This is a genomic window from Streptococcus ruminicola, from assembly GCF_011387195.1.
Classification (GTDB): domain Bacteria; phylum Bacillota; class Bacilli; order Lactobacillales; family Streptococcaceae; genus Streptococcus; species Streptococcus ruminicola.
The window spans coordinates 115,343-576,715 of sequence record NZ_CP046919.1; the positions used below are offsets into that span (position 1 = coordinate 115,343).

Annotated in this window: 482 protein-coding genes, 1 tRNA gene, 2 pseudogenes, 1 CRISPR repeat array and 2 riboswitches (1 of these 488 running past the window's edge); of the genes and pseudogenes, 91 read left to right on the forward strand and 394 right to left on the reverse strand. The window is 37.9% G+C overall.

Translation table 11 applies throughout. The features are described from left to right. The 15 genes from lepA to cdaA all read right to left on the reverse strand — a co-directional run. Positions 1–462, reverse strand: partial view of a translation elongation factor 4 gene (lepA, locus tag GPZ88_RS00575; RefSeq protein WP_024343822.1) — the beginning only. It extends 1,374 nt beyond the left edge of the window; the window shows 462 of its 1,836 coding nt (coding positions 1–462); its start codon is at positions 460–462; its stop codon lies beyond the left edge, outside the window. A gap of 293 nt (positions 463–755) precedes the next feature. Beyond that, a CRISPR array of direct repeats spans positions 756–1,451; the repeat unit is 36 nt; unit sequence GTTTTACGGTTACTTAAATCTTGAGAGTACAAAAAC. A 62-nt stretch (positions 1,452–1,513) separates the two neighbouring features. Continuing rightward, positions 1,514–2,563 carry a CRISPR-associated protein Csn2-St gene (gene csn2-St, locus GPZ88_RS00580; RefSeq protein ID WP_166042914.1) on the reverse strand — a complete coding sequence of 350 codons (1,050 nt, stop codon included), beginning with the start codon at positions 2,561–2,563 and terminating at the stop codon, positions 1,514–1,516. Next, positions 2,560–2,883, reverse strand: coding sequence for a CRISPR-associated endonuclease Cas2 (gene cas2, locus GPZ88_RS00585; RefSeq protein WP_045797755.1), 324 nt, complete (start codon positions 2,881–2,883; stop codon positions 2,560–2,562). Before cas2 ends, csn2-St begins: the two co-directional genes overlap by 4 nt. A gap of 1 nt (position 2,884) precedes the next feature. Next, the gene (gene cas1 / locus GPZ88_RS00590; protein ID WP_166042916.1) at positions 2,885–3,796 is read right to left on the reverse strand and encodes a type II CRISPR-associated endonuclease Cas1; all 912 of its coding nucleotides are present in this window, start codon (positions 3,794–3,796) and stop codon (positions 2,885–2,887) included. 171 nt (positions 3,797–3,967) lie between these two features. Next, complete coding sequence (gene cas9, locus GPZ88_RS00595; protein ID WP_166042918.1) at positions 3,968–7,360, reverse strand: type II CRISPR RNA-guided endonuclease Cas9; 3,393 nt, start codon at positions 7,358–7,360, stop codon at positions 3,968–3,970. Between the two features lie 105 nt (positions 7,361–7,465). Then, a complete protein-coding gene (ndk, locus tag GPZ88_RS00600) occupies positions 7,466–7,882 on the reverse strand; it encodes a nucleoside-diphosphate kinase (protein WP_004232469.1) in 417 nt (138 codons plus the stop codon). Positions 7,883–7,999: 117 nt separating this feature from the next. Continuing rightward, positions 8,000–8,239, reverse strand: a complete 240-nt coding sequence (locus GPZ88_RS00605; protein ID WP_166042920.1) for a type II toxin-antitoxin system HicB family antitoxin — start codon at positions 8,237–8,239, stop codon at positions 8,000–8,002. Between the two features lie 20 nt (positions 8,240–8,259). Next, a complete protein-coding gene (locus GPZ88_RS00610) occupies positions 8,260–8,430 on the reverse strand; it encodes an NADH-quinone oxidoreductase subunit L (protein WP_134775434.1) in 171 nt (56 codons plus the stop codon). Next, a complete protein-coding gene (locus GPZ88_RS00615; RefSeq protein WP_166042922.1) occupies positions 8,427–9,086 on the reverse strand; it encodes a TIGR01906 family membrane protein in 660 nt (219 codons plus the stop codon). The genes GPZ88_RS00610 and GPZ88_RS00615 overlap by 4 nt, the downstream gene beginning before the upstream one ends. Next, entirely contained in the window at positions 9,076–9,849 is a 774-nt protein-coding gene (locus tag GPZ88_RS00620; protein ID WP_074481524.1) for a TIGR01457 family HAD-type hydrolase, read from the reverse strand. Before GPZ88_RS00620 ends, GPZ88_RS00615 begins: the two co-directional genes overlap by 11 nt. A 94-nt stretch (positions 9,850–9,943) precedes the next feature. Then, on the reverse strand, positions 9,944–10,672 hold the full coding sequence (locus GPZ88_RS00625; protein ID WP_157629189.1) for an acyl-ACP thioesterase domain-containing protein: 729 nt from the start codon (positions 10,670–10,672) through the stop codon (positions 9,944–9,946). Positions 10,673–10,677: 5 nt separating this feature from the next. Continuing rightward, positions 10,678–11,808: a radical SAM family heme chaperone HemW gene (gene hemW / locus GPZ88_RS00630; protein ID WP_074602390.1), complete on the reverse strand. Its 1,131-nt coding sequence runs from the start codon at positions 11,806–11,808 to the stop codon at positions 10,678–10,680. A 93-nt stretch (positions 11,809–11,901) separates the two neighbouring features. Beyond that, the gene (glmM, locus tag GPZ88_RS00635; protein WP_157629191.1) at positions 11,902–13,254 is read right to left on the reverse strand and encodes a phosphoglucosamine mutase; all 1,353 of its coding nucleotides are present in this window, start codon (positions 13,252–13,254) and stop codon (positions 11,902–11,904) included. Between the two features lie 108 nt (positions 13,255–13,362). After that, a complete protein-coding gene (locus GPZ88_RS00640; RefSeq protein ID WP_074965186.1) occupies positions 13,363–14,319 on the reverse strand; it encodes a CdaR family protein in 957 nt (318 codons plus the stop codon). Further along, on the reverse strand, positions 14,316–15,164 hold the full coding sequence (gene cdaA / locus GPZ88_RS00645; protein WP_039696623.1) for a diadenylate cyclase CdaA: 849 nt from the start codon (positions 15,162–15,164) through the stop codon (positions 14,316–14,318). The genes GPZ88_RS00640 and cdaA overlap by 4 nt, the downstream gene beginning before the upstream one ends. A gap of 105 nt (positions 15,165–15,269) precedes the next feature. Between cdaA and murT the strand changes: the two genes are divergently transcribed. Next, the gene (gene murT / locus GPZ88_RS00650; RefSeq protein ID WP_157629193.1) at positions 15,270–16,613 is read left to right on the forward strand and encodes a lipid II isoglutaminyl synthase subunit MurT; all 1,344 of its coding nucleotides are present in this window, start codon (positions 15,270–15,272) and stop codon (positions 16,611–16,613) included. A gap of 1 nt (position 16,614) precedes the next feature. Then, positions 16,615–17,403 carry a lipid II isoglutaminyl synthase subunit GatD gene (gatD, locus tag GPZ88_RS00655; RefSeq protein WP_006532638.1) on the forward strand — a complete coding sequence of 263 codons (789 nt, stop codon included), beginning with the start codon at positions 16,615–16,617 and terminating at the stop codon, positions 17,401–17,403. A 433-nt stretch (positions 17,404–17,836) separates the two neighbouring features. Here the strand turns inward: gatD and GPZ88_RS00660 are convergent, their stop codons facing one another. The 51 genes from GPZ88_RS00660 to GPZ88_RS00910 form a co-directional block, all read right to left on the reverse strand. Continuing rightward, entirely contained in the window at positions 17,837–19,117 is a 1,281-nt protein-coding gene (locus tag GPZ88_RS00660; RefSeq protein WP_420825315.1) for a LysM peptidoglycan-binding domain-containing protein, read from the reverse strand. Beyond that, positions 19,101–19,298: a holin gene (locus GPZ88_RS00665; protein ID WP_107374513.1), complete on the reverse strand. Its 198-nt coding sequence runs from the start codon at positions 19,296–19,298 to the stop codon at positions 19,101–19,103. Before GPZ88_RS00665 ends, GPZ88_RS00660 begins: the two co-directional genes overlap by 17 nt. After that, entirely contained in the window at positions 19,295–19,519 is a 225-nt protein-coding gene (locus GPZ88_RS00670; RefSeq protein ID WP_206282131.1) for a hypothetical protein, read from the reverse strand. The genes GPZ88_RS00665 and GPZ88_RS00670 overlap by 4 nt, the downstream gene beginning before the upstream one ends. A gap of 24 nt (positions 19,520–19,543) precedes the next feature. Continuing rightward, on the reverse strand, positions 19,544–19,876 hold the full coding sequence (locus GPZ88_RS00675) for a hypothetical protein (RefSeq protein ID WP_166042926.1): 333 nt from the start codon (positions 19,874–19,876) through the stop codon (positions 19,544–19,546). A 22-nt stretch (positions 19,877–19,898) separates the two neighbouring features. Continuing rightward, on the reverse strand, positions 19,899–22,577 hold the full coding sequence (locus GPZ88_RS00680; RefSeq protein WP_166042928.1) for a hypothetical protein: 2,679 nt from the start codon (positions 22,575–22,577) through the stop codon (positions 19,899–19,901). A gap of 73 nt (positions 22,578–22,650) precedes the next feature. Further along, complete coding sequence (locus GPZ88_RS00685) at positions 22,651–22,890, reverse strand: hypothetical protein (RefSeq protein WP_166042929.1); 240 nt, start codon at positions 22,888–22,890, stop codon at positions 22,651–22,653. An 11-nt stretch (positions 22,891–22,901) separates the two neighbouring features. Next, positions 22,902–24,029 carry a hypothetical protein gene (locus tag GPZ88_RS00690; protein ID WP_166042930.1) on the reverse strand — a complete coding sequence of 376 codons (1,128 nt, stop codon included), beginning with the start codon at positions 24,027–24,029 and terminating at the stop codon, positions 22,902–22,904. Positions 24,030–24,043: 14 nt separating this feature from the next. After that, a complete protein-coding gene (locus GPZ88_RS00695) occupies positions 24,044–25,732 on the reverse strand; it encodes a phage tail spike protein (RefSeq protein ID WP_166042932.1) in 1,689 nt (562 codons plus the stop codon). A gap of 2 nt (positions 25,733–25,734) precedes the next feature. Beyond that, on the reverse strand, positions 25,735–27,222 hold the full coding sequence (locus GPZ88_RS00700; RefSeq protein ID WP_240915113.1) for a distal tail protein Dit: 1,488 nt from the start codon (positions 27,220–27,222) through the stop codon (positions 25,735–25,737). 12 nt (positions 27,223–27,234) lie between these two features. Further along, positions 27,235–29,607, reverse strand: a complete 2,373-nt coding sequence (locus GPZ88_RS00705; protein ID WP_166042935.1) for a phage tail protein — start codon at positions 29,605–29,607, stop codon at positions 27,235–27,237. Beyond that, entirely contained in the window at positions 29,597–29,977 is a 381-nt protein-coding gene (locus GPZ88_RS00710; protein ID WP_166042937.1) for a DUF5361 domain-containing protein, read from the reverse strand. Before GPZ88_RS00710 ends, GPZ88_RS00705 begins: the two co-directional genes overlap by 11 nt. A 14-nt stretch (positions 29,978–29,991) precedes the next feature. Further along, on the reverse strand, positions 29,992–30,246 hold the full coding sequence (locus tag GPZ88_RS00715) for a hypothetical protein (RefSeq protein WP_166042938.1): 255 nt from the start codon (positions 30,244–30,246) through the stop codon (positions 29,992–29,994). A gap of 3 nt (positions 30,247–30,249) precedes the next feature. Beyond that, positions 30,250–30,828, reverse strand: coding sequence for a phage tail tube protein (locus GPZ88_RS00720; protein WP_166042940.1), 579 nt, complete (start codon positions 30,826–30,828; stop codon positions 30,250–30,252). A gap of 11 nt (positions 30,829–30,839) precedes the next feature. Beyond that, the gene (locus tag GPZ88_RS00725) at positions 30,840–31,175 is read right to left on the reverse strand and encodes a hypothetical protein (RefSeq protein ID WP_166042942.1); all 336 of its coding nucleotides are present in this window, start codon (positions 31,173–31,175) and stop codon (positions 30,840–30,842) included. Further along, positions 31,172–31,411, reverse strand: coding sequence for a hypothetical protein (locus GPZ88_RS00730; RefSeq protein ID WP_166042944.1), 240 nt, complete (start codon positions 31,409–31,411; stop codon positions 31,172–31,174). Before GPZ88_RS00730 ends, GPZ88_RS00725 begins: the two co-directional genes overlap by 4 nt. Next, a complete protein-coding gene (locus GPZ88_RS00735) occupies positions 31,404–31,742 on the reverse strand; it encodes a hypothetical protein (RefSeq protein WP_166042946.1) in 339 nt (112 codons plus the stop codon). The genes GPZ88_RS00730 and GPZ88_RS00735 overlap by 8 nt, the downstream gene beginning before the upstream one ends. Beyond that, positions 31,735–32,124 (reverse strand): phage Gp19/Gp15/Gp42 family protein, encoded by a 390-nt coding sequence (locus GPZ88_RS00740; RefSeq protein WP_166042948.1) that lies wholly within the window; start codon positions 32,122–32,124, stop codon positions 31,735–31,737. Before GPZ88_RS00740 ends, GPZ88_RS00735 begins: the two co-directional genes overlap by 8 nt. A 21-nt stretch (positions 32,125–32,145) precedes the next feature. Then, on the reverse strand, positions 32,146–32,286 hold the full coding sequence (locus GPZ88_RS00745) for a hypothetical protein (protein ID WP_166042949.1): 141 nt from the start codon (positions 32,284–32,286) through the stop codon (positions 32,146–32,148). After that, a complete protein-coding gene (locus GPZ88_RS00750; RefSeq protein ID WP_166042951.1) occupies positions 32,286–33,206 on the reverse strand; it encodes a phage major capsid family protein in 921 nt (306 codons plus the stop codon). The genes GPZ88_RS00745 and GPZ88_RS00750 overlap by 1 nt, the downstream gene beginning before the upstream one ends. A gap of 4 nt (positions 33,207–33,210) precedes the next feature. After that, positions 33,211–33,666 carry a capsid assembly scaffolding protein Gp46 family protein gene (locus tag GPZ88_RS00755; RefSeq protein ID WP_166042953.1) on the reverse strand — a complete coding sequence of 152 codons (456 nt, stop codon included), beginning with the start codon at positions 33,664–33,666 and terminating at the stop codon, positions 33,211–33,213. Between the two features lie 75 nt (positions 33,667–33,741). Next, the gene (locus tag GPZ88_RS00760) at positions 33,742–35,154 is read right to left on the reverse strand and encodes a terminase (RefSeq protein WP_166042955.1); all 1,413 of its coding nucleotides are present in this window, start codon (positions 35,152–35,154) and stop codon (positions 33,742–33,744) included. A 52-nt stretch (positions 35,155–35,206) separates the two neighbouring features. Then, on the reverse strand, positions 35,207–35,347 hold the full coding sequence (locus GPZ88_RS00765) for a hypothetical protein (RefSeq protein WP_166042958.1): 141 nt from the start codon (positions 35,345–35,347) through the stop codon (positions 35,207–35,209). Between the two features lie 59 nt (positions 35,348–35,406). Further along, positions 35,407–35,586, reverse strand: coding sequence for a CPCC family cysteine-rich protein (locus GPZ88_RS00770; RefSeq protein ID WP_235686242.1), 180 nt, complete (start codon positions 35,584–35,586; stop codon positions 35,407–35,409). Beyond that, positions 35,579–36,790 (reverse strand): hypothetical protein, encoded by a 1,212-nt coding sequence (locus tag GPZ88_RS10320; RefSeq protein WP_240915096.1) that lies wholly within the window; start codon positions 36,788–36,790, stop codon positions 35,579–35,581. The genes GPZ88_RS00770 and GPZ88_RS10320 overlap by 8 nt, the downstream gene beginning before the upstream one ends. Continuing rightward, complete coding sequence (locus GPZ88_RS00780) at positions 36,783–38,045, reverse strand: phage portal protein (RefSeq protein ID WP_166042962.1); 1,263 nt, start codon at positions 38,043–38,045, stop codon at positions 36,783–36,785. Before GPZ88_RS00780 ends, GPZ88_RS10320 begins: the two co-directional genes overlap by 8 nt. A 121-nt stretch (positions 38,046–38,166) precedes the next feature. After that, positions 38,167–38,517, reverse strand: coding sequence for an HNH endonuclease (locus GPZ88_RS00785; protein ID WP_166042964.1), 351 nt, complete (start codon positions 38,515–38,517; stop codon positions 38,167–38,169). A 110-nt stretch (positions 38,518–38,627) separates the two neighbouring features. Further along, the gene (locus GPZ88_RS00790) at positions 38,628–39,053 is read right to left on the reverse strand and encodes a DUF1492 domain-containing protein (protein WP_107374543.1); all 426 of its coding nucleotides are present in this window, start codon (positions 39,051–39,053) and stop codon (positions 38,628–38,630) included. A gap of 642 nt (positions 39,054–39,695) precedes the next feature. Beyond that, the gene (locus GPZ88_RS00795) at positions 39,696–39,908 is read right to left on the reverse strand and encodes a crAss001_48 related protein (protein WP_166042966.1); all 213 of its coding nucleotides are present in this window, start codon (positions 39,906–39,908) and stop codon (positions 39,696–39,698) included. 12 nt (positions 39,909–39,920) lie between these two features. After that, on the reverse strand, positions 39,921–40,085 hold the full coding sequence (locus GPZ88_RS00800) for a hypothetical protein (RefSeq protein WP_166042968.1): 165 nt from the start codon (positions 40,083–40,085) through the stop codon (positions 39,921–39,923). Positions 40,086–40,102: 17 nt separating this feature from the next. After that, the gene (locus GPZ88_RS00805) at positions 40,103–40,267 is read right to left on the reverse strand and encodes a hypothetical protein (protein WP_166042970.1); all 165 of its coding nucleotides are present in this window, start codon (positions 40,265–40,267) and stop codon (positions 40,103–40,105) included. 1 nt (position 40,268) lies between these two features. Then, positions 40,269–40,661 (reverse strand): YopX family protein, encoded by a 393-nt coding sequence (locus tag GPZ88_RS10325; RefSeq protein ID WP_166042972.1) that lies wholly within the window; start codon positions 40,659–40,661, stop codon positions 40,269–40,271. 211 nt (positions 40,662–40,872) lie between these two features. Continuing rightward, positions 40,873–41,397 carry a DUF1642 domain-containing protein gene (locus GPZ88_RS00815; RefSeq protein ID WP_166042974.1) on the reverse strand — a complete coding sequence of 175 codons (525 nt, stop codon included), beginning with the start codon at positions 41,395–41,397 and terminating at the stop codon, positions 40,873–40,875. 23 nt (positions 41,398–41,420) lie between these two features. Next, positions 41,421–41,561, reverse strand: coding sequence for a hypothetical protein (locus GPZ88_RS00820; RefSeq protein WP_166042976.1), 141 nt, complete (start codon positions 41,559–41,561; stop codon positions 41,421–41,423). Continuing rightward, entirely contained in the window at positions 41,554–41,874 is a 321-nt protein-coding gene (locus GPZ88_RS00825) for a hypothetical protein (RefSeq protein WP_166042978.1), read from the reverse strand. Before GPZ88_RS00825 ends, GPZ88_RS00820 begins: the two co-directional genes overlap by 8 nt. Continuing rightward, the gene (locus GPZ88_RS00830) at positions 41,855–42,034 is read right to left on the reverse strand and encodes a hypothetical protein (protein WP_166042980.1); all 180 of its coding nucleotides are present in this window, start codon (positions 42,032–42,034) and stop codon (positions 41,855–41,857) included. Before GPZ88_RS00830 ends, GPZ88_RS00825 begins: the two co-directional genes overlap by 20 nt. After that, entirely contained in the window at positions 42,024–42,272 is a 249-nt protein-coding gene (locus GPZ88_RS00835) for a hypothetical protein (protein WP_166042982.1), read from the reverse strand. The genes GPZ88_RS00830 and GPZ88_RS00835 overlap by 11 nt, the downstream gene beginning before the upstream one ends. Next, a complete protein-coding gene (locus GPZ88_RS00840) occupies positions 42,257–42,733 on the reverse strand; it encodes a RusA family crossover junction endodeoxyribonuclease (RefSeq protein WP_166042985.1) in 477 nt (158 codons plus the stop codon). The genes GPZ88_RS00835 and GPZ88_RS00840 overlap by 16 nt, the downstream gene beginning before the upstream one ends. Further along, a complete protein-coding gene (locus tag GPZ88_RS00845; protein ID WP_166042987.1) occupies positions 42,730–43,056 on the reverse strand; it encodes a hypothetical protein in 327 nt (108 codons plus the stop codon). The genes GPZ88_RS00840 and GPZ88_RS00845 overlap by 4 nt, the downstream gene beginning before the upstream one ends. 11 nt (positions 43,057–43,067) lie before the next feature. After that, positions 43,068–43,511, reverse strand: a complete 444-nt coding sequence (gene ssb / locus GPZ88_RS00850; RefSeq protein WP_166042989.1) for a single-stranded DNA-binding protein — start codon at positions 43,509–43,511, stop codon at positions 43,068–43,070. Positions 43,512–43,519: 8 nt separating this feature from the next. Then, positions 43,520–44,518 carry a DUF1351 domain-containing protein gene (locus tag GPZ88_RS00855; RefSeq protein ID WP_166042990.1) on the reverse strand — a complete coding sequence of 333 codons (999 nt, stop codon included), beginning with the start codon at positions 44,516–44,518 and terminating at the stop codon, positions 43,520–43,522. Between the two features lie 14 nt (positions 44,519–44,532). Beyond that, positions 44,533–45,288, reverse strand: coding sequence for a phage recombination protein Bet (gene bet / locus GPZ88_RS00860; RefSeq protein ID WP_166042992.1), 756 nt, complete (start codon positions 45,286–45,288; stop codon positions 44,533–44,535). Beyond that, a complete protein-coding gene (locus tag GPZ88_RS00865; protein WP_094141147.1) occupies positions 45,288–45,476 on the reverse strand; it encodes a hypothetical protein in 189 nt (62 codons plus the stop codon). The genes bet and GPZ88_RS00865 overlap by 1 nt, the downstream gene beginning before the upstream one ends. Further along, on the reverse strand, positions 45,473–45,697 hold the full coding sequence (locus GPZ88_RS00870) for a hypothetical protein (protein ID WP_166042993.1): 225 nt from the start codon (positions 45,695–45,697) through the stop codon (positions 45,473–45,475). Before GPZ88_RS00870 ends, GPZ88_RS00865 begins: the two co-directional genes overlap by 4 nt. Further along, a complete protein-coding gene (locus tag GPZ88_RS00875; protein WP_166042994.1) occupies positions 45,698–45,916 on the reverse strand; it encodes a hypothetical protein in 219 nt (72 codons plus the stop codon). It lies immediately after the preceding gene. Positions 45,917–45,918: 2 nt separating this feature from the next. Further along, the gene (locus GPZ88_RS00880) at positions 45,919–46,101 is read right to left on the reverse strand and encodes a hypothetical protein (protein WP_166042995.1); all 183 of its coding nucleotides are present in this window, start codon (positions 46,099–46,101) and stop codon (positions 45,919–45,921) included. Positions 46,102–46,103: 2 nt separating this feature from the next. Continuing rightward, positions 46,104–46,991 (reverse strand): phage replisome organizer N-terminal domain-containing protein, encoded by an 888-nt coding sequence (locus tag GPZ88_RS00885; protein ID WP_166042996.1) that lies wholly within the window; start codon positions 46,989–46,991, stop codon positions 46,104–46,106. Between the two features lie 31 nt (positions 46,992–47,022). Further along, a complete protein-coding gene (locus tag GPZ88_RS00890; protein ID WP_240915097.1) occupies positions 47,023–47,826 on the reverse strand; it encodes a class I SAM-dependent methyltransferase in 804 nt (267 codons plus the stop codon). Next, positions 47,819–47,995 carry a hypothetical protein gene (locus tag GPZ88_RS00895; RefSeq protein WP_166042997.1) on the reverse strand — a complete coding sequence of 59 codons (177 nt, stop codon included), beginning with the start codon at positions 47,993–47,995 and terminating at the stop codon, positions 47,819–47,821. Before GPZ88_RS00895 ends, GPZ88_RS00890 begins: the two co-directional genes overlap by 8 nt. Position 47,996: 1 nt before the next feature. Continuing rightward, the gene (locus tag GPZ88_RS00900) at positions 47,997–48,308 is read right to left on the reverse strand and encodes an excisionase (RefSeq protein ID WP_166042998.1); all 312 of its coding nucleotides are present in this window, start codon (positions 48,306–48,308) and stop codon (positions 47,997–47,999) included. Between the two features lie 84 nt (positions 48,309–48,392). Beyond that, positions 48,393–48,731 carry a hypothetical protein gene (locus tag GPZ88_RS00905; RefSeq protein WP_166042999.1) on the reverse strand — a complete coding sequence of 113 codons (339 nt, stop codon included), beginning with the start codon at positions 48,729–48,731 and terminating at the stop codon, positions 48,393–48,395. Positions 48,732–48,921: 190 nt separating this feature from the next. After that, the gene (locus tag GPZ88_RS00910) at positions 48,922–49,137 is read right to left on the reverse strand and encodes a transcriptional regulator (RefSeq protein ID WP_166044326.1); all 216 of its coding nucleotides are present in this window, start codon (positions 49,135–49,137) and stop codon (positions 48,922–48,924) included. Positions 49,138–49,441: 304 nt separating this feature from the next. Here GPZ88_RS00910 and GPZ88_RS00915 point away from each other — a divergent pair, with 304 nt between their 5' ends. The 4 genes from GPZ88_RS00915 (at position 49,442) to GPZ88_RS00930 (ending at position 52,327) form a co-directional block, all read left to right on the forward strand. After that, the gene (locus tag GPZ88_RS00915; protein WP_074629780.1) at positions 49,442–49,819 is read left to right on the forward strand and encodes a helix-turn-helix domain-containing protein; all 378 of its coding nucleotides are present in this window, start codon (positions 49,442–49,444) and stop codon (positions 49,817–49,819) included. Positions 49,820–49,847: 28 nt separating this feature from the next. Beyond that, positions 49,848–50,228, forward strand: coding sequence for an ImmA/IrrE family metallo-endopeptidase (locus tag GPZ88_RS00920; protein WP_166043000.1), 381 nt, complete (start codon positions 49,848–49,850; stop codon positions 50,226–50,228). A 53-nt stretch (positions 50,229–50,281) separates the two neighbouring features. Next, positions 50,282–51,034: a hypothetical protein gene (locus tag GPZ88_RS00925; RefSeq protein ID WP_166043002.1), complete on the forward strand. Its 753-nt coding sequence runs from the start codon at positions 50,282–50,284 to the stop codon at positions 51,032–51,034. 141 nt (positions 51,035–51,175) lie between these two features. Then, positions 51,176–52,327 carry a tyrosine-type recombinase/integrase gene (locus GPZ88_RS00930; RefSeq protein ID WP_166043003.1) on the forward strand — a complete coding sequence of 384 codons (1,152 nt, stop codon included), beginning with the start codon at positions 51,176–51,178 and terminating at the stop codon, positions 52,325–52,327. A gap of 87 nt (positions 52,328–52,414) precedes the next feature. Here the strand turns inward: GPZ88_RS00930 and eno are convergent, their stop codons facing one another. Further along, on the reverse strand, positions 52,415–53,713 hold the full coding sequence (gene eno, locus GPZ88_RS00935) for a surface-displayed alpha-enolase (RefSeq protein WP_004232506.1): 1,299 nt from the start codon (positions 53,711–53,713) through the stop codon (positions 52,415–52,417). 206 nt (positions 53,714–53,919) lie between these two features. On the opposite strand from eno, the gene GPZ88_RS00940 reads away from it, so the two are divergent. Next, on the forward strand, positions 53,920–54,369 hold the full coding sequence (locus GPZ88_RS00940) for a YueI family protein (protein WP_074564035.1): 450 nt from the start codon (positions 53,920–53,922) through the stop codon (positions 54,367–54,369). Here the strand turns inward: GPZ88_RS00940 and GPZ88_RS00945 are convergent. The 64 genes from GPZ88_RS00945 to GPZ88_RS01260 all read right to left on the reverse strand — a co-directional run bounded on the left by GPZ88_RS00945 (position 54,366) and on the right by GPZ88_RS01260 (position 113,897). Then, positions 54,366–55,481 carry a glycerate kinase gene (locus tag GPZ88_RS00945; protein ID WP_166043004.1) on the reverse strand — a complete coding sequence of 372 codons (1,116 nt, stop codon included), beginning with the start codon at positions 55,479–55,481 and terminating at the stop codon, positions 54,366–54,368. The genes GPZ88_RS00940 and GPZ88_RS00945 overlap by 4 nt on opposite strands. Positions 55,482–55,625: 144 nt before the next feature. Next, the gene (locus GPZ88_RS00950) at positions 55,626–62,252 is read right to left on the reverse strand and encodes a pullulanase (RefSeq protein WP_166043005.1); all 6,627 of its coding nucleotides are present in this window, start codon (positions 62,250–62,252) and stop codon (positions 55,626–55,628) included. A gap of 205 nt (positions 62,253–62,457) precedes the next feature. Continuing rightward, entirely contained in the window at positions 62,458–62,772 is a 315-nt protein-coding gene (gene hisE / locus GPZ88_RS00955; protein ID WP_074564039.1) for a phosphoribosyl-ATP diphosphatase, read from the reverse strand. 11 nt (positions 62,773–62,783) lie between these two features. Beyond that, positions 62,784–63,104 carry a phosphoribosyl-AMP cyclohydrolase gene (hisI, locus tag GPZ88_RS00960; RefSeq protein WP_039696592.1) on the reverse strand — a complete coding sequence of 107 codons (321 nt, stop codon included), beginning with the start codon at positions 63,102–63,104 and terminating at the stop codon, positions 62,784–62,786. After that, entirely contained in the window at positions 63,101–63,859 is a 759-nt protein-coding gene (gene hisF, locus GPZ88_RS00965) for an imidazole glycerol phosphate synthase subunit HisF (RefSeq protein ID WP_074965180.1), read from the reverse strand. The genes hisI and hisF overlap by 4 nt, the downstream gene beginning before the upstream one ends. Before the next feature lie 3 nt (positions 63,860–63,862). Beyond that, on the reverse strand, positions 63,863–64,582 hold the full coding sequence (gene hisA, locus GPZ88_RS00970) for a 1-(5-phosphoribosyl)-5-[(5-phosphoribosylamino)methylideneamino]imidazole-4-carboxamide isomerase (RefSeq protein ID WP_166043006.1): 720 nt from the start codon (positions 64,580–64,582) through the stop codon (positions 63,863–63,865). 47 nt (positions 64,583–64,629) lie between these two features. Continuing rightward, positions 64,630–65,238: an imidazole glycerol phosphate synthase subunit HisH gene (gene hisH, locus GPZ88_RS00975; protein ID WP_006532647.1), complete on the reverse strand. Its 609-nt coding sequence runs from the start codon at positions 65,236–65,238 to the stop codon at positions 64,630–64,632. A gap of 72 nt (positions 65,239–65,310) precedes the next feature. Next, a complete protein-coding gene (gene hisB / locus GPZ88_RS00980; protein ID WP_039696589.1) occupies positions 65,311–65,895 on the reverse strand; it encodes an imidazoleglycerol-phosphate dehydratase HisB in 585 nt (194 codons plus the stop codon). Positions 65,896–65,920: 25 nt separating this feature from the next. Beyond that, positions 65,921–66,568 carry a phosphoserine phosphatase SerB gene (gene serB / locus GPZ88_RS00985; protein WP_158914202.1) on the reverse strand — a complete coding sequence of 216 codons (648 nt, stop codon included), beginning with the start codon at positions 66,566–66,568 and terminating at the stop codon, positions 65,921–65,923. Beyond that, the gene (hisD, locus tag GPZ88_RS00990) at positions 66,561–67,838 is read right to left on the reverse strand and encodes a histidinol dehydrogenase (RefSeq protein WP_158914204.1); all 1,278 of its coding nucleotides are present in this window, start codon (positions 67,836–67,838) and stop codon (positions 66,561–66,563) included. Before hisD ends, serB begins: the two co-directional genes overlap by 8 nt. Beyond that, positions 67,835–68,482 (reverse strand): ATP phosphoribosyltransferase, encoded by a 648-nt coding sequence (gene hisG, locus GPZ88_RS00995; RefSeq protein ID WP_006532651.1) that lies wholly within the window; start codon positions 68,480–68,482, stop codon positions 67,835–67,837. The genes hisD and hisG overlap by 4 nt, the downstream gene beginning before the upstream one ends. Then, the gene (locus GPZ88_RS01000) at positions 68,482–69,450 is read right to left on the reverse strand and encodes an ATP phosphoribosyltransferase regulatory subunit (protein WP_039696586.1); all 969 of its coding nucleotides are present in this window, start codon (positions 69,448–69,450) and stop codon (positions 68,482–68,484) included. The genes hisG and GPZ88_RS01000 overlap by 1 nt, the downstream gene beginning before the upstream one ends. Before the next feature lie 16 nt (positions 69,451–69,466). Next, positions 69,467–70,534 carry a histidinol-phosphate transaminase gene (gene hisC, locus GPZ88_RS01005; protein ID WP_158914206.1) on the reverse strand — a complete coding sequence of 356 codons (1,068 nt, stop codon included), beginning with the start codon at positions 70,532–70,534 and terminating at the stop codon, positions 69,467–69,469. Positions 70,535–70,985: 451 nt separating this feature from the next. Further along, positions 70,986–72,710, reverse strand: a complete 1,725-nt coding sequence (ezrA, locus tag GPZ88_RS01010) for a septation ring formation regulator EzrA (protein WP_074564051.1) — start codon at positions 72,708–72,710, stop codon at positions 70,986–70,988. Between the two features lie 105 nt (positions 72,711–72,815). Then, positions 72,816–74,768 (reverse strand): DNA topoisomerase (ATP-hydrolyzing) subunit B, encoded by a 1,953-nt coding sequence (gyrB, locus tag GPZ88_RS01015; RefSeq protein ID WP_074560621.1) that lies wholly within the window; start codon positions 74,766–74,768, stop codon positions 72,816–72,818. Next, the gene (locus GPZ88_RS01020) at positions 74,769–75,329 is read right to left on the reverse strand and encodes an HAD-IA family hydrolase (RefSeq protein ID WP_166043007.1); all 561 of its coding nucleotides are present in this window, start codon (positions 75,327–75,329) and stop codon (positions 74,769–74,771) included. Positions 75,330–75,481: 152 nt separating this feature from the next. Further along, positions 75,482–76,693, reverse strand: a complete 1,212-nt coding sequence (locus tag GPZ88_RS01025; protein WP_166043008.1) for an FtsW/RodA/SpoVE family cell cycle protein — start codon at positions 76,691–76,693, stop codon at positions 75,482–75,484. A gap of 410 nt (positions 76,694–77,103) precedes the next feature. Continuing rightward, the gene (locus GPZ88_RS01030; protein WP_166043009.1) at positions 77,104–77,454 is read right to left on the reverse strand and encodes a hypothetical protein; all 351 of its coding nucleotides are present in this window, start codon (positions 77,452–77,454) and stop codon (positions 77,104–77,106) included. A 58-nt stretch (positions 77,455–77,512) separates the two neighbouring features. Further along, complete coding sequence (locus tag GPZ88_RS10330) at positions 77,513–77,899, reverse strand: hypothetical protein (protein ID WP_166043011.1); 387 nt, start codon at positions 77,897–77,899, stop codon at positions 77,513–77,515. A 698-nt stretch (positions 77,900–78,597) separates the two neighbouring features. Then, the gene (locus GPZ88_RS01040; RefSeq protein ID WP_166043013.1) at positions 78,598–79,443 is read right to left on the reverse strand and encodes a lytic exoenzyme target recognition domain-containing protein; all 846 of its coding nucleotides are present in this window, start codon (positions 79,441–79,443) and stop codon (positions 78,598–78,600) included. Next, positions 79,440–79,766 carry a phage holin gene (locus tag GPZ88_RS01045; RefSeq protein WP_166043015.1) on the reverse strand — a complete coding sequence of 109 codons (327 nt, stop codon included), beginning with the start codon at positions 79,764–79,766 and terminating at the stop codon, positions 79,440–79,442. The genes GPZ88_RS01040 and GPZ88_RS01045 overlap by 4 nt, the downstream gene beginning before the upstream one ends. A gap of 44 nt (positions 79,767–79,810) precedes the next feature. Next, positions 79,811–80,143: a hypothetical protein gene (locus GPZ88_RS01050; RefSeq protein ID WP_166043017.1), complete on the reverse strand. Its 333-nt coding sequence runs from the start codon at positions 80,141–80,143 to the stop codon at positions 79,811–79,813. 13 nt (positions 80,144–80,156) lie between these two features. Then, on the reverse strand, positions 80,157–80,303 hold the full coding sequence (locus GPZ88_RS01055) for a hypothetical protein (protein WP_166043019.1): 147 nt from the start codon (positions 80,301–80,303) through the stop codon (positions 80,157–80,159). Positions 80,304–80,328: 25 nt separating this feature from the next. Then, complete coding sequence (locus GPZ88_RS01060; RefSeq protein ID WP_166043021.1) at positions 80,329–80,700, reverse strand: DUF1366 domain-containing protein; 372 nt, start codon at positions 80,698–80,700, stop codon at positions 80,329–80,331. A 12-nt stretch (positions 80,701–80,712) separates the two neighbouring features. Continuing rightward, positions 80,713–82,803, reverse strand: coding sequence for a DUF859 family phage minor structural protein (locus tag GPZ88_RS01065; RefSeq protein WP_166043023.1), 2,091 nt, complete (start codon positions 82,801–82,803; stop codon positions 80,713–80,715). A gap of 12 nt (positions 82,804–82,815) precedes the next feature. Next, the gene (locus GPZ88_RS01070) at positions 82,816–84,366 is read right to left on the reverse strand and encodes a hypothetical protein (RefSeq protein WP_166043025.1); all 1,551 of its coding nucleotides are present in this window, start codon (positions 84,364–84,366) and stop codon (positions 82,816–82,818) included. After that, the gene (locus GPZ88_RS01075; protein ID WP_166043027.1) at positions 84,305–84,523 is read right to left on the reverse strand and encodes a hypothetical protein; all 219 of its coding nucleotides are present in this window, start codon (positions 84,521–84,523) and stop codon (positions 84,305–84,307) included. Before GPZ88_RS01075 ends, GPZ88_RS01070 begins: the two co-directional genes overlap by 62 nt. A 17-nt stretch (positions 84,524–84,540) precedes the next feature. Next, complete coding sequence (locus GPZ88_RS01080; protein ID WP_166043029.1) at positions 84,541–85,665, reverse strand: hypothetical protein; 1,125 nt, start codon at positions 85,663–85,665, stop codon at positions 84,541–84,543. A gap of 26 nt (positions 85,666–85,691) precedes the next feature. Further along, positions 85,692–87,443 carry a phage tail protein gene (locus tag GPZ88_RS01085; protein ID WP_166043031.1) on the reverse strand — a complete coding sequence of 584 codons (1,752 nt, stop codon included), beginning with the start codon at positions 87,441–87,443 and terminating at the stop codon, positions 85,692–85,694. Then, positions 87,444–89,009: a distal tail protein Dit gene (locus tag GPZ88_RS01090; protein WP_240915098.1), complete on the reverse strand. Its 1,566-nt coding sequence runs from the start codon at positions 89,007–89,009 to the stop codon at positions 87,444–87,446. It abuts the gene before it with no gap. Further along, on the reverse strand, positions 89,006–93,589 hold the full coding sequence (locus GPZ88_RS01095) for a tape measure protein (protein WP_166043033.1): 4,584 nt from the start codon (positions 93,587–93,589) through the stop codon (positions 89,006–89,008). Before GPZ88_RS01095 ends, GPZ88_RS01090 begins: the two co-directional genes overlap by 4 nt. A 208-nt stretch (positions 93,590–93,797) precedes the next feature. Continuing rightward, positions 93,798–94,160, reverse strand: coding sequence for a phage tail tube assembly chaperone (locus GPZ88_RS01100; RefSeq protein ID WP_166043035.1), 363 nt, complete (start codon positions 94,158–94,160; stop codon positions 93,798–93,800). A gap of 61 nt (positions 94,161–94,221) precedes the next feature. Next, positions 94,222–94,836, reverse strand: coding sequence for a phage tail protein (locus GPZ88_RS01105; RefSeq protein WP_094141002.1), 615 nt, complete (start codon positions 94,834–94,836; stop codon positions 94,222–94,224). 16 nt (positions 94,837–94,852) lie between these two features. Then, a complete protein-coding gene (locus tag GPZ88_RS01110) occupies positions 94,853–95,227 on the reverse strand; it encodes a DUF806 family protein (protein ID WP_166043037.1) in 375 nt (124 codons plus the stop codon). Then, the gene (locus tag GPZ88_RS01115) at positions 95,227–95,649 is read right to left on the reverse strand and encodes an HK97 gp10 family phage protein (RefSeq protein WP_094141000.1); all 423 of its coding nucleotides are present in this window, start codon (positions 95,647–95,649) and stop codon (positions 95,227–95,229) included. The genes GPZ88_RS01110 and GPZ88_RS01115 overlap by 1 nt, the downstream gene beginning before the upstream one ends. Then, a complete protein-coding gene (locus GPZ88_RS01120) occupies positions 95,649–96,002 on the reverse strand; it encodes a phage head closure protein (protein WP_166043039.1) in 354 nt (117 codons plus the stop codon). The genes GPZ88_RS01115 and GPZ88_RS01120 overlap by 1 nt, the downstream gene beginning before the upstream one ends. Beyond that, positions 95,995–96,312, reverse strand: coding sequence for a head-tail connector protein (locus tag GPZ88_RS01125; RefSeq protein WP_166043041.1), 318 nt, complete (start codon positions 96,310–96,312; stop codon positions 95,995–95,997). The genes GPZ88_RS01120 and GPZ88_RS01125 overlap by 8 nt, the downstream gene beginning before the upstream one ends. Positions 96,313–96,323: 11 nt before the next feature. Next, positions 96,324–97,562: a phage major capsid protein gene (locus tag GPZ88_RS01130; protein ID WP_166043043.1), complete on the reverse strand. Its 1,239-nt coding sequence runs from the start codon at positions 97,560–97,562 to the stop codon at positions 96,324–96,326. Positions 97,563–97,576: 14 nt separating this feature from the next. Continuing rightward, on the reverse strand, positions 97,577–98,263 hold the full coding sequence (locus GPZ88_RS01135; RefSeq protein WP_094140996.1) for a head maturation protease, ClpP-related: 687 nt from the start codon (positions 98,261–98,263) through the stop codon (positions 97,577–97,579). Next, positions 98,250–99,422: a phage portal protein gene (locus GPZ88_RS01140; protein ID WP_166043045.1), complete on the reverse strand. Its 1,173-nt coding sequence runs from the start codon at positions 99,420–99,422 to the stop codon at positions 98,250–98,252. Before GPZ88_RS01140 ends, GPZ88_RS01135 begins: the two co-directional genes overlap by 14 nt. Positions 99,423–99,452: 30 nt before the next feature. Next, positions 99,453–99,611: a hypothetical protein gene (locus GPZ88_RS01145; protein WP_166043047.1), complete on the reverse strand. Its 159-nt coding sequence runs from the start codon at positions 99,609–99,611 to the stop codon at positions 99,453–99,455. Then, positions 99,611–99,796, reverse strand: a complete 186-nt coding sequence (locus tag GPZ88_RS01150) for a DUF1056 family protein (RefSeq protein WP_166043048.1) — start codon at positions 99,794–99,796, stop codon at positions 99,611–99,613. Before GPZ88_RS01150 ends, GPZ88_RS01145 begins: the two co-directional genes overlap by 1 nt. 13 nt (positions 99,797–99,809) lie before the next feature. After that, a complete protein-coding gene (locus tag GPZ88_RS01155) occupies positions 99,810–101,687 on the reverse strand; it encodes a terminase large subunit (RefSeq protein WP_166044330.1) in 1,878 nt (625 codons plus the stop codon). 16 nt (positions 101,688–101,703) lie between these two features. Next, entirely contained in the window at positions 101,704–102,162 is a 459-nt protein-coding gene (locus GPZ88_RS01160; RefSeq protein ID WP_166043050.1) for a phage terminase small subunit P27 family, read from the reverse strand. Positions 102,163–102,343: 181 nt separating this feature from the next. Then, on the reverse strand, positions 102,344–102,856 hold the full coding sequence (locus GPZ88_RS01165) for an HNH endonuclease (protein WP_240915099.1): 513 nt from the start codon (positions 102,854–102,856) through the stop codon (positions 102,344–102,346). 260 nt (positions 102,857–103,116) lie between these two features. After that, positions 103,117–103,521 carry a DUF1492 domain-containing protein gene (locus GPZ88_RS01170; protein WP_166043054.1) on the reverse strand — a complete coding sequence of 135 codons (405 nt, stop codon included), beginning with the start codon at positions 103,519–103,521 and terminating at the stop codon, positions 103,117–103,119. Between the two features lie 336 nt (positions 103,522–103,857). Further along, positions 103,858–104,223, reverse strand: a complete 366-nt coding sequence (locus GPZ88_RS01175; RefSeq protein WP_240915100.1) for a beta-sandwich lipoprotein — start codon at positions 104,221–104,223, stop codon at positions 103,858–103,860. A gap of 31 nt (positions 104,224–104,254) precedes the next feature. Continuing rightward, the gene (locus GPZ88_RS01180) at positions 104,255–104,416 is read right to left on the reverse strand and encodes a hypothetical protein (protein ID WP_166043057.1); all 162 of its coding nucleotides are present in this window, start codon (positions 104,414–104,416) and stop codon (positions 104,255–104,257) included. Further along, positions 104,413–104,961, reverse strand: a complete 549-nt coding sequence (locus GPZ88_RS01185; RefSeq protein WP_166043059.1) for a DUF1642 domain-containing protein — start codon at positions 104,959–104,961, stop codon at positions 104,413–104,415. The genes GPZ88_RS01180 and GPZ88_RS01185 overlap by 4 nt, the downstream gene beginning before the upstream one ends. Positions 104,962–104,990: 29 nt before the next feature. Further along, entirely contained in the window at positions 104,991–105,425 is a 435-nt protein-coding gene (locus GPZ88_RS01190; RefSeq protein WP_166043061.1) for a hypothetical protein, read from the reverse strand. After that, a complete protein-coding gene (locus GPZ88_RS01195; protein WP_166043062.1) occupies positions 105,409–105,663 on the reverse strand; it encodes a hypothetical protein in 255 nt (84 codons plus the stop codon). The genes GPZ88_RS01190 and GPZ88_RS01195 overlap by 17 nt, the downstream gene beginning before the upstream one ends. A gap of 305 nt (positions 105,664–105,968) precedes the next feature. Then, positions 105,969–107,258, reverse strand: coding sequence for a virulence-associated E family protein (locus GPZ88_RS01200; RefSeq protein ID WP_166044332.1), 1,290 nt, complete (start codon positions 107,256–107,258; stop codon positions 105,969–105,971). 41 nt (positions 107,259–107,299) lie between these two features. Continuing rightward, a complete protein-coding gene (locus GPZ88_RS01205) occupies positions 107,300–108,118 on the reverse strand; it encodes a bifunctional DNA primase/polymerase (protein ID WP_166043064.1) in 819 nt (272 codons plus the stop codon). Between the two features lie 28 nt (positions 108,119–108,146). Further along, positions 108,147–108,674 (reverse strand): hypothetical protein, encoded by a 528-nt coding sequence (locus GPZ88_RS01210; RefSeq protein WP_166043065.1) that lies wholly within the window; start codon positions 108,672–108,674, stop codon positions 108,147–108,149. A 19-nt stretch (positions 108,675–108,693) separates the two neighbouring features. Next, on the reverse strand, positions 108,694–109,452 hold the full coding sequence (locus GPZ88_RS01215) for an AAA family ATPase (RefSeq protein ID WP_166043066.1): 759 nt from the start codon (positions 109,450–109,452) through the stop codon (positions 108,694–108,696). Next, on the reverse strand, positions 109,453–110,571 hold the full coding sequence (locus GPZ88_RS01220) for a DEAD/DEAH box helicase family protein (RefSeq protein ID WP_240915102.1): 1,119 nt from the start codon (positions 110,569–110,571) through the stop codon (positions 109,453–109,455). 72 nt (positions 110,572–110,643) lie between these two features. Next, a complete protein-coding gene (locus GPZ88_RS01225) occupies positions 110,644–111,177 on the reverse strand; it encodes an NUMOD4 domain-containing protein (RefSeq protein ID WP_166043067.1) in 534 nt (177 codons plus the stop codon). Next, positions 111,155–111,625 carry a hypothetical protein gene (locus tag GPZ88_RS01230; RefSeq protein WP_166043068.1) on the reverse strand — a complete coding sequence of 157 codons (471 nt, stop codon included), beginning with the start codon at positions 111,623–111,625 and terminating at the stop codon, positions 111,155–111,157. Before GPZ88_RS01230 ends, GPZ88_RS01225 begins: the two co-directional genes overlap by 23 nt. Then, positions 111,626–112,108 carry a siphovirus Gp157 family protein gene (locus GPZ88_RS01235; RefSeq protein ID WP_166043069.1) on the reverse strand — a complete coding sequence of 161 codons (483 nt, stop codon included), beginning with the start codon at positions 112,106–112,108 and terminating at the stop codon, positions 111,626–111,628. A gap of 134 nt (positions 112,109–112,242) precedes the next feature. After that, positions 112,243–112,578, reverse strand: coding sequence for a hypothetical protein (locus GPZ88_RS01240; RefSeq protein ID WP_166043070.1), 336 nt, complete (start codon positions 112,576–112,578; stop codon positions 112,243–112,245). A gap of 53 nt (positions 112,579–112,631) precedes the next feature. Beyond that, positions 112,632–112,832: a hypothetical protein gene (locus GPZ88_RS01245; protein ID WP_166043071.1), complete on the reverse strand. Its 201-nt coding sequence runs from the start codon at positions 112,830–112,832 to the stop codon at positions 112,632–112,634. 1 nt (position 112,833) lies between these two features. Continuing rightward, on the reverse strand, positions 112,834–113,103 hold the full coding sequence (locus GPZ88_RS01250) for a MerR family transcriptional regulator (RefSeq protein WP_166043072.1): 270 nt from the start codon (positions 113,101–113,103) through the stop codon (positions 112,834–112,836). Between the two features lie 220 nt (positions 113,104–113,323). Beyond that, positions 113,324–113,494 carry a hypothetical protein gene (locus tag GPZ88_RS01255; protein WP_166043074.1) on the reverse strand — a complete coding sequence of 57 codons (171 nt, stop codon included), beginning with the start codon at positions 113,492–113,494 and terminating at the stop codon, positions 113,324–113,326. Between the two features lie 172 nt (positions 113,495–113,666). After that, complete coding sequence (locus GPZ88_RS01260) at positions 113,667–113,897, reverse strand: DUF739 family protein (protein ID WP_166043076.1); 231 nt, start codon at positions 113,895–113,897, stop codon at positions 113,667–113,669. A gap of 174 nt (positions 113,898–114,071) precedes the next feature. On the opposite strand from GPZ88_RS01260, the gene GPZ88_RS01265 reads away from it, so the two are divergent. The 4 genes from GPZ88_RS01265 to GPZ88_RS01280 all read left to right on the forward strand — a co-directional run bounded on the left by GPZ88_RS01265 (position 114,072) and on the right by GPZ88_RS01280 (position 116,525). Continuing rightward, complete coding sequence (locus tag GPZ88_RS01265) at positions 114,072–114,464, forward strand: helix-turn-helix domain-containing protein (protein ID WP_166043078.1); 393 nt, start codon at positions 114,072–114,074, stop codon at positions 114,462–114,464. Then, the gene (locus tag GPZ88_RS01270) at positions 114,451–114,837 is read left to right on the forward strand and encodes an ImmA/IrrE family metallo-endopeptidase (RefSeq protein WP_166043080.1); all 387 of its coding nucleotides are present in this window, start codon (positions 114,451–114,453) and stop codon (positions 114,835–114,837) included. Before GPZ88_RS01265 ends, GPZ88_RS01270 begins: the two co-directional genes overlap by 14 nt. A gap of 21 nt (positions 114,838–114,858) precedes the next feature. Beyond that, positions 114,859–115,290, forward strand: a complete 432-nt coding sequence (locus tag GPZ88_RS01275) for a hypothetical protein (RefSeq protein WP_166043082.1) — start codon at positions 114,859–114,861, stop codon at positions 115,288–115,290. A gap of 167 nt (positions 115,291–115,457) precedes the next feature. After that, positions 115,458–116,525, forward strand: a complete 1,068-nt coding sequence (locus tag GPZ88_RS01280) for a tyrosine-type recombinase/integrase (RefSeq protein ID WP_166043084.1) — start codon at positions 115,458–115,460, stop codon at positions 116,523–116,525. Positions 116,526–116,605: 80 nt separating this feature from the next. On the opposite strand, the gene GPZ88_RS01285 is transcribed toward GPZ88_RS01280, so the two are convergent. The 9 genes from GPZ88_RS01285 to GPZ88_RS01325 all read right to left on the reverse strand — a co-directional run bounded on the left by GPZ88_RS01285 (position 116,606) and on the right by GPZ88_RS01325 (position 123,826). Continuing rightward, positions 116,606–116,677: transfer RNA gene (locus tag GPZ88_RS01285), tRNA-Arg, on the reverse strand. Positions 116,678–116,734: 57 nt separating this feature from the next. Continuing rightward, a complete protein-coding gene (gene rplS, locus GPZ88_RS01290; protein ID WP_166043086.1) occupies positions 116,735–117,082 on the reverse strand; it encodes a 50S ribosomal protein L19 in 348 nt (115 codons plus the stop codon). A gap of 146 nt (positions 117,083–117,228) precedes the next feature. Further along, positions 117,229–118,449, reverse strand: a complete 1,221-nt coding sequence (locus tag GPZ88_RS01295) for a chloride channel protein (protein ID WP_166043088.1) — start codon at positions 118,447–118,449, stop codon at positions 117,229–117,231. A gap of 13 nt (positions 118,450–118,462) precedes the next feature. Beyond that, entirely contained in the window at positions 118,463–118,750 is a 288-nt protein-coding gene (locus GPZ88_RS01300) for a chorismate mutase (RefSeq protein WP_166043091.1), read from the reverse strand. Positions 118,751–118,784: 34 nt separating this feature from the next. Next, positions 118,785–119,492 (reverse strand): TVP38/TMEM64 family protein, encoded by a 708-nt coding sequence (locus tag GPZ88_RS01305; RefSeq protein WP_166043093.1) that lies wholly within the window; start codon positions 119,490–119,492, stop codon positions 118,785–118,787. An 84-nt stretch (positions 119,493–119,576) separates the two neighbouring features. Further along, on the reverse strand, positions 119,577–120,962 hold the full coding sequence (gene sufB / locus GPZ88_RS01310) for a Fe-S cluster assembly protein SufB (RefSeq protein WP_039696579.1): 1,386 nt from the start codon (positions 120,960–120,962) through the stop codon (positions 119,577–119,579). Between the two features lie 85 nt (positions 120,963–121,047). After that, positions 121,048–121,491, reverse strand: coding sequence for a flavodoxin (locus GPZ88_RS01315; protein WP_006532664.1), 444 nt, complete (start codon positions 121,489–121,491; stop codon positions 121,048–121,050). 41 nt (positions 121,492–121,532) lie between these two features. Then, positions 121,533–122,552 (reverse strand): adenosine deaminase, encoded by a 1,020-nt coding sequence (add, locus tag GPZ88_RS01320; protein ID WP_166043095.1) that lies wholly within the window; start codon positions 122,550–122,552, stop codon positions 121,533–121,535. Between the two features lie 122 nt (positions 122,553–122,674). Next, complete coding sequence (locus tag GPZ88_RS01325) at positions 122,675–123,826, reverse strand: iron-containing alcohol dehydrogenase (RefSeq protein WP_039696576.1); 1,152 nt, start codon at positions 123,824–123,826, stop codon at positions 122,675–122,677. 179 nt (positions 123,827–124,005) lie between these two features. Here GPZ88_RS01325 and GPZ88_RS01330 point away from each other — a divergent pair, with 179 nt between their 5' ends. Then, positions 124,006–124,947: a DHH family phosphoesterase gene (locus GPZ88_RS01330; RefSeq protein ID WP_166043097.1), complete on the forward strand. Its 942-nt coding sequence runs from the start codon at positions 124,006–124,008 to the stop codon at positions 124,945–124,947. 158 nt (positions 124,948–125,105) lie between these two features. Next, a complete protein-coding gene (locus tag GPZ88_RS01335; protein WP_021142736.1) occupies positions 125,106–125,351 on the forward strand; it encodes a type B 50S ribosomal protein L31 in 246 nt (81 codons plus the stop codon). 101 nt (positions 125,352–125,452) lie between these two features. Here the strand turns inward: GPZ88_RS01335 and GPZ88_RS01340 are convergent, their stop codons facing one another. Further along, on the reverse strand, positions 125,453–126,610 hold the full coding sequence (locus GPZ88_RS01340) for a tyrosine-type recombinase/integrase (protein ID WP_009853866.1): 1,158 nt from the start codon (positions 126,608–126,610) through the stop codon (positions 125,453–125,455). A 54-nt stretch (positions 126,611–126,664) separates the two neighbouring features. Further along, positions 126,665–127,264 (reverse strand): helix-turn-helix domain-containing protein, encoded by a 600-nt coding sequence (locus GPZ88_RS01345; RefSeq protein WP_009853865.1) that lies wholly within the window; start codon positions 127,262–127,264, stop codon positions 126,665–126,667. Between the two features lie 132 nt (positions 127,265–127,396). Here GPZ88_RS01345 and GPZ88_RS01350 point away from each other — a divergent pair, with 132 nt between their 5' ends. The 7 genes from GPZ88_RS01350 to GPZ88_RS01380 all read left to right on the forward strand — a co-directional run bounded on the left by GPZ88_RS01350 (position 127,397) and on the right by GPZ88_RS01380 (position 132,573). Further along, positions 127,397–127,675, forward strand: coding sequence for a hypothetical protein (locus tag GPZ88_RS01350; RefSeq protein WP_009853864.1), 279 nt, complete (start codon positions 127,397–127,399; stop codon positions 127,673–127,675). Positions 127,676–127,682: 7 nt separating this feature from the next. Further along, positions 127,683–128,009 carry a replication initiator protein A gene (locus GPZ88_RS01355; protein ID WP_009853863.1) on the forward strand — a complete coding sequence of 109 codons (327 nt, stop codon included), beginning with the start codon at positions 127,683–127,685 and terminating at the stop codon, positions 128,007–128,009. 1 nt (position 128,010) lies between these two features. Continuing rightward, positions 128,011–128,652: a hypothetical protein gene (locus GPZ88_RS01360; RefSeq protein ID WP_009853862.1), complete on the forward strand. Its 642-nt coding sequence runs from the start codon at positions 128,011–128,013 to the stop codon at positions 128,650–128,652. Between the two features lie 291 nt (positions 128,653–128,943). Continuing rightward, positions 128,944–129,795 (forward strand): replication initiation factor family protein, encoded by an 852-nt coding sequence (locus tag GPZ88_RS01365; RefSeq protein ID WP_009853860.1) that lies wholly within the window; start codon positions 128,944–128,946, stop codon positions 129,793–129,795. Positions 129,796–129,852: 57 nt separating this feature from the next. Continuing rightward, the gene (locus tag GPZ88_RS01370; RefSeq protein WP_009853859.1) at positions 129,853–130,287 is read left to right on the forward strand and encodes a hypothetical protein; all 435 of its coding nucleotides are present in this window, start codon (positions 129,853–129,855) and stop codon (positions 130,285–130,287) included. A 317-nt stretch (positions 130,288–130,604) separates the two neighbouring features. Beyond that, a complete protein-coding gene (gene mobV, locus GPZ88_RS01375) occupies positions 130,605–131,861 on the forward strand; it encodes a MobV family relaxase (RefSeq protein WP_009853858.1) in 1,257 nt (418 codons plus the stop codon). Between the two features lie 172 nt (positions 131,862–132,033). Beyond that, positions 132,034–132,573: a hypothetical protein gene (locus GPZ88_RS01380; protein WP_009853857.1), complete on the forward strand. Its 540-nt coding sequence runs from the start codon at positions 132,034–132,036 to the stop codon at positions 132,571–132,573. Between the two features lie 489 nt (positions 132,574–133,062). Here the strand turns inward: GPZ88_RS01380 and GPZ88_RS01385 are convergent, their stop codons facing one another. From GPZ88_RS01385 to GPZ88_RS01420, 8 genes are all read right to left on the reverse strand, one after another. Beyond that, complete coding sequence (locus GPZ88_RS01385) at positions 133,063–133,821, reverse strand: glucosaminidase domain-containing protein (protein ID WP_039696574.1); 759 nt, start codon at positions 133,819–133,821, stop codon at positions 133,063–133,065. A 151-nt stretch (positions 133,822–133,972) separates the two neighbouring features. Further along, positions 133,973–135,493 carry a zinc ABC transporter substrate-binding protein AdcA gene (locus GPZ88_RS01390; protein ID WP_166043099.1) on the reverse strand — a complete coding sequence of 507 codons (1,521 nt, stop codon included), beginning with the start codon at positions 135,491–135,493 and terminating at the stop codon, positions 133,973–133,975. Positions 135,494–135,622: 129 nt separating this feature from the next. Continuing rightward, positions 135,623–137,020 (reverse strand): C69 family dipeptidase, encoded by a 1,398-nt coding sequence (locus GPZ88_RS01395; protein ID WP_166043101.1) that lies wholly within the window; start codon positions 137,018–137,020, stop codon positions 135,623–135,625. 18 nt (positions 137,021–137,038) lie between these two features. Then, the gene (gene whiA, locus GPZ88_RS01400; RefSeq protein WP_158914223.1) at positions 137,039–137,950 is read right to left on the reverse strand and encodes a DNA-binding protein WhiA; all 912 of its coding nucleotides are present in this window, start codon (positions 137,948–137,950) and stop codon (positions 137,039–137,041) included. After that, on the reverse strand, positions 137,947–138,924 hold the full coding sequence (locus tag GPZ88_RS01405; RefSeq protein ID WP_074560648.1) for a YvcK family protein: 978 nt from the start codon (positions 138,922–138,924) through the stop codon (positions 137,947–137,949). Before GPZ88_RS01405 ends, whiA begins: the two co-directional genes overlap by 4 nt. Next, a complete protein-coding gene (rapZ, locus tag GPZ88_RS01410) occupies positions 138,921–139,811 on the reverse strand; it encodes an RNase adapter RapZ (RefSeq protein ID WP_039696569.1) in 891 nt (296 codons plus the stop codon). Before rapZ ends, GPZ88_RS01405 begins: the two co-directional genes overlap by 4 nt. After that, positions 139,804–140,574, reverse strand: a complete 771-nt coding sequence (locus GPZ88_RS01415; RefSeq protein WP_166043104.1) for a DUF1003 domain-containing protein — start codon at positions 140,572–140,574, stop codon at positions 139,804–139,806. The genes rapZ and GPZ88_RS01415 overlap by 8 nt, the downstream gene beginning before the upstream one ends. 72 nt (positions 140,575–140,646) lie before the next feature. Then, positions 140,647–141,258 (reverse strand): TetR/AcrR family transcriptional regulator, encoded by a 612-nt coding sequence (locus GPZ88_RS01420; protein WP_166043106.1) that lies wholly within the window; start codon positions 141,256–141,258, stop codon positions 140,647–140,649. Positions 141,259–141,554: 296 nt separating this feature from the next. Here GPZ88_RS01420 and GPZ88_RS10440 point away from each other — a divergent pair. Beyond that, a pseudogene (locus GPZ88_RS10440) lies at positions 141,555–145,925 on the forward strand (acyl-CoA dehydratase activase-related protein). A gap of 77 nt (positions 145,926–146,002) precedes the next feature. On the opposite strand, the gene GPZ88_RS01435 reads toward GPZ88_RS10440, so the two are convergent. After that, positions 146,003–146,383 carry a RidA family protein gene (locus tag GPZ88_RS01435; RefSeq protein ID WP_006532694.1) on the reverse strand — a complete coding sequence of 127 codons (381 nt, stop codon included), beginning with the start codon at positions 146,381–146,383 and terminating at the stop codon, positions 146,003–146,005. Between the two features lie 156 nt (positions 146,384–146,539). Then, a riboswitch (PreQ1 riboswitch) is annotated at positions 146,540–146,583 on the forward strand. A 109-nt stretch (positions 146,584–146,692) separates the two neighbouring features. Here GPZ88_RS01435 and GPZ88_RS01440 point away from each other — a divergent pair. Further along, positions 146,693–147,676, forward strand: a complete 984-nt coding sequence (locus tag GPZ88_RS01440) for a nucleoside hydrolase (protein ID WP_166043112.1) — start codon at positions 146,693–146,695, stop codon at positions 147,674–147,676. Between the two features lie 3 nt (positions 147,677–147,679). Continuing rightward, positions 147,680–148,237, forward strand: coding sequence for an ECF transporter S component (locus tag GPZ88_RS01445; RefSeq protein WP_166043114.1), 558 nt, complete (start codon positions 147,680–147,682; stop codon positions 148,235–148,237). A gap of 36 nt (positions 148,238–148,273) precedes the next feature. Here GPZ88_RS01445 and GPZ88_RS01450 read toward each other — a convergent pair whose 3' ends face one another. The 6 genes from GPZ88_RS01450 to GPZ88_RS01475 form a co-directional block, all read right to left on the reverse strand. Next, a complete protein-coding gene (locus GPZ88_RS01450) occupies positions 148,274–148,558 on the reverse strand; it encodes a hypothetical protein (RefSeq protein WP_158914233.1) in 285 nt (94 codons plus the stop codon). A gap of 243 nt (positions 148,559–148,801) precedes the next feature. Then, positions 148,802–150,148, reverse strand: coding sequence for an asparagine--tRNA ligase (gene asnS, locus GPZ88_RS01455; RefSeq protein ID WP_039696562.1), 1,347 nt, complete (start codon positions 150,146–150,148; stop codon positions 148,802–148,804). 18 nt (positions 150,149–150,166) lie between these two features. Continuing rightward, the gene (locus tag GPZ88_RS01460; RefSeq protein WP_039696561.1) at positions 150,167–150,610 is read right to left on the reverse strand and encodes a protease inhibitor I42 family protein; all 444 of its coding nucleotides are present in this window, start codon (positions 150,608–150,610) and stop codon (positions 150,167–150,169) included. A 1-nt stretch (position 150,611) separates the two neighbouring features. After that, positions 150,612–151,793, reverse strand: a complete 1,182-nt coding sequence (locus GPZ88_RS01465) for a pyridoxal phosphate-dependent aminotransferase (RefSeq protein WP_039696560.1) — start codon at positions 151,791–151,793, stop codon at positions 150,612–150,614. Further along, the gene (locus GPZ88_RS01470) at positions 151,790–152,260 is read right to left on the reverse strand and encodes a cell wall elongation regulator TseB-like domain-containing protein (RefSeq protein ID WP_039696559.1); all 471 of its coding nucleotides are present in this window, start codon (positions 152,258–152,260) and stop codon (positions 151,790–151,792) included. Before GPZ88_RS01470 ends, GPZ88_RS01465 begins: the two co-directional genes overlap by 4 nt. Before the next feature lie 30 nt (positions 152,261–152,290). After that, positions 152,291–154,774, reverse strand: coding sequence for a bifunctional DnaQ family exonuclease/ATP-dependent helicase (locus GPZ88_RS01475; RefSeq protein WP_166043116.1), 2,484 nt, complete (start codon positions 154,772–154,774; stop codon positions 152,291–152,293). 125 nt (positions 154,775–154,899) lie between these two features. On the opposite strand from GPZ88_RS01475, the gene GPZ88_RS01480 reads away from it, so the two are divergent. Next, on the forward strand, positions 154,900–155,541 hold the full coding sequence (locus GPZ88_RS01480; protein WP_039696557.1) for an MBL fold metallo-hydrolase: 642 nt from the start codon (positions 154,900–154,902) through the stop codon (positions 155,539–155,541). Further along, positions 155,538–156,251, forward strand: coding sequence for an alpha/beta hydrolase (locus GPZ88_RS01485; RefSeq protein ID WP_166043118.1), 714 nt, complete (start codon positions 155,538–155,540; stop codon positions 156,249–156,251). Before GPZ88_RS01480 ends, GPZ88_RS01485 begins: the two co-directional genes overlap by 4 nt. Positions 156,252–156,284: 33 nt before the next feature. Here GPZ88_RS01485 and ftsX read toward each other — a convergent pair whose 3' ends face one another. From ftsX to GPZ88_RS01520, 7 genes are all read right to left on the reverse strand, one after another. Continuing rightward, positions 156,285–157,214: a permease-like cell division protein FtsX gene (gene ftsX / locus GPZ88_RS01490; protein WP_166043120.1), complete on the reverse strand. Its 930-nt coding sequence runs from the start codon at positions 157,212–157,214 to the stop codon at positions 156,285–156,287. Then, complete coding sequence (gene ftsE, locus GPZ88_RS01495) at positions 157,207–157,899, reverse strand: cell division ATP-binding protein FtsE (RefSeq protein ID WP_074481476.1); 693 nt, start codon at positions 157,897–157,899, stop codon at positions 157,207–157,209. The genes ftsX and ftsE overlap by 8 nt, the downstream gene beginning before the upstream one ends. 47 nt (positions 157,900–157,946) lie before the next feature. After that, a protein-coding gene (gene prfB / locus GPZ88_RS01500; RefSeq protein ID WP_142349661.1) for a peptide chain release factor 2 occupies positions 157,947–159,042 on the reverse strand; the annotation gives its coding sequence in 2 pieces (ribosomal slippage) (positions 157,947–158,969 and positions 158,971–159,042; 1,095 coding nt in all). Between the two features lie 376 nt (positions 159,043–159,418). Further along, complete coding sequence (locus tag GPZ88_RS01505; RefSeq protein ID WP_074481474.1) at positions 159,419–160,066, reverse strand: HAD family hydrolase; 648 nt, start codon at positions 160,064–160,066, stop codon at positions 159,419–159,421. Positions 160,067–160,162: 96 nt separating this feature from the next. Continuing rightward, positions 160,163–162,844 (reverse strand): cation-translocating P-type ATPase, encoded by a 2,682-nt coding sequence (locus tag GPZ88_RS01510; RefSeq protein ID WP_166043122.1) that lies wholly within the window; start codon positions 162,842–162,844, stop codon positions 160,163–160,165. Between the two features lie 227 nt (positions 162,845–163,071). Next, on the reverse strand, positions 163,072–163,458 hold the full coding sequence (locus GPZ88_RS01515) for a YwiB family protein (protein WP_074560664.1): 387 nt from the start codon (positions 163,456–163,458) through the stop codon (positions 163,072–163,074). Positions 163,459–163,528: 70 nt separating this feature from the next. Further along, positions 163,529–164,407, reverse strand: coding sequence for a sulfite exporter TauE/SafE family protein (locus GPZ88_RS01520; protein WP_158914247.1), 879 nt, complete (start codon positions 164,405–164,407; stop codon positions 163,529–163,531). Positions 164,408–164,502: 95 nt separating this feature from the next. Here GPZ88_RS01520 and GPZ88_RS01525 point away from each other — a divergent pair, with 95 nt between their 5' ends. From GPZ88_RS01525 to GPZ88_RS01540, 4 genes are all read left to right on the forward strand, one after another. Beyond that, positions 164,503–165,804: an HD domain-containing protein gene (locus tag GPZ88_RS01525; RefSeq protein WP_166043124.1), complete on the forward strand. Its 1,302-nt coding sequence runs from the start codon at positions 164,503–164,505 to the stop codon at positions 165,802–165,804. A gap of 170 nt (positions 165,805–165,974) precedes the next feature. After that, entirely contained in the window at positions 165,975–166,784 is an 810-nt protein-coding gene (yidA, locus tag GPZ88_RS01530) for a sugar-phosphatase (RefSeq protein ID WP_074564106.1), read from the forward strand. Beyond that, entirely contained in the window at positions 166,784–167,998 is a 1,215-nt protein-coding gene (locus tag GPZ88_RS01535; protein WP_166043126.1) for an aminoacyltransferase, read from the forward strand. Before yidA ends, GPZ88_RS01535 begins: the two co-directional genes overlap by 1 nt. Further along, positions 167,998–169,233, forward strand: coding sequence for an aminoacyltransferase (locus GPZ88_RS01540; protein WP_166043128.1), 1,236 nt, complete (start codon positions 167,998–168,000; stop codon positions 169,231–169,233). The genes GPZ88_RS01535 and GPZ88_RS01540 overlap by 1 nt, the downstream gene beginning before the upstream one ends. Before the next feature lie 96 nt (positions 169,234–169,329). Here GPZ88_RS01540 and tpiA read toward each other — a convergent pair whose 3' ends face one another. The 6 genes from tpiA to ppc all read right to left on the reverse strand — a co-directional run bounded on the left by tpiA (position 169,330) and on the right by ppc (position 177,439). Beyond that, positions 169,330–170,088, reverse strand: coding sequence for a triose-phosphate isomerase (tpiA, locus tag GPZ88_RS01545; protein ID WP_009854602.1), 759 nt, complete (start codon positions 170,086–170,088; stop codon positions 169,330–169,332). Positions 170,089–170,279: 191 nt separating this feature from the next. Beyond that, positions 170,280–171,476, reverse strand: a complete 1,197-nt coding sequence (gene tuf / locus GPZ88_RS01550; protein ID WP_021142772.1) for an elongation factor Tu — start codon at positions 171,474–171,476, stop codon at positions 170,280–170,282. Positions 171,477–171,604: 128 nt separating this feature from the next. Beyond that, the gene (locus tag GPZ88_RS01555) at positions 171,605–172,579 is read right to left on the reverse strand and encodes an anti sigma factor C-terminal domain-containing protein (protein WP_166043130.1); all 975 of its coding nucleotides are present in this window, start codon (positions 172,577–172,579) and stop codon (positions 171,605–171,607) included. Then, positions 172,563–173,072 (reverse strand): RNA polymerase sigma factor, encoded by a 510-nt coding sequence (locus GPZ88_RS01560; protein WP_166043131.1) that lies wholly within the window; start codon positions 173,070–173,072, stop codon positions 172,563–172,565. The genes GPZ88_RS01555 and GPZ88_RS01560 overlap by 17 nt, the downstream gene beginning before the upstream one ends. Before the next feature lie 143 nt (positions 173,073–173,215). After that, the gene (ftsW, locus tag GPZ88_RS01565) at positions 173,216–174,502 is read right to left on the reverse strand and encodes a cell division peptidoglycan polymerase FtsW (RefSeq protein WP_166043133.1); all 1,287 of its coding nucleotides are present in this window, start codon (positions 174,500–174,502) and stop codon (positions 173,216–173,218) included. A 114-nt stretch (positions 174,503–174,616) separates the two neighbouring features. Further along, complete coding sequence (gene ppc / locus GPZ88_RS01570; RefSeq protein ID WP_166043135.1) at positions 174,617–177,439, reverse strand: phosphoenolpyruvate carboxylase; 2,823 nt, start codon at positions 177,437–177,439, stop codon at positions 174,617–174,619. Positions 177,440–177,751: 312 nt separating this feature from the next. On the opposite strand from ppc, the gene pepF reads away from it, so the two are divergent. The 6 genes from pepF to GPZ88_RS01600 all read left to right on the forward strand — a co-directional run bounded on the left by pepF (position 177,752) and on the right by GPZ88_RS01600 (position 183,295). After that, on the forward strand, positions 177,752–179,551 hold the full coding sequence (pepF, locus tag GPZ88_RS01575; protein WP_166043137.1) for an oligoendopeptidase F: 1,800 nt from the start codon (positions 177,752–177,754) through the stop codon (positions 179,549–179,551). Then, positions 179,544–180,023 carry a glutathione peroxidase gene (locus tag GPZ88_RS01580; RefSeq protein WP_166043138.1) on the forward strand — a complete coding sequence of 160 codons (480 nt, stop codon included), beginning with the start codon at positions 179,544–179,546 and terminating at the stop codon, positions 180,021–180,023. The genes pepF and GPZ88_RS01580 overlap by 8 nt, the downstream gene beginning before the upstream one ends. A gap of 148 nt (positions 180,024–180,171) precedes the next feature. Then, positions 180,172–181,026, forward strand: coding sequence for a glycoside hydrolase family 25 protein (locus tag GPZ88_RS01585; RefSeq protein ID WP_074626420.1), 855 nt, complete (start codon positions 180,172–180,174; stop codon positions 181,024–181,026). A 67-nt stretch (positions 181,027–181,093) separates the two neighbouring features. Next, positions 181,094–182,083 carry a peptidoglycan recognition protein family protein gene (locus GPZ88_RS01590; protein WP_166043139.1) on the forward strand — a complete coding sequence of 330 codons (990 nt, stop codon included), beginning with the start codon at positions 181,094–181,096 and terminating at the stop codon, positions 182,081–182,083. 78 nt (positions 182,084–182,161) lie between these two features. Further along, positions 182,162–182,647 (forward strand): aminoacyl-tRNA deacylase, encoded by a 486-nt coding sequence (locus tag GPZ88_RS01595; protein WP_157327066.1) that lies wholly within the window; start codon positions 182,162–182,164, stop codon positions 182,645–182,647. A 24-nt stretch (positions 182,648–182,671) separates the two neighbouring features. Next, the gene (locus tag GPZ88_RS01600) at positions 182,672–183,295 is read left to right on the forward strand and encodes a histidine phosphatase family protein (protein WP_158914259.1); all 624 of its coding nucleotides are present in this window, start codon (positions 182,672–182,674) and stop codon (positions 183,293–183,295) included. A gap of 43 nt (positions 183,296–183,338) precedes the next feature. Here the strand turns inward: GPZ88_RS01600 and GPZ88_RS01605 are convergent, their stop codons facing one another. Continuing rightward, positions 183,339–184,250 (reverse strand): HAD family hydrolase, encoded by a 912-nt coding sequence (locus GPZ88_RS01605; protein WP_074481457.1) that lies wholly within the window; start codon positions 184,248–184,250, stop codon positions 183,339–183,341. Positions 184,251–184,440: 190 nt separating this feature from the next. Between GPZ88_RS01605 and lysS the strand changes: the two genes are divergently transcribed. Beyond that, positions 184,441–185,931 (forward strand): lysine--tRNA ligase, encoded by a 1,491-nt coding sequence (lysS, locus tag GPZ88_RS01610; RefSeq protein ID WP_021142785.1) that lies wholly within the window; start codon positions 184,441–184,443, stop codon positions 185,929–185,931. 281 nt (positions 185,932–186,212) lie between these two features. Here the strand turns inward: lysS and GPZ88_RS01615 are convergent, their stop codons facing one another. Next, the gene (locus tag GPZ88_RS01615) at positions 186,213–188,369 is read right to left on the reverse strand and encodes an AAA family ATPase (protein WP_166043141.1); all 2,157 of its coding nucleotides are present in this window, start codon (positions 188,367–188,369) and stop codon (positions 186,213–186,215) included. A 287-nt stretch (positions 188,370–188,656) separates the two neighbouring features. Next, positions 188,657–190,419, reverse strand: a pseudogene (locus GPZ88_RS01620) (MFS transporter). A gap of 138 nt (positions 190,420–190,557) precedes the next feature. Between GPZ88_RS01620 and GPZ88_RS01625 the strand changes: the two are divergent. Both GPZ88_RS01625 and GPZ88_RS01630 read left to right on the forward strand, forming a co-directional pair. After that, complete coding sequence (locus GPZ88_RS01625) at positions 190,558–191,097, forward strand: TetR/AcrR family transcriptional regulator (protein WP_166043143.1); 540 nt, start codon at positions 190,558–190,560, stop codon at positions 191,095–191,097. Positions 191,098–191,238: 141 nt separating this feature from the next. Continuing rightward, a complete protein-coding gene (locus GPZ88_RS01630) occupies positions 191,239–192,432 on the forward strand; it encodes an MFS transporter (RefSeq protein WP_166043144.1) in 1,194 nt (397 codons plus the stop codon). Positions 192,433–192,495: 63 nt separating this feature from the next. On the opposite strand, the gene GPZ88_RS01635 is transcribed toward GPZ88_RS01630, so the two are convergent. Both GPZ88_RS01635 and GPZ88_RS01640 read right to left on the reverse strand, forming a co-directional pair. Next, a complete protein-coding gene (locus GPZ88_RS01635; RefSeq protein WP_166043146.1) occupies positions 192,496–193,248 on the reverse strand; it encodes an HAD family hydrolase in 753 nt (250 codons plus the stop codon). A gap of 128 nt (positions 193,249–193,376) precedes the next feature. Continuing rightward, the gene (locus GPZ88_RS01640) at positions 193,377–193,589 is read right to left on the reverse strand and encodes a YdbC family protein (RefSeq protein ID WP_014335080.1); all 213 of its coding nucleotides are present in this window, start codon (positions 193,587–193,589) and stop codon (positions 193,377–193,379) included. A gap of 112 nt (positions 193,590–193,701) precedes the next feature. Here GPZ88_RS01640 and GPZ88_RS01645 point away from each other — a divergent pair, with 112 nt between their 5' ends. Beyond that, positions 193,702–194,031, forward strand: coding sequence for a hypothetical protein (locus tag GPZ88_RS01645; protein ID WP_166043148.1), 330 nt, complete (start codon positions 193,702–193,704; stop codon positions 194,029–194,031). A 56-nt stretch (positions 194,032–194,087) separates the two neighbouring features. On the opposite strand, the gene GPZ88_RS01650 is transcribed toward GPZ88_RS01645, so the two are convergent. Together GPZ88_RS01650 and GPZ88_RS01655 are read right to left on the reverse strand one after the other, a co-directional pair. Continuing rightward, the gene (locus GPZ88_RS01650) at positions 194,088–195,377 is read right to left on the reverse strand and encodes a peptidase U32 family protein (RefSeq protein ID WP_166043150.1); all 1,290 of its coding nucleotides are present in this window, start codon (positions 195,375–195,377) and stop codon (positions 194,088–194,090) included. Positions 195,378–195,512: 135 nt separating this feature from the next. Then, positions 195,513–196,439 (reverse strand): peptidase U32 family protein, encoded by a 927-nt coding sequence (locus GPZ88_RS01655; RefSeq protein WP_166043151.1) that lies wholly within the window; start codon positions 196,437–196,439, stop codon positions 195,513–195,515. Between the two features lie 273 nt (positions 196,440–196,712). Here GPZ88_RS01655 and GPZ88_RS01660 point away from each other — a divergent pair, with 273 nt between their 5' ends. Further along, complete coding sequence (locus tag GPZ88_RS01660; protein ID WP_014335084.1) at positions 196,713–197,003, forward strand: DUF3270 domain-containing protein; 291 nt, start codon at positions 196,713–196,715, stop codon at positions 197,001–197,003. Positions 197,004–197,070: 67 nt separating this feature from the next. Here GPZ88_RS01660 and GPZ88_RS01665 read toward each other — a convergent pair whose 3' ends face one another. From GPZ88_RS01665 to GPZ88_RS01695, 7 genes are all read right to left on the reverse strand, one after another. Further along, complete coding sequence (locus GPZ88_RS01665) at positions 197,071–197,565, reverse strand: YtxH domain-containing protein (RefSeq protein ID WP_158914276.1); 495 nt, start codon at positions 197,563–197,565, stop codon at positions 197,071–197,073. Continuing rightward, a complete protein-coding gene (locus GPZ88_RS01670) occupies positions 197,558–197,977 on the reverse strand; it encodes a DUF948 domain-containing protein (protein ID WP_014335086.1) in 420 nt (139 codons plus the stop codon). Before GPZ88_RS01670 ends, GPZ88_RS01665 begins: the two co-directional genes overlap by 8 nt. A gap of 23 nt (positions 197,978–198,000) precedes the next feature. Then, positions 198,001–198,783, reverse strand: coding sequence for a prolipoprotein diacylglyceryl transferase (lgt, locus tag GPZ88_RS01675; protein ID WP_074564134.1), 783 nt, complete (start codon positions 198,781–198,783; stop codon positions 198,001–198,003). Then, the gene (gene hprK, locus GPZ88_RS01680) at positions 198,780–199,712 is read right to left on the reverse strand and encodes an HPr(Ser) kinase/phosphatase (RefSeq protein ID WP_020917207.1); all 933 of its coding nucleotides are present in this window, start codon (positions 199,710–199,712) and stop codon (positions 198,780–198,782) included. Before hprK ends, lgt begins: the two co-directional genes overlap by 4 nt. Positions 199,713–200,035: 323 nt before the next feature. Then, a complete protein-coding gene (locus GPZ88_RS01685; RefSeq protein WP_166043153.1) occupies positions 200,036–200,314 on the reverse strand; it encodes a PspC domain-containing protein in 279 nt (92 codons plus the stop codon). Positions 200,315–200,424: 110 nt separating this feature from the next. Next, a complete protein-coding gene (locus GPZ88_RS01690; RefSeq protein WP_166043155.1) occupies positions 200,425–200,868 on the reverse strand; it encodes a SprT family protein in 444 nt (147 codons plus the stop codon). After that, complete coding sequence (locus GPZ88_RS01695) at positions 200,855–202,987, reverse strand: Tex family protein (RefSeq protein WP_166043157.1); 2,133 nt, start codon at positions 202,985–202,987, stop codon at positions 200,855–200,857. Before GPZ88_RS01695 ends, GPZ88_RS01690 begins: the two co-directional genes overlap by 14 nt. A 188-nt stretch (positions 202,988–203,175) precedes the next feature. Here GPZ88_RS01695 and GPZ88_RS01700 point away from each other — a divergent pair, with 188 nt between their 5' ends. From GPZ88_RS01700 to GPZ88_RS01710, 3 genes are read left to right on the forward strand one after another with little or no spacing between them, the layout of a single operon-like run. Next, a complete protein-coding gene (locus tag GPZ88_RS01700; RefSeq protein WP_006532749.1) occupies positions 203,176–203,310 on the forward strand; it encodes an SPJ_0845 family protein in 135 nt (44 codons plus the stop codon). A 5-nt stretch (positions 203,311–203,315) separates the two neighbouring features. After that, complete coding sequence (locus tag GPZ88_RS01705; protein WP_006532750.1) at positions 203,316–204,221, forward strand: permease; 906 nt, start codon at positions 203,316–203,318, stop codon at positions 204,219–204,221. Next, positions 204,218–205,030 carry a TIGR03943 family putative permease subunit gene (locus tag GPZ88_RS01710; protein WP_074564140.1) on the forward strand — a complete coding sequence of 271 codons (813 nt, stop codon included), beginning with the start codon at positions 204,218–204,220 and terminating at the stop codon, positions 205,028–205,030. Before GPZ88_RS01705 ends, GPZ88_RS01710 begins: the two co-directional genes overlap by 4 nt. A gap of 42 nt (positions 205,031–205,072) precedes the next feature. On the opposite strand, the gene GPZ88_RS01715 is transcribed toward GPZ88_RS01710, so the two are convergent. From GPZ88_RS01715 to GPZ88_RS01730, 4 genes are read right to left on the reverse strand one after another with little or no spacing between them, the layout of a single operon-like run. Next, complete coding sequence (locus GPZ88_RS01715) at positions 205,073–205,243, reverse strand: cytochrome O ubiquinol oxidase (RefSeq protein ID WP_166043159.1); 171 nt, start codon at positions 205,241–205,243, stop codon at positions 205,073–205,075. A gap of 4 nt (positions 205,244–205,247) precedes the next feature. Further along, complete coding sequence (gene ftsY, locus GPZ88_RS01720; RefSeq protein WP_166043161.1) at positions 205,248–206,549, reverse strand: signal recognition particle-docking protein FtsY; 1,302 nt, start codon at positions 206,547–206,549, stop codon at positions 205,248–205,250. A gap of 39 nt (positions 206,550–206,588) precedes the next feature. Further along, positions 206,589–207,410, reverse strand: coding sequence for a Cof-type HAD-IIB family hydrolase (locus tag GPZ88_RS01725; protein ID WP_166043163.1), 822 nt, complete (start codon positions 207,408–207,410; stop codon positions 206,589–206,591). Further along, positions 207,410–208,207 carry a Cof-type HAD-IIB family hydrolase gene (locus GPZ88_RS01730; RefSeq protein WP_166043165.1) on the reverse strand — a complete coding sequence of 266 codons (798 nt, stop codon included), beginning with the start codon at positions 208,205–208,207 and terminating at the stop codon, positions 207,410–207,412. Before GPZ88_RS01730 ends, GPZ88_RS01725 begins: the two co-directional genes overlap by 1 nt. A gap of 183 nt (positions 208,208–208,390) precedes the next feature. On the opposite strand from GPZ88_RS01730, the gene GPZ88_RS01735 reads away from it, so the two are divergent. Next, positions 208,391–209,203: a DUF6287 domain-containing protein gene (locus tag GPZ88_RS01735; RefSeq protein ID WP_206282132.1), complete on the forward strand. Its 813-nt coding sequence runs from the start codon at positions 208,391–208,393 to the stop codon at positions 209,201–209,203. Positions 209,204–209,240: 37 nt separating this feature from the next. On the opposite strand, the gene smc is transcribed toward GPZ88_RS01735, so the two are convergent. From smc to yycF, 5 genes are all read right to left on the reverse strand, one after another. Then, complete coding sequence (smc, locus tag GPZ88_RS01740) at positions 209,241–212,780, reverse strand: chromosome segregation protein SMC (protein ID WP_166043167.1); 3,540 nt, start codon at positions 212,778–212,780, stop codon at positions 209,241–209,243. 151 nt (positions 212,781–212,931) lie between these two features. Then, positions 212,932–213,618 (reverse strand): ribonuclease III, encoded by a 687-nt coding sequence (gene rnc / locus GPZ88_RS01745; protein ID WP_020917219.1) that lies wholly within the window; start codon positions 213,616–213,618, stop codon positions 212,932–212,934. Positions 213,619–213,839: 221 nt separating this feature from the next. Beyond that, positions 213,840–214,649 carry an MBL fold metallo-hydrolase gene (locus tag GPZ88_RS01750; RefSeq protein ID WP_074602529.1) on the reverse strand — a complete coding sequence of 270 codons (810 nt, stop codon included), beginning with the start codon at positions 214,647–214,649 and terminating at the stop codon, positions 213,840–213,842. Next, positions 214,650–216,002 carry a cell wall metabolism sensor histidine kinase VicK gene (gene vicK, locus GPZ88_RS01755; protein WP_166043168.1) on the reverse strand — a complete coding sequence of 451 codons (1,353 nt, stop codon included), beginning with the start codon at positions 216,000–216,002 and terminating at the stop codon, positions 214,650–214,652. Further along, the gene (gene yycF, locus GPZ88_RS01760) at positions 215,995–216,705 is read right to left on the reverse strand and encodes a response regulator YycF (RefSeq protein WP_039696509.1); all 711 of its coding nucleotides are present in this window, start codon (positions 216,703–216,705) and stop codon (positions 215,995–215,997) included. The genes vicK and yycF overlap by 8 nt, the downstream gene beginning before the upstream one ends. 311 nt (positions 216,706–217,016) lie before the next feature. Between yycF and GPZ88_RS01765 the strand changes: the two genes are divergently transcribed. The 4 genes from GPZ88_RS01765 to GPZ88_RS01780 are packed head-to-tail and all read left to right on the forward strand — an operon-like array spanning position 217,017 to position 219,987. Next, the gene (locus tag GPZ88_RS01765; protein WP_166043170.1) at positions 217,017–217,781 is read left to right on the forward strand and encodes an amino acid ABC transporter ATP-binding protein; all 765 of its coding nucleotides are present in this window, start codon (positions 217,017–217,019) and stop codon (positions 217,779–217,781) included. A 10-nt stretch (positions 217,782–217,791) separates the two neighbouring features. Then, positions 217,792–218,604 carry a transporter substrate-binding domain-containing protein gene (locus tag GPZ88_RS01770; protein ID WP_166043172.1) on the forward strand — a complete coding sequence of 271 codons (813 nt, stop codon included), beginning with the start codon at positions 217,792–217,794 and terminating at the stop codon, positions 218,602–218,604. 15 nt (positions 218,605–218,619) lie between these two features. After that, entirely contained in the window at positions 218,620–219,327 is a 708-nt protein-coding gene (locus tag GPZ88_RS01775; RefSeq protein ID WP_039696506.1) for an amino acid ABC transporter permease, read from the forward strand. Between the two features lie 12 nt (positions 219,328–219,339). Further along, positions 219,340–219,987: an amino acid ABC transporter permease gene (locus tag GPZ88_RS01780; protein WP_006532766.1), complete on the forward strand. Its 648-nt coding sequence runs from the start codon at positions 219,340–219,342 to the stop codon at positions 219,985–219,987. A 37-nt stretch (positions 219,988–220,024) separates the two neighbouring features. On the opposite strand, the gene GPZ88_RS01785 is transcribed toward GPZ88_RS01780, so the two are convergent. The 4 genes from GPZ88_RS01785 to GPZ88_RS01800 all read right to left on the reverse strand — a co-directional run bounded on the left by GPZ88_RS01785 (position 220,025) and on the right by GPZ88_RS01800 (position 223,495). Continuing rightward, a complete protein-coding gene (locus GPZ88_RS01785; protein WP_006532767.1) occupies positions 220,025–220,633 on the reverse strand; it encodes a TVP38/TMEM64 family protein in 609 nt (202 codons plus the stop codon). 212 nt (positions 220,634–220,845) lie between these two features. Further along, positions 220,846–221,148 (reverse strand): hypothetical protein, encoded by a 303-nt coding sequence (locus GPZ88_RS01790; RefSeq protein ID WP_157629244.1) that lies wholly within the window; start codon positions 221,146–221,148, stop codon positions 220,846–220,848. A gap of 201 nt (positions 221,149–221,349) precedes the next feature. Continuing rightward, positions 221,350–222,831 (reverse strand): sensor histidine kinase, encoded by a 1,482-nt coding sequence (locus GPZ88_RS01795; protein WP_166044334.1) that lies wholly within the window; start codon positions 222,829–222,831, stop codon positions 221,350–221,352. Then, positions 222,803–223,495 carry a response regulator transcription factor gene (locus GPZ88_RS01800; RefSeq protein ID WP_166043174.1) on the reverse strand — a complete coding sequence of 231 codons (693 nt, stop codon included), beginning with the start codon at positions 223,493–223,495 and terminating at the stop codon, positions 222,803–222,805. Before GPZ88_RS01800 ends, GPZ88_RS01795 begins: the two co-directional genes overlap by 29 nt. A gap of 268 nt (positions 223,496–223,763) precedes the next feature. Here GPZ88_RS01800 and GPZ88_RS01805 point away from each other — a divergent pair, with 268 nt between their 5' ends. Beyond that, on the forward strand, positions 223,764–226,043 hold the full coding sequence (locus GPZ88_RS01805; protein ID WP_240915103.1) for an HAD-IC family P-type ATPase: 2,280 nt from the start codon (positions 223,764–223,766) through the stop codon (positions 226,041–226,043). A 2-nt stretch (positions 226,044–226,045) separates the two neighbouring features. On the opposite strand, the gene GPZ88_RS01810 is transcribed toward GPZ88_RS01805, so the two are convergent. Next, positions 226,046–226,921: a DUF3114 domain-containing protein gene (locus GPZ88_RS01810; protein ID WP_166043176.1), complete on the reverse strand. Its 876-nt coding sequence runs from the start codon at positions 226,919–226,921 to the stop codon at positions 226,046–226,048. Between the two features lie 81 nt (positions 226,922–227,002). On the opposite strand from GPZ88_RS01810, the gene GPZ88_RS01815 reads away from it, so the two are divergent. Both GPZ88_RS01815 and GPZ88_RS01820 read left to right on the forward strand, forming a co-directional pair. Continuing rightward, a complete protein-coding gene (locus GPZ88_RS01815) occupies positions 227,003–227,518 on the forward strand; it encodes a TetR/AcrR family transcriptional regulator (protein ID WP_006532773.1) in 516 nt (171 codons plus the stop codon). Between the two features lie 110 nt (positions 227,519–227,628). Further along, on the forward strand, positions 227,629–229,398 hold the full coding sequence (locus tag GPZ88_RS01820) for an oleate hydratase (RefSeq protein WP_166043178.1): 1,770 nt from the start codon (positions 227,629–227,631) through the stop codon (positions 229,396–229,398). A gap of 82 nt (positions 229,399–229,480) precedes the next feature. On the opposite strand, the gene GPZ88_RS01825 is transcribed toward GPZ88_RS01820, so the two are convergent. From GPZ88_RS01825 to ccpA, 6 genes are all read right to left on the reverse strand, one after another. Next, positions 229,481–231,073, reverse strand: a complete 1,593-nt coding sequence (locus tag GPZ88_RS01825) for a right-handed parallel beta-helix repeat-containing protein (protein ID WP_240915104.1) — start codon at positions 231,071–231,073, stop codon at positions 229,481–229,483. A 29-nt stretch (positions 231,074–231,102) separates the two neighbouring features. Continuing rightward, positions 231,103–231,381, reverse strand: coding sequence for a hypothetical protein (locus tag GPZ88_RS10340; RefSeq protein ID WP_235631738.1), 279 nt, complete (start codon positions 231,379–231,381; stop codon positions 231,103–231,105). A 163-nt stretch (positions 231,382–231,544) separates the two neighbouring features. Then, on the reverse strand, positions 231,545–233,491 hold the full coding sequence (gene thrS / locus GPZ88_RS01830) for a threonine--tRNA ligase (protein ID WP_157629248.1): 1,947 nt from the start codon (positions 233,489–233,491) through the stop codon (positions 231,545–231,547). A gap of 351 nt (positions 233,492–233,842) precedes the next feature. Continuing rightward, positions 233,843–235,177: a glycosyltransferase family 4 protein gene (locus GPZ88_RS01835; RefSeq protein ID WP_166043180.1), complete on the reverse strand. Its 1,335-nt coding sequence runs from the start codon at positions 235,175–235,177 to the stop codon at positions 233,843–233,845. A gap of 1 nt (position 235,178) precedes the next feature. Next, positions 235,179–236,177, reverse strand: coding sequence for an LTA glycolipid anchor biosynthesis glycosyltransferase, IagA/BgsA family (locus GPZ88_RS01840; RefSeq protein WP_166043183.1), 999 nt, complete (start codon positions 236,175–236,177; stop codon positions 235,179–235,181). A 94-nt stretch (positions 236,178–236,271) separates the two neighbouring features. Continuing rightward, positions 236,272–237,276, reverse strand: coding sequence for a catabolite control protein A (gene ccpA, locus GPZ88_RS01845; RefSeq protein WP_074481405.1), 1,005 nt, complete (start codon positions 237,274–237,276; stop codon positions 236,272–236,274). Positions 237,277–237,614: 338 nt separating this feature from the next. Between ccpA and GPZ88_RS01850 the strand changes: the two genes are divergently transcribed. Continuing rightward, the gene (locus tag GPZ88_RS01850) at positions 237,615–238,700 is read left to right on the forward strand and encodes a M24 family metallopeptidase (RefSeq protein WP_158914303.1); all 1,086 of its coding nucleotides are present in this window, start codon (positions 237,615–237,617) and stop codon (positions 238,698–238,700) included. 105 nt (positions 238,701–238,805) lie between these two features. Further along, positions 238,806–239,309, forward strand: a complete 504-nt coding sequence (locus GPZ88_RS01855) for an NAD(+) diphosphatase (RefSeq protein WP_157629252.1) — start codon at positions 238,806–238,808, stop codon at positions 239,307–239,309. A 7-nt stretch (positions 239,310–239,316) separates the two neighbouring features. Here GPZ88_RS01855 and GPZ88_RS01860 read toward each other — a convergent pair whose 3' ends face one another. Beyond that, positions 239,317–240,207, reverse strand: coding sequence for a LysR family transcriptional regulator (locus tag GPZ88_RS01860; protein WP_166043185.1), 891 nt, complete (start codon positions 240,205–240,207; stop codon positions 239,317–239,319). 170 nt (positions 240,208–240,377) lie between these two features. Here GPZ88_RS01860 and GPZ88_RS01865 point away from each other — a divergent pair, with 170 nt between their 5' ends. From GPZ88_RS01865 to GPZ88_RS01880, 4 genes are all read left to right on the forward strand, one after another. Further along, complete coding sequence (locus GPZ88_RS01865) at positions 240,378–241,106, forward strand: DUF554 domain-containing protein (protein ID WP_166043186.1); 729 nt, start codon at positions 240,378–240,380, stop codon at positions 241,104–241,106. A gap of 173 nt (positions 241,107–241,279) precedes the next feature. Then, positions 241,280–241,708 carry a MarR family winged helix-turn-helix transcriptional regulator gene (locus tag GPZ88_RS01870; RefSeq protein ID WP_166043188.1) on the forward strand — a complete coding sequence of 143 codons (429 nt, stop codon included), beginning with the start codon at positions 241,280–241,282 and terminating at the stop codon, positions 241,706–241,708. Positions 241,709–241,833: 125 nt separating this feature from the next. Next, on the forward strand, positions 241,834–242,262 hold the full coding sequence (locus GPZ88_RS01875; RefSeq protein ID WP_166043190.1) for a MarR family winged helix-turn-helix transcriptional regulator: 429 nt from the start codon (positions 241,834–241,836) through the stop codon (positions 242,260–242,262). A gap of 87 nt (positions 242,263–242,349) precedes the next feature. Beyond that, positions 242,350–243,027: an NAD(P)H-dependent oxidoreductase gene (locus GPZ88_RS01880; protein WP_166043192.1), complete on the forward strand. Its 678-nt coding sequence runs from the start codon at positions 242,350–242,352 to the stop codon at positions 243,025–243,027. A 38-nt stretch (positions 243,028–243,065) separates the two neighbouring features. On the opposite strand, the gene GPZ88_RS01885 is transcribed toward GPZ88_RS01880, so the two are convergent. Together GPZ88_RS01885 and GPZ88_RS01890 are read right to left on the reverse strand one after the other, a co-directional pair. Continuing rightward, a complete protein-coding gene (locus GPZ88_RS01885) occupies positions 243,066–244,412 on the reverse strand; it encodes a dihydrolipoyl dehydrogenase family protein (RefSeq protein ID WP_166043194.1) in 1,347 nt (448 codons plus the stop codon). Positions 244,413–244,422: 10 nt separating this feature from the next. Beyond that, complete coding sequence (locus tag GPZ88_RS01890; protein ID WP_166043196.1) at positions 244,423–244,872, reverse strand: ferritin-like domain-containing protein; 450 nt, start codon at positions 244,870–244,872, stop codon at positions 244,423–244,425. 133 nt (positions 244,873–245,005) lie between these two features. Here GPZ88_RS01890 and GPZ88_RS01895 point away from each other — a divergent pair, with 133 nt between their 5' ends. Further along, positions 245,006–245,446 (forward strand): MarR family winged helix-turn-helix transcriptional regulator, encoded by a 441-nt coding sequence (locus GPZ88_RS01895; protein WP_166043198.1) that lies wholly within the window; start codon positions 245,006–245,008, stop codon positions 245,444–245,446. A gap of 37 nt (positions 245,447–245,483) precedes the next feature. Here the strand turns inward: GPZ88_RS01895 and smpB are convergent, their stop codons facing one another. The 21 genes from smpB to rplK form a co-directional block, all read right to left on the reverse strand. Continuing rightward, complete coding sequence (gene smpB, locus GPZ88_RS01900; protein ID WP_027968471.1) at positions 245,484–245,951, reverse strand: SsrA-binding protein SmpB; 468 nt, start codon at positions 245,949–245,951, stop codon at positions 245,484–245,486. A 57-nt stretch (positions 245,952–246,008) separates the two neighbouring features. Then, positions 246,009–248,354, reverse strand: coding sequence for a ribonuclease R (gene rnr / locus GPZ88_RS01905; protein ID WP_166043200.1), 2,346 nt, complete (start codon positions 248,352–248,354; stop codon positions 246,009–246,011). Between the two features lie 245 nt (positions 248,355–248,599). Beyond that, on the reverse strand, positions 248,600–248,836 hold the full coding sequence (gene secG / locus GPZ88_RS01910; protein WP_006532797.1) for a preprotein translocase subunit SecG: 237 nt from the start codon (positions 248,834–248,836) through the stop codon (positions 248,600–248,602). A gap of 117 nt (positions 248,837–248,953) precedes the next feature. After that, positions 248,954–249,100: a 50S ribosomal protein L33 gene (gene rpmG / locus GPZ88_RS01915; RefSeq protein ID WP_074560724.1), complete on the reverse strand. Its 147-nt coding sequence runs from the start codon at positions 249,098–249,100 to the stop codon at positions 248,954–248,956. Next, positions 249,097–250,305: a multidrug efflux MFS transporter gene (locus GPZ88_RS01920; RefSeq protein ID WP_205402051.1), complete on the reverse strand. Its 1,209-nt coding sequence runs from the start codon at positions 250,303–250,305 to the stop codon at positions 249,097–249,099. The genes rpmG and GPZ88_RS01920 overlap by 4 nt, the downstream gene beginning before the upstream one ends. A 133-nt stretch (positions 250,306–250,438) precedes the next feature. Continuing rightward, on the reverse strand, positions 250,439–251,026 hold the full coding sequence (coaE, locus tag GPZ88_RS01925) for a dephospho-CoA kinase (protein ID WP_158914319.1): 588 nt from the start codon (positions 251,024–251,026) through the stop codon (positions 250,439–250,441). Then, positions 251,023–251,844 (reverse strand): DNA-formamidopyrimidine glycosylase, encoded by an 822-nt coding sequence (gene mutM / locus GPZ88_RS01930; RefSeq protein ID WP_166043202.1) that lies wholly within the window; start codon positions 251,842–251,844, stop codon positions 251,023–251,025. Before mutM ends, coaE begins: the two co-directional genes overlap by 4 nt. A 197-nt stretch (positions 251,845–252,041) precedes the next feature. Next, the gene (gene era / locus GPZ88_RS01935; protein WP_024343708.1) at positions 252,042–252,938 is read right to left on the reverse strand and encodes a GTPase Era; all 897 of its coding nucleotides are present in this window, start codon (positions 252,936–252,938) and stop codon (positions 252,042–252,044) included. Positions 252,939–252,994: 56 nt separating this feature from the next. Then, complete coding sequence (locus tag GPZ88_RS01940; RefSeq protein ID WP_004232870.1) at positions 252,995–253,405, reverse strand: diacylglycerol kinase family protein; 411 nt, start codon at positions 253,403–253,405, stop codon at positions 252,995–252,997. Continuing rightward, the gene (ybeY, locus tag GPZ88_RS01945) at positions 253,386–253,883 is read right to left on the reverse strand and encodes an rRNA maturation RNase YbeY (RefSeq protein ID WP_021142888.1); all 498 of its coding nucleotides are present in this window, start codon (positions 253,881–253,883) and stop codon (positions 253,386–253,388) included. Before ybeY ends, GPZ88_RS01940 begins: the two co-directional genes overlap by 20 nt. A 159-nt stretch (positions 253,884–254,042) precedes the next feature. Next, a complete protein-coding gene (locus GPZ88_RS01950) occupies positions 254,043–256,271 on the reverse strand; it encodes a starch-binding protein (protein ID WP_166043204.1) in 2,229 nt (742 codons plus the stop codon). Between the two features lie 292 nt (positions 256,272–256,563). After that, on the reverse strand, positions 256,564–257,094 hold the full coding sequence (locus GPZ88_RS01955; RefSeq protein ID WP_027968465.1) for a GNAT family N-acetyltransferase: 531 nt from the start codon (positions 257,092–257,094) through the stop codon (positions 256,564–256,566). A 69-nt stretch (positions 257,095–257,163) separates the two neighbouring features. Then, positions 257,164–257,394, reverse strand: a complete 231-nt coding sequence (locus GPZ88_RS01960; RefSeq protein ID WP_039691622.1) for a hypothetical protein — start codon at positions 257,392–257,394, stop codon at positions 257,164–257,166. Between the two features lie 193 nt (positions 257,395–257,587). Continuing rightward, positions 257,588–258,652 (reverse strand): PhoH family protein, encoded by a 1,065-nt coding sequence (locus tag GPZ88_RS01965; RefSeq protein ID WP_021142893.1) that lies wholly within the window; start codon positions 258,650–258,652, stop codon positions 257,588–257,590. A 105-nt stretch (positions 258,653–258,757) separates the two neighbouring features. Continuing rightward, the gene (locus GPZ88_RS01970) at positions 258,758–258,973 is read right to left on the reverse strand and encodes a YozE family protein (protein WP_024343704.1); all 216 of its coding nucleotides are present in this window, start codon (positions 258,971–258,973) and stop codon (positions 258,758–258,760) included. Next, the gene (gene msrA / locus GPZ88_RS01975; protein WP_039696483.1) at positions 258,970–259,479 is read right to left on the reverse strand and encodes a peptide-methionine (S)-S-oxide reductase MsrA; all 510 of its coding nucleotides are present in this window, start codon (positions 259,477–259,479) and stop codon (positions 258,970–258,972) included. Before msrA ends, GPZ88_RS01970 begins: the two co-directional genes overlap by 4 nt. A 164-nt stretch (positions 259,480–259,643) precedes the next feature. Next, positions 259,644–260,510 (reverse strand): CvfB family protein, encoded by an 867-nt coding sequence (locus GPZ88_RS01980; RefSeq protein ID WP_074560733.1) that lies wholly within the window; start codon positions 260,508–260,510, stop codon positions 259,644–259,646. A 215-nt stretch (positions 260,511–260,725) separates the two neighbouring features. Next, positions 260,726–261,283 (reverse strand): ribosome recycling factor, encoded by a 558-nt coding sequence (frr, locus tag GPZ88_RS01985; protein ID WP_004232884.1) that lies wholly within the window; start codon positions 261,281–261,283, stop codon positions 260,726–260,728. A gap of 52 nt (positions 261,284–261,335) precedes the next feature. Next, complete coding sequence (gene pyrH, locus GPZ88_RS01990; protein WP_166043206.1) at positions 261,336–262,073, reverse strand: UMP kinase; 738 nt, start codon at positions 262,071–262,073, stop codon at positions 261,336–261,338. Between the two features lie 207 nt (positions 262,074–262,280). Beyond that, on the reverse strand, positions 262,281–262,970 hold the full coding sequence (gene rplA / locus GPZ88_RS01995; RefSeq protein WP_004232886.1) for a 50S ribosomal protein L1: 690 nt from the start codon (positions 262,968–262,970) through the stop codon (positions 262,281–262,283). A 155-nt stretch (positions 262,971–263,125) separates the two neighbouring features. Further along, positions 263,126–263,551 (reverse strand): 50S ribosomal protein L11, encoded by a 426-nt coding sequence (gene rplK / locus GPZ88_RS02000; RefSeq protein ID WP_020917264.1) that lies wholly within the window; start codon positions 263,549–263,551, stop codon positions 263,126–263,128. 301 nt (positions 263,552–263,852) lie between these two features. On the opposite strand from rplK, the gene GPZ88_RS02005 reads away from it, so the two are divergent. After that, positions 263,853–264,206, forward strand: a complete 354-nt coding sequence (locus GPZ88_RS02005; RefSeq protein WP_133017523.1) for a DUF3397 domain-containing protein — start codon at positions 263,853–263,855, stop codon at positions 264,204–264,206. 31 nt (positions 264,207–264,237) lie between these two features. Here the strand turns inward: GPZ88_RS02005 and GPZ88_RS02010 are convergent, their stop codons facing one another. Then, the gene (locus tag GPZ88_RS02010; RefSeq protein ID WP_166043208.1) at positions 264,238–266,646 is read right to left on the reverse strand and encodes a DNA translocase FtsK; all 2,409 of its coding nucleotides are present in this window, start codon (positions 266,644–266,646) and stop codon (positions 264,238–264,240) included. A gap of 149 nt (positions 266,647–266,795) precedes the next feature. On the opposite strand from GPZ88_RS02010, the gene GPZ88_RS02015 reads away from it, so the two are divergent. Further along, a complete protein-coding gene (locus GPZ88_RS02015) occupies positions 266,796–267,620 on the forward strand; it encodes a peptidylprolyl isomerase (protein WP_166043210.1) in 825 nt (274 codons plus the stop codon). Between the two features lie 135 nt (positions 267,621–267,755). Further along, positions 267,756–268,406: a metal-dependent transcriptional regulator gene (locus GPZ88_RS02020; RefSeq protein ID WP_074626336.1), complete on the forward strand. Its 651-nt coding sequence runs from the start codon at positions 267,756–267,758 to the stop codon at positions 268,404–268,406. Between the two features lie 47 nt (positions 268,407–268,453). On the opposite strand, the gene GPZ88_RS02025 is transcribed toward GPZ88_RS02020, so the two are convergent. The 15 genes from GPZ88_RS02025 to GPZ88_RS02095 form a co-directional block, all read right to left on the reverse strand. After that, complete coding sequence (locus GPZ88_RS02025; protein WP_166043213.1) at positions 268,454–269,146, reverse strand: 5'-methylthioadenosine/adenosylhomocysteine nucleosidase; 693 nt, start codon at positions 269,144–269,146, stop codon at positions 268,454–268,456. A 68-nt stretch (positions 269,147–269,214) separates the two neighbouring features. Further along, positions 269,215–269,550, reverse strand: a complete 336-nt coding sequence (gene macP, locus GPZ88_RS02030; RefSeq protein ID WP_074479925.1) for a cell wall synthase accessory phosphoprotein MacP — start codon at positions 269,548–269,550, stop codon at positions 269,215–269,217. Positions 269,551–269,553: 3 nt separating this feature from the next. Next, positions 269,554–270,102: an NUDIX hydrolase gene (locus GPZ88_RS02035; RefSeq protein ID WP_074626332.1), complete on the reverse strand. Its 549-nt coding sequence runs from the start codon at positions 270,100–270,102 to the stop codon at positions 269,554–269,556. Positions 270,103–270,285: 183 nt separating this feature from the next. Further along, a complete protein-coding gene (gene glmU / locus GPZ88_RS02040) occupies positions 270,286–271,668 on the reverse strand; it encodes a bifunctional UDP-N-acetylglucosamine diphosphorylase/glucosamine-1-phosphate N-acetyltransferase GlmU (protein ID WP_074965105.1) in 1,383 nt (460 codons plus the stop codon). A gap of 129 nt (positions 271,669–271,797) precedes the next feature. Further along, positions 271,798–272,760: a Gfo/Idh/MocA family protein gene (locus GPZ88_RS02045; RefSeq protein ID WP_166043215.1), complete on the reverse strand. Its 963-nt coding sequence runs from the start codon at positions 272,758–272,760 to the stop codon at positions 271,798–271,800. 82 nt (positions 272,761–272,842) lie between these two features. Beyond that, positions 272,843–273,286, reverse strand: coding sequence for an ASCH domain-containing protein (locus GPZ88_RS02050; RefSeq protein WP_166043217.1), 444 nt, complete (start codon positions 273,284–273,286; stop codon positions 272,843–272,845). 100 nt (positions 273,287–273,386) lie between these two features. Beyond that, positions 273,387–274,085 (reverse strand): 3-oxoacyl-ACP reductase, encoded by a 699-nt coding sequence (locus GPZ88_RS02055; RefSeq protein ID WP_166043219.1) that lies wholly within the window; start codon positions 274,083–274,085, stop codon positions 273,387–273,389. Continuing rightward, on the reverse strand, positions 274,078–274,314 hold the full coding sequence (locus tag GPZ88_RS02060) for a DUF2829 domain-containing protein (protein ID WP_004232906.1): 237 nt from the start codon (positions 274,312–274,314) through the stop codon (positions 274,078–274,080). Before GPZ88_RS02060 ends, GPZ88_RS02055 begins: the two co-directional genes overlap by 8 nt. A gap of 73 nt (positions 274,315–274,387) precedes the next feature. Further along, positions 274,388–275,209 carry an ABC transporter permease gene (locus tag GPZ88_RS02065; protein WP_166043221.1) on the reverse strand — a complete coding sequence of 274 codons (822 nt, stop codon included), beginning with the start codon at positions 275,207–275,209 and terminating at the stop codon, positions 274,388–274,390. After that, positions 275,193–275,528 (reverse strand): PadR family transcriptional regulator, encoded by a 336-nt coding sequence (locus GPZ88_RS02070; RefSeq protein WP_166043223.1) that lies wholly within the window; start codon positions 275,526–275,528, stop codon positions 275,193–275,195. Before GPZ88_RS02070 ends, GPZ88_RS02065 begins: the two co-directional genes overlap by 17 nt. A gap of 140 nt (positions 275,529–275,668) precedes the next feature. Continuing rightward, positions 275,669–276,901 (reverse strand): aminoacyltransferase, encoded by a 1,233-nt coding sequence (locus tag GPZ88_RS02075; protein WP_074479931.1) that lies wholly within the window; start codon positions 276,899–276,901, stop codon positions 275,669–275,671. 202 nt (positions 276,902–277,103) lie between these two features. Next, positions 277,104–279,104, reverse strand: a complete 2,001-nt coding sequence (metG, locus tag GPZ88_RS02080; RefSeq protein WP_074626326.1) for a methionine--tRNA ligase — start codon at positions 279,102–279,104, stop codon at positions 277,104–277,106. 150 nt (positions 279,105–279,254) lie between these two features. Further along, positions 279,255–280,913, reverse strand: a complete 1,659-nt coding sequence (locus GPZ88_RS02085; protein WP_166043225.1) for a DUF1218 domain-containing protein — start codon at positions 280,911–280,913, stop codon at positions 279,255–279,257. Between the two features lie 81 nt (positions 280,914–280,994). Next, the gene (locus tag GPZ88_RS02090; protein ID WP_240915105.1) at positions 280,995–281,621 is read right to left on the reverse strand and encodes an SdpI family protein; all 627 of its coding nucleotides are present in this window, start codon (positions 281,619–281,621) and stop codon (positions 280,995–280,997) included. Next, positions 281,614–281,895 (reverse strand): autorepressor SdpR family transcription factor, encoded by a 282-nt coding sequence (locus GPZ88_RS02095; protein WP_166043229.1) that lies wholly within the window; start codon positions 281,893–281,895, stop codon positions 281,614–281,616. The genes GPZ88_RS02090 and GPZ88_RS02095 overlap by 8 nt, the downstream gene beginning before the upstream one ends. Before the next feature lie 191 nt (positions 281,896–282,086). Here GPZ88_RS02095 and GPZ88_RS02100 point away from each other — a divergent pair, with 191 nt between their 5' ends. Continuing rightward, positions 282,087–282,914, forward strand: a complete 828-nt coding sequence (locus tag GPZ88_RS02100) for an exodeoxyribonuclease III (RefSeq protein WP_166043231.1) — start codon at positions 282,087–282,089, stop codon at positions 282,912–282,914. A gap of 189 nt (positions 282,915–283,103) precedes the next feature. Here GPZ88_RS02100 and GPZ88_RS02105 read toward each other — a convergent pair whose 3' ends face one another. From GPZ88_RS02105 to serC, 10 genes are all read right to left on the reverse strand, one after another. Next, a complete protein-coding gene (locus GPZ88_RS02105; protein ID WP_476715124.1) occupies positions 283,104–285,377 on the reverse strand; it encodes an ABC transporter permease in 2,274 nt (757 codons plus the stop codon). Positions 285,378–285,386: 9 nt separating this feature from the next. Then, on the reverse strand, positions 285,387–286,064 hold the full coding sequence (locus GPZ88_RS02110) for an ABC transporter ATP-binding protein (protein WP_074564223.1): 678 nt from the start codon (positions 286,062–286,064) through the stop codon (positions 285,387–285,389). 8 nt (positions 286,065–286,072) lie between these two features. Further along, positions 286,073–286,849, reverse strand: coding sequence for an AAA family ATPase (locus GPZ88_RS02115; protein WP_166043233.1), 777 nt, complete (start codon positions 286,847–286,849; stop codon positions 286,073–286,075). A 199-nt stretch (positions 286,850–287,048) separates the two neighbouring features. Then, on the reverse strand, positions 287,049–287,648 hold the full coding sequence (locus GPZ88_RS02120) for a response regulator transcription factor (protein ID WP_039696457.1): 600 nt from the start codon (positions 287,646–287,648) through the stop codon (positions 287,049–287,051). Further along, positions 287,626–289,344, reverse strand: a complete 1,719-nt coding sequence (locus tag GPZ88_RS02125) for a sensor histidine kinase (RefSeq protein ID WP_166043235.1) — start codon at positions 289,342–289,344, stop codon at positions 287,626–287,628. Before GPZ88_RS02125 ends, GPZ88_RS02120 begins: the two co-directional genes overlap by 23 nt. A 207-nt stretch (positions 289,345–289,551) precedes the next feature. Beyond that, a complete protein-coding gene (locus tag GPZ88_RS02130) occupies positions 289,552–289,908 on the reverse strand; it encodes an arsenate reductase family protein (RefSeq protein ID WP_166043237.1) in 357 nt (118 codons plus the stop codon). Next, on the reverse strand, positions 289,908–290,417 hold the full coding sequence (locus GPZ88_RS02135) for a methylated-DNA--[protein]-cysteine S-methyltransferase (protein ID WP_039696455.1): 510 nt from the start codon (positions 290,415–290,417) through the stop codon (positions 289,908–289,910). Before GPZ88_RS02135 ends, GPZ88_RS02130 begins: the two co-directional genes overlap by 1 nt. Before the next feature lie 12 nt (positions 290,418–290,429). Continuing rightward, positions 290,430–290,657 (reverse strand): DUF6440 family protein, encoded by a 228-nt coding sequence (locus GPZ88_RS02140; RefSeq protein WP_039696454.1) that lies wholly within the window; start codon positions 290,655–290,657, stop codon positions 290,430–290,432. Between the two features lie 81 nt (positions 290,658–290,738). Then, positions 290,739–291,917 carry a 3-phosphoglycerate dehydrogenase family protein gene (locus GPZ88_RS02145; protein WP_093814955.1) on the reverse strand — a complete coding sequence of 393 codons (1,179 nt, stop codon included), beginning with the start codon at positions 291,915–291,917 and terminating at the stop codon, positions 290,739–290,741. 111 nt (positions 291,918–292,028) lie between these two features. Continuing rightward, a complete protein-coding gene (gene serC, locus GPZ88_RS02150; RefSeq protein WP_039696452.1) occupies positions 292,029–293,120 on the reverse strand; it encodes a 3-phosphoserine/phosphohydroxythreonine transaminase in 1,092 nt (363 codons plus the stop codon). Positions 293,121–293,254: 134 nt separating this feature from the next. Here serC and GPZ88_RS02155 point away from each other — a divergent pair, with 134 nt between their 5' ends. Continuing rightward, positions 293,255–293,884, forward strand: coding sequence for a copper homeostasis protein CutC (locus tag GPZ88_RS02155; protein ID WP_074626291.1), 630 nt, complete (start codon positions 293,255–293,257; stop codon positions 293,882–293,884). Positions 293,885–293,997: 113 nt separating this feature from the next. Here the strand turns inward: GPZ88_RS02155 and GPZ88_RS02160 are convergent, their stop codons facing one another. From GPZ88_RS02160 to GPZ88_RS02240, 17 genes are all read right to left on the reverse strand, one after another. Further along, positions 293,998–294,339: a P-II family nitrogen regulator gene (locus GPZ88_RS02160; protein ID WP_039696436.1), complete on the reverse strand. Its 342-nt coding sequence runs from the start codon at positions 294,337–294,339 to the stop codon at positions 293,998–294,000. A gap of 80 nt (positions 294,340–294,419) precedes the next feature. After that, on the reverse strand, positions 294,420–295,655 hold the full coding sequence (locus GPZ88_RS02165; protein ID WP_039696435.1) for an ammonium transporter: 1,236 nt from the start codon (positions 295,653–295,655) through the stop codon (positions 294,420–294,422). Positions 295,656–296,010: 355 nt separating this feature from the next. Then, complete coding sequence (gene rsmI / locus GPZ88_RS02170) at positions 296,011–296,877, reverse strand: 16S rRNA (cytidine(1402)-2'-O)-methyltransferase (protein ID WP_166043239.1); 867 nt, start codon at positions 296,875–296,877, stop codon at positions 296,011–296,013. A gap of 9 nt (positions 296,878–296,886) precedes the next feature. Next, on the reverse strand, positions 296,887–297,207 hold the full coding sequence (yabA, locus tag GPZ88_RS02175; protein ID WP_039696433.1) for a DNA replication initiation control protein YabA: 321 nt from the start codon (positions 297,205–297,207) through the stop codon (positions 296,887–296,889). Beyond that, positions 297,200–298,000, reverse strand: a complete 801-nt coding sequence (locus GPZ88_RS02180) for a PSP1 domain-containing protein (protein ID WP_074602650.1) — start codon at positions 297,998–298,000, stop codon at positions 297,200–297,202. Before GPZ88_RS02180 ends, yabA begins: the two co-directional genes overlap by 8 nt. Continuing rightward, the gene (locus tag GPZ88_RS02185; protein WP_166043241.1) at positions 297,997–298,872 is read right to left on the reverse strand and encodes a DNA polymerase III subunit delta'; all 876 of its coding nucleotides are present in this window, start codon (positions 298,870–298,872) and stop codon (positions 297,997–297,999) included. Before GPZ88_RS02185 ends, GPZ88_RS02180 begins: the two co-directional genes overlap by 4 nt. A gap of 18 nt (positions 298,873–298,890) precedes the next feature. After that, positions 298,891–299,517: a dTMP kinase gene (gene tmk / locus GPZ88_RS02190; protein WP_166043243.1), complete on the reverse strand. Its 627-nt coding sequence runs from the start codon at positions 299,515–299,517 to the stop codon at positions 298,891–298,893. A gap of 92 nt (positions 299,518–299,609) precedes the next feature. Continuing rightward, positions 299,610–300,269, reverse strand: a complete 660-nt coding sequence (locus GPZ88_RS02195; protein WP_166043244.1) for a CBS domain-containing protein — start codon at positions 300,267–300,269, stop codon at positions 299,610–299,612. 136 nt (positions 300,270–300,405) lie between these two features. Then, the gene (locus tag GPZ88_RS02200) at positions 300,406–301,116 is read right to left on the reverse strand and encodes an ABC transporter ATP-binding protein (RefSeq protein WP_024343676.1); all 711 of its coding nucleotides are present in this window, start codon (positions 301,114–301,116) and stop codon (positions 300,406–300,408) included. Next, positions 301,116–301,880, reverse strand: coding sequence for an ABC transporter ATP-binding protein (locus tag GPZ88_RS02205; protein ID WP_039696427.1), 765 nt, complete (start codon positions 301,878–301,880; stop codon positions 301,116–301,118). The genes GPZ88_RS02200 and GPZ88_RS02205 overlap by 1 nt, the downstream gene beginning before the upstream one ends. Then, complete coding sequence (locus GPZ88_RS02210; RefSeq protein ID WP_166043246.1) at positions 301,880–302,833, reverse strand: branched-chain amino acid ABC transporter permease; 954 nt, start codon at positions 302,831–302,833, stop codon at positions 301,880–301,882. The genes GPZ88_RS02205 and GPZ88_RS02210 overlap by 1 nt, the downstream gene beginning before the upstream one ends. A gap of 3 nt (positions 302,834–302,836) precedes the next feature. Further along, positions 302,837–303,721 carry a branched-chain amino acid ABC transporter permease gene (locus tag GPZ88_RS02215; RefSeq protein WP_039696425.1) on the reverse strand — a complete coding sequence of 295 codons (885 nt, stop codon included), beginning with the start codon at positions 303,719–303,721 and terminating at the stop codon, positions 302,837–302,839. A 57-nt stretch (positions 303,722–303,778) separates the two neighbouring features. Next, entirely contained in the window at positions 303,779–304,957 is a 1,179-nt protein-coding gene (locus tag GPZ88_RS02220) for an ABC transporter substrate-binding protein (protein WP_074799060.1), read from the reverse strand. 111 nt (positions 304,958–305,068) lie between these two features. After that, positions 305,069–305,320 (reverse strand): YlbG family protein, encoded by a 252-nt coding sequence (locus GPZ88_RS02225; RefSeq protein WP_020917301.1) that lies wholly within the window; start codon positions 305,318–305,320, stop codon positions 305,069–305,071. Then, positions 305,313–305,753, reverse strand: a complete 441-nt coding sequence (locus GPZ88_RS02230) for a YlbF/YmcA family competence regulator (protein ID WP_039696424.1) — start codon at positions 305,751–305,753, stop codon at positions 305,313–305,315. The genes GPZ88_RS02225 and GPZ88_RS02230 overlap by 8 nt, the downstream gene beginning before the upstream one ends. Positions 305,754–305,994: 241 nt before the next feature. Continuing rightward, a complete protein-coding gene (locus tag GPZ88_RS02235; RefSeq protein ID WP_039696423.1) occupies positions 305,995–306,585 on the reverse strand; it encodes an ATP-dependent Clp protease proteolytic subunit in 591 nt (196 codons plus the stop codon). Between the two features lie 128 nt (positions 306,586–306,713). Next, positions 306,714–307,607, reverse strand: coding sequence for a DMT family transporter (locus GPZ88_RS02240; protein ID WP_157629291.1), 894 nt, complete (start codon positions 307,605–307,607; stop codon positions 306,714–306,716). A gap of 113 nt (positions 307,608–307,720) precedes the next feature. Between GPZ88_RS02240 and GPZ88_RS02245 the strand changes: the two genes are divergently transcribed. Continuing rightward, positions 307,721–308,590: a LysR family transcriptional regulator gene (locus GPZ88_RS02245; RefSeq protein ID WP_074626285.1), complete on the forward strand. Its 870-nt coding sequence runs from the start codon at positions 307,721–307,723 to the stop codon at positions 308,588–308,590. 70 nt (positions 308,591–308,660) lie between these two features. On the opposite strand, the gene upp is transcribed toward GPZ88_RS02245, so the two are convergent. The 4 genes from upp to GPZ88_RS02265 form a co-directional block, all read right to left on the reverse strand. Beyond that, positions 308,661–309,290, reverse strand: coding sequence for a uracil phosphoribosyltransferase (gene upp / locus GPZ88_RS02250; RefSeq protein WP_166043247.1), 630 nt, complete (start codon positions 309,288–309,290; stop codon positions 308,661–308,663). Positions 309,291–309,439: 149 nt separating this feature from the next. Further along, positions 309,440–310,603, reverse strand: a complete 1,164-nt coding sequence (locus GPZ88_RS02255) for a MalY/PatB family protein (RefSeq protein ID WP_166043249.1) — start codon at positions 310,601–310,603, stop codon at positions 309,440–309,442. A gap of 1 nt (position 310,604) precedes the next feature. After that, on the reverse strand, positions 310,605–311,699 hold the full coding sequence (locus tag GPZ88_RS02260) for a cystathionine gamma-synthase (RefSeq protein ID WP_158914367.1): 1,095 nt from the start codon (positions 311,697–311,699) through the stop codon (positions 310,605–310,607). Positions 311,700–312,016: 317 nt separating this feature from the next. Then, positions 312,017–313,651 carry a putative polysaccharide biosynthesis protein gene (locus GPZ88_RS02265; RefSeq protein WP_166043251.1) on the reverse strand — a complete coding sequence of 545 codons (1,635 nt, stop codon included), beginning with the start codon at positions 313,649–313,651 and terminating at the stop codon, positions 312,017–312,019. A gap of 96 nt (positions 313,652–313,747) precedes the next feature. Here GPZ88_RS02265 and GPZ88_RS02270 point away from each other — a divergent pair, with 96 nt between their 5' ends. The 5 genes from GPZ88_RS02270 to GPZ88_RS02290 all read left to right on the forward strand — a co-directional run bounded on the left by GPZ88_RS02270 (position 313,748) and on the right by GPZ88_RS02290 (position 319,159). Then, positions 313,748–315,199: a UDP-N-acetylmuramoyl-L-alanyl-D-glutamate--L-lysine ligase gene (locus GPZ88_RS02270; protein ID WP_074560778.1), complete on the forward strand. Its 1,452-nt coding sequence runs from the start codon at positions 313,748–313,750 to the stop codon at positions 315,197–315,199. A gap of 166 nt (positions 315,200–315,365) precedes the next feature. Next, entirely contained in the window at positions 315,366–316,148 is a 783-nt protein-coding gene (locus GPZ88_RS02275) for an ABC transporter ATP-binding protein (RefSeq protein ID WP_039696416.1), read from the forward strand. A 19-nt stretch (positions 316,149–316,167) separates the two neighbouring features. Then, positions 316,168–317,100, forward strand: coding sequence for an ABC transporter substrate-binding protein (locus tag GPZ88_RS02280; RefSeq protein WP_039696415.1), 933 nt, complete (start codon positions 316,168–316,170; stop codon positions 317,098–317,100). A 35-nt stretch (positions 317,101–317,135) separates the two neighbouring features. Beyond that, positions 317,136–318,158 (forward strand): FecCD family ABC transporter permease, encoded by a 1,023-nt coding sequence (locus tag GPZ88_RS02285; RefSeq protein ID WP_166043252.1) that lies wholly within the window; start codon positions 317,136–317,138, stop codon positions 318,156–318,158. Next, positions 318,155–319,159, forward strand: coding sequence for a FecCD family ABC transporter permease (locus GPZ88_RS02290; protein ID WP_166043253.1), 1,005 nt, complete (start codon positions 318,155–318,157; stop codon positions 319,157–319,159). The genes GPZ88_RS02285 and GPZ88_RS02290 overlap by 4 nt, the downstream gene beginning before the upstream one ends. Before the next feature lie 30 nt (positions 319,160–319,189). Here GPZ88_RS02290 and GPZ88_RS02295 read toward each other — a convergent pair whose 3' ends face one another. Next, on the reverse strand, positions 319,190–319,843 hold the full coding sequence (locus GPZ88_RS02295) for a DUF1803 domain-containing protein (RefSeq protein ID WP_039696412.1): 654 nt from the start codon (positions 319,841–319,843) through the stop codon (positions 319,190–319,192). Then, the gene (locus GPZ88_RS02300; RefSeq protein ID WP_039696411.1) at positions 319,827–320,351 is read right to left on the reverse strand and encodes a YiiX/YebB-like N1pC/P60 family cysteine hydrolase; all 525 of its coding nucleotides are present in this window, start codon (positions 320,349–320,351) and stop codon (positions 319,827–319,829) included. Before GPZ88_RS02300 ends, GPZ88_RS02295 begins: the two co-directional genes overlap by 17 nt. A 108-nt stretch (positions 320,352–320,459) precedes the next feature. On the opposite strand from GPZ88_RS02300, the gene yaaA reads away from it, so the two are divergent. Further along, the gene (yaaA, locus tag GPZ88_RS02305; protein ID WP_166043255.1) at positions 320,460–321,191 is read left to right on the forward strand and encodes a peroxide stress protein YaaA; all 732 of its coding nucleotides are present in this window, start codon (positions 320,460–320,462) and stop codon (positions 321,189–321,191) included. 36 nt (positions 321,192–321,227) lie between these two features. Here yaaA and GPZ88_RS02310 read toward each other — a convergent pair whose 3' ends face one another. The 7 genes from GPZ88_RS02310 to GPZ88_RS02340 form a co-directional block, all read right to left on the reverse strand. Continuing rightward, on the reverse strand, positions 321,228–322,181 hold the full coding sequence (locus tag GPZ88_RS02310; RefSeq protein WP_039696409.1) for a DUF6287 domain-containing protein: 954 nt from the start codon (positions 322,179–322,181) through the stop codon (positions 321,228–321,230). A gap of 27 nt (positions 322,182–322,208) precedes the next feature. Beyond that, positions 322,209–323,387: a DUF6287 domain-containing protein gene (locus tag GPZ88_RS02315; protein WP_039696408.1), complete on the reverse strand. Its 1,179-nt coding sequence runs from the start codon at positions 323,385–323,387 to the stop codon at positions 322,209–322,211. A 91-nt stretch (positions 323,388–323,478) separates the two neighbouring features. Beyond that, on the reverse strand, positions 323,479–324,411 hold the full coding sequence (locus GPZ88_RS02320) for a manganese-dependent inorganic pyrophosphatase (RefSeq protein ID WP_074560786.1): 933 nt from the start codon (positions 324,409–324,411) through the stop codon (positions 323,479–323,481). A 149-nt stretch (positions 324,412–324,560) separates the two neighbouring features. Next, positions 324,561–325,202: a hypothetical protein gene (locus tag GPZ88_RS02325; protein WP_039696406.1), complete on the reverse strand. Its 642-nt coding sequence runs from the start codon at positions 325,200–325,202 to the stop codon at positions 324,561–324,563. Between the two features lie 60 nt (positions 325,203–325,262). After that, positions 325,263–326,051 carry a pyruvate formate-lyase-activating protein gene (pflA, locus tag GPZ88_RS02330; protein ID WP_166043257.1) on the reverse strand — a complete coding sequence of 263 codons (789 nt, stop codon included), beginning with the start codon at positions 326,049–326,051 and terminating at the stop codon, positions 325,263–325,265. A 166-nt stretch (positions 326,052–326,217) separates the two neighbouring features. After that, entirely contained in the window at positions 326,218–327,549 is a 1,332-nt protein-coding gene (locus GPZ88_RS02335) for a hemolysin family protein (protein WP_166043258.1), read from the reverse strand. A 180-nt stretch (positions 327,550–327,729) separates the two neighbouring features. Beyond that, complete coding sequence (locus GPZ88_RS02340; protein WP_052071098.1) at positions 327,730–329,652, reverse strand: sugar MFS transporter; 1,923 nt, start codon at positions 329,650–329,652, stop codon at positions 327,730–327,732. A gap of 192 nt (positions 329,653–329,844) precedes the next feature. Here GPZ88_RS02340 and GPZ88_RS02345 point away from each other — a divergent pair, with 192 nt between their 5' ends. Beyond that, positions 329,845–330,627 carry an ABC transporter ATP-binding protein gene (locus tag GPZ88_RS02345; protein ID WP_166043260.1) on the forward strand — a complete coding sequence of 261 codons (783 nt, stop codon included), beginning with the start codon at positions 329,845–329,847 and terminating at the stop codon, positions 330,625–330,627. 57 nt (positions 330,628–330,684) lie between these two features. On the opposite strand, the gene GPZ88_RS02350 is transcribed toward GPZ88_RS02345, so the two are convergent. The 7 genes from GPZ88_RS02350 to GPZ88_RS02380 all read right to left on the reverse strand — a co-directional run bounded on the left by GPZ88_RS02350 (position 330,685) and on the right by GPZ88_RS02380 (position 338,105). Further along, positions 330,685–332,036, reverse strand: a protein-coding gene (locus GPZ88_RS02350) for an IS3 family transposase (RefSeq protein ID WP_166043261.1) whose coding sequence is annotated in 2 segments (ribosomal slippage) — positions 330,685–331,574 and positions 331,574–332,036 — 1,353 coding nt in all. Because the reading frame shifts where the segments join, the coding sequence is not laid out codon by codon here. Between the two features lie 72 nt (positions 332,037–332,108). Continuing rightward, complete coding sequence (gene mnmM, locus GPZ88_RS02355; protein WP_166043263.1) at positions 332,109–332,657, reverse strand: tRNA 5-(aminomethyl)-2-thiouridylate-methyltransferase MnmM; 549 nt, start codon at positions 332,655–332,657, stop codon at positions 332,109–332,111. Beyond that, entirely contained in the window at positions 332,654–333,589 is a 936-nt protein-coding gene (mnmL, locus tag GPZ88_RS02360) for a tRNA modification radical SAM protein MnmL/YtqA (RefSeq protein WP_166043265.1), read from the reverse strand. Before mnmL ends, mnmM begins: the two co-directional genes overlap by 4 nt. A gap of 82 nt (positions 333,590–333,671) precedes the next feature. Beyond that, a complete protein-coding gene (locus tag GPZ88_RS02365; protein ID WP_014335190.1) occupies positions 333,672–334,328 on the reverse strand; it encodes a phosphatase PAP2 family protein in 657 nt (218 codons plus the stop codon). Between the two features lie 175 nt (positions 334,329–334,503). Further along, positions 334,504–335,070 (reverse strand): ECF transporter S component, encoded by a 567-nt coding sequence (locus tag GPZ88_RS02370; RefSeq protein ID WP_166043267.1) that lies wholly within the window; start codon positions 335,068–335,070, stop codon positions 334,504–334,506. Between the two features lie 78 nt (positions 335,071–335,148). Then, a riboswitch (FMN riboswitch) is annotated at positions 335,149–335,305 on the reverse strand. Positions 335,306–335,429: 124 nt separating this feature from the next. After that, a complete protein-coding gene (locus GPZ88_RS02375) occupies positions 335,430–335,975 on the reverse strand; it encodes a tRNA (cytidine(34)-2'-O)-methyltransferase (RefSeq protein ID WP_158914397.1) in 546 nt (181 codons plus the stop codon). A gap of 282 nt (positions 335,976–336,257) precedes the next feature. Then, positions 336,258–338,105, reverse strand: a complete 1,848-nt coding sequence (locus GPZ88_RS02380; protein ID WP_166043268.1) for an APC family permease — start codon at positions 338,103–338,105, stop codon at positions 336,258–336,260. Positions 338,106–338,308: 203 nt separating this feature from the next. Between GPZ88_RS02380 and trkA the strand changes: the two genes are divergently transcribed. Both trkA and GPZ88_RS02390 read left to right on the forward strand, forming a co-directional pair. Then, complete coding sequence (gene trkA / locus GPZ88_RS02385) at positions 338,309–339,658, forward strand: Trk system potassium transporter TrkA (protein ID WP_074564286.1); 1,350 nt, start codon at positions 338,309–338,311, stop codon at positions 339,656–339,658. A 3-nt stretch (positions 339,659–339,661) separates the two neighbouring features. Further along, on the forward strand, positions 339,662–341,101 hold the full coding sequence (locus GPZ88_RS02390; RefSeq protein ID WP_166043270.1) for a TrkH family potassium uptake protein: 1,440 nt from the start codon (positions 339,662–339,664) through the stop codon (positions 341,099–341,101). A gap of 20 nt (positions 341,102–341,121) precedes the next feature. Here GPZ88_RS02390 and yidD read toward each other — a convergent pair whose 3' ends face one another. The 17 genes from yidD to GPZ88_RS02475 all read right to left on the reverse strand — a co-directional run bounded on the left by yidD (position 341,122) and on the right by GPZ88_RS02475 (position 353,548). After that, positions 341,122–341,385: a membrane protein insertion efficiency factor YidD gene (gene yidD / locus GPZ88_RS02395; RefSeq protein WP_074799061.1), complete on the reverse strand. Its 264-nt coding sequence runs from the start codon at positions 341,383–341,385 to the stop codon at positions 341,122–341,124. Continuing rightward, positions 341,382–342,107, reverse strand: coding sequence for a pseudouridine synthase (locus GPZ88_RS02400; RefSeq protein WP_003066095.1), 726 nt, complete (start codon positions 342,105–342,107; stop codon positions 341,382–341,384). The genes yidD and GPZ88_RS02400 overlap by 4 nt, the downstream gene beginning before the upstream one ends. Before the next feature lie 30 nt (positions 342,108–342,137). After that, entirely contained in the window at positions 342,138–342,734 is a 597-nt protein-coding gene (gene scpB / locus GPZ88_RS02405) for an SMC-Scp complex subunit ScpB (protein WP_166043272.1), read from the reverse strand. Between the two features lie 48 nt (positions 342,735–342,782). Further along, positions 342,783–343,487, reverse strand: coding sequence for a segregation/condensation protein A (locus GPZ88_RS02410; RefSeq protein WP_039696395.1), 705 nt, complete (start codon positions 343,485–343,487; stop codon positions 342,783–342,785). After that, positions 343,487–344,227 (reverse strand): site-specific tyrosine recombinase XerD, encoded by a 741-nt coding sequence (gene xerD / locus GPZ88_RS02415; protein ID WP_166043274.1) that lies wholly within the window; start codon positions 344,225–344,227, stop codon positions 343,487–343,489. Before xerD ends, GPZ88_RS02410 begins: the two co-directional genes overlap by 1 nt. Then, entirely contained in the window at positions 344,220–344,687 is a 468-nt protein-coding gene (gene cbpB, locus GPZ88_RS02420; RefSeq protein WP_006532895.1) for a cyclic-di-AMP-binding protein CbpB, read from the reverse strand. Before cbpB ends, xerD begins: the two co-directional genes overlap by 8 nt. Next, positions 344,684–345,205 carry a metallophosphoesterase gene (locus GPZ88_RS02425; protein ID WP_074482457.1) on the reverse strand — a complete coding sequence of 174 codons (522 nt, stop codon included), beginning with the start codon at positions 345,203–345,205 and terminating at the stop codon, positions 344,684–344,686. Before GPZ88_RS02425 ends, cbpB begins: the two co-directional genes overlap by 4 nt. After that, positions 345,187–346,215, reverse strand: a complete 1,029-nt coding sequence (locus GPZ88_RS02430; RefSeq protein ID WP_158914403.1) for a nucleoside-triphosphate diphosphatase — start codon at positions 346,213–346,215, stop codon at positions 345,187–345,189. The genes GPZ88_RS02425 and GPZ88_RS02430 overlap by 19 nt, the downstream gene beginning before the upstream one ends. 17 nt (positions 346,216–346,232) lie before the next feature. Then, positions 346,233–347,042, reverse strand: coding sequence for a glutamate racemase (gene racE, locus GPZ88_RS02435; protein ID WP_157629316.1), 810 nt, complete (start codon positions 347,040–347,042; stop codon positions 346,233–346,235). Between the two features lie 183 nt (positions 347,043–347,225). Continuing rightward, positions 347,226–347,468: a YneF family protein gene (locus tag GPZ88_RS02440; RefSeq protein ID WP_006532899.1), complete on the reverse strand. Its 243-nt coding sequence runs from the start codon at positions 347,466–347,468 to the stop codon at positions 347,226–347,228. A gap of 113 nt (positions 347,469–347,581) precedes the next feature. After that, positions 347,582–347,878, reverse strand: coding sequence for a DUF4176 domain-containing protein (locus GPZ88_RS02445; RefSeq protein ID WP_074450743.1), 297 nt, complete (start codon positions 347,876–347,878; stop codon positions 347,582–347,584). A gap of 16 nt (positions 347,879–347,894) precedes the next feature. Further along, the gene (locus tag GPZ88_RS02450) at positions 347,895–348,530 is read right to left on the reverse strand and encodes a DUF443 domain-containing protein (RefSeq protein ID WP_074626262.1); all 636 of its coding nucleotides are present in this window, start codon (positions 348,528–348,530) and stop codon (positions 347,895–347,897) included. A gap of 6 nt (positions 348,531–348,536) precedes the next feature. Continuing rightward, positions 348,537–349,988 (reverse strand): T7SS effector LXG polymorphic toxin, encoded by a 1,452-nt coding sequence (locus tag GPZ88_RS10345; protein ID WP_234794903.1) that lies wholly within the window; start codon positions 349,986–349,988, stop codon positions 348,537–348,539. A gap of 134 nt (positions 349,989–350,122) precedes the next feature. Next, positions 350,123–351,364: a diaminopimelate decarboxylase gene (locus GPZ88_RS02460; protein WP_166043276.1), complete on the reverse strand. Its 1,242-nt coding sequence runs from the start codon at positions 351,362–351,364 to the stop codon at positions 350,123–350,125. A 122-nt stretch (positions 351,365–351,486) separates the two neighbouring features. Then, positions 351,487–352,179: a Bax inhibitor-1/YccA family protein gene (locus GPZ88_RS02465; protein ID WP_006532901.1), complete on the reverse strand. Its 693-nt coding sequence runs from the start codon at positions 352,177–352,179 to the stop codon at positions 351,487–351,489. Positions 352,180–352,210: 31 nt separating this feature from the next. Continuing rightward, a complete protein-coding gene (locus GPZ88_RS02470; protein ID WP_039696389.1) occupies positions 352,211–352,714 on the reverse strand; it encodes an HDIG domain-containing metalloprotein in 504 nt (167 codons plus the stop codon). 93 nt (positions 352,715–352,807) lie between these two features. Further along, positions 352,808–353,548, reverse strand: a complete 741-nt coding sequence (locus GPZ88_RS02475) for a TrmH family RNA methyltransferase (RefSeq protein ID WP_166043278.1) — start codon at positions 353,546–353,548, stop codon at positions 352,808–352,810. A gap of 35 nt (positions 353,549–353,583) precedes the next feature. Between GPZ88_RS02475 and GPZ88_RS02480 the strand changes: the two genes are divergently transcribed. Together GPZ88_RS02480 and yidC are read left to right on the forward strand one after the other, a co-directional pair. Beyond that, positions 353,584–353,862, forward strand: a complete 279-nt coding sequence (locus tag GPZ88_RS02480) for an acylphosphatase (protein ID WP_074626258.1) — start codon at positions 353,584–353,586, stop codon at positions 353,860–353,862. 86 nt (positions 353,863–353,948) lie between these two features. Further along, positions 353,949–354,863, forward strand: a complete 915-nt coding sequence (gene yidC, locus GPZ88_RS02485) for a membrane protein insertase YidC (protein ID WP_157629318.1) — start codon at positions 353,949–353,951, stop codon at positions 354,861–354,863. 95 nt (positions 354,864–354,958) lie between these two features. Here the strand turns inward: yidC and greA are convergent, their stop codons facing one another. From greA to GPZ88_RS02560, 15 genes are all read right to left on the reverse strand, one after another. Then, on the reverse strand, positions 354,959–355,441 hold the full coding sequence (greA, locus tag GPZ88_RS02490) for a transcription elongation factor GreA (RefSeq protein ID WP_024343634.1): 483 nt from the start codon (positions 355,439–355,441) through the stop codon (positions 354,959–354,961). A gap of 83 nt (positions 355,442–355,524) precedes the next feature. Continuing rightward, entirely contained in the window at positions 355,525–357,216 is a 1,692-nt protein-coding gene (mltG, locus tag GPZ88_RS02495; protein ID WP_166043280.1) for an endolytic transglycosylase MltG, read from the reverse strand. A gap of 107 nt (positions 357,217–357,323) precedes the next feature. Beyond that, positions 357,324–357,818 carry a GNAT family N-acetyltransferase gene (locus GPZ88_RS02500; RefSeq protein WP_074965053.1) on the reverse strand — a complete coding sequence of 165 codons (495 nt, stop codon included), beginning with the start codon at positions 357,816–357,818 and terminating at the stop codon, positions 357,324–357,326. Positions 357,819–357,872: 54 nt separating this feature from the next. Further along, entirely contained in the window at positions 357,873–359,204 is a 1,332-nt protein-coding gene (murC, locus tag GPZ88_RS02505) for a UDP-N-acetylmuramate--L-alanine ligase (protein ID WP_074626252.1), read from the reverse strand. Between the two features lie 32 nt (positions 359,205–359,236). After that, on the reverse strand, positions 359,237–359,761 hold the full coding sequence (gene zapJ / locus GPZ88_RS02510; protein ID WP_014335205.1) for a divisome accessory protein ZapJ: 525 nt from the start codon (positions 359,759–359,761) through the stop codon (positions 359,237–359,239). Positions 359,762–360,083: 322 nt separating this feature from the next. Then, entirely contained in the window at positions 360,084–363,176 is a 3,093-nt protein-coding gene (locus GPZ88_RS02515) for a pilus expression-regulating Snf2 family helicase (RefSeq protein WP_166043282.1), read from the reverse strand. Between the two features lie 130 nt (positions 363,177–363,306). Then, on the reverse strand, positions 363,307–364,617 hold the full coding sequence (gene der, locus GPZ88_RS02520; protein ID WP_166043284.1) for a ribosome biogenesis GTPase Der: 1,311 nt from the start codon (positions 364,615–364,617) through the stop codon (positions 363,307–363,309). Positions 364,618–364,755: 138 nt separating this feature from the next. Further along, complete coding sequence (dnaI, locus tag GPZ88_RS02525) at positions 364,756–365,658, reverse strand: primosomal protein DnaI (protein ID WP_074560813.1); 903 nt, start codon at positions 365,656–365,658, stop codon at positions 364,756–364,758. Positions 365,659–365,668: 10 nt separating this feature from the next. After that, positions 365,669–366,820 (reverse strand): DnaD domain protein, encoded by a 1,152-nt coding sequence (locus GPZ88_RS02530; RefSeq protein WP_157629322.1) that lies wholly within the window; start codon positions 366,818–366,820, stop codon positions 365,669–365,671. Beyond that, positions 366,807–367,301, reverse strand: coding sequence for a transcriptional regulator NrdR (gene nrdR / locus GPZ88_RS02535; RefSeq protein WP_074560815.1), 495 nt, complete (start codon positions 367,299–367,301; stop codon positions 366,807–366,809). Before nrdR ends, GPZ88_RS02530 begins: the two co-directional genes overlap by 14 nt. Positions 367,302–367,459: 158 nt before the next feature. After that, positions 367,460–368,842, reverse strand: a complete 1,383-nt coding sequence (locus GPZ88_RS02540) for a sensor histidine kinase (RefSeq protein WP_238385866.1) — start codon at positions 368,840–368,842, stop codon at positions 367,460–367,462. 104 nt (positions 368,843–368,946) lie between these two features. Further along, on the reverse strand, positions 368,947–369,639 hold the full coding sequence (locus GPZ88_RS02545) for a response regulator transcription factor (RefSeq protein ID WP_006532917.1): 693 nt from the start codon (positions 369,637–369,639) through the stop codon (positions 368,947–368,949). Between the two features lie 239 nt (positions 369,640–369,878). Beyond that, entirely contained in the window at positions 369,879–370,415 is a 537-nt protein-coding gene (locus tag GPZ88_RS02550; protein ID WP_166043286.1) for a YceD family protein, read from the reverse strand. Between the two features lie 141 nt (positions 370,416–370,556). Beyond that, positions 370,557–371,456, reverse strand: coding sequence for a zinc metalloprotease HtpX (gene htpX, locus GPZ88_RS02555; protein ID WP_039696378.1), 900 nt, complete (start codon positions 371,454–371,456; stop codon positions 370,557–370,559). 112 nt (positions 371,457–371,568) lie between these two features. Next, positions 371,569–372,120 carry a LemA family protein gene (locus GPZ88_RS02560; RefSeq protein WP_014335211.1) on the reverse strand — a complete coding sequence of 184 codons (552 nt, stop codon included), beginning with the start codon at positions 372,118–372,120 and terminating at the stop codon, positions 371,569–371,571. 289 nt (positions 372,121–372,409) lie between these two features. Here GPZ88_RS02560 and rsmG point away from each other — a divergent pair, with 289 nt between their 5' ends. The 3 genes from rsmG to ktrA all read left to right on the forward strand — a co-directional run bounded on the left by rsmG (position 372,410) and on the right by ktrA (position 375,256). After that, complete coding sequence (gene rsmG, locus GPZ88_RS02565; protein WP_074564313.1) at positions 372,410–373,123, forward strand: 16S rRNA (guanine(527)-N(7))-methyltransferase RsmG; 714 nt, start codon at positions 372,410–372,412, stop codon at positions 373,121–373,123. A 75-nt stretch (positions 373,124–373,198) separates the two neighbouring features. Continuing rightward, the gene (locus GPZ88_RS02570) at positions 373,199–374,572 is read left to right on the forward strand and encodes a TrkH family potassium uptake protein (RefSeq protein ID WP_074626245.1); all 1,374 of its coding nucleotides are present in this window, start codon (positions 373,199–373,201) and stop codon (positions 374,570–374,572) included. Between the two features lie 12 nt (positions 374,573–374,584). Then, a complete protein-coding gene (ktrA, locus tag GPZ88_RS02575) occupies positions 374,585–375,256 on the forward strand; it encodes a potassium uptake transporter gating subunit KtrA (RefSeq protein WP_074564317.1) in 672 nt (223 codons plus the stop codon). A 42-nt stretch (positions 375,257–375,298) separates the two neighbouring features. Here ktrA and GPZ88_RS02580 read toward each other — a convergent pair whose 3' ends face one another. The 4 genes from GPZ88_RS02580 to sstT form a co-directional block, all read right to left on the reverse strand. Beyond that, positions 375,299–376,129: an energy-coupling factor transporter transmembrane component T family protein gene (locus tag GPZ88_RS02580; RefSeq protein ID WP_166043288.1), complete on the reverse strand. Its 831-nt coding sequence runs from the start codon at positions 376,127–376,129 to the stop codon at positions 375,299–375,301. Beyond that, complete coding sequence (locus GPZ88_RS02585; RefSeq protein ID WP_158914427.1) at positions 376,122–377,801, reverse strand: ABC transporter ATP-binding protein; 1,680 nt, start codon at positions 377,799–377,801, stop codon at positions 376,122–376,124. Before GPZ88_RS02585 ends, GPZ88_RS02580 begins: the two co-directional genes overlap by 8 nt. A 142-nt stretch (positions 377,802–377,943) precedes the next feature. After that, the gene (locus GPZ88_RS02590; RefSeq protein WP_006532926.1) at positions 377,944–378,492 is read right to left on the reverse strand and encodes an ECF-type riboflavin transporter substrate-binding protein; all 549 of its coding nucleotides are present in this window, start codon (positions 378,490–378,492) and stop codon (positions 377,944–377,946) included. Positions 378,493–378,674: 182 nt separating this feature from the next. Beyond that, positions 378,675–379,895, reverse strand: coding sequence for a serine/threonine transporter SstT (gene sstT / locus GPZ88_RS02595; protein WP_158914429.1), 1,221 nt, complete (start codon positions 379,893–379,895; stop codon positions 378,675–378,677). Between the two features lie 318 nt (positions 379,896–380,213). On the opposite strand from sstT, the gene brnQ reads away from it, so the two are divergent. Then, a complete protein-coding gene (brnQ, locus tag GPZ88_RS02600) occupies positions 380,214–381,587 on the forward strand; it encodes a branched-chain amino acid transport system II carrier protein (RefSeq protein WP_166043290.1) in 1,374 nt (457 codons plus the stop codon). A 46-nt stretch (positions 381,588–381,633) separates the two neighbouring features. Here brnQ and GPZ88_RS02605 read toward each other — a convergent pair whose 3' ends face one another. Further along, positions 381,634–382,263: an NAD(P)-dependent oxidoreductase gene (locus tag GPZ88_RS02605; protein WP_166043292.1), complete on the reverse strand. Its 630-nt coding sequence runs from the start codon at positions 382,261–382,263 to the stop codon at positions 381,634–381,636. A gap of 176 nt (positions 382,264–382,439) precedes the next feature. On the opposite strand from GPZ88_RS02605, the gene GPZ88_RS02610 reads away from it, so the two are divergent. Further along, positions 382,440–382,901: an Rrf2 family transcriptional regulator gene (locus GPZ88_RS02610; protein ID WP_039696369.1), complete on the forward strand. Its 462-nt coding sequence runs from the start codon at positions 382,440–382,442 to the stop codon at positions 382,899–382,901. A gap of 48 nt (positions 382,902–382,949) precedes the next feature. On the opposite strand, the gene GPZ88_RS02615 is transcribed toward GPZ88_RS02610, so the two are convergent. The 28 genes from GPZ88_RS02615 to GPZ88_RS02750 form a co-directional block, all read right to left on the reverse strand. Continuing rightward, entirely contained in the window at positions 382,950–383,642 is a 693-nt protein-coding gene (locus tag GPZ88_RS02615) for a methionine ABC transporter permease (RefSeq protein ID WP_074560827.1), read from the reverse strand. After that, positions 383,643–384,707 carry a methionine ABC transporter ATP-binding protein gene (locus GPZ88_RS02620; RefSeq protein ID WP_039696367.1) on the reverse strand — a complete coding sequence of 355 codons (1,065 nt, stop codon included), beginning with the start codon at positions 384,705–384,707 and terminating at the stop codon, positions 383,643–383,645. 170 nt (positions 384,708–384,877) lie between these two features. Further along, complete coding sequence (locus tag GPZ88_RS02625) at positions 384,878–385,756, reverse strand: MetQ/NlpA family ABC transporter substrate-binding protein (protein ID WP_074564328.1); 879 nt, start codon at positions 385,754–385,756, stop codon at positions 384,878–384,880. Between the two features lie 107 nt (positions 385,757–385,863). Next, positions 385,864–386,703: an amino acid ABC transporter substrate-binding protein gene (locus GPZ88_RS02630; RefSeq protein WP_166043294.1), complete on the reverse strand. Its 840-nt coding sequence runs from the start codon at positions 386,701–386,703 to the stop codon at positions 385,864–385,866. 105 nt (positions 386,704–386,808) lie between these two features. Beyond that, positions 386,809–387,954, reverse strand: a complete 1,146-nt coding sequence (locus GPZ88_RS02635) for an amidohydrolase (protein ID WP_166043296.1) — start codon at positions 387,952–387,954, stop codon at positions 386,809–386,811. Next, positions 387,951–388,748 (reverse strand): transporter substrate-binding domain-containing protein, encoded by a 798-nt coding sequence (locus tag GPZ88_RS02640; protein ID WP_166043298.1) that lies wholly within the window; start codon positions 388,746–388,748, stop codon positions 387,951–387,953. The genes GPZ88_RS02635 and GPZ88_RS02640 overlap by 4 nt, the downstream gene beginning before the upstream one ends. Before the next feature lie 25 nt (positions 388,749–388,773). Next, complete coding sequence (locus GPZ88_RS02645) at positions 388,774–389,460, reverse strand: gamma-glutamyl-gamma-aminobutyrate hydrolase family protein (protein WP_074965043.1); 687 nt, start codon at positions 389,458–389,460, stop codon at positions 388,774–388,776. Positions 389,461–389,635: 175 nt separating this feature from the next. Further along, the gene (locus tag GPZ88_RS02650) at positions 389,636–390,352 is read right to left on the reverse strand and encodes a YebC/PmpR family DNA-binding transcriptional regulator (RefSeq protein WP_024343611.1); all 717 of its coding nucleotides are present in this window, start codon (positions 390,350–390,352) and stop codon (positions 389,636–389,638) included. Positions 390,353–390,615: 263 nt separating this feature from the next. After that, on the reverse strand, positions 390,616–391,338 hold the full coding sequence (locus GPZ88_RS02655) for a MerR family transcriptional regulator (RefSeq protein ID WP_166043300.1): 723 nt from the start codon (positions 391,336–391,338) through the stop codon (positions 390,616–390,618). An 85-nt stretch (positions 391,339–391,423) separates the two neighbouring features. Then, positions 391,424–392,518, reverse strand: a complete 1,095-nt coding sequence (locus tag GPZ88_RS02660; RefSeq protein WP_166043302.1) for a nucleotidyltransferase — start codon at positions 392,516–392,518, stop codon at positions 391,424–391,426. Between the two features lie 80 nt (positions 392,519–392,598). Continuing rightward, complete coding sequence (locus GPZ88_RS02665; protein WP_166043304.1) at positions 392,599–394,527, reverse strand: hypothetical protein; 1,929 nt, start codon at positions 394,525–394,527, stop codon at positions 392,599–392,601. 71 nt (positions 394,528–394,598) lie between these two features. Beyond that, entirely contained in the window at positions 394,599–395,336 is a 738-nt protein-coding gene (locus GPZ88_RS02670; RefSeq protein WP_004233106.1) for a class I SAM-dependent DNA methyltransferase, read from the reverse strand. Positions 395,337–395,421: 85 nt separating this feature from the next. Then, positions 395,422–395,775: a ribosome silencing factor gene (gene rsfS / locus GPZ88_RS02675; RefSeq protein ID WP_013852201.1), complete on the reverse strand. Its 354-nt coding sequence runs from the start codon at positions 395,773–395,775 to the stop codon at positions 395,422–395,424. 29 nt (positions 395,776–395,804) lie between these two features. Continuing rightward, positions 395,805–396,398, reverse strand: a complete 594-nt coding sequence (gene yqeK, locus GPZ88_RS02680; protein WP_166043306.1) for a bis(5'-nucleosyl)-tetraphosphatase (symmetrical) YqeK — start codon at positions 396,396–396,398, stop codon at positions 395,805–395,807. Then, positions 396,388–397,026: a nicotinate-nucleotide adenylyltransferase gene (locus GPZ88_RS02685; protein WP_141348314.1), complete on the reverse strand. Its 639-nt coding sequence runs from the start codon at positions 397,024–397,026 to the stop codon at positions 396,388–396,390. The genes yqeK and GPZ88_RS02685 overlap by 11 nt, the downstream gene beginning before the upstream one ends. Before the next feature lie 71 nt (positions 397,027–397,097). Beyond that, the gene (yhbY, locus tag GPZ88_RS02690; RefSeq protein WP_004233114.1) at positions 397,098–397,412 is read right to left on the reverse strand and encodes a ribosome assembly RNA-binding protein YhbY; all 315 of its coding nucleotides are present in this window, start codon (positions 397,410–397,412) and stop codon (positions 397,098–397,100) included. A gap of 109 nt (positions 397,413–397,521) precedes the next feature. Then, positions 397,522–398,640: a ribosome biogenesis GTPase YqeH gene (gene yqeH, locus GPZ88_RS02695; protein ID WP_166043308.1), complete on the reverse strand. Its 1,119-nt coding sequence runs from the start codon at positions 398,638–398,640 to the stop codon at positions 397,522–397,524. Next, positions 398,640–399,167 (reverse strand): YqeG family HAD IIIA-type phosphatase, encoded by a 528-nt coding sequence (locus GPZ88_RS02700; RefSeq protein WP_206282133.1) that lies wholly within the window; start codon positions 399,165–399,167, stop codon positions 398,640–398,642. The genes yqeH and GPZ88_RS02700 overlap by 1 nt, the downstream gene beginning before the upstream one ends. Before the next feature lie 141 nt (positions 399,168–399,308). After that, a complete protein-coding gene (locus tag GPZ88_RS02705; protein ID WP_166043310.1) occupies positions 399,309–400,019 on the reverse strand; it encodes a hypothetical protein in 711 nt (236 codons plus the stop codon). A gap of 136 nt (positions 400,020–400,155) precedes the next feature. Next, a complete protein-coding gene (locus GPZ88_RS02710) occupies positions 400,156–401,550 on the reverse strand; it encodes a DHA2 family efflux MFS transporter permease subunit (RefSeq protein WP_166043312.1) in 1,395 nt (464 codons plus the stop codon). An 8-nt stretch (positions 401,551–401,558) separates the two neighbouring features. Beyond that, positions 401,559–401,975: a MarR family winged helix-turn-helix transcriptional regulator gene (locus tag GPZ88_RS02715; RefSeq protein WP_166043313.1), complete on the reverse strand. Its 417-nt coding sequence runs from the start codon at positions 401,973–401,975 to the stop codon at positions 401,559–401,561. Positions 401,976–402,107: 132 nt separating this feature from the next. Beyond that, positions 402,108–403,016 carry a DMT family transporter gene (locus GPZ88_RS02720; RefSeq protein ID WP_157629345.1) on the reverse strand — a complete coding sequence of 303 codons (909 nt, stop codon included), beginning with the start codon at positions 403,014–403,016 and terminating at the stop codon, positions 402,108–402,110. Positions 403,017–403,265: 249 nt separating this feature from the next. Next, positions 403,266–404,708, reverse strand: a complete 1,443-nt coding sequence (gene gatB, locus GPZ88_RS02725) for an Asp-tRNA(Asn)/Glu-tRNA(Gln) amidotransferase subunit GatB (RefSeq protein ID WP_157629346.1) — start codon at positions 404,706–404,708, stop codon at positions 403,266–403,268. After that, on the reverse strand, positions 404,708–406,174 hold the full coding sequence (gene gatA / locus GPZ88_RS02730; protein ID WP_166043314.1) for an Asp-tRNA(Asn)/Glu-tRNA(Gln) amidotransferase subunit GatA: 1,467 nt from the start codon (positions 406,172–406,174) through the stop codon (positions 404,708–404,710). The genes gatB and gatA overlap by 1 nt, the downstream gene beginning before the upstream one ends. After that, positions 406,174–406,476, reverse strand: a complete 303-nt coding sequence (gene gatC / locus GPZ88_RS02735) for an Asp-tRNA(Asn)/Glu-tRNA(Gln) amidotransferase subunit GatC (protein WP_006532958.1) — start codon at positions 406,474–406,476, stop codon at positions 406,174–406,176. Before gatC ends, gatA begins: the two co-directional genes overlap by 1 nt. A gap of 287 nt (positions 406,477–406,763) precedes the next feature. Then, positions 406,764–407,549, reverse strand: a complete 786-nt coding sequence (gene codY, locus GPZ88_RS02740; protein ID WP_006532961.1) for a GTP-sensing pleiotropic transcriptional regulator CodY — start codon at positions 407,547–407,549, stop codon at positions 406,764–406,766. A 206-nt stretch (positions 407,550–407,755) separates the two neighbouring features. Further along, positions 407,756–408,970 carry a pyridoxal phosphate-dependent aminotransferase gene (locus GPZ88_RS02745; protein ID WP_039696347.1) on the reverse strand — a complete coding sequence of 405 codons (1,215 nt, stop codon included), beginning with the start codon at positions 408,968–408,970 and terminating at the stop codon, positions 407,756–407,758. A gap of 36 nt (positions 408,971–409,006) precedes the next feature. After that, positions 409,007–410,773, reverse strand: a complete 1,767-nt coding sequence (locus GPZ88_RS02750) for a glycerophosphoryl diester phosphodiesterase membrane domain-containing protein (protein ID WP_166043315.1) — start codon at positions 410,771–410,773, stop codon at positions 409,007–409,009. A 319-nt stretch (positions 410,774–411,092) separates the two neighbouring features. Here GPZ88_RS02750 and GPZ88_RS02755 point away from each other — a divergent pair, with 319 nt between their 5' ends. Continuing rightward, entirely contained in the window at positions 411,093–411,545 is a 453-nt protein-coding gene (locus tag GPZ88_RS02755; protein WP_166043316.1) for a universal stress protein, read from the forward strand. A gap of 77 nt (positions 411,546–411,622) precedes the next feature. On the opposite strand, the gene GPZ88_RS02760 is transcribed toward GPZ88_RS02755, so the two are convergent. Further along, positions 411,623–413,026 carry a Cof-type HAD-IIB family hydrolase gene (locus tag GPZ88_RS02760; RefSeq protein ID WP_074868443.1) on the reverse strand — a complete coding sequence of 468 codons (1,404 nt, stop codon included), beginning with the start codon at positions 413,024–413,026 and terminating at the stop codon, positions 411,623–411,625. A 70-nt stretch (positions 413,027–413,096) separates the two neighbouring features. Between GPZ88_RS02760 and GPZ88_RS02765 the strand changes: the two genes are divergently transcribed. Beyond that, the gene (locus GPZ88_RS02765; RefSeq protein ID WP_006532010.1) at positions 413,097–414,059 is read left to right on the forward strand and encodes an asparaginase; all 963 of its coding nucleotides are present in this window, start codon (positions 413,097–413,099) and stop codon (positions 414,057–414,059) included. 48 nt (positions 414,060–414,107) lie between these two features. On the opposite strand, the gene GPZ88_RS02770 is transcribed toward GPZ88_RS02765, so the two are convergent. The 12 genes from GPZ88_RS02770 to GPZ88_RS02825 all read right to left on the reverse strand — a co-directional run bounded on the left by GPZ88_RS02770 (position 414,108) and on the right by GPZ88_RS02825 (position 428,059). Beyond that, on the reverse strand, positions 414,108–414,317 hold the full coding sequence (locus GPZ88_RS02770; protein WP_014335241.1) for a helix-turn-helix domain-containing protein: 210 nt from the start codon (positions 414,315–414,317) through the stop codon (positions 414,108–414,110). A gap of 10 nt (positions 414,318–414,327) precedes the next feature. Beyond that, positions 414,328–414,831 (reverse strand): DUF2975 domain-containing protein, encoded by a 504-nt coding sequence (locus tag GPZ88_RS02775; protein WP_074482518.1) that lies wholly within the window; start codon positions 414,829–414,831, stop codon positions 414,328–414,330. A gap of 27 nt (positions 414,832–414,858) precedes the next feature. Then, the gene (locus GPZ88_RS02780; RefSeq protein ID WP_166043317.1) at positions 414,859–415,326 is read right to left on the reverse strand and encodes a hypothetical protein; all 468 of its coding nucleotides are present in this window, start codon (positions 415,324–415,326) and stop codon (positions 414,859–414,861) included. Between the two features lie 56 nt (positions 415,327–415,382). Beyond that, positions 415,383–415,850 (reverse strand): hypothetical protein, encoded by a 468-nt coding sequence (locus GPZ88_RS02785; protein WP_074564359.1) that lies wholly within the window; start codon positions 415,848–415,850, stop codon positions 415,383–415,385. A 501-nt stretch (positions 415,851–416,351) separates the two neighbouring features. Then, positions 416,352–418,367: an ATP-dependent DNA helicase RecG gene (gene recG / locus GPZ88_RS02790; protein WP_166043318.1), complete on the reverse strand. Its 2,016-nt coding sequence runs from the start codon at positions 418,365–418,367 to the stop codon at positions 416,352–416,354. Positions 418,368–418,452: 85 nt separating this feature from the next. Beyond that, entirely contained in the window at positions 418,453–419,559 is a 1,107-nt protein-coding gene (gene alr, locus GPZ88_RS02795) for an alanine racemase (RefSeq protein ID WP_039696340.1), read from the reverse strand. 67 nt (positions 419,560–419,626) lie between these two features. Beyond that, entirely contained in the window at positions 419,627–419,986 is a 360-nt protein-coding gene (acpS, locus tag GPZ88_RS02800; protein ID WP_039696339.1) for a holo-ACP synthase, read from the reverse strand. 121 nt (positions 419,987–420,107) lie between these two features. Beyond that, on the reverse strand, positions 420,108–421,163 hold the full coding sequence (locus GPZ88_RS02805; protein WP_166043319.1) for a 3-deoxy-7-phosphoheptulonate synthase: 1,056 nt from the start codon (positions 421,161–421,163) through the stop codon (positions 420,108–420,110). A gap of 3 nt (positions 421,164–421,166) precedes the next feature. Then, positions 421,167–422,198, reverse strand: coding sequence for a 3-deoxy-7-phosphoheptulonate synthase (locus GPZ88_RS02810; protein WP_074564363.1), 1,032 nt, complete (start codon positions 422,196–422,198; stop codon positions 421,167–421,169). A 95-nt stretch (positions 422,199–422,293) separates the two neighbouring features. Continuing rightward, complete coding sequence (gene secA, locus GPZ88_RS02815; RefSeq protein WP_039696336.1) at positions 422,294–424,816, reverse strand: preprotein translocase subunit SecA; 2,523 nt, start codon at positions 424,814–424,816, stop codon at positions 422,294–422,296. 299 nt (positions 424,817–425,115) lie between these two features. After that, a complete protein-coding gene (scrK, locus tag GPZ88_RS02820; protein ID WP_074560855.1) occupies positions 425,116–425,997 on the reverse strand; it encodes a fructokinase ScrK in 882 nt (293 codons plus the stop codon). Between the two features lie 154 nt (positions 425,998–426,151). After that, positions 426,152–428,059, reverse strand: coding sequence for a sucrose-specific PTS transporter subunit IIBC (locus GPZ88_RS02825; RefSeq protein ID WP_074564367.1), 1,908 nt, complete (start codon positions 428,057–428,059; stop codon positions 426,152–426,154). Positions 428,060–428,260: 201 nt separating this feature from the next. On the opposite strand from GPZ88_RS02825, the gene GPZ88_RS02830 reads away from it, so the two are divergent. Next, positions 428,261–429,700, forward strand: a complete 1,440-nt coding sequence (locus tag GPZ88_RS02830) for a sucrose-6-phosphate hydrolase (RefSeq protein WP_166043321.1) — start codon at positions 428,261–428,263, stop codon at positions 429,698–429,700. A 1-nt stretch (position 429,701) separates the two neighbouring features. Then, positions 429,702–430,664, forward strand: coding sequence for a LacI family DNA-binding transcriptional regulator (locus GPZ88_RS02835; protein ID WP_166043324.1), 963 nt, complete (start codon positions 429,702–429,704; stop codon positions 430,662–430,664). 80 nt (positions 430,665–430,744) lie between these two features. On the opposite strand, the gene nusB is transcribed toward GPZ88_RS02835, so the two are convergent. From nusB to efp, 3 genes are all read right to left on the reverse strand, one after another. Further along, a complete protein-coding gene (gene nusB / locus GPZ88_RS02840) occupies positions 430,745–431,173 on the reverse strand; it encodes a transcription antitermination factor NusB (RefSeq protein WP_006531995.1) in 429 nt (142 codons plus the stop codon). After that, positions 431,166–431,555 (reverse strand): Asp23/Gls24 family envelope stress response protein, encoded by a 390-nt coding sequence (locus GPZ88_RS02845; RefSeq protein ID WP_014335250.1) that lies wholly within the window; start codon positions 431,553–431,555, stop codon positions 431,166–431,168. The genes nusB and GPZ88_RS02845 overlap by 8 nt, the downstream gene beginning before the upstream one ends. A gap of 79 nt (positions 431,556–431,634) precedes the next feature. Next, complete coding sequence (gene efp / locus GPZ88_RS02850; RefSeq protein ID WP_074560860.1) at positions 431,635–432,195, reverse strand: elongation factor P; 561 nt, start codon at positions 432,193–432,195, stop codon at positions 431,635–431,637. A gap of 183 nt (positions 432,196–432,378) precedes the next feature. Between efp and GPZ88_RS02855 the strand changes: the two genes are divergently transcribed. Beyond that, positions 432,379–432,693: a hypothetical protein gene (locus tag GPZ88_RS02855; protein ID WP_166043326.1), complete on the forward strand. Its 315-nt coding sequence runs from the start codon at positions 432,379–432,381 to the stop codon at positions 432,691–432,693. A gap of 38 nt (positions 432,694–432,731) precedes the next feature. On the opposite strand, the gene GPZ88_RS02860 is transcribed toward GPZ88_RS02855, so the two are convergent. The 4 genes from GPZ88_RS02860 to uvrA all read right to left on the reverse strand — a co-directional run bounded on the left by GPZ88_RS02860 (position 432,732) and on the right by uvrA (position 438,606). Then, positions 432,732–433,196: a deoxycytidylate deaminase gene (locus GPZ88_RS02860; protein WP_006531991.1), complete on the reverse strand. Its 465-nt coding sequence runs from the start codon at positions 433,194–433,196 to the stop codon at positions 432,732–432,734. A gap of 30 nt (positions 433,197–433,226) precedes the next feature. Next, on the reverse strand, positions 433,227–434,288 hold the full coding sequence (locus GPZ88_RS02865; RefSeq protein ID WP_166043329.1) for a M24 family metallopeptidase: 1,062 nt from the start codon (positions 434,286–434,288) through the stop codon (positions 433,227–433,229). Between the two features lie 133 nt (positions 434,289–434,421). Next, positions 434,422–435,678 carry an MATE family efflux transporter gene (locus GPZ88_RS02870; protein WP_166043331.1) on the reverse strand — a complete coding sequence of 419 codons (1,257 nt, stop codon included), beginning with the start codon at positions 435,676–435,678 and terminating at the stop codon, positions 434,422–434,424. A gap of 102 nt (positions 435,679–435,780) precedes the next feature. After that, a complete protein-coding gene (gene uvrA / locus GPZ88_RS02875; RefSeq protein ID WP_166043333.1) occupies positions 435,781–438,606 on the reverse strand; it encodes an excinuclease ABC subunit UvrA in 2,826 nt (941 codons plus the stop codon). Positions 438,607–438,902: 296 nt separating this feature from the next. Between uvrA and GPZ88_RS02880 the strand changes: the two genes are divergently transcribed. Beyond that, positions 438,903–439,847, forward strand: a complete 945-nt coding sequence (locus GPZ88_RS02880; protein WP_020917419.1) for a magnesium transporter CorA family protein — start codon at positions 438,903–438,905, stop codon at positions 439,845–439,847. 472 nt (positions 439,848–440,319) lie between these two features. Then, positions 440,320–440,973 (forward strand): DUF1129 domain-containing protein, encoded by a 654-nt coding sequence (locus GPZ88_RS02885; RefSeq protein WP_166043335.1) that lies wholly within the window; start codon positions 440,320–440,322, stop codon positions 440,971–440,973. Positions 440,974–441,017: 44 nt separating this feature from the next. Here the strand turns inward: GPZ88_RS02885 and GPZ88_RS02890 are convergent, their stop codons facing one another. From GPZ88_RS02890 to GPZ88_RS02950, 13 genes are all read right to left on the reverse strand, one after another. Beyond that, entirely contained in the window at positions 441,018–441,464 is a 447-nt protein-coding gene (locus GPZ88_RS02890) for a hypothetical protein (protein WP_166042836.1), read from the reverse strand. Then, positions 441,448–441,672 (reverse strand): helix-turn-helix domain-containing protein, encoded by a 225-nt coding sequence (locus GPZ88_RS02895; RefSeq protein WP_043895293.1) that lies wholly within the window; start codon positions 441,670–441,672, stop codon positions 441,448–441,450. Before GPZ88_RS02895 ends, GPZ88_RS02890 begins: the two co-directional genes overlap by 17 nt. Position 441,673: 1 nt before the next feature. Next, the gene (locus GPZ88_RS02900) at positions 441,674–442,198 is read right to left on the reverse strand and encodes a heme biosynthesis HemY N-terminal domain-containing protein (RefSeq protein ID WP_166043337.1); all 525 of its coding nucleotides are present in this window, start codon (positions 442,196–442,198) and stop codon (positions 441,674–441,676) included. A gap of 147 nt (positions 442,199–442,345) precedes the next feature. Then, positions 442,346–442,585 (reverse strand): 30S ribosomal protein S18, encoded by a 240-nt coding sequence (gene rpsR / locus GPZ88_RS02905; protein ID WP_000068664.1) that lies wholly within the window; start codon positions 442,583–442,585, stop codon positions 442,346–442,348. Positions 442,586–442,645: 60 nt separating this feature from the next. Further along, positions 442,646–443,152, reverse strand: a complete 507-nt coding sequence (locus GPZ88_RS02910) for a single-stranded DNA-binding protein (protein WP_074626843.1) — start codon at positions 443,150–443,152, stop codon at positions 442,646–442,648. An 11-nt stretch (positions 443,153–443,163) separates the two neighbouring features. Further along, complete coding sequence (rpsF, locus tag GPZ88_RS02915) at positions 443,164–443,454, reverse strand: 30S ribosomal protein S6 (protein ID WP_004233201.1); 291 nt, start codon at positions 443,452–443,454, stop codon at positions 443,164–443,166. 206 nt (positions 443,455–443,660) lie between these two features. Further along, positions 443,661–443,807: an ATP-dependent protease gene (locus tag GPZ88_RS02920; RefSeq protein WP_228380491.1), complete on the reverse strand. Its 147-nt coding sequence runs from the start codon at positions 443,805–443,807 to the stop codon at positions 443,661–443,663. 190 nt (positions 443,808–443,997) lie between these two features. Further along, the gene (locus GPZ88_RS02925) at positions 443,998–444,900 is read right to left on the reverse strand and encodes a class C sortase (RefSeq protein WP_166044340.1); all 903 of its coding nucleotides are present in this window, start codon (positions 444,898–444,900) and stop codon (positions 443,998–444,000) included. Beyond that, positions 444,845–444,982, reverse strand: coding sequence for a hypothetical protein (locus tag GPZ88_RS02930; protein ID WP_166042837.1), 138 nt, complete (start codon positions 444,980–444,982; stop codon positions 444,845–444,847). Before GPZ88_RS02930 ends, GPZ88_RS02925 begins: the two co-directional genes overlap by 56 nt. A gap of 50 nt (positions 444,983–445,032) precedes the next feature. Next, on the reverse strand, positions 445,033–446,430 hold the full coding sequence (locus GPZ88_RS02935; RefSeq protein WP_166043339.1) for a SpaH/EbpB family LPXTG-anchored major pilin: 1,398 nt from the start codon (positions 446,428–446,430) through the stop codon (positions 445,033–445,035). A 71-nt stretch (positions 446,431–446,501) separates the two neighbouring features. Then, positions 446,502–451,442 (reverse strand): InlB B-repeat-containing protein, encoded by a 4,941-nt coding sequence (locus tag GPZ88_RS02940; RefSeq protein ID WP_166043341.1) that lies wholly within the window; start codon positions 451,440–451,442, stop codon positions 446,502–446,504. A 55-nt stretch (positions 451,443–451,497) separates the two neighbouring features. Beyond that, positions 451,498–452,082: a signal peptidase I gene (gene lepB / locus GPZ88_RS02945; RefSeq protein WP_074630131.1), complete on the reverse strand. Its 585-nt coding sequence runs from the start codon at positions 452,080–452,082 to the stop codon at positions 451,498–451,500. Then, positions 452,069–452,338 (reverse strand): DNA repair protein, encoded by a 270-nt coding sequence (locus GPZ88_RS02950; RefSeq protein WP_205399952.1) that lies wholly within the window; start codon positions 452,336–452,338, stop codon positions 452,069–452,071. The genes lepB and GPZ88_RS02950 overlap by 14 nt, the downstream gene beginning before the upstream one ends. Positions 452,339–453,410: 1,072 nt before the next feature. On the opposite strand from GPZ88_RS02950, the gene mutY reads away from it, so the two are divergent. The 3 genes from mutY to GPZ88_RS02965 all read left to right on the forward strand — a co-directional run bounded on the left by mutY (position 453,411) and on the right by GPZ88_RS02965 (position 457,730). Continuing rightward, the gene (gene mutY / locus GPZ88_RS02955; protein ID WP_166043344.1) at positions 453,411–454,556 is read left to right on the forward strand and encodes an A/G-specific adenine glycosylase; all 1,146 of its coding nucleotides are present in this window, start codon (positions 453,411–453,413) and stop codon (positions 454,554–454,556) included. Between the two features lie 148 nt (positions 454,557–454,704). Further along, positions 454,705–455,304: an NADPH-dependent FMN reductase gene (locus tag GPZ88_RS02960; protein WP_033153300.1), complete on the forward strand. Its 600-nt coding sequence runs from the start codon at positions 454,705–454,707 to the stop codon at positions 455,302–455,304. 11 nt (positions 455,305–455,315) lie between these two features. Next, positions 455,316–457,730, forward strand: coding sequence for a flavocytochrome c (locus GPZ88_RS02965; protein ID WP_166043346.1), 2,415 nt, complete (start codon positions 455,316–455,318; stop codon positions 457,728–457,730). A gap of 313 nt (positions 457,731–458,043) precedes the next feature. Here GPZ88_RS02965 and GPZ88_RS02970 read toward each other — a convergent pair whose 3' ends face one another. The 5 genes from GPZ88_RS02970 to trxA all read right to left on the reverse strand — a co-directional run bounded on the left by GPZ88_RS02970 (position 458,044) and on the right by trxA (position 460,585). Further along, positions 458,044–458,472 carry a YjdF family protein gene (locus GPZ88_RS02970; RefSeq protein ID WP_166043350.1) on the reverse strand — a complete coding sequence of 143 codons (429 nt, stop codon included), beginning with the start codon at positions 458,470–458,472 and terminating at the stop codon, positions 458,044–458,046. Between the two features lie 148 nt (positions 458,473–458,620). After that, positions 458,621–459,001, reverse strand: a complete 381-nt coding sequence (locus tag GPZ88_RS02975; RefSeq protein ID WP_074482557.1) for a hypothetical protein — start codon at positions 458,999–459,001, stop codon at positions 458,621–458,623. A gap of 72 nt (positions 459,002–459,073) precedes the next feature. Beyond that, positions 459,074–459,709, reverse strand: coding sequence for a DUF421 domain-containing protein (locus GPZ88_RS02980; RefSeq protein WP_074626834.1), 636 nt, complete (start codon positions 459,707–459,709; stop codon positions 459,074–459,076). Between the two features lie 3 nt (positions 459,710–459,712). Beyond that, positions 459,713–460,162 carry a DUF3290 domain-containing protein gene (locus GPZ88_RS02985; RefSeq protein WP_166043352.1) on the reverse strand — a complete coding sequence of 150 codons (450 nt, stop codon included), beginning with the start codon at positions 460,160–460,162 and terminating at the stop codon, positions 459,713–459,715. A gap of 108 nt (positions 460,163–460,270) precedes the next feature. Next, positions 460,271–460,585: a thioredoxin gene (gene trxA, locus GPZ88_RS02990; RefSeq protein ID WP_015695637.1), complete on the reverse strand. Its 315-nt coding sequence runs from the start codon at positions 460,583–460,585 to the stop codon at positions 460,271–460,273. 243 nt (positions 460,586–460,828) lie between these two features. Between trxA and GPZ88_RS02995 the strand changes: the two genes are divergently transcribed. Continuing rightward, positions 460,829–461,326, forward strand: coding sequence for a phosphatase PAP2 family protein (locus GPZ88_RS02995; protein ID WP_166043354.1), 498 nt, complete (start codon positions 460,829–460,831; stop codon positions 461,324–461,326). Positions 461,327–461,373 lie beyond the last annotated feature (47 nt).

Sequence of the window (461,373 nt, forward strand, 5' to 3'; positions counted from 1 at the left end):
TTGACGAACACGTTCAGGATCAGCAGCTGGCAAATCGATTTTATTGATAACTGGCAAGATTTCCAAGTCATTATCAAGTGCTAAATACACGTTAGCAAGCGTTTGAGCTTCAATACCTTGTGCCGCATCAACAACTAAAATAGCACCTTCACAGGCTGCAAGTGAACGAGACACTTCATATGAAAAGTCAACGTGCCCTGGTGTGTCAATCAAGTGGAAAATGTAAGTTTCGCCATCTTTAGCTGTGTAGTTCAACTCAATCGCATTCAATTTGATTGTGATACCACGTTCACGTTCCAAATCCATGCTATCCAAGAGTTGAGCTTGCATTTCACGACTAGAGACAGTTTCAGTTTTTTCCAAAATACGGTCAGCCAAAGTTGACTTTCCGTGGTCAATATGCGCAATAATTGAGAAATTGCGAATCTTTTCTTGTCGTTTTTTTAATTCTTGAATATCCATCTATCCTATAATCCTATACAATTATTCATTATTTCTATTATAACAAATAAACACCTTGGGTGCTATAAAAAGTTTTCTAGGCACGATAAATATCACTAAAATCAGCTACTGCAAATCATTTTACAAATTACACAGAAAGCGCTATTATTTAAGCAAAGATAATAAAAACTCAACTCATCGCAAACCTATGACCCACATAGATTACCCCACCCAGTGACGAACTAGGTGGGGTTTTGGTGTTGTAAATCTTGAGAGTACAAAAACTGCTCTTTATCCAACGTATACTTAACTGGGTTTTACGGTTACTTAAATCTTGAGAGTACAAAAACACGTTATATCGAAGAAATTTGCAGGTTTTTGTTTTACGGTTACTTAAATCTTGAGAGTACAAAAACTTGCTAGCTTGATAGTTGGCAAGATTTGTCGTTTTACGGTTACTTAAATCTTGAGAGTACAAAAACTAGCGGACGGTCTGGGTCATTCAACAGCTAGTTTTACGGTTACTTAAATCTTGAGAGTACAAAAACTAGCGGACGGTCTGGGTCATTCAACAGCTAGTTTTACGGTTACTTAAATCTTGAGAGTACAAAAACTCGATTAGGTAGACGTCTTCTTGTGTAGGGGTTTTACGGTTACTTAAATCTTGAGAGTACAAAAACAATCGATGAGGTCGTAATATATGGCGGATTGTTTTACGGTTACTTAAATCTTGAGAGTACAAAAACTAATTCTCGTCATCAAGGTCGAGAATGGCAGTTTTACGGTTACTTAAATCTTGAGAGTACAAAAACCGCCAGAAGACTGTAAGTATGTCATGATTTGTTTTACGGTTACTTAAATCTTGAGAGTACAAAAACTTTGGTGACGCTCATTGCTTACCTCCTTAAGTTTTACGGTTACTTAAATCTTGAGAGTACAAAAACAATGTTTTATTTACATTATAACCAACAGTAGTTTTACGGTTACTTAAATCTTGAGAGTACAAAAACCTCAAATCGTCATTTTTAGTTCTTGTACCCTACAAGAATTATAATTTGATTAAACAAAAAAGTCAATCTTTATCCTTTAAAAAGCTGATTTCAAGCGGGTCGACCAAAGGAATGGGATAACTTAACTTCTTATCATACTGATATAAGCTATTAAGTATTTTAATAGCAACCATATCTGAAATTCCTAAACTCACATACGTGATTTGATCGCTAAATAGATAACTTGCATTTTTTTGTAGCAGAATTAAAAATTCTTTTTTCGTTGGTATATTATTCGATGGATATCTTCCAACAAATCTTTCATACATAAAATCAAGATCATATAAGGATTCAATATAGTCCGAAACAATCGTAACAGACTCTATTGTTTCTTTTGTAACATACAAATAACTTTCATTCGAAGGAAAAATAGTACAGTAAAAATTTGGAAACTCACTTGTTATCTGAGTAATAGATTCACAAATTCTTATAAATGAAGAATAATCAAGATAGTCATCCATATTCTTGAAAACCAATAAAATGTTACCAGTATCATTTTTTAGTTTTTCTTTTATCATTTTAAGTAAAAACATTACTTTAGTTTCGTTATTAACAAATTCAAAAGCAATATTTTTTTCTTGATAATTAAAATATGGTTGAAAATACTTGCTTAATAATTGCTCAGACGTAACCAAACAGCTTTCCGTATGATAAGTGACATTATCTATTGATAAATTAAGATTCTGATTGACAGTTAGTGAAATTCTATCCAATCTATCATTGATTCCATCAACTTCCGTCATGACATCAATAGTATCTAATTTCGATTTCATAAAATCAAAAGCGACAGTTCCTTTTTTATAAGACATCTGCTCAAGCAAATCTTGGATATCAGAAATCGAAATGACCTTAAAATCTTTTCGCTTTAAAACCTTCCCATCACTTAAAATTTCAGGCTCCTCTTGATTAAAAAGTGACAAATCTTCTTCTGAATACTTTTTACCATCAAAATACCACATCAAAAGATGCCACATATAATATTTTAGTTGCTGATTTTGTCCTATTATCTGTGTAAATTGACCAAAATTAATATCTAGGTTATCCTTGTACGGATGAGTGAAGTGCCATTTCATATAACCACCAACTTATTATTACTAACTACTTCTTCTTGTTTCGTTTTTCCACCTACGATTAAAGTCATCTCAGAAAATTGTTTCTCTGTAACAGCTAACAACCTTACGTTACCTGCAGGTAAATTGCTCTGCTGTAGTCTTTTATAAAACTTATTAGCAAAACTACGATTTGGACAAGTACGATAATAAACCGAAAACTGTAACATCTCAAATCCATTGGCTATCAATTCTTTTCTAAAATTTCGATAGGTCCTTTTTTCTTGTGCAGTTTCCATTGGTAAATCAAAAAAGCATAATAATCTCATTGCAGCATACCTCATCTTAAGACTCCAATTCTAGGCTTGACACTACTGGGCAAAAGAATTTGCTCGTATCTTTTTTATCAATACATTTTATAAAACCTTGAACATATTTATCCATAGCACCAGTTACCGAACAATTTTCTTTCCCGTACTTAATATTGGCATTTAAAAGATTCGTTAGATTTAAGCGGTACTCATATTTTAAATATTCTTTATCACGTAAATTTTGGTAAACCCAAATATCTACTATCTGTCTAAATGGCTCCATTAAATCATCTACCAGATTAAATTGATTGTATTCATTTCTATGGAAAATACCAATTAGGGGATTGAGACCATATCCTTCGACAATCCTTGCCATTTGTGCTCTCAAGATTGCATATCCATAATTCAAACCAGCATTAATCACATCAGCCTCTTGTTGTGTCACGCGCGTAAACTTTTTACCAAAAAGCTCATTAAAATAAACTTTAGCAGCATGCCCTTCTCGATTCGTCTTATCTCCAAGCTCGATATGGTCTTTATAATCAGCTAATAACTGTATCGCATCAATATCTCTCTCAAATAATGACAGAACATCTTGCTGATTATTAATTTTAAAATAAGTTACAATTTGCCAAAGCTTATCTTTTTGCTCCTGACTCCATTCTAACTGCTTTTGTAGTCTCTTATAAGCTCTAGAATGTCCATTCGGTGCATGATAAATGCCTGTCGGTAAGTGTTCATTATCACAAACAATAAGAGCAATATTGAATTTGCTTAAAGCACTAAGCAAACGAAGAGTTACTACCGTATCTCCACCTTCAGCAACAATAATTGAAATATCACTTAAAGGAATCGTATATTCCTCGCCTAGCTTCTTTATTACGATATTATCCAATTTTAAATGCATCTTTTCACTTTGATTAACGTGCACAACTCTCCAAGTCATCATTTTCTCCTTTACACAACGAAAAGCACCCCATGTAAAAACATGGGGTGCTTGAATTCGGCATGAAGCCTTATCTTTGTAGGCTCTGCAAGATTTAAGTAACCGTGCAAGGCGTCCCTTGCAAGATTTATTATATAGCGATTACATAAAAATTGCAACCCCAAAATTCAATTATTTTTTATTATTTTTAAAATCCAACTTAGGTTTATCACCTTCTTTTTTAATAAAGAATTTATTACCAAGAACATCAGTACGAACTTTATAGATTGATAAATTAGATTTATTTAAACTTTTTAGACATTGCCCACCATTTGCAACATTACCAAATACTTTCATTAGTTCTTGTCCACCATCATATCTTTCTTTATCGTATGGTTTCAGCTCTACATAATGTTTGACATTTGGCATTGTTCTAGATAGAAAACGATATAGCTCTTCTTCACCACTCTCTGTATCTTTGATTAAAATCAAATCATTTCGATACAAAGTAAATTTAAATTCTGAATTCTTGCCAATACCCTCTTTTACTTTTATCTCATCATATCTTTCTTGAGAAATATGATATTTACCAGTTCCTTTTTCAAAGCTCAAGTCTGAATATTTTAAGCCCATTAATTCATATTTTAAGGTATCAGGATTAAAGTAAAGGTCAGCTCTCCAAGGATTCAAAGATTGCAACACAACTTCATTTTTACTACCTTTAGGAGTGATATCAATACAATTTCCCAATTTCTTATCATAATACTTAAGAGATTTAATAGGTGTGCCTTTTCCTTTTTTACTGTATTTGCAGATTAAGCCATTTTCTCTGCGGTACTCTTCAAAAGGATTACATTTGACATTTTTCTTACCATCTTCAGAAAGTTTTTCACTCGGATAATCTCTTAAAATTACTTCAATGACATTTTCCCAAGTTAACGGATCTTTTTGATACATCAAGAATTGTGTTTTATCTTTTTTGTATCTTTTAATAAAAGCATCAAATCCATCTTGACTGTAGATATCTTTGATTTTTCCTAAAACATAAGTTTCTTCTTTTTTATCTTTTCCAAGCCTAGCTTTTCGAGTTGAATAGATAGTTGCATCTGAAACTTTTCGATTATATTTTGAATCTACTTGATAAGAGAATAAGATTTCATCTTCAAAAGCTTTACTTGAAATTGTATTAACAAATCCTTGATACGGTGGTTGGAAAACTAGTTCTTTGTAATCATCATCTGATACCGACAGAATCTCACCAGTCTCCTTGTTAACCACTTGATTTTCACCATAATCTACAAACATTGGATTTTCTTGTTTTTGCCATAATTTCAATTGGCTTGAAGCAGCAATAATCAAAGCATCCACTGCATGATGGTGATACGTTTCACGTGATTTGTCAATCTTCCATTTTCGACGAAGTTGTGACGTAAATTGACCTCTAATAACAGAAACTTTAGTATCTTTATCCAATTCTTTTAATGCCGCTTGAATGCTATTTAAAACAACACGTGATGCATAACGAGTATCGACCAGATTACGCTCGATAAATTTCTTTTTAACTTCTATCTTATCGATATTTTCTGTTGTTAAAAGGTACTCACGTTTCTTCTTACCAATTCCTTTTTGATTCAGTACGTAATCTTTCATTTCTCTAAATGACCACGCTGCATCCATAGAATCGATAACTTGATAAGGGGTCTTTTGACCTTTTTCTTGGTTTGTCCAAGCATAAACTAAAACTTTATTAGCTAAACTGTCATCAAAAGAAAGAGATAGCGGTAAAATATGGTCGATTTCAAAGTTATTTGAATTATGTACCAAATCTTGAATTGAAATTGGTTTTCCCGAATACAAACAACGTTCACCTTGTTGATACCAAAGGCGAATTTTAGTTTTTAACTGCTTATTACCATGAAAAACACCATCAGGTAATTTATCAGTACCATTATAAAGATAAGCTGCTCGTTTTAAAGCATCTTCAACTTCTTTAGCGTTTTCCTTTTGCTTTTTGTCAATAAATTTCTTCTCATCATCAGCATTCTTATCTCGTGGCATTTCGATAACAATCTTGTCAAAATCACCGTATTTCTTAACTGCTGCATTAATGATTTTTACTGTTTGGCTAACAGATTTCGCTACAACTGGATTATAAATTTCATCCGTAATTTCTTTTTCATTAATCGTCTTGGTATTTTCTGATGACTTTTTATTAACTTTAAATTTCTCTAATCGTGTCAAAATTGTCATCTGTTCCTCAGATGTTGCGTACAATTCAGGAATTAGTTCATTCATCAATTTAACTGAGAAACTATGCCATCCTTTATTAAAAGCAGAACTTTGATTTTTTCTGACATTTACAAGTTCTACAATTTGCTCTTCCGTAAATTGGTTTGGTAAATTACGTTTGATGGCATCCTCAATACCTTCACGTTCTGTATTAAGTGTTAAGATATCTGCTAATTTATCTAATGTTTCTCTTGATAATTCATCAATATCAATCAAACTAAGATTAAATTTTAGTTTGCGATATGGTTCAAATGTGTGTAAATCTGGTTTTCCTTTATTATCTTCACGATAACCCTTGATATCATCTACACTACATTCTACAATCTTCGCTATTTCTTTTAATAATTTTGCAACACCTAAAGCCTTCGAACTTTTGGCAAAATCAACTAAATAATGTTTTTGTTCAGTAGACAACTTACCTGTTTCAGTCGGCACTTTTAAATTATTTAAATCATTTAAAAAGTTATATTCTTGAGCAGTATAAGAAGCTTTAGAGGTTCTATATTCATCAGGATAAAATGTACATTTACCAATCAAAATACCAAAAATATTCTCAAGTGTTGTTCCATCTGTACGATAGCGTCCATAATCCGTACGAGATTTTTCGTTACCTGGTCCATGATAATATTTTCGTTTTTGAGTTAAAATTTCAATATAATCTTCAATAAACTCATCAGTAATTTGCTTATTATAATTTGATTGAGTTTCTAAAATTTTACGTGCTTCATTCTTGTAATCAGATGTTGAGAAAACATTGATTAATCGGTGAGCTTCACCATTTTCATCATACACTGTGAAGTTTCCACGTAATTGACCATATTTTTCTAGTCGTTCTAATTGAATTTGACCTGGTGTCATGTTCTTCAACAAACGACGATTTTCTTCAATAGATTTTGCATAATCTGAGCTGCCTGTTGAATCATCTTCTGCATCATCAAGATACGAGATACCACGTCTTTTTGCAATTGTTCGCAAAGCAGCAAATAATTCTTCATTTGTTAATTGTTCCGATAAACCTTTAACACGAAGTTCATAGGGATTTAAATTTAGATTTCTAAAATCAGTTGAAATATCATATTTTTCAAATAAGTCACGTACTCGTTTAACACGATGCTTTTTACGACGTGTTAAGCGTCTTGCACCACGAAAGCCTCTTCTTTCAGCATTATTCTCAGCATTTGCTGCCGAAAATAGTCGAGAGTTAGCATGAATAACCTTACCAGTTTTAGCTTCAATGATACCAACTCCAACAGATGCTACACCAATATCCAAGCCTAAAATTTTTCCATTTGTCATTACTATTACTTCTCCATTTTTATTTAAGTAATCCCTTACATTTTACCCCTTTATAAACTAAAAAACAAGCGCCATTGAGCGCTTGTCAGCTACTAAACTATCAAATTATTCCCCAAACCAAAGGGCGATTTCGCGTTCTACTGATTCTGGTGAATCTGAACCGTGAACGATGTTAAATGTTGCAGCGCCTTCAGCTGGTGCTTGAGCAAAATCACCACGGATTGTTCCTGGAAGAGCTTCTTTAGGGTTTGTTGCACCCATCATTGTACGCCAAGAAGTAATCACTTCTTCTCCTGACATAACACCAGCAATCACTGGACCACTTGTCATAAAGTCAACGATTAGTGGGAAGAATGGACGGTCAACCAAGTCTTCATAGTGTTTTTCTAACAACTCAGGAGTTGCCATACGCATTTCTAATTTTTCAATTTTGAAACCACGACGTTCAATACGTTTAAGTACTTCACCAACAAGTCCGCGTTTCACGCCATCTGGTTTAATCATAAAGAAAGTTTTTTCCATGTAAACAATCCAACCTATCTAACTAAAATAAATTCACTTTCAATTTTACCATAAAAGAAAACTTTTGAAAAACATTGGAAGTGATTTTCACTAAAGTTTTAGTTAGAATTTGAAACGTTAAACTTCCACAAATTCTACATGCCCGTCACAAGTACATAAAGTATCTAGATTACTCGGATCTGGTAAAGGCATTTTTTCAATATAATAAGTTTCTAATACTCCTGATAAAAACTCCTTAGCATTTCTTCTAGCTTCTTCCAAGTTATCACCCTGAGTTCCGCCAGCAAAATCAGGAAATTCTACCCAATACCTTCCATTAGCTTCGTTGTGAAAAATTGCTGGATAATTTTTAATCATTGTACTTCTCCTTATTGGCCCTAACTCACCAACCAGCCCCAGAAGAAGGGGAGGAGAAAGGCGATGATGCCGCAGATGACATAGGTGATGCGCAGCCATTTTTGCGAAATGTTAGAGGATTTTACCCAAAATGTGATGGCAAATATCCACGCTACTGCAAACAGTAGCCAAAAATACCATGCAAATGTCATTTTTCATCCTTTCTCTCGTTGTTTTTTAGGCGATGATTTAATTGCTTACGAGCTGTTGCGACTAAACTTAGCATCATCACTTCATAAGCTACAAAGAAAATGATAAAGCAATGCATGAAGTATTCTTCTGGTAAAACCCAGATAATCGGGTCAGTCGCTGGGTTAAAAAGCCAACTGCTATCACCAGGAAATAAGGCTTCATGAAAGAGAGTAAAGAATTGGTCAAAACCAATCAAAAGCCCTGCTACTGCAATGACAATCGGTAAAAATGCAGCAAAGGTAAAAGTTCTTTGATGAAGAAAAAGTGATTTTTTAGCTCTGCTATTTTTCAAAAAACGCCAAGAAGGATATAGCAAAATCACAAAGACAGCTTGTGCTAAATGAAATAGATGCTTCACGTCGCCAAAATGCTTAAGCCCACTAGCTGATGAAGGAAAATCAGGCATAGCTAGAGTGTGTGATAATGGATTCGTCAGATATGTCATCAAGACATTGAAGTTTTTTAAGAGGTCGTCTTTTGTAATGGTCACTTGGAGAGTTAACTTGAGCCAATCAATCTCAAGAGGATAGATTAACCAAGCGCCGTAAATAGCTACTAGCACTGCAAAAGATAGAAGCCATAACCAAGTGCTAAAGGTCCAAATTCTATTTTTCATCAAAATTCCATTCGTCAAGGCTAGCTAGCACGTGGTCAGGTTTTACTGGAAGTGTTGGCACTTCTTCAGGTTTGGTAAATCCTGTTGTCACAAGTAAAGTAGCAATATCATTTTGAATTCCTGCCATGATATCTGTTAAGTAGTTATCTCCAACCATGATTGCTTCTTCTCGTTTAACGCCAAGAACATCCAAGGCTTTGTTCATGATAATAGCATTTGGTTTTCCGATGTAGACTGGTTTCACACGTGTAGCCACTTCCAAAAGATTGTTAATGGCACCAGCTCCTGGCATCAAACCACGTTCCGTTGGAATGTTCAAGTCTGGGTTTGTTCCGATAAAGACAGCACCTTTTTGGATAGCTAATGTTGCTACCGCTAATTTTTCATAGGTTAAATCAGTATCAAGTCCAACAACGACATAGGCTGGATTTTCAGTGTCTTCTACGTAACCCGCCTCAGCAATCGCTGTTTTCAAACCAGTTTCCCCAATCACATAAACAGTTTTGCCACGATTCAAATCATTCATGTAATCAATCGTTGCCATTGTTGCCGTGTAAATAGTGTTAAGAGGTGTATGAACGTTGAATTGTGTTGCCAACATTTCTTGGACTTTTTCAGGTGTACGTGTTGAATTGTTTGTCACCAAGACATAAGGAATTTGTCGTTCTTGAAGACGTTGAATAAAACGTTCTCCAGCTGGAATACGATCTTTTCCTTTATAAATTGTTCCGTCTAAATCAATCAAATAGCCTTTATAAGTCATTCTTTCCTCCATATATAGTAAATGACCTTTCAGGTAAGTTAAAAGGTCATTAAGTCTTACTTCTTTCCTTAATTATTTAAAAATAGCAGAGCGATTATTTTTCTTTCCATTCAATGCGTGCTTGAGCTCGTACCACACCTTGAGTGACAATTTCATGTTTGGTTGTCAAGCCATCACGTTCAACTCGTGACTTAATGTCATGGCCATATTGAACTTCTTTCACATATTTCAAATTAATGTGGTGTGGAATGTATTTTTCCAAAAAGTTAACGTCTAAAACATCATACATCCATTCAAGGTATTTGCTGTTATTGACATGACCATTCAAATCAAGATCAAAGAAACGCACGTGGTAGAGAGTTTCTTCTGGATTTTCCAAGCCTTCATAACGAGGACCACGGTAAATTTTCTTCACTTTTTCAACTTGGTAAACATCGACAATATCATCGACAACAGGATGCACTTTGCGGGTGTCATAATCCATCAAGACAAAGGTCGAATGAATGGTCAAAATCTTCTCACCATCTTCGCCATAGACATTGAAATCACGGTAACAAAAGAGCTTGTTGTAAGCTGTTGGCACCGTCTCGATTACAATGTTTTCGGTATATTTAGGCAAGCGGTCGATCTCAATAGCATATTCTGTGATAATCCAGACAAGATTATAAGTTTGAAAAACATACTCGTCACTCATTCCAAGACTTAACGATTGCTTGCCAGAAACCTGCAAAACAAGCGATAAGAGTTGTGATAATTTCATATTTTGATTAATATCACTTTCATAAAAAGGTACTTGATATTTTTCTTGATAACTTAATCCCATCTTTTTTACTCCAATATAAATCTCTCTGCGACTGTGTCTCCCAAAAACAGTCCTTTTTTGGTCATGCGTACCACCTTATCATCTGGAACCAATAGGCCTTGCTGACAAAGTTCTCTCACGATTTGACCATAACGTTCTTCAAAAGACAAGCCGAATTTTTCTTCAAATCTAGCAATAGACACACCAGATTTTTTGCGTAATCCTAAGAACAATTCTTCTTCCATCATCTCATCTTTTGTCAATTTTTCTTCTGATAATCTGGCATTACCTTGAGCAACTGCTTTAAGATAATGCTGAATTGGTCCACGATTACGATAGCGAACACCATTTAAATAACCAGAAGCCCCTGCTCCCACACCAAAATACTCTGCATTGTCCCAGTACATCAAATTATGGCGGCTTTCAAAACCTGGTTTGGTGAAGTTTGAAATTTCATAGTGCTCAAAGCCATTAGCTTCTAACTCAGAAATGATGTATTCAAACATCTCCGCTTCCAAATCTTCTTTAGGTAATTGTAATTTACCGCGACGCATCTTATTCATGAAAACCGTATGATGTTCCAGAATCAAGCTATATAAACTCAAATGCGGAATATCAAGTGCAATAGCCTTAGCCACATTTTCTTTGACATCTTCCATGGTTTGACCAGGAAGCGCATAAATCAAATCAATGGAAATATTATGAAAACCAGCTTTTTTCAAATTCGAAATCGTTGAATAAATCTGAGCTTCATTGTGACTACGACCGATTTGTTTCAAATGTTTATCATTGAAAGTCTGAACGCCAAGTGACACACGATTCACTGCTGAGCGCTTGAGCACTTCAATCTTATCTTCTGTTAAATCACCTGGGTTAGCTTCAATAGTGAATTCTTCTAAAGCACTCAAATCCAAGTGCTTAGTCAAATTCGTCAACAAGTACTCCAGTTGTTCTGCAGTAATTGAGGTTGGTGTTCCACCACCAATATATAAAGTACGCAACTTCTTAATATCATAAGACTCAAACTCACGAATAAGAGCCTGCAAATACTCATCGACAGGCTGATTCTTGATAAAAACCTTTGAAAAATCACAATAATAACAAATCTGCGTACAAAAAGGAATATGTACATAAGCTGATGTTGGTTTTGTTAGCATGACGTTATTATAACATTTTTAAGAAAGATAACCAATGAAATAAACACAAAAAGGTCTGAGCCTAACACCCAAACCTTTTCTTTTTTATTGAATTTAGTCGATACCGATTTCGTTACGAACAACATCAGCAATAGTATTTACATAGTATTCAACTTCTTCATCAGTTGGCGCTTCAGCCATAACGCGAAGAAGTGGTTCAGTACCACTTGGGCGAACCAAGATACGACCGTTTCCATTCATTTCTTCTTCCATCTTGCTGATGATTTCAGCGATAGCTGGCACTTCCATCGCTTTGCTCTTCATGCTATTTTCAACACGAACGTTAACTAATTTTTGTGGGTAGATAGTCACTTCAGCAGCTAATTCAGAAAGTGGTTTACCAGTTTCTTTCATAACTTTAACCAACTGAATACCAGTCAATTGACCGTCACCTGTTGTGTTGTAGTCCATGATAATAACGTGACCTGATTGTTCACCACCAAGATTGTAACCAGATTTACGCATTTCTTCAACAACATAGCGGTCACCAACAGCTGTGATAGCTTTGTTAATCCCTTCGCGGTCAAGCGCTTTGTGGAAACCAAGGTTAGACATAACAGTTGTTACGATTGTGTTGTGAGCCAATTGACCACGTTCAGAAAGGTACTTACCAATGATGTACATTACTTTGTCACCATCAACAATTTCACCATTTTCATCAACGGCAATCAAACGGTCGCTATCACCATCAAAAGCAAGACCAACTGCAGCACCTGATTCTTTAACAAGTTCTTGCAATTGTTCTGGGTGAGTTGATCCTACACCATCATTGATGTTAAGACCATCTGGATTTTCACCGATAACTGTAATATCAGCATCCAGATCTAGGAAAATATCACGTGCAGATACAGATGCTGAACCGTTTGCTGTATCAAGAGCAACTTTCATTCCTTCTAAGCTAATACCTGTTGATACAAGGAATTTTTCGTATTTACGAAGACCTTCTGGATAATCAACAAGTGTTCCAAGACCTTCAGCTGAAGGGCGTGGAAGGGTATCTTCTGGTGCATCAAGAAGAGCTTCAATTTCCAATTCTTGATCATCAGCCAATTTGAATCCATCACCACCGAAGAATTTAATACCATTATCTTGAGCAGGGTTGTGACTAGCAGAAATCATAACACCAGCGCTAGCTTTTTCAGTACGAACAAGATAAGACACACCTGGAGTTGCTAAAACACCAAGTTTGTAAACTTCAATACCAACTGAAAGAAGTCCAGCTACCAAAGCTGATTCAAGCATTTCACCTGAAATTCGAGTATCGCGTGCTACAAATACTTTTGGACGTCCTGTTTCATGCTGACTAAGAACATAGCCACCAAAGCGTCCTAATTTGAAAGCTAACTCAGGGGTCAACTCAACATTTGCTTCTCCACGAACACCATCTGTTCCAAAATATTTTCCCATTATTTTTTTAGCGAAAAATTCGCTTCCTCCATTACTAATATTCATTTCCTAAGGGCAAGAAATTTGCTTGCCCAGTATTCTTTAATATATAGTCCTAGCTATTATGAACTATTTTTTTGTCACTGTCAACTGTACCGTCACTACAGAAGGCTCTACTGCCACGTTATCTGCTGTTAAGTTGACACTCAAATTGGTATCTTTTGTCACATTTGAGACATCGACATTAGCAACCACCTCATTAACAGCGTTAAGGGCATCTTGGCTACCAGCAATCGTCACTTGGTCTTGACTGAGACTATAAGAGATATTTGATAGCTTATCATTCATTTTCCCAGTCATCTTAACAGTCACAGGAACGGTTTTGGTCAATCTCTTAACTGTCACTTCAAGTCGAGCTTTTGACGGGTTAATCGCACTAGCAAGAATTGTGCCATCTGAGGCAACAGCTTGTAGGGCTACTCGTCCATTGTAATTGCCATTTAAAACTTCATTTTCAGGCAGTTTAGCAACCACATGATCGATTTGATCAATGATTGATTCTGCACTTGTGACTTCAACTTCAGATATGTCTGTTGACACTTTCTTCAGCTCATAGCCTTTGGCGATTTGATTATCATCAATGACGCCTTGAACATCAAATGTTTTGGTTTTCTTTTTGCCAATAGTCACTGAGATATTATTAGGTGAAGCTGTCGCTGTAACACCTGATGGCAAATTAGTCACCTTAAGAGGCACTGTTTGAGTCCCTTCACCTAAATTTGACAAGTCAGCAACAACCTTGAAACTTCTCGTGTCATTATTGATTTCAGAGTCCAATTTAACACGGTTGATTGATGTTAAGTAAACTTCTGTTTCATACGAATAACCACTGATAAAATACTTATCACTATCGTATTTGATATCGATAGGGACATTTGTTAGGGTGTGGGTGAAGGTCTCTGTTGCGCCAGATACCTGCGACCCAACATGCGTATAATTACTTGTTGTGGCAGTCAAAAATAGGAGAATAGAAAAGATAATGGACACAATAACCAACCAGAATTGACTATTGAAAAACTTTTTCATTTTTTCTTCCTCCAAAATTTTTGATACCAGTGGTCTTCTTCCTCAACTTTTGTAATTAAATGTGTGCGAAGAATCGCTTCAAAATTCTCTTTGGTCAAATCATGCAAAAACTCACCTTTTGAAGTAATTGAAATACCACCAGTCTCTTCTGACACAACAATTGTAAGAGCATCTGAGTTTTCTGAAAGTCCAATAGCTGCGCGGTGACGTGTTCCGAATTCTTTTGAAATGGCCATTGACTCAGACAAAGGAAGATAAGAACAAGCTGTCGCGATTTTATTACCACTAATGATTACCGCACCATCATGCAAAGGTGTGTTTGGGATGAAGATATTAATCAACAATTGACTTGAAATATCAGCATCCAAAGGAATCCCTGTAGAAATATACTCTTGCAATGTTTGCGTGCGCTCGATAGAAATCAAAGCACCAATTTTACGAGGGCTCATGTAAGCAACTGATTTTACCAAGGCTTCAACCAGTTTTTCTTCGTCACTAACTTGTTGCGTTTGTGAAAAAACTTGCGTCGAACGACCAAATTTTTCAAGACCAGAACGAATCTCAGGAGCAAAGATAACAACACACGCGATAACACCGTATGTGATAACTTGATTCATCAAATAAGTGATGGTCGTAAAGCCAATCCACTCAGCGACAAATTTCAAAATGATAAAGAAGACAACACCTTGAATCAAGGACATAATCTTCGTGCCAGCTAAGGCTTTTATTAAACGATAAATAAAATATGCTACGATTAAAATATCTAACAAATGAACAACAATAGTCCATGGATTTTCAACTAAAGTTGCCCAAAATTTAGCATCAATAGCCGCTAAATTACTCATACATACATCTCTTTTCTCTAACTAAATAAAACTACCTTTCTATTATACCACTTTTAAAACAGATTTTCTTTATTCGAATATTCCTTTTTGTGGTACAATATTCCTATGAAAGTAAACACATTAATGGGAATTACGGCTGGTAAAGCAGCTCACGCCATTCTTTCAAAAATGGGACGTGGCTCAACCTTGCCTGGAAAAATCGCCCTCAAATTCGACAAAGACATTTTAGATACAATTGCCAAAGATTATGAGATTGTTGTTGTCACTGGTACAAACGGTAAAACCCTCACGACTGCTTTGACAGTAGGCATTTTGCGTGAGGCTTTCGGTGAAATCGTGACAAACCCTAGTGGAGCTAACATGATTACCGGAATCACATCAACTTTCTTGACAGCTAAAAGAGCTAAATCTGGAAAAAAAATCGCTGTGCTAGAAATTGATGAAGCAAGCCTTCCAAAAATCACAGAATACATCACTCCAAGTCTTTTTGTCTTCACAAATATTTTTCGTGACCAAATGGACCGTTATGGTGAAATCTATACAACTTATCAAATGATTTTGGATGGTGCAGCAAAAGCCCCAAATGCAACTATCCTAGCTAATGGAGACAGCCCGCTCTTCAATTCAACAAACGTCATCAATCCAGTCAAATACTATGGTTTTGATACTGAAAAGCATGCACCAGAATTAGCTCACTACAACACTGAAGGTATTTTGTGCCCACAATGCCAAAGCATCTTGAAATACAAGCTTAACACTTACGCTAACCTTGGTGATTACGTTTGTGAAAATTGCGGTTTCCACCGTCCAAAACTTGATTATGCTTTGACAGACTTGACAAAAATCACGAATACTACATCTGAATTTGTCATTGATGGGCAAGATTACAAGATTAACGTCGGTGGTCTTTACAATATCTATAACGCCCTTGCAGCCGTGTCTGTAGCTGAGTTCTTTGGAGTTTCTCCTGAAAAAATCAAAGCTGGTTTTGACAAGAGCCGTGCAGTCTTTGGACGTCAAGAAACCTTCAAAATCGGTGATAAGTCTTGTACTTTGGTTCTTATCAAAAACCCAGTTGGTGCTAGCCAAGCTCTTGATATGATTAAATTGGCTCCATATCCATTTACACTATCAGTTCTACTCAATGCCAACTACGCTGACGGAATTGATACTAGCTGGATTTGGGATGCTAACTTTGAATCTATCTTAGGCATGGATATCCCACAAGCCTTTGCTGGAGGCGTGCGCCACTCTGAAATTGCACGTCGCTTACGTGTGACAGGTTATGATGAAGATAAAATTACAGAAGCTGAAAGCTTAGAAGATATCATGGCTTTGATTGAAGCTCAACCAACTGACCATGCTTACATCTTAGCGACTTACACAGCTATGCTTCAATTCCGCGAAATCTTAGCAAGTCGTCACGCTGTTGGAAAGGAGATGAACTAAAATGACTTATACTTCACTACAATCTCCTGCAAATAAAGAATATCAATACGAATTAAACGTTGCTCACCTTTATGGAAATCTTATGAATACCTACGGTGACAATGGTAATATTCTCATGATGAAATACGTCGGTGAAAAGCTAGGTGCTAAAATGACCTTTGATATCGTGTCACTTGGTGATAGCTTTGATGCCAATTACTATGATATGGCTTTCTTTGGTGGCGGACAAGATTACGAACAATCAATCGTCGCTAAAGACCTACCAGGCAAAAAAGAATCTATCGCTGATTTCATCAACAAAGACAAAGTTATGCTTGCAATCTGTGGTGGTTTCCAACTTCTAGGTCAATACTACGTCCAAGCAAACGGTGAAAAAATCGATGGTCTTGGGGTTATGGGACACTATACCCTTAGTCAAAATAATAATCGTTTTATCGGTGATATCAAAATTCACAATGATGAATTTAACGAAACTTATTACGGTTTTGAAAATCACCAAGGACGTACTTTCCTTTCAGAAGATGAAAAACCACTTGGAACATGTGTTTACGGAAACGGTAATAATAAAGAAGACGGTACTGAAGGCGTTCATTACAAAAACGTCTACGGTAGCTACTTCCACGGACCAATTCTTTCACGTAATGCTAACCTGGCTTATCGCCTCGTAACCACAGCTTTGAAGAACAAATACGGCTCTAGTATTGCACTACCAAGTTATAACGACATTCTTTCAAAAGAAGTTGCCGAAGAATATGCTGATACTAAGAGCAAAGCTGAATTTGAAAAATAAGATTTTACAAAAAATGCTTGAAGAAAATTTCTTCAAGCATTTTTATAATCTCTTTTGTGTTCACTTAACCAAGCTATCTTATCGACAATATGTCAATACACTTTTTAAAAGCACAAAAAAACCTTAGCCTAAGCTAAGGTTTTTACCTTAATATAATCAGAGATTATTTTTTAAGGTTGTAGAATGATTTCAATCCACGGTATTTTACCAGTAAGTAAAATAGTACGTATATAATAGTAGAAAAACTCTAAAAACAAGGGTATATACGACTGAAAGTTTTACAGTTTTTCAAGGTAAAAATACAAAAGTTTTAAACTTATGCCCCTTTTTTGCCCCCTTGTTTTGATTTTCCTTATAACCACAATTTTGTAATAAGTCCGTTATAACGGCACTAAAAAAACCCCTAACCAAAAGGCTAGGGGTGTTAAAGTGTCTATTTAATTTTAAGTGTTTGTCCTGCGTAAATCAAGTTTGGATTAGCTAGACCGTTTAGTGCTGCGATTGCTTGGTAGCTAGTGCCATAACGGCTAGCGATTGCTGATAGGTTATCGCCTGCACGAACAGTGTAGTAAACCGAACCAGTATTTGCTGAACCGTTAACACGCAAGGTTTGCCCGACGTAGATAAGATTTGGATTGCTTAATCCGTTGAGACTTGCTAAGGCTTGGTAGCTAGTGCCGAATTTAGCAGCAATACCAGATAATGTGTCACCGCTTTGAACTGTGTATGTACCAGTTGCTGGTGCTTGAGCTGGTACAGATGATACTGAGATAATTTCAACGTCTGCCTTATTGATCCATGAATTGATACCAGCTAGCAATACACGACTGCCAGACACTTGCGCTACGTCGTATGTACGACCTTTAACCCAGGTTGGAATACCTTGACCAGTAGCCCAGCTTCCAGCGCTAAATTTAACTTTTACTTGGTTGCCGTTAGCAATGTCAGATTTTGGCGTATTGTCCGCTTGTTGACCTTGACTAATAGCTGGTGTGTTAGTTTTAGGATTATCATGCTTAGTGTAGCCATTATCAGTGATGCCTGTTAAATCAACGTTGCCGTCCAAGCCGCCAGCTATATAAGTCGATGTGAATTGGTAAATTGCCACGCCGTCCATTGATGGAAAGACACGGTAATTTGGCGTTGGTGTCACCGCATAATTTGGATAGGCAGCCATCCACAAGCTGTTTGGAAACTCGCGAATGATTTGGTCCGCGTACACATTAGCGACTGTGTAAGGTTTGTATGAGTAGTACATAGGCGTATAGCCTGCAGCTTTAATCATGCGCATGCCGTGCAAAATTGCGTTAGTATTCGCTTGTTTATCTGCGCTAGCACCGCTTTCGTAATCAAGCGCCACGATTGAGCCTTTAGGTGTTTGAACCTGTGGCAAGAATGTATTTAATACTTGCTCACCAAGGATTGCATTCCCGCCAACTTGATACCAGATGTAAGTATGTGCGCGTTTGCCTTGCGCAATAGCTGACGCCACTTGTGTCTCGTAAGTGGTTTGACCGTACATACCGCCACCGTTTACGCCACCGATTTGGATAATAGCAAACTTATCATGGCCATAGCCAAAAATACCGTTTTGACCTTGATAACGTGACCAGTCAACGCCTTGGTCACCCACTGCAGCAAAAGCTGTAGACTGCAATAGTAAGCTAGTACTCAAAAGAGCGCCTGCTAAAAGTCGTTTAATCTTCATCGACATCTTCCTCCTTCAAATCAGACAAATTCGTGAGAACACAAACCAAGCCAGACAAAAGAGCGGTGGAAACCACCACTCTCCAATCGACTTGTGTAATTAACGTGCTAGCGCCGATGACGCCAACTGCTGACTGCGCCATAGTTTTCAAAACCTTGATTCCTAATTTTTCAAAATAACGTTTCATTTTTCAACCTCGCTTTCGAGACGTGCAATGCGTTCATCGACGTACCTGCTATGTTCCTCTAGCCTAAACGTGCGCTCAATGACGCTGTTGTGTTTATCGACCTGTTTTTTAAGCTCATTGATTTGATAATTGGTTAATTTGGTGCTCGTGATAATCCCGCCAAATGTGCCAACTAGGCTAGCAATCAATGAGAAAACTCCCGTTAAAATTTCTGCATGCATAATCTCCTCTCACTTCCTAAGCTGTTATTCAGCAGTAGTTTCTTCTGGCAATGTCCAGATTGGATTGCCGTCTTCATCAAATTGCATGATGTAGCATTTTGCATCAACATAATCAGCAATTGGCAAGCTGAGGATTGACCCGCCAAATTTAGAAATGCCGACAACTTTGCTAAATTCTTTTAATTGACGCTTGCCATTAATGACGACCGGTTTGCGTTCGTGCTCAATGTGCATATATAGGTCATAGTTTCCTGCGATGTAGCGAACGTATTCGCCGTTCTCAATCATGTAAGTCAAAGCTTGCGCTAAGCCAAATGGTTGAGTGATTTCATCTACATTAATAAGTTCTGTTGTCATAGTTTATTCTCCTTTTTTAAAATTAATAACTAAATACTAAAGTACCGCGATAGTTAACGTTAGCTTCCGCGTCCAGAATATGCAAGCTACCGTCTGAATTAAGTTGGATGTTCTTGTCTCGTGGCGTAATCGTCCACGCTTTCGCTGTCATCATGAGCGATTTCTTGGTAAATTCTTGCGGAATACCGCCAATCGTATGCGTGCCAGCACTGTTAAATGTCACGTCATAATTTACGAGCACCAAACGGCCTTGAATCATATACTCACACCCGCTAACACCTGTTGATGTCCAGTTCGTGTAGTTAGTCGCTTGAAAGTTTAAGTAGCCTGACGATGTCATTGTCAGACGTCGTTTGAGCTCACTGTCAATTTCAAAACGAATTACGCCGTAGTCTGGATCAGACAGACCATAGTGTAGGACGTTCTCGAGATTGTCGTTGTAATCAACAACCAGAAAACGAAGCTCACCAGATTGTAAAACTGCCAAAGGCATATCTGTCGGCGTTGTTTCGCTGCCATTTTTTCGTTGAATCGGGCCAGATGAAGCCAATCCATGATTGTCCATGTATAGACCTTGCCTATGCGCTGGACGGTTGAACGTGCCCCAGTTGTCAACTGAGCTGCTCGCAGTCTTGTTCTCTTGGAGCAAGAGCGAACCGCCTTTGATAGCACCTAAATTTGAATTAACTGCAGACAAATTGTTTACGTTTAGCTTGTTAGCTGTGACTGCGCCATCAACAATCATGTCAGCTGTCACCTGCATCTCGTCAGCGATGATTTTGACGTTGTTGGCGTTTTGCGCAATCATTGTCGCAAATTTATTTCCGTCAATAGTTTTCCCGACTTTTGTCACAAAGCCGTTATTATCAAGATTCAAACTTGCTGATTTGACGACTTCGCTGTCTAGCGTATTGACAGCTGTTTGTGCCGCATTAGCTTTTAAGACAGCACTGTTAGCAGTAGTTTGCGCATTATCTGCTTTGCTTGTCGCTGTCGAAATACCAGTTTGCAAATCAGTTTTGGCTGTGTTTAACTCTGTTTTAGTCGCAAGCAAGGTCATGCCGTCTGCAGTCTGCTGAATTTGACTAGATAGCGAGCTGATTTGACTTGCTGTGTCTTCGGGGGCTGCGCTGTAAGGTGTAGCGGTATTACCATATTCGACTTTGATTCCAGTTATCCAAGCTGTCCCGCTTTTTGTGCCTTCCAAATTAAAAACTAACGAGCCTTTTAGCTCGTCATAATTACTATTAGTGTAATTGTGAGTAAAGTGAACATATTGCCAGTCAGCTGTGCCTGTATAGCTTGCAAGCGTTGAATAATCTACGCCGCTGGTTTCCCCAGTCTCACTGTTGTGATAAGTAAAATTGTGTTTAAATACATTAAATTTATTCCAAGCATTCCCCCCTGGAACGACATCTTCGTATTTGATCCAAGCACTTAACGTTATCTCTCTAACCAATCTTGTGCTAAAGCTTGGCTCGATATTAAAATACATTTGTTTGCCGCTGTCTATGCGATAGCAAACTTTCTGACCAGTTATATGATTATCTGTCAGCTCTTCTTCCACGAAACTGCCTGCTGCTTTTGATTGTATCCAAAGATTTCGCGTATTGATGTCTGTTGGAATCTTACCTTCGACAGCGCTAACTGCACTTGTAATCTGACCAGGGACTGCTTCGACTTTCGTCTGCAAATTGCTTACATTGCCGTCAGTCGTTTGTAAACTACTTTGCAGACTGGCCACTGCTTGGTCGTTGCTTGCTTGATAACTAGCAAGATTAGCTGTAGTCGTGTTTGCTGCCGTCTGAACTTGTGACAGTGTTGCTTTCGTGCCAGACAAATCTGTTTCAATGGCACTTGTTCGCTGCGTAATGCTCGTGATGTCATCAGTATTGTCATCAACGGTCTTTGCCAGTTCTGTTACTGTCGTCTTCGTCCCATTTGCGGTTTCTTCAACGGTTGAAACACGACTGGTTAAATCTGCTTGTGCAGCAGCTTGTGCTTGTAATTGGCTTGCTGCGTTTGACAAACTGTTAGAAACGTTGGTTAAATCAGCACGCAATGAATCAGCTTTTGAGTCAATTTCGCTGATAGCTGCAGTGACGCCAGTCGTGTCTGCGTCAGCGCCTGCGATTGATAGGTTAACTGGCTGCGTAGTTTCAACAGAACCGTCTGAATAGTAAATGTACTCAAATTTCCAAAGATAACGCTGTTGCTGTGTCGGGACTAGTGTGGCTGTCGACCAGAGGTCTTCAGGCGCTGGCGACCAGTCGGTGGCGACATCCCCATATTCGACTTTGATACCCGTTACCCAAGCAGTCCCGCTTTTCGTGCCTTCCAAATTAAAAACTAACGAGCCTTTTAGCTCGTCATAATTACTATTAGTGTAATTGTGAGTAAAGTGAACATATTGCCAGTCAGCTGTGCCTGTATAGCTTGCAAGCGTTGAATAATCTACGCCGCTGGTTTCCCCAGTCTCACTGTTGTGATAAGTAAAATTGTGTTTAAATACATTAAATTTATTCCAAGCATTCCCCCCTGGAACGACATCTTCGTATTTGATCCAAGCACTTAACGTTATCTCTCTAACCAATCTTGTGCTAAAGCTTGGCTCGATATTAAAATACATTTGTTTGCCGCTGTCTATGCGATAGCAAACTTTCTGACCAGTTATATGATTATCTGTCAGCTCTTCTTCCACGAAACTGCCTGCTGCTTTCGATTGTATCCATAGATTTCGTTTGCCGTTGCTCGGAACATCGGGCACGTCAGCGCTATTCGTTAGTTTGTAAAACGTCTCCCTTCGTGTTTCCGCTCGCTCCAGCAGATTTGTTACTGTCAGTTGATTCTTTGCTATTAATTTGTTCATCTTCTACCTCGTCTTCAATCCATCTTTTGATTTCTGTCGAAATGCCGTATGTATTAAAAATAACGCGGATAGCCTCGGATTTTGTCATAACGGGAACGTCAATAATTTGACGTTGCTCTGCGATAACCACATCTGCTTTAATCATTGTTATTCCTCCTATTCCCAAACTTCGCAATTATATGTTGCCTTAGCGCTGATTTCACTTGCTGAAACTGTAATAGATTTACCAGTTTTGTATTGGTTGCCAGAACCGCCGAAACTAGTATTTAACACGCCATTTTTATCAAATTTGCTCCATTTGTAAGTTTTTGACGTGTCTGAACCACTTGCGTCAAGTTCTTCGCCATTTTGATAAAGTCGAGCTTTTAGCACTGTTGAGCCCTCTCCGTTTTTAAAAATGTTACCAGCGCTTGATTCGATAATTAACTGGATAGGGTCTGACATGTCGACGATTGTGCAGTTACCAGTCGATTTTTGGCCACTGTTGCCACCGCTAGACTTGTCAATACATACAACTTTATATGTCTGTGCGTCAACGACTGCTGCAGGTGTCACCGTCAAAATACCTTGGCTAGTTGTATTTGTTCCAGGCGCTACGTTTGGTGTTTGACCAGCTGTAGTGCTAGAGCATAGGTGCCAACCGATTCCGCCGTCACTATCATAGCCAGTTGATGAACTTCCAGCCACTGTTGTGTCCAAATAAAAGAATTTGAACTGTTTGTTATCGTTCGAAAGCGTGTTGCCTTTGTACAAGTCTGCGTTGACTGTTAGACTAGCAGGTAGATTGTTTCTAAACGTATTTCCGTTGCCAGCATACACATTCAAAACATTGCTATCTCTACCAATTTGAGTAACAAACAAATCTATTTGCGCATGGAATTGCACGTCGAGGTCTGTTACAGGGTCTTTCCAAGTTCCTGATGCTTCGAATCGTTTTGAACCTTTGCTAGGGTCGATGTTGACTTTAGTAGTTAAGTTTTCGTTATGTGTTCCAGATAGATATTGATTATCTGTGTTCGTTGTCGATGTGATTTCTGTTTTAGTCGCACCATCAACCACATACCATTTGACTTTACCGACGTTGTTCAAAATCGTTGCTGATGAGCCAGCTTTAGTAAGATTCAATGTCAACGTTTGAGCGCTTGATGCGTAAGACGGATTGTAAGACGCAGCTGTTTGATTGTAAAGCTGCGTTGTTGATTTGTTTGCTGTAATGAACGCACTGAGAACTGGTGCGTCTGAAAGGTCAACAACAGTGATTTGACCACTTGCTACTTTTACCATTTTAAAAATCTCCCTTAATTTCTTTTTCCTATATATTCAACGTCACAGAAAAAACTTGCTCTTCTGAACAAGTCTTCTTGCGTTAATTTAATTGTCTTTTGTGAGTACGAATGCGCTCGATTCCACAAGTCATCGGGTGTTTCGTCATCTTTGACTTTTGTCCATATGTAACTAAATTCAGTTCCATCTCTATCAATTTCTTGACCACCACGCCACAAAGTGGCTGTTAAATTCGTCGAGATGACACCATTTTTAAACACGTTGCCATTTGAAGCACGCACTTGCAATTCAATTGGTTCAACTAGATTGACGAGAGTCGCCTCGGTTTTAGCAACTTCTTTCCCGTCAATTAGTGCACTAACAAATAAAACGGCTTTGTCATTAATTGCATTGCCGTCAACTGTTAGCGAGTTTTGATTGCCGAACGTTTCACCCTCAACCGTCCATTGCCACTGACATTCGACATCTTTGCCAGCTTTTTCAAGTCTTGCGTCAATTGTGGTTTGGCCGTCGTAATTCTTAAAAGTCAAGCCGTTGTCGCTGTTAAGTCGAATTGTGTAGGGTGCAGCCTCTTCGGCCAATTTTTCGACTTGCTTCATGAGCGCATCTGCTGTTTGAGCAAACTTACGTTCAAAATTGATAAAGGTTGATTTAGTTACTTTTTCTTCCAGTATGTCTTCTTCAAGTTCTGATACTCGAGCTTGGACATAAAGACCTGGTTCAAAATGTTTATCATCAATTAATGTTTGGGTGTCACCAATGTCGGAATCAATGGCACCTTCAACATCGTATGTAATCTCAGGAACACTTTTCTTTTGGATTTCTCCGTACATGTAAGCCCAAAGAGCTTCTTTAGTCTCGTATTGCGTTTCGCCTAAATCTTCAACAATCCAGTTATCATTTGATTTTTTACCAACAGATGGAAAACGGTCGCGAGATTGGGGTGCATACACCGTCATACCACTCGAATAATAAAGTAATCGATTATTATCGTCATAAATCTTTTTATTAAGACCGTCGATAGTCAATCCATCTTTACCAGTGGCACGAATTGCCGTGCGGAGGTCCTTAATGTTGTCGCTATAATTGATTACCTTAAGTTCTTTCCCAACTCGTACAGGCTTACCTTTCCTATTCGAACCAAGGTTACCAGTTTTGTAAACATTTAGAATTTGACGCTTCAACGAATAATCTTGATTGAGTTCTGCAGCAAATTCAAGCTCTGCGCCAAAACTATTAGCAATCGAGAACAGTCTCGATAGGATTGTATCCGTTCCTGTCCATTCAAGCTTAATTCGCTTATCAGCTACTTCATTAACACCTAATTCCAACGAATGCTCTGGATCATAATAGGCGAGGTATTCCGCAAACGACATCGCTCTATCAGCCTTGTGAGTTCCACGCTTTTCATTGTTTAGTTCAAGACCTGCAGAATAAGCTTTAATTTCGACTTCATAAGCCTTCTTGCTGAAATCCATGATATTGAGCCAATAATCACGATTTTTATAGTGAAAAGCAAGTTTGCACCCCGAACGAATCGTGTCAATGTTTTTTGAATTGTATTTTAGAGTTAAGACACTTGCAGACCCCGCCAAAAACCTATGCAGATTAGCACTTTTATACTCAATCCCTGCAACATTATCAAAAAAACCGATGCTGTGAGCGTCGGTTGAATCGCGAATTGCAATACGTACATTTCCCATGATTAGACGTACACCTCCTTGATTGTTGCGGTGGCACTTTCAATTTCACCAAAACTTGAGATGTTGAGTTGAACTTTTGTTTTTCCTGGAGGAACTTTAAAATACTTCGTTCCAAGAATTTCATCATCTAAACGAATTTGCTTGTTAACTCGAATTTCACCAGCGCTTCCATCAATTTCAATCACTGCACCTGTTGGATAGCGGTTTGGGACATCTTTCCAGTAAGGTACGTGCAGCTCTTGAAATGTAAAATCGTTCAGATAATGGTGTGTCACGAATTGACGTACTGAACTATCTGAGCCTGCATAATTACCAACAAAAAATTGAATTCGCTTTGCCTTCTTTCCGTTTAATTGACTGGCCGAAAATGGATAATAACCACCATTGTAGAAGAATTGAACACGGTCTTTCTCTTTGACAAGGTCGAACATATTGCTACCTTGTATGCGTGAGTTATTCCCGTATGGGTTTGGCGGAATCCACAAACTTGGCGTCAAATCAAATTCTCGTTTGACAATGCTACCTCCAGCTCCGTCACCAAGCAAAAATCTGATAGCAGCCTTATTTTGAACACGATTGTTCTTTTCTATGGCCATACCAGCCAAAAGATGATTTTGTTCGTCAATGACCGCTAAACACCACTCGCCGTTTTGTGTTTCAAAACCAGTTTCAAACCAGGCCCTTGCCCAGATATACCACTGTTCAACTGGCGTTTCTAATATATACTCTTTACATGCGCCATACCCAAATGCACCCGCTGTTCCGCTTGTTGGAAAGCTTGCTGGCATAGTACCCAAACGCCCACCGAGCTCGCTATCGTATCCCATCTGAGTGGTTACAATTTTGTTTGGATTTTCGTAGAATGTTGTCCCATCAACCCAGTTGGCAAAGTCGCCTTTTTGATTTGATAGCAGAGTGACGTTCTTGCGGTCAATATAACCATCTTCTTCGTCATATTTCCCATATTGCAGTAAACCGTACGGGCTAGTTACTGCAATAAACCCAGATTCTTTTTTAAGCTTGATTTCATAATCAACAGTGACTTCTTCGCTACCATCATTAATAATCTCAGCTTCAAAAATTCCTGAATCATTCTTTTCGAATTCAAACGTCCTTGTATAAGTAGCATGAGCAAGACCGTCTGGAACGATAAATTTGATAGTCCCTTTACCGCTTAACCTATATTCACTAAAATTCAAATCACCACTTGGAATTGCATAGAATACACGATTAGGATAAATATCAAATGTCAATTCTTTTGGCTCTTTTACATTAAGCGCCGATTGAAGGAAATCATAACCTTCACTACTTTCATATTCAACATAAAAAGGTATTGATATCGTTTTATGTTTTCTACGGGTGTAATTAAACTCGGAACCACTTAAAATTGTATTCTCCGTAATTTGAGGGTCAAAATCAGCGCCTTTCCATAAACTGAAGCCTTCCAAAACTGTAATATACTGTGTAAGTTCTACACCGTTAAAAGTCACTTTTACCAAAGGCTACCACCCCCTTCCATTAACTGCATCTAAGATTGAATCCATAGCGCTTTGTTCGTCTGCAATTGGTTTTGCCAAAATCTTCGCTATAGTTTCCTTATCAAGTTCGACGTGCACTACAACTGGACGACTAGCAAGTTTATCAATTGTTCCCAACGCTTGAACATCGTAATTACCTGCAGATTGCACTGCAAATGGGCTTGCTGCCATCATTGGCGGAAACTTCGGATTATCATCAACATCTATTGTTAAGACGTTGCTTTCAAATTCTTCAGCTATTGCACCAGCCATGCCAGAAACAGTTGATTGAACTGTTTTGAATTGTTCATGCAATCCTTGATTCAAACCTTGCATGATGGCTTGACCTGCAGGCCTCAAAAGCACTCGGTCATAGCTAATAGGCCCTTTGTGTTTTTTAATCCAATCGGCAATGCCACCTACGAAATTTTGAACTGCTCCCCAAGCTGATTTTAATCCACCAAGAAAGCCATTCATGATTGCTGCACCAGCACCAGAAAGATTAATATGTGCCAAACTATTGAAGGTGTTTTTAACACCGTTGATAACGCCATTAACCGAGCTTGAAACAGCCGAAACGCCACTACCAAATGATGAGAAAACTCCTTTAGCAGTATTGATCGCACCGCCAATTGCTGATGCAACTGTTCGAATAACACTACCCAAGGCGTTCCATGCTGCAGAAACTACATTTCTTACAACTCCCGCTGCACTTCCTGCACTACTAAACATTGATTTGATAAACTCAATAACACTACCGATTATATTTCCAGCTGAAGAAACAGCGTTTTGAATATTAGACCAAGCTGACTTCAAAATACCGCTTAAACCTTCGCCTACAGCACCTAGACCACCAAACATACCAACAACAGTACCAACCCATTGAGCTACAGTACTGATTGCAGGTGACAATGATATGAATGCATTAACGATTGCTTGAATGATTGGTGTTAAGAATTCGATAACTGTCTTCATTGCATCAAATGCAAAACTGATGCCTGTCAAAACACCAGAAAAGACACCGCCAAGATATGAACCAATAACTTGAAAAGCTGGCGTTAAAGCACTAGCCAAGATGCTGATTAATGGTTGTGCTGCGTTCCACAATGCGACAAAAGATTGAACCACTTGGTCGATAGCTGGCCCTGCAATTGTCATAAATTGTTCGAACCCAGCTTGTAGAGCAGGTAATATTGCTTCAATCAGGGCTTTAACCCCACTGAAATCCATTTGAGTAAAACCATTGACTAACGTTTGAATAACAGGTTGTACTGCGCTAACAACAGATTGAAATAATGCAGGCAATTGCCCGAAAGCTGTCTTCAATCCATCAATAACAGGTTGAACCGTTGCTTGCATTTGAGAGAAGCTAGACGATATGCCTGCAGCCATTCCAGATAAATCAATATTGACACCTAAATTAGAGAACAACCCCTGCAAATTTTGTTGCAATTTAGGTGCTGCAGCTGAAATTAAAGTCCCGATTGCGCTTGGTAAACCAGAGAACACTCGACCTACCATTGGTATGAAATTGCTGAACAAGAATGTTGAAGTTGTTTCTGCAAGTCCTTGAAGCGAAGGTGTAATATCAAGCTCGCCATCAGCTATATTACCGATAACGTCTTGCCAAGCTGCCTTCATGGAATTGAATGAACCTTCAATTGTAGTTGATGCTTCTCGAGCTGTCGTACCAGTAATGCCCAAGCTATCTTGTACTGCATGGATAGCTTTAACAGTATCTGCAAAGTCACCGACAGTATAATGTTCACCAGTCAACTTTTCAGCGTCTTTCATCAAGCGCTGCATTTCTGATTTAGTACCGCCGTAACCTAATTTAAGGTTGTCCAGCATAGCATAGTTACCGCGAGCGAGTGACTGATAGGTTTGTGTGATGGAATCCATATCTGTACCCATTTTGTTCGCGTTGTCGCTCATATCTGTCATTGCCATATTGGCTAGTTCTGCAGCTTTAGCAGTGTCACCACCAAGCGAACTAATCAAACTAGCAGAGAACGATGTGACGTTCTCCATGTAGGCATTAGCTGACATACCAGCAGATTTATATGATTGTTGAGCATAATTCAAAACCGTTTGTGCGGAATCTTTGAAAAGTGTTTGAATACCACCGATGGATTGTTGTAGCGCTCCACCTTCAGTGATTGAAGAAGCAAACACCTTGCCAATTCCTGCAGCAGCAATAGCGCTAGTTGCAGTTTTGATAAGCGTGGAACTTAAGTTAGATCCAGCAGTTTTACCCGCAGATGTTGCTTCTGGTGAAATAGCACCAGTAATCGAACCGCTAATACCTTTCGCAGATGGAATGATTTGGACATAAGCTTTACCTAATTCAGTTGCCATTGTTTACCTCCAAATCTTTCAAAATTCGTGTTCTAGCTTTTTCAAATTCCTCACCAGATGCAAAAACAGCCTCTTCACGCTCTTTTGGCCTGCTAGTCAAAGTTTCAACTAACGACTTAGGAACATTGCGCCCTTCGTGGCCATCTTTTGTGTTTTGCCAAGCCAGAACCCCAACTCTATCAGTAATACTTGCAAGCAATAAAGTTTTTAAAGGGATTTTTTGACCTGACATCTTCATTTTGATTCGAGAATCATCACGTAAACCTACAGAAAAAACAGCCACCAAATCTGCTGGTAGCTGTCTGTAATTGTATATGTGATAAGTCTCTGCTAAATCACAAATCAGAGCATCTTCATCTGTTTTTATCATGCTAGCGAGGATTGCTAGTTTTTTACTTGGGTGTTTCCAAAAATATCTTTGATTTCTTGAACCATTTTTTCGATCGGAACAATTCCATCTTCGTCACGGACATGGTCTTTCAAAGCTTTTACTTGGTCTCCAAGTAACATTTTCAAAATTTTAGGCATTAATAGCTCATTTTCATCAACTTCGCTAATTAATTCAACAAATTCATAGTTTTTTAACTGTTTTTCATCGATTTCAAATTTAAAACCAGATGATGTTGTACCTTTAATCATAAATTACCCTTCTCCTCCTGCTGCAGCTTGACGAATAATATATTCATAGTGCGTGTTGCCATTTTCGTCTGGATAACATGCTACTGTTGTTTCGTAGCCGACATTGTCCGCATGCCCATACTTAATTTCGCCAACTTCAGTAACTTTCGCATTTGGCAAGACAATACGTTTTAATGCGTTTCCCTTAAGAACTGTGTCAATAACAATCGAATGAGGTTCTAACTCATTTGCGTTTGATTTGATAGTGATACCTGTTTCAAGAGTTCCTGTTACATTGTCTCCGCCGTAAACTTCTTTGAGAACATCAACGTTCAAAGCTTCGATAAGCGTATATTTGAAAGTGTCTTTCTTTTCTTTTTGAACAGAATTAACGACACTTCCGCCCCAAGCTTGAATGTCGTCACTTGAACGTTCATCAGAATTGGTTACACCATCATCTGAAACAAAGCCAAGGTTCTTAAATGCTGCGTTTAGAGCAGTCGTTGCATCAGTTGGCAACGCAGTTCCCAAAGGTGCACTAAAAATACCACCGCCGACTTTAGGTTTTGCGGAAGTTACGTTACTTGCATTATTTGTCCCCATTATTTTCTCCTTTAACAATAATTAATATCAAACACCGCTTGATAGCGATATTGTTTAGTTTCTGCATCAGTAAAATTGTAATCACTGTTGAGGGTAACGCCAGAAACGTTAGTGACCTCAACAAGATTACTCATTACCGTTTTAACCTCTTCATTAAGCAGTGCAGCTTCGTACAACGAATCAGCATAGCTTTGGACAGCAATCGTAGCTCTTTTTAATTGATTCAAACTACTGCCACCCGTTTTTTCAAAAATAACGAATTTACCTGTTAGTTTTCGTTCTTTTTCTAGCAAAACAGGTACTTCAAGACGACTGTCCAAAAATTGTTTTAAAATCAATTCAATCACTTGCTCACCGCCTTCAAAAGAGTATTATTTTTCAAGTTATCTCTTTTAGCTTTAAAACTGCTGGCTGTTATCATTGCATTTGCACGATTTCGCCCGACATAAACATCTTGTTCGTAACCGTCACCGCATTTATTACGTATGCGACCAGCTTCTTCTGTTAAAATTCCTTGCATAGCACTTGACTTCATTAATTCGGCAACGCCTGCTCGATTAAGCTCAAATTTAATTTTACTCATATCGTTCAACCCTTACCTTTCTATTCCAGTCAAGTGGAATTAAATCAGGAATTCCTTCTAACGGAATACCAACAGTGTGCCAAGTTCGGCCAAAAAATCTAACTTTCTTATCAATCCAGTCATTTGTATCATCTTTTGGAATTGCAAGAGTATATTCAATCTTCTTACCGTCAAGATTAAGCTGGTTAGTAACATCATCTGTTGAAGCTGGTGCTACTAGCACATTTTCAACATCAATCTCACTTTCCACAACTATCTCTTTTCCAAACGGGTCTTTTCTTGTGACTGTTTCACCAACAAGTGTGATTGTAATACCTTTTAATCTACTCATAAAAGTCAATCACCCCATAACGTTGACGTTTAAGACCTAAACGTTTCAATTCACTTTCTTTGATAAACAGGCCACCGCCAGGAACTAAAAAAGAGCCACTGTAGGAATATCCTAGGGCGCTTTCTGTCATCTGCGTCATTGGTTCTTGGTCGGTAGATGTCATCAAAGTTCGTGCTACTACGTCGACAGTTACAGATTTTAGTACATTAGCAAAAGCAACACTGTCCGCTGCTTGCTGATCTAAATCTTTGCCAACTTTCTCACCCTCAAAGCGAAGAGAATCAGAAACAATTTCTAACAGTGCTTCTGCTCTCTCTACTTCTGCAGGTTTCAAACCGCGCCACAACCTTTCTAGGTCGGTAGTAGACGCAAAATTACTCATAAGCAACCTCCTAAGAAGCGCCTATTTAGCTTCTTTTTCTTCTTTTTCTTCTTTTTCTTCTTTTTTTGTTTTTCTAGTTTTCTTGACTGGTTCCCAAGCGCCAGATAGGACACTGTCTGTTGCAATTGCTACACCAGTTCTTAAATGCACGTATTCTGCCATTATGCACCTGCTCCTCCTGCTGCAGCTGGAACAACGCGAGCGAATGCGTCTGCGTCAAGAATACCCCAGCCGATAAATGCTTCAGCACGAAGCAAGATTTCATTGTGCGCTTTAAGGTCGCGACCTGCACCATCTGGGTCACCATATTCGATAACTTCCAAAGGAATGTTTTCGGCATAACCCCATTTAAACATGTTTTGGAAATCACCAGCGATAACGTGGTCTTTTTCAGCTGTTCCGCCAGTTGCGACCAAGTTCTTGTTAACATCTGAAGCCATACCGTAGAATGAATCTGGATTTTGACCAAAGCGGAATTCTGGGTATTGAACTACACCGTTTACTTTGATTTTAGCAAGTGATTGACCTGCGAGAGGTGACAGTGCAAGACCAGTAACATCATAGTTGTTTGCAACTACAGTTTGAACCGCTGCATCAATGTTATCGTCGATTGTAGACGCATCGAAAGTAACCACGTTGTCTGTAATCAAACCATCAAATGAGTTCGTGTCACGGAACGACGCATCTGTCAATGATTTAGGTTCTAAACCATGGATTGCTGCCAAGTCAAATGCAACTGCGATTTTCTTAGCAAAGCCGTCTGAAAATGCTTTAAGATAATTGATTCGTTTTTCTTCAGTTGCATATTTAAATTCGTCCGTAATGCGTGCTTGATAAACAAATTTAAGTGGACGAATAATTTTAGATGTAAGAGTGGCTTTTCCAGCTGATTTTTGTTCGCCTTCACCAACAATCTGAGCATTTCCTTCAAGGTTAAAAATAAATTGTTCTGACCCATTAAATGGAATTGGTGTTTGCGAAGCAAGTTTAGCTAAGACTGAATAACCTTGAACTTTTGACATAAGTTCTGTTACAAGTTCAGGATTGAATTGTGAGTTAGTTTTTAATGAATTATCTGCCATGATTTTATTCTCCTTCTGTTAGACTCTGAGCTAATTCAGCCCAACCGTTTTTGTTGTCGATAGGTGGTTCTGTTGATTTAAGCGGCGATTTTGGCTCTTTTGCCTTCATAAAACCTGCTAAAAGTTCAGCATCAGCTTTCAAAGCATTCTCATCATCACCTTGAAGACGTCCAGCCATATCAATTGGCAAGCCATACTCAAGAGCTACTCGAGTTCGCATCTTTTCTGTCTCATAACCAGAAATTTTCGCTTCGAGCTCTGCAATATGTTGTTCCTGCTCTGTTTTGCTTTGACCAGATTCTTCAATAGTCGCTTGTAAATCAACGTTTTCTTTCTCCAATTTTTGAACACGTTCTTTTAACTCGCCGTAATCAGAATATTTCTCTTTCTGGCGCGCCAAGCGTTCTTTTACGATACGATCAAGTTCTTCTTGTGTTTCAATTGGTTTAAATTCAGACATATCAATGTCTCCTTTCTCCGCATTTCCCGTGCGTTCGGTAATTTTGAGCACAAAAAAAGCACCTTGCGGTGCAATTTAATAGCTAACTTTTTGCTTTTTCTTGGGTTTGGTTGTTGCGCAAGCCCAATGTGCCAGCAAAGCACTGTCCATAAGACTAATATCCATATCATCAAAGTGCGAACGGTACCCAAAGCCACCGTTTGAACCAATGTTGCGCTTATCACAGTTGGTCGCAACTTTAGTAAGTGATGGTTGACCAGCATGGCAAAGAGTTTGTTGATAAATAGCTTGTTCCCACATTGAATTTGCAACAATGATTTCTTTTACTGTTGGCAAAATCGTGTTTTTGATGTGGAAGTCTTTCAATTCATCGTTCAAAATCTTTTGGCCACTAGCACCATCAATTACAATTTGTGCAATATCCGCTTGTTTTAAAAAGTTAATAATCCAATGATTGCCGTTTCTGACAGATTGACAATCTACCGTTTCGACGAAGACACGTTTATCTTTTGTACGAACTGCAACACTAAGAGCGACATTCGTACCGTCTTGTCCATACTTGATGCCGACGAATAACTGACCTTGAAATTGTGGTAAATCTTCAATTTTTAAAGCATTCCATTCAGTTTCAGAAATAGCTGATTTTTGATTGTAGGTTGGCCAATAGCCAAGACGTTGAACATTGTGGTCAAGTTTATCTTCACCAAGTTCAGCTTCAATTTTACGCTCGTTCAAATGAAATCCCATTGACGGGTTTGAATTGTACCAAGCGTCGATATCATCAATTTCTTTTTCTTCAGGAACGGACCATTCAGCCCATCCAGAATACTTACCACGGCCAAAAAGACAAGTCTCGCGATATTTTGTAAATACTGTACCGCTTGAAACTGGTGTTGGTGGTGTACCACACATGATTGTCATCGGATTATCGCTATCTGTCACGGTATATTTCAAAGCAGATTCTTGTTCTGTGGTATATTCTTGCGCTTCATCAATAACCAATAAATCAAAACCTTCACCAAGTCCACCGTTGGACGTTCTGGTGCGGTACTGCACAACCCCACCAGTTTCATAAAGTTCGATACGCTCCTGACCTTTAGCACGAATAGAATTGAAATCTTTTCCGTCCTCAAGCCCCATTTTTTCCAGGTATCGTTTGACTTTTTCAAAAGATGAGTGTGATGTGCTGATTCGGTGCGCTGTGTGCAAGATGTTAAGCCCATGGTATAGGCCCCACAGTTCAAGCATATAAATAATTTCTGTCTTACCGTTACGACGAGGGATAGAATAGCCAAACTTTTGGTGTGTCCAAAGCCCATCTTCTTCAATGGCCATTACGCTTCTTAAAAGATTTTGCTGCCATGGATAACTTTTTAAACCCGTTCTCTCGTATATCTCGATAGCTTCATCAGATAAAGATTTGTCAAATGGAAGAATTACCGATTGAGTAGGATTTTGATTGCCAAGTTTTTTCTTTTTCTCAGCCATAACTTTTCCTTTCAATCATGTAATTGCATGATAACCCTGTCGCTGGGAGGTATTAATCTTTAAACATTTTTTTAAATTCTTGGTTAATCGCGTTTATTATCCCGATAGTGAATACAACGAAAATAAAAAGCATCATTCCCGCCATTGTGGCACTAGCCAAGAATTCCGAAAAGTTCCAAAGTATGTTAATCATTTTTTCTCCTATTTTTGGGTATAAAAAAAGCACCCTAACCTATTTACTTGTTAGTGTGCTTAGTAAATTTCTAAACCTTTAGCATAAGCTTCTTTTGCTTCTGCCAGCGTCATTTTATTGGGACCACCATCAATATTTGTTTCGCCAGTGTTTTGCCAACCACATTTATCACAAATGTCGTATGTTTCAACAAGGTTGTTACAAACTGGACAATGAACATGTTCCCAACCATCAATCATGATTATGTTCTCTTTCGTAGTCGTCATAATAGTATTCCTCTTTTTCATCTGGCCTGAACATAGTTGTAATTTTTACGTTTTTGTTCTTTCCGATTTTTCCAATAGCGATAATGTTGTTTTCACGATCATACCGCACTCGTCTCGATTCAGTGTCGTATCCTAAAATATCTTCAGAGACTGGCTCAGCTAAAAGTGAAGCCGCTGCTTTCTGATATTGTCCTTTAGAAATATTTGTGAATTCATCTCCATGAGATTTGAAATGTCCATTGAAAGATTTTTCGCTCGGAAACTTAGCTTCACTCCAAACGACACGGTCTTTCAGCTCCTTGTATCTTTCAACGTCATTATACTTCAATTCCTGAAATTTAGCTAGCGAAACAGGCACGAATTTAGAATCAAGTTTTTTAGCAAATTCTAGATATTCAATCCTATCACTTTTTCTGTTGTTGTCACGAATATCAATATTCATTTGACGCCGTTGTTCGCGCTTATTTTTACTGTCTGCAGTTACCTTTTTAGACCAAATGTTCTTTTTTTTGCCGTCACCAGGTTTGTAATCAACAGTGCAACGGCAATTTTGATGACGTCTGTAAACGTCTTTAGGCACATCTGGATAATTGTAACTTCCAGCTAAACTTTGACACCATTTACAACAACGACCAGCTGTTTTTCTAACAATTTTAGGTTGGAGACCAGCTTTTGCGTGAAATTCAGCATTTTTCTTAATACTATCATCGACAATACTTTGCGTGAAATTGACGATTGGGTCACCTAAAAGCCATTTAACATCATCGAACTTATCTTCTCTCGAAAAACGTTCAATAAAGCCATCTATTCTATCTTGATTTAATTCAACAGGTTGCGCAACAAGGCTTATTTTTGCCGATTCATTCAAAACTGTTTGAACCTTACTTGAATAATCCGCTACAAGCTCATGATTTTGCTGTAAAACTGGTTCTAGCAAACGTTTTGCGATATTATAATACATTTTACCGTCTGGCAATTTATCTGCCGTTACAGACGTTGTGAGAGCTTTAGAGAGTATCTCTCCGACTTCGATGGCGAAATCATTTGCATTTGCATATGTTGCTTTTTTAGCTTCGAGAGTTTTTAAAGTTTTGACAACAACCTCGCTCTTACCAAATTCCTGTCCAAAATTGTCTTGAACCTCTTCTAGAAGTGCTGGTAATACATCATCATTCATCGTTATTTTCCTCTACTACTGGAGCAACATTACCCGAACCTTTGACGCCAGTCAAATCTCGAATCGTTTCACCATCTACGAAACCAGGAATAGCTTGATTGAGTTTGATAGCTCCATCACCGATTAACGTTAACGTGCTTGCGTCAGCCTCAAACAATGGTTCCCATTTGACAATCGTATTTGTAAATTGACTACGCAAATAGTGAAATTCATCTTGCAAACAAATAGCAACATAAGCAACATTTAACAAACCACTTCCGAGCGAACGTTGAGCTTTGCGCCCTGCCAAACGTAAATTCTCATGGCTTGCTTTAATTGCTTCAACACTTGATGGATTGTCTGAAACAAATCCAAGGTCATCTAAGGTCAAACCCATTTCACCAGCAAAACCAGCTGCAGCTGTTCGCAACTGCTCGGTGAATGGTGACATGCTTGCGGTTGTAAATTGTCCAACGACTGGATGGTCACCATCGTCATCTTTATCAATTCGCAACAATGATGATACTGTAGCTTTCCAAGTGTCCATTGCTTCCGCATCTGGGTCCATACCTAAAATGTATTTTTGAGGATAAGAATAGAATTCGGCAGTAACATCAGCTCGCTCAAGCGTTCTTTTTGCGTATTTTTGATAGTACATACCCGAGCGAGTAATTCGACTGCGTCCGAACGGTCTGACGGCATCTGGGCGATGAATAACAGGAACAAGCAAAGGCACTCCTGTAGGGTTAGAAACTCTAAAAGGTGTTTCATCTTTTGGATAAAACCAAGTTTCTTCGTCGGTGAAATACGCTTCTAAAATCGGGTTATCGTTATCATCGCGTTGTAAAACAGTGTAACCTTCAGTTAAAAGGCCTGTGATTGGATCAATAACACCCGTTGCGTTGCTTGCTTCGATGACCTGCAGACGAACTCGCTCATCCTCGTCTTTCGAGAGGTAAACGAAACAGCATGAGCCAATCAGAGCAGACAAAACTGCACTATCAAAAAAGACATCGGGGTTATTTTGAGCGAAAATAGCATTAACATTATAATCATCGTTAGCGAATTCTCGGAAAACTAGTCTGTCCGCTAAGCTATCAACGCCCTTTGCTGACCAACCTAAAACCGCTTGATACTTGCTTATAATTTGATGTGGGATAGTTAGTCCTACTGGTGGGTCATAATGCTTCATAGCGTACTGTCTATACCGCATTTTAACCCTTGGACGTACCGTTGAAAGCTTGCGCTTCAAGTAATTCATTCCTTTTAAACTCAATTTTTACTCCTTTCGAATTTGGCGCGAGAAAAAATGTACAGTGACGGCTTGAACCTCGGCCGCGAGAGCGGAGGGGGTCCCATGCCCCCACTTAAAAAACTTTTAAAACTGAATCAAAAAATTATTTTGAAACATAATTTAACCAGTTGATGCTTTGCGGCAAGTTGCGATTGCCAATCACATTCGTTCCTTTTCCTTTGCTTGGCTCATCATTGTAAAGCTTGTCAGACTTCTGTCTGTTACATTGCCAATGCGCAAGCTGCAGGTTGTCAATGTCAGATGGATGACCACCTTTCGCAACCGGAATGATGTGATCAATGACTGGCGATAATGGGTGCGGATACTTTAATGACTTATCCACTGGCTTGCCACAAATACCACAAACGTTTCTAGTCTTTAATATTACTTTCTTATTCTTCTCGAATGCGACGCGGTGGGGGCCGTGTCTATCAGGGCGGGTATCTTTTGCCATGGGGGTATCCTCCAAAAAAGGGGCGGGGTATTTGACTACCTCGTCCCTCATTTCTTGATGATACTATAATAACACGTTGAAACTGCAGTGCACTGTCTCATTATGTTTTATTATGCCTTGATATGACTGCTTATGTCAGCACTTTCAAGGTCCTTTTGCGCTGCTTTTTTTAATCTGAAATAAGTACGCTCGCTAATTCCCATCTCATCCATCACTTCATACATCGACATCTTATCAATATATACAAGACTTAAAATAGTTCTGCTTGCAGTATCTTCTAGATTGTCAATCATATCTTGCAGTTCTCTGCGCTTTTGAATAGCTTCAACCGTCTTATTATCAATCTCATCAATCGAATCAAGCAATTCAGCATATACATCATCTTGTTTCCTGTTTAATCCACCTTTGACTTTGTCGGCTGACCATCGAGGGCTTGAAAGCAGTGAAGCGTTAAGCCTATCTCGCCTTCTAATCAAGCTCTGAATATATAAATCTAAATTCCTTAAATCTTTCAAAATAGTCTTAGCTCTGCTCACTTTCTTTCCTCCCGATATGATATAATAGATGTAACGTTTTCAATCATATCGGGCTTGCGTGTGCAGGCTCTTTTTTTATGTAAAACACAGGCAGGCGCACGACCTGTAAAGAATTACCATGATTCACGCCTTGCATAATCACAGCCGACTGATAAGCTGCTTTAGATTTAAAGAAATAATATTAAGGGAGACCTCTTTTCTTTTTTATTTCGCTATTTGCCAGCAAGTAACCCGATGACCTTACCAGCTGTGTACTAATTTTGTAAGAAGGGTGGTTCATACCACCTCTATTCATAATTAATTTCGGGTTATGTCCGCGCATGGATTCGAACCACGCTTTAAGCCATCCCTGCGGACACCAAGTCTAATTTATTTCTAGAAAAGGTAGGGTGCTAGGATAACTGGCTAGGTAGTTATCCATCATAGCCCTGCTTTCTTTTTTATTTCAATTCCTAGCCTTATAGCTCCTGTGTGAATTGAACACACATGAATTACCCTGTGGAGCTACTGTGAGCATTACACCTTTACTCACAGATTGATGAATTAAATATATTTTCTTTGGAGATTTCCTCTTCTCTAATTTAAATTTGGTGTATACCAACTGGACGAGTCGAACGTCCAAAGTACCGTTGTTGGTTATGCTTATAACTCAATTCCCTCAATTTCAGCACGTTGTTCCAAAATACTGAGATAAGCTTGCATAGTATAGTATTGACTTTCAAGTAATGCCACTGGACAATTTAACTCAAAGTCTAATTCTCCATAAAGATGCTTATCTAACAATTTACCTAGCTTATCTGTGCGTTCTTTCAATTCATTGTATTCATTTACCATTCGTTGTTTATAAGCTTCCATTTTAATACTCCTTTATTCTTCTACTTCAATTTCAATACTGTGTTCATATAATTGAATACTAATCACAGTGTAAGACCAATATTCTTCCTCAATATCACCAATGTATTCATAAGTACATGGTTCAACCTCACCATACAGCTTTACTTTAACTGCTGGGTCATTCCACATAATATTCATCAACTCTTCTAAAATAATCACTTCATCCTCACTTCAATTTCAAATTCTTTATCCTGAAAGGTTGCTGGGATAACAACACCTTTCATAGCGCCGTCTCTAAGATACATTTCTATCATGCTTTCAAGAACTGCTTTACCAATGTCTAGCTGTGGTTCTAATAATTGTTCTTGTAATGTTTCCATTTCATTCTCCTAACAAATCTTTGTTCTCCCAAATGTTACCAATGACTTCGAGAGAGCTAAGGCCATCATTATTTAATTCTACAAAATAAAATATAGTGCCATGTTTAGCTTTTAAACCAAAACTTGCATAGTTCTTGTCATAAATTACAGCTTCTGTATAGAAAGTACCATCACATATATATTTGTGCTTAACAATGTCACCTTCACAAATCTCTACACCATTCTTATCCTTAAGACCCGTGAACTCCATCAGCTCAATCTCATCAAAGAATCTTTCACAGCGATACCCATTGCTCTCCTCAAGATATGTTGTTTTATAGCTTGAATCAAGGTCGCCAACAGGTAACATTCTCTTTTCATCTTTAACCCACGTTCTAAATTTTGGTACTCTCATTCTTCTTCCTCTCTATAATTTAGCCACGGCTCAATAGAACTGTGCTTCCCGCATTTTGGACATTCAAGATGATAGTTTCTTCTAAAACTAAGCACACCCTTCGTCTCTTTCTTTACATAATCGTGTCTGCAAAAGAATTGTTTCAAATTATGCCTAAGTTCTTTCTTTTGCTCGTTGAACTTATAAGCAATCTTTTTAAAAGTATCAAACATCATTTCACCTCTTTGACTTCAAATGCTGGGTTATCCCAAAATTTAAATCTCTTGAGCTCATCTTCAGTGAACCATGATTTGACCTCATCATCGTTTAAAGGCAACGAGCTTATTCCAAGCTTATTAAACTTCTTAAAAATTCCAATATAAATTTTGCCAAAATCTTCGTTTGCAAATTTAACCGTGTACAGCTTTTCTTTCTTAACTTCATAACCGTTCCTGATGGAATCGACAATCACTCCAATTCCTTTATTATTTAACCACTTATGCATAGGGTCATCAGCAGGTATGACAGGTAATGTTACTGACACGTTCGTAAAGACATACTCTTCTAAAGCATCTCTGTTTTCCTCAATATAATCAGCAACAAATTGTGGAACTACAGGCTTTTCTGGTTCATCAATTTGTTCAATATAACTTAGAGCAGTAATTAGTCCCTCATTATATCTTTTATCTTCATAACTAGTAGTTAAACCAAGAATTTCTTTATTCTTTATACCTTTGACTGCTTCTTGTTTATTCATATCTTCCTCCAAGTGGTAGTCAACTAACGGTTGATAACCTCTTCTGCAATGTTACCTTTCGGTTCTTTACCTGCTAACTGCGTTGCCATTGTTTTCTTTTCAACAACTTCAAATGTAATGTCGTTCCACCAATCTGGCAAGTCTGCTTTTGCCTTTTTATTCATCACTTCCACCTTTCAAATAATTAACATGCACTTCAATTTCTTTCGGTTCATCTTCCATCGTATAACCTAAAACGTTGAGCTCGCCTTCCAATATTTCTAATCTACGTTCGAGAATGCCTTGGATAGCATCTTTCAGCTCATCATCTTTACAGACGAATTTTACTGCATATCCATCGATGTTAGTCGAAAATAAGTCTAATTCATTAATACAGCTAGCCTCTAACAATTCCTCTAGCTTTGTGTATTCTTTAACTTTATCTGCAATATTTACAAAATCTATGTCTTTAACAGGCTTACACATCTTCGTTTCCATCTTCCAACACCTCAATTCCTCGAATGTCCTTGCCGTCAATCTTGCCGTTGCCAATTCTGAACTTCTCATTATTGTGCCAACATGCCAAAATAATATCGTATGTTTGACGACTAATATTTGATGTTAACTCACCATCTTTTAAAAGAAATTTAACTTTCATACATAAGCTCCTTCATACGATGACAGACTGTCTTATCAGGCAGAACTGCTCTAGATAATAATCTGTTAGCGTCATTTGATGAGACGTGCAGCATCTTACCAATTCCAATATAGCTCTTTAAATGTTTCTTATGTGTCCAGTCGATGAACTCATCTAAAACTTCTAGCGGAGTTTCTACACGATGCTCTACTAGTGTAACTGCGTACATTGCACGACGTTTATTTACTGTTTTGCCCATTCTCCTAACTCCTCAATTTCAATTTCAATACGTGGCTCTGGACTATATAACTTTCTAGCTCTCAAATCACAAACAATGTTATCGTCAGACCAAACAATGCCTTTTTTATCAATTTTGTTGTAGCCTGCATTTGAAATACTGTCAAAGACTGCTTTGACAAGATTATCAATGTCAGGCTTTTTGAAGTGCCAAAGCAATCTTGCAACGAACTTCGAATATAATTGCTTAGTTCTATTTTTTGAACGTTCTGACGGCCTTTTAGCTATGTTTTTCGGCGCCTTCATGTAAAAAATGACGTCTACTTTGATTGGGCCATCATAAAATGGACCGTCATATATTTGTTCAATCAGTTCTGAGCATTGTTTCCGCCAAGCTTTCATTTTAGGGTCTTCATACGCCCCGAATTTACTAAATTTTGGTCGTGTCTGTGGCTTTGGTTCAATAGGAATTACAAATCTCATTCAACGACTCCTTTGAAACCTGCAGTTTCGAATAGATTTTTCTTGTTATTATCAACGAATTCAAAGAATTTCTTGATTTCCTGTAAATCTCTCAATGCTTCCTTTGTTTCTCGAAGTGATGCGTAAAACACTTCGAATTTTGGCACTGCTTTAACAAAACATCTGTACACTGGTTCAAATAAATCTCCGTTTTGGTCAAGTGATTGATCTTGATTTCTGTTCACGAAATCGATAAACATATCAAATTCAAGCTCATTTTCAACCGTGATTTTTTTATTTTCGATAACAATTGCAATATTTTCAGTTACGTTAATTTTTGTCATTTTTTAACTCCTTAGAATGGTAGGTCATCATCTGAAATGTCCATTGGATTTGAATTACCAAATGGGCTTTCCTGCTGATTGTAGTTGTTTTGCTGTGGTTGCTGATTGTAGCCGTTTGATTGCCCTTGCTGGCTTTCGTTTCTCGTGTCTAGTAAGTCGATGTGTTCAGCCACCACTTCGGTTACATACACACGCTGTCCTTGCTGATTTTCATAGTTACGTGTCTGAATACGACCAGTTACACCGATTTGCGAACCTTTGCCGCAATACTGCGCGATAATCTCTGCGGTTTGTCGCCAAGCTACAATATTAATGAAATCTGCTTCGCGGTCACCGTTTTGATTCTTGAATGTGCGATTTACCGCAAGCGTTCCTGTTAATACGCTTGTGTTGCTCGCTGTTTGTTTTAGTTCTGGCGCCTTTGTCAAGCGACCGATTAAATTTACATTGTTCATGTTCTCTCCTAATTAAGTAAATCTGCCAACTCTTCTTGCGTTAGCGGTTTGATTTTTCTGTAGCTAGTAACCGCATAATTCTTTTTGTATTCAAAGCCGATTTTTTCAAGCTCTGCTTTGAAAAAGTCTTTTTCTGCCGAATCCGCAAAATATACTTCCAATGTCATTTTTTGGGTATAGCGTTTTGAGCCCGTTTCAGCCTCTCTAGGCGCTGTTTCTTTATTTCTGGATAATTCATCGTTTTCTAAAATCTCGCCCGTTTCTGGGTCAAAATTTGGTGTTTCTCGCTGTTCTGTTGCTTGCTGACGTGCTAGTTCTGCTTCTCGAACTTTTCTTGCTTCCTCTTTTTGTTTTTCGAAGCGATAATCTGATTTGATTTGCTCCAAAACTTCTGCGAGCGTCAACTCATTCAACATTCGAATATATGGTTGGTCTGTCATATTGTATTCAGCGCATTGCCCAGAAACTGCTGCTTTTGCTTTTTCAAATTCTTGCTGCTTTTGAAGCTCGAATGTGATTGCGTCATCAAGTGATTTCATTGTTACTTTTTTGAGCGTCACACCGTCCGCCATGAAATCGCCTGCTTTAATAAACTCTGTTGCTTTTTCGTCAAAAATTCGTGGGTCGAGTAAATATTCAGCGCATTTGTTGGCGATATAGCCTTTAACTGTATCTAATCGCAAAGCCTTTTGATTATCTTCAAACTCTTTAACGTCACCAGCAATCTTATCTATGATTTCATCAAGCGGTTTTGATTTGCTTTTAATGTAAGCATCAAATTCATCTGTTGGCTTGGAAAGCTCACGTTTGATTTTGATGCGTTCGTCTGAAATCTGCCTTTTGAGCTTGCGCAAATCAGCTAAAACTTTCTTGTCGCCTTTAATCGTTGAAGCTGTGATTGTATAATTTTGATATTTGGCTACTACGTCATTAATTCCTTGCTCGAATGCTTCGCGATCAATAATTTCAACTTCCGCTTGTTTTACATTTGCTTGTAATTCTTGCATTTGCTATTCACCTCTCAATAGACCAATTCATCATTTTCATCTAAAAGCTCTGTCTGTACTTCTTGGACGGGTTCTGGTTGCGGTTCTTCCTGCTTCGATTTTTGATTTTGCCAGTTTTCAATTTGAGCTTGTTTGCGTGCTAAGACGTCTTCACGGCTTTCTTGTGGTTCTGGCGTTACATCTTTAATATGGTCAAATGTTTCCCCACCGTCGTCTTCAGTGTACATATTTCCTAAATCGTCCGGGAAAGCTTCGCGCAATGCATTGACTAGCGCTGTCTTACGAATCATAGTCGCTGGCATTGCTTTCCAAGTACTTCGTCCTTTGTCATACTCGCTCATGCTGATGTACACTTCAACAGGTACTTTAAAATTCTTTCTATAGACTCTTGCCCATCCACCGATAATCGTGTCGTTTGGTAATACCAGCGAGCCCTTACGTTCAACTTGCACTCCGTCAGCGTCTAAAACTACAACTCCTGCTTCAAAGCCCTCGTAATCCTTGCATTGCGCTGCACGTTTTAAAAATGCTTCTTTTGAAACAATCAGACTAAACTCTGTTCCGCCGTTTTTGTTTTTATAAGCAACAATGTAAACTTCGTTTGCGAATGGGTTAAGGTTGCGTCCTTTGATAAGCGTTAAGGCTTGTCCGATTTGTTTTTCACTTAAAAGGTTTTGTGGGTCAAAAAATCGTTTTACATCTTGTGGTGTCCACACGCTCGTGTCTACGGTGATGTCGCGTTTTGTTTGTTTTGCTACTTGATTTGCCATTATTTCCGTCTTCCTTTCGTTTTCTTAAGATTCCATATTTCACGCTTCAAGCGTTTGTTTTCTTGCTGTAGACTGATAATTTTGTCTTGCTGCTGATTGATGATTTCGCCAAATTCACGGCTAAGACCGAAGTATCTTGCTCTCCAGCCTTTGACCTGCTGTTCTAATTCATCTGCTAATCTAATCATTCGAACCGTCCGTTTCTAATTGCATCTTCGATGTCGGATAAAATGTAGCCTTGATAGATGGTTGCTGCAATACTGTTGATTGTTTGCTGGTCCAAACTGTTTTCATACTGTTTCTCGACCTGCGCTAAAATTCTGTCAAACAAATCGAGCTGACTACGAACATATCTGTCTTGCGCACGTTTGATTTTAGTTGATAGATACTCTAATTTTTCTTCTTTCATTTAGTCCTCCAGCTCAATAATCACACTGAGACAAATTCCAAATTCGTTAGCATCAACATCTACGCTAACGTTGTCTACATAATCACCATAAAAGTCATCAATATCTACATCGTCATAGTTGTATCTCTTGCCAGCCTTTTTAAGAATGATTAGAGGCCATTCTCCTTTGTAGCCACTAAAAACGTGTCCATCTAAATAATCTTCGATAGTTACATTCATTATTATTCTCCTTTAAAAGGCGTGCTGCTTAATCCAATCCAACGAACTAAAACACTTGAACATCCATCCAACGAAGCATATCCAACAACTTCACTTCTCCACTGTTCGTTGTTTTGAACATCGGCATTTAACTGTGTGCAAGCAGATGTTAATCGGTCATCTGTATATTCTTTGTAAAATTCCACTTCTAATCCTCCATCATTGCTGCTTTCAGCGCGTCAAGCTGTGCCTGTTCATCTGCGCTTGCTTCATGTTTGTATTCTTCGTTAACCCAATCAGGTACGTTGCTTTTAGTTGGTTGTTGAACATTTTGATAACGATTTGCTTTCTTAGCTTTGAAATCTCGTTGTGCTTGATAAGCTTGCTCTACCGTTTGAATACCGTTCTCAATCCAGTTATCTAGAACACGACTAATATAATTAAATTTGCGAACATTGTTAGCTACTGCTACTTTTACTGCTTCAAGAAATAACTCTTTTGATACATGTTTGTTAATCAAATAATCGTTCATCGTGTCGTATTCAAACTTAACAAGACCTCGACCAAGATTCGCTTCAACTACATCAACAAATCTTTCTTCTTTTTCTGGTTCTAGTTCTAACTCTTTCTTTAACTCTATATCTTTCTTTATTTCTGTCTCTGTATCTATCTCTATCTCTGGTGCACATTTGTTCAACATTTGTTGCTCATTTGTTGTTACATTTGTAACACTTTTTCTGTATTTTCTTATTCTGTCAGCATTTGTGCTTGATTTGCCAACAAAGTTTTGAATATTAGACATGTAAATAGCCCCATTGTCTAAAATCTCGATTAATTTTAACTGCTGAAAAATTTGAATAGCTTTTTCGATTGTTCCAATTTGATGACGCGTAATCGTCGCAAGCATTTGTGCGTTGTACGGAATTAAATTGTTAAACATTAGTAAGCCGTCATTTTTTAAGCTTCTGAGATAGAGTTTTAGGAGAATGTTGCTATAAAGATAACCATCTGGCATGCTTTCCAAAATGATAGCTTCGTCACTTTCAAAAAAATTCTCTTTTAATTTTAAGTAGTAATATTTCTTGTTATCGGCCATCTAATCACCTTCCTCAATTTCAATTTGTTGCTTATTTTCCATTTGTAGACTCCTCGAAATGTCTTGTTACTGTTTTAAAAATGTCTAGCAAAAGCTTCTGTGGAATATTTGAACGCTCATTATAAGATTTTGAAAAATACTTCCATTCAATCTCCTGTTTAATAATGTCGTTTTTTAAATTCAAATTGATATTGCTAGCAAATTTTGTAGGTTTTTGTAGCGGATAATCGTAATTGTTGTATCTTGTCTGATTTTTGTAAGGTAGGCAAAATCCCATCACATCCTCAATATACTTCCAAATCCGACCACTCGCTGGGTTCTCAATTATAAAGTAAGATGGCTCATAACGTTTGATGATTTCAATAGTATTAAACACACACAACTCACCGTTGACACGCTTCATAAATTGCCTATCATAATAATAATTGTTGTAAGCTTCCTCATAATCCTTGCTTGTTCTGATGGTAAACATACTCGCTTCCCTTTGTGGAGCAAATAGGCTATCTGTTGAGAAATCCTCTTGTTTCCAACAAGCATTACCCTCCACCATTGCGCTAGCATTCGACCAGCTTTCACAAGGCGGACTAGCTATGATTAAATCTGGTTTTGGGAGTTTATCCAACGTATCAAACAACGTGTTATCACCAAATAATCGCTTGTAATCTGCTAAATCTAGTTCGATGAAATGGCTGTTTTTATGCTCAATATCAATGCCAATTGGATAAACGTCAATATTTGCTTCTTTCGCTTCATTTAGCGTTTTAATCGCTTTAGTGTATGAGCCATTGCCACTATCAAAGAGAGCCCAAACAATCATTTTTTTCAATCTATTCATGCTTAGCGCTCCACTTTTGACTATTGCGATAAGCCAATTCTGTAAATACGCTCTTTTTGTAATCTTCACTTTGATAGTAAAGAACTTGCTCTTGCTTACGCCCTAGGACAGTCAGCGTAATTACTTCTGCAAACGCTAAAACAGCAATCGCTACGATTAAATATGTCATGTTAAACTCCTACTCTTTCTTCTAGTTTGATATTTTCCAACATTTCAGCTAATGTTTCTTTTTTGCTCAAATATCTGTTGCGTGATTTCCATTTAACGAACAGTTCAAAACCTTTGTAATTGATAAAAACTATTCGATGTGTAGGATTATCAATGTATTTCCTAAATTCTGGATGCTCACGCATTTCAGTCGCCCACTGCTTCGCAACGCTCTTGCTCAAGCCTTCCCAGCGTTGAATCAAGTGATTGTAGTCACCCCACTCGGCTTTTTCGTCGTTGCCAACAGCTTTATACGTTATATTTGCTTTCGGCATAGCGCGCTCCTTTTTAATGTGGTATAATTTACTTTAGTTTTATTTGTTATGCGACTGATTGCCGTCAGTCGTTTTTTCTTTTTGTCACTCATGATCTAATCGCCAATATTCATTTAAATCAACTGAAACAACAGTGGTTAGATTACGTTGTGAAGTTAAAATCTGTTGCTTGTAAGGTGCAAGTCCTGCGTTTCGCTCTTTGTCATTTCTAGGCAAATAGTAACCGCTAGGCTGCACCTTTTTAGCTACAATTGGGTGCTTGAATATGACACGTAAGTTCTCGATAACCTCTTCAAGCTCTCGCTTATTTAAATCAAATTCTGAACGGAGTGTTTGAGCTTTGAGAGGTTTCTCAAAATTAGCTCTGTTCCTGATTGCATTCAAAACTTTGATTTCAATATGTGACATTGCTCGTTGTTCCATCTTTACCCCTTTCTAATTTCTGGACTCTCGATTAGCAGTTATAGCTCTAACAAGGATTTTTTATCATTGTTGTCTTATCAAATATTTATCGTTTAGAGGAAATCAAACTGCGGTTTTATTTGTTTTGTTTTTTAAAGGAGGTTTATCACCTTGTTAGAGCCGTAGCTACTAACCGAGAGATGATTTTAAATTAATTTTCTTCGAAGTTTTCCCAAGGCTCGCGAATATCAAGTGCCTTTGAGACTCTGAGTTTTAAATCAGCACTTCCTTTCCCTTTTTTGAGTAAATCAGTGATTGTAGCAGGACTTCGAAGACCAACTACTTGTGTCAAATCTGCTTTCGACCAGCCTTTTTCTTTTAGTCGTTGTTCAACAAGCGAAATCCATTTTTGATGTTGTTGACTCATTTTTTTCATATTCTTCCTTTCTCCAAAATAGAAAGCGAATTTTTTTGCGAAGTTTTGAGTAAAATGCATTGACTATTTTCACTCATTGGAGTAAAATCAATGTATAAGAAAAACATTAACAAAACGCTTGATATTACTTAATTCTAAAAGTCGCCAAACTTATTTTTTTAGTTATATCTTCGCTTTTTGTTTCGCTTATTAATTCGCTTTACATTTTATATTTTACTCATTTGAGTGTTATATGTCAATAGTTTTTACTCAAAAAAGTAAAATATTTTTTGTCATGGCTTAGAAAGGCTTTAAAATGACTAATCAAACCCTTAATTTAATTGCTTTTGAGAGAATAAAGGGACTAGCAGCTAAACAAGGTGTTAGTTTGCAAACAGTAGCGCAGTCTGTTGGTTTGAGTGAAAACTATATTTATAATTTAAGAACACGTAAGTCTTCTTCTAGCGAACATATTGCTAAAATCGCTGATTACTTTAATGTATCCACTGATTATATTTATGGCCGCACTGATAATCCCAGAATTGCTTCTGACGATGCTGCATCAGAATACACTACTGAAGATTTGCGCAAAATGGCAAAAAACGCCAAGACCTTCGACGGTAAACCACTTACCGATGAAGATGTTGACGCAATTACAAATATCATTGAAATTTACCTAAAAGGTAGAAACTAAAAAATAATTGAGCAAAGGAAGATAGTCTATGACTATTGAAGAACTTGTTGAATCATATGGAGTGACACTAGCTTACTTTGACAATGAGCTATGGCCACGACCTGGCATTTACATTGATGACATCAAAATCATCTTCGTCAACAAATCGCTTTCGGAAGAAGCTATGAAGAAAGTTGTTTATCATGAGCTTGGACATCTTGAGCATGATTCTAATCAATATCAAAGACGTCATGAACAATTCGAGTTACAAGCTAATCGAAACATGATCAGACTCTTATTAGAAGAAGAATTGAGAGAATCAGACTATGAGTTCAACTACGTCAATTTCATGCAAAGACATCAACTAACAACTGTAGCTGACGAGTGTATGGTCATTGATGAATATTATAATTTAATGGATATCGTTTAAAACTATGTGCAATCACTGAATCACAATAAAAGCTGGAGAATGGAGAAAAAATAATGAAAAAGAGCGGAGCAGGAAAAGTCATTCTGATTATCCTGGTAGTTGCTTTAGTCGTTGCTATTGCTGCAATCTTAATGCCAGTAGCCCTTGTTGGTGGAGTGGGTGCGATTTGGTACTTCACTAAAAAGAAACCTGATATTAAAAAGAGAAATATCTCTATTGCAGTTGCTGCAGTTGGTTTGTTAGGAACTATATTTATTACACCAGCTGTTTTTAAAGATAACAGTAATGCATCTACAACTACTGCATCAACAACTATCGCTACATCTTCTAGTTCTTCTAAAACTAAAGAAAGCTCATCGTCTTCAAGTAGCGAAGTTAAAACAACAACTGAAAGTTCTTCTGAAACAAAACAATCAACTGAACCAACTACTAAAAACGATGGTCCAGAATACACTGAAGAATCAAATGCAGCTTTTGCTACTGCTTTCATGAACACTTTGAATCAGTCTCTTGCTGATGGCGGTGTCAATGTCAGCGTGAGCGTGCAATACATGGGTAAAAATCTTATTTATGTTATTGTTCCTCAAGATTTCAAATATGAACCTACTTCAAGCATTCAAAAGTTAGCTGATACTGTCTACCAAGCAAAAGAAAATTACTTCAACGAGTGGGCTATTGATAACGGATATGATTTAAGTTACACTAACGCACCACACCTTTACATCAAATCCGACGGAGATCAAACTACTCTAGCTGAAGAAAGTGGTATTCTCAACAAAACAATGAAAGTTAAAGTTAAAAACTAATCATAGTAAATAAAAAAATCCTCATGCTCCCGTCGCCAAACTAGAACATGAGGATAAAAATAATTGGTATAAGAAATTACCTAGATAGAAACTAGGCCTCTTTCTTATACCCCATTTTATCAAAAAAGTGAGGTAAAAACAATGTGGATTGAAGAATTGTCCAATGGTAAATACAAGTATTTCGAACGATATAAAGACCCATACACCGAAAAGTGGCGAAAAGTATCTGTAACGCTTGAAAGTGGTTCTAATCGAGCTAAAAAAGAAGCACAAAAACTACTCAACAAAAAAATTGATTCAAAACTTGAAAAGCTAAAAACAACTGATGCTTTATTTACAACAGTTTTTGAAGAGTGGTTACCAATCTATAAAGAGACGGTTAAAAAGAGCAGTTTGCACTCTACTTTGGCAACTATCAAACGAATAAGAAAAGATTTTGCTTTAGAAGTTCCGATTTCAAATATAACACCTAAATACATCCAGAATTACATTACTTCAAACGAAGAATGGACGTACAGCCAAAAATATAGGATTAAATCTCTTTTGAACGTTTTCTTTGATTATGCAGTTTCTTTGGAAATAATCGAAAATAATCCAGCTCGAAAGATTGTATTGAACAAGCCTAGAAAGACCGCTGAGGAGTTGGAAGCAATCGAAAATAAATACCTGGAACCAGACGAACTTAACCGCTTGTTAAAAGAGTTCTACAGAAAACCTATAACTTACAGATACGGACTACTTTCAGAATTCATGACACTTAACGGTTGTCGCATTGGGGAAGCTGCAGCTTTAAAGCTCAAAAACTACCATAAGGAAAACAAAACAATTGATATACATGGCACGTTAACAAAATACGATGATAACCCAACCACACCGAAAACAACTGCTAGTTATCGAACTGTTTATCTGACAGATAGAGAAGTTGAAATATTAGATGAAATAATATCTATGAACCAGCTTCAAGAAGAGACAAACCCCAAATGGAAAAAATCAGATTTTATCTTTGTAACCAACACAGGAAATTCTGTTCAAAGTTCCGTTTTCGCAAAATCCTTACAAAGAGCAAATGAGCGACTTCAGAAACCAATTGCTAAACATATCTCAAGCCATATTTTTAGACACACAATGATCAGTATGCTAGCTGAATATAATATTCCTTTGAAAGCAATCATGGATAGAGTTGGTCACTCTGACTCTGAAACAACGACTAAAATTTATACACACGTAACTAAAAATATGAAAAACAAAGCTGTAGAAGTTTTAAACCACATAGCAAATAGTAGGCAAAGTTAAAAGGCTTTGCCCCTTTTTTGCCCCTTAAACACAAAAAAAGAGCCTATCTATTTCAGATAAGCTCTTAAAACGTTGATATATCAACGATTATTTTTTCAAGTTGTAGAATGATTTCAATCCACGGTATTCAGCTACTTCACCAAGTTGGTCTTCGATACGAAGCAATTGGTTGTATTTAGCGATACGGTCAGTACGTGAAAGTGAACCAGTTTTAATTTGACCAGCGTTAGTTGCAACTGCGATGTCAGCGATTGTTGAATCTTCAGTTTCACCTGAACGGTGTGATACAACTGCAGTGTAACCAGCTTCTTTAGCCATTTCGATAGCTTCGAATGTTTCAGTCAAAGTACCGATTTGGTTAACTTTGATAAGGATTGAGTTAGCAGCTTCTTCTTTGATACCACGTGCAAGGTATGAAGTGTTTGTTACGAAGAAGTCATCACCGACCAATTGAACACGTTTACCAAGACGTTTAGTAAGTTCTTTCCATCCGTCCCAGTCGTTTTCGTCCATTGCATCTTCGATAGTGATGATTGGGTATTTGTTAACCAATTCTTCGATGTAGTCGATTTGTTCTGCAGCAGTACGTTTAGCAGCACCTTCACCTTCGAATTTAGTGTAGTCATAGATTCCGTTATCGTAGAATTCTGATGAAGCACAGTCAAATCCAAGGAATACATCTTCACCTGGTTTGTAACCAGCAGTTTCGATAGCTTTGATGATTGTTTCTACAGCGTCTTCAGTTCCTTCAAATTTAGGAGCGAAACCACCTTCGTCACCAACAGCTGTTTCAAGACCACGTTCTTTAAGGATTTTCTTAAGTGTGTGGAAGATTTCAGCACCCCAACGAAGAGCTTCTTTGAATGTAGGTGCACCAGCAGGTACAATCATGAATTCTTGGAAAGCGATTGGAGCGTCTGAGTGAGAACCACCGTTGATGATGTTCATCATTGGAGTTGGAAGAACTTTAGTGTTGAAACCACCAAGGTAGCTGTAAAGTGGAACTTCAAGGTAGTCAGCTGCTGCACGAGCTACGGCAATAGAAACACCAAGGATAGCATTTGCACCGAGTTTACCTTTGTTTGGAGTACCGTCAAGAGCGATCATAGCACGGTCGATAGCTTGTTGATCACGAACATCGAAACCGATGATTGCTTCAGCAATGATGTTGTTAACGTTGTCAACAGCTTTTTGAGTACCAAGACCGTTGTAACGAGATTTGTCTCCGTCACGAAGTTCAACTGCTTCGTGTTCACCAGTAGAAGCTCCTGAAGGAACCATACCACGACCAAATGCGCCTGATTCTGTGTAAACTTCTACTTCAAGTGTTGGGTTACCGCGTGAGTCAAGGACTTCGCGAGCGTAAACATCAGTAATAATTGACATTATGTTACTCTCCTTATGAGTTTTTAATATTTTTACACTAAAATAATACCATAATATCGGCGCTTAAGCAAATAAAAACGAGAAATTTTGAAAATCGCTACCAACTTTCATGGCTTTTCATAATTTTCAATAACAAAACAGCCCAAAACTGACAGTTTAGTAAATTTAACTTATAATGATTGTAAGAACATATGGAGGGCCCTACCATGACTGATTTAGAAAATAAAGTTTTACAAGCCGCAACAGGCGAAAAACGCTTAAATCCTGATGAACAACGTCTTTATTTTGGAACTTTTGCCGAACGAGTCGTCTTATCAATTCCTCTTGAAGATAGCCGTTTAGAAGAGGTTAAAAATCGTTTTAGTGATATTTTAGGACAATTAGCTAAACAATACGACACAATATTAGTTAAAATTTCTCCAAAACTCTCCGTTTCAAACCAAATGTTTTACATGAAAATCGCTCAAGAACAAAACATTCAAGCAACTATTGTTGATGAAAAGAATGCTCAATCACCTTACGGCATTATCGTTCATTCAACCAAAGCTGAAAATGTAGCTAATCCTCTATTATCTGAACAATTTCCAGCTACAGCTGAAAAACCAAAAGAAGCCCCTAAAAAAGGCTTCTGGTCAAAATTATTTAACAAGGATTAAAATCTAGTAAAGCTTAGTAAATTTCCGATGTTTTGGGCGGTGCGTTCCAGATTTTGCTCAGCTTTATCAAGGGTATTTTCTAAAGTATCAACGTCAGCAATTATCGGAAAGGCTGCTTGAATGTTAGAAATCGGAAAGCTTGGTAAATCATCTTTGAGACTACCACAGATAGCAATGACTAATTTACCACGAGGTGTGCGCTGTGCTAGACCAACAGGAGCTTTACCTGAAAGACTTTGCTTATCCATTCGTCCTTCGCCGACAACAACGATGTCAGCTTTCTGAACACGTTGGTCAAAATCAAGCATGTCAAGAACAGCATCAATGCCAGAAATGATTTGACCTCCAGCAAAGGCTGCTAAACCTGCTGCCATTCCGCCACCTGCTCCCGCTCCAGCCAAATCCAAAACAGCTGGGAAGAAAGTTTGGTAAAATCTTTCCATATCTTTATCAACGCTTGCAAAGTCATCTTTTGCAAGCCCTTTTTGTCCTCCAAAAATATAGGTTGCCCCATTTGGACCACATAGAGGATTTGTCACGTCAGTGATAACTGTCACCTTAGTTTGAGATAAATCCCAACGACAGCTTTCATAAGAAACCATGGTAATATCACCAAGGTGTTCGCCAACCGCTTCGACTTCATGACCTGTTTTGTCAAAGAAACGATAGCCAAGGCCTGCCGCCATTCCCAGACCACCATCATTGGTTGAACTGCCTCCAACACCAATCATGATTTCTTCAACACCAAGGTCAACCAAGTGACCAATCATTTCACCAACACCTTTTGTCGTAAGGGTTAATGGGCTACGCTGATCCATTGGCACTTTTTCCAAACCACAAATGTCTGCCATTTCAAAAACGGCCAACCGACCATTAGTCGCATAATGGGCTTCGACTGGTTGACCAAACGCGCCAGTAACCGTGTGGCTTTCACGTTTTAAGTGAAGACCGTCTGTCAAGGCTTCCAAAGTTCCTTCACCACCGTCACCAACAGGCATGACATCAAAAGTCGCATTTGGCATAGCTTTTCGAAAACCTTTTTGAACAGCTTTTGCAACTTCAAGTGCTGACAAACTTTCCTTAAATGAATCAGGTGCAATTAATATATGCATAGTACCAACTCCCCCTTACATTTCTTATTACTATTATATAATTTTTTAAAGGAAAGAGGTTACAAAAACATTAATACGAAGCAAAACTCCCCTTCAATTTTAGAAGGGGAGCTCTTTATATAAGGAAAGTAATGTATTTAAATGTTAGTGACTTTTTTGACGTCTTTTAACTTCTAACACTGCTAGACTGGCAAGACTTAGAAGACCAACAAACGTTAGAGTTTTACTATCTTTTTGACCAGTTTCTGGCAAGGCAACCGTGCTATTTTCAGTAACAGCAACTTTTTGAAGGTCAGAAAGGACTCGAGAAGCAGCTTGATTTCGGACTCCAGTCTGAGTTTGGGCTGGCGCTGTAGCTTTCGACACTTGATTCGAATTAGCTGGCACTTCAGTTTTTGTCACTTGGTCTTGATAAACAATGCCATATTGGCTGAAGTGGTCAACATCAAAGATGACGAATTTAACGACTTGCCCAGCCACTAACTTGCTAACTTCTCTAAAAGCTAGAAGTTGCGGTTGTGCATTTTCTGGAAGATAGAAAACTTCTGCAACAGCTTTACCAGCATCAATTGGTAAGATGACTTGATCTTTTTGAGTTGTGCTAACAACATGGCCATAAGCATCTTCAGGCTCGATATCATATAAATCATAGTCTTTACCTTGCAAGACTGAAGGGATTTGACTGTCATTTGTTTCCTTGTGATGAACTTCAATCTGTGTAATCTCTTCACGTTCACCTGGAGCTAAAATGACACTTACGCCACTTGCTCGGTCATAAAGGGTACGTTCTGTTTCTGCATTTTCCTTTCTCAGACGTAGGATTGTTGCTGTTAACGGATTAAGGGTAATGCTATTTTCCGTAAACGCCACACCTTTTGGATTCAAGATAGCATCGACACCTGCGGTATCGGCGTCAGCAAGAACCTCTGCGTTCAACAAAGCTTTGTAATCATCTGACAAGACAAACTCACGCGCTTTGCTATCAGCATTGACAAAGACTGCATAGATGTCACCGTTACTTGCTTGTGTTTGGTAAGCGATAATCAAATCTTCTTGACCAACTCCATTTTCATTTGGAATGGTGATGAGTTTGACCTTGCTATCAACATCAGCTTTTGTCTTAAGCGTAAAGGCATCTGTTGAACGACGAAGAGCGATGAGCCCTTTGGTATAAGCTTGCGTTTTAGCATTTTCTGGGTAAGCCTTGCCGTCAGTTGCTTTTGCCCAATCAAAATGATTAATAGCATCCGTAGAATCATAAGAATCACTGATAAAGTAAGGATAAATAAATGGTGTGCCATCAGCGTTTGTTAGCAAATCTGATTTTGCTGGGACTTGATCAGCTGCTACTGGTGTCTTATAAGCTTCGTCACGGAATTGTTTGGTACGACCATATTCTTGACCAGAATGGATGAAGGCTGTTCCTTGAGAAGTCAATATAATAAGATTTCCCAAGCGTTGACGACGTAAAATTTCAGCTTCATTTTCTGCTACTGATGGGTCTTTGTGGATTGATTTAGCAATAATATCGTGAAGGGTTAGATTGTCATGAGCTGCAATGTATTGAATCACATCACCTGGATCATCTGCTGTGAAATTATTTGGCTGAGCCTTTATGCTATTAAAGAGCTCTTGCAAATTTTTAACCCCACCTGTAATAAAGCATGGTGCACCTTCACTTGGATACCCTGATTTAAGGAGATTACGAATATCATCAGAGAATGAAGCCACACTGTCTGTGTGTGCCATCCAAGTTTGGTCAGCAGGTTGACGGCTATCATTGGCATCACCAGCATAAGTAATCCAACCTTCACCAAGCATGATAACATTTGGATTCAAAGCTTTTGCTTTGTCATAAGCCATTTGAACAGTCTCAGCATCCAAGTCACCCATCATATCAAAACGGAAGCCATCCACTTTAAATTCTTTTGTCCAATAAGCAATTGAATCAAGCACCATGCGACGTGTCATATAGTGAGTTGTTCCTGGGCGACCACCACCAAAGCTTGTCTTAGCCTTGCCATCAGCTTCCATGAAGTGATAATAATTTGGTTCCAAATCTTCAAGAATAGCAAGGTCAGCTGTATGGTTATAAACGACGTCTAGGATAATTCCCATGCCACGTTTGTGAATTTCATTAATTAAGTTTTTAAATTCTGCGATACGTTTTGCTGGGTCAGCTGGATTTTCAGAATACATCCCTGTCAAAGCAAAGTAACTTTGTGGGTCATAACCCCAGTTGTAGTTTGTATTACTTGAGGCATAATCTGTTAAGCGCTTGTTATTCATCACTTCGTTAACGTAGTAATAACTCATAACAGGAAGCAATTGAATATGAGTGACACCTAGGCTTTGAAGATAATCCATTTTTTCAGCAAACGCTGCAAAGGTACCAAATTGATTGCGAAGTTCTTCTGAAATAGCTGTATCTGACGTAAAGTCACGCACGTGCGCTTCGTAGATAATAGCATCTTCACGAGCTGTGTAACCTTTAATATCTGCATAAGTCAAGTCTTGATTGCCAATAGCACTGGTATCAACGATAGCTGCCTTAGCCACTTTATAAGATGGATCAGTTCCAATCAAATCACTATTCCACTCAGCTAATGATTTAGCATAAGGGTCAAGTGCCAGAACAGTCTCTTTTCCGCGAGTGATTTCATAGTGGTAATAATAGCCACGATAATCACTAATACCTAAACCAAGACTTGGTGTTAAGCTAGCCGACCATTGACCTTTATCCCCTTTAGTCATAGCAATTTTGCCAACGACTTTGGTTTGGTCATTCTTATCATAAAGAACAACTGCTACTTGGTCTGCACTTGGTGACCAGACGGTCAACTCAACACGCGCTCCATTATCAAAAACACGTGCTCCTAAATCACCATCGTAAGCATACTTAGAATCTGTGTACTGCCAACTTTGCTGTGCTTGGTATTGATCGCCATTGTAGCTTACTGTATAGAGACCGTCACTTGAAAAATCACCTTCGATAATAACTTTATTACTTGCCTTATCGAGAGTAATATCTGTAATAGCAACGACATTGCCAGCTTTATCAGTCACTTTAAGATTTTCTAGAAGTTCAGCTTTATCGGCGTCTGCTAGATTGCTGATAATAGCGACAAGTTCTGATTGACTAATTTGTTGTGCGGATGTTAAGCGAATAGTGCTTACAAAATATGGATTCGTATAAATGGTCTTATCCTCATCTTTCAAGAAAATTTGTGTTTGATTAGCTAAATCCTTAAAGGTGTAATTGTCTGGTTGAATCTTAGCCGCATCGTCTTCTTTTGATTCATCAAGGAGCAAGAAACCAAGCTCATTAAAATCGGCTAGTGGCACATCGATATAAGCACCGTATTTGCCAAAGTTTTCAAAATCAACACCATCTGGCCAAGAACCTAAGCGACTAGTAATGGAACTGTCTGCACTTCCCCACAACCAAATTGCCAAATTCTTGTAATTACCATCACTACGATAGTAATTAATACGGATTTTTCCTTTTTCAAGCGGAGCATAGTAATTAGCATTGTAATTCTCATCAAACCAAACTTCATTCATGTCTTGGCTGATAAGATTCACCACCTTATCCCCTGAAACATTCTCACCACTAGTATTATTGATGAGCAACCCAACTTTGTGACGATTACCATTGACCAATTTCACATCGATATAATAACCATAAGCGTCGTGTTTAAGATTAGAAAGATTAATCGCACCGTTTGGCCAAGATTCAGATGGGTGTTCAACATCTTCCCAAGTCCACAAACCAAGACTGGCTAAATCATCTGATGGCATAGTCTTAAAGTGAACGCGCAGCGTATTTTCAGCAATTGGCTCTTCTTCTGTCTGAGCGATAAAAGCTTGTGTAATAGCACCTGCAGACACTTTTAGCAACATGGTACCACCTTTTGAAATGGCTGGCGCTTCAATATCAAGATAATACTGACCGTCTTGTCCAAGAAGAGCTTGATAAGTTGCTCCTGTGTAATAATCAGTCACCGTTGCTGCCTCGGATAAAAGTAAGTGAAGTTTTTGTGACTGGTCTTTCAAATTGTACAAAATATAAGCCGCATCTGAGTCATTAGCTCGTTTTGCAAGTAGCCATCCTTGACTGTCATTTACAGCTACAGTACTGTGACTACCACGCGCCAACAATTCACTGTTATCACGACGGAAGGCTAATAATTTTTGATAATGTTCTAAAATTGCATTTCCAGCCACGTCGTCCCAGTCGAACTCATAACGATTATCATAATATGGCCAGTTATTAGCACCAGATTGACCTAATTCTTCACCGTAATAAATGACTGGTTGTCCTTTGGCTGTTAGCAAGAGCGTTGCTGCTAATTTTAGTTTATTTAAATCGCCACCAATGCTATACAAGAAACCATCTTCATCATGACTTCCAAGAAATTGCGCCAAGGTATAGGCACTTGTGAGCGCATCATTTCTGGCAATCAATTCGTCATTTGCTTCTTTCAAGCGACCATTAACTAGCAACTTAGCAATATCTTTAAACCCAAAATCAAGCAAACTATCCATGCTACCAGTGCCTAAATCACCCTTGGTATCTTTGTAATTGGCACCCCAACTTTCTCCAACTAGATGGAAATCAGCATCTTTTAGCGCTAGCTCATTTTTGAAATACTGCCAAGTCGTATCATCAACGTGTTTAACAGTGTCGACACGAAAAGCATAAATGCTGTTTCCTTTGGCGGTTGTTGATTTTTCAAGCCAAGCTGTCTGCCAAGCAACTAATTGCTCACGAACAGCTGCATCTTCCGTCTTGAAATCTGGAAGACCTGATTGTGAACCTTGAATATCATCACCTTTGTCTTCTTCTGGCGTACGCACCATTCCAGTAAATTTATCTTCCGTACCATAACCCGAATGGTTAAGCACCACATCAACAATGATGTTAATGCCACGTTCAGCAGCTTGGTCAATTAACTCATGGAAATCATCAAGTGTGCCGAGATGCGGATTAAGCTTTTCAAAATCATCTGCCCAATAACCATGGTAGGCATAATATTCTTTACCAGCTTCTGTGCTAACATTTTGCGGAATATTATCAACGATTGGTGTAACCCAGATACTTGTTACGCCTAATTGTTTGAGGTAATCAAGCTTTGCAGTCACCCCTTTAAAGTCTCCACCTTTATAAACACCAGCTTGATTAACTGCGCCAGCGTAATCTTGATGATAAGGATTATCATTACTTGGGTCTCCGTTATAAAAGCGGTCAGTCAACATGAAGTAAATCACTTGTTCATCCCAGTCTACTTCTCCAGCTTGTTTAACACGTTTCGTTACCGTAACTGATACTGTTGTATCGTAATAACCGTTATCCTTATCAAAGACTCGAACTGGTAAGTCATAAGTTCCTGGCTGAGTATCTGACGTTGCTGTAATTGTGACACGATTGAGCTCCGGCGAAATCTCAATAACCCCACCACCGATTTGTGCGGTATCAATTTGCATGCGTGTAATCTCAACATTTTCTGGATTAGTAACTGTCACATCAATTAAATCAGTTTCATTATAATTAAAAGGGCGATAGCTACTTGCTGATACTGAAATATTATGGACTCCAGGTGTCGCTTTTGAAAAATCTTGTCCTGTCACCGTAGCAATATAGTACGGATTGGTATAAACAGTCGTATCATCATTATGCAAGAAGATTTGGCTATGAATGTCACGATCAGAAAAACTCATATCAAGCGTTTTATTGCCAGCTTTTTCTGGGTCATTTTGATTGACCAATAAAAAACCAATATTTGAATCTAATAATTTTGACAAAGGTAAGTCGATGTAGCGACCATAAGCACCTTCCTGAATAAAATCAAGAGCATCTGATGGCCATGCACCAAATTGCCCAGCTACATCGCCCCAAGCCCAGAGACCCCAACCGTCATAATTACCATCATCACGCTTATAATTAATCCGAATAATGCGATCATCTGCCAACGGCTTATAGCTGTAAGTCATAAAATCAGACGTAACCCAAACTTCATTTACATCTTTTGATAAAGGTTTGATGCTTTGGTCAGAGTCGCTAGTTTTCTCACCGTTTTTAAGAAGGAGGTAACCAATATCACCGTGACTGGCTGCTTGTCTTACGTCAATATAATAGCCAAAGTCATCTTTTTGATTTGCTGAAAATGGCGTTGCCGCTGCGGGCCAATTATTGCCATCAGACGGTTCAGCTACGGCTCCCCAAGTCCACAAGCCATACTGAGTGTAATTATCATCATTAACTGCTTGGAAATGCACACGAATCGTATCTTCAGCAATTGGAGGATTTGACACTTGATTACCAGGTTGAGAAGATTTTAGGAGATTCACCTGATTGCTGTTTTCAGCACTTGTCACTGTTTTTACATCAGCAATTTCAGCTGTTGCTACTGTCCCTTGAACCTCTTGTGTCTGTGAAATAACTTCTTGAGGCTGTGACTCTAGCTCAGTTGATTGACTTTCGCTATTATCAACTACGTCAGAAGAAGTAACTGTTTCGATAGTTTGATTAGCATTTGCAGCTTTCTCTGACTCAAGAAGCGCCTCACTGCTATCATCTGGGGAAGACGTCTCACTGACTACTTCTGAAGAAGCTACTTGAACAGTAATCTGATCTGCTGAAACGCTTGTTAATCCAGCACCCCAAAAAAGAGCTGTCGCAATCGCAACCGAAGCAACACCAACTTTTAGTTTACGAATCCCAAAGTACTCCCGCTTTTCTGGGAAAGAAAGCCGACTTACCTTTTTCATAGAAGACCTCCGTCTTAAAATTAGTAGTATTTTATGCTTTCAGTATACAAAATACTTTATGTTTGCGCAAGCGTTTTCGTAAAATATTTTTCGTTTTTAGACAACTAATTCTAGTTTATTTCTAACACATTACATAGAATTAGTGCAATCGATTGCTTTCGGAGACATAAAGAAGAGGTAAGAAATATTTTCCTACCTCTTCTGCTTAGTAATTTGTGATTTCTGGTCGGTCGTGAACGTTACTTTTTTTGCCTTGGCGAGCTTTCAAAACAGCTTCTACATCCTCAGTTGTAACACCAGTTTCAACTAGCATGACAGCCAAGTGATACAAAACATCTGCCGTTTCATTTGCGATTTCATCTTTGTCAGCATTTTTAGCAGCGATAACAACTTCAGTTGCTTCCTCACCAACTTTTTTCAAAATCTTATCCAAGCCTTTGTCAAAAAGGTAATTAGTGTAAGAACCTTCTTTAGGATTTTCTTTACGGTCTAAGGCTTCTTTATAAAGTGTTTCTAACATAGTTTTCCTTTCTATAAAATATCATTGAAGAAACAGCTGTAAGCACCTGTGTGACAAGCTGCTCCTTCTTGTTTTACAGCCACAAGTAGCGTGTCACAATCGCAATCGGTTTTAATGGATTTGACGTATTGATAGTGACCACTTGTTGCTCCTTTGTGCCAAAGTTCATTACGCGAACGGCTCCAGTAGTGCATTTGCTTGGTTTCCAAGGTTAATCGATAAGCTTCTTCATTCATGTAAGCCAGCATTAACACTTGACCAGTCTTGTAGTCAGTGACAATTACTGGAAGAAGTCCATCTTGTTTGGCAAAATCAAGTTTAATATCACTCATCGTCTCACCTCAATTCCAGCTTCAGCCATAGCCGCTTTAGTATCTGCAATCGATACCTCGCCATAGTGAAAAATAGAAGCAGCTAAAGCACCTGTAGCCGTTGTCTTTTCAAAGACTTCAACCATGTGCTCAATATTTCCAGCACCACCTGAAGCGATAATAGGAACATTCACCACATCAGCAACAGCGTTTAACATTTCCAAATCAAAGCCAGATTTTGTGCCATCTTTATCCATACTAGTTAGAAGAATTTCGCCCGCACCAAGACTGACTACTTTTTTAGCCCACTCAATCAAATCAATACCAGTGTCTTTGCGACCACCAGCAACATAGACATGCCAAGTGCCATCTGCTTCCTTACGAGCATCAATAGCTGATACCACACACTGATTACCGAACTTTTCAGCACATTCTTTGATGAGTTGTGGATTGGCAACAGCCGAGGAATTAACAGCTACTTTATCGGCACCTGCTTTTAGCATTTTATTCATATCCTCAACAGAACGAATACCACCGCCGACTGTAAAAGGAATAAAAACTTGGTCCGCAACACGTCTTACCATATCAACTGTCGTATCACGTTTTTCATGCGTCGCTGTAATATCCAAGAACACCAATTCATCACATCCAGCTTCATAATAAGCACGCGCTGCATCAACTGGGTCACCAACATCCGTTAAATTAACAAAATTAACCCCCTTGACCACACGTCCATCTTTGACATCAAGACATGGAATAATGCGTTTTTTCAGCATAAGCTATCCTCCAAAAGCTTTCAATTCTTCAAGACTAATGTTGCCATTATAGTAAGCTTTACCGACGATTGTTCCAGCAACTCCGATTTCCTGCAATTTCACCAAGTCAGACTGTTCAGCAATACCACCTGAAGCAATGACTTTAGCTGTTGTCAACTCAGCCACCAAGCTTTCATAGTGTTCAAAATTAGGTCCTGTTAGTGTCCCATCTCGATCAACATCTGTGTAGACAAAGAGAGTCACCCCAATTTTTTCCATGGCTTTAGCTAAGCTGATGTAATCAACATTACTTGTTTCAAGCCAACCTTCTGTAGCCACCATGCCATTCTTGGCATCGATACCGACAACGATTTTGTCACTACCAAATTTTTCCAAAGCAGCTTTGACAAAGTCTGGATTTTTCACGGCCATTGAACCAATGATCACACGGTCAATACCTACCGCAAGATAATCTTCAATCTGTTCAAGCGTGCGAATACCGCCACCAACTTCCACACCAAGTCCAGATTCTTTTTTCAATTTGGCAATCAAATCACGGTTTGTAGCTCGTCCATCAAGAGCTCCATCTAAATCAACAACATGAATAAAATCAATGCCAGCTTGCGCAAAGATTTTAGACTGCCCAATAACATCAGGGTTAACAACAGTCTTTTGATTAAAATCACCTTTAAAAAGACGAACCGCCTGTCCTTCTTTGATATCAATCGCTGGAAGAATCTGCATATAAAACTCCTTTTCTCTTTTAAAATGCTACCCAAAAACTGTGAAACTTATTTCTCACACAGTGCAATAAATTTTTTTAGAATTCCTAAGCCCACATCACCAGATTTTTCTGGGTGGAACTGGGCACCATAAACATTATCCTTGTGAATCATAGCTGGCACATCAATGCCATAATTTGCAGTCACATCGATGTATTCTTTTGGAACATCTGTAAAATAACTGTGAACAAAATAAACAGACTGTCCTTCAAGACCATCCGTTAAAGGACTTTCATGTTTAACTGTTAAATTATTCCAGCCCATGTGAGGCACTGGCATGTTTTTGGTTGCTTTGATTTCTCTACAAACACCTGGAATAAAACCAAGTCCTTTCGTTTCTTGATGTTCTAAACCAACTTCTGTCAAGACTTGCATTCCAAGGCAAATACCAAGTAGCGGTGCTCCTTTAGCAACTGCTTCTTTAATTACTGGAACCAAACCACGCTTAGTCAGCTCTGCCATGGCAGCTGGATACGCTCCAACACCAGGTAGTATAAGACCTCTAGCTGCTAAAATTTTTGTCGGGTCACTGGATAATTCAGCCTGAACACCAATTTTTTTCAAAGCCCTTAAGACATTAGCAGTATTTCCTGCATCATAATCAATTACAATAATCATAAGCTAAGTTATCAAACCTTGAAAACACCACTAAATAAGAGTGTTTCGGCTGATTTTCCTTTCTAGTTTTAATTACAACAAGCCTTTTGTTGAGTTAACCCCGTGAATTTCTGGGTTAATGGTAATAGCTTCGCGAAGAGCACGTCCTGTTGCTTTGAAAAGACTTTCTGATTTATGGTGGTTATTTTTACCGTGTAAAATCTTCAAGTGCAAATTCATCTGAACATTAAAAGCAAAGGCTTGGAAGAATTCTTCCACGAGCTCTGTATCAAAATTGCCAAGTTTTGGATTATCGAATTCACAATCAAAAACAAGGTAACTACGTCCTGACAAATCAAGACTTGCCATTCCAAGTGTTTCATCCATTGGAACAAATGATGTTCCGTAACGGTTAATACCCGCTTTATCGCCCAAAGCTTCTTTCAAAGCTTGACCTAAAACAATCCCAACATCTTCAACCGTGTGGTGACTATCAACATGAAGGTCTCCGTCGGCTTTAACTACAAGAGACATGCGGCTGTGTCTTGCAAAAAGAGTCAGCATATGGTCAAAGAAACCAACACCAGTATCAATAGAAACTGGTTCTTGGGCATCAAGATTAAGGCTCAATTTAATTTTAGTTTCAAAGGTATTACGTTCAATCTCTGCTTGTCTCATAACAACTCCTTTCTGATACTTTTGTCTATCCGTTTTGACTATCTAAAATATCAATCACTTTATACAAATTTGCTTCATTAATTTGGTAAGGGGCTTCTTTTCGTACAACTGGCTTGGCACAAAAGGCAATTCCGATACCAGCTGTTTTAATCATCGGAAGGTCATTGGCTCCATCTCCCATAGCAATGGTTTGACTTAAATCTAAGTCATTTTCAGCTGCCCATTCGATAAGGCTTGCTTTTTTGACATCTTTGGTAACCACATCACCAAGCACTTTTCCTGTCAAAACGCCATCTTTAACTTCTAAACGATTAGCTTTAACATAATCAAGACCGATGCGCTTAGCCAAGACATCAACAGTTTCATGAAAACCACCCGATACCACAGCAACTTTATAGCCACGATGATGAAGTTCAGCCACCAATTTTTCAGCACCATTTGTAAAATGCATGCGAGCTAAAACTTTATCAAAAATCGTCTCTGGCAATCCTTTTAGCAAACCAACGCGTTCATCCAAAGCTTCTTTAAAATCAAGCTCGCCATTCATGGCACGCGCCGTAATATCAGCAATTTTTTCACCAACACCTGCTTCTTCACCAAGCAAGTCAATCCCTTCTTCTTGGATGAGCGTAGAATCCACATCCATCACTAATAATCCTTTTACCTTAGTCATGACGCACCTCGATTGCTTTAGCATGTGCTTGCAAACCTTCAGCATACGCAAGTGTTGTAATATCGTGACTAGCCGCATTGACAGCAGCTTTTGAGTATTGCATGTACTGAATTCGTTTCACAAAATCATGCACTCCAAGAGCTGATGAAAAACGACTGGTACTTGTTGTTGGCAAGACGTGATTAGCTCCAGCATAGTAATCACCAATCGGTTCACTTGTGAAATGACCTAGGAAAACAGATCCTGCATTTTGTACTTTATCAAGATAATCATAAGCGTTGTCCATAGCCAATTCCAAGTGTTCTGGTGCCACTTGGTTCATCAAATCAAACATAGCATCAACAGAATCCGCAATAATAATGCGTCCGTTATTTTCGATTGAAGGACGAGCAATGTTTTCACGTGGCAAACGTTTAAGTTGCTCTTCAATCTCTACCTCAACAGCCTCAGCCAATTCAGCTGAATCAGTTACCAAAATCGCGCGAGCACGCACATCGTGTTCCGCTTGAGAAAGCAAGTCTGCAGCAACGTATTTAGGATTAGCTGAACTGTCTGCAATCACTCCAATTTCTGATGGCCCTGCAATCATGTCAATTCCAACAAGACCGTAGACCATTTTCTTGGCTGTCGCAACAAAGATATTTCCAGGTCCTGTAATCTTATCAACACGAGGAATCGTTTCTGTACCATAAGCAAGAGCCGCAACCCCTTGAGCACCACCAACTTGAAAAATCTTATCGACACCAGCAAGTGAAGCAGCTACCAAAATGGCAGGTTCAAAATGTTTTTGCGGCGGTGTAATCATGATAATTTCCTTAACGCCAGCAATCTTCGCAGGAATCACATTCATCAATACTGATGATGGATAAGCTGCCGTTCCACCTGGCACATAAACCCCAGCTCGTTCGATTGGACGAATCAATTGACCACGAATAACACCATCAGTCGGTTGGTCTTCAAAACCTGATTCCAATTGTTGTTTGTGATAACTTTCAATATTTACTTTCGCATTTTTAAGTGCTTCTAAGACTTCTGGATCAATCTCTTCAAAGGCTTGGTCAATCAAATCTTGACTCACTTCAAAGTCATCCAAAGCAATCTTGTCGAATTTTTCAGAGTAAGCTTTTAAAGCCTTATCCCCATTTTTCTTGACATCTTCCAAAATTTGACGAACCGCATCGTCGACATCAAGGTTTTCTTTGCTTAATTCCAGTTGCTCTTGATAGAGAATTTTTGAAATGTCTTCTGTCGTTCCTGTTAAAACTTTCATTTAAAAGCTACCTCCTCATTTCCAACGATACTTTCCAATTTCTGGATAAATGGCATGATTTCTGGATTATTTTTCAAAGCTGCCTTATTGACAATCAGGCGAGCTGAGATACGACAAATGTCTTCATAAACCTTGAGACCATTTGCAACCAAAGTATTTCCCGTTTCTACAATATCAACAATAGCATCTGCTAAACCGATAACTGGAGCAATTTCGACACTCCCTTGAATTGAAATAATTTCAACATCTTCGCCCTTTTTATTAAAGTAATCAGTGGCAATTGTTGGGTATTTTGTGGCAATACGCTTGCGCTTGTGGTCATGTGGTTTGTAAGCGTCCGTTGAAGCAACAGAAAACTTACACAACCCAAAATTCAAATCAAGCATTTCAAGGTAACCTATCGGATGCTCAATAAGCAAGTCTTTTCCGACAACCCCAAGATCAGCAACACCATGACGAACATAAGTCGTCACATCTGGTGCCTTAACAAGCAAAAAGCGGAATTTCTTGTCCGGACTTTCAAAAATTAGGTTACGTCCCTTATCCGCCATAAAAGACATGTCAAAACCAGCTTTTTCCAAAAGTTTTACGGTATCTTTTTCAATACGTCCTTTGGTCAAAGCAATCGTAATTTGATTTTCCATTAGGCACCTCCTTCTAAACTATCGTGTACTGCTTGGTAAATGGCATCAATATCTACGGCCCAACCAACCGCTGTTAATTTTTTAGCGCCAAAACGTTCAAATAACTTGTCATAGCGTCCACCTGAAGCAAAAGCATCTGGAACTTTGTCCCCAAAGACTTTAAACATCACACCAGTGTAGTATGGCATAGATGGAATTTGAGCTAAATCAATATGACTCTCAGGTAAAATATCAGAAACCTGTGCCAACAAATCTTCCAAATCAGTCAAAGCAGCTAAGACAGACTCATTTTTAACAAGCTTACGAGCTTTGCTAAGCACTTGATGACTTTCACCAAAAAGATAAGGTAAATTTTTCAAGAAATCGTCAAATTCACTTGGATATTTCTTCGTTAACTCATTTAATTGCGTGATATTTTTGTCTTTAAGTGCCACGTCCAATTCTTTTTCCGCTACAGCTGGTAAGTTCAAATCATCAAAAATTGTTTGTAAAATACCAGCATGTGAAAACTCAAATTGGTAAGATGGGATATCTGCCTTATCAAGCGATGCTTTTGCTGAAGCGATGGCTTCATAAACCGCCTCTTTAGCTGGATAACCAACGATTTCAATCCCTGCTTGTGTGTGCTCGTTCATCAAGCCACGCATTTCTTCATTGTATTTGAAGACCTTGCCTGAATATGAAAATTTAATCGGCGTTTCAACTTGGGTTGAAGCAATCACACGTCCAATCTGACTAGTAATATCCGGACGAAGGGTCAACAGTTCGCCACTTTTATCAAAAAAATTATAATTATTTTTATTAAGCGTATCGCTAAAGACTTCAAAATGTTCCAAGGTCGGTGTTTCAATACGATTAAAGCCTTGACTCATCAAGAAATCACTGATATCTCGTTCAATTTTGTAGGTTACACGTGCGCGTTTGAATAATTTATCGTGCATCCCTACTGGTAAAGTCGTTTTTTTCATTCCATCACTCCTCAAATCATTTCAAACCTACAGCCAAGAATTCTTTAATCGCCTTAAGCACTTCTTCCATTTCATCTTGTCGACCAATCGAAATACGCAAATGATTTTTAATGCGTTCAACTTTTGGGAAATAGCGAACATAAATATTTTTAGCTTGTAAGTAGTCAAATAATAAGGCTGCGCCGTTATCTGGACATTCTGCTAAGACAAAATTTGTTTTTGATTCTAAAACCTTAAAGTCTAAAAATCTCAACTCTTTTGCAAACCAATCTCTGGTTGCCATGATTTTTTGGCAAGTGTCTTCGTAGTAATCCCAAGATTCAACAGCAGCAAGTGCTAATTTTTCAGCAATCAAATCAACATTATATGGATTAACGGAATTCTTAACCGCATTAATCACTGCCATTAATTTTGGACTTCCCATACCATAGCCAACTCGCAAACCAGCAAGTGAAGCATCTTTTGAAAATGTTCGTGTGATAAAAACATTTTCATATTTTTTAAGCAGTGGCAGAGCTGTTTGACCACCAAAATTAATGTAGGCTTCATCAATAATAACCACCACATCTCGATTAGCACGAATAATCTTTTCAAGCTCATCAAGCGATTTATAAATGCCAGTTGGCGCATTAGGATTTGTAATGATAATTCCACCATTGTCAGCAATGTAATCACTAGAGTCAATCTCAAACTGCTCATTCAATGGAATTTCATGGTAATTCACGTGATATAAATCCGCCCAAACCTTGTAAAATCCATAAGTTAAATCAGGAAACAAAACCGGATCTTCACTATTAAAAAATGCTAGAAATGCCATTGATAAAATATCATCTGAACCATTACCAACGATAATCTGATCAGGATCAAGACCATGTTGCTTAGCAAGCGCAATACGTAATGATTTTTGATCCAAGGTCGAATATTTTCGCAATTGATGGACATCAAACTGTGAAAAAACTTCTGCTACTTTTGGACTTGGTCCATAAGCATTTTCATTTGTATTTAGTTTAATTAAATTTTCACCGCTTGGTTGGCTTCCGGCAACGTAAGGTTCAATTTCTCTCAATCCTTTAATAGTTGTCATAATAAGATCCTTTCTATTTTCTGATATAAAAAAGACGCCCTCGCAAAAAAACTTTGCAAGGACGTTAACAACGTGGTTCCACCTTTGATTCAACAGCAAGTCACCTTAACTGCTCTCATGAAGTACTAGACTTCTAATCCGTAACGTGGATCCATCCGTCGTGCACTACTAGCTAGAAGCATTCGCACACGCACTCAAGAATGTGTCGCCTAAGGATTGCATGCTTTTCTCACCACCAAGCACTCTCTGTCTGTTGTCTTAGGCTTTTTCTATCATCGCTTTTTTATATTAAAGCTATTTTACAAGAAAATTCTGAAAATATCAAGCTAAATTTTTAGAATTTTTTATATTTATACCAAAAAATTTAAGCAGACTTAACCAGATACATAAAATGAGGCACAAAAAAAGGCTTAGAAAATTTCTAAACCTTTTTCTTATATGACATATCATCTTAGAAACGAATTTGTTCACGTGTTTTTTCGTATGATGATACGAAACGATCTGTTACACCTGGTTCAACTGTTTCAAGTGCATATGAGATTTCATCAAATGATGCTTGATAATTGTTATCTACTTCAAAGAGATGCAAAGCATGTTCAAAGCTACTTTGAACGCTTGGCTCGAAGCTACGGTAACGGTTAGAGTATTGTAACAACTGTTCAGTCAATGTTGCATTTTGAACAACTTGATAAGTTGCTTCTTCAAGATTAGCAATTGCTGCAGTAGCAACATCTGTCAAACGAGAAACTGCTTCAATATCAATACGTCCACGGCTAAGCTCATCGATCAAAACTTCCAACTGTTTACTTGTTGTGAAGAATGCGCTCAAGAAATCTTGAGGAATTCCAGGCAAGTTACGTTTTTCCATGTAACGTTTGATTGAGTGCAAACGATTAATGTATTGATCTAAGCTTTGACGAGCAACGCTTTCGATTTGTTCAATATTTTTAACTTGTTCGAAGACTTGCATTTGACCTTCTTCAACCGCATCAAGAGTTTTCAATGTGCGATCAAAAATCAATTGAAGTTCTGAGAATGGTTTATCTTGGTTATCAAATACTTCAACAATTGGCAATGTTTCTTGTTCGATTTCTTCCAAGTTTTTAGTAAATGAACGAAGGCTCAAGTTTTCATTGTCATTCAAGATATACTTGTGAGACAAGCGTTTGATTTCGTGTTCCAATTTTTCGTTATTGGCTTTAGCGTGTGCCAAATAATCTGGAATGATTTTACTGTCTTTAAGCGCAGCTTTGTGAGCAGCAATTTCACGTTCAAACAATTCATACAATGAATCGATTTTTTCTTGGATGTGTTCATTTTCATCACGAGCACGATCAAGATCCAAAGTCACAAGTTCTGATGAGTTAGCACGGATTGCATCACGCACTTCTTGGAAACGAGCTTCAATGTCTTTTTCAGCGAAGTGGTAATTTTGTTCAAGCAGACGACGGTAACCTTGTTCCAAATCATCAAGTTGATCTGGGAAATCATCTTCCAATTTAGCAACGATTGCTGGAATTTGTTCTGAAATTTGACCAAGTGCAATAGTATGTTCTTCAGCACGATCAAGCACTTCAGAGGCTTCAACTGGGTCACCTGTTGAGTTAAGTGTTACAAATTGAGAGAACTCAGCTTCGATGTTCTTCAATTGTTTTTCAATCTCAGGCATTGTTGAACCAAAATTGTCTTCTTTTTCTGAAATAGAAGCTTGAAGAGTTTCATATAAGTCCAAAGCATGCTTCACACGCGCACTGTTCTTTTCTTCTTGTTCTTTCAAAACAGCAAGTGCTTCACGAATTGCATTGATATCTTCTTCAACCAAGTTCAATTGGCTTTCAACATTGTCAATTTCATGTTTCGCACTGATAAATTTGAAGCTATCGTTAAGATCTTCAGCTTCAAAAATATGATTTTCAATATCTGAGAAAGAATTTAATGAAAGGTCAACCCATTTTTGGTTCCATTCACGAAATGTTGTTTGACTTTGCCCGATAAGATGAAGATTTTTAACAGCTTCGACTTCTTCATTGACTGGTAATCCAAATAACGATTGCTTTCTTTCTTCCAAACTTGCAATCAATGAATCATTTCGTTTGCGTACGATGACGCCAACTAGATAAGCAATAATGACTAAAACAACTATTGCTACAAGCAGTAAAATAATTCCGCTCGACATTTAAAACTCCTTATAAATTGTCTTTTTTATCGTAAAAAATAGCTATAACATTACGATTATAACATACTTAGAGATTGTGTGCAGTATTTTTATGTTAATATTCGATTAAATATCAAGCGTACTGTAAACCGCATTTTCTTCAATGAACTCACGACGTGGTTCAACCTTATCTCCCATAAGCATATCAAAAATCTTATCTGCTTCGGCAGCATCATCAACAGAGACACGTGCCATTAAACGATTTTCTGGATCCATTGTTGTTGCCCAGAGTTGGTGATCATCCATTTCACCAAGTCCTTTGTAACGTTGAACAGATGGTTTTGAACGTCCATTACTATAGCGCTCAATTGCTGCTTGTAGTTCAACTTCCTGATTAGCACCAGGTTGGATGTATTCTTTAATTTCACTACCCACTTTAACACCATAAATTGGTGGTTGTGCGATGTATACGTATCCTGCTTCCAATACCGGACGCATGAAGCGGTAAATCAATGTCAGAAGCAGAGTACGAATGTGAGCTCCATCGACGTCGGCATCGGTCATGATAACTAGTTTGTGGTAACGAGCTTTTGTCACATCAAAATCTGCTCCAAAACCTGTTCCCATAGCTGTAAACAAGCTACGGATTTCTTCGTTAGCAAGAATTTTATCCATACTTGCTTTTTCAACGTTCAAGATTTTACCACGAATTGGTAGAATTGCTTGGTGCTCGCGGTCACGTCCTGATTTTGCAGAACCACCCGCAGAGTCCCCTTCGACGATGAACAATTCATTCATTGTTGCGTCGTTTGAAGAACAGTCTGCCAATTTACCAGGCAAGTTTGAAATTTCAAGACCTGATTTCTTACGTGTTACCTCACGTGCACGTTTCGCAGCGATACGCGCTTTAGAAGCAAGAATTCCTTTTTCAACGATTTTCTTAGCAATTTGAGGATTTTCTAACAAGAAACGTCCAAAAGCATCACTAAACAAACGGTTGGTAATTTTGACAACTTCTGAGTTACCAAGTTTTGTTTTGGTTTGCCCTTCAAATTGTGGATTTGGGTGTTTAACAGAGATAACTGCTGTCAACCCTTCACGAACATCGTCACCAGTTAGATTATCGTCTTTTTCTTTAAGCAATTTATTTTGACGAGCATAATCATTAATCACACGTGTCAATGCTGTACGGAAACCTTGTTCGTGAGTACCACCTTCGTGTGTATGGATGTTGTTAGCAAAGCTCATCACTGTCTCGTGGTAACCAGTTGTATATTGCATAGCAACTTCAACTGAGATACCATCCATTTCACCATCAGTGTAAATAGGTTTATCAAAGATAACATCTTTGTTTTCGTTGATAAATTCAACGTAACTTGAAATACCACCTTCGTAGTGATAATGTTGTTCTTGTTCAATGCCTTCACGTTTGTCAGTGATTGAAATACGCAAACCTCGGTTCAAGAAAGCAAGTTCTTGAATACGTTTAGCTAATTTATCAAAATCAAATACTGTTGTTTCCGTAAAGATTTCACCGTCTGGAGTGAAGTGAACGGTTGTTCCGTGACGATCTGTATCTCCAATAACTTTCAAATCATCAACAACGTGACCACGACGGTATTCTTGATAATGGATTTTTCCATCACGGTAAACAGAAACATCCAATTGTGTTGAAAGGGCGTTAACAACAGATGAACCTACCCCGTGAAGACCACCTGATACTTTATAACCGCCTCCGCCAAATTTACCTCCGGCGTGCAAGACTGTAAAGACCGTTTCAACAGCTGGACGACCTGTTTTTTCTTGAATATCGACAGGAATACCGCGTCCATCATCGACAACTGTAATAGAATTATCTTTCTCGATGAAAACCTCAATGTGTGTGGCAAATCCTGCCAAGGCTTCATCGATTGAGTTATCGACAATTTCCCAGACTAAGTGGTGCAATCCTTCTTTTGAGGTTGAACCGATATACATTCCTGGGCGCATACGTACAGCTTCAAGTCCTTCTAAGACCTGAATCTGACTGGCGTCGTACTCTTTCGCTAATTCTGCTAAATTTTTATTTTCTTCCGTCATTTACTTCACTATCTCCAATAAGGATTTTTTTCCATCAACTAACAAGGTATCAAAGCCAGCAGCCTGACCAGCTTCTTTATCAATTTCACGATCTCCAATAACCAAAGCATTGTCAATCTTATACTTTTCTTTGAGGTATAACATTGACTCTGGACTTGGTTTACGAGCAAAGCCGCTTTCTGATGTCACGACTTCAGTGAAATAAGGAAGTACCTTTGTTTTTTCTAAAATATCAAGGACTTGTTTATTTCGATGAGAAACCAAAAAATTTCTCCCACCGGTAGCCACAATTACCTGCAAAACCTCGCTGGCGCCTGTAAAAAGAACCGGTGTTTTCAAATAATCGGCTTCTAATGCTTTATATGCTTTCAAAAATTGTGGTTGGTTTGGGATAAATTTTTTAATAGCGGCATCTGTTGACTCCTTCAGCTTTTCATAGACATCATCATGCGATGCTTGACAGCCAAAATCAGCTAAAGTTTTCACAAAAGCCTGAGTGGACATTTCGTAATTATCGAGTAAAGTGCCGCCCAAATCCCAGATATAATCATGGTAATTCATAACCAATATTATATCACAATTTTACATTTTTTTATAGTCTCTACCTCATCAATTTCCAACACCAGAGAACAAAATTTTCAAATTATTTTTTGACTGGAAAAATAACTTTTTAGCCAATAAAAAAGGCTTGGAAGAATTTTCCAAAACCTTTTTTAATAACGTTCACTTCGTCTGAAATGTTCTTCAACTTCTTGCTCATGGTGCAAATTATTTTGATAACTCATTGAGAGAATCAAACCAACACAAATCAAGTTAGTAATCAATGATGAACCACCCTGTGAGATGAATGGCAATGGAATACCAGTCAAAGGTAAGATACCAACAGCAGCACCTATATTTTCAAAAATATGGAACAAAATCATCATGATAAATCCAGTTGAAATGTAAGTGTAGAATCGGTTGTTTGACTCAAAAGTCACACGAATCATGCGATAAATCAAAACAAGATACAAGGTCATGACAACAGCACAGCCAACAAATCCAAAATCTTCAGCAATGACAGTGAAAATCATATCACTTTCACGAACTGGGACTGAAAGATCAATCACGTTAAAACCTTTACCACCAAGTCCTCCACTACCAATCGAAATCATACCTTGTGTTTGTTGATAAGCGATTGACTTAGCGTATGAAAAAGGATCTAACCAAGCCGAAATACGGTTGATTTGATAAGTATCCATCCCCAATCCATAGAAAATATCTTTGCCATGTGGTGATAGAAAAAGTGCTAAAAATCCACCAATGATTACCGTTACAGCAATAACAACTGGCAAAATAATCCACCAAGAAATCCCAGACAGCAAAATCAAACCTGCTAAAATAGCTGAGAAAACCATGGCTGTCCCAAGGTCTTTTTGCAAACCGAGTAAAACCATTACTGGCAAGGTAATCAAAGCAAAAATTCCAAGCAACTTCCAATCATTTTTCAAGTTGTCCTCAGGAACTTTTTGACGGAACCAAATTGATGCCCTAGCAAGCATCAAAATGTAGGAAACCTTCATAAACTCAGAGGGTTGAAATAAGGTCACAGAACCAATGGTCACCCAGTTTTTTGCTCCGGTTGATTCTACTAATTCAGGACTATAAAAAATCAATGGTAAAATCATCAAAGCCAATCCCAAGCCATATAGATAAGGGGTGATTTTCCATAAAAATTCAGTACTAAAGAGCATAACAACAAAGGCAACTACACACCCTAAAAAGATCCAAACACCTTGTTGTGTCATTACTTTTGCAATTGTTTCAGGATAGTCATTTGACGTTGCAATATAAACGGCTACCAAACCAATTAGCAAAAGAAAAAAAACAGGTAAAATTACAGAATAGTCGATTCGACTATCAATAGAATATTTTTTTCTTGCCATCTTACTTCCTTCGTTTCTAGTCAAAAAATATTATATCATTTTTTAATTAGAATTGAGGAAAAAACCTAGTGAAAATACGAGAATTTTTCAGAAAAATTTAAGCTGCATTTTTCAGGGATTTTCCTGTACATTTTCAAGAAAACTAAAAAACTGAACCCTATTAGGCTCAGTCTTTTACCGGTCAAGCAAGTCAATTTAGCTCAGTCTGAACGACCTAAATAAACTCGCCTCTTCTCTCCCCTGCCGGAATCAACGGTTATAATATAGGAAGAAATAGAACAAAAAACCTAGGAAATATGAAGAAAATCAAGTGTTTTTTTCTCCTCTTTTTCTAGGTTTTTTCGGACTTTTCGGGCTGATTTCGGACTCAAACAAAAACACCCGAAAAAAATCGGGTGCGGTTATTTTTATTACAAGCCAAATCGTTTTTTAAGTTCCATTTCTTCAATGATACCACCAAAGAAGTAAGTACGTTTGAAATCTTTACCGTGTTTTAATTCTGAACGTTTAACAGGCTTACCGAGGCTTAGCATAAGCTCGATTGATTTTAAGATACGTTCGTCATCTGCGCCACGGCTATCAACTTGCCCCAGAATATCGCTGTATACGCCATAAAAGTGACCGTCTTCTTCATCTGATAAGCCGTAAATATCCATAATATTATCTGTATCTTGATTACAGTAGACAGCGCCTTTGTCATCTACGATTGCGTATTGTACTTCATTGTTTTTGATTTGTTCAAGCAATTCTTTAGCGTTCATTTTCATTTTCTCCTTTGACAGCACTTACAAAAGTTATACTATATTTTTCAAAAATATTCTATTCAAAAGTTACGTCACCGTTATCAACAAATCCGATATATTGCATTTCTTGTCCACGTAAATTATTTGGATTTTCACCACGTCCAGCAATAACAATATCACCGTCTTTATCTTCCCAAATATCAATCATGTCAGGTTCAAGTTCCATATTTTTAATAATATCCAAAATTTCTTGTTCAGTGTGTTTCATTGTTTCTACCTCGTTTTCTTTTGCGTATTGTGTTAGCTTGATAGCGTTGTTGTATGACATGTTTCCGACATCGGTTCTGCCCTTAACATAGTTTGATAGAGTCTGTTCAGATATTCCTGTTACTTTAGAAATCTGATAACGTGAATTGTTTGTTAATAAGTTTAAAATTTCTTGTTTTGATAATACTTCAATCATGTTTGTTCCTTATTTAAGCAAGAGCCAAGCGATTAGCCCGATAATGACCAACCAGCCTAAGAATGCTTTCCAATCAAAAGAATGTTTTGTTACTTTAAATTTTACTTTCATAGCATTTTTTGTTAATATTTAAGTACACCCCCGAGGGGGTGAATAGTGATTTCTCACTATTCAAATTCTACATGCCATTCAAGCGTTATGACTAACAAGTTGATTTTGATGACTACTTTGTTAGTTTTGAGTTTGAATGGTTTTTTCAAATACTTAAACATTTGTTTTTCCTTTCTGTAGTTTCCTTGTCTAAGGTTTTGTTTTTTTACCTCCCTCAACCTTACATATACATTATACCATTATAAATAATAGCAGTCAACACTTTTTATAAACTTTTTTGATATTTTTTAAATTTTTTAGTCCGTTTTAACGGACTTTTTTTATTGTTGTGGTTATAACGGAAAATAAAACAAACGCTGCTGTTATAGGTTTTCTGGGTGCTGCTGGGGTAATTTGGAAAATAAAAAAAGGACTAGCTCACGCTAGCCCAAAACGTACTTCTCTTTAACGTGCGCTCGTCAGCCCACTCTCTGCCAGATATTATAAGTAAGACCTCTCAACTACTTATGTACCTATTATACCAAAAAAGCCCCTAGCCATCAAAGACTAGGGGTGTTAAAGTATTCGCTTATTTAATTATATCAAATTTACTTGTAATAATTGACTAAATCGTCTTTATCTCGACAAGAAAGCCATACAGTGCCAAATTGACCAAACTCGAACTTACGCCAGTAGTAACCGCCATAGTATCCGCCTTCGCCAGTATCGGTAATGTGAGCCTCGTCTAACTCAAAGCTAAAGTACATACCAGCTTTAAAATCCTTGTCTGCGCCGTCTTTGACGTTGTTTCCGTTTTCGTCAACCCAATTGACTAGCCCGACGGGGATTCCGTTATCAGACCAGTCAAAGCCAACAGGCGCTAGGTAATCGCATTTGATTTGGTAAATACCGTTAACGAATGCTACATCATTTGCTAGATAGTAAGCTTTGCTGTCTGGTTTACGACCGCCTGAGACTACTGTGTTAGGCTGTGTAGCTGTTGACCCACTAAAGCGCCAAGCCTCGATATAAGCTGGTTTCTCGATAGCGTAATATTGGTCCCAGTTGTGAGATGACACTGCTGTCCCTGCTTGTCCGCCAGTCCAGTAGTCAACGCTGATAAATGTGTTAGCGTCTTCTAGCACTCCGACGTGTCCACCAGCTCCGCCAGATTGGGACATATCAGCACCCCATGACATCAAAATAATGTCACCTCGTTGACCGTTCCAGTCTTCGTTTTTAGACACACGATAGAAGCCGTTATTTGCCAATTGTGAGCCTAGAGTGACCGTTGACGGTAGTCCAATGATATTTACCCCTGCCTCTTTCAAAGCCTGAGAAATCGAACCTGAACAATCTGCTGTGCCGTCTGAACCGTTACGACTGCCATACATGCTATAAGTAAGTTTGCCTCGACGGCTTTCAAACCAATTAATTAAAACGTCTGTATTCATTTGCTTTCTCCTCTCCAAGCGTCATTCATTTCCTTGACTGCTGACTCGATAAACATTTCCAGTTGACTATCTGTTAAATAAATATTGTGAGCTTCTAGACTCTTTTTAGCCTTAGCTTTGGCTTCGCTAAGTTTTTGATAGCCTTTAGTGTCTTCCTCGGCAATCTGCTCAACGGCATTGACTGCGTTTCTTGCGATGATTTCAACGATTTTGAGCGCTTTCTCACCGCCTTCTTTGTAAAGATAGTCTTTTACGTTTTTAACGATAAAACCAGCTAAACCTGTCAAAATAAGCATAGCTGCTTGTACAATCACATCATTCATGTTCTTCTCCCTTCTGCGCATAACTGCGCATTGCTGCGCGTGGTCTAAAACATCTGCGTTTTTCTGACCACATCTTCCAGACCGTCCACCTTGTCTTGTAGGACCGATATGTCCTTACGAGTTTCCAGCGATAGACTATTGACTGCCTCGGTCAATCTAGCCATTTGTTGCTGGTTCTCCGTCGCTATACGGTTGTTAGACGCTAACAGTTCCTTATTCGTTTCTTGGAAACCATTGACTAATTTCTTAGTAACCCATAGCATACCGCTGATTAAAATCAAAATGACAACAATAATTGCCGTTGCTAGGATTCCGCCAACTTTGTCAATAGTCCAAGTCGCTTGCATTGCTTCGTGTATTACATCTTGACCCACCATAGACCCACGCTATCTAAGCCTGTTCGGCGGTTTCTTCGTCTTGCAAGCCTGCATGAGACAAGTCTACAAGCTCTTGCACTTGTTTACGAAAACGTTTTGGAACAGTCTCAATAGTAATCCAGCCTAATTCGATTTGCATTGCAAAGTAGTTAATCATCATTGTTCTTCCTCCTAAAATTGCATTTTTAATTTTCTGTAGTAGTTTCATCATCTTTGTATTTCTCGTTGATTAAGTCATTTAGCATACCTGTTGCTAGCTTTGTCATTTTTTCCGAATCATCAATGGCTTTTTGCATTTTCTCAATCATCTCATCATACTTAGCGATTTTCTCGCCAATTTCGTTAAATTTTTCGTTCTCAGCACGTCTCGGGAAATTTTCCTGATACACGACTTCTAGCGCTAATTTTTCAAGCTCTGCGTTTGAGAGCTCGATTTTGTCAGCTGGTAGCATGACGGGATAAAACGCACCGTCATCGTTGGTCAAAGTGACTTTCGTACCTTTAACCGTGCCGTCTGTTTCAAATTCCTGTGATTTCGAACTAAATTTTAGTTTCATATCTTCTCCTTCCTATTCGCTCGGAAATGGGTCTGTTGTTATCCAAGTAGTGCTTGCATATACACCAAGTGGTTTTGCAGTGGCTCGAATTGTAAAATCGATTTGCCCATTCGTTTTATAAAAAAGTCTACAGAAGCTTTCACCAGTCCACATTTGTGTACCAGTACCGCCACCCGCAAAACCAGCAGAAACAATAACTTCTGTTTTACAAGGGCGCCAACCAACTGGTATGGTTTCACTTGCAGTTCCAGAGCGAGAATCAGTTGACGTAATTGTTGAATATAATGTGACTGACACCAAATTTCCGACACGTCTAGCTTGTAATGCTAATCCATACGGACCAGCTAGTGTAGCGCTGTACACTTTTGTCTGATTGACTGCCGTAAATTCAGCTACTGAGTTTTGGATTGCGTAATACTTCCAATCGTTCCATTGTCCGCCTGCTTGTACACGAAAGGCAGAAATGGCGCCGTAAAAATCAATAGCCTCTTGTAAAACAAAGCCGTTATTATTTGTATGTTTAGTTACACGAATATACCTCCAGCTATGTGCGCCACTACCCGTAGGAGCATGTAAAAGATTGTTCCCATTGTAAAATCCAGGTTCTGTAGCATTATTTAAATCACTACCATCTGCCAATTTTATAGCTGTGCCATTATTTGCTGTTAGCTGATGGTGCTGAATAGGCTTGTTGTTAAAGTAATACTGCCAATCGCTATCTACTGCGTTAGTATGTTCAGGAATTTTACCAAAGCCAAAAGCTGTCGGCGCTTTAGCGGTGTGGACAACTTCCGTTCCGATGCTGTCACTATGTGAGGCACTTGTAAATAAGTCCGATACCGTTCCGACTACTTCCCATGATTGAGCGCCCGAAAACGTACCAGAAAGATTTGCATTTGAGTTGACTAACTCACTTTGAGTAGTCCAAACACCACTTGCTGAACCATTGTTAGCTGTGTATTCCGTGCCTGTCAATGGTCTTGTCTTGAAGTTTAGCGTCATCTTATTCTTCTGTACGCCTCCGACCATTAAAGGCGATATGCGAACTGTACGAATTACTGTGAGTGTTGTCTTGTCTGCACCCGAACGAACCAGTGTAAAACCAATCAATGGCGCTGAGTATTCTATCACTTCGATTTCTACTTCTTTACTATCTGACCAACGCCCACGACTATCTTGTACGCTTGCTCTAACTGTTGCCGTACCGTTAAATTTAAGCAATCCAAAACTACCACCATTGTCAGTTACAGTCATGTTCTTACCGACTATTTCTGCTTTGTAACCTGTTACAGTCGAATTATAAGCACCATCTGCACCGTTAAAGGTAACTGTCGGTTGTGATAAAACTTCCACAAACGTATTTTCTTGTGTAAACACGTTACCAACAACAGAATTTCCTTCTGCTAACGTCACATCAGTAAAAGTCGGCTTAATACTGTCTGGGACGTTTAGAGTAAGCCTGCATGTAGCAGAGCCAATTTTAGTAGAGCCATTGTAAGTGTCTACTGTAATATTGCCCCAATCGCTTGTTTTGTTAGGCATGGCTGTCGCTAAATTTAGCGGCGGTGTCCAGCTTACAGACGCCCCGACACCAGTTGCAATTGTGCCATTTAGAGCACCAAAATTGTATTTAACGGTGTGAGTAAAACTGCTAACCTTGCGATTAATGTTGATAGTCATTGCACTGCCAAGCGTACCAGTCATGTCGCTGACTGAACTAGCTCGCGGTATGTCTGGTAATCTAAAATCAAAAGCGACCATAGCAGACCCGTAACCGCCTGTATTAAGCCCTACAGATAGTTTGATACCAACGGTTTTAGTACCGTCATTATTGTGACCAATGGTGTACGTATGGTCAAAAATTTTCTGTGTTGAATTAGTGCCGATATTGATAGCTGGGTGCTCAATAGCACCACCACCATTAATAGTGATAGTTACGTCACTAGTTACACCCCACATTGACGCATAGCCATTTGTATGCAAGTAACCAGTTACATGTACGTTACTGCTATTGCCTGCGATATTCGGCTCGCCAGACCTTTCAGCGCGCAACTCAAGCGTCATATTGTGACCGTATGAGCCACTAAATGTAGCTGTTGCCATTCTCTCTCCCTTCTACGCAAAATCTAAATAATGCGTGACGTTGATTGTTGCGTCACCGCTGTATTGTTCTTCTCGATAACGTCCGATTTGCAACGTTTTAGTAAATACACCATTATCAATTTGTAAAGTACCTTGGCTAAAGTAAGCTACCTCTTTACCACCTGAGTAAAAACTTATACGGTCGTTATCAATGCGCAAACTAGTTGAATTACCTCGCTTACCGATAGATAAGCCATCATCTGAGTAATCCATGTAAGTATCAAGAAAGCTCCAATGAACCTTTTTATCTTCCCAGTCCTGAGACATTGCAACAATTCGCTTAGTGTTATCTATCAATTGTTGCTCTGCTTCTTTTTTGTCCTGGTCATTTGACTCCACATACGCTTGATATGAACTTGTCCACTTGTCAAGTTGGTCAATGCTTGCCTTAGCTTCCATTTCGGCACGTACCAGAGCTTCTTTCTCTGCCAGCGCATTAAGCTGTTGCTGTGTGAGCGCTTGGTCTGCTTTTGAGTCAATGTCAGATTGGACGTCTTCGGGTGCTAGGCTGTAATCGGTCGCAACGTTTCCACGTTCTAGCTTCAACTTCCCATCTTCGTACAATCGTGCTGAAACACGTATATATTTAATACTTGTGTTATTTGGAACAGTTATGTTATGTGTGTAATGCTGTAAACCAACTGTAGCTTGACCACCATTAGTAGGTCTATCGCCTATTTTTTTCTTATCTTCACCATAAAACTGCCAAGCTCTCCAAGAACCACCGCCTTCAGCAATAGTCACCCAACCTTGAAAAACAAACTGCTCTCCAGCAGTTACAGGGATAAAATCCGAAGTATATTCTTTGTTTGTGCTATTTTGACCCCCGAGGCTTTCTGAATTCATAGAGATAAAACCCTTACTTGCCTTTGAGATAATATAAAGATTCCTACCGCCAACCTCAACACCTTTAGCACCAACACCGCTATATTCCCAGACAATATCATTTGTACCGTCTGTGTAATACGTGATAGTACGCTTCCAGATGTACGTGCCATCAGGGGCTGCCATAGGACTTGTTAAAGCACCAAAATTATTTTGGTCAGTGACAAGTGGTTGACCATTTTCGTCAAAAACCTGAGCGTCGTATACACGATAAGCGGTTGAAAATCCACTAGTCGATGACTGTTCAAGCTGAACATAAACTCTACCCTTGGTTTTTCCATTTGGGACCGTTAAAGTTCTTTCCCAAATTCCTAGTCCATCTTCACTGAGTTCTCCTGCCTGAGTAAGTGCTGCTAGACCATCAAATTGATGACCAGACGTTCTTTCTGTGTACCAGATACCGCCTTTAAGATTAATAGTCCCTTTTGTTTTTTGAGCAATAATCCTAACTGTATATTTTTTTCCGCTGACAACGTCAAACTCATTAGCAAAAGCATGGTCACGACCACCACAATCATAAACACCCAGCGGGTGCTTAGTTGCGGATAAGCCGTGCCAAAACGTTACCTCGGTTCGGTCAATCGCCTTCTCCGCTAGATTCACCAGAGTCATCTGACTCGTTGCTATCAACTTGCTCATCTTCTACCTCTTCCTGTTTTTCGTCTCCGACCCAGCGATTAATATCAATCGCTAGCCCGTATGTGTTCCAAAGCACTCGAATGGCTTCGGATTTAGTCTCAACAGGCACGTCAACGATTTGACGCTGTTCGGCAATAGTTACGTCCGCTTTAATCATGTTTTAGTCTCCTTCCATTATTCCCAAACTTCGCATTTAAAATCGGCTTTAGCGCTGACTTCGCTTGCTGAAACTGTGATAGATTTACCAGTTTTATAAGCGTTGCCCGAACCGCCAAAATTAGTGCTCATGACACCGTTCTTGTCGTATTTAGCCCATTTGTAAGTCTTAGTCTTGTCTGAGCCGTCTGCGTCCAATTCTTCACCATTACGGAAAAGACGTGCTTTCATGACCGTTGACCCTTGACCGTTCTTGAAAATGTAACCAGCGCTAGACTCAAGATGTAGACTGATTGGGTCGGACATATCAACGATTGTACATAGACCTGTTGTTTTTTGGTTGTTAAGACCACCCGTTTTATTAATACATACGACCTTAAATGTTTGTGCATTAATGACAACTGCTGGTGTGACTGTAAGCACGCCTTGCCCTGTTGTGTTAGTGCCTGGTGCCACGTTAGGCGTTTGACCCGCTGTTGTGCTAGAACATAAGTGCCAACCAATACCACCATCAGCATCATAACCAGGAGCTTTATCGCTAGTAACAGTAGTATCTTGATAGAAGAATTTGAATTGTTTGTTATCGTTAGTTAACACATTACCACGATAAAGGTCTGCATTGACTGTAAGACTTGCTGGTAAGTTATTACGGAAAGTACTTCCGTTTCCTGCATACACGTTTAGGATTTGAGTCTCTTTACCAACAGATGTAACGAACAAGTCAATTTGCGCTTGGAACTGCACGTCTAAGCCTGTTACTGGGTCTTTCCATGTACCGCTAGCTTCATAGCGTCGTGACCCTTTGTTAGCGTCAACATTGACCTTAGTCGTCAAATTCTCATTATGACTTCCTGACAAATATTGGTTATCCGTGTTAGTAGTTGACGTGATTTCCGTTTTAGTCGCACCGTCAACCACATACCAGCGTACCTTACCAGTGTTGTTAAGGATTGTAGCCGTTGACCCTGCCTTAGTAAGGTTAAGTGTCAATGTTTGAGCGCTAGAAGCGTATGACGGATTATAACCGCCTGACGTTTGACTATAGACCTGCGTTGTTGGCTTGTTAGCTGTGATAAACGCATTCAAAACAGGCGCGTCTGATAGGTCTACGACTGTGATTTGACCTGCTGCAATAATTCCCATGATTAATTCTCCTTTTTTCTTTTTCCTTAAACTTGTTTTCCTATGTACTCAATTTCGCAAGAAAATGTGGCTCGTCTAAAGACGTCTTCCTGCGTAATTCTTATTGATTTCTGTGAATATGAATGGTCGGCGTTCCAGTGCTCGTCTGGTGTTTCGTCGTCATTCGTTTTGGTCCAGATGTAACTAAACTCTGTTCCATCTTTATCGATTTCCTTATTTCCACGCCACAAAGTAGCTGTCAGCGTGCTTGCTATGACGCCGTTCTTGAACGTATTTCCGTTTGACGTCATGACTTTCAACTCAATCTGCTCGACAAGGTTTGCCAACGTGATTTCCGTCGTTGCCACTTCCGTATTCCCGACATAGCCAGACACGGTTAAAACAGCTGTGTCGTCTATGTCTTTGGCTTTGACAAGATACTGCATTCCGACTGTGACCACGCCATCAAGCGCCCAACGCCATGAGACGTCAGTAGTAAAAGGCTTACCACCATTATAAAGCCGTGGTTGAACCAAACTTTCGCCTTCGTTATTTTTAAAAGTGACTCCGCCAGTGGTCGTTAGCTCGATCGTGTAAGGTAACCTGTCTTCAACCGCTCTATCAATGCGTGATTGCAAAGCCGATGTCGGTTTATTGTCAATTTTTCGATAGTTCGTAAATACGATTGAGTTGTTATTTGGGTTATCAAAACTGATAATCATTTCCGATACACGAGCTTCAAGCGCCAAACCACCCGCAAAGTTGTTATCAATGATTTTGACTGTATCTCCCAAAGCCAAATCGCTATAATTGCCGATAAACTTCGATTGAACACTAGCTGTGTAAGTTATCAACGGATAAGCATATTGTTTCAGCGTACGCAACGCATAGGCCTTCAAGTCATTTATGTTTTCGTACTCAGTGCTAAAATCTTTACGTATCCAGTTGTCTTGTCCTTCCGCTCGCATAGTAGCTCGGTAGCGATTCATAGCGAGCGGAGCATATAAGCAAGGGTTTCCTTTGCGACTGTAAAATTCTTCGATGCCATCTGCGTTTTTTTCGGAAATTTCGACATCATTTAAGCTCAAACCATCTTTACCAGTGAACACACCTGCATTAAACATCTGTGTTTTATCGCTGTTGACTTGCACACCTTTTAGATCGTTGTCGTAATAAAGAATGACGTCGTTTCGAATCTTGCCAATGCCGTGATGCGTTTCATCCGCCTTTTGATAAACATTGATGACGATACGCTTATACGTACCGTCACGATTGAGTTCTGTTTTAAATTCAAATTCAGCGTCAAAATTCGACATCAGCGACTGTAAACGCGCCATTTTGGTTTCTTGCGAATCAAAAGTCAATGTACGCTTGCGGTCCGATATTTCGTTGTAACCAAGCTCAACCGCTGCGAATGATAGCAAATCCATGTGATTTAAATACCATTCAATCGTTTGAGCACCACCAGCGCTAAATGGATTAGCGTATTCAAGTGCATATTCGAGGTTAGTGTTGTTGCACGTAAGCTGAATATTAAAGTCATCTTCTTGCAGCGTGGCGATGTAAAACACTTGATGAGAACCGTTGGCGTAAAACGACACAAAGCATTCGTCATTGATAAGTTTGATGTCCTCATGTAGTTTGCCGTTTGAAAACTTCGGAATCGCAAAATCAAACGTACTTGTGGCTTGTTCAAGATACGGATGCCATGTACTGTTCGTATAGTGGAGCATGTCTGGAATATCATTGTTTAAAGCAATGATTTTGCGCATTTGATTATCGTGAATCCAAATTTGCATCTAAACACTCCTTTCGTACCACGTCACCTCAATATCTGGTTCTTTTTCAATCCAGCTCGAAAAGTAAATATCGATTTCGGTCTCACCTGTTTCAATACCAAACGGCTCAGCCAAATAAGCCAAGCCGTCCATTGTTGGTAGATTGTCAAGATAGGTTTTGCCTTTTGCCATGTCTACCTCTAACACCGAACCCATGCGGTAACGATTTGGAATGTCTTCCCACCCGTCAATGTAATCTTTACGATAAACAATGCTATCTAAATACATATGTGTGACTTGTGGACTTGTGCCCATATCACCAAAAAAGACGTGAATCTTAGCAGATTTACGTCCTTTAATTTCTGGCACTTTTACTCGTGGATAAGACCCCCACCAAAACACTTGGATTTCATCGTCTCTGCGTTGCAAGTCTGACCAGCCTCGCTCTGCATTAAATGGATTTTGACTATCCAAATGCGTCCCTGTGAACGTCCAACGCAACGGCATGCGGTACCCACCTTTGCCATCCGAAACCATAAAATTGTATTCGCAACCGAGACCGCCTGCACGTTTGAATGTTTCGACTCCGTACAAGAATTTACCTTCTGTGTCTGAAACACAAATTTTCATGAAACCGTATTGGTTAGCTGAGCCAAGCCAAAAGATTTGACGCCACCAAAAATACTCGTTTAGCGAGCCTTTCTCACCATTGCTATCTGCTGGAATTTCCCAAGTAATCGAACCGCCTCTGTTGCCTTTGGTTCCAGTTCCTCTATCAGCCAAAGCGATGTGAGGACGTCCCCAAGCGCCGTCAAGAAACAATGTCCCGTTGATATCTTGGCTTGTATCGTTCAAGATAGCCACATTTCTCTGACCGTCTTCAAAACCTTGTGTAATTCGATTGTTTGAAACGTAATCGAACAAGATTTCAGATTTCTTGATATTCTTACCATCTGCTTCTTCTGGATTGCCGATTTCATAGGCTTCCGTAGCACTTTTGATAATACTGACCCAACCGTTTTCCGAATTGTGCTTAATCCTAAATTTTGGATAAGCAGTAGCTGAGCCAAAATTGTTTAATTTAACTTTATAGTGATCATTACTAATTTTTGTAATCGAACCGTAGCGACTATTGTTCGTATTGTCAACTAAGCACTGTGTTTGGCTTTCAGCATACGATTTTGGAATATCAAACGTGATTGATAGTGTAGCCGTCGGTGGTGACGTGCTGTTATCGGTTGTTAATGTCGGTTGACCACTTGGAATAGCTTCCCAGATTTTGTCTGGTTCATCTCCAAAAATCAGACGTTTAGGTTCAAACACATTCAAAAAGCCACCAATTTTATTGGCGACTTCGTTGAAATATGCGTTGCTTCCAGTCAGCTTGAGAGAGATTGAAATCTGCTTGACTGAAAGCGTGTTGTATAAAAATTGTTGACCATAGCGGTGATTGCCTTGGTCGAGATAGGTATTGTTAAAGTTAGCTGCAACATTGCGGTTAACGTCAACCGTAACGGCTTGACCATCTAACTCATTTAAAGCCTCTAGCCAGTCTACGTCGTTATACTTGATAGAAATACCTGTCAAATGATTTCACCTCCTAAAAGCGCTTGTCTGCGCTCGTAATTATTAGTAGCTGTGTGCATATAAGGCGCTAGACCGTTCGAAATACTTTGACCATCAATGATGTTTCGAATTTCAACAGGATTAGCACCGTTCGCCACAAGTTGAGTAAGCAAGCTGATAACTGTATCAAACTTAGCCTCTAGTTTAGCAAGAGATGATTCGCTTGTGCCTGTTTGGCGCTCTGCTGGCGCTTCACCAGCAAATCTAGCCACTGCTTCGCTTAGCAATTGCCAAGCCCTACCACGTTTAGCAATGTCTGTCGGTATGACATACTCAGGCATATTGCCCTCTGCGAGCTCGTATACACCGTTTTGTGACACTAGCCCACCGTTTGCATAGCCATAGCTTGCAACTCGTGTAAAAGCTGCGTCAGACGTTCCGTAGCGATGCTTCATGTAGTTGATTGCAGCAAGCAAATTATCGTATCCGTTATAAATGTCATTGTGACCTGCAAACTTGTACGCGTTAAACGTACTATCAATAGTTTGCGCAAGACCTTTAGACGGATGTCCCGCTCTTGCGTTGCTATCCCACAAATTGATGGCGTGAGGGTCACCGTTTGACTCGCGTTGAATCAAGCGCATCCAGCTATTGACTTGGTGTGCTGTCGCTGGTAAGCCATTAGCTTTCAGTGCTTTTACGACGTATTCACGCCAACGTTCGACTGAACCGCCTTGTGGATTATCCAAACTGCTTTCCATGTTTAATGGCGCTAGCATTTTAGCAATCCAATCAAACATGCCACCAACTTGACTCTTGATAAGTTTTCGAAGTGGCGAATTTTCTTCCTTCGCTTTGTCTGCAACGTGTACACCAAAATCAAGAAAGGTATCAACCATTGAAATCGGACGCCCAGAAAATGGATGATAAGCGTGACTACCTGCGTAGTTGTATTCCTCACCGCTGAACGTATTTCCAGAAACGCCAGAAACAGTTGAGACGTGGTTTTGACCATTCTTCGCATAAACCGCAACCATGCCTGGTCGTGGTGTGCTACTGTGTGGAACAGGCGCATTAAGCCACTGATTACCATTGCCAAGGTGGCTGAATAGACTAGCGTTAACGCCTTGATTGCTCAAACGTGAAGCAACGAATGACACACACTCTTTGAAGAAATAGCCCCAAGGGTCGGCACCACTATCAGCGCCTCTATTCTTAAATTGGTAGTCGTCGCCAATCATTCCCGATTGAATTTCTGGTGAAGCTTTTTCATTTGCCATGCTCCAAAGCTCTTTCCACCAGCTCTTAGCATTCTCGATTGGTTTCTTGTACAGCGCATTACCTAAATTTTTAAACACGCCGTCCAAATTATTTGAATTCGGACTAAACTTCTTAGCGAGTGTTTCGGCTGGGTGAGAAACGGCGTCGGTGATAAAGCTTAGCATTTTAGTAAACTTATCAATGCCATCTTTTAAGCCGTTCCATGCCGAACCTGCCACGCTTGTGGCTGTGTTCCAGATTTTAGACCAGAAACCTGTACCTTTAGCGAACGCTTGGCGGTTATTTAAACCTGCAAGCATAGCCAATTCGCTAGCATTTAGCACCTCTGAACCTGCTGGCAACAACATTTGAGCATTTCTGCCTTGTGGCAAGACTGCCTTACCATTTGGCAAAATAACCATCTCTTGGTTGTTGGTTTCTGGACTATCGTTTCCATCGTTAAGTGTAGCTAATGTTGGTCTTGTGATTGCGTTTCGGTAACCATTGAAGAAACCAGTACCATTGGCAAATTTAACTTTAGGAATTTTCTTAATAGATTCTTTAGGACCACCAAAATCGTGAATCAAGCTATTAATACCGTCAATACCATCATTCGGCAATTTGATAACTGCATTAATACCGTCGCCAGCCAATTGTTTCAAGCCGTCCCACATTTTAGAGAAGCCATCTTTGATACCGTTCCAGATTTCTTGGAATTTGTTTCCAATTTTATCCAGATTATCAAAGAGTAAGCCTTTCAAATCCTTGCCAAATTTCTTTTTGGCATCGGCATTCATGTCATCCCAACGATCAGACAAGAAATCTTTTGATTTTGTCCACGTTTTAGACCATCGATTATGGATTTCATCGTGCTTATCTTTGATTTCTTTGGCTTGTTTAGCCATTTTATCTTCAGTATCTTTGTTGATTTTATTCCAAGTTTTCGAAGCTGAATTTTTGAAGTTCGTCCAATGCTTGTCCCAGCCTTTTTTGATTTCGTCCGTTTTTTTAGCAAGGCCTTTCTTCAAATCGCCGGCGATATTAACAATGCCTTTAACAAATTTGCGAAATTTGGCGCTTTCTTTGTACATTAAGGCAAAGCCAAGGACTACAGGGTTCGTAAAGATTAGGATTTTACCGATAGTGGTAACGACGTTTTTAATGGTTTTACCGACGCTTTTGAAAAAATCGCCAACTTTCTTAGCGCCACTTTTAACACTTGAAACAATCTTGTCTGTTCCGTCTGAAATTGACTTCTTGAAGTTCTTCCAACCTTTAGACATGCTGTCAAACTTATCTTTCACCCATTTAATAGCACTGCCTATACCGTCTTTAACAGATTTAGCGATTCCGTCACAGAAATCACGGAATTTCTTGTTGTGTTTGTACAATTCGACAAAAGCAACTGTTATTCCGACAATGGCAACGGCTAAAGTCGCAAAAGGATTCATCATTGCGACGGTTGCAAGCCCTTTAAGCGTTGTAATGACCATTCTGATATTTTTAACAACTCCTAGAACTCCTTTAGCTGCACGAGTTGAAGCAAAATACCAAAAGAAAATTGTTCCTGCTTTTTCGATAGCTTCTTTGTGATTAGCAATGGTTTCTAAAGAGCTTGACAATGACTTCAACGGGTCTTTTGTTTTTTTAAGATTACCGCTCATGTCGTTAATTCTGTCGGAAATTGCTGTTATTACGCTTTTGGCGGTATCCCAAACAGCCATACCAAAGATTTTTCCGATAGTGATAAGGTTGTCAATAATACTTCCTATATCTTCTTTGTGGTCGGTGATATATTTTAAAAAATCAACTGTTTTATTTGCAAGATTACCAATCTGTTCACCAGCTTTAGTTACCAATCCTTGAATATTGTCACTTTGTAACAATTCGGCTAATTCACTAAGCCCTGTTGATGACACTTGCACTAGCGGTTTCATCAAAGATTTGCGTGTATCATCAAAAATTTGCGTTAAATTCTTCCTAGAACCTTCGGCGGTCTTTTGATAGGCTTGACCGTAAGCTTCAAAGTTATCTGACATATTACCCAAAACCTCGTTGAGCTTGTCAGATGTCACTTTGCCGTCTGCAACAGCTTTATTAAACTGTTCTTGTGTCATTCCCATTGCGTTAGCCAACGCAACAGATACACCAGGCGCCGCCTTTTCCAATTTATTTAACGTTCCAGAAGCGAGTTTCCCAGTAGCTTCAATCTTACTCAAAGTCGCCACAAAGCCGTCTGATTGCTCTGAACTTAACTTCAATTGGTCGGATAAGGCTGCGATACCTTTCGTAAGCCGTTCGGTAGTATCTAATGACCCAGTCATGCCATAGAACTTCTGAATCATTGCTGTAATGCTAGCACCAGCAAGAGAACTATTGTATTTAATTTCTTTCGTCAAGGTGTTAACACGCTGTATGCCTGCGTCATCAAAGCCTAAAGCTTTCCATTTCTCACCAGCTTGTACCGCCGCTTCTGCCGCCGCATAGCCACCCTTTGCCCAATTCCACGCTGAATTGGCTATATTTTGAATACCACTTGCAATCAAATCCCCGGAAATAAAATCCTTCAAACGCGACGTAACTTTGTGTGTCTGGTCTAATTCTTGATTTGTTTTTGAAATTTTTTCCCACAATTTAGACCAAATACTTGGCTTAATCTTATCAGAAGCTGAATTAAACTCTTTTATCTCATTCTTTGATTTTGCAATGCTGATAGCAGTTTCATCCAAACGTTTCTTTTGAAGTTTGTACTCATCACTAGTTTTACCAGATTTTTCAGCAACTTTTTTCAGCATGTTTTCTTGTGCTTCATATTGCTTGTTTAGATTAGCTACTGAACTTTTTAAAAGTTTCAGCTTTTCTTGATTGGCTTCATCTTCTTTTCCCTCTGCTTGTAGGCGCTTGATATGAGTTTCTGACAACTCGTTTTGTTGTCTGTATTCTTTTTGCAAGTCCGCTAAACCAGATTTATGATAATCGAGACTTTGCTTCGCTTTCTGTTGTTGCGCTTCCATAGATGATAACTTGGATGTTGCTTGGTCGATTTGTTGTTGGTATTTAAGATATTGTTCAGCGGTTTCTGATGTATTTCCTTTCAGTTCAGACTGTTCTTTCTTCAACTGTTCAATCTTAGATTTTTGTTGTTGAATAGAATTTCCGAGTCCATCATACTTAGCTTGAGCCGCGCCTAAATAATCGCCGGTTGCGCGTAGCTGGCTTTCTTGGGCTTTCCAAGCACTTGTAGAGCTGTTAACAAGCTGTGTAATTCGTTTGATTGAGTTAGCAGCTTGCAAAGTATCCAAAGCAATTTCCGTTGACATGGTAGCTTGTACTTTTGCCATTCTGTCTTTCCTCCTTTCCGCAAAAATTAAAGAAGAGACAATGGGTCAACAACCCTATCTTCTTTTTCTTTGGCGCTTAAGATTTCCATGAAGTCGTAATAATCAGCGTTGTTATATTCTTCAATGGTCCAGCCAAAGTTAATTAAAGCTTGTTTAGCGATAAGTTTAAAATCTTCAATTCTGTTTTCTAGCTCAAAGATTTGTTCGCCTATGCTTCTTTTGGGTCGCTTGCACCCGCACTTGCTGCTTCTTCTAAATCTTCGTCAGACAAGCCATACATGTAACCGACAAGTTTTTCGGAAATTTTTTGAGTCTCATTATAATCAAGATCCATCAATCTATCATAATTCTCGTCATCAAGGTCGAGAATGGCACGGATGAAACTCAACATCGCGTCTACTGTTTTAATTTGTGCTTCTGCCTGTTCAAGAGCACCTTTTTCTTCGATTGATTCACTAATCTTTAAAACTGACAATTGATATTCCGCAACTCGCTTCATGTTTCGATTGCTTGTAAGCACTTTAAAGGCTTTCTTGCTCAATTCTGGGATAGTGATTGTTTTAATTTCCATTGTCTTCTTTCTCCTTAACTAAAAAACAAAAAGGTCGCATTTTAAATGCAACCTTTAAAAATTATTCACCCGTTTGGGTAGTGGCTTGTACGTATCCACCAAATACTTCTTTAAGCATGTTAGCTTCGTCGAAGCCTTTAGCTCCAGAATAATAAGGTTTATATGGTTCATTACCAAACGCTTTAGTAGCCAGTGCGCTGTAAGTCATATTGTCGCTTTGACGTGTTTCAGCTGTATCTGTATCAGTGCCCACGTTTTGAGATGGTTCTTGCATTACGCCATTACCAAAGCCAAAATACACCGAATTAGCGCGATCAAGTGTTTCAGATTCAATCAAAACTGCAACGTGTGGCTTCTTAGCCATTTTCACAAAACCACCTTTGCCATCTGCTTTAAAACCTAGCATTAATTGTTTTTTTTCAAATGGTAGATTATTAAAATCAAAAGCAACTTGAGGTGAACCCGGTCCAACAGAAACATCTTGAACTGCGTTGTTTCCGGGATATTTAGTAAGTGAACCTTCAATGTTTGTGATGTTTGCTGTTTTAGTACCTAGCATACTTTCATCGACTTCCATAATACCTGTTTCCGAAAGTCCTTCTTCACCTTTGAGTAGTAACTGTGTTGTTGGGTCAACCAATGCTAGTTTAACCATTTTTAAACCGACAATTGCCATATTTTTTGTTTCTCCTTTAATTTAAAATCTTTTTATGAGCAACATAAAAGACCGCCGTCATCTGCAATGTGTCGGGGTCTAGTGTGTGCTCTCTAACAGTTGTAACCGTGTAATGCTTTGAAGCAAGGAACTTCATCAGTTCTGTTTCAAATTCATCTAAATCAAAATCAATGTCTAGCTTATAGAAAATCTGGACTTCGATTTGATTCGTTTTACCGAAAAAGCTACCGTTTCCAAACATTTCAAGAAAAGTGCCAGATTCTCTTAGCAACACTATGGTCTTATCAGTATTTTCTTGAATTTCTTTCGGCAAGTTGTTTACATAAACTTCACTTATTTCACTAAATTCTTTGTCGTCCAGCAATCCTTTTAATTCAAGTGTTGCTAACATTATTTAGCTCCTTTCTTTCTCATGATTTCTTCGTATTTTTCTCTTTCGGCTAGTAGCACTTTTTCTCTTACTTCGCTACTGTTCTGAACGTTCGTCACAAAGTGGTCCGCTTGATACATCTTCGTTCCATCATTTAAACGTCTAGCATTCTGTGCGTGATAACGGTTTTCCCAACCTACAGTTGACTTACCGTTCTTCTTGCCGTCAACGCCAGAGGTTTGAACCGTTAAGCTATCAGCCATGTGTCCGTATGTGGGGTCCTTATGGTCAGAATAGTGTTTAGCTTTCGTTGCTTTTGCCAGCTCGTCCTTGAAAGCTTCTGCCCCTGCCTCTGTTATTTTCGATTGTTCCGCAAGCGTCAACTCTCCTATATTTTGAACTGTTTTAAGCCATGATTCCAAAGCTTCGTCTAATCCCGCCATTATTTACTACCTACCTTTTTAGACTTCTTGAGTGTCAAGAAATCATAATTTGAAAATCCAAAATTATCATCTGGACTTGATTTGATAATGTCGTAAAGCTCCCCATCTAAACGGGCTTGCATGCCTTCTGTGACCTTCGCATTATGTCTTATGATAATTATCCTAGTTTCACTAAAACCAGCTTGTACAGCTAAATATTCTTGGTTTAACGTACGTGTATTTGGCTTGTAGTGTAATTTAAGCTTTTCCACAAATTTAGGAACGCTCACGCCTGTGTAAGGGTTTGGCGTTGATTCATACGTTCCGAATTCAGCTGTACGTCTAAAGTCAGTTGGTGGATATTTCTTAGCCATTTAATGTCTCCTCACAATAGACAGCGTATAAGCCACGTAACTGCCCTATAATGCTGTTCAAAGTTAAATCAATAGGATAAGCCATAGTATCTGCCAAAGCCACACGATACGTGTAATATGCACTTGCTAGCGCTATTACCGCTGTATCGTATAAATCTTTGACGTTTTCTGTTTCAAAAAAGCCGTCAGCGTCACCGACAGCGTTTTTGATATAGATTTCGGCTGTTTTGATATATGCTGGGATAAGGCTGACATCATCAGTCTCATCTAGGTTTAAAGTCAGCATAATTTGTTCTTTAGTGACGCTCATTGCTTACCTCCTTAACCTTCTGTAGTTGCGCTAGCTTGTTTAGCAGTTGGCACTAAGTCAGCGATTTTAGAAAATGAACCAACAGCGATTGCTTCTTCATCCACAACTTGAATATCGAAGCGGTCAATCACACGCAATTTACGTTGATTACGATAGAATGCGTTACCTGCTGAATCAGAATAAGCAAGTTCCATGTGTTCACGGTCAAACAATGTCGCATAGGCTTTGTAATCACCAAAGTAAAGTGGGTGTGTGTCTTTAGCTGTGTCTGGTAACCAGCGGTCAGCTACTTCACGAATTCGTTTACCTTCGATTAGGTAGACGTCTTCTTGTGTAGGGTCGTGTTGAAGTACAGGGTCACCGTCGTTGTTTTTGACTTTGGCAAGTGCTTTGATACCAGCTGTATTAGTTACCCAAATACCGTTTGAACGAAGCGCTGGGTCAATATCATAGTACAAGTCTTTGATGTCGTCCCAAGTTGTAAGAGTGGCTTTTTTAGGGGCTTTACCTAAAATGTCGATTACTGCTGCGTTACGAGTAACGACCACTTTTTTAGCCACGTAATCTTCAAGCCATGCCAAAATGTTTTCAGCACTATCTTTAAGCAAAGAGTTAGTAACTGTGATGACGCCCGCAAATTCGCTAATTGCATATTTGATAAGTTTAGCTTTTGGACTTTCGAAGTCTTGGATGTCTGTATCTTCATCATCCACTTTTTGAAGTGGTGTAATAGTGCTGAACGTTTCAATATTACGCGAACCTTCTGGAACTTCTGTGGCTTCGACTGTTACTAATTCTTGTAAATTATCATATTGACGTGTCAATTGAATAATCGCTGTGCGGACGTCTTTTGGAATAGTCAAACCACCGTTACCTGCTGTATCGTCTTCACGGCTTGACGACATTAGACCAGTTGTTGCTGGTGAAGAAGAGTTGCTGAAATGACCAGTTACCAGCGCTTTAAAGTTTTGGACGAAAGCGTCTTTAACTACTTTTTCTTTTGGTGTCAATTTCACGTCTTTATCATCCATTTTCAAAACGTCTTGAACTCGTGCGTTTGCTCGTGCTTCTTCCAATTGATTTTTCAATTCATCGCGGCGCACTTTAGCTGTGTCACGTTCTTCCTTAAGGTTTTTGAACTCTTCTTCTGAAAAGTTGTTATCCTGCAACGCAACATTCATTTTTTCGTTAAGGTCCTCTACTTGATGACCTGCTTCAATCCAAAGATTGTTAAGTGTGTTAATATCCATTAAATTTTCCTTTCTTATTGACCTAGTAAAATAGCCAGTTTGCGCTCTCGTACAGAGTTAACAGGCTGGCTTGGTTGTTTTTCAGTTTGTTCTTTAAATTGCATGTTAAAGAATTTGTTAAGTGCTTCACGGCTTGGCAACGAATGCAAAGAATTAGTGATAAGTGGTTTGTTTTCATCAACGAACATAATTTCATCAGCAAAACCTTTATCCACTGCTGTTTGAGCGTTCATCCATGTTTCGTTAGACATAAGATGAAGTAAATCAGATTCTTTCATGCCAGTTTTTAAGATGTAAGCATTAATAATCGACGTATCAATGCCATCTAAAATATCGGCGCTCTTACGCATGCTGTCCGCGTTGCCGTGTACTTCGTTTGAGGCTTTGTGAATCATGATTTGAGCTGTCGGACTAATACGAACAGTGTCACCTGCCATCGAGATGATAGACGCTGCGGACGCTGCTAACCCTTGAATGTTAACGACAACACGTTTTCCGCTTGCTTTTAACATCGTGTAAATTTCGCTTGCGGCAAATACATTGCCACCATTCGAAGCCACATTCAAAGTGACCTCTTCGTCAGTATCAGCTTCTAGAGCTTGTTGAATTTTTTTAGGGTAAACACTATCGATTCCCCAAAAATCAAAAAAAGCGCCATATTCGTTATCTACGATGTCGCCTTTGATATCAATTTTTCCCATTCTCCTCACCTCCTTTCAATGCTTCGTCTGCAGTTTTTTGTTGATTCGGTTCTGGTAAGTTTTGTGGTATAACTTCCGCTTGTTGCAACATGTACAAGCCTTGATTTTGTGTAATGGCACCGCTAGCAATAAGCTCTGTTACGCGCTTGATGTAGATTGCCCCCATTGGGTCAACAGCTGGGAAGAAATCAGCGTCAATATCGCTTGAAAGCTTATTTTTAAGTTCGCTTAGGAATGGTCGCATATAGCGAGCTACAGCCTTAGCATAAGCGCTCGATGTCATTTCAAGTGATGATTGTTGGTCACCTTGTCCACCAACATAGTTGTCTGGAATTCCATAAACTTTAGCAAACTGCTTGCTAGTCCAGTCAGTCTGACTGAGCAATTGTGCAATATTCGATTTGATTTCTAATGGCGTAAAATCTTCCAAATCATCTAGCACCAATGGTCCACCTTGCATTTGCTTCACGGCTTGACGTGAACGTGCTTGTTTGGTTTTAAAATCCAGTAAACCACCGTTCTTGATTTTCAAAATACCATTGGCGTTAAGCGCATTGTTCAAAGAGTTAATAGTTAAATTACTACTTGCTCTCTGAATGTTCATTTCACGGGTTAGAGCCATGAGAGGGCTGACGCTCGTCTTACCGCCATCGACGGAAAGTAAACGGAAATGCAAAACATCTTTTTGCGGAACGTACATTTTAGTTCCAATTGTTGGGTCGTCGAATGAAATATTGTAGTAAAGACCGTTTTCATAATCTAAACTACTGAATGTCACTTGCGAAGGTCGAAGATATTCCCACTTCACGTCCTTAGCGTTTGCATTTCGCCAGCGATATGCGAACGCTTCACCGCCTAAAAGCAATTGCGCGAAGATTGATTGATAAAAACCATAACTGTTAGCGCTAGTTGTTGGGTTGTCAATAATACCTTGCATTTGCTTCTTAGCAGCCGTTAACTTAACCGTTGCTAAATCGCTTGATAATTGATTGATGACTGCAAATAAATCTGAATTACGCAAAGCGCTAGTCGCTGACACCCATTCATTACCTGTTAGATTAGCTTTTAGAAAGTCGTAATCTTCCGTGCTAAAAATGCCACCACTTTTAGTGGCTGGTGGACTTTCCGTTGCTTGATTTATGAATTTAAAAATTGGCAAATAGTTTCACCCCCTTTCTAAACGCTGGTTTTAGTCGAAGAATTCTTTAATCAAAGACCATAATTCTGTGATTGCACAATAAACAATACCTAAAATTGGTAGCAATGCCGCACATGCCAAAAGCAAGAATAGCAAGAAAGCAAAAATGCCCATCATTCCCATTGCTGCATTTAAAATTGCTGATACCATCATTTTTCTCCTTTTCCAGAAATTAATTCGCTGATTAAACCAGCTAAAAAGAATGTGATTGTCATACTAATACCAAAAGCGACGTGCTGTTGGTAATAAGTCGTTAAATTAGCTGAAATCGCTGCTAGAACGAACATAATCACGTCAAAAGCAGCCCAAATCGCTTTAAAAAGCTTTAAAATCATTTGTTTTGTACCTCTAATAATCATCTAACATGCCGCTTTCAGGGTTTTTTAACCAATTCAAAACCGCTTCTTGCGACATGTGTTCTACTTTCCACGTAGGATTGTTTGTGATTGCATAATCTTCAAACGCGTACATTCCGTCATAAAAGCCGTCAATAAGTGCGTCGACCACGTCAATCTTGTATGTAGATTTCATCTTATCTACTTGAATACCAATGTTATCCTCTTTGATAACCGCATTTATCAAGGCTTTACGCATGATTTCATCATCAATACGTGTGATGTTGCCTTCGATAAATAGCGTCTGTAAGAACTTAGTCGGGTCTTTTAGCTCGCTTGTGCGCTGTCTGATTGGCATTAAAGGAAAACTTGTGTTAGCCTCTAGCGCTTTAATAATCTTAGACACGCCCATCGCGTCATAACCAAAAAAGACAACGTCTAATGCGTTGTCTTCAACATAATCAATAAACCAGCGGTAAACTTCCTCTGGATTAATAAGCCCTTGCGGATGGCTCGTTATAGTGCAGTAGCCTTTTCGCTCAAGTTCACGATAATTGACGCCGTCCTGCTCCATTTTAGCCTCGAGTGAACCTGCCTGTTGCCACGGGATGAAACTATGCTGCTCAACGTGCCACTTCTGACTGCCGTCTTCACCCAAATACGGATAAACAAAGCCGATTGCCGTATTATCGCTAAACATTGACGCATCAAGACCTACATAAACGCGTTTACCTCGTATATCAAACTCGGGAATAACCGCATTTTCGATGTCTTTTAAATCAAGAAAGCTATTGCTGTCAGCAAGTAACCAACAATTCATGTTTTTAACTTGGAAATCAGCAAGCTTGCCCATCAACATTTTCTTATCACGTTCAGAAAGCAAGCCTTTCATAAGGTTGTCTTTTAATTCTGGGTGATTCAACAACGGATTGCTTTTAGCCCACGTTTCTGGTTGAAACGTTTCTTCCAGATTGTCTTGCGACCAAATCAAGCAAAGCTGGTCATCTCCAGACCTATCAAAATCACGTTCCATGATTTCAATAAGCTTTTTCTGTTCTTGATGAAACGGAACATCTGGTGTTTGGTAAGACGTTGAAATTTCAATAAAGCGAGAGCCTTCCGTGTTGACCTGACCAGATGTGATCTTTGAAATACCTTCATCCGTTTTAAGCTCTCCGACCTCATCGGCTACTGCCAATTTAAAGTGTTTTGAGTCAAATTTACCAGATTCAAAAGAAATGGTTTGAATGCTGTTGCTATCAACCGTTGCTTTAATTTCTCGTGTATACAATTGCAAACCAGTTTCGACTGCTAACGATTTGAACGGTTCATTCTCGATGATTCTTGACATCATGCTTTTAACATATGTGTAGAGTTTCATCGTTTGTTCGAAGTTTAACGAACTAACCAAAAAGTCTTGGTTACTAAGTCCGATTGTTTCAATTAAGAACGAATAATTAAGACTGATACCAGCTATCATGGTCTTACCTTGCGCACGAGCCATCGATAAGATGATGTTGACGTAGCGTGGCAAACCATCTAAATCAAACCATGCGAAGATTTGACTGAAGATAAATAACTGCCAGTCCATCGGCTCTAGCTTCTTGCTCAGGTCGTCAACATTTGGCACTAATGACAAGAACTTCAAAAAACGGTTAAATGCGTCTACTGAATACGTGTAAGGAAAATCCTCTTGACCTTGTCTTTGAAGGTCTCGAAGATGACGGAAACAAGCTAATTTAATATTGTAACCAGCTACTATCTTTCCGTCCAACACATCAAAACAATATTGTGTTCCTGCGTCTGTATATTTTCTGCGAATAAAAGAAAAATCGATACTTTGATAAGCACCGATTACATCTTTTGTTTTCGTTAAATCAATCTCAACTATGTTCCCTCACCTCTTTCTATTTAAAAAATTCTTTCATTTTATCTTTGATTGAGCCTTCATCTGACTGCTCACCTGCAATTTCAAGTAATTCTTGACGTCCTTTTGGTGTCAAACCAAGCTGTACGCCTATTTTGTTTAAGGTGTCAACAGCATCCTTCATAGTAGCAACTGCTGGGTTCTTTTTAAAGCCAAGTGATTGTTCACCGAGAATTTCGCCCGAGCCTTGGGCTTGAACAGGTTTTCTAATTTCTTGTTGAATACCATTTTGTTTAATGTCCTCGTATGCTATTTTGTAAATTTCATAGTTCGTACAATAAGTTTCAACTAGAAACGTATCAATGCGTTCTACTTTTTGAGTGCTTTCTAAAAACGGAACGATTTTGCGCCAAATCTCTCTCGCTACCGTCCCTAAATAGTTTGGTGGGTCGCTGGGTAAACGTCCTTTATTTTGCTGATAGTACGGATTCTTAACCACTCATTGTTTCTCCTTTCCAAAGCCTTTCATGACACCCCTTAAAAATCTGAAAAATTGGTGCTCGGTGTAAGCGAACACCTTGTGGTGGCTCTCCTTGCCTCAAAATAGGGGGCGGGGGTCAATTTAAAATGTGTTTGAATATAATTATATTCCCGATTGTTAAAACTCGATACAGGGCTTTTTAAGTGCCTTCTCGGGTCTCTTGTTTTTTACGGGCAATCATTTTAGCCCATTGGCTCACTGAAAGCCTTAATTTCGTGTTTCTATGCGTGTTTCCTTGTCCTGTCCCATAAATTTCTTGCTCTAGCTTACGTTTGACATTATCGCAATCTCTGCAAGCTGTTGCTATGTTTGACAATTCTGTGCGTATTTCTGGAGCTATTTCAGCTGGCGTGATGTGGTCGCCAACCTTGGCATTAGGTCGTTTAACACCTAAAGCTAAACAGTATTGACACATATACTTATCACGTTCTAGAGCTTGCTTGCGAAGTGATGTCCAAGTTGGCGAATGATAAAACTTATTACGTTCTCTATTCGCTTCATCTCTGTTGCGAACTCGCTTATTGTAATACGTTCGACTGTAGGTCTCACGCTGTTTAGCATATTCAGCTTCATATTGCTTGTGCTTATCACAATAATATGCTGGCCTTTCTACTAATGTATGACAGCCTGCATATTTACACCTCCGTACCATCGGCAACCTTATCACCCCTTTCTTACACAACAAAAGACAATAGCTATTGCTACTGCCTTATCCTTATCATTCGATACTACTATAATAGCACTTTGATAGTAACTTGCACTCACAATCACTCACATTTAATTACACTTTATAACATACAGTAACATTTTGTTACCTTTTGTAACCTTTTGTCACCCTATCCTCTTTTTTAGGGTGGTGTGAGGATGACGTGTTTTCAAAACACCCCATAATAAAAAAGAGGACTGATATAATCAATCCTCTAAAAGCTTCTCTGCCTTGCGTAACCAAACATAATATGTTTTGCGTGTGATTCCATCATAATGCTCACAAATATCATCAATAGGCAACTGCTCAATATAAACCATTTGCAAGAGAGTTCTAGCATTGCTATCTTCAATCTCTGCGATCTGTTTCCTAAATTCTCGTTTCTCTCTTATTGCTTTAGCTGTATACTCTTCGATTTCTTCTTGGGTAGTCATCAATTCGATATACAAGTCATCTCTCTTTCTATTCGTTCCGCCTTGCACACGGTCAACTTGCGGCCGACTAGCATTGATTTTAAGAGCTTGGGATTTTAGTTTTTCTAATTGATTAGTTTGACTTTCAATATACTTGTCAAGTGATTTGATTCTACGCAATCGCTCGTATGTTTTCATCTTGCCACCCCTTGAATGTGATATAATAATATTAACGTTTTCATATCCAAGAGGAGCTTGCGTAAGCAGGCTTTTTTCTTTGCAGTCAGGCGCACGAACTGCGAGACCTCATCAAAGGCGCCTTGCAGAATAACAGCTAGCGATAGCTGCTTTAGATTTTAAAGAAAATATATTATCAGGATTCCTCTTTTCTATTTTTATTTTTTGGTGTATAGTCACAGACGGACTCGAACCGTCTTACAGCCATTGTGACTACTGCTTTTGCTGAATCTCAGCTACTCGCGAAATTTTAGTATGTTCCCAGCACATTTTGTAACAAGGTATCATCCTTCCACCTCACTCGTTATCTGTAATCGTTACAGGAAGAATGCTTTCAGGCATGTACTCAACTTCGTACTTGTATTTATTGACGTTAGTCCCATCCGTCAAGTCCTCAACAACATACATGTTATTTTTGGTCATATTAATTAAATGCTTCCTGTATTTTCCTTTTGATACTTCAGCAATAACGACCAATTTCTTGCTGTTTGACGTGTTAACCGAGATAAGACCTTCGACCTTAAATTCAATCTTGTCTGTACGGGTGTTGATAACCGCCACACGTCTGCGAACATTAAAATTATCCGCTTCCTTACTAATGTTGTAAGAAACTTTATCAGATTCTGTAGAGCAACCTGACAACGTAGTTAATCCAACTGCCATTAGTGCTGCTCCTACTAAAACTGCTATTTTTTTATTCTTCATCTATTTCTACCTCTAAAATTTCATCTAATTTATCTTGAATTAGCTCAAGTGAACCTGAAATATTGTCAGTCTGTATACGTACTATTGCAATAAGTATTGCTATTTGAAGTATAAAAATTACAAATTCAAAATATAATACCATTCCAATCATTCTTCCACCTCTTCAATTTCATACATTTTATTATCCAACACACCTAACTCTTCCCAATCTTTTTTTGAAAGTTTAAGTATATGAAAGTGGTCTAAGCCATGATAGTAACCAGTTTTAGTATAATTTTGAGATAAGTACTCACCTGTCAGCTTGTGTCTCGCTCTATACAGCTTCTCTTTCTCGACTTCATAACCGTAAATAATAGCATCTACTAAGCGGCGTTTTACACTTCTAGTGTCTTCTTTCCCTTCACCATATTCATATGGTAGTTTAACCTGTTCACCATAGTCACTAAAGCAAAAGTCATTTCCCCAACCTTGACGTGTAATGATATACAATTGGTTCTCTCTGCTTATGTAACGTGCTTTTAATTTTTTTATCCACTTAGCTTCTTCTTTAGTCAAAACTGGCTTTTCTGGTTCATCAATTGCTTCAACATAACTTAGAGCAGTAATTAGTCCCTCATTATATCTTTCATCTTCATAAGTAGTAAAACCAAGAATTTTTTCATCTTCTATACCTTTGACTGTTTCTTGTTTGTTCATTTTGTTTTATCTCCTTACATTCCAAATTTCTAACAACAGAGAGCTTTTAAAAGGCATTCTTTTCTATATAGCTTGCGTCTGATTTTTTCACGTTCGCTTTTCTCAGATTTCTTTTTTATTTTTTCAAAGTCATTTTCATCAACCACTCGCTTGCTAAGTATCTCGCCCTCTTTTTGCATTTTAAGAAACTTCCATTCTTTCAATCCAAAAAATTTGAGTGCTTCTTGCTTAGTCCCTTCAAATGATTGTTTAGTCGTTGAATTGAAATACTGTCTGATAATTGGCTTTGGTTTGATTTTAATTTCACCCACTCGTTCCTTCGTCACACGTCTTGTTCGAAGATAACCTTTAACGGTCGGCAATGCCACACCTAAATGTTCAGCGTACTCATTAAACGTACCTTCAAACGTTTCATCCGTTTTCGTGTCCAAAAATTTGTAAATACCTTTAACGTTGTTTGCCATACATCAGCTCCTTCATGCGTTTAACTGTCACATCGTCTGGCAAAGTCGCAAGACACAACAAACGATTAGCTTCATTCGGTGTCACATGCAACATTTTGCCAATTTCAATGTAACTTCTTAAATGTTTTCTTTTCGTCCAATCAACAAAACTAGCCAACACATCAAGCGGTGTTTCCTCGTGATGTTCGTACCAAATCACACAATGTTTTGCTGCTAAATTATTTGATCCTTTGCTCATATTTTTACCTCAAAAATAGTAAAGGTAACCGAGTAACCGATAAAAAACACTTTTTTATATATTTATTACACCTATTTTTTTAAGAATCCCTTTATATCAACGTTTCTTTATATATTTACTATTTTTATAATACTTTTTAATAAAATATAGGTTATCGGTTACCTTATATATAAGAAACTCATTAATATCAAGGGTTTAAGGCGGTAACCGTTCTTTAATTTTATCGGTTACTATCGGTTGCCATCGGTTACTTTTCGTCCAAAAGGTAACCGTAAGTAACCGATAAAACACTAAAAGTAACCGAACTATTTTTGATTTTTTCGCCTAAATCCTTTAGTGTTTTTACCAGCAATTTTAAATTGCTTTTTCTCCCAGTCAGGATGATTATCCATGACCATATTTATTTTTGTCGAAAGTTTCCTGTCGCTTGAATTTCTCATGAATAAGTTGTACATCATTTCACGCGTTGAAACTTTCGTAAGTTGGCAATCACCACCATCAAAGGCTGGATCGTTGTCGAAGTAAGCTTGCGTATATTGATGCTGCTTTTGAGCAGACATCTGTTCCCAATTGCTAGGAATTGGCATGTCTAAGTATTCGAGAACTTGTTGTTCGACTTCGTCTCTGTACATGAATCGTTCGCGATAAACATTTAATTCTTTCTCTGTCTCTTCATCGAACATCAAACTTGCACCATTTTTAAAAAGTGTCACTGCTTCGCCCCAGATCTGTTTAATCGTTTCTGGTTTGATTTCCATTGGGTGTTTCTTTTGTTTCTCAGCATTTACCATAATTGGCAAGAAACGACGTTCACCTGTTTTGTCTTTCAGATATTCTTTTTGGTTGGTTGTGCGTGCCAAAACGAAATTCTTTGCAAATTCTTCCGTTCGTTTCATGTAAGGCTTTCTAAAACGCAGACTTGTTTTTGAAATAAAAGCCTTGGTTTCGGCAAATGACATGCGATTGCTTGCCACCATCTCATCATCATTGACGATCAAACTTTTAAGCATGATGTCGTAATTGTCTTTGTTTGCAAAATCTGTAACAGCGTCTGTATACCAAGCGCCACCCAATTTTTGAAGTAAAGACGTTTTACCAACGCCTTGCCCACCAACTAAATCCAAAACATAATCAAATTTAACGTATGGATCATAAACTTTGGCGACCGCTCCAATCAACCACATTTGAGCAATCTTTGAAATTAATTCAATGTCGTCAGCACCTAAATAGACTTGAAACATGCGATTAATTCGTTCCCTTCCGTCCCATTCTTTGGCTGCTTCTTCCATATATTCAACGACTGGATTGTAAGTTCTTTCTGAGAAGAATGTTTCCATACCATCAACCATCGCTTGATTTGAAAAAGCTACTTTCAACACACTTTCGAAATAAACCTTAACAACTGAATCAAAATTAGAAGGTAGCTCGCCTTTTTTAAAATGAGTGTTACCGATTTTTATATCTTTGATTAATTCATGCTCTTGCGAGAATTCGTTGTGTTTTAAATAAATGCTTAATTGATCATCAGACTTAAAAGCCATTAAAACGTTATTTGGACTGTTAGCTTTAATATTGCCATCTTTTGTGGTAATCATACCTGCATTTCTGTCGATGCTAATTACATCACCAATTACAATCACCTTCTATCTTTTTTAATCATACTTGCAACAGTTCGCTCCACTTCCTGCTGTGGAAGTGGGCTGACACTGTTATTGTTTGCTATCTGCGCTAACTGAAGGACTAATTCGTCATCAACTGCCCTGTACAGCAAGCCACCAACGAAGCTGGCTAGCTTGTCATTACGTTCACCTTCATCACCAAAACCAACCGCGATGGTTTCGAACAATTCAGTTGTCTGACTTCTGCTTTTTTGATACGTTCTTGCTCTTAAAGCTCGCAAGCCGTCTTTACCATCGTAGCTATGCCCGTTCGTTAAAGCATATTGTTTTTTAATAGCTTCTATTAGTTGTTTTGACGGTGTGACCATTGTCAAGCCTTCTTTAGATTTTTCTAAATCCCACTCGTATTGGCCTTTATCTGTTGCTGACGGCGCCACCAAAACATAATTGTTTGGATGCGCTTTGATGTCAACGCCTGGAAGGAAACCAATCATTTGACTGATTTGAATATCTTCTCTTTTAAAATAGAAAAGATGTTTTCCCCCACTGGCAGTCTTAGCTTGTAAAGTTGGCTCGATAAGCTTTAAACCATCCCATTTTTTCAAACTTTCAAAACCGTTGGTTGGTCCGTGCTTGTCAATGTCGATGACGAAGAAATTAGTCGTTCGAACAGCGATGTTAGCATTTGGATAGATATTCCAAAAATTCTCAATTTCATCAGCTGACATCGTTTTGTTCGCGAAGTCAATCAACGGCATTTTATTTCTTGGATTGATTGGAATTACTGAAAAGCCTAGCTTATTGTATTTCAAAGCATAATCTTTCATGCAAGGCATGCTAACATCTCCTGTCTAATGCAGATTTTTAAAATGGAAGGTCATCGTCGTCAATTTCATCAGCTGACATCATTGGCTGAGATTGTTCTTCTTCAAGGTCGTAGTTGCGGTATTCTTTGCCTTTTTTAGAAACACCTTCGTCAATTACAAGGTTGAAATAAGAACCAACCGCTTTACGTTGAAGAGCTTCTTCCATAGCTTTACCGTCATCAAAATCGCTGTTCATTACTTGGTCGCCAGCTAAAACAATTGCTTTTTGGAAAAATTTAATAGTTTTTTCAACAGACCAGCCTAAATCCACTGTTTTTCCATCTCTTGTTTTCCATGTGTCCAGTGTTCCAAATGTCACGAAATCCGAACGTCCATCATAATCTCCGCCGCGAACTTCGAATTGATAGCCAAGGCTTTCCCAGCCGCTCTCTGACACATTAAAAGTAGCTTTTCGCAAAACTACTGGATAAGTTCCTGCGGGGATAGCTGGTTGTCCATTAACGCTGTCTTTGCGTGGGTCGAATCCATCTTTTTTAATTGATTTTGCAATGTCTAGTAAACTCATGTGTATATTCTCCTTTTAATTAAAATAAATCGTTGTTAGTAGTTGTTTGTTTTTTAGGTTCTTGCTTGCGTGGGATTTTCATTTTAGCTGGTTCAACAGCACCACGAATAGTTTGCAAGATTTTTAAAATAGCTTTGTCATCGACTTGATCTGCATAATATGTTTTGCGTTTTCGGTCGACTTCACGATTGTAATTGTTGCCAATTTTTTCGGTGTGAATCATCAAATCCGAATTACCATTGATAAGATTGACATATTTATCTTTTAAGCTTGGTTTATCTTTTGTAGCATTACCTTTGTCATCATATTCTGAAATCTGACGACTGATGTAGATGACGTTCATTGGTAATGCTTTTAAGTCAATTACAAGCTCTGTCAAAGCTTGGTTAAAGTAGTCATAGCCTTTACCGTAGCTGATTTCAGACAATGATTTGACGCCAAATTGCCCACATACTGCAATTTTAATCATGTCAATGACATCATCAATAACATCAACTACGACTGTTTCGTATGTGTGTTCTTGTGTTTGCAAAGCTAGCAAAATTTCGCTTAGCTGATCAATAACCGATTTTGTAATGTTGCCACTTTTATCCTTTTCATTAATTAATTGGATAGCTGGCACGCTGTTAGCACTGGCGTTTCCGTCCGTGTTCAAAACAATCGGATTTGGAAATTCGTTAGCTAAGTAAGATTTTCCGCTCATTGTTTCGCCATAGATGAAATAGTTTCGTGGTGTGTCTCTCGGTACTTGTGGTTTGTTTTCTGGTAGTTTAAACATTTATTCTCCTTTGTAATAAAATTCAATAACGTTGACATCATGCTGCTGACGACTTCCTGTTACTCGCCATAAAAGCTGGCGATAGTCGTCATATTCACCGCTATCTTTGTCAACTGGGTCAAGAACGACAATTGTTTGAAAACGATACTGAAGACCATCAACACCAACACCCAAAACTTGACTTGTAGCAACGACTGTTTGGTTATCAATGCCTTCTTTAACATCTCCTGTCCAAATTCCTGTATTTGGATTGCGTTCATGAATGACGTTAACAACCTGCTTAGATTTGCTAACAATCAGCATGCCGTGTGGTGCTCGTTCAATTAGACCGTCTAACTCTTTTAAGAGCGGTGTATCAGCATTTACTGCCTTTAATTTTGGAAAATCAACAGCAACACCAGTCTGGTCTAGATAGCGTTCAAACGTCTTGCGTCCAAACGATTGTTTAGCCATGGCTGTTTTGCCATCAACTGTTACTAAATTCATTTTTTTGAATTGCTTTAGTTTTTCAGGATTAGCAACAGGAACTGTTTTTTGGAAGAATTTGATTTCGTATCCATTGTTTTTTTCAGCGTTTTCAATCTCTTCAATCTCTTCCCAACGCATGAAATTTGGTAATTTAGAAACGTATGTTTCATAATCTCTGAAATCATCCCACTTCTCTTTTGAGTAAGAGAATGGATCATATACCATTTTTCCGTGTGTTTTCTGCCAATCGAATTTTCTATTAGGGTTAGCAAATCCCCACAGTGTTTTTTCTAAAGGGTAAAAATTTTGTCCTTTTTTTCTAATCGGTGTAGCTGATAATCCTATCGTGTAATTGCGCTTTATTTTGGCATATGCTCGCACGTTTTTATCACTTGATACATTTTGCCACTCGTCAATAATAAGCACGTCACAAGCTATTTTTTGCGTTTTAACACGGTTTTGTAAAGCTCTGTCTGTCAAATAGACAACTTCAAACTCTTTGTCAAAACCAAATTTTTTAACGGTTTCTTTCCAACCGTCTAAAATAGCCACTCGGTTATTAACGATGATGACTTTTTCAGCACTTTTAGCTTTACAGATTGATAAAGCGCAGATGGTCTTGCCTCGACCTTCAACCTCCCAAAGCTTCAAGAAAAATACCGTGATTTAATCTTGAACTTCGGGATACTGCCTCCTTCTGCCATTTTCTTAATATAATTTCTGTCAAGCTTTATACCTCCATCTATATCCACCAGCGGTACTAGTTTTTCCATTCAAACAATTACTGATAGAGACTCTACACATTTCTAATTTTTGCGCTGCAATTGTTGCAGATTGGTATTCTTGCAAGAATTCTCCATCTAAATTCAGTTGAAGAATAGGCTTGCTCCTACTTTTTGAAGAGCGTTTATTATGCCAACCGTGATTATTATTTTCGGACACTGTTGCCCATTCTAAATTTTCTAATTTATTATTAGATGGATCTTCATCAATATGATTAACAGCTTCTTTATTTTCTGGATTTGGAATAAATGTTTTTGCAACTAGCCTGTGTACTTTTTCAGTTTTTGCTTTACCATTTTTAGAGAGATTTACAAGAAAATATCCATCTCTATCTAAACCCGGCCTCAAAATTCTTTCGCTTGTCCAGAAGTAGTTTTTCCCATTCCAAACTTTTCTAGATAGGCTTTTTATACGTCCCATGTTTGAAACTTGATAACACCCCTCGTAGCCTTTAATATTTTTCCATATTTCCATTTACCACTCTCCCAATATCATCAATTACTTCTTTAATATCGTTTCTCAAAGCATAGAACAAGCCCAGCCTTGCAGCCGCTCTGCAGTCCTGATGATGGCTTTTTTCGAATTTCCATAAACCTAAAGTTTTTAAAAGTTCATCTGGAATATCTGATTTGTAGCCCGCATTCCTTTGAAGGATTAAGTTTGGAAAACACATTTCAATAAATGCAATGGTTTCTAAAACTGAATTATCTTTGGACTTATCATTGTCACGCGCTTCGAACTTTTCAACAACAACGACATCTGGTTCTAAATCAAATCCAATAGTCGTATACCACTCTTTAAACCCTCGCATGCCATATGTTGCTACCCAAGAACATTCAAGTCTTGCATTGTCTAATAAAACAATTCCCGTTGTACTGGTTTCGATTTTGTTTGAAGATGGATCAATAGCTAAAATCCGCATCTATTTCACCTGTAGACTTTCATTCTCTACCAGTACCGCTCCTTCGATTTCAGCACCTGCTTTCATCGCTCTAGCGAGCTCTGTTTTATTCGGCGTCCATTCATGTTTCTCATTCATGTAATCAAGCGGAATTTTGGTTTCGTCCAAGATTTCAACTTTTTTAGACTTGCGAAGAGAAACTTTGAATTTACCAGTATCAACTTTTTTAACGTTGCTAATTTCAAGCGCTCGTTTGATATACTCTTTAAATTTATCTGCTTTAGCTTTGTTACGTTTTTCTTTTTCAGCAAAGGCTTGTTTTTCGTGTTTGCAAGCCTCTGCATCAGCTAAACTGTTCTTGTACATTTTGACAAAGTAGTCAATGTTGTTTTCTAAATCCTCTTGAAAATTAATACTATCAAGTGTGTCTTGAAACGTTTCATCATCTAGTTCCATATCTTGAAGTTCTGCATAAATGCCTTCAAGTTCGTAAAGATAAGCCATTATTTCACCTTTCTTTCTAAAAATGTTCTGATTTCATCGAGAAGCTTATCGCGTTCATCGCATTCTTTGCGAGTCCGTCTTAGTTCGTCTCGAAGAAACTCGTTCTCTTTGATAAGCTCTTGCATGTTCATTGCTTAATCACCTCCGAAAAGTGCGTCAAATAGTACATCAGCCAGTTCTTCACGTTTAGGTTTGCTGTCGGCTTCAATTTCTTCTGGTTCTTTGCCATCTAACGTTTTGAATGTATATTCAGCTTCGACTTTTAAAGGCTCTGCATTGAACATCTGTAACATTCCTTCATATTTCTCTTTGTCTTCCATGTAAGCTTCTTCAGTAGTGGTAATTGCGTCATTAATGTCTTTACACCAACCTGCTTCAAATGCTAATACTCTAGCTCTGTTCTTATATTCCATTAAGAAATGTCCATTTTCTTTGCTGCGAAATACGATAAATGTTTGTGTTTGTTTCATTGTTTTATTCTCCTTTTTTGTGAAATACTTTTTTGGTAGTTTGTGTGTTCTTGCTATTTGCCTCGTCCGTACATTGCGTCTAGCGCTTTAATCATATCGTCGTAACGTTTCTCTTTCACAACATAACTTTCAAATACAAAAGCCGGTTGAATATTTTCGACGATTCTTGATTCTCTCGCTCGCTTGCCAACGAACGGCAATGTAAGCACGTATATGATTGCTGCTAAACTAAAGCAGATAATAAATAAGTCCATGTTAAATGTTTCTCCATTCATTCTTAATCCATTCTTTTACTGCGTCCCTTGGAATTCGATAAATTTTATCGCCTTTCTTGATAACAGGCATTCCTTTAAGAATGTAATATTTCAACGTGTCATCACCGATACCAAGCCACTTTCTCGCTTCGCTTTGTGTCATCAGAGGGCTGTATTGATTATCTTTATCCAAGAAATCAAGTTTATTTGCTAAAACTGACGTTACTACTGCGTCAATCTTAACTTCGATTAATTCAGCAATATCATTCATTTTTGCGCTCCTTTCTGGTATAATGTAAGTAAGTTTTTTTGGTAAGTCACTGATTTTTCAGTGGCTTTTTTTGGTATAATCATCTCGAAAGGAGGTGATTATATGATTTCTAAAGAGCAAATCGCCCACGATTTAGCTATTGCGGTAGTTACAGCCAAATTAAGCAAGAAGAATTATCCACAATCTAACATGCAACTTTTGACTGACTATGAATCAGAATTTAACGAGATTCTGCGTCTTCAAAAATTGCAATAGGCGAATAGTTTTCATAAGCTTCTGATAGCAAACTAAGAACTCTAGTTCTACGAGTGTCAAATTCTTTGCTGTCAGAAGTTTTTAAATCATCTAAAACAGACTGCATTGCTTCTAAAATAAGTTGTCCTGTTTTCATGCCATATCCTTTCTATTTCATTTTCCAGCTAGGCTGGTATAGCCCTAGCAAGCCTCATAATGTCAATTGTATTCATCGGAGGAACATTCTTTTCTAATAGGAGACTTTCTAAACTGCGTAAATATTTTTTGACCTGCTAGAGCTGTATCAACCTAGCTGGAAAAATCATCAATTAATGTTCAAATTCTTGAACTTTGAATTTAAAAAAATATAGATTGATTTCATTTTCTGGAATTTTTAACAATTCACACGCTTTTGAAATTTCATCTTGTTGCCAACTTCTTTTGTTGTTAGTTTTTGAAGAAATGGACTTCGCACTTAAATTCATGCTTTCAGCAAATTTCTTTTTTGTTCCAAAAACTTCGACAATCCTACCATTGAGTTTTGAGTAATCATATAGCATTCAAGCTCACCACCTTTCGTTTGTTCAATCTCTTGAACTTTATGGCTTTATTATATACTCAAAAAAAATCGGCGTCAAGTACTTTTGTTCATTTTTTTGAACTTTTTTTGCTTTTGTCTTGAACTTTTTTTCTTTTTACTATATAATATACACGTAAAATGAAAGGAATAAAAAATGAAAGAAACGACAGCGCAAAGACTTGCTCAACTAATGAGTGAGCGGAATTTGAGACAAGTTGATATTTTGAAAAGCTCAGAAAAATATCAACGAGAATTGGGAGTGAAACTTGGCAAAAGTGCTTTATCTCAATATGTTAGTGGCAAATCTGTTCCTGATCAGGATAAACTTGTTTTGTTAGCTAAAACATTAAACGTTTCAGCTTCTTGGTTGATGGGGTATGATGTCGCTGAAAGTAGTGATGATGTTCCAGAAAATGCCATTGATCTGTCAACGTTGCGCGACAACGTCGTGTTATTCGATGGTAAGCCATTGTCTGATGCCGATGTAAATAAAATAGCTCAAATTATTGAGTTATCTCTAGGAGTGACAGGAAGTGACAATAAATGAGATTGTAAAACAATATAACATTAAACTATGCGAATACCCACCATCCTTGTGGGATAGAGCTGGATTTTATTATCCACCTCTTCGCACGGTTTATGTTAATAGCGCTTTATCGGAAATGGAAAAGAAAAAAGTCATCTACCATGAGCTTGGACATCTGGAACACGATGCAAGCCAATATGATAGACGACGAGAATTGTTTGAAATTCAAGCAAACCGAGAAATGATTCGTTCTATTTTGGAAGAAGAAATTTCTGAATACGACGAAGAAGAAATAAAAGATTTTAACTATGTTCGTTTTATGGAAAAATACGATCTAATCACCGCTTTAGATGAAGAACTAGTTAAAGAAGAGTTTTTGAAATTAATTAGTTAAGTTTTTTGGAGGTATTGAAAAATGTTGTGGTTAATTTTATTAGCAATGGTAGCCGCTTTTATCCTTGGAGCTATTAATATTGTTAGAGGGAATAAGAAATATGGCTTTAAATCAACAGTTAGCACGCTATCTTTAGCTGTTGACGCACAAAGCAAACAAATGCGTATTGGATATTTCTTGCCACGCTATTTTAAGGTTTCTGATGTCGTTGACATTGATATGGATGTACGAACTAAAAAAGGTCATACAATCCGTAACGCTACAATCGGTAGCTTGGTAGCTGGTAATGTCGGCGCTTTAGTCGGCATTGCTTCTACTAGAGATAAGATTTCAAAAATCATTGTTCGTGTTACACTTAAAAACGGTTCTACGCTTAGCACGTATATTAAAGACCCTAAACCAAAAGACTTGTCAGACCTGGAACGTATTGTTGACGTTGCAAGTCAATGCTAAAACGACACAAAAAATCCCTCACACTCTCCACGACCAAATTTCGAGTGTAAGGGATAGATAATAAGCACAAAAAACAACTTAATTGATTACTTAAAATTGGAAATGGAAAAATCCAGGTCCGTTGCTTTTTGTATACACTATTTTACCAAAAAAGTGAGGTTAAAACAATGGCATTCTATAGAAAGAAAAAATCAGGCTGGCAATTCCGAATTAGCTACAAAACAGCTGATGGGAAATACAAAGAAATTTCCAAGAGCTGCTTTAAAACCAAAGCGGAGGCGGTCAACGCTGCGGCCATCGCTCAAAAAGAATTGTCAGAAGGCATTCATGAAGATAAAAATATAACACTCGCTGATTATTTCAAAGAATGGATGGAAATTTACAAAAAACCTGAAGTCGACCCTGAGACGTATACTAAATACAAATTTACCCATAAAGTTATCAAAGAATATTTCAAGAGCGCAAAGCTGTCCAAAATCACCGCTACACAATATCAAAAAGTCTTTAATGATTTAAGCGAACGATATGTCAAAGAAACTGTGAAGCGTATTAATTCGAATATCAGGCAAGCTATTAAAGTGGCATTACATGAAGGTAGTTTAAAAAAAGATTTCACAACGTTGGTAAAAATACATTCATCTGTTGAATCCAAAAAAGAAGAGGACAAGTACCTTGAATTAGATCAACGTGCAGAATTTATTGAAAGTGTCAGCAAGACAATTCAATATCAATCAAGTTTCTTTTGTTATGTTGTTGCTAAAACAGGTCTGCGCTTTTCCGAAGCGCAAGGTCTAACAAACGACGACAATTGTATCAATCGTAAAGAATTATACATTTACATTTTTAGGACGTATAAAATCAATGGTGCAAGGCGCGGTTGGGGAAAAACCAAAAACCCACAATCAGTTCGCAAAGTCCCAATTAATCAAGAATTTTTAGATATGCTCGATAAATACTTAGCTACTGGTTTTGTAGAAAATGATGATAACAGATTGTTTACTCACGTTTCAAATAGCATGGCTAATAAACTAATTAAAAAACGAACTCAAACCGAAGTTACTTGTCATGGTTTGAGACACACATATGTAAGCTTCTTAATTTACCACAATGTTGACGTTGTTTCGATTGCAAGACTTGTAGGACACAAGGACGCTACAGAAACACTTCAAACGTATGCCCATCTATTTGAGAAAAAACAAGACGAAGTTTTCGACTTTGTTCGAAAGATTGCTTAGCTTTTCGGGCTGTTTTCGGGCTAGCCCACTTTATAACGTAACAAAACCCTTGAAATCAAGGGCTTTTACAATAGGTTCTATCTCCCCTGCCGGAATCGAACCAGCAACTACTCCTTAGGAGGGAGTTGTTATATCCATTGAACTAAGGGGAGCTATGAAAAAATCTGTCGCAAGGACAGATTTTTATTATCGAATCTTTATCGTCAAAATTAACGACGGATTTCTTTAATACGAGCAGCTTTACCTTGTAATGCACGCAAGTAGTAAAGTTTAGCACGACGTACTTTACCGTGACGAACAACTTCGATTTTTTCTACACGTGGAGTGTGAACTGGGAATGTACGTTCAACACCGATACCACTTGAAATTTTACGAACTGTGTACATTTCTGAGATCCCTTGACCTTTACGTGAAATTACCACACCTTCGAAAATTTGGATACGTTCGCGGCTTCCTTCAACAACTTTTGCGTGAACACGAACAGTATCACCAGGTTGGAATGCAGGGATGTCATTACGTAGTTGACCTTCAGTCAAACTTTGAATTAATGGATTCATTTATTTATTCTCCTATCTTACTAATCATTAGGTGCTTGTCCCAGCGGATTAGCCGTATTTTAGTGCGTCCATTACACACTCTTCGTATTTTATCAAAAATCACCATAACTGTAAAGCAAAATGGCTGACTTTTTTGAGTATTTTTTCTAGAATGCCAAAACCTCTTGCCCTGTGTAAATAGAGTGTTTTCGATTAAGGCTGTAAGCAAAAATCATAACTAAAGTAAAATATGGCAAATTGGCAAAACCAAAGACTTCTCCTCCAATAAAAATCGGAGCTAAAAGTGTGTTTGTGGCACTACCAAAGACGCTGATGTAACCTGCCGCTGCAACAAATTCAACTGGCAAACCAAAGGCATTTGCTAAAACAACACCGAGTGATGCACCGATGGCAAAGAGTGGTGTGACTTCGCCACCTTGAAAACCAATTGCCAAAGTTGCCACAGTCAAAACTAGTTTCAATAACCAATCATAAAAGTAAATGTCTTTTCCAGAAAAGCTAGCATCAATCAGATTAGTTCCAAGACCTGAATAACGTCCATGATACAACATCAAGAAAAGAAGACTAAGCACAATCCCGCCAAACAAAATTCGATAGTAGGGATTATCCATAACTTCTTTGGCTTTTTGCTTAGCATAGGCAAGTAAAGCAGCAAAGGCATTGCCGACTAGTCCAAAAATAAGTCCCAGCAAAGCAAGTTTGCAAAACAGCCAAGCATTAAAAGTTAGTGAAACATTGACAAAATGGGCAAATTTCTCTAATCCTAATGCGTGCGATGTTGCACTTGCCACAAATGAAGCAATTGTCATTGGTAAAAGAGCTGGCAATTGCAATTTTCCAAGAACTAATATCTCAAGTCCAAAAAAGACAGCCGCTAAAGGGGTTTGAAACAAACCAGCAAAACCAGCTGCCATACCCGTTACAAGAAACAAGCGGGAGCTATTTTCAAAAGAGAAAAACTTGCTAAAAGCATGTGAAATCGTCGCCCCAAGTTGGACAGCAACACCTTCACGACCAGCACTTCCTCCAAAAAGATGAGTTAGCCAAGTTGCTAAAGTTACCAAAGGTAACATAACCAAGGGAATTTCCTTTTCATCTCCTTGACTCACCGCAAAAAGTAGCCCCATTCCTTTGCTAGCTCGACTGTCCGCTTTTTGATAAAGAAAAACAATAACAAGCCCAATTAGTCCCAAAAATGGAATCACATAATTGAAGTTTTCTGTTCGAAAAGCACTAAGCATTAACAAGACGCGACCAAATACAGTATCGACACAGCCTATTAAAATTCCAATAAGAAAACTTGCGCCGATAACTTTTAAGAGGACAGCATAAGAATAATCTTGGTTATCTTTTAACTTTTTAATCATTAGAGCTACCTTCTTAATCTAAATCAGACTTTAATTGTTTAGCTTGATAGTTGCGTGAATTTTTCATGATGTCCGCAAAAGTATCAACTAATGTTGCCTCAAAAGCTTTATTTTGAACACGACTAGCAACTTTTTTTAAGACAGCATCTTCACGACTGGTATCTAAAATAGCTTTTCCAGTAGATTTTTTATATGCTGCTACTTGATTCACCAAGGTCATGCGTTTTTCAAGAAGTGCTACTAATTCCTGATCCACTTGATCAATTTCTTGACGGATAACATCCAAATCTTTTACTGACATTTTTTCTCTATCCTTATCTTTTTTTGAATTTCTACTATAAAAATGACTTATTCTTTTTTCGTTTGAAATAAGTTCCCAATAAGCTGATGGCAATAAAAATAACAAGCAGTACAATAATCAGTCTTAAATTTCCCGCAACGACCGCATCACCACCTAAGGCATACAATAAACTACTCGGCAATACTCCGATTGTAACGTAGAGAACCCATCTGCGCCAAGGCAATTTGATTTTTGCCACGTGATAATTGATCAGCAGGGTTGGAATCACAGGAATCATGTAACCTAGCATAATGCCTAGTTCTTGATTTTCAACAGCATTGATGACATTTTTAAATCCTGCAAAATGTTTCTTCAACTTGCTATCATTGTCCTTCAAATCAATCATTTCCAGAACTCTGACAAAGAGAAAATTTCCAAGAACATTTGCTGAGAGATTCATCAAAAAGCCAATAGCAGGTCCGTAAATCAAGCCATTAAAGATAGCAAAAATCGCATTCGACATAAAAGGAATGACTGCTGTCAGAGCTGTCAAAAATAGCAAAATAGTGATATTCAGCAGATTTTTTGTTCGTAACTGCATCAAAAACTGTGTCAAAGCTGTCTCTGAGCTAGATTGCCAAAAAGAAACAATCAATTGCCAGTGCCTGATGACATAAATCATAAAATAGCCACAAATACTAAGCAAACCAAGAATTACTAATAACTTGCGTAGCTGACCATATTTGTACTCATGTTTTTTCATATCGTTTCCATTATAAAGAAAAGTTTATAGCTTGACAAGAAGACTCAAGAGATAAAAAGATTATTTTTTAGAATTTTCAAAAATTTATCCAACAGAACCTTCCATACTCATAGTAATCAAACTATTCATTTCAACGGCATATTCCATAGGAAGTTCTTTGGTAATCGGCTCCATAAAGCCATTAACAATCATGGCTGTTGCTTCTTCTTCAGAAATTCCTCGACTCATCATGTAATAGAGCTGTTCCTCAGAAACTTTTGAAACCTTAGCTTCGTGTTCCAAAGATACATTTGAGTTATGAATTTCATTAAATGGGATAGTATCTGAACTTGATAAATCATCCATTAAAATCGTATCACATTCAATGTGTGATTTTGAGCCTTCACTATGCTTGCCAAAGTAAACTGAACCACGATAGTCTGTCTTGCCACCATCCTTAGCCACTGATTTTGAAATCAAGGTTGATGAGGTATGTGGAGCATTGTGATAAACTTTACAGCCAGCATCTAGGTGTTGACCATAATTGGCAAATGCCATGGAAAGCACTGACGTTTTGGCGTGTGGACCGTCTAAAATCGAACATGGATATTTCATATTGACCTTACTTCCGAGGTTACCATCAATCCATTCTAACATGCCGTTTTCTTCGACCTTACCACGTTCAGTTACTAGGTTGTAGACATTATCAGACCAATTTTGCATGGTCGTGTAACGAAAACTAGCATCACGTTTGACAATAATTTCTACCGTTGCTGCGTGAAGACTATTGGTTGTGTAATTGGGAGCGGTGCAACCTTCAATGTATTGAATTGAAGCTCCTTCGTCGACAATAATCAAACTACGTTCAAATTGTCCTGCATTTTCACCATTAATACGAAAATAAGTCTGTACTGGAATATCACACTGCACGCCCTTTGGCACGTAAATAAAAGTTCCACCTGACCAAACAGCACCATTTAAAGCGGCAAATTTATGCTCACTATTTGAGACAATTTTTCCAAAATACTCCTTAAATAAGTCTGGATATTCTTGCAGAGCTGTGTCAGTATCGGTAAAGATAATTCCTTGTTTTTGGAACTCTTCTTTCATATTATGATAAACCACTTCAGACTCGTACTGAGCTACAGCACCAGAAAGGTAGTCACGCTCTGCTTGTGGAATCCCTAAACGCTCAAAAGTTTCTTTAATCTTATCTGGAACATCATCCCAGTCATTAACCTTCTTATCTGCTAGCTTTTGAAAATAAATGACATCATCAAAGTCAATTCCAGATAAATCTGGTCCAAAATCTGGCATAGGAAGTTTATAAAACAACTCCAAGCTCTTCAAGCGATAATCAAGCATCCATTTGGGTTCATGCTTGTAAGCAGATATATTTCGCACGATTTCTTCTGTTAACCCCTTACCCGTCGAATAAGTCGGAGTAAGATCATCGTGAAAACCATAATCGTAATCTCTATTTTTAGTCATAATGACACCTCACTTTATAAAAAAATTCTTTATGAAAGGAAGAGAAAAAAAGAGATTGGAGCACACTCCAACCTCAGTTTCTTATTTAGTTTACTTTTTCAGAAATAGTTTCTGCGAAAGCTTCTAGATTTGCAATATCTTCATCTTCTGCAGCTAAGTCAACTTTAACTGAATCCGCACCTTTTGTTGCACCAGTCAAGGCAAATTGTGCTTCAAATTCGTCAACTGCTTTACAGAAGTAATCGTAGAAAGTATCACCAGATCCAACAACACCGAAGATTTTATCTGTCAAATCAACATCTGCAAGATCTTCGTAAAAATCAACGATTTCATCTGGCAATTCACCATCACCGTATGTGTATGATGCAACAATCGCAACATCAGCATCTTCAAAATCAGCTGCATCAACTGTTGTACATTCGTCTACTTCGACAGTGTGTCCAAGTTCTTCGAACTTATTTCCAACAATGTCAGCAATTTCTTCAGTATTTCCTGTCATGCTGGCATAGACAATCTTAACTAAAGCCATAGTTCCCTCCAAACATAAATTACCACTATTGTAGCATATTTTTACAGAAATGTTTTATATAAATTGTCAATTTTCGATAATAAATCAGCTTTTTGGGCTTCTGTTGTAAAGGATGCTTGGATAGCATTTTTATTAAATGTTAGGAAATCATCGATGCCAACACCAAAGTGTTTGGCAAAGAGTGCGTATTCTCTTGTTAAGTTAGTGTCAGAAACCGTACGGTTATCGGTGTTAATGGTAATCTTAGCACCAGCATTTTTCAAAGTAAGAAAAGGAAACTCAGCTAAAGATTTCGCAGCTTTGGTTTGGAGATTGCTTGTCAAGCATAACTCAGCTGTCACACCTTTTTTGACAAATTCTTGAATCAATTCAGGTTGGTCATAAATAGCTGTGGTATGACCAAGGCGCTTGATATCAAGGGCGATAGCATCTACAATATAGTGAGCGCAACCACACTCGCCAGCGTGAAATGTCAAAGGAAGTCCTAACTCCTGAGTGTGCTTGATAATAGCCTCTAATTCTGCAGGTGGAAAATCTAGTTCATTTCCTGCAAAATCAAAACCAGCTAATCCTTTGTCAGCTAACTGGATAACATGGTCAAAAATATCACGTGTCACATGTGCAGGCGATTGTTTCATGCCACAGACAAGAACCTTAGCCACAATGCCAAAATCTGCTTCTGCCTTTTTAAGACCTGAAAGTACAGCTTCAACAGTTTCAGAAGCTGTTAAGCCTTGGTCCATTGAAAATTCAGGCGCAAAGCGAATTTCAGTATAAATCACATTTTCCTGCGCAGCTTGTCTAGCAACATCATAAGCAGCCAAATGAAGAGCTTCTTTCGTCTGCAAAAGCGGACGGACAAAATCAAATGCTTTTAAATAATCCATCAAAGATTCTGCCTCAGCAGGTGCGGTAACTAAGTCTTTCAAATCTTCATCTGCTGCTGGAACAGCAATATCTGCCATATCTGCTAATTGACGAATTGTCTCCAATGAGATGGAACCATCCAAGTGACAATGAAGTTCTGTTTTTGCCAATTCTTTTAATGTTGTTGTATCCAAATTAGCCTCCTCTAATTAAATTTTTTAGGTACTATCTTAACACATTCTTTTTGTTTTGCAAAGAAATTTTTCTCAAAAAAATAAGTCACAGGATTTTTCCTGCAACTTATCCAAGTTTTAGCTTAAAATAGCTGTTTGTAAAGAGCGATTGTTTCTTCCAATGTTGGCATAAATGGATTGCCTGGTGCGCAAGCATCAAGCAAAGCGTTTTTAGAAAGAAATTCGAAGTCGAATTCTTCTTCCTTGATATCAAGTTCTGTCAATTTCTTAGGAATACCAACGGTTGCTGACAATTTTTCAATTTCTGCAATAGCGTAATCAGCACATTCTTGGTCACTTTTATCTTCTGTATGAAGTCCTAGTCCTTTAGCCACATCTCGGAAAGCTGCTGGAACATGTTTGGCATTTTCGCGTTCTACAATTGGTAAAATCATCGCACAACAAACACCATGTGGTAAATGATAAACAGCACCAAGTTGGTGAGCCATCGCATGCACGTAACCAAGTCCTGCATTATTAAATGCCATACCACCTAAGAAAATAGCATTAACCATGGCTTCACGCGCTTCAAGGTCATGACCATCAGCAACTGCACGTGGCAAATATTCTTTGATTAACTCAATCGCACCAACTGAAAGTTTTTTCGTTGCTGCGTAAGCACCTGGTGTTACCAAAGCTTCGATAGCGTGAGTTAATGCATCCATACCAGTTGCTGCAGTTAATGACTTAGGCATTGAAACCATTAATTCTGGGTCATTGACTGACATCAAAGCCAAGCTATTTTTATCAACCATAACCATTTTGACTTTGCGTTCTTCATCTGTGATGACGTAGTTGATTGTAATTTCAGCTGATGTTCCTGCCGTTGTATTAATAGCAATGACTGGCAAGCCTTGTTTTTCTGATTTCTGAACGCCTTCGTAATCCTGAGGACGACCCCCATTAGTAGCTAGGATGGACATACTGCTGGCAGCATCTTGAGGGGAACCTCCTCCAAGAGAAATGATGAAATCACAACCATTTTCTTTTAGGGCTGCTAATCCTTCTTCAACGTTTTTAACGGTTGGGTTAGGGTCAACATCACTATAGACAACATAGTCAATGTTTTCAGCATCAAGCGGTGCCGTTACTTTAGGCAAAATATCACTCTTAGCAATAAAATGGTCAGTTACCAAAAGAGCTTTCTTATAACCATATCTCTTGATGTAACCACCAATTTCTTTAACCACTCCGCGACCAATAAGATTTTGAGATGGAACATAAAATACTGACATGAGTATAGCCTCCTTATGATTTTTTATTTTTTAGAAAACGTTTACATATATTATTCTAGCACTTTGCTTCTAAAAATTAAAAATAAAACCTTTGATTTATTTCAAAAATCCTCATTACCACCTCGCAGTCATTTCATGCTATAATAGGGTAAATCTCTAGCTTACAAAGGAATTTAGATATGAATACATTTGAAGAAATTTTAGAAAAAATTAAAGCTTACGATACTATTATCATTCACCGTCACCAAAGACCTGACCCAGATGCTCTAGGTAGCCAAGCTGGTTTACGTGAACTCATCAAACATAATTTCCCAGCAAAAAAAGTTTTAGCAACTGGTTTTGATGAGCCAACTCTTGCATGGATTACGACAATGGATGAAGTGTCTGACAGCGATTACGACGGTGCTTTGGTTATCGTTACAGATACAGCAAATACTCCTCGTATCGATGATGACCGCTACACAAATGGTGATTTCCTTATTAAGATTGATCACCACCCTAACGATGATGTTTATGGTGACTTGCTCTATGTAGACACTAAAGCATCAAGTGCCAGCGAAATCATCTCAGACTTCGCCTTTTCAACTGGTCTAAAATTTTCTAGCGAAGCTGCACGTCTTCTATACTCTGGTATTGTTGGAGACACAGGACGTTTCTTATACCCATCTACAAGCAGCAAAACCTTCATGATTGCAAGTAAACTACGTGAATATGACTTTGATTTTTCAAGTCTAGCTCGCCAAATGGACTCTATTTCATTTAAAATTGCGAAACTTCAAGGCTTTGTCTATGATAACTTAGAAGTTGATGATAATGGGGCTGCGCGTGTGGTGTTAACGCAAGAAACTATGAAAAAATACAATGTCACTGAAGCTGAAACTTCTGCTATCGTTGGAGCTCCAGGTCGTATTGATTGTGTTCAATCTTGGGCAATTTTCGTTGAACAAGCTAACGGTAACTACCGTGTTCGCTTGCGTAGTAAAACACAGGTCATCAACGAGATTGCTAAACGTCACGACGGAGGAGGGCACCCACTTGCCAGCGGAGCCAATTCTTACAGCCTTGAGGAAAACGAGCAAATCTATCAAGAAATCAAAGATTTACTAGCCTCAAAAAACTAAGCTCAAGCCTGCTGTAGAGCGATTTTTAACAATTATATTTCAATTCAATTAATTTGCACAAAAGTCTTGTCAAATATCGCATTATTTGATAAACTATAGAAGTTAAAATAACTATGGTGCGTAAAAAATCACCATGGCAGAAAGGAAATCTTTTAACAATGAAACAAAATATCCACCCAGAATACCGTCCAGTAGTATTCATGGACACAACTACTGGTTACAAATTCCTTAGCGGTTCTACAAAAGCTTCTGACGAAACTGTAGAATTTGAAGGCGCTACTTACCCACTTGTACGTGTGGAAATCTCATCAGATTCTCACCCATTCTACACTGGTCGCCAAAAATTCACTCAAGCAGATGGTCGTGTGGATCGCTTCAACAAAAAATACGGTTTCACAAAATAATAAACCGCATTTATCAATTATTGTTGATTTTAAGCCTTTTTCGAGAAATCGAAATTGGCTTTTTTTGTTTTTAGTACCGTTTTTGGTACCGTCTTGGAAAATTAGTTGTTTGACTTTTTGAGATAATCAGCAAACTTTTTAATCGTTCTTTCTCCTCCAGCTTCGGTTACATGACTATAGGTATCTAGTGTCATTTGGCTACTTGCATGCCCTAACCGTCTAGCAGCATTTACTGGATCTACACCAATCTCAATCATCAATGTTGCATGAGTATGTCTAAAACCATGTGGCGATATTTTCTTTAGATTATGTTTATCAATAATACGTTTTAGGTTATAATTTATATAATCTTGATACAATGGTTGTATTTTCCCGTCTCTATCAACAAACGTAAAGATATAATCATTCTCAATTAATGGGGTAACTGAAAGTTGCCCTTTTTCTTTTTTACTACGTACTTTCCATTCTCTCAAAATAGAAATAGTTTCATCATCCAAGGGAATTTGTCTTACTGAGAACCTGTTTTTCGTTCTTTTCTCAACAGCTTTTCCTCTAATTCGCCCTAAATTTTTGGTGATAGATAGTATTTGTTTATCAAAGTCAATATCAGACCACCTCAAAGAATAAAGTTCACCTTTTCTTAACCCACTATAAGCTAGCAATCTAAATAAAGCATAATCTTTGTAGGACTCTTCTGCTTTTACAATAGCTAAAAATTCATGCAACTCGTCAACATTAAAGAAATTATCCGATTGCTTATGATCCCGTTTTGGTAAAGTTATATCTCTCATAGGATTTTCAGCAATCAACTTCATCTTAACCGCAAAATTAAAAACTTGATTAGCATAAGACTTCACTTGCTTAATATTTCTAAACGTTTTTCCCTTTTCCGTGATAAACTCCTGGCATTGCCAAGGAGTTATTTTTGAAATTTTAAAATTTCCTAGTATTGGTAAGATGTGTAACCGAAACATATCATCAGTACGGACGCTTGTGGTCCTCTCTACAGTATCTTGATATGTTTTGAACCATTCTTCAAAAACTTCCTCAAAAGTCCTCTCAGAAGCTTTTAAAAGCTCTGTGAGCTCTCCTGTTAGTTTTTTATGATAAATTATAGCTTCATGCTCCTTAGCTTCTCTACGTGTCTTAAAACCACTTTTAAAATAATCATGACGTTTCCCGTCAATAACTCGGTAAATTCTGACTTTGTAAAGATAGCCTGTTTTAGACTTTTTAGCCTTGTACTTAATAATAGACATTGCAATTTCTCCGTTTCTAAAGTTTCGGAGCTTATAAAACAATGAAATTACATGTTAGTCTTTCTTTTGTCTAGCTTTCTGCATAACTTTATACTCTTCGGACTTCTCCCACTCTTCCCAAACGTAATGATAAGGTGAGCTTTTATCTCCGCTCTTATTTAACAGATATGGAAATACTGTATCCGACTGCTCTTTTAAAAATTGCTTATAGGCTTTCACAATAATTGGGTGATAGCCTTTTTCTTTTATCAAAAAATCAATATGACTTTCTAAAATTCCTGTTCCACTAATATCAGCAAGTAAACCGGCAACATCATCTTTAAAAGGTGTCCAATCATCAATCTTTTTACTTACAACAGAACCGTCTTTTAAAAACTTAACAAACAATTTAACAAAACTATCCTCACTAGGATTTTTTAAAACTGGGTTATCGTCCAAGCCAAGTAAATATGGAACAGATACACCAAAATAATTTGCAAGTATTTGGGCATTTTTCTTTTTAGGTGTTGAATAACCATTTTCATAGTTTGAAATAGTTGATAATCCGATACCCGTCTCTGCAGATAATTCCTTCATTGTCTTTCCAAATTGTTTTCGTAATTCATTCACTCTATTATCCAATAAAACACCTCCGCTTGGGCTATATTTTATCATATATACACCATTTTTACAAAAAAATTGTAAAAAATAATTGTTTTTACAAATATTTTGTAATATAATAACTGTAAATTACAAAATATTTGTAATTCGGTTCGGAGCTTATAAAACAATGAAAGGAAAAACAAGATGTCTGAAGAATTCATTTTACAATTACCTAAGCGAAAAGAAAAAGAGCTTTTAGCTCGCTACGATAACATGCTACAAACCGCCATTGAAAAAGCCCTTGAAGACAAGGAACTTTATAAACCATTGGTTCGTATGTCTGGTTTAAGTCGTTGGCTAGATGTTTCAACGACTACTATTGCAAAATGGCAAAAAGAAGGGATGCCTTATATGGTTATTGACGGAGTAACTTTATACGACAAACGAAAAGTTGCTCAATGGCTACAACAATTTGAGAGGTAAGAATATTATGGACTACGATAGTGAAAACTTTTTAATTCCTAAAATTCTCTTCCAAGATGAATTTTATAGTGAATTGTCATTCAATGATATTTTTGTGTACTCGGTCTTAAAAGACAAGCAGATTGAAGCTGCTGAAAAAGGTTGGATAGATACTGATGGTAGTGTTTATCTAAGTTATACCATGAAAGAACTCGCAAAAATGTTTTCTTGCAGTAAAGAAACAATGATAAAAATCATGAGACGTTTAGAAGAATTCAATCTAATTGAACGTGAAAGGGAAGATGTTTTTTATGGATATAGTCTCCCTTATAGAACTTACATTAACGAGGTGTGAGATGATGAAAATCTACTTTGGCAATGACGAAGAAAACAACTTACTTGTTAAAAAGCGCTTAGAAAGTTTCAAAATTGACTACGAAGAATATTCTAGCAAAGACATTGATTATCAAACACTACTGAATTGGTTTACCAACTCCTCAGATATGTTTGAATTTCTACAGCCTAGATTAATGAGGTACAAACTTGACAGTAAACTAACATTTAATCAGTTTGTATTGAAAATACTAACTGATATCGATAATTCACTTAAACTTCCTCTAGTTGTTACAGATACAGAAATACTTCCTGGCCTAACACCTGGTGAGGTAACAATATTTCTTCCAGCAGAATATCGTAAAACAGAAAGAATTCAACTTTATCATCAGCTAAATCAACTAGATAATGAACGTCGATTCTGGAGAAACCTGAAAATCTTTCGTGAACAATCTGGCTTACGTTGGTTTGAGTTTAACCAATTGATGTTTTCGGATACTTCTGATGACTTAGGAGAAGTCAAAAAGGCTAAAGATAAATTTTTCACTTATAAGCGAAATTTAAAAATTCCACCTCAAGATCAAATCGAAAAAGCAGCTAAAATTTTAATGGTTGAACCAGAAGATTTTTTCACAAAAACTGTCTCAGATTTACAAAATTTCTAGTCTAAAATTTTATGAAAACAGCTATGAAAATATTATGAAAATGAATTTTTGGGGTCAAATTTTTGGAGGGCCCGAAAATTTTATAACAGGGCGCCCTCTAACAGCCCGCTATGTGCACATCTGATGTGCATCCACTACACCCGTTTTTTGGCAAGTTTGGCTGGAGAAAAATGAAAATGGTTCGACGAAGTCGGCTCGGGGTTGCTCCCCCGAGAATGTCATTTTACGTAAGCCTTTGCGCAGACAAAAAAATCGGCGCCGATAGGCGACCATCAAAGAAAGGAGTTCTTTTTGGATATAAAAGTCAGTTTGGATAACATTACAATAACAGCATATGTCAAAACAAAAAAGCTTCATTTACTAAAAGAATTGGTTGAAAGCCACGTTGCAATCATTGTGACTACTGCTATGACTGACCTATTTAATGCTTCTACTAAGGCTGAGGGTCGTGTTATCCTCAAAATAGATTATGACAAAAGAAAAGGACAAGCCTTTCATGCTCGCCCATTCCGTCTGGAGTTCAACCCTAATAAACTCCGTCCAATTGATAAAAAAATCATTGACACCATTATACCATGCCTTGAGGATATTTCAATATCCCGTGCCGACTTAGCATTTGATTTATTTGAGGTAGATTGTAGCGAATTTGTTTTAGAGAAAAAAGGCAGACCAACTGCAACAAAAGAATTTAGATCTAATCTAGGAAAACTTGAAACAAAGTATCTTGGTGCTTCTCGCTCAGAAAAACAAATTAGGCTATATAATAAAAAAATTGAGCAACTAGAAAATGGAACCCCCGCAGAAAAAGAATTTGCAAAACATTTTTCCAACTGGTGGCGTTTAGAATTTCAACTTCGCAATCGTTCTGTTGAAGAAATATTTGACGTTATTAATTCGATCATTTTTAAACCCTTTGATTTTACTGATCTACCAGTTGAAACACAGATTTATCTTGTGGCTTATACTCGTGATAAAAATGTATGGAAAAAACTACATAGGAATACCAGAACCAAATATAAAAAAATTCTTGAAAGTTATAAAACGTCCGAAATAGACTATTTAGAACTCTTGAAAGAATTACTTAAACATGAACGCCCGAGACTTGAAAAAGAATTAGCTTATTTTAGTGGTCGAACACCCTAAATACTTTCAACCAAAAGGTTGAAAATACATTAATACCAATACTTTGAGAGGTTAAAAATGAGAATAAAAGACTATGCAGAGAGTCAAGGAGTAACTACTCAATCCGTATATAAGAAGATACGGTCGACTAAATATAAAAACAGATTAAATGGTCATTTATATAGAGACAACCAAAAGGTTGAAAACCTTGATTTAATAGGCATTAAGATACTAGAAGATTATGCTTTTGAAAATGATGTCATAAAATTAGAGCATGAATTAAACAAACTCAAGAAAACGAATAAAGAAGAAAAACAAGACATGCAAATTAGGATAGATAAGTTAGCTAATAAATTAACTTCATCACTTGAAAATCGTAATAACCTTATTCAAGAAAGATACGATTTACTGGATTACATTAGGTGTTTAGAACGACAGAGGATTATCCTACTTATTGTTATCATTACGATAGTACTTAGCTTTCTAATTGTGATTAGCTTCACTCTTTTTTAAAGGAAATTGTCGGACAATGCGAAGCCGTCCGACCTTTGGCACTGACTAAGTGCCCTACTCGCTTCGGCGAGTTATAGTCGGAACTCCTCTTGTGGCTCGAGAGTTGTTCCGATGTCGCTACTATTTTTGGAGCGACCAGCCGTCTGCAAGACCCTTCGGAGAACGCACTTTTACGAAGTAAAGCGTAGTGCGTTACACTTTACATGGAAGTAGTGCCGACCTCTTAAGAGAAAACTAATTGTGTGGTTGCTTATTCGTGGTGGCAATTTCCGCCACCACCTCGGCGACCTTTTGAGCCGAGAAAGGAGCTTTGAAATATGAGCTATATTGTAGCTAGAATGGAAAAATACAAGTCTAGTCAATTAAGTGGTATTTATAATCATAATGAACGTGTTTTTAAAAATCACTCTAACAAAGATATCGACCCAAGTCGTTCTCACCTTAACTATGAACTAACCAATCGTGACAGAACTCAAACTTACCATAAACAAATAAAGGAGCATATTAATGAAAATCGCATATCTAGTCGTGGAATTCGTAAAGATGCTGTACTATGTAACGAATGGGTTATTACATCAGATAAAACGTTTTTTGAGTCGCTAGACCAGGAACAAACTAAAAAATTCTTTGAAAGTGCTAAAAACTACTTTGCTGAAAAATATGGAGAAGCTAACATTGCCTATGCTAGTGTACATCTTGATGAAAGTACACCACACATGCATTTGGGAATTGTACCAATGAAAGATGGTAAATTAAGCTCCAAAGCACTTTTTGGAAGCCGAGAAAAATTAAGAGAAATTCAAGATGAACTACCCAAATACCTTAATAAACAGGGGTACCATTTGCAACGTGGTGAGGTAGATAGTAAGAAAAAGCATCTAAAAACGGAAGAATTTAAAGAAAAACAAAAAATACTAAAAATGGCTGACAAAGCCATTGATAAGAAAAACAGCGAAATTGACAACGCTAAAAGTCAATTAAATAACCTACAAAATGATATTGATAATAAAAAACAAGTTCTTTCAGAACTTGAAAACAAAGAATGGGAAACCGTCGGAACTATTGAAAAATACGAAAAAGAAATCAAGGAACTTTCAGATTTAAAAATAGACTTAACTGAACTTGATAACTTTAACATTGATAATCTACAAAAAAATAATCTAATCAAACGAACATTTGACGGTAAATTAAAAATGGATAAAGAAACATTCGAAAAACTCTATCATACCGCAAAGAAGAATATATCAGATAACACTAAATTAAAACAAGAATTAAATAAACTCCAATCAGAAAACAATCAACTATCACGAAACTTATTGTCTTATCGTAAGACAAGCGATGAGAACTTAATATTAAAACAGGAAAATCGGCAGTTAAAAGACAAAGTCAAAACTTTAGATAGTCAAGTAACGCTATTAAACAAAAAAGTGGCTATTTGGAGAGAGAAAGCAAAAGAATTTATGCCAAAGCCAGTTTTCCAAAACACACTTTCACTTGTCAATAGCTTAAGTCCAATAGGGTTAGCCAAGACAGTTGTTAGACAAGTTAAAAATCTTGTCGACAAAAATAGCTAGTATCACTTTTATGCCGTGAAAGCTACTTGATAGCAAGCCATGCGATTTAGACTAAATTTGACGAGTTGTCAGACTGAAGAGCTGACAACCGACAAATTAGAAAAAAATAGCATGGGTTACTTGCTGTCAAGTAGACCATGGAATAAATTAAAAAAATCAAGGAGCAAAGAAAATGACAGAAAAAGCCTTTTATTACTTTCATCATGACTTATCAAAAAAGGATAAAGGAGGAATTGAGCCAATATACACTGGGAAAAATCTCTTAAATTTATTATGGTGGACTTTTATTCACACAGATTATAGTAATTATGTTGATATTGAATCTGATGTTCAAGATGATGTCACTAAAGCTGTTAGGGAAACAAAAGAATTTAAAGATTTTTATGAAAGTGAATTACAACTTCGTTGCATAAAACAGGAACTAAAAAATTATAATATCCATTTTGCTTACGCTACTGATAAAGAATTAGAAAGATATAATGCAGAATTTGGATATGAAACATCTGAAGAACATAAAGGAAAAATGCTAATTGGAATTGCACCTACGGACGAAGAAAACTATGTCAGAGGTTATTTGAAATTCATTGAAGATATTTCAAATGATGATACTCGTTTTGGAATATATCACAGACTCATTAAATCTGAAAAGACCATGCTTCCAATTGAGCGAATTAATTATATAAAAAAATTGACTAAAAAGAATTTGAAATGATATATTGATAATGAGCTAAGACTGAGTTTGAGTTGGTAACAACTCATTCAAAGAGTACTCTTCATGAGTACTAGGTAGAGGTGCTGCCTCCTGCCCTTGCTCAGGTAAATCCCCGATTGGGTTCTTAGCTCTTTAAAAAGGCTCCTTTTTCAAGGGGCCTTTTATCATAATAGTATTTTTATAAAATAAAAAACGCTCAACATAATTGAGTGAAATTTCATTGTTTTATAAGCTCCGAAACTTAATATTTTTGGTACCTTTTTAGTACCGTATACGTTTATAAACACTTAATATATATATAAATTTTTAAAATTAAAATCCGTTAAAGCCTTATTTTAAAAGGTATTTGCTAATATCTTATATAATGTTTGGAAAATACGGTTTCACAAAATAAGAAATTGTATTTATTACAAGAAGTCATTTCGAGCAATCGAAATGGCTTTTTGTTTTTCCGTAAATAGGTCAACAAAAAAAGAGCTTACGCTCTTTTTATCTAATATAAGCTAACCAAGCTTCGTCTTCCGCTAGAATATCTGAACTAGTGTATGAACCGCGGTATTTGTTCCAAACGTGGTTCGGATTAACGGTTTCAGTAGCTTGATTGGTTTGTTGAGTTTGGTTATCTTGTTCGGTAGTTTCTTGAGCTTCATCGGTTACCAACGGCTCATCGTAGCTTGTTAAGCCGTATTGCTCAATTAAGGCATTTAACTTATCAGCGTAAGCAGTATCTGTGGCATAACGACCAGTCAGAGCTGCTGTGGCATCTTGATAGGAAGAGGTATTTGACTTCCAAGTATCCGCATAAAGATTCCAACTTAATAAATTAGCATAGTCATTGAGCGAATCTGCTAAGCTGTTGTATGAGCGAAAGGCTTGATCAATCTCATAAGTGTTTCCACTGCCATCATCTTCCCAAGTCTGCATGACGACTGAATTACCATTATAAGCCCCTTTTACTCCAAAGAAATTATAATAAGGTTCTTGGCTAAGTGCTGATTGGCCACTACTTGATTCTAAAACAGCTTGAGCAATCATCACTGAAGCATAAAGGTTTCTTTCTTGACCAATTTGTCGAGCTGTTTCGCCAATACTTGTAATAAAATCAGCTGTCGCTGTTGGGGAAACTTGTCCTGATTCAGCAATAACAGCGTGAGCTGCATGTCTGAAAGTGAGGTTAATTCCCAATGTTATACAAGTAACTAAGGTCGAACAAGCTAAAAAGAATTTTGTCACTTGCTTGTCTTTCACGTGGCCTCCTAAAATGTAAGTGCTATCTTAACCCATTATAGCAAAGTTTTCATAAGCTGGCAACGCGAGTTCCTGCTCTCAAAAATCAGCTTTTTACCACTTTCCTTAAAAAGAAAAGGCTTGAATCATTTGATTCAAACCTTTAGTTATTTTAGTGAGCAACAAGGTGTTGGGCAATTTCTTGACCAGATTCTTTAGCTGGGAAGTAAGTTGGCCAATGTTCCATTTCTTTTAGAATTTCGTCTTGGCTACTGTTACCCCAGAAGAGATGGAAGTGTTCAACGTCTGTTGATGTGATATTATGGTCGCTGAATTGAATGTATTTGAATTCGCCAGCATCTTTGTCATCTGTTTCAAACAAATAACGAACACTACGGTTACCTTTCTTGTATTTCAAAATTTTGTGACCAACGTATTTGTAAGTGTAGGTATGTTTTTCACCATTTTGAACAAAAGTAACTTTGTTTTTCTTACCATCAATGATGATTTGTTCAACGTCCGTTTGGTAACCTTTTGTGTAATAGTCTTTTACTTCTTGAGCAGTTTGTTCACCTTTTGAAGCTTTGGCTTTATAATCCCAGACAGGATCAAGTGTACCATCAAGAAGGTATGGGTAAGCAGATTGCCATTTTCCTGTCCAATCACTTAATTTACGATCAGTAACGTCTTTATCTTTGAAATAGCCGTGCTGAACAGTTTTGGTGTCATCTGTTTCAGCTTTGATTTCTTTACCTTTGACGTCAGTTGTCAATTTCAAAGCTTTCAGATTTTCTTTCATGACTGAGAAGTAATCTTCGCCAGCTTTGATTTGTTTGTTAGTTAAGCTTTCTAGCGGATTTAAAACTTTTGTTTTTACACCAGCTTCATCTGCTAGCGTTGCAGCAACTTTACTTGACGCATTCTCTTCAAAATAAATGTATTTGATATCATATTTTTTAACGTATTTTGTAAGGCTTGCAATACGTTTTGCTGAAGGTTCTACTTCTGGTGAAATCCCAGCAATTGATATTTGGTTCAAACCATAATCAAGTGCTAAATAACCAAAAGCAGCATGCTGCGTCACGAAGCTTTTTTGTTTGGCATTTGAAAGTCCATCTGTGTAGGCTTTATCTAAGTCATTGAGTTTTTCAATGTAAGCTGCGCTGTTGGCTTTAAAAGTATCAGCTTTATCAGGGTATTTAGCAACAAAAGCATCTCGGATATTTTCAACCAAGGTAACCGCACGTTTTGGTGAGAGCCAGACATGTGGGTCATATTCATGACTATGTCCTTCATGCTCGTCATGGTCTTCGCCTTCTTCTTCAGCTGTACCAGCCATGAGAAGCATATCTCCACTTGCTCGAACGATAGTTAGGTTATCAGAATTAATTGATTTTTTGACTTTCTTAACCCATGTTTCCATGCTATCATCCATGTAGACAAACATATCAGCATCTGAAATCGTAGCTACATTTTTTGTAGATGGTTCAAAATCATGCGGCTCAGTTCCTGCTTTAATCAGCATCGACACATCGGCTGAATCTCCTGTGACAGCTTTGGTGAACTCATAGACAGGATAAAAAGTTGTCACAACTTTAATCTTGTCATCTGCTGCAACTTGCTTGATATGGCTAACTTGCCATGCAAACAAAAGTGCAAGTAAATTTATGAACAAAAGAAATTTCTTCTTCATGATGGCTCCTTTTCTTAACTAGTTAAGTTAATAGTTTACCAGTAAAGTATATCTGAACTTTTAGTTTTTTGCAAGCATTTTTTGCTTAAAAAATAAAAATCCCTTGAAAAACTTCAAGGGATTGAACGATTAGTCGCTTACTGAGAAACGGTTTGTCATGAGATTGCTTGCATCAAAAAGAATTTTATTCAAAAGTTTTTGAGTTTCTTCTTGGATGTAATCACTCATAGCTTGGTTTTCAGCATCGAAATCAACGCTTTCAGCATTTGCCAAAGCACAATCAACACGTTTGATGCGTGCATGTCCAGCTGCCATTGTTTTTTCAACATAGGCTTCAATATCACCTTCGTGTTGGTGGAAATGTGGATCAGCAATCGCAGCAATCAAGCGGTTTGCCCAGTAGAACGAATCTGTTGAAACATTTTCGCCAGTATTTGCAAAATATCCTGGTGTTGTAGAAATTTGAGTAAAGAATGGCACCATTGTTCCAAAAGGCATTGAGCCATATGCCAACCATTGAATACCTGTTGTGTCGTGTGGTTGGTCTGGACGCAATTGAAGAATAGCTGTTTGGCTTGTGCGGTTGATACCGATTGTACGGAAGGTACGTTGGCTAACAGCATCACCTTCTGGTCCATATGGGTCAAATTCAGTATCTTGATAATGATTGCTCAAGACATATTTCACATCTTCGACAGTAATTTTGCGGTATGGTTTTTGTGCCCATGGGATAAAGAAACTGCGTGGGTCTTGTTTGATTTCTGGATTCAAGAAACGTTGCATTGCCCAAGCACGTGGAGTGTTGTAATGACGGTCTTTATCACGTTGACTACCAAAAGCATAGCGTGGATTGAAGTGTTCGTTTGAATATGTCAAATCCAAGTTATTATCTTCGATGAATTCACGCAAGTCACTTGAGTACATGTAATCATCAGGATTGTTAAATTCGAAATGATCAATACCAAGTTGGTTTGGATTTGTCACATAACAATCATCTGGCACACGACGAGCAATCCAGTGGTGGCCACCGACAGTTTCTAACCACCAAATTTCATCAACGTCTGAAATAGCCACACCATTTGATTCGTATGTTCCGTATTCTTCTAGGATAGCACCAAGGCGCTCTACCCCTTCACGCGCTGTGCGAACATATGGAAGCACCAATGTTAGCATATCTTCTTCACCAATACCTGATTCAACGAGCGGGTCAGCACCCAAGACACGCGCATTTGTCGTGATGGTTTCTGTCTCACTCATGGCAACATTGGCTTCGTTGATACCAGCTTCACCCCAAATACCATCTTTACGCAAAGCATCTGGCACTGATGTGTAGCGCATTGGGTTGTCTGGCAAATCGATTTCAAATGAAGATAAAACTGATTTATAATGACGTGGTTGATCTTCTGGATTAACCACGATAAATTGTTTCGGTGTGAAATCACCACTTTGTGAATCTTCAGTTCGAGCAATGATGGTTGAACCATCATATGACGCTTTTTTACCGACAAGAATTGTAGTGCAACTCATAATAAACTCTCCTCTTTCTTATAATTCATTTGCAATTTTATTGATTTTACGCAATCGATGATTGACACCGCTCTTGGTCAAAGTTCCTTCCAAATGGTCTGCAATTTGCTGAATCGAGTAATCAGGATTTTCTACACGAATCTTAGCCACTTGTTGCAATTCAATTGGTAAGGTCTCAAGTCCAACGGTATCCATAATTTTAATGATATTATTGATAGTCTTCATGCTGGCTGTCACGGTTTTTGCAATGTTAGCTGTTTCCGCATTATTGGCACGGTTAACGTCATTGCGCGTCTCACGCATAATCTTAACTTCTTCAAAGCTTTCTTTACATTCCATCGCTCCGATGACAATCAAGAAATCCATGATATCTTCAGCCTTTTGCAAATAGGTCACTGCTCCATTTTTATGTTCAATAACCTTGGCATCAAGGATAAATTTTCGCATCAAGTTTGCCAAATCTTCGGCGTGGTCTTGATAAACGGAAAAAATTTCCAGTTGGTATTTTCCTGACTCTGGGTCACGAATGGTCCCAGTCGCCAAGAAAGCACCACGCAGATAAGCACGTCCCTTGTCATCATCTTCTAGGATACTTGGGGTAATTCCCATTTCAATCCCAAAGAAAGAATCAGCCAGCTGCAAGTCGTTCAAAATTTCTCTGACATTTTTGGCAACAAAAACAGTATAAACACGATTCTTACGTAGATTTGTCTTTTGATGATACTTGATTTCAGGCTGGACGTGGTAAATCGTTTCAATCAGTTCATAGATATGACGGGCTACCTTGGCATTTTCTGTTGTGATTGACAAGGTCAGTCCAGCACCTGTTAAGCCGAGGCTTCCTGACATTTTGATAATAGCTGATAATTCACTCTTATCAAATCGCGATAAATTCAACAATTCTTCTTTAACTTTTACTGTAAAACTCATCGCTTCTTCACCCTCACAAGGTTCATTAATTCTTCAACGACATAGTCGCCATTGTGAAAAGCTCCGCCATTTTCCAAACGAAGAAAATCAGATGAAATCACTCGTTTGACTTGCTTACGAAGTCCTGCAAAATCATGTTCAACTTGAACCAAGTATTCATCAAATTTATTGTGGTCCATGTAATCTTGCGGCACTTTTTGAATATTGACGAGAACCGTATCAATAACATCTTTACCAAGATGACGATTGAGCACTTCGACGTGGTCAGCATCCGTGAAATGTTCGGTTTCACCATATTGTGTCATGATGTTACAAACATAAGCAACTTCAGCTTTGGTATCAATAAGTGCCTGCTTGATTTCAGGAATAACCAAATTTGGCAAAATTGATGTAAACAAAGAACCAGGTCCAAGGACAATCATGTCACTATCCATGATTGCATCAACTACTTTGCGACTGGCAGTTGGTTCGTCATCATTGTAAGTATTGGTCACATAAACATGGTCAATCATTCCTTGATAACCAGCGATATGACTCTCACCAGCGACTTCATAGCCATCTTTAAAAACAGCATGCAAGGTCAATGGGTTTTCACTTGCTGGGTAAATTTTCCCTGTAACGTGAAAGAATTTTGTCAAAATCTGCATAGCGCTGTAAGTAGAACCTTCCATTTCAGCGATTCCTGAAATGATAAGATTTCCAAGAGGGTGGCCAGCAAGCGGACCATCTCCTTGCGCAAAGCGATATTGAAAGACTTTTTCGTAAAACTTAGGCATATCACTCATAGCCACGAGAACATTTCTAAGGTCTCCTGGTGGTGTCAGTTGCATAACCGAACGCAGGGCTCCTGAACTGCCTCCATCATCAGCAACCGTTACGATGGCTGTAATATCGACCTCTTCGTGTCTCAAACTATTTAAAATGACGGGAATCCCTGTTCCTCCACCGATAACGGTAATTTTAGGTTTTCTCATGAACGGTTCACAGTCTCCTTGCGACGATTTTTATCGCGGTGGGTTTCATTAACCACCCAGTCCGCTTTTAGCTCTTCAGCCAAGCGATGAGCAAAGGCAACACTTCGGTGTTGACCACCTGTACAACCAATAGCAATAGTCAATACAGATTTTCCTTCTTTTTTGTAGCCTGGCAAAATAGGTTTAATGAGGCCAATCAAATGTTGGTAGAAATCTTCTGATTCCTCATGATTCATGACATAATCATAAACATCTTTTTCAAGACCTGTTTGATTGCGAAGTTCTGGTTTGTAGTATGGATTTGGCAAGAAACGTACGTCAAATACCAAGTCTGCATCGAGTGGTAGGCCATATTTGAAACCAAAACTCATGACTTCAATACGAAATGAGGCTTGATTTTCATCACTTGAAAATTGTTCAGAAATTGTCTTACGCAATTGACGAGGGGTTAATTCTGTTGTATCAACCACATTTTGACTCAAATTTTTCAAAGGCGCAAGCAATTCACGTTCTAACTTGATTCCGTCTAAAATACGTCCATCAGCTGCTAATGGGTGACTACGACGTGTTTCTTTATAACGAGCTACCAGTTCGCCATCTGTTGCATCCAAGAAAAGAATCTTGAAGTCAATTTTTGGATTTGAATCAATTTTATCTAAAACAGAAGTAATTTCGTTGAAGAAGAGACGACTACGCATGTCCACCACAAGAGCAACACGATTATTGTCACTTGTTTTTTCAACTAATTCAATAAATTTTGGCACCAAAGTTGGTGGCATGTTATCGATGGTAAAATACCCTAAATCTTCAAAGGATTGAATGGCAACTGTCTTACCAGCACCGCTCATCCCAGTTACAATAACTAAGTTAATCTCTTTATCAGACATTTTCTTCGCTCCTTCTCATTTTTTCAATTTGTCCCACTAAACGTGCCTGTTCTTCCTGCATACTCACTAATTGTTTTGTCAAAGAAGCTAACATTTCCGTTTGTAATTTCTGAATTTCTAGTAAATCCGACTGGTCTTGCTGAACCAAGTGATCCAATTTTGTATGTAACAATCGAATTCCTTCTTCTGATACCTTGTTAACATTGTAATCATTTTTGGCTTGCAAGCGATCATAATCTGAAGCACGGTTCTGACTCATCATAATCAAAGGGGCTTGAATCGCTGCCAGCGTTGACAAAGCAAGGTTTAGCAAGATGAAGGGATATTTGTCAAATACAATGCCAAAAGGCTTCACAACATTTAAAGCCATCCAAACTCCCATAAAGCAGATAAAAGTGATAATGAACGTCCATGACCCGCCAAAACGAGCTACATCATCAGCAATTTTTTGTCCAAAGGTGATTTTTCTGTCCAATTGGTCTTGGACATCTAAAGCCGTATACCCTTGGTGCTTAGTCGCATCGTAGACAGCTTCACGGACATAATCATTTTTACGATTGGCTTTATCAATAATCTCCTCTAAAAAAAGAAGACGATAGTAAGTCAGATTCTTATGGCTAATAAAGGCACCACTAGCAATATCAGGATGCTGCTTTTTGATAATCTCTTGTAATCTAATATCCAGAGAATCGATGATAACTCCCTCTTCAATTGGATAATCGTGATGATCAATGCTATCTTGCATTAGCTGTTTTTGACTCATAAGATCCTTCTTTCTGTCTGTTCCATTATACCAGAAATAAAACAAAAAAGCTGACTTCTCAGCTCTTTTCTACTAATCTTCTCGGTCGATGATGACGCCCATAACAGTAAGGTGGCCATTACTAACCAAGGTCAAAACCAAGCGGGCTAGTTCTTTTGCTGGCATTGAAAAATTTGACTTAATCCACCAAAGTAAAGTCCCTGAAAAAATACTGGTCAGATAGGCCACGATAAATTCTGTTGGCACTTGCTCGCCAGATTCAGTGACATTTAGTTTCGCAAGCAAATGATCATATTTTTCATGTACCAAACTTCCAAATTCTTCTTGCATGACTTCCTGAGAAATGCTTTTTAGAACAATTTTAGCAATCGCAGCATTTTTCTCCAATCCATGATAAAAGTCCGTTAAAAGTTTCTCAGCTCGTTTAACTTTTACGCGTTCACCATTTGTAATCTGTGCTGCATCAATCATGTCAGACATTTGCTCTAGAACTTGTTGCTGAATCCCTTTTTGAAGGTCATCTTTGTCCGCATAATGTGCATAAAAAGTGGCACGATTAATCATGGCTTCATCAGCAATATCTTGTACCGTAATTTTCTCATAAGGTTTCTCGCTGAGAAGTTTGGCAAAGGCATCAAAAATCAATTTTTCTGTTCTCAAATAACGAATATCAGTAAGTTTCATGAGCTATTCCTCCGAGATAAACAACAGATTGTCGGGAATGTGTTGCTTAAACAACACAAGTTAAAAAATTAGCGATTGCAATTGACAATGAGTGTTTTATAATACTATTATAACAAACACTCTGTTGAATAAGCAACATTCTGTTGTGACATTAACAGCGTGTGAGATAAGTAAGAAAGGATTGAAATAGTGTTAAAGAACTGTCGACGTAACTACATTATTCGTTGCTAGATAATGAGTCATTTTTAGGAATGATATTTATCTACTACCTTCTAACACTTTTAGGTTTTTTATTAATGTATAAAGCAGGTATAGATGTCGGATCGACCACTGTTAAAGTTGTCATTTTCGACGATAATTATCAGTTACTATTTTCACGTTATGAGCGTCACTTTTCAGACGTCAAAACAGCAACTATCAAGGTTTTAAATGAAGCCATTTCTGAAATCGGCGACCAAACTGTCAGTATTGCCATTACTGGTTCTGGAGGTATGGGCTTAGCTGATGTGGCTGAAATTCCTTTCGTCCAAGAAGTTATTGCTGCGACTACTACCGTTGAAAAATTCATTCCACAAACTGATGTGGTAATCGAGCTTGGTGGTGAAGATGCCAAAATGACTTTCTTTGGTGATACCCTTGAACAACGCATGAACGGAACATGTGCCGGCGGTACAGGAGCTTTCATCGACCAAATGGCTGGACTTTTAAAAACAGATGCCAACGGGGTCAATGAACTTGCCAAAGGTTACGAAACCATTTACCCAATTGCCAGTCGTTGTGGGGTATTTGCTAAAACAGACGTCCAACCCTTAATTAATGAAGGGGCCAGAAAAGAGGACATTGCAGCTTCGATTTTCCAAGCTGTTGTCAATCAAACCATTGCTGGATTAGCTTCTGGGCGTAAAATCACTGGAAACATCGCCTTTCTTGGTGGACCGCTCTTTTTTATGAGTGAACTTCGTAAGCGTTTCATTGAGACCCTTGATATCAAACCAGAACATGTGATTTTCCCTGAAAATCCACAACTTTTCGTTGCCATGGGAGCTGCTCTTGATGAGAACCAAACTCAAATCAGCTTATCTGGAATCATTCATAACTTAGAAAATAATAGCTCGCAATCTCTAGTTCCTAAAAATACTCTTGATGTTCTTTTCAAAGATCAAGCTGAACTGGATGCTTGGCGCGCCCGTCACGATGAAGCTAGCGTTGAATACAGAGACATTACCACTGCTTCTGGGCCTCTTTTCCTTGGTATCGATGCAGGCTCAACCACTTCAAAAGTTGTCCTCACAGATCCTAAAGGAGCTATTTTATTCCAACACTACGGCAATAACCAAGGACAACCTCTTGAAAATGTCATTGCTATCCTAAAAGAACTTTACCATCAATTGCCAGAAGATGCTTTCATTGCTCGTTCTTGCGTGACTGGATATGGTGAAAATTTGATTAAAGCAGCTCTTCACGTTGACTACGGTGAAGTTGAAACCGTAGCTCACTTCAAAGCAGCTAATTATTTCAACCCAGGTGTTGACTTTATCCTTGATATTGGTGGTCAAGATATGAAAGCCATGAGTGTGCGTGATGGTGCTTTATCGAGTATTCAGTTAAACGAAGCTTGCTCTTCAGGTTGCGGCTCATTTATTGAAACCTTTGCCAAATCTCTTAAATACGATGTCAAAGATTTTGCCAAAGTCGCTCTTCTTGCAAAACACCCTGTCGACCTAGGGTCACGCTGCACAGTCTTTATGAACTCTAAGGTAAAACAAGTTCAAAAAGAAGGGGCTACGGTTGCTGATATTTCAGCAGGACTTTCATACTCTGTCATCAAAAACGCCCTTTACAAAGTTATCAAATTAAAACGTCCCGAAGATTTGGGTGAGAAAATAGTCGTTCAAGGTGGAACTTTCTACAATGAAGCTGTTCTTCGTGCCTTTGAACTCGTCAGCGAACGCGAAGTCGTTCGACCAAGCATTGCTGGACTTATGGGAGCTTATGGCTGCGCTATTATCGCTAAAGAAAAATACGAAGATGAACTAGCCAACCAAGAAGCTACTCTTGAAGTCAGCGCGGTACAGTAAAGGAGGGATTGCATGACTGAAACATCACTTACAGCCAATCGCACTAAGTCAAGTTTGATGGGGCTTGAAGAACTTGATCACTTTACCACTCAAAAAGAATTTACCCGTTGCGGTATATGTGAAAATAACTGCGCATTGACCGTTACCATCTTCAACGACGGCTCAAAATTCGTTACTGGTAACCGCTGCGAACGCGGTGCTGAAAAAGTAACTAAAATCAAATTCGACCGCAGCAACCAAAAAGAAAATCTGGTTGATTACAAATATAAAAAACTCTTTAAATTTAAAGCACTCTCAAAACGTGACGCTATCCACGGTGTTGTTGGGGTTCCACGTGTGCTTAACATGTATGAAAATTACCCACTCTGGCACACTGTTCTTACTGACTTGAAGTTCCGTGTTCAAATCTCACCAAAATCAGACAAACGATTATTTGAAAAGGGAATTGAAACTATCCCAAGTGATACCGTTTGTTACCCTGCTAAAATGGTGCACGGTCACATTCAAAGCTTAATCGAGCGTAAAGTGGATGCCATTTTCTACCCTAGTGTCATTTACGAACAAATCGAAAATAGCAAAGCACCTAACCACTACAACTGCCCAATCGTTCAAAGTTATCCAGAAGTCATCGAAAAAAACATGGACCCTATCCGCAATGGTGAGGTCAAATACTTCCATCCATTTGTTAACTTGGCCGACCATGAATCTGTTGTCAAATCACTTGTCAAAAGCTTTGCAGATTATGATGACATTACAGAAGCAGATATTCGTGAAGCCGTTGAACATGGCTATCAAGTCTTAGCTGACTTCAAGAAAGATTTACAAGATAAGGCTGATGAGCTCCTTAGTAAACTAGCTCTCAACGACGAAAAAGCAATTGTGCTTTCTGGACGCCCATATCACCTCGACCCAGAAATCAATCATGGGATTGCTAACATCATCACCCAAGAAGGTTTCCACGTTTTAACAGAAGATATGGTAGCTGGACTTGAAGAAGTTTCAGGTTTGCGCGTGGTCAACCAATGGGTTTATCACTCACGTCTTTACGCTGCTGCTAAAGTCGTTTCTAAAAATCCTAACCTTGAATTAGTCCAATTAAACAGCTTTGGTTGCGGGCTTGATGCCGTCACAACTGATCAAGTTGAAGAAATCATGCGAGCTCACAACAAGCTTTACACTGTCTTAAAAATCGACGAAGGAAGCAACCTTGGTGCCATCCGTATTCGTCTTCGTTCTCTTAAGGCTGCTGTTGAAGAACGTGACAAGAAAGCTAAAAAAGCTAATCTCAATCATATTTTCAACCAAGCTCCACAATTTACCAGCCAAGCTGATGAAGAAAGCAAAGAACCTATCTTTACAAAAGATATGAAGAAGAAACACACCCTTCTCATGCCAATGCTTTCACCAATTCACCAAAATGGTCTAATTGAAGAAGCCTTTAAACAAGCTGGCTATAACGTTGTGATTCTCCCAGCTATGGACAGAAAGGCTGTTGATGTTGGTCTAAAATTTGTCCATAACGATGCTTGCTACCCAGCTATCATCACTATCGGCCAATTGCTCGAAGCACTTCAAAGTGGTAAGTACGACCTCGACAATACCAGCGTCATGATGACTCAAACTGGTGGAGGTTGCCGTGCAACCAATTACATTCCGCTCTTGCGAAAAGCCTTAAAAGACGCTGGCTATCCTCAAATTCCTGTGGTTTCTGTCTCTATGGGAAATCAAGGTACAGAAGAAACACCTGGTTGGAATTTGACCTTACCATTTGTCAAACGTCTGCTTATCAGCGTACTTTACGGTGACCTTTTTGAACGAGTGCTCTACCGCGTTCGTCCTTATGAAGCCGTTCCAGGTTCTGCCAATGCCTTATACGAAAAATGGCTTGAAATTGCTCGTAAGAATGTCAAATCCGGCTCTTACTTCGAATTCAACCACAACATGAAACGAATCATTAAAGACTTTGATAATCTTGAAACCATCGAATTTGGTCAAAAACCACGTGTTGGTGTGGTTGGAGAAATCTTGGTCAAATACGCCCCTACAGCTAATAACGACATTGTTGCTATCATTGAAAATGAAGGTGGCGAAGCCGTTGTGCCAGACTTGATTGGCTTTATGAACTACTCACTCTTCAACCAAATTTGGAAAGCTGATGAGCTCAATATGAGCCAAAAATCAAAACGCCTAGCAAAACTTGGTATCGATGCCATCAATCTTCTTGAAAAACCAATGAACAAAGCTCTTGAAAAATCAGAGCGTTTCGAAGGTATCGAATCAATCTATGACATCGCTAAAGGTGCTGAAAAAGTCGTTTCAATCGGTAACCACACTGGTGAAGGTTGGTTCTTGACTGGTGAAATGATTGAATTACTCAACAATGGTGTTAAAAATATCGTTTGTCTTCAACCATTTGGTTGTCTTCCAAACCACATCGTCGGAAAAGGAATGCTAAAAGAACTCCGCCGACAATTCAAAGGTGCCAATATCTCACCAATCGATTACGACCCAGGTTCATCAGAAGTTAACCAATTGAACCGTATTCGCTTGATGATGACAACCGCTAAAAAAATGCAAAAAGCAAATTAATCAATTTAACACAATAGAAAAAAGTTCGCCGAGAGAGTAGCGAACTTTTTTCGTGTCAAATAATATTAAGAGAACATCTAGTCGAGATAAGCGATGACTTCAATTTCTACCTTGACGTCTTTTGGCAAACGAGCAACTTCAACAGCAGAGCGCGCTGGGAAATCAGCTTTAAAAGCCGTAGCATAAACTTCATTAAATGGAACAAAGTCATCCATGTCGCTTAAGAAACATGTCGTTTTAACCACATGGTCAAAATCAGTACCTGCTTCTGCTAAAATCGCAGAAATATTTTTAAGGACTTGTTTGGTTTGTTCTTGAATGCTTGTCCCAATAACTTCACCAGTTTCAGGTGACAAAGGAACTTGACCTGAAGCAAAAAGGAAGTTACCAACAACTTTTCCTTGAACGTAAGGACCAATTGCTGCTGGCGCTTTGTCCGTGTGAATTGTTTTCGCCATAAATTTTCACCTTCTCTCAAATAGATTAGGATTATTATAACAAAATATTCTGAAAATTGAAACATATTAATAAATAAAAATGCATTTATTTTCAAATATTTACAAAAAAGCAAATTGTTTATATAATAGAAGGCGTGCATAATCAAAAGTACTACTTTTGGACTGGTTCGAAAACTCCCAGAATAAAAAACTAGCTATCTACAAATTGAGACCTGCTCTTTGTTGAGCGTCTTTTTTGAGTGGCTTTGTTTTTTAGAAAACAAGGTCATTTTTTATTTTCTATAAATATTTTTTAGAAAGGAGGAAAGGATGACTAAGCAAAAAATTATTATTGACTGTGATCCTGGTATCGACGATACACTAGCGCTACTTTATGCCCTTAAACATCCAAATTTAGAAGTGGTTGCCATCACCATCGTCGCAGGAAATTGTCCAACAGATCTCGGAGTAAAAAATACTTTTACAAGCCTAGAGCTGCTTGATCGACTAGATGTTCCTGTCTACCAAGGAGCTGCTACACCGCTAACACGCGATTACGTTTCTGCCCAAGATACTCATGGTATGGATGGTCTTGGCGAAAATGATTTCCAACTCAAACACACTCCTCATGTTCAAGAAAAATCAGCAGAGCAATTCTTAGCCGATTACTTTAAAGACCCTAAAGATACTTCTATCATTGCCCTAGGTCCGTTAACCAATATCGCAAAAGCTCTTGAACTAAATCCTAAGCTCGGCGAAAACTGTCACCGTTTTGTCAGCATGGGAGGAAATTTCAAATCACACGGCAATTGTTCACCTGTTGCTGAATACAACTACTGGTGCGACCCGCATGCGGCACAAATCACTTTTGAACGTTTAGGTCGTAAAGTTGAAATGGTCGGACTTGATGTCACTCGCCATATTGTCTTAACACCAAATCATTTAGAATATATGAGTCGTATTAACGCTGAAATGACAGCATTCATCACAAAAATTACCCGTTTTTACTTTGATTTTCACTGGGAATACGAACATATCATTGGCTGTGTGATTAATGACCCTCTCGCATTGGCCTACTTTGTCAACAGCGAGGTCTGCTCTGGTTTTGATGCTTACACTGATGTTGTTACTGACGGCATCGCTATTGGGCAAACAGTCGTCGATCAATACGATTTTTACCACAAACCTAAGAACAGCACTATTTTGACTCAGGTTAACCCAAGTCTATTCTGGGAAGATTTTCTAACCGTACTTTTAGATGCACAAAAAGACATCATTCAAGATGATCTCAAAAATCTAAAGTTAGAAAGTTAAATCATGAAAAATTCATCAATTCGTATCATTTCTTTTATGGCAATTGCCATTGCAATTAACTATATTGGCGCAAACATCGCTTTATTCTTACGTCTGCCAATTTATCTTGATATGATTGGAACATTGTTAGTCGCTGTTGTCTTTGGACCATGGCTTGGTGCTGGTGCTGCTATTGTCAGTGCCTTGATTAGCTGGATGACGACTGATATCTTTGCTATTTACTTTGCACCTGTAGCTATCGTAGCTGCTTTTATTACAGGTTTCTTAATTAAAGAAACAAGCAAATCAAAAGACTTGATCTGGAAAAGCTTACTTGTCTCACTTCCTGGAACAGTTGTTTCATCAAGTATCACAGTCATTCTTTTCCATGGTATTACTTCAAGTGGTTCTGGCATCTTGGCACAAATTATTCATGGCTTAGGCATTGACATGACAGCAAGTTTAGTTTTGGTTCAAGCCATTACTGACTATGCTGACCGTCTCATTAGCCTTGCTTTGGTACTTGCTATCATCAAATCACTCAAAACTTTTGCGCCAAACCTTATGACTGCTAAAAACTAAACCAAAAATCCCAGCCGAATTGGCTGGGATTTTAACTTATGTCAAAGTCTGGCAAGTAATCGAAGCAATTGCCTCGTGCTTTCCTAAATCTGAAAAGTGTTCCTGCAAAGCTCTGATAAAAAACGTTTTACTAAAGAAAGTATCACTTGCTAAGCTTTTAAAGCTATCTGAAAGAGCTTCTTGCCAGATTTGTAAATCATGCTCAACTAAACCTACTTGTCGTTTAATCTGTTCTAAAAGCGGATGTGAAACTCTTTTTAGGTCTAGTGCAATACAAAATGTCTTATCAAAAAAGGTAATTTTCGCGATATAAGTTATCATGTTAATCACCTCTCACAAGAAATTTTAGCAAACATTTCTTAAATAAACTTAAAAAGCCTGAACTCAAAAGTTCAGGCTTTAATAATATTTATTAAGGTTTAATACCATTCCTTAGTCAAATCTCGCCTCACTTCGCTCCGCTGATTTGACACGCTAAGTCCTATTGGAACTTAGCTAAAGGACTGACTAGCTTTTAGAATGAAAAAGTTTCGTTTCCATTCTAAAAGCGTCGCGGTCAACTTTCTAAGGTTTAATACGGTGTAGCATACGTGGGAATGGAATAGCTTCACGAATGTGTTTAGTTCCAGCCACGAATGTTACCATACGTTCGATACCGATACCAAATCCAGCGTGTGGTACTGAACCGTATTTACGAAGGTCAAGGTAGAATTCATATTCTGATTTATCCATACCAAGAGCATCCATTTTAGCAACAAGTGTATCGTAGTCATCTTCACGAACTGAACCACCGATGATTTCTCCGTATCCTTCTGGTGCAAGAAGGTCAGCACACAAGACGCGTTCTGGGTTACCAGGAACTGGTTTCATGTAGAAGGCTTTGAAGCTTGCTGGGTAGTTAATAACAAATGTTGGTACGCCAAAGTAGTTTGAAATCCAAGTTTCATGTGGTGAACCAAAGTCGTCTCCGTGTTCTAGGTGTTCGTAATCAGCATCTTCATCATTTTCGTGTTCTTGAAGAAGATCGATAGCATCATCGTAAGATACACGTTTGAATGGTTCTGCAATGTATTTTTTAAGCAAATCAACATCACGTTCCAAAATTTCAAGAGCTTGTGGAGCACGGTCAAGAACACCTTGGATAAGTGCTTTAACATAAGCTTCTTGAAGATCAAGAGATTCTTCGTGTGATAGGAATGAATATTCAGCATCCATCATCCAGAACTCAGTCAAGTGACGACGAGTTTTTGATTTTTCAGCACGGAATACAGGACCAAAGTCAAAGACACGACCAAGTGCCATAGCACCAGCTTCAAGGTACAATTGACCTGATTGGCTCAAGTAAGCAGGTGTACCAAAGTAGTCAGTTTCAAACAATTCTGTTGAATCTTCAGCAGCATTTCCTGACAAGATTGGGCTATCAAATTTGATGAAACCATTTTTATCAAAGAAATCATATGTAGCGTAGATGATAGCGTTACGGATTTGCATGATAGCCATTTGTTTACGTGAACGCAACCACAAGTGACGGTGGTCCATCAAGAAATCAGTACCGTGTTCTTTTGGAGTGATTGGGTAATCTTCTGAATGACCAACGATTTTAAGGTCAGTCACATCAAGTTCGTAACCAAATTTTGAACGTGAATCTTCTTTAACGATACCCGTGATAAGGATAGAAGTTTCTTGGCTAAGGTGTTTAATTGTGTTGAATTTTTCAGTTCCTTCTTCTTCACCATATTTTTCAATAAAGTTTGGTTTGAAAGCAACTGCTTGGAAGAATGCTGTCCCGTCACGAAGTTGTAAGAAAGCAATTTTTCCTTTTCCTGATTTGTTAGCTACCCAAGCCCCGATTGTGACTTCTTCGCCAACATGATCTTTAACATCAATAATTGATACGTAATCTTTAGACATAATTCCTCTTTTCAAATATTACTCTGACACTTTTGTCAGTTTAATCTTATTAACTTTAGTTTTTGAACTACTAATAGTTACGCGGTAAGCCATTTCTTGCTTACCACCTTTCCAATCTTGGCAATACTTTAAATTGAATTGCGTCTGACCAGCTTTTTTGACTTTTCCAGTTACTCGAGTGTAGCCACCAGACCCGACTCGATTGTCTTTACTAGGATAAGCTTGATAAACAATATCATCTAAAAGACAAGTCTTCTTATCCACATCACTGGCAGTCCAAGTATAACCAGTCGTGCTATTGCTAGCCAAATCAATCTCAAAGCGCATGCCTTTAGACGTAACTGAATACTCCCCCAGTTTGGTTAATTCTGGAGAAGTTGGTTTAAAATGAATCCCTAATCCAACTGCAACGATTCCTGAAAAAGCAACTAATGCAATAATAAGTTTTCGTTTTTTGGACATCTTATTTTTCCATGAATGCTTTCAAACGTCTTACAGCTTCTTTCAAAGTATCCAAATCAGTCGCATAGCTCAAACGAACGTTCTCAGGAGCACCGAACCCAGCACCAGTAACAAGGGCTACTTCTGCCTCCTCAAGAATAGCTGTTGTAAAGGCAGTCACATCAGTGTAACCTTTCATTTCCATCGCTTTTTTCACGTTAGGGAAAAGATAGAAAGCACCTTGTGGTTTAATGACTTCAAATCCAGGAACTTCACAAAGCAATGGGTAAATAGTATTTAGACGTTCTTCGAAGGCTTGTCGCATAACTTCGATAGAGTCTTGTGAACCAGTAAGAGCTTCAATCGCTGCGTATTGTGAAACTGCCGTTAAGTTTGAAGTGGTTTGGCTGATAACTTTTGCCATACCTGAGATAATCTCTTCATTACCAACTGCAAAACCAACACGCCAACCAGTCATAGCATAAGTTTTTGAAGTACCATTTACGACAACTGTTTGATTTCGGATAGCTTCAGAAATTGATGAAATTGGTGTGAACTCATTTCCATTATATACCAAACGTCCGTAAATATCGTCTGCCAAGATTAAGATGTCGTGTTCAACAGCCCAATTACCAATTGCTTCTAATTCTTCACGGCTGTAAATCATACCAGTCGGATTAGATGGTGAATTCAATAAAAGAACTTTTGTTTTATCTGTACGAGCAGCTTCAAGTTGTTCTACAGTAGCTTTGAAGTCATTTGCTTCAGTTGTCGCAACTGTCACAGGAACACCATCAACCATTTTAACTTGATCGACATAAGACACCCAACATGGTGTTGGGATAATAACTTCATCGCCTGGATTAAGAACAGTTGTAAAGAAAGTGTAGAGAATGAATTTTGCACCTGTTGCAACAACTACTTGATTACGGTTAACAGAATAACCGTAGAAATTTTCCATGTAATTGTTGATTGCATCCTTCAATTCTGGAAGTCCAGAAGCAACAGTGTAGAAACTTGCTTTACCATTTTGAATAGCTTCAATTGCTGCATCTTGGATATTCTTAGGAGTTACAAAATCAGGTTCTCCCAATGTTAGTGATAAAATATCACGTCCTTGCGCTTTCAAGGCTTTGGCACGCGCACTCGCTGCTAAAGTCACACTTTCTTCCATGTTCAACACGCGATTTGATAAGTTTGTCATATGCCCTCCTTCTTCACGAGCTCACTTGTTTCAAAATTCACAAGATAATAACCATCAGTAGCTGTGACTTCCCAAATTGGGGTCTTGCCATCAATTCCGTAAACAACTTTTGAAATTCCTGTCGCACCATTAGCTGCAGCTACTTGCTCAGCTTGTTTACGACTAATCCCATCGTTTACAGAATAAACAAATACCTTACCATTGTCTTCACCTACAGCAACAATCTTCTGATCACCTGATGCTGTCGTTCCAAAAACACTATAGTATGTCTTAGAACCATTGTAAAGGTCAACAGAAGACGTTTGAACTAAATCAGCTTTTTCAATGGCTACTTGGGTCGCCAGTTTTTCTGCTCTTCGTTTTGGCTGAATCGCTAAATCCAAAACAGTCGTAGCAGAAAGCAAGAGAACTAATAAAATCAAGCTAAAACCAAGTAAATACTGTTTTACTGGTGTTAATTTTTTCATTTACTTCTCCCTTTTTGTTTATCTCTTTTATTATAGCAGAAAATTCTTTATTTCAGTGAGACTCTTTGAAAATTTTTGATGAGAAATATAAAATTCTTCAGATAAAGCATCACTGATAATTTTTCCGTATGATTTTGTCAAAATTCGTGGGTCAAGCAAAAGCACAGCCGAACGTTGATTTTCACGTCTCATGGTTCTTCCGATAGCTTGTTTTAGTTTTAAAATAGCTAACGGCAAAGAATAATCATTGAAAGGCGATTTAGCTTGCGCTAGCAAATGATTACTGATTTTCTGAACGAATAAATCTTTTGGATTTTCAAAAGGTAAACGTGTAATGACCTCAATCATTTTATCGCATTGTACAAAATCCACGCCTTCCCAGAAAGCACCAGTCCCAAGTAAAATATGACTTTCTCCGCGTTCAAAACGACGTTTGACATTATAAGCTGTCCCGTTTTTCTCTTGTGTCAAATGATGAAGGTCCATCTCATCTAAAAGCTCTGAAACATCAAACATGGCTTTTTTAGAATTAAAGAGCACCAACATCTGTTCATCCAATTGCCTAATTTGATAAATTCGCTCAGCAATAGCCTTAGCATAAGCTTCATCAGAAATCTCAGCTACATTTGGCATCTCTTCATCAATCCAAATGCGTTGCGACGTTTGCTTGTCTCGCTCAATGCTCATGTAATGGTACTGCTCAAAACCAAGCAAATCTGCAAGACTAACCTGCGGACTAATGTGCAATGTCGCAGAAACCATGTAAGTCTTGCGTGTTTCTGGCAAGAATTCTTGGAAATTCAAGAGTTCATCACTACTTGCATTTAAGTAAGTCTGACGTTTTTCATTTTCAAAACTTGTCTCAAACCAAAAATCCGTAAATGGCTGTGCAAATAGGGATAACAAATCTTCCAAGCACAGATAACGCCACTCAGGATTAAGAGCAAGCAACTCTTTAGCAGCTTGTTCTACTCGGTGAGCATCTTCTGTTGTCACATAAATTTCTTGATTTTGATAAAAACGTGTGGCAAGATGACTCAATTGGAAAGAAAGACTCTCAATCAAACGTTTTTCAAGCGTTGGCAGGGCAGCATCCAAATGCTTTTCAATTTTTTGAACCAATTGCGTTACATTAACACGACGTCGTGAAAATTGTTCTAGGTTCAAAATCAATTTTTGCGCTTCATCAAATATCAAAATTTTCTTAGCCGCAAAAGCCTTATCATCTTGAACACGTTCTAAGAAATACGCATGATTAATAATTAAAAGCTTACTATGCTTAGCATTTTCATAAGTACGATTCCAAAAATCGACATCCTTATACAAGGATTTTTCACTCAGATTACCATCATGCTTAATCTGTTCAAAATAAGCCTCAAAACGCTGCTTCTGTCTGATTTCATCCAAATCTCCCGTTAAAGTTTCTGTTAACCAGACAAGCAATTGCATCTTATAACGATTAACTAGGCGATTGTCCCCTTCTCGGTGCAAGGTTTCCGCAAAAGAATCCAACTTAATATAGTTGCCGGGTCCTTTGATGGATTGGCAAGAAATGTTAAAGACTTCTTGAATCTTTTTAGCTTCATTAGCCATGATTTGGTCTTGTAAAATCTTTGTTGGCACTGAAACAATAATTTGCTCATCTTGTGCTAGCTGCAAAAGTGGCAAAAGATAGCCATAAGTTTTTCCGAGACCAGCCTGAGCTTCTAAGAATGAGATTTTTGAACTTTGAAAATCATCTTTAACCATTTGAGCAAATCGGCTCTGCTTCTCACGCGCATCCAAGCCTAGAAGTGCCATATTTAACTCAAAATCATCAGACAACTTACGTTCACTGCCAATGGCTTTAGCACGTCGTAAAATCAAGCCACCAACTTCTTGGTAGTCTTTTTTTGACATGACTTTCGCTTTTTTAAAGCTCTCCTCAACCAACATCCCCGTTTCAAATAAGAGATTATCAGAAAAAGGTAAGAGTTGTTCTAGCAATTCTTTTGGCAAACTCTCCATTTTTTCTTTTAGTTTTAACAATAGCTGAGCAGTCGCATAAGCATCGGAAATAGCCGTGTGCGCATCCGTCAAATCAAGTTGTAAAACATCTGCTAGGTGACCTAGCGTATATTTTTCAAGGGTCGGATAGAAAACTTGTGATAACTCAACCGTATCGACAAGCGGCGTACGTAGTTCGTATCCTTCTAAGAATAATTTTTCTGCTAAAAGATTGGCATCAAATTTCACATTGTGAGCCACAAATACACAGTCCGAAATCAAGTGATAAATTTCTTGAGCAACTTGTGAAAAATCTGGCGCTTTTGCCAATTGCTCATCTGTTATCCCTGTTAAATGAATAATGTGGTCAGTTAAGGTCTCGTGCGGATTAACATCCGTTTGATAGGTCTTCACAATCTGATCATTTTCAATAATGACAATGCCAACCTGAATAATTTCTGCCATTGCGTGGGCACCCGTTGCCTCCAAATCCACAACAGCATATTTTTGAGAATTAACTTGCATCATAACATTTAAATTATACCATTTTTAAAGCCCACATTCACCTAATCCCAAAAATAAGATAGCGAAAAAATTGCGTTTGGCAAAAGAGATTGTATGACTTTTAAAGACTTTTTTGATACACTTTTTTTATGAAGATTTTTAGATTATTAAACCACGTTGCACGTGAAAATACCTACTTATTGGTCAATGACCAAGCTATCATTGTTGTTGACCCTGGTAGCAATACAGATAAAATTAAAGAAAAAATTACGGCTATTGATAAACCCGTAGCTGCTATCTTAATCACACACGCTCATTATGACCATATTATGGGGCTTGATGTGATTCGTGATGCTTTTGGACAGCCTCCTGTTTATATCTCTGAAAAAGAAGCGTCTTGGCTTTATTCACCCAAAGATAATTTCTCAGGCTTAGACCGTCATGCTGACATGGATGATGTGATTTTAAAACCTGCCGAGCACCACTTTCAATATCAAGAAGATTATGTATTAGCTGGTTTTCGTTTTCAAGCACGTCAAACACCAGGACATTCATGGGGAAGTGTTTCGCTAGTTTTCCCTGATGATGGCCTTGTTATCACTGGTGATGCGCTCTTTCGTGAAACCATTGGACGAACTGATTTGCCAACTGGAAACGCAGAACAATTACTAAATAGTATCAAAACTGAACTCTTTAGTCTTCCAAATCACTTCACCGTATACCCTGGTCATGGTCGTGAAACGACTATTGCACATGAAAAGAATTTTAACCCGTATTTTAATACACTATGAAAAAACTTAAAAAATGTCTACTCTACTTTTTAGTTTGTTTAACAACTCTGCTTGTTCTAGGCCTTGGTTTTATTCGTTATAAAACCTACCAAGCGCATCAAAGTTCTATGGCAGCTGCTAAATCCGCTAAAATCACAAAGGACTATCTACTCTTTGAAAGTAAAGAAAGCGCAAAAGCAACTATTATCTTTTACCAAGGTGCTCTCGTTGAGGAAAAAGCCTACGCTAATTTAGCAAATGATTTAGCCGAATCAGGATATAATGTTTACATCTTGAAAACACCCCTAAATCTACCTGTGCTATCGAGTAAAAAAGCTTTAGCCGTCATCAAAGAAAAAAACTTAAAAAATGTCTACCTTGCTGGGCACTCACTAGGTGGCGTTGTTGCCTGCATGAACGCTGATGCAGCCAAAACAAACGTTACTGGTTTAATTCTTCTTGCAAGCTATCCAAGTGAGAAAACAGACTTATCAAAAGACAAGCTAAAAGTTCTCTCAATCACAGCTAGCAAAGATAAAATCCTTAAACGGGACCAGTATAACAAAGCTAAAAAGAGACTTCCGCAAGATACAAAATACGTCACTATCTCTGGAGGTAACCACAGCGAATTTGGAGATTATGGTCACCAAGCAAAAGACGGAAAAGCAAGCATTTCTCAAAAAGAACAAGAAAAAGAAATTGCTACAGCTATTACAAGCTTTATAAATTAAAACAACTTCTGAAAATCAGAAGTTGTTTTTCTATTAAATTTTAAGATAACGTCTCATTGAGATAACTGAACCAAGTGATCCGATAAGGATACCTACAACGAACATACCACCGATAATCATTGGAAGGAATGTATCCGCAGGATATAGAGTCAATCCTTGTACTTCAAATTGTGGATTTACTGATGCGTAAACAGCTTTATAGCCGAAGTAAATGATGATTGATGGAACAATCGCTCCAAGCAAACCAACCCAAGCACCTTCAAAGAAGAATGGGCCACGGATATAAGAGTTTTTCGCACCAACTAAACGCATGATTTCAATATCGCGGTGACGAGACATGATAGTCATACGAATTGTATTTGAAATCAAGAAAATAGCTACAACAACAAGAAGAACAGTACCAGCAGCTCCCCATGTACGGATAAATTTAGAAATCTTGAAGAGTTGATCTGAGTTTGAACCACCATAGTTAACTGATTCAACACCTTCAATTTTAGAAATTTTATTAGCTACTTTCTTAACTTTTGATGCTGATGTCGCTTCTACAACGTAAACATCTTGCAATGGATTTGAATCACCATCAAACATTGCCCAGTCATCACCATATGTTTCTTTCAATTTAGCTAATTGGTCATCTTTACTTGAGAAAGTAACTGATTTTACACCAGAAAGAGCGTTGATTTGGTCATAAACTTGGTGATAAGAATCATTTTGAACAGTTTCACCAACTTCATTTGTTTTTGTTTCTGAATTATCAGCAGAGTTGACATCCAAATAAACACTAATTTGAATATTATTTTCAATACCTTGAGCAATTTTTTCAACGTTCAAGAGAACAGCTGCAAAAATACCAACAAGTGTCAATGTAATCGCAACTGAGCTGACTGATGCGATGGTCATCCAGATGTTTCGTTTTAAACTTTTAATAGATTCCCATAAGTGGCGGAAAAAGTGTCTAATCATTATATCCGTATTCTCCTTCCTCTTCATCACGTACAATACGTCCTTCTTCAATTGCGATAACGCGATGGCGAAGGTTATCAACGATTTGTTTGTTGTGTGTTGCCATTAGAACGGTTGTTCCTTGAAGGTTGATACGTTCTAACAATTGCATGATTTCCCAAGAAATTTCTGGGTCAAGGTTACCAGTTGGTTCGTCAGCAATCAAAACTTTTGGATTGTTAACGATGGCACGCGCAATTGCCACACGTTGTTGTTCACCACCAGATAATTGGTCTGGGAATGAACGCATTTTGTGTTTAAGTCCAACAAGTTCAAGCACTTCTGGAACGCGTTTTTTGATTTCACGTGGCTTTTCACCAATTACTTGCATGGCATAAGCAACGTTTTCAAAAACAGTCTTCTTAGGAAGAAGTTTGTAGTCTTGGAAGACAACACCGATGCTACGACGCAAAATTGGGATTTGACGTTTTTTCATTTTTGTAAGGTTAAATTCCCCAACTTTAAGTGTTCCAGCAGAGACTTTTTCCTCGCGGTAAAGCAATTTAATGAAACTTGATTTACCAGCACCAGAAGGACCAACAATATAAACAAATTCACCTGGATTGACAGATACATTGATATCTCTCAAAGCAGTTGTTGAGCGGTGATACTTTTTAGTTACACCTTTCATTTCAATTAATGCCATTTGTATTTTCCTTTACGATTTTGTTATCCTAAAATTTTACTTTTGAATTAATCAATACGCCATTTCAAGAAAGCGTCGATGAAGCCATCAATGTCACCATCCATGACTTTATCAACTTGAGCAACTTCATACCCTGTACGGTGGTCTTTAACCATTGTATATGGAGTGAAGACGTATGAGCGGATTTGGCTTCCCCAAGTGATTTCTTTTTTATCACCCTTAAGAGCATCCACTTCTTGCGCTTTTTTCTCTTGTTCTAATTGATAAAGTTTTGCTTGCAACATTTTCATAGCGCGGTCACGGTTACCGTATTGTGTACGGTCAACAGTTGACGCAACAACGATTCCTGTTGGAATGTGGGTCAAACGAACACCAGTAGAAACCTTGTTGACGTTTTGTCCACCAGCACCACCTGAACGGAAAGTATCCATCTTGATATCATCATCACGAATTTCAACTTCAATCGTATCATCCAATTCTGGCATTACTTCGACAGAAGAGAATGATGTGTGACGACGTTTCGCCGAATCAAATGGTGAGATACGAACCAAACGGTGAACACCCATTTCTGATTTCAAAAGACCATATGCATTTGGTCCTTCAAAAGAAAGTGTCACTGACTTGATACCTGCTTCATCACCTGCTTGATAATCAAGGGTTTCAACTTTGAAACCTTTAGCATTTCCATAACGTGTATACATACGGAAAAGCATATCAGCCCAGTCTTGAGCTTCCGTACCACCAGAACCTGGGTGAATTTCCAAGATGGCGTTGTTACGATCATAAGGTTCTGACAAGAGAAGAGTCATTTCATAACTTGTCATGATTTTATCAAGTTTTTCAAGAGTTTCTTCTAACTCAGCTTGAATAGAATCATCTTCATCTAACATTTCTAAATAAAGTTCTGTTTCATCAGACAATTCTTGCATCTCGTTAAATGTTTCGTAAGTTTGTTTCAAACCATTCAATTCTTGAGATGTTTTCTGTGCTGCAATGTTGTCGTTCCAAAAATCTGGCTCAGTCATTTTGTTTTCAAGAAGCGCAATGTCTTCTTCCAAACGATCTAAGTCAAAGAGACCTCCTGAAGCTAGTCAACTTCTCTTGATTTTCTACTATTTTTTGGCGGATTTCAGCCACTTCCATGAGATAACTCCTTTATTAAGATATTAAGTTCGTTAAACGAGTATAACAAAAATAGGAATTTTGACGAAGAGCTCTTAAGCTCTAGGAAAAATTATCTTTTTGCACAACTCGTAGAACGTATTCAGTTAACATAAGATATTAAGTCCGTTAAGAAAGCAAGATGAAAATAGGAATTTTCACTCTGCTTTTAGACTTAATTAATCAAATCTATAATCAGTTTATCTTTACTTTTTGACGCTTTTATAGATTTCCTTACTGCCTTTTTATTTTATCATAAAGGCTGTAAAATTGCTATTGGCTACCATTAGCAGCCATTTTCTTTACCTAGCTTAGACTACTACTCCTAAAACAATTACTTTTCAATATGACAATACCTTTAAACTTCTTTTTCAATTACTTGCACAGCTTCGGTTAAACTATCAACTAAAAGGCTAGCTTGTGATTGATCAATGCCAAATACTTTATCGCGAATGGCAATCACTCGCACACCTGCAGCTACTCCAGCTTGAATTCCTTTTTGACTATCTTCAATAATAACAATATTACCTTTATCGAATCCTAATTTAGCACAAGCAGCATTGTAAATTGCAGGATTTGGTTTACCTTCTTTAAAATCATCACCTGTCAAAATGTAAGTAAAATATTCAATCAAACCACATTTTGTCAAAGCTCGTTCAACATCTTTTCGCACCGTGTTTGAAGCCAATGCTAAGACAAATCCTTTTGCCTTTAAATCAGCTAAAACTTTTTTAGCATCTGGAAAAACTAATTGACTATAATCTGGTCGATGAACATTCTTATAAGCAGTGTACTCTGCTTCCAAAGCTTTTGTATCATAGTCTGAAATCTTGTCGCCTAAGATTTTTTCCCAGAACTGATCCATACGTCCACCTACAAAAAATTTAGGTGGCAAATGTTTGATAGAAATACCTTTACTCCCTAAAAATGCCTCACGACGGTCAAAATAAAAATTTTCAGTGTTAAATAAAACACCATCCATATCAAATATAATTGCTTTAATCATGAAAGCCTCCCCAGAATATTCTACCATAAATTTTTCAAAGATTTTCAGAAAGCAAAAAAGCTAGGACAAATTGTCCTAGCTAATAATTAACCTAACTTAAATAGCTTTTTCATCTTGACCAAGAGCACGTTGAACAGCCTTAACAATTTCTGTCAAAACAACCATGAGCAAGCTTCCGATGATGACCGCTAACCATTGTGTCACACTCAAGTGTGAAACGTGGAATAATTGGTTAAATCCAGGTACTGCAATAGTAACCATCAATAGTAGGAAAGCTACTGGAATTGCCCAGTTAAAGGTTCTATTTCTGAAAGCTCCAACTGTAAAGATTGATTGGTAAACAGACTTAACGTTAAAGGCATGGAGCAATTGAATCAAACCAAGAGTTGCAAACGCCATTGTCAAAGCATCTTCGTGCATCATGCGGCTTGAAGCATGTTCTGGGAACATCAATGCCCATCCGTAAACACCTAAAACGAGTAAAGTTTGGAAAATACCTTGATAGATAATTGCGCCCATAACCCCACCATCAAAGAAGTTTGATTTACGTCCACGAGGTTTGTGAGTCATCACATCTGGTTCAGCTGGTTCAACACCAAGCGCAATCGCTGGTAGCGTATCTGTTACCAAGTTAATCCAAAGAAGGTGTACAGGTTGAAGAACATCCCAACCAAATAGTGTGGCAAAGAAGATTGTGAAGACTTCAGCCATGTTAGCTGAAAGAAGGTATTGAATTGATTTTTGGATATTAGAGAAGACCTTACGTCCTTCTTCAACAGCAACGATAATCGTTGCAAAGTTATCATCAGCAAGGACCATGTCAGAAGCTCCTTTAGAAACTTCTGTACCAGTAATCCCCATACCGATACCGATATCAGCTGTCTTAAGTGATGGCGCATCATTAACACCGTCACCAGTCATGGCAACAACTTTACCTTCATTTTGCCAAGCTTTAACGATACGGACTTTGTGTTCAGGAGACACACGTGCATAAACTGAATATTGTTTGAAGACTTTTTGGAATTCTTCGTCTGACAATTCATTAAGTTCAGCACCTGTGAAGACGTGGTCTTGACCGTCATCTTCAATGATACCAAGACGTTTAGCAATAGCTTCTGCTGTATCTTGGTGGTCACCAGTAATCATAATTGGACGAATACCAGCTTCCTTAGCGACAGCAACAGCCTTAGCTGCTTCAGGACGTTCTGGGTCAATCATTCCAACAAGACCTGAGAAAATCAAATCAGACTCAACAATTTCTGATTCAAGTGTTGGCACTTCAGAAACATATTTATAAGCCATCATCAAAACACGAAGAGCTTGTTTTGCAAGGTCTTTATTGACTTGCAAAATAGCTTTCTTCTCATCAGCTGTAATATCACGAACTTGACCATCTTCTTCGATGCGAGTCACACGTTTAAGCAATTGATCTGGTGCACCTTTAACAGCAACAAGGAATTTACCATCAGCTTCTTTGTGAATCGTTGACATTAATTTACGTTCAGAATCAAATGGCAACTCTGCCACACGTGGTTCTTTTTTAAGAACTTCACGAATATCAAAACTATGATCAAGACCAAATTGAACTAGTGCTGTTTCAGTTGGGTCTCCGATTAATTTTCCATTTGGATCGATTTTAGTATCATTTGCAAAGTTCATAACACGAAGTGTGTTATTGTCAGATGCAATCTCGCTTGCAGAGCTTTGCAATTTTCCGTTTGTGTAAACTTTTTCGACTGTCATTTGGTTCATTGTCAATGTACCAGTTTTATCTGATGCAATGATTTCTGTAGAACCAAGTGTTTCAACAGCTGGTAATTTACGAACAATTGAATTACGTTTAGCAAGTGTTGTTGTTCCCATTGACAAGACAATTGTCACAATGGCTGGAAGTCCTTCTGGGATAGCAGCCACGGCAAGTGCTACGGCAACCATCAAACCATTAAGTGGAGCTTCTCCTCGAACAAAAACACCGATAAGGAAAGTAACAGCAGCGATACCAACAATCAAGTATGTCAATACTTTAGACAATTGGTTCAAACTTTGTTTAAGTGGTGTATCTGTTTCATCAGCGTTGGCAAGCATATCAGCAATTTTACCAACTTCAGTGTACATACCTGTGTTAACAACGACACCAACACCTCGGCCGTAAGTAACATTTGAGTTTTGGTAAGCCATGTTTACACGGTCACCGATTCCTGCATCAGCAGGTACTTCAACTGACAAATCTTTTTCAACTGGAACTGATTCACCTGTAAGAGCAGCTTCTTCAATTTTCAATGATGCTGCTTCTAAAAGTCGCATGTCAGCTGGAACAACATCACCAGCTTCAAGCATGACAATATCACCAGGAACCAATTCACGTGAATCAATTTCCACTACATGACCATCACGACGGACACGCGCGATTTGACTTGACATATCTTTAAGAGCTTCAATCGCCGCTTCTGCTTGACCTTCTTGGTAAACACCAAATGCCGCATTCAAAATAACAACAGCAAGAATAATTAAAGCATCTGTTAATCCGTGCATTCCTTCTGTAATAACAGAAAGAGCCGCAGCGACCAACAAAATGATAATCATCAAATCTTTGAACTGATCGATGAACTTCGCAAACAAACCACGTTTTTCACCTTCATCAAGTTCATTGTGACCAAATTCGTCCAAGCGTTTTTGAGCTTCGGCTGTAGACAAACCATCACGTGATGACTTCAGAGTTTCCAATGTTTCATCTTTGCTCTGTGTATAAAACAGAGCTTTACTTTGTTCTTTAGACAAAATAACTTCCTCCTATGGTCTCCTCTATAGAAAAAGAGACCTGTTTTTTTAAAACAAGTCTCGCTGTTTAAGACAGGGCCGGAAATTTCTTTCGTAATGACGACCATGTCACGGGTTTTACCCGTCTGCTACTCCCTTGAATACAGAGTAATCATATCAATTTTAAAACCATTTGTCAACTAATCTTACAAGTAGCTAAAGCTTGATATATCAAGCTTTGGTTAGGCTTACAACCACTTGATTTCTAGCTGATAGTTTGCAAAAACATTATCCCCTTCAACTTGTTTTAGTTGATAGTGGATTTTAAGATTTTGCTCTTTGGTATCCAACTCATAAACACTGGTTTGTGTTTGTAAATGTTGCATACCAACTGGGGTTGGAATAGCAACTATAGCTGGCAGTTCGCGATGAAATCGCATGATTGATTTTGGCGTTGAAAAACGTGTCATAATCAACTCTTGGTCATTACACTTAAGCATAACCGTTTCTTTTTCTTCATTGGTATAGGTAAGATAGATATGACCATTTTTTTCGGTTAATTTAACTGGGTATGATTGCTCAACTAACTCAACTTGTCCATCTAAATCAATTTTATTCTTAATATGAAGTTTCATCTAAGTAAGCTTCTTCCTTTCTCTAAAATTATACCAATTCTTTCTTCGTAAAGCTAATAATAACGCTGTTTTATCGCTTAATTGCTGATGAACGAAGTAAACTAGTTCCAGTAAAAATAGCGATAAAAACAATCAATATTTTAAACTTATTGATATCTAGCTGACTGAGGAAAAAGGCAGCCGTCAAGACACCAAAAGAACCACCAATAATGATTCCTAGAACCCCTGGCCAATTCACGCGACCAGATTTGATAAATTCTGTCGTACTTGCTGACATGATAACTGCTGCGTCAAGCATCATCACTGGAAGTGCAATCGACGGATTAATCCCAAGCATTGAAAAGAAAATCAATTCTGGAGCATAGTTTCCTAATCCCATGGTCATCAAAATACCAATCGTAAAATTGAACACTATACCAACCAAAAGCCAAATGCCGTGAAGACCATGAACACCGTCACCCATTCCTGCACCAGGATTTGCAATCATGCGATAAACCATGATAAGCGCAGCAATAATCAACAGTGTTCCTAAAGCTCTTTGCACATGACGTGTGTCCCAGTTTTTCGTAAGACGTGTCCCGACAAGAGCTCCCACAAAAGAAGCCGTTGCCATCGCTAACAAGGTTGGCAATTCCACTTTCACAATCGTGATAAAGCAAAGTGCCTCAATCAAGACTGGAATGACGTGAGCAGTTGATAAGGTCGCAGGAATCTGTTTATCATCCTTGACTAATTTTGTTGCCTTAAAAAGCGCCGTACTAGTCGCAAACGTTCCAATTCCTAGCGTATCTAGTAAGTCTGTCAGATAGCCTATCCAAAGACCAGTCCAGAATCTTTCCTTTAAATTAATTTTATTTTTCTTGGCATGCAAGATAATATTTCCAAAAATCCAAATAATTAAGAAAACCAAAAAAATCTGGATTAAACGTAAGATAAGTTCATTTGTCATAGACTCCATTATAAGCAATTTTTTAACTTTCGTAAACAAGATTATTTCAAGAGTTAAACCCTTAGCATTTTTAGCTTTTTTGTTATAATGAAACTATGAATGAAAAAGTATTTCGTGACCCTGTTCACAATTATATAACCGTCAATCATCCGGTCATTTATGACCTTATCAATAGTAAAGAATTTCAGCGTCTACGTCGTGTCAAACAAGTCTCGACAACTGTTTTCACCTTTCATGGCGCTGAGCACAGTCGTTTTTCACACTGCTTAGGCGTTTATGAAATTGCTAGACGAGTAACTGAGATTTTTGATGCCAAATTTCCAGAGATTTGGGATTCTAATGAAAATCTTTTAACCATGGTAGCAGCCCTCTTACACGATGTGGGGCATGGTGCTTATTCACACACTTTTGAAAAGCTTTTCGATACTGACCACGAAGCTATTACTCAAGAAATTATCACTAGTCCTGACACAGAAGTTAATGCGATTTTACGCCGAGTATCCCCAGATTTTCCTGAAAAAGTGGCAAGTGTCATCAGCCACACTTACCACAACAAGCAAGTGGTGCAACTCATCTCTAGCCAGATTGACTGCGACCGAATGGATTACCTTTTGCGCGACTCCTACTACAGTGGAGCAAGATATGGTCAATTTGATTTGACACGCATCTTGCGTGTTATTCGTCCAACAGCTGACGGCATTGTCTTTGAATATAACGGCATGCACGCTGTCGAAGACTACATTGTCAGTCGATTTCAAATGTACATGCAAGTCTATTTCCACCCCGCTAGCCGAGCTATGGAAGTCTTGCTGCAAAATCTCTTAAAACGTGCTAAATACCTTTATCACATTGATAGCCACTTCTTTGAAAAAACGTCACCAAATCTCATCCCATTTTTAGCTAATCAAGCTAGTCTAGCCGATTATTTATCGCTAGATGATGGTGTGATGAACACTTATTTTCAAGCTTGGATGACTGCTGAAGATGACATTCTAGCAGATTTAGCCAGCCGTTTTGTTAACCGTAAGGTTTTCAAATCCGTAACTTTCGAAGAAGAATCTCGTAAGGACCTCAGTCATTTAGTTGAATTGGTAAAATCTGTTGGTTTTGACCCAGACTATTACACTGGTATTCATGTTAACTTTGACCTTCCTTATGACATTTACCGCCCTGAAAAGAAAGAGCCACGTACTGAGATTAATATGATTCAAAAAGATGGCTCAGTTGTTGAGCTCTCAACCATCTCACCGATTGTAAAGACTTTGACAGGAACAATTTATGGCGATAGACGCTTCTACTTTCCAAAAGAAATGCTCAGCGATGATGACTTATTTGCTCATACCAAAAAAGAATTTATGAGCTATATCTCAAATGATCATTTTGTCTCACCCAATTAAGAAGTTAGAGATGAAACTGATGACAAATTGTCTAGGTTTCACCTAGCTTCTTTTCTTTTTTTAAAATGAAAACGGTACCTCTTAGAATTCCTTGTGTTCCCCATGACAAATAAGCCACTTTTTAGTAAGATATATAGGTAGAGATTCTTTAGGAGGGGTAAATTAACCTTATGTCTATTAAATTAGTCGCTGTCGATATCGACGGCACACTCTTAACCAACGACCGTAAAGTCACGCCTGAAGTTTTCGAGGCTGTTCAAGAAGCTAAAAAACAAGGTGTTAAGGTCATTATCGCAACTGGACGTCCTATCCCAGGTGTTCAGCCACTTCTTAACGAATTAAATCTAAGAGAAGAAGGCGATTATGTTATTACCTTCAATGGTGGACTAGTCCAAGATACGTCAACCGGTGAAAACATCATCACGGAAACCATGACTTACGAAGACTATCTTGATATTGAATTCCTTAGCCGTAAATTGGATGTTCACATGCATGCAATCACGAAAAAAGGTATTTATACGGCTAACCGCAACATTGGAAAATACACGGTTCACGAATCAAGTTTGGTTAATATGCCAATTTTTTACCGCACTCCAGAAGAAATGGGCGATAAAGAAATTATTAAAATGATGTACATCGATGAACCTGAAGTTCTTGATGCTGCCATCGAAAAAATTCCACAAGAATTCTTCGATAAATACACGATTGTTAAATCAACACCATTTTACCTAGAATTCATGAACAAAAAAGCTAGCAAAGGAAATGCCATCAAGCACCTTGCTGAAAAAATGGGGCTTACTGCTGAACAAACTATGGCTATCGGTGATGCCGAAAATGACCGTGCCATGCTAGAAGCGGTTGGAAACCCAGTTGTTATGGAAAATGGTACACCAGAACTTAAAGAAATCGCTAAATATATTACAAAATCAAACGAAGAAAGTGGCGTTGCACACGCCCTTAGAGAGTGGGTCTTAAAATAATGTATAGCTATAAAATCGGTATCTCAGCTGAAGAACACGATAATTTTGCAAAATCAAGCAATCAAACAAACCTTTTACAATCATCAAATTGGGAAAAAGTTAAAGACAATTGGGACAACGAACGTATTGGTTTTTACAAGGATGACCAATTAGTTGCTTCTGCTTCTATCCTAATCAAAGCATTGCCACTTGGCTTCACTATGCTTTACATCCCACGTGGACCAATTATGGATTACAGTGACAAAGAACTCGTCACATTTGTCATCAAATCACTTAAAAAATACGGTAAAACAAAACATGCCCTTTTCATCAAAATGGACCCAGCTTTGTTGCTTAAACAATACAAAATCGGTGAAGAAGTTGATGAAAATAAAGACACACTTCTTGCTATCGACAACTTAAAAGCTGCTGGTTGTGAATGGACTGGACGCACAACAACTATTGCTGAAAGCATCCAACCTCGTTTCCAAGCCAATGTCTACACACAAGAAGACATGACATCAACTTTCCCTAAACACACAAAACGTTTGATGAAAGACGCCGTTCACCGTGGTGTTATCACTACACGTGGTACAATCGATGACGTGAAAGCTTTTGCTGATGTCGTTGCCCTTACAGAAAACCGCAAAGGTGTTGCTCTTCGTAACGAAGATTATTTCCGTAAAATGATGGAAATTTACGGTGATGATGCTTACCTACACTTGGCAAAAGTTAACCTACCAAAACGTTTGGCTGAATACAAAGAACAATTAGCTCAAATCGAAAAAGACTTGGCTGAAACAGCTGAACACCAAAAGAAACGTTTGACAAAACTCACTCAACAAAAAAATTCTGTTACAAAATACATCAAAGAATTTGAAGAATTCGTTGAAAAATACCCTGATGAATTAATCATCGCAGGTATCTTATCAGTTTCATTCGGTAACGTTATGGAAATGCTTTACGCTGGTATGAACGACGAGTTCAAGAAATTCTATCCTCAATACTCACTTTATCCAAAAGTATTTGAAGATGCTTATGCTGATGGCATCATCTGGGCAAATATGGGTGGTGTTGAAGGAACACTCGATGACGGTTTGACTAAATTCAAATCAAACTTCAATCCAACAATTGAAGAATTCATCGGTGAATTTAACATTCCAGTAAATGGTTTGCTTTACAAACTATCAAACTTGGCTTATAACATTCGCAAACAAAGGAGAAATAGCCATTAATGTCTCTTGAGATTATCAATAAAAAAGTTTTTGAGACTTTTTGCAATACCGTCAACTACAAATCTTTCATGCAATCTGTCGAAATGGCAGATTTGCTTGAAAAACGTGGCTACCAAGTCACTTTTCTTGGGTTAAAAGAAGCTGATGAACTCCAAGTTGCTGGTGTCCTTTACACTATACCAGTAGCTGGCGGACTTCATATGGAAATCAATTCTGGTCCTGCTTCTCGTGATCAGTCTTACCTAAAAGACTTTTACCAAGGCCTTCAAAGCTACGCCAAAGAAAATGGTGCCATCGAATTATTGGTTAAACCATTTGATACCTATCAACACTTTGACACCAACGGTGAACCAACTGATGATGAAAGAACCAACTTGATTGAAGATTTCACATCACTAGGCTATCAACACGACGGGCTTTTGACTGGTTACCCTGGAGGAGAACCTGATTGGCATTACGTCAAAGATTTGACTGATTTGGATGAAAAATCCTTACTAAAATCATTTAGCAAAAAAGGTCGTCCACTTGTTAAGAAAGCTAAAACATTTGGAATTACTCTTCGAAAACTTGATCGTAGCGAACTTCCACTCTTCAAAGAAATCACTTCTGCAACATCTAACCGAAGAGACTATGTCGATAAGTCACTAGACTACTATCAAGATTTCTATGATTGCTTTGGAGATGCTTGTGAATTTATGGTAGCAAGCCTTAATTTCCAAGATTACCTCAAACATCTCGAAAGCGACCAAGCTAAACTCGAAAAACGAATCGAGAAACTTCGCACAGCTATTGAAAATAATAATGCTTCTGAAAAGAAACAAAATCAGTTGCGTGAATTATCAAGCCAATCAGCAACCTTTGATACACGTATTGCAGAAGCCAAAACATTCATTGAAAAATATGGCTCACAAAACGTTATCTTAGCGGGTAGCCTCTTCGTTTATACCAAACAAGAAGCTGTCTACCTCTTCTCTGGTTCTTACCCTGAGTTCAATAAATTCTACGCACCAGCTCTTCTTCAAGAACACGTCATGCTAGAGGCGATTAAGCGCGGTATTACAACCTACAATCTTCTAGGTATCACAGGAGAATTTGATGGATCTGACGGCGTTCTACGCTTTAAACAGAACTATAACGGCTACATTACCCGTAAAATGGGGACTTTCCGCTATTACCCTCATCCACTCAAATACAAACTTATTCATAATCTCAAAAAATTACTTAGACGTTATTAATTAAAAAGCTTTGGAAATTTATTCCAAAGCTTTTTTTCATGCAAAAAAAAACTACTTGCCAAAAGCAAGTAGCCTTATAACTTCAATGATTCTTGATTATTTTACAAAGTCAAGAAGAGCAAGGAAGCTTTCTGGTTGAAGTGATGCACCACCAACAAGGGCACCATCAACGTCTGGGCAAGCCATGTAAGCTGCAACGTTTTCAGGTTTAACTGAACCACCGTATTGAACGCGAACTTTGTCAGCTACTGCTTGACCGAAGTCTGCTGCAACTGTGTCACGAACAACTTTACACATTTTTTGTGCGTCGTCTTGGCTAGCTGATTTACCAGTACCGATAGCCCAGATTGGTTCGTATGCAATAACAAGTGAAGAAACTTGTTCTTCTGACAATCCAGCAAGAGCAGCTGAAACTTGTCCACCTACGAATTCAGCAGCTTTACCAGCTTCGTAAGTTTCAAGAGTTTCACCACAGCAGATGATTGGAAGCATACCGTTAGCGAAGATTGCTTTAGCTTTTTTGTTGATATCTTCGTCAGTTTCGTGGAAGTATTCACGACGTTCTGAGTGACCGATTACAACGTAGTCAGTTCCCATTTCAGACAATACTTTAGGGCTGTTTTCACCAGTGAAAGCACCAGCGTTTTCAAAGTAGCAGTTTTCAGCAGCAACTTTAAGGTTTGAACCTTTAGCTGCAGCAAGAACTGTTGAAAGGTCAAGTGCAGGAGCTGCAATACCAGCTTCAACAAGTTCTGATGAAGGCAATTTAGAAGCTACTGCTTCAACGAATGCTTTAGCTTCTTCTGGATTTTTGTTCATTTTCCAGTTACCAGCGATAAATGGTTTACGTGACATTTCACATACCTCTTCTATTTTTATTTACCCCCTTATTTTATCATATTTTCAGCATCTTTTAAAGGTTAGAGGGAATTTTTAGGCACAAACATCGAATAAAATCATAAAAAAAGAGCCCCTTACGGGGCCCTTTTTCACAATTACTATCTGACTAATAATTGTTATCTGGGAACTTAATTAATTAACTAAAATTAAGCTTCGATTTCTGAAACGATACCTGAACCAACAGTACGTCCACCTTCACGGATTGAGAATGTAGTACCTTGTTCAACGGCGATTGGGTGAATCAATTCAACGTCGATAGTAACGTTATCACCAGGCATTACCATTTCAGTACCTGCTGGAAGTTCGATTGAACCTGTAACGTCAGTTGTACGGAAGTAGAATTGAGGACGGTAGTTGTTGAAGAATGGAGTGTGACGTCCACCTTCTTCTTTAGTAAGGATGTAAACTTCACCTTTGAATTTAGTGTGTGGGTGGATTGAACCTGGTTTAGCAAGAACTTGACCACGTTCGATTTCATCACGTTGGATACCACGAAGAAGAACACCAACGTTATCCCCTGCGATACCTTCATCAAGTTGTTTACGGAACATTTCAACACCAGTAACAACAGCTTTTTGGATGTCGTCACGGATACCAACGATTTCAACTTCGTCGTTGACTTTAACAGTACCACGGTCGATACGTCCTGATGCTACAGTACCACGACCAGTGATTGAGAATACGTCTTCGACTGGAAGAAGCAATGGTTTGTCAGTATCACGTTTTGGTTCTGGAATGTATTCATCTACAGTGTTCATCAATTCCATGATGATGTCTTCGTAGTGAGTGTCACCTTCAAGGGCTTTAAGAGCTGAACCTTGGATTACAGGGATTTCATCACCTGGGAAATCGTATTCTGAAAGAAGGTCACGGATTTCCATTTCAACCAATTCAAGCAATTCTTCGTCATCAACAAGGTCAACTTTGTTCATGAAGACGATAAGGTGTTTAACACCAACTTGACGTGAAAGAAGGATGTGTTCACGTGTTTGTGGCATTGGACCATCTGTAGAAGCTACTACAAGGATAGCACCATCCATTTGGGCAGCACCAGTGATCATGTTTTTAACGTAGTCTGCGTGTCCTGGAGCGTCGATGTGAGCATAGTGACGTTTTTCAGTTTCGTACTCAACGTGTGCAGTGTTGATTGTGATACCGCGTTCGCGTTCTTCAGGAGCAGCATCGATTGAAGCGTAGTCTTTTGGTGTGTTAACTGCGCTTGGAAGACGACGAGCAAGAACTGTTGTAATTGCAGCTGTCAAAGTAGTTTTACCATGGTCAACGTGTCCAATTGTACCAATGTTAACGTGTGGTTTACTACGATCGTATTTTTCTTTTGCCATTTGGGTAAAAGCCTCCAATAAAATATATTTTATAGATAGACAGTAGGCAATACAGTCTAACTTTACCTTACTATTTTAACAAATTATGCAAGAATTGCAAGTATTTTACTGCTTAATTTAAGATTTCTTCATTTCGTAAGGGTGTGATATGGCTGAATCATGACACTTTGACCAATATTCGAAGCGTAAATCCAATCTTTATTTTCAAGTTGTGCAAAGCTTTCAGCACGCCCTGTTATAATAACACCAGAAAATTTTGCACTACTAAAATCCTTGTTGTTACTTAAATAATCTTCGACCTCTTCTTTTGAATCTATTTTTACTGTCTCACCATTTTGATATGTTGTTTCTCCCTTGTCATTTATATAACCTTTATTAAGAGCAGTTTTTAAATTTGAACTAAATTGTAAAAAATCTTTTTCAGTCAATTTTCCATCGTCATAACTTTTTAAACCATATTGTGTATCAGGTGTTAGAGTCGCAGTATCACTTTTACCACTACTTCCAATCCAATACCAATTAATCAATAAGTTATCTGGAATCTTCTTTTGAATTTCTTGATAAGTATAACCTCTATCAAAAGTAACCGCTACCTCAACAGCTTGCTTGTTCATTTCTTTAATTATACTAATATCTTTAGTTACTTGAAATGTATCTTCATTACTATAATCATGATTAATATTGAAAAACATTGGGTTTTTGTAATGATTAATATGGGTATAAGAAGCAGTTTTATTACCAGTCTGCCAAACAGCACTATCCTCTAAATCAGCGATACGCAATGAGTAATTTGCATTCATGCTTTCATATGGTACCTCAATGCCATCAATAGTTTTAAAACGATCTGAATGAAACTGTCCAGAATAATTTGATGTCGGTGTAAAATACCAATTAGTATAAGAAATATTTGGATAAGCAATTTCTGACATCAATAAATAGTGCTCTTTTACCTTATTACCATTATGGCTAGTCACCTCTGTCATAATTTTCATAATTAGTCCTAAACTGAATAAGGCTACTATAGAACTAATAAAAATTGTTTTTACTCTATTTCGACGTTTACTTTTTCGAGCAATTTTTTCAAAATCACTTAAATTCTTCATAAGTGTATCCCTCTTTTTCCAATATTTTCTTCAATTTTTGACGACCTCTCATCAAATCAATTTTCACTTTACTAATAGAAACTCCTATCACCTGACTAATTTCTTTTACAGAAAAGTTCTGAAAATAAAATAAATCAATTGTTATGCGATACTTTTCTTCTAGTAATAAAATAGCTTGATAGAGTGGCTCATAATCCGGTGAATCAAATACAATAAGATTCTCTTCTTTAAAAAATTCTTTCTGTAGGATTTCCCAATACTTTTTATCACGTCGATAGCGGTCAATATAAAGCCTAACCGCTACACGGTACATCCATGCCCTCATTTTCTCGAAAGGAAGTATAATCTCACTTTCTAGCATCTTTACAAGAACATCTTGAGTAATATCGTGTGCACTTTCAGCACTGGCACCAGATTTTTGTAAATAATACGCAATTTCTTGTGCAAATTTCAATAATTCAACTTCATAACCATCCAGTTTAATCCTATTCACCTTCCTTTCCCTTCGAATCTCATTTTTGATATAACGCTTGAAAATCAAAATACCTAGCTAAATTTTTTCTTTTCACTATTATAACGTTAAAAAAATGGTTTGGTTACAAAAAAATCTCCTAATTTCTTAGGAGATTTCTATTATTAATAAAAACTATCTAAATCAATAACGTTATCTTCTTCTTGAATTTGGGTAAGTCGTTGCTTGGCTTGTAATTCTGCTTCTGCTTCGCGGTAAATTTCTTCACGTTTTTCATTAGCATCGATATTTAAAACAAAACCAATTGCTACTGACAAGACCAAAACACTATTTCCTCCCTGTGATAGGAACGGGAAAGTAACCCCTGTAGATGGAATCAATCCTGAAATACCACCAATATTAACGAAGGTTTGCATTAGAATCATTCCTCCAGTCCCAAGAGCAATCATTGAGTTAAATGGATTCTTAGCCTTGATTCCGACATGCATGATGCGCAAGATTAGGAAAAATAGCAGAGCTAGGATGAGGCTTGCTCCAATCATACCAAGTTCTTCCATCACAACTGGGAAAACAAAGTCTGTAGTTGCTTCTGGAAGATAGCCACCTTTTTCAATGGAATTTCCAAGACCACGTCCAAACCAGCCACCATTACTCATCGCATAGTATGAATGCGCCAATTGGTGTCCTGAGTCAGACAAATCTTTAAATGGGTTATAAAAAGCGCTGAAGCGCTTAGCAACATAACCAAAGACTGGAACTTTACCCATCTTATCAACCCCGACAATAGCAATTATCCCAAGAAAGACTGTTGAGAAAGCTGTAATAGTAGCCAGAATGGCTGAAAACCAGCGATAGCCAACACCACTGACAGAATACATAATCAAACCAGTCAAAACGACAATAGCTGCATTTCCAAGGTCAGGCTGCGCTGCAACCAAAAGAACCATAACTAATGAATACACGCGCCAGTCTTTCAAATCACTAAGCTTGGTTGGCCACCATTTACGCTTAGTCAAAGCCTGATAGTCATATGTCGAAATCAATTCTTGACGTCTTGCAAAAGTAAAGGCTAAGAACCAAACAATGATGATTTTCAAATACTCAGCAGGTTGGAAACTAATAGGACCAATGACAATCCAACCATGGGCACCATTGACGGTCTTAGTGAAGAAACGTGCAATCAACAAGAGTACTACTTCTACCATCATGGTCATTGTCAAAACACGAGAGTTTTTTAAAAAGTTTAATTTCAACTTATATATAAAACCAATTGCAAACAGACTAATTATCCAAAAAACACCTTGGTTCAGCACTGACGCAAATGGGTTCACTCCATACTGAACCAGCGTCGCACTAGTGGTTGAGTAAACAACAATCAGTCCAATTACTGAAAGGATTAAATAAGGCACTAGGATGGAATAATTTAGGAGATGCCTTTTATCAATTTTCATAGAGTCACCTATAATATCTTCGAATTTATCATATAACATTATATCATCTTTCTGGGCTAAAAAAAAGTCAAAGTCTGAGAACTTAATCCCAGACCTTGACCTTGGTTAAACATATCAGCCAGAATTACGTAATCCTGTGGCAATACCGTTAATTGTAGTATGAATGAGTTTTTCGTAATCTTCGTCCAACTCATCATGGCGCAAACGTTTAATTAATTCAATTTGAATGTAGTTCAAAACGTTGAAGTATGGAATACGGTAATCCAAACTTGCGCGAAGTGATGGATTTTCTTCCAACAAGTCATCGTGTTTTTCAATTGCCAAGATAACATCTTTTGTTAATTGCCATTCGTCAAGAATAACATTGAAGACATTACGAACTTCTTCACTTTCTGCCAATTTAGAATATTGGAAAGCAATATTCATATTTGATTTAGACAATACCATGTCAACATTTGAAAGAAGTGAATGGAAGAATGGCCATTTTTCATACATGTGTTGAAGTTTTTCAAGGTTACCTTCTTCAGCATCGATGAAGTGTTTGAAGGCTGAACCAACACCGTACCAACCTGGGAACATGATACGACTTTGTGACCATGAGAATACCCAAGGAATTGCACGAAGACCAGAGATTTCTGTGATTGTCTTACGAGCAGCTGGACGTGAACCAATGTTCAAGCTTGATACTTCTTTAATTGGAGTAGCTTCGAAGAAGTAATCGTAGAAATGTGGATTGCCAAATACCAAATCACGGTAAACGCCATTTGAATATGTCACAATGCCATCCATTGTTTCACGGAAAGTATCGATTTCATCTGGATTTGTAATCATACGAGTAACGATACGGTCAACTGTCGCTGAAAGCAACATTTCAAGGTTGTAGTAAGCAACGTCTTTATTGCCGTATTTGTTTTCGATGATTTCACCTTGTTCTGTCAAACGAATGCGGTCTTTAATAGAACCAAATGGTTGTGATGTGATTGCTTCATATGATGGACCACCACCACGACCGACAGTACCACCACGACCATGGATAAATGTCACTTTAATACCACGTTCTGAACCGATGCGAGTCAATTCATTTTGAGCTTTGTAAAGTGTCCATACAGATGATAAGTAACCACCATCTTTGTTACTATCTGAGTAACCAAGCATGATTTCTTGGTAACCTTTATTAGCAGTAACCCAACGACGAACGATATCATAATCAAGGAATTCTTCCATGATACCACGTGAGTTTTCAAGGTCTTCGATAGTTTCAAAAAGTGGTACGATTTGAACACGCGCTTTTTGGTTATCAAGAAGTCCAACTTCTTTAAGCATGATAGCCAATTCAAACATATCAGAAACACTTTCAGTGTGTGAAATAATGTGTTGTTTGATAACTTCATCACCTAATTTATCTTTAAGGTAACGAGCTGTTTGGAAGATAGCCAATTCTTTTTGAAGTTGTTCTGATTTTTCAGCATTTGTTGATGACAATGTACGTGGGTCTTCTTGCAATTCTTTAAGAAGGACTTTAACTTTTTCTTCTTCAGAAAGAGCGCTGTAGTCGTCAACGATATTTGCTGATTTCAACAATTCTGCGACACAAGCTTCATTGACGCTTGAATCTTGACGCATATCGATTGTTGCAAGGTAGAAGCCAAAGACATCAACAGCTTGAAGCAACTCGCTAAAGTCACCTGTCAAGAGAGCATCATCTCCATTATCAAGCAATGATTGTTTGATAATAAGCAAGTCGTCTTTAAATTCTTTAGCTGTTTTATAACTTGGAATTTCATCTTGAAGTTCTGATGAAACTTTATTAACTTTGTTTTGCAAATATTTAGCAATAACACTTGCGTTGTTAGTGCTTGCGTAAACGTCTGAACCAAGTTTACTATTTTCAAGTGCACGACGTGAAATAGTTGGACCAGCTTTCAATTCAATCAATGTTTGAATCAATTTTGATTGGATGTAGTTGAAAGCTTTACGGTATGGTTCGTTTTCTCGATAAATTGATTTATCGCTTGATAATTCTGCCAAACGTTCAACTTCAGGGCTGATTTTAGTCAACGTTGTTGAAAGTGAGAATGTGCGGTAAAGACCTGTCAATTTTTCAATGTAGTAATTGATGATAACTTCACTTTGAACGGTAGCTGACAAACGAAGAGTTTCAGCAGTTACGTATGGGTTACCATCACGGTCACCACCAATCCACATACCCATTGTGATAGGTTTTGGATTTGTTAGGTCGATACCTTTTTCAGCAGCCAAACGTTTGTACTCTGACGTCAACTTAGTAATCGCTTGAATTAAGGATCCATTGTAATATTCCATTACATTGGTAATTTCATTTTTTACCTTAAGTTTTTTCTCACGAATGATGTCCGTTTGCATGATGATTTCAATGTAACGGCGTAAGTCAGTGTACCATTTATCGCGATTAACTACTCCTGCTTTCACATCACGATATTTACGCAAAAGGTCGTGAATATGGTTTGTTAATTCAAGAACCGTTTTACGTTGAACTTGTGTTGGGTGAGCAGTCAAGACAGGTACAACATTTACGTTTTCAAGGATTTCTTTAGAGTTTTCGCTTTCTGAAACCATGTCAACAGTCATAGAGAGTTTGCCAAGATAATCCTGATTTGTATTATTTTGGTAGTTGATTTCATAAGCAAAGTCAACGTCTTCAGAAATGTTGATTAACAGTGGCAAAATTGAAAAATAACGAGACACAACAACCATCTCTTCGTTGGTTAACTGAGCTACTAGTTCTTCAAGTTTGCCGTATTCATCACTTGCTGACAATTCAACAATGTTTTGAATTTTAGCGAATACCTCATCACCAACCATTTGATGGGTTGTTTCATCGAGTAAGCTTTTAAGTACTTTGACTTCCTCGGTAATGATCGACTGGGTATCATTGTTCTCCAGTTTTTGGATTGTCACACTCTTCACTCCTTTTTTGTTCGGATTTTAATCCTTTATTACAAGCGTACTACTTAATCATACCACTTTTTACGGAAAATGTAACCCAATTTCTATAAATTGCACATTATTTTATATAATTTTCTGACTTTTTTAAAGAAACTTGTTAGCAAGAATTCCTGACAAAGCTTGTTAGATAAGCAATGTCACCGCTTTACCAAAAAACAAGCTTGGCTTAAAAAATTTTTTTAGAAAAATAGTGGCTCTCTTTTCAGTTAACCACTTTTTTCTGATATACTGTTCCATAATAATGTTATAAGAAGAGGTACAACCATGGAATTAAAACACCGTTCTGAATTTCCTGAAAATGAACTGTGGGATTTAAGCGCTCTTTACCAAGACCGCGAAGATTTTCTACGTCATATCGAAAAGACACTAGAAGATATTAATCTTTTCACGAAAAACTACCAAGATAAACTTTCAACTGTCGATGACTTTACTCGTGCTCTTTATGAAATCGAGCAAATCTACATCGAGATGAGTCACATTGACAATTACGCTTTTATGCCACAAACGACAGATTTTAGCAACGAAGAATTTGCGCAAATTGCCAAAGCTGGAGCTGATTTCTTTACCAAAGCTAATGTAGAACTCAGCTTCTTTGACACTGCTCTTGCTACTGCTGATTCTGATATTCTTGATGCTCTTGAAGCAAACCCACATTTTAGCGCAGCCATTCGTCAAGCCAAAATTAAGAAAAGTCACTTTATCTCACCAGAAGTTGAAAAAACATTGACTAATCTTGGAGAAGTTTTCGGGGCACCGCAAGATATTTACACTAAGATGCGTGCAGGTGACTTTGAAATGGACGATTTTGAAGTTGACGGCAAAATCTATAAAAACTCTTTTGTCACTTATGAAAACTTCTATCAAAACCACGAAAATGCTGACGTTCGTGAAAAAGCTTTTCGTTCTTTCTCAGCAGGACTTCGCAAACACCAAAATGCCGCTGCTAGCGCTTATCTTGCCCAAGTCAAATCTGAAAAACTCATCGCCGATATGCGTGGCTATGACTCAGTCTTTGATTATCTTTTAGCTGAACAAGAAGTTGACCGTGCCATGTTCGACCGACAAATCGACCTTATCATGACTGAATTTGCTCCAGTAGCTCAAAAATATCTCAAACACGTTGCCAAAGTCAATGGTCTTGATAAAATGACATTTGCTGACTGGAAACTTGACTTGGACGCTGAACTTAATCCTGAAGTTACTATTGATGACGCTTATGATTTAGTCATGAAATCTGTGGCACCTCTTGGTCAAGAATATGCAAACGAAGTCTCTCGTTTTAGAAAAGAACGCTGGGTCGATTTTGCTGCTAATGCTAACAAAGATTCTGGTGGCTATGCTGCTGACCCTTACAAAGTTCACCCCTATATCCTCATGAGTTGGACAGGTCGTATGTCTGACGTTTACACACTTATTCATGAAATCGGGCACTCTGGTCAATTTATCTTCTCAGACAATAACCAAAGCTACTTCAACACTCACATGTCAACTTATTATGTTGAAGCCCCATCAACTTTCAATGAACTGCTTTTAAGCGATTATCTTGAAAAACAATTTGACAACCCTCGTCAAAAACGCTTTGCACTAGCGCATCGTTTGACAGATACTTACTTCCACAACTTCATCACACACTTATTGGAAGCTGCTTTCCAACGTCGTGTTTATAACTTGATTGAAGAAGGGAAAACATTTGGTGCTGAACAGCTTAACAACATTATGAAAGATGTCCTAAGTCAATTCTGGGGTGATGCGGTTGAAATCGATGACGATGCTGCTCTTACTTGGATGCGTCAAAGTCATTACTACATGGGACTTTACAGCTACACTTACTCAGCTGGTATGGTGATTTCAACTACTGGTTACCTTAACCTGAAAAACAATCCAAATGGTGACAAAGATTGGCTTAATTTCTTAAAATCTGGTGGCTCACGCACACCACTTGACACCGCAAAATTAATCGGTGCTGATATCTCAACAGCTCAACCACTGCGCGACACTATCCAATTCTTAAGTGATACTGTCGACCAAATCATCACTTACACAGAGGAGCTCAACCATGACTAATCTCTACGACTTCACCGTCAAAGCTCAAGACGGCACTGATATTTCTCTTTCAAAATACCAAGGCAAGGTTCTTTTAGTAGTTAATACAGCAACTGGATGTGGCTTAACTCCACAATACGAAGGCTTGCAAAAACTCTACGATACTTACCATGACAAAGGCTTTGAAATTTTAGATTTTCCTTGTAACCAGTTTATGAATCAAGCGCCGGGAACTGCTGATGAAATCAACTCTTTCTGCACGCTAAATTATCAGACTACGTTCCCACGTTTTGCTAAAATCAAAGTCAATGGTAAAGAAGCCAATCCACTTTATGACTGGCTAAAAAGTCAGGCAAAAGGTCCTCTTGGCAAGCGTATTGAATGGAATTTTGCCAAATTCCTCATTGACCAAAATGGAAATGTCGTCAAACGCTTTTCTGCAAAAACAGAACCTGAAACAATTGTTACAGAACTAGAAAGCCTTTTCAAATAACATACCCCAGAAAAGCTTATTGCAAAGGCTTTACTGGCGTTACTGACTTTCGTGATGTCCATAGATAGTTTGTTAAAAAATATGACAAATTGGTTACAAAATGATCATTGTTTTGATTTTTGATTCTTTTTACGCTAAAATATGACTAATGAGAAGACGATTAAAACCAATTGTTGTTGTAGTTTTCTTTGCCCTGTTTGGGCTGCTTCTCGTGATTGGTAAAGCTCACTCTGACGGCTTACGAAAGCAACAACTGGCTTCGGCTAAGGCTTCTATCCCAACTATGAGTAGCTCAAGCACGACCCCTACTACATCAACTTCAGAAACTGATGAAGAATTCGTTCTTAATCCGATTATCGATGTTTCAGGTTGGCAACTACCAAATGAAATTGATTATGACACTTTATCTCAAAATATTTCTGGTGCTATCGTACGTGTCTATGGAGGGTCACAAATCAGTAAAGATAGCAACGCTGCCTATACAACTGGTATCGATAAATCGTTTAAGACACATATTAAAGAATTTCAAAAACGAAATGTTCCTGTAGCCGTCTACAGTTACGCCCTCGGAAAAAGCGTTAAGGAAATGAAAAATGAAGCAAGGACCTTCTACGAAAATGCTTCACCTTACAAACCTACTTTCTACTGGATTGACGTTGAGGAAGCGACTATGTCAGACATGAATAAGGGTGTACAGGCATTCTTAAGCGAATTAAAACGACTTGGAGCTGAAAAAGTTGGTATCTACATTGGTACTTACTTCATGACTGAGCAAGAAATCTCTGTTGACGGTTTTGATGCCGTATGGATTCCTGCTTATGGTTCTGACTCTGGTTACTATGATGCCGCTCCACAAACAGACTTGGATTACGATCTTCATCAATATACATCACAAGGTTATCTCGGCGGATTTGATTCTGCTCTTGATTTGAACCAAATCGCCGTTACCAAAGATCGAAAAGAAACGTACGAAAAGCTTTTCGGAAAAGCTGATAACAAATAAAGGACTAGCATTTTGATTTTGCTAGTCTTTTTATTTTTCTTTAAGCCAATCAAATTATAATTTAAGCATGACAATAAAGAAACATCTCTCTCGGAGGAAACGACATCAAAAATCAGTTTACCTAAACATTTCTGTCTTAGTCATTTCCTTTGCTGCACTTATAATCATTTTTTCTAAACTATTCTTTTCGGGAATTATTACACACGCGCTTGATCAAGACTTGGATTTGTCATCAGCTAGCAACTACACTACGTCTCAAACAGCCACTGTCTCAAGCACTAAAGCTAATATTTACACAAAGAATGGCTCAAGCACCAGTCTTCCAAAAGACACCGAGTTATCTATCGATGCTTATTATTACAAAGCTAAAATCAATGAAAAAGAAGTTACCCTTGCAGAATTTGACATGAATGGTGAAACTTACTATATCGACACCAAAAATATTTCACTACAGCAAACAAACGCCATCAACCAATATATTGCTGGGACACTTACCTATTCACACAGCAAGATTACAGATAGTATTGAAAAGAACTTTGAACAAAGCGCTTATAAAACCTCTGATGGTAAACCTCGTGGAATCATTATTCACGATACTGGCGTTGATGATTCAACTATCCAAAGTGAAGTGAACTATATGGTTCAAAATTATGATGAAGAAGGCATTTTTGTCCATTCTTTCATCGACGATGCAACCATTCTTCGTATTGCTGATGAAAATTACGAAGCTCAAGGCGCTGGCGCCAAAGCCAATCCTTACTACATTCAATTTGAATTAACACATGAAACCTCACAAGATGGCTTTGCAAAGCAATTAGCAAACGCTGCTTATTACACGGCATACATGCTTAAAAAATATGACCTTCCCGTGACACTTGGTCAAGAAAATGGTAACGGTACTATTTGGACACACGAAATGGTTAGCAACTACCTTGGCGGAACTGACCATGTTGACCCAACAGATTATTGGTCAGAAAGTGCTAATGACTACTTTGATTGTGACTATGACGTTGAAGATTTTGTCGAACTGGTCCAAGCATATTACAACACACTATAAAGGTGCAAACTTGTACCTTTTTTTATTTTTAGTACAATAGTAGGTGAATAGAATGAAATAGAAAGATTGAGAGGGAAAATGGCAAAAAAAGCAAAACTTAAAAAGACTTTGGTCGACCAAATTTTAGATAAAGCCAAAATTGAACACGATAGCTTAGCCATCAACGCATTGAAAGACGAGCTACCTGAAGGCATTGAAAAATCAGATATTTTCAAAACCCTAGCATTGACTGGTGACAAAACTGGTCCACTTATCGGAATCGTTCAAATTACTGAGCACCTTTCTGAGAAAAAACTTGCTAAAGTTTCTGGCAATAAAAAAGTCAGCATGATTCCACAAAAGAATCTTCAAAAAACAACAGGTTACATTCACGGGGCAAATAATCCTGTCGGCATTCGCCAAAAACACAATTTCCCAATCTTTATTGATAATCGCGCTCTAGAAATGGGAACAATGATTGTCTCTGCCGGTGAAGTTGGACGCTCAATCCGCATCGATAGCCAAACCTTGGCAGATTTTGTCGGTGCAAGTTTTGCTGATTTACGCGATGACTCACACCAATAATGCTTTAGATTAGAAGGTACAAGAATGAAATTTTATTTTGTACGCCATGGTAAAACACAATGGAATCTCGAAGGGCGTTTTCAAGGAGCAAATGGCGACTCCCCACTATTAGAAGAATCTGTTCGAGACCTTGAAAAATTAGGAGACTACCTCAAAGATATCAAATTCGACGCTGTCTTTTCCAGCGATTTAAAACGTGCCAGTGATACTTGTAAAATCATCATGTCACGTAGCAATTATCCAAAAGCGATCAGTTTTCAACCAGCGCTGCGCGAATGGCATCTTGGTAGACTTGAAGGTAGCAAAATCTCAACAATGACTGACATTTATCCAACACAAATGGATGCCTTCCGTCACAATTTGGCGAAATTTGATAACGATATTTTCAACGCTGAATCACTTTATCAAACCACAAAACGCGTTGAGGGCTTTATCCGTTCAATGAAAGACCAACCTTACCAACATGTTCTTCTTGTTGGACATGGCGCAAATTTCACAGCTTCAATCAGAAGTTTGCTTGGTTATGAGCCTGCGGTTCTACGCTCTAATGGTGGCTTGGACAATGGCAGTGTTACCGTCATTGAAACCTTTGACTTCGACCAATACTCTTGTATCAAATGGAATGATACTTACTACAAAGAAAAATAATTTAAGTACAAAAAAGCTCTCCATAAGGAGAGCTTTTCTTTGATTATTTACTGTGTCTTGCGTATTTCATACGAAGAATTTTTTCTTGTTGTTTGTCCAAACGAAGTAGGATAACAACTTTATCGATACTCATGTTACTTTCTAGCAAACGTTCTGCTGCCATCATCAAACCGTTGTTAATTCCCATTTCAAGGATTGGGTTTTTCTTGTCATTGACGTCAAAGATGAACTTGTTATCTGGAAGGTCAAAGAGAACTTTAACAGCACCAAATAATTGTTCAAAGTTATCAATAGCAACGTCATAAACCGGTTTGATACCAGGTTTTAAGCTACGTCCACGGTGGTTAAACCACATTGAATGCCAGCCACCATTGAAGGCACCAACAACGTCGTTGTCGTAAGAATCACCAACGTAAAGTGTTGTTGCAGGATTCATGTCAAATTGCTCTGCAGCAAGGTTGAAGATTTCTTTTTCAGGTTTTTGGAAACCAGTCGCTTGGCTGACAAGGACACGTTTAGGGTCAACGTAGTCGTAAAGACCTAGTTTTTTAACTTTTTTCAATTGGTGTTCTGTTGGACCATTTGTGATGATTCCCATTGGAACACCTTTTTCTTTAAGAAAATCAAGCGTCATGCGCATTTCATCAAGCATTGTGATGTTTTCCAATTCTTCTTCGTAGATTTCTTGGAAGTGCACACCAGTAGCTTCATCAATTTCGCGATAACCAAATTCAAGCAAAGTTTCTTTACAACGCCAGAAGCGGAAATATTCAGTTGTCCATTCACCAGCCATAACACGCGGGAAACCAACGTCTGAATAATGGCGGAAACGAATGTAAGCTTGATTGATTTTACTCATATCAAAGTCAGGGAAACATTTCTCAACGGCAATGCGATAAGGCGCCTGTTGGTCATAAATCGTATCGTCAACATCAAAAACAATTGAAGTAATCATGAATCTCTTTTCTCTCTAAGTTATTTTTACCGTCACATATTATACTATTTTTTGGCTTTCTTTTCAATTAAAGTCATTTCTGCAACTAGAAAACACTTTCTTCCTCAAAGCCTCCTCACACAAGCAAAAATAAAGTGAATTCTAGCGTTATTTATGTTACAATAGGAAAGAATATATATTGGAGGAAAACATGTCAAACGAACACATCGAAGAATTAAACGACCAACAAATCGTGCGTCGTGAAAAAATGGCCGCTTTGGCTGAACAAGGCATTGATCCTTTCGGAACTCGCTTTGAACGCACAGCTACTTCTGGTCAATTAAAAGAAAAATACTCTGACAAAACCAAAGAAGAATTGCATGAAATTAACGAAACAGCTACTATCGCTGGTCGTCTTATGACTAAGCGTGGTAAAGGTAAAGTTGGTTTTGCTCACATCCAAGACCGCGACGGTCAAATCCAAATCTACGTCCGTAAAGATGCTGTTGGTGACGAAAACTACCAAATTTTCAAAAAAGCTGACCTCGGTGACTTCCTCGGTATCGAAGGTGAAGTTATGCGTACAGACATGGGTGAATTGACAATCAAAGCAACTCACATCACTCACTTGTCTAAAGCACTTCGTCCACTTCCAGAAAAATTCCACGGACTTACTGACGTTGAAACAATCTACCGTAAACGTTACCTTGATTTGATTTCAAACCGTGAAAGCTTCGACCGCTTTGTAACACGTTCAAAAATCATCTCAGAAATCCGTCGTTACCTTGATGGACTTGGCTTCTTAGAAGTTGAAACTCCAGTTCTTCACAACGAAGCTGGTGGTGCTGCTGCCCGTCCATTCGTTACTCACCACAATGCGCAAGATATGGACATGGTTCTTCGTATCGCTTTGGAACTTCACTTGAAACGTCTTATCGTTGGTGGTATGGAAAAAGTTTACGAAATCGGACGTGTCTTCCGTAACGAAGGTATGGATGCAACTCACAACCCTGAGTTCACTATGATCGAGCTTTACCAAGCATACGCTGACTTCAAAGATATCATGGATATCACAGAAGGTATCATCCAAAACGCTTCAGCTGCTGTTAACGGTAACGGACCTATCACTTACCAAGGTACTGAAATTGCTATCGACAAACCATTCAAACGTATCCACATGGTTGACGCTATCAAAGAAGTTACTGGTGTAGACTTCTGGAAAGAAATGACTCTTGAAGAAGCTCAAGAACTTGCTAAAGAGAAAAATGTTCCAGTTGAAAAACACTTCACTTCAGTTGGTCACATTATCAATGCCTTCTTCGAAGAATTCGTTGAAGAAACATTGACTCAACCAACATTCGTATACGGACACCCAGTTGAAGTTTCTCCTCTTGCTAAGAAAAATGCAGAAGACCCACGCTTCACTGACCGTTTCGAACTCTTCATCATGACTAAAGAATACGGTAACGCTTATTCAGAGCTTAACGACCCAATCGACCAATTGGCCCGTTTCGAAGCACAAGCTAAAGCCAAAGAACTTGGTGATGACGAAGCAACAGGTGTTGACTACGACTACGTCGAAGCCCTTGAATACGGTATGCCACCAACAGGTGGACTTGGTATCGGTATCGACCGTCTTGTCATGCTCCTTACAGATACAACAACAATCCGCGACGCTTTGTTGTTCCCTACAATGAAATAATTTAGCGGAAAGAATATAGAATAAAAACCACTAGCTAAGCTAGTGGTTTTCCTATACTCAAATTTTCTCCATCACTTTTTTTCTTTTGTATCAGTGAAGTAAGCGAGTGGGCTTGTGATTAGGACAATCAAAGAACCGATGATAAAGACTTGGTTGAAAGCTTGGCCTCCCCCCAATCGTTAGATTTTTTGTCTAACTTTTGGGGGTCAGTACATAATTCAAGGAAAGGTTTTAAATATTATGGATTATAACTACTTTAGATGAGATTCTTTTTAGTTTAGTTACTTATTAGACGACCTCCAGTATAATTGGTAATGCCTTTCTGCTCCATTCGACTTGAAACACTCTTTTAATAAACCAACTATCTGTTCTTTATTTTTTCCATTTAAATCTGCCTCTAAATCATCAATTGAATGTGAATTTACATTAAATAGTTTTTGAGCCTCTCTGTTATCTTTGTAGAAATCATCTATCTTATTAAATTTAGTAAATGTCTCAATAATTCTTCTTATGGAGTTTAACATTAAGTTAGGCCTATCATACTCATAAAGAAATCTTAACTCTTTCCACAATAATTCATAGCTTGTTGAAAAATCTTGTCCTTCTGAATCAAGAATTTTAAATTTGGTTTTAAAATCAGTTTTCTGAAGACGAATAAATTTGTCACCTGATTTATGAGCACCATTGCGATCCTTACCATCCTTATATAAACGATTATATTTAACATTTATGTAGAAATGAACATTATGTGTCATAATAATTAGAATATCATTCCTCTTATTCTTATCTATTTGCTTCATCAATTCTTGAATTTCAGTTACAATAATATACTGCATCATATCATCGTTTGAATCCATAGGATCATCAAAAATAATAATTTTATCCAATTGAGAATCAGTCTGTTCATTTAACTTTTCAATGAAGTAGAGAAAACCTATGATATTTTTCTCACCTTTAGACAGAGAATTAACATCTCTATACTCGTCATTCTGTGAAAAAACATCTTTAATTCTATAATATCCTTGGTGATTTCCCTGTTTAGCTTCAACATGTTCTAGTTGAAAAGGTACATATAACTTTAATTTTTTATTTATATTATTAGCTAACTTTTTCTCAGATCTTGTTTTTTCCATCTCAATTAAAATTTTTGAATGGATTTCTGAAATCTGCTTTTCTACTTTCTCAATTTCATTTTCAGATTCACTTAATTTTTTAATAAGCTGTGATTCTTCATTTTTTAATAGCGATAACTGTTTTAATTGACTATTCAAATCAGATTTAGAAACATAGGTATGAATTAGGTCAAATCGCAACAAATCTCTAGAAAAATTTTTTAACCAAGGTAAATTTTCCGAGTTGTTACATTCGACAATATTATTATATTTTAGAATTATATCTTCACTGGATTTAGGTAAAATTGCTGTCGAAATAAGAGTGGAAGCTGAAAAGAGTTGAGCAAATTTAGAAACTAACGCATTTTCAAGAGTCGTTAAAAACCGATCCTGTTCATTGATAATAGTTTCTAACTCATCTTTATAGTTTCTTATATCATCATGAAACTGTAGGTAGAAATCATCTTCCTTTATCGTAATAGATTTAATTTCTGACCTTATTTGCTTAATTTCTCTAATTTTATTTTCTAAACTTGTTTCAAATTTCTTAATCTTAGAAACAGAAAAAAACGTCTCTAATTCATCAAAAACCTTATCCGGTATTGGATTACCACAAAAAGAACAAATCTCTCCTCTCTCATGAATTTCTATACCTGTTTGAGCAAATTTTTTCTTATCATCTGAATCTAATCTTATAACACATTGCTCTTCTTCAACTTTACTCTCTAAAAGAGAATTTGTAGTTTCTAGTATTTCTACAAAATTATTTTTTCTTATACTAATTTTCTTAGCAATTTTTTCATCTGTTTTTAAATACTTTCTACAATCGTTCTTCTCATTCTCCGACAAATGAAAGGCGTACTTCAATTCTTTTTCAAAGTTTGGAGACTGATAAGAAGGAACAGCGATATGAAGGGGATTATTTTTTATTTTCTTTGCAGACTCACTATAAAAACTTTTAATTTTTCTTGATTGACGAGAAATCTCCGTATTCTTAGAAATTATTTTATCTTTCCAATCCTGTTTTTCCGCTTCAAAATTTAATTTTGAATCTTCAAGTTCAACAATTTCTTTTTCGTACGCCTCAATTTTCTTTTGAGCAGCTACATTCTCTTCACCTAATACAACCGAATTAAGTTTTCCATTCGCAATCACACTCTTGATTCCTTGATAAATCCTTACGTCTTTATCAACTATTTGTTCATTAATCAATTTAGTAATAGTACTTTTTCCAGTCCCATTTTTACCAAAAATAAAATTGATAGGCTTATCTAACTCAAGATAATTATCAATAAATATTTGTTCATCTGATAAATCAATTCTCATAGCATCTCCAATAATAATTAATTTGAAATCAGTCGTCATTATACATTAAAGAAGTCTCATGTTTTATCCATATATGATTATATGATTCGATATCAGCATCTTATCTAATCTAATAACAAAAAATTAACAGTACTAAAATATAAACTCCTCCATAATGACATCTGTTAACTATTCTAATACTTCTAATCATCTTTTTCAATACTCTAATTATCTAAAAATTAGATTTTTTTCATTAAAAACCACCTACTTTTTTAGCAGGTGGTTTTGTTATACTCAAATTTTCTCCATCACTCTTTTTTATCGGTGAAGTAAGCAAGTGGGCTTGTGATTAGGACAATCAAAGAACCGATGATGAAGACTTGGTTAAAGGCTCGGCTAAGATTTTTGTTTTTAGAGTCTTTAATCTTTTGGAAGGTATCAGTTAGTTCTTCTTTTTGGGCTAGAAGTTGAATACCTTGTCCTAGTTGTGTTTGTCCTTGGCTTAACGGCAATAGTGCTGAGCTAAGTTGCTCTGGGAGATTTGCCACAACTTTTTCTGTGCCTGCAGCTAACTGACTGTTAGCATCATAGAGTTTTCGATAATCACTACCTTTTTTAGGAAGTGGGAGGTTGTCAGTTTTTTTAGCTGCAGCTTTTACCTTCGTAAACATTTGGCTTTGTTGTTTAGAAGAGTCAGTTGTCTTGCTTGTAGAGTCAAAGATTTCTTTGATTTCCATTTTAGCAACAGATTTCACAGAATCAGATAAAACATGTTTATCAATTTGGACATAGGCATCGTGTCTGATATTGTCTTTTGCGGTGCTAATATTGCCATTTAAAATGGTTACAAGTAAAGCCATACTAACTGCTTGACCGATGTAGCGAGCAGCATTGATAATCCCTGAACCAATTCCTGCCTTAGTAACTGGAAGATATTTTACAGACGCTGTCATGGACATTGCCATAAATCCTAATCCAAGACCAATAATAACGTTACAACAAATAATGATAGTTTCTGAAGTATCAAACTGAACTAGATTCAACATGAAAAGCCAGCTGCTGCGATAAACATACCGATGATAATGAGAAATCTCGCAGAAATCTTTTGATACATTTTTGTTGCCAGAGGCATTCCGACAGCAATCGCTAGAGACGTTGGCACAATGAGATAGGCAGAATGTAAAGCTGTAAACCCACGAACATTTTGAAGAAAATAATTCAAAATCAATGAGGGAACAATGATTGCAAATCCAAAAATCAAATAAATGATACTTGATGCTGTGAACGTTTTTTCTTTAAACAACGATAGCTCAATAATCGGAGATTTTACTTTGCCTTCGACAAAAATTAGCAAAACTAAGCCGACCAAACTAATGGCAAAGCTTGATAGAATAATGGCTGAACTCCAACCATATTCTTTACCTTCTAAGAGACCAAATGTCAAACCTCCTAAAGCAAAGGTCAAAAACAGCATACCAAGCCAGTCAATCTCTTTAGCAATACTCAAGTCATATGTTTCTTCATTTCCAAAAAGAATGAGCACAAAGGAAATAATAGCAATCGGAATATTAATCCCAAAAATCCAGTTATAACTTGCCCAGTGAATGATAAAGCCACCGATAACTGGACCACTTGCGGCTGCTAGAGCACTAAAAGCCCCTATAACCGCTGAAACTTTGCTGGTATTTGATTTTCCAAAAAGTGCAATCCCCATTGGTAAAACAAGCGGCGTTAGAATAGCTCCGCCAATTCCTTGGAAAAAGCGATAGCAGATTAATAATCCTAGTGAACTTGCTGTCATGCAAGCAAAAGAGAAAATCCCAAACAATGCAACACCAATCAGCATGACCAACCTGCGACCATACAAGTCAGCTAATTTTGAAGCCGTGATAATAAAAACAGCCATCGCTAAAACATAGATTGTTGCCACCCAGCTTGTATCCGTCAGACTAGAATTGAGATGCTTCATAATATCTGGTAAAGCGATATTAACGATAGTAGCATCTAAAGCTCCCATAAACATGGCTAAAACTAAACCAATAAACCCAAATAGTTTCCTTGTCTTTGACATATTCCTATCCTTTCTTCATAAAACCTCGTGAAGTATTGACATGGTCAGTCAACGCTTTAATATTTTACAAAAAAATAATACAATATTAGCAAGCAAAATAACATAACAAATTTTAATAATGTGTCTAATTAATAAAAAATGACTAATATTCGAAAAACTAACAGTGTTGAAAAACTAAAAAACGCCCTTATTGAATTACTTCTTGAAAAAGATTATTCAGAAATCAGTGTTTCTGATATTACCAAAAAAGCTGGCGTTAGCCGAGGAACCTTTTATCAGCATTTTCTTGATAAAGACGATCTTGCTACTACAATCGGTGAAAAGACATCTCAAAAATTCCGAAATATTTTATCCAAAGGAAACCTTGATAAACCAGAGAAAATTCTTGAAAGTCTCGAATGCATCAAATCAGATGCCAAACATTTCAAGGCAATTTATCAAGCACCGCATGTGCAGTTTTCTAAAACGGTTCGCGTATTGCTAGAGGAATTGATTACTAGCAACGTTAATCTCAAAAATCGAATCAAGCAAAAAACTAAGATTTCTGATGATTTGGTTATTCAAGCCTTCTGCGCTTCTTTTGAGCGAATCATTTCTGCATGGATTGAAAGTGATTTTCAAAAAAGCCCAAAAGAAATCAGCGAAATCATCATCAAAACAGAAAAATTGTTTTTATAAAAGGTCATTTTATGTGGCTTTTTCTCTATCTTACCATTTAAATAGCATTAATCATACTATTAACATTTGAATTGTTTCAATATTTTTTATATTGACAAAATATTGAGATCAGCTATAATTATAGCTGCGAAAGGACGATTTATGATATTAAAAAAATATAAAGACTTTAGTCATGTTTTTCTGGGACGGCTAATTAGCAATTGTGGTGATTCAATTTACACTATTGTTCTATCATGGTATGTCTTAGAAATGACAAATAGTGCTTGGTATGTTGGGTTATTGAATTTTTTAATTTTTATTCCCAATACCTTTTCTTTTGTTTTTGGAAAGAAGATTGACTCTCACCCTAAAAAATTTCTATTAGTACTATTAGAGTGGGCACAACTATTAGCAGTACTAGGTATCATTATGGGAATGTGCCTAAAAGGCATAAATGCTAATCTTAGTTTAGCCATTATTTTTACTTGTGTTTTCATCGCCTCAACTGTCGGGCTAAATACTTACACTGTTCAAGATGCGCTGGTTCCAAAGATTGTCGCTTCAAAAGATTTAGCAAAAGCAGAGATGTATATGTCTATAGCTTACAACGGAACAGAATACGTCTTCACTGCCATTAGTGGATTCTTACTTTCTGTTATCAGTTATATTCCTTTACTTTTTATTGATGTCTTTACTTTCTTGGGATCAATCATTTTGTTTAGAAAGATAAGATTTAAAGAAAAAATTGAAAAAAGTATTGAAGAAACAGACTTCCTTAGCGGACTTCGCTTTATTTTGAAAAATAAAGTCGTATTTTCAATTACACTTGGAGTGGCTATTCTTAACTTTCTCTTTGGTGGATTCAACGTTTATCAACTCCTAATTGCTAAAGAAGTTGGTAACTCTGCCTTTTACGGTCTTTTAGTATCTGCTTGTGCTGTGGGAACTTTGCTCGGAACAACCTTTGTGGCAAATTTTTTACTACAAAAACTAAGTTACGGTAAAGCTTTTTGGCTAGCAACTGTTATTTTTGGAATCGGAATTGGATCCACTGCATTGGCACAAAATCGTTTCGTCATCTTGCTAATTTGGTTTATGTCATGCCTATTTTTAGGAGTAACACATGTTGCTCAAAAGCCAATTTTACAAACTGAAATTCCAAATGAGCACCTTGGAAAAGTATTTAGTGCTTTTTATACAATAACTATTCCAACACTTGCCATTGGTTCTCTGTTCTTTGGATTTATTGCTGTTTTCTTATCATGGCGCATTTTTGTTGTGCTATTTGCAGGAGTTTTGCTTTTAGTCGCTTTACTTTATTATTCAAACAATAAGTTAAGAAATTATAGCATTTGAAACGTTACTAATCTTTATAACATAAAAAGAGCTTGGAAAATTTCCAAACTCTTTTTCATTCTCTCACCCCACCAACTCACTGATATCATTAATCACTTTGGCATTCATGGTGTTAAGGTTTTGAATGTCTTCTTGGCTGTATGGGAAGGTGTTTAGCAAAATGCCATCCATGCCTGCTGCTTGTGCGATTGCCATGTCGCTGGTGAAGTCATTGCCGACCATGACGGTTTCTTTAGGGTCAAGTTGATTTTCCTTCAGGACAAGGTTCATAAAGTCAACCTGCGGTTTCTTCATTTTATGGTCTGATGAGATGTAAATCTTATCCAAAAATTCTCTGCATCCTGTCATTTCAATCTCTGCTTGGGTAAATGCACGCTGAGCATTTGAAAGTAAAATGACCGTAGCTCCTGCTTCTTTTAATGTTTTCAAAGTGGCTAGCGTATTTTCGTAAGCTTGCAATTTTTTGCGCGACAGCATTCTAAAGGTCTGAGCAATCAGATTTCCCCAAGTTTCCAAATCAAGAATGATACTATCTGTCGCATGTTTTTGCGGCGCTTCTAACATGAGTTCGATAAAGACATGAACCAAATCAACTTCGACATGTTCTAGTTTTAGTCGCTTACGCAACTGCTCTTCTTGGCGTTTAATCAAAGCATCATAATGTGTCTTTAGAGCTGGTCCAGTATAATCAGCTCCATAAGCACGATAAAGTTCTGCCATTTGCGCCCATAATTGGGGATTTTTCTCATCAGTCTCAATATCAACCAAGGTACCGTAAAAATCAAAAATATAGTTTTTATACTGCAAATTTGCCATTTGTCCTCACCTAAAAATCTTATGATTACGTTTACAAGGGCTATTATAGAGGAAAATGTGGCATTTGACCAGCCTTAATCACAAAAAAACAGCCAACCATTTTGAAAAATGATTAGCTGACTTTTTTATCATGAACGAAAAGCATCCAAAATGATTTTGAATTCATCGTTTGTAAGTGTCACACCTTTGCCCATCTTGCTGTGATCTGGGCTCCAAGAGCGAATATCAAATTTCGGTTCAGCACCGTTAAAGCTGACACGGTTCAATTCTTTTGTCCATCCTTTATCGCTTTCTGATAGGGTAAGCAAGTGTTCAACGATTTCAAATTTAAATTCTGACATATTTATCTCCTCCTACTTAATATATTCGTAAAAAAATTTCTAAACTTTTGATTATTTATTTTTTTTCTTAAAAGGTGTATAATCATTTTATCAATTTTTAGGATAAATGACTATGAAAAATATTATTAAGCAATTTAAAAAACAAGCGCAAGCTTACATTGACTTTCGAGCGCCACAGACAAGTGAGATTAATTTAAAAGCTAATAAAATCATTACCATCATCAAGGAAGCCCAAAACAAGCATCTTGCCCTTCATGCCATTTATGAGGACGAAAGTTTCACAGGGGATTTGGTCAAATACGATGCTAAAAATGGCAAGCTCATTTTGAAGAACTTTCAAAAAAACATTTCAACCATTATTCCTATTGATGACATCAAGCGTCTAAGCTTAGTGCCGCCGACAGTTAGAAAATCTCAGTTGCAAAATCTCAACAAAAAATGAACGACCTAAACACAAATGTTTATCAGTCGTTCATTTTTTTATTATTACTGCATTAATTATGCACGAACGGTTTTGCTTGAACCGTCTGTTTTATAAAGGTTGACTAAACCTTCTTTACAAGCACGAATCATATCACCAGGCTGAACAGCTTGTGGGACAGTGATTGTTAGTAATTCCATTGGATTTGGAGCGCGGTCGATTTTATTTCCATCAGCATCGTGCAAGTCTTTGATTGTTGTTTCAAAGTGACGAAGACCTGGTCCATAAAATTCGACTTTGTCTCCTTCGAGGATAACGTTACGTTGACGGATAGTTGCTGTCATTGTTGATTCATCAAAGGCAACAACTTCTCCGACAAATTTATATTGTGGTATTTTACGACGAGCGCCAAAGAGTTGCTCGTTTTCTGTTGGTGTTTTGTAGTAGAAACCAGTTGCCAATTCACGTTGAGCAACTTTCCAAAGCTCATCAAGCAATTCGCCTTTGATGGCTTCGAATTTTGCTGGGCTTTCTAGGTAAGCATCAACAGCTGCTCGGTAGCAGTTTGTAACTGTTGACACGTAGTGAATTGATTTCATACGACCTTCAATCTTGAAGCTATCTACACCATTGTCAATCAAATCTGGTAAGTGTTCAATCATACACATGTCAACTGATGACATTGAAAATGGTTCTGGAATTTCACCTTCAAGACTTTTACGTTCCTGACCAAATGGCATATCGTAAAGGTCATATTTCCAACGGCAAGATTGTGAGCATCCACCGCGGTTAGCATCACGGTGACTCATGTGGTTTGAAAGGACACAACGTCCTGAATAACCGATACACATTGCCCCGTGAACGAAGGCTTCAATTTCAAGTGATGTGTGTTTGCGGATTTCTGCAATTTCAGCAACCCCAACTTCACGCGCCAAAACAACACGTGATACACCAACTTCTTCCCAGAAAGCGAATGCTTCATAGTTAGTTGTAGAAGCTTGTGTAGACACATGGACTTCTAAACCTGGTGCTTCTGTTAAACAAATTGTAATCATGGCTGGGTCTGATACGATAACTGCATCTAATCCCATATCACGAAGTTGACGGAACCACTCTCCTGCACCAACTTCGTTTCCTTCGTGAGTAACCATGTTTGCTGCGACGTGGACACGAGCGCCACGAGCGTGAGCGTAATTAATACCTTCTTGCAATTCTTCCATAGTGAAGTTACCAGCACGGCTACGAAGACCGAATTGTTGACCACCTACGAAGACTGCATCTGCTCCGTAATCTACAGCGACTTTTAATTTTTCAAGAGTTCCAGCAGGTGCTAAAACCTCTGGACGTTTAAAATTATTTTTTGACATTATAATCTTCCTATTTTCAAGATAGTAAAAATGATTTTTGATAAACGCTAAGCTTTATCCATTTAACTGTGTAATCCTGCTTATCATGCCCTGAAATAGTAACTCAATCATGATAAACAGCTATTTGCGTGAGCCTTATTTGACTTCTTCTGGATCAAATTCGTAGAATCCAGTTCCAAGTGTACGACCTTTTGGATGCAATTTACGGATTTCTTCATCAAACAAGAAAGCTTGATCTGATGTGAATTCACCAGCTTCCATCAAGGCTTTTGTTTTCACAAAGATTTTTGCGATTTCAACAAAATCATGACCTGGGCAATAAATACCATCTAATTTCCAGTGTGTAAAGTTATGTTCAACCAACTCAGTTATTTTTGGCATCATATCAAGGTCGTCAGTATCAAAGATGTGTGTACCGTGCTTGTCTTCGTAAATTGAATAGTGTGAGTCTTTGTTACTTGGTTCAGCAAGGAAAAGACCACGTTCACGTGTTTTTTCATCATCAATGTGTGTAAAATTATAGTAATTTTGCAACAACGGACGTTTTGAATGATGAATAACAGTTGCTCCGTAAACAAGTACTTCAGCTGGGTAGCGAAGATTTTCAGACATTTGGAACAACTCTGCTGATGGGATTTCACGCGCAAGAACTGTTTCACTTGCTCCGTGGTCACCCCAGAAGTTTACTTGACGACTTGATGTCACGAAAACTGAAGCATCGTAAATCATCTTGAAATTGTAGCCTTCAACTTTATTGACGTGGAAAAGACCAGCATCGCATGCCACAACATAATCCACTTTGATTTCTTTCAAGAAATCTAGATAAGTACGAATGGCATTAATCATGTCTTGGTGCAACAAAGCATTACATGCAACACTCAATTCTTTACCAGCAGCATGAACCAATTCAGCAATTTCACGAAGTTCATCATAAGAGAAATTGTGCGGTAAACGCAAACCATAATTTTCTTCACCCACATAAATGCGGTCAACACCTGCATCTAAGAGCTCTTTAACCTGCTCAATAGATTCAGCTGTCGCAGTAATAATTATTTTTTCCATAACGTTTTAATTATACCACTCCTATAACAATTCGTCACTCAGATCTCCTCAGAATCCTTTTGTTATAGCTTTCTAAAGTATTTTAATCTAGCTTCAGAATGAGCAAAACTTTATGAGAGGAGAGACTCAAAAAGAAATCCTCATTTTGAAACAAAAAAGAGGAACAACTATTTTAAACATATTTTTAACAAAGAGTCAAGAGCCTTTTTTAAAAAAAGGTGACAAATATATTAATTTATGGTATGATATCAGTTGAAATAGAGGAGAGGGATTATGCCAACACCGTTAAAGCAACATAAAGACCTTGAAGAACAAGAACAACATCTTCAGGTAGATGATACCCCTAAATTTTACGAATTTCAGGAAATTAATCACAGAAGCGCTAAGCTCAAGGAACTCATGTTCTTTGCCCGTATCGCTTTATTTGCTATTTCCACTGTTGTGGTATCTTTCTTTTTACTTGTCTTGAATCTGGCGCCAATCTGGGCTTTCTTGTTTGCCTCTCTTATCAGCCTAGCCATTACGTCAGCTGTTTCAAGCATTATTTGGTCATTAAGACATTGATAAACAAAACTCCCATTGCTGGGAGTTTTTTAATACGAAAAAAGCGGCCCTTTGGACCGCCTTTTTATTATGCTTTAGTATCTTCTTCTGATTTTTCAGGTTCAACTTTTGGTTCTTCAGAAGGTGTTTCATCTTCTTTTGCTGTGTAATCAATGATAATATCATCAACTTCAGCTTCCACATCTTCTTTGACATCTTCTGCTTTATCAGCAACATCATCAACGACATCAGATACTTTTGATGTTAATTCTGATACTTTTTCAGTCGCATAGTCAGCAGCTGCTTGACCTTTTTCTTTAACAATTTCAAGAAATTCATCAGTTGTTAGTTCGCCTGATTCAAATTTTTCTTTGTAATCGTTAAAAGTGTCTACTGCTAAGTCAGTGTATTCTGTTGCCTTATCTTTAGCTTTTTGATGGTATTCAGAAGGATTTTCTTTGTAAGCTTGATATGCTTTACTTGCTTTTTTCTGTAATTCTTTACCTTTTTCAGTAGATAGGAAATAAGCTGCGGCTGCACCTGAGGCAACACCAATAATCACATTTCTCAATAATTTACTCATGCTCTTTCTCCTTTTTTAATAGTTTTGAGGCAACTTTACCGACAGCATAAGCTGCACTAGCTTTACCAACATTTGATGTCGCTTGAGTGGCTTTTTGAGAGAGACGACGCGCTTGCGCATTCAAATCAGAAACTGATTCTGAAAGGTCTGCTACTGCGACAAACAAAGGATCAATCGTTGATACTTTGCCATTGACATCTTCTACTAAAACGTTAGCTTTAGCGAGGATTTCATTGGCTTGGTGAAGCGAGACATTCACATCACTTGTCAACACTTTAATCGTTTCTTTTGACTCCTCAATAGTCTCATTAACAACATCAACTGTTTTATATAGTTTAACACCAATTGGTATAAAAACGCCAACCATAACTGCAAAAGCGATGGCAAAAATTAACAAAGCTACTTCTAACATCTTATCTCCTATCTCCTAAGCACTTATTCCTGATAATAAGGAATATCTTTTTGGTTTCTTCTCCAAACGATCAAGACAATTCCAAGAAGAATTAATACGGCTGACAACCATTGTGACACTCGCATACCTAAGAACATCAAACTATCTGTTCGCATGCCTTCAATCACAAAGCGTCCGCAACCATACCAAATCAAATAAAAGAACGTCACTTCTCCTTGTTTTAGAAAACGTGGACGGTGTCTCACACTCATGATAATGATAAACCCAAGCAAGTTCCACATTGACTCGTATAAAAAGGTCGGAACGCGGTAACTACCGTCGATATACATTTGATTTTTAATGAAATCAGGCAAGTAGTCAAGACTCTTAACAGCTTTACCATAAGCTTCTTGATTGATAAAGTTTCCCCAGCGCCCAATAGCTTGCGCAATCATCACACCAGGAGCAGCGATATCCAAGAAATCAAGTGGATTAATGGCACGATAATAAGAAAAGACAAAGAGAACAATGGCTCCCGTCAGCAAACCACCATAAATGGCTAGACCACCATGCCATACTGCAAAAATCTCAGTCCAAGGCTGACTAGCGTAATAGTCAAAATCAAATATCACATAATAAAGACGAGCCCCGATAATCGCTATTGGAAAAGCAATTAAAATAAAATCTAAAATATCATCTGGAATAATCTTACGTCGTGGTGCTTCCTTCATAGCTAAATAAACTGCTAGAAGCATACCAGAAACAATGAAAAGCGCATACCAGCGAATGGCAAAGGGACCAAATTGAATCGCGATTGGATTAATCATTGGTTCCCCTCATTCTTTGTAATGAGTTGGGTCAAGCGTTCTTCAAAAGTCTTCGTCGCATCAAATCCCATTTGTTTGGCACGATAATTCATGGCAGCTGCCTCAATGACAACTGACATGTTTCGACCAGTTTGAACCGGAATACGTAGACGTGGAATTTTGACTCCTGACAACTCAAGCTCTTCATTACCATTTCCAAGACGGTCAAAGACTTTTCCTGACTCATAATTTTCAAGGTAAATGGCCAATTGAACTTGTGATGAATCCTTAACAGCACTTGCACCGTATAGGCTCATAACGTCGATAATCCCGACTCCGCGAATTTCTAGCAAATGACGAAGAATCTCAGCTGGTTCACCCCAAAGAGTTTCTTCATCTTTAGCAAAAACATCCACACGGTCATCAGCTACCAAACGGTGACCACGTTTAACCAACTCAAGACCTGTTTCACTTTTACCAATACCAGAGTCTCCTTGAATCAAGACACCCATGCCGTAGATGTCCATTAAGACACCATGAACACTTGTACGTTCTGCCAAACAAGAATCAAGATACCATGACATTTCACCAGACAAACGACTAGTTGGAACGTGACTTTGCAAAATCGCAATGCCTTTTTCCTTAGCAGCGCTAATCATTTCCTCTGGAATAGCCAAATTACGCGCCACGATAATGGCTGGTGTTTCTGGCTTAATCATTTCTCTTAGGACATGACGACGGTTGTGTGAGGTCATTTTCGTTAGATATGACCATTCTTTCATCCCTAAAAGCTGCAAACGCTCTGGTGAATAATAATCAAAATAGCCAGTCATTTCAAGACCTGGACGTGAAATATCTGACGTTGTAATCTCTTTTGATAATAAGTCATCATCACCGTAGATAACATCAAGTTTTACCTTGTCGACTAACATTTTTACAGTAACTGACATGTCTCATACCATGAACTTTTTACAAAAAATGTAAAATGAATTGAAAACGATAAAAATAGGCTTTTCTTATAACAAGTCCATTTTCACTAAAGTAACAATTCTGTTCAATCCTTTTCCTCTTTTTTCATTATTATATCACAATCAGCCTAAAAAGTAAGCGCTCACGCAAGCTTTTGAAAATTAATTATTAGCTTTTCCAAGTACACGTAAAAAGGCTTGAGACTTTTCCCAAACCTTTTCTTGTTTCATAGACTAGGATAAGTTCCTGTTATACTTATCTAGACATTTTTGATTGCAACATTAAAAACTCTATTTGTCAGTGATTACCAGAACCAGCCGTCATTGTCGTCATCATCGTCGACAACTTCAGCATCCTTTCTTCGACGTGGCCCCGTACCATAGTTGTCACGATCGAGATCTTCTTTGTAAGGAAGAAAAATTGCTAAGAGGATGTAAAGCAAAATGCCAAAGCCATAAAAGTACATTAGCAATGCTGCTAGGACACGTGTCAAAGGCAAGTCCCAGCCAAACTTATCAGCAATTCCGGCGCAAACACCACAAACCAGTTTATTCTTTCGCTGTTTATAAAGAGCTGATTTCATCTTTATCCCTTCCTTCTTTTCTCACTATAATGATTATACCTAATTACTTTACAAATAAAATCAGCCTTACGACTGATTTTATAATTAGAAAGTCTGTTTCTGATAGTTCTCTAAGTTTCTAGACTTTTGATTTCTAAGAGTTTGCCATGACAGCGGCCGCAACGGTATTTTTTGGTATTGACACGGCGTTTTCTACGATACTCTTGCCCGCACTTTTGACAACGATAGTAATGATAATGCTTCTCACTTGCTATCGCAGGGGCGTAGCGAAGCCCATCAACCTTTTGAAGTAATTCTTTAAAATCTGCGTCAGCGTGTTTGTAACCTTTTCCTTCAAAATAAAGATGATAATGGCAAAGCTCATGACGAACAATCTTTCGAAAGGTATCCAGTCCAAACACCTCAAGGATTTTTGGATTAAAATCTAGATGCCCATCAGCTGGGAAAAAGCGTCCGCCAGTTGTCCTGAGACGAGTGTTCCAGATAGCTGTATGTCGGAAGGCTTTTCCAAAATCTTCTTGTGAAACTTCTCTGACGTAATTAGTTAAGTTCACGTAAATCTACCAAAGAAAGGTTAATTTTGCCACGCTCTTTATCGATTTTTGAAACCCACACTGTGACCACATCACCAACAGAAACCACTTGGCTAGGATGTTTGACAAAAGATTTGCTCATTTGTGAAATGTGAATCAAGCCATCATCGTGAAGACCGATATCAACAAAGGCACCAAAATCGACCACATTTCGAACAGTCCCTTCTAATTTTTGTCCGATTTCAAGGTCAGAAATATCAAGCACATCTTGGCGAAGGACAGGTGCTTCAAAATCATCACGCAAATCACGACCTGGTTTTAAGAGATCAGCAATAATATCTTTCAGCGTTTCTTGACCTAGGCTGATTGTTTCAGCCATATCTTTTACAGACACTGCTTGAAGTTTTGCCTTAGCAGAATCATCCAAATCAGTGATATCAAGTTCTTTCAGCAAGCGTTCAACGGCTTTATATGACTCAGGGTGAACACCTGTATTATCAAGAATGTTTTCAGCACCTGGAATGCGTAAGAAACCTGCTGCTTGTTCAAAAGCTTTAGCTCCCAAACGTGGCACTTTCTTGATTTCTTCACGAGAAGTGATACGACCGTGTTCATCACGGTATTTAACGATATTTTCTGAAATAGTTTTATTTAGTCCTGATACATGTGACAAGAGTGCTGGACTTGCTGTGTTAATATTCACTCCGACTTGGTTAACCACGGTATCAACAACGAAATCTAGGTTTTCAGCCAATTTTTTCTGGCTTACATCGTGCTGGTATTGGCCGACACCAATTGATTTTGGATCGATTTTAACCAATTCTGCCAAAGGGTCTTGAAGACGACGAGCAATAGAAATGGCAGAACGTTTTTCAACCGTCAAGTCTGGGAACTCATGACGAGCAAGCTCAGAAGCAGAGTAAACAGAAGCTCCGCTTTCATTGACAATAACATAAGAAACGTCTGGAAAATCTTTCAAGACTTGCGCTACGAATGCTTCACTTTCACGACTAGCTGTTCCATTTCCGATAGCGATAATTTCAATGCCATAGCTAGAAATGAGCTCAGCTAAATCTTTTTTAGACTGTTCGATTTTGGCTTGGCTAGCAGGTGCAACTGGGTAAATCACTTGTGTTGTCATGAGTTTACCCGTTTGGTCAACCACGGCTAGCTTGGCTCCTGTACGAAAGGCAGGGTCAAAACCAAGAACCATCTTACCTTTTAACGGTGATACTAAAAGCAAGTTGCGAAGATTTTCTGAGAAGAGCTCGATAGCCCCATCTTCAGCACTTTCTGTCAATTCACTGTGAATACGGCGTTCCATAGCAGGAACGATTTTTTTCTTAATAGTTTTTGAGATGACATCGTCGATATAAGCATTTCTATTTTTAAAACGTGAAGCCATGAAGCGAATCATTTTATCAGTATTATGGTCAAAACCAACTTTTAAAATGCCTAATTTTTCACCACGATTAAGAGCTAAAATGCGGTAGCCTTGCATTTTAGAAACTTTTTCTGAGAAATCATAATAGATTTGGAACGTTTTTTTATCATCAGCAGTTTCATCTTTAACGCTCGAAACAACAGAACTATATGACCAGATTTCATTGTAAACCCATGAGCGAAGGCGATTGTCTTCTGAGAAAGATTCAATCAAGATTTCACAAGCTCCTGCGATAGCTTTATCAGCTGTTTCAAACCCATCACAAATAAAAGCTTGAGCTTCTTTTTCAAGCGAAGCTTTATTTTGCAAAATCAGGCGTGCTAGGGGAAATAGCCCTGCTTCTCTGGCAATGGTTGCTTTAGTACGACGTTTTTCTTTGTAAGGAAGGTAAAGTTCTTCAACGTCAGCCAATTTTTCAGCTGCCTCAATTGCTTTTTTGAGCTCAGCTGTTAATTTTCCTTGTTCTTCAATTTTACTTAATACCGTTGCTTTGCGTTCAGCTAAAGCTGTCATGCTTTTATCCAAATCAATGATAGCCTTAATTTGAACTTCATCCAAATTACCAGTCATTTCTTTACGATAACGAGCGATGAAAGGAATGGTATTTCCTTCGCTTGTCAACTCGAGAACTTTGGCAATTTGGTTCTCTTTAATTGTTAATTCTTGAGCAATTTTATGTATATTTTCATTTTTCATAGCCTTTCTATTATATCAAAAAAACTCTTAAAGCTGGGATTTTTACTGATTCTTTTGATGATTTTCAACTTAACTTTTACCGAATTTTATCAAATTCTATCTTATAAATATCCGCTTAGCTTTTGCTGATTTTTTCAAATGATAGTATAATAACTGGTGACTATATTTAGAAAAGAGGTGTCCATCTTATGGCAATCACTCACAAACGTCAGGACGATTTAGAATCAATGTTTGCAAACTTTGCAAGTTTTCCAAAAGTCTCTAGTGACCCTGAAAAAGAAAAGGAAAGTAAGGATAAAAACGATAAGAAAGCGACTCATTAAGTTTTATGGACATTTTTAATCACTTACCAGCAAGTGTCTTACAATGGTTTGCGATTTTTATCTCAATTATCATTGAGGCCTTGCCTTTTGTTTTGCTTGGAACGATTTTATCTGGTTTTATCGAGGTTTACGTGACACCTGATTTGGTGCAACGTTACCTCCCTAAAAATAAATTCCTACGAATTCTCTTTGGAACCTTCGTTGGTTTTATTTTCCCTTCCTGTGAATGTGGGATTATTCCTATCATCACGCGCTTTCTAGAGAAAAAAGTTCCTAGCTACACTGCTGTTCCCTTTCTAGCCACAGCACCGATTATCAACCCTATCGTGCTTTTTGCAACATACTCAGCCTTTGGAAATAGCTGGCGCTTCTTGTGGTTGCGACTTCTTGGTGCTGTTGTTGTTGCTATCACGCTTGGAATTATGCTTGGTTTTGTGGTTGATGACAATATTTTAAAAGAAGATATGGCGCCTTGTCATTTTCACAATTACTCTGGTGAACCTTGGTATCGCAAGATTTTCCTCGTTTTAGCACATGCTATCGATGAATTATTCGACACTGGGCGTTATCTGGTCTTTGGGTCTTTGGTAGCTTCGGCTATGCAGATTTATTTGCCAACCCATATCCTAACCAAAATCGGTGGAAATGCCTTAACAGCCATTCTAGTGATGATGCTGTTAGCCTTCATCTTGTCACTTTGTAGTGAAGCCGACGCCTTTATAGGTGCTTCACTTCTCTCAAGTTTTGGGACTGCACCAGTCCTTGCCTTTCTTTTGATTGGTCCAATGGTGGATATCAAAAATCTCATGATGATGCTCAATTCCTTTAAGAAACGTTTTATCGTGCAATTTATTAGCGTTTCTGCTGGGATGATTATCCTTTACTGTCTACTTGTGGGGGTGATTGGATGATTCGATTTTTAATTCTTGCTGGTTATTTTGAATTAACCATGTACTTACAAATTTCTGGAAAATTAAATCAGTACATCAATAACCACTACGCTTACCTAGCATATATTTCCATGGTGCTGTCATTTGTTCTAGCTATCGTACAATTAGTTATCTGGGTTAAAGATTTGAAAATGCACAGCCATTTGCATGGAAAATTGGCGAAAATCACCAGTCCAATGATTCTGGTTATTCCAGTACTTATCGGACTTTTAGTTCCAACAGTAACCTTAGATTCTACAACGGTCTCTGCCAAGGGGTACCACTTCCCGCTTGCTGCAGGGTCAACTGGAACAGTCAGCGAAGATGGCACACGTGTCCAATACCTAAAACCAGATACCAGCCTTTATTTCACTTCTGCGGCTTACGATAAGGAAATGCGAAAAGAAATGAAAAAATACAAAGGTTCTGGTGATTTGACCATTACAACCGATAATTACATGGAAATCATGGAGCTCATCTACCTTTATCCTGATGAATTTTCTGGACGTAATATCACTTATACTGGCTTTGTCTACAATGAACCAGGTCACGATGGTTATCAATTCCTTTTCCGTTTTGGTATCATTCACTGTATTGCCGATTCAGGTGTCTACGGGCTTTTAACAACTGGCAATGCTACTAGCTATCCTAACAACACATGGATTACGGCAACTGGTACTATTAGTCTTGAGTACGATAAGACTTTGGAACAAAACTTACCAGTTCTACACATTTCTAAGATTAAAGAAACAGATGCCCCTGATAATCCTTACGTTTATCGCGTCTTTTAGATAATAAAACGCCCACCAGCCTAATAAACTGGTGGGTATTTTTTAGTTATTTTTCTTATAAGCAAAAGCTAGTCTAACTATGTTAAACAAGGTAAAGATTCCCCAAACCATCATGATTTGCCACTTAGCTTCTGCAAGATAAATCAGCGTTAAGACAAGCGTCGATGAGGTCAAGAGAATTGTCGATAAATGTGCTTTTACGAAATCAAGCATTTCCTTAAATAATCCCTTCTAGGAGACCACGGATAAAGTCTTCAGAGTCAAATTCACCGATATCATCAATCTTTTCACCAAATCCAATGAATTTAACTGGGATATCAAGTTCTTGGCGGATAGCTAGAACAACACCACCTTTGGCAGTTCCATCGATTTTAGTCAAGATGAGTCCTGTTAATGGTGTGATTTTTGAGAATTCTTTTGCTTGGCTAAGAGCATTTTGACCTGTTGAGGCATCAAGGGCAAGAAGGGTTTCGTGCGGAGCATCTGGTACCACGCGCTTAATGATTCGACCAATTTTTTCAAGCTCTGCCATCAAATTATCTTTGTTTTGCAAACGACCTGCAGTATCAATCAACAGAACGTCAACATTTTCAGCGACAGCTCTTTCCATACCATCAAAGACCACTGAAGCTGGGTCTGCTTTTTCTGGTCCCATCACAACTGGGACATCAACACGTCGTCCCCATTCAGCAAGCTGAGCAACGGCACCAGCACGGAAAGTATCAGCCGCAACAAGCATGACTTTCTTGCCTTCATTTTTGTATTTATAAGCAAGCTTACCGATTGATGTTGTTTTACCAACTCCGTTGACTCCGACAAAGAGCATAACAGTCAAACCATCTTGAAAATTGATTTGTTCGTTAAAGACACCATCTTTTTCATAGATTTCAACCAATTTTTCAATGATGACACGTTTCAAATCATCAGCTTTCTTAGCGTTTTCAAGCTTAGCTTCATAACGCAAGTCTTCTGTCAATTGTGTAGCCACATTAACACCGACATCGGACAAGATAAGCATTTCTTCTAATTCTTCAAAGAAATCTTCATCCACACGACGGAAATTCGCTAGAAAGGCATTCAAACGTGCGCTAAATCCTGTGCGTGTCTTTTTAAGACTGCGATTGTATTTTTCTTCTTCAGTCTCAACAGGTGCATTAACTGGCTCTACTGACTCTTCTTTTACGTCTTCTTTTTTTGTTTCAACAGCTTCAAATTCAACTGTTTCACCACGGTCTAAAGCCTCTTTGGCTGCTTCTTTTTTAGCATAATAATCTGCCATGACTCCTGAAAAATCAGCTTCAGCTGCTTCCTTAGTTTCTTCTAGCTGGCTAGCTTCTTCAGAAACTGGAGTTACTTCACTTTCAATCACGTCTTCTGCTTGAGCTTGAACGGCAGCTGGTTCTGCTACTTCTTTACTCTCATCAGCAGAAGTTTCTTCAAGTGCCTGAGCAGTTTCTTGTCCTTCAATCTGCTCTTTTGTATCCTTTTTCTTTCCAAATAAACGATCAAATAATCCCATATTAAGCTACCAAGAGAACATACTGTCCTCTTATCCTTTCTACTTAGCTTCTAAAATGTATTTTTTAACAGCTTCTGCGACGCCAGACTCATCATTGGTACGACTTGTCACAACATCTGCTGTTTCTTTTGCGATTGCAACACCATTTGCCATAGCAACACCTAACCCAGCCCATTTTAACATGGAAAGGTCGTTTTCTTCATCACCCATAGCCATGACATTTTCTGATGATAAGCCTAGGTGTCTTACCAATTGATTTAATCCAGCAGCTTTATGAACACCTTTAGGCATCATTTCTACTATAATATCACGTGATTTAAAAATTTCAAAATGTTGATGTAACTCTTTTGGTAATTTTAAGAGTTGTTGGTCCAAAAATTCTGGTTTTGTGACACTAACCACCTTGTTGTAAATCACATTTTCAGGAATATCAGCAAAGCTATCAACCGTTACAAAGTCAAGGGTTGGATTTGCCTGCGGGTAATGCGAAACATTGCCACGACAAGCAAGACTGTAGACAATACCATCACTAAGCACATCAAATGGTAGAGCTAAGGGCTCTAGATGATTATACAAGAGTTTTAACTGTGAGCGAGTCAACTCACTTTTATCCAAAATCTCCCCATTTGTCTTTTGAACCAAGCCACCATTAAAAGTAATCAGATAGTCCTCATCAGAAATTAAGTCTAATTCTTCAAGCAAACCACTGATAGCTTTTAGTGGTCGTCCTGTCGTGATAACCACTTTGACGCCCATATCACGCGCGGCTCTAAGAGCTAATTTATTTTCTCGTGTGACAACTTTTTGGCTGTTAAAGAGTGTGCCGTCTAGGTCCAAGGCTAATAACTTGATATCTGCCATTAATCAACTAATCCTTCCATATAAGTCATCACAGACTCTTCGTCACAATGTCCGATAATTTCACTAGAAATCTCCTTGATTTCTTGACGAGCATTTTGGGTTGCAACTGCTCTTCCAGCAAATTCAAGCATTTCATAGTCATTGAGGTTATCTCCAAATGCGACAACTTCAGCAGCTGATAAACCATAAGAGTCACAAAGTGCCTCAAGACCTGTTCTTTTGTTGACATCAGAAAGAATGATGTCGATTGATTTAAAACCTGTTGTTACTGCTTTAACAAAATCAATGCGCTGGTTGAACCAAGCTTCACCTTTTCGAACCGTATCTTCTGCAAAGTTAGCTGTCACTTTCAAGATATTGTCAGTAACATTTGCTAGATTGTCAACACGTTGCACATTTTCATAGTAATGACTGATAAATTCAAGGTATTCATCACTGGCTTTAGGATGCAAATAAGCACCTTTTTCACCAGATAGTAAAAAATCATAACCAGTCATATAAGGACTTTCAATTAAGGTATCAGTAATCTCTAAAAATTGTGGTTTCGTTAAGCCAGATTCAAAGACTGTCTTTTCACCAACTTTAACAAGTGTTCCATTTTCAGCAATAAAAGCCATTTTATCAGCATGTGGCGCAAACATTTTTTCCAAAGCAAGCATTGAACGCCCACTAGCTGCCACAAATAACATATCGTTCTTTTCAAATTTTTCGAGGACATTATGGAGGCGTTGATTATCGTAATAACCTTTACTAGTCAAGAAAGTGCCATCCATATCTGTCGCTACAAGTTTTACCATTTTTCTCTCCCTCAATATTACATAATTCTATTCTAGCAAAAAACGCTAACTTTTTCCTGCTAATAATCTATTCTTTTCGACTTGTCGCTAGCAAAAATTTTTTTAAATTTTTTTTGAAAAAAACTAAGTTTTAAAAATTTTTTTCGAATAGATTATTTAGAAGAATATTTAAAGGGGTAAACGATGATGAAAAAAACAAATCGCGCTTTCTGGATTTCTGGCTTATTGGTACTGACTGTGTGTGGAGGAGCTTTGGCTCTCAATCAGCATTCGCAACACAAGCAAACAAGTGCTACAACTACTCACCTTCACCGCAGCACTAAGGGCAAGAGCACTTCATCTTCTGCTAAGAAAAAAGAAGTTGACAAGCGCCATGATTTATTTCAACTGCCAAATGAAAAAAAGATTACGAACAATTTAGTCAAAGACGGGAAAAATATCGTTGATTCTAGACAAGTTAGCAAAGAAGCTAGTCACTTTGACTTTGCTGCGCTAGCTCAGGGCGATTTTTCAAGTCTTGCTGGAACTTGGCAGGATGCTAACGGCTTTACTTTCGAATTTTCTCCAGAGGGCATTGTCTCAGAAAATGGTAGATTAACTTTGTCAGCTCTCGCTTACGATGATAAAGGCGAAGCGGTTTCTCAAGTCTCTTCTCAAAGAGGTGGTGGTTTCATCTTGTACTACTATGCTGCTGGTAATCAAATTCCAAATTGGCATTTTGATATCACTGACTCTGACCCATCAGACTATGGGCGTGATCGTCTTTTTGCCACACAACTCAGCCGTTTCGACTACGAATCAACACAACAATTCGTAAACAGCGTCTTTTACAAAGTTTCTAACAACTACAGCAAAGTCTCACAAACCGAATCTAAGTCAGCAGAAACGCCAGAAGAAAACACTAATCAAAACTTGCAAAATGACGAAACTACAACAGATGAACAAGCTTCTGACACACACGAAAATGCTCAAAATGATGTGACAACTGAAGAATAACAAACAAAAAGCCCAGCTATTGCTAGGCTTTTAATGATTATTCCACAAGATTTTCAGCATCTTTCAGCTTAACTGATACGATGCGTGAAATTCCTGATTCTTGCATAGTTACTCCGTAAATGCTGTCAGCTGCTGCCATTGTTCCCTTACGGTGAGTGACAACAATGAACTGACTTGATTTATCAAAGCGATTGAGGTAGTCACCAAAGCGTTTGACATTTGCCTCATCAAGCGCTGCTTCCACCTCATCAAGAATAACAAATGGGATGGTTTTAACACGAATAATGGCAAATAGCAAAGCTAAAGCTGATAGAGCTTTTTCCCCACCTGACATCAAATTCAACGATTGAATTTTCTTACCTGGTGGTTGGACAGAAATCTCAACTCCTGCTGTCAGCAAGTCACCTTCTGTCAATGACAAATCAGCAGAACCACCACCAAACATTTGCGTGAAGGTTTGCTTGAAGGATTCTCGAATAGCGTTGAATGTCACTTGGAAGCGTGATTTCACTTCATCATCCATCTCGTTAATGGTATCAAGTAGAAGATTCTTAGAATGAACCAAATCTTCTTTTTGACCATTTAAGAAAGTCAAACGATTATTGACTTCATCGTATTGAGCAATAGCATCCAAGTTGATTGGACCTAATGCCTTGATACGGCGGCGCAAATCTTGCAGGCGTTCGCGAGCAATAGCCATATCTTCCACAACCTGACTAGCTTCTTTGGCTTCAGCCAAGGTCATGTGATAATCTTCTGTCAAATCATGTGTGAAGCCACGCAAACGTTCTGAGACTTGAGCAACTTGGGCTTCAACTTGGACTTGTTTGCGGATTAATTCTTCATTTTTTTGATTTTCTTTGGCAACTTGTTCTTCGAGTTCTTCAAGATTAGCTTCACAATCTTCCAGTTCAAAACGAAGGCTAACCAAACGTTCTTCTTCGCTTGCTTTTCTTGTCACAGCTTCGTCATGTTGTTTTTTCAGAAGTGGCAAGTTTTCAATTTCTTGATCACTCGCATGAAAGGCAAGTAAATCTTCACATTTTGCCATTTCTGTTTTATTTTCGGCTAAACTGATATCAAGACGTGTTTTGTTGGCAGATTCAAATTTGCGTTCGCTGAGAAGTTCACGCTCTTGAAGTTTTGCTTGTGACAAGTCTTGACGAAGTTGTTCAACTTTTTGCGTAATGGCATTTTTATTTTCTTTGATTTGGTCAATCTGGCTTGTCAACTCTTGCTTACGTTCAGCAACTTTTGTTAACTCAGCTTCAAAGTGAGCTTTTTGAGATTCCAAATCATTTGAACTACTATCAGTCTCACTTTCTTGAAGTTGTTTGCAAAGTTGCTTAACATCGTTCAAGCGTTCAGCCAATTGTTGGTATTCCAATTCAGCTTTTTGTTCCGCAAAACGAGCTTCTTCACCTTGAGCTTTCAAGCTAGCTAATTCTTCTTTGTTAGCTAGTAAGGTTTCGTGAAGATTTTGAACCAATTTTTCTTGTGCGACTTGTTTTTCTTGAAGGTCATTTAATTCAGCCACAAGATTGTCTAATTCTGGTTTGATAAATGTGGTGTTATTTTGACGATTAGCACCACCTGAGAATGACCCACCAGGGCGAATCTCAGTACCATCCAAAGCTACCAAACGCACTTGATAATGCAACGCACGCGCAGCTTTATTAGCATTATCAACCGTATCAAAAACAGCTGTCACACCAAGAAGGTTTTGGAAAATATTGTCCAAGCGTTTATCAAATGATACCAAGTCGCTTGCCACACCAAGGAAGCCTTGACTAGAAGACAAAATAGCTTGATTTTGTTGTGATAAATGACGCGCTTTGATAGTCGTCAGTGGCAAGAAAGTGGCACGTCCTTGACGATTTTTCTTCAAGAAAGCAATTGAGCGTTTAGCAGCTGCCTCATCTTCAACAATCACATGTTGGCTTGAGCCGCCAAGAGCGATTTCAAGGGCCGTTTGATATTTACGGTCAAAGCTTAAATGCTCACTCACAGCACCAATGATGCCACCAAGTTGGCTAGAAGCTTGCAAGACAGATTTGACACCTGCGTAGAAATTACTGTGGTTTCTAAGGATAGATTCAAGACTAGACTTACGAGCTTGCTTAGATTTAATGACATCTAATTGGTCAAACATTTTTGTCTGCTCAGCTTGATAATCCTTTTCAAGTTGACTTGTCTTAACAAATAACTCCTGATAAGCGTCTAGAAGCTCTTTAACTTGTTTGCGTGCGGCTTCAAAGCTTTCAAGAGCATCTTTAGCATCCGTTTTTAACGCTTCCAAGTTAGCCTGTGTCTGTGCTAATTCTTCAGATTTTGATTCTGATAATTGTTTTTGATTATCAATATCAGCTTGTGTCATGGTTAACTTGTTAGACAAATCAGCTTCTTCTTGCATCAAGCTAACAAATTCTTCACGTAATTTTTCAATGACTTGATCTGGGTCAGTTGAAAAGCGATCCAATTCAGCTTGTAATTTTTGAATTCTTGCTGTAGTTTCGGTCAATTCGTCATCTAATTTTGCGAGCTGATTTTTTTTTTGTGCTAATTCTTCTCGCAAGCTCTCCTGACTAGCCTTAAGCTCAGCCAATTGGCTAGTAGCCGCTTGTTTTTTCTCTTCTTTTTGGCTTGATTCTAAGGCAATCAAATCCATTTGGCGTTCAAGGTCAGAAATAGCTTTTGTAATATCCACCAAGCCAGCTTGTTTTGTCGCCATTTCTTCAGACAATTGGTGACGTTTAGCTTTTAAGGCTTGATTTTGTTTTTCAAATTGCTGGCGCTGTTCATAATAAGCTGACAAGTCTGACTTGATGCTAGCCAAATCTTCTTTTAAGCTATCCAAACGCGCTTTGTCAGTTTGAATATCTTCTACCAAGACATTCAAGTGAAGTTGCTTGCGCTCATCTTCCAAACCAATAAACTCCTTAGCAACTTGTGCTTGGCGCTCCAAAGGTTTCACTTGAGCTTCCAGTTCGTAGATAATGTCATCAAGGCGGTCCAAGTTATCTTGGGTTTGATTGAGCTTAGTTTGTGTTTCTTTTTTACGTGTCTTGTATTTTAAAACACCTGCAGCTTCTTCAAAAATCGCACGACGTTCTTCTGGTTTACTGTTGAAAATCTCTTCAACGCGACCTTGCGAAATGACTGAGAAAGAATCACGACCAAGACCTGTATCCATAAATAAATCATGAATATCACGCAAACGCACCTTGCGACCATCAATCAAGTACTCGCTATCGCCATTTCGGTAAATATGGCGTTCTACACGAATTGTCTCTTTAGCATCTTTGATAAAGCCATCTGAATTATCTAAGCTAACAACAACTTGAGCATAGTTCAATGGTTTGCGGTTTTCAGCTCCAGCAAAAATCACATCTGGCATCTTACCACCACGTAAATTTTTAGCAGAAGATTCCCCAAGTGCCCAACGTAAACTTTCGGTAATGTTAGATTTACCAGAACCATTTGGACCTACAACGGCTGTAACTCCCTTATCAAATTCAATTGTCGTCTTGTCTGCAAAGGACTTAAAGCCCTGCATTTCAATTTCTTTTAAATACATAAAATGAGAGATGAAAAGGCAAAGACCTTCCCGAGCTAACAACTAAGAAGAGCTTAACAGACCTTCTTATCGTCTTCTAGGCTACGTCAAACACGTATCATATGACCTAGGCAGGTTGGACATTTGCCTTTACGAATTCCTTTCAAACGTCTTATTGAAGAGTGGCAAGCGCATTTTTAGCAGCATCTTGCTCAGCTAATTTCTTAGATTTTCCGATTCCTTTACTTTTAGCTTCGTCATTGACATACACAGTCACTTCAAAGACTTTGGCATGTGCAGGACCAGATTCATTTGACACACGATAGTCAATAGTGACATCACCGTGGCCTTGCAATAATTCTTGCAATGTTGTTTTGTAATCTTTGACACGTTCAAAGTTACCTTTTTCAACTTGCGGAATCATGACTTGATTCAAAAATTTATTAACCGCTTCAACCCCTTGGTCCATCAAAAGGGCACCAAGAAAAGCTTCAAATAAGTCACCTAAGATAGTGTCGCGGTTTCGTCCACCAGATTTTTCTTCACCATTACCAAGTTTGATGAATTCATCAAAACCACAGTAGCGTGAAAAACCTGCTAATGATTCTTCACGAACAATAACAGAACGCATCTTAGACAAATCACCTTCTGGTTTCTTCGGATATTTTTTAAACAAATACTGAGAAATCAAAAGTTGAAGAACCGCGTCTCCTAAAAATTCCAAGCGTTCATTGTGTGAAATGTTTAGGAGGCGATGTTCATTAGCGTAAGATGTGTGAGTAAATGCAGTTTCAAGCAATGTTTTATCTTCAAATGCGATACCAAAGTCTCGCTGAAGTTTTGTATCTAAAGCTTGCATAAATAAATCTCCCTTCAAAAATTGGTCTATTTTTAATCAATTAAGCCTTTTCCAGACTAGTTTATTTAAAACATTAATTTTCCTTTTATAGACTATTTTATTATACCAGAAAGTTAGAAAAAATGGGAATTCTCGCTAAAATCCCTGTAATTCTTTTCTATTATAGGCACGTTTTTATGGTAACTATAAAAGCCTAGCGCTTTAGTGCTAGGCTTTTGTTCTTATAGACCTGCTAAAGGCGTTGCTTCATCAGGTGATGTATCAAAAACAGTCATGTCATGACCAACAGCAAAATCAGCTTGCATCAAGTTATTTTCCATGGTCATATGAGCCAATTCTTTGATATTATTTTCTTTACTCAAGTGTCCAAGATAAATTCTTTTTGTGCGATTGCCGATAGTACGAATCATGGTATCAGCACCATCTTCATTTGACAAGTGACCACGATCAGATAGAATACGTTGTTTCAAGCTCCACGGATAAGAACCCGCACGCAAAATCTCAACATCATGGTTTGACTCAATCAGATAACCATCAGCATTTTCAATCACACCCGCCATTCGGTCACTAACATAACCAGTATCTGTCAGAACGACAAATGACTTATTATCTTTCATCAAACGGTAAAATTGCGGATCGACAGCATCGTGACTGACTCCAAAACTTTCAATATCAATATCACCAAAAGTCAATGTTTTACCACGTTCAAAGACATGTTTTTGCCCAACATCAAGTTTTCCAATCATGTTGCGCTCATCAATCATTTGCCAAGTTTTGGCATTGGCATATACATCAAGATTGTATCTGCGAGCCAGCACTCCTACTCCTTTAATGTGATCAGAGTGTTCGTGCGTAATCAAAATAGCATCCAAATCTTCTGGTTTTCGGTCAATTTCAGCAAGAAGACTGGTAATTTTCTTACCAGTCAAACCTGCATCTATCAAAAGACGTTTTTGTGGCGTTTCCACATAAAATGAATTTCCAGTTGAACCGGAGGCTAAGACACTGTATTTAAAAGCATTCTCAGACATCTAGTCCTCGTCATCCTCCCATTCATCATAAATATCAGAATCCTTCTCATACGGAAGAACAATTGTAAATGTTGAGCCCTTACCATAGGTACTTTGAGCCCAAATAAATCCTTTATGTTGTTTGACAATTTCTTTAGCAATGGCAAGTCCAAGCCCTGAACCACCTTGGGCACGACTTCTAGCCTTATCAACACGGTAGAAACGGTCAAAGATTAACGGCAAGTCTTTCTTCGGAATACCAAGTCCTTCATCAGAAATCGAAATAATCAACTGAGTTTCAGTTGTCTTCATGCTAACAGTGATTTTACCACCGTCTGGTGAATACTTAATGGCATTATTTAGGATATTATCCAAGACCTGGGTCATCTTATCTGGGTCAATTTCAACCCAGATTGACTTGATCGGATAGTCTCTGACAATTTCGTATTGCTTGCCAGCAACCGTGTGTTGGCTCTTAATCTGGTCAAAACGATTCAAAATAGACGTCATAAAGGCTGTGAAGTTCGTCATTTCAACTTCTAATTGCACCGTTTGATTGTCGATTCGAGACAGATTAAGCAAATCAGAAATCATGCGAATCATACGGTTGGTTTCATCCAAAGAAACTTTAATGAAACTTGGTGCAATATCTTCTTTCAGAGCCCCTTCATCCAGTGCCTCAAGATAAGATTTAACCGAAGTCAGTGGCGTACGCAATTCATGACTAACGTTAGAAACGAACAAGCGACGTTCACGGTCTTCTTTTTCCTGTTCCGTTGTATCATGTAAAACAGCAATCAACCCTGAGATAAAGCCACTATCACGACGATTTAGCGCAAAACGAATTCGCAAAGTGATAAATTCACCTGTCTCATCACGGCGATTTAGAACAATCTCAGGTGTCTTAGAAACCAAATCATGGTAGGTATAATCGCTATCGTCCCCAAGAATATCAACAATATTCATTCCAAGAGCTTCTTCGCGTTCCAGATTAAGTTGCTGCTGAGCTGTCTGGTTAATCATGGTGATATTTCCAGAACGGTCAGTAGCCAAGACACCATCAGTCATGTAAGACAAAATACTAGCCAAACGATTTTTTTCCTGCGCAAGATTTTCCTGAGCCAAGCGAAAAACCGTTGACAAGTCATTTAACTGACCAGCAAGTTCAGCCAAATCTCTATCTTTTTCAATAATGATGTCTTCAGTGTATTTACCAGTGATAAGCTCACGAACCTTACCACTCAAACGACGAATATTAACTGAAGTTCGATAATCTCTTATCGCTAAATGAATAAAATATACAGCGACAAAAGCGAGCAAAAACAAGATTGCCTGCTCAAACAGATACTGATTCTGTGACATTATATTATTCATAAGACTTCATGTAATATCCAACACCACGACGTGTCAAAATGTATTCTGGACGACTTGGTGTGTCTTCGATTTTTTCACGTAAACGACGGATTGTTACGTCAACTGTACGGACATCACCAAAATAGTCATAACCCCAGACAGTTTCCAAAAGGTATTCACGCGTCATCACTTGTCCCATGTGGGTAGCTAAGTGATGAAGTAATTCAAATTCACGGTGTGTTAATTCAATGTCTTCGCCACGTTTTTGGGCAACAAAGGCATCAGGCAAAATCTTCAAATCGCCGATGGTAATTTCAGAATTTGATGAAGAAGCATTTTCCTCAGCGACGGCTGATTCGATGTTCTCAGTACGACGAAGGTGTGCTTTGACACGTGCTAACAATTCACGATTTGAGAAAGGTTTTGTAACGTAGTCATCTGCACCGATTTCAAGACCGATAACTTTATCGAACTCGCTATCTTTAGCAGAAAGCATAATAATCGGAATATGACTTGTTTTACGAACTTCTTTTGCAACTTCAAGTCCATCCAATTCTGGCAACATCAAATCCAAGATAATCAAATCAGGATTTTCTTCTTCAAATTTAGCAATTGCTTCACGACCATCAAAAGCCGTAACAGTTTCATAACCTTCTTTAGTTAAGTTAAATTTAATAATATCTGAAATTGGTTTTTCATCATCAACAATAAGAATTTTTTTCATATGTCACCTCTTCAATTCTATGTCAGTAGAATAAAAAATTCTCAAACAACAATTTCTATGTCATTTTATTTACAAAAATGACCTCTATCCTTAATTATATCAAAATTCAAGATTAATTGGAAACCTTGGATACTTTTGAAACCAGAACGTAACAATTGACCTTAAAATTCAATCTATTTTCCTTTATCACTTATTTAAATTTTCTGAAATATTTGACAGTTAACAAAGCAATGTGGTAAGATAAACTAACCCATCTTGTTAGATGTCAGAAAACCTAACAAGAAATTCTTATCTTTGAAAAGGAGACAAGTGTGGCACTTATTGAATTTAAAAACGTTGAAAAATACTATGGCGACTATCACGCCCTCAGAAATATTAACCTAGAAATCGAGAAAGGGCAGGTCGTAGTTCTTCTTGGCCCATCAGGTTCTGGTAAATCAACTCTTATCCGAACAATGAACGCACTCGAATCAATCGAAACAGGTAGCTTAAAGGTTAATGGACACGAATTAGCTAACGCTTCTGCCAAAGATTTGGTGCAACTTCGTAAAGAAGTCGGCATGGTTTTCCAACATTTTAACCTCTATCTGCACAAAACCGTGTTAGAAAATGTAACCTTAGCACCTATTAAAGTCCTTGGAAAATCAAAAGAAGAGGCAGAACAAATTGCGGAAAAATTCTTAACTTACGTTAATATGTGGGATCGTAAAGATTCTTATCCAGGCATGCTGTCTGGTGGTCAAAAACAACGTGTGGCAATCGCTCGTGGCCTAGCAATGCAACCAGAGCTCCTTCTCTTTGACGAACCAACATCAGCGCTTGACCCAGAAACTATCGGTGATGTTCTTGCTGTCATGCAAAATCTTGCTAAAGAAGGCATGAATATGGTTGTTGTTACCCACGAAATGGGCTTTGCTCGTGAAGTTGCTGATCGTATTATTTTCATGGCTGAAGGACAAATTCTCGTTGATACAACCGATGTTCAAGGTTTCTTTGATAATCCTACAGAGCCACGTGCTAAACAATTCTTGAGCAAAGTCATTAATCACACCAGTGATAATGTCTCTCAAAAATAAGGAGTCTCTTATGAAGAAAAAAATTTGTTTAGCCGTTCTAGCTAGTCTCTCATTGCTCTTTATGAGCTTTTTCACTGCTTCAAAAACTTTTGCTGATACAACATCTGAGCAGATTAAAAAAATCCAAGATGCTGGCGTTCTTAAAGTCGGTGTCAAGCAAGACGTCCCAAACTTCGGCTATTATTCAGCTGAGAGCGGCAAATATGAAGGAATGGAAATTGATTTAGCGAAAAAAATCGCTAAGACACTTGGTGTTAAAGTTGCTTACACAGCTGTTACAACTCAAACTCGTGAAGCCCTTCTTGATAACGGACAAATCGATCTTTTGATTGCCACTTATACAATTACTGATGAGCGTAAAGCTTCCTATGCTATTTCAAATCCTTACTATTATGACGAGATTGGCTTTTTAGTTAATACAGGTAAAGGTTTAAAAACAATCTCTGACCTCGATGGTAAAACTATCGGAGTAGCTCAAGGTTCAACAACTAAACTGACAATTGAAGAATACGGAAAAACACATAACTTAAAATTCAAATTTGTTCAACTTGGTTCTTTCCCAGAACTCGCTATTTCACTTCACGCGAAACGTATCGATGCTTTCTCAGTTGATAAGTCAATCTTGACTGGTTATGTCAGCAAAAAAACTGCCATTATCGATGAAGGTTTCAATACTCAAGAATACGGTATCGCAGCTAAAAAATCTAACCAAGCAACCATTGATTATGTCAATGACTTGCTAGCCAAGTGGAAAGCTGACGGTAGCCTGCAAAAGCTTTATGATAAATATGATTTAAAACCTGCAAAAGCAGAGAATAATTAAGAGAGGAGAATTGACATGTTTTTATTAACAACCGCAGCAGCGAGTCCATTTGCCCTCTCACGTTGGGCAGATTTCTTTGCCAACTTTGGTGAATTTGCTAAGGGCTTCCTATACACTTTAGGGATGTCATTTTGTGCTTTGCTTTTAGCATTTGTCCTCGGTGTGATTTTTGGTGCAATGTCATCATCAAAAAGCAAAGTCTTGAAAGCTATTGCGCGTGTTTATGTAGAAGTCTTTCAAAACACACCACTTTTGGTGCAATTTGTTTTCGTCTATTATGGTCTTGCCATTATGACTAATGGTCTTATCATGATTTCAACATTCTTTACAGCAGTCCTTTGCGTTGGACTTTATCACGGGGCATACATCGCCGAAGTCATTCGCTCAGGTATCGAAGCAGTTCCAAAAGGACAAACAGAAGCCGCACTATCACAAGGATTCACTTATAGTCAGACCATGAGTTTGATTATCCTACCACAAGCTGTGCGTACTATCTTGCCACCACTAACTAACCAAGTGGTTAACTTGATTAAAAATACTTCTACTGTTGCTATCATTTCAGGAGCAGATATCATGTTCACAGCCAAAGCTTGGGCTTACGAAACAACCAACTATGTTCCTGCATTTGCTGGTGCAGCACTCCTTTACTTCATCATGTGCTTCCCACTAGCAACTTGGGCGCGCCACAAAGAAGAAGAAAACAAAAAATCATATTCACTTTAGGAGGAGAATTAAATGTCAGTATTAACACCGACCAACCTTAGCTTCATCCTCCAAGGATTGTGGCTAACCATCTATATTTCATTTATTTCCATTGTACTCTCAACGCTTATCGGAACAGTGCTTGCCGTCATGCGAAATGGAAAAAATCCTGTACTTCATTTGATTTCAAGTATCTATATTGAATTTGTCCGCAATGTACCAAACTTGCTTTGGATATTCATTATCTTTCTTGTTTTCCAAATGAAGTCAACACCTGCTGGTATCACAGCCTTCACTGTCTTTACCTCTGCTGCTCTTGCAGAAATCATTCGTGGTGGTTTAAATGGTGTTGACCATGGACAAACAGAAGCTGGTCTAGCTCAAGGAATGACAAACTTCCAGATTTTTATCTACATTGTCTTCCCACAAGCTTTTCGTAAAATGTTGCCAGCTATCATTTCACAATTTGTAACAGTTATTAAAGATACTTCACTTCTTTACTCTGTTATCGCTATTCAAGAATTATTCGGTAAAAGTCAAATCTTGATGGGACGCTATTTCGAAGCCAGTCAAGTCTTTACCCTTTATGCTCTTATCGCTGCCATTTACTTTGTGATTAACTTTAGCATTTCAACGATTTCTCGTCGTTTAGCTAAAAAATGGGAAAAAGCAGCCGAATAAAACAACAAAAAACTCCAGCTTTAAAGCTGGAGCTTTTTTATTGGAATAAAGTAAGCAAATAGCTAAGTCCTTTGTAACCAATAATCGTATAGAGATAGAGTGTGACAGGTTTTGTAATCAGGAAAATCGTAACGAATTTCTTAAACGACATTTTCGATAACCCAGAAACCATGCAAAGAAAGTCATCTGGGAAACCAGGTAGAGCAAAAGCAGCTCCAAGAATCATCGCATAAGATTTCCCGTTATTCTTATCTAGATAACCAATATACTTATCGTAAGTCTCTTGGGAAACAAAAGCCTTCACAAATGTTTCTCCGTAACGTCTCGCTAAAGCAAAGGCGATAAGAGAACCAATAAAGATACCGGTGAAGTTATAAACGAATCCCCAAATCGGACCAAAAGCAATATAACCAATCACACTGGTCATCCCACCAGGAACAATTGGATAAATCACCTGAACCACTTGCAAAGCCATAAAAATCAGCGGTGCAAAGAGACCAAGATTTCCTAAATAACTTTGGAAAAGCCCGCCAACTTGGAAGTAAGCTGGGTGCTGTTTGAAGAAAATAAACAAAGCAATGGAGATAATAAATCCAATTCCAGTTAAAATCTGAATGTATTTTCTCTGTGATCCTGTTTCTGTCATCGCATCCCCTCCCTTAATTGTCGTAGTCTTATCGTCGCCAACTGATGAGTTTTAACCCAAATACTTCTAATAGGTAACTAATCAAAGCAAGTGGCAAAACGATTAATAGCAATATATACATAATCTTCTTTTTCATTCTGATATTACATTCAATTCAGCAATAGGATTGAATTCCTCTTTCATTTCATTCTTTACCAATACCAAGCCAAGGCTTATTTTTTCTTGTAATGTCGTTCGATGATAGAACCTGAAGAAGCATTGATAGTATAGGCATATGATTTTGAATTTGTTTCTAGTTTAACCACATAAGTTGCTGCTAAACCAGTTCTACTTTTTACAAATTCTTGTGATTTTATATCCTTACTCTTAATTCCTGCGTTTTGGTAAGCAATTTGTTTGATCTCATTTGTCGTTAACTTATAGCCAAATTGATGATAAGCATAAGTTCCTAAAAGCCCCAAAGCAAGTGAACCAAGTAAGACAAGAATAACCCAATACTTCTTAATTCCTTTCATCTTTTCCTCGCTTCAATATTGTAACCATATTATAACGAAGATTACTTGAGAAAGCTTGGATAAAGTCTCGAAAAGCTGTGGCAAAAGTGTGGCAAGTTTTGGCCTCAATTTAGTTTATCTTATTTTAAGGAATCTCCCGCTTACAAAAGTGTAAGAAAGATAAAAATACCTGCTGAGAACTAAGTCCCAACAGGTGTTTTTTTAATGCTGATGTAGTGGAAGAGTGATGACAAAGCAAGTTTCTTGGTCATCTGAGGTCACTTGAATGTCACCATGATGACGTTCGATGATTTCCTTAGTGATGGCAAGTCCTATACCAAAATGCCCTCCCTCACCTTTATAAAAACGTTCAAAAAGATGAGCTTTATCCTTATCAGAAATAGTTTTTCCATCATTTGATAAGCGAATTTCAAGCATTTGATTTTCTAACAATTCACAAGAAATGCTAACTGTCTTTTTAGCGTAACGAACCGCATTTGATAAGATATTAGCAATAGCTCGCTCGATAAGCTTTTCATCAGCTTCAATATCTAGATAGTCAGAAGCAAATCTATGTTCAAAGACAAGACCACGCGCATCTGCTTTGGCTTTTAAGTGCCAACTCACATCGTAAAGCAAATCAACCATATTGAAGTTTTCTAGTTTCAAAGGTTGCTGAGCGGATTCCATTTTGGACAAAGTCAAAATATCATCAACCAGCTCTGCCATTTTCCTGCTTTCGTCTAAAATCACACTAGCAGCTTCTTGGTCATCCGCAGCCACTCCTTCTTTAATAGCCTCTGCATAACCTTGAATGGACATGAGCGGAGTGCGCAGCTCGTGAGAAGAATTTTGGAAAAAGAGTTGCTGACTGCGCTGGTTAGCATCAATCATGTCATTCATCTTCTCAACAGTCTGACCAACTTCGTTAAATTCACGGTAAGCAAAATTTTCTGGCTGCAAATCACCTTCACGGTTACCGACGCGTAAAATGTAAGATTTCAAAGCACCAAAATGCTTATCTAATTTCCGTGAGGTTAAGAAGATGGTTATGATAGCAATCAAACCAACAATCACCATCAGCGAAAGCAGAAGGTAATTGATATAGGTTTCAAAGTCCGCAATCGGAGTGACATTGGCAAAGACAAAGACATAATAGTTTTGCGACTTACTGTCATCACTATCTTGCTTGATATAACTTTCTGAAAAGGTACCAGGGTATTCTTGCATCTTAACCATATAAGTCGAATCATAGACCTTAACCTTCTTAAAATGCTGCGAACTATTATCAAATTCATCATCAAACCAATCAATCGACTTGTTATCTGAAAAGTAATCAACGACTTTCTCAGAAATTTGCTTTTCAGACAAATCATAGGTTGATGCTGAAATGTATTTGATGTTAAAGTTTTCATCAACGATGGCGTACGTGGTTTCAAAGATATTACCATCTGAAATCTTTGGCAAATCCTCACCGACATAAAGTGCATCTAAAGTATCGTATTGATTTTGAATCGCTGTAAAAGCTTCTTCAGCCAGAAACAACTTTAACAAACCATTAAAGACTAGCAAAATAATGGCGAAGGAAGTAATCAAAATCGTCAATGGCTGCAAAAACAAGGTCGTTCGAAAACGCGATTGCCATCTTTTTTTCTTCGTCAAGTGATTGTCTTTCTTAATCTTTTTTCGTGAGCTTGAACCCATAGCCCCAAACCGTTTCAATAAGGACATGACTCTCAACCCCTCTCAATTTTTTGCGCAGGCGTTTGATGGTATCATCTGTCACACGTGTCTCGACGTCACTTTCATAGCCCCATACTTGACGCAAAAGGTCATCGCGCGATATTGCCTCCTCGCTATGTGACAACAAAACTTTCAAGAGTTCAAATTCTGTGTTCGTTAGCTTAATCATTTTTCCTTGATAACTAGCTGAGCGTTCTTTATCAGAAATCTCCAAGCCTTCATAAGTGAGTGGTTTATCTTCCTCATTAACACCATCTTTTACAACTGGTTGGCGCGCTAAAATAGCTTTGACGCGCAAGCTTAATTTCAAGGGTGAAAATGGTTTGGTAAAATAATCATCAACCCCAGCTGAAAAGCCCTTCACAAAATCATCATCACTATCACGCGCGGTTAAAAGAATAATAGGCACCTCAGAGCGTTTGCGCAACATAGCCGCAATATCAATACCACTTGTTCCTGGCATCATAACATCAAGAATAACCACATCCGCTTCTTCTTCCATAAAACGCAAAAGCAACTGGTCACCTGTTTCAAAGACTTCAACTTCTAAGCCTTGATCGCGCAAAAATGAGGCAATCAAATCACGAATATTCTTCTCATCATCTGCTACATAAACCTTTGCCATAGAACACCTCGACTTGCTTAATTTCTTACCTTCATCATACCATAATTCCTCTCAAAAGCTCCAAAGCTAGCTAAACTTGCCACAAAAATCTTACAATTTGAGACCCCGTTTTTCCTTGATTTCCCTGAAAAAGTAAAGTAGAATTACCCTGACCTAGTAAGAATTATTAGATTTTTTTAGTATTAGATTTCAGGAGATAGCAAATAAGATTTCTGGCTTATCAATCAAAGAGGTTGAAGAACGCCTAAAAAATGGTCAAAATAATAAAATGGTTGACGAAAATGCGGCAACAACAAGCTCTATCATTCGCCAAAATATTTTCACCTACTTCAATTTAATCTTTGCCATTATCAGCCTATTATTGATTATCGCTGGTTCTTTTAAAAGTTTAACTTTTTTACCTGTTATCATCATTAACATTATCATCGGAATCGCTCAACAACTGCGCTCTAAAAAAGTATTAGACCAGCTGAATGTCATTTCAAAATCATCCTACCAAGTTATCAGAGATGGTAAATACCAATCTGTCCCTATTGATGAATTGGTGCTTGATGACATCATTTTACTAGATGAAGGAAGGCAAATTCCTGCCGATGCCACTTTAGTCGACGGGAAAGTATCCGTCAACGAATCTCTTCTAACAGGTGAAGAAGATGAAATTGAAAAAGTAATCGGTAGTGATTTAAAATCAGGTAGCTCTATTATCTCAGGAAAATGCCTCGCAAAACTAACCGCAGTCGGAAACGATTCATATGCCGCCAAGCTAACGCAAAAAGCTAAAGAAGTCAAACACAAAAAAACAGATATGATTCGTGCTATCGAAGGCATCATCAAATTTGCTGGAATTATCATTATTCCTATCGGCATTACCTTATTTAGCCAGTCGTTATTTTTAAATCACAAAACGTTTAGCGACAGTATTGTCTCAACAGTCGGTGCTTTGATTGGGATGATTCCTGAAGGGCTTTATTTACTGGTAACTGTTGCTCTTGCTATCAGTGCAATGAAATTAGCTAGAAAAAAAGTTTTGTTACACGACATGAAAAGCATTGAATCTTTAGCTCGTGTTGACATTTTATGCGTGGATAAGACAGGAACCATCACAGCCAATAAAATGACCGTAACAGACCTTATCTTACCTGAGCATGTCGCACAAAAAGATTTAACCATTAACCAAGAAATTCTTTCTAAATACATCAATACTATCCCTGATTCTAATATTACAATGTTGGCTTTGCGAGAATATTTCACCTCGAAAGAAGCTTTTAAAAATGCTGAAGCAACTCCATTCTCATCCAAAGTCAAATATTCTCAAATCAAAACAGAAAATGCCACTTATCGTTTAGGAGCTCCAGATATCTTACTAAATCAGGACATGCTAGAAGTCAATCAAGCCAAACTCACTCAATATGCCTCAGACGGTAAACGCATCTTAGCTTTAGTTGAAATGACCAAAGACCATGCAGTACCACTTCTATTTGTAGCTATAAAAAATGATATCCGAGCAAACGCTAAAGAAATTTTTTCATTCTTCAATGAAAACGACGTTGCCATTAAAGTCATATCTGGTGATAACCCTCTAACCGTTTCAAAAATTGCTAATCAAGCAGGGATTTTAGATTCAGAAAACTACATCGATGCCAGTACTTTAAAAACTAAGGAAGACATTGAAAAAGCTGCGTTAAGTCATACTATTTTTGGACGAGTGACTCCCGAACAAAAAAAAGTTTTGGTGCTTGCCTTCAAAAAGAACAAATACAAAGTCGCAATGACTGGAGACGGTGTCAATGATATCTTAGCGATGAAAGAAGCTGATTGCTCAATTGCAATGGGAAGTGGTAGCGAAGCAGCTCGTCAAGCAGCCCAGGTGGTCTTGCTTGATTCAGATTTTTCAAAAATGAAAGATATTGTCTCTCAAGGTCGCCAAATTATTAACAACATCACTCGTTCAGCAACCTTATTCTTATACAAGAATATCTTTTCAATGTTGCTAGCTATCTTTTCAATCATTACGATTTTTACTTATCCCCTTGCTCCTACTCAAGTCTCTCTCATCTCAATGTTCAATATCGGGATTCCAGCATTCTTACTGTCATTAGAAACAAACACTGTCAAGAAAAATCAGAACTTCCTAAAAGAAACTATTCTGACAGCTCTTCCAGCTTCGCTCACTTCATTTTCAGCCATTGCTTGCTTGGTTGTATTCGGTCAATTGTTTGACATTCCACAAAACGATATCGGTATCGCCAGCACTTACCTGCTCGCCGTTGTTGGTTTCTTGATTTTGAGAAATGTTTCAAGACCTCTCAACAAGTATAAGATTTCTATTTTTATCACTTGCTTTGCTGGTTTCATTATTTGTAGTCTTATTCCATCGCTACGCTCACTATTCATGCTAAATGAATTCAGCAATGAAAGCATGGTGCTTTGCCTCATTTTTGCTCTTGCTGAAGTAACCGTGATGAGAAGCTTGACTTTCTTATTTGAAAATATCCCGAGCGCTCTTTCGAAATGCCGATTAGCCATTCAAAAACTGTTCGCGGATTAATCCTACGAACAATTGCGCAAATCTTTTCGAAATCTTCGAATCAGTTGTTTTACCATTTGATAGCTGCTACGCCCTTGTCTGGCGTAGTGGCCTTTTTTATTAAAATAGCTGCGCTCCCAATCTGTGTGACGACGGCGCTTAATCCAGAGCGGTGCTAGAAATGCATTGCCTTGATTGGCTAAAATGCGCTTACGAAAAAGTGGGTCATGACGTTTTATCGCTGCAACGTCAAGTTCATAGTGTCTCTGGTCGTTATGATTGGCATAGTTAAAACTAGCTCCGTTAATAATACCATTATGAGTCTGACCTTGCGGGTCGATTTCATTAGCAAAATGCCCCCTACTATCTAAGATAAATTCTGTGTGAAAAGCCAGCAAAATTTTTAGATTAATTGGCAGCTCAAATCCTAAAATGGCACGTTTGGGTGCTTTGTTATGGAGCCTAGCTGATTCTGTCAAATCAAAATCAAATCGCCTCCGCCAAAACCGTCGCTCTTTTTTATCTTTTAAGTAAGCTAGCATCGATTGCCAATCTGACTTAGCAGGAAATTCTTCTCTGACCCACTGAGCTTGGTAAGCAGAAATCACATAGCGACATTGATGCACTTGGTGCGCTAATAAATTGTCCTCAGCCATGCTCTCTCCTGGGTAAGCCACTTGAACAAGTCTTGCTAACTCACTCCAAAAAGGGTGATTGGGCGTGAGGTTATCCGAAAATTGATTTAAAAGCTTACGAGTCTGGGCAATCTCGCCAGATAATTCTTCTGGCATTTCTAAGATGTCCATTAATTCTTGTAGTACAAGTCGTGCTTTGTCACTTGTGCTTGCAGCTTTGCTATTTTCCCAAAAGTAGAAAAAGTCTTTATCTCCGATTTTCATAGGTCAATTATAGCACATTACAGCGCTAACACCTTTTTTAAAGGGGCTTATGATAAAATAGTTATAGATGAAGGGGAATTTATGAAGACATTAACTGAAGAGGCCTTTGCCCGCACTTTAAAAGACATTATGCAGGAAAAATCCTTTGACAAAGTAACTGTGACAGAGTTGGTTCAGCGCATGCATGTCAATCGTCAAACCTTTTACTATCATTTCAATGATTTGTATGACCTGCTTGAAAAGATATATATTTCAGATGGTGAGCAAATGATTGGTGATAACCGAACAGACGATTCTTGGGAAAAAGGCATGCTTGCGATTTTTCAATACATTTTAGCCAACAAAGCGTTTGTCTGCAACACCTATTATTCTATCAATCGTAATTATTTGGAGCATTTTTTATATGACCGAGCTTATGACTTAATCAAACCAGTCCTAAAAGCCAAAAATCCTGACTTAAGTGCCAGTGAACTTGATTTTAGGGTTCATTTTTGCAAATATGGCTTGGTTGGTTTTATCCTTGATTGGATTGATTCAGGATTACAAGAAAATCCTGATACCTTAGCCAAGCGTATTTATCAACTTTTGAATCACTAGACAAAGTCAGCTAAGTGTCAAAAATTTAGACAGGAAAGATTTCCTGTCTATTTTATTTTCTCAAAGAAAGCGTTTTAATAAAGGTGATTTTAACAAAGGAGTTGACATGTATGTATTATTCAAATGGTAATTATGAAGCATTTGCTCGTCCTAAAAAACCTGAAAACGTCGATGGCAAATCAGCCTATATTGTCGGAAGTGGCTTAGCAGCTCTTTCTACAGCAGTCTTTCTTGTCCGTGATGCCCAAATGCCTGGCGATCACATTCATATTCTAGAAGAATTGAGTCTTCCCGGTGGTAGCATGGATGGTATCAAAAACGATCGCTTAGGCTATATTATTCGTGGCGGTCGTGAAATGGAACCTCACTTTGAAGTGCTCTGGGACTTATTCCGCTCCATTCCTTCCCTTGAAAATCCAGACCATTCAATCTTGGATGAATTCTACTGGCTCAACAAAGAAGACCCTTGTTATGCCAAGACACGCATCATTTGCAATCGTGGTAAAGCTCTTCCTAACGATGGTCAACTAACCCTTTCTGAAAAAGCTATCAAGGAAATTATTGATTTGATTTTGATGCCTGAAAGCAAACTGGAAAATGTTCAAATCGACCAAGTTTTTGATGACGAATTTTTCAATTCTAATTTCTGGCTCTACTGGTGTACAATGTTTGCCTTTGAACCTTGGTCAAGTGCCATGGAAATGCGTCGTTATCTCATGCGCTTTATTCAACACGTTGGTTGCCTAAAAAATCTTTCTTCTCTTCGCTTCACCAAATACAACCAATACGAATCTTTGATTTTACCAATCGTCCACTACTTATCTGAACATGGTGTTGATTTTAGTTATGATACTACCGTGACAAATATTTTAGTTAACCGCAAAGGCAATAAAAAAGTGGCAAGCAAGCTTGAATTCACAAAAGCAGGTCAAGCAAAAGAGCTCTTTTTAAGTGAAAATGATTTGGTCTTTGTCACAAATGGTTCAATCACCGAAAGCACAACTTATGGTGACAACGACCACCCAGCCCCAGTTAAACACGAATTAGGTGCTAGCTGGGAACTCTGGCAAAAATTGGCTGCCCAAGATGAAAGTTTTGGTCACCCAGAAAAATTCTGCCAAAACATTCCAGATGCTAACTGGACTATCTCAGCTACCATCACTTTCAAGGACAAACGTATCGCACCTTACATCGAAGCCGTTAACCACAAAGACCCATACAGTGGCTCAATCGTAACCAGCGGTCCAACAAGCATTAAAGATTCTAACTGGCTCCTTGGCTATTCTATCAGCCGTCAACCGCATTTCAAAGTTCAAAAAGATAATGAACTGGTCGTTTGGCTTTACCCTCTTTACACAGACCGTAAGGGAAATTACATTGCAAAACGCCCTGATGAATGTACTGGTAAAGAACTTTGCCAAGAATGGCTCTACCACATGGGAGTCCCTGAAACTGAAATTGCAGAAATTGCTGACACTGCTTCAACTATTCCTTGCCACATGCCTTACATCACTACTTACTTCATGCCACGTAGCTTGAATGACCGTCCATTAGTAGTACCAAAAGATAGTCAAAACTTAGCCTTTATTGGTAACTATGCCGAAACACCTCGTGACACTGTCTTTACTACAGAATACTCTGTCAGAACCGCTATGGAAGCCGTCTACACACTACTTGATGTTGACCGCGGTGTACCTGAAGTCTTCGCTTCTGCCTTTGATGTTCGCATGCTACTCAATGCCCTTTACTATCTCAATGACAAAAAATCACTAACAGAAATTGATATTCCTTGGGCAGAAAAAGCCGTCCTCAAAGAAGCTCTTAAGAAAGTTCACGGCACTTATATCGAAGAATTACTCAAAGAATACCACTTGTTATAATCATCCATAATAAAGTTTTTATCACTAAAATAGCCCCTCGATTGAGGAGCTATTTTTTAGATTTTCACAATGCTATGCCAGATCAATAAATATTAAAGCCAATTTTGCCAGGAATTTTATTAGCTTGGCAGTTAGAAATAATACTATTTTTAGTATTTTCAACTGACTTGCGAATAGCTGATTGACTGCCAGATGATGGTGTTGTGACAGAACGGCCACTTGGTAATTTATCACCACTCTTACCAGCAAAGCCTTGAACAGCAGACCATGCTTTAATGGTCAATGGTTGAATGTAATAGTTGTAGCCATTATCAAATGCCACACAGTGGTCTAAATAAGCTGTAACGGAACTGTTGTTATTATCAAAACCTTTTTTAGCTTCATCAAAAGCAAGACAGTATGACAATTTACGTGTCACACTTGATTTTGAATTGACAGAACCAAGTTTAAAGCCATTTGGATTACCGTCAAATGAATTGCCAGTCCAAGCTGAAAGGCTAATCGTACCAGCATCAGTCTTGATGAAGTTTCCAGATGGCAAAGCAAATTTACCTTTGGCATAATTTGAAGCAAATGAGCCATCCTTAGCTTTGATGAGTTGAACCAGATGAAGATTTTCATCTAAAGCTTTTTTGTGGTCAAAATCATATTTTCCAGTAAAGACATCAGGATTACCATTATTCCAAACTGCACAATTAGTATAAGTAATATCCGGTGTCACATCCCCTGCTTTATCAAAGGAATCCCAACCATCATCAGAATTATCCCAAGCATAACAATAAGTAAAAGTATTGCCGCTACCTGCACCGAGTTTTGGTGCAAAGCCGTCAGCATTTCCGCCGCGAGTGTAAACATCGCAGTTACGGTAGCTGTAAACCGCTTCAATCGTATTACGATAAGCACCAGCTGTTACTTGCAAACCAGCATCGTTATTATATCTAACAATACAATTTGAAACCTTGTTATTACCAGCAGATTTTCCCTTAATTTGGATACCGTTATCTGGCGCATGCTCAATAATCAGATTTTGAAGAGTGTAGTTTGAGCCAGAAATCCTGACACCAACTGCCGCATCTGATGAAGCTTTACCGATGTATTTTGCCATAAAGTTTGAAAAATCAAGCTCTGGGTAAGAGCCATCCGCATTTTGCACACCGATGATTTGAACGTTAGCATTTGCTTTAGACAAAGCAATTTGCCCGTCACAAGCAATCTTGTTTCCCTTCACATAAACCTTTCCGCCACCAGCTTTTTCAACTTTTGAAATAGCAGAGCGAAGATCGTTGTAAGTTGATACTGTCGCACCATTTGAAGCTGCTAATGAAGAGGAGATTAAGCTTTCATCAGCACTTTCTGTTTGGGACAAATCAACTTCAGTTGTCTCACTTGAACTGCTAGTAACATCACTTGATTGGCTTTCTGAAACGGCATCATCAGATGACGTTGATTCCACCTGAATACTAAATAAATCAAGGTCAGCATCTTTAGCATATAAATAAAGCTCACCAGCTTCACCTGAATAAGTGTAAGTTACTTCACTGGCTTGCACACCTGCAGTCAGATTGGTTAGGTCTTGACCTTGGCTATCAGCTAAAACGAGATGACCCTCATCAGTCTGTGAAGCACTTTTCAAAACGACTTTAATCACATCGTTATCTGATACTGAAAATTTCAACGAAGCTTTATCCTTACTACCTGTAGCATTTAACTGCAAGGCAGATGTATAATTACTTTCTGAAATATAGCTTTTTCTGCTTTAATGGACAATGATGACTCTTCATTTGCTAATAAAGTCAACCCATCAATCTTTTTTTCAGACTTTAGCTGACCTAAATCTTTAAATGAAGAATCACTAAAATTCCAAGCTACCGAAGAATCGGCTTTAACAATCACTGGACCAGGTCCTAAATGAGACAAAAGCGTAGCTAATGCTATTAAAAGACCAAAGCCAAGCGACAAAAAAAGTTGCTTAAAGTTTCGCATATTTTAACTCCCCCCCTTTTTTGCGAACGCTTTCTTTATTTTAACATTTCATTTTAGCATTCTTAGTTTTTTGCAAATCTGGAAAAATCATCCGTTAAAAAGACACAAAAAGAAGCCCCGCAGGACTTCTTTTTTACCGAATTTATTATGCAAATATAAGGAATTATTCAGCGTCTGGACGAGATTTACGGTCAATATCTGCCATGATATTTTCAACAAATTCATCGATAGATTCTGTATGAGTTTGTTTGCTACCGTAACGACGAACGTTAACTGTCTTATCAGCCATTTCTTTATCACCAACGATTAATTGGTAAGGAATTTTCTTAGTTTGGCTTTGACGGATTTTAAGTTGCATTTTTTCGTTACGTTCATCAACGTCAACACGAACACCTTTGTCACGAAGAACTTTAGCTACTTCCCAAGCATAGTCAACGTGAGCTTCGTTAGAAACTGGGATAACAGTTACTTGGTGAGGAGCAAGCCATGTTGGGAATGCACCTTTGTAGTTTTCAATCAAGATAGCTGTGAAGCGTTCCATTGTTGAGATAACACCACGGTGAATCATAACTGGACGGTGTTCTTCACCATCAGCACCGATGTATGTCAAACCAAAACGTTCTGGAAGAAGGAAGTCAAGTTGGATTGTTGACAATGTTTCTTCATTACCAAGAGCTGTTTTCACTTGGATATCAAGTTTTGGACCGTAGAAGGCAGCTTCACCTTCAGCTTCGAAGTATTCAACGCCCATTTCATCCAAGGCAGCTTTCAACATTGATTGAGCATTTTCCCACATTTCATCATCATCATAGTATTTGTGAGTATCTTTAGGGTCACGAAGTGATAGACGGAAACGGTAGTCAGTCAAGTTGAAATCTTCGTAAACGTCGATAATCAATTGAAGAGCTTTTTGGAATTCGTCTTGGATTTGTTCAGGAGTTACGAACAAATGACCATCGTTAAGTGACATTTCACGAACACGTTGAAGACCTGACAAAGCACCAGATTTTTCGTAACGGTGCATCATACCGATTTCAGCGATACGGATTGGCAATTCACGGTATGAGTGTACATGGTGTTTATAAACTTGGATGTGGTGTGGGCAGTTCATTGGACGAAGAACGAATTCTTCACCATCACCCATATCCATTGTTGGGAACATATCTTCACGGTAGTGATCCCAGTGACCTGAAGTTTTGTAAAGGTCAACTGAAGCCAATGGTGGAGTGTAAACGTGAAGGTATCCTGATTCTACTTCTTTATCAACGATGTAACGTTCCAAAGTACGACGGATTGTAGCACCATCTGGTAACCAGAATGGAAGACCTTGACCAACTTCTTGAGAAATCATGAACAAATCAAGTTCTTTGCCAAGTTTACGGTGGTCACGTTCTTTAGCTTCTTGACGTTGTTTAAGGTAAGCTTTAAGGTCTTTTTTGTCAAACCAAGCAGTACCGTAAACACGTTGCATCATAGCGTTATCGCTGTTTCCGCGCCAGTAGGCACCAGCAACGTTCAATAGGTGGAAGACTTGGATACGTCCAGTTGAAGGAACGTGTGGGCCACGGCAAAGGTCTGTAAATTCACCTTGTGTGTAAACAGTAAGACCACCTTCGTCTTCACCGTGTTCTTCGATCAATTCAAGTTTGTAAGGATCGTTTTTAAACAATTCACGCGCTTCATCGATAGAGATTTCTTTACGAACGCATGGAAGGTTTTCTTTAACGATTTTTTTCATTTCTTCTTCGATACGAGGAAGGTCTTCATCAGTGATTTGACCTGATTTGTTATCAGTATCGTAGTAGAAACCATTTTCGATTGCAGGACCTACACCAAGGCAAAGGTCTGGGAAAAGACGTTTTGCAGCTTGAGCAAATAGGTGAGCTGCTGAGTGACGCAAGATACCAAGAGCATCTTCATGATCAGGTGTTACGACTTCGATACTACCATCTTCAGTGATTGCACGAGTAGTATCGATCAATTCTCCGTTAAATTTACCAGCCAAAGCTTTTTTAGCTAGTGAATTACTAATACTTTGAGCAATTTCAAAAGTTGTTACTCCAGATTCGAATTCGCGCACAGCGCCATCTGGGAAAGTAATTTTAACCATACTATTCTCCTTTAAAAGATTTACATTGTTGAGAATTCCTTTTTGGGAACCGGGCAAAAGGAATTTGATGAGTTTACAAATATTTTTCCCCGAGATAAAAGAAAAGCGACGTCCAAAAAGGACGTCGCAACGTGGTTCCACCTTCATTTATCTACGACAAAAAAGAGTCGTAAACCTCAAATCGGCTATATCGTAGCCACCGTTTTATGTTTGCATAAAAAGCAAAGGAAGTAGTATTGAATCAGTCAACCCTGCGCCCTTCTCACCAACCGGCACTCGCTCTAAAGGTTGAACCCTGTTCAACTTGTCTTCGATAGATATTATAACACGAATTTTTTATTTTTCAAGAATTTAATTAAGGAAATCTCGAATCGAATTAATCAAGCGTTTTGGAGCCTTGAAGACTTTCGCAGACGTCGCAACCGTTGCTTTGGCTGCTTCTGCTGGTAGTTTAATAGCAGAATGTGCTAGCTTCACAGACGTTTTTTCTTTTTGACCACGAACCGTTAAAGAGAATTTTTCTTTTTTCTTGTTCTTAGCTGAAATCAAAACATCAAGATAGAAAGCATAAACCGATTTTCCAAAATGTTCTGCAGAGATAGCATACATTTTTGCTTGATATGCTTTGTCGTCCATAGCAGGTGTGCTTTCAATCGCATCTAAAATAGCATTCGCTAAATCCTCTTCTTGATAGAACAATGTTCCAAACATTTTTTGGTCAATGATGTCATCCAAGTATGGATTTCCATGTGCAATGACTGGTGTTCCGCTAGCAAGACTTTCTGTATAAGTCAAGCCTTGAGTTTCACTAGTTGATGCTGAAATGAAGAAATCAGCCGCTTTATAATAAATTGCAGTTTCTTCGTGAGCAATCATTCCCGTGAAAATCACACTATCTTCAATGCCAAGGTCTTCAACCATTTTTTTCAAGTCTGATAAATATGGCCCATCACCAACAATAACCAATTTAACAGCTTTATTTTGAGCTAAAACATCTGGAAATTGTTGGACAATAGCTTGAATATTTTTTTCATAAGAGATACGAGACAGACTAAGTAACATTGTCTCATCCTCAGCAATTCCAAGTTTTTCACGAAGTGCTAGCGCATCTTCTCTTGTAATGTCCTTACGTTCATACTCTTCCACACGAATACCTGTCGGAATGACACGTTTTGGAATCTTGATATCATAACCATCAAGCAAATTTAACACAATACGAGATGGACAAATCACGCCGTCCAAGTCATTCATATAACCACGCATGACGTATTTGACCATACCTGGTTTGATGATTTTTCCTTTAGCAATATACCCTACATAGTCTTCATATTGTGTGTGATAAGTGTGGACTACTGGGATACGAAGAGCTGCAGCAATCATTTTTCCAAGCATTCCAACACTAAATTCCGTTTGGGTATGAATAATATCTAGTTTATATTGTTTGGCAATTTTATAAGACGAAATCAATCCACGATAAACAATGCGGCGATCTGTAAATGAAATAAAAGGCACACTAGGAAGTCGGATAATCGTTGGATCTTCATAGCGTTTCACCGCTTTATCTGTGGTTGTAAAAATATAGACCTCGTGTCCTTCTTTTTCCAACTCTTCCTTGAGGGTACAAATACTCGTTGCTACCCCAGAAACTTGAGGAAAATATGTGTCCGTAAAAAGACCAATTCTCATTTTACAACTCCATTACTTTGTGATAAACATCAACTAATTCATGAGCAACTTTATCAATACTACGACTTTGAGCAATATGATAACCTGCCTCTTGTTTTTCGCTATTTCCTGATAAAACCTTGCGAAGGGCTTTAACAAAACCAGGAACATCTTGTGCTAACTCCGCACAGCTACTGTCAACCCAGCCGTGATAAACAGGAATATCTCGCAAAACCACATGTTGGTGACTAGCAAGTGCTTCAAGAACGACAATTCCTTCTGTTTCCTCACGACTCGGGAAGAAGAATGCATCTGCCCCACTCATAGCACCTTCAAAAACATCCCCTTTAATGTAACCAGCAAAAATCACATTATCGGGATGCTTACGTGTCACAATGCTTCGTACTTTATGAGGAATAACCCATTTATTAGTCTCACCAAACCAAATAAAACGCACATCAGGCATTTGCTCTGCTACTTTAACAAAGTCATCAATACCTTTTCGCATGAAATAAAGCCCAGCACAAATCACAACTTTTTCATCTGGTTTAATACCAAAATGACGTCTAAAAGCTTCTTCTTTAGCTGGATTTGGAACATAACGAGACAAATCAATCCCATTTGAAACGGCATAAATCGGCTTGTCAACGCCATAACCACTAATTAATGATTTTGAGTATTCAGTCGGTGTAATAATAGCATCCGCATTATTATAGAAATGACAAAGATACCATCTAAAAATTGGTGATACTAAATTAGAGCCGATAAAAGAGTCGCGAAAATCTTCCTCGGTAGAATGACCATGCATCAACACTTTTTTACCCGCTTTTTTGGATTTTTTCAATAATTTCCAACTCTTAATACCATAAGTATTGATATGAACCAAATCATAGTCATCGTTTGGATTTGTTGTATAATTTTGGCCAACCATGCTAAGAGCACGCTCTTGGTGCTTGATGGCACGACCAATTCCTGATTTTCTTAAATAATTTTCGGCTTCCAAATACAGTAAAACTTTCATAAATTCTATTATAGCTTATTTTGTAATTTTTTTCACTAAGACTAAAAAAAATCAGCCCAAAGGCTGATTTTGTCATAGTATCCTTTTTTGGAAATTATTGACGTGTAGTACCACGCAATTTAAGACCATGATTAAGAATAATTTCTTTTTCTTCAAGTTCTTCTTTGTTCATGATTTTAGTCAACATACGCATACTTACCGCACCAAGGTCATAAACCGGTTGGCTAATTGAGCTTAGGTTTGGACGAGTGTATGATGTGATTGGTGAATCATTACTTGTAAGAATTTCAAAGTCTTCAGGAACTTTTTTACCTGCGGCAAACAATCCATTCAAAAGACCTGCAGCTAGTTCGTCTTCAGCAACATATGCAGCTGTAGCACCTGAATTCATCACGCGTTGAGCTAGTTCATAACCATCTTTGTAGTTGTAGTTAGCTTCAAATACAAGTCCTTCTTTGAATGATAGGTTGTTCTTTTCAAGTCCTTCTTTGTATCCTGCAAGACGAACTTTACCGTTAATGTCATCAATAAGTGGTCCTGAAACAAAGGCAATATCTTTGTTATTTTTAGCCAAAATATCAACAACATCAGCCACGGCAGCTTTGTAATCAATATTAACACTTGGAAGTTGGTGTTCTAAATCAACTGTTCCTGCTAGAACCACTGGTGTGCGTGAGCGAGAGAACTCTGCACGAATTTTTTCAGTTAAATGGTGTCCCATGAAGATAATACCGTCCACTTGTTTTGCAAACAAAGTGTTAACAACATTAACTTCTTTATCGTCATCTTCATCACTTGACGCAAGAACGATATTGTATTTGTACATTGCAGCAATATCGTCGATACCTTTCGCTAAAATTGAGAAATAGCTATTAGCGATATTTGGAATAACAACACCAACAGTTGTCGTTTTCTTACTTGCCAAACCACGAGCAACTGCATTTGGACGATAGTCTAAACGGTCAATAACTTCAAGGACTTTTTTACGAGTGTTTTCCTTTACATTTTTATTGCCATTTACAACACGACTAACTGTTGCCATTGAGACGCCTGCTTCTCGTGCAACATCATAAATTGTAATCGTATCATCAGTGTTCATTATTGGACTTCCTTTCTATTTGAAAATTTCGCTTTCACAAATATTTTAGCACCTTTTGGAAACACTTTCAAGTGCAAACTTAGAATTTTTGAAAACTTTTCATATTTTGAAAACGTTTAAAAGGTTATTTTTCTCATAAAAGGCTAAAAAAGTCAAAAAGTAGTTATTTTCAGAAAATTTTCTGCTAACTTTTTGTAAACTTCTGAAACTCTTTTATCTTTTTAAACTTTTTTAGCATGATTTTATGAAAATTAAGTGCATTTAATTTTTTCGACTTCAACTCTTGATTTTTTGTGATTTTTTTGAAAAAATGGGGGTAATTAGAAAGAAGGTTTCTCATGTCTAAATTAGATCAAATCCGCTCATATTTGAATCAAGAAAAAGCAAATATCGCTGTTTTCTCTGATCCAGTAACTGTTAACTATTTGACTGGTTTCTTCTGCGATCCACACGAACGTCAAATGTTCTTGTTTGTTTACGCTGACCGTGAACCAGCACTTTTCGTCCCTGCGCTTGAAGTCGCACGCGCCAGCCAAATCGTCAATTTCCCTGTTTTTGGCTACGTTGATTCAGAAAATCCATGGGAAAAAATTAAAAACGGTCTTCCTTCAGTTGATAGCGCCAAAATTCTTGCTGAATTTGATAATTTGAACGTTACTAAATTCCAAGGTTTGCAAACTGTTTTTGATGGACGTTTTGAAGACCTTACTCCTTTCGTTCAAAAAATGCGCCTTATCAAATCTCAAGATGAAATCGATAAAATGATGGTAGCTGGTCAGTTCGCTGATAAAGCTGTTAAAGTTGGTTTCGATAACATCTCACTTAACAACACTGAAACTGACATTATCGCCATGATTGAATTCGAAATGAAAAAACAAGGTGTTGAAAAAATGAGTTTCGACACTATGGTCTTGACTGGTAATAATGCCGCTAACCCACACGGTATCCCAGGCACAAACAAAATCGAAAACAATGCTTTGCTTTTGTTTGACCTTGGAACAGATATGCATGGTTACGCTAGTGATATGACTCGTACTGTTGCCGTTGGTAAACCTGACCAATTCAAAAAAGACATTTACAACTTATGTTTAGAAGCTCACATGGCAGCCCTAGAGTTCATCAAACCTGGTGTTCTTGCTAGTGAAGTGGATGCTGCTGCTCGTAAAGTCATTGAAAAAGCAGGTTACGGTGAATACTTCAACCACCGTCTTGGACACGGTATTGGAATGACTTGTCACGAATTCCCTTCAATCATGGAAGGTAATGATATGGAAATCCAAGAAGGTATGTGTTTCTCAGTTGAACCTGGTATCTACATTCCTGGCAAAGTTGGTGTTCGTATCGAAGATTGTGGTCACGTCACAAAATCTGGCTTTGAAGTCTTCACACACACACCAAAAGAATTGCTTTATTTTGAAGGATAATTCTCATAACCCTAAAAACTTCCTAGTAGCACTAGGAAGTTTTTATATTGCAGGAAACCTCAATTACTGCTAAAATGAGCCTAAGAAATCCAAAAAGAGGCTCTTATGTTTTATAAAACAATGACTTATTGTCCCGAATGTGGGCACCCTTTAGAAAAGAAATTCTTAAAAGACGAAGGTGACATTCCTTATTGTTCTCAGTGTAATAGCTTTCGCTTTCCTGTCTTTAATACAGCTATCAGTGCCATTTTATTTAACGAAAGTCATGACAAAATTCTCTTAATCAAACAGTACAAGATGACTGAACACATTTTGCTAGCTGGTTATGTGTCACAAGGCGAAAATGCTGAGGCTACTGTCGCTAGAGAAATCAACGAGGAATTAGGCTTGAAAGTTAAATCCTTAACCTTTAACGCCACTAAGTACTACGAACGCAGCAATTCACTCATGATTAATTTTGCTGCAACAGTAACTGGAGACATCACTCCAAATCACGAGATTGATGACTGGGACTGGTTTTCAATCGAAGATGCCAAAAAAGCTATCAAAGACGGTTCTCTTGCCGAAAGTTTTTTACTAGAATTTTTAGCTAAAATCAAAAAGGATTGAGAAAAACTCAATCCTTTTTTGCATACTTTTCTTGCATTTCTTGCCAAAATTGTTGGACAGCTTCTGATTTATTTGTCTTTAATTTCATCAAGACCATCAGAGACTCTGTCTCAATATCAAGTGGTCGCCAAATAATCTGCTTGCCCTCAAAAGGTCTAACCATCTTTTCCATCATGAGAGAAAGCCCTAAATCATTTTCGATAAAATCAATAATTAAATTAATACGATTCCCTTTATAGGTAATCTTGGGATCAAACTGATAAGCATGACATAATTCTAATAGAGGCTGTAATAGCTGCGTTTTCTCGCTAAGTTGTAAGAATTTTTCTCCTTCTAATTCTTTAAGATTGATGCTTTCTTTTCTTGCTAAAGGATGCTGACTTGGCAAAACAACCACCCAACGGTCTTGATCAATGGTGAGCATTTCAACTTCTTTTGGCAATTTATCATTAAATTGTCTCGCAAAAATAATATCACACTTGTGTTTAAGGAGATTATCCAACAAGACATCTGCCTCTTCTTCTTCAACACTAACCTCAAAATTCATATGGCTTTTTTTAAAGCCTGCAATTTCAGAGATGATAGCATAAAAAGGCATACTTGGAATGCCATGAAGTAAAAGCTCGTGCTCTTTTTCTTCCTGTAACTGCGAAAGCTCCACAGTCATCTGTTGGTAACTGTCTAAAATCCGTCTGGCATGAGCTTCAACCACTTGCCCTTCCTTGGTGATTCTGATATGACGATGGCTGCGGTCAAATAGCTGCACCCCGAGTTCTTTTTCTAATGCCATGATTTGCTTTGACACATTTCCTTGGCTAATGTACAAACGCTCAGCTGTTTCAGTATAATTAAGAGTCTCACACAAGGTTAAAAAAACTTGTAATTTTTGAAGATTCATCAGCAGCCTCCTTTTTATTCCATTTTAGAATATCTCATCACCAAAAGCAAATTGATTTTTGGCTAAATCGTGTTACACTAGTTAATGACCTTATGGTTTCAAGTTAAGTCACTTTGCACAAGTGAGCTTATTTTTTTGTCTTATTTTTACTATCAAAAAGGAGGAATTTTATGCCAACTGGTGTCATCATCAATTCATTTGCCATTATTTTTGGCGGAATTCTCGGTGAAATTTTTGGTCATATCTTGTCCGAGGATTTTAAAAACCAATTAAATCTTATCTTTGGCGTTTGTTCAATGGGAATGGGGATTTCATCCATTGGACTCATGAAATACATGCCTGCAGTCATCTTTGCTATCGTTGTTGGTACAGCTATCGGACTTGCGATTAATCTTGGTGAATGGATTAATAAAGGTGGCTCTTTGATGCAAAAAGCTGTTTCAAAAATCTTGCCACAAAAACACAGCCAACTATCAAACGATGAATTTTTAGCAACTTTACTAACTGTTATCGTTCTTTTCTGCGCTAGCGGTACTGGTATCTATGGTAGTCTTGATTCTGGGATGACTGGTGACTCAACTATCCTGATTTCAAAATCAATTCTTGATTTCTTTACCGCAGCAATCTTCGCTTGTAACCTTGGCTTTGTGGTTTCTTTGATTGCTATTCCACAGTTTGTCATTTTTACCGCTCTTTTCTTACTTGCGGGGATCATCGTCCCATTAACAACGCCTGATATGATTGCTGATTTCAAAGCCTGTGGTGGTTTCTTGATGGTCGCAACAGGTTTTCGTATGATTCGTGTCAAAATGTTTCCAACAGCTGATATGATTCCAGCAATGGTTCTTGTTATGCCTTTATCGTGGTTCTGGGTCAATGTCATCATGCCATTATTATAGAATCTAATAATTTTAGAAAAATTAGAAAATGAGTTTCGTGCTTTTGGAACTTATTTTTTAATAAACGTTTTCACATCAACAATTATGAATACATTTTCTTGAGCATATTATTTGTCATTTTATCCTTAGTTTGCTAACATATTGTCTATAATTAAAAATAAAAGGAGAATTCTATGCCCAATTCTGCCCAAGATTACTTGGACTCTTGTTTGTTTTTTACCGTAAAAAAACTAAATCGAGCACTTGATAGATTAACCGAAAATGCCTTTCAAAAAGTCGGTTTAAATCTATGTTACACTTATATTCTTCTGATTTTAAGTCATGAAAATGGCAAAATTCAAAAAGACTTGGCTAAAATGCTCTGCATTGCAGCCCCATCTATGACAAGACTTATCGAAAAACTTGTCCACAAAGGATTTGTTAAAGTCGTTTGTGAAGGACGTACCAAACGTGTCTACCTCACAGATAAAGGAAAGGCAATAATTCCAGATATTATTCAAGCTCACATTGAGACACAAGAAGAATTCAATCGTTTGGTCAAAACCGGTTTTTCCGATAACCTTCTTACTGAACTAAACCAAATTGCTAACCAATTACAATAATTTTTTAAGGGTCTTGACTGAACATTGTCATGGCCTTTTTTAAATGCCAAAATTATGACAGATTTGTCATCTATCTGCAACTGTGTTAAGATAGTCACTGTAAACTTATTTTCAAGGAGATCATCGTGTCCGATAATATTCAAGAGGTATTGGATGGTTGCCTATTCTTTTCGGTCAAAAGATTGGATCGCGCTCTTGATAAATTTACGGAAGAAGCTTTTAGAGAAATCGGAATGTCACATTCCTATGCTCTCGTTCTTTTTATTTTAAACCAAGAAAATGGTAAACGTTATAAAGACCTAGCTAATATCCTTTGTATTGCTCCGCCTTCTTTAACAAAAATCATCGATAAACTAGCCAGTAGAGATTTTGTCGCTATCGCTCGTGATGGACGAACAAAACGTGTCTATATTACCGATAGAGGAAGAGAAATTATCCCCATCATCTGGGAAGTCTTTCATAAAACGCGACAAGAATTTATGGAAATCTCTCAACCTTGCGATTTTAACAATCTGATTGACCAAATTAATCATCTGATAAATCAACTAAAATAAAAGAGCTTAAGCTCTTTTTCTTATGCCTGAAAACTGGCTAAAACTAGCTGAAAATGCTATGATAGAAAGAAAAACTGGGAGGCTAGCATGAGTAAAGAAGCTATCAAAAAACAAGTTCTCGATGCCTTTGACCATCGAGTTGCCGTACGTGTCTACAATGACCAAGAGATTTCACGTGAAGATATGGAATTCATCCTTGACACAGCATGGTTAAGTCCTTCTTCAATTGGTTTAGAGGCTTGGCGTTTTGTTGTCCTTAATCGTAAGCAAATTGAAAAACTTCGTGATGACTTAAAAGCTGTTGCTTGGGGAGCACAGTCTCAACTTGATACAGCCAGTCATTTTGTTTTGTTACTTGCAGAAAAAAATGCACGCTATGATTCTGACTCTGTCAAAGATAGCCTCGTTCGACGTGGTCTCGGTAAAGGTGATGCCCTAAACAGTCGTTTAGCCACTTACGAATCATTCCAAAAAAATGATATGAAAACTGCTGATAATCCACGCGCCCTCTTTGATTGGACCGCTAAGCAAACCTACATTGCTCTTGGAAATATGATGACATCAGCCAGCATGATTGGTATTGATTCTTGCCCAATCGAAGGCTTTAACTATGACAAAGTCAATGCTATTCTTGCCAAAGCAGGCATTATTAATCCTGATAAAGAAGGCATTGCAAGCATGGTATCATTTGGTTATCGTCTACGCGATCCAAAACACCCACGCTCACGTAAACCTAAAAATGAAGTCATTACTTGGCTCGAATAATAGATAAAAAACTTGAACATCCGTTCAAGCTTTTTTACTTACATTAATGCCATTTTTACTGCGCTAATTAATCCGCTAGTTGTGCCTGGGAAAGCAAAAATCATCTGACTAAGGTCACTTGCTGTGACTTTTTGATTAATCATCAATGTCAAAAGATTGATCATTTCACCAGCTTCATTACCTAAAAGGCTAGCGCCGACCAATTCTTTATTCTGATTAATAATCAGTGTCACATGCGCATCATCTTCCAATTTTGTCTGGAATTTCAATTGTTGTCCAAATGGAATCTCAACAATGCGGTAAGCATCATTCTCACGAGCCTCATCAACACTCACCCCAACTTGTGCAATACGTGGGAAAGTGTAAACAAGATTTGGAATAGCTGGGTATTTTATAGCTTCCTGATTCAAACCAAGGATGAAAGCAGCAATATAATCTGACTCAAAACTTGCTGTTGGCGTTAAACGTGGGATTGTTTTATCAATGACATCCCCACTAGCAAAAATATTTGGCACAGAAGTTTGCAGGTGATCATTAACAACGATTCCTGAACGATTGTAGGCAATGCCAAGTTCATCAAGACCAAGATTTTCAACATTTGGAATACGTCCTGTTGCATCAAGAATGTAATCAGTCTCTAATTCCAAACCTTGCGCCGTTGTGACACGTAAACCAGCGGCAGTTTCTTCAACTGCTTGAACTGCTTGGTTGAAATGGAAGTGAACACCCTCTGTTGTCATTTTAGCTACCACACTATCAACATAATTTTCTTGATAAGCCGCTAAAGCTCTGTCGGCGTATTCAATAACATGCACTTCAGAACCAAGTTTAGCAGCCATGGTAGCAAATTCCATAGAAATGATTCCTGCACCGATAAAGGTGATGCGTTTTGGCATCTTATCCAAATCAAGGAAATCACGACTATCATGAAGATATTCTTGCCCTTTAATGGCTAAACGTGCTGGACGTTGACCAGTTCCAAGAACGATATACTCAGCACTGACTTTATCCTCATCCACACTGACCGTGTGAGCGTCGACTAATTTTCCATAACCTTTTAGCAAATCAATCTGCATTTGCGCAAACATACCTTCCATAAGGGGAGCGTAAGTCGGAATTTCAGATTTTTTATAAGCCATAAGCTCTTGCCAGTTAACCTTAGTATTTCCAGTAATGCCAGCTTTTTCATAACGTGAAAGACCATCGATAAACTCAAATGGACTGTCTAATAAAAATTTGGCATTACAGCCATAATTGGTACAAGTACCAGCAGTAACATCTTTTTCAACAATGGCCACTTTTTTTCCGACCTGAGACAATGTCACTGCCGCGTGCCAATTAGCATGTCCTGAGCCAATAAAAACCACATCGTAATCGTAAGTCATTTCCTTCTCCTTAAAGCTGTTGTGTTAACCAGTTTTGATAACCAATAGCATCAATCAAATCCAACTGTTGCTGTGTCCACTGCAAATCATCATCTTCATCTTTATAATAATCTTTTAACAAATCGTAAGTCACCAAATCATTAGATGCAGCACCAACCAATGGCAATAATTCTTTCAGTCCTTCTTTTGAAACTTCCAAATCATGTCTTAGCCATTCCAAAGGACTAGCTGGCACTCCAAAGCTTACTTGATTTTGATAGCAAATTTTACCACCCAAATCTAAAATGCGATTAAAGAGTTTTTGTGAAAAGTCACGTTCTTCCAAAGCGTGGCTACGATATTTTTCACCAAGTTTTGTAAAACCTTGTGATTCAAAGTTCAAAGCAACGAGTTCATGAGTATTAGACTGATTTAAAATTTTATTTCCGATTTTTTGTAATAGTTCGATTGTATTTTCCATAATTTCGACCTCTTTTTTAATTAATCGCGCGCGATTGATTATAGTTTACTACTCAAAAAGCAAGTTGTCAACTTTTACATTTATTTTTTTCTATGTTATGATAAGAGCAAGTAAACACAAAGAAAGGGACGTTATGCCAGAACAACATCCTACCTTAACTAATCAACTATGTTTTGCTATTTACAATGCTAATAGGGTTTTCAATCAATTTTATAAACAAAAACTAGCCAAATTTGATTTAACCTATACACAATATATTGTTCTCTTAGCACTTTGGGAAACTGATAATCTTCCTTTGCGTGAGTTAGGAAAGCAATTAGACCTTGCTAGTAATACACTGACACCGCTTCTTAAACGTTTAGAAGAAAAAGGTTATCTAACACGGATCCGTCCCGAAGAAGATCAGCGTCAATTAATCGTTTCGCTTACTCAAACTGGTAAAGCACTTCAAGCTGATGTTGAACAAGAATTACACACTTGCGTAGGAAGATTTACACCTGCTTTACAGGGAAAGATTGAGGAAATGATTGAAGACAATCACATCTTGATTGAAGAATTGAAAAAAATGCTTTAAAAAGAGTTTGGATTAAATCCAAACTCTTTTTGTTTTATTATCTGGCGTTGAAATTTTTCATTTGACGTTTGATGTCACGGTCTTGTTCACGGCGTTTAATTGTCTCACGTTTGTCATAATCGTGTTTACCTTTTGCCACACCAAGTAAGACCTTAGCAAAGCCATTTTTCAAATAAACTTTTAGTGGAACAAGTGTCATACCAGTCCCTTTTAATTCATTTGACAATTTTTCAATTTCACGTTTTTTTAGCAATAATTTACGTGTACGCTCAGGCTCTTGGTTCCAGATATTTCCTTGTTCAAAAGGAGAAATGTGGACATTAATCAACCAAGCTTCGCCATTTTTAATTTGAGCGTAACCGTCTTTTAGCTGAATACGTGCAGCACGAACACTCTTGATTTCAGTTCCTGTCAAGACGATTCCAGCTTCAATGGTATCAACTATATTATAGTCATGACGTGCCTTTTTATTTTGGGCAACGACATTTCCTTCACCTTTTGGCATATTAAGCTACCTCTCTTGTGTCAAAATTTTTGGGTTAGCAATGAGGCTTGTCACCTTTTATTTTTTAGCTTTACGAGTTTTTTTCTTAGCTACTTCTTTGTAGAAAGGTTTCTTGCCTGATTTTTTAGAAGATGATTTTGACGATTTATGATTGCGTTGTTTATTTGATTTGTGGTCTTTTTTATGGTCTTTGTGATTGTCAGATTTTGGACGACGTTTGTCTTTTCCAGAACGGTCTTTTCGTGATTTCTTCACTTTTTCAATCACATCATAATCACTTGGAATGTATTCAAAATCAATATCACCAGTTTCTTTGTCGGCACGTATTAATTTAATCTTGATTTGTTGACCAACGCGGAAGACTTTACCTGATTTTTCACCTTGAAGGGTCAAAGTACGTTCGTTGTAATTATAGAATTCTGGTAAGGTTGTGATGTGAACAAGACCTTCAATGGTATTTGGCAATTCGATAAACATACCAAATTTCACGACACTAGCCACCACACCGTCAAACTCTTGACCAACGTATTCTTCCATGTATTCAGCTTTTTTCATCGCTTCAACCACACGTTCGGCATCAATAGCACGACGTTCGAGAGTTGAAGATGAAGTTGCCAATTCTGGAATCACATTTCTGAAGTGTTCAATCTTCTCATCTGTCACTTGTGTGTATTCACGAATCATACGGTGAACAAGAAGGTCAGGGTAACGACGAATTGGACTTGTAAAGTGTGTATAGTATTCAGCAGCCAAACCATAGTGACCGTGATTGTGTTCAGAATAACGCGCTTGTTGCATTGAGCGAAGAAGCATCATATTCAAAACTTCTGCACCTGGTTTACCTTCCACTTTAGCCATGAAATCTTGCAGAGCTTGTTGGCTAATTTTGTTAGCTGTCCCGTGAATTTGAACGCCAAAAATGCTTGCGTAATCAAGGAATTTTTGTAATTTTTCAGCTTTTGGATCTTCGTGGATACGGTAAATAAATGGTAATTTGCGTTTTGCAAAGTGCTCTGCTACTGTTTCATTAGCTGCTAACATGAATGATTCAATCATGCGCTCTGCAATACCACGCTCACGAATCACGATGTCAACTGGCATTCCTTTGTCATTGACAATGATTTTAGCTTCGCTAGTATCAAAATTAAGTGCCCCACGACGCACGCGCATCTTCTCTAAGATATTGTGAAGGGCAGCCATGTGGTGAATTGACTCAACGATTGGCTGGTATTTTTCAATCAACTCTTCATCGCCAGCAATGATGTCATTGACATCACTATAGGTCATACGGAAAGTTGTTTTAATGACTGATTGACAGATTTGGTGATTAACCACATGACCATTACGGTCAATTTCCATCAAGCATGATTGTGTCAAACGATCCACATTTGGATTCAACGAACAGATACCATTTGACAAACGTTCTGGCAACATTGGCACTACACGGTCAGTCACATACACAGATGTCCCACGGGCTACCGCTTCACGGTTAAGGGCAGAGCCTTCTGTGACATAGTAAGACACGTCAGCGATGTGAACACCTAACTCAAAGTTACCGTTATCCAAAAGTTTGATATGAACCGCATCATCCAAGTCCTTGGCATCAGCACCATCAATGGTAAAGGTGATTTCATTACGTAAATCAACGCGACCAATCATATCTTTTTCAGATGGTGCATCTGGAACAGCATTGGCTTCAGCCATAACGTCTTCAGGAAATTCTGATTTAATATCCATTGATTCAAGGACTTCAAGAACATCAATTCCGACATCACCTTGGTGACCAACGATATCACGAACATGACCAACAAAGTAATCGTGACCACGCGTTGGGTATTTATCGATATCAACCTTGATGATTTCAGTTCCATCTAAAACAACAGGTTCTTTTTTGATGTAGATTTTTTGTTGGATTTTTTGATTTTTAGACTTGATGTAACCAGCGTATTTTGGTTTTTCATCGTCTAAGATAAATTTTCCAACGACAGTTTTTAAACTACGTTCAACGATTCCGACAATACGGACTTCAGCTGCTGTTCCTTTAAGACGGTTAGCAGGTTTCTTAATCACAGCTTCAACTGTATCGCCGTCAATAGCATGACCAACATCATTACGCCCAACAAACATGTCATCTTCGTCCTCATCAACAGACAAGAAACCAAAACCAGCTTTGTTAGCACGAAAGACACCAGTGACTGTAATTTCTTTTTTCTTCTCTACTTTTTTACGAAGGGCGAGGCTACCGCTATCATCAAAACGGAGTTCACCCTGACTTTCTAACTGTGAAATTTCTTTAACAAGCAATGGAAATTTTTCAGCGCCAGTCATATCCAAACCAGCAGCTAAATCATTAATATTAACTTTTCCATGCTCTTTTAAATAAGCAATAATATTTTCATTCATAATTGTGATTATAAGCAAGACCGATTAGCAAAAAAGTCCTGCTATCTTCTATCCTCTCGTTTTCTAGCTTGATGGAAGTTGTGAAAAGTCACTGAATTTCAAATTCCAATCCGCTATTGGACAGACTCCTCACTACTTACTTAATAATAAAAAATGAGCTGAATGACCAGCTCATGAATTTTCGTACAAAATTCAAGATGCGCAGCCAACGTAAGCTAAGATGCAGCTTTGTCGTCAGTTGCTATCTATTTACTTGATAAGATTGCTAGCGCTAGAGCAATTGCTAGCCAAAAGAAAACTAGAACTGCTGTAAAACGTTGCATAAACGCTTCGAAGCCACGCGCTTTAGTACGTTCAAATAAAGCTTCTGAACCGCTGTTATCAAATACGTTGCTACTTGGATTTTTCTGTGGTTGCATAAAAATGGCAATCACGATAATAACAGATAATACCAGCAAAGCTGTCAGTAGTACATTGTACATATGTTTCACTAAGAACGCGTCAGAAGCTTAACTCTGGGAAAAAATCCACTACTTTTTGCTTCTGGGTTCTATTTCCTTTCCTACACTATGGTCTTAATTATTCTATCATAAATATCCCTACGATTCAATATGTAGGGTTACTTTTCGCTCTTTGGGACAGTATTTAGGAACCTGAATTTTGTCGGGATGAGTTGCTTTATTTTTGCTTGTTAAATAATTTTTGCTACCGCAGCTACTGCATTTTAAATTAATCTTGACTCTCACGCGATTTCCTTAACTTTCAAATATTTTCTAAAATTGATAAGGCTCCACACAAAGTTTACAAAGACAATCAAACTTGTCACATAAAAGACTGAACGGTATCCCATACCAGTCGCAATGGCAGAACCAACAAATGGTCCAACGACTTGTCCAATATTCATAAACATTTGGTTATAGCTGAAAATACGTGAAATTCCTTCTCTTGGCGTGATTTTAGTCAGTAGTGAGTTAACACTTGGCATCAGCGCACCTGTACCAAAACCGTACATGAAACGCACAATTCCGAGTTCAAGTGAATTTCTGGCAAGGGCACACAAGACGTACATACTAAAGCTATAAAATAGAGCTATCAAAAGTAGTCTATGATTACCTATTTTATCACCAATTTTACCAAGAGTCGAGCTCGATAACATACTTGAAAAACCAAGAGCAGACACAATCAGACCAGATACAAACATCAAATTCTCAGTTTGTCCAAGATTTCGAATGTACAACGTCAAGATTGGGGCAATAGATTGTGCTGAAATTTGGATAATCATACTTGTTACAAAAAGCCCGATTAGAATTTGCTTGTCTTTAATTGATGAAAAGAGTTCTCGAGTTGACATAGCATTGGCCTTAGCCACAGGTTTGAAATCTTCTTTAATCAAAAAGACTGTCAGCAAATTACAGATTAACAAAATAAAACCGACCAGTAAAAAGACTTGTCGAATGCCTAACCATTCAGCCAACACTCCTCCAAGCAAGGGGCCAATTAGACTCCCACCAATCATCCCAGTCGCCAGTGTCCCAAGAGCATAACCTGAGCGATTTTTAGGAGCTTGACTAGCAATCAAGGCTGTTGAGTTAGGAATGTATCCTGAAAAAAGACCGTTTAATAGCCTCAGTGCTAAAAGCCAAAAGACATTAGGAACAAAAGCCAAGCCACCCATTGTAAAGGTCATGACCAAGCTTGCCCTAACCATCATCGGTTTACGGCCATATCGGTCAGCGAGCCGCCCCCACACCGGAGCAATCAAAGCAGAGGCTAAAGCTGATAAAGATACCGCTAGACCAGCGTACCATTCAACTTTATTTTTGGGAGCGCCTAGTTCTTCTACATACAAAGCCATAAATGGCATAACAAGCGAAAAGCTTGCCCCAGTAAAAAAGTTACCAAGCCAAGCCACTCGTAAATTTTGTTTCCAATTAACTTCGTTACTTATGATTGTTCACCTTCTTTTCAAAAAAACGTCAATTGCTATTATAGCACATTCCAAAAGAATTACTAAAAACTTGCTACGCAAAACGTTTTCCTGAAAAATATGCAGAAAATCAGACGATTTTCCAATCATTCATCGCCTATAATTCTTGCAAAAGCTGATTGATTTGTGCTTTTAATTCCGTAAGGTCACCACTGTTATCTAGCAATTTGTCAGCATAAGGCTTTTTAGCTTCTGTCGACATTTGGCTAGCCATGCGTTTTTTAGCTTCTTCTTTTGAGAAATGATTACGCATCACCAAACGCTCCAATTGTGTTTTCTCATCAAGATGAACCAACCAAATATCATCAAACCACTCCATATAATCATGCTCAATCAAAAGCGGAATATCCATAAAAAAGACATCTTGAGTCTTAGCTAGTTCATCTCGTCTTCTAGCCAACTCTTCTCGGATAATACCATTTTGCAGACGCGACGACTTTTCTAGCATATCTTTACTTGAAAAAATCAGCTGCCCTAATTTTTTACGATCGAGTTCACCATTTTCTTGAAGAATCTCACTGCCAAGCCAGTTACAAAGGGCTTGATAAAGTTTTCCACCTTTCGCCTGAAGTTCGTGAACCACCTGATCAGCATCAATCACTTGATAGCCATGTTTTCTGATTTCAGCAACAACGGTTGACTTTCCAGAAGCAATCCCGCCTGTAATTCCAATAATTTTTGTCATCGTTTTTGACAAGCAGGACAAAAATGCGTCCCGCGACCTCCTACTTTTATTTTTTCAATTGGTGTGGCGCAACGCGGGCAGGGCTCATCCGTTTTTCCGTAGACTTGTAAATACTCTTGCATTGTCCCATTTTCACCAAGCGCATTTTGGTAAGTCCTGATAGTTGAGCCGCCTTTTTTAATCCCAAGTTGTAAGATACGGATAATCTCATCGTGAAGCAAATTGATTTCAGCTTTTTGAAGACTATTTGCTTGGCGTTCAGGATGAATTTTAGCTGCCCAAAGTACCTCATCCACATAAATATTTCCAAGACCAGCCACCAAAGTCTGGTCTAAAAGATAAGGCTTTATGAGTTTTTTTGAAACAGACAATTTTCGAGCAAATTCTGCCACATCAAAATCTTCCTTAGTCGGTTCAGGACCTAATTTTCTTTTTTGGAAATAAGCCACAACCTGACTTTTAGCTATTAACTCCATGGTTCCAAATTTCCGAACATCCTTATAAACCAAAGTCGACCCATCATCTAAACCAAAAAAGATATGAAAATGTTTATCCTCAGGAACCTGGTGTTCAAACAGCAAATATTTTCCTTCCATTCTCAGATGAGAAATAATCACTTGCTCATCTAGGTTCAGCAGCAAGTACTTCCCACGTCTACCAATCGACTGAATGGTTTGACCAAGTAAATCAGACTCAAAAGCACTTAAATCCGTTTTAACCATTTTCGGCACACGAACATCAACCGATACAATTTTTCGCCCAACAATCAAACGCTCAAGACCACGACGAACAGTCTCAACCTCAGGTAATTCCGGCATAATAATACGATACCAAGCCGTTAAGCGACTCAAAGAAAAATAGGAAATGGGACGACGGTGATAAACACCTAGTCACCATTTATCTTTTTTCAAAGAGTCGTAGGCGGGTTCTAGTCAACCAACCGCTTGGCGCTCCTTTCTAAATATTATTTGAAAAGAGGAGGTGCTTAAACGACACCTCCTAATTAAATGACCTATTAATATTCTTTCTCGTTGTAACCAAAGTCAGCGAGGTCAAGTTTTTTATCACGCCAGTTTTTCTTAACTTTAACCCAAGTTTCAAGATAAACCTTGTCACCAAGCATAATTTCAATATCACGGCGAGCCATTTTACCAATCTTCTTAAGCATAGCGCCTTTTTTACCGATGATAATACCTTTTTGGCTGTCACGTTCAACCATGATTGTTGCACGAATGTGAACCTTGTCTGTCTCTGGATCACGTTTCATTGAATCAACGATAACTGCAACAGAGTGTGGCACTTCTTGTTCGGTCAACTTCAAGATTTTTTCACGAATCATTTCTGATACCAAGAAACGTTCTGGGTGGTCAGTGATTTGGTCTTCAGGGAAATATTGGAAACCTTCTTCCAAATTATCTTTTAAGATATTAAGAAGTGTTTCAACATTGTTTCCTTGAAGAGCTGAGATTGGCACAATTTCTTTGAAATCCATTTGACTACGGAAATCATCGATTTGTTCCAAAAGTTGGTCTGGGTGAACTTTATCGATTTTGTTGATAACCAAAATAACTGGAATTTTGGCAGCTTTCAAACGTTCGATAATCATGTCATCACCTTTACCGCGTTTTTCGTCAGCTGGCACCATGAAAAGCACTGTTTCTACTTCACGAAGTGTGCTGTAAGCAGACTCAACCATGAAATCGCCAAGTGCTGTTTTTGGTTTGTGAATACCTGGTGTGTCGATAAAGACGATTTGTTCGGTATCAGTTGTGTAGATACCCATAATTTTATTACGAGTTGTTTGAGCTTTGTCGCTCATGATAGCAATTTTTTGCCCCATCACGTGGTTCAAGAATGTTGATTTACCAACATTTGGGCGACCCAAAATCGCTACGAAACCTGATTTAAACATAAGATATAAAGGACGTCAAACGCCCCTACTCCTTTCAATTTCCTATAAAAATAATGTTAGTGACTTCCAAAAATCAAAGCAATAATTTTTGGCACAAAAATAATCAATCCTGTCACCACAGCATAAGCAGATACTACTAACACAGCTCCTGCTGCCATGTCTTTGGCATTTTTTGCTAGCATTGAAAAGTGATAATCACTAGCAAGGTCTACCACATTTTCAATCGCAGAATTAATCATTTCCAAAGTAATGACTAAAAAGATGGCTAAAAATAAGAATAACCATTCCATCGCCGATAAACGAAAAACAGCTCCTGCTAAAGTCGCTAAAATAGCTGATACCATGTGTTTTCGCATATTTCGTTCTTCCTTGAATGCTGTAATAATCCCAGTTATAGCAAATTCCATACTCGACATCAAGGTGCGATTTTTCCACTTTTTAGGTGAATTATTGTCTCTTAAGTCCATAGGCAGTCAAAATTTCTTCTTGTAAAGTAAACATTTCTTTTTCTTCTTCAGGTGTATAGTGGTCATAACCATTAATGTGTAAGAAACCATGCACCGCTAAGAAGCCCATTTCACGTTCAAAAGAATGACCGTATTCTTCTGCTTGTTCACGCGCTTTATCAACTGAAATAAAGAGTTCACCGATATAAGCATCAAATTCATCTAGCATTTCAGCTAATTCAGGATTTTCAGCCAAATCTTCTTCTGAGAATGACAAATCTGATTCAGGTTTATATTCTAAACTGATGACGTCAGTTGGACGGTCAGTATCACGATATTCCAAATTCAATTCATGACTGCGTTCATTTGTTACAAAAGTCACAGCCATTTCTTTATTTTCTTTACCAGTCTTTTCAGCAGCAAATTGTAATAAATCCAAAGTTTGGTTTTTGATTTCTTCTGAAACTTGACCAGTTTCATCTATCATTTCAACGTACATATAAATCTTCTTTCAAATCTAATTATATCAAGCATATTATACCATATTACAGATAACAGCGCCATTTTAGCCTCTAAGAAAGTTTTTGAGTACAAAAAGAAGTAGCCTGAGGGAAAAGCTACTTCTTAGGGAAAGGAGTTAGAATTGAGATAAGGACAATTATTTTAGCCCATCTTTATTATAGTTTCCAGATTTTACAAGGTTAAATCCGTCACTATAAGGAAATTGGTTGCTTGTTCCAGGTTGATTAAAGATGATTTTTGCATTTACATCAGCATATTCTTCTGGGAGATCGAGGTAGAAATTACCAGCATCATCTTTAGTCATTTGTGTTCCTGGCCATACACCTAGAGGATATTGAACAGGATTTCCATAGTAGAGGTAAGCATTCGCACTATCCCAACCACCAGGGTTATCAAAGGTTACACGAGTTTTTCCTGCTGGCACATCAGGCATCAAGCCAGCTTTTGAGTACAAGCCTTCTGCTTTGAAATCAAAACCTTCATTTTGTGGATATTGTGAGCCTTGATTATTTGTGAAGATAACTTTCACACCTTCTTCAGCATATGAAGCAGGAACTGTGATTGAATAGCGACCTGATGCTTCTTTAGTCATCTTAGTTCCAGGCCATGCGCCAAGAAGTTTATTATCTTTTGCTGAATACATGTAAGCATAAACATCTGACCAATTATCTGGGTTTTGGAAGTAAATGTTAGTCTCAGCACTTGGGTCTTTCATTGTGAAAGTGTATGTCTTCGTTGTTGATTGACCGTCAGCTCCTGTTGCAGCCAATGTTAGAGTAGTTGATTGACCAGCTTCAAGTCCTTCACCAACAGTGACTTTATCACCGTCTTTATAAGCCACCTCTTGACCATTACCAAGTTTGTATGTCGCAGAGTCAGCATTTTTAGCTTTCAATGTTACTTCTGTGGCTTTAGAAATGCTATTGTTGCCTTCTTTGTAACCATCAACTGAAACTTGAGCTGCTTGGCTAGCTTGGTCATCATACAAAACAACGGCTGAGCGTGATGGAACGCTACCTGTAATACGACCATTTGAAACATTAAATTGTCGACCAGAAACCTTGTCAGTGTATGTACCATCAGCCAAATTAGTTTCAGAATTAATTTGTTTGTCGCCGTCAACAAGGTTCACAATAACAGCACCTTTTGTGCCACGTTCAATCATTGCAACTTGTTCATCACCACCAGGATTACGAAGGTATTCTGATTCTCCAACCATGGCATTATGGAATTTATTAACAGCAGTCACTGTCGCGTCTTTGTAAAGATTGCTACCTGCATCACCAATTTGTGATTGACCTGGGAATCGCGTGCCATTACCACCACCGACTGGACGTGAGAAGAACAATGGTGTTCCTTTAGCGCGAGCTGTAATCATAGCCCATCCAAGACGAATATCACTATCATTCATCCAAGTTGATTCTTGGTCATCATTTGCATAATTGTCATGTGATTCTACCCAGGTAACAAGATTTGCTGCATCAACGCCTGAAACTTGATAATTCATCAAATTTCCTGCTGAGATATGACGGTCTTTTAGCGCTGAACGGATTTTTTGACCGTAATTTGAAGCAGTGATACTCATCAACTTACCGTATCCAGCATCATTTGAAACATCATCCTGCAAAATTTCTCCGTACTGGAACTCAGAACCGTTGTTCAAAATAACATTCCAGAAGTTACTGCCGTATTCGCCTGGCAATTCAATGTGTTTTGCGGCATCATAGCGGAAACCGTCCGCACCATCAGCTACTGCTTGTTTCAAATAATTCAACAAATATTGTTGGACATATTCATTTTGAGTATTCCAATCATAAAGTGTAAGAAGTGCATTTTGAGTAACATCGTAGCGATTATGCCAATCAGAAATGAGAGTGTTTCCGTGTGTCCAGTTAGGGATGTTTTTGATTTCTTGACTGATTTGATTGTAATCTGAAGTTGTGTGGTTTAAGACGGCATCCACAATAATTTTAATGCCGTATTGATCAGCCACACGATTCATTTCTTTAAACTCTTCTTCAGTACCTAATTGATAGTTACCGATTTTATAAATAGTTGGTTGGTATTGATAGTACCAATTTTTTAAACTCTTATTTCCGCCTTCGCCAGCTACAACAGTGTTGATTGGGGACGTTTGAACACTTGTGTAACCTGCGTCTTTAATGGCTTGCATATTATCTTTAATGGTATTGAAAGACCAGCACCACGCATGAAGTATCGTACCATCTTTCATTGACACTTGTTCATCTGCATTAACGACTTTGACTTGAACTAAGCCGCCAGCACCAATAGCTGTTAAAATAAGCAATGAACCTAGACTTTTTTTCATCTTCTTTTTCAAATTTACTTTATTCTGAAATGTCATGGATAATCTCCTAAAAAGATAAATTAAAATACGCAACCGTTTTCATTGAACTGTAAAAAAATAAGCTAGAACGACGTGCGAAACCTGCCCAATCAATCACATACTGTTCTGCTAATTCTAAAATAACACTGCTATTATGATTAACGTATAAGCTGTCCTCCTAAACACTTTTTATTTTGCAATCGGTTGCATATCCAATAAAAGTATAACACATTTTTATGAAAACGCAAACAAATAATGACAATTTTTTGATAATTTAATCGAGAATGTGGTAAAAATTTTAAAACTAAAATTATTTTTTGATTTGAAAATGTTGAAAAGTCACCCATTTTCCATTAAATTGTTTTGCGTTCGGGATACGCTCTACTTCCACCATGCCGATTTTACTCAATACTCGCGCCGAAGCTGGATTTTCAACAGCACAATAGCCATTAACTTCTTTTAGCCCTAAACCTTCAAAACAAAAGTCGACAATTTTTTGACTAACTTCAGTCGCAAAACCTTGTCCCCAAAAACTTTTGTTGATGATATAACCAATTTCTGCACTGATACCATCAGACCAATTCATAATATCAATTGTACCGATGAATTCAGATGTTTCTTTTAAAACAATGCCATATCTGCCAAGAGGATTTCTTAAATAAACATCCTCAATCACTCTTTTAGTTTCTTCAATACTTTGGTTAGCTGGAAAGTCCCATCTAGTATTTTCTTTATCAGAGGTGTAAGAAAACATAGCACTTGCATCAGCCATCGTAACGGGCCTTAACAAAAGTCGATTTGTTTCCATTGTTTTATTCTTTTTTAATTCTTCTTCAATCATCTCTTACCTCACTTTATGACCAATTTTCTCACATTTTATCATACAAAAAAAGAGGTTAAAAAATTAACCTCAAATTTTTTCCATGTTTGCATTGATATTGAAAAGCAGAGTCTGAAATTCATGTGCTAGTACTTTAGCTTGTTCACTCATTTTAACGAGCAATTCAGCTTCTTCATCACGTTCGTACGCTTTGTATTCAGCTTTATCTAGAGCTTCTAGTTCTTGACTTAGCTTGTCAGCTTGATTTGTCAATTTGACACTAATTTTATTCAACTCTTCAAGTGAAGTACCATTACACATAACCTTCTCCTCCGAAAAAACTAATTTATAAATTTAACAAAGTGTTTTATACCTAAATCCTAAATTTTTATTACAAATCCCCCGATATATTAGATATTTTAGCATAAAAATTCAAGCTTCAAAGTTATTCGCAAATATGAAAATTTTATTTTTACAAAAAAATCACACACCATCTTGGTGCATGATCATTGGATTATTCTTTTTTATCGCTAGCAGGTTGACCGATAGTTTCATAGCTTGCAAAGCCTGATTCTGTAGCAGTTTCAGCTGTTTTTTCAGTTGAATGGTGACCTTGCTTTCTTTCAGCATCTTTTTCATAAGCATTGATAATTTCAGCAACTACTGGGTGACGAACCACATCACTTGCTGAGAAATGAACAAAATCAATTTGCTTAATGTGTTTCAATTTTTCAGTAGCATCAATAAGACCTGACTTGACTTTCTTAGGTAGGTCAATCTGGCTTGTATCACCATTGATAATCATTTTAGAGTTGAAACCAAGACGTGTCAAGAACATTTTCATTTGCATGATTGTCGTATTTTGTGCTTCATCTAAAATCACAAAAGCATCATCAAGTGTTCGACCACGCATGTAAGCAAGCGGAGCAATTTCAATAATATCTCGCTCCATCAAGCGTGTTGTTTGCTCTTTTCCTAAAATTTGGTAAAGTGCATCGTAAACTGGACGAAGATATGGATCAACTTTTTCTTTTAAGTCACCTGGCAAGAATCCTAGACTTTCACCCGCTTCGACTGCTGGTCGTGTTAAAATGATACGTTTAACTTGACCACGTTTTAAAGCCGTTACTGCCAAAGTAACCGCAAGGAAGGTTTTACCAGTACCAGCTGGTCCAATACCAAAGACCACATCATGTGATTTAACACTGTCCGCATAAACTTTTTGTCCAAGTGTTTTTACACGAATCGGTTTTCCAGAATTATCTTTAATGATCTCTTCTTCATAAAGGGCAACAAATTTGTCAATAGAGCCATTTTGTGCCATAGAAAGAGCCGTTACCACATCAGATGTATTAACTAACATGCCACGAGAAACCAAAACTAACAAAGCTTGAATCGTTACACGAGCTAACTCGACACTTTCTTTATCATCTCCCAAAATCTGTACACGCTCTGTGCGGGCATGAATAATCACACCAAGATTTTCTTCAATTAATTTCAAATGGCGCTCATTTGAGCCAAACAGCGCTAGCACATCATCAGGATGATTTAAAGTAATTTCAACAGAATGCTCTTGCAAATAGAGTCCCTCTTTCTTGTGTTTGATAAGCCTATTATAGCTTATTTAAAGCAAAAAATCACGACTTACCGTGATTTCCTTTATGATTTAAAAAATCCATTATGCTTAGTGAGCAAGATAATCTTCCCAAATTTTATCAAATTCGCTAAGATTAAACGCAAAATCAGCCTCATCTTCTAGATAGCGACTAATCGTTTCAAAATTATCGGTGTGCTTTGGAAATGTTGTATCTTCAAAAACAAGGTCAGCTAAAATCGCTACAGGCTCATGACTTTTTGGGTTACGTTGCGTCATCAACCAAGTGTAAAATGACTTTCTCATTTCCAATTTTCCTCCAAAAATGCATGTCTGATAGCGCTACTTTCAGCGTAGTGTTCAGGATTTTTCTTGTAAAAACCTTGGTGATAATCTTCTGCCACATAAAATGGTTGGACGGGTTCAATAGCTGTGACAATCGGATCTTTGAATCGACCTGATGCTTGCAATGCTGCTTTTGAAGCTTCAGCGATTTCTTTTTGACGGTCATCACTGTAAAAAATAACAGGACGATAATTGTCACCACGATCTTCAAATTGCCCAAAAGCATCGGTTGGATCAGTCTGTGCCCAATAAATCTCTACCAAATCACCATAAGAGATTTTTTCTTCATCAAAAATAATCTCAACCGCTTCAGTATGTCCAGTCTCATGCGCCTTAACTTGCTCATAAGTCGGATTTTCCACATGCCCACCAGTATATCCAGAGCGAACTGACAAAATACCATCTTGTTCTTCAAATGGTTGCACCATACACCAGAAACAACCACCCGCAAAAATCGCACGTTCCATTCTATAACCTCCAAAAATCTAGTGAATCTATTATATCAAAAAAAATATCCAGTGGATATTTTTTCACGAGCCTGAAAATTAAAAAGCGAGTTATATCCTGTGGATACTTTTGAAATGAAAAAGACTACGACTAATTAAAAAACTAAATCGCAATCTTTTTACCATTAATCCTCGTTTTCGATTAATTCTGTACCGAATTGGTCTTGTTTCACTTTACGTGCTTTCATCAAGCCACCAAGTGCTTTTTTAAATTGACCTTTAGAAATACCAAATGTTGCTTTGATATCTGCTGGAGATGATTTATCGTTTAGTGTCATAAAGCCACCATTTGATTGCAAATAAGTTAAAATCATTTGTGAATCATTTTCAAGCATTTCAAATGAACGTGGTTTTAATGACAAGTTAAGGGTGCGGTCAACTTCACGGAATCCAATAACACGTGCAGTTACTTCTTCACCAAGACGTGGTTCCGCGTAGCGCTCACTTGGGTGAATAAAGCCAAGCATGTTATTATCTGGCAAGTAAACAAATGTTCCAGATAATTTCAAACGGTAAACAATGGCACGCAATTTTTCATTTTGCATGTTATTGTAAGCTGGTCCAGCCATTTTTTGGAAAACTTCAGGTTGTGCTGGAATTGCCCAGATACGGTCTTTTTTATCCACGTCAAGATGAACATAAAGTTTATCACCTTTTTTAGGCCAAAGTTCTTTCATATCAGGCAAGACGTCAAGTGACACAACAAATTGTTTGTCAGCAAGACCTGTATCCAAAAAGACACCCAAATCGCGGCGAACTTCCGTGACAACACCCCAACCGTAGCTAGTACGAGTTGTGGCAACTTCCGCTGTTGTCATACGAGCTTTTTGGTGCATATCAGTGTAGACAAATCCTTTGACCATATCACCAATCTTATGTTCACCTTCAGCCTTGTCTAACATAAAAGTCACGCCATCTTTTTGTACAAAATACGCTTTCGCATTTTCGTCAATCACAAGTCCTGTGATGACAGTGGCAAGTAAATTATTCATTTATTCTTCCTTTATAAAAGGGCTGAGACAAAAGTGCTCAGCCTCATTATTTATGCAATTGTAATAATCAAGGCGCAGTGGTTGAGTGGATTCTAATGCGCTGATAAATCAGCTTTTACAACCCTACTCAACTGTGCGGGGGTGGGACGACAAAATCGAATTTCTTCGAAATTACCGATTTTTGTCCCACTCCCCCTAACCTTTTTTCTTATTAATTAGACTTCAAGCAATTCTTTTTCTTTGTTTGCTGTCATAGTGTCGATATGTTTAACAGCTTCATCAGTTGCTTTTTGAATGTCTTTTTCAAGAACTTTCAATTCGTCTTCAGTGATTTCTTTAGCTTTTTCTTGTTTTTTAGCTTCGTCCATAGCATCACGACGAATGTTACGGATAGCAACTTTAGCATTTTCACCGACTTTTTTAACGTCTTTAGCAAGTGCTTTACGAGTTTCTTCTGTAAGGGCAGGAATAACCAAGCGGATTACTGAACCGTCATTAGCAGGGTTAATACCAAGGTCTGAAGCGTTGATTGCGTGTTCGATATCTTTCAATGATGATTTATCAAATGGAGAAATCAAAAGAACACGTGCTTCTGGAACTGTGATAGAAGCCAATTGGTTAAGTGGTGTCATTGCTCCATAGTATTCTACTTGAATGCGGTCCAAAAGTGATGCATTTGCACGACCTGCACGAATTGAAGCAAATTCACGTGCTAATGAACTGTGTGATTGTTCAAAGCGTTCTTTAGCTTTTTCGATAATAGCATTAGCCATAGATTTTATTAATCCTCATTTCTTGTTTTTTGGGAAATAGCAGAGCTGACAATTAGTTGTCGTGGTGTTCAGCTTTATTTGAAACGGTTGTACCGATAGCTTCACCAAAGACAACACGTTTAATATTACCAGCTTGGTTCATGTTGAAGACAACCAAATCAATATCGTTGTCCATTGAAAGTGTTGATGCAGTTGCGTCCATGATTTTAAGACCACGTTTGATGACTTCACCGTGTGTCAATTCATCAAATTTGACAGCATTAGCATCTTTCTTAGGATCGGCGTTGTAAACACCGTCAACACCATTTTTAGCCATCAAGATAGCTTCAGCGTCGATTTCAGCGGCACGAAGAGCAGCTGTTGTATCAGTTGAGAAGTAAGGTGAGCCGATACCAGCAGCAAAAATCACGATGCGATTTTTTTCAAGGTGACGAAGCGCACGACCACGGATGTATGGTTCAGCAACGTTTTGCATTGGGATTGATGTTTGAACACGTGTATCAACACCATTTTGTTGAAGGCTATCAGCCATAACAAGAGCGTTCATAACTGTTCCAAGCATACCTGTGTAGTCAGCTTGAACACGGTCCATACCAGCTGCAGCAGCTGGTTCACCGCGCCAAAGGTTTCCACCACCAATAACCAAAGCAATTTCTACACCTGAACTATGTACTTCAGCAATTTCTTTTGCGATAGTTTTAACAGTTTCAATGTCGATTCCGACACCTTTTTCACCAGCTAACGCTTCACCAGATAATTTAATTAAAATACGTTTATACTTAGGTTCCACTTCAAGTTACTCCTTTTTTTATCTTTATTATTTTAACATAATTTACCTATTTTACCTAGCAAAATTCGTTGAATTTTGAAAGATTAAAAACAGATCAACTATGTGATTCAAACAGATAAATCATTTCCCTTTTCATTTCATTAGAAAGATCACACAGCCCATAAAAAAATCCGTTTCAAAGAAACGGATTCTTCATTAATGTATCAATTAGAATGAGCTTGGATCTACTTTGATACCTACACCTTGTGTAGTAGTGATTGACAAGTTAGTCATGTAAGTACCTTTAGCAGTAGCTGGTTTAGATTTTACCATAACTTCGTGGATAGCTTTGAAGTTTTCAACCAATTTGTCTGCGTCGAATGATACTTTACCGATGATAGCTTGTACGTTACCTGCTTTGTCAGCACGGTAAGTGATTTTACCACCTTTAGATTCTTCAACTGCTTTAGCAACGTCCATAGTTACTGTACCAGTTTTAGGGTTTGGCATAAGGTTACGAGGTCCAAGGACACGTCCAAGACGTCCAACGATAGCCATCATGTCTGGTGTAGCGATAACTACGTCAAAGTCAAGCCAACCGTCGTTGATTTTAGCAACAAGATCGTCTTCACCAACGAAGTCTGCACCAGCAGCTTTAGCTTCTTCAGCTTTAGCACCACGTGCGAATACAAGAACACGTTGTGTTTTACCAGTACCGTTTGGCAATACCATTGCACCACGGATTTGTTGGTCTGCTTTACGAACGTCAATGTTAAGTTTGTATGCAACTTCTACAGATGCATCAAATTTTGCGAAGTTAGTTTCTTTTGCAAGAGCTACAGCTTCTTCTACGCTGTAAGCTTTAGTGCTGTCGATTTTTTCAAGTGCAGCACGCATTTGTTTGCTTTTTTTAGCCATTTAAAATTCTCCTTGTAATGTGGTCATATCGATTTGATTTAAAATCTCCCACGTCACTCATCAAATTACGATGAAGTCTTGCGGGTCTAGCGTGAATTAATCTCAACGGTACAGTGTGTTTACCTCAATTAATCCACTAATTGGGTTGCTATTGATTAGTCAACAACAGTGAATCCCATAGAACGAGCAGTACCTTCAATCATACGCATTGCAGATTCAACATTTGCAGCGTTTAAGTCTGGCATTTTAGTTTCAGCAATTTCTTGTACTTGTGCACGAGTAACTGTTGCAACTTTAGTTGTGTTAGGTGTTCCTGAACCTTTTTCAACACCTGCAGCTTTTTTCAAAAGAACTGAAGCTGGTGGTGTTTTAGTTACGAAATCAAATGATTTGTCTTCATATACTGAGATAACAACTGGGATGATCATACCAGCTTGATCAGCTGTACGAGCGTTGAATTCTTTAGTGAATCCCATGATGTTGATACCTGCTTGACCAAGAGCTGGTCCAACCGGTGGAGCTGGTGTAGCTTTACCAGCAGGAATTTGAAGTTTAACAACTTTTTCGACTTTTTTAGCCATTTATAAAATCCTCCTGTTGTGGTTTTGGCGGTAATTAAGATTTTTACCTCCCACAGATATGCTCAATAGCATACTCATCAATTATACATTAATTTAGAGAAAAAGCAAGGAATTTGCATCAAATATTTCCTAAAAAATGCTTGATGTGACAAGTTTTAGCTTAGTTTTTAAAAGCAAGCACTTTCAACTTTTTGATTCGGCTAAATTTCCTTTACTAGCTTGATAAAAAATTTAAAAGTATTTTTCAAGAAAAATCTTCTAATCATTTACTTCTTCAAACTTTCAGTATAAAATATAAGACATGATGATGTACAAATTATTTTCCTTTTCTTTTATCTTTTTAACACCTATTTTTGCTTATATTCTTGTTAAATTTTTCAATTTAAAACGTTTTGGAATTCTCTTTACTGACCTTGCTTTTCCACTTTTTGCGTTTGAGATTGCTTTGGTCGTTAATAAATTTTTAGATAGCAGTGTTTTCTTTTACTATTTAATCTGTTTATCCTTACTGGCGCTTAGCTTAACCGCATTTTTCTTAAAGAGAAATCACTCATTTTCTTACCGTCGTTTTGGTAAATTTTTCTGGCGTTCAGGTTTTATCGTCACATTTATTTTTTACATTATTGTTTTAATTTTAGTTTTTACACTTGCATAATAAAAACGTTAACCTTCTGGCTAACGTTTTTTTATTGTGCTTCTGGGTTTGGATTGGTCATTAGAACTTTACGTGGTTTTGTTCCTTCGGCTGGTCCGATGACTCCTGCTGCTTCTAATTCATCCATCAAGCGAGTCGCACGGTTAAATCCGACTGACAAACGACGTTGGAGCATTGAGGCGCTTGCCTTTTGAGTTTCAAGAACCAAAGCTTTAGCATCTTCAAAGAGTGGGTCACCTTCTTGTGAGCCACCGCCTCCACCTGATTTCAAATCAGATTCAGACACTTCACCTGGATCAAAACTATCATCGTAATCTGCGTCAGCTTGATTTTTGATAAAGCCAACAATACGTTCAACATCATCATCTGATATAAATGAACCTTGCAAACGAACAGGGTGATTTTCATCAATTGGTTTAAAGAGCATATCACCACGTCCAAGAAGTTTTTCAGCACCATTTTCATCTAAAATCGTACGACTATCAGTTCCTGATGATACGGCAAAGGCTACACGTGATGGCACGTTTGCCTTAATCAAACCGCTGATGACATCTACAGATGGACGTTGTGTCGCAAGAATCATGTGAATACCTGCTGCACGCGCCTTTTGTCCCAAACGAATAATCGCATCTTCCACTTCTTTGCTGGCAACCATCATCAAGTCAGCAAGTTCATCGACGATAACCACGATAAGTGGCAATGGAATTTGTTTTTGCTCTGACTGTGCATTAAATTCTTCAACCTTGGCATTGTATCCTGCGATATTTCGCACACCAAAATGACTGAAGAGTTCGTAACGATTTTCCATTTCATCAACCACTTTTTGAAGCGCACGCGCTGCTTTTCGTGGATTGGTTACCACAGGAATTAGCAAGTGTGGAATGTCATTATAAACAGACAACTCAACCATTTTAGGGTCAATCATCATAAACTTGACTTGGTCTGGGCGTGCTTTCATCAAAATACTTGCAATGATACCGTTGACGGCAACAGATTTACCTGAACCTGTAGAACCTGCCACAAGTAAGTGAGGCATACGAGCGAGGTCAAAGGTACGAGCAGTTCCATTAACAGCCTTACCAAGTGGGACTTCAAGAAGTTTATTTGGATCTGTGTCTGCTTGTTCCCAAAGCTCACGGAAAGTAACTGTAGCAATCTCTGAGTTTGGTACCTCAATACCAACTAACGATTTACCTGGAATCGGTGCTTCAATACGAACGTCTTTTGCTGCAAGGGCCAGTGCTAAATCGTCAGCCAAGTTTGAAATGCGGTTAACACGCACACCAACGGCTGGTTTCACTTCGTATTTTGTAACTGACGGACCGATTTCAGCTCGTTCAACCTTGACATCAATTCCAAAACTATTAAAGGTATCTTCCAAGACCTTGATATTTCTACGGACAATGTTTTTTTCTTTTGACTGATTCTTCGGCTTATCAGGTGCAAATAAATCAATGGTAGGAAGCTTATAAAGAAGATTTGCCTTAGCTGTGAAATCAACTTCCAATGGTTCCCCATCATCTTCTTGATCAAGCATTTCTTGCTCAGCTGGTGTCACTTCTGGTTCAAGATTTTCTTCAGAAGCTGCTTCTTTCAAACCTTCTGGCACATGCTCATAAGCCAAAATTTCAGGTTCAACTGCAGCATTTTCAGCTGGAATATTGTCAAACAACGATGCTTCATTGTCATCTGGACCATCTAAAATCTCACCAGTCTCTTGATCAACCGTCAACTGAGCCAAACGTTCTTCTTCGGCTTTTTGAGCTTTTTCTTGACGTTTTTGCTCGGCAAGCGCACGTTTTTCCTCACGTTTGACAAAGCGTTTTTGCTTTCTGATTTCATGTTTGGCAGCCCACTCTTGTGATTTTTCTTTGAAGAAATCAATGAGGTCATAAACTTCCCAAGGACTCATCAAAAAGAGTCCAAGAATGATGAAAAGTCCCCCAATCAAAAATGTGCCAACATTTGAAAAAAGAAAAGCAACGGGTTTGTATAAAACAGCACCAAACATACCGCCACCAACAAATTTAGTGACTTTGAACTTGACCAAATCGCTAAAAATCAAACTAGCTGTTGTGGAGAAGATTTCCTTGCCACGAAAGGCTGATAGTGAAAAAAGGTAAGCATGCCATTCTAATAAGAGACCAATCATGGTCACCACAAAACCGCCAATAAGTCCAGCCTGCTTGTGAAACCACTTAAATCCAAGAAAATAGAGTAGGACTGCAACCATCAACACGTAAGCCAAGCTTCCTACTGCTAGTCTCACAAGATTGTAAACCGTTATCCCAAAGATTCCCAAGCGAGCCATCGCAAAGAAAAAAATAACCGTTGTCACAATTGCTAAAATAAAGCGTTCCAGTGCCTTTTGTTTTTTTATTTCTGCTTTTGTCGGTCGCCGTGTTTTACGACCTTTTCTTCTACTTTTTGATTTTGCCATACCCTTATTATAGCATTTTTTAAGCTTTTAGGTTATTAGCGTAGATTTATGATAAAATGAAATAGCTAAATAACTTCAATAATTTTATTGACACTTTGTCACCATAAGGATTTACTGATATGACAACTATTTGTCAATAAGGAGGTATCATGAAAAAACTATTGTCACTTGGTTTAACCGTCGTCTGCTTGGCTACTTTATCTGGTTGTGAAAACATGACCCGAGCCATTCGTGGAAATGATTATGTCGATGCTAAGACAGCAGCAAGTTCTTCTGCCGCGCAAGCCAGTGCCAGCGCATCATCATCAAAAGCATACCAAAAAAAGATTAAAAAAGCTCTTCAGGCAGATGCATCTGCTTTTCCTCAATTATCAACAGAGGTTGCTCAAAATGAAGCTGAAGTCATCATGCATACCTCTAAAGGTGACATTACCATTAAACTATTTCCAAAACATGCACCACTTGCCGTGGAAAATTTCCTAACTCATGCTAAGAAAGGCTACTACGACAGTCTTCTATTTCACCGCGTGATTTCTGATTTTATGATTCAGTCTGGTGACCCTAAAGGAAACGGCACAGGAGGAGAGTCTATCTGGAAAGGTAAAGACAAGAAAATCGATTCTGGTAATGGTTTTGCTAACGAAATCTCACCTTACCTCTATAACATCCGAGGAGCTCTTGCTATGGCAAATGCTGGTGCTGATACCAATGGTAGTCAATTTTTCATCAACCAAAATCCAGCTGACCAATCTAGTCAGCTCTCAAGCGACAGCTATCCAAAAGCAATCATTGACGCTTATACCAAAGGTGGTAACCCAAGCTTAGATAAAAAATATACTGTATTTGGACAAGTTATCGATGGTATGGATGTTGTTGATGCTATCTCTAAAGTAGATACTGATAGCAACGACAAACCAACTAGCGATATTACCATTACTAAGATTGACATTGTCAAAGATTACAACTTTAAATAATCCCTAAAAAATCAAGCTAGGACTTCCTGCCTTGATTTTTTTGCTTGTTTTCCTAAAATAATCCTATAATAACAAGCTTTCCACCTCACGGTTAAAAGATTTTTGCTATAATAGAAGAACAGAAAGCGAGATAAGATGACACCAAACAAAGAAGATTATCTAAAATGTATCCATGAACTAGGAGAAACTAAAACTAAGATAACCAATAAACGAATTGCTGCCTTAATGCAAGTTTCAGCACCAGCTGTAACTGAAATGGTCAAAAAAATGATTGCTGAAGGGCTCATCGTTAAGGATAAAGAGGTTGGCTACTACCTGACTAGAAAAGGCTTATTATTAGTCTCACAACTCTATCGTAAGCACCGCCTCATCGAAGTCTTTTTGGCTAACCACCTTCATTACAATGCCGATGAAATCCACCAAGAAGCTGAAGTCCTTGAACACACGGTCTCAACAATCTTCATCGATCGCCTAGAAGAAAAACTCAATTATCCTGAATTTTGTCCTCACGGTGGGACAATTCCTAAAAAAGGCGAACTATTGATTGAAGTTCACAACCAAACACTAAGCCAGATTGAAGAACTTGGCACTTATCAAATCAGCCGTACTCACGACGAAGCTCATTTGTTAAACTACCTTGAAGAACACGGCTTAGCAATTAACGATACTGTTGAATTGGTTAAAGTTGATGACTATGCTAAGACACATACTCTTGCCTATCAATCACGACAACTCGTGATTCCTGAACGAATCGCTGAACAAATTTATATTCAAAAAGTTGACTAAAATTCCATATTAAAAGCCTGAGGTACTTGCCTCAGGCTTTTTCTGACTTAAGCTAATTTTTCAAGAAATGTCATCAAGATTTTTGCTGATTGTTTACCAGCTTCCAAGATGAATTCATCAAATGTAATATTGGCATCATGCGCAGCCGTATCTGACATAGCACGAACAACGATGAATGGTTTGTGCAAATTGTGAGCAGCTTGCGCAATCGCAGCTCCTTCCATTTCAACAGCTTGAACTTCTGGGAAGCGTGCTTTAATCGCATCGATTTTATCTTGCCCAGCAATAAATGAATCACCTGTCGCAATCAAACCAATTTTGCTATCAATGTTAGCTTCCGTTAACACTTGTTCAAATGTTTTAACAAAGTTTTGGTCTGATTCAAAATAAAGTGGTTGCGCAGCCATTTGACCGTAATCATAACCAAAAGCTGTCACATCAACGTCGTGGTAGACTAATTTGTCAGCAACAACAACGTCACCAATCTTCAAACCAGAAGCTACTGCACCCGCTGAACCAGTATTAATCACAGCATCAACGCCAAAATGGTCAGAAAGAATGGCAACTGACATAGCTGACATAACTTTACCAATACCTGATTGAACAAGGACAACTTGATGGTTGCCTAGCTTACCTTCATAGTAAGTGTTTCCCAAAACATCATGTTCTGTTTTGTCACCAAGATTTTCAACAAGAAGTTTTAGTTCTTCTTCCATTGCGGCAATAATTCCAATTTTCATCTCAAAAATACAAGAGCAATACCAACTGTTATTTCCAAAGTTATTACTCCTGCTTCTCCTTCTAATTTTTATAGATTAAATACTGCGAAAAAGAGTGCAATCAATAAAACAACAACTACAAACATAATCATGTTAAGTTTTCGTTGAAATTTACTGCGTTTCGCATTTTCAATTCGACGACTTTTGTAAACATGCTGATCGTCTTTTTTGCGGTCTTTCCATTTGTCCAAAACACCACGAGAGTCTTCATAATCCTCATAAGGATCATAGCTAGTCAAGGTGTCATACTGGTCTGTTCGGATGACCTTCGTTTCTTCATCATCTTCTAAGTAATTATCATCATAAAAGATTTCACCACGGTTAGCACGTTCGATTATCTCGTCTGTTAAAAGTGGTCTACCCATTTTTTATCCTCCAAAATGCAGAGCATAATATTGAAGGGCTATGATTGTTTTAGCATCTTCGATTGCTCCAGATTTGACCAAATCCATGCATTCTTGATAGCTTAATTCAAGAATTTCTAAAACTTCATCATCATCTTGTGGTCGTGGATTTGGCACTTTTTGCAAATGAGTTGCTTGATAAAGCTTAATTTTTTCATTGCAAAAACCAATGGCAGTGTAAAACTCATGAATTTGTTTTAAATCGCCAGAGTATCCTGTTTCCTCTTCTAATTCACGCGCAGCGGCATCTTTCTCAGAGCCGTTTTCACCAATTTCGAGCTTACCAGCAGGGATTTCATAAGAAACTTTTTCAATAGCCTTACGATATTGTTTAACCAAAATAATTTTATTCTCATCAGTTACAGCTAAAACAGCAACTGCTCCGCGGTGAAAAATCAATTCACGTTTAGCTTGTCCTAGATTATTTGGTAACTCAACATCATCGACAACAACTTTAATCACATGCCCATCAAAAATCTCTGTTCGCTTGAGCGTTTTTTCTTCAAAATCCATACTAAGCAATCTCCCTTAAAATATTTCCACATTAAATTTTACTACAAAGTCCCAAGAATTGCTATTCCAATACGCTTAAACTGCTGAAATATCCGTGAAATCTACTTAATTTTTCTAAAAAATAGTAAAAGAGGGTGAGCTTGTCATCCTCTTTTCAAATGCCAAAAAGTTTAGCAAAAATGATTATTTTTTGTTATTTGGGTGGTGTGGTTTGTTAAGGGCATAACCTGCTTTATTAACTTGACGACCACGTCCAATAGCAAGAGCATCTTTTTCAACATCTTGATAAATTGTTGAACCAGCTGCTGTGAGGGCATTATCACCCAAAGTTACTGGAGAAATGATTGTTGAGTTACTTCCAACAAAGACATTATTTCCAATAGTTGTGTTGAATTTGTGTTGTCCGTCGTAGTTAGCAATAATAGTACCAGCTCCGAAGTTAACATCGTGTCCAGTTGTTGTATTTCCAATGTAAGTCAAGTGACCTGCTTTTGTTCCTTTACCAACTGTTGATGATTTCACTTCAACGAAGTTACCAACGTGAACTTTTTCTTCAAGTGTTGAATCAGGACGTACATGAGCAAATGGACCAATGGTAACACCATCTTTAACCACTGATTTTTCAATCATAGAGTTTGTGATAACCACATTTTCACCGATTGTTGAATCAACAAGGTATGTTCCATTTGTCAAAACAGAACCTGCGCCAACTTTTGTATTTCCTTTAAGGGTAACGTTGGCTTCAATCATCACATCAGGAGCGATTTCAACGTCAACATCGATGTAAGTTGCTGCTGGATTTTGGAAAGTAACACCATTAACCATATGTTTTTTGTTGATGCGACGACGCATGATATCTTCTGCAGTAGAAAGTGCCACGCGGTCATTAACACCAAGACTTTCATCAAAATCATGAAGAACATAAGCACCAACTTTTTCACCAGCGTTACGGAAAATTGAGATAACATCTGTCAAGTAGTACTCACCTTGAGCGTTGTTTGTGTTGATGTTTTTAAGAGCTTCAAATAAACGTTTGTTATCAAAAACGTAAGTTCCTGTATTGATTTCTTTAACTTGGCGTTCAAATTCAGAAGCGTCTTTTTGTTCAACGATTTTAAGCACTTCACCATTTTCGTTGCGGATGATACGTCCGTAACCAAATGGATTTTCAGCTGTTGCTGTTAAGATAGTCGCAACGTTTTTGTGGCTAACGTGAAACTCAATCAATTCTTTCAAGCTTTCACCAGTAATAAGTGGTGTGTCACCTGCAATAACAAGTGTTTGCCCTTCAAGACCAGCCAACTCATCTTCTGCCATCATGACAGCATGACCAGTTCCAAGTTGTTCAGTTTGCATGACAAATTCTGATTTGCCAGCTAAAACTTCACGAACCATTTCGGCTTTATGTCCAATAACAGTCACATTTTTTTCTGGATTCAAAGCTGATACCGCACGGAAAACGTGTTCTAACATGGTAATGCCAGAAACTTTATGAAGGACCTTAGGAAGGTCAGATTTCATACGTGTTCCTTTACCAGCTGCTAAAATAATTGCATAATTTGACATGATTTCATTCCTTAAAAAAATAGAGTAGATTTGTAAGTTAACTAAAAATTTTCAATCAACTTACACAAGCTACTCCATTATATCACATTTACCGCCTCAAGGCTTAATTTTATAGCATCTGCACCTTAACTACATGCTCTTAACAGCTGCTTCTAAAACTTCCATGACTAGACGGCTGTGGTCAAGTGCTAATTTTGTTGCTGCCATATCTTTGTGTTCGATAATGGCTTGAAAGGCTACAAACTCATCATGCATACGATGATTTAAGGAATTTTCGTTAATCATTGTCATACTTTGACCGTTTAGGGCTAGAGACAATTCTGGCATACTGTTGGTTGGACCAAGAACGGCAATCGACCCTTTATTTCCTTGAATAGTTGACTTGATGTCAGCACTACAATCTTTAGCACCAATACAAGCAGCCTTGAAATGTCCATAATCCATAATCAAAATTCCTGAAGTGTCCACATCGCGTTCAACATTTGCCAAGTACTGAACTTTTTCAGGTTTACCAAACAAACCAACCACCAAATGAATGTTATAAATATTGAGGTCACGTAGTGCTCCGCCACCTTTTGCTGGGTCAAATGCTGGCGCAATTTCGCCACGTTTAAAGGCATCGTAACGAGATGAATATTGTGAGTAATTGCACTCGACAATCTTGATTTCACCAAGTTTTGAAAGATTAGCTTTGATAGAAGCAAAATTGCCAAGGTATTGGTTGGTAATGGCTTCAAGCAAAATTCGATTTTTCTGCTCTGCAATTTTTGCCAAATCTTCGAACTCAGCCAAAGTCAGCGTAAATGGCTTTTCACAAATGACGTGTTTGCCAGCTAGCAAAGCTTTTTTAGCGTAGTCATAATGCAAGTGATTTGGAAGGGCAACATAAACCGTATCCACATCTGGATTTGCCAAAATGCTATCGTAGTCGCTGCTAGCTTGACTAATCGCATAAAGCTCAGCTAGCTTTTCAGCCTTTTCAATGCTGCGCGGTGTTGATAAAATCGCTGATAATTCGATTCCATTAATTTCTTTTAAAACTGGTAAAACCTCTTCAACGATTTTTCCTGTTCCTAAAATAGCTAATTTCATGGATTTCCTCCTAATTAATGTCTAAGCACAGTTTAACACAAGTTCGTTTTTCAAACTGATACTATAACAAGTAATTGTCATACTAAAGTGTGGGATAGACCACTTCAAATTCTTCAAGAACAATTTGACTATCACCGTTAAATGTCAGACCGTATTCATTGTAATAAGGTTTGAAAAAGTTCTCGTGGACATCACGCCAATAAGCTAATGTCCTATCACCTTCACCTTCTTTGAAAGCGTGCTCTGCTGACACCTGATTAAATGGCACAACAGAAACTTTCTTGATTTGAATGATACAAACTGCTTGGTCTTGACTGTCGAGAACCACATCATAAGACCCAACCTCAGGTAGCGGGTCATTATCAACAGCGTATAAATCATAAGCCGACGCTGTCGCTGTTTTTGTCCCGTCTAAAACCAATTGCGCTAATAAATCTGGCTGTGCTCCAAACTGCCAAGCATCAATGTCATCACCAATTGAGGGATTGATTTGCTTGTATTCATTCCATAGTTCTTGTGCGTTCATGTTCATCTCCTATTCTTTTCTGTCTTACTTCAATTACGAGTTCGACAGAGAGTAGCCTATGGTTTTCTCCTCTTCATTTTGAAGCCTCCTTTTTATGCCTCTACTTCAAACTCCAGCCGCCGTCGATTTTGATGATTTCACCTTGCATTGATGTGGCTTTTCCTGATGCTAAAAATTCTGTCAAGTCAGCAATTTCTTCAGGCTTGCTCCAACGTCCAATTGGTGTTTCTTGGGCGACCCAGTCAGCTAATCCTCCAGGTTCAAAATCACTAGCTGTCATGGCTGTCTTAACCGCACCTGGTGCGATACCAAACACTTGAATCTTGTCTTTGGCGTAGTCAAGTGCAAGCTGGCGCGTGAAACCTGCAAGTGCATGCTTACTAGCTGTATAAGCTGCTCCGCCCCCACCTGCGATAAATGAAGCAATCGAGCACATGTTAATGATAATACCTGATTGCCTTTCAACCATTTTAGCTAAATAATAGCGAGTGATTTTGACTGTCGCAAAAAAATTTGCCTGAAACACACGCTCGAGTTCATCATCTGACACTTCAAGCAGTGGCTTATAAGCGTCGAGAATTCCAGCGGTGTTACACAAGATGTCCACGTCCTGAACAAAGTCGTAGAGCGCAGCTAAATCCGTCGTCAAATCTAACTGTAGAAAATGAAAGTTATCATCGTGAATCTCAGGCGCTTGCGACTTATCAACGCCGTATACCGCGCAGCCATTTTCCAAAAAAAGTCGCGCTTGCGCAAGTCCAATACCTGAACTCACACCTGTGATGAGTACTTTAGTCATGAACTTCAACCCAGTCAGTAGCTAGGACGTCACACGGAGTTGGTGACCACATTGAAAAACCTTCGCCCTCACCTGATACATTGATGAGGAAGTATGGTGTCACTGGAAGTGCCACGCCGTTTTGTTCAATGCTATCAAATAACTGAACGTAGTTTTCTGCTCCGCCCCAACCAGTACGTACATATTTTTTCTTAGCCTTCAAACCAGGCAAAATTTCTTCAAAAGTCATTTTTCTCTCCTTGATAATTAATACCACTAGTATACCAAAAAACGAGCTCTAAGGCTCGTTTGGGTTATTATGATTATTTAAACTTCAAAATATGTGATTGTTTTAAAAATAACAGTATCCCAATACAAATCACAACGACTGGCAAATATTCTAAAAATGTATTCTGAACTCCAGTTAAATTAATAATCATTCTTAAAGTTCCTGAAATGAAATATCCCACTATAATTGGAATAAAAGGCTTAAATAAAATCTTTTTGACTGATATATATATCGCAACTGCACTTAAAATTAAAGCTAAAATAACACTAAACAATGGAGAGAGAGTCAAACTACTTACTGTAACGACATTTTCGAATTCATTTAGTAAGAAAACAATACCAACTATAAAAATTCCAAGCAGTGCATAAGTGGCTGAATTTAAGAACATATTCTTTCGGAAAGTGAAGTCATAAACAGTTTTTTTATAAAAAAGAATAAAAATAGCTAAAATGACAGCACCAAAAATGATACTACTCAAATATTCAACGACATTAAATGAAACTACCCCATTAGATGAGTAATCACCTAAAAAGTGTCCATAACAAATAACTGTGAAGAGAAAGATAAATAATTTTGCTATTGACACCTTAGAGGAAGCCTTTAAATTTTTAACGAGTTCATCTACCATTTTCTTGGGATTATCTCCAAAAAACTCTTTAGCAGTTAATCCGTCTTTCTCAGCATCTTTAAGGTCAAGTGCCAATTGAAAAATAAGTTCACGAACTGCATCTTCATCTCGTAAGATGGCAGAGTAGCGCATATAATCTTCAACTTTTTCAAAATATTCTTTGTCAAATTGCGAAAAACTCTCTACTACTTTTTGAGTTTCTTCGTAATAATTAATCATCTTTTCCATTATCATTCACCTCTAATTCTGATACCTTAGAAACTAAATCATGCCACTCTTTCCAAAAATCAACCAAATATTCTTCACCTTTTTCCGTTATTTGGAAATATTTTCTTGGTGGACCATCTGGAGATGGTTTCATTTGTGATGAAATCATTTCTTTTTTCTCTAATTTTTGTAAAAGCGGATAAACCGTACCACCAACAATATTGACAAATCCAGCAGTTTTTAAGTGTTGTACCAATTCATAGCCATAGATTTCTTCTTTTGAAATTATCTGTAAAACACATCCATCTAATACACCTTTTAAAAGTTGTGTCTCTCTCATCGTTCATCCTTTCACTAGTTTGTATTGCAAACTACATCTTATGCTCACATTATAATACTTTTTAACTAGTATGTAAAACATAATAGTGTTTTAAAAAGGAGTTTTTATTAAAAAAAAACGAGCCCTAAGGCTCGTTTGGGTTATCGTCTTAAGATTTTCTTAGCGATTGCAATGATTTTATGCAGCATTGGTCGTGGATAGTAGCGGAAAGTTCCCATTTTGCGGACAATGTAACCATTGAAGTTTTGTTTGAAACGAAGAACACCATCGCTGCCATCGAAAATTCCTTGAATACCAAGGAAAGTATAGAAAGTAATGCCACGTTTCAATGCTTCCGTCATCACATGCTCTTGAAGGGCGACAGGTGCATAAAATTTATTAAATTCGGTGTATGAACCACTGAAAAGATAAACAGCTTCTTGTGGTGTATAAACGAAAAGACTTCCTGCCAAAACCACATCCTCTGAACCATGTTTTTCAATTAATTCTTTAGCTTCTTTAAGGCGAACATCAAAAGTCGCAATTTGCTTATCAAGCTGTGCTTTTTGTTTATTAACCTTGGCTGAGTTGACCCCTTCAGCAATCTTTTGATTCAAAACTGCCAAATCAGCTGCAATTTTATCATGACCAGCCTGCACATTTTTGAGATAATCTTGAAAATTAATTGTCGCAATCATGAACTCACACTTATCACCAAAACTATCATAAAAAGCTTCATAATAATCTAACGGTTTATCTGTATATTCACGGCGTTCAGATGTTGATGCTGTGATTTCTTTAAAGATGTGAAGTTCATCACGGGTTAATTTGCGAACTTTAATTCCAAATGAATTTGTCTTGTTAACAAGTGGGCGACCTTTTTTACTAAATGATTTACGAAGCGTTTCAGGTGTTAATCCTGACAAATCCTTCACGTAATGCCAGTCAGGCTCACCGCCTGGATAACCTGTCTGAAGACCGTCATAACTGTATCCCAAATCAGTCAAACAGCTAATCAATTCAGGCTTTTCATCATCGTTTGGATTACCATGACTGTCAAAACTTTGGTAGGTGTCATATGGCTTAACAATCAGTTCAAAGGCACCATTTTCCTTAGCATAAACTTTTAATTCCTTATAAAATTCAGAAAGGTAAGCTGTACTTGTCGAAGCTGGTCCAGAATTGATTTCCATGTGAAGTCCACCAGTCATCGGCATGCTGTAAAGCACGCCAGCCACCTGAATAGCTCCATCTGCTTCCAATCCTAAAAATGTAATGTCAAAGCCACGTTTTTCGAGTAAATCTGCCATTTCAACAGTTTGCATAAAAGAACGTTCTTTAAATGTCGTATTTAATGTTTCATAATCTTCTCTCGATAAGATTTTCAATGTCATTTTACACGTTTCTCGATTCTAACAAATTCTGTTTCTTGCGCTACTAAAAATATCAAATGAATCTTAATTGAAAATTAATAAATCATTTTCAGAATTTCCACTATCTTTTCAATTTTCTTTACATTTGAGAGCAATATAAATACCCAGCTTTTGCGCTAAAAATGCACAAAAGCTGAGTATTCTGTTTATTAATTTTTGATGATTAACCGATTTGGCTACCGTTTGGTACACTTGGGTCAACTGTAAGAACTGTTAAGTTACCATCATGTTCAGCTGATAGAATCATACCTTGGCTGACAAGTCCCATCATTTTACGTGGTTTCAAGTTAGCTACGATTTGCAATTTTTTACCAACCAATTCTTGTTCATTTGGATAGAATTTCGCAATTCCTGATAGGATTTGACGGTCTTCGCCATCACCGGCATCAAGACGGAATTTAAGAAGTTTTTCTGAACCTTCAACTTTAGAAACTTCTTTGACTTCAGCAACACGAATTTCAACTTTGTCAAAGTCATCAAATTTGATAGCTTTCTTTTCGTTTTTAAGTTCTACTTGAGTTGGATCCCATTCTTTTTCTTCTGCGACAACAGCACCAGCGCCCATGTTAGCTTTGATGTAATCAATTTCAGCTTCCATGTCAAGACGTGGGAAGATTGGTGTTCCTTTGGCAACAACTTTAACACCTTCTGGGAAACCAGCTAAAGTAAGATTTTCAAGGTCAAAGTTATTTCCAAGACCAAGTTGTTCCATGATAGCATTTGATGTTGTCATCATAAATGGTTGGATAAGGTGGGCAACCACACGAAGGCTAGCTGCCAAGTGAGCCATTACTGCTGCTAATTCATCACGTTTAGCTTCATCTTTAGCAAGTACCCAAGGAGCTGTTTCATCAATGTATTTGTTTGTACGTGAGATGATACTCCATACGGCATCAAGTGCACGTGGGTAATCAACTGCATTCATTTGTTTGTGATATTCAGTGATTTTTTCAGCGACAAGTGCTGCCAAGTCAGCATCAAATTCAGTAACATTTTCAACATAAGCTGGCACTTCGCCACCGAAGTATTTATTAATCATGGCAACAGTACGGTTAAGAAGGTTACCAAGGTCATTTGCTAATTCATAGTTGATACGTCCAACGTAATCTTCTGGTGTAAATGTTCCGTCTGAACCTACTGGAAGTGAACGCATGAGGTAGTAACGAAGTGGGTCAAGACCGAAACGTTCGACAAGCATTTCTGGATAAACCACATTACCTTTAGATTTAGACATTTTACCGTCTTTCATGACAAACCAACCATGGGCAATCAAGCGTTCAGGCAATTTCATGTCAAGCATCATAAGCATAATTGGCCAGTAAATTGAGTGGAAACGAAGGATATCTTTACCAACCATGTGGAAGACAGTTCCGTTCCAGAATTTATCAAAGTTTGCGTGGTCTTCTTGACCATAACCAAGTGCAGTTGCATAGTTAAGAAGAGCATCAATCCATACGTAAACAACGTGTTTTGGATTTGAAGGGACTTTAACACCCCATGTAAATGATGTACGGCTGACAGCCAAATCTTCAAGACCTGGTTCGATGAAGTTTTTAATGATTTCGTTCATACGACCATCAGGTTGGATGAAGTCTGGGTGTGCATGGAAGAACTCAACCAAGCGGTCAGCATATTTTCCAAGGCGTAGGAAGTAAGATTCTTCAGAAACCCATTCAACTTCGTGTCCAGAAGGAGCGATACCACCGATGACTTTTCCGTTTTCATCACGGAAGACTTCTTCTAATTGGCTTTCTGTAAAGAATTCTTCATCTGAGACTGAGTACCAACCAGAATATTCACCTAGATAGATATCATCTTGTGCCAACAATTTTTCAAAAACTTCAGCAACAACTTTTTCATGATAATCATCAGTTGTACGGATAAATTTATCATATGAGATGTCAAGCATTTTCCAAAGTTTTTTAACATCAGCAGCCATGCCGTCAACGTATGCTTGTGGTGTGATGCCAGCTTCTTCAGCTTTTTGTTGAATTTTTTGACCGTGTTCATCAAGACCAGTCAAATAGAAAACATCATAGTTCATCATACGTTTGTAACGTGCTAAAACGTCACAAGCAATTGTTGTGTAAGCAGAACCGATGTGAAGTTTACCAGATGGGTAGTAAATTGGTGTTGTAATGTAAAATGGTTGTTTACTAGTCATTTTCTTTCCTTTCAAATAGGAGCAAATGAAACTCCTTTATTGATAACACCTAATTATAACACAAATTTATGGCTGATTATAGGCTAAATGCTGGGGCATACGAAAAAATCGTATTAAAAAGACTGAGAACGTCATCTCAGTCTTCATATATTATTTTTCAGTTGTGATTTCAAATTTTGTTAGGTAATTATCCTTTTGCAATTCACCTTTGAATTGATCACCTACTGTAAGGAATGGAAGACTGTCTGTTGTGTCAGTCGTTGCCTTAACTTTGTAAATTTCTCCAGATGAAGAAATGTAATAAACTGTTGAGCCTGAAATCATTTGGCTGGCTAATTTATCCACCACTCCAGTGATTACTTTGACTTTTTTGGCTTCGCCAGAATTGTCAGCAACACCAGACAAAGCTGAAGTATCTGAATCCGTGAATTTAGCAATCAAAGTCTCGATATCATTGTCAACGGTAACTTGTTGATAATCTTCAGCATCGACAATTGCATAGGATTTGACCAAACCAGCAGCATCTTTAAGAGAAACAAGATAGTAAGCTTTGCCGTCTAATTTTACAAGTGTCGGAGCTGTCGCTTCATAATGCTTTTCTTGAACTTCACCTTCTGCTGATTCTTGCGCAGCAGTTTCAGTTGCTGATGCCAATTTATAATTTGTCACTTCACGCGTTCTCATGTTAACCAAGATAAATCCAAGGTTTGATGAGTCCGCAGTTGCTGATGTAATACCTGTATAAAGGTAAATATCTGAACCAATTGAAATATAATTATAGATATCAGTTGTCTTTTTAACGCCAGTTTGACTGAAAACTGTGTTCCAGAAACCTTTTTGATAAGTGTAATAATCATCAACACGACTAATAACGTTATTAGCTGAGAAGACACGGTCAACCCAATCAGGAATATCCTTGAGGTCATAACGTTTCGTTTCACCTGTCACCGCATTAAGTAAGATAGCACCTGTCGGGTCGCTAGAACTTAACATGAATTTAGGTTTGTAAGTCGTTGCAACGTAGTAAGGATTGCCTTGGTCATCAACTTCAAATGATGGATCCCCAAAAATTGCAGTTGGATATTTTAGGCGTAGATAGCGGAGCGTATCATTGAAGAAGTACTCAGAATCAGAGTATTTCATTCCTTTATCAAGTTTGACAAGTTCAGCTTTACCAGTCGTTTGGTTGACTTTGACATAGTAACCAATACCTTCTTTGTGGTTAGAGAACCATTTCCAGAAAGATTTGTATTCAAGAGGTGAGACTCGGTAAGGTTGCTCACCAATGGTCACTTGACGATAATCATCTGAAATACCAAATTGTGAAACTTTATCAATCGTTCCAAGATAAGTGTCACCAATTTTCTTAGCTGATGAACGGTCAAGCAAAGCCAAGTGAGAAATATCAGTCTCTGGGAAATCAGAAGTAAAATCAGCATCTTTGACCTTAATCACATTAGCATAACTTTTTGCTCTAAACAAACGAGAGTTAAGGAAAGTTGACGCGCCAAGAATAAGTAAAATCGCCGCAATAGCAAAGCTGATAGCAGACAAAGCTTTTCCAAAAGCTGGTTTCGGTGCTGAAACTACTTTTCGAGCACGACTACCTGGCACTTGGAATGTTATTTGTTGGACTTTGCCACCAAGAGACATCAAGGCAATGCCTCCAAAAGCTAAACACAAGCCCTCTAAAACAAAAAGCCAAAATGCTACGCTAAAAATATTAATGGGCGGTAAAAAAATCCAATAGCTGATTAGCATTACTAAAAACCATAAAGCAATTAACCAATAGGATACCGTCTTTTTCATCACAATATCTCCTTTAATTTTGTTCTATCATTATAACACAATTAAACAATTTTACAGCTAAAAAACTAAGCAAGTCAGTTTTTAGGCTTTTCGACTAAGAAGAAAAGAGTAAATCATCGGCGCAATAATCATAATAGCAATGACTACTCCCATCACATAAGGCATAGCCACCTGAACAAAACTCTCAAGCAAGATAATCAAGCCACCAAGCACCCAAAGTTTACCTGCTATGCGGTGTGTCTTATGCCAATTTTTGTCATCAGACAGCGTCCAAGGAATTCGAATCCCGATTGTATGATTGCGATGTGTTTTTGGAAGATAATTTCCGATAATTACAAAAATAATCCCCAAAAAAGCTGGCACAAGAGTTGGGCTACTCTTCACCCAGCCAAGGGCATTCGCATAAATTGAGCCTTGAACAATGAAACTCAAAGCTGGAACAATCCAAGCATAAAATCTTCTCATTTTTGCTGGAACCGTTACTTTCACAGACTCCCTTTCAAGTGAGGCTAAAGCGATGATTTGAAAAAGCACAAATAAAATCGGGAAAGCAACAAGGGTGAAAACTTTACTACTGTAGCCATCAGCTTGCCCATCAATTCCAAAATGAGTTGGTATTTGCTCTGGCAAAGCTTTCCAGAAAAATGCCCCAATCAAAGCTGGCAAAACAATCACAAAACTTGTTAATATAAGTTGTTTTTTATTCATTTTCATCTCCTGATCTCTCCTTTAAATCCGCAAGCCAAGTCATAATATCTTCTAAAACAGAAGTACACAGCTCATAGTAAATAAAATTTTTCTCACGCCTTTCAACCACTAAACCTGCTTTTTTCAAAATCCTCAGATGGTGCGAAATAGTTGCCCCAGCAAGATCGAAATGACTAGCAATTTCACCAGCTGTCAAAGATTTTTCCTTTAATAAGGTCAAAATCTCTCGGCGAATAGGATGAGAAAGTGCCTTGAATGTCTCTGCAAATGCCATAACAATCCCCTACTTTTCTAAAAAAACTATTTAGAAATTTATCTAAATAGATTATAATCCTTTAAAAAAACAGTCACAAGAAAAAAGCATTAAAATCGCATGCCAGTCCATTTTTTGATAAAATAGAAACTAACGATTAGACTTTAGAAAGAAGAAAAAGTTTTGTTAAATCAAAGCTTTGGGATAAGATTATGAAACTCATTTCATGGAATATTGACTCAATCAATGCTGCTTTAACTAGTGACTCAGCTAGAGCTGTTCTTTCACGCGCCGTCATTGATACTTTGGTAGCTGAGAATGCTGATATCATAGCTATCCAAGAAACTAAACTCTCAGCAAAAGGACCTACAAAGAAACACCTGCAAATTTTGGGTGACTACTTCCCAGACTATGACATTTCTTGGCGTTCTTCTGTTGAACCAGCCAGAAAAGGCTACGCTGGGACAATGTTTCTTTATAAAAAAGCCTTAACACCAGAAATTTCTTTCCCAGAAATCGGTGCTCCAGATACCATGGATAGTGAAGGACGCATTATTACACTTGAATTTGATAAGTTTTTCGTCACACAAGTTTACACACCAAATGCTGGCGACGGGCTTAAACGCCTGGCTGAACGCCAACTTTGGGATGAAAAATACGCCCAATACCTAGTTGAACTTGACCAAAAGAAACCTGTTCTAGCTACTGGTGACTACAACGTTGCTCATCAAGAAATCGACCTTGCCAATCCAAATTCAAACCGCCGTTCTGCTGGATTTACCGATGAAGAACGTGCTGGCTTTACTAACTTGCTGGCTAAAGGGTTCACAGATACTTTCCGTCACCTTCATGGTAACATTCCAAACGTATACAGCTGGTGGGCTCAACGTAGTAAGACAAGTAAAATTAACAACACTGGCTGGCGCATTGACTACTGGCTCACTTCAAACCGCATTGCAGATAAAGTAACAAAATCAGAAATGATTGACTCAGGCGCACGCCAAGACCACACACCAATTATCTTGGAAATTGATTTATAAGTGGTGTGATTGGCAGGTTCAACTTTTCACCGGACCTAACTCGATTTTTTATTTCTTGGCTCGTGAAAAAACTGCCCACTGGGCTTGACTCGCTTTTCTATTTCTCGGCTCGTGAAAAAACAGTCCACTGGACCTAACTCGCTTTTTTATTTCTTGGCTCGTGAAAAAACTGCCCACTGGGCAGTTTTTTTACTCAACTCCTTTTAAAGCTTCAACCATATTAATGGTTTTAATTTTATGGCTGATAATGAGGGTTGTGACTGCAGATGTCACCCAGACTAGGACACTGGCAATCAAGAGAACTTGCCAAGTGATGTAGGCTGTGTATTCAATACGAATGGTTGAGAAGGTAGCCACATAGCATCTCAAGAACCAGATTCCCATTGGAATTCCCAGAATCCAACCAATTGATGTTGTCATGAGATTTTCAATCATGGTAATCAATTGTAAATTTTTCTTAGAAAAACCGAGAACTTGAAGCGTTGCATAATCACGCATCCTTTCGACAAAATTCAGAGAACCAAGGTTATAGAGAACAACAATGACAAGTAGCAAAGCAAAACCGATAATCATCAAAAACACACTCATCAAACTATTCACAAAATCATAAGCATTCTTTTCTTGATCTGATTTATTAATGACCGATAAGATATTTTGGTCATTTTTAATATCATCTTTTGACACGTTCTTATCCACCAACAAGGTTTGCGGATTAAATTTGCCACCAGCTGCCTCAAAGGTTTCTGACCTGATGTAGGCTCCTTGGTTAGTCTCACTTGTGACAATCCCTTTAACTTCAAATGAGTAAGATTTACCGTCTTGATAAGGAGTTACTTTCAGAGTTTCTCCTTTTTTGATACCAGCTAATTCCGCAAAACGATTGGTAACATAAATACCGCCTTCTTCAATTGCTTTGTTGTCAGCAGTTCTTGCATTAACAAAATCACCATCACTAACAATAATCAAGAGGCGATTATAACCATCATCTTTTGAAAAACGAGCTCGGCTAATTTGTACCCCTTGACCTTGATAAGTTTTAGCTGCTTGATTGTAATTAGCAACCGTCAAGCGTTTAGCGTATGAAAAATCAGTATTGTACGCTTTATCCACCAAATGATTCATTGAAATTGGCATTCCGACACCAGCAATCAAAAGCATCATACTTCCTGCAACACCAACGATTCCCATGAGCACCCTCACCCTGTTAATAAAGGCATCACGAATCGCCCATTTGCTCTCATCAGAAATACGATTCCAAAAAAGAGGAAGTTTTTCAAGAAACACATGGTGAACTTTCTTTGTTTTCCCTCGTAAGAAAACAGCTGGTAATCCTTTAATGACCTGACGAGATGCCAAATAAGCTGACAAGGTACAAATAAAAATGACAAGCAAAATGACAACTAACGATGACCATGAATAAGCAATCTGCCAATGTGGCAAGGTGAACATCGTCTTTTGTGTCTCAAGCACAAAAAGCGACATAAAAGGAGAGATAGCTGCCCCAGCCAAAGCTCCAAAACTTCCAACTAATAAGCCAAAAGAAATATAATGCCAAGTGATTTGCCCATTTGAATAGCCCAAAGCTTTAATGACTGCAATTTCTTTGGTTTGACTTTCAATCAGGCGTCGAATGGTCGTAAACATGGCAAGAATTGCTAAAAGGATAAAGATGAAAGAGAAAAGATAAGACAGATTTCGAATTTGTCCAACGCGTCCAGTCGCTTCTGACACTTCTGTCAACGTTTTCTGGTTGTCATAAGAAAGTAAATGTTCCCCTAAAATCTCTTCAATATCGTGTCTGATGTCATCCTTTTTGGCATAAATATCGATAGCATTATAAGTTGTGCGACCTTTCGTTACCTTGGCTAAGGCATTTTCTGACACATAGCCGTAAGCATAATTCTTAGAATTTGGTGCTAAATACTCAATACTTCCCGTAAAATAAATCTTATCTGCTGACTCAACCAAACCTTTAATCGGAAAATGAACGGTTTGATTAGCAATAACAAGACTAACATCATCACCAAGCGTCAAATGATTTTTTTCCGCAAAATTCCTATCTAACCAAATGCCTTCAGAATCATTATCAAAGTTTTTCCCTTTATCAACAGTAATCACTTTTTTAGCCGATTCATCAAACGATTCTAACGTTAGATACTTTTCTGAATCACCCTTAAGATCAACCTTCGCTAGAAGCTTTGTCTTAGCATCAACCCTATCCACGCAAGGTAGGGCTTTTATGTCTTTCATTTGATTGTTGCTAATAGCATCCGCTTGAAGCCAAACCGTAGGCAGGTGCGAATCTGAGATAAAAGTATCTAAACTTTTCTCCAAACCATGCCAAGTCCCCTGCAAACCAACAAAAATCAGCACACTTAACAAGGACATCAAAAACACTGAAAAGAATTGTTGCCAATGACGTCTGATATCCCGTCTGAGTTTTAAATTAAGATATTTCATCATTCTTCCAATCTATCCATTTTGAGCATCTTTGTTAACAATAGCATCAATTTTACCATCTTTTAAATAGATGACTTTATCTGCATATTTTTCAAATTCTGCATTGTGTGTTACCATCACAACTGCTACATCTTTATCAGCAGACGTTTCCTTTAAGAGTTCAATGATTTTCTGACCAGTTTTCGAATCCAAAGCTCCTGTCGGTTCATCACAAAGCAAAAGTTTTGGCTTCTTGGCTAAAGCTCTAGCGATTGACACACGCTGCATTTCTCCACCAGATAGCTGATTTGGAAAGTTATTTTTACGATGACTAAGACCAACTTTTTCTAAATACTGTTCTGATTGCTTTGCATTCTTTGTCAACTGGGCTGCAATGCTAATATTTTCCAAAGCCGTTAAACTTGGAACAAGATTGTAAAATTGAAAAACAAAGCCAACAACATCCTTACGGTAACGTGATAGATCTTTATCATTAAGTCCTGTCACATCAGTATCTTCAAATAAAAATTTACCACTCGTTGCTTGATCCATACCCCCAAGTAGATTTAGCATGGTACTTTTCCCTGAACCAGAAGGCCCTAAGATAATGGTAAATTTACCTTTTTCAATCGAAAATGACACATCATCCAAGGCCTTAACTTCTTGATCTCCGACCTGATAAATCTTGCTAATATTTTGAAATGTAATCATCTTATCTCCTAAAATTCTGTTAAAAACTTAACTTTTTCTTTTAATGACGGTTCTTTGTATTGTTCAATAATACGTTTTGACACCGCTTCTCTGTTGCTTGCAATAATCTCCTCTGCTTTCGCAACAGCTTCTTTAATCGGAACTACGATTGGCAGGTCGTAGTGTTTAATAATTTTTTCCAAGCGTTCTTCTTGGCTGCCTGTTACTAGCTCAGGTTGTTTGCCAATTGCAGCAAACCCTTCTTGAATCTCAATATCAGATAATATTCGGTATTTTTCCGACACAGGTCGATGACCATCTGGGTCCATAGCAAACTCTACTGGTAAATGCACCACATCGGTGTACCACATTTTCGAATGCATTTTAGCGACTTGACCATAGGCGTCCATGTATTTGCGATAGAAACTTTTCCCAGGAATTCCTAAAATCGCTTTGGATAATCTATGGATGAAACCTGACCCAGGATTCAATCCTATTTTTAATCGAACCATTCCATAAATCCATTCATTTAGCACCGAACCATCTGAAATAAAGCTAGAATTTTCTTTGTACAAAATTGCCTCTTCTCTTATTCTCTCCTCAAATCTCTTTAATCCCAAAGTCATGAGCTCAGTAGCATTCATGTCTTGAAATCTCCTACCTGGATAAATTTCAGTTAAAATTTCACGAGCAGACAACGCATTAATCAAAGGTATCCCAGTTGCAATTGACAATGCCGTTGCTGTTGTCGTTTTCCCAGTTGAATATGTTCCCGAAATAACCAGTCTGATTTCCCTTTTATACATTTGTTCATTTTCCCTTTAAACTAATATCATGATAAACATAATAAAAAACACTTAAGTCAAATTCCTTTCATTACCTTATATCGCATCAAATCATCCATACTCTCCTTTTTCCATTTTTCCTTACCTTTCAATCATACAAAAGCACAAAAAAACAGACATCCGTAATTTACGAATATCTGTTTACCTTTTTGGTTCAAGATTAGACTAATTTTAATTTGACGGCTTCTCGAACAGCTCCTACTCGCCCTGTAACGTTTAATTTCGTGCAAATATTTGTCACGTGGGTATCGACCGTTCGTCTGCTGATAAATAATTCTTTAGCAATTTGGGCATTAGAATATTCTTCTGCAATCAAGCGTAGAATGCTCAATTCAACCTCTGTCAACAATTGCTTTTTCTGACCTTCTAAGAGGCTATCTGGAATGACACAATTCCCATTAGCAACGTTAATGATGGTACTCGTTAATTCCGTACAAGATGTCTCTTTTGGCAAAAAAGCTTTAACCCCAAGTTCATTGGCACGCTTGTGCAACATAGGCTCATAAAATCCTGAAATGAGAATAATCTTTGGAAAGTCAATGTGCATTTGCTTTAATTGTTCAATTAACTCAAAGCCATGAATATCCTTCAACATCAAATCCATAATCAAGACATCCACTTTTTTACACAACAAACAGAGTTTCAACTCTTCAACTTCTGTAAATGCTCCGACAATATCAAATTTTTCTTCTTGAGATAATTGTGTGCAAATGCCTTGCAAAACCAACTCGTGGTCATCAATCACTGCTATTTTTATCATTCTTATCTCCTTTCGGCAACAGCATTCTTACTTTGGTCGGTGACTTTTCAATTTGCAATTCACCACCAAGAAGTGCCAATTTTTCAGCAATCACATCCAGACCAAAATGATTCTTATGATCATCTGACCGTTCAATAAATTTACCATCATCGCTGACCTCAACTATAAGCTGCTCCTCCGACTCAACCATAGCTAACTTAATCTGCTTAGCATTTCCATGCAAAATACTATTGGTAATCAATTCCTTTATCGAGCGTAAAATAAAATTACTCACTCGACTTTCAAAATGATAACTGTCAAAAGCTATCTCATATTCAATCATCACTGGTTCTTCTTTCTGAAACTTATTCAAAAGTTCCAAAATAGCGTTTTTCAGGCCAAGTTCCTTGATCATCAAAGGATAAATGTTCGAGCACAGCTCACGCAGTTCAAAAACAACATCATCCAAAGTGTTCAAGACCTCGCTTTTGTCAACGTCTCCTGCAGACTCAATTTGTTTCTTATGGTAAATCACCTCTTGAATAATCGTGTCGTGAATAGTGATGGCAATGTCCTCACGCTCCATCTCAACGGCAGAAAAAATTGTTTGTCCATCCAGGCGATAATTTAGCTGCTTTGCCATATCCATAAAATCCTTGATAATCGGCAAAGAACACCAAATAAACAAGAAACAATAAATCACCACAAACCATATCGGCATGAATTTCATCATCACTGCAAATGAAATCATGACAAAAGTTGACACGATGGCTTCCAAAACGTAAACCACAGGTAAGGGCAAGTGCGTTCTCGTCACCGTTAAACGATTGACAATTAAATGATTCACAGCTCCCGTAATCGGAAGAAATAACAGAGGAATCGTGCACGAAAACGGAAGGTCATAAGGCAAAGGAAAAACATAACCAATAAATAAAGGAAGCAAACTGAGCAACGTCAATAAAATTAAATTAACCTTCTGCAAAAGAAATGATGAATAATCCTTTACCAAAGAAAGGGCAGCTAGTATCAACAAAAACGAGAAGCTGACATAAAAAATACCACCAGATAAGTATTTTACAAAAATCAAAGGAAGTGAGAACTCTTGGACCAAAATGAAAATCAAAACGGTCACCAAAGAATACCCCATAACAATCCTTGAAAACAAAGACAATTTTGTTGCCGCTTCTTTAAGAATACTTGCTCGCCAAAAAACATCAATGAAAAAAGGAAGCAAGGTGATATACAAAACCACAAATAAGCGCCCTAAAGTATCTCCCATACTCGAAGGTATCAGGGAGCTAAGAAAGAATGCTGTCGCAATTAGAAACAGGCTATATCGCTTACTTGACCGACTCGTCTTATCTTTTTTTAAAGGTAAAATCGCCCAAACTAATAACACAAAGGCTATCGCTTCAAAAATAAGAAACAAAGATTTAAATGACTGATTTCCCTTAAAAACAATCTGTTTTTCCTGATGATTACGCTCGACAAGAACAGATTTTGCCTGTTCAACAATTAGCCATTTATTCAACAAAACGTTTTTTTGACTTTCTTGCTGATCAATTTTTAAAAGAAGATCTCCTTCAGAAAGTTCTGTTTCCTTGGCTAAGCCACCATTGTGAATATCTGTAACTCTCCAATTACCATTCTTAAAATCAGCTTCAACTCCCAGATAATGGTGATGGCTTGTAAAAGCAAAATAATACGCCCCAATCATTAAAAATAACAGCAAGGATATTCTCAGCCAAACTTTCTTACTTATCCTAAACATCTCTCAACTCCTTTACCATAAAACTCCTCAAATCGTGTAATATGAGACTATTATAGCAAAAAAGATCATGAAATAAGATAGCAATATTAAAAATTCTGATTTTTTAAGCATTGCAAGACTAAAAAATCCTGAGTCTAACTCAGGAAAACTTTCTTAGTTTTTCAATAATTCTGCGTATGATTTTCGGTGACCAAGTTGCAAGACTTTACCATCTTTAACTAAAACAGGACGCTTAATCAACATACCATCAGAAGCAAGTAAATCAGCAGCTTCATCAACCGTTAAGCCATCAACCTTGTCTTTCAAGCCAAGTGCACGATAAGCTTGACCACTAGTGTTGAAAAAGTTTTTAACTGTAAAAGAAGAATTTTCAATCCATGACTTAATTTGATCAGCCTTTGGCGTATCTAGCGTAATATCAATCGCTTCAAAATCAGCCCCTAATTCTTTCAATTCTGCCTTAGCACGACGGCATGTGCTACATTTTGGGTATTCGTAAAAAGTTAACATTATTCTTCCTCTTTTCTAAAAATAGCATTTTCATGCTCTAAAAGCCAACGTTTTCGCTCGATGCCTCCAGCATAACCAGTTAACTGCCCTTGACTACCTAAAACACGGTGACAAGGAACAATGATAGATAATGGATTTTTACCAACAGCACAGCCAACGGCTTGCGCCGAACTACAGTTAATTTGTTTAGCAATTTCTCCGTAAGTCATTGTTTGACCATAGGGAATTTGTGCTAAAATTGCCCAAATTTTCTTTTGAAAAGCAGTACCTTCTGGCACTAAAGTTAAACGGCTAAGCTCAGGATTTTTTCCTGCAAAATAATCTTCCAGCCAAATTTCTATTTCATCTAAAAAGATATTACCTTCTTCAATTATTTGTTCTGTTTCATAGACACGCTCAAAGTATTTTTGCCCCTCAAAATAAACACCTAAAATTCCATCATCACCAGCTAGCAACGAAAGATCTCCAATAGGTGACGAAAAAAACTTTCGCTTAATTTTTCCTGACATTTTAACTACCTCTTATAAGCTATTATCTTTCCAACGCTCATTGATTTTAGGAGTTCCATCAGAATTAAGTAAAGGTGTTATCCCTGAAGGATCACCAAGTCCACCAATAACTTCAAGATACTCAACCCCAGTTTCATGGTCAACTAGCAAAGTTAAATTTTGTTTTTTATTATCAAACTGAATACTGAAAAATCGTTCTTTCAACTGCTTTTGATAGTCTCTTAATTCTTTTTTCTCCATGATAAATCTCCTTTAAATCATTTTCCTCATTATATCAAATAAAGACAAAAAGAGCCGAGATTTAATCTCAGCTCATCTTAATTATTTCTTAGCAATTAAACGAACACGTACGATATTGTCGCTCGCTTCAAAGTTAGCTACCAAGTGATCAACTTTGGCTTTATCTGTTTCATCAAGATCAAGAAGGGTATAAGCATAATCACCTTTTGAACGGTTGATGATATTATCAATGTTAATGCCAAGTTCAGATACCGCTGTTGAAATTTTAGCCACGATATTTGGAACATTTTTATTAATAAGAGTAATACGATATGGCGCTGTCAAAGCTTGATGGACATTAGGGAAATTAACTGAATTAGTGATTTCACCTGTTTCCATAAATTGACGAATGGTTTTACCAGCCATAATCGCACAGTTCAACTCAGCTTCTGCTGTAGAACCACCTACATGAGGGAAGACAGTGATTTTATCTTTGTTAAGCAATTCTTCAGTTCCGAAGTCTGTAATGTAACGTTTGACAACACCTGCTTCGATAGCTTCAAAAAGCGCTGCATTATCAACCAATTCACCACGCGCAAAGTTGATAACAACAGTTCCTTTTTGCATCAAACCAAATGCTTCGCTATCAAATGTATGGCGTGTTTCATCTGTCAATGGCACGTGAACAGTAATGTAATCACAATTTGCAAAAATTTCTTTGACATCATCAACACGTTTGACATGGTGTGAAATATTCCAAGCTGTTTCAATAGAAACATATGGGTCATAACCCAAAACATTCATGCCAAGACGTTGGGCGTAGTTGGCAATGCGTCCACCAATAGCACCAAGTCCGATGACGCCAAGCGTTTTACCAGAAATTTCATTCCCTGCAAATTGTTTTTTGCCAGCTTCGACTTGTTTTGGAACGTCATCACCTGAAAGAGTATTGACCCAAGCGTTAGCTGCGATGTAATCACGCGCTGACATTAAAATAGAGGCAAGAACTGCTTCTTTAACCGCATTAGCATTAGCACCTGGTGTATTGAATACCACAATTCCTGCCGCTGTTGCGTCAGCAATTGGAATGTTATTTGTCCCTGCACCAGCGCGGGCAATTGCTTTTAGATTTTCAGGAAATTCAACGCCGTGAAGATTTTGACTACGAAGAATAAAAGCATCTGGATTTTCTGCTAAATCCCCATCAACTTGAAACTGATTTCCTAATTCTTTAAGACCTACTTGATTAATATTATTAAATGTTTTAACACTGTATACCATATTTACCCCTTTACACCAAGAGCCTGGGATAAAATCTCAGACTCAAATGGCTTATATCGCTATAAAAGAAAAATCTTGTTTATTCCTAATCAGAATCATTGACAGAAAGCCTTATTTGTTTTCTGCTTCAAATTTTTTCATGAATTCAATCAAATCAAGCACACCTTGACGAGGGAAGGCGTTATAAAGACTTGCACGCATACCACCAACTGAACGGTGACCTTTAATGTTTTTGAATCCAAGTGGTGTGGCTTCTGCTACAAACTTAGCATCAAGCTCTTTACTTGGTGTCACGAATGGAATATTCGCTACTGAACGTTCTGCTGGGTTCTTAACAGGATTTGTATAGAAGTCTGATTGGTCGATGAAGTCATACAAAAGACCTGATTTTTCACGGTTAGCAGCCTCCATCTTGTCAACACCACCGAAAGCTTTCACCCATTCAAAGACAAGTTTTGCAATATAGATGCTGTATGCAGGTGGTGTATTATAAAGTGAACCCGCTTCAGCTTGGATACGATAATCAAGCATTGCAGAAAGTGTTGGCTCATCATTCAAGAAATCTTCACGAACAATAACAACAGTCACACCAGCAGGACCAATATTTTTTTGAGCGCCCGCATAAATCAGTGCAAAATCTTCAACATTATAGCGAACCGCTAAAATATTAGAAGACATATCTGCCACAATTGGTACACCATTAGTATCTGGAAGGTCATAAATAGAAGTTCCTTCAATAGTGTTATTTGTTGTGATGTGAACGTACGCAGCTTCAGGATCAATATCTTTTGGATCAAATGTAGGAATATGATCATATACAGTATCTTCTGACGAGGCTAGGAGCAAGGGTTCAAAAGGAACGGATTTGGACAATTTAACAGCTTCAGCATAAGCTTTTTTACCCCATGATCCACCAACTAGATAATATGCCTTACGTCCCTTAGCTAGGTTCAAAGGAAGCATAGTGAATTGTGTAGATGCTCCGCCTTGAAGGAACATTACTTTGTAATTATCAGGAATTGCCATCAATTCACGCAATAATTTTTCAGCTTCTTTAATGATATTATCAAACTCTTTGGAACGGTGGGACATTTCTAAAACACTCATGCCGCTACCTTGGTAGTCAAGCATTTCACGCTGTGCTTGTTCAAGCACTGGTTTTGGTAACACTGCAGGACCTGCAGAGAAATTGTAAATTGTCATAAAAATACCTCCGTATAATGGTATAAATTATATCACAATTTTCTGAATTTTGTAAAGATTTTTACGGATTTTTATCCAAAATATTTATGAATAACCATGTTATAATAGTAAATAACAAACATTAAGGAGAAAAAATGATTATCAAAGAATTTTGTGCTGAAAACACAACTTTGCTCAGCCAACTTGACTCATCTGTTAAACGCGTCGAACTTTGTGACAATTTAGCCGTTGGTGGAACAACTCCTTCATACGGTGTCATCAAAGAAGCTGCGCGCTATCTTCACGAAAAAGAAATCTCACTCGCTACAATGATTCGTCCACGTGGTGGTAACTTTGTTTATAACGATAGCGAACTTCGAATCATGGAAGATGATATTCTTCGTGCAGCAGAATTAGAAAGTGACAACTTAGTCCTTGGGCTTTTAACTGAAGATAACCACATCGATGTTGAAGGGATCGAACAACTTCTTCCATCAACTCAAGGCTTGCCACTAGTCTTTCATATGGCATTTGACCAAATTCCTCTTGCTGATCAAAAAGAAGCTATTGACCAACTTGTCGACCTTGGTTTTGTACGTATCCTAACTCATGGTTCTTCAGAAAATAATGATATTTTTGAAAATGTTGACCATCTTAAAGAATTAGTTGATTACGCCGACGGACGCATTGAAATTATGATTGGTGGCGGTGTGACAGCTGATAATTACCAAGAACTAATTGAAAAAACTGGTGCCCAAGCAGCACATGGCACTAAAATTTGTTAATAATGATTTAACACCTTGAAGAACAAGGTGTTTTTTTACACCAAAAAATCCGAATTCTATTAAACTCGGATTTTCCATCACATTTATGTTAACTTTGGAGATATCTTTTTCACCTAAACGGCGTCTCCTCCACGTTCACCTGTACGAATACGGATGACTTCTTCGATGGGAAGAATGAAAATTTTCCCATCTCCGACTTCTCCAGTGTGAACAGCTTTGCAGATAATATCTACAATTTCGTCAACCGCTGCATCATGAGTAACGATTTCAACTTTGACTTTTGCAAGCAATGTTGGAACAATTTTTTGACCACGAACATATTCTGCAAAACCGCGTTGGTTACCATATCCCAAAACTTGGCTGACGGTCATCCCTTTTGTAAAACCAGCCTTTGATAAGGCATCCTTCAGATCTTCCAAGCGATCTGGACGAATAATAGCCTCGATTTTTTTCATAATGTACACCCTTTCTAAACGTCTCTATTGTAACTTAGTTTAACTCAGTTTTTTATTTTCGACAAGCCAAACGTTGCTGCTTATGAATCCAATCCCATGAAAGTTGGGTAAGCTGTTTCTTCATGTTCGCTGTCATCAAGACCAATAGCTTCGGCACGGTCTTCAACTCGAATACTTGTAAAGATTGAGATAATCTTAACAATGATGAATGTAGCAACTGCTGACCAAACAATTGTGAAAATAATAGCTGCGATTGTTACTAGGAAAAGATGTGCATTTCCGTAAATCAAACCAATATTGTGTTTATCAAGAGCAAGTTCTGGTGTTGTGAAAAGTCCTGTTACCAATCCACCAAAGATACCACCGATACCGTGACAACCAAAAGCATCAAGTGCGTCGTCGTAACCAAATTTGCTTTTAAGAACTGAAATAGCGAAATAACAAATTGGGCTTACACAAAGACCAATTAAAAGTGAACTCCATGTTGATACAAAACCTGCGCCAGGTGTGATAGCGACAAGTCCTGCAACCAAGCCAGTTGAAGCACCGACAAGTGAGAATTTACCAGTCAAAACTTTTTCAACAAGCAACCAAGATAGCATTGCTGCTGCTGCTGAAATATGAGTTGTTACAAAAGCATGAACTGCAAGACCATTGGCTGCTAAAGCAGAACCTGCGTTAAATCCAAACCAACCGAACCAGAGAAGTCCTGCACCAAGGAAAACAAACGGAACATTATGAGGACGATATTCTAAACGGTCATAGTCACGACGTTTACCAAGAAGAATGGCTAATACCAAGCCAGAAACCCCTGAAGTAATGTGAACTACATCACCACCGGCAAAGTCAATCGTACCCCATTGAGCCAAAAGCCCTTCGTCCCAAACCATATGAGCAAATGGGAAGTAAACCAACAACAACCAGAAAATAACAAAGATAACTAATGGTGTGAATCGCATGCGCCCTGCTGCCGCTCCTGTTAAAATGGCAACAGTAATGATTGGAAACATCATTTGGAAAGCTGCGAACAAAGCATCTGGAATAGCTAAGCCACGCGTACTAGCTGATTCACTAACACCTTTGAAGAATAGATGAGAGAAGTTCCCAATAAGACTTCCGTTCCCGCCAAATGAGAGGGAGTAACCACAAACCATCCACATTACTGAGGCAACTGCAATAGGAATCGCACACATCATCATAGTGTTGATGACATTTTTACGTCTTCCTAAACCACCATAGAAGAAGGCTAAGCCAGGTGTCATTAAGAAGACTAGGCCAGCACAGATAATCATAAAAGCAATACTTCCTGCATCCATATCAAAAACTCCTTTTATTTTCTAAGGTTTTAGTTTTAAAACCAAATTTCAAATCTCTAACTATGTGTCAGATTTTTATGTTAGATAATATAACACTATTTTTTAGACAAGTAAAGGGTTTTTGGATAAATTTTCTAAATTTTCTAATTTTATAACAAGAGATGTCAGAGCTGAATTTCAGTAAAAAATGTTCATTCAGCCTTATTTTAAAAGCTTTTAGCAAGATTTCAAAAATACACAGGATGTTAGTTTTTGGTCAATTTTCTTTATAACTATCTATGTTATATTTTCTTACATAAAATTGTAAACAAACTAAAAAATCAGACAAAATGCCTGATTTTTTCAATGAATCATATCAAATACCGTGATAAGCGTTATAAACTTCTTGGCGATTTAAACCATAAGTTTTGGCAACTTTCTTAATGGCTTGGTTAGGTTTGTCTCCAGCTTCAACTAAGCTAGCCACAAGTTCTGCCGGATTTAAGTCTTCAGCTGCTTTTTCAGCTTGTGCCTCTTCATCTTGACCAGATACGATTAACAAACATTCACCTTTTAGCGGATTTTCAGCAATGTAGTCCAAAAGTTCTGAAATTGCACCGCGTTGGTATTCTTCATAAAGTTTTGTCAATTCACGGACTAAAACAACTTGTCTGTCACCATAGACAGCTAACATGTTTTCTAACGTATCTGCCACACGATAAGGTGATTCATAGAAGATTTGAGTTTCAGGATAAGCTTTTTTACTTTCAAAAAAGTCTTTTTGCTGTCCTGATTTTCGTGGCAAGAAGCCATAAAAGATGTGTGGCTGCGGTGCTAGACCACTTGCAATCAAAGCTGTAATCCCTGCTGAAGCACCAGGAAGAGCAACTACTGTAATGTCTTCAGCAATCGCCGCTTTGACCAAATCATGTCCTGGATCTGAAATTGATGGCATACCCGCATCTGATACTTGTGCCAAATTTTTTCCAGCTTTCAAAAGCTCGATTAACTCTGGGATTTTTTCATAGGCATTATGCTCATGAAAACTAATTTGCTTAACTGTAATATCAAAATGCTTCAACAAGAGCCCAGTATTTCTGGTATCTTCTGCGCAAATAAAATCAGCTGTTTTAAGGGTCTCCACAGCACGAAAAGTCATATCTTGCAAGTTTCCAATAGGTGTTGGAACAAGATACAGTGTCCCATAGTCGCTCTGGCCTTTGAAACTTTTTTGTACTTTCATATCAGACAACTACTCCCTATCTAAAACTTCCATACAGAACATGCATTCTTCGTCATTTTCACGACGTTGTCCATAGTAGTCATTACAGATATGGAAACCATCATGGTAAATACTTTCGATATATTTTTTACCTTGTTTAGAAGATTTTACAGGAGCTTCTTGTTCTAATTGAGAAAGACGTGTGCGCAATTTGTCATTCTCAAGTCTAAGAGCTGTATTTTCTTCTAACAAAGATTGTACTTGTTTTTTCATGGCTTCAATTTCAGCCAAGGTAATCATTAAATTTTGTGAAAAGCCATCAAAGGCATCAAATAATTCTTTTTTATCCACGTACTTTGACCTCCTCTAAAGCGTAAGTTAAAAGAGTATGTCGTTCAGGTAATCTTACCTTAACAGTATCAGAAAAGACATCGATTCCTGCAACAACTCCTAATCCATCAACTGTTTCAATTTCTGTCCCCAAATCAGGGAATTTCTCCTTAGAGGTTTTATAAAATTCATCCTCAAAGCTCAAACAGCACATCAAACGACCACAGATACCAGCCGTTTTTCCAGTGCTAAGTGACATGCCTTGATTTTTAACCATCTTGATTGATACCGGTGGAAATTCTCCTAAGAAACTAGCGCAACAAAGGGCACGGCCACAAGGGCCAACACCACCATAAACTTGTGCTTCTTCACGACTATTGATTTGGCGAAGTTCAATACGTGTTTTGAAGTGGGCCGCTAAATCACGCAAAAGCTGACGGAAATCCACACGGTCTTCCGCACAAAATGTAATCAAGACATAACTTCTTTCCAAAGGAAAGACAATGTCGATGACTTTCATTTTAAGCTGATTAGCCTCAATCAACTCATTTACTTTGTCAAATGAATTCATCGCCAAAGTCATATTCTCTTGATAAGCTTGAAAATCTTTATCATTTGCTTGACGAAGGACGCTATCCATTTCAGCAGGTAATTTAACCTCGTCCATATCTTCATTAGCTGTCACAACTTGAGCTAAGCGACAACCTTTTTTATTCTTGATGACTAAATAATCACCAACTTGATAGTTTTGGTTTGGCAAAACATAAACAACTTTGCCTGTTTCTTCGTATTTTACACTCAATACTTCTGTCATGAAATCACCATATATTCTAGCACATTTTGGAAGCTAACATTACTTCTCCACATTTGCTGTGCCTTATAACTTTTCTCTAAATAAGTTAGACTCTCTTTTTGATTAAACTGCTTTGCTAAGAACAAAGGGAGCAGTTGAAAAACTAGTTCTTGCTCAGACTTTTCAGGTGCCGCCTGAACCAAGCGTCCTGTTTCCAAATATGCTGTTGCTTTATCTTTAAAGAGAATTGAGATAAAGCGTTCAATCGTCTGAAGCAAGTCTAAAATCTTTTTATCAGCCATCAACTCATCTAAATGAGCTGGGGTTTTAGCCAATTCAGCTAAAATATCTGCCTGAGTTTTCAGAATGCCAGCTTTCTCAGCTTGTTCGACCAAAAGCTTTTTGTTTTTTGGAAAACGAAAGACCTGCGTACGACTCTTAATCGTTGGAAGGACCTTGCTTTCATCACTAGTCAATAGAATCATGTAAGAAGAACTTTGAGGTTCTTCAATGAATTTCAAAAGACTGTTAGCAGCGTTGACGTGCATCTTTTCACAGTCTTGAATAATGAAAACCTGTGATTTTCCTTCAAATCCTGAACGTGAAAAGTCACGCATCATTTCACGAATCGTCTCTGTCTTGATAATCTGTCCAGTCGGTTTAACCACTTTAACATCTGAGAAATCATTGTCATCTATCAATTGACATTCACGGCATTTCCCACAAGGTCTACCGTCATGCAAATTCTCACAGAAACGACTTTTGGCAAGATAGAGTGCAAAATCAAAGCTGGCAAAATCCCCTGAAAAAAGATAGGCATGGTTCATCCTATCTGATTTTAAAATCTGATTAAAGTCTTTAAAAAGTTGGGGTTGCAAGCACTCTAAATCCATTTTAATTCCTTTACTTTTTTAGCTTAATTGCTCAAGAATCACTTGTGTTGCTTCTGCAACAACTTGATCAAGATCACGAGACGCATCAATAGTTACAATACGTTCTTCTGTCTGAGCCAAAGCTAGATATCCTTGTCTAACACGCTTGTGCATGTCTAATTTTTCCAAATCAAGACGATTAACTTCACGATCAGTATTTTTGGCAATTCGAGCCAATCCGATTTCTGATTCAACGTCAAAATAAAGCGTCAAATCAGGTTCTCTACCGTCAGTTGAGAAGTCATTTAACTTAGCGATAATATCCTTATCAAGTCCACGTCCTGCTCCTTGATAGGCTACTGAGCTATCAATAAAACGGTCAATCAAGACCACCTTACCAGCTTCTAAAGCCGGCAAAACCTTTTCAACATAGTGTTGACGTCTAGCTGCCATATAAAGAAGCAGCTCTGTTTTACTATCCATCGCAACATACTTAACATCTAAAATAACGTCACGAATGCGTTCTGCAATTTCAACACCACCAGGCTCACGTGTGGTTACAATATCATAGCCCTTCTCTTGCAAAACTGGAAGCACTTTTTCAAGAACTGTTGTTTTTCCAGCCCCGTCTGGACCTTCAAATGTAATGATTATACCGTTTTTCATGAAAATTCCTTAATACTATTTTCTTTACTTCTATTTTATCAAAAATCATGCAAAAAAGCACTGCTAATCTTAGCAATGCTTCTATATATTCCTTAGTCAATAACTTTAGCTGATGTCAATTCAATCGCATCAACTTGAATCCCCTGCTTAATCAATTTTTCACGCAAATCTGTTACATCTGCTTTGCCATCAATTTGAATCTCAATAGCTACCTTACCAGATCTACGTGTAGCAACTACTGTGCGCTTGATATTAAGGTTATCAGCAGAAATCGTGTCAACAATTTTAGCTAAAGTCCCAACAGTATCATCTGCCGTTATGATAACACGAACCCCTTCTTCCCCGTAACCTGAAACTTCAAGAAAAGCTTTAAACACATCTTTCTCAGTAATCACACCGAAAACTTGACCTGCCTCAACAACTGGGAGAATTCCAACTTGATTCTTCATCATAGCATAAACAGCATCTTCAAGGCTGGCATAAGGTGAAACTGTGACAACATCTCTAACCATAATATCTCGAATTTTTGTTTTATTTAACAAATAATTCATTTCATAAATAGAAAGTGTTGTCGCTTTTGAAGGACTTGCTTCAGCCATTGTTCTTTCAGTAACAACACCAACAAGTCTATCATTTTCAATAACTGGTAAGCGGCGTAATCCTTGTTCTCTCATCATATCAGCTGCATGGGCAACTGTTGTATCGGGTGATACATAGACAACTTTTTTTGTCATAAAATCTTTAACTGCCATAATTAATCTCCGCTTATTTTTCTTATATTTATTATATCACAAACTGCAAACGATTCCTAAAAAGGTGAAAAAGGCTGAAACAAGAAAGGGCAGACCTTTGTCCACCCTGTCATCAAGAACCGTTAAAAGTCTATTCTTATCCACCAAGATAAGCTTTACGGACTTCTTCAGATTCCAATAGTTCTTTACCTGTTCCAGAAAGAACAACTTTTCCTGTTTCTAACACATAGCCACGGTCAGCAATCGCTAGAGCTTTATTGGCATTTTGTTCAATTAGCAAGACTGTTGTTCCTTGTTTTTGAATATCTTGAATAATATCAAAAATTTCTTGGATAAAGATTGGCGCAAGCCCCATTGAAGGTTCATCAAGAAGCAACAATTTAGGTTGGCTCATCAAAGCACGTCCCATAGCAAGCATTTGTTGTTCACCACCTGAAAGTGTTGCTGCATCTTGCATCTTACGTTCTTCAAGACGTGGAAAACGATCAAAAACTTTCTTCAAATTCTTTTGATTTTCTTCACGGTCATTTCGTAAGAACGCACCAAGTTCAAGGTTTTCAAGGACAGTCAATCCTGGGAAGACGTGACGACCCTCAGGAACCTGAGACAAACCACCCGCGACAATTTTACGAGCTGGTTCTTTTTGAATTTCTTGCCCTAAAAACTCAATTTTACCAGCACTTGGGCGCACCAAACCAGAAATTGTTCGAAGAATTGAGGTTTTACCAGCACCATTTGCACCGATAAGAGTCACCACTTCTCCCTCATTAACTTCAAATGAAACGTCTTTTACAGCCTGGATAACGCCGTAATGAACTGATAAATTATCAACTTTTAACATTGCCATTATCCTTCACCTCCAAGATATGCTTCAATAACACGTTGATTTGTTTTAATTTCATCTGGTGTTCCATGAGCGATTAAACGTCCATATTCAAGAACATAAATGCGCTCAGTCACTTCCATAACAAGACTCATATCATGTTCGATAAGCATGATTGTAATATCAAATTCTTCTTTAATGCGACGAATCAATTGTGTTAATTCCGCTGTTTCTTGTGGGTTCATCCCTGCTGCGGGTTCATCCAAGAAAAGAATTTTAGGTTCTGTCGCAAGGGCACGAACAATTTCCAAACGACGTTGTTGTCCATAAGGAAGGTTTTTAGCCAAAGTTTCTGCATCCCCATCAAGGTCAAAAATAGCAAGAAGTTCCATTGCTTTTTGACGAAGTTTTGCTTCACTATGATAGAACTTAGGCAAACGAAGGAAACTTGCCAAAAGATGTGGATTATTTTGATTAGCCATACCAACAAGTACATTTTCCAAAACTGTCATATCCTTAAAGAGACGAATATTTTGAAAAGTACGTGAAAGCCCAAGCGATGCAATTTTATAAGGTTTCTTACCATTTAATAATGTACCGTCAAGAGAAACTGACCCTTCACTTGGCTCATAAACACCTGTCAAAAGATTGAAAAGCGTTGTTTTACCAGCACCGTTTGGTCCGATAAGCCCAACTAACTCACCTTTATCAAGGTGCATTGTCACATCACCAACAGCTGTCAAACCACCGAAATTTTTAGTTAGATTTTTAACATCAAGCAATGCCATTAGTGATTACCTCCTTTGCCTTTATTAAAGAATCGAGATAAGGTAAATTCTTTTGTCCCTAAAAGTCCACCTGGACGGAAAATCATGACTAAAATCAAAGCAAGTGAATAGATAATCATACGAAGGTTTGAAACATTTTGCAAGAACATGTTCAAAATTCCTAAAACAATAGCTGCTAGAATTGTTCCTGTAATTGAACCAAGACCACCTAAAACAGCGATGATTAAGTAATCAATTGACTTCATGATAGTAAAGTCTTTTGGTACAACCGTTCCGATGTAGCCAACATAAAGTGAACCAGCGATAGCTGAGATAATTGCCCCCATCACAAAAATCATAACTTTCATTTTAGTGACATTGACACCCATAGCTTCTGCTGCAATCTCATCTTCACGCACTGCAATGACTTGACGCCCAGTAGATGATCGCAAGAAATTCAAAATCAAAACGGTAACTCCTGCTACAAAGATAAAGATAACTGGCCATGATGTGTATGGCAAAATTCCTGTCAAACCAGCCGCACCATTTGTTAAATCACCACCATTAACGATAACGATACGGATGATTTCAGCCATACCAAGTGTTGCGATGGCAAGGTAGTCACCTTTCAAACGAAGTGTTGGCACACCAAAGACAAGAGCTACAAGAACAGCAATCACTACCCCAACAAGCATTGAGAAGTAAAAGCCACCATATGTTGGATTTTGCTGCGTGATAATGGCTGTCGCATAAGCACCGATTGCCATGAAACCAGCTTGTCCAAGAGTAAACTGACCTGAGAAACCAAGCACCAAGTTAGTCCCAAATCCCATCAAAATACTAATACCAATTCCCATTAAGATTTGGATATAGTAAAGGTTTAAAATATTGGTTTTGGTTAATAATTCAATGATTCCAAAAAGAACCACAATAATCGCAAGCCAAGAAAGGTTAAGTTTTAGATTCTTTTTCATTTTCTACACCTTCTCTTTCACATTTTTACCGAGGATACCAGCAGGTCTTACCAAAAGAATAATGATTAAGACAGCGTAAACAATAGCATCACGGTAGCTTGATAGGTTAACCGAAATTGATAAAGTCTCTAAAATACCAATCACAAATCCACCAAGAGCAGCACCTGGAATGATTCCAATACCACCAAGAACGGCAGCGACAAAGGCTTTAATACCAGGCGTCATCCCCATAAGCGGCTCAATTGAATTATAATAAAGTCCAATCAAAACACCAGCGGCTCCTGCAAGCGCTGAACCAAGGGCAAAGGTAAAACTAATTGTCGAATTAACATTAATCCCCATCAATTCAGCTGCATCACTATCGACTGATACCGCACGCATGGCTTTACCCATTTTTGTCTTTTGAACAATCAATTGCAAAGCAACCATCAAAACAAGTGAGACAAGCAAAATCAATAATTGAATGTTAGTCACCGTCACAGGACCAAGCTTATAGCTAACAATATCAATAGCTTGCGGGAATGAACGTGTATTGGCTCCCACAAAGAAAACCATACCGTATTCAAGCAAGAAAGAAACACCGATAGCTGTAATCAAGGCAGCAATACGAGTTGAGTGACGCAAAGGACGATAAGCCAAGAATTCAATAACCATTCCGATAAAGGCTGTCACAATCATTGTCACAATCAGCGCAAGCCAAAAATTCATATGAAGTGTGCTAATCGCATAGTATCCAATAAAAGCACCCAACATGTAAATATCGCCATGTGCAAAGTTAATTAATTTAATAATCCCATAAACCATGGTATAACCCAAGGCAAGCAAAGCATAAATACTTCCAAGAATAATACCATTAACCAGTTGTTGGGGAAATTGTTCTAAAAACATAAAATACCAAACTTTCTAGTCATGTGATATAAAAACAAATAACAAATCAAACGAGTTTTATTTTTTAATTTCAACGGCGTCTGCTGAAGCCTCAGCTCCATCTTTCATGGCAACCATCAAAGCTGTTTTGATTGGATTGTGTTTTTTATCAATGGTCATTGTACCAGTCACACCATCAAAATCTTTTAAGCTAGCAAGGTTATCAGCAATGTCAATTGATGTTTTAGCACCTTCTGCTGCTTTTGCAATCATGTAAACAGAATCATAAGAAAGCGCCGCAAACATATTTGGTTCTGAACCGTATTTAGCTTTATAAGCTTTAATAAAGTCTGTCGCCTTAGCTGAAAGTGCTGTTGTGGTTGAATAACCAGATACGTAGTAGACACCGTTTGTGTTTGCTTTACCAGCCAAATCACCAAAGCTATCATCATTGAAACCATCAGGTCCAAGAATTGGAACACTGATGCCCATATCACGCGCTTGTTTTGTGATAATACCAGTTTCAGTGTAATAACCAGGCATTACAATGGCATCATAATCCAAGTTTTTGATTTTTGTTAAAGCAGATTGGAAATCTTTATCTCCTGAAGCAAACGTAGCTGTTGTGACAATATCGCCTTGATATTTTTTCTTAAACTCTTCTGCAATCCCTTTAGCATAATCACTTGAATTGTCATAATAAAGGACAACTTTTTTAGCATTCAAATTACTATAAGCATACTGAGCTAAAACCTGACCTTGGAAACTATCTTGGAAAGTTGTACGGAAAACATATTTTTTAACACCATCAACCGTATCAAGCGTTAGGTCATCTTGAGTTCCACTTGGTGTTAACAAAGGAACTCCTGTTTTTTGGGCATTCAAACTTGCTGCAGCAACCGCACCTGAAGTCGCTGGGCCAATCATGGCATTTACTTGACTCTGGATAGCTAAGTTAGTTGCAGCTGTTGAAGCTTCTGCATTTTCTGACTTGTTGTCTTTTGTCACAAGCTCAATTTTTTTCCCATCAACTCCGCCAGCTTTATTAATCTCTTGAACAGCAAGTTTAACCCCGTTGTTTTCTGCATTACCATAAGCAGCAACTGTACCAGTCAATTCAAGATTAACCCCGACTTTAATCGTATCACCAATTGTTGTACCAGTAGCATTTGCAGTCACATCTGGAGACTTACTGCAAGCCGCTAAAGCGATTGAGGCTAAAAAAGTTAGCGCTGTTAGCGCAATCTTTTTATGCATAAGACGTTATCTCCTTATTTTCTAATAAAAAGTTTATTCAAAGAATATTGATTTTTCTGAAAATTTAAACTATTCTTCGACCACTTCTAAGTTATTCAAGATAGTATTATATCAGAAATGAGCCAAGTTGCCCACAAAATCTTGATCAATATTATCAATTTCTGATAAAGAAACGGCTTTCACAAATTTTAAGGCTGAAATTTCTTCAACAATATCCGCTGCTTCTTCTTTATTAACATATAAAACTTGATAATGTAATTTTCGTGAATGGTAAAGAACATCGCCGTATTTGTTTAATTTTCTAGCATCACGGTTATAGTACAAATAAACGATAATTCCCTGACGTTCCTGCTTTTCAAACATCTCTCTTTCCTCCCTTACTACAATTCTGATGGTGTGATTTATGTGGTGCCAAAGGCAAGCCTGTATCGACAAAAATCGTTGGTGAAATCACTGATGAAATTTCTTGAGTCAACTCTGCTAGAATCGTTTGAACAGCAACTTCATTTTGTCTTAATAAGCTAACCGTACGATTCAAATCAAGTTCTCTTTTTTTCTGCAATAGCTGACGACGTATCTCTTTTACTTCTGGACGAAAGGCTGCGTAATCTTTCACTTCCTCATAAGACTGCTTTAAGTCCTGAAATTCCGAAATACTTTCTTGTAAAGCCGTATCAGCTAAAAAAATCTTTTTAATCTCTAGATATGCCTGAACAGCGTCTAAAGCTAAAAAGGCTTTCGCAACCTCATCGATTGCCTCATCAATTTCAAATAAGTGTTCATCAATTGCCAACATAAATCGATTATACCACAATTAGCCGCAAATGTATCCCCGACCTGCTTACAGCAAAAAAGGGAGTGAGACAGGAATCGGTAGTTTCGCAGAAACTTGATTTCGTCGTCTCACCCCCGCAAGGTTGAGTAGGGTTGTAAAAGCTGATTTATCAGCGTATTAGAACCCACTCAACTACTGCGTCTTGTATATAAAGAAAGAAGCTGAACACTTTTGTCTCAGCCTCTACTTATTTATTAACAAATTAGTTCAATTCGTTGTTAACCATGATTTCATCGATGAAGCCATATTCAAGAGTTTCTTGAGCGCTCATCCAGTTATCACGTTCAGCATCAGCGTGAACTTTTTCCAAACTTTGACCTGAATTGTCAGCCAAAATTTGTTCCAAGTTTTGACGTGTTTTCAAAAGGTGTTCAGCAGCAATAGCCATATCGCTTTGTTGAGTACCGCCACCAGTACCACCCATTGGTTGGTGAATCATATATTCAGCGTTTGGCAACATGAATCGTTTACCTTTTGTACCTGATGAAGCAATGATTGTTCCCATTGATGCTGCCATACCCATAACGATAGTTTGAACATCTGATTTAATGAAGTTCATTGTATCTACAATAGCAAGACCAGCTGAAACTGATCCACCAGGTGTATTAACATAAAGGTAAATATCTTTTGTATTATCTTGTGCATCAAGGAACAATAGTTGAGCAATAATAGAATTTGCCATATTGTCTTCAACTGGTCCAGTCAGCATAATGATACGATCTTTCAAAAGACGTGAGTAAATATCATATGAGCGTTCACCGCGGCTTGTTTGTTCAATAACTACAGGAATCATATCGTTTCTCCTTTACTAGGCTAGAAAATCTTAGACTTAACAATCATCTCTATTTTTCTTGCCCTTGTTTTAAATATTAACCTGAGACTATTATAGTCAAATGGTCAAAAAAGGTCAAATGAAAAATTTTAATATTCGACTTTTTCCTGAAGTAAAACAATAGAACGGCTTTTTTTCGGTTGATAAATGGTCAAAAGGACACCGACAAAAATCAAAACCGTTCCCAAAAAAGCTAAACCACTCAGCCATTCTCCAAAGAAAATAAAAGCAAAAATAGCAGTGAAAATAGGTTCCAGTGTAAACATGATACTAGTAAACTCAGCGCTGACATACGATTGAACGATTGTCTGCATCACCCAACCATACGCTGAACAAATAAGAGCCAAGCCTAATACTGAAAACCAAACAATATTTGAATGTGGCAAAACAGGTGCTTCAAAAGCAAATGTTCCTATTAAAGCATACAAACTAGAAAAACCTAATTGCCAAATTCCTAGGCTCATCGGATCTACCTTCTCGACAAAGTGTTTAGAAAGAATAATGTAAACAGCATATAAAGTCGCAGATACCAAGCACATCACAGCACCAAGATTGAATTGTGACAAGTCAGCACCTGTTAAAAGATAAAGCCCTGATAAAACAATCAAAATCGCTATTATCGTTTTTGCATCAGGCATTTTTCGTGTCACAATAGCTCGTAAAGTGGGGACAATGACTACTGTTGTCGAAGCTAAAAATCCAGCAGTTGATGCTGAGGTAGCAACAACTCCAATAATCAAAAAATAAAAAACAGCAAATAATAATATTCCTGCAAAAGCACTATAAGTCATCAATTTCCAAGAAAATGTTTCTTTCAAATGGCGATAAAAAATTAATACTAAAGCCAAAAAAGCTAACCCACAACGCAGAGCTACTAATTCAATGGCTGGAATTTCAGAAGCCCCAAGCGCCATAAATAGATAAGACATCCCCCACGCAAGAGGAACACTCACTGAAAAAAGTTTAGCATGTTTTTGAACCATGAATTTCACCTCTCACTTCCTAATATCTTGTTTTATTATAAGGTGATATTGGATATAAGTAAAATTAAAGTATATAATAGAAACATAAGTTTTACTTATCGAAAGGTATCAATATGATTTCAAAATACGCTATTTTCTGCTCAGTTATTGAATTAGGGTCATTTACCAAAACCGCAGAGCAACTAAACTACTCACAAAGTGCTGTCAGCCAGACCATCAAAAATCTTGAAAAAGAAATTGGGACTTGCTTATTAACACGTGGTCATGAGGGGGTCAAATTAACCAAAGACGGCCAAGCTCTCTATCCCTACTTCCAGCAAATTGTTCAGGGGGAAAAGCAGCTAACCAAAAAAATCGAGGAATTACAAGGGCTCAATAAAGCTGAAATCCGTATTGGCATCTTCACCTCTGCTAGTCGAAATTTTATTTTACCCTTTATCAAAGACTTCAAAGCCAAACACCCTGCAGTCAATTTCGTTCTTAAGCAAGGGGATTATACCAGCATTCACCAGTGGCTAGATACTGGACAAGTTGATTTAGGATTCACGCATATTGATTATGTTGGACAACTTCAGTCGCATATCCTTTACCAGGATTGCCTTTACGCCGTTTTACCTAGTAAGCACCCATTGGCAAAACAAAATGAAGTTTCTCTTGCTGACTTAGCTAAAACTGAACTAATTCTTCTTGATGAAGGGGAAAACAGTTTGACACGCGCTGCCTTTGAAAAAGCCAAAATAACCCCAACATTCGCTTACGAAATTTATGACGACTACACTATTTTGGAGATGATTCGACAAGATTTAGGAGTTAGTCTTCTTTATGAAAATTTCCTTGACGGTTTAACACTTCAAGATTTAACCATTCGTCATATTACCGAAAAACCATTTAGAACTATCGTACTAGCATGGAAGAACCGACAAACTCTTCCTTTGGCAGCTCAGGAATTCGCTAAAACCATTTCAAGTAAAATGAACGATTAACTTATTAAAAAAGAAAAGGCTTGTGTTCCTTAAATAGAACGCAAACCTTTTTTATTAAGCCTTCAACTTATTATTTTGTACCAAACAAACGGTCACCAGCGTCACCAAGACCTGGTACGATGTAACCATTTTCGTTAAGATTTTCATCAAGAGCAGCTGTGTAGATATCGATATCTGGGTGAGCTTCTTGAAGAGCTTTAACACCTTCTGGAGCAGCTACTAGACAGATAAATTTGATGTTTGCAGCACCACGTTTTTTAAGTGAGTCAACAGCCAAAATTGCAGAACCACCAGTTGCAAGCATTGGGTCTACAACAAAGATTTGACGTTGATCGATATCTTCTGGTAATTTCACAAGATACTCAACTGGTTGCAAAGTTTCTTCGTCACGGTACATACCAATGTGACCAACTTTAGCCGCTGGAATAAGGCTCAAGAAACCATCAACCATACCGATACCAGCACGTAGGATAGGAACAATTGCTAATTTTTTACCAGTCAATTGTTTTTGAGTTGTTTTTGTGATAGGTGTTTCAATTTCAACATCTTCCAAAGGAAGGTCGCGAGAAACTTCATAACCCATAAGCATCGCGATTTCGTTAACCAATTCGCGGAAATCTTTAGTTGAAGTTGTTGTACGACGTAAAATTGACAATTTGTGTTGGATTAGCGGATGTGAGATAACTTGGAATTTTCCCATGATTGTACTCCTTTATACTGAATTTAGTTTAACCTTACCAATTATAGCAGAAAATAAGGAAATTTGCTAAAATTTTATGACGAATGTCACATTTTTTAGCAAAAATCGCCAAAAGCATCACAAAAAAGCAGGCGTCAGCCTGCTTTTTCTTATTTTCCAAAGGCCTTAGCAATGCGCTCGCTAGCTTCCTTAATGGTTTCAAAAGGCGTTGCTACATTTAAGCGTGCAAAAGTCTTGCCTTCTTTACCAAAATGCGCCCCATCATTTAAGACCACTTTGGCTTCTTTTTGCAATTTTTCCCCAAGTTCAGGTTGCTCAATATCATAAGCGGAGAAATCTAACCAGACCAGGTATGTTCCTTCTGGCTTCATAACCTTGATTTTAGTGTGTTCTTCTAGGTAATCTGTCAGATAGTCCACATTTTTTTCAATCACTTTTTTCAGTTCTTCTAACCAAGGTTTGCCATAGCTAAAAGCAGTTTCTGTGGTAATCATACCAATGGTTGGAACTTCATGTTGGTTATTAGCCAACTGCACACGTTGAAATTTTCGACGAAGGTCTGGATTTTGGATAATGGCAAAGCTGTTTTTGGTACCAGCAATATTAAAAGTTTTTGTAGCTGAGGCCAAAATAATCGCAAAATCTTTAAAGGCGTCATCAACAGTATTGAAGGAATGATGCTTGTGGCCAAACAGTGCCAAATCTTGATGAATCTCATCAGAAATTAAAATCACACCATGCTTACGACAAATCTCACCAATCTTTTGCAATTCATCACTTGACCAGACTCGTCCACCAGGATTATGTGGACTACAAAAAACATAAAGTTTAACTTGATTGTCTACGATGTCTTTTTCCAGTTGATCAAAATCAATCTCAAAATGCCCATTTTTAATCTGCAAAGAATTTTCAACCAACTTACGGTCATTAAGACGGATAGTTCTAGCAAAAGGATAATAGACAGGTGAGTTAATCAATACTGCATCACCTTTTTCAGTAAATGCCTGAATGGCTACCGAAATGGCAGGTACTACACCATCAATAAAAGAAATCTCTTCCTTTTTAATCCCATAGCCGTGCTCTTCTTTTTCCCAATCAATGACAGCTTGGTAAAGAGAATCTTTAAAATAATTATAGCCAAAAATGTGTTCTTGACCGTAATCGATAATAGCTTGTTTGATTTCTGGAACTGGCAAAAAATCCATATCTGCCACCCATAATTGAAGCAAATCGAGATTGTTTTCTGAGCTCTGCCATTTGTAAGTAAATTGTTTCAAACGATTTGGTCTAGTTGTAAAATCATATTTTCCCATACTATCCCTCCAAGGCATTTTTTAAGTCGTCAATCAAATCCTCAACATCTTCGATACCGATTGACAAGCGCAGCAAATCATTCGTCAAGCCATAAGATAAGCGAACATCTTCTGGAATATCAGCATGGGTTTGTGTTCTTGGGTAGGTAATCAAACTTTCCACACCACCAAGACTTTCTGCAAAAGTGATGATTTGAAGGCTATTAATGATATAAGGAATTTTTTCTTCATCAACTACTTTAAAAGAAATCATACCACCTTTTCCAGTATAAAGCACCTCTTTAACAGCTGGTGAGTTTTTCAAATACTTCACAATAGCATGAGCATTCTCAGTAGCTTTTTCCATGCGAAGTTTGAGCGTCTTAAGTCCTCGCATCAGCATGTAAGAGTCAAAAGGAGATAGGGTTGGTCCTGTCGTATTAAGGTTATAAAAGAGCTTATCATAAATGACTTGGTCACTGGTAATCACCACACCAGCCAATACGTCGTTATGCCCTGCTAAATATTTTGTCGCAGAATGCACCACGATATCCGCACCAAGCTCAATTGGATTTTGGTAAATCGGACTATAAAAGGTGTTATCTACCACTAACTTAGCACCATTTGCATGAGCAACTTCAGCAACCTTAGCGATATCAAATTCAATCATCAAGGGATTAGTTGGTGTTTCAAGGTAGACAATGTCAGTCTCTTCAGTAATTGCAGCTAGAAGCTTCTCTTGTGTGTTGGCATAAGTAAAAACAAAGCGTCCTTCTTTTTCTTTGTCATTAAACCAACGAAAGGAACCGCCATACAAATCACGCGCAGCAACCACCTTTGCTCCAACAGGAAAAATTTCAAGCGCTAAAACAATAGCACTCATGCCTGATGAAGTCGCTAAGGCATAATCAGCTTTTTCAATTGCTGCAAGGGTCTTTTCAAGGGTTGCGCGTGTCGGATTTTTAGTTCTCGTGTAATCAAAGCCCGTTGATTTTCCAAACTCTGGATGCTGATAGGTTGTTGAAAAATGAATCGGTGCTGCAAGAGCTCCTGTTGCTTCATCCGACTTAATACCAGCATGGGCTAAAATCGTAGCCAATCGACAGTCACTTGTCATAATAGTCCCCCTTCTCATCTCAAAACATAACGTTCATTCAAAATTTATAAACTATATTCTAACATTTATTCTCAAAAATTAGTGTGCTTTTGCTATTCTAATTACTGATAGTTAGCTATAAGAAAAAACTATATCTTATTAAATTAAAAACAGCCCAATGGACTTGATTCGCTTTTCTATTTTCTGGTTCATGAAAAAACAGCCCAGTGGACCTTAATCGCTTCCCTATTTTCAGGCTCATGAAAAAACAGCCCAGTGGGCTTAATTCGCTCTTCTATTTTCGGGCTCATGAAAAAACAGCCCAGTGGGCTGTTTTTTTATTCTAAATGGAATTTTTTACGTAGTGTTTTTGCTTTACTGCCAATTAATTTATCAAGAAGGTGTGTTGCTAAGGCTAGGAATCCATAGACAGCAACTCCAAGTGCTCCCATAAGAACAAGGTAAATCACACTACCAAGACGAGTGGTTGGACTGATGATAAAGTGAAGTCCAAATGTTCCTAGTGCAACAACAATTCCCATGATAGCCGTCAAAATGCAAACCAATAGAATGCCACGCCACAAGGCTTTACGATTAAACTGTGTTACGGCATGAATTTGATTGAACATCAAAATAATTGGAATCATCAATCCAATTGCTGTTGATATAAGTGGTCCATATGCTTTGAATAAAAAGATAAATGGCACTTGTAAAACAATCTTAACTACCAAACCATAAGCAAAATAATTGATGGCTTTGCGATTTTCAAAAAGAGCTTGTAGCATTGGTGCAAGCAAACTATAAAGAGCTAAGAAAATAACTTGAACCAAAGCTACAACAAATAGCCATAGGGCATCATTATTTGGTGCACCATAGAAAAGAGTGTAAAGTGGCTGTGCCAAAATAATAGCTCCCATCATTGCCGGCAAAAGCACCATGCACAACATCTGCAAACTATTAATCACCAAATGAGCAGCAGCTTTTTTATCTTTATTAACAAAATTCTCTGTCAAAAGCGGAATCCCTGCACCACCAATCGCAGTCGCAAGCGAGATTAAAATCATTGTTACCTTGTTTGGGTTACTTGATAAGTAAGCATACAAGATTTGCAATTCTTTCAAACTATGTGAAGTGAAAAGTTTCATTGAGTTAATGAAAGACCATTGGTCAACCAATTGGAATAATTGGATGGCTGCACCCGTAATGATAAATGGGATAGCTTCTTTTACGGTTTCAATGATAATGGCATTAGCATCAATGTCAATTTCCTCAGTTTCCTTCGCTAAAATAGCTTGAAGTTTTCCTTCCTTCCAAAGGAAGAAAATCAAAACCATGACGCTGGCAATCATTCCAATGAAAGCTGCAAATGTTGATTGAACAACCGCTGAAACGTAATCTCCAGAACCAATTTTCATAATCATGAAGGCTGTCAATAACATCCAAATCACACGGATAACTTGCTCAGCAATTTGGCTCATGGCGTAAGGTTTTAGATTATTAAATCCTTGGAAAAAGCCACGAAGAACACTCATAGATGGGAAAAGGAGAACCGCCCATGCTAGGCTCTGCATGACACGAATCAAATCTTCTCCACCGCCACTCCATGCGGCTTGAATTGGTGCACCGACGTACATAATCGCTGCAAAAATAAAACCAAGCACCAAGGTTAATTTTAAAATTTTTCGTAAGAGATAGTAACTAGTCTCTTCTTGCCCAAGCGTGTTATATTTGGAAACTTGCTTTGCAATAGCAACTGGAATCCCTGCTGTTGAAATCAGTAGAAAAACAGCGTAGATATTGTAGCCCATTCCAAAAAGAGCATTGGCTTGCTCGGCATGCGTTCCCATCCAAGCGTACCAAGGAATAATGTAGAAGGCACCCAAGAGACGACTGATGAAGTTTGAAGCTGTTAACCAAGCAGCTCCACGCACCATCTGCTGTTGCTGTGTCACGTTTGTTTTGTTTTCAGACATAGTATTCTTCCTAATTTTAAAAATAAGCGTTACATTTTATTATAAACTTTTGCTTGTGACTTGTAAAACATAGACATTAAGTCTAAAATAGAGTGTATGATTACACTTGAAAAAACCCTCGAAATTCTGAAAAAAGACCATAATTTCCGCGAAATCATCTTCCACAATCATTACAGTCTAACTTGGAAGGAAAATCCTAGCTTTTCAAAAATCAGTTTTGACAGTCGTGATGTCGACAGTTCAACACTTTTCTTTGCTAAAGGGGCAACTTTTAAAAAAGAATACCTTGAACAAGCTATCCAAAAAGGCTTACCTTTTTATGTCAGCCAAGTTGATTACGAACTTGATATTCCTGCGATTATCGTAACAGATATCAAAAAAGCCATGAGCTTGATTGCTATGGAATTCTACGGTCACCCCGAAGAAAAATTAAAAATCATTGCCTTTACTGGAACTAAAGGGAAAACAACAGCGGCTTACTTTACTTACAACATTTTAAAACAAAGCCATAAACCTGCCATGTTTTCAACAATGAACACAACGCTTGATGGTAAGACATTCTTCAAATCAAAATTAACCACACCTGAAAGTCTTGACCTCTTCAAAATGATGGCAACTGCTGTTGATAATGGCATGACACACCTCATCATGGAAGTATCTAGCCAAGCTTATCTTGTTGATCGTGTTTACGGCTTAACTTTTGATGTCGGAGCATTTCTTAATATCAGTCCAGACCACATTGGACCGATTGAACACCCAACATTTGAAGATTACTTCTACCACAAGCGTCTGTTGATGGCAAATAGCAAGGCTGTTGTTGTCAATGCTGGTATGGATCATTTTAAAGTTGTTGCTGAGCAAGTGGCTGACCTTCCGCATGATTTTTACGGTAAGGATTCTGATAATACTATTGAAAATGGCAGAGCTTTTGACTTTGACGTGACAGGAAAACTAGCTGGACATTACGACATTCAACTCATTGGTTCCTTTAACCAAGAAAATGCACTAGCTGCAGGTCTCGCTTGTCTTCGTTTAGGGACAAGCCCTGAAGACATCAAAAAAGGAATCGCTGAAACAAGCGTGCCAGGTCGTATGGAAGTTATTACTCAGGCAAATGGTGCCAAAGTTTTCGTTGACTACGCTCACAACGGTGATAGCCTTGAAAAATTATTATCTGTTGTTGAAGAACATCAAGCTGGAAATCTTCACCTCATTCTAGGAGCGACTGGTAATAAAGGTGAAAGTCGCCGCGCTGACTTTGCTCGTGTGATTAACGCTCACCCAAATCTTCAAGTCATCCTAACCGCTGATGACCCTAACTACGAAGACCCTAAAGCTATTGCAGACGAGATTGCCAGCCAAGTCAATCGACCACTTGAAATCGAAGTCGACCGTGAAAAAGCTATCGCAAAAGCTATGTCACTCACTCAAACCGCTGATGATGCGGTTATCATTGCTGGTAAAGGTGCTGACGCTTACCAAATCGTTAACGGTGAACGCACAGCTTATGCTGGTGATATGAACATCGCCAAAAAATACCTTAACTAAAACGATTACAATTACTATTTAGAATTATTCTAATTAATTAAAATTTTATAAAAATATTTTAAAAAAAGGCTTTTCAGAGGCCTTTTTTCTTGTTACAATGAAAAAACAATTCTCGATTTTTTTGAGACTTGTAACCACATTCATTTTTTCGAGAAAGAAGGCCATCATGTCAGAAATTCGTGCTGAACATATCACTATTGCTTATGATGATAAAACGATTATTCAGGATTTATCAACCAAGATAGCTAACGGGAAAATCACTACAATCATCGGGGCAAATGGCTGCGGTAAATCAACCTTACTAAAGGCTTTGACGCGGATTCAAGCGGTAAAAACTGGGCAAATCTTAATTGACGGCAAAGCCATCGCTGACTTGCCAACCAAAGAAATTGCAAAGCAAATTGCCCTGCTCCCACAAATGCTTGAAGCTACTGAAGGCATTAGCGTCTATGAACTCGTATCCTATGGACGTTTTCCTCACCAAAGTTATTTTGGGCAATTAACCGATGAAGACAAGGCTAAGATCAAGTGGGCAATGGAAATGACCAAAATCACTGACCTTGCTAATAAAAAAGTCGATGCTTTATCAGGTGGGCAACGCCAACGTGTCTGGATTGCCATGGCATTAGCTCAAGATACTGAGACGATTTTTCTTGATGAACCGACAACTTACCTAGATATGAATCATCAATTGGAAATTTTGGAATTGCTGAAAAAACTTAACCAAGAAGCCCATAAAACCATCATCATGGTTTTGCACGATTTGAATTTATCAGCGCGTTTTTCTGATAACTTAATTGCCATGAAAAACGGTGCTATTTGCTATCACGGTCAGGTTGAAGAAATAATGACCACTGACATTTTAAGAAATATTTTTAGCATCGAGGCACGGATCGTTCGAGATCCGATTCATAACTGTCCTATTTTGCTGACTTATCAGCTCACATAAATTTCAGGAGACCTTAGACATGAAAAAGTTTTTTGTCGCTTTAACAACATTTCTAGCAACGCTTATGCTGGTTGCTTGTCAAAATAACTCATCAACTTCAGATAGTACTGAACTATCAAGCATGCCTAAAATCACAGGATTTTCTTATCAAGGCGATATTCCTAAAAATCCTAAAAAAGTCGTTAACTTTGCTTACTCTTACACTGGCTACCTTCTTGAACTAGGCGTTAATGTGTCTAGTTACTCACTAGATTTAGAAAAAAATAGTCCTGCTTTTGGAAATGAATTAGCTGACGCGGTGAAATTAACCTCAGATGATACCGAAGCAATCGCTGCGCAAGAGCCAGACCTCATCATTGCTTTTTCAACTGATGAACACCTCAAAGAGTTAAAAGATATTGCTCCCGTCTTAGTTATTGAATATGGTAAGAGCGATTATCTTGAAATGATGACTAATCTTGGAAAAGTCTTTGGCAAAGAAGACAAAGCTCAGAAATGGCTTGATAGTTGGAAAACGAAAACCGCTAAAGCTAAAGAAGAACTTTCACCATACCTTGATGCCTCAACAAGCTTCACTGTTATGGATTTTTATGACAAAGCTATCTACCTCTATGGTAATAACTGGGGGCGCGGAGGTGAATTAATTTACGATTCACTTGGCTTTTCTGCTCCTGAAACTGTTAAAAAAGATGTCTTCTCAGCTGGTTGGTTTGGCATTTCACAAGAAGTACTTGCCGATTATGTCGGTGACTACCTTGTGCTCAATGTCAGCAAAGATACCAAAGACGCTGCTGCTTCTCTAAAAGAAAGTGATATTTGGAAAAATATTCCAGCGGTTAAAAATCAAAAAGTACTTGAAGTTGACGAAAATCTCTTCTACTTCTCTGACCCAATGTCACTTGATAAACAATTAGAAACTTTCACAGCAGCCATTAAAAAAGCCAACAGCTGATGATTATGACTCCCTTCTCTGAAAAAGGAAATCTCATGAAAGAAACTAACTTTCTTATTCAGAAAAATAAGCCAAGTCGACCTTGGCTTGTTTTTTTCAGCATTGCAATACTTTTTATTCTGGGCTGTTATTTAAGCCTGCGTTTTGGGGCGGTTGCTTACACTAATCAGCAAGTCTTTAGTGTTTTAAGAGCACCGTTAACTGATTCAAACCTACAAGACGTGATTTTTGATTTGCGGTTGCCAAGAATCCTTGCTGCTATTTTAGTTGGGGCGGCTATGGCTCAATCTGGTAGCATCATCCAAGGGGTGACAAGAAATCCCATTGCTGACCCTGGACTTCTTGGAATTAATGCAGGAGCAGGGCTAGCCTTGATTGCTGGTTATGCCATTTTTGGCAGCATGCACTACAGCATGACGCTCTTGCTTTGTCTGATTGGTGCTAGTCTTTCTGCTTGCTTGATTTTTGGGATTAGCTACCATCCTCAAAAAGGCTACCAGCAAACCCGACTTATTTTAGCGGGAGCTATGATTTCGACTCTCTTTTCATCTTTAGGTCAAGCTTTCAGCTTATATTTTGATTTGTCAAAAGCTGTGATTGGCTGGCAAGCTGGTGGACTCGCTCAGACCAATTGGAAAATACTTGCCATCATTGCTCCTTTTATCCTAGTCGGTCTGGTCTTAGCGCAGCTAATGGCTCATCAATTGACCATTCTCTGCCTTGATGAAACCGTCGCTAAAGCTTTAGGACAAAAAACGCTAGCTACTACCATTAGTCTGCTCAGCATTATTCTTATTCTATCAGCAGCTGCTGTTGCTTTGGTGGGAAGTCTTGCATTTCTTGGTTTGATTATTCCTCATTTTATAAAACTCTTTGTCGCTAAAGATTATCGTATTATTCTTCCACTTACGGCATTTGCTGGCGCGACTTTCATGGTTTGGGTTGATTTGCTTAGTCGAGTCATCAATCCTCCAGCCGAAACACCTCTTAGCGCCATTATCAGCATTGTTGGGCTTCCTTGCTTTCTTTGGTTGGTCAGAAAGGGGGAAAATCTATGACGTCTAAGCAAAAACGAGCAAGCCAATTACTTCTCCTTCTTCTTAGCTTGCTAGTTATTTTCCTACTTTCTTTATCCATTGGCTACGCTAATACCTCCTTTATTAAAGTCCTTCAAGTCTTTTTGGGGCAAGCTGACACTACAATGTCTTTGATTATTTTCAAAATCAGGCTTCCTCGTATCTTAGCTTGTATGCTTGGTGGAGCTTCTCTTGCCATGTCAGGAGTCTTGTTGCAAACCCTAACTAAAAATCCTCTGGCTGATTCTGGAATTTTGGGAATTAATGCGGGAGCTGGCTTAGTCATTGCTATGATGGTTGGCGTGCTAGATATCACAAATCTTACTAACCTAACACTCATGCCTTTCTTAGCCATGCTTGGTGGTTTCTTAACAATCAGCATTGTCTACGCCGTTTCTCACCGTAAAAATCAGCCAATTCAACCAACTCGCTTAATCATTTCAGGTGTAGGGATATCAAGTTTGCTTTCAGGTGTTATGGTGTCTGTTGTTGCCAATCTTGATATCGGGAAAACCGATTATGTCGTCTCATGGTTAAGTGGCAAAGTAAGCGGTGGAAACTGGCAATTACTGGCTATCATGTCACCTCTTCTAGGGATTATTTGGGGAATAACTGTATGGCGCAGCTACCGTCTAAACATGATGATGTTTAGCCAAGAAACGAGCATCACTCTCGGTCTTGACCTAAAAAAAGAACGACTTTGGACTCTTACGCTCTCAACATCTTTAGCCGCATTTAGCGTTGTGCTGGTGGGGAACATTACTTTTGTCGGCTTACTTTCTGGTCACATCACGCGCCGCTTATTTGGAAATGACCACCGAATCGTCCTACCTGCTAGCATGCTGATTGGTATGATTTTAATGCTGATTGCAGATACCATCGGACGAAGCCTGCTTGTCGGGACAGGTATTCCAACAGGACTGATTATTTCAGTGATTGGAGCCCCTTATTTTCTTTATCTCATGATAAAAACAGCAACATAAAAATCTGGGCACTCCCCAGATTTTTTTGCTTTATTTACTTGTAAAAATCAACGTCTCTTTATCAAATGTCATGTTCAATTGGTATTTGCCTTGGTCATTTTTGCGAATGTAATCCAATTTTTCCAAAGCTTCCACAAAAATATCTGGTCGTTTTTGAGCGACTTCGTCTTTTCTTGCAAATTTCAATAGAAAAGTAGTCATGTATTTCAAAGCGTATTGCGGATTAACATCTCCAAGTAAATCAAACAGAACTTCTTGTTCTTTAGACATTGGCAAATTCTCAGCTAGTTTGAAAAAGTAGTTAGAAAGCGTCAATTCATCTCGAGCAATGCTTGTTTTTTCAACAAGAACCAAATCATTCGTCTCATTATCTAGACGTGTTTCAAAAGAAAGTTTCTTCAACTCAGCATATATTTGGCTCTCATCATCCACAAAAATCTGACTATCTAAACTGATATTTTCAAGAGAGTTAAGCAATTCAAAACCAATTGTATAGCGTTTGTTATCACGGATAATATAACCTGCTTGGACATATTCCTCAATCAAACGATCAATTTTTGGCACTTCTTGAAATTTAGCTTTGATTTGACGCAAGGTCACATCATCTGTCTGATACAAAAAGTTAACTAAATCCTTAAAAAAAGTTTGTCGTGTTAATTTATCTGGATTAAAAATGATAATCATGTAATTCTCCTAAATATTGTAAATCCTCTGATTGCGATAGCTGGCTGGGATTGGTTCCTGCTTGATTTAAAGGCACAGCAAGTCCCAATTTATCGTAATAGGTCTGCCAAAAGTCTGAAATCACGTGCTGATCATCGCCAAATTGCATGGGAACGGTCTTAAAAATTGGCAGAATTTCTGCAATATATTGCGAACAATAATAAGTGCCATTATCTGGATAAAAACTATCATTATAAGGTTTTCCAAGTAAAGCCTTGGCTGCCACCAGAACTTGGTCTGGATTGATTTTGGGATAGCGATAAACCGAAACAAGCTGTTCATGTGTAAGCAAAAACTCTCTAAGATTTTCTCTGACAACACCTTTATCTCTTGTCGCGTGATAAATCATTTGATTAAAATAAATCGCAACATGGCTGTACTGTCCTGTCGCCTGCTGGATTGCCTGGGACATGGCTTGATTATCGCGCATAAAAAGCAAGTCACCAGCTTGCAAGTCTTGTAGTTTCATATGTTAATTGTAACAAAAAACAAAGTGTCCTGCTATAAGAAGATTTGCTACGACATTTATGAGGACTTATCTTTAAAGAAATTTTTAAGTCTGTGCTATAATGCCAGTATGAAATTACTTATCCCTAACGCTAAAGAATTAAATACTAATCAAGATGCTTTTGCCAACCAAGCCTTAGGAACTAAAAGCAAATATATTCTTGAGATCATGCTAGATTACTCTGTAGAAGATTTGGCTAATTTTTACAAAATCAATCCAGTCAAGGCTGACCAAGAGTGGCTGCGCTGGCACCGCTTATCAGACAAAGAAGCAAAAAGCTACCCTGCTTGGCTCTTATATGATGGGCTGATGTATCGCTATATGAACCGTCAGCAAGTCAGCCAAGCTGAACAAAACTACCTCGATAAGCACCTTCGCATTGCAACAGCTTTTTACGGTCTAATCAAACCGACAGAGCTGATTGCACCACACCGACTTGACTTTCAAGGCAATCTCAAAATCAACAATACCTCATTAAAACAATTCTGGCGAGAAGATTATGACAAAGACGTTCAAGATGATGACCTTATCATCTCACTTCTATCATCAGAATTCGAACAGGTCTTTTCACCCAACATTCGTAAGCGCATGATAAAAGTCATCTTTATGGAAAATCGATCTGGCAAACTCAAAATCCACTCAACCATTTCTAAAAAAGGAAGAGGACGTTTGGTTTCACTCATGGCTGAAAAGCAAATTGAAACCATCGAAGATATCAAAAACTTAACTTTCGACGGTTTCTCATTTGCCAAAGACCATTCAGATGACAAAACCATCACCTTTATCCGAGAGGAAGAATAAAAAGCAAACAAGAGAACTTGTTTGCTTTTTGTTTTGCTATTTTCTATAATAATATGCTTCTGCAGGAAAATCGACAAATTGCTGACCTGCTACTAATCTTGGTTTAGAAATGTCTGAATAATCTCCTAATGGATTTTCTACACCAATCGGAAATAATCCAATAGCAATTCCTCCCGGTGTTCCATCTATAGAACCCGCAGCTAAAAATACTAGTCCTTGATTATTTCTTGACACTGAAAATATCTTAGCATCATCACCAAGCATACCATCAGAACTTATATTCAAAATCTGTCCTCTACCATTAACCCATGTCCCAGCAATTGATTCATAATTTCCATAAAGGATTTGTTCGGTATTAATATCATACGAAGATTGAGTTTTATTTGGTGATAGTTCCTGCCAATCCAAAATACTAAAATCAAACTCTTTTTTCCCCTTGATGTCAAAGTAATCCGACAACTCTACATCTCTCCCAATAGGTACATTAGCATTTTTTATTACATCAACACCGCTATTGTCTGCTCTCAGTTGATATTGAGTGTCTTCCATTTGAGTTCCTGTTGACATCCACTTAGCTGTAATAACCGTTCCATCTGTATAAATATTTGCAGCTTCTCGATAACCACCACTTGATGCAACATAACTTTGTGCCAAATAGTCAGCTACTCCGTTATTATCATAATAAAGAGCGGCGAATTCAATTGTTCCCGTAGACTCCCAATACCGTCCAGAAAATAGTTCATCCTGTCCATTTCCATCAATATCATAATAAGCATAATGTGTTGCTGGGGTATCACTTGTATCAGTTCTAAGTTTTTCTAACACAACATCATAAATACTATTATCACTAGTTTCTTTTTTATCAGATGCCGAAGTGGATGAAGATGAGCCAGTGTACCAATTTCCTGGTACTTTCTGATTTTTATTCTTATGAGAACATGCGCTTAAAACTAGCAGAGCAAGAATAATTAATAAAATTCTCTTTTTCATTTTTATTTACTTTCTATATTACTGACATCATTGACGATAATAATAGTAATCATTAGATAAATGATAAACACCATTCTGTGTTGGTACAATTCGGGGTTTAGAAATATCAGACTTATCTCCCGATGGGTTTTCAAACCCAACTTTAAATAACGCCAATAAACCACCAGTGAAACCATTCCCCATTCCTATATAAGGAATGCCATCATTTTCATATCTAAAAGCACCTTGCAAGCTTTCTTCACCTGTGTTCCCACTTACTGTACTAGTAACAGATCCATCAGCTCGAATAACAAGAGTATCACCTTTTCCATTACGCCATGTTCCAGCAAGTGATTCGTAGTTTTCATCCTTTATCTCTGCCAAATTAATATCATTGGCTGATTCTAGCTCAGCATTATAAGCTGATTGAGTTTTTAGAGCACCAGACCAAGCATAACATTTCTGACCATCAATATTAACTTCCCACCAAGTTGAGTTATTATCAACTGATTCTCCACTAACATAATCTAATACTTGAAGAATATCACCCTTTTGTTTTTTAGTAACAACATCAGCTGATAAGCTTGGTTTTAAACGTAAGTTCAATACATCTACACTAACAACATAGTTAGCTTTTTCAGGTTTAGCATGAAAATAAACTTGTAATGCTGATTTTACCTCTTCATCTGTTGTTAATACTTTATTACCATCATCATTAGTATAACCATAAAGCACTACCTTGGTTTCATCTTTTACAGAATTAACGTTGCCATTAACACGTTGAAGTTCTTGCTCAGGAATATCTATCGTGATTTTAACACTTGGAACAAGTTCTACTCGACTAGGTTCTTCTCCATTTACAGTCATATCCCCTGATGTAACATAAGTTTGTACAGTATTAGAATCCTCATAATCTTCAATTGTATACTGTCCTTTTAAAGGGTTCCCAGCATTGAATGCCATCAATTCTGCGCCAGCTCTACATAAAGTTGCAGTACCATCATTATTTAAGCTTATCCCACATGTCATCAAGGTTGAAGTATTTGATGCAACATAATAATAACGATAATCTAAAAACCAATCAGAATAATCTTTTTTCTCTTTTGTTACATTCTTAGACTCGACAACTTCTCTTGTGCCATGGCTTGTTTTTCCTTTACTATCATTTGATTGTTGATGACACCCAATTAAAATAAAGCAACAAAATAAAAAGATGACTTTTTTCATATTAATATCTTTAATTTTTTATCTCCTCAATATACAAAGCATACAAAAAGGCGACTTGCATCGCCTTTTGTGTTATCATTATCGACATTAATTAAGCGTTGAAGCTTTCAGTCAATTGTGGGACAACTTGTTTTTTACGTGAAACAGCGCCAGCAAGGAATGCGTGGTTGTTTTCAAGTTTGAAGTTGAAGGCAGCTTCAACTTTATCCATATTAGCACCAAGTGCCAAAATTTCTGAGTTTGAGTTAAGGATATCTGTAATCATAAGAACAAAGTCAGAGTAACCGTTAGCAGAGATTGCAGCTGTCATAGCAGCTTCGATTTCTGATTGACGTTCAAGAACTTCGTTGATGTCAACTGTGTTAACTTGTGCAACACGAACTTGGTTTCCGTTAAGTTCAAATGATTTTGCATCGATATCAATCAATTCTTCAGCAGATTTTGTTGCCAAGTTTGTACCAGCTTTAAGCAATGCCAAACCGTATTCTTCAAGGTTAACGCCTGCGATTTCTGCCAAGTCAGCAGCAACAGCTGGGTCAGTTGCGTGAGTTGTTGGTGATTTAAGAAGAAGTGTATCTGAAATCAAACCAGACAAAAGCAAACCAGCCATTTCTTTAGGAATAGCAACACCGTTTTCTTTGTAGAGACGGTAAACGATTGATGAAGCTGAACCAACTGGTTCTAAACGCATGTAAAGTGGGTTAGCAGTTTCAAAGTTAGAGACACGGTGGTGGTCAATTACTTCAACAACTTCAACATCGCGGATATCTGAGATTGATTGTTGAAATTCGTTGTGGTCTGTCAAAATAACTTGGTCAGCACCTTCAGCTTTTGCTGATTCAACAACGCGTGGTGCTTCTACACCAAAGTAGTTCAATGCAAAAGTTGTTTCTTCATTTGGAGTTCCAAGAGCAACAGCTTCAGCATCTACACCAAGTTCACGTTTCAAGTATGCGTATGCGATTGATGAACCAAGCGCATCAGAGTCTGGATTTTGGTGACCAAAAACTAAAATTTTAGACATGTTTTTTACCTCATAATAATTATTTATTCTTATTTTAGCAAAATTTAAAGGAGATAGCAAAGCTAGCAGGCTCTTTTAAGCCATTATTCCAACAAAAAAGCACCTTTATCAACAAGCTCTAGTACTTAATGATAAAAGTGCTTTCTTTTTTAGTCTATTTCTTTCGTTTCTTTTACAGAATCTTCCTGAGATTTTTCTGAATCTGTCGTAAAAGTTTCTGATGTTTTTTCAGAAATATGGTCTTTTTTATCTAACTTTTCCTGTTCTAAAGCAAGACGTAAAAGACGTTCTTCTTCCTCACGATTTTCTTGATTGCGAATAGCTTCTTGGCGTTTGCGGTAAGCCATATATTTTCGGCTATTATCCACAATGTGCAAATTCTTAATGCCTTTAACTAGTAAGCGCCAGATAACGGAAATCAAAGATTCTAGTAAAAGTAATAATTCAATCACAACCACACCAAGCAAACTCCATGCCATAAAAAGTGTGACCAAAAGTTGTGAAAAAATCTTCTTTAGATTTCCTAAGTCGTTATTATGAATGGATAAAGTTTCCAAGAAAAGATTAAGAATGCCTTGTAAAAGCCCAGACTTAACAGATTTATCACTGCTTATGTCCATTTCTCCTTGGCTCGGCATCACTAAGACAATATCACCATCTTGGATATAATCAACTCTATCCCCTAGTGCGATATCAAAATCAAATAAGTCACGCGCTAATTTTTTAATCTTGCCATCTTGCGTCAAATAAACGAAGTGATCGTCAAATTTTAAAACTTTGTAACTGTTCATAGTGTCCACCTTGTGATAGAGCTTATCAAAGATTCATCTCAATGTCAATAGTCAACCTGTCTAGTGATGAATGCGTTTCATGTAGTCTGTGTAAGACTCTGTATGCATAAGCTTTTTAGCATTTTGGACACGTTCTCTAGTCGGTGGTTTAACCCCTTCAAGGGTATAAGGAATTCCCAATTCACGCCACTTGAATTCACCCAAGGTATGATAAGGCAAAATTTCAAATTTATCCACGTTTTTTAACGTTTCAACAAATTTCCCTAGCTCAATTAAGTCTTCATCAAAATCGGTCAATCCTGGAACCAAGACATGACGAATCCAGACTGGAACACCCTTATCAGACAAATAACGAGCAAAAGCTAGAATATTAGTATTGGGTTGACGTGTTACAACAATGTGTTGTTTAGGATTGATTTCTTTTAAATCTAAAAGAACTAAATCCGTCACAGCTAGTAACTTATCCACAATTTCGTGATATTCAGGCGTATCTCGGAACGTAAAACCACACGTATCAAGCGTGCAATGAATTCCTAATTCTTTAGCCTTGGTAAAAAGGGCTGTTACAAACTCAATTTGCAACATGGCTTCACCACCTGAAACGGTAATCCCACCATTTTCACCCCAGAAATGTCGATAACGCAAAGCTTCTGCTAAAACATCATCAACAGTGCGTTCACGAGAATTATTTGTCTCTAATGCCCAAGTATCTGGATTGTGACAATATTGGCAACGCATCTTGCAGCCTTGCATAAAAATGACAAAGCGAACACCAGGACCATCCACAGAACCAAAACTTTCTGTTGAATGAATCATTCCTCTCACTTTTCCGTAATCTATTTCAGTCATTTTCTAACATCCTTTGTAACCGTTTTTCTAATTTTCATTATACCATTTTCCAGAGAAAAGATGGTGATAAAAAAGCCAGTAAAACAGCTCTTATATATCAGTTTTTTAGTCAATCAAGGCGTTAAGCCATCACATCAATCTATTGAAAAAAGACTAAGCTAAAAGCTCAGTCTTCCTCAGGGGTCTGTTCTATATCAGAAATGACAACTTTCAATTTCGTCACACGACCATCTTTTACTTTATCATTTGTTAAAACAAGGTGTTTTTCTTTTGAATCAATTTCAAAGCTTTCACGACTATCCTGACTTGGAATGTTACCAACTCCTGTCAAATAGAATCCAGCAATAGTATCGACATCATCACTATCTAAATCAAGGTCAAAGTAATCATTGAAATCATTCAAGGTCATTGTACCAAGGACAATATAAGTATCTTCACCAATTTCACGAACACATTGTTCTGCTTTATCGGTTTCGTCATCAATTTCACCGACAATTTCTTCAAGCAAATCTTCAAGGGTTACAATTCCTGCAACACCACCATATTCATCAAGTAAGATTGCCATTTGATTTTGAGTGTTTCGCAATTGACGCAACAAATCATCAACAAAAATCGTTTCAGGAACAAACAAAGGTTCTTGCAAGATTTTACGCAAAACAATATTATCAAAACCTTCGCTGAAACCAGCAGCTAACAAACGTTTAGTGTGAAGGACACCAATAATCTTATCCTTATCGTCATCATAGACGGGAATACGTGAAAAGTGTCTTTTCAGAATTTCTTGAATGTTTTCTTGCGTGTCATCATTGATGTCAATCATGAAAGCATCTGTACGTGGTACCATGACTTCACGCGCCATCAATTCATCAAGTGAGAAGACACCTTGAAGCATTTCAATCTCCTCTGCATCCAAAGTCTCTTCGCTATTTGTCAGCATGTATTCAATTTCATCACGTGTCATTTTTTCATCAGCATCATCAAATGTCATCGGCGTAATACGTGATAAAAAGTTCGTTGAAGCTGAAAGCAACCATACAAACGGACTAACAATTTTTCCAATAAAAATAATAATCGGAGCAGAAATGACGGCAAGATTTTCTTTGAGGTTCATCGCGATACGTTTTGGATAAAGCTCACCAAGAACAATCGAAATGTAAGTCAAAAAGACAAGAGAAATGATGCTTCCCGCAGTCTGTGCCCAAGCAAAATTACCAAACCATGAAGCAATAACACTGCCTAGTGAAGCTGACAAACTAGCCCCTTGTAAAAGTCCGATAAAAGTAATCCCAACTTGAATCGTTGATAAAAAGTTATTTGGTTTTTCTAGGACAGACAAAAGACGGATATATTTTTTATTTCCTTCTTCTGCTTTTTGTTCAACACGTGAACGATTTAAAGACACTAAAGCCATCTCAGAAGCTGAGAAAAAGGCGTTTAATAAGGTCAAAATTAACAATAAAACAAATTGCAATACTAAATTCTGACTCGGGTCTTCCATATAAATCTTACTCCTCTTCTATCTCAAATAGGTTTTAATCACCTATATTCTATTCTTAATACAGTGACTACATTATAGCATATTTTCGAATTAAAGTGCCAAACAAATACTGCAAGCATCGACTATCTTTCTTCTATATAAAAGACCCAGTTACATAAACTGAGTCCTTTTCATATTTCCTTAGTTCAAGGTCAACACATCATCACCAGCTTGTACGTTTGTACCAGCAGGAGCTTTCATCACAAAGTCATTAAAGACATGTGAATTTGTGACAGTGACAATAACCGTATCATCAAGTCCAGCTTTTTTGATTGCTGGATCCCAGAATTCAATCAATTTATCACCTTTTTTAACATGCTCTCCTTCAACCACATAAGAAACAAATCCTGTTCCTTTTAGTTTCACGGTTCCAATACCAATGTGAATCAACAAGACAATACCATCTTCAGAAACCAAACCAACAGCGTGGCGAGTGGTAAAGACTTGACGAACCATTGCATCAAACGGCGCATAAACACAACCATCGCTTGGTTTAATGGCAAATCCTTTACCAAGTCCTTCTTTTGCAAAGATTGGGTCATCTACATCTGACAAGGCAATCAGTTGACCTGAAATTGGAGCTGAGATGTTCAGGCCACCATCTGTTTCGACCTCATCTTCGATGTATTCGTGTCCCCAAGTACGTTCAAGTTCTTCAACAATTTCAGCGTGTTTTTCTTCAGTTAATTTAACACGGAAGAAGAAAACCAAACTACTTAAAATAATCAAAGCAAATGGTAAAGCAAAGACATGAAGTTTGAAAGAAATGATTCCTGCTTTTGTAATGGAATCAGCTGTCGCACCTGTTGTCATCCCAGCAGCAACCGCTGCTGCACCAATGACAAGATTTGAAATAGCACCACCAAATTTATCCAACAAAGGACGAACTGACAAGGTCAAAGCTTCATCACGGTGACCAAGTTTCCATTGACCATATTCCACACAGTCTGTGATAATCATCAAGACCACAAGGAAAACAAGAGGTTGGGGAATAAAGAATAATTCAGCAGCAAGTAAAACAAGAGCTAGTGATGTTCCAGCTACTGAAAAGAGACCAATACCGCAAAGCATTACAGCGATACAAGCAAAGAACAAATTACGACGATTCAATTTTCCAGCTAATTGTGGAAAAAGAGAAACTGAAAGCAAACCGACAACTGTATTAATCGTACCTAAGATTGAAAATTGAGCTGCGTGTCCCATGATGTAAGTGAAGTAATACAATTCAGAAGCATTTAAAATACTAATCCCAGTTGTATACAAGACATATGACAAAGCAATCGCCATTAATTGGTCGTTTTTAGTTAAGACTTTAAGAACATCTTTGAAGCCTGTTTTTTCAGTATTTCTACGAAGGTCGGACTCAATTTCATGTGTACCAAAGGCTACAGCCAAAACAGTTAACACACCCAACAAAGCCACAATAAAGGCAAACCAGAACCAACCACGATTATCACCAGCACCGCCATTACGATGAAGTGAGAAGAAAAGAACGATTGGCATAATCACAACACTAACAATATTACCACCAATAGTTGAACCAATACGAGCAAAAGTTGCTGTTTTTTCACGTTCTTCAGAGCTAAATGATAGTGCTGGAACCATTGACCAAAAACCAATATCTTTAAAAGAATAAAAAATATCCATCATGATATAGATGAAAGCAAAGATAATCAAGTAAAGCACTGGATTTGTCTTGTTAAGTCCACCCATATCAGTAAATAAAATCAATAAAGCAAGTGAGCTGATTGTACCACCAGCTACTACCCATGGTTTGAATTTTCCCCAGCGTGTCTTTGTATTGTCAATCATATTTCCAATAAAAGGGTCAATAATCAATTCAACAATACGCAAACCTGCGATAATCTGAGTGATATACAAAACCATGCGATTATTTTGTGCTGCATCACCAGTATTAAATAAGTGTGAGGTAATAAAAGTGATGAAGTATGTTGACAAGGTCGCATAAAAAATATCGTGACCAAATGCCCCAAAAGCATATGAAATGCGTGAAGTAGCTGCAGATTTTTTCAAATCTTTGCTTGCATGAGTCGTTTGATTCATAGAACTCTCCTTCTTCTAACAACTTTGTTTTTTGATTACATGATTATAGTAAACGCTTTCCTAAACAAAGTCAATAAGTTTTAGTAAAGTTTTACTAACTTTTAGTTTAATAAATCAAACCTTTTAATGGATATTTGTCTGAATTTTCTAAAAATGATATAATAGCTATCAAACACATCTCGGAGGTCACTTATGGCTCAAATTACTTTGGAAAATGTTACGCTATCACGACAAAATAAAACCCTTCTCAAGGACATTACTTGGAAGGTCAACAAAGGGGAACATTGGGCAATCTTAGGGCTCAACGGGTCTGGTAAAACATCACTTCTAAAACTTATCACAGCAGAATACTGGACAAGTCAAGGCAGTGTTGAGGTGCTGGGAAATAAATTTGGTGGGACTGATATCAGCAATATGCGTACCAAAATCGGTATTGTCGGTTCATTTATCGCAGAACGTCTCTCTCCACACATGCTTGCTGAAAAAATTGTCCTGACTGGAAAATATAAATCAAGCATTTTATACACTGAGTATGGCGAAAAAGAGCTAAACGAGGCAAGACAAATGCTCATCTCAATTGGCGGTGAACATCTTCTTGGTCGTATTTATGCCAGCCTTTCACAAGGTGAAAAGCAACTACTTCTCATTGCTCGCAGCCTTATGGAAGAACCTGAGATTTTAATTCTCGATGAAGCAACCAGCGGTCTTGATTTATTTGCTCGTGAAAAATTACTCCGCCAAATCGAGCAAATCACAACTCTTCCAAAGGCACCAACCATCCTCTACGTCACTCACCACGCAGAAGAAATCACACGTTCTTTTACCCACGTTCTTCTCCTCAAAAAAGGGCAAATCATTGCCCAAGGTCCTAAAAATGAAGTTCTTACAGAAACTATTTTATCTGATTTTTATGACCAAAAAGTCTCAATCGTGCCGCTCGGTGATGACCGCATTTACATCAAACCTGAATTTTAATAACGAAAAACCTCTATGACCTTAATCTGTACTGACCCCAAAAAGTTGGACAATTAATTATTGAAAGGATTTAGTCCTGTATTGTACAGGGCTAAGTCCTTTTAGTTTGACTTTAATCCGTTTATTATTGTAATAATCGATGTAATGAATAATGGCTCGTTTGAGTTCATCTAGTGACTTAAAGGTCTTCTCAAAGCCATAAAACATTTCTGATTTTAAGATACCAAAGAAAGATTCCATCATACCGTTGTCTGGGCTGTTGCCTTTGCGGGACATGGATGGACGAATTCCTTTTTGATTGAGAAATTCATGATAAAACTGGTGTTGGTATTGCCACCCTTGGTCACTGTGAAGAATCGTATTGTCATAATGTTCATCTGGAAAAGCTTTCGCTAACATAGTCTTGATTTGTTCCAAATTAGGCGAAGTTGATAGTTGATAAGCAATAATTTCACTATTATAACCATCTAAAACTGGTGATAAGTATAATTTTTGAGAGCTAGCTGGAATAGCAAATTCAGTGATATCTGTATAACATTTTTCGTAAGGCTTTGAAGCTTCAAAGTGACGTTGGATGAGATTATCAGCTTTCTTGCCAACTTCACCCTTGTAAGAGGAGTATTTACGTTTACGGCGAATACGTGCAGTCAAATTCATACGTTTCATTAAGCGTTGTACTTTTTTGTGGTTGACCAAAAAGCCTTGGTTTCTTAGTTCCAAAGTGATGCGGCGATAGCCATAGTTGCCTTTGTGCTCGTCATAAATCATCTTGATTTTAGCTTTAAGAACCTTGTTTTTGTCAAGCTTATTTAGCTGTTTCAAGTGGTAATAGTAAGTTGAACGAGCCAAACCCGAAAATTCTAAAAGGATATCTAGTCTGAATCCTCCTCTAACCATTTCTCTAATTGTCGCTGTTGTTCGCGCATTTTGGCTTCGTCCCTCAAGCGAGCTGCTCTCAACTTTTTTAGGAAAACATTCTCCGTTCGTAACCGCTCATTTTCCTCTCTAAGTCGTTCTAGCTCAGTCATTTCTTCCCAGGTTTTCTTTGGTTTACGCCCCATTTTGCTTGGTCTCCCTCTTGTTTTCTCAACAATAGTATACCCATTTTTCTTGTATTGTGCTAGCCAATTGGAAAGTGTTCCTATGTTAGGAAGAGCATATTCAAGAGAGACAGACAATTGAGTACGACCTTCAAGAAGGACTTGATTGATAATTTCTTGCTTTAGTTCAGGAGAATAATACCTATTTTTACTTTTTTTAACAATCTCTACGCCATATCGGTCCATAAGCTTAACCATGTAACGTAGATTTCTAGGATTAACATCATAGGTTTGACCCAGCTGAGGCCAAGACAAACCTTGTTTTCTGAGTTTATAGATTTCTAGTTTATCTTCATAAGTTAATTTCATACAAAAAGCACCCCAATCGTTAGATTTTTTGTCTAACTTTTGGGGTGCAGTTCAATCAGAGAGGTTTTATTATTAACGTAATTTTTCAATCATAACCAAGAAAGGTGGTTGGTGAATTTGGTTAAGAGGTTTGTAAAGCATGGTTGCAAACTCTTTTTGGTCAAGAGCTGACACGTAATCAAGCACAGCATCTTTTTCCATGTCTCCACCTTCGTGACCATAATAAATCATGATAGCTAGACGACCACCGATTTCAAGACGTTCTAAGATTTTTTCAATAGCCACTAAAGTGGTATCAGGTTTTGTAATGACTGTCTTATCGGCACTTGGTAAATAGCCAAGGTTGAAAATAGCTGCGCGAATTGGCTCACTGACGTATTTATCAAGATTTTGATGCCCATCTAAAATCAACTGCGCATTTGAAATTGCCTGTTTTTCTAGGCGTTCTTGTGTGCTGTTTAGTGCTTGTTCTTGCACATCAAAAGCGTAAACTTTTTTAGCATGCTGAGCGAGAAAAGCTGTGTCATTGCCATTTCCCATGGTTGCATCAACAGCTACTGCACTATCATCTAGCACCTCAGCCAAAAAATCATGTGATAAGTGTAAGGGACGTTTTATCACGACTCAACCTCCTCTAATTTACATCCTTGATAAGAACCTCGACGTTCCATTTCTTTGTCAATGGCGTTTAAAACTTCCCATTTCTTGAGGCTCCACATTGGTCCAATCAACATGTCACGTGGAGCATCTCCAGTAATACGGTGAATAACAATATTTTTAGGAATAATTTCCAACTGGTCGCAGATAATGTTGACGTATTCGTCCATACTGAGCAATTTCAAACGCCCTTCATGGTAATCACGTTGCATTTTCGTACTTGTCATCAAGTGAAGCAAATGAAGTTTGATTCCGTCAATCTCGTTATCGCTCACACAACGTCGAACATTCTCAACCATCATCTCGTGGTTTTCCCCTGGAAGGCCATTAATCAAGTGAGAAACAATCTCAACCTTAGGAGCTAATTCACGCAGACGTTTCACCGTTTTAACGTAAAGCTCATAAGTGTGAGCACGGTTAATGATTTTAGACGTTTCATCATAAGTGGTCTGCAAACCAAGCTCAACAGTCACATGCATACGCTCAGATAATTCAGCAATGTAGGCAATGGTTTCATCAGGCAGACAGTCGGGACGTGTCCCGATATTAATCCCAACAACACCAGGTTCGTTAATAGCTTGTTCATAGCGTTCACGAATCACATCAACCGTGTCATGCGTATTGGTGAAGTTTTGGAAATAAACCAAGTATTTCTTAACTTCTGGCCATTTACGGTGCATGAAATCTATTTCTTTATAAAATTGGTCACGAATTGGAGCGTCTGGAGCCACGATAGCATCACCAGAACCTGATACCGTACAGAAAGTACAACCACCATGCGCTACCGTTCCATCACGGTTAGGACAATCAAAGCCCGCATCAATAGGAACTTTAAATATTTTTTCTCCAAAAATCTCGCGATAGTAATCATTTAGAGTATTGTAACGTTTTTTCATAGCTTTTATTATAACACTTTCTAAGCACGAGACAAACTCAAGTCACCTTAAAAAGACGACCTATCGGTCGCCTCTTTAATACTTAATCTTGTTTTCCTTGGAAACGCCATTCAAAACGCTTCTTATCATAAATTGGGTATACAGCTAGAGAGATAGCAAGAGCTAGCAACCAGCCACCCAAAATATCTGTTGGGTAATGGACACCTAAGTAGATACGAGAAACAGCTGTTAAAAGAGCAAGTACAAAAACCAATACTTGTAGCAGACGCTTAGCCACTGTTTTTGTCAAATGTTGCTCGATAATAATCATCAAACTAATAGCCACAATCATACTGGATGCCGCATGCCAACTTGGGAACGATGGCCCCATTGGTCGTTTAACTAAGAATTCCAAACTTGGTCTTGGACGATTATAAAGATACTTAAAGACTGTTGAAAAAGCCCCCATTAAAACCAAATTGCCAGCTAAAAGAAGGCCTTCCGTTTTCCAATTTTTTCGGAAATAGAAAAAGGCTGCAATGGCAAATGTATAGACAAAGACAAGCGCTTCATGACCAAAATTTGTGATGACTTTAAAGAAAGCAGTCAGATGAGCTGGTAAATCTCCACGAACGCTTAATTGAATACTTGAATCAAGTCCTGTTACAGCTTCAGGATAAAATTTTACAACATAGCCCAACATCATAAAAATCACGAGAAAGGTTGAGCCAAGTGTAAAATAGGTTTGTTTATGTTTCATGTTAATACCTTTCACAAGAATTTAGTGCAACAGTATTATTATAACGCAGTTCATTTTTTAAGCCTAGCCAAAGCCTCTAAATTCTGTGGCAAAACTGTGGCAGTTTAAACAAATGTTAAGTTCATTAGCAGATTAACTAAAAAGCCTAGGACTATGTCCCAGACCTGTCATGTATTTATTTTGTTAAAATCGGTTTTAGGCATGTCCATAAGATAAAGAAGGAAATAGAGAAAATCACTCCTTCAATCAAGTTAAATGGGACAACCATTGCAAAAAGGTAATTTCCTAAACCTAGAATAGCTGAAATATCAAAGTTTGCAAATTGGGCATAAAGTGGCACCGCATAGATATAGTTTAATACCAACATAGCCACGGTCAAACCAATCGTTCCCACAACTGAAGCCAAAACAAAAGTTTTCAAACTTGGTTTTCGATTCCAAATGAAAGCCATCGCTAACAAGAAAACTCCTAAAGTGACCACATTCATTGGCATACCAATCAAGGTGGTAACACCACCATTATTTAACATGAGTTTTAGAAGTGTTCGCAAAATCAAAATTCCAAGCGCGCTTTGCAAGTCAATCATCACAAGACCAACTAAGACTGGTAAGATTGAAAAATCAAATTGCAAGAAGCTAGCTGATGGAATCAGCGGAAATTGCAAATACATCAACAAGAACGAAAGCGTCGATAAAATGGCAATATGCGCCAATTTACGTGTGTTAGTCATAGTTTCAGGCATAAAAAAGTTCCTCCAATTTTCTCAAATTGAAAGAAGGCGTTCGAGTATATTGCTGTAGCCAAAAAGCCTAAGCAAACTCTTGGTCTTCTCCCATCCAGACTTTACTGTCGGTTCTGGAATCTCACCAGATCAACTGCCAAGCAGCTCGCGGACTTTTACATTGCTCTCGTTCTCTTAGCAAACAACGAGAGGCAACACCGCCGGTCGGGAATTGCACCCTGCCCTGAAGACACCCTTAGAATATCAAAAAAAATCAAGCTCTGCAATGTTTTTGGCTGAAAAAGCTTGATTTTATGCCGATTCTCCTCACTTTTTGGACTTTTATACGTCAAAAGCAGTCCTAAAGGACTGCTTTTCTTTTATTTTAGTTTATCATGCTCGTAAGTGTGACTGAGTTCCAAATTTGGAAATGCTTGTTGGCGAAGAGCTTCATAAACAATCATGCAGACAGTGTTTGACAAATTCAAGCTGCGCACGTGTTCATCATTCATCGGAATACGAAGAGCTTTCTCTGGATTTTCTCGCATGAAATCTTCAGGAAGTCCTTTATCTTCACGACCGAAAAGGAAATAATGATGTTTGCCATCATTGTAGTTTTCGTCAGAATAAACTTTTTCAGCGAATTTACTAATCAAGTGAACTTTCCCATCACATTTTTCCATAAATTCTTCAATGCTATCATAGAATGTCACATCAAGTTTGTCCCAGTAATCAAGCCCTGCGCGTTTCATTTTGCGGTCATCAATTGGGAATCCCATCGGACGAATGATGTGTAGTGGTGTATTGGTTGCAGCACAAGTTCTAGCAATATTTCCTGTATTTTGTGGAATTTGTGGTTGAAAAAGAACGACATGATTGACAGCTTTAGCAGACTCTTCTTGGTAATCAAGTTCTTCGATATTCATAACTATTCCTCTCCGTTTTTTGACATAAAAATAAACCACACTGCCCGGAGTCAAGCTCAGCAAACAGCGTGGTTGGCGGCGATTCATTAACTTAAATCATAACAGGTTTGATTTAAACTAACGAATTCTTGTAAATTATTATAACACTTTAACATGCAAAGTCAACGTATTTGACGCGAAAATGTCACGTTTTTACGGCTTTTTTCAATGTTTTTTCGATGTAAGCCTTTTCTTTTACAAAATTAAAAGAAGCCTTGATATGAAAGGCTTCTTAAACATTTATTATTTCTTCAAATGATATGAATAAGTTGCAATGATGATGTCTTCATACCAACGTAAACGCGCACGGATACGTAGGCTCATTTGGTTGTGGAGCATGTTTTGCCAACTGTGTTTTGGAATGAATTTTGGAATAATAACCGTCATGGTGTGATTATTTTTCTTAGCTTCATGATTCATTTTTTGAACAAACATCATGGTTGGTTTCACAATATCACGGTAGTTTGATTCAATATTGACAAAGGTAACATCTGGGAAATAGTGTTTGAATTCTTCTTCAACTTCTAAGTCTTTTTCACGTGTTTCCAAGGTTGATACGTGCATGGCAACAACCGTTTGTCCAATGCTTTTAGCATAGTTGATAGCACGAATACTTGCTTGTGTCATATTGCCGACCAAAATCAAAACCGTATTACCATCATAATGGATATTCTTAACATCATCTGTCAAACGAAGTTGCATGGCAACATTCTTGTAGTGATTCTTAATAGAATGGAACAAGAACATCAAGACAAAGATGATTGGGAAGAATGGCCAGATTTCACCAATTCTAAAAATCAATAAAATCAAAATGATGAGGTAACAAATAATTGCTCCCAAGATATTAGCCACAGAATGTTTCAAATAGCCTTGACCAAATTTGCGTTTCCAGTGAATGACCATCCCCGTTTGTGAAAGGGCAAATGGGATAAATACCCCAATGGTATAAAGTGGGATAAGGCGTTCAGTTGACCCATTAAAGATGCAAAGTAAAGCAATTGCTCCTACTGCTAGGGTGATGATACCATTTGAATAGCCAAGACGTGCCCCTTTTTCCATAAAGAGGTGAGGCATGTATTTGTTCTTAGCCATGTTGAAAGATAACATTGGAAAGGCAGAAAAGCCAGTATTTGCAGCAACCGCCAAGATTAAGGCTGTTGATAATTGGAAAATGTAGAACAAAGCATTTCCGATTGTTGAATCACCAAAGATACGTTGCGCAATTTGAGCCAAAATGGTTACATGAGCTGATGGTGTAATTCCCAACCAATAGTTTAGGAAAGTAATCCCTGCAAACATAATCCCAAGAATTAGTGACATGATGGCAAGGGTGCCAGCTGCGTTTTTTTCTTTTGGTTTCTTGAAAAATGGCACCGCATTTGAAATAGCTTCAACACCAGTAAGTGAAGCTGAACCGCTGGTAAAAGCTCTCAGCAAAAGAATGATAGACACTCTTGGAACCACTTTACCAATGTGTGCTGTTGCCGTATAAGCCAAATGCCCAGTCAGAATTTGAAAAGCACCATATGCAATCAAGAATAAGATACTTACAATGAACAAATAAACTGGAATCATCAAAGATTTTGCCGATTCGCGCAAACCACGCAAATTCATAAACATCAAAGCCAAAACCAGAACAATCGAAATTTCTAAATTAAATTCCTTAATGGCTGGAAAAGCTGATGTAATCGCATCGGCACCAGATGACACCGAAACAGCTACTGTCAACATATAGTCAACCAACAAACTACCACCCGCAATTAATCCCATACTTGGTGATAAATTTTCCGTAGATACCATGTAGGCACCGCCACCTTTAGGGTAAGCATGGATAACTTGTTGGTAAGAAATCGTTAGGCTTGCTAACAATACCAAAACCAAAAGTCCAATTGGTAAAGACCACCAAATTGCCGCCGCAGAAATAGTTGTCAAAACTAAGATAACTTGTTCTGGACCATAAGCAATAGATGAAAGGGCATCGCTGGACAACATGGCCAAGGCTTGTGATTTGGATAGCAGATGATCCTCGTCAGTCTCGCCAGCTGATTCCAGGGGATTACCAATAAAAACATTTCGTAACTTTTCAAGCATTGAAATTTCTCCCTAAAATTAGATAACGACTCATTATAGTTCTCTCACTGACATTTCGCAAGCGTTTTGATGATTTGTAACCTAATTTTAACAATCATTGTTAGCTTTGATAAATCAAGCTTAATCCCTTGTTAGCAGTTGGAATGGCTAGTATTTTTAGGAAAAATAGAGTAATATAGATACGATACATTTCGGAGGTTAAAATGAAAATAATTGTTGTCGGCGGAGGTAAGGTTGGTACCGCACTTTGTCGCTCTCTTGTTGAAGAAAAACACAATGTCGTCTTAATTGAAGAAAAAGAAGCTGTTTTAAAAAATATTACCAAACGTCACGATATCATGGGAATCGTTGGTAATGGTGCTAACTTTAAAATCCTTGAGCAAGCTGATGTTGCTAACTGCGATATCTTCATTGCTCTGACTGATAAAGACGAAGTTAATATGATTTCAGCCGTTCTTGCCAAACAAATGGGCGCTAAAGAAACGGTTGTCCGTGTTCGTAATCCAGAATACTCAAACGCTTATTTCAAAGATAAGAATTTCCTTGGCTTTTCTTTGGTGGTCAATCCAGAATTGTTAACTGCACGTTATATTGCTAATACTGTTGACTTTCCAAATGCCCTTTCTGTTGAGCACTTTGTCAATGGACGTGTCATGCTGATGGAATTTGTAATTTCTGATGGCAGCAAACTTTGCCACATGAGTTTAAGCCAGTTCCGTAAAAAATTCGGCAACATAGTTATCTGTGCTATCGAACGTCGCGGAAAATTAATCATTCCTGATGGTGATGCAACACTACAAACTGCTGATAAGATTTTCGTTACAGGAAATCGTATTGACATGATTCTTTTCCACAATTCTGTAAAAACCAAATCTATCAAGAACATGATGATTATTGGTGCTGGACGAATTGCATACTACTTGCTCAACATTCTTAAGAACACTAAGATGAATCTTAAGGTCATTGAAAATAATCCTGAGCAAGCTCAGATGTTCAGCCAAGAATTTCCAAACGTCCATGTCGTCCAAGGTGACGGTACGGCTAAAAGTGTGCTTTTGGAAGAATGTGTGGAAAACTTTGATGCAGTCGCAACACTAACAGGGGTGGATGAAGAAAACATCATCACTTCTATGTTCCTTGAAACACTTGGTGTACGAAAAAATATCACCAAAGTTAACCGTACTAGCTTGCTTGAAATTATTGACACTAGCCAATTTTCAAGTATTGTCACACCAAAAAGTATTGCGGTTGATAGCATGATGCACTTCATTCGTGGTCGTGTGAACGCCCAAGACTCAAACCTTGATGCCATGCACCACGTCGCTAATGGTCGTATCGAGACCTTGCAATTTGAAATTCGTGAAAACAATAAAATGGCAGGTAAGAGTCTGTCATCACTAAAATTCAAGGAAAATATTCTTATCGCCGCGATTATCCGCAAAGGTAAAACCATTTATCCAACTGGTGAGGATGTCTTTGAAGTTGGTGATAAGATTGTTGTCGTAACCTTCTTGAAAAACATCACGCGTATCTACGATTTGTTAGCGAGGTAAGTTATGAATAAAAGTATGGTTCGTTACCTCCTTTCAAAATTACTCTTAATCGAAGCCTCTTTGATGTTAGTGCCTGTGATTGTGGCTTTCATTTATCATGAAGATATGCGCGTGATTAACAGCCTGGTCATCACGATTGGAATGCTTGTCATCATTGGACTTCTTGGGGTTGCTTTCAAGCCAAAGAATTACCATGTTTACACCAAAGAGGGACTCTTAATCGTTGCTCTATGTTGGATACTCTGGTCATTCTTTGGAGCGCTGCCATTTGTACTTTCAGGACAAATTCCAAGTATCATTGACGCTTTCTTTGAAATGGTTTCTGGATTTACCACGACTGGTGCTACTATTTTACCTGATGTTGCGGTGCTATCACACTCGCTACTCTTCTGGCGAAGTTTCGCCCACCTTATCGGTGGTATGGGAGTGCTGGTGTTTGCGCTAGCCATTATGGAAAATAGTAAAAATAGCCACTTGGAAGTCATGCGTGCTGAAGTGCCTGGTCCTGTCTTTGGTAAAGTGGTTTCTAAACTGAAAGAAACAGCGCAAATTCTTTATGTCATTTACCTCAGCATGTTTGCCATTTTGGTAGTTATTTTAATGGTAGCTGGTATGCCTGCCTTTGATAGTATTATTACTGCCATGGGCTGTGCTGGTACTGGTGGTTTTGGAGTCTATAATGATTCTATTGCTCATTACAACAGTTCACTAATCACAAATATTGTCTCAATTGCTGTACTCCTTTTTGGGATTAACTTTAACCTGTACTACTTCTTATTGCTTCGTAAGTTTAAAGCATTCTTTAAAGACGAAGAACTAAGAACTTATATTGGGATTGTTGTGATTGCAACAGCTCTAATCTGGTTGAATGTCAGTGGCCTTTACCCAAGCGCTGGTAAGGCTTTGGAAAATTCATTATTTGAAGTGGCTAACGTCATGACAACAACAGGATTTGGAGTAACTGATTTGACCGTTTGGCCTTTGTTTGCTCAGGTTATTCTACTCTTTCTCATGTTTGTCGGAGGATCTGCTGGATCAACTGCAGGTGGTATTAAGGTCATGCGTACACTTATCTTGACAAAAATTGCAAGGAATCAAGTGCTCTCAACCCTTTATCCAAACCGTATCATGACTATTCATATCAACGAGCAACCACTTGATAAGGAAATTCAACACGGTGTCCTTAAGTATTTGACGCTTTACGTTTTCTTACTTCTAGGATTGACTTTGATGTTATCCCTTGATAATAATAACTTTATGGTTGTTGTCAGCGCAGCAACATCAACCTTTAACAACATCGGACCAATGCTCGGAACAAGTCAAACCTTTGCAATCTTTAGTCCATTTTCAAAACTACTCATGTCATTTGCTATGATTGCAGGACGTTTGGAAATCTACCCAATGTTACTACTTTTCATTCCAAAAACATGGTCAAAATATTAAAAATCGAAAAGAGGAAAGCCTTAGCTTTCCTCTTTTTTTCTTCGAAAATCTTTATTGCGTCGAAGGGTAAAATAATCTGGGACCGGATCATCACCACCCTCTACAAATGGATGGCAACGTAAAATACGTGCAATTCCCATAAGAACACCTTTTATCCCATGCTTTTCAATCGCCACAATCATGTAATTCGAACAGCTTGGTCGATAGCGACATGATGGAGGGGTCATGGGGGAAATCCGTTTTTGATACCATTTAACAAGCGCAATAAGCAGTTTTTTTATCATTTTTGTTTGTTAACAGCTAAATTATGTAACTGGCTGATTTCTTTTTTGCTCAAACGACGTGATTCACCTGGGCGAAGACCTGATAGATCCAAAGTCCCAAAGTTCGTACGAGACAATTTATCTACCAAAAGTCCAACTGATTCGAACATTTTCTTAACTTGGTGGTTACGTCCTTCATGGATAGTCAATTCAACCACTGAACGATTTTTTTCAGGATCTACTTTGATGATGTTGTAACGAGCTGGTTTTGTCTTTTTGCCATCGATAACAACACCACGTGTTAATGGACGAAGATTTTCTTTTGTCGCAAGTCCTTTAACACGAGCTAAGTAGACTTTGTCGATTTCGTTACGTGGGTGAATCATTTCATCTGTGAAATCACCATCATTTGTCAAAATCAAAAGTCCAGTAGTATCCCAGTCCAAACGTCCAACAGGGTAAATACGTTCTGTAACATTTGGTAGCAAGTCAACAACCGTTTTACGGCCTTTGTCATCTGATACACTTGAAATCACACCACGAGGTTTATTAAGAAGGTAATAAACTTTTTCTTCGTTATAGATTGGTGTCCCTTCAACTTCAACAACATCACCAGCTTTAACCGTTGTAGCTAGTTCTGTGACAACTTTACCGTTGATGGTTACCAAACCTCTTTTAATCAAATCTTCAGCTTTACGACGGCTGGCAATTCCCGCATGGGCAATGTATTTATTAATTCTCATATTCTTTCCTTTAACTGCTTTTTAGCTATTTTACATCATTTCGTCAGTTTTAGCGAGTTCTGTTTCTTCTTGGGCTAATTCTGGATCTTCAAAAAGGGTCATTTCTTCATCAACCACTTCGATATTTGACACGTCAATCAGCTCACTTAGGTCATTGATTCCCATAAAATCTAGGAAATAATCCGTTGTCGCATAAATATTTGGTCGACCAATTACTTCTTTTTTACCAGCTTCGCAAATTAAACCTAGAGCCATTAATTTACTGATAGCACTGCTAGAATTAACTCCACGAATATCATCAACTTCAATACGTGTTATCGGTTGTTTGTAAGCAATAATGGATAAAACTTCCAAACTGGCACGTGATAAACTTTGATTGACTGGAGCTTTTGCAAAATCACGAAGCAAATCAGCAAAAATCTCTTTAGTCACAATTTTATAACAACCTGCTGTCTCAATCAAACAAAGACTTGATGAGTCGTCAGCTTTGTATTTCTGTGCTAATTTTTCCAATTGTTGTTGGAGCGCCGTTGGTGTTAAATTAACCATACTAGCCAAATGACGTAAGCTCAAGCCTTCTTCACCTGCTACAAAAAGAAGAGCTTCAATCTGAGCTAAATAGTTCATATAACTTCCTTTCTTAAGTTTGTTTACCAAGGGTTATCGTTTTTTCACTCAACTAACACTTCGTAAAACAATATCTCCAAAGTTTTCCTCTTGTTCTACTTCCACCTCATGGACTTTAATCAATTCTAAAGTCGCCAAAAATAAGGTAATCATCTCTGGAATAGATTGACATTCTTTGAAAACCTTGTTCAAAACAAGTTTTTTAGACTGACTGAGACGTTCTGAAATAACCGTCATCATGTCTTCAATACGATAATCATCACGCTCAACAACCGTATGACTATTTTTCAATTCTCTTTGCTTTTCAGCCATAACATGTGAAAATGACAAGAAAAGATCCATAATCGTCTTGTCATGAGCTAAAACCGCATCTTCAAAAATTAATTCTTGTTTTGGTTTTGAGTAAAATTTAGCACGTTCATCGTGCTGAGCTGACATTTCCTCACTAATCGCCTTGAAGCGACGATATTCTTCGATTTGTGTCAACAATTCTTGTTCAGGGTCATCTTCTTCTGGCTCTGCTTCAACAATTTTTGGAAGTAGCTTACGGCTTTTAATCAGCATGAGCTGACTGGCCATAACCATATATTCACCAGCCACTTCTAATTTCATGGCTTGTAAGGTTGAGATATAAGCCAAATACTGCTCGATAACTTCCACGATTGGAACGTCGTAAATATCCATCTGATATTTAGAGACCAAGTGCAAAAGCAAATCCAGAGGCCCTTCAAAATCTTTTAATTTAATATCCATTAGTTATAAAATTTCTCTAAAGTCACTGGACTCTTAAGCCCTAAATTGCGACTAACTTCTAATAAAGATTTTCCTGCTACTTTTTGATGTAAAACATATTGATGGCGCATGTCCTGCGCTGATAAGTCTTCCAGACCTAAAGAAGCCAAAAATGCTTTTAATTGATTGAAGAACCATTGTCTTGAATAAGATTTACCTTGATTATCAAAAAGATAAATCTGTTCTTCAGACAAATTGGCAGTCATGTAATCAAGCAATTTTGCAGGAACTTCTAGCACTCTGACCAAGCCAGCTTTTTGCACGCGCAAAACAGCAAAAGTCCTATCCAAATCAGCAACTTTTAAGCCTTGAAGGTCACTAGACGACAGGCCCAGTTCAATCATCAAAAGCGCAATCAACTGACCTGCTTGATAAGAACTTTCTTGATAAAAAGCCGAATAATCCAGCAACTCCTTACTAACCGGTTTCGTGGCCAATTTTTCTTTATTGCTTAATTTATAAAAACGATCTAAGCGCTCAGTATCATACAAAAAATACAAAAACTGATTTACCGCTGAAATCTTACGCTTTTTGGCTGAGGTTTTTAAAGGTGCCAATGAATGCTCATAAAGCGCCAGCTTTTCTTTGCTGACTTTGCCATCAACAGCCTCAACAAACTGCTGCAAATCATAAAAATAAGCATTTCTAGAATTCTCTGAGAGAGACTTACTGTCAATAAATTCTTGGATAAAATCAATCATCTTTCGGGGTAATCGTATAATAATCAGTGAAATCGTGTAAGAGACTATTAACAGCCTTTAGAATCGATTTACGTGTAATAATGCCTAGGAAGTGGTTATTTTTATCTAAGACTGGCAAGAAAGGATAGTCCACTAACAAATGCATAATATCCGTTAAGCTTGAAGTATCACTAATGGTTTGTAATTTGGTATTAACCATCTTACCAATATCAGTCTGAGCCAATTCCCAATCGGTCAATTGATTTTTAGCTTGATAAGACATAATGTCAGCAATGCTGATAGTTCCAACGTATTCTTTATCTTTGGTGATAACAGGAACACGTGAATAACCATTATTAGCTAAAAGTAACATAGCGTGGTCTGAATTATGCGTATCAATAAAAATCGCCAAATCTTCTGCCGGAATCAAGTAATGATCCAAATGGCTAAGAAGAAATTCTTCAAATTCTTTTGCTATCATCTGTCAAATTCCTTTGAAAGTGCCGGATAGAGTTTGTGGTCACGTGTGTAAAAATCAACCTTAATCTTGTCTTTAGTGATAATTACTTTAGCATAAAGCTTTTCTTTGACATCACCACGAGGTTGAAGAACACTACCTGGATTGATAAAAACAGTTTTACCATTACGCCAAGCTGCTGCTCGGTGCAAGTGCCCATAAAGGCAGATATCTGCATCTTCTTCTTGAGCAAATAAATCCAATCTATCCCATGTAAAATTAATGTTATAAAGGTGTCCGTGAGTTTGTGCTATGACAATATCGTCAAGATAAGTTGTCAATCTTTCAGGATAACCATTATCGTAATCACAATTACCACGAACCACTTTGATACCATCCCAAATGGGATCTGAACTTGGTAGCTCAGAATCTCCATTATGGAAAATGGCATCAACTTCGCCTTGATAACGTTGTTTAATATTGCTAATAATCTCACGGTCACCGTGAGAATCACTCATTACAATTATTGTTCTGCTTTCCATACTGGGAATGCCTCCATTAATTTCTTAACAGCCAACCCGCGATGTGAGATTTCATTTTTTTCATCTGCTGTCAATTCAGCAGCGTGACGTCCAGTTTCACCAACTAAGAATAGTGGGTCATAACCAAAGCCGTTGTCGCCTTTTGCTTCCATAGCAATGTAGCCAGGCCAATCTGCTTCAACAACCAAACTTTCCTTATCTGGTGCAGCAACCACAAGTGTTGTGTGGAATTGCGCTGAACGGTCTTTCATATCAAATACCATTGCTAATTCATGAAGCAATTTAGCATTGTTTGATTCATCTGTTGCATCAGGTCCAGAAAAACGAGCTGACCATACACCAGGAAGACCACCAAGAACATCCACTTTCAAACCAGAATCGTCAGCTAAGACCATTTTCCCAGTCAATTTTGAAATAGTTTCAGCTTTCAATCGAGCATTTTCTTCAAATGTCATTCCAGTTTCTTCGACTTCAGGTAATTCTGGGTGATTGTTTAGATTTTCAACTTTGATACCTAGTTGATCAAACATTTTACGAAATTCTTTGGTTTTACCTTCATTGCGTGTAGCAATCAAGATTGTATCACCAAATGCATTTTCAGATGATTTTCCAAAAAAGGCTGACGCAGCAACACCGTCTTCTGGTAGATGCACAAATAACAATTGGTCATCCTCAGTAACCACAACCGCACCCGCACGTTGTTGCACTTCTAAATGACGATTAGTTTCTTCGTTAATCATGCCAACAACAAAGCGAATCAATTGAAAATCAGATGATTTTTTAACAACAGTGACGTTGTAGCCGTTAAATTCGTCTTTATGGCAGCCGCCTTCACCGTGTCCGTGACATTTACCACAGCATTTGCTGGCAACAAGTTTTGCAACTTGTTGGCTCAATTTAAAAAGGGCATCATCACTAACATTTCCAAGTCCTGAAATGGCGTTGAAGCCACCCCATTCGCCAAGGAACCAATTTTCTTTATCTTTATACTCATAAATTTTATCAGCCATTTATTACTATCTCATTTCTATTTGTTCAACTTTTCCAAATCAACATGTTGCACATCAATGTCAGTTCCTAGCCAGTTCACCGCAATTTCTTTAAAACGCTGACTACTTGCTGTTGTGTAGAAATGGTGATCAACAGCATGTTCTGTGCGACTGTGATTAATTTCAAAGTAATTTAATAACACTGACACATCTCGAATACATTCAGCACCACTATCGATTAATTTAACATTAGGTCCCATCACATTTTGAATGATTGGACGAAGTAGTGGGTAATGCGTACATCCAAGAACCAATGTGTCAACTTTGCCAACAAGCGGCGCTAAACTTTCGTAAACGACTTTTTTAGCAACACTTGACCCCATTTCATTTGATTCAACGATTGGAACAAACTTGGGACAAGCTAAACCGCTAACTTCCATTTTTGGGGATAATGATTTTATCTTTTCAGGATAAACTTCTGAATTAATGGTCATCGGAGTTCCGATAATCCCAATTTTACCGTTACGTGTCGATTTAATCGCGGCACTAGAACCTGGTAAAATAACACCAAGAACAGGAATATCAAGCTTTTCTTTAACTTCTTTCCAAGCAACTGCTGTCGCTGTATTACAAGCAAAGACAATCATCTTAACATTTTTAGTTAACAAGAAATTAACCAATTCCCAAGTGTATTCTCTAATTTGTTCAGCAGGTCTAGGACCGTAAGGAGCTCTTGCTGAGTCTCCAATATATACAATTTCTTCATGTGGTAGTTGACGCATTAATTCACGTACAACTGTTAAACCACCAACTCCAGAATCTAAAAAACCAATTGGTCTATTATCCATAGAATCTTCTTTCTAATAAGGGAATTAGACTTAGAAAAAACCCAGTTGGTGAGCCAACTGAGTCATTCATTTCTGAGCTCTGTGCTCGAAAACGTTTGTTAAAGACTGACTTGTATGTAAGGTCAAAAACTATCAAACAATAAGTCATCCGCCTTTAGCATTTTTCAAACCAAAGCGTAAAGATTATTTTTTAGCTTTTGCTGCAGCTGCTTTTGATTGTTTGATAATGTTACGGTACGTTTGTTGAATTTTTGCTTCACTAGGTTTTTGACCCATTTGGCTCATCATTTCACGGATCGCATCAGGCGTCAAGCGTGGGTGTTCACCGATTTCCTTTTCAAACTGTTTACGAGCGATAAAAACGCCACCAACAAGGCCACCAAACAAAGCAACCAAAACTAACAAAATCCAAAGAAATGTTGTCATGAATATTTTCTCCTAAGTTTTTTACATAATTTATTATAGCAAAAATGGAAAGAGTTTACAAATTCTTGAAAGCTTTTTCTTAAGCATAAAAACAATAAAATTGGGAGACCATTTCAATTATTTGTATTTCCTTTTTTAAAATTATTCTCAGACAACCACTTTTTATACAGCTCAGCAAATCTCATTTCTTCATCGTCACTGTAGCCGTTAAAAACAACTCGGTCGATATCTTCCTGATTAAAATAAAAAATTTGTTCAGGATTTAATCCCATTGGATAAATCGCTGATGAATAATCAAATAGAACATCTTCTCCATTTTGCTTAATTGTTACACCACGATTTAAAATCATCAATTTCTGACTGCCATCTTTTAAATACACAATACTCCCAATTGGTAATATATTTAACATAAAACTCCCCCATTTATTAAATTTCTTCGATTTTTTCAAAATCAAGATGATTTAAATTGTAATTTACCCCAATTGGCAAAATTCGATACGAAAAAGTAAATATAGCAAATGAAAACAAACCACTTAGAATTAGAAGTGTTATTTCATCATAAAAAAGATAAAATCCCAAGCAAAAGAGCGTAAACATTACAAATATCGGGCCTAAGCCATAAACACGTTGATTATCTGTTTTTAGCACCAATTTCATGCATTTCCTGTTTACTAATTTCTTTTTCACTCTTTTGTCCTCATACTTAAAAACACCTAGGTAAATGAAATATCCAATAGTTAATGATAAAATGAACAACAATACTTTTTGAAAGAGATTATCTACAATTCCAGTTGCCTTCAAATTATTTTCTAAAAAGTTATACAATATTTTTAAAAATGGCTGTACCATCAAAACAACCGCCGTTGTTCCCAATTGTGATTTTTTAAGATTAAACAAATTGTCTTTATCATCACTTTCAAATAAAATTGCTTCAACATTCTGTGCTTTATGTCCCCAAAAATATAATTTTGAACTCATACTCACATTATCTAAAATATATTTTTTTCCATTTGCTCTCACAACATGGTAACTTCCTGAAACTTGTGTTATTTTAAACTCCATTAACGTCTATCTCCCCCAAAATACTTTTTGAATTGATTTAACACTTGAATCAAAAGATTTACCAATGCTTTTGAAATCATTATTGAGATAGTCTCCCATATCATTTGTAATATCTTTTATTCCTAAAAAATTGTTATTGTATGCTATCGAAACGCCAAAACCAACTGCAACACCAGCACCAATTGCCCATCCTACAGGATTACTAGCAATAGCTAACGAGGCCGCTGTAGCTATGCCGCTTCCAGAGAGTGCTGCTGTTCCTATTCCAACTTCTAATGCACTGACCCCAAGTGCCGTAGCTGTAGTTGTTGTAGCTGTGTGCACAAAAGCTCGACCGGCATTCTCTCCACTTAAGTTTGACGCAAAATCAATCCCCATAAATAAAGAGCTTATTCCTGATAAACCAATTGAGGCTGTCGTTCCAACAATTGGTAAACTATATTCCGAAACAGTAACAGTTTTAAGTGCTCTTTTTATTGCTGAGTAAGTAGCCAAATCAATATAGTCGGACTGATTAAATGTCATTGACAAGTTTGTATTACCAAAATAACTATCTTTATTGACATAATAATGCATATAATCATCAATATTCGGCATTGAATCATCTAAACTACTAATTTTATACTTACTTAACTCCTCTGTTGAACCTGTAAGAATACCAGTCGTTAAATCATTATTAAATATTGTAGGGACTCTTATCTCTTTTAGATTCTTTTCTAGAAAATACCCACTATATTTAGAATCATACAAATTCTTGGCGAGTTCGTTTTTTAGCTGGTCTCGTCTAGCCTTACCGCTAACAACAAGTTTAGTTTCTTTAACTTCTGTCTTGAATGCTGTTTTCTTGTAAAAATCCGTAGCTTTTTTACTGGTATATGAGCTACTTCCTAAGTCAGATAAGCTTCCAATTTGCGTATTTTGTTCGTCTAGGATGTCGCCTGCTTCACTGATGAAGACGGTATTATTGAAAGTTTCCATGTCTTTAATGGTGTTAGTTAGGACTTTCTTGGCACCTCTAAATTCTGAAATGGCATCATCCGTTGTCACTTTGGTTAGTGTGACAATGTCTGCGACATCGTCAATTGCCTTGTTAATCGCGTTAGAGCTTGTCTTTAGTTGCTCTAGCGGTGAATCGAATTTGTCCACCATTTGTTGTAAGACATCCGTGTCGATAATGGCAGAGTCACTGTTTTCACTCACAATACTCTTAAAAGTGCTGATAAGATTATCATAGCCCTGCGAGATGACATCCAAGCTATTCACATAATTCGTCAGCAAAGGCACTTGGTAATTAGTGATTTTATTATCAATCGCATCTTTAACGTCACCTTTTAGAGCCTCTGAATTGGCTGCGCTTTTTAGTTTTTTCTTGGCACTTGATAGTTGACTCTTTGTTTGGCTGATAGAGCTTTTGAGGCTATCGCGCTGCGCTATTACCTCACTCATCTTAATCTTCATAAATCTCTCCCAAAATTTAACCGATTTTTTCTAATCATTATATCATAAATTGAAACAGTTTTCAGAAATTTATTTCAAACAAAAAACAGCTAACTAAAGGCCATCTGTAGTCCTTAGCTAACTGCTCTTATAACTTATTCAAAATCAAATCCTTTAATGGTTGCAAAATAATCTTCTGGTGTTTCGGCACGGCGGATTAAACGTGCACTGCCATCTTCTTGATAAAGAATCTCAGCTGAACGTAAGCGACCATTGTATTGATAACCCATTGAAAAACCGTGTGCTCCTGTATCATGAATGACCAAGGTATCACCGATGCGCGCTTCAGGTAATTCACGCTGTTTAGCAAATTTATCGTTGTTTTCACAAAGGGAACCAACCACATCGACCACCTCAAGTTTTCCATTGGGATTTGTCATGTTTGTGATGTGATGATAAGCATCATACATGGCTGGGCGCATCAAGTTAACAGCTGAGGCGTCAACACCAATGTATGTGCGATACGTTTGTTTGCGGTGACGAACTTTGGTTACAAGCAAACCATGTGGCGCCAGCATGAAGCGACCAAGTTCAGTAAAGATTTTCACATCACCAAGCCCAACAGGAACCAACACCTCATCAAAGACACGGTGGACCCCTTCACCAATCACCGCAATATCATTAGCTTTTTGTTCTGGACGGTAGTTGACTCCAACACCACCAGATAAATTGATAAAGTTAATCACAACGCCAGTTTTTTCTTTCACTTCAACAGCTAATTCAAATAACTGACGAGCTAATTCTGGGTAGTAATCATTAGTCACTGTGTTTGAAGCAAGGAATGAATGGATACCAAAGTTTTTGACACCTTCTGCTTTCAAATCTTTGAAGCCTTGAATCAACTGGTCTTTAGTCATCCCAAATTTTGATTCTTCAGGATTGTCCATAATATCAGTTCCAAGCGAGAAAACACCACCCGGATTGTATCGAAGTGACACAGTATCTGGTAATCCTGCCACTTCTTTTAAAAAGGCAATATGTTCGTAAGCATCAAGGTTAATGGTTGCCCCAATTTCTCTAGCGTACTTGAATTCACGCGCTGGCGTATCATTTGATGAGAACATAATATCAGTAAAGCCAAGCTTATGGCTCATCAAAAGTTCTACTTCTGTCGCACAATCCACCCCGCAATTTTCCTCTTGTAAAATTTTCAAGATAGCTGGTGTTGGAGTTGCTTTTACGGCAAAATATTCCTTAAACCCTTTATTCCAAGCAAAGGCCTTGTTCAAAGCGCGAGCCTTTTCACGAATCCCTTTTTCATCGTAAAGGTGAAATGGCGTTGGAAATTCATTCGTAATGTTTTGAAGCTCTTTGGCTGAAATAAATGGTGTTTTCATAATTAATTCCTCGAATTTTCAAAATATTAGGACTATTATAACATAAAGACAAGAAATGACCAACGACCTTAGCCTGAAAAACGAAAAAAACTAGTGCAAACAAAGTTGCACTAGTTAATTCATTAATCATCGCTTCCGAACAAGCGAAGCAAATTCAAGAATAAGTTGATAAAGTCAAGGTAAAGACTAAGTGCCATTGAAATAGCCCAGCCATCACCAACTTGACCACCTGTCGCTTCATAAACACGCTTAATCATTTGATTGTCATAAGCGATAAGCCCTGAGAAAATCAATACTGAAATAATACTGATAACAAAGCTCATCATCCCTGAGCCAATAAAAATATTGACAAAGCTTGCAATGATAATCCCAATCAAAGCTGCCAAGGCTGCTTTTGCAAAGCCAGACAAATCTTTTTTAATGACAAAACCAAGGACTGACATCACACCAAAGACTAAGGCAGATGAGACAAAGGCTTGTAAAACCGTTGTTTGTGTGTAAGCAACAATGATGAAACTTAAAGTAAAGCCATTCAGAGCTGAATAAAATAAAAACAAAGGCAAAGCAGATGGTGTATTTTTACGAGCAGCACCGCTAGCTAAGAAAACCAAAGCCAACTCTAAGAAAACTGCACCATAATAAATAAATGGGTGATTAGTCATGATGTTAATCATATTGTCAGTAAAGACGTAAAGCATCAAGAATGAGACAAAGGCTGACAAACCAATTCCCATACCAACTAATCCATATATTTTAGCAAAAAAGCGATTCAAACCACTATCGGTCTGTGTGTAAATAATATCGTTCTGATTCAAAAGAATCTCCCTTCCTGATAAATTCTATCCATTAGCGATGGTTACTTGGTAAAATCTTACGACTGTAGCGTCTTTTCTTACCAAAACGATTGCGAAATGGTGTAATGGCTTCTTTGACAGCCCAATACTTATCGACCATCGTCACAATGTAACCTTCTTTATAACGCGGCGGAGCAATCGTTGCCCCCCACATGTGTTTTAAAATGATATCTTCTTCACGCTTATTTAAAGTCGTTAATTTTCTAGCGTTTCGAACAGCAATTCTTGGATGTACCCACGCATGCCCCTTATTAAACTTGGTTTCTCGCCAATCATAATAAAAGAAATCATGCAAAAGACCTCCACGCGCAGTGGCTTTTTCATCCCAACCTAGTTTTTTAGCAATCTTATAACTCGTATAAGCCACATTAATTGAATGTTCCATACGGGTTGAATAATGATGCTGCGGAATATTATCTAGCTTCTGAAAACGGGGGTGTTTGATGAGATGACCAACGAGTTCCATGAACTCTTTATCTTTTTTATATGCACCCATTAGAATCACCTTCTTTCACCCTAATTATAGCATATCAGCTTAAAATAGACTGAAACGATGACTAAAAAATTCAAAGTATGAAAACGTTTAAGATTAAATTAAACTAAAGAGAACAATCCCTGTTGCCACAGCAACGTTCAAACTTTCTGCTTGTCCAGGCATAATGATGTGGGCCAAGATGTCAGCTTGTTTTGTCATTTGCTCTGAAATGCCATTTCCTTCATTTCCCATGACAAGAGCAAACTCACCTTTATGCTCAACAGTCTTATAATCAACAGAATCTTTTGAAAGCGTCGTAGCAACTAATGGCACACCAAGACTTTGCAATTTTTGGCAAGCTTCATAAACATTGGTACGCCAAACTGGCAAATGAAAATGACTACCTTGCATTGAACGAAGAGTTTTTTGATTGTAAATATCTGCCGTTTTCTCAGAAATCAATACCCCATCAAAACCAGCAGCATCAGCCGTACGAATCATGGTTCCGACATTCCCAGGGTCTTGAACATCTTCTAATACCAAGTAGCGACCAGCTTTCAAGTCAGCTAGGGGCAAGCTTGGCATCACCACCTCTGCAATAATGCCTTGTGGTGTCTTAGAGTCTGTTAATTCTTTTAATACCTCTGGCGTCACATAAGTCACATGAGATAAGCCTTCAACACGGTCTGAAAACTCTTCAAGGACAAAAATGTTCAAAAATTCTGCATCAGCTTTTTGAGCTTCTTCAAACAAGTGCCAGCCTTCAATTAAATAAGAATGCTCACGGTATTTTTTTTTCAATAATTTTTTAGTCTTTTTAATGAGATTATTTGATTTAGAAGTTATAATAGTCATAAGAAGATTATAGCATATAATAGGAGGAATTTGAGATGAAAAAAGTTCGTCTAATTGTCTCAGGCCGAGTTCAAGGAGTGGGTTTTCGTTATTCGACTTTCGCCCTTGCTCAAAGTCTAGGTGATATTTACGGTCGCGTCTGGAATAATGATGATGGTACCGTTGAAATCCTTGCCCAGTCCGACGATTCCGCTAAAATAGCAAAATTTATTCAAGAAATTCGCAAAGGACCATCTAAATGGGCAAAAGTAACCTACGTCGACGTCAAAATGGCAAATTTTAAAGATTACACTGATTTCCAAATTGCCAACTAATTCTATAAATAAGACTACAGACGTATTGAGAAAATGCAGAAAAAACAGTAAAATAATAGGGTATTATAATAAAAGGAAACAATCAATTGAAAAAGAAACTAAATCGCGTCCTCTTTTCAGGACTAAGCTTATCGTTATTGTTCTTACTAAGTGGTTGTGTCAGCCGAGATTCACATGGTAACCCAACAGGGACTATTTGGCACTTGCTCGGTGAACCAATGGCAAAACTTATCCAATACTTTGCCAACAACATGGACCTTGGATTTGGCTTAGCCATTATCTTAGTAACAATCATTGTTCGTTGTATCATTCTTCCGCTTGGACTTTACCAATCATGGAAAGCAAGCTACCAATCAGAAAAGATGGCTTACTTAAAACCAATCTTTGCACCAATCAACGAACGCATGCGTAATGCGACTACACAAGAAGAAAAATTGGCTGCACAAACAGAATTGATGGCTGCTCAAAAAGAAAACGGCATTAACATGCTTGGCGGTATGGGATGTCTTCCACTTCTTGTTCAAATGCCATTCTTCTCAGCTATGTACTTCGCAGCTCAATATACACAAGGTGTTTCTGAAAGTACTTTCCTAGGCATTGACCTTGGAAGCCGTAGTATGCCACTAACAGCTGTTATCGCTATCCTCTACTTCTTCCAATCATGGTTATCAATGCAAGCTGTCGCTGAAGAACAACGTGCAGCCATGAAAGGAACAATGTATGTTATGCCGCTCATGATGGTCTTCTTTGGTATGAGCATGCCAGCTAGTGTTCTTCTTTACTGGTTAGTCGGTGGTTTCTTCTCAATCATTCAACAATTGATTACAATGTTTATCATTAAACCAAAACTTCGTAAACAAATCGCTGAAGAATTTGAAAAGAACCCTCCAAAAACATACAAATCATCAAAACGTAAAGACGTAACACCAACAGCTACTACTCAACTTAACAAACCTAAGAAAAGTAACCGTAACGCTGGTAAACAACGTCACCGTAAATAATTCATAAACCAGAACACCAGAAAATTATTTCTGGTGTTTTAGTTTCCTTTTAATAACAGAACAAACAAAAAAGGCTTAACAGCCTTTTTTTATGATTAAGCAGTTTTTTCAACACTAATGATTTCAACATCGTAGTTTCCAGCAGGTGATTCGATTGTCACGATGTCACCTGTTTTTTTACCAATCAAAGCTTGAGCGATTGGGCTTTCGTTAGAAATACGTCCAGCAAAGATATCAGCACCAGCAGCACCAACGATGTGGTAAACATCTTTATCAGTTGTTCCAACTTCTTGAACAGTAACTGTTTTACCGATAGCAACTTCATCTTTTGCTACAGCATCGCTATCAATGATTTCAGCATAACGGATTTTAGTTTCAATGATTTGGATTTGACCTTCAACGAATGCTTGTTCGTCTTTTGCTGCATCATACTCAGAGTTTTCTGAAAGGTCACCGTATGAACGAGCGATTTTAATACGTTCAACAACTTCTGGGCGACGAACTAATTTTAGTTCTTCTAATTCTTGTTCAAGTTGTTCTTTTTCAGCAAGGGTCATTGGATAAGTTTTTTCTGCCATTTTCTATCTCTTTTCTAAAAATTTATTTTTTGGATAATCTACAAATACAAACATGATGTTAGTCACACCATGTTTGTCATCAATTATTCATTTATTTGACTATTAACATATTTTTCAACATTAGCTTTGTGGTCATCAAAGTTTTCTGAGTAGTAGACCTTACCTGTCTTAACATCTGCAACGAAGTAATAGTAATTCGTTGAAGCAGGGTTAACGGTTGCTTCGATAGCTGATAGGCTAGGAGCGTCTACCGGACCAGGCATCAAACCAGTGTTGGTATAAACATTATACGGTGAATCAATCGATGTGTCAATACTTGCATCAGCCGCTAGACTCGTCTCTTCACCAAGTTTACCCATTGCATACAAAATAGCAATATTACTTTGGAGTGGCATGTTATTATTCATGCGATTATAGAAGACACTAGCAATATTTCTGCGATCATCATCAGTTGAACCTTCTTTTTCAACTAATGATGCAAGTGTTAAAACATCATTAACTGATTTTCCACTTGCAGCAATAGTATCGTAGTACTGAGACATGTAAGAATCCATTGTTGAAATCATGTCCTCAACAATATCTTCCATACTTGTCTTTTCATAGTAGCTGTACGTTGCTGGGAAAAGATACCCTTCTAGTCGATAAGTTACTTTATCAGCCTCAGGAAGACTACCTAAAAGTTTTGGATACTTAGCTGCCATTTTTGAAATAAAGGCATCATCTTGAACGACTTTCAAGAAATCATCAGCCGTATATGGCGTTGAAGCGTGTTTCTTAGCTGAATTTTTAGTCACAGCTTCAGAAATTTGCTTGATCGTATAACCTTCAGTTACCAAGATTTTACCAAGTGATGGTTTTTCTGGTTGAGGTGTTCCACCTTCTTTAAGTTGTTTACAAATCTCATCCAAATCCATGCTTGGTTGCAAATTATAGTATCCACTTTGGAAATTGCTGTAATTTTTAAATTTTGTGTAGTAATTAAAGATAGTTGCACTCTTAATCACACCAGATTTTTCAAGGATTTGCCCGATGTATTTGTTCCCAGATCCTTCTGGAATATCAACCGTAATGTATTTCTTTGATGAACTATCAAGTGGCTTAATAGAACTATCAACATAGCGGTATACAAAGAAACCTGTTGCGATTAAGGCAATGATAATTGCTGAAATTAAAACTAAGGCAATTTTTCCTGCTAAACTATTTGTCTTTTGACGTTTTCTTCTGCGTTTTGTTCCCACTTTATTCTCCAAGTCTGTCTCTGTTTCATCTGATTGGTCAGAATCTTGCTCAAATTGAAGACTATCTTTTGATTCAGACTCACCTGAAGGGGTATCAGAAATATCTGGATTACCATCATAACCTACACCATCTGTTGCTCTCACAAGATAACTTTCTTGTTCATCATCAGCCTTAGCTGACTCTGCTCCATCAGGGTTAAAGGTCTGATCGATATTTCTCAGTACGTCTTTAATTTTTTGATTATCTATTTTGGTTTCAATCTGATTCTCAGCTAAAGCAGTTTTCGCTTTCTCTTCAAGGCGACGTTTTTCTTCTCGAATCTTAGCCTCTTGACGCTCTCTTCGATCTTCTGCTTCGTATTCAGCCATTAGTTCAGCCGTTCGACGCGCAAATTCTTCTGCTTCTTTTTCCTTTTGGCGAAGTTCTAAATCATGTTGCTTGCGTAAGCGATTAGCTTCTTCAAGTTCAGCTAAAATTTGCTCCTTAAAACTTTTTTCTTTTTGAGTTTTTGGCTTATCGTCGTTAAATTCGGTCAAAGCTTATCCTCCTACTCTTAATCAATCGCCATTATATCCTAAAATATAGTGAAAATCAACTCGCAGCAGTCTTTGTTATCTATTCTTAACAATCACTTTGTCACTTCTTACGCTACCGCTGGAGACTCCCAAACCATATTAAACCAAGTGGTTCCACCGTGTGCTGAGTCTGCCTCTCCTTCATCGATAAAACCATTTCTCTCATAGTAAGGGATAAGCTGCTCATGACAGGTCAAGGTGAGACCTATACACTTTCTAGCAACAGCTAAATCTTTCATCGTAGCAAGCAAAGCCATCCCGATACCTTGATTCTGAAAATCAGGAGCAATCGAAAGACTCGTAATAGCAATAAAACCTCCGTGGTCAGGATTTTTAACAACGTGATGGAATAAATCATCTGTTAAGTAACGTTGTCCAATCACCGGTCCTTCAATGTAACCACAAATCTCCCCATCAAGCTCAGCTACCAAGAAAGTATCTGGAATGGTCAAAATGCGCTCTTTCATATCTTCTTGACTTGCTGCTTCTTGCGCAGAAAAATTCTCACGCTCAATAGCTACGATAGCCTCTAAATCCTCAAGGCGTACATTTCTGATAATCATAAAATCCCCCACAAAAGAAAAAGAGCTTTCGCTCCTTTTCAAGATAATTGGTTATTATTGTGTGTTGTTAGCCAAGCTTGCCAACAATTCTTCAAATGAACGTTCATACATTTGGATATCACCAGCACCCATGAAGACGTAAACAGCATTGTCATGGTCAAGTAATGGTGAGACATTATCAAGGCTGATAACTTTAGCTGATTTATTAATTTTAACAGCCAAGTCTTCAACTTTAACATCACCATGGTCAACTTCACGTGCTGAACCATAAATTGGTGCTAAGTAAACTGAATCAGCTTGATTCAAAGCATTAGCGAATTCATCCAAAAGTGCAATCGTACGAGTGAATGTGTGTGGTTGGAAAACAGCCACAATTTCTTTGCTTGGGTATTTTTGACGTGCAGCATCAAGTGTTGCAATGATTTCAGTTGGATGGTGAGCAAAGTCATCAATGATTGTTGTGTTGTTAATTACTTTTTCAGTGAAACGACGCTTAACACCAGAAAATGTCTTCATGTGTTCTGCTACCAATTCCATATCAATACCTGCTACGTAAAGGTTAGCAATAACAGCTGTCGCATTCAAGATATTGTGACGACCAAATGCTGGAAGGTGGAATGAACCAAGTTCTTCTTCACCATGTTTTACTTTGAAAGCAGATCCATTTGTTGTACGAACAACATCATAAGCCATGAAATCATCGCTATCTTTAAATCCATAGTAGTAAATATCTGCATCAGATGTGATTTTACGAAGATATGGATCATCACCGAACAAGAACAAAGCTTTTTGAACTTGTTTTGCATAATCATTGAAAGCATCGAAAACATCATCAATGCTCTTGAAATAATCAGGGTGGTCAAAGTCGATGTTTGTGATGATTGAGTATTCTGGGTGGTAAGGCATGAAGTGACGTTGGTATTCGTCAGATTCAAAGACAAAGTAATTGCTGTTTGCTGAACCACGTCCAGTACCATCACCGATTAAGTATGATGTATCTGTAATATTTTTAAGAACATGTGCCATCAAACCTGTTGTTGATGTTTTTCCGTGTGCACCTGCTACACCAAAGCTTGTGAATTGGCGCATGAAATCACCGAGGAATTCATGGTAACGTTTGAATTTGAAACCATTTTTGACAGCATAGGCAATTTCGACATTGTTATCTTCACGGAAAGCATTACCGGCAATTAATTCAACATCTGATGTGATGTTGTCTTCAGAAAATGGAAGAATTTCAATTCCTGCTTGTTCTAAACCACGTTGTGTGAAATAGTATTTACTAACGTCACTTCCTTGAACTTTGTGTCCCATTTGGTGCAACATCAAAGCAAGAGCACTCATACCAGATCCTTTAATTCCGATAAAATGATAGGTTTTAGACATGTTTTCTCCTCTATATACAACTGCAGTGCAGTTTATTTTGCATCGTCAAAGCGTGTTAAATTCAATTCTTGAGCCACTTTGTGTTCTCTTTGACTTTGCAAGACTTCCTTATTATAAATTTGACTTTCTTTTAAGAAGTCATAATTATTTTTCTTAGGTTTAGTTGTTGATGAATTATCTGGCTTTTTATAAGTTACGGGAATTTCTGCCAAGATATAATCATCTTGATGCAACCTTTCGGTTAAATGACTCAGACTGCTTGTAGGCTTTGCTGTTTTCTTAGGCAATGTTGCCTTAAGCTGTTGCTGTAAAGCTGCCTTAGAAGGCGCTTTAACTTCTTTTGAAAGATAAGCTTGACGTTTTCTTCGAATATCACGTCTTGCTTCTTCACGCGCTAACTCAGCATAAGATTTACCTTGAGTCACCGATTCTATGCGGCTGGCATCTTGTTCATCTTTGCCAACAAAATTATAGTCTCTAGTAACATCATCATAGTTTTTATCTTGATAAGCTCCGTGAATATTGGTAATCAAATCTTCATTTTCATATAAAGCCATTACTTTGGGTGGATTGCTTACTGGCTCCCCGTCTGCAACAAGCGGAAAGCGTCTTTGATTTCTAATCACAGCGTCACATCCTCTCTTAACGTATTATGTTTATTAATTATCATCACTCACTAAGAAATATGGGGAACTTATCCTTGACAACCCCTCGTCCTAGTAACTAAATGCTAGCGCTTAAAAACTAGGCCTAAGCTCCTAACTTTTTAAACGTAGCTCCAACTTTGTAGCATTTTTATTATAAACTAATTCATTCCATTTTTCAAAGTTTTCATAAAAAGAAAGTCAGTCTCCCTTAAAGGTTAGACTGACTTAAAACTTAATGCTCTAATCCAAGGATTTCCTTGATTTCTTCGATGGTCATGCTTGCTCTTGTTTCATTACCATCAAGAACTGTCGTGACAAGATTTTTCTTGCTTTCTTGCATCTCAAGGATTTTTTCTTCAATAGTCCCGCGCGTAATCAAACGATAGACTTCAACATTTTCTTTTTGACCAATACGGTGAGCACGGCTGATGGCTTGCATTTCTACCGCTGGGTTCCACCAAAGGTCAATCAAAATAACTGTATCAGCCCCTGTTAGATTCAAGCCAACTCCTCCTGCTTTCAAAGAAATCAAGAAGGTATCTTTTGAACCATTGTTAAAAGCACGAGTCATTTCTTGACGAGCATTAGCTGGGGTCGAACCAGTAATCTTATAAGAAGTTAAACCTAGTTCTTCAATCTCTTTTTCAGCAATGTCTAGCATGCCACGGAATTGTGAGAAGATAAGTGCTCGGTGACCATTTTCTTTGATTTGCGTTAACAAATCACGAAGACTATCAAGTTTTCCACTTTCTCCTTGATAATCCATAAAGAGCGCTGGGGTATCACAGATTTGACGCAGGCGTGTGATTCCTGATAAAATCTCGATTTTACGACGATTAATATCCGCATCTGAAGCTCCAGCAATGGTTTCTTGCATTTGACGGAGCTGCGCAAGATAAATAGCTTTTTGCTTGCGGTCAAGCTCATTTGGATAATTGATTTCAATCAAATCTGGCAACTCTGGCAGAACTTCTTCTTTGCGACGACGCATAATAAACGGCTTGATAAATCGTGCGACTTGTTTGGCATCCATTTTTAAAAAGCGTTTTTTATCTGGTAATAAACCTGGCAATACAATTTGGAAAATTGACCAAATTTCAAGGAGTTTATTTTCAATTGGCGTTCCTGAAAGGGCGAAGCAATTTTTAACTTCAAATTGACGCAAGTAATGCGCAATCTTGGTTTGAGTATTTTTCATCACCTGGGCTTCATCTAAAATCAAATAATCAAAATTCAACTGATTGTATTCTGCAAAATCTTGGCGGAAAGAAGAATAGCTTGTAATCACCACCTGATGATTTTCAGCAATAATCTCATCGCGCACTGCTTTTAAACCATAAGAAACAGCCACATCTATCTCAGGAGCAAAGCGAGTGAATTCGTCTTTCCAGTTATAAATCAAACTTGACGGTGATAAGATTAAAATACGTGTTTCTTCTTTCAAGTGCGAAGCTAGAAAAGCAATGGTTTGAAGGGTTTTACCCAGCCCCATGTCATCGGCTAGAATACCACCAAAGCCGTAGTGGTCAAGCATGGACATCCAACGAACACCAGTCATTTGGTAATCACGCAATTGTGTTTGTAGAGGTGGCAAAGTGACCTCAAATTCTTCTGGGTGGGTTAAATCATGTGCTAATTGTTCAAATTCTTTTGAGAAGGAAATGCGGTCATTTCCTTGGAACAAATCTGAAATTTGGAAAGCTGAAATAGCATCTAGTTGCAAATGCCCATTATCCAGTTGTTTGGCACGTAAGTTTTGAAGAGTGCTACTAACACGCTGAGTTTCTTCATCAAAGACAACTAACTTACCAGCTCCATTGACAAAATAAGGTTGATTTTTAAAGAGTGCTTCTAAGGCATCATCAATATCATTTTCAAAAACCGTTGAAAAATCAAATGAGATATCTAGCAGACCACCTTTAGTATGAACAGAAACCTGTGGTTCTTCAAATTGACGCATCTCTTCAAGTTCATCAGCCAAAGTAACCTGACCTAGTCGTGCTAATTGTCCCAAAGTTCGTGTGAAGAAATCGTACAAATCCTTATCAGCTAGCGGCGCATGATAAGACGAGAATGAGGCTGAAAAACCATTAGCTTCCAAAGTTCTAAAGACTTTTTCCTCATGTTTAAAATGACTGGCAAACGGTAATTCTTCAAGCTCACGTTTGCTATGAACGGTCACATTGCCATAATCAAAAGAGACGTGCAAAGCAACTTCTCGGTATTCATTGAGTTCTAAATAAAAAGTTACTTTGAAATCACGAATATCAAAACTCTTCGGCGCTTCAACCTTACCCAGTTCTTTAAAATCTAAAAGACTGGCTGCTAATTTTGCTTGGTCGTCTAAATCAAAGAACAAATGTTTTGCCAAATCAGCCTCAATTGGCAAACTACGAATAGCCGTTAAAATCTTTTGTTGCTTCAAATTCAAACTGAAAATAAACCCATTTGTGAACAAAAAGGCATTATTAAAGAGCGGTTGATATTCTTTTTCACTAATGATTAATTCAATTGATTGACGATGAACCACCACTTTAAATTGAATTAAGTCTTCTGAACCACTTAGTGGTCTAAAAATCAGCTGCCCATAAGTTTGATGATTATGTTCAAATGAAAAATCATAAAGGTCATTAAAGAGGTTGATACCTTCTTCAAAAGTTCCACTTGTCAATGAAAGATTTCGACCATGATTTGGTAAGATGTAGTCAACATCAAGATGATCACCATCTGGAATCACTCGCCATAAAAATTGAATCAATTCCTGACTGGCTTCATCAAATTGAATCAATGATAAAGGTTCAAAATAATTTTTCCCAATCTGGTAATATCCCTCATTTTTAACAGCGTTCAAAAAGGCTTTAATGTCTCGGACAACATAAGCGCGGTCATCTGGCAATCGATTGATTTTTAAGGTCCACCAATAATCTGATGAATAGGGGCTTTGATTACCATGAGCTGCCAAACGATATTTTGTGGTATCGTCATCATTAATCACCAAGCCATCCAAAAAAACACTACCAAAAGAGGTATTTTTCTTAGTTTCTTGCTGTGTTTCTTGGTGTGAGCTCAATTCATCTGATAACTCTTTTCCTTCCGTATTATTCTTGAGATAGTATTCTACGGCTGCTAAATGCTCACAATATTTTTTCTTGGCAAAAAAGTCACAGTCACACCTAACTTGTTCATCTTCTAGCGAATATTGAAGATGGTGTGTCCCCACCTTTGCCTGAATTAAATCTTCTCGCTTACTGATAATGTCAACCAAACCTTGTTCGTAAAGTTCTATACCTTGATTGCGAATTCGACCTGGAATCATTCTACCCAATCTAAGCCACCACCTTTTTCCTTATCCTTTAATTATATCAAATTCAACCCTCTTTAGCTTAGAAAAATGGTTATTCAATTTTATTTTTTTAAAGGCACCAAAAAAAGCACCCTAATGGGTGCTTTTAATCTTATTTACGTTTGCGGGCAATCAAGTTGATTGGTGTACCTTCGAAACCGAAAGCTGCACGGATTTGATTTTCTAAGAAACGCATATATGAGAAGTGCATAAGCTCTTCTTCGTTAACAAAGATAACAAACGTTGGTGGTTTAACGGAAACTTGTGTGCCATAGAAGATTTTCAAACGTTTACCTTTATCGGTTGGTGTTGGGTTAATAGCAATCGCATCCATGATAACATCGTTAAGAACAGCTGATGGAATACGTTTGTTTTGACTTTCGCTGATTTTCTTAATCATTTCAGGCAATTTGTTCAAACGTTGTTTTGTTGCTGCTGATACGAAGATGATTGGAGCATATGACAAGAATTGGAATTGATCACGAATATCTTCTTCCCATTTTGCTACAGTGTGGTTATTTTTTTCGATGGTATCCCATTTGTTAACAACGATGATAATCCCTTTACCAGCTTCATGTGCAAAACCAGCGATACGTTTATCATACTCACGAATACCTTCTTCAGCGTTAATAACCATAAGAACAATATCTGAACGGTCAATAGCACGCATTGAACGCATCACTGAGTATTTTTCAGTGTTTTCATAAACTTTACCAGATTTACGCATACCAGCGGTGTCAATCATTGTGTATTCTTGACCTTCGCTGTCAATAAAGTTTGTATCAATAGCATCACGTGTTGTACCGGCAATTGGACTTGCGATAACACGTTCTTCACCAAGAATCGCATTAATCAAGCTTGATTTACCAACGTTTGGACGTCCGATCAAACTGAACTTGATAATGTCTGGATTTTCGTCCTCTTCTTCCACAGGAAGATTTTCAACGATTGCATCCAAAACATCCCCTGTACCAATCCCGTGAACAGATGAAACTGGATATGGATCACCAAGGCCAAGTGAGTAGAAGTCGTAGATATCATTACGCATTTCTGGATTATCTACTTTATTGACAACTAAGATAACTGGTTTATTGGTACGGTACAAGATTTTTGAAACGTACTCATCAGCATCTGTAACACCTTCTTTTCCTGATACCACAAAGACGATAACATCTGCTTCTGTCATCGCAATATCAGCTTGGTGTTTGATTTGTTCCATAAATGGTGCATCAACATCATCAATACCACCTGTATCAATCAATGAAAACTTGCGGTTAAGCCATTCACCTGTTGTATAGATACGGTCACGAGTAACACCCTCGACATCTTCAACAATTGAAATACGCTCACCTGCGATACGGTTAAACAAAGTCGATTTGCCGACGTTTGGACGTCCGACAATAGCAACTGTAGGTAAAGCCATAATTCTTAATACCTGTTCGTTAAAACAGCTCAGCGCTACTTTAAGTGACTACTTGCCACACGAAAACATCTTGGATGTTTTCGCCGAAATTCCTTTCACATTCTTTTATCTATTTATCACTTTTAATGATTTATACAATTAACGTCGATTTTCACCTTGGAGATGAATTTCTCGAGCTAAATAACGGATACGTTCCATAACACGCTTGGCTTGCCAAGTTTCATCACCAGAACGTGAGATTGAGAAGTGTTCTTCAAGTCCCTTAAAATCAAGGTTAGAAGTGAAGAACGTTAACAGATTTTCTTGCATACGATACTGAAGAATCACTTGGAGCACATCATCACGAATCCAAGAACTTTGTTGTTCAGCACCAATATCATCCAGTACCAAAATCTCAGATTGCTTAATTTGGTCAATCTGCTCTTTCACAGTACCAGTATTAATGGCATTCTTAATGTCAACACAGAAAGTTGGAAAATGCAAGAGAGTTGTTGACTTACCATACTTAGCTGACAGGCGATTTGCTAAGTAAGCCATCAAGTAAGATTTCCCGACACCAAAGGTTCCAAAAACATAAAGTCCCTTTTGCGGTTTATCTTCAAGATTCTTAATGTAATCATTCAAATAATTATAAATCTCGATACGGTTAGGGTCGCCAAGGTCAATGTCATCCGTTGAAATATGCTTCAGACTTGTTGGCAAACCAATCAAGGTCACACGGTTTTTAATATCTTGACGTTTTTTAGCTTCTACCAACTCGCGAGTCTCTAAATAAATGACATCAGCATACCCTTCATTCATGCTAAGAGCTGGCTTATAACCTTTTGCCACATATGAAGCATCTTGATTTTGAAACTTCTCGCGTTCAACCATAAACTGATTAAACTTAGGGAGGCTACGATTAATCTGCTCTTGAGTCAAGCCATTTGACGTGATAAAATCAGCAATTTCCTTATCCGCTAAAATAGCTTGAGTCAATTCATTAAGATCAGTTCGACTTTGGCGAAGCTGTTTAGCCAAGGTTTGTCCGATTTTTTCCATCACTCACTCCTTAATCTTCTAACATGCTACGTCTAAGCTCTTCAAGTTTTGCCTTTTCTTCAGCTGTCGCAACATGTTTGTATTCTTTTGCTGTCCATTCTGGAACATTAGTTTTAGTCACTTTTGCTTTAGCTTTGCGTTCTTTATTTCGTTGCGTGAAACTACGCATCTTAAGAACAGCCGCTTCTGCTGTCGTAATTTTTTGGTAAGCAAAATCATTTGCCACCTTCATGATATAAGGTTTGTTGATATTGGCTGACTGCGTTTTATTCAAAGTGTAAAGAACCATCACATTAATGACTTCATCTAGGAAATCCATATTAGCCAGTTCTTCTAAAACTTTGCGCTCACTTTCAGTAACCACAGCACGACGGGGTGCTTTGATTTTTTCAAGAAATTCCTTGGCAGAAGCTTGTTTAGCTTCTCTGATGATCACTTGTTCTTTAGCATCAAATTGCTCTTTGGTTTGGTTATTAGCTGTTTTTTTCTGCTCAAGCTGTACCGTCATTCGTTGTGGCGAAATTTTACCATTAATAGCCGTACTTTTTGCCAATTGATAAATGTCAAACCAATTCATGCTGTATTTATCAGCTAGGCTATAAATCTTAACTACATCAGCTTTTTCATCTTTGAATTGCAAACCATCACGTAACATTAAACGCTCAAAACTGTCCAAATCGAAATGGTTTTTTGACACTGTCTTAGGCACTTTTGGATTTTCATCTACTGAAAAAATATCAGAGAACTTCTTAGAAACATCACGCGCACCATCAGGCAGAACCACATCCAACTCAGCCACCGCAACATCACCAATCCTTTGTTCTAATAAACGACGGTAAATTGCATTGGCTAAGAACGTTTCGCGATTTAAGGCAGGTTGTAATTTCAAAACATAAGCATCTCGTGTTTGGTATAAAACCAGTAAGTCTACTGCGGTTAAGATAGCCAGAGCTTCCTCGACTTCTTGCATGCTCAACTGTAAGTGATTCAAAATCTCACTAAACTTATGACGTTTGATACCATCATCAAAGAAAGCAAGCAGATACTCATACAAAAGCACCGCATGGTTCCCGATAACAGGATGATATAGCTGACTTAGACTATCAGAATCCAACAAAACCTTATTGTTTTTGACATAAGAAAATTCATCAATCGGTCTCATTTAGCTTACTTCTTTTCTTCTTGCTACGCACACGATTCGTAATTTGCTGCAAAAGTTCCTCAATCTCATCAACATCTTTAAATGATTTATAAACTGAGGCAAAACGAACATAAGTAATTTCATCAAGTTCTGCCAGCTCATCCATGACCAGATTACCAATCACAGTACTCGGAACTTCACTTTCGTATTCGCTACGAATTTTTTGTTCAATACGAGACACCACCTGTTCAATATCATCGCTTGATACTGGACGTTTTTGTGCGCTTTGAAAAATTCCATTTAGGATTTTTTCACGAGAAAATTGTTCACGCGTTCCATCTTTTTTAATGACTAACAAGGGTAGTTCTTCAACGCGTTCAAAGGTTGTAAAACGCGCATGACAATTTTCACATTCTCGGCGTCGTCGAATCGTATTACCATCTTCTGCTTGACGGCTATCGATGACACTCGATTTATTATAATTACATTTTGGACAACGCATACAAACACCCCATTCTACCAATTATTCTAATACTTAATTTTAACATAAATTCACTCATTATGAAAGTAATACCAGCCTAAGCTGGCTAGCTGTTGTCATCCCTTTTCTAACAAAATATTTCTCATACTTCATTAGAAAAACGAACAGACCGAGAAAGCTCAGTCTGTCTTTTTAATTTTTTCTGTCGTAACAAGTGGAATGATTAAAGTAAACTCAGTCCCCTCATCAACAACACTGCTGACGCTAACTTTGAGTTCATAAGCATCCACAATTTGCTTAAGAATGGCTAAACCAATTCCAAGCCCACCTTGTGTTGAAACACGGTTACGTGACTTATCAGTACGATAGAATCGTTCAAAGATATGATTAAGGTCATCTTGTGAAATTCCCTCACCTTCATCACGAACTTTTACAATTGCATTATCTCCTAAAACATCCAAAGTCACATGAATATTTTTACTACCTGAAGAATATTTTACGCCATTATCAATCAAGATTAAAATAGCCTGTTCAAAATGATGCTTGTAAATCTCTGCATAAATACAATCTTCAACCGTTGAAACGAGTGAAAAACGGAAATCAGGATACAGAATGCGGAAATTTCCTAAAACAACGTCAATGGATTGTTTTAAATCTGTAACCTCTCCCTTATGAAGATCAAAACTTCCTTGAACACGAATCATATCTAGCATGTCATTTACCATAATTGACATGCGATCCGCCTCATGATAAGCGGCATCAAGACTCTCGCATAAAACTTCTGGGTCATCTTTTCCCCAGCGCTGCAACAAGCCTAAATGCCCCTTGATGACAGCAATCGGTGTGCGCAATTCATGGCTAACATCACTAACAAAGCGTGTTTGTCGCTTAGCAAATCCCTCAATTTGCTCTAAAACGCTATCAAAATTTTGTGACAAATCTTCAATTTCATCACCAGATTGAATATCCGAACGTAAAGCTAATTCACTTGGACTTTCAGCGAGTTTATCAACAAATGTTTGAAATTCGCGAAGTGGCCTCAACGTCCTATGCGATACCGCAAGAACTAAATAAAAAATCACACAAGCTTCGACAAGTTCACATAGCAAAGTAATCACTACAAAAGTATGACGAGCCATAAAATACGAAGCAATACTTTGGTAGACGGTTACGTAACCAATAACTTTTCGACTATCTTTGGAATAAATTTTTTCACTCTGGTAAAAACCAGTAAAAGCTGGCGAACGGTACATCACCGTTTCACCAACTTTTCCAATTTTCATTGTCGATAGTACTTTATCGGTTGTCAAAACTAATTGTTTATCTTTATTAAAGACAGAAACTTCTTGATTATCAAAAATCAATTCGTCAATGCCGCCTTGCCTATCAAGAATATACTTCTTATCGGCATTTTCAATAAGCGAACCTGAAGCACCATATTGATTCAACAAATCTAATAACTTCTCTTGCGAAAGAGAAGTTTCTTTAGATAAAAATTCACGAACAACTTCTGTGGATTGCTCGGTGTTATAACGATCTTTTGAAAGAAAAATTCGTGTCACACCAAAATAAATAACTAAGTTAAAAGCTGATAAAATCAACAAAACCCACAGAAAAGTTTTTACTGAAATTTTTTTAGATAATGACTTTTTAAAGCACTTTATCATTATTTTTCTCGAATAATATAACCCATTCCACGAACTGTTTGGATATATGATTCTTTACCAGGAATATCAATTTTACCACGTAGGTAACGGATGTAAACATCCACGACATTTGTTTCGATGTCTGTATCATAACGCCAAACACTTGCCAAAAGTTCTTCACGTGTCATTACGCGATTAACATTTGAAAGAAGCACGCTCAACAAATCGTATTCACGTTTTGTTAATGAAATTTCATCATCACCACGCACTGCAGAACGATTTTGTGGGTTCAAACGAAGACCTAAGAGACCTTCTTTTGCTTGACCTTCTTTGTCTTGTTTAGAATTAGCATCTTGACGACGGAATACTGCACGAACACGAGCGAGTAATTCTTCAATAGCAAATGGTTTTACAATGTAATCATCTGCTCCACGGTCAAGACCAGCAACAATATCCATAATAGAATCACGAGCAGTCATCATGATAATTGAAGTGTCTTTTTCCAAACGAAGACGACGTGTAATTTCGAATCCGTCCATATCAGGTAACATCAAATCTAATAGGATCAAATCAAAATCATCATCCAATGCAGTTTGAAGCCCTAAACGTCCATTTGTCTCAACAACTACTGAATACCCCTCATGTTGTAATTCTAAAGACACGAAGCGTGCAAGATTTTTTTCATCCTCAATAATTAAAATCTTTTTACTCATTGTCACCAACCTTTTATTTAATGTAAAGATTATAAAATCTAATTATTTGCCTAGTACACAACCCTAATTATCGCTTTAATTTTCATTCCAATCATGAGAAAAATCCATCCATCACTCTATCCCTTTTTAATATCTTTCTCAGAAATGACTCTTCAGCCAAGTATACTATAGTGCCCTAAAAGTATATCAAAGTGTAAGCGATAATTCAAGAAAATTTTATCTATTTAATGTAAATTATATTAATCTTCAAATAGGCCATTTAAAGCTGAAAATGGGTTATTTTCTTTTTTCTTTTCATTTTGCAATGCTTCGTATTGTTCTTCTGTCATGACAGACCAATTTTGTCCTGATGGCATGTCATCTGATTGACGTTCTTCATCACTCAAGACTTGCATAGGAATTGTTAAAAGAATATTATCAATGGCACTTTCTTCCAAATCAATAACATCCTCTTCTAATACTAAAGCAAGATTTTCTTTGACCAAGTCTTCTTTGGCGTGAAGATCAGCTGACTCAACAAAGACCTCTGAAACGTCTTCAACTTGGTGAACATCAACAGGTTGCATTGAACGACTTGATGGTAAAGTAATTGTATAATCCAATCGATAATTCAATAGGTACAATCCATCATCGTATGAAACAATTCCGTTTACAGAAACTGCTTTGACGTCTAAAACTTCGCTTGAGCGTTGCATTAATTTTTCTTTAATATTCAAAGATTCATTAAAAGCAATCCCCTCAGCATTTTTCTTTATTTCTGAAATAGCTATTATCATTATTCTACCTCTTTTAAATTTCCTTACCATTATACCAGCTTTTTTAGCTCTTGTCTTTATGATATTGATGTCAAATTCATTATATTAGAATTCTTATGAATAATGGATAAAAGCTCACAATAACTTGTGAGCTTTTACCATTTACATATGACGAAGACGATCGATTCGATCGGCAATAGATGGATGGGTGTTAAAGAGTGAACTAAATCGTTCACCTTTTTTAAGTGGGTCATTAATATACAAAGCAGCACTAGCTTGGTCTACTGGATGATGCATTGGTGATGAGTCTTCAAGTTTTTGAAGAGCCTTAATCATGCCTTCTGGATTTCGTGTTAATTCTACAGAGCTAGCATCGGCAAGAAATTCACGTTGACGTGAGATGGCAAGCTGAACTAAGGTAGCAGCAAGTGGTGCCAAGAAAAGCGAAATCAAAGACAAGATGAGCACAATAATCCCCATAGCTCCTTCGTCACGATCATTAGAGCGGCGGCGATTACTTCCACCAAACCACATCATACGACTTCCAAAGCTTGCAATCATTGTTACAGCACTAGCAAGAGCAACAGCAATTGTCGATATACGAATATCATAATTTCGAATGTGGCTAACTTCGTGTCCGATAACTCCTTCAAGTTCTTCACGATTCATCAAAGCTAACAAACCTGTTGTTGCTGCCACGGCAGCATTTTCAGGGCTTGACCCTGTGGCAAAAGCGTTAAGCGACTCATCCTCAACAATAAAGACACGTGGCATTGGAATTTGTGCAACCATAGCCATATCTTCAACGATATGATAAAGTTGTGGTGCCTCTTCTTCAGTCACTTCACGCGCATTATTCATTGCCATGACGACATTAGTGGATTGAAGAATCATGCTCACTGCATAAATACCACCGATAATCAGAGCAATGACAACACCAAAACTTAAACTATCTAACCAAAGGTATCCAACTGCTGCACCGATAGCTGCCAAAATCAAGAAGAAGACAAAGAGCAAAACAACTGTCTTGCGCTTATTGCTGGCAATTTGATCATATAACATAATTTTCTCTTATAATGAAAGAGTCTCTCTAAGCTCATTGAACCACCTAAAGAGACTCTTTATATTCCTTTCGTTTAAGATAACTTGTCTTAAAAGTTATTTTTTGAATTGATTAAAAATCAAATGATACTTTTGGTGTTTCTTTTTCATCTTCAGGTGTTTCCAAGAATTGGCTTGGTTTAAATCCGAAAAGACCTGCAATAATATTAGTTGGGAATGTTTCCAACTTCACGTTGTAGTTTGCTGTAGTTGTGTTGAACAATTGACGTGAATAAGAAATTTTATTTTCAGTATTTGTCAATTCGTCTTGCAATTTAATAAAGCTATTATTTGCTTTAAGTTCAGGATAATTTTCAGCAACAGCAATCAAGCCTGACAATTGTTTTGTAAGAGCGTTTGAAGCATGCATTGCTTCTGCAGGGCTTTGTGCTTGTGCTACTTGGCTACGCAATTCTGTAATTTTAGCAAATGTTTTTTCTTCATAAGCAGCATAACCTTTAACTGTTTCAATTAAGTTTGGAATCAGGTCATTACGACGTTTCAATTGAACATCGATTTGACTCCAAGATTCTTTGGTTTGCATGCGGCTTTTCACAAGTCCATTATAAGCAGTAACTCCCCAGAGTACTAGGACGGCAATGATAGCAATAATAATAAAAATCATAAATTCCTCCTCGGGTATGACACCCATTCTAACTGAATTAAGCTTTCTAACCCCAAGGCTCTAGGTAAAAAGCTTCCCACGAAAACGATTTAAATCTTTTCAAAACCATTATATCAATTTTCATCACAATCTAAAAGAAATTAGCTAAAGTCTGCTAAAATTGACCGTATCCAAAACAGGTCATAGATATCACTCAAAAACTTTTTATGGTAAAATAAGGTGATATAGATTGAAATGGAAAGGACACTTAAAGAAAAGGAGTTTAAATCACTTCCTTTAAACAAACAATATGACACCTGAAGAATTTTATGACAAACTTCGTCAGCAAGGCTTTGACTTGACTGATACTCAAAAGAAACAATTTGAACGCTACTTCGAGCTTTTGGTTGAATGGAATCAAAAAATCAATTTGACAGCCATCACTGACAAAGAAGGTGTTTACCTTAAACACTTTTACGATTCTATCGCACCTGTTTTGCAAGGCAAAATCACTAACCAAGATGTTCGCCTCTTGGATATTGGAGCTGGAGCTGGTTTTCCAAGTATTCCTATCAAAATCTTGTGCCCAGCTATTGATGTGACAATCATCGATTCACTAAACAAACGCATCAATTTCCTTAATCTTTTGGCTGATGAACTTGGTTTAGACGGTGTTCACTTCTACCATGGACGCGCTGAAGATTATGGACAAGATAAGGCTTTTCGCGCTAGCTATGACATCGTAACAGCACGCGCTGTTGCCCGTCTCCAAGTTCTAACAGAATTAACTATTCCTTTCTTGAAAGTCGGCGGTCAATTGATTGCACTTAAAGCTTCTGCTGCCGAAGAAGAATTAGCTGATGCAAAAAATGCCATGTCAGTTCTCTTTTCAAAACTCATTGAAAACTATCATTATGAATTACCAAATGGTGATAGTCGTCAAATCACTATTCTTGAAAAGAAAAAAGAAACACCAAACAAATACCCACGCAAAGCAGGTATGCCAAATAAAAAACCTCTTTAATGGTACGATACAAAAACTAAGTGGCTTGCTATAATAGCCACTTAATTGCTATCTTTATGGAAAGGGATATTTCAATTGACTAGATTTTTAAAACGGCTATCTGGCACTCAACGGTTAACCTTTAGTTTTTTGATTGTCATCTTGATAGGAAGCATCTTGTTATCACTTCCTATTACCCACTACCAAAACGCCCCAGCAACAGGATATCTTGACCACTTGTTTACAGTGGTTTCGATGGTTTGTGTGACTGGTTTATCGGTCTTTCCTGTGGCTGATGTTTACAACGGTCTTGGACAAGTCATTGCTGTCATTTTGATGCAAATTGGTGGTCTTGGATTGGTAACCTTGCTTGCCGTTAGTACCTATATCCTTAGAAAAAGGATGAACTTATCTGAACAACATATCTTACAATCCGCCCTTAGTTATGACAATAGTGGTCACCTTAAACGTTATTTGTTCAACGTTTATAAGATTACCTTTATTATTGAAAGCTTGATTGCAGCGCTATTTCTCATCGATTTTATTCCGAGATTCGGACTAGGACACGGTACTTTCAATGCTATCTTCCTTGCAGTTTCTGCTTTTTGTAATGCTGGTTTTGATAACCTTGGTGGAGATAGTTTAAAACCTTTTGTTCTCAATCCACTGCTTAATCTACTCTTTATGGCTTTGATTATTTCTGGGGGGATTGGTTTTGCTGTTTGGGTTGATATCAAAAGAGCTATCAAGCACTTCTTTGCGGATAGACCATATCGCTTCAAAACTTTTACACGCCAACTAAGCAATCAAACACGCTTGGTGCTTACCACTACAGCTGTTCTCTTACTTCTAGGAACGGTACTAACTTGGCTTATCGAGGCTAATAACCCTAAAACCATTGGACAATACAATCCATTCCAGCAATTTATGGTTAGCTTATTTCAAACGGTCACAATGAGGACCGCTGGCTTTGCAACCATTTCTTATCTGGACACTCATCCCGCCACTAACATCCTCTACATGATTCAGATGATTATCGGTGGTGCTCCAGGCGGTACTGCTGGTGGGGTGAAAGTGACAACGGTAGCCATTACTTTCTTACTCTTTAAATCAGAATTAGCTGGTCAAACAGAAGTAACTTTCCGCCACCGCATTATTCCAAATCGTGTCATCAAACAAACGTTGACAGTTCTGATTTTCTTCTTCTCAGTCTTAATTGTTGGCTATGTGCTTCTTCTTCAACTAGAACCACATCACGACCCCTTAGCACTGCTATTTGAAGCTGTCTCTGCCATTGCTACGGTCGGGGTTTCCATGGATTTAACACCGCAATTATCAACTGGTGGAAGACTCATTATCATGGCTATGATGTTTATCGGACGTGTCGGTCCGCTTACCGTTCTTCTTAGCCTACTTCAAAAGAAAGAAAAAGATATTCAATACGCACAGACAAATATTACCGTCGGTTAGAGAGGGAAATTTATGAGAAAAAAAATATTTGGTGTTCTTGGCCTTGGAATTTTCGGACGAAACGTTGCCAAAGAACTTAGTAAATTTGAACAAGACGTTATCGCTATTGACGCCAACCCAAGCCTTGTTCAAAATGTTTCTGAGGTGGTCAAAAAAGCTGCCGTGGGAGACATTACTGACATTGACTTTTTGAAGGCTCTTGGGATTAATCAATGTGACACTGTCGTGGTTGCTACTGGTAATAACCTCGAATCATCAGTTCTAGCGGTAATGCACTGTAAGAAACTTGGTGTGAAAAATATCATCGCTAAAGCTAAAACCAAAACGTATGAAGAAGTTCTTTACGGTATCGGGGCTAGCAAAGTCATCATGCCAGAACGCGACTCAGGTAAACGTGTTGCAGCCAATATGCTTCGCCATCACATCGAAAACATCGTTCACTTGGAAGAAAAATTAGCCATGGTAGAATTTTCTGTTCCAGATTCTTGGGTTGGTAAAAATCTAATTCAACTAGATGTTCGAAACAAATACGAAATCAATATCATCGGTACTCGTCAAACAACATCATCAGCTATCGATACTCACATCGATCCCAACAAAGCATTTGAAGCTGATACAGAAGTCATTGCAATCGCCAGTGATGATACCTTTGAAAAATTCGATTACCTTGGTTATTTAAAATAAACAAAAAGCGTAATGCTCTAAAGAGCATTACGCTTTTCTATTTTATTGCCATGGATTGTAAAATCTACCATGATTCCATTTAAAAAGTAACAATGTCACTGCCACAATCAAAACAGCTAAAACAATTGTCATAATATCTGCTGAAGTGAAATTTGTATAAGTGTACCAAGTACGCTTTTTATTTTTCCCGAAACGGCGCAACTCCATCGCTGTTGAGACCGTGTCAATACGTTCAAGAGAACTGAAAATCAAAGGAATCACAATTTGTAAATTTCCTTTAATACGTTTCATCAATTTCTCTTTTGAAGATAATTCAAGTCCTCGCGCTTCTTGAGACATTCGAATCATGTAAAATTCTTCCTGAACATCTGGAATGTAGCGTAGTGTTAAACTAACGGCATAAGCCACCTTATAAGGAACACCAATTTGATTAAGGCTTGAAGCAAATTGACTAGGGTGCGTTGTCATCAAAAATAGAACTGCTAAAGGCACTGTACAGAAGTATTTTAAGGCCAAATTAAAGAGATAAAATAATTCCTGACTAGTTAGATAGAAACGACCGTAACCTTGCCATAAGACCGTTTTAGCACCGTATATACTCTCACCATAACTTGGTTCAAATAAATAGACCATTATCACATTCAAAAGCGCAAAGAAGCCAATGAACTTAATCACAAACGATACTTGTTTCCAGCGGATATTTGCCAATTTAAATAACAAAAGCGAAGTCACAGCAACAAGTGCAATCAAGCGTGTGTCATAAGTTGTCATGCAAGCTACTGATACCAAGATGAAGAAGATTAATTTACTAGCTCCAGATAAGTGGTATAGGAAGCCTTGACCATTTTGATAACCAATAAAATGATTAGCCATTGCATCCTCCTTGCTGTTTAATATAATAATGCGTCAAATCAATCGGGTTAATACCGATTTTTTCAGCCAAGTCAAAAAGACTTGTTTTTTTCAGATTAGCTTTTTCCAATACTTCGGCTTGACTAAAAAGGGCAACTGGAGAACAATCTGCAATGATTTTCCCATCGCTCACCACAATACTACGGTCTGAATACTCTAACATCAGCTGCATATCATGCGTAATCATGATAATAGTGTGTCCAGCTTTGTTTAGCTGATTGAGAAACGTCATGATTTCAGTGTAATGGCGTTTATCTTGCCCAGCTGTTGGCTCATCCAATAAAATAATCTCTGGATTCATAACCAAAACAGAAGCAATGGTCACACGTTTCTTCTGTCCAAATGATAAAGCTGAAATCGGCCATTTTCTAAATTCATACAAACCACAAACTTTTAAGGTCTCAAGAACACGTTTTTCAACTTCTTGCTCATTCACCCCACGCAAGCGAAGACCTAATGCAACCTCATCAAAAATCATAGTTTGACTAATCATCTGATTTGGATTTTGAAGGACGTAGCCGATTTTCTCAGCGCGTTCTTTGATAGAATCTTCCATGATTGATTGTCCTTGGTAGCAAATATCACCTGCTGTAGTTTTGATGAATTGGCAAAGAGCTTTGGCTAAGGTTGATTTTCCTGCACCATTTTTCCCAACAATGGCAATACGTTCACCTTTATGAATAGCAAAGCTAATATCTTTTAAAATCGGTTGATTTTCCTGATAACTAAACTTTAGCTGCTTCACTTCTAAAATAGGGTCCTTTGGCACTGTATTTGCTGATTGACTTAAACCAGCCACGGTAATATCCGATAAATCTAACTGACTTAAATCTGACAAATGCTCTGCTTTGGTCACATCGACATTTAAATCTTTCAAAGCTGTCACATAAAGAGGCTCACGAATTCCATTTTCAACCAACAAGTTAGTCTTTAGAAGATCATCTGGATGCCCATCAAATAATATCTGACCATCATTAATCAAAATAACTTTATCCACCTGACGATAAAGCACATCCTCAAGACGGTGTTCAATAATAATCGTTGTCGTTTGCCCTTCTTGGTGAATACGATCAATCAGTTCAATCGTTTCTTGCCCAGATTTAGGATCTAAATTAGCTAGTGGTTCATCAAAAAGCAAAATCGGACTTTCATCAATCAAAACACCTGCTAAGCTCACACGCTGTTTCTGACCACCCGATAAATCCTGTGGACGGCTATCTAGGAATGCCGTTAAATCGAGCTTATTAGCCCAATAATTGATCTTGTCAGTCATTTGATCCAACGGAAGACAGTCATTTTCAAGCGCAAATGCTAAATCCTCTGCCACTGTTAGGCCAATAAACTGGCCATCTGGGTCTTGCAAGACCGTAGACACAAGATGCGATTTGTCATAAATCGACAAATCAAAAGCATCCTTGCCTGCAATGGTCAATTGACCTCTTTTTTCACCATGATTAATGTTTGGAATAATCCCATTTAAACACTGTCCAATGGTTGATTTTCCTGATCCCGACGGTCCAACAATCAAGACCTTCTGCCCTTTCTCAATAGATAGATTAAGGGATTTTAAGGTCGGCTCTGCTTGAGCATCATATTTAAAAGTGAAATCCTTAAACTGAATAAGGGGCTCCATGAATCTTCTCCTAAAAAATGATTAAGAGTAGGATAACCTTGTCATCCTACCCCGTTAAAAACGGCTCGCATGCGAGCCTGCATAATACTAGAATGCTATGTGATAGCCAAAACAGAACTCCTAGCCCTGCTTTTCAAAAAAATTAATCTTTTGTTAGACTACCTGATTGTGTACGTGTTTTTGAGTAGACAGCTAAAAGCAATGACCCACCAATAGCAATTGTCAAGCTATTAATAGCAGCTGATAGAATACCTTGAGTAAAGACTTTACTTGCTGGTTCACTATAAATCAAAATGTCACCATACGGTGCAATGATGCCCCAACCAATAACATTAGCTAGGATTTGTGCACTGTTAAACCATACCAAATCTTTTTCAGTTAATTGACCTTTTTCAATCTTGATTTTTTTAGCCACAAGTCCTATAGCTAGACCAATCAAACCACTCACAAGGACCCATGTCCACCATGGTGAACCATATTGAAGAGCGTCTTTCAAAGCATGTCCGATAAAGCCAGAAAAGAATCCAACAGTTGGACCATAAACAACGGCAAATAGAGCAACCACTGCGTATTGCAATTGAAGATTTGTATTTGGAATTGGTGTTGGAATATTAACCAATGTTCCGATGATAATAAACAGTGCAGCACCAATCCCTGTAGCCACAACAGTCTTGATTGAATTATTTTTCATGACTTATTCTCCTTTATAATAAACTTATCTATTTTTCTAAGTATAATGCTTTAGAAACCTTATTTTAACGCCGTTTTATTTTACCACAAATAAAGGACATTTTAAAGACGCTTATTTGTTTGAACTAGTCATAAAAGGGCTTTATATAAAAAATAGCCGAGCTTTCGCCCAGCTATCTAGTATTAATTAACTTTTTTCTTTTTACCCCAAACAGATTTTTCAGCAACTGCTGTAAAGAGAACATCTGTTGAAGAGTTTAGGGCTGTTTCACATGAGTCTTGAACAACCCCAACAATAAATCCGACACCAACTACTTGCATTGCAAGGTCGTTTGAAATACCAAACAAGCTACATGCAACTGGTACTAGAAGAAGTGAGCCTCCAGTAACACCAGATGCACCGCAAGCTGATACTGCAGACAAGACACTTAGCAAGAAAGCTGTTGGAAAATCGACGTGAATGCCTAGCGTATTAACCGCAGCAAGCGTCAAGACGTTGATTGTAATGGCAGCACCACCCATATTGATAGTTGCTCCAAGTGGGATTGATACTTTATAAGTATCTTCATCCAAACCTAAGTCTTCACAAAGTTTCATGTTAACTGGAATGTTAGCAGCTGAACTTCGTGTAAAGAAAGCTGTCAAACCAGAATCTTTCAAGCAACGGAAAACCAATGGGTATGGATTTTTACGCATGAAGAGAAAAGCAATAAACGGATTAATTACTAAAGCTACAAAAAGCATTGTCCCCACAAGAGCTAAAATCAAGAAACCATAGTTTGCTAAAATCTTAACCCCGTTATCTGAGATTGTCTTAAAGACAAGGCCTAAAATACCAAATGGTGCTAAATTAATAATCCAACGAACCACTTGTGACGTAACATCAGCGATGGTTTGTAAAAGCTCTTTCGTTTCTTTATTTGAATTTCTAAAAGCAAGACCAAAGATAACAGCCCAAGTCAATACACCGATATAGTTAGCTGTTCCCAATGCATTAATTGGGTTATCAACCATTTTTAGTAGAAGACTGTGGAAAACTTGCCCAACTCCTTCCGGAGATGACAATTTTGGTTGCGTGGCAGTATCCAAGGTCAGAGTGATTGGGAAAAGGTAATTCACCACAACTGCTACTAGGGCAGCTGCTAAGGTCCCAACAAGATAAAGTCCAATAATCGTTGACATATTGGTCTTTTGTCCCTTTTCATTTTGTGACAATGCACTAGCAACCAAAACAAAGACAAGTAATGGCGCTACCGCTTTAAGCCCACCAACGAACAAATCACCTAGGATACCAATAGCTGAAACCTTAGGAAGAGTCATTCCTAAAATAAATCCAAGAATAACACCAATGATGATTCGTTTGATGAGACTAGTTCTATTCCAAACATTAATAAATCGTTTCATGGTAGCTCCTCAAAAAAATATTAACGTTTTTAATCATAATATAAAACAAGCGCTTCGTCAAACGAATAATGGGAGTTTTTATGCCATGACAGCGCTTTAAAAATGGTTTTTTTCAATTTTTTGAAAATTTTGTGATTATTTCTAACATGGCTTATCCTTGATATGACAAGAAATGTCAGCTTTTTAGCAAAAAAACAGCGATTTTCTTCTATTGACGTTAGAAATGGAGTTCGATATAATAAGCTGCACATTATTTTGCTTAATGAGAGAGTTTAACTAAGCAAAATATCATCTTGTTTGTTTATTAGGAGGACATTAATGAAACCTGTCAAAAATATCTATATTATCATCGGTTTCATGTTATTTGCTTTATTCTTTGGGGCAGGTAATCTGATTTATCCCGCCTTTTTAGGGATATATTCTGGTAGTAACCTTGCATTAGCCATTCTTGGTTTCTGTTTAACTGGTGTGACTCTTCCGCTTTTAGGGGTAGTCGCAGTAGCCTATTCAGGTGCGAGTGATATTGAAGATTTTGCACGTCCAGTTTCTCGTCACTATGCTTTGCTATTTTCAATCGCACTTTACTTATCAATCGGGCCATTCTTTGCCATTCCAAGAACGGGTGCTACTTCATTTTCAATCGGTATTGAACCTATCTTTGGTGACAATCTGATTGCTAAAGTAGTCTACGGTTTGGTTTTCTTTGGTATTTCTTACTTCTTAGCGATTAAACCAAATAAAATCGCAGACCGTATTGGGAAATACCTAACACCTGCACTTTTGATTATCATCGCAATTTTAGTCGTAGCTTCATTTGTAAAACCAGCTGGTGATATCGGAACAGCTTACAACGCTGCCAATGATATCAGTAATGCCTTTAAAGATGTTCCATTTGTTGCGGGACTCATTCAAGGTTATGGAACAATGGATGCCCTTGCTTCACTAGCCTTTGCCATTATCGTTATCGACGCTAGCAAATCACACGGAGCAAAAGGAAAAGCGGAAGTTGCTACACTTACTTTCAAATCAGGATTAATCGCTACTGTACTACTTGCTCTTATTTATATCTTTGTAGCTCGTATCGGAGCTTCATCACAAAATCTCTTTGATTTTGCAAACGGACACTTTATGTTTAAAGGTGAAGCAATCGATGGTGGTAACATCCTTGGACAAGCAGCTCACTTCTATCTTGGAAGTATCGGACAAATCATCCTTGCTGCAGCTATTTTCCTTGCTTGCTTAACAACAGCAACTGGTTTGATTACTGCCTGTGCAGAGTACTTCCACAAATTGCAACCAAAAGTTTCTCACGTTACTTGGGCAACTCTCTTCACTTTGATTGCATTATTCTTCTACTTCGGTGGTCTTTCTGAATTGATTAAGTGGTCACTTCCAGTACTTTACTTGCTCTATCCATTAACAGTCGTTATTATCTTCTTAGCCTTGCTATCAAAATTCTTCAAGAAAGATCGCATCGTTTACCAAATTACAATTGGTTTTGCAGCTATCCCAGCTCTTTACGATGCCCTCTCAACACTTGCTAAAATGACTGGACTTTTCAGCCTACCAGCAAGCCTTGTTAATTTCTTCAATGGATTCGTTCCACTTGGACAGTTCTCACTTGAATGGATTAGCTTTGCCATCGTTGGATTCATTGTTGGATTTATCCTACACAAGACTAAAAAAGCTTAATAATAGCAAAACCAACCTTCATAACGAGGGTTGGCTTTTTTGTTGTTTATTTTCCAAGTAAACTAATACGTTCTTGAATGTGTTTGGCATTTTCAATCTCATCAACAAATCCAAGAGCATAATCCACATAGCTAATAGCACTTTCACCTTTTTCATTGAATGTCAATTCTTCACCAGCAAGAATGTATTCTCCTGTACGTTTACCATCTGCTTGGAAATTAATTGCTGGACTGATGAAAGTCCATTTGACATCATGACGTTCACGGATTTCTGCTAAGGACTGACGTTGAGCACTAGCAAGTGGTCTAAAAGCTTCTGGAAATTCTGGTGTGTCAACCAATTGCACCGTGTGCTCTGGGTTAACATAAAGACTTCCTGCACCACCGACAATCATCAAACGTGTGTCAGTACCTGAAAGCAAATCAGCCAAATGTTTTTGTGAATCGCTGTGAAGATGAAGCTGGTCTTCTTTCCAATATCCAACAGCATCAACCACAACATCAAACCCTGCCAAATCTTCTTTTGTTAAGTCAAATAAGTCCTTTTCAATAACTTTTTGAGCTTTTGATTTATTTGAACTACGAACAACTGCTGTGACATCATGGCCACGATTAAGAGCTTCTTCAACAATTAATCGACCTGCTTTACCATTTGCGGCAACGACTGCAATTTTCATAAGAATTCCTCCGAAAAAATTATTTTCTTCGCTGTAACACCTTTTGTTACAACTACACTTTTAATATACCTTTATCCCGATGTAATGTCAAGAGTTACAACAAAAAGTTGTAACTTTTTTAATGACAACTCAAATATGCTATAATAAGCTTAACTAAATTCCCATAAGGAGAAAAAATGCCCTATTCAACTCGACTAGCAACTTCCGTTCATATTCTGTTAGCCATTTATCATTTTGAAAATGAAGCAAAAGTAACTTCTACTTTTCTAGCTAAAAGTATCCAGACTAACCCTGTTATTGTGCGTAACTTACTAGGAAAATTGCAAAAAGCTGACTTAGTCAAAGTCGAAGCTGGTGTTGGTGGAGCTCATTTAACAAAGAAACCTGAAGAACTAACACTTTGGGATATCTTCCAAGCCGTCGAAGACAAAAATAAACCTATTTTCAAAGCTAGTGATGATACCAATCCAAATTGTCCTGTTGGTCGTGTGGTTAATTCAGTTCTTCAACCACGCATTGACAAGATTCAAGAAAGTTTCAATGCCTCTCTAAAAGCCATTAACCTAGCAAACCTGATTGAGGATATGGACCAGCAATTAGAAAAAATAGATTTCAAAAATCTCCCTGAAAAACCTTAAAAAGTTAATCTAAAAAGAGACTCACAAATGTGAGCCTCTTTTTTAGATTTATTTATGACTAAGTTTTTTAGTTAAGAAATCACCGACAAATTGGATGATAAAGACAAGAACCAAAATACATAGTGTCGCGATAATTGTGACATCCGTTGCTGAACGGTTGTATCCGTAGTAAATAGCAATATAACCAAGACCACCAGCACCGATGGCACCAGCCATTGCTGTTTCACCGATGAGTGAGATAAGAGTCACAGTTGACACACGAATCAATTCTGGCAAACCTTCGCTAAGGTAAATCTTGATAATATCCCAAAGTGTCGCACCTGAAGCTTGTGCCGCTTCGATAACTCCCTTGTCCATTTCAGAAAAGACTACTTGAACTTGGCGAGCATAAAAGGCAAAGGTTGCCGCAGACAAAGGAATCAAAGCCGCTGTTTTACCAAGGTTAGTTCCAACAAGAGCGTAAGTGAAACCTTTTAAAATCGCAAGCAAGATAATAAATGGAATGGCACGCACAATTGACGTGAAAATATCCAAAACTTTAAAACCAAAACGATTGCTCAAAACGCCATTTGGTCCTGTTAGAACCAAAAACAAGCCCATAACAAGTCCTAAAAGACCACCAATGACAAAAGACCAACCTGTCATGTAAATAGTCGCTGAAAAGGCATCTGACCAAGAATTTGTCCCTTCCCAGCCAATGCGGTAAACATCAGGCATATTTGTAGAAATCCATTCAATCATTTAGGCACCTCGTTTCAATACTGTTAATTCGATTCCAGCAGCAACAATAGCTTCTTGCGCACCCGCCAGTGCAAAGGCTTCACCAGACAAGACAACAATCATCTCACCAACTGGTGTATCATCAAGAATTTCAATATTTCCGTAAAGAATATTAGCTGTAACTTCGAATTGTTTGTAGATTTGGTTAAGAATTGGTTCATCAGTTGATGTTCCAGCATACTTCAATTGAACAAGCAAATCATCTTTTGGCAGATTTTGTACAATAGCTTGTTTTTCAATTTTAACCAAGGCATCTTCAATACCAGTTGCTGTTTTAATAAATTCTTGTGTTAATGGTTCTTTAGGATTTGAGAAGATGTCTAGAACTGATCCTTCTTCAATCAAGCGACCATTTTGCATGACAGCGACACGGTGGCAGATGTCTTTCACAATTTGCATTTCGTGAGTAATCATAACCACTGTCAAACCAAGTTTTTGGTTCAATTCTTGCAATAGCGCCAAAATTTGTTTGGTTGTTTTTGGGTCAAGAGCTGATGTTGATTCATCAGAAATCAAAATTTCTGGGTCATTAGCAAGCGCACGCGCAATCGCCACACGTTGTTTTTGACCACCTGATAATTGTGATGGATAGTTTTCAGCTCGATCGGCTAGACCTACCAATTCCAACAATTCAGCAACTTTTTGATCTTTTTCTTCTTTGCTTAATTTTGAATGACGAAGAGCAAATGCTACATTTTGGCGCGCTGTTTTTTGTGCCATCAAATTAAAGTGTTGGAAAATCATCCCAATTTTTTGACGTTTTTGACGAAGGGCAGCTCCTTTTAATTGAACTTTTCCATCCGCAAATGTCACATCATCACCAATTGTGATTTTTCCTGCTGTTGGGGCTTGTAACAAATTAATCGTACGTACCAAAGTTGATTTTCCGGCACCAGAATACCCAACAATTCCATAAATATCGCCTTTATTAATCGCAATTGAAACATCTTTTACCGCTTCAATCACACGTTTTTTCTGGCGAAAAGTAATATCGATATGCTCTAAATTAATAATCGGTTTTGTCATAACTCTTACTCAACTCCTCAAGATTTACTCACTTATTGTTTTATCAATTCTATCATTTTAAAACAATTTTCAAAACTTTCCAACATCATATTCTACCATATTCTGTTGTTTTTAAAAATAGAGAATGGCGTGTTTCACACACGCCAGCTCTAAATCTTCAATAAAATCCTTTAGTCTTTAGAAGAAACTTTTGCACCCTTCCATGCTGGGATATCAACGTTATTTGAAGCATCTTGGATGACTTTACCAACTTCGTCAGTTTGGTAAACTGAAATCAAAGTCTTGATAGCTTTAGCTTTGTCAGATTTCTTCCAATCTTTTTGAGCTGCAATAACGTTGACCCATTGATCTGAGTTTTTGTCAACTGCTTCTTTGTAAAGTGTTGTTTTGTAATCAACTTTTGCTGCTTGAGCGTAAGAGTTGTTAACGATAGCGGCATCGACTGATGACAATGTTGAAGCCGTTTGTGCAGCATCAACTTCTTTGATATCTAAATCTTTAGGATTTGATGAAATGTTTTTGATTGTTGCTAATTCATCACCATTAACGTCCAATTTAATCAAACCTGCTGATTGAAGAAGGTAAAGAGCACGGCTTTCGTTTGAAGCATCATTTGGAACTGAGATAGTTGCTTTGTTAGGAATGTCTTTGACATCAGTGTATTTAGCTTTGCCATTTTCTGTACCTGAGAAGATACGGATTGGGCTAAGAAGTGTGTCAGCGGCTTCTACCAAAGTTCCTTTGTTTTCAGAGTTCCAGTTGTTCAAAAAATATTTGTGTTGGAAGGCATTGACGTCAACTTCACCATTTTGAAGAGCTTCGTTTGGTTGGTTGTAATCAGTGAACTCAACCAATTCGATTTCCACGCCTTTGTCTTTAGCCAATTCTTTGACTTTATCCCAAAGTGGTTCAGTTGCATCATCCAAAGTCATGATACCAACTTTAAGTTTTGAATCATTTGAAGCTGATTTTGAACCACCACATGCTGCCAATAAAAGTGTTGAGGCAAGAGCTACGCTAGCCAATCCAAGTAATTTTTTTAATTTCATATCTATTTCCTCTCTCCTTTAACTCGTGATTTAATTCTATCCTATTTGGTTATAGGTTTCAAATTGTTAAAATCAAGGTTTAGCTATAGTTTTAAACTATAACTAAATTATTTTTCTGATGGAACCGTCAACTCTTTCGCGTTTGGGACATAATCTCCGCCAAGATATTTCTGTGACAAGTCTGACAAAGTCCCATCCTTTTGCAAGGTCTTCAAACGTTTATTAACAAAGCTTTGCAAATCTTTTTGATCTTGCCCAAGAATGAAATAAATGAATGGTTGTTCATCAGATTTCAACTCGATAGTTTTCAAATTATTCAATTTTTGATTTTTAATAATGGTATTTACCGTAGGAGCATCAAAAATCTTGAAATCAAACTTACCATCATTCAGATTTGTCAAAACTTGAGTAATGTTTTCGTTAGTGTAGTTGAGGTCAACAGGTTTGCTGCTATTTTCAGTGTTAAATTTTTCAAGCTGTGCTGCTGTTGTTGTTCCTTGGACAACCTGCGTAGAATGTCCAGCAATATCATCGTATGAAGCAATATCTGAGTCTTTTGGCACTACCAAAACTGATGGTGTTGACCCGATTGGATAAGAATAAAGGTATTTTGCTGAACGTTCTTTGGTATAACTGATATTGTTGCCGCCAAGCTGATATTTCCCAGAATCAAGTCCTGTGAAAATAGATGACCACTCTGTCTTCTTGAAAGTCACTTTGTACTTATCAGAATCTTTGAAGACAGCTTTTGCCACCTCGATATCATAACCAGTTAGTTTACCTGATTCTTCGTAAGAGAAAGGTGCTGTCGTTCCAACTGTCGCAAAAGTCAGCTCTTTCTTATCAGATGATGCATCTGATGATGACTTTGATGAGCAAGCTGCAAGAAGCGTTGCTGAGACGAGAGCTAGTCCTGTTATTCCTAGCATTTTTTTCATAATCGTCATATCGTTTCCTACCTTCTTTAAGAGTTGCTTACATCTTAACATCCAAGCGACTTCTTAACAAATACTTAAATTCTATCACCGCGATAAAGAAATCTTATCACCCAGCTAGTCTTTTCCCTTTGCAAAATAATCTAGCAAATAAAGAGCATTCTCAACAAAATACTGCACGGCTGTTTTGAGTGCTTCGTCTTTGACCGTAAAAGTATCTTGGTGAAGCCCTGCCGCATTTTCATCGCCATTACTTCCAATCAAAGCGAAAACACCTGGAATCTTCTCTTGATAAGCCGCAAAGTCCTCACCAATGGTCAGAGGTTCAACTTCTAAAACCTTGGCAAATCGCTCAGAATTTTTAGCAATTAAGGGGGTTAACTCTTCATCATTAAAAGTTAATGTCGGCGTTTTGCCCCATTCAATCGATACTTGAGCCGCAAATTGGTCAGCTGTATTTTCGATAATTTTAGTAAATGACTCACGCAAATGCTGACGTGTCTCCGCAGAAAATGAGCGCATTGTCCCTTCAAAATAACCTGATTCTGGCATGACATTCCACGCGCTGCCCACATCAATGTGTGTCACTGACAAGACTGCAGGCTCAAAAGGCGATACCGTACGGCTGACAATCGCCTGAAGATTATTGACAATAGTTGTAATGGCTAAGACCGTATCTGTCCCAAAATCTGGACGCGCAGCATGCCCGCTCACCCCACTAACAGTGACTTTGAACTTATCGACGGCTGCCATGATAGCTTTTGAGCGAAGTCCGATTTCTCCAGGTTTCAAATGAGGATAATTATGGTAGCCGATAATAGCTGAAACATCCTTAAGACCGCCATTTTCAATCACTTGATACGCACCTACTGACACTTCTTCAGCTGGCTGAAAAATCAAGCGCACAGTTCCTTTTAGCTGCTCTTCTTTTGCTTTTAAAATCTCAGCAGCGCCTAAAAGACTAGTCTGGTGAAAATCATGCCCACAGGCGTGCATAGCGCCGTTCTGGCTGGCATAATCAAAGGTATTTCGCTCCTTGATTGGTAGAGCATCAATATCTGCACGCAAAGCAATAACGGGCTTACCATGCCCAATTTCGGCAATAAAACCCGTTGGTAAATCTGTTTCAAGAATACGAATCCCTAAATTTGAAATGTATTCTTTCAAAAAGGCTGTCGTCTCAAATTCATTCTCCGAAACCTCAGGATGCGCATGAATATGATGACGAATCTCTGCTAATTTTGTGTAAAAATCTTTTGTCATTTATTTGCCTCTACTGCCGACTTTTCTGGTAAATAACTACCACCTAGATATTTCTGGCTCAATTTTTCTAAAGTGCCATTATCATAAAGTTTTTTAACCGCCTTGTTAAATTCTCCTTGTAACTTCTCACTGTCACTTGAGAAAATAATATAATTATTTGGATTGTCATCTGTTTTTAAATCAGTAACAGTCAAGTCGAGTTTCTTTTGCTTGATAATCGTCTCAACGGAAATTTTATCAAAGATTAAATAATCAAATTCTCCGCTATCCAAGTCTAATAAGCGTTTTGTAACGTCCTCACCTGAATAATCAATTGTTGATGGCGAATCACTGTGTTTCTTATTCCAATCATCGACAAATTTTGCTGTTGATGTTCCCGTATCATCTTGGGTGACCTTACCAGCAATATCATCAAGTGACTTAATGTCAGAACCATCCTTAGTGACTAGCACCAGCGGATTTTTGGCAATTGGTACAGAATAAAGATATTTGCTTGCACGTTCTTTCGTGTAAGACAGATTATTGGCAGCCACTTGGTAAATTTCACTATCGAGCCCGACAAAAATGGAATCCCAAGCAGTCTTTTTAAAACTAATATCATAGCCATCAATATACTTACTAGCTGATTTGATTACTTGAATATCATAGCCAGTCAGTTGACCTTTAGTATTTTGATAAGAAAAAGGTTTGATATCCCCTGCTGTGGCAACGACAGCTTTCTGATCAGCTGCCTCAACATGAACTGTCAGTCCTGCACTTAATAAAATAGTTAATCCTAATAAACTTTTTTTCATTTTCGTACCTCAAACTCCACTAAAACTACAGTTGCTGTACTAAATAGTCAAAAATCTTCCGGCTTTCTGCTTTTTCTAACAGTAATTCTGGATGCCATTGGAAGCCTAAAATGGGTGCTCCATCCTTACTTTCATAAGCTTCAATTGTGCCGTCACGTGGGTCACGTGCTGTTGCAACCAAACTTGGTGCCAACTCTTTCACACTTTGTTGGTGGAAAGAATTAACCCAAGCACCATTAGCAACTAACTTACTAACACGGCTATTTGGTAGAATCTCCACTTCTTGTGATGTCCCTGAAAACTCTTTTTGCCAGTGGTGTTCAACCTTTTGGTTCAAGGTTCCACCCAAAGCAACATTAAGCAATTGCATACCGCGGCAAACTGCGAAAATTGGTTTCTTTTGCTTCAAAGCTTCTTTAATCAAAGCCAGTTCAAATTTATCACGTTCCAAGCTATAATCATCACTGTCAATTGATTTTCTTTCACCATAAAACTCAGGAGTTACGTTTTGACCACCTGATAGGATTAGTTTATCAATCATGTCGATGTAATCTTTAGCCAAGTCTGGACTAGCAACAGGAATGACAATCGGAAGTCCCCCAGCTTCCTTGACCCCGTCAGATAAACGTCTTGACACCATATCATATGGCAAACCAGACCGTGCTGGAAGTTCTTTGATATTTCCCGAAATGCCAACAACAACTTTCTCCATACAAGCACCCCACTTTCTATCAATTATTAGAAGCCACTTTCTAAGTTAGAAATATTGTAAACCAAATCCCCAAAGATTACAAATAGTTATTTTTTATCATGGAGATAGGCTTTAGCTATAACCAAAAAAGACACCCAGTCTTTCGACTGAATGTCCTCTTTTTTATACTATCAGATTAGAAATCAGATACGTTGTGGTAAACTTTTTGAACGTCTTCGTCATCTTCAAGAGCGTCAACAAGTTTTTCAAATGTTTCAAGGTCTTCACCTTCAAGTGTCACTTCTGATTGAGGAATCATTTCAAGTTCAGTAACTTTGAATTCTTCAATACCGTTAGCACGCAAAGCTTCGATACCTTTGTGAAGGTCAGTTGGAGCTGTGTAGACAGTAACAACACCGTCTTCTGCTTCAACGTCTTCAACATCAACGTCAGCTTCTAGCAATTGTTCAAAAATGCTGTCTGCATCGTCACCGTCAAAGACAATAACACCTTTTTTGTCGAACATGTAAGAAACTGAACCAGATGCTCCCATGTTACCACCGTTTTTACCAAATGCAGTACGCAAGTTAGCAGCAGTACGGTTAACGTTACTTGTCAAAGTATCAACGATAATCATTGAACCGTTTGGTCCAAATCCTTCGTAACGACCTTCAACGAAAGTTTCGTCTGTATTACCTTTTGCTTTATCGATAGCGCGGTCGATAACGTGTTTTGGTACTTGCGCTTGTTTTGCACGTTCAAGTACAAATTTCAAAGCTGAGTTTGATTCTGGATCTGGTTCACCTTTTTTAGCAGCAACATAGATTTCAACACCAAATTTAGCGTAAACTTTTGAGTTAGCACCATCTTTGGCAGTTTTTTTGGCAACAATATTGGCCCACTTACGTCCCATGGGTATTCTCCTTTGTAAAGATTATTATTTGTTTTAGCATAATTAATGATTGACTACAAAATAGCCAAATATCAAACTACTGAACTAGCAAAAGCTAAATTCGTAATCCTTTTTATTATAGCACTTTGACAAGGCTGTGTAAAATGGGGATGGTGTTTTATTACATTATTGCTGTTATAATGCTACTTTCATTCTTCTCTAATTAAATCCATTTTTTAGAAAATGAAAAGCCAAGCTTTTAAAAAGCTTGGGCTACTGATAAATTATCCATTATTTCTAACATATTCTGCAATGGCAGAGCTGACAAAACTAGCTGTCCCTTGACCTGCCGTTTTATCGATAAAAGCTGTGAAACGATTATCCGCAATATACATTTGCCCCAGACCTGACAAAATCTCCATATCACATGGGTAAAAATGCTCACTAATATAGCTTTGTAAAGTTTCAACTTGTTTTTGAACCTTGCTATCAGAAAGAGAATGCTCTTTTAGCTTCGCAAAGGCTTTCATTATCGCTGCCATTTCTTCCGTAATGACCGAAAAATCAGTCTGTGGATTTTTTTCAAATGCTTGATAAGCTTCCGTTGTTCCCCAACGTTCTTTAGCTTCTCTTTGAAAAGCTTCCAACTCTGACTTGTCGTAAGCCGTAAATGTCATCATGTTTCCTCCATTTTCCTGCAAGGACTTGGCTTGACAAATAACTTTTTCCAAATGCTCTTTTTTCAATTCGAGCCATTTTATCTGCTCGCATAAAGCTTCTTCTTTGTCATAGCTTGGGTCCGACAGGATTTCCTTTATTTTTTTAAGAGGAAATTCTAGCTCACGAAACAGAAGAATTTCTTGCAAGCGTTCAAATGCGTCCATATCATAAAAGCGATAGCCATTTTCCCCAATAAAAGAGGGAGTTAAAAGACCAATCTGATCATAATAATGCAACGTTCGCACGCTAATGCCTGATATCTGACTCATCTCTTTTACTGTTTTCATGTACTAGCTCCTCTCGATGATAAGTATAGGCTATAACGTTACGTTAGGGTCAAGAGAAAAAATGAAGTTTTTTGTTTGCAAACGTTTACTTATCAATTCTCACTGGAACTTTTCCCCAAGTTTGTTCTTGAAGTTGTGGATTTCCAAGCTGATAGACTTGGTCAGCTTGTTGCGTCACCGCATCCCACGGTTTTGCACCGATTCGAGCGACGATATCCACAGACTTTTTCACCGTTTTAAGGTGTTTTTGCCCTTTTTCGGTAAATCCAAGCACATGTACCGCTTCTGGCAATGGTTTTTCCACAGCTCCGACCAAAATGTAAGTCAAAATGCGACGGATTCGAGCCTTCGTGTAGCGTTTTGTGGCGACTTTATCCACCAATTCGTCCACAGTCGCTACGCTCCGAATAGCAGAGCGGATACGGCTGGCTAACTCTTCATTTACCTGGAAAATCCCTGTCAAATCAGGGTTGGTCACGATTTGGTACTTGAGCAATTGGAAATAATTCTCCCAAGTCACTTGAGGGGCGCCTAGAAAAAGGTCAGCTTGCGGCATGAATTTATCCACAAAATCCTTGTCTTGCCTGTGGATACGCAGATTTGTCGCGGAAGCAAAAGCCACATCGGTGTCTAGTGAGTGATAACCTGCTCCCTGACGCATGATTGGGCTAAGCTTGATTGATTTTCCTGCGCAAGCTTTGGCATAAGAAAGCCCTAAAATATGATTTGGCGTGTTACCTGTGAAGTTGACACCAGCAAATGTCTCCCACATTTTCTGCGTTTTCTGTGGATAAGACAAATTATCTGGTAAATTTTGCAAGTAATCCACCATTTTCTGTTGATTATCCGCATAAATCTGTGAAAAGTGTTGATAATCCAGATTTTCTTCTGTCCCAAATGCCAAGTTATCCACACCAAGACGCTCTAAAATGTCCACCGCCCCCTGTGCAAAGTAGTCCGCTGACTGAACAGCCACCAAAAATGGCAGCTCAACCACCAAATCAGCACCGCATTTCAGAGCCATTTCCGCGCGCGTCCATTTGTCCACAACCGCAGGCTCACCACGTTGGACAAAATTCCCAGACATGGCAACAATCTTGACCCCTTCAGCCTGCGACAACAAATAACGATGCCCATTATGAAAAGGATTAAATTCAGCAACGATACCAGTGATAGTCATGAAGTACCTCACATATAATAAAAATTTTTAATCAGATTCCTAGATTTTATCGTCTTTTCTCCTACTTAGATTTGTTTTCTTTATTGAATAGCAAAACCATTTTCAATATAGTTGACTGCTTCTAATACTGAATTTTCATCTATTTTTGGACGATTGGCAATAACATTTAAGACTTGTTCTTCTACCAGAACTTCTCTCGTGTATTTTCGATTAATCATTGATTGTTTGTTTTTAAACATTTCTCGGAGTTTCTTGCCTAAATCTTTATCAAAAATTGCCTCTTGAACCTGAGAAAATTCCTCCTCAGAAAGTGGAATAGACATAACTACATCCATAAATTCTTCTTTAAGTATAGCAAACATTTCTACCCTATCATCTTCGATAAAATGATCAAGAATCTTTTTTGCCCCAATTGTTGCTCCTGTAGCGCCTACTACAGCTACACCTAAACCAGGGACCACTGTTCCTAATGCTGCAGCACCAAGTACCCCACTACCAGCAACTGCAGAATTCTTCAATAATTGCTGCTTTGAAATCCTCCCTGTCAGAGCATAAAAAACATCTGGTCCCATAACAATACCAACAGAAATTACACCTGCTGCGCCACGTGCGACGGTTTCAGCAGCAATCTGTTTACCAGTCATATTTACTATTTTTGCTGTAACAACTTTACCTATTTGCTGTGACCCTGCATAAATCATGGTCCCAGTAAACATAGTTTTCACACTGCTCTTAAAAGCTAATTTAGCTGACTTTTCAATAGAATTACCCGCCCACTTAGCTTGTGCAAAAACAATGACAAAACTAATTCCAGCAACAGGTAAAGATTGAATAGCACCATCCAGAACATCATACTTTATAGAGGTTAAATTCCCCCCCTTAGCAATCAGTTTAGCTTCATTATAAGTCACATGACCTTTTTTAACAATTTTGTATGCATCATTCGGATCGGTATGACCTGAAACTTTACCATCTCTAATCTTGTTCTTCATCAATTTAATAGCATCATTATATTGATCTCTAGGAACCTCTAATTGCATATTGGGGTATCGATACATGCCTCCATCAGCCTGTTTATCGAATGCAGCATTGATAGTATTTCTAGCATTTGAACAATATTTCGTTTGGATAAATTGACTCCCAACTCTACGGTCAGCACCATTTTTAGCATTGTCCTGGCCGACTTGATGAACCTCCCTAAATGGATGTAATACCTTATCAACCATATCATTAGCATGCTCTGCAGCATAACCATGAGCTTGGTTAGCACTCGCAGTTGCATTAAATTGAATATCTTTAAGGTGATTACCGAATGTCCGATTTAGTCCCACAATACTTCCAATACGAGTACCTCTATCAGTTATATTAATACTATCTTGATTAGTAATATATTCTTCTACTTCTTGTTCAATAAAATTATTATACAAGTCAGCTGTATAACCTGTACTAATTAAACGTCTTAATTGAACGACAAAATTATCGATTTCTTCTTCAATAGGAAATTTAAATTGTTTAACTTTGGTTGGATAGTACAATAAAATTTCGTCTTGTTCTTTGGAAACTTTCCATAATCCGTCAAATTTAAAAAAATCTGATTTTCGAATATATTTTCTTTTGTACCCCCTTGATTTATCTCTATTTTTTAATTGTATTCTGTGATAAATCCCATCCTTCGTTAACAACATTCCATATTCCAAAAACTCCCCTTCTTCTTTACTCCTAATTGGAGTAAAGCCAAAATATTCCAATTCATCTATTGAATTCGTTATTCTTTCAAAATTTTTGTCTCCAATAATAAACCACTTAGCTCTTCCATATGGTATTTTATCTCCAGAATAGTAAAACGAAGATGAACCAATATCATTCAATATGTTTCTTATCTTATCTTCATCATAGTCATGTAAATCACTATATTCAGACACCCAATTTTTAAATTGTTGTTTTAAACTTAATTCATTCCGAAAACGTATTAAAAGAATCATGATAAATATAACTACTATCCAAAACATCTTCTATACTCCTTAAAAAAACTATAACTTTATATTTTTCTAAAATTTACAATCTAACTTAGGGCTACTGCCTACTTCTGGCACACAAAGAACCAGCGTTCTGATTTTTTGCGTGGTTTTTTGTCTTCGAAATCAGCGTAGAGTTTGAATGATTTGAAGCCTGCTTGTTCCAAGAGGATGTCGTAAGTCAAGACTTCGTAAGTGCGTTCTTCGTGGACTTCGTCGTAGCGTGTGAAGCGTCCGTCTTCGTCTTGCAAGAAGAAAGTCAATTCGTGGACAACTGAGTGCGGTGCGTCATCAGCGTACGTGTCCCATACCATGGCAAACTCTTCCGCATTTTCGTGGTAAGAGTAGCCAGGAAAGACAGTATCAGTTTTATAAGTTGAGTGCACGTCAAAGATAAAGACACCGCCGTCATTTAAGCTATCGTAGACTTGTTTGAAAACGTCACCGACTTCAACTTCATCAGCCATGTAGCAGATAGAATCTGAATAGCATGTCACCAAATCGTATTTACCAGCTTGCGACAAATCAAGCATGTTACCTTGTTTGAATTCGATAGCTTCACCTGCTGCTTCTGCGCGTTTTCTCGCGATTTCAAGCATGTCTTCACTCAAATCTAGCCCAGTCACGTCAAAACCAGCTTTAGCAAAACGTACTGACTGAATCCCAGTTCCGCAGGCTAATTCCAAGAGTTTTTTCTTGTCTTTTGGAAAATGGCGGAGCGAAAAGTCAGTCCACTTGTCATAAAGGCTGTCATCCATGATAGCATCATAAACTGCTGCAAATTTTTCGTAATTTTTGTTCATTGTTTTGTCCTATCAAACTTCTATCATTCTTAGAATGAAATAATCTGAGACAAGTGCCCCAGATTATAAGAATAATGCTGCAAAATTAAGCAAGGTATTCTGACACGTCAACCATTGGTGCTTCATGCCAAAGTTTTTCAATGTTGTAGTGTTCACGTTCGTCTTCTGAGAAGATGTGAACAACAACATCGTTAAGGTCAAGAAGTACCCAACCAGTACGGCTGTCACCTTCAGCATGGCTAGCATCGCCACCAGCTTCTTTAACTTTTTCACGGATATTTTCTGCAATAGCGTCCAATTGACGAGTGTTCATAGCGCTAACCACTACAAAGTAATCAGTTACACTAGTCAATCCATAAAGGTCTAAGACAACCATGTCTTCTGCACGTTTTTCATCAGCTGCTTTCACAACAACAGCTAAAAGTTCTTCTTTAGTCAATATAAATCCTCTTTCAATTCTATAAATATCTAGTCTTTCAAATATTTCACATACGCATTATAAGTCTCAATGGTTTGTGGGAAGATTGGGAAGGCTTGGTGAGCGAGGTGTTCAACGGTATGGACAGTCTCGTAGGCAACTGCCTTGTCTAACGATTCTTTGGCAATCACGCGCGCTTCTTCCACCAAGGGAAAACGGCGACCTGGCTCGATGTAATCAGCGACATAGATAATCTTATCAAGCAACGACATCTCACCAGAACCAACGGTATGAGTCTCAACACTACGCAAGATTTCCTTGTCCGTCACGCCCAAATCTTCTTGAATCTTATAAATGCCGACCATGCCATGCCAGACATTATTACCCCATTTTTTGAGCTCAGGGTCAAGGTTATACTTGTCAATCAAATCCAGAAACTCTTGGTCTGAAAGTTCTTTGGCATAATCGTGAATCAAGCCAGCAAGTCCAGCTTTTTCAGTGTCATAGCCATAGCGTTCAGCTAACTCAATTGCTGATTTTTCCACGCCAAGCACATGCTTGAAGCGTTTCTCGCTCATGACTGCAGCAACTTTATCTAAAAGCTCAGCTCGTTCGATTCCCGCTGTATATGTCTCATAGGCCACGATAAAGACCTTCTTTCTCAATGTAGTCGATAACAGCTGGTGGTGTCAAAAAGTTTGGTCGACATCCAGTTTCAAAGTGATGACGAATCAAACTTGATGAAATGTCCATCATAGGCACATCGACCCAAATGACAGGATAAGATGTTCCTGCTTTGTATTTTGGACGTTGAACGCCGACAAATTGGACCATCTTGATAAGTTCATCAACCTTGTACCATTTTGGCAGATAATCCACCATGTCAGCACCGATAATGAAATAATAATCAACGTCAGGGTTCTTTTCAATCAAGAGTTTCATGGTATCGTAAGTGTAACTTACACCTTTTCGCTCTAGCTCAATCGTCTCGATACCAAGACCATCAACACCCTCGATAGCTAGTTCTAGCATCTTCAAGCGATGTTTCTCATCAATCGTGGCTTTTTTATCAAGGTGTGGAGGTTCATACTCAGGCATGAGAAGAACTTTATCCAAACACAATTGTTGGCGAACCTGATCAGCAACAACTAAGTGAGCATTGTGAACAGGATTGAAATTACCACCTAAAATCCCGATTTGTTTACGATTTTTATCTTTTGCTTTTTTCTCCAATTCCACTTTGGTAAATGGAGTCAATAATTCTAATGCCAATTCGACTACCTCCGAGCTTTGCACAATAAGTGCCAAACTCAACTAACTACATTGCCTGCAAAAACAGACTTTTATTTGTTCAAATCTTTAACTTTTGGTGAGATTTTGCGGTTTTGTTTTTTAGATGATTCTTTGTAAAGAATGATGATACGTCCGATTTTAAGGACAGTATCGCAACCAATCTCATCTTCTAAGATTTCAGCCACTTCATGGATGTCTTCATCAGTATTTTGAAGAAGAGTGACTTTGATTAATTCACGCGCATCCAATGCGTTGCGGACGCTTGTTTTAATTTGGTCGTTAAGACCGTTTTTCCCAATTTGTACAATTGGTTTCATTGAGTGTGCTTGTGATTTCAAAAAAGCACGTTGTTTTGATGTTAACATATCTATAACTCTAAGGGCATCAAAATCAGATGTCGCTAAAGAATCATCTGCTACTAGCCCTCGTCCAACTCAAAGAGAGCTTGAGCCAGACTTCCTTTCTTTTTATTTTTTAAATCAAAGCTTTACGAAGCACTACTGCCACACCTTCTGGTGCCCACGCAGCAATCTTCACTGGGTTTGCTTGTGATGCTTTAATGCGAATCCAACCAAGTCCTGAATAAACCACGTCCATTTTATCTTTAATGGTAAATTCATGGCGGACAAGTTTTGGAAATTCAGCTAATTCTTTGTCAGTTGGTGGTGTCAAAAGACTTCCAACGTGTTTGTCGTAAAATGCATCTGCACCAGCTAATTTTGTACGGTGAAGTTTCAAATTATTATCAAAATAAGCTGTGAAACCTTGTTTGTCACCTAAAATGAAATCAAATCGTCCCAATCCAGCTAAGAACAATGTTTGCTCAGGATTAAGTTGGTAAGTTTTTGGCTTGATTTCTTTTTTCGGACTGATGTATTTTAGATTTTTGTCGCCAAGGTAGTGCGCCATTTGATGGCGGTGAATAATACCTGGTGTGTCAAAAATGTAAGAACCATCATCCAAAGGAATTTCAATCTTATCAAGCGTTGTTCCAGGGAAACGTGATGTTGTGATAATGTCTTTTTCACCTGTAATTTCTTTGATGATTGCATTGATAAGAGTTGATTTACCAACGTTTGTAACACCAACGACGTAGACATCACGACCTTTGCGCAATTTTTCAATTTTTTCAATCAAATCTTTAATGGCTTGATGATTTTGCGCACTAGTCAAGATAACATCGACTGGACGAAGACCTTCTTCGTGGGCACGCTCAGTCAACCATTGGGTGACTTTACCAGTTTTGACTGATTTGGGTAAAATGTCTTTTTTATTTCCGACAAGTAGAACGTCGTTACCAGAGACAAAACGTGACAATCCTGGGATAACTGAACCGTTAAAATCAAAGATATCCACAACATTAACCACAAGGGCATCACTATCACCAACTTCGTGAAGAAGTTTCAAGAATTCGTCATCAGTAATGTGCACGTCAGTGATTTCATTGTAGTGACGTAATCTAAAACATCTTTGACAATACAATTCACCAGTTTCAAGCCCTTTTTCAAGTGCTGCTTTTGGTGTGTATCCTGCTTGTTCTTTATCTTCAGTTTGAATTTTGGCACCACAGCCAATACATAATAATTCTTCCATTAAATTCCTTTTTGATATTGAATTTTTCCGTATTTTTCTTCAAGTTTGGCCCAAACACGGCGTTCACGCCAGCGATTAATTCTAGTATTCCAAGCATCAGATTTAACCAAAGGTTTTACCAAAACAGACTGAATATCAGCACGGTGAGCCGCACGAATATCTGTCATCAATTGATCACCAACCATGATAACTTCATCACGGTCAAATCCATAACGCTTGATTGCCATATTAATTCCTCGTGTGAAAGGTTTCATGGCGCGACTGACAAAGTCTACACCAAATCGTGACACGGCACGATCCACACGTGAATGGCTGTTATTTGATACGACAACCACCGAAATATCCGCCATAGTCATTTCATCCAACCATGCACGAACTTCTGGTGTGCCATCTGGGTTATTCCATGCAATCAAAGTATTATCCAAATCTACTAAAACGGCATGAATTCCATGTCGCAACAAATCATCTGCTTTTAAATCATAAACTGCCTCAACCACGAAGGTCGGCCTATAATCGTCTATACTCAAATTACTCTCCAAAAAAATATATTTTACTATTTATTTTAACATATTTAGACCAATATGGCGAATTGAAAAACACTTCTATAATTAGGATTTTTTCACTAAAAAGCTGGGATAATCCTTTCTACCCCAGCTTCATAGATTGTCTTATTCTTTCGGATCAATATTTTCAAATTTCAAATCTGAAACATTGACTTTAACACTAATTTTATCGTTAGATTTGAGATTAAGTAATTGTTCCAAATCCTGACTAATGTATTTGGCTACCTTTTTCTGATATTTTTCTTGCTTCATAACGTCATTACTTGTTTTATAGATAGCAGTTTGGCTTTTCTTATCCAAAAATTCCATTGCTTTTTTATTCGAAGTAACAACATCAACTGCTTTATCAACAATTCCAGATGAAGAAGACAAAATTTCAAGGTCACCCTCTTTTTGTGAATCAACTTTTACAGTTAAAGGATTTTTGAACGTCAAAACATTATTTTTGATGTCAATATCGTTTTTAGAGATATCTGCCAATTCTAGCTTAAATTCTGTTTTTACAGGAATTTTCATTTCCAATTTACGGCTGACAATCACATTAGCAATTGCTTTTGTCCAGTCTGGCCAGTCTTTAGTCGCATTTGAATTAAATGTCTGCGTCGCAGTCTTATCTACTTCTGCATCTGCAACAAGTAATTCATTTTTCTTTGAGAAACGTTTGACAACATATTCGTATTTAGCCTCTGTATCACCTTCAAAGATTTTTTTTAACCAATTGTTGTCTTTCAAATAAAAGACAACAGCTGCAATGACAGCAAGGATAACTATAATTCTAGCAATTTCTTTTCCTAAAGCTTTTCCGATACTTTTCAAAATTATTTTCCTCCATTTTTAACAAATTTCATTATAAATATCGCAATTAAGCTTGTCAATGACTTATAGATACTTTCTTAAAATCTGTCAAAAAAAGAGGTGAGACGAACCCGCTCAACCTCATATTTGATAATATCTAAGCTTCTTTTTGTTTACCATCAACAACTCTAAATAAGATAATCAATTCAATAACAGCTAAGACAAGCAAAATGATAAAGGCATTTCGTGACCCTCTAGCCGTTGCTTCTGAATAGCTGATACTTGTGTTTGATTGACTGAGCGCAACAACCAAGGATGCAACGGTCGTTCCAACTGCGCCAGCAAATTGTTGCAAAGTATTAAAGATAGCATTGGCATCTGCTCGTTTGTCTGAAGTTACTTGTTTTTGACCATTTGTCATAATATTACCAAAGGCAATTCCGGTACCTGTCATTGATAGAATATAGATAACAGTCAACCAAGTATTCGGTAAATGCAAAGCCAAAATGCTAAAGAGACAAAGAGCAAAGGCAAGCAGACTAACTCCAAAAATAATTGGCTTTTTAGCACCTAAACGGTCTAAAATTCTGCCGCTAAATGGTGCAAAGCAGGCACCGATAATTGCTCCTGGAAAGACTAAAAGACCTGCGACAGTTGAACTTGAATGATTTACTAGCTGAATGTAATTCGGGATAATAAAAGACATTCCTAGATTGACAATTTGAAACAGGAAGAAAGCAATGACATGTCCAGCAAATTTACCATTTTTAAGAATAGATAAGTTAACAATTGGCTGTTCTAGATGTGAAGAACGTTTTACCAAGACAAGAAGACCAGCAATTCCAACTACCAATCCTCCTAAAACAGGCAAACTAAAAAAGCTGTATTCAGCCAAATTATTAATACCTAAAATTAGACCAACAAACAGAGCTAAAATAGCAATCACACTGATAACATCTAGATTTTCATACTTCACTTCATTCTTTTGTTCAATCGATGTAACACCTAATACCAAAGAAATTAGTAAGACTGGAATCAATAAGACAAAGATAAAACGCCATCCAAAATGTGATGAAACAAATCCACCAAATGTTGGTCCAACCGCTGGTGCAACAGCGGTAATCAAAGTTCCAACACCCATCATCGTACCGATTTTACTCATTGGAACTTGGTCCAAAATAATATTAAACATCAAAGGAAGCGCAATTCCGACTCCAATCCCTTGAATGACACGCCCGACCAAAAGCAAAGCAAAACTTGGCGCAATAGCATCGATTAGAACACCCAAAATAAACAACAAGTTAGCTGCTAAAAAGACAGATTTTGTCTTAAATGAACGTTTTAAGTAAGCTGACAAAGGCACAACTGACGCAACAACCAAAAGATAAATCGTTGTCATCCATTGAACCGTTGATGTGTTAATATTAAATTCTTTCATCAAAGTCGGAAAGGTAATATTCATGGCAGTCTCAACTACGACACCGCAAAATGACAACATCCCTGCACCGACAATAGCCCTAATAACTTTTGCTGAAATTTTTTCTTCCGACATATTTCCCCTTATTTTTCTTTGATGTAATAACGCAATATCTTTTCAAAAATAGCGATTTCTTCTTCTGTAAATTGATTTTCTAGCTCAGCATTTTTACTCACAAAATAATCTTGACAAGCATCAACTAAAGCCAATGCTTTTTCAGTTAAATGTACCGACTTTTTCCTAGCATCTTTTTTAGAAGATTGGCGATAAATCAACCCTTTTTTCTCCATTCGTTGAAGCAAAACTGTTGTTGTAGAACGTTGAATATTAAATTCTTTTTCAATATCCTGTTGGAAATACTCTTCTTTCCAATCATGACTCAAAAAATCAATAATTGACATCTGAGTTCCTGTTAAATCAAAAGGTTTAGCAAATTGATCAAATTCACGACTTAACTGATTACCGGCTATTTTAACCATGCGCCCAATATTTTTTTCCATCGCAATCCTCCTTTGTTTTTTGTTAGTTATCTAACAGTTAGTGAGCTAGCGATATGTATTATAGAAACATTTGGCAGTAATGTCAAGGAATTTAACAAAAAAACAGCTAGAAAAACTAGCTGTTCACACTTTTTAATGTAATTGTTTCTTCACTACAACCAAATCTCGTAAAGAAATTAATAGAACCGCTCCGACAATAAAAATCATTCCTAGAAAATCCATCGGATAAAAGACTTCGTGCATAATAGTCAAAGAAAAGAAAACTGAAGAAATTGGTTCAACACAGGCAAGCAAACTTCCTTTAACCGCACCAACGATAGCTGTTCCCTTTAAAAATAGACTATAAGCAAAAACCGTTCCAACAATGATGATGCCAAACAATCCTAGCAAATTTCCTGGATTTAGTACTAAAGTGTATTGCCATGGTTTTACCAAGATTGGGAAAAGAATTCCACCCATAATCATGCCAAGACCAATCACTGTGAAGCTACCATACTCACGAATTAATTTCGCCGGTAAAATAATATAAAACGAATAAGTTACCGCTGAAAACAATCCCCAAGCAAAGCCACATGGTGTGATAGCTAGCCCATCAAGGCGCCCATGCGTTGCAATGATAAAAGTTCCTAAAACCGCTAAGATAATCGCCAATATTTCACTTCCTCTTGGCAGTTGTTTCTTTCTCAAAGAGACATAGGCCAAAACAAGAATTGGCGCCATATACTGTATAACCGTTGCTGTCCCTGCATTTGTGCTTTCAATTGCTCTTAGATAAGCATACTGATTCATCACAAGCCCAATCAAAGAAAATAGGGCAATACCACCAAGTGCTTTTAGTGACGTCACAGCCTTCAAAAACGTCTCACGCTGATTGAGTGCTGCAATAGTCGTCATTATCACACCAGCAGTAATTAAACGCACGCAAGACAATAAATCGACATTCATTCCATGGGTCATCAAATATTGCCCTGAAACCCCAGAAATCCCCCAGAATATCCCTGCAATAAGAACCATAATAGTTCCCTTAAACATCTTATTCATCTTAACTCCATCTACCTTACCAAATAAAATTCAGCTCCAAGTATAACACATTTAGCAGCTAGAAAACACATCATTTATGACACTTTTTGTAAAGTAATCTTTCTAAAAATTCTATTATTTTTGGAGATTAAAAAAGGGAATAAAATAAATTAAAAATAGCTTTAATACTTCTCCGACTAGATTGTCAAGCCATGCTATATGGAATAAAAAAAATCACCCCGAAGGATGATTTTTAATGACTTATTCTACTTAGTCTTCTTTCAATTTTGCCAACTCTTGTGCCAACAATTTAAGGGCAACTTGTGGGTTAGCTTTACCTTTTGTAGCTTTCATCAAGAATCCAGTAAAGGCTTTGTCAGCGTTACGTTTACCAGACTTGAAGTCAGCAACAGCAGCTTCATTATCTTCAAAGACTTGGTGGATGATTGGGATAAGCACAGCAGGGTCAGAAATTTGAACCAAACCAGCTTCTTCAACGTATTCACGCGCTGAACCACCATTTTTAGCCAAGTGAACAAATACTTTCTTGGCAATTTTTGATGAAATGGTACCATCAGCAATGATAGCAAGCATTTCAACAAGGTTTTCTGGTGTTAACAAGATTTCAGAAAGTGTTTTGTTTTCGCTGTTAAGGAATTGAGCAACTTCACCTTGCAACCAGTTAGAAACGTGTTTAGCATCTCCACCAAGAGCAACGGCACTTTCAAAGAAGTCAGATGTTTCTTTTGTTGCTGTCAATTGAGCAGCATCGTAAGCTGTCAAGCCAAATTCATTAATGTATTTAGCACGACGTTCTTTTGGAAACTCTGGAAGAGTTTGACGCATTTCTTCAATCCATTCGTCAGACACTTCGTAAAGTGGTAGATCTGGTTCTGGGAAGTAACGGTAATCTGATGCACCTTCTTTGACACGCATCAAAATTGTTTCACCAGTTGATTCATCGTAACGACGAGTTTCTTGTTGAATTTGACCACCTGAGCGAAGTACTTGCGCTTGACGTTTTTGTTCGTAGATAAGTCCTTTACGCACATTGTTAAATGAGTTCAAGTTTTTCAACTCAGCTTTTGTACCAAATTCTTCTTGACCATAAGGGCGAAGAGAAATGTTGGCATCCACACGCATAGAACCTTCTTCCATCTTAACGTCAGAAATACCAGTGTATTGGATAACTTCTTTAAGAGCAGTTAGGTAAGCATAAGCTTCTTCTGGCGAACGCATATCAGCTTCAGATACGATTTCGATAAGTGGCACACCTTGACGGTTAAGGTCAACATATGAGTAACCATCAGTACCGTGAGTGTTTTTACCAGCATCTTCTTCCAAGTGAGCACGTTCGATACGAATTTTCTTAGTTGAACCATCTTCAAGTTCAATTTCAATCCAACCGTTGTATCCAATTGGTTCATCAAATTGTGAAATTTGGTAAGCTTTTGGATTATCAGGATAGAAATAGTTTTTGCGGTCAAAGTGCATGTTTTGGTGAATGTCCATGTTAAGGGCTAGCGCTGCTTTAATACCAGCATCGATAACACCTTTGTTCATAACAGGAAGAACACCTGGGAATGACCAGTCGATAACGTTTGTGTTTGTATTTTGGTCGTTACCAAAATGTGTTGATGTCGGTGAAAAAATCTTTGAATTAGTATTTAACTCAACGTGGACTTCAAGCCCGATGACTGTTTCAAAGTTCATTATTTGTCACCTCCAAAAATAACGGGTTGTTGTTTGTGATAATCAGTTGTTGCTTCAAATGCAGCTGCAGCTTGATAGATTGTTTCTTCACTGTATTTTGGACCAATCAATTGCATACCAACTGGAAGACCTTGAGCAAATCCAGCAGGAATTGAAATACCTGGAAGACCAGCCAAGTTTACAGGAATTGTCAAAATATCAGCCAAATACATAGAAACAGGGTCGTGGTTAAGTGTATCTAAGCCAAATGCTACGCTTGGAGCTGTAGGACCTAAGATAAGGTCATAGTCAGCAAAGATTTTTTCAAAATCACGGATAATCAATGTACGAACTTGACCTGCTTTTTTGAAGTAAGCATCGTAGTAACCTGATGACAAGCTAAATGTACCAAGCATGATACGACGTTTAACTTCATCACCAAATCCTTCGCTACGTGTGTTAACGTAGATATCTTCAAGGTTGCTGTAGTTTTCTGTACGATAACCATAACGGATACCATCAAAACGTTGCAAGTTTGAAGAAGCTTCTGATGAGGCAATGATATAGTAAACCGCTACACCATATTTACTGTGTGGAAGGCTAACTTCTTCAACAGTAGCACCAAGTTTTTCAAAATGTTTTGCAGCATTAAGAATTGTTTCTTTAACTTCTGGGTCAATACCTTCACCAAGATATTCTTTTGGAAGAGCAATCTTCATCCCTTTAATATCTTGACCGATTTTACCAGTAAAGTCAGGAACTTTGCGGTCAGATGATGTCGCATCTTTAACATCGTGTCCAGCAATAACGTTCAACAATTGCGCATTTTCTTTAACAGTTTGAGCAAATGGACCAATTTGGTCAAGTGAGCTACCAAAGGCAATCAAACCAAAACGTGAAACACGTCCGTAAGTTGGTTTCAAACCAACAACACCATTGAAGGCTGCAGGTTGGCGAATAGAACCACCAGTATCAGAACCAAGTGACAAACGAACTTGACCAGAAGCTACTGCAGTTGCAGAACCACCAGATGATCCACCAGGAACTTTAGTTTGGTCCCAAGCATTTTTAGTTTTCTTGAAGTATGATGTTTCAGTAGAACCACCCATGGCAAATTCGTCCATGTTTGTTTTACCGATAACAACCATATCTTTACCGTAAAGTTTTTCAACAGCTGTCGCATCAAAAATTGGTTCGTAGTTATAAAGCATTTTAGATGCTGCAGTTGTCAAAATACCACGAGTTGAAATATTATCTTTAACTGCCAAAGGAATACCTGACATCACATTATCAGCATCGATTCCTTTTTCATCGATAGCTTTTGCTTGTGCAAGCGCAGCTTCTTCAGAAACAGTGATGAAAGAATCAACAGCTGCTTCACGTTCTTTAATATCTTCAAGTGTTGCTTTTGTTAATTCAACTGCTGAGATTTCTTTATTGACAAGAAGATTGTGCAACTCATCAATTGATTTTGTATTAAATGACATTATGCATCTCCTCCGTCTTCTAAGATAGCAGGCACTTTAATATAGTAATTTTCAGATTGAGGCACGTTTTTAAAGAGCTCATCACGATCATCACCAGCTACTGCAACGTCTTCACGCATAACAGTCTTACGATCTGCCATTGTCGTTGTTACAGGGACTCCCTCTGTATCAACTTCATTCAAGAGTTCTACCATATCTACAATCTTAGACAAAGTTGTCGCAAATTCTGTTGTTTCTTCTTCAGAAAATGACAATTTTGACAGATTTGCTACATGACGAACTTCTTCTTCAGAAATTTTCATCTCTATCTCTCCTTGATTAAATTAAATCGTAAACCAAATTTACAACATAGTCCCTAAAATTATACCATATTTTACTTTTCTTTAACATGTAAAAGAAAGGGAGAAAGCTCTTTCCAGAGAATTTTTCACACTTTTTTAAAAACAAAAAAAGAAGCTAGGTCAACCTGCTTCTTTTTCTTAACAATCTTTACACTTAAAACCATATCATGACCTAAGCGTAAACTGATTTCTTCTACTGTACCATAATCTCAGTAGTTATCCCCTAGCACTAGTGCTTAGGATAATAATTAATTGTATTCTTTAAGTTTGTCGAAGATACCTTCATTGATAACTTTAAGGTATGTACCTTTCATACCCAATGAACGGCTTTCGATGATACCTGCTGATTCCAATTTACGAAGGGCATTAACGATAACTGAACGTGTGATACCGATACGGTCAGCGATAACTGATGCAGTCAAGCGACCTTCAGTTCCGTCCAATTCACCCAAAATAGCAGATACAGCTTTCATTTCAGAATATGAAAGTGTGTTGATAGCCATGTTAACGGCTGTTTGTTTACGGATTGTTTCTTCAAGATTTTCAGTTTGAAGATTAAGCAATTGAATACCAACTACTGTAGAGGCGATTTCAACAAGGATCAAATCGTCTTCTGAGAATTCTTCATCGTTACGCCAGATGATAAGAGAACCAAGGCGCATACCACCACCATAAATTGGGGCGATTGTTGTCAATCCATCAGGATAGATATCTTTTGATTCAACTGGGAAAATTGTCAAATCATTATCTACAGACAAGTTAGCTTCAGTATCGTAAACACGACTAGCTGCTTTTACATAACTTTCTGGGAATTGTTTTGCTTGAAAGAATTCCTCAACACGGTCAGTATTAGTTTTGTATTTCATTGCATAACCAAGAAGGGTTCCTCCCCCATTGATAATGCAAGAGTTACAATCAATAATGTCAGCAAGTTGAGCGGCCATTGTGTTATATGGCAATTCAGTATCTAGGCTGTCAACAGAGCGTTGCAAAATTGATGTAATCTTACGTGTTTTTTCTAATAAATTCGGCATTTTCTACTTCCTTTGCGTTATTTGCGTTACAATTATATCAAAGGAACCCTTATTTTGCAAACAATTATCAGAAAATTTCCGTATCTTCTGACATTTTTGTAAGCGGATACTTTTTAACCTGAATTTAATTAAAAAAATTCATTAGAATGTTCGCTTTTAAAGCCTTATCAAGCTAAAAAAGCGATATCATTCTAATGAATTAATCCTTAACGTTTGTACTGACTAAGAACGCGTGTTAGCTTCTCTTGAACCTCAGCTAATTCTTCAACACGTGGCAAATAGACAATTCGGAAGTGGTCAGGTTCATTCCAGTTGAAACCTTTACCTGGAACCAACATGACTTTTTCTTGTTTTAGCAGTTCTAAACAGAACTGTTCATCGTCATCAATTTGATACATGTCACGGTCGATTTTAGGGAAAATGTAAAGTCCTGCTTCTGGTTTCACTGCAGACAAACCAGGGACTTCATTTACTGCTTTATAAATGAAGTTACGTTGTTCATAAATACGACCACCAGGAATCAAAAGTTCATCGACTGATTGATAACCACCTAGAGAAGTCTGAACAACATTTTGCCCTAAGACGTTTGCGCAAAGACGCATATTGGCTAACATGTTAAGTCCTTCAATATAGCCTTTAACGTTTTGTTTTGGACCTGATAGGACCATCCACCCAACACGAAAACCACAAATTCGGTGTGATTTTGATAAACCATTCATTGACACACAGAAAACATCTGGTGCTAAGCTAGCAATGGCAGTGTGTTTTTTGCCATCCATAACCAAACGGTCATAGATTTCATCTGCAAAAATAATCAAGTCATTTTGACGAGCAATTTCCACGATTTCTTTCAAAAGGTCATCTGGATACAAAGCACCTGTTGGGTTATTTGGATTAATGATGACAATGGCTTTGGTATTTGATGTGATTTTGGATTTGATGTCATCAATATCAGGATACCAATTAGCTTGTTCATCACAGAGATAATGCACCGCATTTCCTCCAGCTAGGCTAACACAAGCAGTCCACAATGGGTAATCTGGCATAGGAACCAAGACTTCATCACCATCATCAAGAAGGGCTTGAAGTGACATTGAAATCAACTCAGAAACACCATTTCCTAGATAAATATCATCGATATCCACATGTGGAAATCCTTTTAACTGACAGTATTGCATGATAGCTTTACGAGCAGAAAAAATCCCTTTACTATCAGAATACCCTTCACTATTACGAGCGTGAGCAATCAAGTCACGGATAACCTCATCTGGCGCTTGAAAACCAAAGGCAGCTGGGTTTCCGGTATTAAGGCGAAGAATTTTCTCACCGTTAGCAATCATACGATTGGCTTCATCAAGAATTGGCCCACGAATATCGTATGCAACATGTTCTAGCTTTGAAGATTTATCAAATATTTTCATAGATTTTACCTCGTTTCAAACATTATAAACTTTCCTTTATAATTTTTCAATCCAAGAAAGGTTCGTTAATCGTAAAAAATAATCAAGATAACTGTCATCAGCTGCCAGCTCTTTTTCAATTTTCCGAACGCTAGCTGTATAGTCTGTAATAACGCCGTCTGTACTCGTTTCTAAGTACCTTTCAATATCGTCTCTAGAATTGATTGTCCAGACGTAGATTTTCTTACCATTTTGGTGAGCTTTACGCGCTAGAAGTTCATTGTAAGAGAAGTCTTCAATTGCATAAAAATCCACTTTTTGACTTGTAAAATCACCCAGTTGGAAGGAAATGGTGTGACCAGACTGAATAGCAGAATCAAGCCTTTTGACCTTCTCAATGGTTTTCAAGTCAGATGACATAACCAGATAAGAAGAGGCAACATGCAACTCCTTCATTTTATCCACAAAGAGTTGCTCATAATTGTCAGGTTCATTTCCAGTTGGTTTTAACTCCACCAACAACTTAATACCTAGTTGTTTCGCCTTAGCCACATAGTCTTCAAAAGAAACCAAGTGTGACTCATGACCATTTTGTTTTATCTTCAAACCAAGGATATCTTCAGCTTGAGATTGAGAAATCGTAATATTTTTCCCTGTCAGACGTTTAAGATTATCATCATGACTGACAATAAAATGGCCATCTTTTGATAAGATAATATCTAATTCTGAATAAGTCGCCCCTGCCTTGGCAGCTGCTTCTAAAGACTCTAAAGAGTTTTCAACACCTTGAGAAACCATGCCTCTGTGTCCGATAACTGATAAGTTTTTTGAAGGTCCTCCAGAAGCTTTCAAAGCGTTGTATGTAAAATTAATACCACCAATAACTAGTAAAAGTCCAGTCAAAGCTAACATGCGATGTTGCTTTTTATTTTCTTTTATCGGCAGCTTTTGAGGAGCTTCGTCGTCAAAACCTTTTAATAAATAGGAAAGGAAAGCTAACTTGAAGACCAAACGTCCTGCAAAAAGAACACCCCAAACAAATGATAAAAATAGCGTCTCAACCCAAAAAGTCTTCTCACTGACATCAACCAAAGCTGCTAAGCCAATTCCCACAGCACTTAAAAGGCTGATAATAGCCACGATAATTAAAATAACAGAAGCAAAGCCCAACACTCGAAAGATTTTCGTTCCCCTAGTCAACCACCAAGATTCTTTCAATGCAACCGCAAAGCGATTGTCTTTCTTAGTCACCGCCAAAGGAAGGGCGTAGATAAAACGAAGATTGAGGTAAGCAAAGATAGCATATAATCCAAAATAAATTATTTTTCCATTTGTGGACTTCACCAGCTCTCCAGAAATAAAATTAGGAATATAAAGATTTTCTAACAAAGCTGATGACACCAAAAATTCTACAAAAGGAATTGTTAATATCAAATAGAAGAGAAAAGCTAAAAAATGCCAACCTGAAATAGATTTTAAAAAATGATAGCTTCTTTCCTTAAAATAAGAAAATCCCACTCCTAATTTAGCTTCCTTACACTCAATGATTTCTACTAATAAAGAGAATTCTAGATAAACCAAGAATGCGAGCAACAAAAAATACACAAAAAGGACAGCTAGAGTTAGAGGATTCGTTAAAAAGCTTACGATATTATCCGTTGTCATTCCTGGAATATTTGAACTAATCAAGATAACTCTTAAAATAAGGGACAATCCATAAGCACCAATTGTCGTCATTAAAAACTGGAGAATACTTGTTCTTAAGACATAAATATACTTGTGTTGATTCAAATCTTTTAAAACCGATTTTATATCTTTAATCATACTTTTCCTCACTTTTACCATTATAACAAAAATATTCAGAAAAATTCCTTAAACGCTTTCATTTTTCAACCAAATAGAGTATAATAATTTTAGGGATATTTCTTATGATAATTGTAAGCGGTTAACGTTTGATTATCTTATCCCGACTAGCTTATTAAAATTATTGATATGGGCAGGAAGTTTGGAATGCGCAAGGCTGTTAACTTACTAACAGCTGACGGATAACTAACCTTAGTTCTCGATAAAAACCAAGATTTCTTACCAGTCTACGTTTTCGCTCACTTTTACGCTCTTGCTAGCATAATTAAGGAGGCAGCTTATGTCACATCATTATGAAAAAATCCTAATTGCTATTGATGGTTCTTACGAATCAGAATTGGCTTTTGAAAAAGGGGTAAACGTTGCACTTCGCAATAACGCAGAGTTACTACTTACACATGTCATTGATACACGCGCTTTGCAAAGCGTAGCTACTTTCGATACTTATGTCTATGAAAAACTCGAACAAGAAGCTAAAGAAGTATTGGATGACTACGAAAAACAAGCTCGCGATAAAGGATTAACTAAAATCAAACAAGTTATTGAATTTGGTAATCCAAAAACACTCCTAGCTCGTGATATTCCTGATAAAGAAAAAGCTGATTTGATTATGGTTGGGGCTACTGGTCTTAACACATTTGAACGACTTCTTATCGGTTCTTCATCAGAATACATTATGCGCCATGCAAAAGTCGATTTGCTAGTTGTTCGTGATAGCGAAAAGACATTCTAAGTCTTGAGTAATATCAATTCTCTTTAATAATAATTTTTAATCAACTATTCTATAATTACGAAAAAAGCCAAGTTAGTCTAATGACTAGCTTGGTTTCTTTTTTTACGATTTAATGATTTTTGAATTTGTCGGTCCAGCTCACGTTTAATTGCTGGTTCTGGTGCAAATTTTTCTTCCCAATCATCTGGTTTTAAAATCTTGTGAGTAGTCGGGTCAAAGTGTGCCTGACCATCAGGGAAGATTTTTCCCATATTTGATTCATGAACAATATCAAAGAAAGGTTTTGGGTCAACTCCCATTAAAACAAAGGAACCATAAGTCAGGTATAATAAATCTGTCAGAGCATCCACCTGACCGACAAGCGGTGTTTCTGGGTGTTCTTTACTTTTAATCTTAGTCACAGCTTTATCAACAGCTTCATGCAAGTTAGCTACTGACTGCTCGAAAGCTTCTGGATTTCCCTTACTTGTCGCATATAAGAACTCGACAATCTCTTCAACTTTGAAATCAGAGCGATGGTCAGCTTCCTCAACCCCATATAGTCTAGGAGTCTCACAAGTTTCACCGTCCATTTGATGGTGGAAATCTTTGACTTTATTGAAGTTATCATCTTGACTATCAAAGCGTTCACCAACTTCAACATGAATCAAACCGTAGTGAGCTAAGGCTTTTGAAATACCATCATTGTTGTTAGTATCTGTTGTATAAGTTGCTACGGACTTGACAGACTCGATAGCATTTCCCATGGCAACGCCAGTGCCGACACCAGATAACATTTCAATATCATTATCAGAATCACCAAAGGCCATGACCTCATCTAGGCTAAAGCCAAACATCTCACCGACTCGCTCAATTCCTTTGACTTTGGATTGTCCTTTTGAAATCAAGTCAGCTGAATAAGGGCTACTACGTGTGACTTTAATATAAGGAAAAGCATTTTGAATATTGGCTGTTTCACCTTCAGTTGCCACAAATACCACCTGATAAATTGGCTGACGCATAATCGCTAGCAAGCCATTTAAATTTTGAGGTTTAAAACGTCGGATAAAATGTTTAAAACTACGTTCTACTCCTTTTGCCCAACGTTTGGGAACAAGTGTGCTGACAACTTGACCAAAACGACTTGTCCCCATATTGATAATGCGAGAACCAACCAAACCTGAAGCTGTTCCCAGAGAGATTTCACGGCGATGATCGTTGGCATAACGAATCAGACGATAAATTGTCGACACAGCCATTTGATTATGATAAAGCACCTGATCTCGTGTAAAAATGTACTGACCATTATAAGAAATCGCAAAATCCAAACCAAGATTTTCTAGATATGGTTGCACAAAACCTGGACCACGTCCTGTTGCCACTCCCACAAAAATTCCTTGTTTTTTCAAGCTATTAATAGCTTTCAAGGTCGATTGTTGCACATTCTTACGATCATTCAAAAGTGTCCCATCAATATCAAAAAATACTGCTTTTATTGCCAAACCGTTTCTCGCCCTCCCTCTTTATGTTAAAATAGATTATATCACATTTTTAAAAGGAAGTTTTATTGTCATGAAAAAAATCCTTGTCTTGCACACGGGTGGAACCATTTCAATGCAGGCTGACGAAGCTGGCCATGTCCGCCCAGAAAATGATAATCCGATGAATCATGTCGGTGTTAATCTCGATAATATCCAAGTGACAGCACTTGATTTTTTTAATGTTCCAAGTCCTCACATCACACCAAAACACATGTTAAAACTCTATCAAAAAATTAAAGAGGAAGCTGACAACTTTGATGGTGTGGTTATCACTCACGGAACAGATACTCTTGAAGAAACAGCTTATTTCCTTGATACCATGGAAGTTCCTAACATCCCAATCGTGCTCACTGGTGCCATGCGCTCATCAAATGAACTAGGGAGTGACGGTGTTTACAATTACCTCAGCGCCCTTCGTGTTGCGAGTCACGAAAAAGCAGTTGGTAAAGGCGTTTTAGTGGTCATGAACGATGAAATTCACGCCGCAAAATACGTGACAAAAACTCATACTACTAACGTTTCAACCTTTAAAACACCAATCCATGGACCCTTAGGCATCATCATGAAACACGATATCCTCTTCTTCCGAACAGCTGAGCCACGTGTTCGTTTTGACTTACAAGATATTTCAGGTACTGTTCCAATTATCAGAGCCTATGCTGGTATGGGTGGCGATGGTATCATTAGCTTCCTTAATCCAAGTAACGTTCAAGGTGTGGTCATCGAAGCACTTGGTGCTGGAAACATGCCACCACGCGCTGCTGAAGAAATCTATGACCTCATCAAGCAAGGAGTTCCTGTTGTCCTTGTCTCACGTTGCTTTAACGGTATTGCTGAACCTGTTTATGCCTACGAAGGAGGCGGTGTTCAACTCGCTAACGCTGGGGTTATGTTCGTCAAAGAGCTCAATGCCCAAAAAGCCCGCTTAAAACTTCTCATCGCTTTAAATGCAGGTCTAAAAGGACAAGAATTAAAAGAATACATCGAAGGTTAATCACCTGATTAACGCTAAAAAGCTGAAGCATTTGCTTCAGCTTTTTTATTATTCTTCATCAGGAATGTATTCTAAAATATCACCAGGTTGACAGCCTAACTCACGACAAATCGCATCTAGTGTCGTTAAACGAACTGCTTTTGCCTTCCCTGTTTTAAGAATTGACAGATTGGCATTTGTAATACCGATACGTTCAGCTAATTCACCTGATTTCATTTTTCGTTTTGCTAATTCAACATCAAGATTAATTTGAATCATATGACTACCTCTAAATTGTAAATTCATTTTCTTCAGCAATGATATTAGCTTCTTTTAAAATCATTGAAAATACCCAAACGACAAATGCAGCTACCAGATAAGCCCAGTTAACAAAAGTCAAAACTCCTGAACCAGAACACAAACTTTGGAACCAACTATCTAAAAATGCAAGGGCAATAAAATTGTACTCAACATAACGAGCTAGTTTTACATTTTCTGGTGTAAAAATATTATTATCGATGATATTTTTGAAAAATAATTTCACAAAAACAAGGAGCGCAATCCAAAGGCATGAATTTACAGCAAACAAACTAAGAAATGATGGCGAATGCAAAAGCTTTTCTGGAATATTAACATCAAATGAAAAACCATTTCCAGCTTGATTCATCAAGTTCAAATGAGGTTGTGTCAACGAAAGAGAAATAGCAACTACTGTAGATAAAACGATTAAGACGATTGCAATATTAATCACAACATTGGCAACTTTCAACGCTTTATAGTTTGTTTTCTTCATGATTGTCTCCTTAAAATTATTTTCCCGTTAAGCTAAGCGACGAGTGCGAAGCCATTTACTAATCACAACAGCAAGGACCAAAAAGCCGCAAACTGAAAAGTCAACTGTCATATTACTTGTATTAGAAGCATTTGTCAAGATGTTTTGGAAAACTGATACCACAAATGTGTAAAGAGTTGCTTTTTTCAAAAAGCTATAAGTACGATCTGAAAGAATATCAGCAACTGTCAAATCAGAAAGGAAGGCTTTTAATTTAGTAAGTCCGTAAATAATGGCACCATTTACCAGACAAGTCAAAAATGTAATGCCCCAAGTATGTTGGCTCTTACTAATTGCCCACTCAATCATACCGTATTGACCTAGAGCCATTTTATCGTAACCGTAAAAATGTGAAGCAAAGTCAGCAAGAATGATTAAAATAAGACTTACAATAGTGATATTGATAGCAATTTTAGCAATAGTTTTAGCAGCAGTTTCGATAGTTTTTGTGTTCATGATAAATCTCCTCTTAAAGTTAATTGATAATTGGTAAAATGACGATGATTCTTGGGTTAGGCCACGTGACGTCCACGTAGGTATTTAACAAGTAGAAAAGCAAGGCAGAAATAAGCGCAAATTGAAAAATCAAAAACAAGTTGAGCTTGGTGCATTGATGTTGATAAAAAGTTTTGAAGAAATGATACAAAGAATGTGTAGAGACTAGCTTGTTTTAAGAAGCGGTATGTTTTGTCAGCTAGTACTTCTTTTACAGTGAAGTTTGCAATGAAGTGTTTGAGTTTTGTCAATCCGTAAATCATGGCACTGTTTGTCAAGATTGTCAGTGCTGTTACTAGCCAAGTGTTGGTATCTTTTCCGATTGCCCATTCAATCACACCGTATTGTCCAACGGCTTTAGTATCGTAGCCATAAACATGTGAAACCAAATCCGCAAGGATTGTTAAGACTAAAACGACATTTGTAAGATTGATAGCAACTTTAGCGACTGTTTTGACGATGTTTTCGATAGTTTTTGTGTTCATGATAAATCTCCTAAAAAATGTTTTCCTATTGGATTTGTGGTTGAGCTCAATTGTTAAATCCGTTTTGCGATATTAAATTATTCTTTTTCGAAAATCTTTTATCGTTTTTCGATATATTTAGTATACCACAAGTTTTTCGTTTTGCAACACTTTTTTATCGAAAATCGATATTTTTTATTTTTTTGCGTAATTTTTAACGATTTTATCCAAAATCAAGGGCTTTTCCTAACAAATGCCACTAAAAAAAGCCCAGTCACATTCGACTGAGCCAATTATCACTATGGTCTTATGTCTTTTGAGGATTTTACTGCCATAGCATTTATCAAAAAAGAGTCCTCTTTTTTTAGCCTACTTTCCGTAAGCTGGTTTCTCGTCAATTTTTTTAGCAAATGTCATCTTATAAGTTACGTTTATTATCATAAGCTTACCTCATCTTTCATTTGGTAAAGCCATTATAAAAAGGAAAGCTTAAGCTTTCCTTGTAGAAATCTTTCATAAACCTTAATCAAAGTTACCTTTGTTTTTGAGATTTTGAGTGATGATTTGCCATTGTGGTTCTTGGCGCCAATTTGGATTTGAAACGATCTGGCTGGCAACTCGCCTAGCTTCTTCTAAAATATTATAGTCTTCCACAATATCTGCTACTTGAAATTCTGGAATTCCAGATTGTCGTGTTCCGAAAATTTCACCAGAGCCACGCATTTTAAGGTCAGCTTCAGCCAGTACAAAACCATCTGTGGTTTCCGTCATGATTTTCATGCGTTTTTTTCCTGTCTCAGTCTTTGGATTAGCAACCAAAATCGCATAAGATTGCTTGTCACCACGCCCAACACGTCCGCGCAGCTGATGCAGCTGACTAAGTCCAAAACGATCAGCATCCATGATAATCATAATAGTTGCATTTGGCACATTGACCCCAACTTCAATCACTGTCGTTGAAACCAGAATTTGACTTTTTTGAGCTTTAAAGTCTTGCATGATAGCTTCTTTTTCTTCATTTTTCATGCGTCCGTGCATCAAGGCAACATTGGCACAATCCGCAAAATACTCAGACAAATCTTCATGCAAAGCAATGGCATTTTTCAGATCAAGAGATTCAGATTCCTCAATCAAAGGTGAAATAACATAGGCTTGCGCACCTTTTTGCAATTCCTTTTTGACCCAGTCAAGGACAACATCCAACTGCTCATGCTTGACCCAGCGTGTAATAATTGGTTTTCGCCCTGCAGGCAATTCATCAATAATGGAAACATCCATTTCACCAAAAGCAGTAATGGCAAGCGTACGTGGAATAGGCGTCGCTGTCATCATGAGCACATCAGGATTTTCGCCTTTTTCGCGGAAAATACGACGTTGATTAACCCCAAAACGGTGCTGCTCATCTGTAATAACAAGTCCAAGACGATGGTAGCTCACCGCATCTTGAATCAGCGCATGCGTTCCCACAATCATGTCCACAGAACCATCCGCAATCGCAGCAAGAGCGGCTTTTTTATTAGCTGCCTTCATACCTGATGTCAAAATAGCAATGGATAAATCAGGAAACAGCTGCGTTAAACTCTCAAAATGTTGTTCAGCCAAGATTTCTGTTGGCACCATCAAGGCTGACTGATAGCCTGCCGTATAAGCCGCATACATAGCAAGACTTGCAACCACTGTCTTACCAGAACCAACATCCCCTTGCAAAAGACGGTTCATATGCCCACCAGAGCGCATATCAGACAAAATATCACTAAGGCTGTGCTTTTGCCCACCCGTCAAATCAAAAGGGAGACTCGCTATTTTATCAGTCACTTTTTGCTCATCGTAAGCAATCATAAGACCATTGGCTTCTGATTTATTATCTGCCTTCAAAGCTTGCAGATTCATTTGAAAATAAAAAAGTTCTTCAAACTTTATACGACGAAGGGCTTGTTTGTATTCTGCTAAATCCTTTGGAAAATGCATGGCTTCTGTTGCTCTTGCTCGACCTAATAGACGGTATTTATCCAAGAAAACTTGAGGTAGATTCTCAGGCAACCAATTTTGTGCACCTAGAGCAAAAGCGGCTTTTATAGCTTTAATCAAAGCATTTTGCGAAATACCCTGCGCCACACGGTAAACAGGCTGCATATCATCTTCAACCTGCGCTAAAATTTTCATACCAGTCACTGCTGATTTTAGAGCGTCCCATTTTCCGAAAATGGCTACATCACTGCCAAGTTCCACTTTATCCGCCAAATAAGGCTGATTGAAAAAAGACACCGCGATAACGGCTTCACCTTGTTTGATTTTAAAAGACAGGCGATTACGCTTATAGCCATAATACTGGACATTTGCTGGCGTTACCACTGTTCCGACAATAACAGCTTTTTCCCCGTCAACTAAATCTAAAACACTCTTGCTCTTAAAATCTTCATAACGAAAAGGATAATAAAGCAGCAAATCCTCAATCGTATAAATGTCTAATTTATGGAATTTTTCTGCCGACTTAGGACCTAAGCCTTTTAATTCCTCAATTGATGATTGTAAATTCATAAGACCTCACTTTGCTACTATTATAACAAAAAATAGATTCTAAATCGCCGTAAGAAAATCACGACAATCTAGAATCCTTTTTATCTTATTTTGAATAGAAACGTGGGATACGGTCACTTAGAAGACAAAGCACTTCATAATTGATAGTACCACGTTTTTGAGCCAAATCAGTAGCTGAAATAACCTTGTCACCTTCTTGACCAATCAAAGTTACTTTAGTTCCGATTGGGAATTTTTCTGGTAAGCGAATAGTGATTTGGTCCATTGACACGCGCCCAACGATTTCACAAAACTGTCCATTCACAAGAACTGAGAAGCCTTGCAAATCACGAGTCCATCCATCAGCATAACCAATTGGAACAGTCGCAATATATTCTTCTTTTTGAGCAGTGTAAGTTGCACCGTAACCAACAGTTGCACCAGCTGGGATTGTCTTCACGTGAACAAGCGCTGATTCCAAGCCAAGAGCTGGTTTAATCGGATATGGAAGAGCAATATCTGTTCCACTTGGATTCAATCCGTACATCACGATACCAAGACGAACGATATTGAAGATTGTTTCGCTGTGCCAGATACTTGTCGCTGAGTTACTAGCATGAACAAGGGCAGGTTTTTCACTCAAGTTGTTAACAATATTTGTAAAGAATGCCAATTGCTCATTAAATTTAGTATCATCAGCTTCATCAGCTGTAGCAAAGTGAGTGAAGATACCTTCTACATTAGCGCCAGCTTTTTTCAAGTTAGCCATTAAGCTTTCAGCTTCTTCAAGACTACGCACACCAATACGTCCCATACCAGAATCAACTTTCAAATGAACGTTAACCCCTTTAAGACTGATGTCTTGTTCATTTGCTAAATCAAGCCATTCTTGGCTAGCAACAGTTAAGGTAATATCGTAATCACGTGCTAAAGCAACTTCATTAGGCATGATAACACCCAAGATTAAGATAGTTTCTTCAATACCTGCTTCACGAAGTTCGAGAGCTTCATCGACATTTGACACACAAAAACCGTCAACTAAGTGGTGCACAGCTTGCGCAACCTTTTTAGCACCATGTCCATAAGCATTAGCTTTAACAACCGCAAAAGCTTTTTTCCCTTCTGGAATATTAGCTTTAACCGCCTCAATATTGTCACAAATAGCCCCTAAATCAATTAAGGCTCTTGTTGGTCGGTGTAAACTTGAAATCATTTTTTCTCCTCCAAAGCTAGTAAAAAATTTCTCGATTAATCCTACTTTTCATTTTTCAAAAAATTTGTTACTCATCATCTTCTAAGATAACACTGGCTTGCACAAGATTCCCCGTATGAGAAAGCGAAATAAAGCATTTACCAGTAAAAGGTGACTGGGTAATCTCAGGCGCACCTAGCTGGTTATTCAAAATTTCAATATCTTGAAAACCAAGTGTCCCAATTCCAGTCCCCATTGCCTTAGCAAAAGCTTCTTTTGCAGCCCAACGTCCCGCCAAAAATTCCATTTGCCTTTTCTCAGCCTTAAAACCTGAAAAAACTTGAAATTCTTTTTCTGTCAGCACGCGCTTTGCAAATCTATTATTCTTCTCATACGCCCGCTTGATTGCATCTATTTCTTGCAAGTCAATGCCATGACCAATAATCATACGTCTCCTTTGTGAAAAACGATTTTAAACCAAATCAAAACTCTTATCAGCTTAACCGCTTAATGATTTCCAAAACTAAGGAGCTGAGAAAAATCCCCAGCCCCATAGGTTATTCAATTAATTAGAATAGCAATTCTTCATAAGAATCATGACTTAAGGTTGCATGGATTTCACGAATCAATTTTTCAGTTTTATCCCATCCTAGACATGGGTCTGTGATCGATTTTCCAAATACCTCTGGTGTATCTTGGCGACCATCTTCCAAGTAAGATTCAATCATGAATCCACGTACATACTTGTTAATTTTATCACTCCAGTCGCGATTAATCAATGTTTGACGTACAATACGGATTTGTTCAAGATATTGTTTACCAGAATTATCATGATTTGTGTCCACAACGATAAATGGATTTTCAAGTCCCATTTTTTCGTAGTGCGCAATTGCTTTCAACAAGTCATCATAATAGTAGTTTGGCACATTTTCGCCATGCTCAGTTAGTGCACCACGAAGAATAGCATGTGCCAATGGATTACCATCAGTTTCAACTTCTGCATTGTGGTAGATGAAGTTTTGTTTATTTTGTGCAGCATAAATACCATTAAACATCACGTTCAAATTACCAGATGTTGGATTTTTCATTCCTGCAGGGGCATCAATTCCAGAAGCAACAAAGCGGTGCTCTTGGTCTTCAACCGAACGAGCTCCAATAGCATGATATGACACCAAATCATCTACCAAGGTAAGATTATCAGGATACAACATCTCATCTGCAGTCGTCAAACCAGTTTCTGTGATGACACGATAATGCAAATGACGAACAGCAGCAACACCATTAATCAAATCTGGAAGTTTTGATGTATCAGGCTGATGCATCAACCCTTTATAACCGTCACCATTTGTACGCGGTTTTGCTGTATAAACACGCATGACAATGAAAATCTTATCTTTGACTTCTTCTTGAAGTTTCGCTAAACGACGAGCGTATTCAAGTACAGCATCTTCATTATCAGACGAACATGGACCGATGACCAAGAGAATACGGTCATCTTCACCTTTGATGATTTTTGCCAATTCAGCATCACGTGCTTTTTTCTTAGCAAGAAAATCACCTTCTAGTTTTGATAGTTCTTTGACTTGTGCAATATCAATCGTTGCACTTTTTTGATGTATTCCCATAATTTATTTACCTAGTGTATCGTAAATTTCGTGAACAAGTTTTTCGGTATTGTCCCAACCAAGACATGGGTCTGTGATTGATTTACCAAAGACTTCAGGTTTGTCTTGACGTCCGTCTTCTAAGTATGATTCAATCATGAAACCACGAACGTATTTATTGATTTTTTCATTCCAATCACGGTTAATCAATGTTTGACGGACAATACGAACTTGTTCTAAATATTGTTTTCCTGAGTTGTCATGGTTAGTATCGATAACGATAAATGGATTTTCAAGGCCCATTTTTTCGTATTGCTCGATAGTATCGATGACATTATCGTAGTAATAGTTTGGCACATTTTTACCATATTCGTTAAGTGCACCACGAAGGATAGCATGTGCAAATGGATTACCAGATGTTTCTACTTCTTCACCGTTAAACAAGAATGATTGTTTATTTTGAGCGGCATAAATACCATTAAACATAACATTCAAGTTACCTGAAGTAGGATTTTTCATCCCTGTTGGGACACTAATGCCTGAAGCAACAAAGCGGTGTTGTTGGTCTTCAACTGAACGCGCACCAACAGCAATATAAGATACCAAATCATCTACCAATGGAAGATTTTCTGGATAAAGCATTTCATCTGCTGTTGTTAAGCCAGTCTCTGAAATCACACGATAATGAAGGTGACGAACGGCTTTAATACCGTTAATCAAGCTTGGTGCTTCTGATGTATCAGGTTGGTGCATCAAACCTTTATAACCATCACCATTCGTACGTGGTTTTGCTGTGTAGACACGCATTACCATAAAGACACGGTCTTTAACTTCTTCTTGAAGTTTTGCCAAACGACGAGCGTATTCAAGCACAGCATCTTCATTATCAGATGAGCAAGGACCGATAACCAAAAGAACTCGGTCATCTTCACCTTTAATGATAGCTTCTAATTCGCGATCACGAGCTTCTTTTTTAGCTAGAACGTCACCAGTTAATTTTGATTCTTCTTTAAGAGCATCGAAATTAATCTTTTTACTTGTTGCTTTAAATGACATATATTTTCCCTCTCCTGAAATTAGTTAAGATTTCATCTATTATACCATTTTCAAGAGGTTTTTCAATAAATTGTCAGAATTTTCTGTTGTCTTTTTTAAAAATGTTTACGACCGTGGCAATTTTTGAATTTTTTACCTGATCCACATGGGCACAAATCGTTACGTTTAACGTTAGAGTAATCGATATCAGATTGTGCTTGAACATGTTGAGCAGAGATATTCTTTTCAGCCATAGTTGTCGCACGTTCAGTTGAGCGTTCACGTTCTTGTTGGTGAATTTGTGCTTTCATCATTGTACGTGTCACGTCAAATTCAATGGCACCAATCATTGCTTGGAACATACGGAAACCTTCTGATTGGTATTCAACAACAGGGTTGTTTTGAGCGTATCCGCGCAAACCAACAGATTGACGCAATTGATCAAGGGCATCAATGTGGTCTGTCCACTTGTTATCCACAACCATCAAAATCAAAACTTTTTGGAATTCTTTAACGGCTTCTTCGTCGTGAAGTTTAGCGATTTGAGCATCGTAAACTGCCAAAGCACGTTTGTAAAGTTCTTCTTTGATTTCTTCAAAATCTAGATTTTCAAGGTCAGCCAGTTTAATAGAATCTTCTGCAACCAAGTTTGATTTAGCAAAATTCAAAATAGCCTTGATACCTTCTTCGCGGTCTGCACGGCTGTGAGCATCAACAGCACGATTAATTGTACGTTTAATCATTGCTTTGATTTCAGGTGCCAAATCACGGTCTGCTGTGATAACATCGTGACGTTCAGCATAAATGATTTCACGTTGTTCACGCATCACATCATCATATTGAAGGACTTGTTTACGCATATCGTAGTTGTTACCTTCAACACGTTTTTGAGCTGATTCCACTTGACGTGTGAGCATCTTAGATTTGATAACAGCTTCTTCTTCATCAAGGTTCATGCGATCAAGGAAAGCTTTAATACGATCTGAACCAAAACGACGCATCAAATCATCTTCAAGTGATAGATAGAATTGTGATTCACCTGGGTCACCTTGACGACCTGCACGTCCACGAAGCTGATTATCAATACGACGGCTTTCGTGACGTTCTGTACCGATGACACAAAGTCCACCAAGTTCACGAACCCCTTCGCCAAGTTTGATATCTGTACCACGACCAGCCATGTTGGTTGCGATTGTAACCGCACCGCGTTGACCAGCGTTCATGATGATTTGAGCTTCTTTAAAGTGGTTTTTAGCATTCAAAACTTCGTGTGGAATGCCAGCTTCAACCAATTTTTTAGAAATAAGGTCAGATGTTTCAACGGCAACCGTACCAACCAAGACAGGTTGACCTTTAGCGTGACGACGTTTAACATCTTCAACTACTGCTCTGAATTTAGAAGCAAGTGTTGGATACAACAAATCTGGATGGTCAATACGTGCTACTGGTCGGTTTGTTGGAATTGGAATAATGCGCATGTTGTAAACTTCACGGAATTCCTCTTCTTCAGTTTTCGCTGTACCAGTCATACCTGCCAATTTTTTGTACATACGGAACATGTTTTGGTAAGTAATTGAAGCACTTGTCTTAGATTCTTCCTGAATGCGCACGCCTTCTTTAGCTTCAATGGCTTGGTGCAAACCATCAGAGAAGCGACGACCTTCCATTGTACGTCCTGTAAATTGATCGACAATCAAGATTTCACCATTTTCACTAACCACATAGTCAATGTCCAAAAGCATAATGTAGTTTGCACGAAGGGCATTGTCAATGTAGTGTGTTAAGGCAACATTTTCCAAATCGTAAAGATTTTCTAAACGGAAATATTCTTCAGCTTTGTCGATACCACTGTCTGTTAGACCGATTGTTTTTGTTGGTACATCGATAACGTAATCAACACTTTCAAGAGTCTTAACGAATTTATCAGCACGAACGTAAAGTTGGCTTGTTTCAGAAGTTACTTGACCTGAAACAATCAAAGGTGTTCTCGCTTCATCAATCAAAACTGAGTCAACTTCATCGACCAAAGCAAAGTTTAGTGGGCGTTGAACCATATCTTCTTGACGAACAACCATGTTATCACGAAGGTAGTCAAAACCGATTTCTGAGTTTGTAGAATAAGTGATATCACAGTTGTAGGCTTCACGTTTTTCATATGGTGATTTTGCAGACAAGTTGATCCCTACAGAAAGTCCCAACCAGCTATAAACTTCACCCATTTCAGTTGCGTCACGTGTTGCAAGGTATTCGTTGACCGTGATAACGTGAACCCCTTCACCAGCAAGGGCGTTAAGGTAAACTGGCATAGTCGCAGTCAATGTTTTACCTTCACCAGTACGCATTTCAGGCACGTCACCATTGTGCATTACAATACCACCCATGATTTGGACACGGTATGGGTAAAGACCAAGAACACGTTTAGCCGCTTCACGAACAACCGCAAAAGCTTCTGGCAATAATTGATCTAAGGTTTCACCATTTTGATATCGTTGTTGAAATTCTGGTGTTTTTGCTTTTAATTCTTCATCAGACAAAGCAGCCATCGCATCAGCGTATGACTCAACTTTCTTTGCAATTTTTTCTAATTTTCTTAATTCGCCTTTATCGTTTTCGATAACAGTTCGTAGAATATTTGCCATCCCAATTCCTTTCGATAAACTTATCATCACATTTTATCATAAAAAGCGCTCTATTACAAGAATGCGCTACCATTGCAGCTCTCTTCTACAAGCGATAAAAATGCCTTGATATTTTAGTTTTTTATTAATATCATTCTTAGTATTTTCTGAGTATTCACCTGCTACGATTATACTCTTTTTTCACCTTAACAACAAGAAAGCACTGTAATTCACAAGGAATTGTCAGCGTAAAAAAAGATTGAAGAATCATCCCAAATGGACTTTTCCTCAATCTCGCTAACATTTTGTTAATCAAGCGATTAACGTTCTGAAACTTTCTTAGCCAAAGCAAAGTTACCAAGAGTTGCAGAACCATTTTCAGCCACACCTGGTGTCACGATATATTCTGTAACATCTGGAACTGGAACATAATCATTCATCAAAGCTTTAAATTTATCACGAACACGTTTTAGCATGTGTTCTTGTGCCATAACACCACCACCAAAGACAATCACTTCTGGACGATAAAGAAGTGTTGCTTGAACAGCGGCTTGTGCAATGTAATAAGCTTGAACATCCCAAACATCAGAGTTAAGTTCAATCAATTCACCACGGATACCTGTACGTGCTTCAAGTGATGGACCTGCTGCCATACCTTCCAAGCAACCTTTGTGGAATGGGCAAACACCGTTAAAGTTTTTAGCAACATCTTGTGGGTGTGGAGCAACGTATACGTGACCTGCTTCTGTATGACCAAGACCACCGATAAATTGACCGTTTTGAATAGCTCCAGCACCAATACCAGTACCGATTGTGTAATAAACAAGACTCTTAACGCCTTTACGAACGATTGTTTCACCGTAAGCAGAGCTATTTACGTCAGTTGTAAAGTAAAATGGCACTTTAAAGTGTTTTGAAATCAAACCAACCAAGTCAACATTAGCCCAATGTGGTTTTGGAGTTGTTGTGATGTAACCATAAGTTTTTGAATTTTCATCAACATCAATTGGCCCAAATGAACCAATAGCAATTCCTGCCAAATCTTCTTCAAAACGTTTGAAGAATGCTACTGTTTTATCAATTGTTTCATAAGGTGTTGTTGTTGGAAATTGAACTTTTTCTACAACTTGAAAATTCTCATCACCAACAGCACAAACAAATTTTGTTCCACCTGCTTCGACACTACCGTATAATTTAGTCATGTTATCTCCCTTTTAATTGCTAGTTTTCTATCAAATATTATACAAAAAAACAAAAGATATATCAAGTACAAAAGTGGCAGAAACCCTATTGTATCAATATTTAACTCCATATAAAAAGAGGTTCTTTCGAACCTCTTAAATTATAGATATATACTTATTTAAGATCTAGCAATGCAGCACCTTCAGCAAGTTCACCTTGAGCAACTGGTGTTACTTCTTGGTAGTCAGCTGTGTTTGTCACGATAATCATTGTTGTATCATCAAGACCTGCTTCTGCAATAGCTGCGCGGTCAAATGTTCCAAGAACATCACCTTTTTTAACTTTTTGGTTAGCAGCAACTTTTTGGTTAAATCCTTTACCAGCCATTGAGACAGTATCAATACCGATGTGGATAAGGATTTCAGCACCATTGTCAGATTTCAAACCATAAGCATGACCTGTTTCAAAGGCAAGTTGAACAGTACCATCAACTGGTGAGTAAACTGTGTCACCGTTTGGTTTAATAGCGATACCTTTACCCATAGCACCTGATGAGAAGACTGGGTCATTAACTGCAGAAAGTTCAACAGCTTGGCCTGAAAGTGGGCTTACAACTGTTTCTTCAGAAACACCAGCTTGAGAAAGTGCAGTAACTTCTTCAGCTACTTCTTTTGCTTCTTTAGCAGCTTTAACGTCTTTTGTATCATCTTCATAACCAAACATGTAAGTCAATACAAAGGCAAGAGCTGTAGTTGCAAGAACCATGATGACATATTTAAGAACTTGACCATTCAAGTAAAGAAGAGTACCAGGGATAATTGTAATACCAAAACCAGTACCAGCAAGGTTGAAGATTGAAGCCAACCAACCACCACAAGCACCAGCCGCAAGACCTAATACAAATGGTTTACCAAAACGTAAGTTTACACCGAAGATAGCTGGTTCAGTGATACCAAGTCCTGCAGAAAGAGCAGCTGGGAAAGCAAGAGCTTTAAGTTTAGCATCTTTTGTTTTAACACCAACAGCAAGAGTTGCACCAGCTTGGGCAGTCATTGCAGCTGTGATGATAGCGTTGAATGGGTCTTTACCATCAGCAGCAATCAATTGTGATTCAAGCAAGTTGAAGATGTGGTGAACACCTGTAACCACGATAACTTGGTGAATACCACCAAGAATAAGACCAGAAAGACCAAATGGCAAGCTAAGCAAGAATTTAGTTCCTGCAAGAACATAGTTTTCAACAGTATGGAAAACTGGACCAATGACAAAGAGTGCCAAGATTGACATTACCAAGAATGTCAAGAATGGAACCAACAAGAGGTCAAGCACATCTGGAATTTTTTTGTGCAACCATTTTTCAAGTTTCGCACCAAGCAAACCTACGAAGAATGCTGGAAGAACTGAGTTTTGGTAACCAACAACTGGAATGAATCCAAAGAAGTTAATTGGTTCTGCAGCTTTTGAGGCAACATCCCAAGCATTTGGAAGTGAGTTGTTAACCATCATAAGTCCAAGAACAAGACCTACGATTGGGCTTCCACCAAATACGTTAAATGCAGACCAGCAAATCAAAGCTGGGAAGAATGCAAAGGCTGTATCTGTTAATACAACAGTGTATGTGTAGAAGTTTGTAGATGAGAATGCTTCAGAAGTTGTTCCGAAGAGTCCTAGGATTGTATCATTGTTGATAGCTCCGCGGATACCCATGAAAAGACCAGTCGCTACGATAGCTGGAAGCAATGGAACAAATACGTCACCGAATGAACGGACAGCGCGTTGGAACCAATTTCCTTGTTTAGCAGCTTCTGCTTTTTGTTCATCTTTTGAAGCTGTTGGCAAACCAAGAGCAACAACTTCATCGTACATTTTGTTAACTAGACCAGTACCAAAGATAATTTGGTATTGTCCTGAGTTGAAGAAAGCTCCTTGAACTTTGTCAAGATTTTCAATTTTGTCTTTGTCGATTTTTGCTTCATCAACAACCATAACACGTAAACGTGTGGCACAGTGAGCGACACTGCGTACGTTTTCGCGGCCACCTAAAGCAGCAACAATCTCTTTTGCAATCTGTGCGTTATCCATTTGCAAAAACTCCTTTATATAAAAATTACTTTTGTAAGCTTGGTTGTAAGCGTTTCACTTAACTACATTTACATTTTATCATAAAAACGCTTTATGTCAAGCGTTTATCATATTTTTTTATTTTTGCGGGAAAATAATTGATTTTTAGGCGGAAAACGTTTACTATATTAATAGTAGATAGATAAACTAAAGGAGAAAATTATGAATTTACCTCAAGAAGTACGATACCGTGCTTACGCTGATTGGAGCGAGGAAGAGGTGGCTAAAATCACTGAAAATGTGAAAAAATCACCTTGGCATACCAGCTACCACATCGAGCCTAAAACTGGACTATTAAATGACCCTAACGGTTTCTCATACTTTAACGGCAAATATACATTGTTCTATCAAAATTGGCCTTTTGGCGCTGCTCACGGCCTAAAACAATGGGTTCACACTGAATCTGAAGACTTGGTTCATTTCCATGAAACTAATGTAGAACTTCGCCCTGACACTAAAAACGATAGCCACGGAGCTTACTCTGGTTCTGCCTATGAAATCAATGACAAACTCTTCTTGTTCTATACAGGAAATGTTCGTGACGAAAACTGGGTACGTGACCCACTTCAAATCGGTGCTTGGATGGATAAAGACCACAATATTACAAAAATAGATAATGTCCTTATCCGCCAACCTGAAGATGCCACAGAGCACTTCCGTGACCCTCAAATTTTCAATTATAAAGGTCAATTCTACGCTATCGTAGGTGCTCAAAACCCTGAAAAATCAGGCTTTGTTAAACTTTATAAAGCAGTTGATAACAATGTTGAAAACTGGGAAGAAGTTGGCAACCTCGACTTCGGCGGTACTGGTTCAGAGTACATGATTGAATGTCCAAACCTTGTTTTTGCTGATGATAAACCAGTTCTTCTTTACTGCCCACAAGGCCTTGATAAATCTGAACTTGATTACCGCAACATTTATCCAAATACTTATAAAGTATGTCAATCGTTTGACACAGAACATGCAAAATTAGTTGGCGCTTCAGACATTCAAAACCTTGACTATGGTTTTGAAGCCTATGCTACTCAAGGATTCAATGCCCCTGACGGGCGCACATTAGTTGTCAGCTGGATTGGACTTCCTGATGTTGATTACCCAACAGATAAATACGATTACCAAGGTGCTTTAAGTCTTGTTAAAGAACTTTCTATTAAAGATGGTAAACTTTACCAATACCCAGTTGAAGCAATCACTTCACTTCGTGCTGACTCTGAAGCATTTGCTAATAAATCTGAAGCAACTAATACTTATGAATTAGAATTAAATTTCCCTGCAAATCAAAAATCTGAAATTCTTCTCTTTGCTGATGACAAAGGCAACGGACTCAGCTTGACGGTCGATACTAAAGACGGTAAAATTATTCTTGACCGCAGTAAAGCTGGTGTTCAATACGCTACAGAATTTGGCACAAGCCGCGAATGCACAATCGATGCAAAAGAAACTAGTGCTAATATTTTTGTAGATAATTCAGTCGTTGAAATCTTTATCAATAAAGGAGAAAAAGTATTTACTAGCCGTGTCTTCCCAGAAGCTGGCCAAAACGGCATCGCTATTAAATCTGGAGACGTTACTGGTACATACTTTGATTTGAAGTACTAATATGGTAGCAAAATTAACTGACGTTGCTGAACTTGCTGGAGTTAGCCCAACAACCGTTTCACGCGTTATCAACAACAAAGGTTATTTGTCAGATAAGACAAAACAAAAAGTCCAAGAAGCCATGAGAACATTAGGCTATAAACCTAATAACCTCGCTCGTGGACTCCAAGGAAAATCAGCCCAACTCATCGGACTTATCTTTCCTAATATTAGCAATATCTTTTATTCTGAACTGATTGAATATCTTGAAATCGAACTATTCAAACATGGTTATAAAACGATTATCTGCAACAGTGAAAATGACCCTGCCAAGGAACGTGAATATATCGAAATGCTAGAAGCTAACCAAGTTGACGGCATCATTTCATCAAGTCACAACCTTGGTATCGATGATTACGAACGCGTCAGTGCACCTATTATTGCTTTTGATAGAAACCTGGCCCCAAATATTCCTATCATTGCTTCAGATAACTTTGAAGGAGGTAAGCTAGCTGCTCGTACCCTTCAAAAAAATGGTTGCGAAAATATCATTATGATTACCGGACACGATAACACTGATTCTCCAACCGAATTACGTGCCCTTGGTTTTACATTTCAAATTCCGCACGGTGAAGTTTTCAAAGTTCCTAACAACTTATCCACAATTCGCCGTGAAATGGAAATCAAATCCATCATCGCACGAACTAGACCTGACGGTATCTTTGTTTCCGACGATTTAACAGCCATTTTAACCATGAAAATTGCTAAACAATTAGATTTAAAAATCCCTGAAGATTTGAAAATTATCGGGTACGATGGTACATCATTTATTGAGAACTTCTTCCCACAATTGACAACCATCCGTCAACCAATCGATGAAATCGCTAGTCTACTTGTGGATATTCTCCTAAAACGCATCAAAGGCGAAAAGACAAGCAAAGACTATATCCTACCAATTTCACTTCTTCCTGGTAGCAGTATCTAATAAACACAAAAGCACAGACATTTATGTCTGTGCTTTTTAGGTACAAAAAAGAGAGATGTTTGGCATCTCTCTTTCATTTATTATTCAGTAACAAACTGACTCAATAATCCATTAACGAATTTTGCTGATGTTTCGTCTGAATATTTTTTAGCAATTTCAATGATTTCATTGACCGCAACACGTCCAGGTGTTTCTTCGAAGTATTTCACTTCGTAAAGCCCTAAACGAAGTAAAGCTTTGTCAGTTAGTGTTAAACGCTCTAGTGACCAGCCTGATTTTAAGTGTGCTTCGATTTGTTGATCAAGTTCTGATTGCAAATCACAAACACCTTTAACAAGATTTAGAAGAAATACTGGAACTTGAACTTCTTCGTCTTCTTCGACAGTCTTATCATAAGTGTAAGCAAATTCAGCTGCTTGCAAATATTCTCCACCAAATTCGAGGCTAAAGAGTGCCTGGAAGGCACGCTCACGAAGGTCACGTCTTGAATTTGTAAAGTTATTAGTCATCCAAGAAATCCTCGTCAAACAATGCTTTCAAATCAGGTTTTGGTGTTTTTTCAGGAACGATTCCTTCAACGTGAATGTTGACAGATGAAATAGTCACTTCTGCCATTTCGTAAACTGCAGCTTTAACAGCTTTTTGGATAGCCATTGAAACAGCAGGAACGTTGACACCGTATTGAAGATATACATAGATATCAGCGTTAACTGTACCATCTTCTTCTGTTTGAAGGTAAACACCTTTACCTAAAACTGTTTTGCTGAAAGTATCAGTCATGGCTTTGTTACGAAGTGAGTGAACGCCATCAACTTTTGTTGCAGCAATACCTGTGATAACTTCTAGTACTCGTGGTGAAATAACAATATCACCGATATTTTCAGTTGTCATAAGCATTTCCTTTCTAATTAAATTTAAGGATTAAAAAGTAAAGAGAGCGGTGCCCTCTCTACCCGCTCTACTGGCAAGCTTAGGCACGTGATACGTAAGTACCTTCTTGCGTATTGATTACCAATTTTTGACCGATTTCGATAAAGTCTGGTACGTTAACAACAAGACCTGTTTCAAGAGTTGCAGGTTTACCAGAACCAGTAACTGTAGCACCTTTGATTGATGGTTGAGTATCAGTAACTGTCAATTCAACAGTTGTAGGAACAGTCACACCGATAACTTCAGTTCCGTAGAATTGGATTTTAACTTCTGAGTTTTCAAGAATGTAAAGCAATTCTTGTTCTACGTTAGCAACTGGAATTTCATATTGTTCGTAGCTTTCAGTATCCATGAAGTATGCTGTGTCATCCATTTTGTAAAGGTATTGTGCAGCACGTGTTTCGATGATTGCTTGTTCGAATTTTTCTTCTGGACGGTAAGTTGTATCGAATGTTGAACCAGTACGTACGTCACGAAGTTTCATACGCATAACTGTGTTACCTTTACCTGGTTTGTGGTGGCTTGCTTCGAGAACTTTGATGAGTTTTCCATCAGATGTTACGAAAGTCATACCTGCTCTAAGCTTACTTGCTTCAATCATTTATTCATTACCTCTTATAAATTATTTATCACTTCATTTTACCATAAAATACGCTATGGCTCAAATCTTTTTGGGTTTCAAAAGAATAACCCTCTCCTACTATTTTAGACTTCATTGTTAAAAAAATCCAATTTTGATACAATAAAACTTTAGAAATTTATTAAAAAGGGAGATTTACTGAATATGAAAGTGAAACTTGAGAGTCCAGAGGGAGAGATTAAAGAAGTTAAAGTTGGTTTCAGCTGGACAACGCTATTCTTTTATTGCTTTGTGCCACTTTTCCGTAAAGATTGGAAATGGCTTGGCATTATGTTTGGAGCAATGATTTTAGGGGGAATGCTCTCACTAAGTCTCAATGTCGATACTAGCATCGGTCTTGGCTTAAACATTGCTTTTGCTATTTTATACAACAACTTTTACATCAATGATTTGTTAAAAAAAGGTTGGACGCCAGCTTCCGAAATTGACGAAAAAATTTTAAAAGATAAATTGAACTAAAAAGACTAAAAGAGCACTTCTTTTGAGTGCTCTTTTTATTAGTCATCAAAATCATCCATGCCAAGTCTCACTTCTGGAACATCGTGCTGAACGCATTCGACACCTTTTTGTTTCATCAATTCGATAGCAAATGGATGCATGCGGTAAGCTGTTTTGTAAGTAATCTTCTTAATCCCTGCCTGAAGAAGCGCTTTGGTACAGTTAATACACGGAAAATGTGTCACGTAAATTTCTGTGCCTTTGGTTGAGATACCTTCCTTAGCACACTGGATAAGGGCATTCATTTCTGCGTGAACGGTACGGATACAATGACCGTCTTCCATTTTATGTCCTGCTTCGCTACAGTTATCAGTTTCAGAAACACCACCATTGTAACCAGTCGCAATGATACGATTATCTTTCACCAAAACAGCTCCGACAAAGGCACGATCACAAGTTGAGCGTTTTGAAATCAACTCCGCATTTGCCATAAAATAATCTTCCCAAGAAAGTCTTTCAGTCATTGTTTTCCTCCTTTTCTAAACGCTTAGTTATTACAAGACAATCAATTCTTTCGGTGCCAAGGTCAGAACCTCGCACCCTTTTTCAGTGACCACAAGGTCATCTTCGATACGAACACCATATTTGTTATCAAGGTATATGCCTGGTTCATCGGTGATGGTCATGCCGACTTCAACCAATTCATCAGAATTTCCAAAGAATGGGATTTCGTGAATATCAAGTCCAATTCCATGACCAATTCCGTGTGTGAAGTGCTCACCATAACCAGCTTTTTCAATCACATCACGCGCTAGCTTATCATAATCACGGCGTGTCATACCAGCTTTGACCGAATCAATCACAGCTTGATTAGCGCGCAAAACCACATCATAAATCTCACGCTCTTCGTCAGTCGTCTCACCGATATGGATGGTACGCGTCATGTCGCTGACATAATGATTGTAGTAGCAACCAAAATCGAGGGTCAAGGTTTCGCCTGACTGGATAACTTTCTCACTGGCTACGCCGTGAGGCATAGCAGAGCGGTAACCTGATGCTGCAATGGTTTCAAAAGATACCCCAGAAGCTCCGTACTCCCGCATACGAAAATCAAGGAAGTTTGCTACTTGCAATTCTGTTGTTTTCCCAGGTTTGATGAAATCAAGCATGTCTGTAAAGGCACGGTCAGAAATCGAACAAGCTTTTCGGATGGTCGCAATTTCAGAAGCATCTTTAATCATGCGTAATTCTTCCATGAAATTCGTCGTAGCTACCAAATCATAACCTGCAAACACACCCTGCAAAGTCTGATAATAAGCAAATGACACCTGACTATCAAAACCAATCGTCGAAATCGCATCAGACGCAATCGCCTTAGCAATTTCAGAAAGTGCATCTCTGCTTTCGATGATATCAAATCCTTGAACCGTTTGCTTAGCAATCAAAGTGTAGCGAGCATCCGTTACGAACAAACGACGTGTTTTGGAAATAAAGACAGTTGCTGCTGTCCCCCAAAAACCTGTCAAATAATAAATATTATTTTGACCAGTCACCAACATAGCGTCCAGCTCTTTTTCATCTAACTTAGCATCAAATCTTTTCAGTCTTGCTAACATGAACCTCTCCCTCTCTCGTTTTTTAAGATAATTATACCAGAAAATCCTTGAAACAATCGCCTTTTTCATGTTTTTTCACAAAATACTTAGCTGGTAAATCAATTTTATCGTAAAAAAGAACCATCAGGTTCTTTTAAGTTATTGAATTTGCTTTTTTGATGAACAAAATACTTAGAATAACTAGGCTTAAGCCGTAAATAAAATAAAGCGATTGGTAGCTTTGAAGACCCAGAATTTGAATGATTAGTAAAACAGCGATGCTTAGCAGATTGACCACAGTCGTCATACTGACCACCCATTTTTCAGCATGGCTACTTTGCAAAAGCATTTTTGAACTTTCGTAAAGTGGGGTGGCTGCCATGACTAGCATAGTAAATGCCGTAAGCGCAATGATATTTGTATTGATTTGACTTGATAATAATTCAGCAAAGACATTAGCACAAAGCGTCACAAGAACTGCAAAAACTGCACTTAACAGATAGCTATTTCGATAAATCACACGCATAAATTGCTTGCTTTCGTGTTTTTGATTAGCCTGCGGCAAGAAAACAGAAACCGCACCTGCGTACATATAAGCCGGCAAACGTACCATAGAAAATAACTGGCTAATGACTGCATAAATAGAAAGTATTTTTAGACCTTGACGTCCCATCAAAGCATCAAAAGCCATGATAAAAAGGACACTTTCTAAAATTTCTTGAATGGTTAAAGGAATCCCAAAAAGAATTAACTCTTTTTTACAAGTTGACTGAGATTTCAAAGCTTCAAAAATCACACCAGAAACCAAGCTAAAATAAGCTAAAACCACTAAAAGCAATGACGTTATAGCAGAAATCGCTGCACCCTTCACCCCTAAAATCGGAACTAGATAATAATTCATTACCACATCAAGAAGCGAGCTAACAAGCCCAATCCAAAAAATCGGCTTGGTTTTCTTTTCAACTTTCAAGACATTCGTCAATAAAAAGGTTAGCAAGGTCAAGAGAATATATGGTGACATGATGACAAGATAAAGACTTGATAGCCTAAGCAAGTCACCAGAAAAACCATAAAAAAGACGCAAAAAGGATTTTCCAAAAACTAAACAAATCAGTAAAAAACTAACACCTATTATGATATCAAGTAGCAAAGAGGATTTGAGCAAATCTTTAAATCGCTGGTCATCATTTTCTGCAAAAGCACGCGCTCCTTTGATATTAAACGATAGACTGAACGCTCCTAAAATCCCACCAAAGGCAAATAAAAAATTTTGAATCACCGAGATGCCAGAAAGGGCAACACTGGAATCATTAACCGCAAAATGCAGTGACAATTGATTAATCAAAAGCTGTGCAATATTGGTCGCAATCAACGGAAAAACATAGCGATTAACTTCTTTTGAATAAGACATAAATCCTCCAATAAATCTCAACAGTAACAAAACTGCGCCGTTCCCCATAAATTGGCTCCATTATAGCACAAAAACCAGGCAAGATAACTTACCTGGGCTTTTTTACTTCAATTTATCTTTTAAATATTGTCCTGTGTAAGACTCTTTGACTTTGGCGACTTCTTCTGGTGTGCCTGTGGCAACGATTTGTCCACCACCGACACCGCCTTCTGGTCCAAGGTCAATAATGTGGTCAGCTGTTTTAATCACATCAAGATTGTGTTCAATGACAAGCACGGTATTTCCGTCATCTACAAAGCGTTGAAGAACTTTAAGCAGACGAGCAATGTCATCTGTGTGAAGACCTGTCGTTGGTTCATCAAGGATATAAAGACTCTTACCAGTTGAGCGTTTGTGAAGTTCACTAGCCAATTTCATACGCTGTGCTTCACCACCAGAAAGGGTTGTTGCAGGTTGTCCAAGTGTGACATAACCAAGTCCAACGTCTTTGATAGTTTGCAATTTGCGTGCGATTTTAGGGATTGGTGCAAAGAATTCAACGGCATCGTTGACTGTCATATCAAGGATTTCAGCGATATTTTTATCTTTATAATGAACCTCAAGCGTTTCACTGTTATAGCGTGTGCCATGACAAACTTCACAAGGCACATACACATCTGGCAAGAAGTGCATTTCAATCTTGATAATACCATCACCAGAACAAGCCTCACAACGTCCGCCTTTAACGTTAAATGAGAAACGTCCTTTTTTGTAACCACGAATCTTAGCTTCATTGGTCTTAGCAAACAGGTCACGAATGTCATCAAAGACACCTGTATAAGTTGCAGGATTTGAACGTGGAGTACGACCGATTGGACTTTGGTCAATATCAATCAAGCGTTCAATGTTTTCAATGCCTTCAAGTGCTTTGTGCTTACCAGGTTTAGCAGAATTACGATTTAATTTTTGAGCAACAGCTTTTTTCAAAATACTGTTAACCAAAGTTGATTTACCAGAGCCAGATACTCCAGTCACCGCGATGAATTTTCCAAGTGGGAAAGTCACGTCGATATTTTGCAGGTTATTTTCTGAAGCTCCTAGTACGCGAAGAAAACGTCCATTACCTTTACGACGTTCTAGTGGCACAGGAATTTCTTTTGCACCTGATAGATATTGACCTGTGATTGATTTTTTATTCTTAGCAACTTCTTCTGGCGTACCAGATGCCACGATTTGCCCACCAAATTCACCCGCACCTGGTCCGACATCAATCAGCCAGTCAGCTTGACGCATAGTATCTTCGTCGTGTTCAACGACAATTAAGGTATTTCCGAGATCACGCATTTTCTTCAAACTATCAATCAAACGGTCATTGTCGCGTTGATGAAGCCCAATTGACGGTTCATCAAGGATATAAAGCACGCCCGACAAGTTTGAACCAATTTGCGTTGCCAAACGAATACGCTGACTTTCACCACCTGACAAAGTCCCCGCAGAACGTGACAAGGTCAAATAATTCAATCCCACGTTATTTAAGAAAGTCAAACGATCTTTGATTTCCTTAACGATTGGTGTGGCAATCGTTTTTTCATTTTCAGAAAGCTCCAAGTGATTCAAGAGTTCCAAATGGTCAGCAACTGACAAATCAGACACCTGACCAATATTCAAACCATTTTCACCACCAACACGAACGCAGAGCGCTTGATTATTCAAACGATAACCGTGACATGTTGGACATGGCAACTCATTCATGTAACCGCGCATGACGTTACGAGTGAAGTCGCTGTTTGTCTCATGGTAACGACGATTGATATTGTTGACAACACCTTCAAATGGAAGGTCAATATTGCGTTCGCCACCAAAATCATTGACATAGTGGAAATGGAATTCACGCTCACCTGAACCGTAAAGCACAAGATTTTGCTCTTCTTCGCTCAAGTCTTCAAAAGGTGTATCCATATCAACACCAAAAGCCTCCATAGCTTGCTCAAGCATAGCAGGATAATAATTTGATGAAATAGGATTCCATGGTGCTAAAGCCCCCTCACGAAGCGTTTTGCTGCGGTCAGGAATCACCAAATCCAAGTCAACTTCTAGTTTATTTCCTAAACCATCACAGGTTGGACATGAACCAAATGGCGCATTAAATGAAAACAAACGCGGTTCTAATTCGGGAACAGTAAAGCCACAGACTGGGCAAGAATAGTGTTCTGAGAAAAGCAATTCATTGCCATCCATGGTATCGATGATGACATAACCATCTGCCAAACGAAGAGCTGCTTCCACAGAATCAAAAAGACGTGAACGAATGCCGTCTTTATTAATCAAACGGTCTACGACGATTTCGATATTGTGCATTTTGCTCTTAGATAACTCAGGAACTTCTGAAATGTCGAAAATCTCGCCATCCACGCGCACACGCACATAACCATCTTTTTGAATGCGGTCAAAAATCGTCTTGTGTTGACCTTTTTTGCGACGAACCACAGGCGCTAAAATTTGCATTCTTGTGCGCTCAGGCAATTCCAATACCTTATCAACAATCTGTTCAACCGATGATGCCGTAATAGCACCGTGCCCATTAATACAGTAAGGCGTTCCCACACGAGCGTACAAAAGGCGCAGATAATCATTGATTTCTGTCGTTGTTCCTACAGTAGAGCGCGGGTTTTTACTTGTTGTTTTTTGGTCAATGGAAATAGCTGGGCTAAGGCCTTCAATCGAATCCACATCAGGTTTTTCCATATTTCCAAGAAACATGCGGGCATAAGCAGACAAGCTTTCAACGTAACGACGTTGCCCTTCTGCGTAAATCGTATCAAATGCCAAACTTGATTTTCCAGACCCCGACAAACCAGTCACAACAACTAATTTGTCCCGCGGAATCTCAACATTGACATTTTTTAAATTGTGGGCACGAGCCCCACGAATAATCAATTTATCTTGCATAATCTGTGAGATAAGCTAAGCTTGACACTAGGCCACGCTTAGCTTTCCATCCTTTCTTTGCGAGTACATTTTCTTCTTATTTCATTATAACAAATTTTCTACTTTTCTCTGTCCCCAAAAACTGCTAATTGTAGTATAATAGACTAGTATGTAGAATTTTGTCTAAAAAGAGATTATTTTACAACTTAAAAAAATCATTGAACAAGAACTAAAGACGGCACTATCGCTGGTGGTCCTAACTAGTTATCATAGTTTAATAGTTCTTGTATCTCATCGCAAAAGGAGGGGTTGTTTTTATGGAACAAATGTTTCTATCAACAGCGTTAGAGTTTAAAGAAATCAATACATTCGAGCCAGGAGCTTGGATTAATTTGGTTAACCCCTCCCAGGAAGAGTCTGTGAGTTTAGCCGAACAATTTAATATCGATATCACAGACCTTCGTGCGCCACTCGACCTTGAAGAAACATCACGTATTTCTGTCGAAGACGATTACACTTTGATTATCGTCGACGTCCCAACCTACGAAGAACGTAATAACAAAAGCTATTATGTGACCATTCCGCTCGGTATCATTGTCACTGACAATGCTGTTATCACAACGTGTTTGCAAGAACTAACATTATTTGATAACTTTTTCAATCGTCGCGTCAAAAACTTCTACACATTTATGAAGACACGTTTTGTTTTCCAACTGCTTTATCGTAACGCAGAGCTATTCCTAACAGCCCTTCGTTCTATCGACCGTCAAAGTGACCGAATCGAAGCAGAATTGGAAAATGCCACACGTAATGAACAACTCATCGACATGATGGAGCTTGAAAAATCTATTGTCTACTTGAAAGCCTCATTGAAATTCAATGAACGTATCGTTAAAAAACTTTCGAGTAGTACCAGCTCTTTGAAAAAATACATCGAAGACGAAGACTTGCTTGAAGACACTTTGATTGAAACGCAACAGGCGATTGAGATGGCTGGCATTTACGAAAATGTCTTGAATGCCATGACTGAAACAACTGCTTCAATCATCAACAACAACCAGAATACCATCATGAAAACCTTGGCTTTGATGACCATGGCACTTGATATTCCAACGGTTATCTTCTCTGCCTACGGGATGAACTTCCAAAACAACTGGTTACCATTAAATGGTCTACCACATGCCTTTTGGTACATCGTCTTCATCGCCGCTGCCATGAGCTTGTCCGTGGTATTCTACTTCTTCAGGAAGAAATGGTTTTAATTGATTAATTTTTACTGTAACTAAAGTTACTAGTAAAAATACGGTTGTCTCTATTTTGAGACAACCTAAACCACTTACTAGCTCGAAAAGTGATTAATATCGAATCACTTTTCTCTCGTCGTAACAATCATCACCTACTTACGCAACTAAAGTCGCTAACAGAAATACGGAAGAATCTATCAGAGATTCTTCCTAGGCAGCTCACTATTTGTAAAGCAATTATTATCGAATTACTTTACTTATGTCGTAATTTTGTTAGAGATTCCCTAACTCTCTGACTAGTTTGAAAAGCGATTATTATCGAATCACTTTTCTCTCGTCATAACTTTTCAATCATTGTTGCGGCTAAACTTATTAATTTACATAGTATTTACTTTCTAAAGGCACTTACTAGTTAGAAAAAGCAAGTGATTTTGTTTTCTCTAACTAATAACTGGCTTTATCTTATAAGACCTTATACAGGAGAATATTTATGGATTTAACTAATCTTACTAAAAAGAACCAAGAGTTTATTCACATTGCTACTAATCAATTGATTGAAGATGGTAAATCTGACGAAGAAATCCAAGCAATTTTGGAAGAAGTTTTACCAACAATCATTGAAAATCAGAAAAAAGGCTTAACTGCTCGTGCCCTTCTTGGTGCACCAACGGTTTGGGCTGCTTCTTTCACTGAAAAAGCTTCTGATGCTAAAGCAAACCAAGAAAAGAAAAATGATAACCCTTGGTTAATGTGGTTAGATACATCACTTCTTTTCATCGGAATCGTTGCTCTACTTAACGCCCTTATGGGATTCTTTAATTCAGCAACTAGCTCTGGACTTTTCTCACTTCTTGCCCTTGGTTTTGGTGGAGGTGCTGCTATGTACGCAACTTACCACTTCATCTATCGCTTCGCTGGTAAACCTAAGAGCGAACGTCCAGGTTGGAAAAAAACTTTCCTTGTACTTGGTTTAGCAATGCTTGGTTGGGTTCTCCTATACACCGCAACTGCATTCTTACCAGCCGTTCTTAATCCACAATTACCACCAATCGTAATGTTAATCATCGGTGTTATATCACTCGTCGGACGTTATTTCCTACAAAAGAAATACAACATCCTAAACGCAATGACACCACAACAATAAAAATAAATAACCTCACTAAGCATAAGTTTTAGTGAGGTTATTTTTTATTTAGAACGCAAAGTTAAAGCAATGTCATCTGGCCAAGTTGAAGTCATTTTAATCTGATCAAGGTTTTCAACCGAAATTTTTTTAGCTGAGAAATATGTTTTCTTATGATAGCGGATATTGAAATCATCCTGACTATCTTCTTTAACATCTGTTAATGATTTGTCATTCAGTGAAAAATCAGTCTTCAGACCTTCTTTCAAATCTTCTTTTGTAAACATGACATACACTGTCCCAGAAAAGTGATTCTCTAAAGGTAAAACCTCATCTTTGTTTACTACTAAAACATCTTTAACATTTAGTTGTTCTTCTTCACTTTGATAAGCTTTACTACTTTCTGCTTTAATGGCAGCAGCGGTATCATAAGAAGCTTCTGAGACAATACCACAACCAGATAGCAACCCAAATAATAAAGCTACTCCCAAAACCTTAATTACTTTCATCATAATCTCTCCTATATTCTAAAATATCTCCCGGCTGACAATCCAACTCTCTACAAATACTCATCAAGGTATTAAACCTGACCCCCTTTGCCTTCCCGGTCTTCAAAATAGACAAATTCGCCTCGGTGATTCCTATTTTCTCAGCCAGCTCCTTAGAGGTGATATTTCTTGATTTTAACACCTTATCTAAATGTACTTTTATTTCTTCCATATCAAATAATCTCATCGTGATCTTTTTGCAATTCATAACCACGTTTTAGCACAACAATAGCAATATCATTGATAATGATAAAAACAATATTCACAAGATAATCTTTAAAAGATAAATCAAATAAGCTACTTGTATCTGCTATTCTAGAAAAATTAAGCAAGATATTAACAAGCAATTGAATTCCTGTGAATAAAATCTGATAAAGAAGAACTTTAGAAAGCAAATTGATGTTTTCGGAGCAAAAATACTCTTCAACTTGAAAATTTATCAACAACTTATCCAAAGCTCGCATTATCCTAAATAGAAGATAAAAAATAATTATAGCCATTATTAAGACAACAATCGGAATCCAAACAGAGACCTGAACTCTTTGATAACCATAATCCAAAGTAAATAGGCCACCATGATTTTGCCCAGCAAAAAACACTGCAAAGATACCAAATCCCATCAAAATCATACCTACAATCGATAAATAGCATATTATTTTAACAACTTCTCTTCCAACTTTTAAAGTAATCTCTTTCATAAGTCTCCCTCTAAATTATTGTTTTACAATAATCGTATTCTTGAAATTATTATAAAACAATAATTTCAACTTATAAACTCAAAAAAGATTTTTCCACACAAAAAAACGACCTCTTTCGAAGTCGTTTTTTCTGTTCACCGCAACGAATTAGTCTTCGTTTACGAATGGCATAAGAGCCATAACGCGAGCGCGTTTGATAGCTGTTGTTACTTTACGTTGGTTTTTAGCTGAAGTTCCAGTTACGCGACGTGGAAGAATTTTACCACGTTCTGAAACGAAACGGCTAAGAAGCTCAGTATCTTTGTAATCAACATATTCAATTTTGTTAGCTGCGATGTAATCAACTTTTTTACGGCGTTTGAATCCGCCACGACGTTGTTGAGCCATGTTTTATTCTCCTTTATATTATTGTTGTTTCAAGTTTAACACTTGAGGTGTCCATATCCATTAGAATGGAAGATCGTCATCTGAAATATCCATTGGGTTAGAATTACCAAATGGACTTTCGTCACGACCGAAATTAGGTGTTTGTTGTGAAGGTTGTGATGAGAAACCACCATTAGAAGATCCACCAAATGATGAATTGTTGTTAAATCCACCGTTGTAAGAACCACCTGATTGACCTTCACGTGTAGCACGACTTTCCAAGATTTGGAAATTATCTGCAACGACCTCAGTTACGTAAACACGTTGGCCTTGTTGGTTTTCATAGTTACGAGTCTGAATACGACCAGTAACACCAACCAATGTACCTTTTTTAGCCCAGTTAGCCAAGTTTTCAGCTTGCTGACGCCAAATAACACAGTTAATAAAATCTGCTTCACGTTCACCATTTTGGTTCTTGAAGTTACGGTTTACAGCAAGTGTAAATGTCGCAACTGCTTGATTAGATGGTGTGTAACGGAGTTCTGCATCGCGGGTCATACGACCAACAAGTACTACATTATTAATCATAAGACACCTTCTTACGCGTCGATTTTAACGATCATGTGACGAAGAATGTCACCGTTGATTTTTGAAAGACGGTCGAACTCGTTAAGAGCTACAGCATCTTCTGCTTCAACGTTAACAACGTGGTAAAGTCCTTCACGGAAATCTTGGATTTCGTATGCAAGACGACGTTTTTCCCAGTCTTTTGATTCAACAACAGTTGCACCGTTGTCAGTCAAGATAGAGTCAAAGCGTGCTACCAAAGCATTTTTAGCTTCTTCTTCAATGTTTGGACGAATAATGTAAAGAATTTCGTATTTAGCCATTGATATTTTTCCTCCTTTTGGTCTAATGACTCGCGAACCTGATCACGAGTAAGTGAGGTATACTCACAATAAACTATTATACTATACCTTAAATCGATGTGCAAGAGATATGCGGGAAAGAAAGTGTTTTTATCCTAAATTTTTTTATCAATTTATATCCCCAAAATCTCCCAAAACAAAAAAGCAGGTCTGCTCTGCTTCTTTGCTTAAAAATCGCCTTTATTAGAAACGGCTAAGTTTGTCTCATAAATCTCCGTTGCAAAATCTAATTCTTTTCTAAAAGCATTTGCTTCTTCGCGACTTTCAAAAATCTTTTGTGCTTGAACGTACTGTTGACCACTGCGCCAGTACATCTTCCTAACAACCCACATATCCTTACCTCGCTTTTCGCTAGTATAACTTCAATTATAGCATAAATTTTATGAATTGTTGCAAAATTAAGTCTTGTATTTAACTTTTAATATAAACTTCAAATTAACTTAACAAAAACTTTGTGAAAGCGTAACAAAAAAAGATGAGCTTATCGCTCATCTTCAATCTTTTTTAATTATCCTTAAAAAATCTTTTTAATTGATTAATGGTATCTTGGTAGTTTTTAGAGTTCATTTGTGGTCGTTTAAGTCCTTTTTGACTGAGGTATTGACCAACTCGGTCACCATGACGTTTGAGGTATCTGCTACTTGTTACAACAAAGATATAAATAACGATAACAAGACAAATCGGAATACCGATAAACGGTGCAATATAAAGTGCATTTAGCTGCATGGCATCGGAAGTGGTCTTAGCTTCACCATCAGCATTTGGAATGCGGTGCCCGCGTACCAGTAGACGTTGGGTATTTATCCCGTAAGGTGTACATGTCACCAAAGTCAGATAATCTTGGTTAGGATCAATCGTCAAATCTGAAAAGTCTGTTGGCTCAACCACGCGAATCTGATCAACTTCATAAGTCAATGTTTCATTCAAAACATGGATGGTAAAGGTATCACCTTCACGCAATTTATCCAAATCAGAAAACAGTTTAGCCGAAGGCAAGCCACGGTGTCCTGATACGACACAGTGTGTTCCTTTCCCACCAACGGGAAGCGAACTACCTGCTAAATGTCCGATTGAAGTTTGTAAAACCTTATCTGATGTGCCATGATAAATACTTAATTTAATGTTGATTTTTGGGATACTGATGTAACCCATCGCCCCATCATGATTGAAATTCAACTGTGATTCATAATCTTTTTTCTGCTCATCAGTCATATCCCAGTTCATGCTGGTCAATCTCTTATTATAATCCTCTGCTTGAGTAAGAATCTTATCATACTCTTTCTCAGACATGTTAGAAACGCTTTTAGCATAGGACATAATTCCTTTTGTCTGGTGAAATGAGTTCCAGTAGTCACTCAAAGACGGGTAAGTTACCAAGCCCAGCCCGATGAGAAAGACGAGGGGCATTATCAAAGATTTCCAATGTTGCTTTAACCACGCCACTGCTTTTTCTCCTTTCTGCTGGCAAATTCTTTCTAAAAAGAATCATCTTCGAAAATAGACTCGTGCTACTTTCGAAGATGTTCTAACGATTAATCATTAAAGATTTTTAACACGACGTTTTGCAACCATGTAAACTGATGCTACCAAGATAGCAACAGCACCAACTACATAAAGCATTCTTGTACCAAATGAACCAGTTGATGGCAATTCAGTACCTTTTTGGTTAAGAACATTAGCTGTAGTGTGGTCTGCGTTAACAACAACTTCTTGACGGCTAGTCAATTTGTTATAACCAGCAGGTGCTTTGATTTCTTCAAGGAAGAAACGAGTTCCATCTTTTAGACCTGAAATGTGAGTCATACCAGCTGGGATAACTTCTACACAAGTTGAAGGGTCATCAGTTGAAACAGCGATACGATACATAGTATCTGTAAGTTTCACAAATTTGATTGGAGTTGTACTTGTTTCAGAATCATAAACTTTGAATTCAGCTCCTGACAAAGTAGTTGTACCATTTGTTTTGTTAATTGTGAATCCATATGTTTTAACAATTTCAGGGTCTGTATTGATATTACCAGAACCACCATCATAATTGTAAGTGATTTTTGCACTGTTGGTTGCTTCACCAGTACGGTTAGTAACACCTGCTGCACCAGGCAATACAGTGGCAGAGTAAGTAATTGTTACTTCTGATGGAGTATCATAAAGTGATGCACCAGTTGATGTGTTAACCCAAGGAAGAACGACTGTCAATTTACCAGTAGTTGAATCTACGTTAACTGATTGTGGTGTAATTGTTTGTTCAATCTGAGTATCACGACCTTTTACTTTAACAACAACACTATTTGCATTGATAGCCAAGTTTGTTGGAGTATCGACGATAGTGTAGTCAGTGATTTGTTTACCTTCACCATCTTTTACTACATAGTTTGTTGCAGTATATTTAATTGTATAGTTAACAGTATCACCAATTGCTGCTGAGTCTTCATTAGCTTCCTTAGTAGCTTGGCTTGGGCTTGGAGTATTTTTATCAACAACATAAGCATTTGGATTAGTACTGTCTACTGTAATTGCTGCACCAAGTGAAGATTTAACAAAGTAATAACCGAATGACAACCCTGTGAATGCCACTGTGTTACTAGTTGCATCTACTGGGCTTCCTACTTGAGTACCAAATCCTTCAGCCCAAGTTTTAAATGCATCACTTCTCACTACTGATTCAGTGGTAGTTGATTTTGCTGTAACGTTACCAGCTGAATCAACATTAAAGTAAGTAGCGACATCTGCTTCTGTTTTACCGCTTGGTAAAGTATAAGCGATAGCTCCATTGTCACCTACTGTTGCATCAAAAAGTTTGTAAAGTGTATATCTTTTTCCAACTTCGGCATTTTGAATCGTAATTGATCCAGTATCATCTGCTAATGCATGTCCACCTGTAAAGACAAGTGCAACTGCTGCGACGAGGAATGCAATCACATTTCTAATCTTTTTCATAGTTAACCTTCTTTCTTTTTTATCCTAAAAAATGTAAACGACTAAATATTATTTTTTACTATAATCACCACCTAACCACTTTTATTAATAGCTTTTTTCCACCTATTAAAGATGGTAGCTAGGGTAGCAATAATCATTAAAATAATACCTGTACCAACGATTTTCTTCGTACCAATACCACCACTGCTTGGTAGTTCACTACCAGCTGGGTTAACCACTTGGAGACGATTGTTGTAACCTGTAGAACCATTTACTAATCGTCTAGCATCATTATTTTCTGCTTGGTTACCAGCTGCATTCGTAAGAATGACTGTGTAAGTAGAATTATCAAATTCGTCACGGTCTTCGACAACCCTGAAGTAAACATTTTTATTAATAATCCTATGGCCATCTGGAGCAGTTTTTTGAGTGAGACGATAGCGTCCTGGAGTTAGTCCGCTGAGGTTAACACCAGACTCAGAATCGACCTGAATGTCTTCCCAAGAACTGTCAGTTACTGTCCACACATCTCCACTACGTTGTTCAAGTTTGAAGCTTCCACCAGAAAGAGGATTCCAGTTAGCATCTGTCAATTGAAGATTGACTGTTGGATAAACAATCAAGTGACCGTGTGTGATTGAGATATTGTAGTTAACGGGGTTGGTATTAGCCATCAATGTGTAAGTAAAGTAGTTATAACTTGTACCAGGATTTGTTTGACTACCTGTGAAGTTGTATGATTGAACTCCTTCACCTAGGACAAATCCATCGGTATCAGTCATTGGACTTACTGTTACAGTGTGAGCCGTTAATGGAGTACCGTCATAAGTCTTAGTTGCTTCAGCAGATGTCAAAACAACATCACGTTTATGAATAGTAAGAGCTCCATTTGATACTTGGAAGTGAACATCAAAGTTAGGATCGGTATTAGTAAAGTGATTAGCTAGATCTAATATATATGTTCCAGCATTTTTTTCAGTAAGACTTGAGTCTGAGCCATTAAATTGAATCTTATCTTCTGTGTAAAGACTTGTACTAATACGTGTAATATGATATCCAACTGTTGAATATGTACCGTCATAGACTTTTGCGATAGTATCACCGTCAATCATGACAGATACATAAAGCGGATTAACCGTTAGCGTACCAGGTACGTAAACAATATTGTAATAATCAGTTCGGTCATCACCATCATCGTTAGTGATTGTAATGTCTGATGGTGTTGTGCTACTTGTTCCGACGTTAGTTTGAGAACCAGAATAAGTGATTGAACCAATCTTATCACCACTTTGTAGTGAAAGTCTGTAAGAATCATTTATATCTGCCAAGCCATTGCTCTTAAGAGCTGTACCATCATAATCTTTTTCCTTATCACGCGCTACAATATTGAGGTCTTTCTTATAGTAGAAATTAACATCAATATTTTCACCACCTCGGAAGGTGTAGAATTCTTTTACGCTAGTAGGATTATTACTATCTGTTACATCTTTTCCTGAGTGATAAGTATATCCTGGGATATTTAGATGATGGTCAATAGTATCACAAGTACCACCTTGACCGATTGTTTCTTCAACTGGTGCAACACCAGGAATTGGATTACCATCCATATCAAGATAATGGAAAGTAATGTTACCATCTGTTTTCTTACTGTAGTAGAATGTAATAACGTTGTTTGCTGAGCTTGAAGTCAAGGTCAACGTCAAAACGTCATTTAGTGGGTAGTACTCACTACCAACATCGGCTGCAATTTCCTTAACACGAACCGTATCACCATTAACTGTCTTAGTGACTTCTTGTTTAAGGACTTCATTTGTACCTTGCAACAAGTAACGAACCGTGTAATTAACTTGCATTTGTTTTCTAGTGTAGTAGAAAGTGATGACATTATTTTCATAATCTAGACTAATAGATTTTTCATTATTACCTGGACGATAACCAGTGATTGCCAAGGCTTTTTCAGTTACAGTATCACCGATTTGAAGCGCTGGGCTTGTTACCACCTTATCAGGTGATAACTTACTGTTATTATTGTCAGCATCAACATACTGAACAGTGTAAGTCAATGGATTTAATTTCCAATGAGCAGTCAATACGGTATCTGATGTAATTGGCTTAGTCCAGTCAAATCGTTTACCGTTCTGGTCGAACCAACCATCAAACGTGTAGTGTTCTCGAGTAGGATCAGCTGGCGCTTGCGCACAAACATATTTTTCAACAGATTGTGTCGCAGGAGTAGCTCCTTCACCACCATTCAAATTAAATGACACGTTATAACGTGGAGGATTCCACTTAGCATACAAAATCACGTTGTGATTTGGCATTGTGGTAAAGTTATACGGTGTTGTTAACATCGAATCCTCATACCAACCACCCCAAGTATAATCACTATCGACACCACTTGGTCGACTTGGAACGTAATTATAAGTTGATGATGAAATGTCTGCTTCGTATGGAATGTTAGAAATCGTATTTACTTCATCATTTTCATAGAAGTAATTGATTTTGAAACTATCACGATCATAGTAGAAACGATAAATTCTTTGACTTGTATTACTACCATAATATTGAACACCATTTGCTACAAAGTTTTGGTCAGTGCGGTAAGTATAACCAAAGATTTCTTTTGCGGTAAATGTACCAGATGTAAAGATGAATGATTGGCTATATTTATCAGACTTGACATAAGAGCCATCAGGTTGTTGCAACCAATATTCAGCCGTGTAGTTATTACCTCTATTTGTCCACCAAGCCTTAAAGGTTCTAGTTGTCCCTGAATCCGGTAAAAGTTCTGGCACCACTTCTTGACGTTTGGTCTTGTATTCATTTTCCCAAGAGTCAAATAAAGTATTATTATCAACATTACCATTACGAGTAGTGTAATAAACTTCTTGTGGATCTGATGTTGAACTTGGCCAGATACTTGAGACATCCTGACCTAAAACAATATCATGTAGGACATATTCTGAATCCTTATAGACATGACCATTCATATTAATGCGGCCACGAGTATAACTAGTAGTAGTCCAACCGTTTTGAATAGTATTATTCAAGTTAAAAATAAATGTATAACGAATCAAGCTATAGTAGACATTCAGAACAGATGAACCATCCGCTGCTACAACAATTGATGACGTACTATTTGGACCACCAGATGCATTTTCACGTTGATAACCTTTTGGAACACTAGCAAGGTTCGGCGCACTTGATGCATTTATTGTCGTATCAACGGTAGCTCTTCGTGTAATTGAACTATCGTAAACATAGTGGGTCGTGTGAGTCGTGTTATCATAAACTTCTTTGAAGTAAGCTATTGTATAACCAACTGTATCAGCTTTCCACTTAGCATACAATGTTTTATTACCATCTAGTGTAACGTTACCAGTAACCTTATTACCGGTTAGCTGTGGATTATCATACCAGCCATCAAAAGAGTAACCTTTTTTCTGTGGTACTACACTCGTTAAAGGAACTGATTCTCCATACTTACCAACTGTTGGTTCAACATAATAACCACCGTTTGTATTATATGAAAGTTCGAAATCTTTACGTGTGTAATAAACGTACAAATCTTGCCCTTGAGCTTGAGTAAGTGTTACCGAGTTTGTTCGTTCAAAATCAGCGTAATCGTAAGTCAAGACTTGTGGTCTGATTGTTGATCCAATAACACCATGAGCTTGAGTTGATTCAATTTCAGTGTAACCATTACCAGTTAAATTTTTCAACATGTAGTGGATGTTGTAAGTTGCATCCGCAGACACATATTGAACTCTAATCGTAAATTTCTTATCGACAGTTCCATCCGCTGCATCCTTAGCAGCTAAATCATTAGCATCAGCTAATTCAACAATTGATTGGCTTGGATAATAAATTTCACCATCAGTTACTGTAGCATCGTTTTCTGGTTTAACAGAAGGCGGTGATGTTACACGATAAGGTGTATCTTTGGCTTCAACGTGGTGAATATCATTACCAAAGACAGTATCTGTATCTGAAGTATTGTTATGGTAATAATATTGAATTGTGACGTTGTAAATTGTAATTTCAGAATACTCAGCAACAACGTCCATATCACCAGTAATTGTAGTGTCTTCTGTAACCGTTGAACCATCAGCTGCATTCACCCATCTACTGAAACGATAACCTTCACGATAAACTGGCGTTGGGAAGACTGTAATTGTTCCTCCATCGACAATTTGTGCAGTTGTCATTTCATGTTCGACACCAGCATTGTCAGTGTACTTGAACGTCACATTGTGAACTGTTGTTGATCTTGGACCGCCAACTTTATTAAGATTGGCTTTTGACTCAGAAGGATTGCTTGATGTTACCAAAGCATAAGCTGAAAATTGACTATTATCAAAAGAAACTGATGTGATTTTATGATCGATTTCTTTGACATCTTTTTGTGAAATATTTTCTTGCGAACCATCATCAGGGAAATGCAAAACATCAAAGTTATCTTTTGCATCCATAGCTTCTTTTGGTGTGATTGTCACCTTAACGTCAGCTTTAGGTTCTACTTTTTCACCTTTTGATTCAAAAGTAATGTCATAGAAAAGGACATTATCAATCGTCTTTCCTGTTAAAGAATTTTGGACTTTTTCATAATTTGATTGATAAGCTTCATCATCGGTTTTGATTTCTTTAACAGTCAAACTTGTATCTTTAGGCAATTGCGCATCCGCATTAACATCTGCTGTAATCGTATAATCTTGATTAGTAGCTGTTAATGTTGTTGCCTGTGTGATTAAGTCATCCTCAGTAGATTCTGTCTGAGAAGTATCTGCTTCTTGTGAGCTTTCAGTTGCAGAACTTAGATTGCTATCAGAATCTCCCATAGCTGGAAGGCTTGGTGGCGATTGACTACTTTGTTCTACTTCAACGCCAGGCTCTTCTCTAGCTCTTTCGATATCTAATGTGATAGCTGGCAAGATTAGAAGGCATGTCGTTACCAGAGCTACCATTATAGCAAGGAAAGTTGCAAGCTTTTTATGTTTTTTTATTAAATTACTTTTTCTAAAAAAATTTCCCATCGGCTTTCACTCTCCTCCCATCCTAAAACACAGTGAATAAGCTTCGATAATACTTTTAATTTAGAGTTCCAATATCTGATAAAGGCCAGATTCTAAAAATTAGTTTACCAACTAATTGTTCATCCGAAACCGCACCGACAGAAGTATTTCGCGAGTCAATAGAGACTTTACGGTTATCTCCTAAAACAAAGATACGATTTTCTGGAACTTGGTAAGGAAACTTGATGTTTGTCTCACCATAAGCCTTGTTCTCGATATAGGGTTCATTTATTTTCTTGTCATTGACGTAAACTGTACCATCTTTTGTGATGTTAACCCAGTCACCAGATTTGGCAATGACACGTTTAACTAAGATATTGTTGTTGTAATAAAATGCAACGACGTCTCCCGTCTTAAAGCGATTACTCTTAACAGCTAATACGATATCCCCGCTTTCTAGCGTTCCCTTCATGGATTTCCCATAAATTCTGAGGGTTGGAAGATAAAGCATGGCTACCAAAATCGCAAAGGCTGCAACAACGATTAACATAAAAACCGTACTTCTAATCTTTTCAGAAAATAGTTTACGGTATTTTGCTTTCTTATAGAGTTCCTCAATCTCACTCGTTGTCGGGAGAGTGATATTTTCATTCTTTTTCATGTTCTGCTTCTCCATTCATTAATTTGACATTTTTAAGATATAAATCCGCTGCTTTTTGACTTTCTTCAAAAACCTTTGTCAAACTAAGAGAAGCTTCTGCGATAGATCCAGCGTTAGCTAGGCGAATTTCTTGGTTCTCCAATTTTTCATTAGCCTTTGCCAACTCATCTCGTAATCTATCAATCTCTTTGCTTTGCGCTAACATAATTTCATATAGTTCGATACGTTTTAATCTTCGAAAATTATTTCTACTCACATAAATCGCCTCGATTCCTTTTATATAAAGCGTTTTCTGTTAACTATATTGTAATCTTTTTTTTTTTTTTATTTCAATCATTTTCTGTAGATTTTCTAAGAATTTTTCGGAGTTTTTGTACATTTTAATCATTTTTGTCATTTTATATCAAAAAAAAGACGAGATTTTCATCTCGTCTCTAAAAATTTTTTCGTATGTCATCTAACATACCATTCTCATAAGGAGTTAGGCTGTTAGATCATTATCTCCGTTTTTATAGCGATTTAAATTCATTTTCAGCATTGTACATATACCTCCATGAGTTTTTTAGTCACTACTTTTTTACATTGGTATCACTCCTTTAGCTATTTTATGCAACTAGCTAAAGTATCACCATTTTTATATCTTGCTACGTTCATAAGATACCTCCATTAATTGAAAATACTCACATAACAACGATAATAATCAATTTTTTCTGTTTCTTTGATAGGGCGATTGACTCGTCGCCATATCTTTTCTGAGTCTCCATTTTTGTAACGGCCTACATTGATTGCTTTCACATCTATCACAACTTTCATTAAAAAATTAAAAGCTTTTTTCAAACATGGAAGCAATATGATTAGAAGCCCTTTCGATTACTACTGTTACTAGCAACAAGATCAACCGGTATTATTTCTTGCACCAGCTATTTCTAATCGTTCACTTCCAATTAATATCTTCATCTAAAATGTGACATCACTCCTTCATTGACCTAAATTCAACTAGTTGTTAGTCTCCATTTTTGTAACGACCTACATTCATCATCAACATAAGACGTTCCTCCGATGTTTCTTTTGTTACAAATTTTTTTGAGATTTGAGGTATAAATCTTTATGGCTAATCAAAGTGACTAATCACCATTTTTATACCGGGCGACATGTGGTTTCATCATAAGAACTGTTACCTCCTTACTTCGTTTCTTTTGTCATCCTTCTTTACACTCTTATTATAATGTAACCGCTTACCTTTTGTCAAGAGATATGAGCTTTTTTATCAAATTTTTTTCTAAGAACTTTTATTACCTTTAAAAATCAATCTTTGCTACAATGGAAACATGACTAATTTGAAAGACTACGGTATCGACATGTGGGATGCTGAAAAGATTGCTTCTTTTCGACGCACCCTGCTTAATTGGTACGATAATGAAAAACGTGATTTGCCTTGGCGCAGGACAAAAAATCCTTACCACATTTGGATATCTGAAATTATGCTGCAGCAAACTCAAGTAGTTACTGTTATTCCTTACTATGAGCGCTTTTTAGACTGGTTTCCAACCATCGAGTCACTGGCTAATGCTCCTGAAGAAAAAATACTCAAAGCTTGGGAAGGGCTTGGCTACTACTCTCGCGTGCGCAACATGCAAAAAGCTGCGCAAGAAATCATGGAAAATTTTGGCGGGGTATTTCCTGACAATCACAAGGACATTCTTTCGCTGAAAGGTATCGGCCCTTATACGGCTGGCGCGATCGCTAGTATCGCTTTTGGGCTTCCTGAACCTGCTGTTGATGGCAATGTCATGCGTGTTATGGCTAGGCTTTTCGAGGTCAATTACGATATTGGTGACCCTAAAAATCGAAAAATTTTCCAAGCTATTATGGAAGTACTCATCGACCCAGAGCGTCCTGGTGATTTTAACCAAGCACTGATGGACCTTGGAACGGATATCGAATCAGCTAAGAACCCTCGTCCAGATGAATCACCGATTCGATTTTTCAGCGCAGCTTATCTACACGGAACTTACGACAAATATCCTATAAAACTTCCTAAGAAAAAACCAAAACCGATACAAATTCAAGCCTTTGTCATTCGTAACAGTGACGGCGATTTCTTAATGGAAAAAAATCTTGATGGACGATTACTTGGAGGATTCTGGTCATTTCCAATCATGGAAACTGATGTTATCGGACAGCAACTTGACTTATTTGAAAAAAATAATGCTGCGCTTCAGACCATTTCACAAAAAACAAGATTTGAAGATGATTATCAGCTCAAGCCAAATTGGACAAGTAAGACATTTCCAGCTGTCAAACACACCTTCAGCCACCAAAAGTGGACCATTGAGCTCATCGAAGGAAACGTAACAACAACTGACTTCACGACCACCAAAGAACTCCACTGGGTCCCACAAGACCAACTCTCACAATACCCCATGGCAACCCCGCAGAAGAAGATGCTGAAGGTTTATTTGGAGGGGAAATAGTTTAAAAGCCTGATTTTCATCGGGCTTTTTTCTTCTATTTTATCTTCATTTGAAAATTAATTTTCTACCTTTATAGCAAAAACGTTTTCAATTATTCTAAAAAAAGAGTATGATGAAAGTAACAATTTGTAAAAAAGGAGTAGATTATATGAAATTAGTTGCTATTGTCGGAACGAATTCTGAGCGTTCTACCAACCGTAAGTTGTTAAAATTTATGGCAAAGCATTTTTCAGATAAGGCTGACATTGAACTTCTTGAAATCAAAGATTTGCCAGCTTTCAACGAACCTGAAGACAAGCTAGCTCCTGCTAGTGTCGCAGAATTTTCTAAGAAAATTGCTAGCGCAGATGGTGTTATCATTGCAACGCCTGAGTATGACCATACTATCCCAGCGCCTTTATCTTCTGCTCTCGAATGGATTGCCTACACTAGTCGCGCTCTTGTCAATAAACCAACTATGATTGTAGGTGCTTCTCTTGGTGCTCTTGGAACTTCACGCGCACAAGCACACCTCCGCCAAATCTTAGACGCTCCTGAGTTGAAAGCACGTATCATGCCTGGAATCGAGTTTCTTCTCGGTCACTCCGAACAAGTTTTAGACGATGAAAATAATCTTAATAATCCTGAAAAGGTAGCTGAGCTTGAGGAGAATTTTAAAGAATTCCAAGCTTTCGTTGAGATTACCAATCAAGTTGTCAGCAAAGCTGATACTGACCGTAAAAAAGCTTTCGCTTGGGAAGTCAACTAGGAGGTGCATTTATGAAATTAGTTGCTATCGTTGGAACCAATGCTAAAAAATCATATAATCGACTTTTACTACAATATATGGCAAGACATTTTGCTAAACAAGCAGATATTGAGCTTTTAGAAATCACTGATGTCCCAATGTTTAACGAAACAGATGACCAAACAGAATCTGCTGTTATCCAAAATTTCAACACCAAAATCACTGAAGCTGACGGTGTGATTATTGCTACACCTGAACATAATCACACTATCCCATCAAGCTTAAACAGTCTGATTGAGTGGCTATCATTTAACATTCATCCATTGACTGGTAAGCCTGTCATGATTGTTGGGGCTTCTTATGGTATCCAAGGGTCTTCACGCGCACAGCTCCATCTTCGCCAAATTCTAGATGCTCCTGGTGTTAATGCTGTTGTCATGCCAGGTAGTGAATTTTTACTCGGTCTTGCTCATCAAGCTTTTGATGAAAATGGCGACCTCAAAGACCAAGGCACAATTGATTTCTTAGAATCTTGCTTCTTCCGCTTTGTTCGCTTTGCAACGATTGCTAATCAGCTCAACGAACCTGAAGACGTACGCTTTGAACCTGGTACTTACCAAGTCACAACGGTCGGACATAACGGTGACCTTCCAATGTCAGTAACCCTTTCAGAAGAACGCATCGAAGCCATCGATATTGATTCATCTGGTGAAACAGGAGGAATTGCTGACGTGGTCTTCACCCGCATTCCAAATGAAATCATCGAAGGTCAAACCCTTAATGTCGATGCCATTTCTGGTGCTTCAGTTACTTCAAAAGGTGTCCTAAATGGGGTCGCGCGTGCGGTGCGCCAAGCTGGTGCTAATCCTGACGCCCTTCGTTCACGTCCAAAAGCTCCTTCAGCTCTTGATAGAGAAGACAAAACTTACGACACAGAACTTGTCATTGTCGGTGGGGGCGGTGCTGGTTTGACAGCAGCTGCTCGAGCCCTTCAAGCTGGTAAAAAAGTCATCCTCGTTGAAAAATTCCCAGCGGTCGGTGGAAACACTGTCCGCGCTGGTGGTCCAATGAATGCCCCTGACCCTGCTTGGCAAAATACATTTGCTGCTAACCCAGGTGAAGCACATAATTTACAAGAACTTCATGACATTGACGAATCAACTATCGACCCTGAATTCTTATCTGATTTTCGTGCTCTTAAGACTGAAATTGAAGAATACCTCAAAGACCCAACTTATCTTTTTGACTCAAAACTTCTCTACCGTATCCAAACTTATCTTGGCGGTAAACGTAAAGACCTCAAAGGGCATGAAATCCACGGTAATTATGAACTTATTCGTGTTCTAACAGAACATGCTCTTGAATCTGTTCGTTGGTTGGAAAATATCGGTGTCGAATTTCTACGTGACGAGGTAACTATGCCAGTTGGTGCTATTTGGCGTCGTGGTCATAAACCAAAAGTTCCAATGGGCGTTGCCTACATCGCTGTCTTGAAAGATTTCGTTTTGAAAAACGGAGGAATCATTCTAACAGATACCCAGGTTAAAGAACTCGTTGTAACTGATGGTGTCGTCACAGGTGTCAAAGGTAGCGGACGCAATGGACAAACTATTACCGTCAATGGTAAAGCTGTGATTTTGACAACAGGTGGATTTGCAGCCAATACTAAAATGCTCCAAAAATACAACACTTACTGGTCAGAAATCGATGATGACATTGCGACATCAAATACACCTGCTGCTACTGGTGACGGTATCCTACTTGGTCAATCTGTTGGTGCAGACCTTGTCGGTATGGGATTCAGCCAAATGATGCCAGTATCTGACCCAGTGACTGGCGCACTTTTCACAGGGCTTCAAGTACCTCCAGCAAACTTTATCATGGTCAACACCAAAGGTAAACGATTCGTCGATGAATATGGTAGCCGTGACCAATTATCTCAAGCAGCTATTGATAACGGTGGACTCTTCTATCTTATCGCCGATGAAAATATCAAAGAAACAGCCTACAACACTAGCCAAGAAAAAATTGATGCCCAAGTTGAAGCAGGTACCCTCTTTAAGGCTGATACCTTGGAAGAATTGGCTGAGCAAATCAACATTGACCCTGCTACTTTAGTAGAAACAATTACTAACTACAACTCTTATGTTGATGCTGGTCATGACCCTGAATTTGACAAAGGTGCCTTCGACCTCAAAGTCGAAAAAGCACCATTCTACGCAACACCACGTAAACCAGCCACACACCACACAATGGGTGGTCTAAAAATCGATACTCACGCCCATGTCATCAACGAAGATGGCAAAATTATCAAAGGTCTCTTTGCTGCTGGTGAAGTTGCAGGTGGACTCCACGCAGGTAACCGACTCGGTGGTAACTCATTAACAGACATCTTCACATTCGGTCGCATCGCAACCGATACTGCCATCGCAGAATATCTTGATTAAATAGTCAACACCAAGGAGAATGTTTAGAAATTCTTCTAGGCATAAGAAAAGCACCCTGTCCGCCAAGATAAAGGGTGCTTTTTTCGTTATTCACAATCTTTTAACAGCTTAGAAAAAAACACCAAATCCTTTTACATACAAAAAATTCCAGATTTAAAATCTGGAATTTCTAGGAGATTCGCAACAGCTACTTTATGTCAACAGCTGCTACAACTATGAAAAAGAAAGTTTATTTAGGATTGACTATAGTATAGCTAGACTAGCTTAAGCCAAACTGAATTTTTTCTTATAGAAAGCTTAAACTTTTTTCTTTTCAATGTCCCCGCTTTTTCTGATGACGCTTTTCTTGCCTAAGCAAGTATTTCCGTTCCTTTTCTAGCTCACGCCTCACCTTTTGCTTAGACTTTTGAGCTTTCTTGAATTCCTCACGCATTTCCTGCATAGCAAGCTGAGCTTTCGTTGACACCACAGGCTTACACTTTGCCTTATTGATATCACGTTGCACCCGTTTTGGATTTCGTTTTTTCTGTGAAATAGCTGGCGCTGAAAACTCAGAGCTTACTTCGACCTTATCATACCTGTACAGCCATTTCCCCAAAGAAACATCAATAAAGTTTAGAATATCATCATCCTTTGGTTCTTTACCAAACACGTAACGAAAAGCCTTGTAACGTTTATTCGAATCCGTAAATTCAACTAAAGCTGACCAAAATGCACCATCAAAATATACTGTCATTTTCATAACAACCCCTCCTTGATATGAATTGACAATGGACGACCTCGGAAGGGGAAGGTTACTGATACATGTTGTACTCACAGACTACCAACTGCGATGTGTTTTTATGTCAGCTTTAGTATAACAAATTTTAAAGAAGTTAACAGATTTTAACTTAAACCGCGAAAAATCCTGCTAGGTCAGCTGTTAGGACATTAGCTACTGCAAACTGATACTTTCCACGAAAATGTGCCAAGTGTGTCATGGTTCTGATATTGTATTTCTTGGCAAATTTTTTGTAAGCAACATAATCAATATCTTTGGTATCAAGGCAATAAATCACTTGGTCAATTTGACTGAGTCTGCCTAAAGCATTTTGAGTATCAACATTATCAAGTCGACCAATCAACAAATAAAAGTCCTCTTTAGCTGCCATTTTACCCTTGACCTCATCAAGACTTATAAATTGAATATTATCAGCTGTTTCAGCTTTGGCATCCCCACAATGAAATAAAAAGGCTAGCAATAACAAGCCAAAAATCGTTACAAGTCGCATCTCTTTTCCTCCTACTTATTTATTCGAAAAAGAAAAGAAAAACCACCAGAAAATCTGGTGATTTTATCAATTTTATTTTTCTGAATAGGGAACCAGGTACAATTTTCCATTTAAGTATTCAGCTAAAAAGATTTCTCTAGGGTTATCAATATTTTGTTCCTTAAGTTTTTCTAGCAGCCAATCTTCATCTTGATTGATTAACTCTAAAACATCATAGTTGATATTGCCATTACTGATGAGAGGAAATCTTGGATTTTCTGAATTCTTGTCCAAGACCGTTAACTTACCATTTGGCTCCATGATGGCACTCTTAACATCTCTGGTTGAGTTTAATCCTTCCATGCGAAGATGGAGCATAAGCTGATCTGCCGTGATTCCAAGTTTGGCACAATTTTCCACATTGACCTTACCATTTTTTATCAAAATCATTGGATTTCCAACAACAAGCGATTTAACAAATTTATTATTAATCAAAAGCTTGACGACGATGACAACCAAAGACCAAATCAGCAAAATAATAATAAACGTCAAAATGGAAATTGAGCTGTTATAAATCACACCACCGATGATACCACCAAGAACGAAGTTTTGAATTTGGTTAAGCGGAGTGTTAGCTGAAAATTCATATTTTCCGAGAATATTAATCTGTAAAATCGTCGCTAAAATTCCTAGAAAAAATTTGATGCTTATCAACACATACATATTCATCGGCTATTTTCCTCCATTAACGTAGACATTGTGATCAATCACGTGCGTACGCTCAAGTGTGTAAGAATTATTATCATCATTCAGATGAACAGTGTAGTCTTCCTTATTATAACGAACGATGATACCATCTTTTAAGGTTGTTGAATTAACTAAGACATCCTCAGGTTTTAAATCGTTATCCGTAGCCACACTTTTGATGAATTTGACAAGAACTTGTGACTGCGAAAAATCATGGTTATTTTGCATGTAATCTTCAACTTGAATCCCCAGAAGAATGAACATCAACACCACGATACCAATACTAATATCGCGAAGACGCGTCTTCAGCCTATTTCGCATGTAGTGTAGACTTGTCAGCATCACAATAGCAAGCAAGACAATCAAAATCACAGACCTCAAAACCAGATTAAAAGACTGATGCTGTGTAATGTAATCTAAATTATAGAAATTCATCTCACGTCCTCCTAAAATCCTTTTCTTTAGCTTTTTTACCATTATACTATTTCTAACACCAAAAAACTCCCGAAAAATTTCGGGAGTTTGTCATCTATAAATACTTAATTAGCTCAATTCAGCAACAATTGCTTTGATTTGGTCTTTAGTGTGAACACCAGCAACTTGTTTCACAACTTCGCCATCTTTTTTGAAAAGCAATGTTGGGATTGACATGATACCAAATTTTTGAGCTGTTTCTGGGTTTTCATCAACATCGATTTTAACGATTTTAAGTTCGTCTTCATCCATTTCTTCTGACAATTGTTCCAAGATTGGAGCTTGCATCAAACATGGACCACACCAAGTTGCCCAAAAGTCAACAAGGACAAGACCTTCATTTGTTTCTGCTTCAAATGTAGCATCAGTAATATTGTGTGCCATAATGTAATTACCTTGAACTCCCAGATGGACTGACTTGTTTTTTCATTAAAAAACGGATACGAATCAGCCTAGCATCCCAAAGTTCTTTTTCCTTTTCTATTAGTTTATGAGCCTATTTTACGGGAAAATTGTCTTTTTGACAACTAATTGCTACGCAAAAATGATTTTTTGAAAGTCTTCTCATTTTCCTTATCTGGCATGCTCGTATGCTATAATAAAACTATTATTAGATAGAGGATTCTTATGAAAAATTACGCTGAATTTTATAACAAGCTAACAAAAACTTTTCAAGATAAACCAGCAGCTATTCGCAGCTTACAAGTTATCAACAGTTTATTAACCAAAGTCATGTATCTGGTTTACCCACTTCTTCTTATCCACCTTTTTATCAACACTCCTGACAAACTTCCTATTTTCATTCTTATCCCAGGGCTATCATTTATCTTGGTGTCACTTGGTCGCCACCTGCTTAACACCCCACGACCTTATGAGACTTGGAACATCACACCACTAATTTCTAAAGATACTAAGGGGCACTCTTTTCCAAGTCGTCATGTCTTTTCTGCTAGCATCATTAGCATGGCTGTTTTGCGACTAAATCCGATTTTAGGAATTCTTTTCCTTGTTTTATCGCTAGTCATCGCTATTTGCCGTGTCATTGGTGGAGTTCATTACCCGCATGATGTTGCGGCTGGTTATCTTATTGGCATCATCTGTGGATTATTACTTTTTCTTTTTTAGTTATCAACATCAAATCCCCAACTCAATCGAGCTGGGGATTTTTCGAA

Coding starts and splice junctions, on each gene's coding strand:
- GPZ88_RS00690 (WP_166042930.1), bottom strand. CDS start 24,029: ATGGTAAAAGTAGCAAGTGGTCAAATCACTGTTGTTGACCTTTCAGAC.
- hisE (WP_074564039.1), bottom strand. CDS start 62,772: ATGTTAGAAACACTTTATAAAGAAGCCTTAGACCGTAAAGAAAATCCT.
- GPZ88_RS02275 (WP_039696416.1), top strand. CDS start 315,366: ATGTCAGAAATTCGTGCTGAACATATCACTATTGCTTATGATGATAAA.
- GPZ88_RS02830 (WP_166043321.1), top strand. CDS start 428,261: ATGAATTTACCTCAAGAAGTACGATACCGTGCTTACGCTGATTGGAGC.
- GPZ88_RS02660 (WP_166043302.1), bottom strand. CDS start 392,518: ATGACTATCACTGGTATCGTTGCTGAATTTAATCCTTTTCATAATGGG.
- GPZ88_RS01800 (WP_166043174.1), bottom strand. CDS start 223,495: ATGGCAAAGGTTTATGTAGCAGATGATGAGAAGAATATTCGTGATTTG.
- GPZ88_RS00710 (WP_166042937.1), bottom strand. CDS start 29,977: ATGATAAAAACAGATGAAGATGCTCTGATTTGTGATTTAGCAGAGACT.
- GPZ88_RS01515 (WP_074560664.1), bottom strand. CDS start 163,458: ATGAAACTTCATATTAAGAATAAAATTGATTTAGATGGACAAGTTGAG.
- GPZ88_RS01055 (WP_166043019.1), bottom strand. CDS start 80,303: ATGATGATTAACTACTTTGCAATGCAAATCGAATTAGGCTGGATTACT.
- yaaA (WP_166043255.1), top strand. CDS start 320,460: ATGAAATTACTTATCCCTAACGCTAAAGAATTAAATACTAATCAAGAT.
- GPZ88_RS00920 (WP_166043000.1), top strand. CDS start 49,848: ATGACTATTGAAGAACTTGTTGAATCATATGGAGTGACACTAGCTTAC.
- GPZ88_RS01235 (WP_166043069.1), bottom strand. CDS start 112,108: ATGGCTTATCTTTACGAACTTGAAGGCATTTATGCAGAACTTCAAGAT.
- macP (WP_074479925.1), bottom strand. CDS start 269,550: ATGGGTAGACCACTTTTAACAGACGAGATAATCGAACGTGCTAACCGT.
- GPZ88_RS00945 (WP_166043004.1), bottom strand. CDS start 55,481: ATGCATATATTAATTGCACCTGATTCATTTAAGGAAAGTTTGTCAGCA.
- GPZ88_RS02160 (WP_039696436.1), bottom strand. CDS start 294,339: ATGAAAAAAATCGAGGCTATTATTCGTCCAGATCGCTTGGAAGATCTG.
- ftsX (WP_166043120.1), bottom strand. CDS start 157,214: ATGATTAGACACTTTTTCCGCCACTTATGGGAATCTATTAAAAGTTTA.
- efp (WP_074560860.1), bottom strand. CDS start 432,195: ATGATTGAAGCAAGTAAGCTTAGAGCAGGTATGACTTTCGTAACATCT.
- GPZ88_RS01540 (WP_166043128.1), top strand. CDS start 167,998: ATGTCTCTTGAGATTATCAATAAAAAAGTTTTTGAGACTTTTTGCAAT.
- GPZ88_RS10325 (WP_166042972.1), bottom strand. CDS start 40,661: ATGAGAGTACCAAAATTTAGAACGTGGGTTAAAGATGAAAAGAGAATG.
- ezrA (WP_074564051.1), bottom strand. CDS start 72,710: ATGTCGAGCGGAATTATTTTACTGCTTGTAGCAATAGTTGTTTTAGTC.
- GPZ88_RS10340 (WP_235631738.1), bottom strand. CDS start 231,381: ATGCGAAACTTTAAGCAACTTTTTTTGTCGCTTGGCTTTGGTCTTTTA.
- GPZ88_RS02865 (WP_166043329.1), bottom strand. CDS start 434,288: ATGTTAGCAAGACTGAAAAGATTTGATGCTAAGTTAGATGAAAAAGAG.
- GPZ88_RS01350 (WP_009853864.1), top strand. CDS start 127,397: ATGTCTGAAGAATTCATTTTACAATTACCTAAGCGAAAAGAAAAAGAG.
- GPZ88_RS01260 (WP_166043076.1), bottom strand. CDS start 113,897: ATGCTATATGATTACTCAAAACTCAATGGTAGGATTGTCGAAGTTTTT.
- GPZ88_RS02935 (WP_166043339.1), bottom strand. CDS start 446,430: ATGAAAAAGATTAGAAATGTGATTGCATTCCTCGTCGCAGCAGTTGCA.
- GPZ88_RS02615 (WP_074560827.1), bottom strand. CDS start 383,642: ATGATTGAATGGATTTCTACAAATATGCCTGATGTTTACCGCATTGGC.
- GPZ88_RS01205 (WP_166043064.1), bottom strand. CDS start 108,118: ATGCCTTGCATGAAAGATTATGCTTTGAAATACAATAAGCTAGGCTTT.
- GPZ88_RS01255 (WP_166043074.1), bottom strand. CDS start 113,494: ATGAAAACAGGACAACTTATTTTAGAAGCAATGCAGTCTGTTTTAGAT.
- tpiA (WP_009854602.1), bottom strand. CDS start 170,088: ATGTCACGTAAACCATTTATCGCTGGTAACTGGAAAATGAACAAAAAT.
- GPZ88_RS00730 (WP_166042944.1), bottom strand. CDS start 31,411: ATGAGTAAAATTAAATTTGAGCTTAATCGAGCAGGCGTTGCCGAATTA.
- GPZ88_RS01665 (WP_158914276.1), bottom strand. CDS start 197,565: ATGAGTAAATTATTGAGAAATGTGATTATTGGTGTTGCCTCAGGTGCA.
- GPZ88_RS02635 (WP_166043296.1), bottom strand. CDS start 387,954: ATGACAAAAGATTTTTACACAAAATTAGCAGAGATTCGTCATCATATT.
- GPZ88_RS00620 (WP_074481524.1), bottom strand. CDS start 9,849: ATGACTTATAAAGGCTATTTGATTGATTTAGACGGAACAATTTATAAA.
- GPZ88_RS02365 (WP_014335190.1), bottom strand. CDS start 334,328: ATGAAACATAAACAAACCTATTTTACACTTGGCTCAACCTTTCTCGTG.
- GPZ88_RS01145 (WP_166043047.1), bottom strand. CDS start 99,611: ATGGTATCAGCAATTTTAAATGCAGCAATGGGAATGATGGGCATTTTT.
- GPZ88_RS01355 (WP_009853863.1), top strand. CDS start 127,683: ATGGACTACGATAGTGAAAACTTTTTAATTCCTAAAATTCTCTTCCAA.
- GPZ88_RS01460 (WP_039696561.1), bottom strand. CDS start 150,610: ATGTCCAAAAAACGAAAACTTATTATTGCATTAGTTGCTTTTTCAGGA.
- GPZ88_RS01345 (WP_009853865.1), bottom strand. CDS start 127,264: ATGATAAAATATAGCCCAAGCGGAGGTGTTTTATTGGATAATAGAGTG.
- GPZ88_RS01030 (WP_166043009.1), bottom strand. CDS start 77,454: ATGAACGCTAAAGAATTGCTTGAACAAATCAAAAACAATGAAGTACAA.
- GPZ88_RS01045 (WP_166043015.1), bottom strand. CDS start 79,766: ATGAATGATGTGATTGTACAAGCAGCTATGCTTATTTTGACAGGTTTA.
- mutM (WP_166043202.1), bottom strand. CDS start 251,844: ATGCCGGAATTACCTGAGGTTGAGACTGTTCGTCGTGGTCTTGAGCGT.
- hemW (WP_074602390.1), bottom strand. CDS start 11,808: ATGCTAACAAAACCAACATCAGCTTATGTACATATTCCTTTTTGTACG.
- GPZ88_RS02185 (WP_166043241.1), bottom strand. CDS start 298,872: ATGGATTTAGAGTGCTTGCAACCCCAACTTTTTAAAGACTTTAATCAG.
- GPZ88_RS01305 (WP_166043093.1), bottom strand. CDS start 119,492: ATGAAAAAACATGAGTACAAATATGGTCAGCTACGCAAGTTATTAGTA.
- acpS (WP_039696339.1), bottom strand. CDS start 419,986: ATGATTATTGGTCATGGCATTGACTTGCAAGAAATAGATGCAATCAAG.
- GPZ88_RS02210 (WP_166043246.1), bottom strand. CDS start 302,833: ATGAAAAAGAATCTAAAACTTAACCTTTCTTGGCTTGCGATTATTGTG.
- GPZ88_RS00820 (WP_166042976.1), bottom strand. CDS start 41,561: ATGAATAAAAAGGCAAAAGCAGACTTGCCAGATTGGTGGAACGACATT.
- GPZ88_RS02445 (WP_074450743.1), bottom strand. CDS start 347,878: ATGTTAAATATATTACCAATTGGGAGTATTGTGTATTTAAAAGATGGC.
- GPZ88_RS02075 (WP_074479931.1), bottom strand. CDS start 276,901: ATGACATTGAAAATCTTATCGAGAGAAGATTATGAAACATTAAATACG.
- GPZ88_RS01165 (WP_240915099.1), bottom strand. CDS start 102,856: ATGGTACGGAGGTGTAAATATGCAGGCTGTCATACATTAGTAGAAAGG.
- GPZ88_RS02640 (WP_166043298.1), bottom strand. CDS start 388,748: ATGAAAAAAAGTTTATTAGGATTAACTATTTTATTAAGTGCAGGACTG.
- GPZ88_RS01395 (WP_166043101.1), bottom strand. CDS start 137,020: ATGAGTTGCACTACAATTCTTGTCGGTAAAAAAGCGTCATATGATGGT.
- GPZ88_RS00795 (WP_166042966.1), bottom strand. CDS start 39,908: ATGGAAGCTTATAAACAACGAATGGTAAATGAATACAATGAATTGAAA.
- GPZ88_RS01340 (WP_009853866.1), bottom strand. CDS start 126,610: ATGTCTATTATTAAGTACAAGGCTAAAAAGTCTAAAACAGGCTATCTT.
- GPZ88_RS01890 (WP_166043196.1), bottom strand. CDS start 244,872: ATGGAAAATACAATCGAACTATTACAAAAAATCGGAAATAAAATTTTA.
- GPZ88_RS00925 (WP_166043002.1), top strand. CDS start 50,282: ATGAAAAAGAGCGGAGCAGGAAAAGTCATTCTGATTATCCTGGTAGTT.
- GPZ88_RS01555 (WP_166043130.1), bottom strand. CDS start 172,579: ATGAAGAATTTAAGTGATTTTGAAAAAATTGCTCGAAAAAGTAAACGT.
- GPZ88_RS02745 (WP_039696347.1), bottom strand. CDS start 408,970: ATGAAAATATTTGATAAATCTTCAAAGCTAGAACATGTTGCATACGAT.
- GPZ88_RS02440 (WP_006532899.1), bottom strand. CDS start 347,468: ATGACAACATTTCTTTGGATTTTGTTAGTTTTGGTTGCTTTGTTTGGT.
- hisA (WP_166043006.1), bottom strand. CDS start 64,582: ATGCAGATTCTTCCAGCGATTGATATCAAAGAAGGACAGGCGGTTCGT.
- metG (WP_074626326.1), bottom strand. CDS start 279,104: ATGACTAGTAAACAACCATTTTACATTACAACACCAATTTACTACCCA.
- yqeH (WP_166043308.1), bottom strand. CDS start 398,640: ATGGAAGAATTATTATGTATTGGCTGTGGTGCCAAAATTCAAACTGAA.
- GPZ88_RS01885 (WP_166043194.1), bottom strand. CDS start 244,412: ATGACTTACGATTACGATGTGGTTTTTATTGGCTCAGGACATGCTAAT.
- GPZ88_RS02005 (WP_133017523.1), top strand. CDS start 263,853: ATGATGATGTACAAATTATTTTCCTTTTCTTTTATCTTTTTAACACCT.
- GPZ88_RS01025 (WP_166043008.1), bottom strand. CDS start 76,693: ATGGCAAGAAAAAAATATTCTATTGATAGTCGAATCGACTATTCTGTA.
- ktrA (WP_074564317.1), top strand. CDS start 374,585: ATGAGAAAAAAAATATTTGGTGTTCTTGGCCTTGGAATTTTCGGACGA.
- GPZ88_RS01380 (WP_009853857.1), top strand. CDS start 132,034: ATGACAGAAAAAGCCTTTTATTACTTTCATCATGACTTATCAAAAAAG.
- GPZ88_RS02085 (WP_166043225.1), bottom strand. CDS start 280,913: ATGAAAAAGACGGTATCCTATTGGTTAATTGCTTTATGGTTTTTAGTA.
- GPZ88_RS01685 (WP_166043153.1), bottom strand. CDS start 200,314: ATGAAATCAGCTCTTTATAAACAGCGAAAGAATAAACTGGTTTGTGGT.
- GPZ88_RS02410 (WP_039696395.1), bottom strand. CDS start 343,487: ATGGATATTAAATTAAAAGATTTTGAAGGGCCTCTGGATTTGCTTTTG.
- GPZ88_RS00720 (WP_166042940.1), bottom strand. CDS start 30,828: ATGGGGACAAATAATGCAAGTAACGTAACTTCCGCAAAACCTAAAGTC.
- GPZ88_RS01870 (WP_166043188.1), top strand. CDS start 241,280: ATGCCCAATTCTGCCCAAGATTACTTGGACTCTTGTTTGTTTTTTACC.
- GPZ88_RS00890 (WP_240915097.1), bottom strand. CDS start 47,826: ATGAATAGATTGAAAAAAATGATTGTTTGGGCTCTCTTTGATAGTGGC.
- GPZ88_RS02710 (WP_166043312.1), bottom strand. CDS start 401,550: ATGTCGGAAGAAAAAATTTCAGCAAAAGTTATTAGGGCTATTGTCGGT.
- GPZ88_RS02050 (WP_166043217.1), bottom strand. CDS start 273,286: ATGAACGCACAAGAACTATGGAATGAATACAAGCAAATCAATCCCTCA.
- GPZ88_RS02770 (WP_014335241.1), bottom strand. CDS start 414,317: ATGATTCAAATTAATCTTGATGTTGAATTAGCAAAACGAAAAATGAAA.
- GPZ88_RS01750 (WP_074602529.1), bottom strand. CDS start 214,649: ATGTCTGAGAATGCTTTTAAATACAGTGTCTTAGCCTCCGGTTCAACT.
- GPZ88_RS02670 (WP_004233106.1), bottom strand. CDS start 395,336: ATGAACAAAAATTACGAAAAATTTGCAGCAGTTTATGATGCTATCATG.
- GPZ88_RS01790 (WP_157629244.1), bottom strand. CDS start 221,148: ATGAAAGGAATTAAGAAGTATTGGGTTATTCTTGTCTTACTTGGTTCA.
- whiA (WP_158914223.1), bottom strand. CDS start 137,950: ATGAGTTTTACAGTAAAAGTTAAAGAAGAATTGTTGAATTTATCGCGA.
- cas1 (WP_166042916.1), bottom strand. CDS start 3,796: ATGACTTGGAGAGTTGTGCACGTTAATCAAAGTGAAAAGATGCATTTA.
- GPZ88_RS02550 (WP_166043286.1), bottom strand. CDS start 370,415: ATGATAATAGCTATTTCAGAAATAAAGAAAAATGCTGAGGGGATTGCT.
- GPZ88_RS02100 (WP_166043231.1), top strand. CDS start 282,087: ATGAAACTCATTTCATGGAATATTGACTCAATCAATGCTGCTTTAACT.
- GPZ88_RS02115 (WP_166043233.1), bottom strand. CDS start 286,849: ATGTATAAAAGGGAAATCAGACTGGTTATTTCGGGAACATATTCAACT.
- GPZ88_RS00885 (WP_166042996.1), bottom strand. CDS start 46,991: ATGGCCGATAACAAGAAATATTACTACTTAAAATTAAAAGAGAATTTT.
- GPZ88_RS01525 (WP_166043124.1), top strand. CDS start 164,503: ATGAATGAAAAAGTATTTCGTGACCCTGTTCACAATTATATAACCGTC.
- GPZ88_RS02245 (WP_074626285.1), top strand. CDS start 307,721: ATGATTTCAAAATACGCTATTTTCTGCTCAGTTATTGAATTAGGGTCA.
- GPZ88_RS02180 (WP_074602650.1), bottom strand. CDS start 298,000: ATGACAGAAGTATTGAGTGTAAAATACGAAGAAACAGGCAAAGTTGTT.
- GPZ88_RS00870 (WP_166042993.1), bottom strand. CDS start 45,697: ATGAAAGAAGAAAAATTAGAGTATCTATCAACTAAAATCAAACGTGCG.
- GPZ88_RS01335 (WP_021142736.1), top strand. CDS start 125,106: ATGAAACAAAATATCCACCCAGAATACCGTCCAGTAGTATTCATGGAC.
- GPZ88_RS01700 (WP_006532749.1), top strand. CDS start 203,176: ATGGCAATCACTCACAAACGTCAGGACGATTTAGAATCAATGTTTGCA.
- GPZ88_RS01150 (WP_166043048.1), bottom strand. CDS start 99,796: ATGATTTTAAAGCTTTTTAAAGCGATTTGGGCTGCTTTTGACGTGATT.
- GPZ88_RS02880 (WP_020917419.1), top strand. CDS start 438,903: ATGGAACAAATGTTTCTATCAACAGCGTTAGAGTTTAAAGAAATCAAT.
- GPZ88_RS00705 (WP_166042935.1), bottom strand. CDS start 29,607: ATGGCAACTGAATTAGGTAAAGCTTATGTCCAAATCATTCCATCTGCG.
- GPZ88_RS01715 (WP_166043159.1), bottom strand. CDS start 205,243: ATGCTTGATTTCGTAAAAGCACATTTATCGACAATTCTCTTGACCTCA.
- GPZ88_RS01615 (WP_166043141.1), bottom strand. CDS start 188,369: ATGAGAATTGATTTATCAGATGAACAAATATTTATTGATAATTATCTT.
- hisB (WP_039696589.1), bottom strand. CDS start 65,895: ATGAGACAAGCAGAGATTGAACGTAATACCTTTGAAACTAAAATTAAA.
- ssb (WP_166042989.1), bottom strand. CDS start 43,511: ATGAACAATGTAAATTTAATCGGTCGCTTGACAAAGGCGCCAGAACTA.
- gyrB (WP_074560621.1), bottom strand. CDS start 74,768: ATGACGGAAGAAAATAAAAATTTAGCAGAATTAGCGAAAGAGTACGAC.
- GPZ88_RS01860 (WP_166043185.1), bottom strand. CDS start 240,207: ATGAATCTTCAAAAATTACAAGTTTTTTTAACCTTGTGTGAGACTCTT.
- GPZ88_RS01060 (WP_166043021.1), bottom strand. CDS start 80,700: ATGAAACTAAAATTTAGTTCGAAATCACAGGAATTTGAAACAGACGGC.
- ftsW (WP_166043133.1), bottom strand. CDS start 174,502: ATGAAAATTGATAAAAGGCATCTCCTAAATTATTCCATCCTAGTGCCT.
- GPZ88_RS01170 (WP_166043054.1), bottom strand. CDS start 103,521: ATGAAAACATACGAGCGATTGCGTAGAATCAAATCACTTGACAAGTAT.
- GPZ88_RS02380 (WP_166043268.1), bottom strand. CDS start 338,105: ATGCTTGAAAAGTTACGAAATGTTTTTATTGGTAATCCCCTGGAATCA.
- GPZ88_RS02265 (WP_166043251.1), bottom strand. CDS start 313,651: ATGTCTGAAAACAAAACAAACGTGACACAGCAACAGCAGATGGTGCGT.
- GPZ88_RS01855 (WP_157629252.1), top strand. CDS start 238,806: ATGTTTTATAAAACAATGACTTATTGTCCCGAATGTGGGCACCCTTTA.
- GPZ88_RS00670 (WP_206282131.1), bottom strand. CDS start 19,519: ATGCATGCAGAAATTTTAACGGGAGTTTTCTCATTGATTGCTAGCCTA.
- asnS (WP_039696562.1), bottom strand. CDS start 150,148: ATGTCTAAAGATTACGTATCAATTATTGATGTTAAAGATCATGTTGGC.
- trkA (WP_074564286.1), top strand. CDS start 338,309: ATGAAAATAATTGTTGTCGGCGGAGGTAAGGTTGGTACCGCACTTTGT.
- GPZ88_RS02645 (WP_074965043.1), bottom strand. CDS start 389,460: ATGGAGAAAGTTGTTGTTGGCATTTCGGGAAATATCAAAGAACTTCCA.
- GPZ88_RS01315 (WP_006532664.1), bottom strand. CDS start 121,491: ATGGCTTTAGTTAAGATTGTCTATGCCAGCATGACAGGAAATACTGAA.
- GPZ88_RS00750 (WP_166042951.1), bottom strand. CDS start 33,206: ATGGCAGATAATTCATTAAAAACTAACTCACAATTCAATCCTGAACTT.
- GPZ88_RS02195 (WP_166043244.1), bottom strand. CDS start 300,269: ATGGCAGTTAAAGATTTTATGACAAAAAAAGTTGTCTATGTATCACCC.
- GPZ88_RS01660 (WP_014335084.1), top strand. CDS start 196,713: ATGCCAACACCGTTAAAGCAACATAAAGACCTTGAAGAACAAGAACAA.
- GPZ88_RS01520 (WP_158914247.1), bottom strand. CDS start 164,407: ATGACAAATGAACTTATCTTACGTTTAATCCAGATTTTTTTGGTTTTC.
- GPZ88_RS02610 (WP_039696369.1), top strand. CDS start 382,440: ATGCCCTATTCAACTCGACTAGCAACTTCCGTTCATATTCTGTTAGCC.
- GPZ88_RS01070 (WP_166043025.1), bottom strand. CDS start 84,366: ATGAGCAAGTTGATAGCAACGAGTCAGATGACTCTGGTGAATCTAGCG.
- msrA (WP_039696483.1), bottom strand. CDS start 259,479: ATGGAACGTGCGATTTTTGCGGGTGGTTGTTTCTGGTGTATGGTGCAA.
- GPZ88_RS01960 (WP_039691622.1), bottom strand. CDS start 257,394: ATGTGTAATGGTACTTCACTTGAAGAGTTGAATAAAATTAGTGTCAAA.
- GPZ88_RS02780 (WP_166043317.1), bottom strand. CDS start 415,326: ATGAACACAAAAACTATCGAAACTGCTGCTAAAACTATTGCTAAAATT.
- GPZ88_RS00815 (WP_166042974.1), bottom strand. CDS start 41,397: ATGAATAAACAAGAAGCAGTCAAAGGTATAAAGAATAAAGAAATTCTT.
- vicK (WP_166043168.1), bottom strand. CDS start 216,002: ATGAATAATATAATGTCACAGAATCAGTATCTGTTTGAGCAGGCAATC.
- GPZ88_RS02020 (WP_074626336.1), top strand. CDS start 267,756: ATGACACCAAACAAAGAAGATTATCTAAAATGTATCCATGAACTAGGA.
- cbpB (WP_006532895.1), bottom strand. CDS start 344,687: ATGATAGCAAAAGAATTTGAAGAATTTCTTCTTAGCCATTTGGATCAT.
- GPZ88_RS01655 (WP_166043151.1), bottom strand. CDS start 196,439: ATGGAAAAAATAATTATTACTGCGACAGCTGAATCTATTGAGCAGGTT.
- GPZ88_RS00755 (WP_166042953.1), bottom strand. CDS start 33,666: ATGTCTGAATTTAAACCAATTGAAACACAAGAAGAACTTGATCGTATC.
- yidA (WP_074564106.1), top strand. CDS start 165,975: ATGTCTATTAAATTAGTCGCTGTCGATATCGACGGCACACTCTTAACC.
- GPZ88_RS02580 (WP_166043288.1), bottom strand. CDS start 376,129: ATGGCTAATCATTTTATTGGTTATCAAAATGGTCAAGGCTTCCTATAC.
- greA (WP_024343634.1), bottom strand. CDS start 355,441: ATGGCAGAAAAAACTTATCCAATGACCCTTGCTGAAAAAGAACAACTT.
- hisD (WP_158914204.1), bottom strand. CDS start 67,838: ATGAAAGTTTTAACAGGAACGACAGAAGACATTTCAAAAATTCTCTAT.
- GPZ88_RS02775 (WP_074482518.1), bottom strand. CDS start 414,831: ATGAAGAAAACAAACTATAAAGCGTTGAAAGTTGCCAATGTTGTGATT.
- GPZ88_RS02480 (WP_074626258.1), top strand. CDS start 353,584: ATGAAAAAAGTTCGTCTAATTGTCTCAGGCCGAGTTCAAGGAGTGGGT.
- GPZ88_RS10320 (WP_240915096.1), bottom strand. CDS start 36,790: ATGAATGATGATGTATTACCAGCACTTCTAGAAGAGGTTCAAGACAAT.
- GPZ88_RS10345 (WP_234794903.1), bottom strand. CDS start 349,988: ATGAAGATTAAGATGAGTGAGGTAATAGCGCAGCGCGATAGCCTCAAA.
- GPZ88_RS02295 (WP_039696412.1), bottom strand. CDS start 319,843: ATGATTATCATTTTTAATCCAGATAAATTAACACGACAAACTTTTTTT.
- coaE (WP_158914319.1), bottom strand. CDS start 251,026: ATGACAAAAATTATTGGAATTACAGGCGGGATTGCTTCTGGAAAGTCA.
- GPZ88_RS00865 (WP_094141147.1), bottom strand. CDS start 45,476: ATGATTAGATTAGCAGATGAATTAGAACAGCAGGTCAAAGGCTGGAGA.
- GPZ88_RS02320 (WP_074560786.1), bottom strand. CDS start 324,411: ATGTCTAAAATTTTAGTTTTTGGTCACCAAAATCCAGACTCTGATGCG.
- codY (WP_006532961.1), bottom strand. CDS start 407,549: ATGCCGAATTTATTAGAAAAAACACGTAAGATTACATCAATTTTGCAA.
- GPZ88_RS02205 (WP_039696427.1), bottom strand. CDS start 301,880: ATGGCATTGCTTGATGTTAAAAATCTAACTAAAAATTTCGGTGGTTTG.
- GPZ88_RS01465 (WP_039696560.1), bottom strand. CDS start 151,793: ATGACAAACTTATCAAATCGCGTGTTGAACATGGAAGAAAGTGTGACT.
- GPZ88_RS01230 (WP_166043068.1), bottom strand. CDS start 111,625: ATGCGGATTTTAGCTATTGATCCATCTTCAAACAAAATCGAAACCAGT.
- GPZ88_RS02940 (WP_166043341.1), bottom strand. CDS start 451,442: ATGGGAAATTTTTTTAGAAAAAGTAATTTAATAAAAAAACATAAAAAG.
- yidD (WP_074799061.1), bottom strand. CDS start 341,385: ATGATAAAAAAACTGCTTATTGCGCTTGTTAAATGGTATCAAAAACGG.
- GPZ88_RS01645 (WP_166043148.1), top strand. CDS start 193,702: ATGAAAAATATTATTAAGCAATTTAAAAAACAAGCGCAAGCTTACATT.
- GPZ88_RS01735 (WP_206282132.1), top strand. CDS start 208,391: ATGATGAAAAAAACAAATCGCGCTTTCTGGATTTCTGGCTTATTGGTA.
- GPZ88_RS02375 (WP_158914397.1), bottom strand. CDS start 335,975: ATGAATATCGAAGAACTTGATTACCAAGAAGAGTCTGCTAAAGCTGTC.
- yycF (WP_039696509.1), bottom strand. CDS start 216,705: ATGAAAAAAATTCTTATTGTTGATGATGAAAAACCAATTTCAGATATT.
- GPZ88_RS02010 (WP_166043208.1), bottom strand. CDS start 266,646: ATGGCAAAATCAAAAAGTAGAAGAAAAGGTCGTAAAACACGGCGACCG.
- GPZ88_RS02665 (WP_166043304.1), bottom strand. CDS start 394,527: ATGTTTTGGATAGTAGTTATATTTATCATGATTCTTTTAATACGTTTT.
- GPZ88_RS02015 (WP_166043210.1), top strand. CDS start 266,796: ATGAAAAAACTATTGTCACTTGGTTTAACCGTCGTCTGCTTGGCTACT.
- GPZ88_RS01710 (WP_074564140.1), top strand. CDS start 204,218: ATGATTCGATTTTTAATTCTTGCTGGTTATTTTGAATTAACCATGTAC.
- GPZ88_RS02090 (WP_240915105.1), bottom strand. CDS start 281,621: ATGAATAAAAAACAACTTATATTAACAAGTTTTGTGATTGTTTTGCCA.
- GPZ88_RS00770 (WP_235686242.1), bottom strand. CDS start 35,586: ATGATTGATGGTTGGGAACATGTTCATTGTCCAGTTTGTAACAACCTT.
- GPZ88_RS02765 (WP_006532010.1), top strand. CDS start 413,097: ATGAAAAAAATCCTTGTCTTGCACACGGGTGGAACCATTTCAATGCAG.
- GPZ88_RS02145 (WP_093814955.1), bottom strand. CDS start 291,917: ATGGTATACAGTGTTAAAACATTTAATAATATTAATCAAGTAGGTCTT.
- GPZ88_RS02845 (WP_014335250.1), bottom strand. CDS start 431,555: ATGACAACTGAAAATATCGGTGATATTGTTATTTCACCACGAGTACTA.
- mnmL (WP_166043265.1), bottom strand. CDS start 333,589: ATGAAAAAACGTTACAATACTCTAAATGATTACTATCGCGAGATTTTT.
- GPZ88_RS02215 (WP_039696425.1), bottom strand. CDS start 303,721: ATGTTTTTAGAACAATTTCCCCAACAACTGGTTAATGGTATTATTCTT.
- GPZ88_RS01075 (WP_166043027.1), bottom strand. CDS start 84,523: ATGATTAAAGCGGACGTAACTATTGCCGAACAGCGTCAAATCGTTGAC.
- ftsE (WP_074481476.1), bottom strand. CDS start 157,899: ATGGCATTAATTGAAATGAAAGGTGTAACTAAAAAGTATCACCGCTCA.
- rnc (WP_020917219.1), bottom strand. CDS start 213,618: ATGCAAGCTTTAGATACAAAACTTCAGCGAGACTTTGGTATCGCATTT.
- GPZ88_RS02400 (WP_003066095.1), bottom strand. CDS start 342,107: ATGAGAATTAATAAATACATTGCCCATGCGGGAATTGCCAGCCGTCGT.
- GPZ88_RS02035 (WP_074626332.1), bottom strand. CDS start 270,102: ATGGATTTTGAAGAAAAAACGCTCAAGCGAACAGAGATTTTTGATGGG.
- secA (WP_039696336.1), bottom strand. CDS start 424,816: ATGGCAAATATTCTACGAACTGTTATCGAAAACGATAAAGGCGAATTA.
- GPZ88_RS01775 (WP_039696506.1), top strand. CDS start 218,620: ATGTTTTTATTAACAACCGCAGCAGCGAGTCCATTTGCCCTCTCACGT.
- GPZ88_RS01105 (WP_094141002.1), bottom strand. CDS start 94,836: ATGGCAATTGTCGGTTTAAAAATGGTTAAACTAGCATTGGTTGACCCA.
- secG (WP_006532797.1), bottom strand. CDS start 248,836: ATGTACAATGTACTACTGACAGCTTTGCTGGTATTATCTGTTATTATC.
- GPZ88_RS01625 (WP_166043143.1), top strand. CDS start 190,558: ATGACTAATATTCGAAAAACTAACAGTGTTGAAAAACTAAAAAACGCC.
- GPZ88_RS02560 (WP_014335211.1), bottom strand. CDS start 372,120: ATGATTTTTATTATTATTGCTATCATTGCCGTCCTAGTACTCTGGGGA.
- GPZ88_RS01095 (WP_166043033.1), bottom strand. CDS start 93,589: ATGGCAAAAGTACAAGCTACCATGTCAACGGAAATTGCTTTGGATACT.
- rplS (WP_166043086.1), bottom strand. CDS start 117,082: ATGAATCCATTAATTCAAAGTTTGACTGAAGGTCAACTACGTAATGAC.
- GPZ88_RS02240 (WP_157629291.1), bottom strand. CDS start 307,607: ATGGTTCAAAAACATGCTAAACTTTTTTCAGTGAGTGTTCCTCTTGCG.
- GPZ88_RS00615 (WP_166042922.1), bottom strand. CDS start 9,086: ATGAAAAATAGAATTTGGACCTTTAGCACTTGGTTATGGCTTCTATCT.
- GPZ88_RS01725 (WP_166043163.1), bottom strand. CDS start 207,410: ATGGCAGATATCAAGTTATTAGCCTTGGACCTAGACGGCACACTCTTT.
- GPZ88_RS02315 (WP_039696408.1), bottom strand. CDS start 323,387: ATGAAAAAAGTCATCTTTTTATTTTGTTGCTTTATTTTAATTGGGTGT.
- GPZ88_RS01240 (WP_166043070.1), bottom strand. CDS start 112,578: ATGAAACAAACACAAACATTTATCGTATTTCGCAGCAAAGAAAATGGA.
- GPZ88_RS02995 (WP_166043354.1), top strand. CDS start 460,829: ATGAAAAATTACGCTGAATTTTATAACAAGCTAACAAAAACTTTTCAA.
- yhbY (WP_004233114.1), bottom strand. CDS start 397,412: ATGTTAACATCAAAACAACGTGCTTTTTTGAAATCACAAGCACACTCA.
- bet (WP_166042992.1), bottom strand. CDS start 45,288: ATGGCAAATCAAGTAGCAAAACAAACAAAACGCGACATCACCGTAGAC.
- GPZ88_RS00685 (WP_166042929.1), bottom strand. CDS start 22,890: ATGATTAAAGCAGATGTGGTTATCGCAGAGCAACGTCAAATTATTGAC.
- GPZ88_RS02910 (WP_074626843.1), bottom strand. CDS start 443,152: ATGATTAATAATGTAGTACTTGTTGGTCGTATGACCCGCGATGCAGAA.
- GPZ88_RS01325 (WP_039696576.1), bottom strand. CDS start 123,826: ATGTCAGTATTTTATGTTCCATCTCAAAATCTTATTGGTCGCGGAGTG.
- GPZ88_RS00660 (WP_420825315.1), bottom strand. CDS start 19,117: ATGTCGATGAAGATTAAACGACTTTTAGCAGGCGCTCTTTTGAGTACT.
- GPZ88_RS02545 (WP_006532917.1), bottom strand. CDS start 369,639: ATGAGTAAAAAGATTTTAATTATTGAGGATGAAAAAAATCTTGCACGC.
- eno (WP_004232506.1), bottom strand. CDS start 53,713: ATGTCAATTATTACTGATGTTTACGCTCGCGAAGTCCTTGACTCACGC.
- GPZ88_RS01950 (WP_166043204.1), bottom strand. CDS start 256,271: ATGACATTTCAGAATAAAGTAAATTTGAAAAAGAAGATGAAAAAAAGT.
- GPZ88_RS01250 (WP_166043072.1), bottom strand. CDS start 113,103: ATGAATGATATTGCTGAATTAATCGAAGTTAAGATTGACGCAGTAGTA.
- GPZ88_RS02625 (WP_074564328.1), bottom strand. CDS start 385,756: ATGAAATTAAAAAAATTACTTGGATTGGCTAGCGTAGCTCTTGCCTCA.
- GPZ88_RS02980 (WP_074626834.1), bottom strand. CDS start 459,709: ATGAATATGTATGTGTTGATAAGCATCAAATTTTTTCTAGGAATTTTA.
- GPZ88_RS01115 (WP_094141000.1), bottom strand. CDS start 95,649: ATGGCGGGATTAGACGAAGCTTTGGAATCATGGCTTAAAACAGTTCAA.
- GPZ88_RS02450 (WP_074626262.1), bottom strand. CDS start 348,530: ATGGAGTTTAAAATAACACAAGTTTCAGGAAGTTACCATGTTGTGAGA.
- GPZ88_RS01640 (WP_014335080.1), bottom strand. CDS start 193,589: ATGTCAGAATTTAAATTTGAAATCGTTGAACACTTGCTTACCCTATCA.
- GPZ88_RS02045 (WP_166043215.1), bottom strand. CDS start 272,760: ATGAAATTAGCTATTTTAGGAACAGGAAAAATCGTTGAAGAGGTTTTA.
- GPZ88_RS01210 (WP_166043065.1), bottom strand. CDS start 108,674: ATGAGTTTACTAGACATTGCAAAATCAATTAAAAAAGATGGATTCGAC.
- GPZ88_RS01120 (WP_166043039.1), bottom strand. CDS start 96,002: ATGGCTAAGAAATATCCACCAACTGACTTTAGACGTACAGCTGAATTC.
- GPZ88_RS00900 (WP_166042998.1), bottom strand. CDS start 48,308: ATGCCGAAAGCAAATATAACGTATAAAGCTGTTGGCAACGACGAAAAA.
- GPZ88_RS02135 (WP_039696455.1), bottom strand. CDS start 290,417: ATGTCAGGAAAAATTAAGCGAAAGTTTTTTTCGTCACCTATTGGAGAT.
- racE (WP_157629316.1), bottom strand. CDS start 347,042: ATGGATAATAGACCAATTGGTTTTTTAGATTCTGGAGTTGGTGGTTTA.
- GPZ88_RS02060 (WP_004232906.1), bottom strand. CDS start 274,314: ATGACTTTTGAAGAAATTTTGCCTGGTTTGAAGGCTAAGAAAAAATAT.
- der (WP_166043284.1), bottom strand. CDS start 364,617: ATGGCTTTACCTACAGTTGCTATTGTCGGACGTCCAAACGTCGGCAAA.
- hisI (WP_039696592.1), bottom strand. CDS start 63,104: ATGAGTGATATTAAACTTGATTTTGCCAAACAAGATGGACTTCTTCCA.
- ftsY (WP_166043161.1), bottom strand. CDS start 206,549: ATGGGATTATTTGATCGTTTATTTGGAAAGAAAAAGGATACAAAAGAG.
- GPZ88_RS01405 (WP_074560648.1), bottom strand. CDS start 138,924: ATGAGAAAACCTAAAATTACCGTTATCGGTGGAGGAACAGGGATTCCC.
- GPZ88_RS01590 (WP_166043139.1), top strand. CDS start 181,094: ATGACAATAAAGAAACATCTCTCTCGGAGGAAACGACATCAAAAATCA.
- GPZ88_RS02430 (WP_158914403.1), bottom strand. CDS start 346,215: ATGGCTGATAAAATTTATGAGTATAAAGATAAAGAAAATTGGTTCCTT.
- glmM (WP_157629191.1), bottom strand. CDS start 13,254: ATGGGAAAATATTTTGGAACAGATGGTGTTCGTGGAGAAGCAAATGTT.
- GPZ88_RS01440 (WP_166043112.1), top strand. CDS start 146,693: ATGACTAAGCAAAAAATTATTATTGACTGTGATCCTGGTATCGACGAT.
- brnQ (WP_166043290.1), top strand. CDS start 380,214: ATGAAACCTGTCAAAAATATCTATATTATCATCGGTTTCATGTTATTT.
- GPZ88_RS02345 (WP_166043260.1), top strand. CDS start 329,845: ATGGCTCAAATTACTTTGGAAAATGTTACGCTATCACGACAAAATAAA.
- GPZ88_RS02985 (WP_166043352.1), bottom strand. CDS start 460,162: ATGAATTTCTATAATTTAGATTACATTACACAGCATCAGTCTTTTAAT.
- rapZ (WP_039696569.1), bottom strand. CDS start 139,811: ATGTCTGATAAAGAGATTAACTTAGTTATTGTAACTGGGATGAGCGGT.
- GPZ88_RS00915 (WP_074629780.1), top strand. CDS start 49,442: ATGACTAATCAAACCCTTAATTTAATTGCTTTTGAGAGAATAAAGGGA.
- GPZ88_RS01265 (WP_166043078.1), top strand. CDS start 114,072: ATGAAAGAAACGACAGCGCAAAGACTTGCTCAACTAATGAGTGAGCGG.
- GPZ88_RS02285 (WP_166043252.1), top strand. CDS start 317,136: ATGAAAGAAACTAACTTTCTTATTCAGAAAAATAAGCCAAGTCGACCT.
- GPZ88_RS02900 (WP_166043337.1), bottom strand. CDS start 442,198: ATGAAAGAGATTACTTTAAAAGTTGGAAGAGAAGTTGTTAAAATAATA.
- GPZ88_RS01450 (WP_158914233.1), bottom strand. CDS start 148,558: ATGATAACTTATATCGCGAAAATTACCTTTTTTGATAAGACATTTTGT.
- GPZ88_RS01470 (WP_039696559.1), bottom strand. CDS start 152,260: ATGAAAAAATTAACACCAGTAAAACAGTATTTACTTGGTTTTAGCTTG.
- GPZ88_RS01040 (WP_166043013.1), bottom strand. CDS start 79,443: ATGAATACAGACGTTTTAATTAATTGGTTTGAAAGCCGTCGAGGCAAA.
- ybeY (WP_021142888.1), bottom strand. CDS start 253,883: ATGTACGTTGAAATGATAGATGAAACTGGTCAAGTTTCAGAAGAAATC.
- GPZ88_RS02130 (WP_166043237.1), bottom strand. CDS start 289,908: ATGTTAACTTTTTACGAATACCCAAAATGTAGCACATGCCGTCGTGCT.
- hisH (WP_006532647.1), bottom strand. CDS start 65,238: ATGATTATTGTAATTGATTATGATGCAGGAAATACTGCTAATGTCTTA.
- GPZ88_RS02390 (WP_166043270.1), top strand. CDS start 339,662: ATGAATAAAAGTATGGTTCGTTACCTCCTTTCAAAATTACTCTTAATC.
- lgt (WP_074564134.1), bottom strand. CDS start 198,783: ATGATTAATCCAATCGCGATTCAATTTGGTCCCTTTGCCATTCGCTGG.
- GPZ88_RS02310 (WP_039696409.1), bottom strand. CDS start 322,181: ATGAAAAAGAGAATTTTATTAATTATTCTTGCTCTGCTAGTTTTAAGC.
- GPZ88_RS01815 (WP_006532773.1), top strand. CDS start 227,003: ATGAAGACATTAACTGAAGAGGCCTTTGCCCGCACTTTAAAAGACATT.
- scpB (WP_166043272.1), bottom strand. CDS start 342,734: ATGAACTATTTAGCTCAGATTGAAGCTCTTCTTTTTGTAGCAGGTGAA.
- GPZ88_RS01195 (WP_166043062.1), bottom strand. CDS start 105,663: ATGAGCAAAGGATCAAATAATTTAGCAGCAAAACATTGTGTGATTTGG.
- GPZ88_RS02925 (WP_166044340.1), bottom strand. CDS start 444,900: ATGCCCCTCGTCTTTCTCATCGGGCTGGGCTTGGTAACTTACCCGTCT.
- GPZ88_RS00735 (WP_166042946.1), bottom strand. CDS start 31,742: ATGAGTAGATTAAAAGGTATTACAATCACACTTGTTGGTGAAACAGTC.
- hisG (WP_006532651.1), bottom strand. CDS start 68,482: ATGGAAAATCAAATTACGATTGCTTTGACCAAAGGACGTATTGAAAAA.
- pflA (WP_166043257.1), bottom strand. CDS start 326,051: ATGACTGAAATAGATTACGGAAAAGTGAGAGGAATGATTCATTCAACA.
- GPZ88_RS02655 (WP_166043300.1), bottom strand. CDS start 391,338: ATGAAAACAGTAAAAGAGATGAGTCAGATATCAGGCATTAGCGTGCGA.
- serC (WP_039696452.1), bottom strand. CDS start 293,120: ATGACAATTTACAATTTCTCTGCAGGTCCTGCAGTGTTACCAAAACCA.
- rpsR (WP_000068664.1), bottom strand. CDS start 442,585: ATGGCTCAACAACGTCGTGGCGGATTCAAACGCCGTAAAAAAGTTGAT.
- GPZ88_RS02225 (WP_020917301.1), bottom strand. CDS start 305,320: ATGTTTGAAAAGCAGGAACGTCAGGGAATTATCGTTTATTTGTACTAT.
- uvrA (WP_166043333.1), bottom strand. CDS start 438,606: ATGCAAGATAAATTGATTATTCGTGGGGCTCGTGCCCACAATTTAAAA.
- GPZ88_RS02630 (WP_166043294.1), bottom strand. CDS start 386,703: ATGACGATTATGAAAAAAATGCTAGGAATAACAGGACTAGCTCTCGTC.
- GPZ88_RS01135 (WP_094140996.1), bottom strand. CDS start 98,263: ATGGGAAAAATTGATATCAAAGGCGACATCGTAGATAACGAATATGGC.
- GPZ88_RS02475 (WP_166043278.1), bottom strand. CDS start 353,548: ATGACTATTATAACTTCTAAATCAAATAATCTCATTAAAAAGACTAAA.
- GPZ88_RS01730 (WP_166043165.1), bottom strand. CDS start 208,207: ATGGTAAAACTTGTAGCGACAGATATGGATGGCACTTTCTTGACTAGT.
- GPZ88_RS01050 (WP_166043017.1), bottom strand. CDS start 80,143: ATGGTGGGTCAAGATGTAATACACGAAGCAATGCAAGCGACTTGGACT.
- hisF (WP_074965180.1), bottom strand. CDS start 63,859: ATGCTGAAAAAACGCATTATTCCATGTCTTGATGTCAAAGATGGACGT.
- GPZ88_RS02200 (WP_024343676.1), bottom strand. CDS start 301,116: ATGGCAATGTTAAAAGTTGATAATTTATCAGTTCATTACGGCGTTATC.
- GPZ88_RS01215 (WP_166043066.1), bottom strand. CDS start 109,452: ATGTTTAAACTACCAGAAAACAAACCACAAGTACCGAGAGACACACCA.
- GPZ88_RS10330 (WP_166043011.1), bottom strand. CDS start 77,899: ATGATTGAAGTATTATCAAAACAAGAAATTTTAAACTTATTAACAAAC.
- GPZ88_RS02835 (WP_166043324.1), top strand. CDS start 429,702: ATGGTAGCAAAATTAACTGACGTTGCTGAACTTGCTGGAGTTAGCCCA.
- GPZ88_RS01600 (WP_158914259.1), top strand. CDS start 182,672: ATGAAATTTTATTTTGTACGCCATGGTAAAACACAATGGAATCTCGAA.
- GPZ88_RS00800 (WP_166042968.1), bottom strand. CDS start 40,085: ATGAATATTATGTGGAATGACCCAGCAGTTAAAGTAAAGCTGTATGGT.
- GPZ88_RS02895 (WP_043895293.1), bottom strand. CDS start 441,672: ATGGAAGAAATAAAAGTACATTTAGATAAGGTGTTAAAATCAAGAAAT.
- rsmI (WP_166043239.1), bottom strand. CDS start 296,877: ATGAAAGTACAAAAAAGTTTCAAAGGCCAGAGCGACTATGGGACACTG.
- lysS (WP_021142785.1), top strand. CDS start 184,441: ATGTCAAACGAACACATCGAAGAATTAAACGACCAACAAATCGTGCGT.
- thrS (WP_157629248.1), bottom strand. CDS start 233,491: ATGGTTAAAATTACTTTCCCAGATGGCGCTGTGCGCGAATTCGAATCT.
- GPZ88_RS00715 (WP_166042938.1), bottom strand. CDS start 30,246: ATGATTAAAGGTACAACATCATCTGGTTTTAAATTTGAAATCGATGAA.
- GPZ88_RS02120 (WP_039696457.1), bottom strand. CDS start 287,648: ATGATAAAAATAGCAGTGATTGATGACCACGAGTTGGTTTTGCAAGGC.
- GPZ88_RS01895 (WP_166043198.1), top strand. CDS start 245,006: ATGCCAGAACAACATCCTACCTTAACTAATCAACTATGTTTTGCTATT.
- GPZ88_RS01840 (WP_166043183.1), bottom strand. CDS start 236,177: ATGAAAGTTTTACTGTATTTGGAAGCCGAAAATTATTTAAGAAAATCA.
- GPZ88_RS02585 (WP_158914427.1), bottom strand. CDS start 377,801: ATGGAGCCCCTTATTCAGTTTAAGGATTTCACTTTTAAATATGATGCT.
- scrK (WP_074560855.1), bottom strand. CDS start 425,997: ATGACTAAATTATACGGTAGTGTCGAAGCAGGTGGAACAAAATTTGTT.
- GPZ88_RS00695 (WP_166042932.1), bottom strand. CDS start 25,732: ATGGGAAATGTACGTATTGCAATTCGCGATTCAACCGACGCTCACAGC.
- GPZ88_RS02965 (WP_166043346.1), top strand. CDS start 455,316: ATGAAATTAGTTGCTATCGTTGGAACCAATGCTAAAAAATCATATAAT.
- ccpA (WP_074481405.1), bottom strand. CDS start 237,276: ATGAACACTGATGATACGATTACAATTTATGATGTTGCACGAGAAGCA.
- csn2-St (WP_166042914.1), bottom strand. CDS start 2,563: ATGAAATGGCACTTCACTCATCCGTACAAGGATAACCTAGATATTAAT.
- GPZ88_RS00740 (WP_166042948.1), bottom strand. CDS start 32,124: ATGAGTAATTTTGCGTCTACTACCGACCTAGAAAGGTTGTGGCGCGGT.
- GPZ88_RS00665 (WP_107374513.1), bottom strand. CDS start 19,298: ATGAAACGTTATTTTGAAAAATTAGGAATCAAGGTTTTGAAAACTATG.
- GPZ88_RS02165 (WP_039696435.1), bottom strand. CDS start 295,655: ATGGATGCAGGAAGTATTGCTTTTATGATTATCTGTGCTGGCCTAGTC.
- GPZ88_RS02870 (WP_166043331.1), bottom strand. CDS start 435,678: ATGTCTTATTCAAAAGAAGTTAATCGCTATGTTTTTCCGTTGATTGCG.
- tmk (WP_166043243.1), bottom strand. CDS start 299,517: ATGAAAAACGGTATAATCATTACATTTGAAGGTCCAGACGGGGCTGGA.
- GPZ88_RS00830 (WP_166042980.1), bottom strand. CDS start 42,034: ATGAAAGTTAAATTTCTTTTAAAAGATGGTGAGTTAACATCAAATATT.
- GPZ88_RS02605 (WP_166043292.1), bottom strand. CDS start 382,263: ATGAAAATTGCAGTCGTTGCCGCAAATGGTAAAGCAGGTCGATTAATT.
- GPZ88_RS02105 (WP_476715124.1), bottom strand. CDS start 285,377: ATGATGAAATATCTTAATTTAAAACTCAGACGGGATATCAGACGTCAT.
- GPZ88_RS02885 (WP_166043335.1), top strand. CDS start 440,320: ATGGATTTAACTAATCTTACTAAAAAGAACCAAGAGTTTATTCACATT.
- GPZ88_RS01390 (WP_166043099.1), bottom strand. CDS start 135,493: ATGAAGAAGAAATTTCTTTTGTTCATAAATTTACTTGCACTTTTGTTT.
- GPZ88_RS01785 (WP_006532767.1), bottom strand. CDS start 220,633: ATGACAGAAACAGGATCACAGAGAAAATACATTCAGATTTTAACTGGA.
- era (WP_024343708.1), bottom strand. CDS start 252,938: ATGTTTAAATCAGGTTTCGTAGCGATTTTGGGTCGCCCAAATGTTGGT.
- GPZ88_RS02290 (WP_166043253.1), top strand. CDS start 318,155: ATGACGTCTAAGCAAAAACGAGCAAGCCAATTACTTCTCCTTCTTCTT.
- GPZ88_RS02855 (WP_166043326.1), top strand. CDS start 432,379: ATGAAAGTGAAACTTGAGAGTCCAGAGGGAGAGATTAAAGAAGTTAAA.
- trxA (WP_015695637.1), bottom strand. CDS start 460,585: ATGGCACACAATATTACTGATGCTACATTTGAAGCAGAAACAAATGAA.
- GPZ88_RS01180 (WP_166043057.1), bottom strand. CDS start 104,416: ATGATTGGAATGGTATTATATTTTGAATTTGTAATTTTTATACTTCAA.
- dnaI (WP_074560813.1), bottom strand. CDS start 365,658: ATGGAAAAAATCGGACAAACCTTGGCTAAACAGCTTCGCCAAAGTCGA.
- cas2 (WP_045797755.1), bottom strand. CDS start 2,883: ATGAGGTATGCTGCAATGAGATTATTATGCTTTTTTGATTTACCAATG.
- GPZ88_RS01580 (WP_166043138.1), top strand. CDS start 179,544: ATGACTAATCTCTACGACTTCACCGTCAAAGCTCAAGACGGCACTGAT.
- GPZ88_RS02975 (WP_074482557.1), bottom strand. CDS start 459,001: ATGCGACTTGTAACGATTTTTGGCTTGTTATTGCTAGCCTTTTTATTT.
- GPZ88_RS01980 (WP_074560733.1), bottom strand. CDS start 260,510: ATGAATAATTTACTTGCCACTGTCATCACAGGACTTGTGATTGACGAA.
- GPZ88_RS00785 (WP_166042964.1), bottom strand. CDS start 38,517: ATGGCAAAAGATACCCGCCCTGATAGACACGGCCCCCACCGCGTCGCA.
- sufB (WP_039696579.1), bottom strand. CDS start 120,962: ATGACTAAAAATAGAGATTACGATTATGGTTTTCACGATGATCTTACT.
- smc (WP_166043167.1), bottom strand. CDS start 212,780: ATGTATTTAAAAGAAATTGAAATGCAGGGCTTTAAGTCCTTTGCAGAC.
- GPZ88_RS02235 (WP_039696423.1), bottom strand. CDS start 306,585: ATGATTCCTGTAGTTATTGAACAAACAAGCCGCGGTGAACGCTCATAT.
- GPZ88_RS02470 (WP_039696389.1), bottom strand. CDS start 352,714: ATGGGTGCATATAAAAAAGATAAAGAGTTCATGGAACTCGTTGGTCAT.
- GPZ88_RS01850 (WP_158914303.1), top strand. CDS start 237,615: ATGTCTAAATTAGATCAAATCCGCTCATATTTGAATCAAGAAAAAGCA.
- GPZ88_RS01505 (WP_074481474.1), bottom strand. CDS start 160,066: ATGATTAAAGCAATTATATTTGATATGGATGGTGTTTTATTTAACACT.
- GPZ88_RS01295 (WP_166043088.1), bottom strand. CDS start 118,449: ATGATTAAAAAGTTAAAAGATAACCAAGATTATTCTTATGCTGTCCTC.
- glmU (WP_074965105.1), bottom strand. CDS start 271,668: ATGTCAAATTATGCAATTATTTTAGCAGCTGGTAAAGGAACACGTATG.
- GPZ88_RS02340 (WP_052071098.1), bottom strand. CDS start 329,652: ATGAATCAAACGACTCATGCAAGCAAAGATTTGAAAAAATCTGCAGCT.
- GPZ88_RS02300 (WP_039696411.1), bottom strand. CDS start 320,351: ATGAAACTACAAGACTTGCAAGCTGGTGACTTGCTTTTTATGCGCGAT.
- GPZ88_RS02110 (WP_074564223.1), bottom strand. CDS start 286,064: ATGATTACATTTCAAAATATTAGCAAGATTTATCAGGTCGGAGATCAA.
- xerD (WP_166043274.1), bottom strand. CDS start 344,227: ATGATTGATTTTATCCAAGAATTTATTGACAGTAAGTCTCTCTCAGAG.
- ndk (WP_004232469.1), bottom strand. CDS start 7,882: ATGGAAAAAACTTTCTTTATGATTAAACCAGATGGCGTGAAACGCGGA.
- GPZ88_RS01770 (WP_166043172.1), top strand. CDS start 217,792: ATGAAGAAAAAAATTTGTTTAGCCGTTCTAGCTAGTCTCTCATTGCTC.
- GPZ88_RS00845 (WP_166042987.1), bottom strand. CDS start 43,056: ATGACAAAAATTAACGTAACTGAAAATATTGCAATTGTTATCGAAAAT.
- GPZ88_RS01670 (WP_014335086.1), bottom strand. CDS start 197,977: ATGTTAGAAGTAGCTTTGTTAATTTTTGCCATCGCTTTTGCAGTTATG.
- GPZ88_RS01420 (WP_166043106.1), bottom strand. CDS start 141,258: ATGAAACTTACTGATATTCGTTATTTGAGAACAGAAAAATTGATTTTT.
- GPZ88_RS02140 (WP_039696454.1), bottom strand. CDS start 290,657: ATGGAGAAAAAAGAATTAAGAGACTATCAAAAGCAGTTGAAAGAACGA.
- GPZ88_RS02065 (WP_166043221.1), bottom strand. CDS start 275,209: ATGGAAAAGATGATTAATTATTACGAAGAAACTCAAAAAGTAGTAGAG.
- GPZ88_RS00640 (WP_074965186.1), bottom strand. CDS start 14,319: ATGAAAAAGTTTTTCAATAGTCAATTCTGGTTGGTTATTGTGTCCATT.
- GPZ88_RS02025 (WP_166043213.1), bottom strand. CDS start 269,146: ATGAAAATTGGAATTATTGCCGCAATGGAAGAAGAACTAAAACTTCTT.
- hisC (WP_158914206.1), bottom strand. CDS start 70,534: ATGACAACTATTAAAGGATTGAGAGAAATTGAACCTTACGTTGCCGGA.
- GPZ88_RS01635 (WP_166043146.1), bottom strand. CDS start 193,248: ATGGCAAATTTGCAGTATAAAAACTATATTTTTGATTTTTACGGTACC.
- GPZ88_RS02720 (WP_157629345.1), bottom strand. CDS start 403,016: ATGAATAAGATGTTTAAGGGAACTATTATGGTTCTTATTGCAGGGATA.
- GPZ88_RS01110 (WP_166043037.1), bottom strand. CDS start 95,227: ATGTTAGCAACACTTGAATTAAAAGGATTGCTGGACGACAAAGAATTT.
- GPZ88_RS01940 (WP_004232870.1), bottom strand. CDS start 253,405: ATGGACTTAAGAGACAATAATTCACCTAAAAAGTGGAAAAATCGCACC.
- GPZ88_RS02530 (WP_157629322.1), bottom strand. CDS start 366,820: ATGAGACCGATTGATGAATTTTCTTATGTCAAAAACAATAAGGTTTTG.
- GPZ88_RS02755 (WP_166043316.1), top strand. CDS start 411,093: ATGTCACATCATTATGAAAAAATCCTAATTGCTATTGATGGTTCTTAC.
- GPZ88_RS01175 (WP_240915100.1), bottom strand. CDS start 104,223: ATGGCAGTTGGATTAACTACGTTGTCAGGTTGCTCTACAGAATCTGAT.
- GPZ88_RS02070 (WP_166043223.1), bottom strand. CDS start 275,528: ATGAGAGAGACACAACTTTTAAAAGGTGTATTAGATGGATGTGTTTTA.
- GPZ88_RS01330 (WP_166043097.1), top strand. CDS start 124,006: ATGAATACATTTGAAGAAATTTTAGAAAAAATTAAAGCTTACGATACT.
- GPZ88_RS01125 (WP_166043041.1), bottom strand. CDS start 96,312: ATGAGCGTCACTAAAGAACAAATTATGCTGACTTTAAACCTAGATGAG.
- GPZ88_RS01780 (WP_006532766.1), top strand. CDS start 219,340: ATGTCAGTATTAACACCGACCAACCTTAGCTTCATCCTCCAAGGATTG.
- GPZ88_RS01245 (WP_166043071.1), bottom strand. CDS start 112,832: ATGGACTTATTTATTATCTGCTTTAGTTTAGCAGCAATCATATACGTG.
- GPZ88_RS02230 (WP_039696424.1), bottom strand. CDS start 305,753: ATGTTGGCAATTGATGAACACTTATTTGAAATTGATGAGGCAATCGAT.
- gatC (WP_006532958.1), bottom strand. CDS start 406,476: ATGAAAATTTCTGAAGAAGAAGTTCGTCATGTAGCAAATCTGTCAAAA.
- lepB (WP_074630131.1), bottom strand. CDS start 452,082: ATGAAAAAGAATGAAAATATCACTCTCCCGACAACGAGTGAGATTGAG.
- rpsF (WP_004233201.1), bottom strand. CDS start 443,454: ATGGCTAAATACGAAATTCTTTACATTATTCGTCCAAACATTGAAGAA.
- GPZ88_RS02095 (WP_166043229.1), bottom strand. CDS start 281,895: ATGGCATTTGCAGAGACATTCAAGGCACTTTCTCATCCTATTCGCCGA.
- GPZ88_RS02860 (WP_006531991.1), bottom strand. CDS start 433,196: ATGACTGAAAGACTTTCTTGGGAAGATTATTTTATGGCAAATGCGGAG.
- GPZ88_RS02425 (WP_074482457.1), bottom strand. CDS start 345,205: ATGGAAAGCAGAACAATAATTGTAATGAGTGATTCTCACGGTGACCGT.
- GPZ88_RS00605 (WP_166042920.1), bottom strand. CDS start 8,239: ATGATTAAAAATTATCCAGCAATTTTTCACAACGAAGCTAATGGAAGG.
- GPZ88_RS01810 (WP_166043176.1), bottom strand. CDS start 226,921: ATGAAAATCGGAGATAAAGACTTTTTCTACTTTTGGGAAAATAGCAAA.
- GPZ88_RS01360 (WP_009853862.1), top strand. CDS start 128,011: ATGATGAAAATCTACTTTGGCAATGACGAAGAAAACAACTTACTTGTT.
- GPZ88_RS01275 (WP_166043082.1), top strand. CDS start 114,859: ATGTTGTGGTTAATTTTATTAGCAATGGTAGCCGCTTTTATCCTTGGA.
- frr (WP_004232884.1), bottom strand. CDS start 261,283: ATGGCTAATGCTATTATCGAAAAAGCTAAAGAACGCTTTGAACAATCA.
- GPZ88_RS00905 (WP_166042999.1), bottom strand. CDS start 48,731: ATGGAACAACGAGCAATGTCACATATTGAAATCAAAGTTTTGAATGCA.
- GPZ88_RS02810 (WP_074564363.1), bottom strand. CDS start 422,198: ATGTCATTTAAAGCAACAAGTAAAAAGATTAATTTCGATGCTCTTAAA.
- GPZ88_RS01485 (WP_166043118.1), top strand. CDS start 155,538: ATGAAAAAACTTAAAAAATGTCTACTCTACTTTTTAGTTTGTTTAACA.
- GPZ88_RS02125 (WP_166043235.1), bottom strand. CDS start 289,344: ATGATTGGGGCGTATTATTTTGCTTTTACAAGCCATCACCATTATCTG.
- cdaA (WP_039696623.1), bottom strand. CDS start 15,164: ATGAGTAATTTAGCGGCTATTGATGCTAAATTTTGGGCAACTTTAGTT.
- GPZ88_RS01480 (WP_039696557.1), top strand. CDS start 154,900: ATGAAGATTTTTAGATTATTAAACCACGTTGCACGTGAAAATACCTAC.
- GPZ88_RS02270 (WP_074560778.1), top strand. CDS start 313,748: ATGATTACACTTGAAAAAACCCTCGAAATTCTGAAAAAAGACCATAAT.
- pepF (WP_166043137.1), top strand. CDS start 177,752: ATGGAATTAAAACACCGTTCTGAATTTCCTGAAAATGAACTGTGGGAT.
- GPZ88_RS00835 (WP_166042982.1), bottom strand. CDS start 42,272: ATGGGCAAAACAGTAAATAAACGTCGTGCAATGTACGCAGTTACACTA.
- GPZ88_RS00805 (WP_166042970.1), bottom strand. CDS start 40,267: ATGGAAACATTACAAGAACAATTATTAGAACCACAGCTAGACATTGGT.
- GPZ88_RS01280 (WP_166043084.1), top strand. CDS start 115,458: ATGGCATTCTATAGAAAGAAAAAATCAGGCTGGCAATTCCGAATTAGC.
- GPZ88_RS01445 (WP_166043114.1), top strand. CDS start 147,680: ATGAAAAATTCATCAATTCGTATCATTTCTTTTATGGCAATTGCCATT.
- rnr (WP_166043200.1), bottom strand. CDS start 248,354: ATGAATGAAAATATTATTGCTTATTTAAAAGAGCATGGAAAAGTTAAT.
- GPZ88_RS01370 (WP_009853859.1), top strand. CDS start 129,853: ATGAGAATAAAAGACTATGCAGAGAGTCAAGGAGTAACTACTCAATCC.
- GPZ88_RS01605 (WP_074481457.1), bottom strand. CDS start 184,250: ATGATTACTTCAATTGTTTTTGATGTTGACGATACGATTTATGACCAA.
- GPZ88_RS00745 (WP_166042949.1), bottom strand. CDS start 32,286: ATGGCAGAATACGTGCATTTAAGAACTGGTGTAGCAATTGCAACAGAC.
- hprK (WP_020917207.1), bottom strand. CDS start 199,712: ATGTCAGTTACTGTAAAAATGTTAGTCGACAAGGTAAAACTTGATGTT.
- GPZ88_RS01835 (WP_166043180.1), bottom strand. CDS start 235,177: ATGAGAATTGGTCTTTTTACGGACACATATTTTCCTCAAGTTTCTGGG.
- GPZ88_RS00675 (WP_166042926.1), bottom strand. CDS start 19,876: ATGACAACAGAACTTATTAATGTAGATGAAATCACTCAACCATTTGGC.
- GPZ88_RS01865 (WP_166043186.1), top strand. CDS start 240,378: ATGCCAACTGGTGTCATCATCAATTCATTTGCCATTATTTTTGGCGGA.
- recG (WP_166043318.1), bottom strand. CDS start 418,367: ATGAATTTACAATCATCAATTGAGGAATTAAAAGGCTTAGGTCCTAAG.
- smpB (WP_027968471.1), bottom strand. CDS start 245,951: ATGCCAAAAGGTGAAGGAAATGTCGTTGCCCAAAATAAAAAGGCACGT.
- GPZ88_RS02960 (WP_033153300.1), top strand. CDS start 454,705: ATGAAATTAGTTGCTATTGTCGGAACGAATTCTGAGCGTTCTACCAAC.
- GPZ88_RS01415 (WP_166043104.1), bottom strand. CDS start 140,574: ATGAGTCAAAAACAGCTAATGCAAGATAGCATTGATCATCACGATTAT.
- GPZ88_RS02500 (WP_074965053.1), bottom strand. CDS start 357,818: ATGATTATCAGAAATGTACGCCTTGAGGATTTAGAGGCTATCGTAGCT.
- GPZ88_RS01535 (WP_166043126.1), top strand. CDS start 166,784: ATGTATAGCTATAAAATCGGTATCTCAGCTGAAGAACACGATAATTTT.
- gatB (WP_157629346.1), bottom strand. CDS start 404,708: ATGAACTTTGAAACAGTCATCGGGCTTGAAGTCCACGTTGAGTTAAAT.
- cas9 (WP_166042918.1), bottom strand. CDS start 7,360: ATGACAAATGGAAAAATTTTAGGCTTGGATATTGGTGTAGCATCTGTT.
- GPZ88_RS01585 (WP_074626420.1), top strand. CDS start 180,172: ATGAGAAGACGATTAAAACCAATTGTTGTTGTAGTTTTCTTTGCCCTG.
- GPZ88_RS00895 (WP_166042997.1), bottom strand. CDS start 47,995: ATGACATATTTAATCGTAGCGATTGCTGTTTTAGCGTTTGCAGAAGTA.
- GPZ88_RS00930 (WP_166043003.1), top strand. CDS start 51,176: ATGTGGATTGAAGAATTGTCCAATGGTAAATACAAGTATTTCGAACGA.
- GPZ88_RS01100 (WP_166043035.1), bottom strand. CDS start 94,160: ATGGAAATTAAAACAATCACTATCCCAGAATTGAGCAAGAAAGCCTTT.
- GPZ88_RS01970 (WP_024343704.1), bottom strand. CDS start 258,973: ATGAGAAAGTCATTTTACACTTGGTTGATGACGCAACGTAACCCAAAA.
- gatD (WP_006532638.1), top strand. CDS start 16,615: ATGACTTATACTTCACTACAATCTCCTGCAAATAAAGAATATCAATAC.
- rplK (WP_020917264.1), bottom strand. CDS start 263,551: ATGGCTAAAAAAGTCGAAAAAGTTGTTAAACTTCAAATTCCTGCTGGT.
- GPZ88_RS02260 (WP_158914367.1), bottom strand. CDS start 311,699: ATGACAAGTGACTGTCGATTGGCTACGATTTTAGCCCATGCTGGTATT.
- alr (WP_039696340.1), bottom strand. CDS start 419,559: ATGATTTCAAGTTTACACCGACCAACAAGAGCCTTAATTGATTTAGGG.
- GPZ88_RS02370 (WP_166043267.1), bottom strand. CDS start 335,070: ATGCCTGAAACTATGACTAACACACGTAAATTGGCGCATATTGCCATT.
- upp (WP_166043247.1), bottom strand. CDS start 309,290: ATGGGAAAATTCCAAGTTATCTCACATCCGCTAATCCAACACAAATTG.
- GPZ88_RS00875 (WP_166042994.1), bottom strand. CDS start 45,916: ATGAATGTAACTATCGAAGATTATTTAGATGGACACGTTTTTAGTGGC.
- GPZ88_RS02055 (WP_166043219.1), bottom strand. CDS start 274,085: ATGACTAAAGTACTCATCACAGGTGTGAGTTCAGGTATTGGACTTGCG.
- GPZ88_RS02930 (WP_166042837.1), bottom strand. CDS start 444,982: ATGATTCTTTTTAGAAAGAATTTGCCAGCAGAAAGGAGAAAAAGCAGT.
- GPZ88_RS02715 (WP_166043313.1), bottom strand. CDS start 401,975: ATGGAAAAAAATATTGGGCGCATGGTTAAAATAGCCGGTAATCAGTTA.
- zapJ (WP_014335205.1), bottom strand. CDS start 359,761: ATGGCTTTATATGAAAATGAAGATTTGATTACCAATATTCACGGAGCT.
- GPZ88_RS00910 (WP_166044326.1), bottom strand. CDS start 49,137: ATGAGTCAACAACATCAAAAATGGATTTCGCTTGTTGAACAACGACTA.
- GPZ88_RS00950 (WP_166043005.1), bottom strand. CDS start 62,252: ATGAAAAAGGTAAGTCGGCTTTCTTTCCCAGAAAAGCGGGAGTACTTT.
- murT (WP_157629193.1), top strand. CDS start 15,270: ATGAAAGTAAACACATTAATGGGAATTACGGCTGGTAAAGCAGCTCAC.
- gatA (WP_166043314.1), bottom strand. CDS start 406,174: ATGTCATTTAATACAAAATCAATTGATGAGTTGCACAATCTTCTTGTC.
- GPZ88_RS01200 (WP_166044332.1), bottom strand. CDS start 107,258: ATGATTACCACAAAAGATGGCAATATTAAAGCTAACAGTCCAAATAAC.
- GPZ88_RS01190 (WP_166043061.1), bottom strand. CDS start 105,425: ATGGCAAACAACGTTAAAGGTATTTACAAATTTTTGGACACGAAAACG.
- GPZ88_RS01085 (WP_166043031.1), bottom strand. CDS start 87,443: ATGCAAATTTGGATTCACGATAATCAAATGCGCAAAATCATTGCTTTA.
- GPZ88_RS01225 (WP_166043067.1), bottom strand. CDS start 111,177: ATGGAAATATGGAAAAATATTAAAGGCTACGAGGGGTGTTATCAAGTT.
- GPZ88_RS02325 (WP_039696406.1), bottom strand. CDS start 325,202: ATGAACAGTTACAAAGTTTTAAAATTTGACGATCACTTCGTTTATTTG.
- GPZ88_RS01695 (WP_166043157.1), bottom strand. CDS start 202,987: ATGAAAAATGAAAATATACATAAAATTGCTCAAGAATTAACAATTAAA.
- GPZ88_RS02805 (WP_166043319.1), bottom strand. CDS start 421,163: ATGGGAATACATCAAAAAAGTGCAACGATTGATATTGCACAAGTCAAA.
- GPZ88_RS01795 (WP_166044334.1), bottom strand. CDS start 222,831: ATGGGTTCAAGCTCACGAAAAAAGATTAAGAAAGACAATCACTTGACG.
- GPZ88_RS02650 (WP_024343611.1), bottom strand. CDS start 390,352: ATGGGACGTAAGTGGGCCAATATTGTTGCCAAAAAAACTGCCAAAGAT.
- nrdR (WP_074560815.1), bottom strand. CDS start 367,301: ATGCGTTGTCCAAAATGTAATTATAATAAATCGAGTGTCATCGATAGC.
- GPZ88_RS00825 (WP_166042978.1), bottom strand. CDS start 41,874: ATGGAAACGAAGATGTGTAAGCCTGTTAAAGACATAGATTTTGTAAAT.
- nusB (WP_006531995.1), bottom strand. CDS start 431,173: ATGACTAATAACTTTACAAATTCAAGACGTGACCTTCGTGAGCGTGCC.
- GPZ88_RS02460 (WP_166043276.1), bottom strand. CDS start 351,364: ATGAAAACACCATTTATTTCAGCCAAAGAGCTTCAAAACATTACGAAT.
- GPZ88_RS00625 (WP_157629189.1), bottom strand. CDS start 10,672: ATGGGATTAAGTTATCAAGAAAAATATCAAGTACCTTTTTATGAAAGT.
- sstT (WP_158914429.1), bottom strand. CDS start 379,895: ATGAAACGATTTATTAATGTTTGGAATAGAACTAGTCTCATCAAACGA.
- mobV (WP_009853858.1), top strand. CDS start 130,605: ATGAGCTATATTGTAGCTAGAATGGAAAAATACAAGTCTAGTCAATTA.
- mutY (WP_166043344.1), top strand. CDS start 453,411: ATGACTAATTTGAAAGACTACGGTATCGACATGTGGGATGCTGAAAAG.
- GPZ88_RS02890 (WP_166042836.1), bottom strand. CDS start 441,464: ATGATGAAAGTAATTAAGGTTTTGGGAGTAGCTTTATTATTTGGGTTG.
- GPZ88_RS02970 (WP_166043350.1), bottom strand. CDS start 458,472: ATGAAAATGACAGTATATTTTGATGGTGCATTTTGGTCAGCTTTAGTT.
- murC (WP_074626252.1), bottom strand. CDS start 359,204: ATGTCTAAAACCTATCATTTTATCGGAATTAAAGGATCTGGTATGAGT.
- GPZ88_RS00765 (WP_166042958.1), bottom strand. CDS start 35,347: ATGATTAACATACTTTGGAACTTTTCGGAATTCTTGGCTAGTGCCACA.
- GPZ88_RS01880 (WP_166043192.1), top strand. CDS start 242,350: ATGAGTAAAGAAGCTATCAAAAAACAAGTTCTCGATGCCTTTGACCAT.
- GPZ88_RS02750 (WP_166043315.1), bottom strand. CDS start 410,773: ATGATTAAAGATATAAAATCGGTTTTAAAAGATTTGAATCAACACAAG.
- GPZ88_RS01705 (WP_006532750.1), top strand. CDS start 203,316: ATGGACATTTTTAATCACTTACCAGCAAGTGTCTTACAATGGTTTGCG.
- GPZ88_RS01955 (WP_027968465.1), bottom strand. CDS start 257,094: ATGATTGAAGAAGAATTAAAAAAGAATAAAACAATGGAAACAAATCGA.
- GPZ88_RS00610 (WP_134775434.1), bottom strand. CDS start 8,430: ATGACATTTGCATGGTATTTTTGGCTACTGTTTGCAGTAGCGTGGATA.
- GPZ88_RS01065 (WP_166043023.1), bottom strand. CDS start 82,803: ATGGCAACAGCTACATTTAGTGGCTCATACGGTCACAATATGACGCTT.
- GPZ88_RS02255 (WP_166043249.1), bottom strand. CDS start 310,603: ATGGGAAAATATGATTTTACAACTAGACCAAATCGTTTGAAACAATTT.
- GPZ88_RS02335 (WP_166043258.1), bottom strand. CDS start 327,549: ATGGAAGACCCGAGTCAGAATTTAGTATTGCAATTTGTTTTATTGTTA.
- GPZ88_RS01820 (WP_166043178.1), top strand. CDS start 227,629: ATGTATTATTCAAATGGTAATTATGAAGCATTTGCTCGTCCTAAAAAA.
- GPZ88_RS01475 (WP_166043116.1), bottom strand. CDS start 154,774: ATGATGCAAGTTAATTCTCAAAAATATGCTGTTGTGGATTTGGAGGCA.
- GPZ88_RS01595 (WP_157327066.1), top strand. CDS start 182,162: ATGGCAAAAAAAGCAAAACTTAAAAAGACTTTGGTCGACCAAATTTTA.
- GPZ88_RS01805 (WP_240915103.1), top strand. CDS start 223,764: ATGGTTGACGAAAATGCGGCAACAACAAGCTCTATCATTCGCCAAAAT.
- GPZ88_RS00940 (WP_074564035.1), top strand. CDS start 53,920: ATGACTGATTTAGAAAATAAAGTTTTACAAGCCGCAACAGGCGAAAAA.
- GPZ88_RS02280 (WP_039696415.1), top strand. CDS start 316,168: ATGAAAAAGTTTTTTGTCGCTTTAACAACATTTCTAGCAACGCTTATG.
- GPZ88_RS00760 (WP_166042955.1), bottom strand. CDS start 35,154: ATGGCTGAGAAAAAGAAAAAACTTGGCAATCAAAATCCTACTCAATCG.
- GPZ88_RS02155 (WP_074626291.1), top strand. CDS start 293,255: ATGATTATCAAAGAATTTTGTGCTGAAAACACAACTTTGCTCAGCCAA.
- GPZ88_RS01435 (WP_006532694.1), bottom strand. CDS start 146,383: ATGGCGAAAACAATTCACACGGACAAAGCGCCAGCAGCAATTGGTCCT.
- GPZ88_RS02220 (WP_074799060.1), bottom strand. CDS start 304,957: ATGCATAAAAAGATTGCGCTAACAGCGCTAACTTTTTTAGCCTCAATC.
- GPZ88_RS02785 (WP_074564359.1), bottom strand. CDS start 415,850: ATGAACACAAAAACTATCGAAAACATCGTCAAAACAGTCGCTAAAGTT.
- GPZ88_RS02920 (WP_228380491.1), bottom strand. CDS start 443,807: ATGTACTGGCGCAGTGGTCAACAGTACGTTCAAGCACAAAAGATTTTT.
- serB (WP_158914202.1), bottom strand. CDS start 66,568: ATGACTAAGGTAAAAGGATTATTAGTGATGGATGTGGATTCTACGCTC.
- rplA (WP_004232886.1), bottom strand. CDS start 262,970: ATGGCTAAAAAAAGCAAACAAATGCGTGCTGCACTTGAAAAAATCGAC.
- GPZ88_RS01080 (WP_166043029.1), bottom strand. CDS start 85,665: ATGGGAATTATTGCAGCAGGTCAAATCACAGTCGTAGACCTATCAGAC.
- GPZ88_RS01300 (WP_166043091.1), bottom strand. CDS start 118,750: ATGTCAGTAAAAGATTTGGATGTTATCCGTCAAGAAATTGATCAAGTG.
- GPZ88_RS01000 (WP_039696586.1), bottom strand. CDS start 69,450: ATGAAAAAAACGACTTTACCAGTAGGGATGCACGATAAATTATTCAAA.
- tuf (WP_021142772.1), bottom strand. CDS start 171,476: ATGGCAAAAGAAAAATACGATCGTAGTAAACCACACGTTAACATTGGT.
- GPZ88_RS02590 (WP_006532926.1), bottom strand. CDS start 378,492: ATGAAAAATAATTCAATCAAGACTGTTGTGGCTACAGGGATTGGTGCT.
- GPZ88_RS02825 (WP_074564367.1), bottom strand. CDS start 428,059: ATGGATAACGCACAGATTGCAAAAGAGATTGTTGCTGCTTTAGGTGGC.
- GPZ88_RS01650 (WP_166043150.1), bottom strand. CDS start 195,377: ATGTCAAAAAATAATTTTAAACGTCCAGAGGTTTTAGCACCTGCTGGA.
- GPZ88_RS00840 (WP_166042985.1), bottom strand. CDS start 42,733: ATGAGATTTGTAATTCCTATTGAACCAAAGCCACAGACACGACCAAAA.
- htpX (WP_039696378.1), bottom strand. CDS start 371,456: ATGTTATATGATCAAATTGCCAGCAATAAGCGCAAGACAGTTGTTTTG.
- GPZ88_RS02620 (WP_039696367.1), bottom strand. CDS start 384,707: ATGACAAAACCGATTATTAATTTAGAGCATATCGATATTACTTTTCGC.
- GPZ88_RS01185 (WP_166043059.1), bottom strand. CDS start 104,961: ATGAACAAACAAGAAACAGTCAAAGGTATAGAAGATGAAAAAATTCTT.
- GPZ88_RS01130 (WP_166043043.1), bottom strand. CDS start 97,562: ATGGATATTAACACACTTAACAATCTTTGGATTGAAGCAGGTCATCAA.
- GPZ88_RS00855 (WP_166042990.1), bottom strand. CDS start 44,518: ATGCAAGAATTACAAGCAAATGTAAAACAAGCGGAAGTTGAAATTATT.
- GPZ88_RS01630 (WP_166043144.1), top strand. CDS start 191,239: ATGATATTAAAAAAATATAAAGACTTTAGTCATGTTTTTCTGGGACGG.
- GPZ88_RS01020 (WP_166043007.1), bottom strand. CDS start 75,329: ATGAATTACCATGATTATATCTGGGATTTGGGCGGCACTTTACTCGAT.
- rsmG (WP_074564313.1), top strand. CDS start 372,410: ATGACACCTGAAGAATTTTATGACAAACTTCGTCAGCAAGGCTTTGAC.